This window comes from Plantibacter sp., from assembly GCF_059073635.1.
This window is the reverse complement of sequence record NZ_JCACOF010000001.1, coordinates 170,321-515,057: the sequence shown is the minus strand read 5'-3', so window position 1 is coordinate 515,057 and position 344,737 is coordinate 170,321. Positions and strand designations below refer to the sequence as shown.

Annotated in this window: 344 protein-coding genes and 21 pseudogenes (1 of these 365 only partly in view); 198 read left to right on the top strand and 167 right to left on the bottom strand. The window is 70.8% G+C overall.

Going from position 1 to position 344,737, the window contains the following annotated elements:
- The 5 genes from AC5JOC_RS02600 to AC5JOC_RS02580 form a co-directional block, all read left to right on the top strand.
- Positions 1–590: MBL fold metallo-hydrolase (locus AC5JOC_RS02600; protein ID WP_494245153.1), on the top strand; the 590-nt coding region annotated here is incomplete at its 5' end.
- 73 nt (positions 591–663) lie between these two features.
- On the top strand, positions 664–813 hold the full coding sequence (locus tag AC5JOC_RS02595; RefSeq protein ID WP_494245151.1) for a hypothetical protein: 150 nt from the start codon (positions 664–666) through the stop codon (positions 811–813).
- Positions 814–900: 87 nt separating this feature from the next.
- On the top strand, positions 901–1,095 hold the full coding sequence (locus AC5JOC_RS02590) for a DUF2795 domain-containing protein (protein WP_494245149.1): 195 nt from the start codon (positions 901–903) through the stop codon (positions 1,093–1,095).
- A gap of 92 nt (positions 1,096–1,187) precedes the next feature.
- Entirely contained in the window at positions 1,188–1,955 is a 768-nt protein-coding gene (locus tag AC5JOC_RS02585) for a glycosyltransferase family 2 protein (RefSeq protein ID WP_494245148.1), read from the top strand.
- 96 nt (positions 1,956–2,051) lie between these two features.
- Complete coding sequence (locus AC5JOC_RS02580; protein WP_494245146.1) at positions 2,052–2,819, top strand: sigma-70 family RNA polymerase sigma factor; 768 nt, start codon at positions 2,052–2,054, stop codon at positions 2,817–2,819.
- A gap of 31 nt (positions 2,820–2,850) precedes the next feature.
- Here the strand turns inward: AC5JOC_RS02580 and AC5JOC_RS02575 are convergent, their stop codons facing one another.
- Positions 2,851–3,897 (bottom strand): glycosyltransferase family 9 protein, encoded by a 1,047-nt coding sequence (locus AC5JOC_RS02575; RefSeq protein ID WP_494245145.1) that lies wholly within the window; start codon positions 3,895–3,897, stop codon positions 2,851–2,853.
- Between AC5JOC_RS02575 and AC5JOC_RS02570 the strand changes: the two are divergent.
- From AC5JOC_RS02570 to AC5JOC_RS02540, 7 genes and pseudogenes are all read left to right on the top strand, one after another.
- A pseudogene (locus AC5JOC_RS02570) lies at positions 3,896–4,372 on the top strand (D-glycero-alpha-D-manno-heptose-1,7-bisphosphate 7-phosphatase); the annotation flags it as partial. The gene AC5JOC_RS02575 and the pseudogene AC5JOC_RS02570 sit on opposite strands and share 2 nt — an antisense overlap.
- Before the next feature lie 189 nt (positions 4,373–4,561).
- On the top strand, positions 4,562–5,638 hold the full coding sequence (locus tag AC5JOC_RS02565) for a glycosyltransferase family 9 protein (RefSeq protein ID WP_494245177.1): 1,077 nt from the start codon (positions 4,562–4,564) through the stop codon (positions 5,636–5,638).
- Positions 5,635–6,645: a glycosyltransferase gene (locus AC5JOC_RS02560; RefSeq protein WP_494245143.1), complete on the top strand. Its 1,011-nt coding sequence runs from the start codon at positions 5,635–5,637 to the stop codon at positions 6,643–6,645. Before AC5JOC_RS02565 ends, AC5JOC_RS02560 begins: the two co-directional genes overlap by 4 nt.
- Positions 6,645–7,898: a glycosyltransferase gene (locus tag AC5JOC_RS02555; RefSeq protein WP_494245142.1), complete on the top strand. Its 1,254-nt coding sequence runs from the start codon at positions 6,645–6,647 to the stop codon at positions 7,896–7,898. Before AC5JOC_RS02560 ends, AC5JOC_RS02555 begins: the two co-directional genes overlap by 1 nt.
- Entirely contained in the window at positions 7,895–8,581 is a 687-nt protein-coding gene (locus AC5JOC_RS02550; protein WP_494245140.1) for a D-sedoheptulose-7-phosphate isomerase, read from the top strand. The genes AC5JOC_RS02555 and AC5JOC_RS02550 overlap by 4 nt, the downstream gene beginning before the upstream one ends.
- Before the next feature lie 8 nt (positions 8,582–8,589).
- Positions 8,590–10,041 carry a PfkB family carbohydrate kinase gene (locus AC5JOC_RS02545; RefSeq protein WP_494245139.1) on the top strand — a complete coding sequence of 484 codons (1,452 nt, stop codon included), beginning with the start codon at positions 8,590–8,592 and terminating at the stop codon, positions 10,039–10,041.
- A gap of 63 nt (positions 10,042–10,104) precedes the next feature.
- On the top strand, positions 10,105–10,800 hold the full coding sequence (locus tag AC5JOC_RS02540; RefSeq protein ID WP_494245137.1) for an SDR family oxidoreductase: 696 nt from the start codon (positions 10,105–10,107) through the stop codon (positions 10,798–10,800).
- 12 nt (positions 10,801–10,812) lie between these two features.
- Here AC5JOC_RS02540 and AC5JOC_RS02535 read toward each other — a convergent pair whose 3' ends face one another.
- Positions 10,813–11,892, bottom strand: coding sequence for a glycosyltransferase family 9 protein (locus tag AC5JOC_RS02535; protein WP_494245135.1), 1,080 nt, complete (start codon positions 11,890–11,892; stop codon positions 10,813–10,815).
- A 187-nt stretch (positions 11,893–12,079) separates the two neighbouring features.
- On the opposite strand from AC5JOC_RS02535, the gene AC5JOC_RS02530 reads away from it, so the two are divergent.
- From AC5JOC_RS02530 to AC5JOC_RS02515, 4 genes and pseudogenes are all read left to right on the top strand, one after another.
- Positions 12,080–13,483: an aldehyde dehydrogenase family protein gene (locus tag AC5JOC_RS02530; RefSeq protein WP_494245134.1), complete on the top strand. Its 1,404-nt coding sequence runs from the start codon at positions 12,080–12,082 to the stop codon at positions 13,481–13,483.
- Between the two features lie 32 nt (positions 13,484–13,515).
- Positions 13,516–14,400, top strand: a pseudogene (locus AC5JOC_RS02525) (bifunctional heptose 7-phosphate kinase/heptose 1-phosphate adenyltransferase); the annotation flags it as partial.
- Positions 14,288–15,001, top strand: a complete 714-nt coding sequence (locus AC5JOC_RS02520; protein ID WP_494245175.1) for a nucleotidyl transferase family protein — start codon at positions 14,288–14,290, stop codon at positions 14,999–15,001. The pseudogene AC5JOC_RS02525 and the gene AC5JOC_RS02520, both read left to right, overlap by 113 nt.
- A 72-nt stretch (positions 15,002–15,073) precedes the next feature.
- A complete protein-coding gene (locus AC5JOC_RS02515; protein ID WP_494245133.1) occupies positions 15,074–15,394 on the top strand; it encodes a hypothetical protein in 321 nt (106 codons plus the stop codon).
- Positions 15,395–15,476: 82 nt separating this feature from the next.
- On the opposite strand, the gene AC5JOC_RS02510 is transcribed toward AC5JOC_RS02515, so the two are convergent.
- Both AC5JOC_RS02510 and AC5JOC_RS02505 read right to left on the bottom strand, forming a co-directional pair.
- A complete protein-coding gene (locus tag AC5JOC_RS02510) occupies positions 15,477–16,238 on the bottom strand; it encodes an ANTAR domain-containing protein (protein WP_494245131.1) in 762 nt (253 codons plus the stop codon).
- A complete protein-coding gene (locus AC5JOC_RS02505; protein ID WP_494245129.1) occupies positions 16,235–16,702 on the bottom strand; it encodes an ANTAR domain-containing protein in 468 nt (155 codons plus the stop codon). The genes AC5JOC_RS02510 and AC5JOC_RS02505 overlap by 4 nt, the downstream gene beginning before the upstream one ends.
- Before the next feature lie 476 nt (positions 16,703–17,178).
- Here AC5JOC_RS02505 and AC5JOC_RS02500 point away from each other — a divergent pair, with 476 nt between their 5' ends.
- The 4 genes from AC5JOC_RS02500 (at position 17,179) to AC5JOC_RS02485 (ending at position 20,302) form a co-directional block, all read left to right on the top strand.
- Positions 17,179–18,114 carry a hypothetical protein gene (locus tag AC5JOC_RS02500; RefSeq protein WP_494245127.1) on the top strand — a complete coding sequence of 312 codons (936 nt, stop codon included), beginning with the start codon at positions 17,179–17,181 and terminating at the stop codon, positions 18,112–18,114.
- Positions 18,059–18,475, top strand: a complete 417-nt coding sequence (locus tag AC5JOC_RS02495) for a phage holin family protein (protein WP_411557706.1) — start codon at positions 18,059–18,061, stop codon at positions 18,473–18,475. The genes AC5JOC_RS02500 and AC5JOC_RS02495 overlap by 56 nt, the downstream gene beginning before the upstream one ends.
- Positions 18,472–19,104, top strand: a complete 633-nt coding sequence (locus tag AC5JOC_RS02490; protein WP_494245125.1) for a DUF3618 domain-containing protein — start codon at positions 18,472–18,474, stop codon at positions 19,102–19,104. Before AC5JOC_RS02495 ends, AC5JOC_RS02490 begins: the two co-directional genes overlap by 4 nt.
- Positions 19,105–19,243: 139 nt before the next feature.
- Positions 19,244–20,302, top strand: a complete 1,059-nt coding sequence (locus tag AC5JOC_RS02485; RefSeq protein ID WP_494245123.1) for a YihY/virulence factor BrkB family protein — start codon at positions 19,244–19,246, stop codon at positions 20,300–20,302.
- 108 nt (positions 20,303–20,410) lie between these two features.
- On the opposite strand, the pseudogene AC5JOC_RS02480 reads toward AC5JOC_RS02485, so the two are convergent.
- Positions 20,411–21,007: pseudogene (locus AC5JOC_RS02480) on the bottom strand (DUF6766 family protein); the annotation flags it as partial.
- 288 nt (positions 21,008–21,295) lie between these two features.
- On the opposite strand from AC5JOC_RS02480, the gene AC5JOC_RS02475 reads away from it, so the two are divergent.
- The 7 genes and pseudogenes from AC5JOC_RS02475 (at position 21,296) to AC5JOC_RS02445 (ending at position 27,475) form a co-directional block, all read left to right on the top strand.
- Positions 21,296–22,294: an SDR family oxidoreductase gene (locus AC5JOC_RS02475; protein ID WP_494245121.1), complete on the top strand. Its 999-nt coding sequence runs from the start codon at positions 21,296–21,298 to the stop codon at positions 22,292–22,294.
- 5 nt (positions 22,295–22,299) lie between these two features.
- Positions 22,300–23,761: pseudogene (locus AC5JOC_RS02470) on the top strand (phytoene desaturase family protein).
- A gap of 69 nt (positions 23,762–23,830) precedes the next feature.
- The gene (locus AC5JOC_RS02465; RefSeq protein WP_494245120.1) at positions 23,831–24,415 is read left to right on the top strand and encodes an SRPBCC family protein; all 585 of its coding nucleotides are present in this window, start codon (positions 23,831–23,833) and stop codon (positions 24,413–24,415) included.
- A 64-nt stretch (positions 24,416–24,479) separates the two neighbouring features.
- The gene (locus AC5JOC_RS02460) at positions 24,480–25,817 is read left to right on the top strand and encodes an APC family permease (RefSeq protein WP_494245118.1); all 1,338 of its coding nucleotides are present in this window, start codon (positions 24,480–24,482) and stop codon (positions 25,815–25,817) included.
- A 98-nt stretch (positions 25,818–25,915) separates the two neighbouring features.
- Entirely contained in the window at positions 25,916–26,413 is a 498-nt protein-coding gene (locus AC5JOC_RS02455; protein WP_494245116.1) for a DUF6328 family protein, read from the top strand.
- Between the two features lie 40 nt (positions 26,414–26,453).
- Positions 26,454–26,876, top strand: coding sequence for an HIT family protein (locus AC5JOC_RS02450; protein ID WP_494245114.1), 423 nt, complete (start codon positions 26,454–26,456; stop codon positions 26,874–26,876).
- 59 nt (positions 26,877–26,935) lie between these two features.
- Positions 26,936–27,475 (top strand): flavin reductase family protein, encoded by a 540-nt coding sequence (locus AC5JOC_RS02445; RefSeq protein WP_082916284.1) that lies wholly within the window; start codon positions 26,936–26,938, stop codon positions 27,473–27,475.
- Here AC5JOC_RS02445 and AC5JOC_RS02440 read toward each other — a convergent pair whose 3' ends face one another.
- Complete coding sequence (locus AC5JOC_RS02440) at positions 27,476–28,198, bottom strand: proline dehydrogenase family protein (RefSeq protein WP_494245112.1); 723 nt, start codon at positions 28,196–28,198, stop codon at positions 27,476–27,478.
- Positions 28,199–28,558: 360 nt separating this feature from the next.
- Between AC5JOC_RS02440 and AC5JOC_RS02435 the strand changes: the two genes are divergently transcribed.
- Both AC5JOC_RS02435 and AC5JOC_RS02430 read left to right on the top strand, forming a co-directional pair.
- Positions 28,559–29,155 carry a YdeI/OmpD-associated family protein gene (locus AC5JOC_RS02435; RefSeq protein WP_494245110.1) on the top strand — a complete coding sequence of 199 codons (597 nt, stop codon included), beginning with the start codon at positions 28,559–28,561 and terminating at the stop codon, positions 29,153–29,155.
- Positions 29,156–29,173: 18 nt separating this feature from the next.
- Complete coding sequence (locus tag AC5JOC_RS02430) at positions 29,174–29,758, top strand: maleylpyruvate isomerase family mycothiol-dependent enzyme (RefSeq protein WP_494245108.1); 585 nt, start codon at positions 29,174–29,176, stop codon at positions 29,756–29,758.
- A 276-nt stretch (positions 29,759–30,034) separates the two neighbouring features.
- On the opposite strand, the gene AC5JOC_RS02425 is transcribed toward AC5JOC_RS02430, so the two are convergent.
- The 4 genes from AC5JOC_RS02425 to AC5JOC_RS02410 form a co-directional block, all read right to left on the bottom strand.
- Positions 30,035–30,376, bottom strand: coding sequence for an HNH endonuclease signature motif containing protein (locus tag AC5JOC_RS02425; protein ID WP_494245174.1), 342 nt, complete (start codon positions 30,374–30,376; stop codon positions 30,035–30,037).
- Positions 30,373–31,257, bottom strand: a complete 885-nt coding sequence (locus tag AC5JOC_RS02420) for a DUF222 domain-containing protein (protein ID WP_494245106.1) — start codon at positions 31,255–31,257, stop codon at positions 30,373–30,375. Before AC5JOC_RS02420 ends, AC5JOC_RS02425 begins: the two co-directional genes overlap by 4 nt.
- Before the next feature lie 601 nt (positions 31,258–31,858).
- A complete protein-coding gene (locus AC5JOC_RS02415; protein WP_494245104.1) occupies positions 31,859–32,104 on the bottom strand; it encodes a hypothetical protein in 246 nt (81 codons plus the stop codon).
- Between the two features lie 2 nt (positions 32,105–32,106).
- Positions 32,107–32,292, bottom strand: coding sequence for a hypothetical protein (locus tag AC5JOC_RS02410; RefSeq protein WP_494245103.1), 186 nt, complete (start codon positions 32,290–32,292; stop codon positions 32,107–32,109).
- 243 nt (positions 32,293–32,535) lie between these two features.
- Here AC5JOC_RS02410 and AC5JOC_RS02405 point away from each other — a divergent pair.
- Positions 32,536–33,003, top strand: a pseudogene (locus AC5JOC_RS02405) (fibronectin type III-like domain-contianing protein); the annotation flags it as partial.
- Between the two features lie 139 nt (positions 33,004–33,142).
- Here the strand turns inward: AC5JOC_RS02405 and AC5JOC_RS02400 are convergent.
- The 3 genes from AC5JOC_RS02400 to AC5JOC_RS02390 all read right to left on the bottom strand — a co-directional run bounded on the left by AC5JOC_RS02400 (position 33,143) and on the right by AC5JOC_RS02390 (position 34,233).
- The gene (locus tag AC5JOC_RS02400) at positions 33,143–33,481 is read right to left on the bottom strand and encodes a DUF7882 family protein (RefSeq protein ID WP_494245102.1); all 339 of its coding nucleotides are present in this window, start codon (positions 33,479–33,481) and stop codon (positions 33,143–33,145) included.
- Positions 33,482–33,649: 168 nt separating this feature from the next.
- Positions 33,650–33,916, bottom strand: a complete 267-nt coding sequence (locus AC5JOC_RS02395) for a hypothetical protein (RefSeq protein WP_494245100.1) — start codon at positions 33,914–33,916, stop codon at positions 33,650–33,652.
- Positions 33,913–34,233, bottom strand: coding sequence for a DUF7882 family protein (locus AC5JOC_RS02390; RefSeq protein ID WP_079704861.1), 321 nt, complete (start codon positions 34,231–34,233; stop codon positions 33,913–33,915). The genes AC5JOC_RS02395 and AC5JOC_RS02390 overlap by 4 nt, the downstream gene beginning before the upstream one ends.
- A 178-nt stretch (positions 34,234–34,411) precedes the next feature.
- Between AC5JOC_RS02390 and AC5JOC_RS02385 the strand changes: the two genes are divergently transcribed.
- Positions 34,412–34,975: a Dps family protein gene (locus tag AC5JOC_RS02385; RefSeq protein WP_411557720.1), complete on the top strand. Its 564-nt coding sequence runs from the start codon at positions 34,412–34,414 to the stop codon at positions 34,973–34,975.
- 92 nt (positions 34,976–35,067) lie between these two features.
- Here AC5JOC_RS02385 and AC5JOC_RS02380 read toward each other — a convergent pair whose 3' ends face one another.
- A complete protein-coding gene (locus AC5JOC_RS02380) occupies positions 35,068–35,196 on the bottom strand; it encodes a hypothetical protein (RefSeq protein ID WP_255377977.1) in 129 nt (42 codons plus the stop codon).
- Positions 35,197–35,410: 214 nt separating this feature from the next.
- Here AC5JOC_RS02380 and AC5JOC_RS02375 point away from each other — a divergent pair, with 214 nt between their 5' ends.
- Positions 35,411–36,526, top strand: a complete 1,116-nt coding sequence (locus AC5JOC_RS02375; protein ID WP_494245098.1) for an aromatic acid exporter family protein — start codon at positions 35,411–35,413, stop codon at positions 36,524–36,526.
- Positions 36,527–36,601: 75 nt separating this feature from the next.
- Here the strand turns inward: AC5JOC_RS02375 and AC5JOC_RS02370 are convergent, their stop codons facing one another.
- The gene (locus tag AC5JOC_RS02370) at positions 36,602–37,441 is read right to left on the bottom strand and encodes an SDR family oxidoreductase (protein ID WP_411557722.1); all 840 of its coding nucleotides are present in this window, start codon (positions 37,439–37,441) and stop codon (positions 36,602–36,604) included.
- A gap of 188 nt (positions 37,442–37,629) precedes the next feature.
- Here AC5JOC_RS02370 and AC5JOC_RS02365 point away from each other — a divergent pair, with 188 nt between their 5' ends.
- From AC5JOC_RS02365 to AC5JOC_RS02330, 8 genes and pseudogenes are all read left to right on the top strand, one after another.
- Positions 37,630–37,860 (top strand): trehalase-like domain-containing protein, encoded by a 231-nt coding sequence (locus AC5JOC_RS02365; RefSeq protein ID WP_494245096.1) that lies wholly within the window; start codon positions 37,630–37,632, stop codon positions 37,858–37,860.
- A gap of 516 nt (positions 37,861–38,376) precedes the next feature.
- Positions 38,377–38,592 (top strand): annotated as a pseudogene (locus AC5JOC_RS02360) (glycoside hydrolase family 15 protein); the annotation flags it as partial.
- 106 nt (positions 38,593–38,698) lie between these two features.
- Positions 38,699–39,076: a glycoside hydrolase family 15 protein gene (locus AC5JOC_RS02355; protein WP_494245095.1), complete on the top strand. Its 378-nt coding sequence runs from the start codon at positions 38,699–38,701 to the stop codon at positions 39,074–39,076.
- Complete coding sequence (locus tag AC5JOC_RS02350) at positions 39,073–39,420, top strand: hypothetical protein (RefSeq protein WP_494245093.1); 348 nt, start codon at positions 39,073–39,075, stop codon at positions 39,418–39,420. Before AC5JOC_RS02355 ends, AC5JOC_RS02350 begins: the two co-directional genes overlap by 4 nt.
- A gap of 473 nt (positions 39,421–39,893) precedes the next feature.
- Positions 39,894–40,538 carry an SMP-30/gluconolactonase/LRE family protein gene (locus tag AC5JOC_RS02345; RefSeq protein WP_494245092.1) on the top strand — a complete coding sequence of 215 codons (645 nt, stop codon included), beginning with the start codon at positions 39,894–39,896 and terminating at the stop codon, positions 40,536–40,538.
- Positions 40,505–40,588 (top strand): annotated as a pseudogene (locus tag AC5JOC_RS02340) (ketoacyl reductase); the annotation flags it as partial. The gene AC5JOC_RS02345 and the pseudogene AC5JOC_RS02340, both read left to right, overlap by 34 nt.
- A 34-nt stretch (positions 40,589–40,622) precedes the next feature.
- A pseudogene (locus tag AC5JOC_RS02335) lies at positions 40,623–41,303 on the top strand (SDR family NAD(P)-dependent oxidoreductase); the annotation flags it as partial.
- A 62-nt stretch (positions 41,304–41,365) separates the two neighbouring features.
- Positions 41,366–42,262 carry an SDR family oxidoreductase gene (locus AC5JOC_RS02330; protein ID WP_411557726.1) on the top strand — a complete coding sequence of 299 codons (897 nt, stop codon included), beginning with the start codon at positions 41,366–41,368 and terminating at the stop codon, positions 42,260–42,262.
- 95 nt (positions 42,263–42,357) lie between these two features.
- Here the strand turns inward: AC5JOC_RS02330 and AC5JOC_RS02325 are convergent, their stop codons facing one another.
- Genes AC5JOC_RS02325 through AC5JOC_RS02315 form a run of 3 tightly spaced genes read right to left on the bottom strand, consistent with a single transcriptional unit; the run spans position 42,358 to position 44,118 of the window.
- On the bottom strand, positions 42,358–43,431 hold the full coding sequence (locus AC5JOC_RS02325) for a YihY/virulence factor BrkB family protein (RefSeq protein ID WP_494245091.1): 1,074 nt from the start codon (positions 43,429–43,431) through the stop codon (positions 42,358–42,360).
- Positions 43,424–43,666, bottom strand: coding sequence for a DUF3618 domain-containing protein (locus AC5JOC_RS02320; protein ID WP_064297084.1), 243 nt, complete (start codon positions 43,664–43,666; stop codon positions 43,424–43,426). The genes AC5JOC_RS02325 and AC5JOC_RS02320 overlap by 8 nt, the downstream gene beginning before the upstream one ends.
- Positions 43,663–44,118, bottom strand: coding sequence for a phage holin family protein (locus AC5JOC_RS02315; protein ID WP_071261765.1), 456 nt, complete (start codon positions 44,116–44,118; stop codon positions 43,663–43,665). The genes AC5JOC_RS02320 and AC5JOC_RS02315 overlap by 4 nt, the downstream gene beginning before the upstream one ends.
- 167 nt (positions 44,119–44,285) lie before the next feature.
- On the opposite strand from AC5JOC_RS02315, the gene AC5JOC_RS02310 reads away from it, so the two are divergent.
- Together AC5JOC_RS02310 and AC5JOC_RS02305 are read left to right on the top strand one after the other, a co-directional pair.
- Positions 44,286–45,200, top strand: a complete 915-nt coding sequence (locus tag AC5JOC_RS02310; protein ID WP_079704870.1) for a VOC family protein — start codon at positions 44,286–44,288, stop codon at positions 45,198–45,200.
- A complete protein-coding gene (locus tag AC5JOC_RS02305) occupies positions 45,197–45,943 on the top strand; it encodes an alpha/beta hydrolase (protein ID WP_494245088.1) in 747 nt (248 codons plus the stop codon). Before AC5JOC_RS02310 ends, AC5JOC_RS02305 begins: the two co-directional genes overlap by 4 nt.
- On the opposite strand, the gene AC5JOC_RS02300 is transcribed toward AC5JOC_RS02305, so the two are convergent.
- The gene (locus tag AC5JOC_RS02300) at positions 45,849–46,313 is read right to left on the bottom strand and encodes an Lrp/AsnC family transcriptional regulator (protein WP_079704872.1); all 465 of its coding nucleotides are present in this window, start codon (positions 46,311–46,313) and stop codon (positions 45,849–45,851) included. The two genes, AC5JOC_RS02305 and AC5JOC_RS02300, sit on opposite strands and share 95 nt — an antisense overlap.
- A 106-nt stretch (positions 46,314–46,419) precedes the next feature.
- On the opposite strand from AC5JOC_RS02300, the gene AC5JOC_RS02295 reads away from it, so the two are divergent.
- Together AC5JOC_RS02295 and AC5JOC_RS02290 are read left to right on the top strand one after the other, a co-directional pair.
- Complete coding sequence (locus AC5JOC_RS02295; RefSeq protein ID WP_494245086.1) at positions 46,420–46,893, top strand: DUF2000 domain-containing protein; 474 nt, start codon at positions 46,420–46,422, stop codon at positions 46,891–46,893.
- Between the two features lie 59 nt (positions 46,894–46,952).
- Positions 46,953–47,651: a Pr6Pr family membrane protein gene (locus AC5JOC_RS02290; protein ID WP_240043966.1), complete on the top strand. Its 699-nt coding sequence runs from the start codon at positions 46,953–46,955 to the stop codon at positions 47,649–47,651.
- A 68-nt stretch (positions 47,652–47,719) separates the two neighbouring features.
- Here the strand turns inward: AC5JOC_RS02290 and AC5JOC_RS02285 are convergent, their stop codons facing one another.
- Complete coding sequence (locus AC5JOC_RS02285) at positions 47,720–48,760, bottom strand: medium chain dehydrogenase/reductase family protein (RefSeq protein WP_494245084.1); 1,041 nt, start codon at positions 48,758–48,760, stop codon at positions 47,720–47,722.
- Positions 48,761–48,853: 93 nt separating this feature from the next.
- On the bottom strand, positions 48,854–49,399 hold the full coding sequence (locus AC5JOC_RS02280; protein WP_079704875.1) for a TetR/AcrR family transcriptional regulator: 546 nt from the start codon (positions 49,397–49,399) through the stop codon (positions 48,854–48,856).
- A gap of 57 nt (positions 49,400–49,456) precedes the next feature.
- On the opposite strand from AC5JOC_RS02280, the gene AC5JOC_RS02275 reads away from it, so the two are divergent.
- On the top strand, positions 49,457–49,942 hold the full coding sequence (locus AC5JOC_RS02275; RefSeq protein WP_085512028.1) for an SRPBCC family protein: 486 nt from the start codon (positions 49,457–49,459) through the stop codon (positions 49,940–49,942).
- An 8-nt stretch (positions 49,943–49,950) separates the two neighbouring features.
- Here AC5JOC_RS02275 and AC5JOC_RS02270 read toward each other — a convergent pair whose 3' ends face one another.
- Both AC5JOC_RS02270 and AC5JOC_RS02265 read right to left on the bottom strand, forming a co-directional pair.
- Positions 49,951–50,703 (bottom strand): YqjF family protein, encoded by a 753-nt coding sequence (locus AC5JOC_RS02270; protein WP_426738309.1) that lies wholly within the window; start codon positions 50,701–50,703, stop codon positions 49,951–49,953.
- A complete protein-coding gene (locus AC5JOC_RS02265) occupies positions 50,700–51,908 on the bottom strand; it encodes an FAD-dependent monooxygenase (RefSeq protein WP_494245082.1) in 1,209 nt (402 codons plus the stop codon). Before AC5JOC_RS02265 ends, AC5JOC_RS02270 begins: the two co-directional genes overlap by 4 nt.
- A gap of 129 nt (positions 51,909–52,037) precedes the next feature.
- Here AC5JOC_RS02265 and AC5JOC_RS02260 point away from each other — a divergent pair, with 129 nt between their 5' ends.
- A complete protein-coding gene (locus tag AC5JOC_RS02260) occupies positions 52,038–53,021 on the top strand; it encodes an alpha/beta fold hydrolase (RefSeq protein WP_124768512.1) in 984 nt (327 codons plus the stop codon).
- Positions 53,022–53,078: 57 nt separating this feature from the next.
- Here the strand turns inward: AC5JOC_RS02260 and AC5JOC_RS02255 are convergent, their stop codons facing one another.
- The 7 genes and pseudogenes from AC5JOC_RS02255 to AC5JOC_RS02225 form a co-directional block, all read right to left on the bottom strand.
- Positions 53,079–54,548, bottom strand: coding sequence for an FAD-dependent monooxygenase (locus AC5JOC_RS02255; RefSeq protein ID WP_494245080.1), 1,470 nt, complete (start codon positions 54,546–54,548; stop codon positions 53,079–53,081).
- Positions 54,549–54,707: 159 nt separating this feature from the next.
- Positions 54,708–55,085: a class I SAM-dependent methyltransferase gene (locus AC5JOC_RS02250; RefSeq protein WP_494245181.1), complete on the bottom strand. Its 378-nt coding sequence runs from the start codon at positions 55,083–55,085 to the stop codon at positions 54,708–54,710.
- A 31-nt stretch (positions 55,086–55,116) separates the two neighbouring features.
- Positions 55,117–55,251 (bottom strand): annotated as a pseudogene (locus tag AC5JOC_RS02245) (SAM-dependent methyltransferase); the annotation flags it as partial.
- A gap of 590 nt (positions 55,252–55,841) precedes the next feature.
- On the bottom strand, positions 55,842–56,741 hold the full coding sequence (locus tag AC5JOC_RS02240) for an alpha/beta fold hydrolase (RefSeq protein ID WP_494245078.1): 900 nt from the start codon (positions 56,739–56,741) through the stop codon (positions 55,842–55,844).
- Between the two features lie 40 nt (positions 56,742–56,781).
- Positions 56,782–57,240 (bottom strand): annotated as a pseudogene (locus AC5JOC_RS02235) (epoxide hydrolase N-terminal domain-containing protein); the annotation flags it as partial.
- A 4-nt stretch (positions 57,241–57,244) separates the two neighbouring features.
- On the bottom strand, positions 57,245–57,595 hold the full coding sequence (locus tag AC5JOC_RS02230; RefSeq protein WP_494245077.1) for a DUF418 domain-containing protein: 351 nt from the start codon (positions 57,593–57,595) through the stop codon (positions 57,245–57,247).
- Positions 57,493–58,443 (bottom strand): DUF418 domain-containing protein, encoded by a 951-nt coding sequence (locus AC5JOC_RS02225; RefSeq protein ID WP_494245076.1) that lies wholly within the window; start codon positions 58,441–58,443, stop codon positions 57,493–57,495. The genes AC5JOC_RS02230 and AC5JOC_RS02225 overlap by 103 nt, the downstream gene beginning before the upstream one ends.
- A gap of 28 nt (positions 58,444–58,471) precedes the next feature.
- Here AC5JOC_RS02225 and AC5JOC_RS02220 point away from each other — a divergent pair, with 28 nt between their 5' ends.
- Together AC5JOC_RS02220 and AC5JOC_RS02215 are read left to right on the top strand one after the other, a co-directional pair.
- On the top strand, positions 58,472–59,068 hold the full coding sequence (locus AC5JOC_RS02220) for a TetR/AcrR family transcriptional regulator (RefSeq protein ID WP_494245074.1): 597 nt from the start codon (positions 58,472–58,474) through the stop codon (positions 59,066–59,068).
- Positions 59,069–60,074: 1,006 nt separating this feature from the next.
- Positions 60,075–60,374 (top strand): hypothetical protein, encoded by a 300-nt coding sequence (locus tag AC5JOC_RS02215; protein ID WP_494245072.1) that lies wholly within the window; start codon positions 60,075–60,077, stop codon positions 60,372–60,374.
- Positions 60,375–60,401: 27 nt separating this feature from the next.
- Here AC5JOC_RS02215 and AC5JOC_RS02210 read toward each other — a convergent pair whose 3' ends face one another.
- The 9 genes from AC5JOC_RS02210 to AC5JOC_RS02170 form a co-directional block, all read right to left on the bottom strand.
- Positions 60,402–60,500, bottom strand: coding sequence for an Ltp family lipoprotein (locus AC5JOC_RS02210; protein WP_494245070.1), 99 nt, complete (start codon positions 60,498–60,500; stop codon positions 60,402–60,404).
- Positions 60,463–61,254: an Ltp family lipoprotein gene (locus tag AC5JOC_RS02205; RefSeq protein ID WP_494245068.1), complete on the bottom strand. Its 792-nt coding sequence runs from the start codon at positions 61,252–61,254 to the stop codon at positions 60,463–60,465. The genes AC5JOC_RS02210 and AC5JOC_RS02205 overlap by 38 nt, the downstream gene beginning before the upstream one ends.
- A gap of 156 nt (positions 61,255–61,410) precedes the next feature.
- Positions 61,411–62,292 (bottom strand): 3,4-dihydroxyphenylacetate 2,3-dioxygenase, encoded by an 882-nt coding sequence (gene hpaD, locus AC5JOC_RS02200; RefSeq protein ID WP_494245066.1) that lies wholly within the window; start codon positions 62,290–62,292, stop codon positions 61,411–61,413.
- Entirely contained in the window at positions 62,231–62,551 is a 321-nt protein-coding gene (locus tag AC5JOC_RS02195) for a VOC family protein (protein ID WP_494245064.1), read from the bottom strand. Before AC5JOC_RS02195 ends, hpaD begins: the two co-directional genes overlap by 62 nt.
- Positions 62,552–62,603: 52 nt before the next feature.
- Positions 62,604–64,118: a 5-carboxymethyl-2-hydroxymuconate semialdehyde dehydrogenase gene (gene hpaE / locus AC5JOC_RS02190; protein WP_463529289.1), complete on the bottom strand. Its 1,515-nt coding sequence runs from the start codon at positions 64,116–64,118 to the stop codon at positions 62,604–62,606.
- On the bottom strand, positions 64,115–64,861 hold the full coding sequence (locus AC5JOC_RS02185) for a GntR family transcriptional regulator (protein ID WP_124768522.1): 747 nt from the start codon (positions 64,859–64,861) through the stop codon (positions 64,115–64,117). The genes hpaE and AC5JOC_RS02185 overlap by 4 nt, the downstream gene beginning before the upstream one ends.
- Entirely contained in the window at positions 64,858–66,363 is a 1,506-nt protein-coding gene (locus AC5JOC_RS02180; RefSeq protein ID WP_426738318.1) for a fumarylacetoacetate hydrolase family protein, read from the bottom strand. The genes AC5JOC_RS02185 and AC5JOC_RS02180 overlap by 4 nt, the downstream gene beginning before the upstream one ends.
- A gap of 59 nt (positions 66,364–66,422) precedes the next feature.
- On the bottom strand, positions 66,423–67,235 hold the full coding sequence (locus tag AC5JOC_RS02175; protein ID WP_192004410.1) for an HpcH/HpaI aldolase family protein: 813 nt from the start codon (positions 67,233–67,235) through the stop codon (positions 66,423–66,425).
- A complete protein-coding gene (locus AC5JOC_RS02170; RefSeq protein ID WP_064297105.1) occupies positions 67,220–68,002 on the bottom strand; it encodes a 2-keto-4-pentenoate hydratase in 783 nt (260 codons plus the stop codon). Before AC5JOC_RS02170 ends, AC5JOC_RS02175 begins: the two co-directional genes overlap by 16 nt.
- A gap of 157 nt (positions 68,003–68,159) precedes the next feature.
- Between AC5JOC_RS02170 and AC5JOC_RS02165 the strand changes: the two genes are divergently transcribed.
- Positions 68,160–69,533: an MFS transporter gene (locus AC5JOC_RS02165; RefSeq protein WP_138946222.1), complete on the top strand. Its 1,374-nt coding sequence runs from the start codon at positions 68,160–68,162 to the stop codon at positions 69,531–69,533.
- A 6-nt stretch (positions 69,534–69,539) separates the two neighbouring features.
- Here the strand turns inward: AC5JOC_RS02165 and AC5JOC_RS02160 are convergent, their stop codons facing one another.
- The 3 genes from AC5JOC_RS02160 to AC5JOC_RS02150 all read right to left on the bottom strand — a co-directional run bounded on the left by AC5JOC_RS02160 (position 69,540) and on the right by AC5JOC_RS02150 (position 71,841).
- Positions 69,540–70,238 (bottom strand): IclR family transcriptional regulator, encoded by a 699-nt coding sequence (locus AC5JOC_RS02160; RefSeq protein WP_494245060.1) that lies wholly within the window; start codon positions 70,236–70,238, stop codon positions 69,540–69,542.
- Between the two features lie 79 nt (positions 70,239–70,317).
- Positions 70,318–71,202, bottom strand: coding sequence for a TolB family protein (locus tag AC5JOC_RS02155; RefSeq protein WP_494245058.1), 885 nt, complete (start codon positions 71,200–71,202; stop codon positions 70,318–70,320).
- A 66-nt stretch (positions 71,203–71,268) separates the two neighbouring features.
- Entirely contained in the window at positions 71,269–71,841 is a 573-nt protein-coding gene (locus tag AC5JOC_RS02150) for an NADPH-dependent F420 reductase (RefSeq protein ID WP_494245056.1), read from the bottom strand.
- A gap of 105 nt (positions 71,842–71,946) precedes the next feature.
- On the opposite strand from AC5JOC_RS02150, the gene AC5JOC_RS02145 reads away from it, so the two are divergent.
- Positions 71,947–72,429 (top strand): MarR family winged helix-turn-helix transcriptional regulator, encoded by a 483-nt coding sequence (locus AC5JOC_RS02145; RefSeq protein WP_079704896.1) that lies wholly within the window; start codon positions 71,947–71,949, stop codon positions 72,427–72,429.
- Between the two features lie 97 nt (positions 72,430–72,526).
- On the top strand, positions 72,527–72,808 hold the full coding sequence (locus tag AC5JOC_RS02140) for a hypothetical protein (RefSeq protein ID WP_159877421.1): 282 nt from the start codon (positions 72,527–72,529) through the stop codon (positions 72,806–72,808).
- A gap of 80 nt (positions 72,809–72,888) precedes the next feature.
- Here AC5JOC_RS02140 and AC5JOC_RS02135 read toward each other — a convergent pair.
- A pseudogene (locus tag AC5JOC_RS02135) lies at positions 72,889–73,899 on the bottom strand (cysteine desulfurase-like protein); the annotation flags it as partial.
- Between the two features lie 19 nt (positions 73,900–73,918).
- Positions 73,919–74,098 carry a hypothetical protein gene (locus tag AC5JOC_RS02130; RefSeq protein ID WP_494245054.1) on the bottom strand — a complete coding sequence of 60 codons (180 nt, stop codon included), beginning with the start codon at positions 74,096–74,098 and terminating at the stop codon, positions 73,919–73,921.
- A 327-nt stretch (positions 74,099–74,425) separates the two neighbouring features.
- Here AC5JOC_RS02130 and AC5JOC_RS02125 point away from each other — a divergent pair, with 327 nt between their 5' ends.
- Positions 74,426–74,920, top strand: coding sequence for an FBP domain-containing protein (locus AC5JOC_RS02125; RefSeq protein ID WP_494245052.1), 495 nt, complete (start codon positions 74,426–74,428; stop codon positions 74,918–74,920).
- A gap of 59 nt (positions 74,921–74,979) precedes the next feature.
- Here AC5JOC_RS02125 and AC5JOC_RS02120 read toward each other — a convergent pair whose 3' ends face one another.
- The gene (locus AC5JOC_RS02120) at positions 74,980–75,585 is read right to left on the bottom strand and encodes a TetR/AcrR family transcriptional regulator (protein ID WP_079704901.1); all 606 of its coding nucleotides are present in this window, start codon (positions 75,583–75,585) and stop codon (positions 74,980–74,982) included.
- Positions 75,586–75,684: 99 nt separating this feature from the next.
- On the opposite strand from AC5JOC_RS02120, the gene AC5JOC_RS02115 reads away from it, so the two are divergent.
- Positions 75,685–76,485 (top strand): SDR family NAD(P)-dependent oxidoreductase, encoded by an 801-nt coding sequence (locus AC5JOC_RS02115; RefSeq protein WP_494245050.1) that lies wholly within the window; start codon positions 75,685–75,687, stop codon positions 76,483–76,485.
- A gap of 83 nt (positions 76,486–76,568) precedes the next feature.
- Here the strand turns inward: AC5JOC_RS02115 and AC5JOC_RS02110 are convergent, their stop codons facing one another.
- The 3 genes from AC5JOC_RS02110 to AC5JOC_RS02100 are packed head-to-tail and all read right to left on the bottom strand — an operon-like array spanning position 76,569 to position 79,638.
- The gene (locus tag AC5JOC_RS02110) at positions 76,569–77,717 is read right to left on the bottom strand and encodes a substrate-binding domain-containing protein (RefSeq protein ID WP_197977376.1); all 1,149 of its coding nucleotides are present in this window, start codon (positions 77,715–77,717) and stop codon (positions 76,569–76,571) included.
- Entirely contained in the window at positions 77,714–78,403 is a 690-nt protein-coding gene (locus AC5JOC_RS02105) for a hypothetical protein (protein ID WP_494245047.1), read from the bottom strand. Before AC5JOC_RS02105 ends, AC5JOC_RS02110 begins: the two co-directional genes overlap by 4 nt.
- The gene (locus AC5JOC_RS02100; protein WP_494245046.1) at positions 78,400–79,638 is read right to left on the bottom strand and encodes a hypothetical protein; all 1,239 of its coding nucleotides are present in this window, start codon (positions 79,636–79,638) and stop codon (positions 78,400–78,402) included. Before AC5JOC_RS02100 ends, AC5JOC_RS02105 begins: the two co-directional genes overlap by 4 nt.
- Positions 79,639–79,809: 171 nt before the next feature.
- On the opposite strand from AC5JOC_RS02100, the gene AC5JOC_RS02095 reads away from it, so the two are divergent.
- The 16 genes from AC5JOC_RS02095 to AC5JOC_RS02020 all read left to right on the top strand — a co-directional run bounded on the left by AC5JOC_RS02095 (position 79,810) and on the right by AC5JOC_RS02020 (position 92,246).
- On the top strand, positions 79,810–80,829 hold the full coding sequence (locus tag AC5JOC_RS02095; RefSeq protein WP_198425031.1) for a hydroxyacid dehydrogenase: 1,020 nt from the start codon (positions 79,810–79,812) through the stop codon (positions 80,827–80,829).
- Positions 80,829–82,841, top strand: a complete 2,013-nt coding sequence (locus AC5JOC_RS02090; protein WP_494245044.1) for a DUF2264 domain-containing protein — start codon at positions 80,829–80,831, stop codon at positions 82,839–82,841. The genes AC5JOC_RS02095 and AC5JOC_RS02090 overlap by 1 nt, the downstream gene beginning before the upstream one ends.
- Positions 82,842–82,945: 104 nt before the next feature.
- Entirely contained in the window at positions 82,946–83,836 is an 891-nt protein-coding gene (locus tag AC5JOC_RS02085; protein WP_494245042.1) for an ABC transporter substrate-binding protein, read from the top strand.
- The gene (locus tag AC5JOC_RS02080) at positions 83,727–84,215 is read left to right on the top strand and encodes an extracellular solute-binding protein (RefSeq protein WP_494245172.1); all 489 of its coding nucleotides are present in this window, start codon (positions 83,727–83,729) and stop codon (positions 84,213–84,215) included. Before AC5JOC_RS02085 ends, AC5JOC_RS02080 begins: the two co-directional genes overlap by 110 nt.
- A gap of 96 nt (positions 84,216–84,311) precedes the next feature.
- Positions 84,312–85,220, top strand: coding sequence for a carbohydrate ABC transporter permease (locus tag AC5JOC_RS02075; protein WP_124768540.1), 909 nt, complete (start codon positions 84,312–84,314; stop codon positions 85,218–85,220).
- Positions 85,220–86,182 carry a carbohydrate ABC transporter permease gene (locus AC5JOC_RS02070; RefSeq protein WP_159877437.1) on the top strand — a complete coding sequence of 321 codons (963 nt, stop codon included), beginning with the start codon at positions 85,220–85,222 and terminating at the stop codon, positions 86,180–86,182. Before AC5JOC_RS02075 ends, AC5JOC_RS02070 begins: the two co-directional genes overlap by 1 nt.
- The gene (locus tag AC5JOC_RS02065; RefSeq protein ID WP_494245040.1) at positions 86,179–86,880 is read left to right on the top strand and encodes a hypothetical protein; all 702 of its coding nucleotides are present in this window, start codon (positions 86,179–86,181) and stop codon (positions 86,878–86,880) included. Before AC5JOC_RS02070 ends, AC5JOC_RS02065 begins: the two co-directional genes overlap by 4 nt.
- A 49-nt stretch (positions 86,881–86,929) precedes the next feature.
- The gene (locus tag AC5JOC_RS02060; protein ID WP_494245038.1) at positions 86,930–87,394 is read left to right on the top strand and encodes a hypothetical protein; all 465 of its coding nucleotides are present in this window, start codon (positions 86,930–86,932) and stop codon (positions 87,392–87,394) included.
- A complete protein-coding gene (locus AC5JOC_RS02055) occupies positions 87,364–87,810 on the top strand; it encodes a CPBP family intramembrane glutamic endopeptidase (protein WP_494245036.1) in 447 nt (148 codons plus the stop codon). Before AC5JOC_RS02060 ends, AC5JOC_RS02055 begins: the two co-directional genes overlap by 31 nt.
- 41 nt (positions 87,811–87,851) lie before the next feature.
- Complete coding sequence (locus tag AC5JOC_RS02050) at positions 87,852–88,511, top strand: IMPACT family protein (protein ID WP_159877441.1); 660 nt, start codon at positions 87,852–87,854, stop codon at positions 88,509–88,511.
- An 85-nt stretch (positions 88,512–88,596) separates the two neighbouring features.
- Positions 88,597–89,208, top strand: a complete 612-nt coding sequence (locus AC5JOC_RS02045) for a DUF1349 domain-containing protein (protein ID WP_229939551.1) — start codon at positions 88,597–88,599, stop codon at positions 89,206–89,208.
- Between the two features lie 69 nt (positions 89,209–89,277).
- The gene (locus AC5JOC_RS02040; protein ID WP_159877445.1) at positions 89,278–89,655 is read left to right on the top strand and encodes a PadR family transcriptional regulator; all 378 of its coding nucleotides are present in this window, start codon (positions 89,278–89,280) and stop codon (positions 89,653–89,655) included.
- Complete coding sequence (locus tag AC5JOC_RS02035; RefSeq protein ID WP_494245033.1) at positions 89,652–90,413, top strand: hypothetical protein; 762 nt, start codon at positions 89,652–89,654, stop codon at positions 90,411–90,413. Before AC5JOC_RS02040 ends, AC5JOC_RS02035 begins: the two co-directional genes overlap by 4 nt.
- Positions 90,410–91,111 carry a hypothetical protein gene (locus tag AC5JOC_RS02030; protein WP_494245032.1) on the top strand — a complete coding sequence of 234 codons (702 nt, stop codon included), beginning with the start codon at positions 90,410–90,412 and terminating at the stop codon, positions 91,109–91,111. The genes AC5JOC_RS02035 and AC5JOC_RS02030 overlap by 4 nt, the downstream gene beginning before the upstream one ends.
- A gap of 10 nt (positions 91,112–91,121) precedes the next feature.
- Positions 91,122–91,715, top strand: a complete 594-nt coding sequence (locus tag AC5JOC_RS02025; RefSeq protein WP_191940377.1) for a short chain dehydrogenase — start codon at positions 91,122–91,124, stop codon at positions 91,713–91,715.
- A gap of 117 nt (positions 91,716–91,832) precedes the next feature.
- Positions 91,833–92,246, top strand: coding sequence for a phage holin family protein (locus tag AC5JOC_RS02020; RefSeq protein WP_137242431.1), 414 nt, complete (start codon positions 91,833–91,835; stop codon positions 92,244–92,246).
- 23 nt (positions 92,247–92,269) lie between these two features.
- Here the strand turns inward: AC5JOC_RS02020 and AC5JOC_RS02015 are convergent, their stop codons facing one another.
- Positions 92,270–93,256 (bottom strand): LuxR C-terminal-related transcriptional regulator, encoded by a 987-nt coding sequence (locus AC5JOC_RS02015; protein WP_494245029.1) that lies wholly within the window; start codon positions 93,254–93,256, stop codon positions 92,270–92,272.
- Between the two features lie 34 nt (positions 93,257–93,290).
- A complete protein-coding gene (locus AC5JOC_RS02010) occupies positions 93,291–93,563 on the bottom strand; it encodes a hypothetical protein (protein ID WP_494245028.1) in 273 nt (90 codons plus the stop codon).
- Between the two features lie 93 nt (positions 93,564–93,656).
- Between AC5JOC_RS02010 and hxlB the strand changes: the two genes are divergently transcribed.
- The 6 genes and pseudogenes from hxlB (at position 93,657) to AC5JOC_RS01980 (ending at position 97,580) form a co-directional block, all read left to right on the top strand.
- Positions 93,657–94,277 (top strand): 6-phospho-3-hexuloisomerase, encoded by a 621-nt coding sequence (gene hxlB, locus AC5JOC_RS02005; RefSeq protein WP_494245026.1) that lies wholly within the window; start codon positions 93,657–93,659, stop codon positions 94,275–94,277.
- A gap of 70 nt (positions 94,278–94,347) precedes the next feature.
- Positions 94,348–94,974: a 3-hexulose-6-phosphate synthase gene (gene hxlA / locus AC5JOC_RS02000; RefSeq protein ID WP_064297125.1), complete on the top strand. Its 627-nt coding sequence runs from the start codon at positions 94,348–94,350 to the stop codon at positions 94,972–94,974.
- A 270-nt stretch (positions 94,975–95,244) separates the two neighbouring features.
- Positions 95,245–95,508, top strand: a pseudogene (locus AC5JOC_RS01995) (carboxylesterase family protein); the annotation flags it as partial.
- Positions 95,406–96,782: a carboxylesterase family protein gene (locus AC5JOC_RS01990; RefSeq protein ID WP_494245171.1), complete on the top strand. Its 1,377-nt coding sequence runs from the start codon at positions 95,406–95,408 to the stop codon at positions 96,780–96,782. The pseudogene AC5JOC_RS01995 and the gene AC5JOC_RS01990, both read left to right, overlap by 103 nt.
- Before the next feature lie 104 nt (positions 96,783–96,886).
- Entirely contained in the window at positions 96,887–97,063 is a 177-nt protein-coding gene (locus AC5JOC_RS01985) for a hypothetical protein (protein ID WP_159453388.1), read from the top strand.
- 352 nt (positions 97,064–97,415) lie between these two features.
- Entirely contained in the window at positions 97,416–97,580 is a 165-nt protein-coding gene (locus AC5JOC_RS01980; protein ID WP_162852292.1) for a hypothetical protein, read from the top strand.
- 90 nt (positions 97,581–97,670) lie between these two features.
- Here the strand turns inward: AC5JOC_RS01980 and AC5JOC_RS01975 are convergent, their stop codons facing one another.
- Positions 97,671–98,420, bottom strand: coding sequence for a type 1 glutamine amidotransferase (locus AC5JOC_RS01975; RefSeq protein WP_079704920.1), 750 nt, complete (start codon positions 98,418–98,420; stop codon positions 97,671–97,673).
- 137 nt (positions 98,421–98,557) lie between these two features.
- On the opposite strand from AC5JOC_RS01975, the gene dcd reads away from it, so the two are divergent.
- Entirely contained in the window at positions 98,558–99,148 is a 591-nt protein-coding gene (gene dcd / locus AC5JOC_RS01970) for a dCTP deaminase (protein WP_056009122.1), read from the top strand.
- Between the two features lie 63 nt (positions 99,149–99,211).
- Positions 99,212–99,739, top strand: a complete 528-nt coding sequence (locus AC5JOC_RS01965; protein WP_071261813.1) for a hypothetical protein — start codon at positions 99,212–99,214, stop codon at positions 99,737–99,739.
- A gap of 31 nt (positions 99,740–99,770) precedes the next feature.
- Here AC5JOC_RS01965 and AC5JOC_RS01960 read toward each other — a convergent pair whose 3' ends face one another.
- The gene (locus AC5JOC_RS01960) at positions 99,771–100,256 is read right to left on the bottom strand and encodes a MarR family winged helix-turn-helix transcriptional regulator (RefSeq protein ID WP_124768553.1); all 486 of its coding nucleotides are present in this window, start codon (positions 100,254–100,256) and stop codon (positions 99,771–99,773) included.
- 45 nt (positions 100,257–100,301) lie between these two features.
- Here AC5JOC_RS01960 and AC5JOC_RS01955 point away from each other — a divergent pair.
- The 3 genes and pseudogenes from AC5JOC_RS01955 to AC5JOC_RS01945 form a co-directional block, all read left to right on the top strand.
- Positions 100,302–100,631: pseudogene (locus tag AC5JOC_RS01955) on the top strand (EamA family transporter); the annotation flags it as partial.
- Positions 100,632–100,704: 73 nt separating this feature from the next.
- On the top strand, positions 100,705–101,253 hold the full coding sequence (locus AC5JOC_RS01950; protein WP_494245022.1) for an EamA family transporter: 549 nt from the start codon (positions 100,705–100,707) through the stop codon (positions 101,251–101,253).
- Entirely contained in the window at positions 101,250–101,687 is a 438-nt protein-coding gene (locus AC5JOC_RS01945) for a YdeI/OmpD-associated family protein (protein WP_124768555.1), read from the top strand. The genes AC5JOC_RS01950 and AC5JOC_RS01945 overlap by 4 nt, the downstream gene beginning before the upstream one ends.
- 60 nt (positions 101,688–101,747) lie before the next feature.
- Here AC5JOC_RS01945 and idi read toward each other — a convergent pair whose 3' ends face one another.
- Complete coding sequence (idi, locus tag AC5JOC_RS01940) at positions 101,748–102,293, bottom strand: isopentenyl-diphosphate Delta-isomerase (RefSeq protein ID WP_494245020.1); 546 nt, start codon at positions 102,291–102,293, stop codon at positions 101,748–101,750.
- Between the two features lie 85 nt (positions 102,294–102,378).
- Here idi and AC5JOC_RS01935 point away from each other — a divergent pair, with 85 nt between their 5' ends.
- The 6 genes from AC5JOC_RS01935 to AC5JOC_RS01910 are packed head-to-tail and all read left to right on the top strand — an operon-like array spanning position 102,379 to position 107,587.
- A complete protein-coding gene (locus tag AC5JOC_RS01935; RefSeq protein ID WP_124768556.1) occupies positions 102,379–103,452 on the top strand; it encodes a polyprenyl synthetase family protein in 1,074 nt (357 codons plus the stop codon).
- Positions 103,449–104,417, top strand: a complete 969-nt coding sequence (locus tag AC5JOC_RS01930) for a phytoene/squalene synthase family protein (RefSeq protein ID WP_079704927.1) — start codon at positions 103,449–103,451, stop codon at positions 104,415–104,417. Before AC5JOC_RS01935 ends, AC5JOC_RS01930 begins: the two co-directional genes overlap by 4 nt.
- Entirely contained in the window at positions 104,414–105,994 is a 1,581-nt protein-coding gene (gene crtI, locus AC5JOC_RS01925; RefSeq protein WP_138946254.1) for a phytoene desaturase family protein, read from the top strand. Before AC5JOC_RS01930 ends, crtI begins: the two co-directional genes overlap by 4 nt.
- The gene (locus tag AC5JOC_RS01920; protein WP_159877475.1) at positions 105,994–106,347 is read left to right on the top strand and encodes a lycopene cyclase domain-containing protein; all 354 of its coding nucleotides are present in this window, start codon (positions 105,994–105,996) and stop codon (positions 106,345–106,347) included. Before crtI ends, AC5JOC_RS01920 begins: the two co-directional genes overlap by 1 nt.
- Positions 106,344–106,724 (top strand): hypothetical protein, encoded by a 381-nt coding sequence (locus tag AC5JOC_RS01915; RefSeq protein ID WP_079704930.1) that lies wholly within the window; start codon positions 106,344–106,346, stop codon positions 106,722–106,724. Before AC5JOC_RS01920 ends, AC5JOC_RS01915 begins: the two co-directional genes overlap by 4 nt.
- Entirely contained in the window at positions 106,721–107,587 is an 867-nt protein-coding gene (locus AC5JOC_RS01910; protein ID WP_064297137.1) for a prenyltransferase, read from the top strand. The genes AC5JOC_RS01915 and AC5JOC_RS01910 overlap by 4 nt, the downstream gene beginning before the upstream one ends.
- 99 nt (positions 107,588–107,686) lie before the next feature.
- Here the strand turns inward: AC5JOC_RS01910 and AC5JOC_RS01905 are convergent, their stop codons facing one another.
- Positions 107,687–108,487 carry an isocitrate lyase/PEP mutase family protein gene (locus AC5JOC_RS01905; protein WP_064297138.1) on the bottom strand — a complete coding sequence of 267 codons (801 nt, stop codon included), beginning with the start codon at positions 108,485–108,487 and terminating at the stop codon, positions 107,687–107,689.
- Positions 108,488–108,693: 206 nt separating this feature from the next.
- Between AC5JOC_RS01905 and AC5JOC_RS01900 the strand changes: the two genes are divergently transcribed.
- The 8 genes and pseudogenes from AC5JOC_RS01900 (at position 108,694) to AC5JOC_RS01865 (ending at position 116,655) form a co-directional block, all read left to right on the top strand.
- Positions 108,694–109,803, top strand: a complete 1,110-nt coding sequence (locus AC5JOC_RS01900; RefSeq protein ID WP_494245016.1) for a LacI family DNA-binding transcriptional regulator — start codon at positions 108,694–108,696, stop codon at positions 109,801–109,803.
- Positions 109,804–109,990: 187 nt separating this feature from the next.
- Positions 109,991–110,911 (top strand): annotated as a pseudogene (locus AC5JOC_RS01895) (ABC transporter substrate-binding protein); the annotation flags it as partial.
- A gap of 121 nt (positions 110,912–111,032) precedes the next feature.
- The gene (locus AC5JOC_RS01890; protein WP_494245014.1) at positions 111,033–111,668 is read left to right on the top strand and encodes an ABC transporter substrate-binding protein; all 636 of its coding nucleotides are present in this window, start codon (positions 111,033–111,035) and stop codon (positions 111,666–111,668) included.
- 8 nt (positions 111,669–111,676) lie between these two features.
- A complete protein-coding gene (locus AC5JOC_RS01885) occupies positions 111,677–112,648 on the top strand; it encodes an ABC transporter permease (protein ID WP_085512196.1) in 972 nt (323 codons plus the stop codon).
- Positions 112,649–112,717: 69 nt separating this feature from the next.
- Positions 112,718–113,566 carry an ABC transporter permease gene (locus tag AC5JOC_RS01880; protein ID WP_494245168.1) on the top strand — a complete coding sequence of 283 codons (849 nt, stop codon included), beginning with the start codon at positions 112,718–112,720 and terminating at the stop codon, positions 113,564–113,566.
- On the top strand, positions 113,563–114,600 hold the full coding sequence (locus tag AC5JOC_RS01875) for an ABC transporter ATP-binding protein (protein WP_494245012.1): 1,038 nt from the start codon (positions 113,563–113,565) through the stop codon (positions 114,598–114,600). Before AC5JOC_RS01880 ends, AC5JOC_RS01875 begins: the two co-directional genes overlap by 4 nt.
- A 7-nt stretch (positions 114,601–114,607) precedes the next feature.
- Positions 114,608–115,333 carry an ABC transporter ATP-binding protein gene (locus tag AC5JOC_RS01870; RefSeq protein ID WP_494245010.1) on the top strand — a complete coding sequence of 242 codons (726 nt, stop codon included), beginning with the start codon at positions 114,608–114,610 and terminating at the stop codon, positions 115,331–115,333.
- 143 nt (positions 115,334–115,476) lie between these two features.
- Positions 115,477–116,655: a glycoside hydrolase family 1 protein gene (locus AC5JOC_RS01865; protein ID WP_124768561.1), complete on the top strand. Its 1,179-nt coding sequence runs from the start codon at positions 115,477–115,479 to the stop codon at positions 116,653–116,655.
- Between the two features lie 391 nt (positions 116,656–117,046).
- On the opposite strand, the gene AC5JOC_RS01860 is transcribed toward AC5JOC_RS01865, so the two are convergent.
- Positions 117,047–117,808: a hypothetical protein gene (locus AC5JOC_RS01860; protein WP_494245008.1), complete on the bottom strand. Its 762-nt coding sequence runs from the start codon at positions 117,806–117,808 to the stop codon at positions 117,047–117,049.
- A gap of 44 nt (positions 117,809–117,852) precedes the next feature.
- On the opposite strand from AC5JOC_RS01860, the gene AC5JOC_RS01855 reads away from it, so the two are divergent.
- Positions 117,853–118,518, top strand: a complete 666-nt coding sequence (locus AC5JOC_RS01855; protein WP_494245007.1) for a MarR family winged helix-turn-helix transcriptional regulator — start codon at positions 117,853–117,855, stop codon at positions 118,516–118,518.
- A 251-nt stretch (positions 118,519–118,769) separates the two neighbouring features.
- Here AC5JOC_RS01855 and AC5JOC_RS01850 read toward each other — a convergent pair.
- Positions 118,770–119,541: pseudogene (locus AC5JOC_RS01850) on the bottom strand (SDR family NAD(P)-dependent oxidoreductase).
- Positions 119,538–120,440 (bottom strand): fumarylacetoacetate hydrolase family protein, encoded by a 903-nt coding sequence (locus tag AC5JOC_RS01845; protein WP_494245005.1) that lies wholly within the window; start codon positions 120,438–120,440, stop codon positions 119,538–119,540. Before AC5JOC_RS01845 ends, AC5JOC_RS01850 begins: the two are co-directional and overlap by 4 nt.
- 180 nt (positions 120,441–120,620) lie before the next feature.
- Here AC5JOC_RS01845 and AC5JOC_RS01840 point away from each other — a divergent pair, with 180 nt between their 5' ends.
- Genes AC5JOC_RS01840 through AC5JOC_RS01825 form a run of 4 tightly spaced genes read left to right on the top strand, consistent with a single transcriptional unit; the run spans position 120,621 to position 124,178 of the window.
- Positions 120,621–121,910, top strand: coding sequence for an L-fuconate dehydratase (locus tag AC5JOC_RS01840; RefSeq protein WP_494245004.1), 1,290 nt, complete (start codon positions 120,621–120,623; stop codon positions 121,908–121,910).
- Positions 121,903–122,856, top strand: a complete 954-nt coding sequence (locus tag AC5JOC_RS01835; RefSeq protein ID WP_192019297.1) for an aldo/keto reductase — start codon at positions 121,903–121,905, stop codon at positions 122,854–122,856. Before AC5JOC_RS01840 ends, AC5JOC_RS01835 begins: the two co-directional genes overlap by 8 nt.
- Complete coding sequence (locus tag AC5JOC_RS01830; protein ID WP_494245003.1) at positions 122,856–123,713, top strand: amidohydrolase family protein; 858 nt, start codon at positions 122,856–122,858, stop codon at positions 123,711–123,713. Before AC5JOC_RS01835 ends, AC5JOC_RS01830 begins: the two co-directional genes overlap by 1 nt.
- Before the next feature lie 48 nt (positions 123,714–123,761).
- Entirely contained in the window at positions 123,762–124,178 is a 417-nt protein-coding gene (locus AC5JOC_RS01825) for an RbsD/FucU family protein (protein ID WP_085511960.1), read from the top strand.
- A 22-nt stretch (positions 124,179–124,200) separates the two neighbouring features.
- On the opposite strand, the gene AC5JOC_RS01820 is transcribed toward AC5JOC_RS01825, so the two are convergent.
- The 4 genes from AC5JOC_RS01820 to AC5JOC_RS01805 are packed head-to-tail and all read right to left on the bottom strand — an operon-like array spanning position 124,201 to position 127,857.
- Positions 124,201–124,611: a hypothetical protein gene (locus AC5JOC_RS01820; RefSeq protein WP_192019299.1), complete on the bottom strand. Its 411-nt coding sequence runs from the start codon at positions 124,609–124,611 to the stop codon at positions 124,201–124,203.
- Complete coding sequence (locus AC5JOC_RS01815) at positions 124,608–125,705, bottom strand: serine hydrolase domain-containing protein (protein WP_494245001.1); 1,098 nt, start codon at positions 125,703–125,705, stop codon at positions 124,608–124,610. The genes AC5JOC_RS01820 and AC5JOC_RS01815 overlap by 4 nt, the downstream gene beginning before the upstream one ends.
- 25 nt (positions 125,706–125,730) lie before the next feature.
- Positions 125,731–126,312: a hypothetical protein gene (locus tag AC5JOC_RS01810; RefSeq protein ID WP_494244999.1), complete on the bottom strand. Its 582-nt coding sequence runs from the start codon at positions 126,310–126,312 to the stop codon at positions 125,731–125,733.
- 24 nt (positions 126,313–126,336) lie between these two features.
- Complete coding sequence (locus AC5JOC_RS01805; protein ID WP_494244998.1) at positions 126,337–127,857, bottom strand: MFS transporter; 1,521 nt, start codon at positions 127,855–127,857, stop codon at positions 126,337–126,339.
- Between the two features lie 159 nt (positions 127,858–128,016).
- Here AC5JOC_RS01805 and AC5JOC_RS01800 point away from each other — a divergent pair, with 159 nt between their 5' ends.
- The 7 genes from AC5JOC_RS01800 to AC5JOC_RS01770 all read left to right on the top strand — a co-directional run bounded on the left by AC5JOC_RS01800 (position 128,017) and on the right by AC5JOC_RS01770 (position 136,907).
- Positions 128,017–130,599, top strand: a complete 2,583-nt coding sequence (locus AC5JOC_RS01800) for an ATP-dependent Clp protease ATP-binding subunit (RefSeq protein ID WP_494244997.1) — start codon at positions 128,017–128,019, stop codon at positions 130,597–130,599.
- A 346-nt stretch (positions 130,600–130,945) separates the two neighbouring features.
- Complete coding sequence (dnaK, locus tag AC5JOC_RS01795; RefSeq protein ID WP_064297153.1) at positions 130,946–132,808, top strand: molecular chaperone DnaK; 1,863 nt, start codon at positions 130,946–130,948, stop codon at positions 132,806–132,808.
- Positions 132,809–132,810: 2 nt separating this feature from the next.
- A complete protein-coding gene (locus tag AC5JOC_RS01790) occupies positions 132,811–133,485 on the top strand; it encodes a nucleotide exchange factor GrpE (RefSeq protein WP_079704947.1) in 675 nt (224 codons plus the stop codon).
- A 2-nt stretch (positions 133,486–133,487) separates the two neighbouring features.
- Entirely contained in the window at positions 133,488–134,489 is a 1,002-nt protein-coding gene (locus tag AC5JOC_RS01785; protein WP_079704948.1) for a DnaJ C-terminal domain-containing protein, read from the top strand.
- A 30-nt stretch (positions 134,490–134,519) separates the two neighbouring features.
- Positions 134,520–134,936 carry a heat shock protein transcriptional repressor HspR gene (locus AC5JOC_RS01780; RefSeq protein ID WP_064297156.1) on the top strand — a complete coding sequence of 139 codons (417 nt, stop codon included), beginning with the start codon at positions 134,520–134,522 and terminating at the stop codon, positions 134,934–134,936.
- A gap of 90 nt (positions 134,937–135,026) precedes the next feature.
- Complete coding sequence (locus tag AC5JOC_RS01775; protein WP_079704954.1) at positions 135,027–135,668, top strand: hypothetical protein; 642 nt, start codon at positions 135,027–135,029, stop codon at positions 135,666–135,668.
- A 39-nt stretch (positions 135,669–135,707) separates the two neighbouring features.
- Positions 135,708–136,907, top strand: a complete 1,200-nt coding sequence (locus AC5JOC_RS01770; protein WP_494244995.1) for a class I SAM-dependent methyltransferase — start codon at positions 135,708–135,710, stop codon at positions 136,905–136,907.
- A gap of 90 nt (positions 136,908–136,997) precedes the next feature.
- On the opposite strand, the gene AC5JOC_RS01765 is transcribed toward AC5JOC_RS01770, so the two are convergent.
- Entirely contained in the window at positions 136,998–138,470 is a 1,473-nt protein-coding gene (locus AC5JOC_RS01765) for a hypothetical protein (RefSeq protein WP_494244994.1), read from the bottom strand.
- A gap of 143 nt (positions 138,471–138,613) precedes the next feature.
- Between AC5JOC_RS01765 and AC5JOC_RS01760 the strand changes: the two genes are divergently transcribed.
- From AC5JOC_RS01760 to AC5JOC_RS01735, 6 genes are all read left to right on the top strand, one after another.
- Complete coding sequence (locus AC5JOC_RS01760; protein WP_494244993.1) at positions 138,614–139,480, top strand: DUF817 domain-containing protein; 867 nt, start codon at positions 138,614–138,616, stop codon at positions 139,478–139,480.
- A 139-nt stretch (positions 139,481–139,619) separates the two neighbouring features.
- Positions 139,620–141,371 (top strand): sensor histidine kinase, encoded by a 1,752-nt coding sequence (locus tag AC5JOC_RS01755; protein WP_494244991.1) that lies wholly within the window; start codon positions 139,620–139,622, stop codon positions 141,369–141,371.
- A 52-nt stretch (positions 141,372–141,423) separates the two neighbouring features.
- The gene (clpS, locus tag AC5JOC_RS01750) at positions 141,424–141,708 is read left to right on the top strand and encodes an ATP-dependent Clp protease adapter ClpS (RefSeq protein ID WP_056009029.1); all 285 of its coding nucleotides are present in this window, start codon (positions 141,424–141,426) and stop codon (positions 141,706–141,708) included.
- Entirely contained in the window at positions 141,705–142,274 is a 570-nt protein-coding gene (locus AC5JOC_RS01745) for a DUF2017 family protein (protein WP_192004454.1), read from the top strand. The genes clpS and AC5JOC_RS01745 overlap by 4 nt, the downstream gene beginning before the upstream one ends.
- 52 nt (positions 142,275–142,326) lie before the next feature.
- Positions 142,327–143,532, top strand: coding sequence for a glycosyltransferase (locus tag AC5JOC_RS01740; RefSeq protein ID WP_137242401.1), 1,206 nt, complete (start codon positions 142,327–142,329; stop codon positions 143,530–143,532).
- Positions 143,533–143,541: 9 nt separating this feature from the next.
- Positions 143,542–145,005: an MGDG synthase family glycosyltransferase gene (locus AC5JOC_RS01735; protein ID WP_079704961.1), complete on the top strand. Its 1,464-nt coding sequence runs from the start codon at positions 143,542–143,544 to the stop codon at positions 145,003–145,005.
- Positions 145,006–145,015: 10 nt separating this feature from the next.
- On the opposite strand, the gene AC5JOC_RS01730 is transcribed toward AC5JOC_RS01735, so the two are convergent.
- A complete protein-coding gene (locus AC5JOC_RS01730; RefSeq protein ID WP_494244988.1) occupies positions 145,016–147,274 on the bottom strand; it encodes a beta-glucosidase family protein in 2,259 nt (752 codons plus the stop codon).
- A gap of 106 nt (positions 147,275–147,380) precedes the next feature.
- Between AC5JOC_RS01730 and AC5JOC_RS01725 the strand changes: the two genes are divergently transcribed.
- Positions 147,381–148,049 carry an ABC transporter ATP-binding protein gene (locus tag AC5JOC_RS01725; protein WP_236555356.1) on the top strand — a complete coding sequence of 223 codons (669 nt, stop codon included), beginning with the start codon at positions 147,381–147,383 and terminating at the stop codon, positions 148,047–148,049.
- Between the two features lie 504 nt (positions 148,050–148,553).
- Positions 148,554–149,789, top strand: a complete 1,236-nt coding sequence (locus AC5JOC_RS01720; RefSeq protein WP_494244986.1) for a hypothetical protein — start codon at positions 148,554–148,556, stop codon at positions 149,787–149,789.
- Positions 149,790–149,901: 112 nt separating this feature from the next.
- On the opposite strand, the gene AC5JOC_RS01715 is transcribed toward AC5JOC_RS01720, so the two are convergent.
- The 5 genes from AC5JOC_RS01715 to AC5JOC_RS01695 form a co-directional block, all read right to left on the bottom strand.
- Complete coding sequence (locus AC5JOC_RS01715) at positions 149,902–150,903, bottom strand: ABC transporter substrate-binding protein (RefSeq protein ID WP_236555357.1); 1,002 nt, start codon at positions 150,901–150,903, stop codon at positions 149,902–149,904.
- A 1,893-nt stretch (positions 150,904–152,796) separates the two neighbouring features.
- Positions 152,797–153,600: an ABC transporter ATP-binding protein gene (locus tag AC5JOC_RS01710; protein ID WP_079704966.1), complete on the bottom strand. Its 804-nt coding sequence runs from the start codon at positions 153,598–153,600 to the stop codon at positions 152,797–152,799.
- 1 nt (position 153,601) lies between these two features.
- On the bottom strand, positions 153,602–154,645 hold the full coding sequence (locus AC5JOC_RS01705) for a FecCD family ABC transporter permease (protein WP_494244984.1): 1,044 nt from the start codon (positions 154,643–154,645) through the stop codon (positions 153,602–153,604).
- Positions 154,642–155,712, bottom strand: coding sequence for an iron chelate uptake ABC transporter family permease subunit (locus AC5JOC_RS01700; protein WP_411557809.1), 1,071 nt, complete (start codon positions 155,710–155,712; stop codon positions 154,642–154,644). The genes AC5JOC_RS01705 and AC5JOC_RS01700 overlap by 4 nt, the downstream gene beginning before the upstream one ends.
- A gap of 4 nt (positions 155,713–155,716) precedes the next feature.
- On the bottom strand, positions 155,717–156,667 hold the full coding sequence (locus AC5JOC_RS01695) for a siderophore-interacting protein (RefSeq protein ID WP_124768591.1): 951 nt from the start codon (positions 156,665–156,667) through the stop codon (positions 155,717–155,719).
- A 122-nt stretch (positions 156,668–156,789) separates the two neighbouring features.
- On the opposite strand from AC5JOC_RS01695, the gene AC5JOC_RS01690 reads away from it, so the two are divergent.
- The 4 genes from AC5JOC_RS01690 to AC5JOC_RS01675 all read left to right on the top strand — a co-directional run bounded on the left by AC5JOC_RS01690 (position 156,790) and on the right by AC5JOC_RS01675 (position 161,375).
- On the top strand, positions 156,790–159,135 hold the full coding sequence (locus AC5JOC_RS01690; protein WP_494244982.1) for an ATP-dependent Clp protease ATP-binding subunit: 2,346 nt from the start codon (positions 156,790–156,792) through the stop codon (positions 159,133–159,135).
- 41 nt (positions 159,136–159,176) lie between these two features.
- Complete coding sequence (locus tag AC5JOC_RS01685; protein WP_494244980.1) at positions 159,177–160,154, top strand: PrsW family glutamic-type intramembrane protease; 978 nt, start codon at positions 159,177–159,179, stop codon at positions 160,152–160,154.
- An 87-nt stretch (positions 160,155–160,241) separates the two neighbouring features.
- Positions 160,242–160,661 (top strand): hypothetical protein, encoded by a 420-nt coding sequence (locus AC5JOC_RS01680; RefSeq protein ID WP_159877549.1) that lies wholly within the window; start codon positions 160,242–160,244, stop codon positions 160,659–160,661.
- A 60-nt stretch (positions 160,662–160,721) separates the two neighbouring features.
- Positions 160,722–161,375 carry a DUF1345 domain-containing protein gene (locus tag AC5JOC_RS01675; RefSeq protein ID WP_229940487.1) on the top strand — a complete coding sequence of 218 codons (654 nt, stop codon included), beginning with the start codon at positions 160,722–160,724 and terminating at the stop codon, positions 161,373–161,375.
- A 169-nt stretch (positions 161,376–161,544) separates the two neighbouring features.
- On the opposite strand, the gene AC5JOC_RS01670 is transcribed toward AC5JOC_RS01675, so the two are convergent.
- The gene (locus AC5JOC_RS01670; protein ID WP_079704973.1) at positions 161,545–162,126 is read right to left on the bottom strand and encodes a nitroreductase family protein; all 582 of its coding nucleotides are present in this window, start codon (positions 162,124–162,126) and stop codon (positions 161,545–161,547) included.
- A gap of 80 nt (positions 162,127–162,206) precedes the next feature.
- A complete protein-coding gene (acs, locus tag AC5JOC_RS01665) occupies positions 162,207–164,303 on the bottom strand; it encodes an acetate--CoA ligase (RefSeq protein ID WP_494244978.1) in 2,097 nt (698 codons plus the stop codon).
- 175 nt (positions 164,304–164,478) lie between these two features.
- Here acs and AC5JOC_RS01660 point away from each other — a divergent pair, with 175 nt between their 5' ends.
- Entirely contained in the window at positions 164,479–165,420 is a 942-nt protein-coding gene (locus AC5JOC_RS01660; RefSeq protein ID WP_124768595.1) for an NADP-dependent oxidoreductase, read from the top strand.
- Positions 165,421–165,520: 100 nt separating this feature from the next.
- Here AC5JOC_RS01660 and AC5JOC_RS01655 read toward each other — a convergent pair whose 3' ends face one another.
- The gene (locus AC5JOC_RS01655; RefSeq protein ID WP_124768596.1) at positions 165,521–165,865 is read right to left on the bottom strand and encodes a hypothetical protein; all 345 of its coding nucleotides are present in this window, start codon (positions 165,863–165,865) and stop codon (positions 165,521–165,523) included.
- Positions 165,866–165,927: 62 nt separating this feature from the next.
- Positions 165,928–166,305 carry a hypothetical protein gene (locus AC5JOC_RS01650; protein WP_494244976.1) on the bottom strand — a complete coding sequence of 126 codons (378 nt, stop codon included), beginning with the start codon at positions 166,303–166,305 and terminating at the stop codon, positions 165,928–165,930.
- A 126-nt stretch (positions 166,306–166,431) separates the two neighbouring features.
- On the opposite strand from AC5JOC_RS01650, the gene AC5JOC_RS01645 reads away from it, so the two are divergent.
- A complete protein-coding gene (locus tag AC5JOC_RS01645) occupies positions 166,432–167,880 on the top strand; it encodes a lipase maturation factor family protein (RefSeq protein WP_494244974.1) in 1,449 nt (482 codons plus the stop codon).
- A 69-nt stretch (positions 167,881–167,949) separates the two neighbouring features.
- Here AC5JOC_RS01645 and thrC read toward each other — a convergent pair whose 3' ends face one another.
- From thrC to AC5JOC_RS01575, 14 genes and pseudogenes are all read right to left on the bottom strand, one after another.
- The gene (gene thrC, locus AC5JOC_RS01640) at positions 167,950–169,263 is read right to left on the bottom strand and encodes a threonine synthase (RefSeq protein WP_494244973.1); all 1,314 of its coding nucleotides are present in this window, start codon (positions 169,261–169,263) and stop codon (positions 167,950–167,952) included.
- Positions 169,221–169,397, bottom strand: a pseudogene (locus AC5JOC_RS01635) (threonine synthase); the annotation flags it as partial. The gene thrC and the pseudogene AC5JOC_RS01635, both read right to left, overlap by 43 nt.
- Before the next feature lie 92 nt (positions 169,398–169,489).
- Entirely contained in the window at positions 169,490–170,599 is a 1,110-nt protein-coding gene (locus AC5JOC_RS01630; protein WP_175116455.1) for a threonine aldolase family protein, read from the bottom strand.
- Positions 170,600–170,760: 161 nt separating this feature from the next.
- Entirely contained in the window at positions 170,761–171,198 is a 438-nt protein-coding gene (locus tag AC5JOC_RS01625) for a hypothetical protein (RefSeq protein ID WP_079704981.1), read from the bottom strand.
- A complete protein-coding gene (locus tag AC5JOC_RS01620) occupies positions 171,195–172,346 on the bottom strand; it encodes an ABC transporter permease (protein ID WP_494244972.1) in 1,152 nt (383 codons plus the stop codon). Before AC5JOC_RS01620 ends, AC5JOC_RS01625 begins: the two co-directional genes overlap by 4 nt.
- Positions 172,343–173,227 (bottom strand): ABC transporter ATP-binding protein, encoded by an 885-nt coding sequence (locus AC5JOC_RS01615; protein ID WP_159877563.1) that lies wholly within the window; start codon positions 173,225–173,227, stop codon positions 172,343–172,345. Before AC5JOC_RS01615 ends, AC5JOC_RS01620 begins: the two co-directional genes overlap by 4 nt.
- Before the next feature lie 187 nt (positions 173,228–173,414).
- A complete protein-coding gene (locus AC5JOC_RS01610) occupies positions 173,415–174,419 on the bottom strand; it encodes an aldo/keto reductase family protein (RefSeq protein ID WP_064295523.1) in 1,005 nt (334 codons plus the stop codon).
- A gap of 63 nt (positions 174,420–174,482) precedes the next feature.
- On the bottom strand, positions 174,483–175,190 hold the full coding sequence (locus AC5JOC_RS01605; protein ID WP_192004472.1) for a response regulator: 708 nt from the start codon (positions 175,188–175,190) through the stop codon (positions 174,483–174,485).
- Positions 175,187–176,590 carry a sensor histidine kinase gene (locus AC5JOC_RS01600; RefSeq protein ID WP_494244970.1) on the bottom strand — a complete coding sequence of 468 codons (1,404 nt, stop codon included), beginning with the start codon at positions 176,588–176,590 and terminating at the stop codon, positions 175,187–175,189. The genes AC5JOC_RS01605 and AC5JOC_RS01600 overlap by 4 nt, the downstream gene beginning before the upstream one ends.
- Before the next feature lie 134 nt (positions 176,591–176,724).
- A complete protein-coding gene (locus AC5JOC_RS01595; protein ID WP_274499332.1) occupies positions 176,725–178,158 on the bottom strand; it encodes a DUF6421 family protein in 1,434 nt (477 codons plus the stop codon).
- A gap of 160 nt (positions 178,159–178,318) precedes the next feature.
- Entirely contained in the window at positions 178,319–179,158 is an 840-nt protein-coding gene (locus AC5JOC_RS01590) for an ABC transporter permease (protein WP_159877573.1), read from the bottom strand.
- Positions 179,159–179,189: 31 nt separating this feature from the next.
- Positions 179,190–180,251, bottom strand: a complete 1,062-nt coding sequence (locus AC5JOC_RS01585; RefSeq protein WP_229940266.1) for an aliphatic sulfonate ABC transporter substrate-binding protein — start codon at positions 180,249–180,251, stop codon at positions 179,190–179,192.
- Between the two features lie 54 nt (positions 180,252–180,305).
- The gene (locus AC5JOC_RS01580; protein WP_494244968.1) at positions 180,306–181,214 is read right to left on the bottom strand and encodes an ABC transporter ATP-binding protein; all 909 of its coding nucleotides are present in this window, start codon (positions 181,212–181,214) and stop codon (positions 180,306–180,308) included.
- 131 nt (positions 181,215–181,345) lie between these two features.
- A complete protein-coding gene (locus AC5JOC_RS01575) occupies positions 181,346–181,927 on the bottom strand; it encodes a TetR/AcrR family transcriptional regulator (protein WP_137242376.1) in 582 nt (193 codons plus the stop codon).
- 134 nt (positions 181,928–182,061) lie between these two features.
- Between AC5JOC_RS01575 and AC5JOC_RS01570 the strand changes: the two genes are divergently transcribed.
- Complete coding sequence (locus tag AC5JOC_RS01570; RefSeq protein ID WP_079003829.1) at positions 182,062–182,448, top strand: DUF1304 domain-containing protein; 387 nt, start codon at positions 182,062–182,064, stop codon at positions 182,446–182,448.
- Between the two features lie 92 nt (positions 182,449–182,540).
- Complete coding sequence (locus AC5JOC_RS01565; protein WP_085511912.1) at positions 182,541–183,554, top strand: NADP-dependent oxidoreductase; 1,014 nt, start codon at positions 182,541–182,543, stop codon at positions 183,552–183,554.
- A 79-nt stretch (positions 183,555–183,633) separates the two neighbouring features.
- On the opposite strand, the gene AC5JOC_RS01560 is transcribed toward AC5JOC_RS01565, so the two are convergent.
- Positions 183,634–184,731 carry a Glu/Leu/Phe/Val dehydrogenase family protein gene (locus AC5JOC_RS01560; RefSeq protein ID WP_079704990.1) on the bottom strand — a complete coding sequence of 366 codons (1,098 nt, stop codon included), beginning with the start codon at positions 184,729–184,731 and terminating at the stop codon, positions 183,634–183,636.
- A 164-nt stretch (positions 184,732–184,895) separates the two neighbouring features.
- On the opposite strand from AC5JOC_RS01560, the gene AC5JOC_RS01555 reads away from it, so the two are divergent.
- The 3 genes from AC5JOC_RS01555 to AC5JOC_RS01545 all read left to right on the top strand — a co-directional run bounded on the left by AC5JOC_RS01555 (position 184,896) and on the right by AC5JOC_RS01545 (position 189,310).
- The gene (locus AC5JOC_RS01555; RefSeq protein ID WP_079704991.1) at positions 184,896–185,816 is read left to right on the top strand and encodes an AEC family transporter; all 921 of its coding nucleotides are present in this window, start codon (positions 184,896–184,898) and stop codon (positions 185,814–185,816) included.
- Between the two features lie 161 nt (positions 185,817–185,977).
- Entirely contained in the window at positions 185,978–187,570 is a 1,593-nt protein-coding gene (locus AC5JOC_RS01550) for an amino acid permease (RefSeq protein WP_494244965.1), read from the top strand.
- Positions 187,571–187,729: 159 nt separating this feature from the next.
- A complete protein-coding gene (locus AC5JOC_RS01545) occupies positions 187,730–189,310 on the top strand; it encodes a DUF4832 domain-containing protein (RefSeq protein ID WP_494244963.1) in 1,581 nt (526 codons plus the stop codon).
- A 26-nt stretch (positions 189,311–189,336) separates the two neighbouring features.
- Here AC5JOC_RS01545 and AC5JOC_RS01540 read toward each other — a convergent pair whose 3' ends face one another.
- Positions 189,337–190,212, bottom strand: coding sequence for an exodeoxyribonuclease III (locus tag AC5JOC_RS01540; protein ID WP_071262231.1), 876 nt, complete (start codon positions 190,210–190,212; stop codon positions 189,337–189,339).
- 171 nt (positions 190,213–190,383) lie between these two features.
- Between AC5JOC_RS01540 and AC5JOC_RS01535 the strand changes: the two genes are divergently transcribed.
- The gene (locus AC5JOC_RS01535; RefSeq protein ID WP_079704994.1) at positions 190,384–191,082 is read left to right on the top strand and encodes a DedA family protein; all 699 of its coding nucleotides are present in this window, start codon (positions 190,384–190,386) and stop codon (positions 191,080–191,082) included.
- 90 nt (positions 191,083–191,172) lie between these two features.
- Here AC5JOC_RS01535 and AC5JOC_RS01530 read toward each other — a convergent pair whose 3' ends face one another.
- Positions 191,173–192,123 carry a LysR family transcriptional regulator gene (locus tag AC5JOC_RS01530; protein ID WP_079704995.1) on the bottom strand — a complete coding sequence of 317 codons (951 nt, stop codon included), beginning with the start codon at positions 192,121–192,123 and terminating at the stop codon, positions 191,173–191,175.
- Positions 192,124–192,194: 71 nt separating this feature from the next.
- Between AC5JOC_RS01530 and AC5JOC_RS01525 the strand changes: the two genes are divergently transcribed.
- Positions 192,195–192,317: a hypothetical protein gene (locus tag AC5JOC_RS01525; RefSeq protein WP_255376692.1), complete on the top strand. Its 123-nt coding sequence runs from the start codon at positions 192,195–192,197 to the stop codon at positions 192,315–192,317.
- A 90-nt stretch (positions 192,318–192,407) separates the two neighbouring features.
- On the opposite strand, the gene AC5JOC_RS01520 is transcribed toward AC5JOC_RS01525, so the two are convergent.
- From AC5JOC_RS01520 to AC5JOC_RS01495, 6 genes and pseudogenes are all read right to left on the bottom strand, one after another.
- Complete coding sequence (locus tag AC5JOC_RS01520) at positions 192,408–192,785, bottom strand: FadR/GntR family transcriptional regulator (protein ID WP_494245166.1); 378 nt, start codon at positions 192,783–192,785, stop codon at positions 192,408–192,410.
- Positions 192,724–193,173, bottom strand: a complete 450-nt coding sequence (locus tag AC5JOC_RS01515) for a FadR/GntR family transcriptional regulator (RefSeq protein ID WP_494244961.1) — start codon at positions 193,171–193,173, stop codon at positions 192,724–192,726. Before AC5JOC_RS01515 ends, AC5JOC_RS01520 begins: the two co-directional genes overlap by 62 nt.
- Positions 193,174–193,226: 53 nt before the next feature.
- A complete protein-coding gene (locus AC5JOC_RS01510; RefSeq protein WP_194718745.1) occupies positions 193,227–194,015 on the bottom strand; it encodes a 3-oxoacyl-ACP reductase in 789 nt (262 codons plus the stop codon).
- A 63-nt stretch (positions 194,016–194,078) separates the two neighbouring features.
- Positions 194,079–195,434: an aldehyde dehydrogenase family protein gene (locus AC5JOC_RS01505; protein ID WP_124768612.1), complete on the bottom strand. Its 1,356-nt coding sequence runs from the start codon at positions 195,432–195,434 to the stop codon at positions 194,079–194,081.
- Between the two features lie 139 nt (positions 195,435–195,573).
- A pseudogene (locus AC5JOC_RS01500) lies at positions 195,574–196,272 on the bottom strand (gamma-glutamyl-gamma-aminobutyrate hydrolase family protein); the annotation flags it as partial.
- Positions 196,259–197,626, bottom strand: coding sequence for a glutamine synthetase family protein (locus tag AC5JOC_RS01495; protein ID WP_079704999.1), 1,368 nt, complete (start codon positions 197,624–197,626; stop codon positions 196,259–196,261). The gene AC5JOC_RS01495 and the pseudogene AC5JOC_RS01500, both read right to left, overlap by 14 nt.
- A gap of 239 nt (positions 197,627–197,865) precedes the next feature.
- Here AC5JOC_RS01495 and AC5JOC_RS01490 point away from each other — a divergent pair, with 239 nt between their 5' ends.
- The 4 genes from AC5JOC_RS01490 to AC5JOC_RS01475 all read left to right on the top strand — a co-directional run bounded on the left by AC5JOC_RS01490 (position 197,866) and on the right by AC5JOC_RS01475 (position 203,803).
- On the top strand, positions 197,866–199,422 hold the full coding sequence (locus AC5JOC_RS01490; RefSeq protein ID WP_192004486.1) for an amino acid permease: 1,557 nt from the start codon (positions 197,866–197,868) through the stop codon (positions 199,420–199,422).
- A gap of 161 nt (positions 199,423–199,583) precedes the next feature.
- A complete protein-coding gene (gene pyrE, locus AC5JOC_RS01485; protein WP_175116436.1) occupies positions 199,584–200,132 on the top strand; it encodes an orotate phosphoribosyltransferase in 549 nt (182 codons plus the stop codon).
- Positions 200,132–201,154 carry a hypothetical protein gene (locus AC5JOC_RS01480; RefSeq protein ID WP_494244957.1) on the top strand — a complete coding sequence of 341 codons (1,023 nt, stop codon included), beginning with the start codon at positions 200,132–200,134 and terminating at the stop codon, positions 201,152–201,154. The genes pyrE and AC5JOC_RS01480 overlap by 1 nt, the downstream gene beginning before the upstream one ends.
- Positions 201,155–201,184: 30 nt before the next feature.
- A complete protein-coding gene (locus AC5JOC_RS01475) occupies positions 201,185–203,803 on the top strand; it encodes a hypothetical protein (RefSeq protein ID WP_494244955.1) in 2,619 nt (872 codons plus the stop codon).
- 24 nt (positions 203,804–203,827) lie between these two features.
- On the opposite strand, the gene AC5JOC_RS01470 is transcribed toward AC5JOC_RS01475, so the two are convergent.
- A complete protein-coding gene (locus tag AC5JOC_RS01470; RefSeq protein ID WP_430892049.1) occupies positions 203,828–204,868 on the bottom strand; it encodes an alcohol dehydrogenase catalytic domain-containing protein in 1,041 nt (346 codons plus the stop codon).
- A 61-nt stretch (positions 204,869–204,929) separates the two neighbouring features.
- On the bottom strand, positions 204,930–205,727 hold the full coding sequence (locus AC5JOC_RS01465) for an HAD-IIA family hydrolase (protein WP_079705004.1): 798 nt from the start codon (positions 205,725–205,727) through the stop codon (positions 204,930–204,932).
- 170 nt (positions 205,728–205,897) lie between these two features.
- On the opposite strand from AC5JOC_RS01465, the gene AC5JOC_RS01460 reads away from it, so the two are divergent.
- Together AC5JOC_RS01460 and AC5JOC_RS01455 are read left to right on the top strand one after the other, a co-directional pair.
- Positions 205,898–206,503, top strand: coding sequence for a TrmH family RNA methyltransferase (locus AC5JOC_RS01460; protein WP_137243139.1), 606 nt, complete (start codon positions 205,898–205,900; stop codon positions 206,501–206,503).
- Positions 206,504–206,750: 247 nt separating this feature from the next.
- The gene (locus AC5JOC_RS01455) at positions 206,751–207,071 is read left to right on the top strand and encodes a hypothetical protein (RefSeq protein ID WP_079705005.1); all 321 of its coding nucleotides are present in this window, start codon (positions 206,751–206,753) and stop codon (positions 207,069–207,071) included.
- A 430-nt stretch (positions 207,072–207,501) separates the two neighbouring features.
- On the opposite strand, the gene AC5JOC_RS01450 is transcribed toward AC5JOC_RS01455, so the two are convergent.
- The 3 genes from AC5JOC_RS01450 to AC5JOC_RS01440 all read right to left on the bottom strand — a co-directional run bounded on the left by AC5JOC_RS01450 (position 207,502) and on the right by AC5JOC_RS01440 (position 210,791).
- Entirely contained in the window at positions 207,502–209,379 is a 1,878-nt protein-coding gene (locus AC5JOC_RS01450; RefSeq protein WP_079705006.1) for a YhgE/Pip family protein, read from the bottom strand.
- A gap of 70 nt (positions 209,380–209,449) precedes the next feature.
- Positions 209,450–210,106 carry an ATP-binding cassette domain-containing protein gene (locus AC5JOC_RS01445; RefSeq protein ID WP_064295550.1) on the bottom strand — a complete coding sequence of 219 codons (657 nt, stop codon included), beginning with the start codon at positions 210,104–210,106 and terminating at the stop codon, positions 209,450–209,452.
- Complete coding sequence (locus AC5JOC_RS01440; protein WP_137242368.1) at positions 210,096–210,791, bottom strand: TetR/AcrR family transcriptional regulator; 696 nt, start codon at positions 210,789–210,791, stop codon at positions 210,096–210,098. The genes AC5JOC_RS01445 and AC5JOC_RS01440 overlap by 11 nt, the downstream gene beginning before the upstream one ends.
- 125 nt (positions 210,792–210,916) lie before the next feature.
- Here AC5JOC_RS01440 and AC5JOC_RS01435 point away from each other — a divergent pair, with 125 nt between their 5' ends.
- Positions 210,917–211,393, top strand: a complete 477-nt coding sequence (locus AC5JOC_RS01435; protein ID WP_064295552.1) for a DUF3151 domain-containing protein — start codon at positions 210,917–210,919, stop codon at positions 211,391–211,393.
- Between the two features lie 101 nt (positions 211,394–211,494).
- On the opposite strand, the gene AC5JOC_RS01430 is transcribed toward AC5JOC_RS01435, so the two are convergent.
- Positions 211,495–212,247 carry an HAD-IIB family hydrolase gene (locus tag AC5JOC_RS01430; protein ID WP_064295553.1) on the bottom strand — a complete coding sequence of 251 codons (753 nt, stop codon included), beginning with the start codon at positions 212,245–212,247 and terminating at the stop codon, positions 211,495–211,497.
- Between the two features lie 252 nt (positions 212,248–212,499).
- On the opposite strand from AC5JOC_RS01430, the gene AC5JOC_RS01425 reads away from it, so the two are divergent.
- The 8 genes from AC5JOC_RS01425 (at position 212,500) to AC5JOC_RS01390 (ending at position 220,162) form a co-directional block, all read left to right on the top strand.
- Positions 212,500–213,786: an adenylosuccinate synthase gene (locus AC5JOC_RS01425; RefSeq protein WP_064295554.1), complete on the top strand. Its 1,287-nt coding sequence runs from the start codon at positions 212,500–212,502 to the stop codon at positions 213,784–213,786.
- A gap of 33 nt (positions 213,787–213,819) precedes the next feature.
- On the top strand, positions 213,820–214,113 hold the full coding sequence (locus AC5JOC_RS01420) for a winged helix-turn-helix transcriptional regulator (RefSeq protein WP_079705009.1): 294 nt from the start codon (positions 213,820–213,822) through the stop codon (positions 214,111–214,113).
- 42 nt (positions 214,114–214,155) lie between these two features.
- Positions 214,156–215,271: a lactonase family protein gene (locus AC5JOC_RS01415; RefSeq protein WP_274499344.1), complete on the top strand. Its 1,116-nt coding sequence runs from the start codon at positions 214,156–214,158 to the stop codon at positions 215,269–215,271.
- A 49-nt stretch (positions 215,272–215,320) separates the two neighbouring features.
- A complete protein-coding gene (locus AC5JOC_RS01410; RefSeq protein WP_079705011.1) occupies positions 215,321–215,953 on the top strand; it encodes a GNAT family N-acetyltransferase in 633 nt (210 codons plus the stop codon).
- Positions 215,954–216,181: 228 nt separating this feature from the next.
- Positions 216,182–217,291, top strand: coding sequence for an ABC transporter substrate-binding protein (locus AC5JOC_RS01405; RefSeq protein WP_079705012.1), 1,110 nt, complete (start codon positions 216,182–216,184; stop codon positions 217,289–217,291).
- Entirely contained in the window at positions 217,291–218,259 is a 969-nt protein-coding gene (locus tag AC5JOC_RS01400) for an ABC transporter permease (protein WP_494244950.1), read from the top strand. The genes AC5JOC_RS01405 and AC5JOC_RS01400 overlap by 1 nt, the downstream gene beginning before the upstream one ends.
- The gene (locus AC5JOC_RS01395) at positions 218,256–219,068 is read left to right on the top strand and encodes an ABC transporter permease (RefSeq protein ID WP_085512186.1); all 813 of its coding nucleotides are present in this window, start codon (positions 218,256–218,258) and stop codon (positions 219,066–219,068) included. Before AC5JOC_RS01400 ends, AC5JOC_RS01395 begins: the two co-directional genes overlap by 4 nt.
- The gene (locus tag AC5JOC_RS01390; RefSeq protein ID WP_494244949.1) at positions 219,065–220,162 is read left to right on the top strand and encodes an ABC transporter ATP-binding protein; all 1,098 of its coding nucleotides are present in this window, start codon (positions 219,065–219,067) and stop codon (positions 220,160–220,162) included. Before AC5JOC_RS01395 ends, AC5JOC_RS01390 begins: the two co-directional genes overlap by 4 nt.
- Positions 220,163–220,246: 84 nt before the next feature.
- Here the strand turns inward: AC5JOC_RS01390 and AC5JOC_RS01385 are convergent, their stop codons facing one another.
- Positions 220,247–221,401, bottom strand: coding sequence for an AI-2E family transporter (locus tag AC5JOC_RS01385; protein ID WP_124768621.1), 1,155 nt, complete (start codon positions 221,399–221,401; stop codon positions 220,247–220,249).
- Between the two features lie 127 nt (positions 221,402–221,528).
- On the opposite strand from AC5JOC_RS01385, the gene AC5JOC_RS01380 reads away from it, so the two are divergent.
- From AC5JOC_RS01380 to AC5JOC_RS01370, 3 genes and pseudogenes are all read left to right on the top strand, one after another.
- Positions 221,529–221,843, top strand: coding sequence for a hypothetical protein (locus tag AC5JOC_RS01380; RefSeq protein WP_426738381.1), 315 nt, complete (start codon positions 221,529–221,531; stop codon positions 221,841–221,843).
- Positions 221,844–221,945: 102 nt separating this feature from the next.
- Positions 221,946–222,623: pseudogene (locus tag AC5JOC_RS01375) on the top strand (ABC transporter ATP-binding protein); the annotation flags it as partial.
- Between the two features lie 227 nt (positions 222,624–222,850).
- Complete coding sequence (locus tag AC5JOC_RS01370) at positions 222,851–224,245, top strand: FtsX-like permease family protein (RefSeq protein ID WP_494244947.1); 1,395 nt, start codon at positions 222,851–222,853, stop codon at positions 224,243–224,245.
- Positions 224,246–224,330: 85 nt separating this feature from the next.
- Here AC5JOC_RS01370 and aztD read toward each other — a convergent pair whose 3' ends face one another.
- The 4 genes from aztD to aztB form a co-directional block, all read right to left on the bottom strand.
- Complete coding sequence (gene aztD / locus AC5JOC_RS01365) at positions 224,331–225,542, bottom strand: zinc metallochaperone AztD (RefSeq protein WP_494245164.1); 1,212 nt, start codon at positions 225,540–225,542, stop codon at positions 224,331–224,333.
- A 65-nt stretch (positions 225,543–225,607) separates the two neighbouring features.
- Positions 225,608–226,540 carry a zinc ABC transporter substrate-binding protein AztC gene (aztC, locus tag AC5JOC_RS01360; protein ID WP_494244946.1) on the bottom strand — a complete coding sequence of 311 codons (933 nt, stop codon included), beginning with the start codon at positions 226,538–226,540 and terminating at the stop codon, positions 225,608–225,610.
- A 2-nt stretch (positions 226,541–226,542) separates the two neighbouring features.
- Positions 226,543–227,868 (bottom strand): hypothetical protein, encoded by a 1,326-nt coding sequence (locus tag AC5JOC_RS01355; RefSeq protein WP_494244945.1) that lies wholly within the window; start codon positions 227,866–227,868, stop codon positions 226,543–226,545.
- Positions 227,760–228,758, bottom strand: a complete 999-nt coding sequence (gene aztB, locus AC5JOC_RS01350) for a zinc ABC transporter permease AztB (protein ID WP_137242357.1) — start codon at positions 228,756–228,758, stop codon at positions 227,760–227,762. Before aztB ends, AC5JOC_RS01355 begins: the two co-directional genes overlap by 109 nt.
- Positions 228,759–228,808: 50 nt before the next feature.
- On the opposite strand from aztB, the gene aztA reads away from it, so the two are divergent.
- The 3 genes from aztA (at position 228,809) to AC5JOC_RS01335 (ending at position 231,107) form a co-directional block, all read left to right on the top strand.
- Positions 228,809–229,501, top strand: coding sequence for a zinc ABC transporter ATP-binding protein AztA (aztA, locus tag AC5JOC_RS01345; protein ID WP_198425033.1), 693 nt, complete (start codon positions 228,809–228,811; stop codon positions 229,499–229,501).
- A gap of 61 nt (positions 229,502–229,562) precedes the next feature.
- The gene (locus AC5JOC_RS01340; RefSeq protein WP_064296108.1) at positions 229,563–229,907 is read left to right on the top strand and encodes a chorismate mutase; all 345 of its coding nucleotides are present in this window, start codon (positions 229,563–229,565) and stop codon (positions 229,905–229,907) included.
- A gap of 258 nt (positions 229,908–230,165) precedes the next feature.
- Positions 230,166–231,107 carry an SDR family NAD(P)-dependent oxidoreductase gene (locus AC5JOC_RS01335; protein ID WP_494244943.1) on the top strand — a complete coding sequence of 314 codons (942 nt, stop codon included), beginning with the start codon at positions 230,166–230,168 and terminating at the stop codon, positions 231,105–231,107.
- A 38-nt stretch (positions 231,108–231,145) separates the two neighbouring features.
- On the opposite strand, the gene AC5JOC_RS01330 is transcribed toward AC5JOC_RS01335, so the two are convergent.
- Positions 231,146–231,838 carry a FadR/GntR family transcriptional regulator gene (locus AC5JOC_RS01330; RefSeq protein ID WP_071262252.1) on the bottom strand — a complete coding sequence of 231 codons (693 nt, stop codon included), beginning with the start codon at positions 231,836–231,838 and terminating at the stop codon, positions 231,146–231,148.
- A 237-nt stretch (positions 231,839–232,075) separates the two neighbouring features.
- On the opposite strand from AC5JOC_RS01330, the gene AC5JOC_RS01325 reads away from it, so the two are divergent.
- The 3 genes from AC5JOC_RS01325 (at position 232,076) to AC5JOC_RS01315 (ending at position 235,706) form a co-directional block, all read left to right on the top strand.
- The gene (locus tag AC5JOC_RS01325; RefSeq protein WP_494244941.1) at positions 232,076–233,308 is read left to right on the top strand and encodes an aminotransferase class V-fold PLP-dependent enzyme; all 1,233 of its coding nucleotides are present in this window, start codon (positions 232,076–232,078) and stop codon (positions 233,306–233,308) included.
- 112 nt (positions 233,309–233,420) lie between these two features.
- Complete coding sequence (locus tag AC5JOC_RS01320; protein WP_064294151.1) at positions 233,421–234,719, top strand: ABC transporter substrate-binding protein; 1,299 nt, start codon at positions 233,421–233,423, stop codon at positions 234,717–234,719.
- Between the two features lie 6 nt (positions 234,720–234,725).
- Entirely contained in the window at positions 234,726–235,706 is a 981-nt protein-coding gene (locus AC5JOC_RS01315) for a carbohydrate ABC transporter permease (protein WP_079705023.1), read from the top strand.
- Here the strand turns inward: AC5JOC_RS01315 and AC5JOC_RS01310 are convergent.
- The gene (locus AC5JOC_RS01310; RefSeq protein WP_494244940.1) at positions 235,667–236,200 is read right to left on the bottom strand and encodes a hypothetical protein; all 534 of its coding nucleotides are present in this window, start codon (positions 236,198–236,200) and stop codon (positions 235,667–235,669) included. The two genes, AC5JOC_RS01315 and AC5JOC_RS01310, sit on opposite strands and share 40 nt — an antisense overlap.
- Before the next feature lie 25 nt (positions 236,201–236,225).
- Between AC5JOC_RS01310 and AC5JOC_RS01305 the strand changes: the two genes are divergently transcribed.
- A complete protein-coding gene (locus tag AC5JOC_RS01305; protein WP_494244938.1) occupies positions 236,226–236,540 on the top strand; it encodes a carbohydrate ABC transporter permease in 315 nt (104 codons plus the stop codon).
- Between the two features lie 146 nt (positions 236,541–236,686).
- Positions 236,687–237,679 carry an NADP-dependent oxidoreductase gene (locus AC5JOC_RS01300; protein ID WP_085511877.1) on the top strand — a complete coding sequence of 331 codons (993 nt, stop codon included), beginning with the start codon at positions 236,687–236,689 and terminating at the stop codon, positions 237,677–237,679.
- Positions 237,680–237,872: 193 nt separating this feature from the next.
- Here the strand turns inward: AC5JOC_RS01300 and AC5JOC_RS01295 are convergent, their stop codons facing one another.
- The 4 genes from AC5JOC_RS01295 to AC5JOC_RS01280 all read right to left on the bottom strand — a co-directional run bounded on the left by AC5JOC_RS01295 (position 237,873) and on the right by AC5JOC_RS01280 (position 243,008).
- The gene (locus AC5JOC_RS01295; RefSeq protein ID WP_162852291.1) at positions 237,873–238,013 is read right to left on the bottom strand and encodes a hypothetical protein; all 141 of its coding nucleotides are present in this window, start codon (positions 238,011–238,013) and stop codon (positions 237,873–237,875) included.
- A 34-nt stretch (positions 238,014–238,047) separates the two neighbouring features.
- Entirely contained in the window at positions 238,048–239,013 is a 966-nt protein-coding gene (locus AC5JOC_RS01290; RefSeq protein ID WP_494244935.1) for a hypothetical protein, read from the bottom strand.
- A 150-nt stretch (positions 239,014–239,163) separates the two neighbouring features.
- Positions 239,164–240,123, bottom strand: a complete 960-nt coding sequence (locus tag AC5JOC_RS01285) for a YhgE/Pip domain-containing protein (RefSeq protein ID WP_494244933.1) — start codon at positions 240,121–240,123, stop codon at positions 239,164–239,166.
- The gene (locus AC5JOC_RS01280) at positions 240,120–243,008 is read right to left on the bottom strand and encodes an MMPL family transporter (protein WP_494244932.1); all 2,889 of its coding nucleotides are present in this window, start codon (positions 243,006–243,008) and stop codon (positions 240,120–240,122) included. The genes AC5JOC_RS01285 and AC5JOC_RS01280 overlap by 4 nt, the downstream gene beginning before the upstream one ends.
- Before the next feature lie 151 nt (positions 243,009–243,159).
- Here AC5JOC_RS01280 and AC5JOC_RS01275 point away from each other — a divergent pair, with 151 nt between their 5' ends.
- Complete coding sequence (locus tag AC5JOC_RS01275) at positions 243,160–243,846, top strand: TetR/AcrR family transcriptional regulator (RefSeq protein ID WP_137242351.1); 687 nt, start codon at positions 243,160–243,162, stop codon at positions 243,844–243,846.
- Positions 243,847–243,848: 2 nt separating this feature from the next.
- On the opposite strand, the gene AC5JOC_RS01270 is transcribed toward AC5JOC_RS01275, so the two are convergent.
- The 5 genes from AC5JOC_RS01270 to AC5JOC_RS01250 form a co-directional block, all read right to left on the bottom strand.
- On the bottom strand, positions 243,849–244,304 hold the full coding sequence (locus AC5JOC_RS01270) for a VOC family protein (RefSeq protein ID WP_079705029.1): 456 nt from the start codon (positions 244,302–244,304) through the stop codon (positions 243,849–243,851).
- A gap of 86 nt (positions 244,305–244,390) precedes the next feature.
- Entirely contained in the window at positions 244,391–245,587 is a 1,197-nt protein-coding gene (locus tag AC5JOC_RS01265) for an ABC transporter permease (protein ID WP_494244929.1), read from the bottom strand.
- Between the two features lie 11 nt (positions 245,588–245,598).
- Positions 245,599–246,330, bottom strand: a complete 732-nt coding sequence (locus AC5JOC_RS01260) for an ABC transporter ATP-binding protein (protein ID WP_240043950.1) — start codon at positions 246,328–246,330, stop codon at positions 245,599–245,601.
- Positions 246,327–247,391, bottom strand: a complete 1,065-nt coding sequence (locus AC5JOC_RS01255) for a peptidoglycan-binding protein (protein ID WP_494244927.1) — start codon at positions 247,389–247,391, stop codon at positions 246,327–246,329. The genes AC5JOC_RS01260 and AC5JOC_RS01255 overlap by 4 nt, the downstream gene beginning before the upstream one ends.
- On the bottom strand, positions 247,388–247,915 hold the full coding sequence (locus AC5JOC_RS01250; protein WP_137242347.1) for a hypothetical protein: 528 nt from the start codon (positions 247,913–247,915) through the stop codon (positions 247,388–247,390). Before AC5JOC_RS01250 ends, AC5JOC_RS01255 begins: the two co-directional genes overlap by 4 nt.
- A gap of 190 nt (positions 247,916–248,105) precedes the next feature.
- Here AC5JOC_RS01250 and AC5JOC_RS01245 point away from each other — a divergent pair, with 190 nt between their 5' ends.
- A complete protein-coding gene (locus AC5JOC_RS01245) occupies positions 248,106–248,768 on the top strand; it encodes a response regulator transcription factor (protein ID WP_079705033.1) in 663 nt (220 codons plus the stop codon).
- Positions 248,768–250,102, top strand: a complete 1,335-nt coding sequence (locus tag AC5JOC_RS01240; protein ID WP_494244925.1) for a sensor histidine kinase — start codon at positions 248,768–248,770, stop codon at positions 250,100–250,102. Before AC5JOC_RS01245 ends, AC5JOC_RS01240 begins: the two co-directional genes overlap by 1 nt.
- On the opposite strand, the gene pnuC is transcribed toward AC5JOC_RS01240, so the two are convergent.
- Entirely contained in the window at positions 250,033–250,698 is a 666-nt protein-coding gene (gene pnuC, locus AC5JOC_RS01235; RefSeq protein WP_079705035.1) for a nicotinamide riboside transporter PnuC, read from the bottom strand. The two genes, AC5JOC_RS01240 and pnuC, sit on opposite strands and share 70 nt — an antisense overlap.
- A 138-nt stretch (positions 250,699–250,836) precedes the next feature.
- Positions 250,837–251,523 carry a GntR family transcriptional regulator gene (locus AC5JOC_RS01230; protein ID WP_064294165.1) on the bottom strand — a complete coding sequence of 229 codons (687 nt, stop codon included), beginning with the start codon at positions 251,521–251,523 and terminating at the stop codon, positions 250,837–250,839.
- Between the two features lie 181 nt (positions 251,524–251,704).
- Here AC5JOC_RS01230 and AC5JOC_RS01225 point away from each other — a divergent pair, with 181 nt between their 5' ends.
- A complete protein-coding gene (locus AC5JOC_RS01225; protein WP_079705036.1) occupies positions 251,705–252,145 on the top strand; it encodes a GntR family transcriptional regulator in 441 nt (146 codons plus the stop codon).
- A 264-nt stretch (positions 252,146–252,409) separates the two neighbouring features.
- Here the strand turns inward: AC5JOC_RS01225 and purL are convergent, their stop codons facing one another.
- Positions 252,410–254,743 carry a phosphoribosylformylglycinamidine synthase subunit PurL gene (purL, locus tag AC5JOC_RS01220; protein WP_192004514.1) on the bottom strand — a complete coding sequence of 778 codons (2,334 nt, stop codon included), beginning with the start codon at positions 254,741–254,743 and terminating at the stop codon, positions 252,410–252,412.
- Between the two features lie 241 nt (positions 254,744–254,984).
- Here purL and AC5JOC_RS01215 point away from each other — a divergent pair, with 241 nt between their 5' ends.
- From AC5JOC_RS01215 to AC5JOC_RS01190, 6 genes are all read left to right on the top strand, one after another.
- Entirely contained in the window at positions 254,985–255,443 is a 459-nt protein-coding gene (locus AC5JOC_RS01215) for an Asp23/Gls24 family envelope stress response protein (RefSeq protein WP_079001390.1), read from the top strand.
- Positions 255,440–255,631, top strand: a complete 192-nt coding sequence (locus AC5JOC_RS01210) for a DUF2273 domain-containing protein (RefSeq protein ID WP_056008790.1) — start codon at positions 255,440–255,442, stop codon at positions 255,629–255,631. Before AC5JOC_RS01215 ends, AC5JOC_RS01210 begins: the two co-directional genes overlap by 4 nt.
- Positions 255,628–256,041, top strand: a complete 414-nt coding sequence (locus AC5JOC_RS01205; protein ID WP_079705038.1) for a hypothetical protein — start codon at positions 255,628–255,630, stop codon at positions 256,039–256,041. Before AC5JOC_RS01210 ends, AC5JOC_RS01205 begins: the two co-directional genes overlap by 4 nt.
- A complete protein-coding gene (locus AC5JOC_RS01200; RefSeq protein ID WP_137242342.1) occupies positions 256,038–256,643 on the top strand; it encodes an Asp23/Gls24 family envelope stress response protein in 606 nt (201 codons plus the stop codon). Before AC5JOC_RS01205 ends, AC5JOC_RS01200 begins: the two co-directional genes overlap by 4 nt.
- Positions 256,640–257,263 carry a hypothetical protein gene (locus AC5JOC_RS01195; protein ID WP_494244922.1) on the top strand — a complete coding sequence of 208 codons (624 nt, stop codon included), beginning with the start codon at positions 256,640–256,642 and terminating at the stop codon, positions 257,261–257,263. Before AC5JOC_RS01200 ends, AC5JOC_RS01195 begins: the two co-directional genes overlap by 4 nt.
- A 151-nt stretch (positions 257,264–257,414) precedes the next feature.
- Entirely contained in the window at positions 257,415–257,633 is a 219-nt protein-coding gene (locus tag AC5JOC_RS01190; RefSeq protein ID WP_064294172.1) for a hypothetical protein, read from the top strand.
- A 75-nt stretch (positions 257,634–257,708) separates the two neighbouring features.
- Here AC5JOC_RS01190 and AC5JOC_RS01185 read toward each other — a convergent pair whose 3' ends face one another.
- The 5 genes from AC5JOC_RS01185 to AC5JOC_RS01165 form a co-directional block, all read right to left on the bottom strand.
- On the bottom strand, positions 257,709–258,485 hold the full coding sequence (locus tag AC5JOC_RS01185; RefSeq protein WP_274598595.1) for an amino acid ABC transporter ATP-binding protein: 777 nt from the start codon (positions 258,483–258,485) through the stop codon (positions 257,709–257,711).
- Positions 258,482–259,453, bottom strand: a complete 972-nt coding sequence (locus tag AC5JOC_RS01180; RefSeq protein ID WP_079705041.1) for an amino acid ABC transporter permease — start codon at positions 259,451–259,453, stop codon at positions 258,482–258,484. The genes AC5JOC_RS01185 and AC5JOC_RS01180 overlap by 4 nt, the downstream gene beginning before the upstream one ends.
- A gap of 2 nt (positions 259,454–259,455) precedes the next feature.
- The gene (locus AC5JOC_RS01175; RefSeq protein WP_494244920.1) at positions 259,456–260,235 is read right to left on the bottom strand and encodes an ABC transporter substrate-binding protein; all 780 of its coding nucleotides are present in this window, start codon (positions 260,233–260,235) and stop codon (positions 259,456–259,458) included.
- A gap of 116 nt (positions 260,236–260,351) precedes the next feature.
- Positions 260,352–261,983, bottom strand: coding sequence for an amidohydrolase (locus AC5JOC_RS01170; protein WP_494244918.1), 1,632 nt, complete (start codon positions 261,981–261,983; stop codon positions 260,352–260,354).
- A 286-nt stretch (positions 261,984–262,269) separates the two neighbouring features.
- Positions 262,270–263,127, bottom strand: coding sequence for an SDR family oxidoreductase (locus AC5JOC_RS01165; RefSeq protein ID WP_494244917.1), 858 nt, complete (start codon positions 263,125–263,127; stop codon positions 262,270–262,272).
- Between the two features lie 116 nt (positions 263,128–263,243).
- Here AC5JOC_RS01165 and AC5JOC_RS01160 point away from each other — a divergent pair, with 116 nt between their 5' ends.
- Positions 263,244–263,615 (top strand): winged helix-turn-helix transcriptional regulator, encoded by a 372-nt coding sequence (locus AC5JOC_RS01160; RefSeq protein ID WP_064294176.1) that lies wholly within the window; start codon positions 263,244–263,246, stop codon positions 263,613–263,615.
- Here the strand turns inward: AC5JOC_RS01160 and AC5JOC_RS01155 are convergent.
- The 11 genes from AC5JOC_RS01155 to gabT form a co-directional block, all read right to left on the bottom strand.
- The gene (locus AC5JOC_RS01155) at positions 263,612–264,865 is read right to left on the bottom strand and encodes a four-carbon acid sugar kinase family protein (protein ID WP_494244915.1); all 1,254 of its coding nucleotides are present in this window, start codon (positions 264,863–264,865) and stop codon (positions 263,612–263,614) included. The genes AC5JOC_RS01160 and AC5JOC_RS01155 overlap by 4 nt on opposite strands.
- 103 nt (positions 264,866–264,968) lie before the next feature.
- Positions 264,969–265,877, bottom strand: coding sequence for an NAD(P)-dependent oxidoreductase (locus AC5JOC_RS01150; RefSeq protein ID WP_494244913.1), 909 nt, complete (start codon positions 265,875–265,877; stop codon positions 264,969–264,971).
- Positions 265,878–266,206: 329 nt separating this feature from the next.
- Positions 266,207–267,568 (bottom strand): DUF222 domain-containing protein, encoded by a 1,362-nt coding sequence (locus tag AC5JOC_RS01145; protein WP_494244912.1) that lies wholly within the window; start codon positions 267,566–267,568, stop codon positions 266,207–266,209.
- Positions 267,569–268,138: 570 nt separating this feature from the next.
- On the bottom strand, positions 268,139–268,846 hold the full coding sequence (locus tag AC5JOC_RS01140) for a FadR/GntR family transcriptional regulator (RefSeq protein WP_494244910.1): 708 nt from the start codon (positions 268,844–268,846) through the stop codon (positions 268,139–268,141).
- A 276-nt stretch (positions 268,847–269,122) separates the two neighbouring features.
- Complete coding sequence (purQ, locus tag AC5JOC_RS01135) at positions 269,123–269,824, bottom strand: phosphoribosylformylglycinamidine synthase subunit PurQ (RefSeq protein ID WP_064294181.1); 702 nt, start codon at positions 269,822–269,824, stop codon at positions 269,123–269,125.
- Positions 269,821–270,081 (bottom strand): phosphoribosylformylglycinamidine synthase subunit PurS, encoded by a 261-nt coding sequence (gene purS, locus AC5JOC_RS01130; protein ID WP_064294182.1) that lies wholly within the window; start codon positions 270,079–270,081, stop codon positions 269,821–269,823. The genes purQ and purS overlap by 4 nt, the downstream gene beginning before the upstream one ends.
- 104 nt (positions 270,082–270,185) lie before the next feature.
- Positions 270,186–271,763 carry an APC family permease gene (locus tag AC5JOC_RS01125; protein ID WP_079705048.1) on the bottom strand — a complete coding sequence of 526 codons (1,578 nt, stop codon included), beginning with the start codon at positions 271,761–271,763 and terminating at the stop codon, positions 270,186–270,188.
- Positions 271,760–272,656 (bottom strand): universal stress protein, encoded by an 897-nt coding sequence (locus AC5JOC_RS01120; protein WP_086474644.1) that lies wholly within the window; start codon positions 272,654–272,656, stop codon positions 271,760–271,762. Before AC5JOC_RS01120 ends, AC5JOC_RS01125 begins: the two co-directional genes overlap by 4 nt.
- Before the next feature lie 237 nt (positions 272,657–272,893).
- The gene (locus tag AC5JOC_RS01115; protein WP_138946360.1) at positions 272,894–274,252 is read right to left on the bottom strand and encodes a flavin monoamine oxidase family protein; all 1,359 of its coding nucleotides are present in this window, start codon (positions 274,250–274,252) and stop codon (positions 272,894–272,896) included.
- A 262-nt stretch (positions 274,253–274,514) separates the two neighbouring features.
- Positions 274,515–275,981, bottom strand: coding sequence for an NAD-dependent succinate-semialdehyde dehydrogenase (locus tag AC5JOC_RS01110; protein WP_079705051.1), 1,467 nt, complete (start codon positions 275,979–275,981; stop codon positions 274,515–274,517).
- 146 nt (positions 275,982–276,127) lie between these two features.
- Entirely contained in the window at positions 276,128–277,492 is a 1,365-nt protein-coding gene (gene gabT, locus AC5JOC_RS01105) for a 4-aminobutyrate--2-oxoglutarate transaminase (RefSeq protein ID WP_494244908.1), read from the bottom strand.
- 156 nt (positions 277,493–277,648) lie between these two features.
- Between gabT and AC5JOC_RS01100 the strand changes: the two genes are divergently transcribed.
- Positions 277,649–279,244 carry a PucR family transcriptional regulator ligand-binding domain-containing protein gene (locus AC5JOC_RS01100; RefSeq protein ID WP_494244906.1) on the top strand — a complete coding sequence of 532 codons (1,596 nt, stop codon included), beginning with the start codon at positions 277,649–277,651 and terminating at the stop codon, positions 279,242–279,244.
- A 402-nt stretch (positions 279,245–279,646) separates the two neighbouring features.
- On the opposite strand, the gene AC5JOC_RS01095 is transcribed toward AC5JOC_RS01100, so the two are convergent.
- Positions 279,647–279,778, bottom strand: a complete 132-nt coding sequence (locus AC5JOC_RS01095) for a hypothetical protein (protein WP_494244904.1) — start codon at positions 279,776–279,778, stop codon at positions 279,647–279,649.
- Positions 279,779–279,787: 9 nt separating this feature from the next.
- Positions 279,788–280,054: a hypothetical protein gene (locus AC5JOC_RS01090; RefSeq protein ID WP_494244902.1), complete on the bottom strand. Its 267-nt coding sequence runs from the start codon at positions 280,052–280,054 to the stop codon at positions 279,788–279,790.
- Positions 280,055–280,554: 500 nt separating this feature from the next.
- Here AC5JOC_RS01090 and AC5JOC_RS01085 point away from each other — a divergent pair, with 500 nt between their 5' ends.
- Positions 280,555–281,352, top strand: a complete 798-nt coding sequence (locus tag AC5JOC_RS01085; RefSeq protein ID WP_494245162.1) for a bifunctional lysylphosphatidylglycerol flippase/synthetase MprF — start codon at positions 280,555–280,557, stop codon at positions 281,350–281,352.
- A gap of 14 nt (positions 281,353–281,366) precedes the next feature.
- On the opposite strand, the gene AC5JOC_RS01080 is transcribed toward AC5JOC_RS01085, so the two are convergent.
- The gene (locus AC5JOC_RS01080) at positions 281,367–282,797 is read right to left on the bottom strand and encodes an alanine--tRNA ligase-related protein (protein ID WP_494244901.1); all 1,431 of its coding nucleotides are present in this window, start codon (positions 282,795–282,797) and stop codon (positions 281,367–281,369) included.
- A gap of 58 nt (positions 282,798–282,855) precedes the next feature.
- Positions 282,856–284,001 (bottom strand): alpha/beta hydrolase, encoded by a 1,146-nt coding sequence (locus AC5JOC_RS01075; protein ID WP_494244899.1) that lies wholly within the window; start codon positions 283,999–284,001, stop codon positions 282,856–282,858.
- A 261-nt stretch (positions 284,002–284,262) separates the two neighbouring features.
- On the opposite strand from AC5JOC_RS01075, the gene AC5JOC_RS01070 reads away from it, so the two are divergent.
- The 7 genes from AC5JOC_RS01070 (at position 284,263) to AC5JOC_RS01040 (ending at position 292,153) form a co-directional block, all read left to right on the top strand.
- Positions 284,263–285,183 carry a phosphate/phosphite/phosphonate ABC transporter substrate-binding protein gene (locus AC5JOC_RS01070; RefSeq protein WP_159877690.1) on the top strand — a complete coding sequence of 307 codons (921 nt, stop codon included), beginning with the start codon at positions 284,263–284,265 and terminating at the stop codon, positions 285,181–285,183.
- 97 nt (positions 285,184–285,280) lie between these two features.
- A complete protein-coding gene (phnC, locus tag AC5JOC_RS01065) occupies positions 285,281–286,276 on the top strand; it encodes a phosphonate ABC transporter ATP-binding protein (protein ID WP_411557874.1) in 996 nt (331 codons plus the stop codon).
- A gap of 177 nt (positions 286,277–286,453) precedes the next feature.
- Positions 286,454–288,034, top strand: coding sequence for a phosphonate ABC transporter, permease protein PhnE (gene phnE / locus AC5JOC_RS01060; RefSeq protein ID WP_494244896.1), 1,581 nt, complete (start codon positions 286,454–286,456; stop codon positions 288,032–288,034).
- Positions 288,031–289,293, top strand: a complete 1,263-nt coding sequence (locus AC5JOC_RS01055) for a TIGR03364 family FAD-dependent oxidoreductase (protein ID WP_244175412.1) — start codon at positions 288,031–288,033, stop codon at positions 289,291–289,293. Before phnE ends, AC5JOC_RS01055 begins: the two co-directional genes overlap by 4 nt.
- Positions 289,290–290,090, top strand: coding sequence for an HAD family hydrolase (locus tag AC5JOC_RS01050; RefSeq protein ID WP_494244894.1), 801 nt, complete (start codon positions 289,290–289,292; stop codon positions 290,088–290,090). The genes AC5JOC_RS01055 and AC5JOC_RS01050 overlap by 4 nt, the downstream gene beginning before the upstream one ends.
- Before the next feature lie 19 nt (positions 290,091–290,109).
- A complete protein-coding gene (locus AC5JOC_RS01045) occupies positions 290,110–291,237 on the top strand; it encodes a zinc-binding dehydrogenase (protein ID WP_124768656.1) in 1,128 nt (375 codons plus the stop codon).
- Positions 291,238–291,448: 211 nt separating this feature from the next.
- Positions 291,449–292,153: a hypothetical protein gene (locus AC5JOC_RS01040; RefSeq protein WP_139382399.1), complete on the top strand. Its 705-nt coding sequence runs from the start codon at positions 291,449–291,451 to the stop codon at positions 292,151–292,153.
- A gap of 33 nt (positions 292,154–292,186) precedes the next feature.
- Here AC5JOC_RS01040 and AC5JOC_RS01035 read toward each other — a convergent pair whose 3' ends face one another.
- Positions 292,187–293,125, bottom strand: coding sequence for a phosphoribosylaminoimidazolesuccinocarboxamide synthase (locus AC5JOC_RS01035; RefSeq protein ID WP_079705063.1), 939 nt, complete (start codon positions 293,123–293,125; stop codon positions 292,187–292,189).
- A gap of 94 nt (positions 293,126–293,219) precedes the next feature.
- Between AC5JOC_RS01035 and AC5JOC_RS01030 the strand changes: the two genes are divergently transcribed.
- Both AC5JOC_RS01030 and AC5JOC_RS01025 read left to right on the top strand, forming a co-directional pair.
- Positions 293,220–293,861, top strand: a complete 642-nt coding sequence (locus AC5JOC_RS01030; RefSeq protein ID WP_079705064.1) for a PadR family transcriptional regulator — start codon at positions 293,220–293,222, stop codon at positions 293,859–293,861.
- A 90-nt stretch (positions 293,862–293,951) separates the two neighbouring features.
- Positions 293,952–295,532, top strand: a complete 1,581-nt coding sequence (locus AC5JOC_RS01025; protein ID WP_191940491.1) for an MFS transporter — start codon at positions 293,952–293,954, stop codon at positions 295,530–295,532.
- A 30-nt stretch (positions 295,533–295,562) separates the two neighbouring features.
- Here AC5JOC_RS01025 and AC5JOC_RS01020 read toward each other — a convergent pair whose 3' ends face one another.
- The 4 genes and pseudogenes from AC5JOC_RS01020 to purD all read right to left on the bottom strand — a co-directional run bounded on the left by AC5JOC_RS01020 (position 295,563) and on the right by purD (position 298,220).
- A complete protein-coding gene (locus AC5JOC_RS01020) occupies positions 295,563–296,060 on the bottom strand; it encodes a 2'-5' RNA ligase family protein (protein WP_494244891.1) in 498 nt (165 codons plus the stop codon).
- Between the two features lie 3 nt (positions 296,061–296,063).
- A pseudogene (locus AC5JOC_RS01015) lies at positions 296,064–296,453 on the bottom strand (alpha/beta fold hydrolase); the annotation flags it as partial.
- Between the two features lie 64 nt (positions 296,454–296,517).
- Positions 296,518–296,943: pseudogene (locus tag AC5JOC_RS01010) on the bottom strand (alpha/beta fold hydrolase); the annotation flags it as partial.
- Between the two features lie 11 nt (positions 296,944–296,954).
- The gene (gene purD, locus AC5JOC_RS01005) at positions 296,955–298,220 is read right to left on the bottom strand and encodes a phosphoribosylamine--glycine ligase (protein ID WP_194599331.1); all 1,266 of its coding nucleotides are present in this window, start codon (positions 298,218–298,220) and stop codon (positions 296,955–296,957) included.
- Between the two features lie 38 nt (positions 298,221–298,258).
- Here purD and AC5JOC_RS01000 point away from each other — a divergent pair, with 38 nt between their 5' ends.
- The 3 genes from AC5JOC_RS01000 (at position 298,259) to AC5JOC_RS00990 (ending at position 300,745) form a co-directional block, all read left to right on the top strand.
- Positions 298,259–298,624, top strand: coding sequence for a sterol carrier family protein (locus tag AC5JOC_RS01000; protein ID WP_064294203.1), 366 nt, complete (start codon positions 298,259–298,261; stop codon positions 298,622–298,624).
- A gap of 21 nt (positions 298,625–298,645) precedes the next feature.
- Positions 298,646–299,539: a glycosyltransferase family 2 protein gene (locus tag AC5JOC_RS00995; protein ID WP_494244889.1), complete on the top strand. Its 894-nt coding sequence runs from the start codon at positions 298,646–298,648 to the stop codon at positions 299,537–299,539.
- A gap of 201 nt (positions 299,540–299,740) precedes the next feature.
- Positions 299,741–300,745, top strand: coding sequence for an NAD-dependent epimerase/dehydratase family protein (locus AC5JOC_RS00990; RefSeq protein ID WP_494244888.1), 1,005 nt, complete (start codon positions 299,741–299,743; stop codon positions 300,743–300,745).
- A 7-nt stretch (positions 300,746–300,752) separates the two neighbouring features.
- On the opposite strand, the gene zapE is transcribed toward AC5JOC_RS00990, so the two are convergent.
- Positions 300,753–301,898: a cell division protein ZapE gene (gene zapE / locus AC5JOC_RS00985; RefSeq protein WP_494244887.1), complete on the bottom strand. Its 1,146-nt coding sequence runs from the start codon at positions 301,896–301,898 to the stop codon at positions 300,753–300,755.
- An 84-nt stretch (positions 301,899–301,982) separates the two neighbouring features.
- Here zapE and AC5JOC_RS00980 point away from each other — a divergent pair, with 84 nt between their 5' ends.
- From AC5JOC_RS00980 to purF, 3 genes are all read left to right on the top strand, one after another.
- A complete protein-coding gene (locus tag AC5JOC_RS00980) occupies positions 301,983–302,462 on the top strand; it encodes a DUF2273 domain-containing protein (RefSeq protein WP_494244886.1) in 480 nt (159 codons plus the stop codon).
- Positions 302,459–303,571 (top strand): phosphoribosylformylglycinamidine cyclo-ligase, encoded by a 1,113-nt coding sequence (gene purM / locus AC5JOC_RS00975; RefSeq protein ID WP_079705072.1) that lies wholly within the window; start codon positions 302,459–302,461, stop codon positions 303,569–303,571. The genes AC5JOC_RS00980 and purM overlap by 4 nt, the downstream gene beginning before the upstream one ends.
- Positions 303,572–303,641: 70 nt before the next feature.
- Positions 303,642–305,099, top strand: a complete 1,458-nt coding sequence (purF, locus tag AC5JOC_RS00970; protein ID WP_085511828.1) for an amidophosphoribosyltransferase — start codon at positions 303,642–303,644, stop codon at positions 305,097–305,099.
- A 70-nt stretch (positions 305,100–305,169) separates the two neighbouring features.
- On the opposite strand, the gene AC5JOC_RS00965 is transcribed toward purF, so the two are convergent.
- Positions 305,170–306,360 carry a 2TM domain-containing protein gene (locus AC5JOC_RS00965; protein ID WP_494244884.1) on the bottom strand — a complete coding sequence of 397 codons (1,191 nt, stop codon included), beginning with the start codon at positions 306,358–306,360 and terminating at the stop codon, positions 305,170–305,172.
- Between the two features lie 134 nt (positions 306,361–306,494).
- A complete protein-coding gene (locus AC5JOC_RS00960) occupies positions 306,495–306,710 on the bottom strand; it encodes a DUF3073 domain-containing protein (RefSeq protein ID WP_064294210.1) in 216 nt (71 codons plus the stop codon).
- A 207-nt stretch (positions 306,711–306,917) separates the two neighbouring features.
- Here AC5JOC_RS00960 and AC5JOC_RS00955 point away from each other — a divergent pair, with 207 nt between their 5' ends.
- Genes AC5JOC_RS00955 through crcB form a run of 4 tightly spaced genes read left to right on the top strand, consistent with a single transcriptional unit; the run spans position 306,918 to position 308,839 of the window.
- The gene (locus AC5JOC_RS00955; RefSeq protein WP_064294211.1) at positions 306,918–307,502 is read left to right on the top strand and encodes an HhH-GPD-type base excision DNA repair protein; all 585 of its coding nucleotides are present in this window, start codon (positions 306,918–306,920) and stop codon (positions 307,500–307,502) included.
- Between the two features lie 4 nt (positions 307,503–307,506).
- Positions 307,507–308,031, top strand: coding sequence for a universal stress protein (locus AC5JOC_RS00950; RefSeq protein WP_494244882.1), 525 nt, complete (start codon positions 307,507–307,509; stop codon positions 308,029–308,031).
- A gap of 53 nt (positions 308,032–308,084) precedes the next feature.
- A complete protein-coding gene (locus tag AC5JOC_RS00945; RefSeq protein WP_494245160.1) occupies positions 308,085–308,462 on the top strand; it encodes a fluoride efflux transporter FluC in 378 nt (125 codons plus the stop codon).
- Entirely contained in the window at positions 308,459–308,839 is a 381-nt protein-coding gene (crcB, locus tag AC5JOC_RS00940; protein ID WP_430891952.1) for a fluoride efflux transporter CrcB, read from the top strand. The genes AC5JOC_RS00945 and crcB overlap by 4 nt, the downstream gene beginning before the upstream one ends.
- 39 nt (positions 308,840–308,878) lie before the next feature.
- On the opposite strand, the gene AC5JOC_RS00935 is transcribed toward crcB, so the two are convergent.
- Together AC5JOC_RS00935 and AC5JOC_RS00930 are read right to left on the bottom strand one after the other, a co-directional pair.
- Positions 308,879–309,169, bottom strand: a complete 291-nt coding sequence (locus AC5JOC_RS00935) for a hypothetical protein (protein WP_064294214.1) — start codon at positions 309,167–309,169, stop codon at positions 308,879–308,881.
- Positions 309,170–309,228: 59 nt separating this feature from the next.
- Positions 309,229–311,232 (bottom strand): APC family permease, encoded by a 2,004-nt coding sequence (locus AC5JOC_RS00930; protein ID WP_249404638.1) that lies wholly within the window; start codon positions 311,230–311,232, stop codon positions 309,229–309,231.
- Between the two features lie 260 nt (positions 311,233–311,492).
- Between AC5JOC_RS00930 and AC5JOC_RS00925 the strand changes: the two genes are divergently transcribed.
- Entirely contained in the window at positions 311,493–311,999 is a 507-nt protein-coding gene (locus tag AC5JOC_RS00925) for a septum formation family protein (RefSeq protein ID WP_229940073.1), read from the top strand.
- Between the two features lie 87 nt (positions 312,000–312,086).
- Here AC5JOC_RS00925 and AC5JOC_RS00920 read toward each other — a convergent pair whose 3' ends face one another.
- From AC5JOC_RS00920 to AC5JOC_RS00910, 3 genes are all read right to left on the bottom strand, one after another.
- A complete protein-coding gene (locus AC5JOC_RS00920) occupies positions 312,087–312,716 on the bottom strand; it encodes a PadR family transcriptional regulator (RefSeq protein WP_124768676.1) in 630 nt (209 codons plus the stop codon).
- The gene (locus AC5JOC_RS00915) at positions 312,713–313,570 is read right to left on the bottom strand and encodes a DUF4097 family beta strand repeat-containing protein (protein ID WP_137242313.1); all 858 of its coding nucleotides are present in this window, start codon (positions 313,568–313,570) and stop codon (positions 312,713–312,715) included. Before AC5JOC_RS00915 ends, AC5JOC_RS00920 begins: the two co-directional genes overlap by 4 nt.
- A 130-nt stretch (positions 313,571–313,700) precedes the next feature.
- Positions 313,701–314,315 (bottom strand): hypothetical protein, encoded by a 615-nt coding sequence (locus AC5JOC_RS00910; RefSeq protein ID WP_137242312.1) that lies wholly within the window; start codon positions 314,313–314,315, stop codon positions 313,701–313,703.
- A gap of 205 nt (positions 314,316–314,520) precedes the next feature.
- Here AC5JOC_RS00910 and AC5JOC_RS00905 point away from each other — a divergent pair, with 205 nt between their 5' ends.
- From AC5JOC_RS00905 to AC5JOC_RS00895, 3 genes are read left to right on the top strand one after another with little or no spacing between them, the layout of a single operon-like run.
- The gene (locus AC5JOC_RS00905) at positions 314,521–314,796 is read left to right on the top strand and encodes a hypothetical protein (RefSeq protein ID WP_124768679.1); all 276 of its coding nucleotides are present in this window, start codon (positions 314,521–314,523) and stop codon (positions 314,794–314,796) included.
- A complete protein-coding gene (locus tag AC5JOC_RS00900) occupies positions 314,793–315,188 on the top strand; it encodes a hypothetical protein (protein ID WP_124768680.1) in 396 nt (131 codons plus the stop codon). The genes AC5JOC_RS00905 and AC5JOC_RS00900 overlap by 4 nt, the downstream gene beginning before the upstream one ends.
- Positions 315,185–316,837: a hypothetical protein gene (locus tag AC5JOC_RS00895; protein ID WP_192004551.1), complete on the top strand. Its 1,653-nt coding sequence runs from the start codon at positions 315,185–315,187 to the stop codon at positions 316,835–316,837. Before AC5JOC_RS00900 ends, AC5JOC_RS00895 begins: the two co-directional genes overlap by 4 nt.
- Before the next feature lie 126 nt (positions 316,838–316,963).
- On the opposite strand, the gene AC5JOC_RS00890 is transcribed toward AC5JOC_RS00895, so the two are convergent.
- From AC5JOC_RS00890 to AC5JOC_RS00880, 3 genes are all read right to left on the bottom strand, one after another.
- Positions 316,964–317,191, bottom strand: coding sequence for a hypothetical protein (locus AC5JOC_RS00890; RefSeq protein ID WP_124768682.1), 228 nt, complete (start codon positions 317,189–317,191; stop codon positions 316,964–316,966).
- A 201-nt stretch (positions 317,192–317,392) separates the two neighbouring features.
- Positions 317,393–318,001, bottom strand: coding sequence for a response regulator (locus AC5JOC_RS00885; RefSeq protein ID WP_494244880.1), 609 nt, complete (start codon positions 317,999–318,001; stop codon positions 317,393–317,395).
- Complete coding sequence (locus AC5JOC_RS00880) at positions 317,998–319,656, bottom strand: ATP-binding protein (RefSeq protein WP_494244878.1); 1,659 nt, start codon at positions 319,654–319,656, stop codon at positions 317,998–318,000. Before AC5JOC_RS00880 ends, AC5JOC_RS00885 begins: the two co-directional genes overlap by 4 nt.
- Positions 319,657–319,855: 199 nt before the next feature.
- On the opposite strand from AC5JOC_RS00880, the gene AC5JOC_RS00875 reads away from it, so the two are divergent.
- Positions 319,856–321,178: a cation:dicarboxylate symporter family transporter gene (locus tag AC5JOC_RS00875; RefSeq protein WP_086474609.1), complete on the top strand. Its 1,323-nt coding sequence runs from the start codon at positions 319,856–319,858 to the stop codon at positions 321,176–321,178.
- A 65-nt stretch (positions 321,179–321,243) separates the two neighbouring features.
- Here AC5JOC_RS00875 and yczE read toward each other — a convergent pair whose 3' ends face one another.
- Positions 321,244–321,909: a membrane protein YczE gene (gene yczE, locus AC5JOC_RS00870; protein ID WP_064294226.1), complete on the bottom strand. Its 666-nt coding sequence runs from the start codon at positions 321,907–321,909 to the stop codon at positions 321,244–321,246.
- A 63-nt stretch (positions 321,910–321,972) separates the two neighbouring features.
- Between yczE and yczR the strand changes: the two genes are divergently transcribed.
- Together yczR and AC5JOC_RS00860 are read left to right on the top strand one after the other, a co-directional pair.
- Complete coding sequence (gene yczR / locus AC5JOC_RS00865; protein ID WP_159877738.1) at positions 321,973–323,415, top strand: MocR-like transcription factor YczR; 1,443 nt, start codon at positions 321,973–321,975, stop codon at positions 323,413–323,415.
- A 144-nt stretch (positions 323,416–323,559) separates the two neighbouring features.
- Positions 323,560–327,441, top strand: coding sequence for an efflux RND transporter permease subunit (locus AC5JOC_RS00860; protein WP_494244876.1), 3,882 nt, complete (start codon positions 323,560–323,562; stop codon positions 327,439–327,441).
- Between the two features lie 76 nt (positions 327,442–327,517).
- Here the strand turns inward: AC5JOC_RS00860 and hutH are convergent, their stop codons facing one another.
- On the bottom strand, positions 327,518–329,134 hold the full coding sequence (gene hutH, locus AC5JOC_RS00855; protein ID WP_494244874.1) for a histidine ammonia-lyase: 1,617 nt from the start codon (positions 329,132–329,134) through the stop codon (positions 327,518–327,520).
- A 117-nt stretch (positions 329,135–329,251) separates the two neighbouring features.
- Here hutH and AC5JOC_RS00850 point away from each other — a divergent pair, with 117 nt between their 5' ends.
- Entirely contained in the window at positions 329,252–330,004 is a 753-nt protein-coding gene (locus tag AC5JOC_RS00850) for an IclR family transcriptional regulator (RefSeq protein ID WP_124768687.1), read from the top strand.
- A gap of 46 nt (positions 330,005–330,050) precedes the next feature.
- Here AC5JOC_RS00850 and AC5JOC_RS00845 read toward each other — a convergent pair whose 3' ends face one another.
- Positions 330,051–330,533, bottom strand: coding sequence for a hypothetical protein (locus tag AC5JOC_RS00845; RefSeq protein WP_064294230.1), 483 nt, complete (start codon positions 330,531–330,533; stop codon positions 330,051–330,053).
- 150 nt (positions 330,534–330,683) lie between these two features.
- Between AC5JOC_RS00845 and AC5JOC_RS00840 the strand changes: the two genes are divergently transcribed.
- Entirely contained in the window at positions 330,684–331,601 is a 918-nt protein-coding gene (locus AC5JOC_RS00840; protein ID WP_159877742.1) for an AraC family transcriptional regulator, read from the top strand.
- 28 nt (positions 331,602–331,629) lie between these two features.
- Here the strand turns inward: AC5JOC_RS00840 and AC5JOC_RS00835 are convergent, their stop codons facing one another.
- Positions 331,630–332,244, bottom strand: coding sequence for a putative antibiotic biosynthesis monooxygenase (locus AC5JOC_RS00835; RefSeq protein ID WP_137242301.1), 615 nt, complete (start codon positions 332,242–332,244; stop codon positions 331,630–331,632).
- A 65-nt stretch (positions 332,245–332,309) separates the two neighbouring features.
- Here AC5JOC_RS00835 and AC5JOC_RS00830 point away from each other — a divergent pair, with 65 nt between their 5' ends.
- Positions 332,310–332,795: an NUDIX hydrolase gene (locus AC5JOC_RS00830; protein WP_071262396.1), complete on the top strand. Its 486-nt coding sequence runs from the start codon at positions 332,310–332,312 to the stop codon at positions 332,793–332,795.
- 54 nt (positions 332,796–332,849) lie between these two features.
- Here AC5JOC_RS00830 and AC5JOC_RS00825 read toward each other — a convergent pair whose 3' ends face one another.
- On the bottom strand, positions 332,850–334,712 hold the full coding sequence (locus tag AC5JOC_RS00825; protein ID WP_494245159.1) for a glycoside hydrolase family 15 protein: 1,863 nt from the start codon (positions 334,710–334,712) through the stop codon (positions 332,850–332,852).
- 244 nt (positions 334,713–334,956) lie between these two features.
- Between AC5JOC_RS00825 and AC5JOC_RS00820 the strand changes: the two genes are divergently transcribed.
- Positions 334,957–337,365: a DEAD/DEAH box helicase gene (locus AC5JOC_RS00820; protein WP_494244871.1), complete on the top strand. Its 2,409-nt coding sequence runs from the start codon at positions 334,957–334,959 to the stop codon at positions 337,363–337,365.
- Between the two features lie 56 nt (positions 337,366–337,421).
- On the opposite strand, the gene AC5JOC_RS00815 is transcribed toward AC5JOC_RS00820, so the two are convergent.
- Entirely contained in the window at positions 337,422–338,873 is a 1,452-nt protein-coding gene (locus AC5JOC_RS00815; RefSeq protein WP_494245158.1) for a carboxylesterase/lipase family protein, read from the bottom strand.
- Positions 338,874–338,995: 122 nt separating this feature from the next.
- Here AC5JOC_RS00815 and AC5JOC_RS00810 point away from each other — a divergent pair, with 122 nt between their 5' ends.
- Positions 338,996–339,463: a GNAT family acetyltransferase gene (locus tag AC5JOC_RS00810; RefSeq protein ID WP_494244870.1), complete on the top strand. Its 468-nt coding sequence runs from the start codon at positions 338,996–338,998 to the stop codon at positions 339,461–339,463.
- A gap of 9 nt (positions 339,464–339,472) precedes the next feature.
- Here the strand turns inward: AC5JOC_RS00810 and AC5JOC_RS00805 are convergent, their stop codons facing one another.
- Both AC5JOC_RS00805 and AC5JOC_RS00800 read right to left on the bottom strand, forming a co-directional pair.
- The gene (locus AC5JOC_RS00805) at positions 339,473–340,564 is read right to left on the bottom strand and encodes an Rv2578c family radical SAM protein (protein ID WP_494245157.1); all 1,092 of its coding nucleotides are present in this window, start codon (positions 340,562–340,564) and stop codon (positions 339,473–339,475) included.
- A gap of 875 nt (positions 340,565–341,439) precedes the next feature.
- Positions 341,440–342,372: an energy-coupling factor ABC transporter ATP-binding protein gene (locus AC5JOC_RS00800; protein ID WP_494245156.1), complete on the bottom strand. Its 933-nt coding sequence runs from the start codon at positions 342,370–342,372 to the stop codon at positions 341,440–341,442.
- A gap of 73 nt (positions 342,373–342,445) precedes the next feature.
- Between AC5JOC_RS00800 and AC5JOC_RS00795 the strand changes: the two genes are divergently transcribed.
- A complete protein-coding gene (locus AC5JOC_RS00795) occupies positions 342,446–342,607 on the top strand; it encodes a hypothetical protein (protein WP_494245179.1) in 162 nt (53 codons plus the stop codon).
- A gap of 105 nt (positions 342,608–342,712) precedes the next feature.
- Here the strand turns inward: AC5JOC_RS00795 and AC5JOC_RS00790 are convergent.
- From AC5JOC_RS00790 to AC5JOC_RS00780, 3 genes and pseudogenes are all read right to left on the bottom strand, one after another.
- A pseudogene (locus AC5JOC_RS00790) lies at positions 342,713–343,072 on the bottom strand (ATP-binding cassette domain-containing protein); the annotation flags it as partial.
- A 117-nt stretch (positions 343,073–343,189) separates the two neighbouring features.
- On the bottom strand, positions 343,190–343,771 hold the full coding sequence (locus tag AC5JOC_RS00785) for an ECF transporter S component (RefSeq protein ID WP_079705103.1): 582 nt from the start codon (positions 343,769–343,771) through the stop codon (positions 343,190–343,192).
- A gap of 113 nt (positions 343,772–343,884) precedes the next feature.
- A protein-coding gene (locus tag AC5JOC_RS00780) for a pirin family protein (RefSeq protein WP_124768697.1) crosses the window boundary here: on the bottom strand, positions 343,885–344,737 show its 3' portion. It continues 98 nt past the right edge of the window; only the last 853 of its 951 coding nucleotides appear in the window; the start codon falls outside the window, past its right edge — the gene reads right to left on this strand; the stop codon is at positions 343,885–343,887.

The window sequence follows — 344,737 nt, the reverse complement described above, 5'->3', positions numbered from 1 at the left end:
GGGAACCCGAGGACCTCGTCGCCCTCGTGATCACCCACGCGCACTTCGACCACCTCGGGGTCGCCGCGCGCCTCCACGCGGCGACCGGCTGCCGGGTGCTCGTCCACGACGAGGACGCGGAGCTCGCCGAGCACCCCTACCGGTACCTCCACGAGCGACCTCGGACGAGCTACCCGTTGCGCTACCCGGCGGCACTCCCGGCGCTCGCGTCGATGACCGCGGCCGGGGCGTTGTGGGTGCGTGGGACGTCGAGGACCGAGCCGTTGCCGGGTTCGGGGACCGTCGACGTGCCGGGCTCGCCCACGGTCGTCTTCACGCCGGGTCACACCTTCGGCCACTGCTCCCTCGACTTCCCCGATCGCGGTGCCGTCATCGGCGGCGACGCCCTCGTGACCCTCGACCCGTACACCGGCGAGACCGGCCCACGCGTCGTCGCGGGGGCGGCCACCGCCAACGCGCGGCTCGCCCTCGAATCGCTCGACGCACTCGCCGCCCTCGGCACCAGGACACTCCTCCCCGGGCACGGGCAGCCGTGGCGCGGGGATCTCCGGGAGGCCGTCGAGGCGGCCAACCGTGCCGGCGTCGCCTGAGGACGTCGGCGCCTCGCGAACCCATCACCCCGGTCGGCGACCGTCGCCGACCGACACCGGAAAGGAGCGGACCATGACCACCACCGGACCGCAGGACAACCCGCAGAACCACGACCTCATCGACGACGACGCGGCGGGCGTCGACAAGCCGTCACAGGCGGAGGGGTCGGAGGACCAGGTCCCCGACGCCGCCGAACCGGATGAGGGCGACGCCCTCGGGTGACCGAGGCCGGACCCACTCGCCACCGGACCACCACCCATCGCACACGGAAACACCGCACACAGCAGAGCACACAGAACAGGAGACACCATGGCTGAGCAGCCCACCGCCATCGAACTGCAGAAGTACCTGTCGGGAGTCGACTACCCGGCGAGCAAGGAGGATCTCGTGCAGACCGCCCGAGACCAGGGTGCGCCGGACGACGTGATCGAGGCGCTCGAACAGGCCGACCAGGACGAGTTCGACGGCCCGACGGCCGTGTCGAGCGCCGTCTCGGGAGACTGAATGACGAGCCGGCGACCATCCGAGCGGTGGGCGGCCGGCGAGGTCGACGACGAGGTCGCGATCGACGTCCTCGTGCCGACGGCCGGGCGCTGGTGGCCGAGCTGGCGGTGACGCTGGCGGGACTCGCCGCTCAGGACGATCCGACGTTCCGGGTGATCGTGAGCGATCAGTCCGACGACGGCTCGGGGGTGCTCCAACCGAGCACGCAGGCCATGGTGCGGGTGCTCCGCGCGCAGGGGCGGGAGGTCCGGCTGGTCCGGCACCTCCCGCGCCGCGGGCTCGCGGAGCACCGCCAGTCGCTGCTCGACCGGGCCACGGCCCCGGCGGTCCTGTTCCTCGACGACGACGTCTGGCTCGAGCCGGGCCAGCTGCAGCGCCTGCACGACGCGCTGAGCACCCTCGGCTGCGGCTTCGTCGGCGCGGCGGTGCAGGGGCTGTCCTACCTGCCCGACGAACGGCCCGAGCAGCAGCGGACGTTCGAACCCTGGACCGGCGAGGTCGTCCCGGAGCTGATCCGGCGGGGCACGCCTGCGTTCGACCGGTGGCCGCTCCACAACGCCGCGAACCTCGCGCACCTCGCGAGGGACGTGCCGATCCCGGAGCGGGGTTGGCTGGCCTACAAGGTCGCCTGGGTGGGCGGCTGCGTGCTGTACCGGCGCGACGCGCTCCTGGCGGCCGGCGGTTTCACGTTCTGGGACGAGCTGCCGCCGCTGCATTCGGGGGAGGACGTGCTCGCGCAGTGGCGCGTGATGGAGCGGTTCGGCGGAGCGGGCGTCCTGCCGAGCGGGGCCGTGCACCTGGAGGCCCCGACGACGATCCCCGAGCGCCCGGTGGACGCGTTCGACGTCGTGCGCGCGTGACTCGGGCCCACGCGGACGGGTGCGCGATTGTGCCGCAGCCGCCGGCAGAACGCAAGCGATGATCGTGCCCTCCTCGCTTCTCGGAACCTGGAGCACATGACGACGGATCGAACGGACACACGGCTCCCGGGGGAGCTGCTCGGACGCCAGGAGGCCGAAGCCCTCGTGCTCGAGCACCTGCCGCTCGCCGAGGCGATCGCGCGCCGGTACTTCCGGCGGGACCCCGCCCGCGACGAGGACCTCGTGCAGGTCGCCTACATCGGGCTGGTGAAGGCGGCCCGCCGGTTCGACGCCGATCGTGGCGGCCCGTTCGCGGCGTTCGCCTCACCGACCATCTCCGGGGAGATCAAGCGCCACCTCCGCGACCACGGGTGGTTCGTCCGGCCACCGAGGCCCGTCCAGGAGCTCCGTGCACGGGTCGCCGAGGCCGTGCCGCGGCTCGCCCAGGAGCTGGGCCACGGCCCCTCGGTACCCGAGCTGACCGCGGACCTCGGCGAGAGCGACGAGCTCGTGCGGGAGGCCATCGCCTGTCAGAACCACCTGCGTCCGGTGTCGCTCGACGCCCTCGTCGGCGGCGACCACGAGACGTGCCTCGGGGACCTCATCCCCGCCGAGGACGGGTCGTTGGAGCGCGCCGAGTCGGCCGCGATCCTGTCGACGGCGCTGCGGGTCCTGACGCCGCGCGACCGCCGGGTGCTGCAGTTGCGGTTCGGCGAGGACCTCACCCAGCAGGAGATCGCCGAGGAGGTCGGCGTCACCCAGATGCAGGTGTCACGCATCCTCAAGCGCTCGCTGGAGCTCCTGCGGGACCGCATCGTCCACGGCGAGCCGGCGCCGGAGCGCGCCGGGCGGCGGATCGCTTGACGGACTGAGCGGGTCGAGCTGGCCCGAGGGTTCAGGTGACCGGGTGGTCCCCAGCAGCGGCTCGTTCGGCGCGGACCACCGCGTCGAGCACGTCGTCGACGCCGACCGCGAGGATGGCCGGGTCCGGGGTGTCGGCGAAGGCGTCGCCCCGACGGACGCTCGCGTCGGTGAGCACGACGTGCGGGCCGGGTGGCGGACCCCAGTGCTCGGGTGCCGCCGGACCGAACAGGACCACCGAGGGCCGACGGTAGGCCGACGCCAGATGCGCCGCGCCGGTGTCCGCCGACACCACCACCGACGCGTCCTCGACCACGCCGGCGAACTCGGCCAGGTCGATCCGCCCCGCCAGGACCTCGGACTCGTCGAGCCGTGCGAGGTGCGCCACCCGCAGCGCGCGATCGCGTTCGCCGGCGCTGCCGGTGAACACCACCCGGCGCCCCTCGTCCGCCAAGGACCTCGCGACGGCGGCGAACCGCTCCACCGGCCAGCGCCGTGACTCGTAGAACGCGCCGACGTGGACGACCGCCGCGCCGACGACGTCCACGCGCCGCGTCGAGGACCGCAGCCCGACGTCGTCCGGGTCGGCGTCCACACCGTAGGCCGCGAGGAGCCGCACCCAGCGTGCGCGCTCGCCGAGATGCGGTGACCACGCGGGCGGGGTCGGTCCGTCCGTCCGGGCACGGTCCGTCCGGGCACGGTCACTCCGGGCACCGTCGATCTCCGGCACGTGGTGGACCATGGCGACCCTCGTTTCCAACGCGTCGATGAGCCGTCGGCTCTCCGGACCGCTCCCGTGGAGGTTCACGGCCACGTCGATCCGGCCGGGGGCGAGGGGCAGGAGGTGGTCCAGTCCGGGCGTCGGCAGGAGGGCGTCCACGCCGTCGACGAGCTCGACGACGGGTTCGAGCCACCCGGGTGTCGCCAGCACGATGCGGTGCTCGGGGAACGCCCGCCGCAGCCCGTGCAGCGCCGGGACCGCGACGAGCAGGTCGCCGAGTTTCAGGGTGCGGAGGGCGAGCAGCTCCGGTCGGTCGTCGGTGGTGTCGGAGGGGACGTCGTCGGGGTCGAGGTGCAGCATGCGCCTCACCATCCCACGAGGAGCGGCCCGGGGTCGAGCCCGCCGGGAGGACGTTTACACCTCAGGAGAAGTGGGGAAGAGCAGAAGCATGACCGACCTGCCCGCTCCGATCGACGCGGTCCTCTTCGACCGCGACGGCACCCTCGTCGTCGACGAGCCCTACAACGGCGACCCGACGCTCGTGGTGCCCATGCCGACCGCGCACGCCGCCGTGGAACTGCTCCGTCGCAGCGGGCTGCCGCTCGGAGTCGTGTCGAACCAGTCCGGGATCGGGCGGGGCATCGTCACCCGCGAGCAGGTCGACGCCGTGAACGCCCGGCTCGACGAGTTGCTCGGCCCGTTCGACGTCTGGTGCGTCTGCCCGCACGCCCCTGCCGACGGCTGCGACTGCCGGAAGCCGGCACCCGGGCTCATCCTGGAGGCCGCGGAGCGACTCGGCGTGGAGCCCGGCCACTGCGTCGTCATCGGCGACATCGGTGCCGACGTCGGCGCAGCCCGGGCGGCCGGGGCGATGTCGATCCTCGTGCCGACCGCCCGTGACCCTCCCCGAGGAGGTCGACGCCGCGCCCCGACGAGCCCTGGACCTCCTCGCCGCCGCCGAGCTCGTGCTCACCGCGGTGGTGGCCGGTCGCGATGCGGCGTCCGACGACGCCCGAGGCGACCGATGACCCGGCGCGCGCTCGTCGCGCGGCTCGACAGTGTGGGCGACGTCCTGCTCAGCGGACCCGCGGTCCGTGCGGTCGCGGCGTCACCCGACGTCGACGAGGTGTGGTTCCTGTGCAGTTCCATCGGCGCCTCCGCGGCCCGGCTCCTCCCGGGTGTCGACCGCGTCGTGGTGTGGGACTGCCCGTGGATCACCCGGCTCGCCCCGCCCGCGACGCCCGAGCACCTCGCCGTCCTCGCCGCGATCATCGACGACTGCAGCCCGGCGACCGCGGTGATCCTCACGTCCTTCCATCAGTCCCCGCTCCCGCTCGCGCTCCTGCTCCGCGCCCGGGCGGTCCGACGCATCGTCGGTGCCTCCGTCGACTTCGCCGGCTCGCTCCTCGACGTCCGGCTGCGGCCGGGGGAAGACCTCGAGGAGGACCAGCCGGAGGCCGAGCGCGCCCTCGCGATCGCCGCCGCCGGCGGGTTCACGCTCCCGAGCGAAGACGACGGCCGGCTGCGCATCGACGAGGCACGGTTCGCGGAGACCGTCCCGGACACGCTCCCCGAACGCTTCGTCGTGGTGCATCCGGGGGCCTCGGTCGCCTCGAGGCGCTGGCCGGAGGAGCTCCATGCCGAGACCGTCCGCCTGCTGCAGGGCGAGGGTGTCGAGGTCGTCGTCACCGGTGGCCCCGACGAGACCTCGCTGACCGGCCGGGTCGCCGGTACGGCGGGTCGCGACCTCGGCGGTGGCACCGGTCTCGGGTCGCTCGCCGCCATCCTCGCCCGTGCCGACGTCGTGATCACCGGCAACACCGGTCCGGCCCACCTCGCGGCTGCGGTCGGGACCCCGGTCGTCAGCCTGTTCTCGCCGGTGGTGCCCGCCGTGCGCTGGGCGCCCTACGGCGTGCCGACCGTGCTGCTCGGCGACCAGCGGGCCGCGTGCGCGGACTCCAGGGCGACCGACTGTCCCGTCCCCGGGCACCCGTGTCTGACGAGCGTCCGGCCGGACGAGGTCGTCGACGCCTGCCGACGACTCGCACCCGCGCTGTTCGCCGATGAGCCGACGGTGACGCTGCAGGAGGTGCTCCGATGAGGATCCTCCTCTGGCACGTGCACGGTGGTTGGACGGACGCCTTCGTCCGCGGTCAGCACGAGTACCTCCTCCCCGTGAACGACGCCCGCGACGGCTGGGGCCTCGGCCGTGCGGGTCGCGACTGGCCCGCCTCGGTCGTCGAGATCCCCGTCGGAGCGCTCCGCGAGACGGACGTCGACGTGGTCGTCCTCCAACGCCCGGCCGAGATCGAAGCGGTCGAGCGTCTCACCGGGCGCCGGCCCGGGCGCGACCTGCCCGCGGTGTTCGTCGAGCACAACACGCCGAAGACCTCGATCACCGACGCGGTGCACCCCCTGGCCCACCGCGACGACGTCCCGATCGTGCACGTCACCCACTTCAACCGGATGTTCTGGGACACCGGACGCGCGCCGACGACGGTCGTCGAACACGGTGTCGTCGATCCCGGTCACCGCTACTCCGGCACCCTCGAACGGCTCGGGGTCGTCATCAACGAACCCGTCCGCCGCTGGCGGGTCACCGGGACCGACCTCCTGCCGGCGTTCGCCGAGGTGGCACCGATCGACGTCTTCGGGATGGGCGGTGGGGACCTCCCCGCCGCACTCGGGGTCGGCCGGGACCGCGTCGAACCGGCCGGTGACCTGCAGACCGCGGAGCTGCACCGGGAACTGGCGCGTCGACGCGTGTACCTGCACCCCTTGCGATGGACCTCGCTCGGGCTCGCGCTCCTCGAGGCCATGCACCTCGGGATGCCCGTCCTGGCGCTCGCGACGACCGAGGCCCACCGGGCCGTCCCGCCCGAAGCGGGCCTCGTCTCCAACGACCTCGACGCCCTGCGTGAGGCCGCCCGGCGGTACCTCGACGACCCCGACCTCGCTCGGGCGACCGGTGACGCCGCCCGCGCCCACGTGCTCACCCACTACGGGTTGCCCGCCTTCCTGCGCACCTGGGACCTGGTCCTCGCCGAGGTGCGGGCGACCGGGACCGTCCGACCGACCCCGCTGTCGGCTCTCGAAAGGAGACTGTGATGAAGATCTCGATGGTGTCGGAGCACGCCAGTCCACTCGCCGTGCTCGGCGGTGTCGACGCCGGCGGCCAGAACGTGCACGTCGCCGAGTTGTCGTCGGCGCTCGCCGCCCGCGGCCACGAGGTGACCGTGTACACCCGACGGGAGGACCGTGTCGCCGACGAGCGCGTGCGGCTCTGCGACGGCGTCGAGGTCGTGCACGTCGACGCCGGCCCGCCGGAGCGTCTGCCGAAGGACGAGCTCCTCCCGTACATGGACGCGTTCGGCGACCGCCTGGCCCGCGAGTGGAGCCGGGAGACACCCGACGTCGTGCACAGCCACTTCTGGATGTCGGGACTCGCCGCCCTGCGGGGTGCGGAGCGGACCACGGGCGGGAGGCCGCCCGTCGTCCACACCTTCCATGCGCTCGGGACGGTCAAGCGCCGGCACCAGGGCGCCGAGGACACGAGCCCGGCCGAACGGGTCGACCTCGAACCGATGGTCGGCCGGTCGGTCGACCAGGTCATCGCGACGTGCTCGGACGAGGCGTTCGAGTTGAAGGCACTCGGGGTCCCCGGCTCGCGCATCACCGTGGTCCCATGCGGCGTGGACACGGGACTGTTCACCCCGAACGGCCCCTCGGAGTCGTCCGACCGACCCTTCCGCATCATGACGGTGGGTCGGTTGGTACCGCGCAAGGGCGTCGGCCTCACGATCTCCGCGCTGGCGTCGCTCGTCGCCGCCGGCCGGGACGACATCGAACTCGTCGTCCTCGGTGGCTCGACCGGGCCCGATCGCGTCCAGGAGGACCCGGACGTCCGGCGACTCCTGGCCCACGCCCGATCGCTCGGTGTCGAGGACCGCGTGGTGTTCCGAGGACAGGTCAAGCAGGAGGAGCTGCCCGCCGCCCTGCGCTCGGCCCACCTCGTCGTGTGCGCGCCATGGTACGAGCCGTTCGGCATCGTCCCGCTCGAAGCGATGGCGACCGGCACACCGGTGGTCGCCGCCGCCGTGGGAGGGCTCATCGACAGCGTCGTGCACGGCCGGACCGGCCTGCACGTGCCGCCGCGCGACGCCGGAGCCATCGCGGACGCCGTCACCGCGCTCCTCGACGACCCGCCGTTGCTCGCCTCCTACGGTGCCGCCGGTGTCGAGCGCACCAGGTCGCGCTACACCTGGGCGCGGGTCGCCGCAGACACCGAACGCGGCTATCAGCGGGTGCTCGGCCGTGCGAGACGGTCCGCCAGGGCGAGTGCGGCGGTGGTGACCCGATGAGCGCCGTGACCGCGATGAACGGCATGACGACCGCCGCGGCACCGACCCCGGCGACCACGCCGCGGACCGTGGACGCCACCGCGCCGTCCATCGACCGCATCCTGCACGGACACCTCGACGACCACCTCGGCGCGATCGAGGCGTTGCGCGATCAGCTGCCGCGGATCACCGCCTGGGGCGATGAACTCGCTGACCGGCTCATGCACGGCCAACGGCTCCTGGCCGCGGGCAACGGCGGATCGGCGGCCGAGGCGCAGCACCTGACCGCGGAGCTCGTCGGGCGCTTCGACGGGGAGCGGCGTCCGTTCTCCGCGGTGTCGCTCCACGCGGAGACCTCGAGTGTCACCGCCATCGCCAACGACTACGGCTACGACGAGGTGTTCGCACGGCAGGTGCTCGCACACGCGCGGGCCGGGGACATCGTCATGCTCTTCTCCACGAGCGGCCGGAGCCGCAACCTCCTCCGCGCCGCCGAGGCCGCGCGGCGGGTGGGCGCGAGGAGCTGGGCCGTGACCGGAGCGGGACCGAACCCGCTGTGCGACGCGTGCGACGAGCACCTCGCGCTGCCGGGACCGTCGGCCGGTGCCCAGGAGGCGCACCTCGTGGCCCTGCACCTGCTGTGCCGGGTCTTCGACGACCGCATCGCGCAGCGCGAAGCCGCTGGGAACGGGAGGACCGCATGATGGACGGGATGCGCCCGACGGGCGATCGGCGACACGGGCGGCGGATCGCCGTCGTCGGGGACGTCCTCCTCGACGTCGACCTGCTCGGCCGGGCCGACCGGCTGAGTCCCGACGCCCCGGTGCCGGTCGTGTCGGTCGAACGGTCGGTCGGCCGTGCCGGTGGAGCCGGGCTCGTCGCCACCCTCCTCGCGCGGGACGGCGTCGACGTCGTCCTCGTGACCGCACTCGGTGACGACGATCGGGTGGGTGAGCTGCGCGCCGCGCTCGACGCCGTCGCGGCACTGCCGGGTGCCGGGTCCATCAGCGTCGTCGCCGGGCCCGCAGGGGCACCCACTCCGGTGAAGACGCGGGTCCGCGGTGACGGTCACGCGATCGTGCGGATCGACGAGGGCTGCGAACCCCCCGGTGCACCGACGATCACGGCGGACATGCTCGACGCACTCGACGAGGTGGACGCCGTCGTCGTCGCCGACTACGGGCGCGGCGTCGCAGCCGACCCCCGGCTCCGGGACGCACTCGACCGCGTCGGCGGGAGGATCCCCGTCGTCTGGGATCCCCACAGGAACGGGTCGCCGCCGGTGCGCGCGGCCGCGGTCGTCACCCCGAACCGGAGCGAGGCGTTCGCGCTCGCCGACGGTCTCGTCGACAGCGGGGCCTCCGTCTCCGACGATCTCGCCGCTGTCGACACCGTCGCGGCCGCACTCCTCGAATCGTGGGGGTGCGAGGCCGTCCTCGTGACCCTCGGCGCGAAGGGGGCGCTGCTGCGCAGCCGCGGACGCGGCACTCCGCAGGTCCCGCACCTCGTGCCGGCCACGCCGTCGGACGGCACCGACCCCTGTGGAGCCGGCGACCGTCTGGCCGCGACCGTCGCGTCGGCGCTCGCCGCCGGTGAACCCCTCGGTGACGCCGTCGCCGCCGGGGTCGCCGCCGCGGCGCGGTTCGTCGCGAGCGGTGGTGTCGCCTCGCTCGACCGACCGGCGAACACGAGTCCGCTGCGCGGGGACTCCGCGGACGCGCTCGCCGTCGCCCACGCCACCAGGGAACGCGGTGGTGTCGTCGTCGCGACCGGTGGCTGCTTCGACCTCCTCCACGCCGGACACGCGCGGACGCTCGCCGCCGCCCGGGCCCTCGGCGACTGCCTCATCGTGTGCGTCAACAGTGACGACTCGGTGCGGCGGCTCAAGGGGCCGGAGCGACCGATCATGGCCGAGGACGACCGCTCCGACCTCCTCCAGGCGCTCGAGTGCGTCGACGCCGTCGTCGTGTTCGAGGAGGACACCCCGGAGGCGGTCCTCCGGAGGATCCGGCCGGACGTGTGGGTCAAGGGCGGCGACTACGTCGCAGCGGACCTGCCCGAGACCGGCGTCATCGCGGCGTGGGGCGGCCGGACCGTGACCGTCCCGTACCACCCCGGCCGTTCCAGCACCCGCCTCGCAGGGGCTCTCGCGCGCGTCGGCTGACCGTCCGGTCACCGACCATCCCTGCACCGACCACCCCCAGCATCCCGAACCCGAAAGGACCCCATGACCTCCTCCCGCCCCCTCGGCAACGTCCTCATCAGCGGTGGCTCCGCCGGCCTCGGTGCCGCGGTCGCCGCCGCCGTCCGCGAGCACGGTGGCCGACCGATCGTGCTCGACCTCCAGGTCGCCCCGGACGCGGAGGACGCGTACGCCGTCGACGTCTCCGACACCAGGGCGACGGAGGACCTGGTCGGCCGCATCGCCGCGGAGGTCGGCGGCCTCGACTCCGTGGTGACCGCCGCGGGCATCGACCGTCCGGCGCCCTTCGGCGCGCTGCCCGGCGCCGACTGGGAACGCATCGTCGCCGTGAACCTCCTCGGCACCGCGGCCGTCGTCCGCGGGGCGCTCCCCGCGCTCGAGGCGGCGCACGGCCGGGTGGTCACCATCGCCTCGTCGCTCGCGCTCCGTGCGCTCGGCGACGCCACCGCCTACTGTGCGTCGAAGTTCGCCGTCCTCGGGTTCTCGCGGTCCCTCGCGGCGGAGTCGAAGGGCCGGCTCGGGGTCACGACCGTGATCCCGGCGGGCATGGACACGCGCTTCTTCGACGGTCGCGACGAGCAGTACAAGCCGGGACCCGACGCGAAGCTCATCGACCCGGCCGAGGTCGCTGCAGCCATCGTCTTCGCGCTCCAGCGCCCGCGCGGTGTCGAGCTGCGCGAACTCGTCGTCTGCCCCGAGGAGGAGCCGTCCTGGCCGTGAGGATGGAGCGGCTCACGCCACGCTGCGGAGGCTCCGGGCGTTGAGGAGGGACTCGACGTCGGCGTCCACGTCGTCGACGCCGACCTCGGCGACGAAGGAGTCGTCGTGCTCGCAGCGCTCGGCGGTCCACCCGACCTGGGTGACGTCGCGGTCGCACACCGGGCACCTGGTGGTCCACGACAGGTGCACCCGCTGGGTGGCGCGACTGAGCGGGCCGCCGTTGATGAGGTTCCCCACCCAGTAGATGCCGACGGTCGAGGTGCCGACCGCCTGCGCGAGGTGGCGGGGTCCGCTGTCGTTCCCGACGAACACGTCGGCGCGGGCGAGCACGCCGACGAGGTCGGACAGGGAGAGCCTGCCGGCGAGCGACACGACCTCGGTCCGGCCGTCGGCGGCCGCCTGCCGCACGATGCGGTCCGCGAGTTCCGCGTCGCCCGCGTCGCCGACGCACACCACCGTGTTGCCCCGGGCGGCGGCGCGTCGGGCGAGTTCCGCGAACCGTTCCGTCGGCCAGCGTCGCCGCGGATCGGTCGCCCCGGGGTGGATGACGACGACGCCCGAGCCGCGTCGCCCGAGCAGCGACCGACCACGCGCACGTTCGGCCCGACTCGCCACCACGCGCGGTTCACCCGTCACCGGGAGCGCGCCGGCGAGCGCCACGGTCTCCAGCCAGCGGACGACCTCGTGCTGGTAGTAGACGTAGGGCAGCATGCGGTCGAGCGCTGCGGCGTCGGGGGTCGCGGTGCCGACGGTGTGCCTGGCGCCGAGGCCGAGGAGGAAGGGATTGGAGTTGCGGCCGCCGCCGTGCAGCTGGCAGGCGAGGTCGAACCCCTCCGCCCGCATGCGCTCGAGGAACCGTCGCGTGCCGTCCTCGTCGGTCGACCCGTCCGCGCTGGAGACGCCGGCGGTCGTCGGCAGGACCTCGACGCGCGACACCGGACCGGGGCGCTGATCGAGCAACTGCTGGTGCAGCGGTGTGCCGAGCAGCACGATCTCGGCCTCGGGATACGCCTCGGCCAGCGCGTCGAGCGCCGGCATCGCGAACAGCAGGTCGCCGAGGCCGCCGCCACGCAGGACGGCGATCTTCAGCACCCCCCTGAACCGAGCATCCTCCTGCAGCCCTGTCCGTCGCACCTGCTCACATCCTCTCCGTCGTGGTGTCGTCTGCGGCCATGCCGACCGTCGGCTTCACCGTTCCCCGCATCGCGCCGTCCGAAACCCATTGCAGGCTTCCGATCCGGCAGGTGTAAACGGTCGCCCTGCTGGGTACGAGGCCTCTATGTCCGCTCATCTGCTGGCCGCCGCCGAGTCCGATCGGTTCGAGCAGCCCGACCTCCTCCCCATCACCGACCCGCGCACGGGCGAATCCGTCGGATCGGTCCGCATCGCGACCGCGCACGAGGTCGCCGACGCCGTCGTGGTGGCCGCAGCCTCCTTCGGCGAGTGGGCCGCGCGGACACCGGCCGAACGCGGTGCGGCGCTCCACGCGGTCGCCGATGCCCTCGCCGCCCGCGAGGAGGAGCTGGCCGATCTCAACCACCGGGAGACGGGGAAGTCGATCGCTGACGCCCTCGGCGGTGTCCGAGCCGCGATCGGGACCGCACGGCAGTACGCCGAACTCGGGCCGTTGCACGCCGGGCGGGCGCTGCGGGGTGCGGCGACAGCCGTGGACTTCACGGTCGCAGAGCCGCGCGGCGTCGTCGCCGTGATCACCCCCTGGAACGACCCGGTCGCGGTCGCCGTCGGCCTCATCGCCGCCGCTGTGGTGACGGGCAACACGGTCGTGCACAAACCGAGTGAGCGCTGCCCGCACGTCGGGGAGCTGCTCGGAGCGGTGTTCGCGGACGTGCTGCCGCCGGGCGTGGTGGTGACGATCTCGGGAGACGGACGCACCGGGGCCGCCCTCACCTCCACCGTCGGCGTCGCGATGGTCGCGCACGTCGGGTCGTCGGCGACCGGAGCGCGGATCGCCCGTGCCGCCGTGCTGACGGGTGCCCACGTCATCCGCGAGAACGGCGGGAACGACGCCATCCTCGTCGACGCCGACGTCGATCCGTCCTGGGCGGCGGCCCAGACGGCGCTCGGCGCCTTCGCGAACGCCGGCCAGATCTGCACCTCCGTCGAGCGGGTCCTGGTGCACGCCGACATCGCCGGACCGTTCCTCGACGCCCTCGTCGCGGAGGCGGTGCGGTGGACCGCCGACGCGGAATCCGGCCCGCTCGTGGACGGGGAGTTGCGGAGGATCGTGCACGAGCACGTCGTCGACGCGGTCGAGGACGGCGCCAGGCTCCTCACGGGCGGCACCGTCCCCGACGGGCCCGGCTCGTTCTACCCGGCGACGGTCCTCGCCGACTGCCGACCCGGCATGCGGGTGATGCGGGAGGAGACCTTCGGGCCCGTCGCGCCAGTGATGGTGGTCGCGGACTTCGACGAGGCCGTCCGCCTCGCGGCCGCAGACCCGCACGGGCTCGCCGCGACCGTCCTCACCGGGTCGATGGCGAACGCGCACCGGGCGATCGCCGCGCTCCCCGTCGGGACCGTCAAGGTCAACGCCGTGTTCGGTGGTGCGCCGGGAGGCTCCGCGGAACCCCGGGGCGAGAGCGGTTCCGGTTTCGGGTACGGACCCGGCCTGCTGGACGAGATGACGCTGACGAAGGTCGTCCACCTCGAGGCGGCGCCGTGAGTGACGACGGGCTGCGGGCGGAGCGTGATGCGATGCACGACGCGCTCCGGGACATCGCAGCGCGGATCCGGTCCGCGGCACCCCGGGTCGTGGTCGCCGGCGACGCGATCCTCGATCGCTGGTTGCGGGGCGACGTCACCCGGGTCAGTCGGGAGGCGCCGGTGCCGGTCGTCGAGGTCGACGAGCCGGAGCTGTGCGCCGGCGGGGCCGCGAACACGGCGGTGAACCTCGCGGCACTCGGCGCCTCCGTCTCGCTCATCGCCACCGTCGGCGACGACGAGGACGGTCGTGCGCTCGACGCCCTGCTGCGGCGGGCCGGCGTCGACACCGCCCGGGTCGTGGTCCGGGACGGTGCGTGCACCGCGTCCAAGACCCGCGTGGTCGGTGCCGATCAGATCGTGGTCCGGGTCGACCACCTGCCGAAGGGCGAGCCGTCCGACGTGGATCGCGCGGCGCTGCGGCGGGCGCTCTCCACCGTGACCGCGGACGACGTCCTCGTCCTCTGCGACTACGGCACCGGTTGCTTCGACGACGACACCGTCGCCTGGCTCGCCACCGAGCGGCCGGTCGCCCGCACGATCGTCGTGGATGCGCACGACGGGCGTCGGTGGGCGCCGATGCGGCCGGACCTCGTGACACCGAACGCCCTGGAGGCCGGCCTGCTCCTCGGGCGTCCGCTCGGCCACGGCGTCGATCGCGCCGACGCCGTCGAGGCTGCCCGGGACGAGCTCCTGGCGGCGTCCGGTTCCTCGGCCGTCGTCGTCACCCTCGACCGCGACGGCACCGTCGCCCTCGACCCGGGACGTGCGCCGTCGCGGACCCGCGCGAGGAGCGCCCCCGAGCACCAGGCCTCCGGAGCGGGGGACACCTTCGTCGCGGCGCTCGCGACCGCGGTCGCCGTCGGGGCTCCCCTCGGCGTCGGGGCGGGCTTCGCCCAGGCCGCAGCGGACGTCGTCACCGCGCGACCGGGCACCGCGGTGGCGCGACTCGCCGACGTCGAACGGGAACTCGGAGCCTCGGACGGTGATCCGGTCGGCACGCGGTTCCTCGCGGCATCGGAGCTCGTCGAAGCACTCGCCGCCCGCCGGGCCGCTGGAGCGCGGGTCGTCTTCACGAACGGGTGCTTCGACGTCATCCATCGCGGCCACACGACGCACCTCCGGCAGGCGAAAGTCGCTCGGAGACGTGCTCGTCGTCGCGCTCAACGACGACGCGTCCGTCCGGCGTCTGAAGGGCCCGGAGCGACCGGTGAACCCGCTCGGGGACCGCATCGCGGTGCTCGAGGCGCTCGACTGCATCGACTACCTGACGGCCTTCGACGAGGACACCCCCATCGCCCTGCTGGAGGCGCTCCGACCGGACGTCTACGCGAAGGGCGGCGACTACACCCCCGAGATGCTCGCCGAGACGCCGGTCGTGCGAGCGGCCGGGGGCGAGGTGCGCATCCTCGACTACCTGCCCGACCACTCGACCACCCGCGTCGTGGATCGCATCCGGTCCGTGACGGCGACCCCCTAGGCGCCCACCACGTGCCACCCGCGGCTGTCAAGGTTCGATCGCCGACGACGTCGGACGCCTAGCGTCGGGGTGATGGACGACTCGAATCGGATGCGGGACCAGCCGGCGCTCACGACCACACCAGGGGACTCCTGGATCGTCATCGGCGGGATCACCGCCGCGCTCCTCGTGGGGATGTTCGCGCTGCTCGGCACCGTGCAACCGGTGATCGCGTGGGGGAGCGCGGCGGCCGTACTGCTCGTGTACGCGGCGATGGTGGTCGTGCGGACGCGAGGCACCTCCGGTCGTCGTCGCCTGCGCACGCTCGCGGCGCTCTACGGAGCGATGGTCGCCCTGAGCCTCATCGCCGTGCTCGTGCTCGTCGGCACCGCGTGGACGGGCGTCGGCGCATGACCCCGAGGACGCGTCAGAGGCGTGGTGAGGCCGGCAGCGTGGTGAGACCGGCGCGCTGAAACAGGGGCGGGGGGCGATGGCGCTACAGCTCCAGGCGGCGCTCCACGACGTCCCGGGCCACGTCCGCGAGCGACCGGCGCGAGCTGCGGGCGTGTGTGCGGAGCCGCTCGAAGGCGTCCTCCACTGAGATCGAGGCGGTGAAGGCGACGACGCCCTTCGCCTGCTCGATGGTGACGCGCGACTGGAGCGCGCGCTCCAGCTGCTCGCGTGCGGCATCGCTCGCGCGCAGGGTGCGTTCGTGCAGGATGCCGATGGTCGCGACGTCGGCCATCGCCTGTGCGGCTCGGGTCTCGAGCTCGTCGAGGTCCTCGGACGCCGTCCGGAACAGGTTGAGCGTGCCGATGGTGGTCCGTCGGAGCCGGAGCGGCACCGCGTACACCGAGGCGAACCCCGCGTCGGCCGCCGCCTGGGCGAACCTCGGCCATTCGCCGGCGACCGCGCTGATCTCGGGCACGGCCACGGCCATCCCGCCGCGGAAGCTCTCGATGCAGGGACCCTCGTCGGCGCTCAACTGGATCAGCTCGACGAGCCGACTCGACTCGCTCGTCGACGCGATGAGGTCGAGGTCGCCGTGCTGGTCGGCGAGCAGGATCCCGGACGCGTCGACGTCGAGGAGGTCGACGCTGGCGTCGACGAGCGTCTGGAGGAGGTCGACGACGTCGTAGTCGTCGACGAGGGTGTCCGCCAGGGTGGCGAAGACCTCGAGGAGTTCGGCGCCGTGCCCGAGTCCCGCGCCGTGATCGAGTCCCTGTCCGGCGTCTCTGCCGCTGCCGTCCCCGCTCATCGGTCGTCTTCGATCGAATCGTCCCGGAGCACGTAGCCGGTGCGCCGCTCCAGGATGTCCTCGGCGACCTCGGCCATGGAGCGGTTCTGCGCGAAGGCCTGGGCCTGGATGAACAGGTGGGCGTCGTCGGGGGTGAGTCCGAGCTGGGCGATCACGAACCCCGTCGCCTGGTGGATCCGGCGTCGCGCGTGCGGCTTCAGCTGCTCGGTGTCCGGCAGGCTCGCGAGTTCCAGGGTCCGGCGGAGCACATAGCGGCTGAGCGGGCGCGTGAGTGACATCATCTCCTCGACCGCCTGCTCGCCGAGGGTGCGTTCCTCGGTGTCGTAGAGCTCGACGGCACCCACCTGTAGCGGACCGACCCGCAGCGGGAAGGCGAAGACCGAGCCGACGTCGTGACCGCGGATCGCCTCGGTGAACGACGGCCAGAAGTCGTAGCCGTTGCGTTGCACGGCCGCCTCGAGCACGGGGTGCCCGCTCCCGACGGCGTCCCAGCAGGGTCCCTCGGTGAGGTCGAACTGGATCTCGTCGAGCAGGGCGACCTGGGAGTCGCTCGCGGCGATGGTCTCGGCACTCAGTGCGTCGCCGAGGGTGGCGATGGAGACGCCCGGTCAAGCGGCATGCAGGCGCAGGATCGGTTCGACCAGCTGGTCGTCGTCGTCGCACCCGTTCGAGCGCGCTGTACACGACGGCGAAGGTGTCGCTCATGACGCCGCTCCTTCCACGATCGACGGGTGTCCTGTCCAACATCGTAAAGGCATCATCCCGCAGACGGCCGGAACGGTGCGGGTCGCTGGACACGTCGCGGCCGAAGGTGGGAGCATACGCCTCCTCCGCCGTCCGGGACCAGGTTCGAACGCGCTTTTCGACGATTCTGCACGCTGGGATGCAACGCCGCAGACGCAATCGGACGCAGCGGCTTCGATGAAGAAAGGGCTCACCCATGACTGATATCGATTCGCCCTCCACAGGGCACGGCGGAGCCGTCGACACGGCTCGGGAACAGGCGGGTGACCTCGCCGCCAGCGCCAAGGCATCCGCCGGGGACGTCGCCGCGACGGCGAAGGACGCCGCGACCCAGGTCGCCGGCGAAGCGCGCCGCCAGGCGAAGGACCTGCTGCACGAATCGCGCAGCGAACTCGTCGAGCAGGCCGGCCAGCAGCAGCAGCGGGTCGCGGCCGGACTGCGATCGCTCGGCGAGGAGCTCGGCGGCATGGCCCGCTCGAGCGAGCAGCCGGGGATCGCCGCCGACCTCGTGTCGCAGGCGGCCGGGCGAGCCGACGCCGTTGCCTCCTGGCTCGACGCCCGCGACCCCGGGTCGCTCCTCAGCGAGGTCAAGGACTTCGCTCGGCGGAGCCCGGGCACGTTCATCGGACTCGCGGCGCTCGCGGGGGTCGTGGCCGGTCGACTGACGAAGAACCTCGCGGCCGCGGCGAAGGAGACGGGGCCGTCAGGTACCGGGTCGACGGGTGCCGCGTCGTCCGCCTCGCGACCCTCGACCCTCGTCTGCCGACACGCCCTCGGGCTGCAGCCGCCGGTCCCGCCGACGACGCCGACGTCGAACTCGCGCCAGCGGGCGTGCCGCTCGTGCCGTCGCCCTCGGCCGGACCGAACGTCGGCGACCCGCTCGGGGACGCCGCGTTCGACACCACGAGTCCGGTCGGCGACCCGACCGGGCGCGTGGGTGGCGCCACCAACCAGTTCGGCTCCGACGACCTCGCCGTCGGCGGAGCGGGGACGGGCGACGCCGGCGTCGGCGACACGGGCCTGGGCGACACGGGTGCAGGTGACACGGGCGCAGGTGACACGGAGGGGACCAGACCATGACGGACCATCCGACGCCCTCGGAGCAGCAGGCGGCGAACACCTCGCTCGGTGATCTGCTCGGCGAGGTCTCGCGGGACATCTCGACGCTCATGCGTCAGGAGGTCGAGCTCGCGAAGGCCGAGGTCCGGCAGTCCGCGAAACGCGCGGGGACCGGAGCCGGCCTCATGGGAGGTGCGGGATACGCCGCCCTGATGACGGTGTTCTTCCTCTCCATCGCCCTGTGGTGGGCGCTCGGCACGCTGGTCGGCAACGGCTGGTCGGCGCTGATCGTCGCCGGGGTCTGGGCGATCATCGCGACGATCCTGTTCGTGGTCGGCAGGTCGGCGATGCAGCAGGTGAAGGGCATGCCGCAGACCATCGACACCGTGAAGCACATTCCAGACACGCTCAAGAAGAACGAGGAGAACCGATGAGCGACATCAGCAACACCACGGGTCCCACGGGTGACGCAGGGACGACCGACAGCAGCGACCCGGACCGGATCCGGGCCGACATCGAACGCACCAGGGCCGAACTCGGCAGCGACGTCGACGCTCTGGCCGACAAGGTCACCCCCTCGAAGATCGTCGAGCGGGAGAAGGCGAAGGCGAAGAACGCGCTCGGGTCCGTCAAGGACCGCGTGTTCGGCGTCGCCTCCGATCTGACCGACACCGCCACCGGAGCCGTCGGTTCGGCCGGCGACTCGATCACCGCGGCTCCGAAGCGCGCCGTGGAGAAGTTGGAGGGCGCTCCCATCGCCGTCGGGCTCATGGCGTTCGGCGCCGGACTCCTCGTCTCGGCACTCCTGCCGTCGAGCACGAAGGAGCGACAGCTCGCATCGAGCGTCAAGGACGCGGCGCAACCGATCGTCGACGACGTGACGGACGCCGCGAAGGAGGCCGCCGAGCACCTGCGTGAACCGGCGATGGACGCGGTCGACGCGGTGAGATCCGAGGCCACGGACGCCGCCGAGCAGGTGCGTACCGAGGCGACCGGCGCCGTCCAGGACGTGAAGGAGGACGCCGGCCAGGCGAAGCACGCCGTGCAGCAGTCGAACCAGTAGCAGCGAACGCCGCAGGCGACACCCCGGCCGGGCCACGACGAGTGGCCCGGCCGTGGTGTTCTCCAGCACCAGCACCAGCACCAGCACCAGCACCCAGCACCAGCACCCGTCCACCCCGTACCGGCCCGAAGGAGTCATCATGGCCGAGACCGTCCGCAGCACCGATCGCACCGACGCCCCCGATCCGGAGGACCGCCGCAAACCCGACGGGCCGACAGACCTCCGCAAGCCGTCCTGGTCGTTCGTCCTCAAGAAGACCGTCCACGAGTTCACCTCCGACCAGTGCTTCGACATCGCGGCCGCGCTCACCTACTACGGCGTCCTCGCGCTCTTTCCCGGACTCATCGCCGTCGTGTCGCTGCTCGGTGTCTTCGGGCAGAGCGAGGAGGCGCTCGAGCAGGTGCTCGGCATCGCGCAGAGCGTCGTCCCGGCCGACGTGCTCGACACCCTCCGCGGGCCGCTCGAGTCGATCTCGTCGGCACCGGGAGCCGGTCTCGCCCTGGTGACCGGTGTCCTCGTCGCGCTCTGGTCCGCTTCCGGCTACGTCGGTGCGTTCAGTCGGGCCATGAACCGTGTCTACGAGATCGACGAGGGACGCCCGTTCTGGAAGCTCCGGCCGATGCAGCTGATCGTCACCGTGATCGCGGTGGTGCTCATCCTCATCGTCGCCTTGCTCCTCGTGGTCTCCGGTCCGGTCACTGATGCCGTCGGCGCCGCACTCGGCCTCGGCGAGACGGTGCAGATCGTGTGGTCGATCGCGAAGTGGCCGGTCATCGCCCTGGCGGTCGTCCTCATCATCGCCGTGCTCTACCACGCGACGCCGAACGCCAAGCAGCCGAAGTTCCGCTGGCTGAGCCTCGGTGCGGTCATCGCGATCGTCGTGCTCGTGATCGCGTCGGGCGCGTTCGCCCTCTACCTCGCCACCTTCGCGAACTACGACAAGACCTACGGCTCGCTCGCCGGGGTGATCGTGTTCCTCCTGTGGCTGTGGATCGCGAACCTGGCGCTGCTGTTCGGGGCCGAGTTCGACGCGGAGCTCGAGCGCGGCCGGGAGCTCCAGGCCGGCATCCGGGCGGAGGAGCAGATCCAGTTGCCGCCGCGGGACACTCGCGCGAGCGACAAGGCCGAGCGCACCGAGGCGCGTGACGAGGCGGAGGGGCGCCGCATCCGGCAGCGTGCGGCGCGGGACGTGGACTGACCTCGGTCCCCGAGCCTGTCGACGGGCTACTCCGCCTCGGTGCTCGTCTCGTCGGTGCGGCGTCCCGACGGGCTTCGACTCCGAGGACCCGCGCTGTCGGAGGAAGATCGAGAACGCGACCATGCACCCGACGGCGAGGAACTCCGACTGCCAGTTCTGGAGCGTGCGGTTCCAGAAGTCCGCGGAGGTCACATACCCCAGCAGGTCGACGGGTGCCTGGCCGTGCTCGAGCTGTTCCGCGTTGTAGGTGACCCGCCCCGCGACCGCCTGCGCCGCCCAGGAGGCGAGGAACACCGCGCCCATCACGAGCAGCAGCGAGTTCGAGTACAGCGTCCGCCGCCATCCGGCCACGCGAGCCCACTTCGGCGCGTCGGCCGGCGCGTGCTCACCCAGGAGCTGTTCCTCGTCGTCACCGAGTCCCTCGTCGCCGGGCTTCTTCGACTCCGGCGAACCCCGCTGCACGAGCCACACGGTCGCGAGGATGAAGAGGAAGAACTGGAGGAACTCGGACTGCCAGTTCTCGGCGACGTCGACGACGAACTCCGACGAGGTGACGAAGTCGAGGAAGCCGACCGGTGGCAGGCTGTGCGACCGCTGCTCGTCGTTGTACGCGGCGAGTCCGGCGAAGGACTGCCCGAGCAGCGCGAGCGCGAAGATGACGCCGAAGAAGACACTGAGGCCGTGGTTCCGGAGTGCGCGTCTCATGGTCACCGTCCCGACAACACGACGGCGAACATGGCGACGAGTCCGATGACGATCACGAGTGACCACGCGGTGAAGACGACTTTCATGACCCAGACGCTACGCCGATCCCGAGGTCGCCCGCCCCGCTTGCGGTTGCCCGGCGAACCGTGTGTTATCCGCCCTCGCCGGAAATGCAAGGGGAGGGTCGGAACCCGCCGACTCGCCTAACGTGGCCGTCATGCCCCAGACTCCCGAAGCGTCCGACCGCCTGGCCCCGCAGCCGCCCACCACCGTCCGATCGGCCGTCCGATGAGCCGCGGGGTCGCCGTCGTCACCGGCGGAACCGCAGGGCTCGGTCGTGCGACGGTCCGTGAACTCGCGAAGCGCGGCTGGGACGTCGCGGTGCTGGCGCGTGGCGAGGACGGACTCGAGGCGACCATCGCGGAAGTCGAGCAGGCCGGCCGTCGTGCTCTCGCGGTGCCGACCGATGTCGCCGACCGGGAGGCCGTCGAACAGGCGGCGGACCGGGTCGAGGCGGAACTCGGCCCGATCGAACTGTGGGTGAACTGCGCCATGGTCGGCGTGTTCGGGGACTTCCTCACGACCGAGCCGGCGGACTTCGAGCGCGCGGTCGCCGTCAACTTCTTCGGCTTCGTCAACGGCACCCGCGCCGCCCTCTCGCGAATGACGCCGCGCGACCGCGGGCACGTGATCCAGGTCGGTTCCGCCCTCGCCCACCGCGGCATCCCGTTGCAGGCGGCGTACTGCGGCTCCAAGTTCGGGGCCCGTGGGTTCACCGAGTCGGTGACGGCCGAACTGCTCCACGCGGGCAGCGCCGTGAAGCTCTCGACGGTCGACATGCCCGCCCTCAACACGATCCAGTTCAGCTGGGTGAAATCGCAGCTGCCCGACCACCCGCAGCCGGTGCCGCCCATCTACCAGCCCGAGGTCGGTGCCACCGCGATCGCCGACGTCGCCGACCGCCCACGTCGACGCACCTGGGTGGGGGAGTCGACCGTCGGCACGATCCTCGGTGACCGCTTCGCCGGGTCGTTCCTCGACTGGTTCCTCGCCCGGACGGGTTACTCCGGTCAGCTCGCTCCCGACAAGCACGACCCGCGGATGCCCGACAACGTGTACGAGCCGGCCCCCGGTGACCACGGGGCTCGCGGCGTCTTCAGCGACAAGGCGCACTCGTGGAGTCCGCAGACGTGGGCGATCCGCCACCGTCGCGGGGTGTACGCGGCGGCCGCCGGCACCCTCGCAGCGGGTGTCGCCCTCGTGGCCGGCGCGGCGAAGCGGCGCTGAGCGCGATGGCGCGGCGCGAGCAGTTCGACGCGGTGGTCGTCGGCGCGGGCCCCAACGGGCTCGCCGCCGCGGTGACCCTCGCCCGGGCCGGCCTGCACGTGCAGGTGGTCGAGCGCGGCGACACGATCGGCGGGGGTGCGCAGGACCGCCGAGCTCACGCTGCCCGGCTTCCATCACGACATCTGCTCCGCCGTGCACCCGATGGCGCTCGCCTCCGGGTTCTTCCGTTCCTTCCAGCTCGAACGCCGCATCGAGCTCGTCGTCCCGGAGATCTCCTACGCCCACCCGCTCGACGGCGGCCGTGCCGGCATCGCCTACCGCGACCTCGACCGCACCGCGGACGCCCTCGGTCGCGACGGTGCCGCCTGGCGCTCGCTCATGGGACCGCTCGCAGCCGACGCCGACCGCGTCTCCCAGTTCACCGGCGGCAAGCTGCTGCAGGTGCCACGTCACCCGGTCACCGTCGCCCGCTTCGGCCTGCGCGCGCTCGAGCAGGGCAGCCCCGCGTGGAACCTCCGCTTCCGTGAGGAGACCGCCCCGGCGATGCTCAGCGGCGTCGCCGCCCACTCCATCCGCCCGATGCCGAGCCTCGCGACCTCGGCCGCCGCCCTGTCGCTCGGCGCGTATGCGCACGCCCGCGGTTGGCCCATCCCCGTCGGTGGCAGCCAGGCGATCGTCGACGCGCTCGCCGCCGACCTCCTGGCCCACGGCGGTGAGATCGTGACGGGCACCGAGGTGCGGTCGATCGACGAGCTCCCGTCGGCACGAGCCGTCCTGTTCGACACGACACCGAAGGCGCTCGCCGAGATCGCCGGGAGCCGGCTTCCGGACGCGTACCTGCGTCGGCTCTCCCACTTCCGCTACGGGGACGGCGTCGCCAAGGTCGACTTCGCCCTGTCGGGCCCGGTGCCGTGGACGAACCCGGAGTTGGCGAAGGCGGGCACCCTGCACCTCGGTGGCACCCGTCCGGAGATCGCCGCTGCCGAGCGCGACGTCGCCCGCGGCCGCCACAGCGAATCGCCCTACGTCCTCGTCTCCCAGCCGGACGTCGGCGACCCGGGGCGCGCTCCGGGCGACGCCCAGGTCCTCTGGGCCTACACCCATGTGCCGAGCGGATCGGGCCTCGACCAGACCGAGGCGATCACCCGGCAGATCGAGCGGTTCGCGCCCGGGTTCCGTGACGTGGTGCTCACCTCCTCGTCGATGACCGCCCGCGACATGGCCCGGTACAACCCCAACTACGTGCTCGGGGACATCGCCGCCGGTGCCGCGAGCTTCGCGCAGCTCGTGGCGCGGCCCGTCCTCGCGAACGACCCGTGGCGGACGCCGACCCCCGGCATCTTCCTCTGCTCCTCGTCCACCCCGCCCGGGCCCGGTGTCCACGGCCTCGCTGGATGGCATGCCGCACGCAGCGCGCTGCGCTCCGTCTTCGGCCGGACGCGTATGCCTTCGCTCGCCCCGGAGTGAGCCCGGCGCCTCCGGTCATGCGCCGCTGACCATCCCCGTCAACCACCGCCCAGCGAAAGGACGACCACCGTGTCCCACACCTCCCGGATCCTCGACTGCCCGCCCGACCGCGTCTTCGCGGTCTTCGCCGACGGCTGGCTCTTCCCCGGTTGGGTGGTCGGCGCCTCCCGCATGCGCGAGGTGGGCGACCGCTGGCCGCACGTCGGGGGCAAGCTGCACCACTCCTTCGGGATCTGGCCGATGGTGCTCGACGACGAGACGACCGTGTTGCAGTGGGACCCGCCGCACCGGTTCGTGATCCAGCCGAAGGGCTGGCCGATCGGTGAGGCGCGCGTCGCCGTCGAGGTCGAGCCGCACGAGCGTGGTTGCGTCGTCCACCTGCACGAGCAGGCCGTCACCGGTCCGGGCGCGCTGATCCCGGTCTGGCTCCTCGACATCGGCCTGCACATCCGCAACGTCGAGACGCTCCGCCGACTGGCCCACCTCGCGGAGGGTGGCGCGGGCGGGACCCACCTGGTCGAGGCGGCCGAACCGACGCCGGACGACCGCACGCCGGCGGAGTTCCCGAAGCGTTCCGTCTTCGCGAAGGCGGTCTCGGTGCTCGTCGTCGCCGCCCCACTGGTGCTGCTCGCGCGGGTGTTCCGCGGCCGGTAGCGCATCCGGCGCCTCGGAATCAAGGGTCGGAGGCCCTCTTCGCGTCCTCGCCTAGCGTGTCAGGATGAGCACCTCTGAGCATGCGACCAAGGAATCCCCGACCGGACTGAAGCGGGACATCTCCGGCAAGATGCTCTACCTCTTCATCCTCGGCGACGTGCTGGGGGCCGGCATCTACGCGCTCATCGGCCAGATCGCCGGGGAGGTCGGTGGCGTCACCTGGGTGCCGATGATCGTGGCGCTGCTCCTCGCCCTGCTCACGGCGGCGTCGTACGCCGAGCTCGTCACGAAGTACCCCAAGGCCGGCGGTTCGGCCGTCTTCGCGGAGCGCGCCTACCGCAAGCCGGTGATCTCCTTCCTGGTCGGCTACTGCATGCTCGCGGCGGGTGTCGTCAGCGCCTCCGGGCTCGCGCTCGCCTTCGCCGGCGATTACCTGGGCACCTTCATCGACGTGCCCCCGGTGCTCGGTGCCGTCGTCTTCCTCCTCGTCATCGCACTGATCAACGCGCGCGGCATCAAGGAGTCGGTGCGGACGAACCTCGTCATGACGATGATCGAGACCACCGGCCTCGTGCTCGTCGTGGTGGCCGTCGGGATCATGCTGGGCGGCGGCAACGGCGACCTCGGGCGGGCGACGCAGTTCGCGGAGGGCGGCAGCCCCGTCATCGCCGTGTTCGGTGCCGCGCTCCTCGCCTACTACTCCTTCGTCGGTTTCGAGACGAGCGCGAACGTCATCGAGGAGGTGCGGGAGCCGTCCCGCGTGTACCCGAAGGCGCTCTTCGGCGCCCTCGCCACCGCCGGGGTCCTCTACGTGCTCGTCGGGACCGCGGCGTCGGTCGCCGTGCCCGCCGACGAGCTGGGGGAGTCGACCGGTCCGTTGCTGACCGTCATCCAGGCGACCGGCGTCCCGATCCCCGCATGGCTCTTCAGCGCGATCGCGCTCATCGCCGTCGCGAACGGTGCCCTGCTCACCATGATCATGTCGAGTCGCCTCGCCTACGGCATGGGCTCGCAGGGGCTCCTGCCGAGTGCGTTCACGAAGGTGCTGCCCAAGCGGGGCACGCCGTGGGTCGCGATCGTCGTCACCACCGGTGTCGCCATGGTCCTCACCGCGACCGGGAGCATCGCGACGCTCGCCGAGACCGTCGTGCTGCTCCTCCTCATCGTCTTCCTCAGCACGAACATCGCCGTGCTCGTCCTCCGTCGTGAGCGTGTCGAGCACACGCACTTCCGAGCGTGGACCGTGCTCCCCGTCCTCGCGGTGCTGTCGTGCCTCGTCCTCCTCACCCAGCAGAGCGGTGAGGTGTGGCTGCGTGGCGGGATCATCGTCGCCGTCGGTGTGGTCCTCTACATCCTCACCCGGGTCGTGCGCGGTCGGAAGGCGTCGGACGCCACCCGATGAGCGCCGGGGCTTGGGCGGCTCGGGAGGACGGCGGTACCATCCCTCCATGCAGCGATCTGGACGGGGCGTGTCGGTGACGGGGTGGGCGCATGGCCGCCGTGCGTGACACAGCCGATTCGCTGCCCGGGGACGGGCGAGACGAGACGCTGAACGAGCGTTCCGACCGCAACTGGTCGGAGCTGCTGCAGGAGTTCCGCGTGTTGCAGACGGGCACGCAGATCCTCGCGGGCTTCCTGCTGACGCTGCCGTTCCAGCCGCGGTTCACCGAGCTCAGTGGATTCGACCATGTGCTGTACCTCGTCCTCGTGGTCCTGGCCGTGACGGTCACGCTCCTCGCGCTCGCCCCGGTGATCATGCACCGGTTGGTGTTCCGGCAGCTGGCGAAGCCACAGCTGGTGCGGCTGTCCAGCAGCATCCTCATGGTGTGTCTCGGGGCGGCGTCGCTGCTGTTCGCGGGGATCGTCCTGTTCGTCTTCGACTTCGTCGTGTCGCCCGCGGTCGGCTTGTGGGCGGGTGGGGTCGTGGTCGTCGTCATCGGGCTGGTGTGGATCGTCGGCCCGCGCCTGATCCGGGGTGCGCGCGACCGCGTGTCCTGAGGTGATCGACGCGCCCGCGGTGAGCCCCGAGAATGGGACGATGCCCGACACCTGCACCTTCTGCCGCATCCTGCGTGACGAGCCCGACGACGTCACCTGGGTGGAACGCGAGGACGAGGCGGTCGCCTTCCGGCCGTTGCCCGAGTCGGAGCTCGCGCCCGGCCACACCCTCGTGGTGCCGCGGGCGCACAGCGTCGGCCTGCTCGACGCCGATCCGCGAGCCCTGCAGGCGACGACCGCCCTCGCTCAGCGGGTGGGACGCGCGATGCGGGCGGCGCTCGGCGCGACCGGCGTCGTCGTGCTGAGTGCGTCCGGTGCCGATGCCGGGCAGAGCGTCCCCCACCTCCATCTCCACGTCGTGCCGTGCTGGGACGACGACGGGGTCACGTTCTGGCCCGAGGGTCGCTCGAAGCACCGGGTCGACGGCGACCCGCACGAGCTCCTCGCGGAGATGTTCGAGTAGCCGGAGATCGCTGCTCCTTGAGTTGACCTCAAGACCGATTGAGGTTCTACGGTTGAAGCATGACCATTCCCACCACGCCGTCCGCTGATCCCGATGCCCTCGCCCGCGCCGCGACCGTCGACGGGTTCAAGACGGCGTTCCGTGACCACCCGGCGGGCGTCGCGCTGATCAGTGCCTCGACCGATCGGGGAGACGTCGGGCTGACGGCGTCATCGGTCGCGTCGGTGGCCGTCGACCCGCCGATGCTGTCCTTCTCGGTCACGCGGGCGACGGGGTCCGCGGGCGGACTGCTCAGCGCGGGAACGGTCGTCGTCCACCTCCTGGCCGACCACCACCTGGAGGTCGCCAAGGCGTTCGCCAAGACGGGGGAGCCGCGCTTCACCCCGGAACAGCACTGGGAGCGACTCGCGACCGGCGAGCCCTATCTGCCGAGTGCCCGTGCGGCGCTGCGCTGCCGGATCGTGCAGACGGTCCCGGCCGGCAGCTCGATGCTCGTCATCGCCGAGGTGCTGGAGGTCATCCCGCCCGGCACGGACGCGCCGGCGCTCGTCTACCAGAACCGCAACTTCCACCGCCTGGAGTCCGACCCGCTCGGCTGATCAGGCGAGGAGCGCGATCGGGCCGATGTCGGCGATCGCCTCGATGACCCGCTCGGGGTGCTCGGCGATCCGGTTCAGGACGTAGAGCCACCACTCGGGTCCGTAGACGAGGTACTCGCGCGTCGCGAACCCGCGGCGGCGAAGGTCGTCGAGCAGCTCGGTGCCGAGTCCCTGGAGCATCTCGAACTCCACGTGCGGCTGACGGAGGTCGTCGCCGAGCGCGCCCTCGAGTGCGGCGACGAGGTTCGCGTCGTGGGTGGCGACGTTGACCCGGTGGCCCGACCCGACGAGTCGCGTGACCATGCTGATGTAGGCCGCGGTCATCGGTGCGGAGTCGCGGGGGTCGGCGACCTCGGTCGATTCGAGGAAGGCTCCCTTCACGACGCGGATCGGCCCGGGCCGATCCAGCACGCGGTCGAGGTCCGCGGGGGTGCGGTGCAGTCGCGCCTGCAGGGTGACGCCGGTCTCCGGGAAGGCGTCGGCGATCTGCTCGAAGATCGAAAGCACCAGGTCCGTGCGGTCGGAACCCTCGGCGGAGATCATGAGCGAAGTCCCGGCGTCCCGTGCCGCCTGCGCGAGCGCCAGGCCGTTGCGCAGGCCGAGCTCGGGGCGAGACGACGGAACCGATGTGGGAGAGGTCGAGCGAGATGGTCGCGGTCTGGTCGGATTCGCTGATCCGGCGGGCGAGGTCGATGAACTCCGCGGTCTGCTCGTCGGCGACACGTGCGTCGCGGACGGACTCGCCGACGAGCTCGATGCTCCAGCGATGCCCACGATCGGCGTTCGCTTCGAGGAGCCGCAAGGCCGAGGCCGCGTCTTCGCCGGCGATGTATCGCAGGGCGGCCCGCTTGGCGACGGCGGCGGCTTCAGGGTGAGCGAGGACTCGTGCTTTGAGGTCCTCGTCGAGGGCCCAGGCTCGCAGGGTGTCGGCGGCGCGCGACAGCGTCTCGTCGTTCATCAGCATGCTTCGACCCTATCCAGTCGTGGGTGGCGGTCCGGACGGCACCGGGGTCTGGGCTGCACCGGGGTCTGGGCTGCACCGAGGTCTGGGCTGCGTCGCCCGTGCGCGCTACGCTCGCTCACGTGGCGAGCTTCGAGGAGAAACCGATCCTGGACCTCACGCTCGATGAGTGGGAGGCCTACCTCGCTGGCGCGCCGAGCGACGCGGGCGTGCGGTTGAAGCTGCGGAAGAAGACGTCGAAGGCGTCGGGGATCACCTGGTCGGAGGCACTGGACGTCGCCCTCTGCTACGGATGGATCGACGGTCAGAGCAAACGGTTCGACGACGACTACACGCTGCAGGCGTTCACCCCGCGGCGGAAGAGCAGCCCGTGGTCGCAGATCAACCGGGAGCACGTCGCCCGCCTCATCGAGGAGGGGCGGATGCGTCCCGGTGGGCTCGCGGAGATCGAACGCGCCAAGGCCGACGGGCGGTGGGACGTGGCGTACCGGCAGAAGGACGCCGTCGCACCGGATGATCTCCAGGCGGCGCTCGAAGCGAACCCCGAGGCGGCGGCGTACTTCGCGACCCTCGGCCGCACCGACCGCTTCCGTGTCTTCTTCCGCCTGAGCAACATCAAGACGCCCGCGATGCAGGGCCGCGCGCATCGCGGACGTGGTCGAGAAGGCCGCCCGGGGCGAGCAGCACTACCGCTGATGATGGGGGACCGGCGCGGATGAGGGTGTCACCGGGAGACCGTGTGGCCGGTCGTCCACGAGGAGCGTCGGCGGCTCGTCGCGGACCTGTCGGTGCTGGGCGACGATCAGTGGGGGACGCCGTCGCTCTGCGCCGGATGGGATGTGCATGACGTCGTCGCCCATCTCGTCGATTCGGCGAAGACGACGCGGCTGGGATTCGCCCGACGACTCATCGCCGCGCGGTTCGATTTCGACCTCGACAATGAACGCGGGGTCGAGCGGGAGCGGCGGAACGATCCGCAGGAGACGCTCCGCGCCCTGGCGGACGCCACCGAGCTGACGCGCACCCCGCCGGCGAACCTCGCGACCAGGCTCGTCGAGGCCATCGTGCACGGTGAGGACGTCCGTCGGCCGCTCGGCATCCGCGCGGACTACCCGACAGCGGCGGTCCTGGCGGCGTTGGAGTACCAGCTCCGGACCGGCGTCTCGATGGGCGGCGGCAAGGAACGAGCCCGGGGGCTTCGGCTCGTCGCCGAGGACGCCGGGACGAGCTGGGGCGAAGGCGACGAGGTCCGGGGATCGGCGCTCGACCTCTTGCTCGCGGTGTCAGGGCGACCGACCGGGCTGGCGTTGCCCGGGAGGTGAGGAAGAAGCTGGAAGTCTCCCGCGTGCACCTTCCCCGTCGACCGACGTGCCTGGGCTCGGCTGCCCTTCGACAGGCTCAGGGACCGGCATCCGAGAATCCTCCGGTCCGAGTTGCGAGTGCCCCGAGGCACCATCGTTCCGGCGCACCTCCCGGTCACTGAGCTTGTCGAAGTGCCCACGAGGACGCCTCATCGTTCCGGGCGCACCTCTCCCGGTCACTGAGCTTGTCGAAGTGCCCACGAGGATGCCTCATCGTTCCGGGCGCACCTCTCCCGCTCACTGAGCCTGTCGAAGTGCCCACGAGGACCCACCCCCTTCGACAGGCTCAGGGACCGGAAACTGGTCAGAAGCGGCGCGGGATCGCGGTTCGGTCCGATGCTGTTTCCCGTCGGGTGTCGTCCACTCAAGCACCCCGCCGGGCCCGTGGTCGAGGTTCCACCCGGGGAGGTGCTTCATCCGGTGGTGATGTCGGCAGAGACAGGCGAGATTGCCGACATCTGTCGTCCCGCCGTCCTCCCAGGCGACCGAGTGGTCGAGGTCGCAGGCCCGTGGCTCGCCTGCCGCAGCCCGGTGCCCGACAGGTGCCGTCCCGCAGCCGGACCGCCCGCTGGAGGTCAGCCGGAACCCGGTACTGATTGCGGCCGACCGACAGGACCGTACCCGTTTCCGGTTGGACGAGGATCCGGGTGAAGCTGGGTGCGTTCACCGCGATGCGCGCCGCGGTCTCCGGGTCGATCGGACCATACCCGTCGAGGATCGCCGGGTGCGTCGCTGACGCCGGCCATGCTCAGCGCCGGGACCGTGATCTGCACGGTCGGCTTGATGTGCTCCTGGACCTCGATCGGGTGCGGGAGCACCGGGCTCGACATCACGTCTTCCGGGGTCACGCCGGTGAGCGCGAGCGCCGCGAGGGCGTCCGCCTGCAGCTGGGCGCACGTGCGGGTGTCGCCCGCAGCGCGCGACTCCGCCGCGGCTGCTCTCGACGCGTTCGATGATGCCCTGCGCGATCGGCGCCGTGGTGAACAGGTGCACCCAGGCCATGCCGTCGGCCGCGGGCTCGAACTCCACGCGGCGGTCCGCTTCCGAGCGGACCGCTCGGGCGGTGATGGATTCGGGGTGGAGGCGCTCGCGCAGGACACGAGCGCGCTTGCGGAGGTTCGCGTCGGTGGTACTCTTCCGCAACCGGCGAGGACCTCGGCGAGGAACACCGCCCGCCCCGCGGTCGGCACGTCACTGAGCTGGTCGATGATCGTCTGCGCGTGCCGCGCTGAGATGCGGCCCGCTTCAAGGGACGCAAGCACCGCCGGCGCGTCGTTCACCAGGCGTTCGGCGTCGTTCGTCGCGCGCTGGACCGTCTGCTCGGGCGTTCGGGTTGCCATCGCGAGGGCCGCGCAGGTGGAGCGGCGAGAGAGCGCCTGGCGTTCGGCCGGCGGGAACATCGGCCGGAACCGACCGACGTCGGCGAGCGCGTCCGCATATGCGGCAGAGCGAGCCAGCAAGCGCGCCTTCGCGCGCATCCAGGAGCCGCCCGCAGCCGGTGGATCTCCGCGCACTCGTCCGAGAACTCCGCGAGCTGCGCGGCGTACTCATCGCTCGACGCGGGTCGCGGTGAGGGTGGTCTCGGTCATGGAACAAGTCCACCATGGACCACTGACATTCCAGATGCTGAGTCGGGGGACTGTGGAAGTTACTCGTGTGCCCTTCGACAAGCTCAGGGACCGGGAGAAGATCACCGGAGCAGGAGGTCCCTCGTGGGCCCTTCGACAGGGTCAGGGACCGGTGGAGGGTGCCGGACGGGGGGTTCCTCGTGTGCCCTTCGGCAGGCTCAGGGACCGGGAGAAGATCACGGGAGCAGGAGGTCCCTCGTGGGCCCTTCGACAGGCTCAGGGACCGGAAGGGGGCCGCCGGATTGGCGAGGTTTCCTCGTGTGCCCTTCGACAGGGTCAGGGACCGGTGGAAGGGCGCCGGATTCGTGGGGTTCCCCGTGGGCCCTTCGACAGGCTCAGGGAACGAGGGAAGGGTCCCCGAATCGGCGGTTCCGTGGACCCTTCTGCAGGCTCAGGGACCGGACGAGGGCACTCGACGAGCGACCGGGCGCGGTCAGACGGCCCGGGCGAGCAGGTCCGCGACGCGCTTCGCGACGGCGTCGTTCCACGCGGTGACACCGAACGCGGTCGGCCACAGGTCGCCGTCGTCGAGCTTCGCGGAGTCGTTGAACCCGATGGTCGCGTAGCGCGCCTTGAACTTCGCCGCCGCCTGGAAGAACACGACCGCCTTGCCGTCGGCACCGACGTAGGCGGGCATGCCGTACCAGGTCTTGGCCGCCAGCCCGAAGTCGCCGCCCATGATCAGCTCGTGCAGCGGCTCGGCGATCGACGCGGTCCGGCGTCCTCCATCTCGGCGATCGCGTCGACGACGGCCTGCAGCGCCTCCTCGCGACTCGCGGCCGCCTTCAGCTCCTTGGCGCGCTCCTTCATCGCCGCGCGTTCCTCGGCGCTGAACCCACTCTTCGTGCTCGACTGCTTCTCGGCCATCTCGGCGTCCTTCCGCTCGGGGCTGTGATCCGTCTCCACGGTAGCCCCCAGCCCACTGAGTCGCCCGGAAGCGCTCGAAATCAGCCCGAAAACCGACCGATTCGGGCGACTCAGCCCTCCAGCGCGCCCGGCCCGAGCACCGACTCGACGATGACCCGGATCGCGTACTCGCTCGTCTCGGCGAGGTCGACGCGGAGATCCTCATCCTGTCACCCGACCCCGCAGGGGCCACTTCACCCGCCCGGCCAGCAGCCGACCTACTACAACCAGATCCGCGGCCAGCACGGTGACCGCTACGCCGACCTCACCCAGGAGCCCGCGTTCGCGTTCGGCGACGGGCTGTCCTACTCGGGCGTCGAGTACGGTGCCGTCACCCTCGACCAGGACCGGTACGACGTCGGCGACACCGTGCGCGCCGTCGTCGAGGTCCGCAACACGGGGAACCGTCCGGTCCTCGAGACCGTCCAGGTCTACGTGAGCGACCTCGTCACCTCGGTCAGCTGGGCGGACCAGGAACTGAAGACGTTCCGTCAGGTCGCCGTCGAGCCGGGGGAGACGGCGCGGGTCGAGATCTCCCTGCCCGTCGCCGACTGCACGATCGTCGATGCTCGCGGGCGACGGGTGGTCGAGGAGGGCGAGTTCGAACTGCGCGTCGGCGGCTCATCGCGGGCCTCCGCGCTCCGAGCGGTCCGGTTCACCGTCGGCGCCTGAGGCGTCCGGGCCCTTCCGCTCGCGGAGAGTCGTCGCGGGAGCCGCACGAGTCCCATCCAGTCTCGTACAGCTCCCGCGGGCAGCGGGTCACGATGGCTCGTTCGACGGTGAACGATCCGAGACCCGCCCGGGCGGCGGGTCAGGCCAGTTCGCTCGCCTCTGGGCGAACCGTGACCTCGCCGCCGTTCGCACCGTGCATGAGGTCTTCAAGCAGGGGACGGTCCATCTCGAACGTCTCGTCCGAGTCGAAGCTGAACTGCAGTGGGATCGAGGGGTGGAGCCACAGGGTGACGCGTCCACGCTCGGTCGAGGTGTCGCGCAACGTCACCGAGAACGACTCGTTGCGGCGGAGCTTCATGAGGGTGATGGTCTTGACGTGAGCCAACATCCGGTCCTCGAGGTGGAATCGGTTCTCGCCCGTTCCGTAGACGATCGCGCCCATGTGTCTGCCCTTCTCCGGACCCCCGGGGATCGACACGGCGAGATGCGCCGGTGTCGAGCGGCCAGCCTGGAGGCCCACTTCAACGTCCGCCGGACAAGTCTAGAAAATCTGAAAACGTCGCTCGAAACTGTTGCCTTCAGTACCCCGACTGCGCTATGCATCGGGTTCGACGATGACGAGTGCGACGCCGTCCGACTCGTCGAGTCAGGAGAGTGGACTGGTGTCGAGCCCCTCCATGAGCGGGGTCGACGGGGTGTCCTGGGACTCGCCGTCGGGCGTGCCCATGGCGATCCCGATGCCGGGGCCGATGAGCAGGTTGATCGGCTCGAGCTGGCCCTCACCGCGGTCCACCTGCAGCCAACGGAAGGTGCCCGAGGAGATGCTGTCGAGGACCTCCGCCCGGAACTCGTCCGGGTCGGAGACCGCGATCGAGTACGGCAGTCCCTGGTAGACGATCTCCATGCGGGTCATGCGACTTGTCCTGTTCGGGTCGGTGCCGGTTCCGCGATGACCGAGAGGCCGTGCGCGGAGTTCGCGGTGACATTGAGTGCGTCGATCCACGCCCGGTTGAGGTCGATCGGGATGCTGCCGGAGTACTTGAAGCGGAGCGGGACCGAGGGGTGGATCCAGATGACGCTGCGGCCGTCGCCGGCTCGGGGGTCGTCTTTCCACCCGAAGTAGAAGGCTTCGTTGCGGCGGAGTTTCGCACCGATCACGAACTGCAGGTGTGCCAGCAGTCGATCCTCGAAGGTGATCGAAACCTCAGAACCGTAGATCAGTTTTCCCATGTCGGGCCGTGCTCTCCTCGTCGTGCTTCACGCTGTGTCGCTTCACCATAGGACGCTCGGCCGGGAAATCACAGTCAGCTCGCATTCCGTGGGCGCGCGTGCGATCATCCGGCGACGATGTCAAGGGCACCCCTTCCGTCGGCCGAGGTGCGTAACCTGCGGGCAGGAGGTGCCACCAATGGCTACAGCAGAGAAGACCAGCAAGACCGCGAGCTCGACCCGATCGGCTCCCGGAGGGACCGGGCCGAAGCCCACCCGTCGTCAGAACGCCGAGAAGGGCTTCGTCGCGTCGAAGGAACTCGACGCGAACATGCAGGCCGTCCTCGTCGATCTCATCGAGCTGTCGATCCAGGGCAAGCAGGCGCACTGGAACGTCGTCGGACGCAACTTCCGCGACACGCACCTGCAGCTCGACGAGATCATCGACGCCGCGCGCGAATTCAGCGACACGGTCGCCGAGCGGATGCGCGCCCTGCACGCCGTGCCGGACGGACGCAGCGACGTCGTCGCCGAGACCACGACCCTGCCGGAGTACCCGCAGGGCGAGATCGACACCTCGGAGACGATCGACCTCATCACCGTCCGACTGGAGGCGACCGTCGGGACGATGCGTCGCGTCCACGACGAGGTCGACGAGGAGGACCCGACGAGCGCGGACATCCTCCACGCGATCATCCAGCAGCTGGAACAGTTCGCCTGGATGATCAGCGCGGAGAACCGGACGGCGACGCGCAGTCGCTGACCTGCAGTCGGTGACCCTGGGCGGCGCCCGACGACCACGCGTCGTCGGCAGCGCCGCCCGGTCGTTCGTCGACGACCAAGGGCCGGCGACGACTACTCGTCGTCGGCGCCGCCACCCGACGCCGTGTCCTCGCCGTCGTTCGGCTCGGAACCGTCGGAGCCCGAACCGTCGGGGATCTCCTCCGCGTCGGGACGTGAGGATGATGCAGATGCGTTCGTCATGTTCGCTTCCTTCCTGGTTGTCGCCATCGGAGATGACGTCACCAACGGTAGGCCGCGCAGCTGACCACCGGGTGGGGGTTGACGCCCCCGGTGGGCGAGACCAGCATGGCGGCTGTGATGAGCACTGACCCGCCGACCGCGGCACGCCCTGGAGCGGCGCAGACCCCCACCGGGAGTATCCGGACCCCGACGGCAACGACTCGGATCCTGGGTCATGCCGGCGCTCCGCCCGTGGCGACTCATGCTCGCCCTCAAGGTGGCGATCGCCGCGACCGCCGCCTGGTTCCTCGGCAGCCTGCTCCCGGGTGAGCTCGGAGAGTTCTCGTACTACGCGCCACTGGGCGCGCTCGTCAGCCTCACCCCGACGCTCATGGACTCCGTCCGCTCCAGCATCCAGACCCTCGTCGGGCTGGGGCTCGGCATCGGCCTGGCCTGGGCGCTCATCGTCTCGCCCGCTCCCGGCTGGGTGTCCGTCGCGTTGTCGGTGGGCCTCGGGACGCTGCTCGCCGGGCTGCCCGGCCTCGGACAGGGGCGCGACTACGTGCCGATCGCCGCGCTCTTCGTGATCATCATCGGCGGTGCCAACGCGAACGACTTCTCGGCGGGCTATCTGGTGCAGATGGCGCTCGGCGTGCTCGTCGGACTGCTCGTGAACCTGCTCATCATGCCGCCCCTGTTCGTGCGCGAGTCCGCCGCCGGCATCGCTGCGGCCCGGGCGCGGATGGTCGACGCGCTCCGCAGCATGGCGAACACGATGCGGGCCGAGGAGACACCGTCGCCCGACGACCCGCCCGCGTGGGACGCCGCGCTGAGCACCATCCGGCACGACATCGACGCTGCCCGACGACTCGTCCGGGACGCGGCCGAGAGCCGACGGGCGAACCCGCGGACGCGATGGAACAAGCACGACTTCCGGGGCGACGAGGGGGCGCTCGCCGCGCTCGAACGCATCGCCCCGGCCGTCGTCGACATCGGGGACGCCCTCCGAGCCGCGCTCTGGGGGATCCCGGTGCCGGTCCGCCTCGGGCCGGAGGTGCGGTCGACGCTGGCCGAGGCGCTGGACGCCGCAGCGGACCTCGTCGACGCGGCGATCGACGACGAACGGCTTCCCGAGGCGCTCCGGACCGCGGACCAGGCGCTCGTCGCCTTGCGGAGCGCGGTCAGGTCCGCACACGTCGATGCGGTGAACCGGGCGGCAGCCCAGACGGACTCCGATGAGGAACCACCGGCCGATCCCGCCGACGACCCCGGAGGGGAGAACCTGCTCTTCTCCCTCCGGCGCATCTACGCGGAGGTCGAGAGTTCGAAGCGGACCGACCGCTCGGAGTGAGTGACGCGCACGGGACCACGAGCGACGGGACGCCCCGCGCAAGGCAGGACGTCCCGTCGTCGGTCGGTGTCGGCGTCAGAGGATCGGCTTGCCGCCCGTCACGGCGATGACCGCGCCGGACATGTAGCTTCCCTCGTCGGAGGCCAGCAGCACGTATGGCGGCGCGACCTCGGCCGGCTGACCCGGGCGGCCGAGCGGGGTGTCCGTCCCGAACGACTCGACCTTCTCCGGCGGCATCGTCGACGGGATGAGCGGCGTCCAGATCGGGCCCGGTGCGACGGCGTTCACGCGGATGCCCTTGCCGCCGAGCATCTGCGCGAGCGAGGCCGTCATGCTCGCGAGACCCGCCTTGGTCATCGCGTAGGGCATGAGCTGCGGCGACGGCGAGTCCGCCTGCACCGAGCTGGACGTGATGATCGAGGAGCCGGGGGCCATGTGTGGGACGGCCGCCTTGCTCAGGTGGAAGAACGCGCTCAGGTTGGTGGCGAGCGTGTGGTCCCACTCCTCGTCGGGGATCTCGTCGAGGCTGTCGCGCGTCATCTGGTAGGCGGCGTTGCTCACGAGGATGTCGACCTTGCCGAACCGTTCGACCGTCGCGCGCACGATCTCGCGACAGTGCTCCGGGCTCGTCAGATCGCCGCCGATGCTGAGGGCGGTGCGGCCGGCCTCCTCGACCCACCGCACGGTGTCGGCGGCGTCCTCGTCCTCGTCGAGGTAGCTGACGACGACGTCGGCACCCTCACGGGCGTAGGCGATCGCGACGGCCTTGCCGATGCCGCTGTCGCCGCCGGTGATGATCGCGACCTTGCCCTCGAGCTTGCCCGAGCCCCGGTAGCTCGTCTCGCCGTGGTCGGCCTGCGGGGTGAGTTCGCCTTCGGTCCCGGGCGGCTGCTGCTGCTGAGCTGGCTGGTTCATGGTGTTCCTCTCCTGTGCTGCTTCGGAAGTCGGCATGCTGTGGATGCGGTCCCTCCAGCCAAGCCGACCGGGAAGATCCGCCTCCAGGGGTTGACGTCCGGCCCGGGCGAGGCGATGCTGCGCTAGCAGTCGGGTGCGGCGCCCGCCAGCCTCGGGGATTCCCGGGTGCGCCTCGTAGGGTGAGGCGCATGACCGCACCCGGCGAGGAACTCCGCTCCTATGCACCGATCGGTGACGGTCGCACCGTCGCCCTCATCGGATTGCGTGGCCAGGTCGACTGGCTGCCGATCCCCGACCTCGGCTCGATGCCCGTGTTCGCGCGACTCCTCGACGACGACACCGGCGGTTGCATCGAGCTCGAACCACAGTCGGGGAGTACACGGTCACCCGTCGGTACGTCGCCGACACCAATGTGTTGAAGACGACGTTCACGACCGAGCACGGCCGCGCCACCATCACCGATGCACTCGTCACCGGGATCGCCGGCCGGCTGCCGTGGGCGGAGCTGGCCCGTCGCATCGACGGCGTGTCCGGCACGGTCGAGTTCGCATGGCGCGTCCGCCCGGGGACGGCGCTCGGCACGGCGTCGCCGTGGATCCAGGACAGCACCGGTGGCCCGATCATCCGCTCCGGCGCCACCACCATCGCGGTGGTCGGCGACGAGCACGGGCCGGAGCAGGTGGAGGTCGACGGCTCGATGCCCTCGGAGCTGTCCGGCCGCTTCACGACCAGCGAGGGCTCCCGGCACCTGCTCATCGTCGTCGCGACCCACGGCGAACCGATCCACCTGCCGGTGCCCGCCAACGTGGACGTCGGCATCGACCGGACCATCAAGAACTGGCGGGACTGGTCCCGGGCGTTCTCCTACGACGGTCCATGGGGCGACCAGGTGCAGCGCAGCGCACTCGCCCTGAAGCTCCTCATCTTCAGCCCGACCGGGCGCGATCGCGGCGGCCGCGACGACGTCGCTCCCCGAGAACCCGCGTGGCGCCAAGAACTGGGACTACCGCTTCGCCTGGGTGCGCGACCTCGCCTACACGGCACATGCGCTCGTGCGCTTCGGACTCCGCGAGGAGACCCACGCCGCGGTGTCGTGGCTGCTGCGCACCATCCGCGAGAACGGGCCGGAACTGCACATCTTCTACGGACTCGAGGGCGGTGTCCCCGAGGGGGTCGTCGAACGCGACGTCGCCGGCTGGCGCGGGATCGGACCGGTGGTCAGCGGGCAACCCTGCGCAGGGGCAGTTGCAGCTCGGCGTGTACGGCGACCTGTTCGCGATCTGCCGCACCTACGTCGACGCCGGCAACGTGCTCGACGTCGAGACCGGCCGGCTCCTGGCCGAGGTCGCCGACCGCACCTGCGACCTGTGGCGCAACCGCGACGCCGGCATGTGGGAGCTGCCCCAGGAGGAGCACTACGTGTCGTCGAAGATGGGCTGCTGGCAGGCCCTCGGCGACGCCGTGCACCTCGCCGAGCTCGGCCAGGTCGTCGGGCAGTGCCGATCGGTGGCGTGCCGAGCAGACGCGCATCCGCGAGTGGATCGAGGAGCACGGCTGGAACGAGGAGCGCGGGGCGTACGTGATGCACCCCGGGCAGCGACGACCTCGACGCCTCGGTGCTGCTGCACGCGATGAGCGGGTTCGACCAGGGCGAGCGGATGTCGTCGACGATCGACGCGCTGACCGCCGAACTCGGCGAGGGTGCGCTCCTGTACCGCTACTCGGGGGTGCAGCAGGAGGAGCACACCTTCGTGGCGTGCGCGTTCTGGCGGGCCTCCGCGCTCGCCTGCGTCGGACGTCACGACGAGGCGATCGCGGCGATGGAGGAACTCGTCGGCATGACGAACGACGTGGGGATCCTCGCCGAGATGATCGACGCGGCCACGGGGGAGCACTGGGGCAACCTGCCGCAGGCGCTCAGCCACCTGGCGCTGATCAACGCGGCCCTGACGATCGCGGAGCTCACGGACAAGGGCTGACCGCCAGGATCCCTGAAGCCGCATCCCCCGGTCCCTGAAGCCGCATCCCCCGGTCCCTGAAGCCGCATCCCCCGGTCCCTGAGCTTGTCGAAGGGCACGGAGTAACCCCTCGGCCTCGGGAATGCAAGCCCCGGGGGTCCACCTCCTGCGGTCCGTAGCGTTGCAGCGATGGATGTACAGCCACAGGTCTTCCGAGACACCCCCGCGATCCTCGTCGAGAGCATCTGGTGGGACGCGCGCACCGACGAGGTCGTGTGGGTCGACATCACCGCGGGCACCCTCCATCGTGGTCGCCTCGACGGCGCCGTCGACGGCAGTGACGACCGCGTCACCGAACTCCCGCCGCCCGTGAGTGCCGTCCAACCCCGCGCGGCCGGCGGCACTGAGCGATCTGGTGGGATCGCATCGTCACGCTCGACGACGACGGCCTCATCGCCGAGACCCTCGCGCGGCTCGACCACGCCCACCCCGGCATGCGGAGCAACGAGGCGAAGGTCGACCCGTTCGGACGGTTCCTCGTCGGCTCGATGGAGGAGACCGGCGACACGTCCGATGCCGCGCTGTACCTCCTCGACGACACCGGCCTGCGGACGCTGCTCGGCGGCTTCGGTGTCACCAACGGCTTCGAGTGGTCGGACGACGGCCGCACCGTCTACGTGACCGACACCCCGGTGAAGACCGTCTACCGGGCCTCCTACGGCGAGGACGGCCGTCTCGGCCCGCTCGAGCCGTTCCTCGTGGACTACGACTCGGACGGCCTCGCCCTCGACACCGACGGCCGGTTCTGGAACGGCGTCTCCGGGTCCGGCACCGTCCTCTGCTGGAGCCCCGAGGGCGCGGTCGAGGACCACCTCGCGGTCCCGGTGCCCAACGTCACGTCCGTCGCGTTCGGCGGCCCGGACCTCTCGACGCTCTTCGTCGGTACCGCCCGGGAGGGCCTCGACGAGGACACTGGCGCGCGCACTCCTGAGCGGCGCGATCTTCCGCTTCGACGGCCTCGCCACCGGACGACCGGTCGGCGTGTACGGAGCGCGTGCCGCGGCGCCGCGCCCCACCTCGGGCACCACCGGACAGGAGGACTGACATGGACCTCGGCATCACCGACCGCACCGCCCTGATCACCGGAGCCGACTCCGGCATCGGGTGGGCGACGGCCCGCCTGCTCCTCGCGGAGGGCGTCACCGTCGTCATCACCGACCGCGACCAGGACGAACTCGACGACGGCCGCGGCGAAACTCGACGCCCCTGCCGGCAGGCTCCACGCCTTCGCCGCCGACATCACGAGCGTCGACGAGCTCGCCACGCTCCACGACCGGGTGCAGGAGGCGGTCGGCGACATCGACATCCTCGTGCAGTCCGCCGGCGTCACCGGGGCGCAGGGCCTGTTCCACGAGATCGACGACGAGGGCTGGACGCAGACGATCGAGACGGACCTCCTCGGGCCCACCCGGCTCGTCCGCCAGTTCCTGCCGTCGCTGCGGACGGGCGGTTGGGGTCGGCTCGTGTTCGTCGCCTCCGAGGACGCTCAGCCCTATGACGACGAACTGCCCTACTGCGCGGCGAAGGCCGGCATCCTGGCACTCGCCAAGGGACTGTCCCGCTCCTACGCCACCGAGGGTCTGCTCGTGAACGCCGTCTCGCCGGCCTTCATCCACACGCCGATGACCGACGCGATGATGGCGAAACGCGCCGAGCAGCGGGGGACGGACACGGCGGAGGCCATCGAGTCCTTCCTCGCGGACGAGCGCCCCTACCTGGAGCTCCAGCGACGCGGCGAACCGGAGGAGGTCGCGGCCGTCATCGCCTTCCTCTGCTCCGACCGCGCCTCGTTCGTCAACGGTTCGAACTACCGCGTCGACGCGGGCTCCGTCGCCACCATCTGACCGACCCGTGGCCGGTCCACCCGGACCGCTCACTCCAGACCACCGCACGAAAGGAACGCATCATGGCAGACGACCAGTACACCTTCACCGATCCGTCCAAGCTCTACGCCGACATCACGGCGGAGCAGCAGCACCAGCCCGAGCCCGGGCTGGACGCCGAGCTCGACCCGAAGGCCGACCTCGGCGAGAAGAGCTACCGCGGCTCCGGCAGGCTCACCGGCCGCAAGGCGCTCATCACCGGTGGCGACTCCGGCATCGGCGCGGCCACCGCGATCGCCTTCGCCCGCGAGGGCGCGTCCGTCGCGCTGTCCTACCTTCCCGAGGAGGAGGAGGACGCGCAGCGCATCGCCGGCATCCTGCAGGACGCCGGTGCGACCGTGCTCACCCTGCCCGGCGACCTCCGCGACCCGGCCTACTGCCGCGACCTCGTGGAGCGCGCGGTCGAGGGCCTCGGCGGCCTCGACATCCTCGTGAACAACGGCGGCAAGCAGAAGTTCAACGAGGACCTCACCACCCTGACGGACGAGCAGTTCGACGACACCTTCAAGACCAACGTCTACGCGATGTTCTGGATCACGAAGGCCGCCCTGCCGCACCTCCCGGCCGGTTCGTCCATCATCAACACGACGTCGATCCAGGCGTACTCGCCGTCGGACATCCTCGTCGACTACGCGTCCACGAAGGCGACCATCAACGCCTTCACGAAGGCGCTGGCGCAGCAGCTCGCGCCCAAGGGCATCCGCGTCAACGCGGTCGCTCCCGGCCCGATCTGGACGCCGCTCCAGGTCTCGGACGGACAGCCGCAGGAGAAGATCGCCGAGTTCGGCGAGGACACCCCGCTCGGCCGCATGGGCCAGCCGGCGGAGCTCGCGCCCGCCTACGTGTTCCTCGCGTCGGCGGAGTCGAGCTACGTGCTCGGCGAGACCCTGAACGTCAACGGCGGTATGCCCACGCCGTAACCCCGTCCCACCCCACAGCAGCCCGCGAACTGTCAGTTCCGGCTAGTCAGACGCCGTCCGACTAGCTTCTTCTGACAGTTCGCGGGCTGTTTGGGTCAGTCCGTGCGGTCCGCTGCACGTCGGACGCGACGGCCCTCGAGGGCGTCCTTCGCGTCGCGGTCGGCGAGCGCCTTGATCGCGGCGTCCGACCGCAGGGGCAGCTGCAGCTCCTGCTCCGCGGCGACACCCGAGGCGAGCTGGCGGCCACGCTGGATCTCGATGTCGAGCTGGGCACCGAACAGCAGTGCGAGGTTCGCGATCCAGATCCACAGCAGGAAGATGATGATGCCGGCGAGCGAGCCGTAGGTGGCGTCGTAGTTGCTGAAGTTGGCGATGTAGAAGCCGAACCCGACCGAGGCGATGAGCAGGATCAGGAGTGCGGTGAGCGCACCGATGCTGATCCAACGGAACTTCTCCGGCTTGATGTTCGGCGTCGCTGAATACAGCACGGCGATGACGAAGACGAGCGCGGCGGCCATGACCGGCCACTTCGCGATCGACCAGACCGTGAGGCCCGTCTCACCGAGACCGACCGCCTGTCCGATGGCCTGCGCGACCGGGCCGGACACGATGAGTGCGAGGGCGATCACCGAGATGACGAGCAGGACGACGAGGGTCACGCCGAGCTGCGTCGGACGCAGCGACCAGATCTTGCGACCCTCCTCGACCCCGTACATGCGGTTGAGCGCGCGACCGAAGCCGCCCACGTAGCCGGATGCCGACCACACGGCACCGGCGATACCGGCGATGAGGGCGAAGCCGATCGCCGGTGACTCGACGAACTGGTTCACCGCGTCGGTCAGGAAACCGAGGCTGTCGCCCGGGGCGAGGTTGCCGACGATCTCGAGGAGGGCGTCGGTGCCGCTGCGGCTCTGTCCGAAGAGGCCGAGGATCGAGACGAGCGCCAGGACGGCCGGGAAGAGCGACAGGATCGCGAAGTAGGTGAGCCCCGCGGCGAGGTCGGTGCACTGGTTCGAGGTGAAGGAGTGCAGCGTCCGCTTCAGGACGTAGCCCCAGGGGACGGGGACGCGCTGGGGGTTCATCGTCTCTTCCGCGTGGTCCGCATCGCGGTTCCGCGGATCGTCCGGCGTGCTGCGCTCGAGACGGTCCTCCTTGGTGGGTTCAGACACGGTGCCCTCGGTTCGCACGCCACAGCAGGACACCGGCACCGACGACCGCGACCGAGGCGACGACGATGGCGGTGGTGCGCAGGTGGTACGCCACGGCGGTGCGGACGTCGAACTTCTGGAAGAGGAGGTCGAGCGTCTGCGCGAGGTGCTCACGCGTCTGCTCGACGTCGAGCTGCAGGGTGTTCAGACCGGCGCCCTCGGGGGGAGTGGGGCGGGCGAGATCCTGGTCGCTCATGCTGCGGCCTCCTTGGTGTCGTGCTTCGAGTCGTGCTGCTGGTGCTCCGCGAGGTGGTCGCCGGTGAGGGCTTCGACACTGCGCTCGGGAACGGGCTTCGCGCCGGCCTTGAGCTTCTTGACGCCGACGAGCGCCAGGATCCCGGCGACGAGGATGAGGACGACGCCGACGATGAGGGCGGCGAGCCAGGCGGGGAGCACGGTGGCGAGTCCGAGGACGGCTGCCGCGATGAGCGTCCCGAAGCCGAAGAGCACGAGCACCAGGGCGACGACGAGCATTCCCGCGCCGATCCCGAGGTCCTTGGCCTTCTTCGTCATCTCCGCCTTGAACAGGGCGATCTCGCCCGTGACGAGGCGGACGACGTCCTCGCGGAGGTCGGTGAGGAGGGTCTTCATGGGAGGAAGTCCGCGGCGACTCCGTCTGCGGTCGGCCGCGCTGCTGGCATCGGTCATGTGAGCACTCTTCTCGTTGTGGTCCTCCAGCCCACACCCCTCTCGCGCGCGAGACAAGGGCTTGACAGGCGTGTCGGCCGATCGCGGAATACGGCGACACTCAATTGGTTACATCTACAAGTAAACGGGGTAGCCTGTACCGACCCCATCACCCGATCGGAGACCGAATGTCCGCTGTGCTCGACGAGCGTCTGCTCGCCCCGGAGACGTCGATGGGCGCGGTCACGCTCCGCGTCGGCGACCTCGACCTCATGTCCGGCTACTACGCCAACGCCTTCGCGATGGAGCCGCTCGAGGAGCGCAGCCGCGACCGCGAGGTGCACCGGGTGCTCGGTCGTGGCGACACCCCGCTCGTGCGGCTCGTGCACACGCCAGACCTGCCGGCCGTCGACCGGCGGCAGGCCGGCCTGTTCCACACGGCGTTCCTGTTCGAGGACGAGTCGAGCCTCTCGGCGACGGTCTATCGGGCCGCGCAGGACCCCCGCGGACAGTTCGTCGGGTCGAGCGACCACTTCGTGAGCGAGGCGTTCTACTTCACCGACCCGGAGGGGAACGGCGTCGAGCTGTACACGGACCGCCCGCGCAGCAGCTGGGTGCGCTCGGGCGACCAGATCGCCATGACCACCACCTACCTCGACCCGAACGCCTACCTGCAGCGGCACCTCACGGAGGACGCCCTCGGCGCCGGGCCCTCGTTGGCCGGTGCCGTCGGGCACGTGCACCTGCAGGTCGGAGACCTCCAGACCGCCCGAGCCTTCTACGTCGACGCCCTCGGATTCGAGACGACGCAGACCGAGTACCCCGGCGCGATCTTCGCCTCCGCCGGCGGGTACCACCACCACATCGCGATGAACGTCTGGAACAGCCAGGGCGCCGGTCCTCGCGCGGCCGCCCTCGGCCTCGGCGACGTGTCGATCACCGTCCCCGACCTCGCGAACCTCGATACGCTGGCCGCGAGGCTGCGCGCCCGCACGATCCCCTTCGACGCGGACGGTCGTTCCGTGACCGTCTCCGACCCGTGGGGGACCCGCGTGACCGTGGCCCTGCCCGACCTGTCGACCGAGGAGCTGCTGTCCCGATGACCACCGCACTGCGCGACGTCCGTTCCGCCGACTGGGCCGACGCCGCGTCGTCCGCTCCCGTCGTCGCGGTGCTCCTCCACGGCTACGGCTCCAACGAGCACGACCTCACCGGTCTCGTCGGGCCGCTCGCGCTCGGCATGCCCTGGGTGTCGCTGCGCGCGCCGCTCGAGATGGGCCACGGTGGCGCGGCCTGGTTCGAGATCACGACGCCGGGCAACCCGGACCCGGAGCCGATCGCCCGCGCCACGGACGCCGTCTGGGGCTGGATCGACGAGCACGTGTCGGCCGAGGCGCGCGTCGTGCCCATCGGCTTCTCGCAGGGCGGCTTCATGGCCTCGCAGCTGCTGCGCACGCGACCCGAGCGGGTCGTGGCGCCGGTCATCCTCGCCGGGTTCGTGCTGAGTGCGCCGCAGCCCGGCGACGAGGTGCTGGCGGCGACGAAACCCGCGGTGTTCTGGGGACGGGGTCTCGAGGACCGCGTCATCGCCGCGCCGGCCGTCGCGCGCGACCGCACGCCTGGTTGCCGCTGCACACGACCCTCACCGAGCGCACCTACCCGGGCCTCGCCCACGGGATCGACCAGGCCGAGATCGACGACGTCCGTGGGTTCCTCGGCGAGCACGTCGGCTGATCTGTCACCACAGTCGCTCAGGTCGTCGCCTCCGCGGGCATCACCACCTGCGGTCGCACGTGCTCGTAGACGACGCTCGTCCGGACGTCCGCGACCTCCTCGCGCTCGGTGAGCTTGTCGATGACGAAGGCGTAGAGCGCGTCGTTGTCGGTGACGGCGACCTGGAGCAGGAAGTCCTCGTTCCCGGAGACGACGAAGACGCCGATGGTCTCGGGGAGGGTGATCGCCCAGCTGCGGAACGCGTCGATGTTGACGCGCGACGGCGGTCGGATCCGGATCGCGATGAGCGCCTGGACCGAGCGACCGAGCGACGGCAGATCGACGTCGAGTCGCGCGCCGCGGATGACGCCGCGGCGGTACAGGCCGCGGGTCCGGTCGAGCGCAGTGGTGGGCGAGACGCCGACCGCGGCAGCGATGTCCCGGTTGGTGCGCCGTGCGTCGCGCTGCAGTTCGCGCAGGATCGCCGTATCAAGTTCGTCCATGCGGTCGATTGTGCCAGTTCGTCCGGACGATGTACGGGGTCGAATTCGTTGTGGTGCCGCTCGACATAGCCTGATGGTCGATTCACGTACGACATCAGGGAGAGACATGACGGAACAACAGCTCGTCGGCTTCGCGCCGGAGGAGATCGACACGGCGGCGCCCACGCGGTCCGCCCGGCTGAAGTGGGTCGTCGTCGTGCAGCAGGACCTCCCGGCCGGTCGAGCCGTGAATGCGGCGGCCTGCGTCGCTGCGGCGATCGGAGCCCGCGTGCAGGGACTCCTCGGGCCGGACGCCCTCGATGCCGACGGCTCGGCTCATCCCGGACTGCCGTGGGCCGGGTGCAGCGTGTTGTCCGCTCCGGCTGAGCAACTGGCGGCGATCCGGGCCAAGGCGGCGGGCTCGGACGGCGTGCTCGTCGTCGACATGCCGGAAGCGGCCCAGCTCACCCGGGTCTACGACGAGTATCTCGAAGCAGTGGCGGCGACCGCGCCGGACGCACTCGCCCCGCTGGCCGTCGCGCTGGTCGGGCCGCGCAACCGGGTGGACCGGATCGTCGGGCGACTGCCGCTGCTGGCCTGAAAGCGCACGCGTCAGGGCTTGAGGGAGGTGGGGTGCGGCGGGCTGGCTAGGGTTGGCGGGTGAGCACCACCGTCCATCCCCCGCAGGTCGCGCCGTCCGCAGCCGTCGTCACCGCCAGCCGCGTGATGTACCTCCTGATCGCCGTGATCATCGCGATCTCGCTCGTCATCCAGATCGTCCTCGTCATCACCGGCGGCGCCGACGCCCGCTCGGGCGGCGTGGACATGTCCGTCGGACTGGCGACCCGCTTCGCTCGCATCTTCAGTGCGTTCACGATCCTCAGCAACCTCATCGTGCTCGCGGTGTCCGTCCTGCTGGCGATCGACCCCCTGCGTGACGGTCGGCTCTGGCGGGTCGCGCGGCTCGACGCCCTGCTCAGCATCGTCATCACCGGCATCGTGTACGCGGTGGTGCTGGCGCCGCAGGTGAACCTCACGGGGTGGGCGCTCGTCATCACGATCGGGTTCCACTACCTGTCCCCGTGGCTCACGCTCGGCGCCTGGCTCGTGTTCGGTCCGCGTCCGCGCTTCACCTGGAGCACCGTCGCCTGGGCGTTCCTCTGGCCGCTCGCCTGGGTGGTCTTCACCTTCATCCGTGGCGGCATCACCGGCTGGTACCCCTACCCCTTCCTCGATGCGACGCAGCTCGGCTTCGACGGTGCCGTCCGGAACGCGCTCATGGTGCTCGTGGTCGCGATCGTCTTCGCCGTGCTGCTCAAGCTCGTCGACCGGGTGCTGCCCGCCGCGCTCCGCCGCTGAGGTGAGGCACCTGGTCGCCCGGCGGTGTTCCGGGCGACCATCTGCCTCACCTCAGCCTGCGGCCCGACTCACGGGTGCAGGACCACCTTCCCGTTGAGCGTCCGCGACTCGGCGAGCTCCATGGCGGCGACGATCTCGGTGAGGGGGAACCGGGCGGCGATGTTGGCCGTGATGTCACCGTGCTCGAGGAGCCGGAAGACCTCGCCGAGGTCGGCCTCCAGGCGGCGGCGGAACCTGGCGGGACGGAGGCGGTGGCCTGCCCACAGGTCGTAGAAGGTCGAGCTGCGGCCGTTCGGGAGGGCCGTCCAGAGCAGCGCCTGACCGATCGCCAGCAGGAACGGCGCCATCAGCGGTCCCGTGCCGCCCATCGTGGTGATGATCGAGTAGGTCACGAGCGTGCCGCCGCGGGCGAGGAGCCCGAAGGCCGTGCGGGTCGTCTCGCCGCCGACGTTGTCGAAGACGGCGTCGACCCCGTTCGGCGCCAGCTCGCGAACCCGTGCCCCGAGCTCGGGGTCCGCGTAGTCGACGGGGATGACGCCCGCCGCGCGGAGTGCCTCGTGATGCCGGGGCGACGCCGCACCGATGACCCGGACGCCGTGGAGTCGCGCCAGCTGGATGAGGATTCCGCCGACGCCCCCGTTCGCACCGAACAACAGGATGGTCTGGCCCGGCTGGACCCGCGCAGCGCGATGCAGCATCTGCCACGCGGTGACGCCGTTCACGACGACCGTCTCGGCGTCCTCTGAGCTCACCCCGTCCGGCACGAGGATGCTGTCGCGCGCGGCCACGACGGCGTGGGTCGCCCAGGCGCCCGTCTTGGTCAGGGTCGCGACCCGTTTGCCGATGAGGGTCGCGTCACCTCCGGTGCCGACCTCGAGCACCCGTCCGACGAGGTCGTATCCCGGGACGAACGGGAACGCCGGTTGGCCGAAGTACCGGCCCTTGCGCATCGACTGCTCGGCGAAGGAGACCCCGGTGGCCTCCATCTCGACCAGAAGCTGGCCGGCGTCGGGAGTCGGCGTCGGCACGGTGGCCAGTTCGAGGCCGGCCGGCTCGACGAGGCCCGGCAGGACGACCTGGGTGGTGGTCGCGGATGGTGTGGTGTGCATGATGTGTTCCGATCTCGTGATGGTTGTGTGTGACTGAACAGTCACAACTGTGGGTACGAAAAACAGCAGGTGCGGTCGGTGGCTCTGAGTCGATCAGTCGTGCCGGATGCCGTGGTCGACGACGCGCGCCCAGTCGGCGTCGACGTCGCCGAGGCCCGCCTGCACGACGAGGTGACAGAGCTGCCCGTAGGCGAGACTGCGCTGGACGGCGCCGGCGTCCGCCCCGGAGTCACGGGACATGACGCGCACCACGAGTGCGAGCCCGGAGCGGACCGCCTCCTGGATCTCGGGGACGTCGCAGGCGCTCTGTGCGTGCACCTGGAGGGCGATGAGACTGCGGTCGCGGATGAGCTCGATGTACGCCTGGGTCATCGCGTCGAGCTTGTCGTCCGGGCTCCACTCCGGGTGGTCCTCGACGGCTGCGGACATCGCGTTCGCGACCTGCTCGTAGCAGTGCTCGACCGCGGCGACGAAGAGGCCGAGTTTGCCGTCGAACAGGCGGAAGACGTAGGCGGGGGAGATCTTGGCCGCGGCAGCGACGTCCGCGACGGGGGTGGCGCGGTAACCGGCGATCGAGAAGACCTCCACCGCACTCGCGATGGTGCGGACGCGTTGGTCCTCGGCGGTCGATCGGCTCATGTGACTGATTGAACACGAACAAGCGATACCCGTCAAGCACCCGTGTCAGGATGGGGCATGCCCGTCGTCGAATCCCGCTGCACCGTGCCCGTCCCGCCCGACGTCGCGTTCGCGATCTCCCAGACCACCGGCGAGACCCGGATGCGCTGGGATCCGTTCATCCGGAGGCAGTACTTCCTCGACGGCGCGAAGGAGGCCGCCAAGGGCGTCCGCACCTTCACCGTCCAGCGGTTCGGGTTCCGGATGGTCAGCGAGTACGTGTCGTACCACCCGCCGACCAACGTCGGTATGAAGATGACGAAGGGCTCATGGTTCTTCGAGCGGCTCGCCGGCGGCTGGCGCTTCAGCCCGGTGGAGGGCGACGACCAGCGCACCCTCGCCGTCTGGCGCTACAACTTCACGTGCAAGCCGCGGTGGCTGGCGCCGATCGCCGAGCGCATCGGTGCGATCGTCCTGCAGCGCGACATCGACCGCCGCATCCGAGGCTTCGCGCGCGGCTGCGAGGATCCCGCCGTGCTCGCCGCGGTCGCTGCAGCGGACTGATCCGCCACTCAGCGGGCGAGGAACGAGCCGATCCCGAATCGGGCGGTCACGCCGGGGCTGAAGAGCACCGAGTCGGGCTCGTGCTCGACGACACCCGGGAGGCCCGCCGCCGCGCAGAGCTCGTCGCGCAAGGAGGTGACGCGCGCCGGGTGGAGCACCCAGGGTTCGTGCTCGTTCGGCAACCACTGCGTCCGACCGAAGCGGCTCTGGAAGAGCCCCCACCGCGCCGTCAGGAACTGCGACAGCTCGTCGTCGACGGTCGTCGCGCGGTCGACATCGACGCCGAGCTGGAAGCCCGGACCTCGTGTCGTCGGCGACGTCGTGATCCGCCGCGACGCGTACTCCCAGCCGTCGTCCGTCGGTCGCTGCGCGGTCCGCGCCCACTGGTAGGGCAGGCCGAACATCGCGCGAGCCGCGAGGACCGCCGGCAGGCTCGACGCCTCCAGCGACCGGAACACGACGCCGCGACGCCCCTCGCTGTCGACCCCGTACAACCGGACGTTCACCTCGGTGAAGGAGCCGCCGATGGGCGACGGCGGCAGCGGACCGATGCGGGCGTCGCCCAACTGGAAGGCGATCAGCCCGACCCAGGTGGAACCGTCGAAGACGTCGGGGACCACCCCGCGCGGGAGCAGTGGCGCGACGGCGCTCGCCGGGACGCGCCAGTGGACGAACGCCAGGTCCCGCCATTCCTGCGCGGCGACCACCGGGCCGGACAGTGCCGGTGCGCTCGAGGCGATCGGCCGGGGCTCGCCGGTCATGCCAGGTGCTCGTACTCGGGCAGGTCGATCTTGTCGGCCGGCGGGGAGAACAACTGCGCACCGACGAGCTTCGCCGGCTTCGACCCGGCCACGCGGAGTGCGGTGCGGAACGCCGCGACGCCGGCTTTCGAGGTCGGGTTGGCGAGCTGCGGCGTACCCGGCGGCAGCGACTGGGCCTGCTCCACGTACGGGCGCATGATCCGTTCGTACCCGCGGAAGGCGTCCCGGTGGTGCACGTGCGCCGCCAGCTCACCGGCCAGCACGTAGGCGCCGACGATCGACAGGCTCGTCCCCATGCCGCTGACGGGCGACGCGCACCAGGCCGCGTCACCGAGCAGTGCGACCCGTCCGGATGCCCAGCGGGGCGTCCGGACCTGGCCGATGGACTCGTAGTAGACGTCGTCGCTGTCGTCGAGATGCTCGAGGATCCGGTTCGCCTGCCAGGGGAGTCCGACGAACCGGTTCCTGAGATGCCGTCGCTGCGCGTCGAGGTCGCGGCGCGCGGGGACGACGCCGTCGCCGCGGTCGGACGTGACCTCCGTGAGGACGGCCCGGGTGGTGCCGTGCCGGTCGGGTCGGAGCGTGACGCTGCGGCCGCCGACGCCCGAGTACCACTGCCACCACGGCACGTCGGCGTCGTCGCGCGGAATGGTGAGGTACGTCATCTCGAGCCCGAGGGACCGGGTCACCGCCTCGCCGGGGAAGGCCAGCTCACGCGTCGACGATCGGATGCCGTCCGCCGCGATCACGAGGTCGAACGCCTCATCCTCGCCATGTGCGAAGGACACGAGGACCCGTTCACCGTCGTCGTCGAGCCCGGTGATGTGGTCGCCGTACCGATAGCTGGTGGTGCCGTCCGTCGCGTCGATGAAGATGCGGGCCAGGTCGCCACGGAGGATCTCGACCTCGGCGGTCGCGCCGTCGGTCTCGGAGTCCGACACCGGGAACTCGGCGATCGTCTCACCGGCGTCACCGACGAACCGGGTGCCGCGCTCGCCGGTGGTCGCCTCGCGTGCCGCGTCCTCGAGGCCCGCGCGTCGCAGGACCTCGCGAGCAGCGCCCCGCACGTCGATGTTCTGGCCGCCGTCGCGGAACGCCGGCGCGCGCTCGACGACCGTCGTCTCCCAGCCGTAGCGGTTCAGCCAGAACGCCAGGCCGGGGCCGGCGATGCTGGCTCCGGAGATCAGGACGCGGGGAACGGTCATCGTGGTGCCACCTCTCAGGGAGCGTGGGATTGCCGCTCCGGTCGCCTCCATCATCGCGCTCGCCGATCCGAATCCCGCATGGTTGACAGCTCCGGCGGTGCAGGCGTCGCCCGCTTGTACGCTGGGGGCATGTCGAGGATCGAACGCAAGCGTCGCAAGCGGAGTGTGCGGGTCGATCGCGTCTACGACGGCGACGTCTACGTCCGGGTCAACTCCGTGGGGTCCAGCGGGGATCGCTCCTTCATCCTCATCCCCGGCATCGGTGTCTCGTCCACGTACTTCGAGCGCCTCGCGCCGCACCTCAACGAGTTCGGGCCGGTGCACGCGCTCGACCTCCCCGGCTTCGGCGGGGTGCCGCACCCCTCGTCGACGCTCACGATCCGCGAGTATGCGGACCTCGTCGGTCGGGTCATCGACGAGCTCGATCTCAAGGACCCGATCATCGTCGGCCACTCGATGGGCAGTCAGGTGGTCAGCGACCTCGTCTCCCGTCGCCCCGAGTTGTCGACCCTCATCCTCATCGGGCCAGTCGTCGTGCCCGGTCAGCGGCGGGTGCTCACCCAGGCGGTCCGGTTCCTGCAGTCGAGTTGGCACGAACCGCTCACGGTGAAGGTGCTCGCCGTCAGCGCCTACGTCTTCTGCGGGTTCAAATGGTTCTCGCGGGTCCTGCCGGAGATGCTGACCTACCCGATCGAGGAGGCCCTGCCGAAGGTGCAGGCGCACACGCTCGTGATCCGCGGCGAGTACGACGCCGTCGCGCCGCGCGAGTGGGTGGAGCGGGTCGGCGAACTCCTGCCCTCCTCACGCCTCTGGGAGATCCCAGGCGCAGCGCACTCCGTCATGTACGCGCACGCCGAGGAGGTCGCGAAGCTCTGCGTCGACCACGCCAGGCGCACGGTGGCGGACGGCGACGACGACCGACTCCAGGTCTACCCCGAGGACTCGGACGGGAGCGACGACAAGGAACCGGAGGCACCGCAGCCCGCGGCCATCATCCAGGCCGTCGGAGGTCGGATCGAGGAGACGATCGGGATCGTCACCGACGACGACGACCGCGTGGCCGAGGGGAAGTCGCAGGTGGCCGACGCGGTCGCCTCCATCGACCACGACTGAGCGCTCGCTGAGATGCGGCGGATCGTCGCTCAGCCTCGGGCCGGGCGACGAACCGCCTCACCTCACCGTGTCGGCTCGCCGAACCAGCGCCGGAGGGCCGGTTCGAGTGGTTCCCGCCCGTCGGCCAGCCAGACCACGTGACCATCCGGGCGCAGGAGCACCGCCGTGGCCGCGAGCTCCGGGGTCGTGGTGGCGACCCGGTCGACGCGGTCCGCCCAGCCGGTGACGGTGTGGGTCACCGGTCGGGTCGAGCAGGAGTCCGCGACCCTCGTGGAGGAGGGTGAACAAGCGCCCGCCGTCGGCCAGGGGGAGGTCGTGGAGCCGTCGACCGAGCAGCGACCCGTCGTCAGAGCCGTCGTCCACCGCTGCGCCGGGACCTCCGACGTCGTATCGGATGCCGGTGGACGCGATCCGCTCGCCCAGGAAACGGGCCACGTCGTCGAACCGCATCAGGTCCGAGAACAGCCGACGCACCGCCTGCGGGCCGGGGTCGGGGGACAGGAGGACGCTCTGTGCTCGGGTGAGCGTGAGGACGTCGTCGGCGACCGGGCGGCGCTCGGTCGCGTAGGTGTCGAGGAGGTCGGCCGGTGCCCACCCGGCGAGCTCGGCGGCCAGCTTCCATCCGAGGTTGAACGCGTCCTGGACCCCGAGGTTGAGGCCCTGCCCGCCGAGGGGCGGGTGCACGTGGGCGGCGTCGCCGGCGATGAGCACCCGGCCGACCCGGTAGCGCTCGGCGAGTCTCGTCGCATCGGTGAAGCGCGACAGCCAGCGCGGGGAGTGTGCGCCGAAGTCGGTCCCGGCGAAGCGCTCGAGCCGGGCCCGGAACTCCTCGATCGTCGGAGTCGCCAGGCGTTCGTCGGCGGGGGCGTCGGCGGGCGCCACCGCGCGGAAGAAGCCGTCGGACACCGGTCCGATGCCGAAGCCACGGTGCGTCTTCCGGACCTCGTCGGCGATGGCGGCGACCTCGTCGGCCGGGAGGGTGACCTGGATCTCCCCGAGGATCCACTCGGTCTGCGCGGGCTCGCCTGGGAAGCCGATGCCGAGGATCTTCCGGACGGTGCTCCGCCCGCCGTCGCATCCGACGAGCCACCGTGCCCGCAGGCGCTCACCGTCGTCCAGCTCGACGGTGACGCCGTCATCGTCCTGTTCGAGGCCGACGAGTCCGTTCCCGCGACGCAACTCGGCACCGAGCTCGAGCGCGCGTTCGGTCAACAGTCGATCGGTGACCGGCTGCGGGAGACCGAGGATGTAGTCGTGCGCGGTGTCGAGCGGCACGGGTCGCGGCGGGACGATGCCGGCGAAGTGACCGGCGGCGCCCGGGTACCGCGTGCCCTCGGCGAGGAACCGGTCGAGGATGCCGCGCTGGTCGAGGATCTCGATGCTCCGCGGGTGGAGGCCCAACGACCGCACGGCAGGGCTCGGCTCGGCGTCCCGCTCGAGGACGAGGACGTCGACGCCGTGGAGCCGGAGTTCGGCTGCCAGCATCATGCCGGTCGGGCCGCCACCGCTGATGATGACGTCATGCATGAGGACCCCGTTCTCGCGGTCGGAGGCGACCGCGGCCACCCATTCTGGAGGCCGGAGGGGGTCTTGCGGCAAGCCCCGGTGCCCGGCATACTCTGGAAATGCAGCGGCAGTGAGTTGCGGCGGATCGTCGCTCAGCCTCGGGCCGGGCGACGAACCGCCTCACCTCACCGCGTCGGCTCGCCGGGCCAGGACCGCGCCGTGCGGCCGCTGATCGAGGCTCGTCCTGGTGTGCGTCTCGGTGACCTCGAACCCCGCCCGGCGCACGCGCTCGGCCAGCTCCATGACCGGCCAACGATAGGCCGTCACCACGGCATGGTCGAACGCCTCGACCGCCGGACCCTCGAAGCAGCCGATCAGCAGTTCGCCGCCCGGTCGGAGCACGCGTCCGAACTCCGCGAGCGGTGTCTCGATCGTGTCGGGACGGTGGTGGATCAGCGAGTACCAGGCGAGGACGCCGCCCACCGAGCCGGTCTCGGCGTCGAGGGTGTCGAGGCTGCCGAGGTCGAACCGGGTCTCCAGGGTGCTCGGCGCGGGCATGCGCGATGAACTCGGGGACCAGATCGATGCCACGGATGTCGAGCCCGCGCGAGGCGAGGTACGCCGTCCAATGCCCCGGGCCGCAGCCGGCGTCCAGCGCGGGACCGGCGATCCGGTCGGCCCAGGAGGTCACGAGCTGGAGGTCCGAGGGGTGAACCGAGGCCATCGAGACCGAGGAGGTCGGCGTACTCGACGGCTCGGCCCGAGTAGGCCGTGCGGACGACGACGGGCGACTCGGGACGTGAGCGCCGTCCGTGGGAAGCGTGATCAGCAGCGCCCCGGGAGCGGCGGTGAGCGACGCGACGGCCAGGCCCGCGATGGCGCCACCGAAGACGAGGACCAGGATGGCCAGGACGCGACGCGCGCCGTGGCGGTCGATGAACCAGGCCCGAAGCGGTGCGAGGAGGCTCGCCGTGGCGCCGTAGACGGCCACCGCGACACCCGCGAGGGCGATCGAACCCGTCGCCTCGGAGACCGCGTAGAGCAGGGGAAGCAGCACCAGCGCGTAGGCGGATCTGCCGACGAGAGCGGACCCGAAGGTCAGCGGGACATGGGGAAGTGCGAGCACGTCGAGATAACGCGCTGTCCGGGTGGACGACATGAGAAGGACTCCAGTGAAACGGGCGCGCTCGACGGCGCGCGGGGTGATCAGGATCGGGACGATGAGCGTCGGGGACGACGCGCGGGCCGATCAATCACGAACTGGAGACATGTGGGGCAGCCTATCGGCAACGACGAGCGCCGTGCTGCCGTCCGCTACAGCGTCGTCAGGAACGCCCGGATGTCGTCCGCGAGGAGCTCGGGCTCCTCGTGCGGCGCGAAATGGCCGCCTCGGGGCATGGTCGTGAACCGTCGCACGTCGTAGCTCCGCTCGGCCCAGCTGCGCGGCGGGCTCGCCAGGTCGTGCGGGAAGAGCGCGACCGCGGTCGGCACCTCGACCCGGTCGACACGCGTCGTGATCCCGGTCGCGGACTCGTAGTACGGGCGGAGCGAGGTGCCGATCGCGTTCGTGAACCAGTAGACGGAGGCGAGTGTCGCGAGGTAGTCGTCGCTGAACCGGGACGAGACGTCGCCGCCGCAATCGCTCCAGGCCCGATGCTTCTCGAGGATCCACGAGAGCAGGCCGACAGGGGAGTCGGACAGCGCGGGAGCGAGCGTGAGCGGACGCGTGTGGTGCTGATGCTCATACGCACCCTCCTCGGCGTCCCAGGCCTCGACCCGGGCGAGATGCGCCTGCTCCTCCTCGGTGAGCGTCTCGGCGTCGACCTCGAGCGGCGCGGCGACCGCGAGGAGGTGGATGCCGGCGACCGCCTCGGGATGCGCCTGCGCGAGCCGAGAGGTGATCCCGGCCCCGAGGTCGCCTCCATGGGCGGCGTACCGGGCGAAGCCGAGGTGATCGTGCATCAGCGTGTGCCACAGCTCGTGCGTCTGATCGCCGAAGGTCGGCCGTTGCGGCGAGAACGGCAGGCCGGGCAGCGCGGGCACGATGACGGTGACGGCGCTCGCCGGGTCTCCGCCGAAGTGGGACGGCGTCGCGAGGCGCCTGGCGAGTCCGACCAGTTCGAGGGCGGTGCTCGGCCAGCCGTTCGTGAGGACGATCGGGATCCCGCCTGGAGCCTCGGCGTCGAACCGGAGGTAGGCTGATGGTGGCTCCATCGATCTCCGCCCGGTGCCACGGCAGGGCGTTGATGTCCCGCTGCTGTGCCGCCCAGTCGAAGTCGTCCGCCCAGTAGGTGACGAGCCGCCGCAGCTCGTCCTGGTCGGTGCCGGCTTCCCAACCGGCGGTCGGCCACCGGTCAGGCCAGCGGGTGTCGTGGAGTCTGCGGCGGAGGTCGGCGAGGTCGTCGTCGCTGACGTCCATGACGGTCCGGCCCGCTGGCGACCGGGTCACCTGGTAGCGGCGCTCGATGCCCGCGGTCGCGCGGCCCCACTCGCTGGACGCGACGCGGGCCTGGTGTGCTGCGAACGACTCGTCGTCCTCGAAGACCTCGGCGACGTCCCAGACGAGCGGGTCGTCCGTCGGCGTCACCTCGAACGACACGCACCCCGGTTCGGCGCGGGTGAGCGCGACATGCTCCGGCAGATGGGTCTCCACGATCGCCACGTCGGTCGGTGTCGCGCAGATCAACTGGCCGGTCAGGTGCACGGTGGTCATGGTCTCACCGTAGCGAGGGTCGGCCCTCCGGCTGCTTCGTCCCGAGCTCCGCACCGCGTTTCCAGAGCCACTCGACGGGGCCGAGCGCGAACCGCCGGAGCCAGAGGTGGGCGAAGCCGGTCACGAGCGCGGCGATGACGACGAACGCGGCGACGGTGACCGGGACACGCCAGGGAGCGGTGAGTTCGGCGAGGCCGAGACCCCAGCCGTAGAAGATCGCGCCACCGAGGAGGTTCTGGAGCAGGTAGGCGCTCAAGGCGACCTTGCCGAGTTCGCGGAGGCGTGAGGCGATCCAGCCGTCGGTGCCGAAGCGACGACAGAGCTCGACGGTGGCGCCGAGGATCCCGAGCGCCACGAGGGGTGCGGCCAGGTAGCGTTCGGCGAGGAGCCCCGCGGTGCCTCCCGCAGATGCCCAGCAGCGAGGTCGACCGGCAGCGCGCAGGCCCCGATGATCATCAGGCGGCGTCGGAGTCGACCACCGGTCTCACCGAAGACCCCGGCGTGGAAGAGGTGTGCGCCGGCGAGGAACATCGCGAGCGTGAGGAATCCGATCAGCACGGGCTCCGCGCGGAAGACCCCCATGTTGTCGAGCCGGAAGACCGCCAGGCCGAGGAACGATTCAGTGGCGTAGGGGCTCGGTCCGGCGGGGAGCGGGAGGTCGCCCGACACCGCCGGCGTCGTGGCGATGAACGCGACGATCGCGCTGATGAGGAGGACGTGCAGCGCGCCGAAGACGGCGATCATGGCGCGCTGGGCGCGGGGCCTGGTGAGCAGGAGCCAGGCGACGATGGCGCCGGTGACCGCATAGCCCATGAGGACGTCGAACTCCGCGATGAGGACGTAGTTCACGGCACCGTCGATGAGGAGCAGGGTGGCGCGCCACAGGTACCGGCCCGGCCAGCGTTGCTCGCGTCGGCGTGCGGTGGCGTGCTGGATCGCGAGTCCGGCGCCGAACATCAGGGTCAGCAGGGCGAGGAACTTACCCTGCGTGAGTGCCATGAGGGCGAGCTGGATCGTACCCGCCGCGGGGCCGGTCTCCGGCGTCACCGGGGCCGAGAGCATCCCGAGCAGACCCCAGGGGTGCGAGAACACCCAGATGTTCGTGCCGAGCGTGCCGAGGATCGCGAGTCCGCGGACCACGTCGAGTGCGGCGATGCGTCGGGAGGTCGGCGGTGATGGCGGCAATACGCTCGTATTGGTCATGTGAAGACCGTACCCTGTCGAGTGGGCGATGGCGAAAGCGGAGGCGATGACCGAGCAGGACACGAACAGGGATCGGATCCTCGATGCACTGCTGCGGATCATGGCGTCGCGCGGTGCCGATGCGCTGACCATCCGCACGGTCGCGAGCGAGGCCGGTGTCTCCGTCGGCGCGGTCCAGCATCACTTCCCGACGAAGGACCGACTGGTCGTCGCGGCGATGACCGAGGTCAACGAGCGGTTCCGTCGGCGCGTGGCAGCGCGGCTCGAGGCGGTGAACTCCGAGGAGGAGCGACTTCGGATCTTCTGTCGTGAGATCGCCTGCATCGAGGGTGATGACCTGACCGACGGGATCGTCTGGGTCGCCTTCGCCGCTCGGGCGAGCACCGAGACCGAGGTGCGCGCGATCCACGCCGCTGACTGGGCCCGCACCGAGGAGGTCCTCCTGCGGCTGCTCGTCGCCGCGTTCCCGGAAGACGGCCTGGCCGCGGACGATGCGGCACTCCTGCTCGCGGTGCTCGACGGCATCGCGGTCGCGCGAGCAGCGGAGCAGTCGGACCGGATGACCCCGGAGCGCGCCGAACGCCTGATCGACGCGACGCTGCTGGGCCTGCGCCGCGCGGACTGAGCCACGCCGGTCCGGCTCAGTCGACGTCCAGGTCGAGCTCGACGAGATAGCCGACCAGCCGGGGTTCGACCTCGCCCGGTGGTGGCGGGTCCGTCGTCTGCGCCGCTCGAGCGGCAGCTTCCGCCGCCTGCGCCGCTGCGCGTGCCGCGGCCGCCGCTGCCTGTGCCCCTGCTTGGGCGTCGGGGTGATCGATCCCGCGCGTGAGTGGGATCCGCGGTGTCTCCTCGACGACGGGCGGTCCGGGGACGGTCTCGTGGTGGGTGACGTACGTCGGAGGGTCGCATCTCCGCGAACCACGCCGCTGTCTGGCGGGCCGAAGAAGCGAGCTCGGGGCGGACAGAGACTCCGGGCGGCAGCGGTGGTCGCTTGGTGTGGATGAGGCGCGAGGGTATCGACACCCTCGACAGCTTCGCCAGCCTGCCCGTCAGCCGCTCCGGTGCGGGGTCCTCCTCGTGGTGCATCTCGACACCGTCGATCCGCGCCGTCGAGATCCGCCCCGATCTCCTCGGTCAGCCAGGTCCGCTGTCCGTCGTCGACGGGCCAGACGGAGAAGGTCGCCCGTTGGCCGGTTTCCAACGGCCCGCCGCAACAATCCCACTCCCAGGGGCTGAGCCAGAGCGTCCGCCGGGTCATCCGTGCCGACTCGGGGTTGGTGGGTCGCAGGCGCGAAACCAGCTCGGTCGTGGGCGCGGTCAGGACGCGGAGGGCGATCGCGTCGCCGGGCATCGGTACGCGGCCGAGCTCGCTGAGTCCCCAGCTGCGGTACATCGCTGCCGCCTCGGTCGCGCGCTCGTAGACGCCGATGAAGGTCTGTGTCTCCGTCCGGTCCTGCAGGACAGCGGCCAGGCAGCCGCGGGCGATCCCACGTCCGCGCTGATCCTCCGCGACGGCGAGTTCGTGGACCACGACGGCGTCCGCCGGACGCGCGAGGGCGGCCGACAGCCGTGCTGCTGGAGTCGGCCAGCTGCGCCAGGATGCCGAGCCAGGCCGGGTCGGCATCGAGGCCGTGGGCGAGCGCGAAGCCCACGATCCGGCCGTCGACCGTGGCGATGACGAGGCGTCCGCCGCGGTGGCCGAGATGCTCCGGGCCCCACTGCCGGATGGTCGCGAGGTCGATCGCGTCCTCGTTGTACGGCTCGGCGGTGAACGCCGCGACGAACAGCTGCGTGACCTCACCCCACACGCCGTCGGGTGCGGATCCGGTGAACGAGGTGTAGCCGACCGGGCTCATCATCCAGCCAGCATAGGGAAGTGGCAGAGCATCGAGCAGCTTGAGGTGAGGCAAATCGTCGTCAGAGACGGCTGAGCGTGCGACGATCTGCCTCACCTCAGGTCAGTCGTTGAGGTGCAGGATCGCGTAGTCGGCCTCTTCGGGCGTGAACTTCTCGCCGTACTCACTGGTCAGCTGGTCGCGGATCGCTTCGGGCGACATCGACATCGGTCTCCTGATAGGACTTCGCCTTCGCGAGCGCGTTCGCGTTGTAGTCGGCCTGCAGGTTGTCGACGGCGTACTGGCCCGCCTCTGCCGAGAACTGTTCGCCGTATTCGGAGGTCAGCCTGGTCGTAGATGCCGGCCTTGCGTCATGTGCATGAGGTCCGAGTAGCTCTTCGCCTTGATCAGCGCTGACTGGTATTCGACGGGCACTGCGGGTGCAGCCGGAGCTGCGGGAACCGGAGTCTCGGCGACGGGTGCAGTCGTCTCGACGGGCTTGGCTGCTTCGTCGGCCGGCGCCGACGGTCTCCACGATCGCGGCAGGCTTGTCATCGGACACGCTGTTCACCGCTGCGCCGATTCCGACGAGGGTGCCGAACGAAGCGAGGGTCGCGACGGCTCCGAGGATGAGACCGGTGACCGCGAGTCCCTTGGACTGTCGCTTCTGCAGTGCGAGCGCCGCCAGGACGATCGCCGCGATACCGACGAGCGCGCCGGCGACGGGGAGGAGCCCCATGAGGAACGCGACGATCCCGACGATCAAGGCCGCGATCGCGAGCCCGGCCGAGGTCGATCGCGGCGGTGTCTGCTGCAGCTGCTGACCGTACGGCTGCTGGCCGTAGGGCGGCGGTGCCGTGGTGTCGGTGTACGGGGTCGTCGGTGCGTACGGGTTCGCGTAGGGCGCGGTCGGCTGCGGTGCGGAGGCGGGGTCGGGCTGCTGCGAGCCGCCCCCCAGCGGTTCGGATGTGGTCACGCTCTGAGCATGGCAGTCGAGCGACCGACTTCCGAGAGCGGTGTTGCCCCCAGTGCGGGGGTGATTCGGGAGGTTTCCCCTGCTCCTCCCGTTCGTTCGCCCATGTTTGGGCGAGCGAACACTGCGTCGCCCAAAGATGGGCGAACGAACCGAGGCCTAGAGCGTGTTGCCGAGCTTGAAGCCCTGCGCTTCGTCGCCCTTGCGGGTGTAGGAGAAGCCGTCGGCACCGATGGTGACCTCGAGCTCGGAGTCGTCGGTCCGGGAGACGACCGGCTTCGGCTCGCCGTCGAGGTCGAGGACGAGCGACGCGTCCGTGTACCAACTCGGCACGACGGCGTTGCCCCACCAGTCGCGCCGCTGGTTGTCGTGCACGTCCCACGTGACCACCGGGTTGTCGGGGTCGCCCGTGTAGTAGTCCTGGGTGTAGATCTCGATCCGGTGGCCGTCGGGGTCGCGGATGTACAGGTAGAACGCGTTCGAGACGCCGTGCCGGCCGGGGCCGCGCTCGATGACGTCCGACATCCGCAGCGCGCCGAGCTTGTCGCAGATCGCGATGATGTTGTGCTTCTCGTGCGTCGCGAACGCCACGTGGTGCATGCGCGGTCCGTCACCACCCGTCATCGCGGTGTCGTGCACCGTCGGCTTCCGCCGCATCCAGGCCGCGTACGTCGTCCCGGCCTCGTCCTGGATGTCCTCGGTGACGCGGAACCCGAGGTCCTCCATGTACGCGACCGCCCGCGGCACGTCGGGCGTCACCTGGTTGAAGTGGTCGAGCCGCACGAGCGCGCCCGGCGTGTACAGGTCGTAGCGCCACGCCAACCGCTCGACGTGCTCCACGTCGTAGAAGAACTCGTAGGGGAACCCGAGCGGATCCTCGACGCGCACCGAGTCGCCGATGCCCTTCACATACCCCTCGGCACGACGCTCCACCCGGCACCCGAGCTCCGTGTAGAAGGCGACCGCGCGGTCGAGGTCCTCAGGACTCCGCACCCGGTAGCTGAACGCCGCGACCGCCGCCACCGGCCCCTGCCGCAGCACGAGGTTGTGGTGGATGAACTCCTCGAAGCTCCGCAGGTAGACGGTCGTGCTCGTCCTCCTCCGTGACCACGAGGTCGAGGACGTCGACGTAGAACTTCCGGCTCGCGGCGAGATCCGTGACGACGATCTCCATGTACGCGCAGCGGAGGATGTCCGGCGGGGTGGCGGCGGGCGTCGGGATGCGGTTCACCGGCACGGGGATCGGGTCGGTGGCGGTCACGACGGGCTCGGCCGACGACGGGGTGATGGGGTTCGACATGATCTGCGTCCTTGCTGATCTCGGTTGCTGGGTGGAGGTCGACCGGGAGCGGTCAGTGCGCGGCCTGCAGCGGCCCGCCGGTCCCGAAGCGTGGGGAGTGCGCCTGGTTCAGCGTGATGTGCACCGCCTGCTGGTCGGTGTAGAAGTCGATCGAGCGGTAGCCGCCCTCGTGCCCGAGCCCCGAGGCCTTCACCCCGCCGAACGGGGTGCGGAGGTCGCGCACGTTGTTCGAGTTCAGCCACACCATCCCGGCCTGCACGTTCTGCGAGAAGGTGTGGGCCCGCTTGAGGTCGTTCGTCCAGATGTAGGCGGCGAGCCCGTACTTCGTGTCGTTCGCGAGCGCGAGTGCCTCCTCATCGGAGTCGAAGGGGGTGATTGCGACGACCGGCCCGAAGATCTCCTCCTGGAAGATGCGGGCGGTCGGCGGGACGTCGGCGAAGACCGTCGGCGCGACGTAGTTGCCGGTCGGGAACCCCTCGGGGCGACCGCCGCCGGCGACGAGGCGGCCCTCGGTCTTGCCGATCTCGACGTAGCCCATGACCTTCTCGTAGTGCTCCGGGTGCACGAGCGCGCCGACCTCGGTGGCCGGGTCGTTCGGGTGCCCGACGACGATGTTGCGGGCACGCTCGGCGTAGCGCTCGACGAAGTCGTCGTAGACACTCCGCTCGACGAGGATGCGGCTGCCGGCGGTGCAGCGCTCACCGTTCAACGAGAACACCCCGAACACCGTCGCGTCGAGGGCGTCGTCGAGGTCGGCGTCGGCGAACACGACGGCCGGTGACTTGCCGCCGAGCTCCATCGAGAGCCCCTTCAGGAACGGCGCGGCGTTCGCGAAGATGAGCTGACCGGTGCTGCTCTCGCCGGTGAACGAGATGAGCGGCACGTCCGGGTGCTTCACGAGCGCGTCGCCGGCGTCCTCACCGAGCCCGTTCACGAGGTTGAACACGCCGTCGGGCACGCCGGCGTCGCGGAAGATGTCCGCCCACAGGCTCGCCGAGAGCGGGGTGAACTCCGCCGGCTTCAGGACGACCGTGTTGCCGGTCGCGAGGGCCGGAGCGAGCTTCCAGCTCTCGAGCATGAACGGCGTGTTCCACGGCGTGATGAGCCCCGCGACGCCGATGGGCTTGCGGTTGACGTAGTTCACCTGCCGCCCGGGCACCTTGTAGGTGTCGTCGTGCTGGGCGACGATCAGGTCGGCGAAGAACCGGAAATTCTCGGCGGCGCGCTTCGCCTGACCGAGCGCCTGCGTGATCGGCAGGCCGGTGTCGAAGCTCTCCAGCTCCGCGAGGCGGGCGTCCTGCGCTTCGACGGCGTCGGCGACCCGGTGCAGGATCCGGCTGCGCTCGCGGGGGAGGAGCCGCGGCCACGGACCCTCGTCGAAGGCGCGCTTGGCGGCGGCGACGGCGAGGTCGATGTCCGCCTGCTTGCCGGCGGCGGCCTGGACGTAGGTCTCGTTCGACACGGGGTCGAGGACGTCGAAGGTGTCGCCGTCGACCGAGTCGACGAACGCGCCGTCGATGAAGTGCCGGATACGGTCGGGCAACGCTGCCGGAACGTGCTGGGTCATGGGTGGTTCCTCCGGTCGGTGGTGGACGGCGGTGACGACGGCGGGCGGGCCGTCGTGGGCGGCTGGTGCTCCGCCTGGTACGCGAGCATGGCGTCGAGCGTCGCGGTGCGGTGGTCGCGGGCGGCGATCTCGATCTCGAGCGGCTGCGCGCCGGCGGCGATGAGTTCGAGGATGCCGTCGTGCTCGGCGACCGACTCCCGCGCGCGGCCGGGCACGAAGCTGAACGTCGAATCGCGGAGCGCGGTCAGCCGCCGCCAGCCGCGATGGACGAGGTCGAGGACGTGCGGGTTCGGGCACTCCTCGAAGAGGACGGTGTGGAACTCCAGGTTCAGCGCCGTGAACGCGTGCGGGTCGAAGTCGTCGAGCGTGCGGCGCATCCGCTCGTTGATCTCTCGAGCGCGGGCCAGATGGTCGTCGGTGAGGTAAGCGGCACTCATCGAGGTCGCTGCGCCCTCGACGAGGGCGAGCGTCTGCATCGTGAAGAGGTACTCGGTCTCGTGCAGCATCGCGACCTGCGCGCCGACGTTGCGCTCGAACGTCACGAGCCCCTCGGCCTCCAGCCGGCGGATCGCCTCGCGCACCGGGACCACGCTGATGTCGAGCTCACCGGCGATCTGTCCGAGCACCAGCCGGTACCCGGGGACGAAGCGCCCCTCATCGATGGCCTCGCGGATGAACCGGTAGGCGCGCTCGGACTTGCTGAGCGACGCTTCCTGCCCGGTCGTCGGGTGTGGTCCGCTCATCGTCCCTGCTCGCTCTCGTATCGCGCCCGCCACTCGGCGTTCAGCGGGAAGAGGCCGTCGACGGCGGCACCACCACGGACCTGCTCGGCGATCCAGGCGTCCTCCGCCTCCTGCACGACCGCCTCCGCGGCGACCTCGGCGGCGAGCGCCCGGGGGATCGCGATGACGCCGTCGCCGTCCCCGACGATCACGTCGCCCGGCAGGACGGTCGCCCCGCCGCAGGTGACCGCGACGTCGATCTCCCACGGCACATGGCGGCGCCCGAGGACGGACGGGTGCGGACCCTGTGAGAAGGTCGGCAGGTCGAACGCCGCGACCTGCTCGGCATCGCGGATCCCGCCGTCGGTGACGACCCCGGCCGCTCCCCGCTGCTGCGCCCGAAGTGCGAGGACGTCGCCGACGGTGCCCGTGCCGCGCTCGCCGCGTGCCTCGATCACGATGACCTCCCCGGCTTCGACGGTGTCGAAGATGCGCTTCTGCGCGTTGAAGCCGTTCCCGCGCTCGGCGAAGAGGTCGGGCCGGTAGGCGACGAAGCGCAGGGTGCGGGCCACGCCGACCATGCGCGTGCCCGGTCGCGAGGCGTGGACGCCCTCGATGAAGACCTCGGTGTACCCGCGGGCCCGCAGCTTGGCGCTGAGCGTCGCCGTCGAGACCGAGGCGAGCTGCTCGGCGACCGCGGGGTCGAGCGGTTCGGCGACCCGATCACCGAGACCGTCCCGGTCCCTGAGCTTGTCGAAGGGCAGACCCGCCGCCGCAGCGTCCCCCCAGGCCTCGATGCGCTGATGGTCGTCGACGGCCGGCTTCGCGCCGAACCCGCCGAAGGGTTCGGTGCCCTCGACGACCGTCGTCACGAGTCGACCGCTCGTCGGGGTGCCGGGTGCGGTCGGTGCGTCGACCTCGACCTCGACGACGTCGCCGGGCACGACGACGGAGGAGCCGGCGGGTGTGCCGGTGAGGATGACGTCGCCGGGCTCGAGCGTCGCGAGCTGCGAGAGGTCGGCGATGAGCTGGGCGAAGGGGAAGAGCAGCGTGTCGCTCGTGTCGTCCTGGACGACGACGCCGTTGACCCAGGTGCGCACGCGGAGGGCGGCCGGATCGATCTGCTCGGCGGGGATGACGGACGGGCCGAGGGGCGTGTAGCCGTCGCCGCCCTTCGAGCGCAGGTTCGACCCCTTGTCGGCACTGCGGAGGTCGTAGAGCCCGAAGTCGTTCGCCGCGGTGACGCCCGAGACGTGCTGCCAGGCGTCCTCGACGCGGACGCGGCGGGCCGCGGTACCGATGATGATCGCGATCTCGCCCTCGAAGGCGAGCAGTTCCGCGCCGGCCGGACGCTCGATGGTGCCGCCCGTGCCTGAGACGGAGGACCACGGCTTGAGGAAGTACGAGGGGTGCTCCGGCGTGCGGCCGCGCTGGGCCGCTCGCGACGGGTAGTTGAGGTGGACGGCGATGATCTTGCCGCCCCCGCTGTTCGGGAGGCCTTCGATGCCCTGGTGGCTACTCATCACACGTCCTCGTTGTCGGTATCCAGAATCGTATACGATCCGGACGCGGTGGGAAAGGGTCAGTACCCGTCGCTGCGGGTCGCGTCGCTCCGGCCGTCGATGAAGCGCTCCGCCAACTGCTCGGATGCGCGGGCGAGGAGCGACACGTCCGCACCGACGAGGACGAAGGACGCCCCGCGGTCGAGGTAGTGCTCGGCCATGACGGGGTCGAAGGCGTTCACGCCGGCCGGCTTCCCCGCGGCGGCGGCGGCATCGAGCACCCGCTCGACAGCGCTGACCACGGTGGGGTGCCCCTGCTGGCCGAGCAGTCCGAGCGACGCCGAGAGGTCGGCCGGACCGACGAACACCGCGTCCACGCCGTCGACCGCGAGGATCTCGTCCGCCTGCTCGACGGCCTCCGCCGACTCGATCTGCACCGTGAGCGACACCGAATCGTTCGCCTGCGCGAGGTAGTCGTCGATCCGGTTCCAGCGGGAGGACCTCGCGAGCGCGCTGCCGACCCCGCGGACGCCCTGCGGCGGGTACCGCACGGCCTGCACGAGCGCCGCCGCCTGCTCGGCCGACGACACCATGGGCACGATGAGGTTCTGCGCCCCGAGGTCGAGCACCTGCTTGATGACGACCGCGTCGCCGAACGGCACCCGCACCAGCGGACACACCGGGAAGGCGGCCACCACCTGCAGCTGTAGCTGGATGCTCTCCAGGGTGTTCGCCGAGTGCTCGCCGTCGATGAGGAGCAGGTCGAGCCCGCTGCCCGCAGCGATCTCCGCCGCGATCGGGCTGCCAGACACCACCCACATGCCGATGAGGGGGCGATCCGCGGTGCGCAGGCGCTCGCCGAAGGTCGGCGGCAGGGTCATTCGAATCGGCATGTCACGGCTCCCAGTCCCTGGTATTCGGCGTGGACGGTGTCGCCCCGTTCGACCCACATCGGTCTCGTGAACGATCCCGACAGGATGATCTCCCCGGCGGCGAGACTCCCGCCGTGCTGGGCGAGCTTGCCGGCGAGCCACGCGACGCCGAGTGCCGGGTGCCCGAGGACGGCGCCGGCGACCCCCGACTCCTCGATGGTCTGGTTGCGGTAGAGCAGGGCCGAGACCCAGCGCGGGTCGATCGCGTCGGGGCGGACGGGTGTTCCGCCGAGCACCATGGCACCGAGTGCCGCGTTGTCGGCGATGGTGTCGACGATCGTGCGACCGTCGAGTTCGATGTGGGAGTTGAGGACCTCGAGCGCCGGCACGATGTGGTCGGTCGCGTCGAGCACCTCGAAGATCGTGCAGTGCGGCCCCTGCAGTGGGCGGCCGAGGACGAAGGCCAGCTCGACCTCCACGCGGACGTTGGAGTAGGCGTCGAAGTCGAGCGTCGCGCCCGAGTCGAAGACCTGGTCGTCGAGGATGACGCCGTAGTCGGGTTCGGTGATCCCGGTGGCCTGCTGCATCGCCTTCGAGGTGAGGCCGATCTTGTGGCCGACGACGCGCCGACCGGCGGCGATGCGGCGTTCGGCCCACAGCGCCTGCACGGCGTAGGAGTCCTCGATGGTCATGTCCGGGTGCCGGGCGGTGAGGAGGGGGATGACGCTCCGCTCCTCGTGCGCCGCCGCCAGCTCGTCGGCGATCGCCTGTCGTTCGTGATCCTGCATCGCGTCCCGTCCTCATCTGCGTCGACTGCGGCCTGCGATCACGATACGGTGCGTCGTCATCGACTGCCTCTTGCGCGGTGACCACGATTGTATACGATGTGGTGTACATTCTGGCGGTCCAATGACGGGCCGCGACGGACAAAGGGGTCTCGAGACAATGACAACCGCATCACTGGCGCGAGCGACGACGCCCGCGGAACTCCGGCGCGTGGCCTTCGCCACCGTCATCGGCACCACGGTCGAGTGGTACGACTTCTTCCTCTACGCGAGCGCCGCTGGACTCGTCTTCTCGCAGCTCTTCTTCCAGCCGGCGGGACCGCAGGCCGCGCTGCTGCTGTCGTTCGCGACGGTCGGCGTCAGCTTCCTGTTCCGGCCGCTCGGCGCGTTCGTCGCCGGGCACTTCGGCGACCGCATCGGCCGGAAGAAGATGCTCGTCATCACGCTCTTCCTCATGGGAGCTGCCACGACGCTCATCGGTCTGCTGCCGACGTACGACCAGATCGGGATCATCGCCCCCGCCCTGCTCGTGTTCCTCCGCATCCTGCAGGGGCTGTCGACCGGCGGGGAGTGGGGCGGCGCCGTCCTCATGGCCGTCGAGCACGCCCCCACCGGCCGCCGCGGCCGGTTCGGTGCGTTCCCGCAGATCGGCGTCCCGATCGGACTGCTCCTCGCCTCCGGCATGCTCGCCCTCATGACGGGCGTGATCTCGCCCGGTGCCGCGTTCCTCGAGTGGGGCTGGCGGATCCCGTTCCTGCTGAGCTTCGTCCTGATCATCGTCGGCTACGTCGTGCGCCGGAAGGTCGACGAGAGCCCCGTCTTCGTCGCGCTCGCCCGCAACAAGGAGCGTCGCCGGGTCCCGATCGTCGAGCTCTTCCGCCACCACTGGCTGCTCGTGCTGCTCGCGGCGCTCACCTTCGCCGGCAACAACGCCGCCGGCTACATGACCACGGGCGGCTACATCCAGAACTACGCGACGACGCCGCTCGCCGACGGTGGCCTGGTGGGCATGGAGCGGACGCCGGTCCTGCTCGCGGTGACCGGGTCGGCCATCGTCTGGCTCATCGTCACGTGGTTCGCGGGTTCGCTCTCCGACCGGATCGGCCGACGCAACACCTACATCATCGGCTGGGTCGCGTTCCTGGCCACCGTCTTCGTGCTCTTCCCGCTCGTGAACACCGGCAACCCGTGGTTGTTGTTCCTCGGGCTCGCGCTGTTCACGATCGGCAACGGGTTCACCTACGGGCCGCAGGCGGCGTACTTCGCCGAGCTGTTCCCGGCGTCGATCCGGTACACGGGTGTGTCGGTCACCTACGCGATCGGCGCCATCCTCGGCGGAGCGTTCGCGCCGACGATCGCGACCTGGCTGGTGCAGGTCACGGGGTCGTCGACGAGCGTCGCGTTCTACATCGCCGGCATGATCGTCATCGCCTTCGCGGCGACCCTCCTCCTGCGCGACCGCACGGGTATCCCGCTCGGTGGCGAGGCGGAGGACGAGCAGAGCCGTGGTCAGGTCTACGGCGCGCGGAGGTAGCCGCGGTCAGACCGACGACGCGATGGTCGCGGCCCCCTCGATGAGGCGGGCCGCGATCTCGGTTTCGGGGCGGCTGCTGGAGACGTAGACGACCGCGAGGGCGGCTGCCGGCGAGCCGTGCACAGCGAGTGGAACCGCGACGGCGCGGAGACCGGTGATGACCTCGTCGTGGCTCGACGCCCAGCCCTGTTCGCGGACCACGGCCAGCTCGGCGCGGTGGTCGTCGTCGAGGGCGTCCGGCCACTGCGACGCAGGCAGACGGGACGCGATCGCCTTGCCGGGAGCGCCGACGCCGACCGGGTGCCGGGTGCCGGGCCGCTGCGCGATCGACCCCATCGTGTGCCGTGGCTCGACGCTGACGAGGGTGACGATCTCGTCGCCGTCCAGCACGGTGAGGAAGCAGGTCATGCCGAGCTCGTTCGCGATCGCCGTCAGCTCGGGCAGGGCGGCGGCCTGCAGATCGTGGGAGACGCCGGCGGCGAGGGCTGCCAGGCGCGATCCGAGTGCGATCCGTCCCGCACCGTCGCGGACGACCAGGCGGTGGTCTTCGAGCGTGCGCAGCAGCCGGTAGGTGACGCTGCGGTGCAGGCCGAGCGTCGCGCTCAGGGCGTCGATCGTGAGCGGGGTGCGCGCGTCGGCCAGGACCTCGAGGATCCGGATGCCGCGCGAGAGCGTCTGGGAGTGGGCGCTGCTGGCATCGGTCACGCTCCGACCCTATCGACGAGCCCCCTGAGTCGCCCGGATCGGTGCGATTCTTCGCCGAAACCGCGCAGAATCGGGCGATTCAGCTCGTGATCGGGTAGGCGACGAAGGCGAACCGTGAGCTGTCGGGTGCCCAGCTGTTCACGTTGAGCGTGCCCTGGCCGCCGAACAGCGGGTAGCGGCGGAGCGGGGTCGCCCAGTCGTCGGTCGAGACGAGCCGGACCTCGACGTCGAGGTCGGCGGGGTGTCCGATCGTGCCGGCGGGGAAGGCGATGTACGAGGCCAGTCGGGCGTCGGGGGAGAGGTGCGGGAACCAGTCGACGGTGTCGCTCACGACGAGCTGCTCGAGCTCGCCGCCGCCGTCCGGGATCCGCGCGAGCTGCGCATGGCCCGGGGCCGTGCCGAAGTGTTCCGTGTTGCAGAGCAGCCACCGGCCGTCGGGCGACCACTCCGGGCCGTCGAGGTGGCCGTCGCCCGTGTCGAGGACGGTGACGGGACCGCCGCCTTCGACCGCCGGAGCGATCGCGAGTCGACCGGGGTGCTCGAAGCCTTCGAGTTCGACGTACGCGATCCGCGTGCCGTCGGGTGAGACGCCGTGGAGGAAGTGCCACCGGTCGTCGTCGGCGGTGAGCTTCGTGACCGGTCCGCCGGTGAGGGCACCGCGGTAGATGTGACCGTCCATCGCCGAGAGGAGGATGTGTTCGCCGTCGGGGTCGAGGACGTGGTCGTTGTTGAGCTCGGGGAGGCCGTGGAAGTCGATCGGCGTGAGCCCCGCGGTCGGGTCGTCGACCGTGAGCGCCCAGAGTCGCCCGTTGCCGTTGAGGTACAGCGTCCGGCCGTCGAGGGACCAGTTCGGCGCTTCGATGAGGAGCTCGTCGGTCTCGAAGAGGAGGACGGGCGCGTCATCGTGCGGCCCGCCGAGCAGGACGCTGGAACGCTGGCCGGGGACGAGGGCGCGGAAGGTCATGCGCCCATCGTCCTCCAGTCCGTCGTGATCCGGGAGGATCGTTCCTCCCGGATCACGATCCGACGACTACTTGACGAGCGCGAACCCCGCGGTCCAGGAGATCTTCTCCGACGCCGCCAGCGTGAGCTGCAGGAAGCCGATCGCCTCGAGTTCGTGGGCGCGCTTCAGGGACCCGGCGTCGACGGCCTCGAGGCCACCGGCGGTCACGAGCTGCTGGAGTGCGGCCTTGGCGTCGGCGTCGTCCCCGGCGATGAGGACCGTGGTGGCCACGTCGCCGACCTGCTTCGCGGCGAGGGTCGCGGCGAAGTTCGTGTTGAAGGCCTTGAGGACGTGGGAGCTCGGGAGCTTCGCCTGCAGTTCCGCTGCAGCCGAGCTGCCGGCGGGGACGGTGAGGCCGTCGAAGGTCGAGAAGTCGAGGGGGTTGGTGATGTCGACGACGACCTTGCCCGCGAGCTGGTCGGCGTACTGCTCGACGATCGTCGCGAGGGCCGGGTAGGGGACCGCGAGGACGACGACGTCGCCGGTGATCGTGCCGGTCTCGGCCGATCCGAGGTGGTCGACGGAGGCGCCGCCTGCTGCGAGGACACCGGCGATGGCGCTGCCCATGTTGCCGGTTCCGAAGATGGTGACGTTCGTCATGACGATGCTCCTTCTCGTGGCCGCCTGGTCACGGGTCAATTGGTTGTTGATACAACTAACGTAACACCGGTTAGTTGTAGACGCAACTATTGCTACGCTGGAGTCATGACCGAGACGCGATGGCTGAGCGGCGACGAGCAACGCTCCTGGGTGCGCTTCGCCGCGGTGCTCGAACTCCTGCCGGCCGCGCTCGACCTCCAGCTCACGCGGGACGAGCACCTGACGCACTTCGACTACTTCACGCTCGCGATGCTGTCCGAGACCCCGGGCCGCACGCTGCGCACCTCGGCGCTCGCGGCCCGGACGAACGCGACGCTGCCTCGTTTGTCGCGGGTGCTGACGCGCTTGGAGGAGGCCGGCTTCGTGGCACGGACACCGTGCCCGGAGGATCGACGGGCGACGAACGTGACGCTCACCGATGCGGGCTGGGACAAGGTCGTCCAGGCCGCACCGGGCCACGTCGAGCACGTGCGGTCCCTGGTCCTCGACGCACTGACGCCGGCGCAGATCGAGCAGCTCGGCGAGATCTCCGCAGCCCTCCTGACGAAGCTCGACCCCGACGGCCGGATGTTCGCCAGCGAGGCCTGATCTCCGTCACCTGGGGGATTCGCGGCGCTCGAGGGCTGCGTAGCGTGGGGCTCGACGTCGTGGACACCACCGAGCGCGACGCGGATCGGAGCGAATGATGACCGGATCGACGCAGCCCGAACCTGCACCACACGGGGACGAGGTGCCCCAGGACGGTCCCGCCGCGGCGGAGCCCGAGTCGACGCCGCCACCCACATCGCTCAACGGCGGGACGACCTCCGTCTGGTACTTCGTCGGCGCCACGTTCCTCTTCGCCGGACCCCTGATCTTCGGTGTCGACGACTTCGGATTCTTCCGGATCATCACCCTCGTCCTCGGGGCGGTCGTCATGGTCGCCGGGTTCGTCGTGCTGCGACGCGAGAGCGGCAAGCGGTCCTGAGGGCGCTGTCGCCGGGCCGGCTCGCCAACCGTTCAACCGGCGAGCCGGTCAGCCCGCGAGCCGGTCAGCCCGCGAGCCGTTCAGTCGGCGAGGAAGGCCCTGATGCCGTCGAGCAGGCGGTCGACGTCCTCGTCCGAGGTGTACGGGGCGACGCCGACGCGGAGGCCGCCGACGTCCTCGAGGCCCAGCGCCGCGAACGGCTCGACCGCGTAGAACGAGCCCGCCGGTGCGAGGACGTCGCGAGCGGCGAGGAACGCGGCCGCGTCGGCTGCACGCCTGCCCGGGAACGTCATGAACAGCGTCGCCGTGCGCTCGGCGGCTCGCGAGTGCAGCTCGACGAGCGGGCCGAGGTCGGCGAGCTCGTCCTCGATACGGGTGCGCAGCGCGAGTTCCCGCTCGTGGACGGCTGCGGCGGAGGCCACGAGACGGTCGCGTCTCGTCGTGGCGTCACCGGGGTCGATCGACGCGAGCACGCCGATGGCCGCCGTCACGCCGGCCATGAGCTCGTAGGGCAGCGTGCCGAACTCGAAGCGCTCGGGCACCACGTTCGTCGACGGCAGCAGCTTGTCGGGGTGGATCGACTCGAGCAGCGCCGGCGACGCGGCGAGGACACCGCAGTGCGGCCCGAAGAACTTGTACGGCGAGCAGACGAAGAAGTCGGCGCCGAGGGCCTCGACGTCGACGACGTGGTGCGCCGTGTAGTGGACGCCGTCGACCCAGACGAGCGCGCCGACCGCGTGCGCCCGGTCGGCGATCGTCCGCACCGGCGGGATGGTGCCGAGGAGGTTCGACGCTGCGGTCACGGCGACGAGCCGGGTGCGCTCGCCGAGGGTCGCGTCGAGCGACTCGAGGTCGAGCTCGCCGGTCGCGGCATCGAGCTCGATCCAGCGCACCGTCGCGCCGGCGCGTTCCGCGGCCTGGACCCACGGGCGGACGTTCGCGTCGTGGTCCAGCCGGGACACCACCACCTCGTCGCCCGCCGTCCAGCCGCGGGACAGGTGCTTCGCGAAGTCGTAGGTGAGCTGGGTCGCGCTGCGACCGTAGACGATGCCGCTCGGGTCGGCGGCGAGGAGGTCCGCCATCGCAGCGCGGAAGGCGACGACCGCGTCGTCAGCCCGTCGTTCGGAGGCGACCGAGGTCCCTCGGTTCGAGAGCGGGCCCGGTGAGGGTGTCGAGGATGGCCTGGCCGACGGCGAGCGGCGTCTGGGTGCCGCCGGGGCCGTCGAAGTGGGCGATGCCCGAGGCGAGGGAGGGGAACGCGGTGCGGAGGAGGGCGACGTCGAGGGTCATGCGTCCATCCTGCCGCGCCGGGAGCCTGAACGTGCGGACCAGGGGAGCGAGCGCGCCATCGCTTGATACAGTGCCTGTGTGTCCATGCTCATCGCTCCGCCCCGTGTCGGGCGTCTGGAGGTCGTCGGCGTCCGCAACGCCGGCCCGAGAGAGCAGCGCACCCGGTCGACCACCTCGCCCACCCGGTGAGGACGTCGGCCTCGTCCATCGCGCTCGTCCGAGCGACGACGACGGGGCCGCGCACCCTGACGCACCCACCGCAGCGCACCGACGCGCGGAGGGTCTCTCCGCCGTCTCCACGACGGCCCAGCCGAAACCGGTGAACCCATGATCCCCCTGAACGAATCCCAGATCCGAGCCTCCTTCGTCAACGCGTCGCGCAAGGAGGTCAGTGACGTGAGCCTGCCCGTCGACTTCGACACGCTCGACTTCGAGGTGCGTGACTTCCTCGGGTGGCGCGACAAGAAGCTGCCGCGACGCGCCTACGTCATCACGATCGTCGACGGCGAACCCGTCGGCATCCTGCTCCGGCAGGCCGACGCGATGCCCCGCACCCGGCCGCAGTGCGCGTGGTGCCAGGACATCACGCTCAGCAACGACGTCGTGTTCTACAGCGCGAAGCGGGCCGGACAGGCCGGCAAGAACGGCGACACGGTCGGCACGCTCGTCTGCGCCGACTTCCAGTGCTCGGCCAACGTGCGGAAGCTGCCGCCGCTCGCCTACGTCGGTTTCGACGCGGAGGCGGCCCGCCAGGAGCGCATCGCGACGCTCAGCGTCCGCGCCGCGTCCTTCGCCTCCTCGGTCCTGAACGGCGTCGGCTGACCCGCTGAGTTGCCCGGATCTGCACGAACTCCGCCCGTTTTCGCGCAGATTCGGGCGACTCAAGCCTCGGGAGTGAGGCCCCGCCAGAAGAGGTCGACGGCGCTCGTCACGAGGTCGTCGGCCGGGACGCCGTCGAGCAGGCCGCCAGAGGCGAGTACGGCGATGCCGTGGAAGGTCGCGAAGGCTACGAGCGCGATGTGGTGCGGATCGCCGGCGGTGATCGCGCGGATCTCCTGCCCGGTGGTGACGACCCGGACGACGATCTCCATCGAGGCGTGACCGGCGGCGAGCAGCTCCTCCCGGGCATCGGGCGCGTGCTTGAGGCCGAACATGAGCGAGAGGAGCGTCGGCTGAGCGAGCGCGAAGCCGACATACGCTCGGGCCAGTGCGTCGACCTGTTCGCGGGCCCCTGCCGACGAGGTGACCTCGGCTCCGGTCGCCCGCTCGAGCGCCGCGGAGAGACGACGGAAACCGTCTTCGGCGAGCGCGTCGAGGAGGGCCTGCTTGTCGCGGAAATGTCGGCTCGGCGCCGCGTGGCTGACGCCGGCGTCACGGGCGAGGCGGCGCAGCGACAGCTCGTCGACGCCGTCCGTCTCGAGGCTGGCTGCGGCGGCCTCGAGGAGCGTCCGGCGGAGGTCTCCGTGGTGGTAGGGCTGAGCTGGCACGAGACGAGCCTACCGTCATGTTGACATTGACAACACGAGCGAACGACGGCAATGATGTCACTGACAACATTCGTGCACCGCCAGCTGAAGGATTCCCCCATGACACTCGATCTCCGCGGTGGCACCGCACTCATCACGGGCGCGAGCTCCGGCCTCGGCGTCGAGTTCGCCAGACGGTTCGCGAACCGCGGGTCGAACCTGGTGCTCGTCGCCAGGCGCGCGGATCGCCTCGAGGCGCTGGCGGCCGAACTCCGGTCCGCCTCGGGTGTCGAGGTCACGGTCGTGCCGGCCGACCTCGGCGTCGCGGGTGCCGCCGAGTCACTCCACGAGGAGCTGGATCGCCGCGGCATCCGGATCACCTCGCTCGTCAACAACGCCGGGTTCGGCAGCCACGGTGCCTTCGACCAGGCGGACCCGGAGCGCATGACGGGAGAGATCCAACTCAACGTCGGGACCCTCGTCGAGCTCACGCGTGCATTCATGCCGCAGCTGCTCGAGGGCTCCGGCGCCCTGGTGACGGTCGCGAGCACCGCTGCCTACCAGCCGACGCCGGGCATGGCTGTGTACGGCGCGACGAAGGCGTTCGTGCTGAGCTTCACCGAGGCGCTCTGGGCAGAGGCCCGCGGCACCGGGCTGCGGGTGCTCGCCGTGAGCCCCGGGCCGACCAAGACCGAGTTCTTCGACGTCGTCGGGAGCGAAGACGCTGCCGTCGGCCGCAAGCAGACGAGCGCGCAGGTCATCGACACCGCGTTCCGCGCGCTCGACCGGGCTGACGGTGGCCCCAGTGTCGTGTCCGGCCGCAGCAACCACCTCACCGCGCTCGCGACCCGGCTGCTGTCGCGTCGCACGCTCGCCCGCACGAGCGCCCGCGTCCTCGGCGGCGTGCGGATGGCCCGCTGAGTCGCCCGGATCTGCACGAAATCCGGCCGATTTCGCGCAGATTCGGGCGACTCAGCGGCCGATTTCGTGCAGATTCGGGCGACTCAGGCGGGCGGCGCGGTCAGGGAGGAGGCGCGGACCTGCAGCTCGGGGAGGACCTGGGTGCGCTGCGTCGGGCGACGGCGGCCCTCGGACAGGCGGGCGACCATCGTCTCGACGGCCATCCGACCGATGTGCTGCTTCGGTGGGCGCAGCGCGGTGATGGGCGGCTCGCCGTTCTCCGCGACCTCGTCGTCGTAGGCGACGATCGCGAGATCCTCGGGGATCCGCACGCCGCGGTCGAGGCAGTGGTGCTCGAGCAGGATCGCCTGCGGATCGGCGTGCACGAACAGCGCGGTGGTCCCCGTGGCGAGGCACTCGTCGACGAGCGCACCCAGCCGGGCGTCCCTGGCGCCGTTCTCGACGTCGTCGATCTCGGCGTTCACCGTCAGTCCCGTGTCCAGCCCCAGGTCCGCGGACGCCCTGGCCCAGCCGCGCCGCAGGTGGTCGGAGGTGGGGGAGTGCCGTGCCGCGGCGATGCCGATGCGGCGGTGCCCCTGCTCGTACAGGTGGCGGACGGCGAGCACCGCGCCGAACTCGTGGTCCGTCGTGACCCACTCGAGCGACCGCAGCGCGAGCGAGGACGGCGCGCGACGCTCGGCCAGCACGACCGGGATCGGCAGCGCATCGAGCCAGGCGAGGAGGGCGTACCCGTCCTGGCCCGCGGTGTCGGGTGCGGCGATGAGCCCGTGGATCCCACCCGTCTCCACGAGCGCGGCCATCTGCCGGCGCTGGTCGGCCGGGTCGTAGGACGAGCCGCGGAGCACGAGCTGCGAGCGGCTGAGGGCGGCCGTGGCGCGGGCACCGTTGACGATCTGCGGCCAGTAGTAGCTGAGCGACGGCACGACCATGCCGATGCGGTACCTGGCGGGGCCGGCGGCGTCGGCCGATCGCGCGACCGTCTGGTCGAGGGAGCTCCGGGCGGTCGCGCCACCGTGGACCCGCGTGACGAGCCCGAGGTCGGCGAGCGCGGTGATGTCGCGTCGGATCGTCAGCTCCGTGACGCCGAGGATGACGGCGAGTTCGCGGACGACGACGGAACCGTTGCGTCGGACCTCGTCCATGATCCGTTCGCGGCGCTCGATGCCGAAGACCTGTGAGGGTCCCGTGCCGCCCGTCGGTCCCCGGTCGCCGGAGACGTCGTCGTCGCTCATCGTGCGGCCTCCACGGTGACGAGCAGACGATCCGCATCGGGACGTGGCAGCAGCCGCACGCGGGTGATCGTCTCGCCCCAGGACGACCGCATCATCGCGTCGTCGAGTCGGACGACCTCCATCGCGACCTCATCCGCGTCGTGCTGGAGCATCACGTCCCGGACGCCGGCGACCGGCCGGTGGAGGCGCAGGGTCGCCTGATCGACCTCGGTCACGTCGCCCCACAGCATGAGGGTGACGGCCGTGCCCGCCGGGTCGTCGAGCGTCCAGACGTCCTCGATCACGACCCGCGACGCCGTGCGGTCGAGCGTCGCGGTCCGGCGCCAGTGTTCGTGCTCCGCCAGTCCGTAGGCCGCGGCGAGGTCCATCGACCAGCTCGCCTGTGCGCCATGGTCTCCGCCCCGGCGATCGCGCGCCGCGAACTCCGGTCCATGCTGCTGCAACAGACCGCGCGGTGCCGGGACGCTGTGCCAGTCGCTGCGCATGCACCAGATGTCGTAGCGGTCCGGGCCGAAGGTCCGCGCGTCGTAGGTGGGCCGCCCGGGATCGATGACCGCGGGGACGCCGTCGAGTGCGACGATCACGCTCCCCAGGTCGTTGTGGTTGTGGTTCTCGTCGTTGTGGCCGCCCTTGAGGCTGACCGCGAGTCCGTCGGATCGCCCGTCGTGCTCACGGGCGAGACTCACGCCGATCGACGGCAGGTCGACCGAAGCCGGCAGCGGCAGCGGCAGCGTCGCGCTCCGGGCGTCCGCGACCGCCCACTGCACCGATCGAGGCAGACGCGGACGAGACGTCCGAGTCCGGCCCGGTCCGTGGCGACGGGTGCGTCGGGATCGCGATGCGCCGTGGCGTACGCGACGACGTCCGGCAGCTCGAGTCGCCGGCCCCAGCGATGCAGGAGATCGAACGGGAGCGTGCGATCACCGCGTGCTCGGGCATCCGCGACGTTCACGTACCAGTCGGCGGACAGCTGCATCCGCAGCGGGAAGCGCAGTGACTCGGGCAGCAGGTCGAGGCCGTCGAGCGCGAGGCGACCTCCGGCGAGACGATCGAGGGTCTCGACCGCTTCGAGCGCGCGTGCCGCTCCGTTCCACCAGTACTCCCAGCCCTCGTCGATCGCGCCGTCCCGAGGGAGGCCCGCCAGGTAGCGGTCGATGCCGTCGACGGCTCGGTCGATGACGAGCTCGGCGCGGTCGGGGCTGCAGAGCACCGCTGCCGCGGCGATCGTGTTGCCGAGGATCCAGGGGTTCCAGTTGTGGAGGACGACCGGCTCGCCGTCAGGATCGACATCGAGGCCGAGCCAGTGCCAGTCGTCGCGGTCCAGGAACGGCCGGAACACCCGGTGCTCGGCCTCGGCTCGCAGCCGATCGGTCAGCCCCGGGTAGCGCTCGTCGAGCTCGTCGCCGAGGACGGCGATCGCCCAGGCGACGGCCGCGACCGCCTCACCGGCGCCGAGGTCGAGGAACGGTTCGTCGAGCGACGGCGTGACCGTCCCGAACCGGCGGAACGCGTCGTCGTGGGCCGCCCAGCACCAGGTCGTCTGCTCCGCGAGGAGCCACAGGCCGTCGGCGACCTCGGCGAGCGGGTCGTGCGGTGCGGCCACCGCGACACCGGCTGCAGACGCGGCGGCGAGGACCACGGCGCGGGAGAGGCGTGCGAGTCGGTCACCGACCGCCGTCTCGTAGGAGAGGCGCTCCCCGATCAGCGGATAGGCGCTGTACTGCGAGAAGAGCGGCTGGGGCCAGGGCGCCGCCGCGCGGTCGGTGGCCGCGGACTCGCGCGTCGCCTGGGCGACGAAGGAGTCGAGCAGCCGTCGGTCGATCGAGCTCCAGTCGCCGTCCGGCACGATGGACTGCAGTGCGGTCGCCGGGCGCTGTGACCACGCCGTCACCAACGGGCCGATGCGACCGACGCCGCTCATCGGTGGCCGGTGTGGCGGGTGCGGTCTGCGAGGGTGGATGCACGACGTCTCCATGATCATCTTCGATCGAGCTTGTTCGTTTGTGATCGACTGTTTTGACTCCGATCGGATTGGAGTATTCACTACCTGACAACCGCATGCAACCGCGGCCCACTCGAAGGAGAGCACCAGATGTCGAACGCCGCGCGCCCCGCAGCCCTGGTCGCCATGTGGCCCGACGTGTTCTCGACGCTCTTCGACGACGCCCGCCTGGCCCGGCTCCACGCACTGTGCGAGGTCCGCGACGACGAGACCACCGGCGACCTCGACGACCCGGCGCTCGCCGCACGGCTCGCGGAGGTCGAGGTGCTCATCACCTCGTGGGGCACCCCGCCGCTCACGGCGGAGCGACTCGACCGCATGCCCCGGCTGCGCGCGGTCTTCCACTGCGCCGGCACGGTCCGCTCGCTCGTGACCGACGCGGTCTGGGAGCGCGGCATCGTCGTCACCACGGCCGCCGAGGCGAACGCCATCCCGGTCGCCGAGTTCACCTTCGCCTCGATCGTGCTCGCCGGCAAGCGGGCACAGGTCTTCGCCCGCGACCCGCGGGCGCACCGTCGCGAGTGGCGCACCCTGCTCGAGACCACGAACCTGTCCAACCTCGGACGCCGCGTGGGCGTCGTCGGCTTCTCGCGCATCGGCCGTCGCGTCGTCGCCCTGCTCCAGCAGCTCGACGCGGTCGAGGTGCTCGTCGCCGACCCCTACGCCGACGCCACGGCCGTCGCCGCGGCCGGAGCCCGCCTCGTCCCGCTCGACGAGCTCCTGCCGAACGTCGACGTGCTCTCGCTGCACGCCCCGGAGCTCCCGGAGACGAAGCGCATGATCGGGGCTGCCCAGCTCGCGGCGCTCCCGGACGGCGCCACGGTGATCAACACGGCCCGCGGGAGCCTGCTCGACACCGACGCCCTCGCGGCGGAGTGCGCGAGCGGACGTCTGGACGCGATCCTCGACGTCACCGACCCGGAACCGCTGCCCGTGCACTCGCCGCTGCTCGACCTCCCGAACGTCTCGATCACCCCGCACATCGCGGGCTCCCTCGGCCGGGAGACGCTGCGCATGACGGACGCGGCGCTCGACGACCTCGAGCGGTTCCTCAACGGCGAGCACCCGCGCGAAGCCGTCCGGGTCGCCGACCTGGGGGTGAGCGCCTGATGGTCGCGCTCCTGACCGCCCCGGCGTCGGAGACACTCGCCCTGGACCGCACCCTGTCACCGTCGACCGGCTGGACGCGCAGGCACTGGGAGGACCTCGCGGACCGGCTGCTCGGCGGTGCCGAACCCTTCACCTCGCCCGGTCGTGCCCGCATCCTGTTCCCGGGTGCGCCAGGCGGCTACGGCTCCGACATCGACGGGTTGGAGGGGTTCGCGCGGACGTTCATGCTCGCCGCCTTCCGCATCGCCGGTGATCCCGCACGGACGGGCGACCTCGTCGAGCGCTACGCCGCCGGCCTCGCGGCGGGCACCGACCCGGACTCCCCGGAGCGGTGGCCGCGGCCGGACGAGGTCGACCAGGCCAAGGTCGAGGCCGCAGCCATCGCGATCGGACTCCACCTCACCCGTGCCGAACTCTGGGACCGTCTCGACGACCGGACCAAGCGCACGACGATCGACTGGCTCGCCACCGTCATCGGCCAGCCGTACCCGCCCATCAACTGGGTGTGGTTCCGCATCGTCGTCGAGGAGTTCCTGCGCACGGTCGGCGGCCCGTTCTCGGAGGCGGACCTCGAGGAGGACCTCGCGATCGCGGACGGTTTCTTCCGCGAGGACGGCTGGTTCGCCGACGGCGGCACGCGCGCCTACGACCACTACACCGGGTGGGCGCTCCACCTCTATCCGGTGCTGTGGCGCACGATGCTCGCGCCGGGCCACCCGCATCAGGCACGCCTCGACCGCTACGACGCCCACCTCGACCGCTACCTGGAGGACGCCGTCACGCTCGTCGGCGCGAACGGATCGCCGCTCGTCCAGGGGCGGAGTCTCATCTACCGCTTCGCCGCCGCGGCACCGTTCTGGGCCGGTGCGATGGCCGGATCGACCGCGCTCTCGCCGGGACTCATCCGTCGGGCGGCCAGTGGCGTCGTGTCGCACTTCGACGCCGCCGGCGCCCCCGACGACCGCGGGATCCTGACGCTCGGCTGGCACCACGAGTGGCGGCAGCTCGCACAGTCCTACTCCGGCCCCGGTTCGCCCTACTGGGCGTCGAAGGGCATGCTCGGGCTCGCGCTCCCGGCCGACCACCCGGTGTGGACGGCCACCGAGGAACCACTGCCGATCGAGCGGGGCGACGTCCTCCGCACCATCGTCGCCCCGGGCTGGATCGTCAGCGGGACGACCGCCGACGGCATCGTCCGTGTCGTCAACCACGGGACGGACCACGCGAACGACGGCGTCGCCCAACGCGACGCCCCGCTGTACGCACGCCTCGGGTATTCGACGGCGACCGCGCCGGTGCTCTCCGCCGATGCCCGCGACCCGTTCGACGGATCGGTCGTGCTCCTGGACGCCGAGGGTGTCCCGAGTCACCGTTCCGGGTTCACCAGAGGTGCCCTGACGCCGCTGCCGACCTCCGACGGATCGTCCACCGGTTGGTCGACGTCCTCCGGTCTCGCCCGCTGGATCGACGCCGATGCCGACGGCCCGGACCATGGCCACGGCCACGCCGCGGACCGGACCCGGACCGGCGCGCGGATCGACCTCTGCTCAGCCGTCCGCGGGCCCTGGGAGGTGCGGTTCGTCCGCGTCGTCCCGGGCGCCGGCGACGAGGTCCCGCTCGGCGCGCTCCGTGTCGGCGGGTGGACCGTCAGTGGTCGTGACCTGACCGTCGCCACCGACCAGACCTCGGCGGTCGCCGTCGCCGACGGCGTGCGTTCGGTCGTCGTCGCGCTCCCGAGCGAGCACGACCCGCTTCCGACCGGCGCGCTCCGGTCGGGCGTCCGGGACCTCGACGACGCCACCCCGCTCGGACCCCGTTCGGGCACGCCGTGGTGCGAGACCGACGGTCCCGTCCGCCCGGACCACTGGCACGCGTTCGCGCTCCTCCTGGATGGCGCCACGCAGCCGGGCGTCGTCGCCCCGGCGATGGCGGGCGTCGCCGGGTCCACCGCCCGCACCATCACCTGGCCGGACGGCGCGACGACGTCGCTCGACCTGCCCGCGTCGCACTGACGCCCACCGACCGCTCCACCCCGCAGCATCCCCGTCCCACCAGCACCGCCACCAGCACCGCCATCACCACCGACAGCACCACTACTCACCGAGGAGCATCCGCAATGAAGCGACCCATCCTGACCATCTCCGCGATCGCCGCAGCAGCCGGCCTCGCCCTCACCGGCTGCTCAGGTGCCGGCTCCGCCCAGCAGGACGAGGACGGCCCCGTCACGCTCAGCGTCTCGGTCTGGAACTACGACCAGACGCCCGAGTTCAAGGCGCTCTTCGACGCCTTCGAGGCCGAGCACCCCGACATCACGATCGAGCCCGTCGACATCCTCGCCGACGACTACTCCGACAAGGTCACGACGATGCTCGCGGGCGGCGACAAGACCGACGTCCTCACCATGAAGAACGTGACCGATTACGCGCGCTACGCGAACCGCGGCCAGCTCGTCGACGTGGGCGACGTCGTCGACGACATCGGCGCGGACAAGCTCGCCGGGATCGAGCCGTTCGCCCTCGACGACACCTACTACGCGGCGCCGTACCGCCAGGACTTCTGGCTGCTGTACTACAACAAGGCCATCTTCGACGCGGCCGGCATCGAGCACCCCGACAACCTCACCTGGGACGAGTACGCGGACATCGCGGCGAAGCTCACCTCGGGCGACGGGGACTCCAAGGTCTACGGCACGTACAACCACTACTGGCGCTCCGTCGTCCAGTCGATCGCCGCAGCCCAGACCGGTGGCGACCTCATCAGCGGCGACTACGGCTTCATGCAGGACCAGTACGACCTCACCCTCGACCTGCAGGAGCAAGGGCTACGCGCTCGACTACGGCACGGCGAAGACCCAGCAGATCAGCTACCGCACGATGTTCGAGACCGGCAAGGCCGCGATGATGCCGATGGGCACCTGGTACATCGCGGGCATCGCGCAGTCGATCGAGACGGGCGCGACCGACGTCGACTGGGGTGTCGCGCAGATGCCGCAGCTCAAGGCCGGTGAGGAGACGGTGACGTTCGGCTCGCCGACCGCGTTCGCCGTCAACAAGAACTCCACGCACCAGGCCGCCGCGAAGACCTTCCTCGAGTTCGCCGCGAGCGAGGCCGGCGCGAAGGCCATCGCCGCGATCGGTGTCGTCCCCGCGTACCAGTCCGACGACGTCACCGCGGCGTTCACGGCCCTCCCGACCGACGACCTCTCGGTCAAGGCGTTCCAGGAGCCGAAGGACGTCGTCCTCGAGATGCCCGTGAGCGAGTACTCCTCCGACGTCAGCTCGATCCTCGACGAGGAGCACGACCTCATCATGGTCGGCGAGTCGGACGTCGACGACGCCATCACGAAGATGCAGGACCGCGTCAAGAACGACGTCCTCGTCGACTAGTCGCGATCGCGGGGCCGGCACGCTCGGCCCCGCGATCCCCGCGTCCGCCCGGCGCGTCCCCACCGACCCCGCACCACCGTCCTCGAAAGGCTCGTCATGGCGATCGCAGCCCCACCGCAACGCACCCGCTCCAGCAGCCGCGTCCGCAGGAATGCGCTCGTCGGCTGGAGCTTCATCCTGCCGAACTTCATCGGCTTCGCGCTCCTGACCCTCATCCCGATGTGCGCGGCGTTCGTCATCGCGTTCATGAAGTGGGACTCGTACTCACCGCCCGAGTGGGTCGGGTTCGCGAACTTCGCCCGCATGATGCGTGACGAGTCCTTCTGGATCGCGCTCGGCAACACCGCCTACTACGCGGCCGGCCACATCCCGCTCACGATCCTCGCGTCGCTCGGCCTGGCACTGCTCCTCAACCGCAAGCTGCGCGGCCTCGGCTTCTTCCGCACCGCGATGTTCTTCCCGTACATCACCTCGCTCGTCGCCGTCGCCGTCGTGTGGAACATGCTCTTCAACCCCACCGCCGGCCCGATCAACCAGTTCCTCGAGCTCATCGGTGTCGCCGACCCGCCCGGCTGGACGACGAGCTCCGCGTGGGCGATGCCGGCCGTGATCATCACGAGCGTGTGGCGCGACATGGGCTACTACATGGTGCTCTACCTCGCTGGGCTCCAAGCGATCCCGCAGGAGTACTACGAGGCCGCCGAGGTCGACGGTGCGAACGCCTGGCAGCGGTTCTGGAACATCACGATCCCGTCGCTCCGTCCGACGACGTTCTTCGTCCTCATCATGGTGACGATCGCGAGTTTCAAGGTGTTCGACCTCATCGTCGTCATGACGGGAGGCGGCCCAGGCCGGTCCACGCTCGTCCTCTCGCAGCTCATCTACCGCGAGGGCATCACCGAGAACCGCTTCGGATACTCCTCGGCGATCTCGCTCGTGCTGTTCGTCATCGTGCTCGTCTTCACCGTCGTCCAGTTCAAGCTGCAGCAGAGGAAGGAACGCTGATGTCGACCAGTGCCACCACGCGTGCCTCGTCCACGGTCCCGTCGCAGGCGGAGGTCGCGATCGCCGAGGTCACCGACGCCATCACCCCGCCCGTGCTGCCCGGTGCTGGAGGCAAGCGCACCCGGGTGCGCCGCCACGGTCCGATCTCGCCGCTGCGCCGCGTGCTCATCTACGTGATGCTCACCGTGCTGACCGCGATCATCTTCGTCCCGTTCTTCTGGATGGTCTCGTCGTCGCTCAAGCAGAACAACGAGGTGTTCTCGATCCCCGTCCAGTGGATCCCCACCGAGTTCGTCTGGCAGAACTACGTCGACATCTGGACCCGCATCCCGATGCTGACCTACCTCAAGAACTCGCTGTTCCTGTCGGTCACCATCACGATCCTGCAGGTGCTCACCGGGAGCTTCGCCGCCTACGGCTTCTCGAAGATGCACTTCAAGGGACGTGACGTGCTGTTCGTGGCCTACATCGCGACGATCGCGGTGCCGTGGCAGGCCTACATGATCCCGCAGTACATCATGATGCAGAACGCCGGCCTCGTGAACACGCACCTCTCGATCATCCTGCTGCAGGCGTTCGGCGCCTTCGGGGTGTTCCTCATGCGGCAGTACTACCTGACCATCCCCGACGAACTGAGCGAGGCCGCCCGCATCGACGGCCTCAACGAGTACGCGATCTGGTGGCGGATCATCCTGCCGCTGACGAAGCCGGCGCTCGCGAGCCTCGCGCTGCTGACCTTCGTCTCCACCTGGAACGACTACATGGGTCCGTTCATCTACCTGACGAGCAACGACCTCTGGACCGTGCAGCTCGGTCTGCGCTCCTTCGTCGGGCAGTACGACGCCGAGTACGCGCTCATCATGGCCGGGTCCGTCGTCTCCGTCATCCCGATCGTGCTGATCTTCCTCCTCGGCCAGCGCTACTTCATCCAGGGCATCGCGACGAGCGGGATGAAGGGATGAGCGCGGTGACCGAGCGGCGTGCGGACAACCGTGCCGGCGGCGTGCGCGGACTGCTGCAGCCGCGCCGGGAGACCTTCGAGTCGGTGTTCGGCGTCGTGTACCGATCCCTCATGGTCGGCGTCGGCGTCGGGATCGGCGCGCTCCCGCTGGCGGCCGCGATCGTCCTCGTCGCCGAGCCGCTCGCGAGCTGGCCGTTCCTGCTGCTGTGCTCGCTCCCGCTCGGCCCCGCCTTCGCCGCCGGCTGCTGGTCGTTCCAGCGGTCGCGCGACGCCGCCGATGCCGGGCCGCTGCGGGAGGTCGGGATCGGCCTCCTGCGGACGTGGCGACCGGCGCTCGCCGTGTGGTCGCTCGTGTGTGCGCTCACGTTCGTCGTCGTGATCGACATCGTCGCCGTGTGGGGGACGCCGTTCGCGATGCTGCTCGGGCCGCTGCTCGTCGTCGTGCTGCTGCTCGCGGTCGTCGCAGCCTTCGGCGTGTTCGCCGGGCTGGCGGCCGCTCCGGGCCTGCGGTTCCGGGCCCAGCTGCTCGGCGGGCTCGTCCGGACCGTCCGTCGGCCGGGCACCTCGCTGCTCTCGCTTGTCCTCCTGGCCGCCTGGGCGGTCATCGTCCTCGCACAACCGGTGCTCGGGCTCCTCGCCCTCGGCGGCTTCGTCCTCTACGCGGTCTGGAGCAACGCCGCGGCGGCGCTCGCCGACTGACGACGCGGATTGTCCGACGCTCGGCTCGGTTGAGTGGTTGGATCGACGCATGGGCGAGCACAGAGGTCACGGGCACAGCGGTCAGCGGACACTCACCACCAGCGGATGGCACGACTTCTGGGCGAAGGGCGGTGTCGGGCGGGCGTTCCTGCTGGCGATCGTCTACCTCGCCCTGTACCTCGGTGCCGGATGGGTCGTCGGGCAGCTCTTCGGCTCGCAGATCGGCGAGGACGTCTTCGCGACCCCGCAGAGCGTGTTCTTCGGGCTCATGCTGCCGCTCGTCGTCGGCTCCCTCCTCCTGGCCGGCTTCGTCCTCTCGGTCGGATGGTTCCGGGAGCTGTTCGCGAAGGCAGCCCATCCGCGGCCGGTGGTGGATGTGGGTCGCACCGATCGTGATCCTCGCCGCGGTCGTCCTGCGCCTGCTCGGCATCGACTACGGGAGCTACGAGGGTTCCGTGGTCGCTGGTCGCGATGCTGTCCGGGGTGTTCATCGGGTTCGCCGAGGAGATCCTGACCCGCGGCCTGGTCGTGAAGATGCTGCGCGACGCCGGCAGCTCGGAGTGGATCGTCATGGTGGTCTCCTCGCTGGTCTTCGCCCTGCTGCACGCCTCCAACCTCCTGTCGGGCCAACCGGTCACGACCGTGCTCGTGACCGTCGTCTACACCTTCGGATTCGGCGTGTGCATGTACCTGACGCTCCGGGTGACCGGCAACCTCATCTGGCCGATCCTGATCCACGGACTCTACGACCCGACGCTCTTCCTCTCGACCGGTGGGATCGACCACGCGGGAGCCGCCGCCGGTCAGAGCGTGTTCCTGGCGATCGCCGGTCCGGCCAACCTGCTCATCATGCTCGTGGCCGTGATCGGCTTGATCTTCGTCCGTGGGCACGTGCAGGCCCACCCGGCCGACGACGTGCTGCGGCCGTAGGCCGAACGGGCCTCATCGACCGGCCGAGTACGCTCGGACGGATGACCACCGCGCGGCAGTACCCGGCGACGATCGCCGCGCCGGTCGAGCACGAACTCGTGATCAAGAAGTCGCGCTTCCTCGGCCTCGCTCACCCGGTCGCGTCGCCGGAGGACGCCGAAGCGGTCATCGCGCGGGTGAAGAAGCAGGCGTGGGACGCACGACACCACTGCGTCGCGATGGTCACCGGGCTGCTCGGCGACCAGGCCCGCTCGTCCGACGACGGTGAACCGTCCGGCACGGCGGGGATGCCGATCCTCGAGGTCATCCGGCGGCGCGAACTGACCGACGTGGTCGTCGTCGTCACGCGGTACTTCGGCGGCGTCAAGCTCGGGGCGGGCGGGCTCGTCCGTGCGTACTCCTCGGCGGCCTCCGAGACGCTCGACCTCGCCTCGCTCGTGCGCCGTGAGACGCTGACCCGCGCGACCCTCGTCGTCCCGCACGCCGAGGCCGGGCGGTACGACAACCTGCTGCGCGATTGGGCCGGTAGCCACGGCGCGACGCTCGGCGATCAGACCTACGGGGCGCAGGCGGAGCTGGAACTGTGGGTGCCGCCGGCGGAGCTGGAGCGGCTCCAGGCGGACGTCGCGTCGGCCTCCAACGGTTCGCTCGCCGTGGCCGTCGGGGAGGAACGCGTCGTCGACGTCCCGGCGCCTCGCTGAGCTGCCCGGATCTGCACGGAATCGGCCGGATGCCGAGCAGATCCGGGCGACTCAGGGGAACGTGCGGTCCCGATAGGGTCGGACCATGCACACCGACGTGACCCGCATCGACGGGCTTCCCGACCTCGCCTGGACCTCGACCCCCGGAATCGCATCGTTCGACGCCGATGCCGGAGCGCTCACCCTCACCTCCGCCGCCGGCGTCGACTGGAGCAACAGCTCGCTCGGTGGGCCGCGTGAGTTGCGTGCCACGGCGCTCGCCTTCGACGCACCCGACCACTTCACGCTCTCGGCACGGGTCGCGGTCGTGGGCGAGCGCAGCACCTTCGACGCCGGTGCCCTCGCACTCTGGATCGACGACGAGCACTGGGCCAAGCTCTGCTTCGAGCAGTCGCCGCAGGGGCAGGCGATGGTGGTGAGCGTCGTGACGAACACCTGGTCGGACGACGTGAACTCGACGCACGTCACGGCCGACCACGTGTGGATGCGCGTCAGTCGTCTCGGTGAGGCATGGGCGTTCCACAGCTCGACCGACGGTGTCACGTGGGACTTCGTCCGGGTCTTCCGTCTGCACAGCGACGCCCCGGTGCGCGTCGGGTTCCTCTCGCAGGCGCCGCTCGGTCCGCCCTGCGAGGCGCGGTTCGACGAGATCGCGTTCGGTGCAGCGCCCCCGACGGACCTCCGCGACGGGAGCTAGTCGTCCTCGACCGATGCGTCCGCGGATCCGGAGTTGACGTATCGGAACCTATCTTCCTATAGTGGCTCCATGGCACGCAGACGACCCGGCACGCTCTTCCCGCTCGAGCTCGACATCCTCGACGTCGGCACCGTGTTGCAGTCGACCGAGGGGAGCTTCTACGGGTTCGCCCTCGCGAAGCAGCTCGCCGAAGCCGGGGACGCCGCCCTCACCGCGCACGGCACGCTCTACAAGGCCCTGTCGCGGATGGCGGACGCCGGCCTGATCGAGGCGACCTGGGAGGACCCGGAGGTCGCGGAGGCGGAGGGTCGTCCTCGTCGTCGGCTGTACCGGATCACGGGTGAAGGCGCGACGGCCCGGGATCGGGAGCACGCGAGGATCGCCGGTGAGCAGGCCGCCGCGGCGAGGCCGGCGGGTGCGGCGTGGACGCAGGGGGCGATCGCATGACCGCCATCCGGACGCCGGAGTACCGCGCGGCCGCCCACCGGGTCCTGAACTGGTGCGGGTGGTACACGCGCGACCTCTCGCCCGATGTCGCCGGGGAGCGCCGCGACGAGATCGCGTCCGACCTGCACGAGCACGCCGTCTGGGCCGAGGAAGCGGGCGTCACGCCGCAGCGGCTCCGGCGGGACATCATGCTGCGGGCCATCCGCGGGATCCCGCACGACCTCTCGTGGCGCTCCGGGCAGTTGCGCGCGGGCCACGGCGTCGATCCGATGCCGCTCGGCATGCGGCGGGCCGGCGACGTCCTCGCAGCCCTCGTGGTGACCGGTGGCGTCCTGGTCACCGGAGCTGCACTGTTCCTCCTCGTCCGGATCGTCCGTGCGCTCGTCATCGGCGACGTCGTCGAGGTGCCGGCGGGCGCGCTCGGTGTGGCGGTCGCCGCGGTCCTGGGCGTGGTCGGGCTCGTGCTGTCGCTGCGGCGACGCAGTCGATGGCTCGGCGCGGGGCTCCTGGCGCCCGCAGCGGTCCTCATCGGCGTGCTCGCGGGCGACATCATGTACCGCGTCAGCGCGACCGGCGTGCTCATCGTGTCCCGCCTGAGCTCGCACGGGGCCGGGCTCGAACCGTGGTGGGTGATGAGCGTGGCGATCGGCGTGGGTGCTGCGCTCGGGTTCATCGGAGCCGCGGTGTGGTGGTGGCCGGGGGGTCGCCGAACGACGGAACGGGACGCAGCGGCGTCGATGCAGGGGGAGACGGTATGAGCGGGAACGAGATCCACGACGGGCCAGACGCGGCGCAGGAGGCGGCACCCGTCCGCCGGAGTCCCGGAACGCTCCGTCGACGGATCGGGCTCGGCATCGCGATGAGCGGGGTGCTCGCGGTGGCGGCCGGCGGGGTGTTCATCGGGGTGTCGAACGCCCAGGCGGCCGCTGACGACGCGCGGTCCCTCGAAGCGGTCGCCGAGGCCGCAGCGTCGCTCGACGAACTCCCGCCCGTCGAACCCGTGGTGCCCGCGGATCCCACTGCCACGCCGGACGCTGGCGAACCCGTCTCGCCGGCGTCCGGCGTCGACTACTCGCAGACGCCGGAGGGCTGGTACGACGCGACCACCGACCCGGCTTCGATCGTGATCCCAGCCGACCGACTCGTACCTCGAGTGACGGGATCTGGGAGGCACAGCAGCAGATCATCGCGAAGTGCATGGCTGATCAGGGGTTCTGGTACGCGTGGACGAACGATCGATCGCAAGATCCTCGATCCGCTCTTCGGCATGGTCATGCTCGGAGGACGACCCGACGGCCGCGTTCCTGGCCCGGTGGGCGGACGACACCCCGATCGATCAACGCGTACGACTGGAAGCTCGCGCAGGCTGCCACGGCTACGCCGTCCACGTCACCGGGATGGACGACGCCCACTGACGCCGTCGATCGCCGGTGCCGTCGTCGGACGCCGGTGCTAGCGTCGCCCGCATGAGAATCCTGTTGATCGGTGCGAGTGGACATGTCGGACGAGCGGCGCAGGACGCCCTCGCGGAACGTCACGAGGTGATCGCGGTGTCGCGCTCGACGGCGCCTGCCGTCGACACCACCGACGAGGCGTCGATCGAGGCGCTGTTCGCCGAGGTGGGCGAGGTCGACGCGGTCATCGTCGCCGTCGGATCGGTCCCGTTCAAGCCCGTCGAGGAGTTGACGCGCGACGACTACCGCGCGGCCTTCCTCGGCAAGGTGCTCAGCCAGCTCGACGTCGTGCGGATCGGGACGCCGTTCGTCCGGGACGGCGGCTCCTTCACGCTCACGACGGGCATCCTCGCCCGCGAGCCGATCGCGACGGGTGCGGCGGCCTCGATGGCCAACGGAGCGGTCGAGTCCTTCGTGATCGGTGCCGCCCCGGAACTCCCGCGCGGCATCCGCATCAACGCCGTCAGCCCCACGGTGCTCGCCGAGGCCACCGGCTACCACGACGCGTTCCCGGGCTTCCCGCCCGTCGCGTCCGACGTGGTCGGCCTGGCGTTCGTCCGTGCCGTCGAGGGGGTCGGCACCGGGCGCGTGCTCGCTCTCGACTGAGCCGTCCCGGCACTCCTGAGGGGAGGCATGTCGTCGTCCGGCCGTTCGCCAGGCGACGATCCGCCTCCCCTCAGTCGCGCTCTCGACGCGGCCGACACCCAGCGCTAGGGTCGGCACATGACCCGCTTCCTGCTCAGCATCGCCGTCAGTCTGCTGTCCTCGGCGATCGGGCTGCTCGTCGCCGACTGGGTCGTGCCCGGCGTCCGTCTGTCGCTCGGCGGCTTCATCATCGCCGTCGTCGTCTTCACGATCGCGCAGGGCGTCCTCGGGCCGTTCATCCTCCGCCTCGCGCGGCGCTACGCCTCGGCGATCCTCGGCGGCATCGGACTCGTGACGACGCTCGTGTCGCTCTTCGTCGCGTCGATCCTCCCCGGCGGCCTCCACATCCGCGGTGTCCTGGCCTGGGTGCTCGCACCGCTGGTGGTGTGGCTGGTCACGGCGCTCGGGAGCTGGATCCTCGGCTGGGCGCTCATCACGCGACGGTTCGGCGACCGGGATCGCGACCGGGGCCGTACGAGCTCGAAGCGGTAGGCGGCGACGGAGCCCGGACGGGATCAGCGGCTGGCGGCCAAGGCGGCTGCCAGCTCGACGCGGCTCGCGACGCCGAGCTTCCGCAGGACGTTCGCGATGTGGAACTTGACGGTGTTCTCGCTGATGGTGAGGGTCTCGGCGATCGCCCGGTTCCGTGCTCCACCGGCGGCCAGCTCGGCCACGCTCCACTCGCGCTCGGTCAGCGCGGCGGCCGCCGAGTCGGAACGTGTCTGGGCTGCGGGCGGTGGGTCGAGCGGAAGCGTCACGTGCAGTTCCGAACCCCACCCGGGCGTCGCCTGGACATCGAGACTGCCGCGGAGTGCCGCGACCCGAGCGCCGAGCTGCTGCACGCTCGGGGTGTCGACGGTCAACTCGCCGGGGCCGTCGTCGCGGATGCCGATGAGCAGGTTGCTACCGTCGCAGTCCCACTGCACCCGGACCCGCCCGACCGAGGACTGCTCGACGAGCGCGAGGACCGTGCCGCGGACGATCGCCCGTCCGGCGTGCGCCACCTCACCGGGGAGGGCCCGACCGTCGACGGGCGGCTCGATGAACTGGACCTCGGGGCCGCCGAAGCGGGCCAGCGGGCGGAGGTCCTCGCGGAGTCTGGCGAAGGCGCGCGCGACCGGTTCCTCGGCCAGCTGGCGGTCGCGGTCGGACACCGCCCGCAGCTCGACCATCGCGGCCGAGGCGATCTCGGTCACCGCCGCTCGGGCGTCCTCGGGCGACGTCTGCCGCGACCGGGTGACCGCGAGGATCGACTCCAGCGTCGTCGCATGGGCGTCGGTGAGTTCCGCGATCGCGCCGGCCCGCTCGCTCGACGCGGCCCGCGAGTCGCGGAGGTAGTCGGGGGCCGCCGTCGCGACCTGCTGGCGGATGCCGGCCGCGACGACCTCCCACAGGGCGCCGACGAGCCGGTCGTCGATCGGTCCCTGCGGGTCGGTCAGGACGAGGAGGGCGCCGGTGTCGGCCAGCCAGGCCGCGATCGGACGCTCCGCGCCTGCGATCACCGCCGACGTCGGCCGGTCGGCGTGTGGTCCGGCATCAGCGAGTCGCCGTGGTTACCGGGCCGCGCGGGGTGCGCTGTCGGACCGCGTCGAGCTCGGCGATCGTGACGCCCTCGACGATCGCCGGGTCGCCGGCCTTCTTCCGGGGGCGACCGGTGCAGTCCTCGGTGAAGATCACGAGCGCGGAATGGGCGACGACCGGCTCGAGGACCTCCCGGAACGCACCGGCGATGCGCAGCAGCGAGCTCGATGCGACGGAGGCCAGGCCGTCGAGCAGCTCGACCGGGTAGGTGACAGTGCGTTCGGTCATGTCCGCACCCTATCCCATCGGTCCACACCCACCCGTTCGGGTAGGTGAAACCGTTCGGGCGAGCAGCGGTGCACCTACCCGATCACGCCCAGGATGGAGGGATGTCGAACCCCAGCCGTCCCTCCATCCACGTCGGTGACGCCTGCGACCTCGACGGTCCAGGGGGCGCTCGCCGCGATCGACGCCGAGCTGCATCGCACCGTGTCGAGCCTGCTGGAGGCCGATCCGGCTCCCTTCGCCGGCGCACTCGACCGCCTGCGAACGGCGGACCGCGTGTTCGTGTCCGGTGCCGGTCGTTCCGGTCTCGCGCTCCGGATGACCGCGATGCGACTCATGCACCTCGGGCTCACCGTGCACGTCGTCGGCGAGACGACGACGCCCGCCATCACCTCGGGTGACGTCCTGCTCGTCGCCAGCGGCTCCGGTACGACGACGGGTGTGGTGCGCGCTGCGGACACGGCCGTCTCCGTCGGGGCACAGGTGATCGCCATCACGACCGACCCCGCATCCCCGCTCGCCGAGTTGGCCGCCGAGACGATCGTCGTCCCCGCCGCGCAGAAGACCGACCACGGCGGCACGCGTTCCGTGCAGTACTCGGGGAGCCTCTTCGAGCAGGCGGTCATGCTGCTCGGCGACGCGTTCTTCCATGCGCTCTGGCAGTCCGACGGCGTCAGCGCCGAGGAGCTGTGGCCGCGCCACGCGAACCTCGAGTAGTCACCCCGATCCCTTCCCACGCGCCCGGCAGACGTCGGACGCATCCCATCACGACAGAAAGCAGCACCACATGAAGCTCCAGGTAGCCATGGACGTCCTCACCACCGAGGCAGCCCTCGAACTCGCCGGGAAGGTCGCGCCCTACGTCGACATCCTCGAGCTCGGCACGCCCCTCATCAAGAGCGAGGGCCTGCGTGCCGTCACCGCGGTCAAGGACGCCCACCCCGACAAGATCGTGTTCGCCGACCTCAAGACCATGGACGCCGGTGAGCTCGAAGCCGACATCGCCTTCTCCGCCGGTGCGGACATCGTCACCGTCCTCGGGACCGCCGGTGACAGCACGATCGTCGGCGCCGTGAAGGCCGCGAAGGCGCACGGCAAGTCCGTCGTCGTCGACCTCATCGGGGTCGCCGACAAGGTGCAGCGCGCGAAGGAGGTCACCGCTCTCGGTGCCGCGTTCGTCGAGATGCACGCCGGTCTCGACGAGCAGGCGGAGGAGGGCTTCACCTTCCAGACGCTCCTGTCCGACGGTGAAGCGGCCGCCGTGCCGTTCTCGGTCGCCGGTGGCGTGAACGTGTCGACGATCGCGTCGGTGCAGCAGGCGGGCGCGCAGGTCGCCGTCGCCGGTGGTGCGATCTACTCGGCCGACGACCCGGCGGCCTCCGCGGCAGCCCTCCGCGCGGCAATCGTCGCGTAACCCCCTCCGCCAACCCCGCACCTGTCGGGTTGGCCAGCGCGGTGCGCTGACGTGAGCGCGGTGCATCGGACGTGAGCGCGGGTCTCCAGAGACCCGCGCTCACGGCTCCGGGGCGCGCTCGGGTCAGCGCACCGCGCTGGCGCATCGGGTGGGTCGGCTGGGTGAAGTCCGAACATCGGACGGGATTCGGGCGTGACGCGGCATACTGGGCGGATCACCACGCGACGCTCGTCGGATGAGCGCGCGGCCGAGTACCCGGAGGATCCGCCGATGACGACCGATTCCAGCCCAGAGCAGCCCATCGCACAGACGACCTCGGGAGCGGTCCGCGGGACGCGCCGCGCCGACGGATCGGTCGCCTTCCTCGGCATCCCGTTCGCCGAGCCGCCGACCGGAGCGAGACGGTTCCAGGCCCCCGAGCCCAAGGCGCCCTGGGACGGCGTCCTCGACGCGACCGCCTACGGCGCGACACCGCAGCGGAAGGCCCTGGCCGAGATCACGACGATCCCGGAACCGTCGATCCCCGGCGACTCGACGCTCAACGTCAACGTCTTCACGCCCGACCCGACACCCGACCGCACGACGGTGCCGGTCTGCCCGTCCTCGTCTGGATCCACGGCGGCGGCTTCATCGCCGGGTCGCCCGCGAGCCCCTGGTACGACGGTCGGGCCTTCAACCGCGACGGCGTCGTCACGGTCTCGGTGTCCTACCGCCTCGGCTTCGACGGCTTCGGCTGGCTGCCCGACGCCCCGGCCAACCGCGGGGTCCTCGACTGGATCCTCGCGCTCGAGTGGGTGCGTGACAACATCGCGGCGTTCGGCGGCGACCCGCGGCGGGTCACGATCGCGGGCCAGTCCGCCGGCGGCGGGTCCGTCATGACCCTGCTCACGGTGCCGTCCGCGCAACACCTGTTCCAGCGGGCGATCTCCGTGTCCGGAGTCCCCGGCGACGTCCCGCTCCACGAGGCGCAGGCCCTGACCGGGCGACTCGCCGAGCACCTCGGGGTGCCCGCGACCCTGGCCGGCTTCGCAAGCGTCCCGGAGGCGACGCTGATCGAGGCCCAGGGCTTCGAGGTCGTCCCCGGCGGCGCGACCGACCCGGAGTCCGTGCTCCGCGGGATGACGACGATGAACGGCCGCCTCGGTCTCGGCCCGATCGTCGACGGCGAGCTGGTCGTCGACACCGTCGAAGCCGGCATGATCGCGGGACGAGGCGCGGACAAGCCGTTGCTCGTCAGCGCGACCCGAGAGGAGTTCGCCGGGTTCTTCACCGGTCGACTCGACGAGTTCGACGCCGTGGCGCCGACGCGTGCCCTGGAACTCATGGGCGTGCCGGAGCCGCTCGCCGAGGCGTACGTCGCGACCCAGCCCGGCGAACGCACGGGACTCGTCGCGGGGCGCTTCGTGAGCGACGTCATGTTCCGGGAGCGCGTCATCCGATGGCTGGCGCTGCGGGACGACGCCGAGACCTGGGTCTCCGACTTCGTGTGGCGCTCGGCGGTGAGCGGGATCGCGGAGCACTGCCTCGACGTCCCGTTCATCTTCGACGTGCTCGACGACCCGGACGTCACCCGGGTGGCGGGCCCGCACGCGCCGCAGGAGCTCGCTGATCGGATCCACGGCGCGGTCGTGGCGTTCGTCCGAGACGGGTCGCCGGGCTGGTCGCGGTCCGACCGCGACGCCTCCGGGATCGAGGTGTTCGACGCGGCCGGGGCGCCGACGGTCGAGCCGTTCGCGAGTGCGCGCGTGCTCGCAGCGGCGAAGCGACTCGCGGAAGCGGCGTCGACGACGGCATCGACACCGGTCTGACGGGCCCGGGCACTCGGCTCCTAGGACGAACCGGGCCGTTCTGCCAGGGGGTGTGGCTGTGAGGCGTCCCGCGTTACCGTCGGGACACGAGGAAAGGAATCAGCATGAGCGACCCACGAGACGAGATGGACGACCCGATCGGCGACGCACAGGAGGCGATCTCCCGAGCGCTGCCCGACAACGCTCCCGAGAGCGATGATCCGATGGCGGCGCCGACGGTCGACGACCCGGGCTCCGAGCCCGGCGACGGCGACCCCGCCGACCAGCCGGGCCTCCTCTAGCGAGGCTCGCCCGGGGCTGTCCTCAGCTCGGGAATCCCTGGTCAGCGCGGTGCTGCCGACCGAGGTGTGCTGAACCGGCGCCAGCGCGGTGCGCTGGTCCGAACCCCCGGGATCAGGCTTCAGCGCGGCCCGTGCGCGTGGGCGCGACCCTCCGGAGACCCGCGCTCACGCGTGTGGCCCGCGCTCGCGTCAGCGCACCGCGCTGGCGCAAGCCGAAACGCAGGAGGGTGGAGGTGTGCAACGCGGGGGCGCTCCGCGCGCGTAGCGGAACGACTTCGGACGATGTCAACCCCCGGGACGGAATGGTCGGGCCCCCATACGGTGGACGGAGTTCTGCGAAAGGAGCTTCATCATGAACATCCTGCTCATCATCGTCATCGTCGTTGCCATCGTTCTCGCCATCACCGGTGGGTTCGTCCAGTCCCTCAACTTCCTGCTGTGGGTCGGCCTCGTGCTGCTCGCGATCGCGATCATCGCGTTCCTGATCAGGACGATCACGGGTCGCAAGGCCCTCTGACTCGAATCCGAGTTCACGAAGCGGTCGGTCCCTCCGGGGGCCGGCCGCTTCGCTGTGTCCGGGGTGCTGTGTCCGGGCGCTGTCCGAGTCCTACCGCAGTGACGGGTCCACGCTCGTCCGACGGAGCACCGCGTCGGCGAAGGCCCCGAACAACCGCTCGCCGGCCTCGCGCATCGGACCCGCCACCGCGGCGACCTCGGACCGCAGGCGGTCGGCCGCCTCCTCCGCGGTCCCGGCGATGAACGGCAGGTCGCGGAGCATGAGCGGTTCCGCGAGCCACCGGTCGAGCATCGGCGGGTCGACCTCGAGGTGGAACTGCGTCGCGAAGACCCGGTCCTCGATCCGGAACGCCTGGTTCGGCGTCGACGGCGACGACGCGAGGACCGTCGCTCCATACGGAGCCTCGACGACGTCGCCATGCCAGTGCAGCACCGGCAGCCGCTCGCCCCGCATGCCGAGTTCGCTCTCGGTCAGGAGCTCGACGTCGCCGACACCCACTTCGTGCGCGGCCGCCGAGTGGAGCGTGGCTCCGAGGGCCGTCGCGATGAGCTGATGCCCGAGACAGACCCCGAACACCGGGATGCCGAGCACCGCCGCATCGCGCACGAGCTGCGCTTCGAGCCCGAGACCCGGGTGCTCCTCCACGTCGAGCGCGCCCATCGGGCCGCCGAGGAGGACGAGCCCGTCGAACCCGGTGATCTCGCGCGCCGGCGGCAGCTCACGACGCTCGACGATCGTGTCGAGCGTCCAGTCGATCCCCGACGCCGTCAGCACCTCGCCGAGCACCGCCGGTCGTTCCCAGGGGACGTGCTGCAGGACGAGGACGTGCGGTCTGGTCATCGGAGGCCTCCAGGTCGCTGGGGCGGCGCGACCGGTCTCCGCCGGGTCGCGGAGGTCGTCGCCGTGCGAGCATCGTAGCGAATCCGGGCGTCGTCACCGGCCCGAGGCATCGGGCTCCCGGCCGATACACTGTCACCGTGCTGCTCTCGGACCGTGACATCAAAGCCGAACTCGACGCCTCCCGCATCGCGCTCGACCCCTACTCGCCGGAGATGATCCAGCCGTCGTCCATCGACGTCCGCCTCGATCGTTTCTTCCGCCTCTTCGACAACCACAAGTACCCCTTCATCGATCCCGCGGAGGATCAGCCGGAGCTGACGCGCCTCATCGAGACGCTGCCGAACGAGCCGTTCATCCTGCACCCCGGCGAGTTCGTCCTGGGGTCCACGTACGAGCGGGTCTCCCTCCCGGACGACGTCGCCGCACGCCTCGAGGGCAAGAGCTCGCTCGGTCGTCTCGGGCTCCTCACGCACTCCACCGCCGGCTTCATCGACCCGGGCTTCACGGGCCACGTCACCCTCGAGCTCAGCAACGTCGCGACGCTGCCGATCAAGCTCTGGCCGGGGATGAAGATCGGTCAGATGTGCTTCTTCCGGCTCACGTCACCGGCCGAGCGCCCGTACGGGTCGAGCGAGTACAGTTCCAGGTATCAGGGACAGCGTGGACCCACCGCCTCCCGTTCCTTCCAGAACTTCCACCGGACCGACGTCGGCGAGACGCAGCGCTGACGCAGGACTGAGGCGGGCGTCCCGACGACGGGCGAGCAGGTGGACCAGCAGAAAGGCCCCGCCATGAGCACGTCAGAGCGACCCGACTTCGCCCGCGCGATCACCGCCGACGGGCCGACGCCGCTCTACCCGCGTCGCATGGTCCGGTTCGGGCAGTTCGTCGGGTCCTGGGACGTCCACTCGAAGCGCCTCGACGACGAGAGTGGCGAGTGGGTCGAGTCCGACTTCCGCTGGATCGTGTCGTACATCCTCGAGGGGCGGGCCGTGCAGGACGTCCAGCTCGTCGCGAACGACGCGGAACCGTCGGGCTGGGAGACGGTCAGTACGGCTCTCCGCGTCTACGACCGGTTGATGGGCGCCTGGCGGGTGAACTACGTCGAGCCACGGCGCGGCGAGTTCTGCCAGCTCGTCGCGACGCCGCACCGCTCCGACGGCATCCGTCAGGACGGCACGCGGAACGACGACAAGCTCATCCGGTGGAACTTCAGCGGCATCACCGAGGACTCGTACACCTGGGAGAGCTGGGTGTCCGACGACGAGGGCGTGACCTGGTGGCTGCAGGAGCACAACGAGGGTCGCCGCATCGCCTGAGCGGATCCGTCTCCACCCTCCACCGCGACACTCAGGGGTCGGTGCGCGCCAGGCGCTCCAGGAACGACGCCAGCTGCTCGCGCTCGGCCGTGGAGAAGCCGTCGAGGACACGCTCCTCGGCGGCGAGGTGATCGGGCAGGGCCGCTTCGACGAGGCGCTTGCCGGCAGGGGTGAGGGCGACGACCGTGCCGCGCCCGTCCTGCTCGCTCGGACGGCGCGTCACGAGACCGCGCTCGACGAGCTTGTTCACGCGCTGGGCGATCGCGCTCGACGTCACCATCGACCAGTGGGCGAGGTCCTTCGGCGCGAGCTCGTGCGGTGAGCCGGCGCGGAGCAGGGTGGCGAGCACATCGAACGAGGCGCTGTCGAGACCGTGCTCGGCGAAGGTCGAGGACAGACGTGCGTCGACCGCCGTCGCCGCTCGCGACAGTCGTCCGATGACGGCCATGGGCGAGACGTCGAGGTCGGGTCGCTCGGTCCGCCACTGGCTCAGGATGTCGTCGACGCGCGTGCTCATGCAGCCAGCGTAGCAATTCGCTTAGCACTGAGCTATTCTTGCTCAGTGCTTAGCAATCAACTCCGCATCGCCGCCGTCACCGCCATCGCCCCGATCAGCTGGGGGACCACCTACCTCGTCACGAGCGAACTGCTCCCGCCGGGACGACCGCTGCTGGCAGCCGTGCTCCGGGCGCTGCCCGCGGGCCTCCTGCTCCTCGCGATCACGCGAACCCTGCCGGTCGGTGGCTGGTGGTGGCGGTCGCTCGTGCTCGGCACGCTCAACATCGGCGCCTTCTTCGCGTTCCTCTTCCTCGCCGCCTACCGACTGCCCGGCGGGGTCGCCGCGACCATGGGGGCGATCGGGCCCGTGCTCGTCGCCGTGCTCGCGAGCCTGCTGGTGGGGGAGGCGTTGACCGTGCGTCGCGTCGTCGCCGGGTTCGCCGGGGTGGCTGGGCGTCGCCCTCATCGTGCTGCAGGCCGACGCGCGTCTCGACGCGGTCGGCGTCGTCGCCGCACTCGCCGGTGCGGTCTCGATGTCGCTCGGATCGGTGCTGAGCAAGCGGTGGGGGAGGCCGGAGGTCGGCCGCCGGATCGGCGCGCGTCGGCGCACGAACCCGGACCTCGACCCGACCGCGGCCAGCGGCGCACCGGTCTCCGGCCTCGCGCTGACCGCCTGGCAGCTCGTCGCCGGCGGTCTCGTCCTCGTGCCGGTGCTGCTCGTCGTCGAGGGACTTCCGTCGGCCGCCCCGGACGCAGCGGCGATCGGCGGGTACGCCTACCTCTCCCTCGTCGGCACGGCCCTCGCGTACGCCCTGTGGTTCCGTGGCATCGCCGCGCTGCCCGTCGGGTCAGTGTCCTTCCTCGGCCTGCTCAGTCCCGTCGTCGCCGTACTGGCAGGCCTCGTGGTCCTCGGCGAGGCGCTGAGCCTCGGACAAGTGCTCGGGATCGCGGTCGTCGCCGGCTCCCTCGTCCTGGTCTTCACCGCGAGGCGGCCCCGGGCCATACTGAGCGCATGAGATTCCGCACCGTCATCGAACTCCAGGGCAACAACACCGGCATCCTCATCCCCGACGCCGTCGTCGAGGGCCTGGATCGTGGCAAGCGCGTGCCCGTCGTCGTCACCGTCGGTGCGACCACCTACCGCAGCACCATCACGCCGATGGGCGGCCGGTACCTGATCGCATTGAGCGCCGCCAACCGCGCCGCCGCCGGGGTCGCAGGAGGCGACGAGGTCGACGTGGACCTCGAGGTCGACGACGCACCGCGCGTGTTCCCGTTGCCGCCCGAGCTCGAGACGGCGCTCGCGGGAGACGAGCAGGCGCTCGCCGCCTACGGAGCCCTGTCGTTCAGCCGACAGCGCGCGCTGGCCGAGCCGGTCGCGCTGGCGAAGACGGATGCGACGCGCGACAAGCGGATCGCCGCGGCCGTCGAAGCGCTCCGCGGCGCCTGACCTCGCTCAGTCGCCTGAATCTGTTCGGAAACCGGCTCGATCCGTGCAGATCCGGGCGACTCAGCGGGCTGTGGACTCCGCGAGCAGCGGCACGACGAGCGGCAGCTGGAGCGTCAGCCACGGGCTGAACGCGAAGGGCGCCTGCTCGACGGACGCCAGGAGCGATTCGGGCTCCGCCCAGGCCCACTCCACGACCTCGTCGGGGTTCGGCTCGGGTGTCGCGTCCGTGTAGGCGACGTAGACCGGGCAGATCTCGTACTCGACCACACCCGAGGCGTCGACGGCGCGATACCGGAAGTCGGGCAGCACCAGTTGCGGCGCGGAGATCGGCAGGCCGAGCTCGGCACTCGCCCGACGCAGCACGGCGTCCACGCTGTCCTCGTCCGGGCCGGGGTGTCCGCAGAACGAGTTCGTCCAGACGCCCGGCCACGTGAGCTTCGAGAGCGCGCGCCGGGTCACGAGGATCCGACCGTCGGGCCCGATGACGTGGCAGGAGAACGCGAGGTGGAGTGGCGTCTCCAGCGTGTGGACGGTCGCCTTCGGCGTGGTGCCGATGCGGGTGCCGTCCTCGGCGAGCAGGACGACGAGTTCTTCGGGTACCGACATGCGTCCATTCTCCCCGACGATCGGGGTGAACGCGAATGGACAGCTAGCGTACTAATCTCGCCGCTCCGTGAAGTAGCCTCGTGATATGGAGACCCACCACGTCGTCGACGCGCCCTATCGACAACAGCATCAGGTCGAGGATGCCCTCGAGCGTTTCCTCGAACTGGCGAAGACGCAGGCGGTGTCGTTCGGCGGCGCCGGCTACCTGCGGCTCTGGGAGACCATCGAGCGCAGCATGGCCGGCGGCAAGCGGTTCCGCCCACGGATGGTCATGACGGCCTACGAGGCGCTGGGTGGAACGGACATCGTCGCCGCGGCTCACGTCGCCGCCGCCTACGAACTCCTGCACACCGCGCTGATCGTCCACGACGACGTGATCGACCGCGACTTCGTCCGGCGCGGCAGCCCCAACGTCTCCGGCAGCTACCGCGACATCGCGCAGACCGCGGGCATCCCGTTGCCGCTCGCCGAGCACCGCGGCATGTCCGTCGCCGTCATCGCCGGCGACCTCGCCCTGTCCGCGTCCTACCGCCTGATCGACCGCGCCGGGAGCGCCGACGCGGTCCGCACCCGCCTGCGCGAGATCCTCGACGACGCGATCTCCGCCTCGGCGGCCGGCGAGCTCGCCGACGTCGACTTCACGGTCGGCGGCGTCGTCCCGACGGTCGACGACATCATCCGCATGGAGCGCCTGAAGACCGCCTACTACTCGTTCGAGGCGCCCCTGCAGTCGGGCGGCGTCCTGGCCGGCGCTCCGGAGGCGACGATCGACGCGCTCGGAGCGTTCGGGCAGCAGATCGGTATCGCCTACCAGATCATCGACGACGTCCTCGGCGTCTTCGGCGACTCGAAGACGACCGGCAAGACGACGATCGGCGACCTCCGCGAGGGCAAGCTGACGGTCATGGTGGCGTTCGCGGCGGAGCAGCCCGAGTGGCACGCCGTCGAGCACCTCTTCGGCGACCCGGACCTCGACGAGGAGGGTGCCGCCGTCCTGCGCGACGTCCTCACGACGACGGGCGCCCGCCAGCACGCGACCCTGCTCGCCGGTGACTACGCCAACCGCGCCTGGGAGCAGCTGGCCTCGCCGAGCATCCCGGCGCAGCTCCGCGACGAGCTCCGCCCCATCGTCGCCACCGTGCTCGAGCGGTCGCGATGACCGCAGCAGGGGACGGGACCGGGCGACCGGCCGACGACGCCTCGGCGGTCGGCGACGCACGACAGCTCTACGACCGGGTCGCGCAGGAGACCGCCAGCATCGTCATCCGTCGGTACTCCACGTCCTTCGGTCTGGCGGCCAGGCTGCTGGGTGGCGACATCCGCCAGGACGTCGAGAACGTGTACGCGCTCGTCCGCATCGCCGACGAGATCGTCGACGGCGTGGCCGCGGCGGCCGGGCTCGACCCCGAGCGGGTCCTCCGCATGCTCGACGCGCTTGAACAGGACACCGAGGACGCGATGGAGACGGGGTACAGCAGCAACCTCGTCGTCCACGCCTTCGCCATCTCGGCGCGGTCGGCGGGGATCGAGGCCGACCTCACCCGTCCGTTCTTCGCGTCCATGCGCGCGGACCTCTCGCGCACCGTCCACACGCCGGAGACGTTCCGCGACTACGTGTACGGCTCCGCCGAGGTCGTCGGGCTCATGTGCCTGCGGATCTTCCTGCGCGGCCACGACGTCGACGACGCCCAGCGCGCCGCGTTCGTCGTCGGCGCCAGGAGTCTCGGTGCCGCCTTCCAGAAGGTGAACTTCCTCCGCGACCTCTCGGCCGACCACGACGAGCTCGGCCGCAGCTACTTCCCGGGTGTCGCCGTCGACGAGCTCACCGAGGCGCAGAAGCACAGCCTGCTCGACGACATCGAAGCCGATCTCGACCGCTCGGCAGCGGTCCTCGGGCGGCTGCCGAAGTCGAGCCGTCGCGCGGTCGCCCTCGCCCAGGAGCTCTTCTCGGAACTCGCCCGACGCATCCGGACGACGCCGGCCTCGGCGCTCGTCCGCACGCGTGTCCGGGTGCCCGACCCGGTCAAGCTCCGCATCGCCGCCGGCGCGCTCGCCGGTCGCACACCGGCCACGACCGGCACCACCGCCTCCATCCCGACGATCGACGAGAGTTCGCAGTCATGACCACCTCCCACAACCGGACCGTCGTCATCGGCGGCGGCATCAGCGGTCTCGCCACCGCAGCCCTCCTCGCCCGCGACGGCCAGCGGGTCACGCTGCTCGAACGACGCGAGGTGCTCGGCGGCCGCGCCGGCACCTGGGAGCAGGACGGCTTCACCTTCGACACCGGCCCGAGCTGGTACCTCATGCCGGAGGTCTTCGACCACTTCTACCGCCTCCTCGGCACCTCTGCCGCCGAGCAGCTCGACCTCGGGCGACTCGACCCGGCCTACCGCGTCTACTCGGAGGGCCGCGACGGGCACCTCGACCTCGCCGCCGACCGGGCCGGCAACCTCGCCCTGTTCGAGTCGGTGGAGCCCGGTGCCGGCGCGAAGATGGACGAGTACCTCCGCAGCGCGAAGGAGACGTACGAGATCGCCATCCGGAGCTTCCTGTACACGACGTTCGAGTCGTACCGGACGCTCGCGAGCCGTGAGGTCCTCGCCCGGATGCCGAAGCTCGCGAAGCTCCTCACGGAGGACCTCGACACCCTGGCCGCGCGCACCGTCTCCGACGTCCGGTTGCAGCAGATCCTCGGCTACCCGGCCGTGTTCCTCGGCTCCTCGCCCTTCGAAGCGCCGAGCATGTACCACCTCATGAGCTACCTCGACCTCGAGGACGGCGTGCTCTACCCGCAGGGCGGCTTCTCGCGGATCATCGACACGATCGCCGAGCTCGCCCGCGCCGAGGGTGTGGAGATCATCACGGGCGCCGAGGTCACCGGCATCACCACGATGCCCGCCGGCCGCCGCGCCAGGGTCGACGGCGTCAACTACCTCGACGCCGACGGTCGTCGGCAGCTGCTCCGCGCCGACCGCGTCGTGTCCGCCGCCGACCTGCACCACACCGAGACGACGCTGCTTCCCCGCGAACTCCAGACCTACCCGGCCGAGTACTGGGAGAAGCGCACCGCCGGTCCCGGAGCCGTGCTCGTCATGCTCGGCGTCCGCGGCGAGCTCCCGGAACTCCTGCACCACAGCCTGTTCTTCACGGCCGACTGGCGCGACAACTTCGGCCGCATCTTCGGCGAGGAGACGAGCGTGCCCGACCCCGCGTCGCTGTACGTCTGCCGCCCGAGCGCGACCGATGCGGGCGTCGCACCCGACGGCCACGAGAACCTGTTCATCCTGGTCCCGGTCCCGGCCGATCCGTCCATCGGTGGCGGTGGAGACGCCCGGGTCGCGGAGATCGGCGACGCCGCCATCGCGCAGATCGCCGAGTGGGCCGGCGTCCCCGACCTCGCCGAGCGCATCGTGGTGCGTCGCGACGTCGGACCGGCCGACTTCGCGACCGACCTCAACGTCTGGAAGGGCACCGCCCTCGGGCCGGCGCACATCCTCTCGCAGAGCGCGATGTTCCGGAGCGGCAACGTCAGCAAGAAGGTCGACGGCCTGTTCTACACCGGTGGCTCCACCATCCCGGGCATCGGCCTGCCGATGTGCCTCATCAGCGCGGAGCTCGTCGTGAAGCGCATGCGCGGCGACATCACCACCGGCCCGATGGCGGAGCCGTTGCGCGCGCGCGCCGAGGCGACCGGCTGATGGGTCTGCTGTACCTGCTGGCGCTGCTCGTCTCGATCACCGGGATGGTCATGCTCGACCGGCGGTTCCGGCTGTTCTTCTGGGCCGACCGACGGCGGGCCGCGATCATCCTGCCGATCGGCGTCGTGTTCTTCCTCGTGTGGGACCTGCTCGGTATCGGCACCGGCATCTTCTTCCGCGGTGAGACCTCGTTCATGACCGGGCTGCAGGTCGCGCCCGAGCTGCCGATCGAGGAGGTCTTCTTCCTGACGCTGCTCTGCTACCTCACGATGAACCTGTTCGGTGCGGCGCGACACACGCTCGGCCGGGTGTCCCGCCGGACGACCGGCGCCGCCGAGGTGAGCGGACGATGACCTACTGGGCCCTCAACGCATGGTTCCTCGCCGTCGTGGCGGTCGTCGCCCTGCTCGCGGTCGTGCGGCTCGATCGACGCCGTGCGAACGGACCGCGATCCACCGGTCTGACGGCGGGCACCTGGCTGCTCGCGGTGGGCGGTGGGCTCGTCGTCCTCCTGCTCATGACCGCGCTGTTCGACAACATCATGATCGGCATCGGGCTCGTCGGCTACGACCCCGCACTCATCTCCGGCGCCTTCATCGGCATCGCGCCCCTCGAGGACTTCGCCTACGCCATCGCCGCGGCCGTCCTGCTCCCGTCGCTCTGGGTGCTCCTCGAGCGCCGAACCCCTGCTCCCGTCTCCCCATCCCCGTCCCAGGAGGACCCGGCATGAACCGACTCGGCCAGCTCGTGCTGTCCTCCCGACCGCTGTCGTGGATCAACACCGCGTACCCGTTCGCAGCGGCGTACCTGCTGACCACGCGCGAGCTCGACCTCACCTTCTGGCTCGGGACGCTGTACTTCCTCATCCCGTACAACCTCGCGATGTACGGCATCAACGACGTCTTCGACTACGAGTCCGACCTGCGGAACCCGCGCAAGGGCGGCGTCGAGGGCGCGGTCCTGGACCGCCGGATGCACCGGTTGACGATCTTCGCGGCGATCGTGACGAACGTCCCGTTCCTCGTCTACCTCGTCGTCATCGGGTCGCCGCTGTCGTGGCTCGTCCTCGCGATCAGCGTGTTCGCGCTCATCGCGTACAGCGCACCCGGCCTGCGGTTCAAGGAGCGGCCGTTCATCGACTCGCTCACCTCGAGCACGCACTTCGTGAGCCCGGCGGTCTACGGCCTCGTCCTCGCCGGTGCGGTCTTCACGCCCGCGCTCTGGGCGCTGCTCGTCGGCTACTTCCTCTGGGGGATCGCCAGCCACGCCTTCGGTGCGGTGCAGGACATCATCGCCGACCGGGAGGGCGGGATCGGCTCGATCGCGACGGTCATCGGTGCGGCGGCGACCGTCCGGTTCGCCTTCGTCGCCTACCTGGCCGGTGGAGCGCTCATGCTCGTGACCCCGTGGCCCATCCCGCTGGCCGGCCTGCTCGCGCTGCCCTACGCCGCGAGTGTGCTGCCGTTCTGGAACCTCCGCGAGGAGGACGCCGAGCGGGCCAACGCGGGGTGGAAGCGGTTCCTCCGCCTCAACTTCCTGACGGGCTTCCTCATCACGATGCTCATCATCTGGTACTGGTTCCTGACGTCCTGACCGGAACCCGCGACCCTGTCTCAGGAGTCCCCGGGCGCGCCGCCGAGGTCACTTGGCGCCACGCCCGGATCCTCCTGAGAACGGGTCGTCAGTCGAGGCTCAGAGCTCGAAGGAGAAGCCGAGGTCCTCGGGGTACTCGCCGAGCTCGGTGAGGCCGGTCGCCGCACGCTGGAGGGCGGCGAGGGTCAGGCCGAGCGTGCCGGGGCCGAAGCTGACGCGTGAGACGCCGAGTTCGGCGAGGCGCTTGAGCGGGACCGCGCCGGGGTAGCCGATGACGGAGATGCGTCCGTGCACCTGCTCGATCGCCTTGGCGACGAGCTCCTCCGTGCCGAGTCCGAGGAAGAAGACGACGTCCGCACCGGCCTCGAGGTAGGCGTTGGCGCGGGCGACGGCCTCGTCCCACGCCTCGGGGTCACCGGCGAGCGTGTCGACCCGGGCGTTGATGACGAGCGGGATGCCCGCGTCCTCGGCTCCGGCGCGAGCGGCGGCGACGCGGGCCGCGGCCTCCTCGATCGGGAACTGCGGGGCCTTCGCGGCACCGACGGAGTCCTCGAGGTTGATGCCGACGGCACCCGACTCGACGATGAGGCGGCGGACGTTCTCGCGAACCCCGGCCGCGTCGGACGCGTACCCCTTCTCGAAGTCGATCGTCACCGGCAGGTCGACGGCGCCCACGATGATCTTCGCGGCGGCGATCGCCTCGTCGACGTCGAGGCCACCGCCGTCTTCGAGCCCGCGGACGTTCGACACCGAGTGGCTCGCCGAGGCGAGGGCGACGACGCCGGGGGCTTCGGAGACGACCTTCGCGGTGATGGCGTCCCAGACGTTGGTGACGATGAGCGGGGAACCCGGCTCGTGGAGGGAGTTGAGGAGGACGGCTTTGGCATGCTGATCGGTCATGTCCGCAGTCTGTCAGCGGACGTCCGCCGCCCAGCCGACAAGCGTCGAGAATTCAGGGAACGTTCGGGTTGGCTGCGGTTCCCGGCTCGTCGTGGGCCGCTCCCGTGACGCAAGACGAGGGCGGTCCGCGCGTCAGCCCACGCCGCCGGTGGACCGGGCGGGCAGGATGCCGTGCGTATCATTGGTGGCCGAAGGAAGGCGTTCCCATGACGAAACCGCCGACGGTCTACGACGTCGCGCACCACGCCGGCGTCTCCATCGCGACGGTCTCGCGGGTGCTCAGCCGCCCCGACGACGTGAAACCGGCCACGCGAGACCGCGTGCTCGCCTCGGTCGGTGAACTCGGGTACGTCCCGAGTGGGGCCGCACGAGGACTCGCCGCGCGCCGCACCGGCGTCATCGGCCTGTTCTTCCAGGGGCTCGACGCGATGGACGACCTCGGGGACATCGCCCTCGAGGGTGACGAAGCGGCGGCCGGGGGAGCGCGCATCGTCCGCGACATCCCGGAGCGGACCGACACGCGGACGCTCAACCTCTACTTCGACGAGGTGCTGCGCGGCTGCGAGCTGGAGTCCTGGCGGAGCGGGTTCGCACTGCTCGTCGGCGTCGGACGCGGATCCACGGCGACGCAGACCGTGCGCGACATGGCGGGTCGGGTGGACGGCCTCATGGTGCTGGCCGGGAGCGCGAGCGAGGAGGAGCTCGCGCGCTTGTCGCGGCACGTCCCGATCGTCGTGATGGCGGGGCCCCGGCGCGGCGACGACCTCGACCACGTCTCCGTGAGCAACGCCGAGGGGATGCGCACGCTCACGGCGCACCTCATCGACGACCTCGGTGCCCGAGAGCTCGAGTACGTGGCCGGAAGCCTCGGCTCGCCCGATGACGCGGAGCGCTGGAGCGGGTTCCGCGCGGCCCTCGCGGACCGGTCGCTCGACGCCCCGGAGGAGCCGACCCTCCGCGGCGACTTCACCCGCGAGGGCGGGCGACGGGTCGGTCGGGAGCTGTTCCGACGCGACGGGCTGCCGCGGGCCGTCGTGTGCGCCAACGACCAGATGGCGCTCGGCGTGATCGACGCCGCCAGGATCGCCGGGGTCGCGGTCCCGGAGGAGCTCATCGTCACCGGATTCGACGGCATCGACGCCGGCCGCCTGTCCGCTCCGCGGCTCACGACGGTCCGGCAGCCGATGGAGACGCTCGGCCGGGTCTCCGTGCAGGCACTCGCCCGTCGCCTCGCCGAACCGAAGCTGCCCGCGATGTCCGTCCGACTCCCCGTCGAGGTCGTCCTCCGCGAGAGTTCCGAGTCGATCACGTCCTGATCATCGCCTCCCCTCGCGTTCACCATTCAGGAAGCCCGCGGCGTGCCGCGGCGCGTCCGTCCGCCACGAGGTCGCCGCGCCGAGGCTCTCCTGAATTGCGAACAGGATCGGATGTCCGACACGGGTTGCGCCGGGCAATGTATGCGCTTACACTCGACCGGTACAGACTTCAGCAAGGACGGTGGCGATGACGCACACGACGCACGAGCGGACCAAGGTCCGCAGGCGCAGACGACTCGGAGCAGCGGCGATGATCGCCGCGGCGGCCCTGCTCGTCTCCGGCTGCAGCATCCAGATCAAGAGCGAGCCGGATCCCTCGATCCCCGCCGACACGATGCTGCTGGCCTCCGACAAGGGCACCCCGATGCTCGAGCGGAACTTCAACCCCTACCTCGTGAACAAGCGCTCGGCCTCGAGCTACATCTACGAGCCGCTCGTGATCATCAACGTGCTCGACGGCAAGGAGACGCCGTGGCTCGCCGAGAAGGTCGACCTCCCGGACGCCCGCACGATCGACTACACGATCCGCGACGGCGCCACCTGGTCCGACGGTGAAGCCTTCACCCCTGAGGACGTCAAGTTCACCTTCGACCTCATCAAGCAGTACCCGACGCTCGACCAGAAGGGCGCCTGGCAGCACATCGACACGATCGAGGTGAAGGGCCAGCACGTCATCATGCACCTGCTCGACGACGACGCCCCCGCGGCCGACATCGTCTCGCAGACGCTCATCGTCCCGGAGCACATCTGGAAGGACGTCAAGAGCCCCGACACCTGGCGGAACCCGAACCCGGTCGGCACCGGCCCCTACGTCCTCGGCAACTACACCTCGCAGCAGTACACGATGGACAAGAACGAGACGTACTGGCAGGCCGACAAGATCGAGGTCAACCACCTCGTGATCCCCGCGGCCACCGGTGAACTCGACATCGTGACCAAGGGCTTCGACTGGGCGTACTCGTTCCTGTCGAACGTCGAAGGCACCTGGGGTGCGGCAAACGACCACAACAAGTTCTGGTTCCCGCCGGGAGGCGTGATCGGGCTCGTGCCCAACATGGACGTCGCCCCGTTCGACAACGTCGACGTCCGTCGCGGCATCGCCCTGGCGCTCGACCGCGACAAGATCGCCGACGCAGCGACCGAGGGCTACCTCGGTGCCGCCGGCCAGTCGAGCCTCATGCTCCCCAACCAGGAGGCACGAACTCGACCCGACCCTGCCGAACCAGGGCATGATCACGCAGGACACCGCCGGCGCCCTCGAGGCCTTCGCGGCCGCCGGGTACACCCAGCAGGGCGGCAAGCTCGTCGACGCGGCGGGCAAGCAGTTCAGCTTCTCGATCACGACCGCCAACGGCTACGCGGACTGGCTCCGCGCGGTCCAGGAGGTCCGCAAGGAGCTCGGCGCCCTCGGCATCGACGTGCAGATCAAGCAGCCGCAGCCGCCGGGGTACCAGCAGGCGATCCAGAGCGGCGCCTTCGAGGTCGCCATGGGTGGCATGGGCAACGGCATCATGTTCCAGGGCTTCAACAACAGCTTCAACAGCGAGTTCGCGAAGCCGATCGGCGAGACGACGTCCAGCAACTTCGGTCGCTACCGCAACCCGCAGATGGACCAGCTGCTCGCCCAGTACAAGGAGACCACCGACGAGGCCACTCGCCTGGGGCTGAGTCACCAGATGCAGCAGATCGTCTACAGCGACTTCCCGGTCATCGGCATGTACTACGGCGGACTCTGGGGCCTCTACAACGACAAGAAGTTCACCGGCTGGCCCGATGCGGACAACCCGTACGCACCGCTGCAGACCTACGACCAGACCCCGCTCCTCGTGTTCACGCACCTCAAGCTCCGGAAGGACGGTGAGTGACCGTGTACATGGTGCGCAAACTCGGCCTCTTCGTCCTCACCCTGTGGGCGGCGGTCACGCTGAACTTCCTCCTGCCGCGGCTCATGCCCGGCTCCCCGACCGACGCCGCGATCGCGAAGCTCGCGCAGAACGGCCCGGTCTCCGCGGCCACGCGTGCGGCGATCGAGGCCCAACTCGGTGTCCCCGGCGGCAACCTCTGGGAGCAGTACGTCACGTACCTCCACCAGGTCGTCACGCTCGACTTCGGGGTCTCGTACACCTTCTTCCCGCAGTCGGTCGGTGAGCTCATCTGGCAGGCGTTCCCGTACACGATCATCCTGCTCGGGATCGTGACGATCGTCGCCTTCATCCTCGGCACCCTCATCGGCGTGCTCGCGGCCTGGCGGCGGAACACCTGGCTCGACGCCCTGCCGACGCTGAGCGGCACCTTCGCCAGCACGTTCCCGTACTTCTGGACCGCACTGCTCCTGCTGTTCTTCGCCGGCTACGTGCTCCACTGGTTCCCGACCTCGGGTGCCTTCGGCCCGACGGCTTCGCCTGCCTTCACCTGGGACTTCATCGTCGACGTCGCGTACCACGCGGTGCTGCCGGCGCTGACGATCCTCGTGACGAGCCTCGGTGGCTGGATCATCGGCATGCGCAACGCGATGATCAACACCCTCGGTGACGACTACGTGACCTTCGCCGAGGCGAACGGTCTCCGTGGTCGCACGGTCGCCATCAAGTACGCGGCCCGCAACGCGATCCTCCCGAACCTCACCGGCTTCGGGCTCGCGCTCGGCGGTGTGGTCGGCGGCTCGATCCTCGTGGAGCAGGTCTTCGGATACCCGGGCATCGGCTTCCTCCTGTTCAACGCGGTGATCGGACAGGACTACCCGCTCATGCAGGCGCTCTTCCTGCTCATCACCGTGAGCGTGCTCATCGCCAACTTCCTCGTCGACATCCTGTACGGCGTACTCGACCCAAGGACCCGCCGATGACCACCACACAGCACGTCAAGACACTGCAGTCCGACGCAGCCCGTCCGTCCGCCGCGGAGGTTCGCCTTCATCGGTCGATCGGCGGCGACGCTCTGGGCCAACTGGAAGTCCCGCCTCGGGCTCATCATCCTCGCGTTCTTCATCCTCGTCGCGATCTTCGCCCCGGTGCTCGCACCGTACGGCGCGAGCCAGGACGGGTTCCCCCGGAACGCCGACTCGAGTCCCGAGCACTGGTTCGGGACGACAGCGGCGGGCGAGGACGTCCTCAGCCAGCTCATCTACGGTTCGCAGATCAGCGTCACGGTCGGTTTCATCGCCGGCATCCTGTCGACGATCGTCGCCGTCCTGATCGGCCTCAGCTGGGGCTACATCAAGGGCTTCGGCGCCGAGGTCGTGAACTTCATCGTCAACCTGTTCCTCGTGGTGCCCGGCCTGCCGCTCATGATCGTCATCGCCGCGTACCTCCAGAACGGTGGGCTCGTGATGATCGTCGCGGTCATCGTCATCACCGGGTGGGCGTGGGGTGCCCGCGTGCTCCGCAGCCAGACGCAGTCGCTGCGTTCGCGTGACTTCGTGACCGCGGCCCGCTTCTCCGGCGACCGACCGTTCCGCATCGTGTTCAACGAGATCCTGCCCAACATGACGTCCCTCATCGCCGGTGGCTTCTTCGGTGCCGCGACGAGTGCGATCCTCGCGGAGGCCGGCCTCGAGTTCCTCGGCCTCGGCGACTCGTCGATCGTCAGCTGGGGCACCATCCTCTACTGGGCGCAGAACTCCAACGCCCTGCTCACCGGTCAGTGGATCCTCCTCTTCGCCCCCGGTCTCTGCATCGCGCTCCTCGCGATGAGCCTCACCCTCATCAACTTCGGTGTCGACGCGATCAGCAACCCGCGCCTCCGTGAAGGGAAGTCACGATGAACGCCGTCAACCTCCAGGCCGAGAGCGCATCCGCGCCGGCAGCCGGGACCGGAGCGCTCCTCGAGGTCCGCGACCTGTCCGTCGTCTACGAGTCCGTCGGCGCCGCGCCGGTCCAGGCGGTCGACCACGTGTCGTTCTCCGTCGGTGCCGGTGAGTTCATCGGGCTCGTCGGCGAGTCCGGCTCCGGGAAGTCGACGCTCGGCTTCGCGGCCACCCGCTTGCAGAAGCCGCCTGCCCGCATCAACGGCGGGCAGATCCTCTTCGGTGGCAAGGACATCCGCGAGCTCGGCGACGAGGCGCTCCGTGAGCAGCGTCAGGGCGGCTTCGCCATGGTGCTGCAGTCGGGCATGAACGCGCTCAACCCGGTCCGCACGATCCGCAACCACTTCGTGGACATCTTCAAGGCGCACGGCCACGTCTCCCGCGACCGCTGGGACGCCCGGATGGCCGAGCTGGTCGACAAGGTCGGGCTGACGCCGCAGGTGCTCGCGCGCTTCCCCGGCGAGCTGTCCGGCGGCATGCGTCAGCGCGTGTCCATCGCACTGGCCCTGTCGCTCGAGCCCCGCCTCATGGTGTTCGACGAGCCGACCACCGCGCTCGACGTCCTCGTGCAGCACGCGATCATGGACACGATCACCGAGCTGCAGCAGGCCGAGGGGTTCACCGCCATCCTCATCAGCCACGACCTCGGCGTCGTGCTCGAGGCGACGCAGCGCGTGCTCGTCATGCACGAGGGTCGCATCGTCGAGGACGCCCCGAGTCGCGACATCCTCGAGCGTCCGCAGGACCCGTACACGCGGATGCTGCTCAGTCACTACGCCGACCCGCGCGCCGCGGTCGTCGAGCTGCCCGGCTTCCCCTCGCGTGCGAACCGGGGCACTGCTCCGGTGTCCGGCACCACGACGAGCGTCCCGACCGCGACGAGCGCGAGCTCCGAGTCGGGCAAGGCCGTCGTCGCGCGCCGGTCGTTCGGCCGAGTCGGCGGTCATCGTCGACGCCGTCTCGAAGGTCTACCCGCCGCCGCGCCGCGGTGAGTCAGCGGTGACGGCCGTCGACGACGTGTCGTTCACGCTCGAACCCGGTCAGTCGCTCGCGCTCGTGGGGGCCTCGGGCTCCGGCAAGTCGACCATCGCGAAGCTCATCACGGGCATCGAGAAGCCGACCTCCGGTGCGGTCCGCTTCGGTGACCTCGACGTCGCCCAGCTGAACCGCAAGGGCATCCGGAACCTGCACAAGAACGTGCAGATGATCTTCCAGGACCCGTATGCGGCGCTCAACCCGCTGCACACGGTCGAGTACACGCTCACCCGTCCGGTGGTGAACTTCACCGGGCTGAAGGGCGACGCGGTGCGCAAGCGCGTGCTCGAACTCCTCGAGACGGTGGGCCTCTCGCCCGTCGAGCAGTTCGCGGCGAAGCTGCCCCACCAGCTCTCCGGTGGACAGCGGCAGCGCGTCGTGATCGCCCGGGCGCTCGCGAGCGACCCGCAGGTGCTCATCGCCGACGAGCCCGTGTCGATGCTCGACGTGTCGCTGCGTGCCGGTGTGCTCGCGCTGCTCGAGGACCTGCGCGAGCAGTGGGGCGTCTCGATGCTCTACATCACGCACGACCTGCTGTCGGCGCGACTCGTGACCGACAACATCATGGTCCTCAACCAGGGTCGCGTCGTCGAACGTGGCGAGACCGCGCACGTCCTGCAGCACCCGCAGGATCCGTACACGATCCAGCTGCTCGACGCCGTCCCCAACCCGGCCCGCGCCAAGCGCTGACGCCCGTCCCGTCCCTGCGCCCCCCTCCCGGCCCCTGGCGCCCACCCCTTCCGGTCCCTGAGCTTGTCGAAGGGCCCGGTCTTCCTCCCGGTCCCTGAGCTTGTCGAAGGGCCACACCTCTACATGAAACAGGAGCAACACCCGTGCTGACCTTCCCCGACGGCTTCCTCTGGGGCGCCGCCACCGCTGCCCACCAGATCGAGGGCAACAACATCAACAGCAACTGGTGGGTGCACGAGCACGAAGCCGGGACGAACATCGTCGAGCCCTCGGGTGACGCGATGGACAGCTACCACCGCTACCGCGAGGACATGCAGCTGCTCGCCGACGCCGGGCTCAACACCTACCGGTTCAGCATCGAGTGGGCCCGGATCGAGCCCGAGCGCGGCATCGTCTCGCGTGCCGAGGTCGACCACTACCGTCGCATGGTCGACACCGCACACGAGCTGGGACTCAACCCGGTCGTCACGCTCATGCACTTCACGGTGCCGCGCTGGTTCGAGCGCGACGGGTTCTGGCGGGCGAAGGACGCCGCCGACCTCTTCGCGCGGTACACCGAGCTGACCCTGCCGATCGTCGGCGAGGGCGTCGATCACGTCTGCACCATCAACGAGCCGAACATCGCCGCGATGCTCGCCGGTGGTGAGGACGCGGCGAACCTCGTCGCGTACGGCCTGCCGAACCCGGACCTCTTCGTGGCCGACGCGCTCCTCGAGTCCCACAAGCGTTCGCGCGAGGTGCTCTCGCAGGTGTCCGGCCTGAAGTCCGGCTGGACCATCGCGACGCAGGCGTTCCGGTCGAACGGTGAGCCGGGCTCCGACGAGATGCTGCGCGAGTACGGCTACCCGCGTGACGACTGGTACCTCGAGCAGTCCGCCGGCGACGACTTCCTCGGCGTCCAGGCGTACACGCGCACGTTCATCGGGCCGAAGGGTCCGCTGCCCGTCGAGGACGGCGTCGAGACGACGCTCACCGGTTGGGAGTTCTACCCTCCGGCCGCCGCCGAAGGTGTGCGGAGCGCCTGGGAGCTGTCGGGCGGGGTGCCGATCATGATCACCGAGAACGGCATCGCGACCTCAGACGACACGCGTCGGATCGACTACACGGACGGCGCCCTGCGCGAGCTGCACGCCTGCATCCAGGACGGGATCCAGCTCGAGGGGTACCTCCACTGGAGCGCGCTCGACAACTACGAGTGGGCGAGCGGCTTCCGACCGACCTTCGGCCTCATCGCCGTCGATCGCGAGACCTTCGTGCGCACGCCGAAGCCGAGCCTCGCGTGGCTCGGGAACGTCGCGAAGGCGAACGGCCTCACGGAGTAGCGGAAGTGGTGCCGTCCCTAACTCAGGAAATATCCGGTGTGTCGGGCTGGTGTGGGTGGCGACACGCGACGGAGTCCTGAGATAGGGGCGCCGGGGTCGGGTGTGGTCCGTTCGTCCCCAACTCAGGAGATGTCCGGTGTGTCGGGCTGGTGTGGGTGGCGACACGCGACGGAGTCCTGAGATAGGGGCGCCGGGGTCGCGTGTGGTCCGGTCGTCCCCAACTCAGGAGATGTCGGGTGTGTCGGGCTTGGTGTGGGTGGCGACACGCGACGGAGTCCTGAGAACGGGACGGTGGGTCGAACGGAGAGAGCCCCGGGCAGCGATTGCTGCCCGGGGCTCTGTGCATGGTGTTCGGCTGGGGTCCGCATGGGCGGAAGACGCCGGCGGCCGGTCAGCGCTCGCTGCGAGGGCCGCGACCGAAGCGACCACGCGGGCCGTGCTCGTGCGCTGTGTGCTCGTCCCGGCCGAAGGCTCGGGCGATGCTCTCGAGGCTGGCGAGCGTCGTCGCGAGGTCCTCGGGCGAGACGGCGTCGGCGACGGTCTGGCGGACCGCGTCGACCTTGGTGCGGAGCGCGTCGTGCGCCTCGCGACCGGTGTCCGTCAGGGTGATGCCGTCGGCGTCGACGATGACCCAGCCGCGGGCGGCGAAGTCCATGACGATGTCCGCGGTCGAGCGACGAGGGCCGCGGTGGTGGCCGTGGCCAGGGCCGAACGGTGCGCCGCCGGGTCGGTGATCACGACCGAAGCCGGGACCGGACTCGCGGCCGCGCCCGAAGGCCCGATCGTGAGCGGGGTGGCCGTGCTCGTGGCCGCTCGGACGCTCGGCGGATGCGGTGTCCGCCGTCGTCTCGGCGGTGCGCTCGGGGCGACCGAAGCCGCGACCGGGGCCGAACCCGCCGCGGCGGCCGAACCGTTCGGGGCCGCGCGGTCCGCGGCGGTGTGGCGGGAGCGAGGCGTCGATCTCCTCGACGCTCGACGCGCCGGAGGCGATGAGCTCGAGCGTGCGCCAGCTGCGGCGGCCGAGGCCGTCCTCGGCGAGCACCTCGTGCATCGAGTGCTTGAGCGCGTGATCGACGGTGCGGAGCCAGAAGCCGAGCGGGCGCTCGGCGGACTGGGTGGTGGACTGCTCTGGGGAAGTCGTGGGGGTGTTCATGGGTGGTCTCCTTATTTGCATGCTCTGTTACATGTAAATGTATAATGACATGTATGTCCGACGATCGTCAAGCGCAGCCCAGCGAACCCACAGCAACCGACCCGGTGGAGATGATCGAGCAGGCCCTCGTCCAGATCCGACGGGACCAGTCAGGCCGTCGGTTCGGCGGACGCGGTGGGCGCGGTGGGCCCGGTCATCACCACCACGATGAGCACGGGGGCGGTCATCGGCACGACGCCGACGGCGGCGCTGAGGATGAACGCGGGCGCGGGCGCGGTCCGGGCTTCGGACCCGGCTTCGGTGGGCCCTGGGCTCCCGGCGGTGGCGCCCGTCACCCGCGCGAGCAGGCGATCGCACAGGCTGCTCGGTTCCGGATGCTGGACGCGCTCGCCCGTGATGAGGCGGCCGGTGGCATGGGGATCAGTGCGCTCGCGGAGTCGATCGGTGTCGACCAGCCCCGCGCGAGCCGGCTCGTGGCCGAAGCGACGAAGCGCGGCGAGGTCGCTCGCGCAGTCGACCCGAACGACGGTCGACGCAGCGTGGTGCAGCTGAGCGCCGCCGGCCGCGCGGTCCTGCAGGAGGCGCACCGGGGTCGACGCGACGCGGTCACGACCGCGCTCTCGGGATTCGCGCCCGAGGAGGCGGCGCAGTTCGCCGCGTACCTCGAGCGCTTCGTCGCCGCGTGGCCGCGCCCCGACACCGACCGGTAGCTCGCCCGCCTGATCCTCGGCCCCGGGTTCGCAATTCAGGAGCGTCCCGGTGAGTCGAGCCGGATCATCCCCTCGGTGGCGGGACGCGCCGGCGTGCGCCTGAGTTCTGCACGATCGGACCCGTCCGGTCCATGCCGTTCGCAATTCAGGAGGAGTCAGGCGTGTCGGCCTGGGGATGGCCGTCTCGCGGGAGAACCGCCGGGGCGCTCCTGCGTTGTGAACGGTGAGGCGGCATCGGGACTCGGCCCTCGCTACTCGGGGCGGAGGCGGAGCTCCTGCATCCCGCCGTCGACGGCGATCGAGGTGCCGGTCGTCGAGCCTGATCGCGGGCTCGCCAGGTAGGCGACGGCACCGGCGACCTCGGTCGCGGCGACGAGTCGGCCATGCGGCTGGCGTGCCTCGAGTGCGGCGCGTTCTGCGGCCGGGTCTGGCGGCGCTGTCGAGCAGCCGGCCAACCCAGGGGGTGTCGGCCGTGCCCGGGTTGACGCAGTTCACCCGGATGCCCTCGCGCAGGTGGTCGGCGGCCATCGCTCGCGTCAAGGACAGCACGGCTCCCTTCGTCGCCGTGTAGAGCGCGCGCTGGGGGAGTCCCGCCGTCGCGGCGATCGACGCGGTGTTCACGATCGCGGCCGACGGCGACTCGCGCAGGTGTGGGAGGGCCGCGCGCGTCACGCGAGCCATGCCGACCACGTTGATGTCGAAGACGCGGTGCCACTCGTCGTCGTCGTTGGACTCGATGGTGCCCTGCGCGCCGATACCGGCGTTGTTCACGACGATGTCGAGGCGGCCGAACCGTGCGACGACGGCGTCGATCGCCGCGCGGACCGACGCGTCGTCGGCGACGTTCGCCCGCACCGACAGGCGGGTGGCGGAGTCCTCGTCGGGCGACGGGTTCAGGTCGAGGATCGCGACGCTCGCGCCAGCTGCGGCGAGGCGTTCGACGATCGCGGCGCCGATCCCCGAAGCGCCGCCGGTGACGATCGCGACGAGTCCGTCGAACTCGCCGGTGTCTGCGGCGCTCATGCGCGGGCTCCGAGTGCCTCGGCCGGCTTGGCCGCCGGCGCGATTCCAGGGACCGGGTCGACGAACCGCTGTCGCTGGCGGCCGAGGCCCTCGATCTCGACCTCGCAGACGTCGCCCGGTGCGAGGTAGGGGAAGCGGCCGGAGAGCGCGACGCCCTCGGGTGTGCCGGTCAGGACGAGGTCGCCGGGTTCGAGCTGCAGGTATTGGCTCAGGTGCCAGATGACCGTGGCGACGTCGAAGATGAGGTCGGCCGTGCTCGAGTCCTGACGCGGTTCGCCGTTGACCCAGCTGCGGAGTCGCAGGGCGCCGGCGTCGACCTCGTCCGGCGTCACGAGCCACGGGCCGGTCGGGTTGAAGCCCGGAGCGCACTTGCCCTTCGACCACTGCCCGCCACTCGCCGCCATCTGGAAGTCGCGCTCCGACACGTCGTTCGCGGTGACGAAGCCGGCGATGCGGCCGAGGGCGTCCTCAGGGCTGTCGAGGTAGGAGGTGCGCTCGCCGATGACGACGCCCAGCTCGACCTCCCAATCGGTCTTCGTGCTGCCGCGCGGGATGCGGACGTCGTCGTTCGGGCCGACGACCGTGTTCGGCGTCTTCAGGAACATGATCGGGATCTCGGGCGGAGCGGATCCGGACTCCGCCGCGTGCGCCGCGTAGTTCATCCCGATGCAGACGACCGCACTCGGCCGGGCGATCGGAGCGCCGATCCGGAGCTCGTCGGCGCCGTCGAGGACGGGGAGCGCACCCGACTCGAGGGCGGCGCGAACCTGATCGACGCCGCCGCCGGCGAGGAACGCTCCGTCGATGTCGGGGGTGATCGATCGGAGGTCGTAGGCGGTGTCGCCCGCGAACACGACGGGGGTCTCCCCGTCCGCGGGGCCGAGTCTGGCGAAGCGCATGCTGGTCCTTCCGGTTCCGCCGGTGCCCGCGTGCGGACCCGGCTCCGTAGCCGATAACGTCTGAACTCTACCGCCCGACCCGGCCGTTGCAACAGGTGATTTGGTCCACGCTGAGCGCATTGACAGCCCAGACATCGGATGTCTAAGCTCGGTGGCACCAGCCCGAAGGAGCATGCCGACGTGAGTACCATCATCGGATTCGAGACGCACGACGTCCGGTTCCCGACCTCGACCACCCTCGACGGCTCGGATGCCATGAACCCCGACCCCGACTACTCCGCCGCCTACCTGCGGCTCGTGACGGACGCGGACGACGGCCACGAGGGCCACGGCTTCGTCTTCACGATCGGACGCGGCAACGACGTCGAGGTCGCAGCCATCCACGCCCTCCGGGACCACCTCCTCGGTCGCGAGGTCGAGCCCGTGCTCGACGCCCTCGGGTCCTTCTGGCGCGAACTCGTCTACGACTCCCAGCTCCGGTGGCTCGGCCCCGAGAAGGGCGTCATGCACATGGCGATCGGCGCCGTCGTCAACGCGCTCTGGGACCTCAAGGCCAAACGCGCCGGCCTGCCGCTCTGGCGGCTGCTCGCCACGATGACGCCGGAGGAGCTCGTCGAGCTCGTCGACTTCCGCTACCTGAGCGACGTCCTCACCCCGGACGACGCCCTCGCGATCCTCCGACGCGCCGAACCGGGACGGGAGGCCAGGACCGAGGCCCTGCTCGCCGCCGGGTACCCCGCCTACACGACCACGCCCGGGTGGCTCGGCTACTCCGACGAGAAGCTCGACCGCCTGTGTCGCGAAGCGGTCGCGGACGGATTCGCGCAGGTCAAACTCAAGGTCGGCGGGAATGTGGAGGACGACGTCCGTCGCCTCGCCATCGCCCGGAACGCCGTGGGACCCGACATCCGGATCGCCGTCGACGCCAACCAGCGGTGGGACGTCGCGGAGGCGATCGACTGGATGTCCCGACTCGCCCCCTACGACATCGCCTGGATCGAGGAGCCGACGAGCCCCGACGACATCCTCGGCCACGCGGCGATCGCGCGCGGCGTCGCCCCGATCCCGGTCGCGACCGGTGAGCACATGGCCAACCGCATCATGTTCAAGCAGTTCCTGCAGGCCGACGCCCTCCAGGTGCTCCAGATCGACTCCACGCGGGTCGCCGGCGTGAACGAGAACATCACGATCCTCCTCCTGGCCGCGAAGTTCGGTGTCCCGGTCTGCCCGCACGCCGGTGGCGTCGGGCTGTGCGAAGCGGTGCAGCACCTCTCGATGTTCGACTTCATCGCCGTGTCCGGGAGCGAGGATGGACGCATGATCGAATTCGTCGACCACCTGCACGAGCACTTCGTCGAGCCCGTCGAGATCGTCGCCGGCCGGTACCGCGCGCCGGTCGCCCCCGGCGGCGGTTCGGAGATGCTCGCGACGTCGATCGCCGAGTTCACCTTCCGGGGCGCCGGTGCCTGACCTCCTCGTCCCGCGGCTCGCGTACGGCGCCGCCAACCTCGGCAACCTCTACCGCGAGCTCAGCGATGAGGAGGCCTGGGCGATCCTCGATGCGGCCTGGGAACACGGCGTCCGCTTCTACGACACGGCTCCGCACTACGGCCTCGGTCTCTCCGAGCGTCGGCTCGGCGCCTTCCTGCGGACGAAGCCCCGCGACGAGTACGTCCTGTCCACCAAGGTCGGCCGCCTCCTCGTGCCGAACCCCGCGGGGGAGGGTGCGCTCGACACGGACAACGACTTCGTCGTCCCGGCGACCGTGCGGCGCGAGTGGGACGCGAGCGAGGCCGGCGTGCGTCGCTCGCTCGACGAGTCCCTCGAACGACTCGGACTCGACCACGTCGACGTGCTCTACCTCCACGACCCGGAACGCAACGATCCGGAGTCCGGGATCTCCGAGGGGATACCGGCGCTCGCCGCCCTCCGCGACGAAGGACTCGTCGGGGCGGTCGGGATCGGGTCGATGGACGTCGCCGCACTCCTCGCCGCGGTGCGCACGGGCCTGACCGACCTCATCATGATCGCCGGTCGGTACACGCTCGCCGAGCAACCGGCGGCCGAGGAGGTGCTGCCCGCCTGCCTGGAACACGGCGTCGGTGTGGTCGCCGCCTCGGTGTTCAACTCCGGCCTGCTGGCCCGCGCCGTCCCCGACCGCGACGGACGCTACGAGTACGGTGCCGTCCCGCCGGAGGTCTTCGACCGCGCCGTCGACATCGCCGAGATCTGCCGTCGGTTCGAGGTCGAACTGCCCGCAGCCGCCCTCCAGTTCCCGCTCCGCCACCCCGCCGTGCGGACGGTCGCGGTCGGTGCCTCGCGGCCGGAGCAGATGATCCAGAACGTGGAGCGCTTCGAGGCGCCGATCCCCGAGACCTTCTGGACGGAGCTGCGCACCAGAGGGCTGCTCGGCTGATGCGGACGATCGACGCGCACCTCCATCTGTGGAATCGCGCCGACGGGTATCACTGGCTCGCTTCGGCCGACGAGGCACTTCGCGAGGACTTCACGCCGGAGCGCGCGGCCGCGGAGCTGCGGGAGGCCGGCGTCGATGCGGCGATCCTCGTCCAGGCCGACGACACCGAGCTCGACACGATGTCCATGCTCAGCGCATCGGACGCTTTCAGCTGGGTGGCCGGCGTCGTCGGCTGGGTGCCGATCGACGATGCGAAGCGGGCCGAGGAACTGCTCGACCGTTGGGGAGTGCATCCACGATTCCGCGGCGTTCGTCAGCTGCTGCACGACGATCCCCGGGACGGCCTGCTCCTGGCAGCACCCGCGCGCCGGTTGGCGGCGGTCCTCGCGGACCGGGGGCTTCCGCTCGACCTCCCGAACGCCTTCCCTCGGCTGCTCCGTGACGCCACCGGACTCGCACGGCTGGAGGAGGGGCTGACGATCGTCGTCGACCACCTCGCGAAGCCGCCGCGCGACGATGAGGCCTTCGAACGATGGGCGACCGAGCTGGCCGCGGCGGCGGCGTCACCGAACGTGGTCGCCAAGGTGTCGGGCCTCAACCGAGCCGGTCGGCCGTTCGTGGCGGCCGACGTGCGTCGGGCCTGGGACACCGCACTCGCCTGCTTCGGGCCCGAGCGGTTGATGCTCGGCGGCGACTGGCCGATGACCGTCACGAGCGGCGGGTACGGTGCGGTCTGGCACGAGCTGTCCGGTCTCGTCGACGAGTTGTCGCCGGCGGAACGCGATGCACTGCGTGGCGGGACGGCGACGCGCGTCTACCGGCTCGACCCCCGCGGGCCGGTCGGCGCGACGGACTGACATGATCGGGCAGACGGATGGACACGGAACCATGACGAGGAGGTCACCATGCTGACAGGGATCGACCCGGTGCTGAGCGGCGAACTGCTGCTGCACCTGGACGCGATGGGACATTCGGACGCGGTGGTGATCGCCGACGCGCACTTCCCGGCCGCCCGGCTCGGCGAACGCGTCGTCGTGCTGCCGACGCTGTCGACGCCGGAGGTCCTCCGAGCGGTGCGCACGGTGATCCCGCTCGACGACGAGCCCGTGCTCGACCTCATGACGAGTGCCGACGGTACGGTGCTCGACGTCCAGCGGGAACTCATCGCCGCCGCCGGCACGACCGAGGACGCCGTGCGCTTCGTCGACCGGTTCGCCTACTACGACGAGGCCGCCACGGCGTTCCTCATCATCCGCACGGGCGAGACCAGGAAGTACGGGAACGTCACCCTGCGGAAGGGGCTCGTGCTCCCGGGCGCCTGACCCGACCGCGGGCTGCGGTCGCTCACCAGCAGAGCGCGACGATCGCGGCACCGACGACGGCGTAGATCCCCGACAGGACCTGCCGACCGCGGGTGCGGGGTTCGACGGCTGTCTCGACCGTCGCCCCGTGCTCGTCGAGGGTCCGCTTCGGCTTGGGTGCGTGCCAGGGGAGTGTGTTCCAGCGGAGTGCTGCGCCTGCGAGTCCGAAGCCGACGATCGCGACGGCGAGGACCCACGCCCAGGACCAGACGCCGACCGGCGCGGCGAGGGCGCGGACGAGGGCGAGGATCACGATGCTGTCGACCGCGTCGACGACCAGTCGGTAGCGCTCGGTCGCCGCCCAGCGTCCCGTACTCCACGCGTGGACGACCTGGAGGGCGAGGACCCACGCGACGACGAGGGCGACGACGGCGGGGATCAGGATCTCGATCATCGTGCTGCTCCGATCTGCTCGAGGAGGGCGACGCCGGCCGCATCGACCGACTCCTGGGTCGCTGAGACGAGGACCACCGTGGTGCCGGTCGCCGGAACGACGCCGACGAAGGACGCGAAGCCGCCCGTGGCGCCGTTGTGCCAGACGAGGTCCTCACCGTCGATCGCCTTCCGATCGGTGATCCAGGCCCAGCCGATCTCGCGATCGCCGAACGCCGCTTGTGGGTCGAGCGCCTCGATGCCCGGCGCGCTGCCGTCGGCCAGTCGCTCCGCGAAGCGCGCGAGATCCTCCGTGTCCGAGCGGATGCCACCGGCGGGCCCGATCGCCGTGCCGGTCCATGCGGCGGCGGTCCGTCCGCCGGCGGTCTCACCGAGGAGGTCGCGGTCGCCGAGCTCGGCCGCATCGCTCACGGGGCTGGTCGAGTCGAGCCCCATCGGACCGGTGATCCGTTCCTCGAGGAGGTCGGCGTAGCTGGTGCCGGCGGCCGAGCCGAGGGCGGCACCGAGGAGTTCGAAGCCGAGGTTGGAGTAGGTACCCTTCGGGGTGTCGAGGGATGCGGACCGCGCCTGCTCGAGCAGCTGGTCGAGGTCCTCGCCGTAGGGGTTCGCCGTCGTGAGCGCGAACCACGTCGAGGAGAGGATCGTCGAGAGGTCGATCGGCAGCCGGGGCAGGCCGGAGGTGTGGGTGGCGAGCTGCTCGAGGGTCACGTCCGCCGCGGGCGCGTCGCCCAGCTCGAGGAGCTCACCGAGCCTGGTGTCCGGGGTGACCTCGCCGCGCTCGATCGCGTCGGCGAGCAACAGTCCGGTGAAGGCCTTGCTCACCGATCCGATCTCGAACCGGGTGTCCGGCTGGGCGCCGATCGTCGCGGTGCGGGTGCCGTCCGGGGTGACGACGACGGCCAGCAGGGCCTTGCGGTCGGGGCCGGCGAGCTCGCGGACGGTGGCCGCGAGTTCGGCGTCGCCGGTGGCCTCGGGGGGAAGCGTCGAGGGCCCTGGCCGGAAGGCGAGCCCGATCGCGAGGGCGACAGCGGTGCTGACGGCGGCGATGACCCAGACCCGTCTGGGTCGGGACGTGCTGCGTGGTGTGGCGGTCATGCGGGGTCCTTCCTGGGGTCGGTGGTCATTCCATGGCGGCGACGGCGACGAGCAGCGGGACGAGTCGCATGGGCGGGACCGCGACCCGTCCGCGGCCGGCGGGTTGCAGCCAGCCGGCGGCCGTCAGGACGCGGACGTGGTGGTAGACCTGGCCGGTCGTCCCGATGCCGTCGAGTTCGCCGAGGTCCGCGAGTGCGGAGGTGCCGTTGGCGACGGCCAGGAGCAGCTGCAGCCGGACGGGGGAGCCGATGGCCGCGAGTCGCGATGCCGCCGTCGCGAGTGGACCGGAGCCTGCTGATTCCACGGCGTCGGGGTCGTCGCCGAGCGCGAGGAGGTCGTCGGTCGCCCTGGCGTACTGCCACTGCACGGGTCCGCCGCCGGCGACGACCGATCCGGTGAAGAGGACCGCCCCGTGCTCGAGCTCGGCCGTGCGCTGTTCGAGCCCGCGGAGCGCCCAGAAGGTGTCGTCGGCATCGCCCGCCGCGGCTGCGGACGGAACGTCATCCGGTCGCTCGGTGGTCGTGTCGTCGTCGGCCGGTCGGGCGAACACGGCGGCTTCGAGACGCGCGAGACGTGCCTCGTGATCCCCGGGGTCGATGGTCGTCATGACCCAAGTGTACAAATATCGTAATTACGAAATCAAGCTAGAAGGCCCGAGGGCCCGAGCGGTGGCGGCGCGTGTCATCAGGCCCGCGAGGCTGAGCCGCCCCTGCTTCGCGTGCACCGGGATCAGCAGTCCGAGGCCGATGAGCAGCACGAGCACGATCCCGAGGATCCCCCAGAACTGCGCCCCGCCGAGCGTGACGAACAGTGCGAAGGCGGTCGGTGCGAGGAAGGACACGGCGCGGCCGGTCGTGGCGTAGAGGCCGAAGACCTCACCCTCGCGGCCCTCCGGGATGATGCGCGCCAGGAACGAGCGGCTCGCCGACTGGGCGGGGCCGACGAACAGGCACAGCATGAGCCCGAAGATCCAGAAGATCGTCGCGCCGCCCTCGTGGAGGAAGAACACGGCGCTTCCCGCGATGACGAGGCCGATGAGCGACGCGACGATGACGGGTTTCGGCCCCACCTTGTCGTCGAGCAGGCCGATCGTGATCGTCGCGATCCCGGCGACGACGTTGGCGGCGATCGCGAAGATGATCACCTCGCCGGGTGAGAAGCCGAAGGTCCCCGCGGCCAGGACGCCACCGAAGGTGAAGACACCGGCGAGCCCGTCGCGGAACACGGCGCTCGCGAGCAGGAAGTAGAGCGTCTGTCGGCTGTCGCGCCAGAGTTCCGCGATGCTCTTGGCGAGGACGCCGTAGGAGGCGAAGAACCCGACGTGCGGCCGGGCGACGGCCTGGGGTGCGTGGTACTCGGGCACCGCGAACAGCACGGGCAGGGCGAAGATCCCGAACCACGCCGCGGACACGAGCATCGCGACGCGGACGTCCATGCCGTCTTCGCCGGTGACGCCGAAGAGTCCGACCTCGGGGGAGATGAAGCCGAAGTACACGATGAGCAGCAGCACGATGCCGCCGATGTACCCCATGCCCCAGCCGAGACCGGAGACCTTGCCGATGGAGGTGGGCGTCGACACCTGGGCGAGCATCGCGTTGTAGTTGACGCCGGCGAACTCGAACACGATGTTGCCGACCGCGAGGAGGACGAGGCCCAGCCAGAGGAAGTTCGGATCGGGGGCGACGAAGAAGAGGAGCGCGGTGATCGCGACGACGACGTAGGTGTTGAAGCCGAGCCAGAACTTCCGTCGCCCGGCGGAGTCCGACCGCTGGCCGACGACCGGCGCGAGGATCGCGATCAGCAGCCCGGCGGCGGCGAGCGCCCACCCGAGGGACGCCGACACCGCGGCCTCCTCGCCGAAGGAGTCGCTCGTCAGATAGACGGTGAACACGAAGGTGGTGACGACGGCGTTGAACGACGCCGAGCCCCAGTCCCACAGGCTCCACGCGAAGATGCGACCCTTACGGCCCGCCTGCGCCTTCACGGCGGCGACCTGCGAGGTGTCGAGGTCGACGGTGGCCGCTGCGGCGTCGGGGGTGACGAGCGGTGGTGGCGGGAAGTTGCGGGGCCGGGATCCGAGACGCGGGGCCTCGTCGCCGTGCCCGCCTGTCCGGCCGGTGTCGTCGGTGCCACCTGGGGGAGTCGTGCTCATGCACTGAGGCTAGTGCCGCGTGGTGAACGGGCGGTAGCGCGCGTCCGGAGCGCGCTGGCTGAAGGTTCGCTGGGACGCGGATCGTCGCCGGGAATAGCTTCGGGCACCCCGCGTTGGACTTGAGCGTACGACACTCAAGTTTGAATCCAGGAGGTTCACGTGCCCGAAGACTTCACCCAGGGCGGCGCAGCAGCAGACGGCGGATCGTCGTCGTTCGACGACTTCCTCGCCCGATACCTCGAGGGCGAGCGGGCGCGTTCGGCGCGGACCATCGACCTCAGCCGCTTCCTCACCGCGCGGACGCAGGAGATCCTGCAGCGCGCCGGCCGGTTCGCGCTCGAGCGCGGCCAGAACGAGCTCGACGCGCTGCACATCCTGCGCGTCATCGTGAGCGAGGAGCCCGCGAAGGACGCCGTCGCGCGCCTCGGCGTCGACCCGAAGGTCATCGCCAAGGCCGCCGAGCAGCGCCTGCCGCAGGCGTCCTCGCCGAGCGTCAAGGACCCGGCCATCACGCCGTCGGCCCAGCGCGCGCTGTTCCACGCCTACCAGGTGGCCCGCGCCGCCGGATCGACGTACGTCGACCCCGAGCACCTCTTCTTCGCGCTCGTCATCAACCAGGACTCGCCCGCCGGTGAGGTCCTCGCCCGCGCCGGCGTCACGGCGGAGGCGCTGACCCAGGGCATGCGCCAGACCGTCGGCGACCCCGGTGTCGCCACCGACGACCAGGACGACCGCGATGCCGACGACCTCGACTCGGACACCCCGATGCTCGACCGCTTCGGCACCGACCTCACGGCGCTCGCCGCAGGCGGATCGCTCGACCCCGTCATCGGACGTTCCGAGGAGATCGAGCAGACCATCGAGATCCTCTCCCGCCGCACGAAGAACAACCCCGTGCTCGTCGGCGAGGCCGGCGTCGGCAAGACCGCGGTCGTCGAGGGGCTCGCCCAGGCGATCGTCGACGGCGGCGTCCCGGAGCAGCTGCGCGGGAAGCGCGTCGTCTCACTCGACCTGCCGGCCATGGTCGCCGGAACCCGGTACCGCGGCGACTTCGAGGAGCGCCTCACCGGCCTGCTCGACGAGATCGCGGCCAACCGCTCCGAGCTGATCGTCTTCATCGACGAGGTCCACACCGTCGTCGGCGCCGGAGGTTCCGGCGAGGGCGGCATGGACGCCGGGAACATGCTCAAGCCGCGTCTCGCGCGCGGTGAGCTGCACCTCATCGGTGCGACCACGCTCCGTGAGTACCGCGGGATCGAGAAGGACCCGGCACTCGAACGCCGCTTCCAGCCCGTGCGTGTCGGCGAGCCGTCGATCGAGGACGCCGTCCTCATCCTCGACGGTCTCCGTCCTGCCTACGAGGAGCACCACGACGTCCGCTTCACCGACGACGCCCTCCGCGCAGCCGTCGAGCTCTCCGCCCGCTACCTGCCCGACCGTGTCCTGCCCGACAAGGCCATCGACCTCGTCGACCAGGCCGGAGCCCGGCTGCGGTTGCGGCTCGGGAAGGCGGTCGACGTGAGCGCCCTCGTCGAGGAGCTCGCGACACTCGAGGCGTCGAAGAACGCGGCCGTGTCGGCCGAGCACTACGAGGAGGCCTCGCGCATCCGCGACGAGATCACCGCCGTGCAGGCGAAGCTCGACGCCGCCTCCAACGGACCCGGTGCCCGCACCGACCGTGACGCGGTCGTCGACGAGGCCCAGATCGCCGGCGTCGTGTCCCGTGCCACCGGCATCCCGGTCAGTCGGCTCACGGAGGGCGAGCGGGAACGTCTCGCCGGCCTCGAGGACGAACTGCACGCTCGCGTCGTCGGCCAGCACGACGCCGTGACCGCGGTGTCGAAGGCCGTCCGTCGCAACCGCACGGGCATGGGGGATGCGAACCGACCCGTCGGCAGCTTCCTGTTCCTCGGCCCCACCGGCGTCGGTAAGACGGAGCTCGCGAAGGCGCTCGCCGGATCCCTCTTCGCGGACGAGCACTCGGTGATCCGCTTCGACATGAGCGAGTTCGGCGAACGCCACACGGTGTCGCGACTCGTCGGTGCCCCTCCCGGGTACGTCGGGTTCGACGAGGCGGGCCAGCTCACCGAGCGCGTGCGGCGCAACCCGTACTCGATCGTGCTGTTCGACGAGATCGAGAAGGCGCACCCCGACGTCTTCAACCTGCTCCTGCAGGTGCTCGACGACGGTCGCCTGACCGACGGTCAGGGGCGGACGATCGACTTCCGCAACACGGTCGTCGTCATGACCTCGAACCTCGGTTCCGAGTTCCTCGCATCCCGTTCCGGTGCGATGGGCTTCGTCGCCGGCGGCGCGGACGACCCGACGGGCTTCGGCTCCGAGGAGGCGCTGCGGGCCCGGGTCATGGGCAAGCTGCGCGAGGCGATGCGTCCGGAGTTCCTCAACCGCATCGATGAGATCGTCCTCTTCCGCAAGCTCGACCAGCAGCAGCTGCAGGAGATCGTCGGACTGATGCTCGGCCGCACGACCGAACGGTTGGCCGCGCGCGGTGCGTCACTCGAGACGACGCCCGAGGCGCTCGCGCTCCTCGCGGAGCTCGGCTACGAGCCGGAGTACGGCGCGCGCCCCCTGCGTCGCCTCATCCAGCGTGAGGTCGACGACCGCATCGCCGAGCTCGTCGTGGGCGGCGGGGTCGGCGACGGCTCGACCGTGCACGTCGACGCGGTCGGCGGGAAGATCGTCGTCACCGAGCATGCTGCGGTGCTGGTGGACGCCGCGTAGGCAATACCCCTTCGACAGGCTCAGGGACCGGGATTCGTTCCGGACTCTGGGCCTGTCGTCACTCGCGGACCGTTCCCCGTCCTGGTCCCTGAGCTTGTCGAAGGGCACCTGGGTCGCGGTCACCCTGGCCATCCGCTGGGAGTTGAGCCAGGCGGACTCAACTTTCTTGACGTCGAAACCGGGCCTCGGTAGCATTGAGTCATCGGGGCTCAAGTCTCGACGTCACACCAGCATCACCCCATCAACCAGCTCGGTGCCGAGCTCGTCGAGTCGGCCGGACGCCCATCCGCATGCCGCCCGAGTCGACGAGTTCCGAACCGGCAGTCAACACAAGGAGAACCAACACATGGCACGTGCAGTAGGCATCGACCTCGGTACCACCAACTCGGTGGTCGCCGTCCTCGAAGGTGGAGAACCCACCGTCATCGCCAACGCCGAGGGCTTCCGCACCACCCCCTCCGTCGTCGCATTCACCAAGGACGGCGAGGTGCTCGTCGGCGAGACCGCGAAGCGCCAGGCCGTCACCAACGTCGACCGCACCATCGCGAGCGTCAAGCGCCACATGGGCACCGACTGGAAGTTCGACGTCGACGGCAAGAAGTACACGCCGCAGGAGCTGTCCGCCCGCATCCTCGCGAAGCTGAAGCGCGACGCCGAGCAGTACCTGGGCGACACCGTGACCGACGCGGTCATCACCGTCCCCGCCTACTTCAACGACGCCGAGCGTCAGGCCACGAAGGAGGCCGGTGAGGTCGCAGGCCTCAACGTGCTCCGCATCATCAACGAGCCGACCGCCGCAGCCCTCGCCTACGGCCTCGACCGCGGCAAGGAGGACGAGCTCATCCTCGTCTTCGACCTCGGTGGCGGTACCTTCGACGTCTCGCTGCTCGAAGTGGGCAAGGACGACGACTTCTCCACCATCCAGGTCCGCTCCACCTCCGGTGACAACCGCCTCGGTGGAGACGACTGGGACCAGCGCGTCGTCGACTACCTGATCAAGCGCTTCAAGGACTCGACCGGTGTCGACGTCTCGGGCGACAAGATCGCGAAGCAGCGCCTCAAGGAAGCCGCCGAGCAGGCGAAGAAGGAGCTCAGCTCCTCGATGTCGACCTCGATCCAGCTCCCGTACCTCTCCCTCACGGAGAACGGCCCGGCCAACCTCGACGAGACGCTCAGCCGCGCCAAGTTCGAGGAGCTCACGCAGGACCTGCTCGAGCGCACCCGCAAGCCGTTCAACGACGTCATCGCCGAGGCCGGCGTGAAGGTCTCCGACATCGCGCACGTCGTGCTCGTCGGTGGATCGACCCGTATGCCCGCCGTCGCCGAGCTCGTCAAGAAGCTCACCGGTGGTCAGGAGCCCAACAAGGGCGTCAACCCTGACGAGGTCGTCGCCGTCGGCGCCGCCCTCCAGGCCGGCGTGCTGAAGGGTGAGCGCAAGGACGTGCTGCTCATCGACGTCACCCCCCTGTCGCTCGGTATCGAGACCAAGGGTGGCATCATGACGAAGCTCATCGAGCGCAACACCGCGATCCCCACGAAGCGGAGCGAGACCTTCACCACGGCCGACGACAACCAGCCGTCCGTCGCGATCCAGGTCTTCCAGGGCGAGCGCGAGTTCACCCGCGACAACAAGAACCTCGGCACCTTCGAGCTGACCGGCATCGCGCCGGCTCCGCGCGGTGTGCCGCAGGTCGAGGTCACCTTCGACATCGACGCCAACGGCATCGTGCACGTGTCCGCCAAGGACAAGGGCACCGGCAAGGAGCAGTCGATGACCATCACCGGTGGCTCGTCCCTCGGCAAGGAGGACATCGAGCGCATGGTCCGCGAGGCCGAGGAGCACGCTGCGGACGACAAGGCCCGCCGCGAGCAGGCCGAGGTCCGCAACAGCGCCGAGCAGCTCGCCTACTCGATCGACAAGCTCATCAAGGAGAACGACGACAAGCTGCCCGAGGACGTCAAGACCGACGTCCAGGCCGATGTCGACGCCCTGAAGAGCGCGCTCGCCGGTGAGGACGAGGACGCGGTGAAGACCGCGTTCGACAAGCTCAACGAGAGCCAGGTCAAGCTCGGCGAGGCGATCTACGCCCAGGCGCAGGCCTCCGAGTCCGCCGCAGGAACCGAGGCCCCGGCTGAGGAGGCGACCTCCGATGAGGACGTCGTCGACGCCGAGGTCGTCGAGGACGAAGACGACAAGGACAAGAAGTAACCATGACTGACGAGAACCAGAACCAGAACCAGGACGATCCCATCATCCGCGACAAGCGGCGGATCGACCCGGAGACCGGCGAGGTTCGTCAGCCTGGCACCGAGGGGGCTGACGCCGACGCGTCGGCCCCCTCGGGCGCACCTGCCGAATCCGCCGACGCCGACGCACCGGCCGCCGACGACGAGCTGACCGTCGAGGACATCCTCAACGCGGCTCCCGAGGAGCCCGTGCAGGGCGGCGACCTCTCCCCGGCCGAGCAGCTCGCTGCAGAACGCCTCGGCGACCTGCAGCGCGTCACGGCCGAGTACGCGAACTACCGGAAGCGCACCGAGGCCGGCCGCGAGGTGGAGCGCGAGCGCACCACCGGCGAGGTCGCCAAGGTCCTGCTGCCGGTGCTCGACGACCTCGACCGCGCTGACAAGCACGGCGACCTCGAGGGCGACGCCCCCTTCACGCAGATCGCGGCCAAGCTCCGCGGCGCTGCCGAGAAGCTCGGGCTGAAGCCGTTCGGAGCGGTCGGCGAGACCTTCGACCCCAACGTGCACGAGGCCATCTTCCAGCAGCCCACGCCGGGCGCCGAGGGCGAGACCGTCCTCGACGTCGTGGAGACCGGGTACCACCTGGGCTCCACCCTGCTGCGCGCCGCGAAGGTGGTCGTCGCGGTCCCGGCGAGCTAGCCATGGCGAGTCAGGACTGGTTCGACAAGGACTTCTACAAGGTCCTCGGCGTCAAGAAGGACGTGACGCCGGCGGAACTGAAGAAGGTCTACCGGAAGCTCGCCCGGCAGTACCACCCGGACTCCAACCCGGGTGATGCGAAGGCCGAGGCGAAGTTCAAGGAGATCAGCGAGGCCCACTCGGTCCTCGGCGACCCCGAGCAGCGCAAGGAGTACGACGCCGTTCGCGCCATGGGCGGTGGAGCACGCTTCACCGCCCCGGGTGCCGGCGGCGGCCAGGGCGGCTTCGAGGACGTCTTCGGGACGATGTTCGGTGGGGGCGGTGGTGGTGGCGGTCGCCAGAGCTACAGCTACCAGCAGGCTCCTCCCGGATACGAGGACATCCTCGGCGGCATGTTCGGCCAGGGTGGCTTCGGCCAGACCTCCGGTGGCTTCCGCGGCTACGGCGGACCCACGCCGGGCCGCGACATCACCGCGCACACGACGATCGACTTCATCACGGCCACGCAGGGCGACACCATCTCCCTGCAGACCTCCGAGGGACGCACCATCAAGGTGAAGATCCCGGCGGGTGTGTCGGATGGACAGAAGATCCGCCTGCGCGGCAAGGGGCAGCCGAGTCCGGACGGCGGCGAACCCGGCGATATCGTGGTCACCGTGAGTGTCCGCAAGCATCCCGTGTTCGAACGCGACGGCCTGAACCTCCGCGTCACCGTGCCGGTCACCTTCGTGGAGGCCGCGCTCGGCGCCACGATCGAGGTTCCGACGCTCGGCGGCGACCCCGTCAAGCTGCGCGTCGCCCCCGGCACGCCGAGCGGCCGCGTCCTGCGCGTCAAGGGCCGTGGTGTCGCGACGACGAAGGGCACCGGCGACCTCCTGGCCGTCGTGCAGATCGTCGTCCCGGCGCATCTCGGCGGCGAGGCCAAGGAAGCACTCGAACGGTTCCACGAGCTGGAGCCGAAGGACAACCCCCGCGACGAGCTCATCGCCAGGGCTCGGGGCTAGTAGCCAGCAGCACACGGAAGGGCAGGGAGCATGGACGAGCATTCGCCGGTCTTCGCGATCGCGATGGCTGCCGAGCTCGCCGGCATGCACCCGCAGACCCTTCGGCAGTACGACCGGCTCGGGCTCGTGTCGCCGACGCGGACCGCCGGGAAGTCGCGCAGGTACTCGATGCGCGACATCGCCCAGCTCCGTGAGGTGTCCAGGCTCAGTGCCGAGGGCGTCAGCCTCGAGGGCATCTCCCGCATCCTGACCCTGGAGAACGAGGTCAGCTCGCTCCAGGGTCGGGTGCGGGAGCTCGAGCACGCGCTCGCCAACGCCCTGCTGCGAACCCCGGGCAACCGGGTGTTCGCCGCCGGCATGGAGGGGAGCGTCGTCCCGATGCGGAGCGGTACCCGCACCCGCCGCCGGACCGAGGTCGTCGTCTGGCGGCCGTCGCTCTCCGAGTAGCCGACGACAGCGCACTCGTGGTCGTCATCCCGCGTGGATGACGACCACGAGTGCGCTTTCGTATGTCTGCACGCCGCGTAGGGTTGGGGCATGAGCGCGCAGCCCGTGGTGACGAAGCCGGACCCGGCGCAGACCGCACCCGCGACGGCCCGGAGGCGGCGCGGCGCCCGCCTGACCGGACTGACCGCCTACCCGCTCATGTACTTCGGCGTCATCGCGGGCGTGCTTCCGCTGCTGACGCTCGTCGTGATCGGCGCCCCGATCCTCGTCGGCGTCCTGCTCGGTGCGGGCGAGGCCGAATGGGTCGACGGCTTCTCGCGCGTGTTCGGCTTCATCCTGCTCTTCCTGACACCGCCGTTCGGCGCCTGGGTGTGGGGGTACGTCGCGCTCGGGGTCGTCGCCTTCCTCGGCGGCATCGCCCTCAGCCTGCGGATCCTGCGGCGTCACGGCGTGCGTCGCGCAGGAGCCGTCACGCACTGGGGCATGTGGGCCACCGTCCCGCTGCAGCTCATCTTCGCGGTCATCAGCCTCGTGATCGTGTTCGGTGCGATCGCGTCCGTCCGCGCCGAAGACGCCAGCGGCCTCGAGACCGTCCGCGCCTTCGGCCAGGGCGTCGCCATCGCCACGGTCGTCAACCTCCTCGTCTCCGCCGGGCTCGGCGTCCTCGTCTTCCCGGCCGTCCTCCGAGCCGTGAAGGCGGAGAAGCCGGCTCGACGCGCGCGCCGTCGGTGACGCCGTTCCTCGTATCGCGTGGCCGGTTACGCTGAGGGGATGCCCGAGTTCTCCTTCGACGCGCTGCGCCGGTTCCCCGATCACGAGGCACCCAACCTCTTCGCCGTCGACGCGACCGACCGGCTCCTGCTCGACGAAGCGGCCGAGGCCCTGGCCGGGCGGGTGCCGACGCCCGGCGAGATCGTCGTGGTCGGCGACGCCTACGGGGCGCTGACCCTCGGCGCCATCGCGCTCCTGGGGGCGACCGACGTCCGGGTCCACCAGGACGCCGCCGTCGGGGAACGCGCCCTCGCGGCCAACGCCGAACGGCTCGGCGTCGACGGCGGCTTCCGCAACCTGCCGCTCGGCGAGGAGCTGTTCACGGGCGCATCACTCGTCCTCCTCCAACTCCCGAAGCACCTCGAAGCCCTGCACGAGATCGCCGCCGCCGTGGCCCGCTGGGGCGCCGTCGACGTCCGTCTCCTGGCCGGTGGCCGGGTGAAGCACCTGACGCCCGCGATGAACGAGGTCCTCGGTCGGAGCTTCTCGACCGTCACCGCGAGCCTCGCCCGGCAGAAGTCCCGAGTGCTCCGTGCGAGCGATCCGGTGACCGCCGCCGTCGAGGGAGCGCGTGACGAGGCCGACACCACGGCCTCGACCGCGCTGCGCACCGAGCACCATGCCGACATCGGCCTGACCATCGCCGCCGCCGGCGCGGCGTTCGCCGGCACGAAGCTCGACATCGGCACCCGCTTCCTGCTGGAGGCGCTGCCGGAGATCGCGCCCGACGCCCGGACGGCCATCGACCTCGGCTGCGGCACCGGCGTCCTCGCGGTGTCGCTCGCCATCGCCCGGCCCGAGCTCGCGGTCATCGCGACCGACCAGTCCGCTGCAGCCGTCGCCTCGACCACCGCGACCATCGCCGCCAACGACGACGCCGACCGCCGGCTGGCCGAGCGCATCACGGTGCTCCGCGACGACGGCCTGTCGATGCAGCCGGACGCGTCAGCCGACCTCATCGTCCTGAACCCGCCCTTCCACAGCGGGACCACCGTCCACACGGGCGTCGCCCACGACCTGTTCGCCGAGGCCGCGCGCGTCCTGCAGCCGGGCGGCACGCTCGCCGTCGTGTGGAACTCGCACCTCGGCTACCGGGCTGCCCTCGAGCGGCTCGTCGGTCCGACGACGCAGTTCGCGCGCAACCAGAAGTTCACGGTGACGGTCTCGCGCCCCCGGGCCGCCGGCGAGCCGCGTCCGTAACTCCTGCTGCTTGGACCGTCCGGTGGGCACCGGCCGCTCGGACACCGGCGTCCTCGACGGTCCGGGCGGGCGTTGCAGGAGTCGTGACCGTCAGGCGGCGTTCCAGAGGCGCTCGATGCGCTCGCGGAGCGCGGTCTCCTCCGGGGACTCGTCGGCGTACTCGGAAGCGTCGATGGTGATGGTGTCCGCGGCGTCGAACCACCAGGTCCCCCGCTCACCCTCGACCTCGATGCTGGTCCACGTTCCCGGAGCGACGCTCGCCTTGACCAGGCCGATCGCCGCCCCGAGCGTCGTGTCGTCGCCCGCGTGGAATTCGACGTGCAGGCGACCGACACTGCTCTCGACGGACGCCAGCGAGCCCATGGCGGTCAACCGCTCGACCAGGCCGAACAGCACGGTCGCGTCCCCGCGAGCGCCACGCACGGAGAACGTTCCAGGGGAACCGCTCACGACGGGGCCGTCGATGCCGAGCGACTCGACGACCGACGCCTCGGGCAGGGCGTCGAGGACGTCGAGGGCGGTGCGCCCGGCGCCCGGGCCCGCGACGGTGAGCCTGACGCTGTCACTCGACGCCGCGATCGCGGTCACGCCGGGCACCGCGCCGAGCGCCTGGACGACCGGCAGCATGTCCGCCGACTGGACGCCGTCATCCCAGGTGACGATGCCGCCCTGGACCTCCACTGCGACGTCCGCCGGTACCGCACCCGTCGCCACCGCGGTCGCGGCGGCCACGTCGTCGACGCTCGCGACGCGGAGGTCGATCGTGGCCGGGGTCAGCGTGGCGCCGATGACCTCGAACTGTCCGGCGACGGCCAGGTAGGCGGCACGGGTCGTACCGGGGTCGCCGCTGACCGTCGCGTCGTCGTCGACGCCTGAGGAGATGGAGAACCGCGCGTCCCCGTCCCAGTTGGGGAAGCCGGGGGCCGCATCGTCGGCGTCGTCCTCGTCGGGTCCGGCCGGGTCGACACCGTCGTCGCTGCGGCCGCTGACGACCGCGGCGGCGTAGGCGGGCGTCGCGTCGGCGGTCGCCCTGGCCAGGTCGTAGGCGTCGAGGAAGTCCTCTCCGGGACGCGCCACGAGGGAGAGCGAGGACGCACGCGCACCGTCGGTTCCAGCGGAGGCGAGCTGCAGCTCACCGCCCGGCACGCCCTCGTCCTCGAGTGACGCGAGCAGCTCCAGCTGGGTCGCGTTGTCGGCTCGTCGGTCGAGGACGGACAGGGTGAACCCACGGACGGTGAGGTCGACTCCCTCCCACGTCGCTCCGCCGCTCCGTTTCGCCTGCTCGTTCAGGAACCCGCCGATGCGGTCCACGATCGCGCTCAGCCGATCGTCGGTGACGTCGTCGTCCATGAGCACCGACGCCGATGCCGTACCGCTCCACGGCAGGGTGTTGCTCCCGGTCGTGTCGACATCGGCCACCTCCGGGACGCCGTCCAGGAGGTGCTCGAAGTCCCGCCCGGCGGCGGAAGCCGCGTTCACGTCGCCACAGCCCGAGAGGCCGAGGACGGCTGCCAAGGCGAGCAACGCCGTGGCGGCGGTCCGGATCGTGCGGTTCTGCGGCATGGATCCACCCTAGGAGCTGCCCGTCGAAGCCCGCGTCGGGGCGGTCCCGACGTCTCAGGTCCGGCGCGGCGTGTGCCCGTATGCTGGCCCGATGTCCGAGCCGCCCACCCCCGCAGACGGAGCGGGTCGCGACGCGACGTCGGGTGGACCAGCACGAACTGACCGCGGTCGAGCGCTGGATCGACGACCGGGCCAACCGGCTCCTGCGCGACGCCCCCGACGGCGGTGCGCGGGCGAAGGCCGTCGAGTTCCTCGTCTTCGGGGCGAAACAGGCGTGGGCGTGCATCTTCGGCGCAGCGATGCTCGCGGTCATCGTCGCCGCCCGCCTCTGGTACCCGGACGACGTCTGGCTCGCCCGGAACGACGCGCTCGTCGTCGCTGCCATCGTCATCCAGGTGGTCATGATCGTCACCAGGCTCGAGACGGGCCGCGAGCTCTGGGTGATCGTCCTGTTCCACGTCGTCGGGACGGGCATGGAGCTGTTCAAGACCGGGGTGGGGTCGTGGGAGTACGACGGCGGCGGGGTCCTGCACCTCGGCTCCGTGCCCTTGTACACCGGGTTCATGTACGCGGCCGTCGGGTCGTACATGGTGCGCGTGTACCGGCTCTTCGACCTCCGGTTCGACCGCTATCCACGGGTGTGGCTCACGACGATCATCGCGGCCGGCATCTACGTGAACTTCTTCAGCCAGCACTTCATCGTCGATCTGCGATGGGTGCTGCTCGCAGCCGTCCTCCTCGTGTTCGCCCGGACGATGATGCACTTCCGCGTGTTCCGTCGGACGCACCGCATGCCCGTGCTGGTGGCGTTCCTGCTCGTGGCCTGCTTCATCTGGATCGCCGAGAACATCGGGACGATCACGGGCGCCTGGCTGTACCCGAATCAGGAGGACGGCTGGCAGCTCGTCCCGCTCACCAAGCTGGTGTCGTGGTTCCTCCTCATGATGATCTCGGTGGTGATGGTCACCTGGGTGTACCCGCCGAAGCGGCCCGATCGACTCCCGACCTGAGCCGCCTACTGTCAACGGTTGCTGAAGGCGGTGCGCTCACCGGGTAGGGTTCGGGAGTGAGCGGCCCGAGCCCGGTGATCGCTCGTCCCCTTCCGGAGAGCAGCCATGGCCCAGCGTCAGCCCCAGGACCCACGCTTCCGTGATCGTGGCGGCGCTCGGCCGGTCCCCATGCAGTCGGGTCCCGTTCCGGCGGGCCAGGCCCGGCCCTGCCCCGGCTCGACCTGCCGCCGCTCCACGGCCCGCATCACCGGCCGTCGGCATCTCCGTCCCGGCCGCGGCAGCCGCACCCCTGCCGCGGGCCAACCATCTCTTCGCCGGAGCGCAGTTCGCGTTCATCGCCTCGATCGTGATGCTCGGGCTGTACATCGGCCTGACGTCGACCTGGACCCTGCTGGAGCCCGACTTCCTCATCGGGCTCTCCCTGACCGCTGCGGCCACGTCCCTGCTCTTCGCCGTGCCGCCGTCAGGCAAGCTCCGTGGCCTGCTCGTGCTCGTTCCGACCATCGACATCCTCGCCGTCGGGTTCTTCCGCGACACCCTGCCGAACCTGCCGACGTCGGGTCTCCTCATCGTGATCCCGGTGCTCTGGCTCGCGGGTGGGTTCGGGGTCTCGGCACTGCCCGTGCCGGTGTTCGGAGCGATCTTCGTCTCCCTGGTGCCGGTCGCGCGCGCCGGAGCGTGGCCGACGACGCCTGGCGGGTGGGGTGCGATCTGCATCCTGCCGGCCCTGGTCCTCATCATGACCGTCACCGTGCACCTGGCCGCGCGCCAGCTCCGCGCCCACGAGGGACGGGCGCGCATCGCGCTCGCCGCGGCGACGGAAGCGGCGGCCGTCGCGACGACGGTCTCGGAATCCGTCGACGCCGCCGTCGCCTTCTTCCGGCCCGACGGCACGGTGGCGCTCCGGAATGAGGCCACGTACGAGCAGGCCCGACTGGCGGGGTTCGACCCCAAGACCCGCGCCGGCGTCCACGTCTACGGACCGGACCGGAAGACCCGGCTGCGGCCCGACGAGCAGGTCATCAACCGGGCGCTGCGCGGAGAGAGCTTCCGCGGCGATCTGTACTGGGTGGGGGAGCCGGGCGACCAGCGCGCCATCATCGGGAACGCGCGACAGGTGCACACCGACGACGGCACGTTCGTCGGCACCATCACCGTCGGTCACGACGTGACCGACCTCGCGAACGCGGTGGCGCTGCGGGAAGCGTTCCTCATCGACGTGTCCCACGAACTCCGCACCCCGTTGACGTCGATCATCGGCTACCTCGACCTCCTCACCGAGGGACATGACCTGCGGCAGCTCGGGCTCGAGCGCGAGGTCTCGACGATCCAGCGCAACGCGGAGCAGTTGTACGCGATCATCGGCGACCTGCTCGCGGCGGGCGACGCCGAGATGCGGGTGCGGATCGCCCTCACCGACGTCGCCGACATCGCCCGGCAGAGCGTGGGAGCGATCCTGCCGCAGGCGTCGGAGGCCGGTGTCGTCGTCCGAGCCGAGGTCCCGCCGCACGTGGAACTGGAGGGCGACGGTGGCCGGCTCCGCCAGGTCCTCGACAACCTGCTGTCGAACGCGGTGAAGTACACCCCGCGAGGTGGGCGGGTCGTCGTGACCGTCGCAGTGGACGGTGAGACCTGCACCGTGAACGTCGCGGACACCGGCATCGGCATCTCACCGGACGCCCAGCGGCAGCTCTTCGACCGCTTCTTCCGGGCCAGGGAGGTCCGCGACGACGCGCGGCCCGGCGTCGGCCTCGGGCTGTCGATCGTGAAGTCCATCACCGAGGCGCATCATGGCTGGATCACCGTGTCCAGCCGCCCGGGCCGCGGCTCCACCTTCACCGTGACCCTGCCGCTCCGCCAGCCGCGCGCCGGCGCACCGTCCGCTTCCTGAGTCGGACCCCGGCAGGGAGGCGCTGCGGCACGCATCGTGGGAGGCTTGGAGGATGGCGCAGATCCTCGACCAGCCGATCGTCGACGAGGCGACCCTCACCATGCAGCCGTGGGTCACCATCGTGTGGAACGACCCGGTGAACCTCATGTCCTACGTCTCGCTCGTGTTCCGCAGCTACTTCGGCTACACCCACGAGGAGGCGGAGCGACTCATGCTCGCCGTGCACCACGAGGGCCGTGCGGTCGTCGCGACCGGCAACCGCGAGGAGATGGAGCGCCACGTCGAGGCCATGCACGGGTACGGGCTCTGGGCCTCGCTCGCGAAGGCCGACGCATGAGCGCCTTCGTCCGTCCGCCCGTCGGACCCGTCGTGCTCCGTCTCGACGAGCAGGAGACCTCGATCCTCGAACAGTTGGCGAGCCAGCTCGTCGACATGCTCGAGGACGCGACGCGCGCCGGGCTGGCGACCGCCGTGGAGCTCGACCCCGCCATGGCGCGACTGGTGCCGGAGGGGTACCGCGACGACCCCGAGGCCGCCGCGGAGTTCCGACGCTTCACCGCCGACGACCTCGTCGGCGGCAAGGTGACCGCGGCGCGGACCGTCCTGGCGGCGCTCACCGCCGACGCGTCCGACGCGGCTCAGCCGACGGACGTCCCAGCCGGGCACGAGGACGGTGCAGCCGTGACCCTCGAGGGCGAGACGGCCTGGACCTGGCTGCGGTTCCTCAACGACACCCGGCTCACCATCGCGGCTCGACTCGGCATCGAGGAGGACGACGCGGAGCCGTTCGACCCGTCTCCGACGAGCTCGGACGACGAGCAGGATCCGCAGCTCATGATGGCGATCTACGCCTGGCTCGGGTACCTGCAGGAGTCGATCGTCGCCGTCCTCGACGAAGCCTGAGTCGCGGCGCCGGACACCTGCGACCCGGGTGCCACGGGTAGCCTTGGTGACCATGCACATCCTCGTCTTCAGCGACCAGCACCCCGAGTCGTCCGGCGGGGCCCAGGTCTCGATCCGGCTGCAGCGGCGCTTCCTGGAGGCCGCGGGGCACACCGTCACGGTGTGCTCGCCGCGGATGCACCAGGAGCACGACGACGACCCGCACTATCTCGACACCCCCTCGATCCCCATCACGCTCGACCGCGAGTACTCGATGACCGTGCCAGGCCGGCTCACCGACCGCTGGCTCGACGCACGCCTGGCCGAGCTGCCCCCGGTCGACGTCGTCCACGTGCAGGCCGACTTCTGGCAGGCGCTCACGGCCTACCGCTACGCCGAACGGCACGGGATCCCGGCCCTCCACACCATGCACAACCGCATGGACGTCGGCATCGAGCAGACCATGCCGGCGCCGGGCCTCGTCGTCGGAGCCCTGTCGTGGTGGCAGCGCCGGGTCCTCCGGCCGCGGCTCTCGACCCTGCCGACCGGCGTCTGGTCCTACCTGCAGGAGTTCGCCAAGCGTGCGGCCGTCGTCATCGCGCCGTCGCACCACTTCGCGCGCGTCCTCCGCGAGCAGGGGGTGACCGCCCACGCCGAGGTCCTGTCGACGGGCGTCGACGACGCGGTGCTCGACGAGATCCTCGACGAACGCGCGACCACGCTCCACGTGCCGCACCGGCTGCCGTCGTTCGTGTGGATCGGCCGCTTCAGCCAGGAGAAGCGGCTCATGGAGTTCCTCGAGGCGGTCCGGCTCGCGGACGTCGACGCGGTGTTCCGCCTGTACGGGGCCGGACTCCTGCTCGCGAAGGCCCAGGCGTTCGTCGCACAACACGACCTCGCCGACCACGTCGTCTTCGCCGGTCGTGTCTCGTACCCCGACTCGCTGCGCGCCATCGCCGACGCCGACGCCCTCGTGCAGACGTCGATCGGGTTCGAGACGCAGGGCATGACCGTGTTCGAGGCGGCCGCACTCGGCACACCGTCGATCATCAGCGACCCGAACATCGCGGCGGAGCTCCCGGCCGACTCGATGTGGCAGCCGACGGACGGTGGGGTCGAGGCGCTCGCCGAAGCGATCCGCCGCGCCGTCGCCGACATCGAGGCGGGTACCGCACCGGTCGTCGCACCGGGCCTCGCCCGCACCCTGCGCCAGTCGACGCAGACCACCCGCCTCATCAGCCTGTACGAGGCAGCCCTGGCGCCGGAGGCCGCGCGCTAGCATCGGCTCATGCGCAGGACATCGAAGCAGCACCCCGGACCGGATGGCGGCGAACGCGTCCTGATCCTGTCGGCCGGGGTCGGGTCCGGACACAACAGCGCCGCCGCCGCCGTGGAACAGGCGTGTGCCGGGCGTCCCGACGTCACCGAGGTCGAGGTGCTGGACGTCCTGCAGGCGAGCACCTCCCTGTACCGCGACGTCCTCGGCAAGGGGTACTTCGTGCTCGTCGAGGAGACGCCCTGGCTCGTGGAGTGGGGCTACGACCTCAGCGACGCACCGTTCCGTCGTCGCGGCCCGCTCGACCCCTGGACGCGGGCGAACGCGATGCCGGTGGTCAGCGCGATCAAACGCTTCAGACCCACGGCGATCATCTGCACCCACTTCCTCCCGGCCCAGTTGCTGGCCTCCCTCATCCTCCGCGGCGCCGTCGACGCCAGGACCGCGATCGTCACCACGGACTACGACTTCCAGGGGCTGTGGTTGACGAGCGCCTTCCACGCGCTCTTCCTCGCCCGGGAGGAGGGGCGGGTCCAGCTGACGGCCCTCGGTCTCCCGCCCGACCGCGTCGTGGCTTCGGGGATCCCCATCGCCGCCCAGCCGAGCACCCCGGCCGAGCGCGACCCGGCAGCACCGCCCATGTTGCTCATCTCGGCCGGTGCGTCCGGCGGTGACTACGCGCTCGCGGTCGTCCGACAGACGCTGCACCTGCGGTCGCCGTTCACCGCGACGATCGTGTGCGGGCGGAACGAGGCACTGCGGCGGAGCGTCGAGGACCTCATCGCGCCCGGCGACGACCGCTACACCGTGCTCGGCTTCACCGACGAGATGCCGCGGCTCCTGCGCCGAGCCGACCTGTTCATCGGCAAGCCCGGAGGACTGTCGGCGTCGGAGTGCATGGCCGCCGGTCTGCCGATGGTCCTCGTGAACCCCATCCCCGGGCAGGAGGTCCGCAACGGCGACTACCTCATGGAGCAGGGTGCCGCCGTCCGGTGCAACACCGCGACGACGATCGGGTGGAAGATCGACGGGATCCTCGGCGAGCCGGGTCGTCTGGCGCGGATGCAGGCCGCGGCCCGACGGGTCGGTCGCCCCGACGCGGCCCGCGACGTCGTCGACCGGCTGCTCGACGGTCCGGCACGACCGTTCGTCGTGACCCGGGCGGCGCAGAAGACGATCTTCGACGCGAGCGCCCGGCGGGTGGTCGCGAGCGAGCTCGAGGGCGAGTCGGCCCTCGTGCGTCTCGTCGACCCGGCGGCGTCCAGCACGGTGGCGCTGCTCCGGGCCGGTGAGCTGGACGACCTGCAGCAGCGCTACACCGGGCCGGACGGCACCCTCGTGCTGCGACGCGACGACGCGGTGCTCTCCGTCCGGCGTGACTCGCAGCGCCTCCTCCGCGCCGTCCTCGGACGGGATGAGGAGCTCGCCGTGCGGGTCGAGGGTCTCGCCGACCTCGAGTCGGCCGGCCCGAGCTGATCGGGTCGGGTCAGCCGGCTGTGTCCGGCAGTCGGGCGGGGTCGTCGTCGAGGTCGCTGTCACCGTTCCGCAGCGGGGTCGCGTCCGCCCAGGTCGACGGGCTGTGCTGGGCGGCCTGCAGTGCCCAGTCGCCGGTGCGGGGTGACCAGCGGCGGGTGACCGGGTCGCGTTCGAGCGTCGGTGTCGGATCGAGGACGACCCGGACGACGCGTTCCTCGCCCGCCTGCAGGGTCACCTTCCGGAACCCGAGGAGCTGGGCGACCGGTCGCTCGAGTGCGGTGTCGGCGGCGTAGAGCTGGACGACGGTCGACCCCTCGCGGTGACCGGTGTTCGTCACGAAGACCTCGGCGGTCCCACCGGTGTCGTCGAACCGGTGCCCGAGCAGGCGGTGGTCGATCGTCGTGTACCCGAGGCCGAAGCCGAACGGGAAAGCCGGCGTGTGACCCTCCTCGTCCAACCGCCGCTGTCCCCAGCGGTCGTCGTACACGACGGCCTTCGCCTCGCGGTCGAAGGGCGGCAGGTGTGCGGGATCGGTCGGGATCACGAACGGCAGTCGCCCGCCGGGCTCGACCACACCGGTCAGGACGTCGGCGAGCGCTCGACCGCCCTCCATCCCGCCGTACCAGGCGAGGACGAGCGCCGGGACGCGGTCGCGCCAGGCCTCGGTCAGGATCGCGCTCCCGCCGATGAGCACGACGACCGTTCGCGGGTTGGCTGCGGCGACGGCCAGGATGAGGCGTTCGTCCGACGGCCGGAGCCGGAGCGAGGTGCGATCGCCGCCGCGCACGAACCGCGACGCCAGGTGCGCGACGCCCGTGATGGCGCTACGGAGTCGACCCGAGTCCAGGGCCGCCCCGAGGACGCCGACGTCGACGCCGCCGGTGACGACCGACTCGCCCTCGTCGTGCTGGTCGAAGCCGACGACGACGATGGCCGTGTCGGCTGCCGCCGCCGCAGCGACCGCGGCCCGCACGTTCCCGGCCGGGGTGGTCGTGATCTGCGTGTCGGGGAGTGCCTCACGGAGCCCTTGCAGCGGCGAGACGGTGGTCGGCGGACGGACGCGCGACGAGCCGTGGTCGCCGAGGTTCGCCCGGTCCGCGAGACGGCCGACCACCGCGATCCGACGGGTCGTCGCCGACAGGGGGAGGAGCGGTACGCCGTCGTCGACCGGGCGGTTGGCGAGGAGCACGATCGACTCCTCGGCGACGTGTCGGGCGAGCGCGCGGTGGGCCGAGCCGGCGACGACGTCCGCCGAGGGTTGCGGTTCGGTGCGGGTCGCGGCGTGCAGGAGGGTCGTCCGCAGGATGCGCCGGGCCGAGCGCAGGACGGTGGCGTGGTGGAGGGTGCCGGCCCGCAGGGCGGCGGGCAACTCGTGCGCCCGTCGCAGGCGGAGCGGCATCTCCACGTCCATCCCGGCTTCCAGGCTGCCGACCGCGTCATGGGTCCCGAAGACCCAGTCGCTCGTCACGAAGCCCGTGAAGCCCCACTCCTCCCGCAGCACCTCGGTGAGCAGCGGACGGTTGACGTCCATGTACTCGCCCCGCACCCGGTTGTAGGCGCTCATGACCGAGTCCGCGCCGGCGTCGATCACGGCCTTGAAGTGCGGCAGGTAGACCTCGTGCAGTGCGTGGTCGTCCACCGAGACGTCGACCTCGAACCGCTCGTCCTCCATGGAGTTGAGCGCGAAGTGCTTCACGCACGCCATCGTGTGGACGCGGACGCCGCGGGTCATGGCCGACCCCATCCGGCCCGTCAGCACCGGATCCTCGCCGTAGCACTCCTGTGCGCGGCCCCACGCGGGATGGCGGAGCAGGTTGACGCAGACGGACGCCGAGTAGTTCGCCCCGCGGATCCGCGTCTCCGCACCGATCGCCTCACCCACCTGCTCCTCGAGCACCGGGTCCCAGGTGGCCGCCCGCGCCATCGTCACGGGGAACGCGGTGGACTCGCCGATGACGACACCGCGGGCGCCGTCACTGAACCGGATCCCCGGGATCCCGAGCCGGGGGACGGCTCCGGCCACGAACGGACGCCGGTGGAGCAGCACGGGGATCAGCGGGAGGAGTCGGCGCGGGGAGTCGCCGTCGAGCAGCCCGAGGAGCTCCGCGTCGGTCAGCCGCTCGATCAGTCGTTCGGCGCCTGCGTCGGCGTCGAGGCGTCCGGCGCGGATCTCCCGCACGACCTCGTCGTAGGCGTCGCCCTCGGGTGGTCCGCCAGCGCGGCGCTGCTTCGGCGGACGCGCGTTCCGGCGCCCGGTGACGATTCCCATGCTCTGCATTCTGCACCCTCGACCGGCGTGCTGAGCCCCGACGCCCGACCGCGCGATCCGCCGTGCGGTGGAGGACACCTCGGCGGACGCCTGCGAGGATGGGACGATGTCGGGACACGAGGGGGAGTCGGTTGCCGCGATGCAGCCGCTGATCGAGGCGGACGGCGTCGGCGCGGTGATCGACGGGGAGACCCTGCTGGCGCCCACGGACATCCGGGTCGAGCGGGGGATGGCGCTCGCCGTCCGGGGGCGGAACGGATCGGGCAAGACGACCCTGCTGCGGATCCTCAGCGGACGGCTGCGCCCGTCGAGCGGGACGGCGACGATCGGCGGCCGGACCATCGACGACCGCGACCGCACGGTGCGTCGCTCCGTCTCAGCCCTCATCGGCACCCCGGCCTACGCGCCGGACCTGACGCTGCGCGAACACCTGCGCTACATCTCGACGACCTGGGGTGTGACCGGCCAGGCGGCGGACGACGCCGCCGACGAGCTGCTCGTGGCCCTGCGCATCGACACGCTCGCGCGCCGCTTCGCCACCGAGCTGTCCTCGGGTCAGTCGCAGCTGTTCGCCCTGGCGACGGCGCTCGTCCGGCCCTTCGACGTCCTCGTGCTCGACGAACCGGAGCAGCGCCTCGACGCCGAGCGGCGTGGCCTCGTCGCCGACCGCATCCTGCTCGCGAAGGAGCGCGGGGCGGCGATCGTCTTCGCGAGCCACGACGCCGGGCTCGTCGAACGGGTCGCGGACGAGGCGATCACGGTCGAAGCCCCGTGAGCACCGGCACCGGGCGCATCTCGCGCGACGACCGTCGGATCCTCCGCGCCGGCCGGGCGGTGCTCGCCGCGCGCGACGGGCGTCCGCGGGTCGCCGACGTCGCGTTCGTCGTCTACGCCGCGCTGCTCGTCGCACTCATCGTGGGCGCTCCGCTCGTGCGGTTCGCGGTCCTCGGACTGATCGAGCCGGATGCCGCGGGCGTCGTGGCGGCCGTCCGGCCCGGGGCGGTCGCGCTGCTCTCGGCGATCGCGACGATCGTCGTCGTGCTCGGTGGTCGGACGAGGGGACCGGTCGTGCCGAGGCCTGCGGCGGTGCAGTTCCTCGCCGATTCGCCACTGCCGCGTCGGCTCACGCTGCGTCGTCCCTTCGTCGCCTCCACGCTCGCACTCGCGGGGCTCTCGGTCCTCGTGGCCGGGGTGGTCGGCTTGTCGCGACTCCTGGTGCCGGGGGAGCGGGCCGACCGTCTCGGTCGGAGTGGCCGCCGACACGGCCTCGGTGATCGGCATGACCGGACCGACCGTGCCCGCCGCCGTGGTGGCCTTCGTGATCGGTGCCGTGGGCTTCTCCCTGCTCCTCGCGGTGGCGTGGCTGCTCGGTCAGCACGGTTCGCGACGGACGGTCGCCGCCGTCGTCATCGTCGCCGGTGCAGGCGGGGTGCTCGGTCTCCTCGTCCCGGGCATGCTGCTCCTTTCGCCGTGGGGATGGCTGGGGCTCCTCTGGTCGCCGGTGGCCGGTGGCATCGAGGCCATGGTGCTCGGCGGTGCACTCGCGACGGGGGACTGGGCGCGGCTCTTCACCTGGGGTGGTGGCGGTGGCTGGTTCGCGTCGGTGGGGGTGCCGGTGTCGTGGTGGCCGGCTGTCGCGCTCGTCGTGCTCGGTGCTGTCTCCCTCCTGCTCGTCCCGAGGGCGCTGGACGGACTGCGGAGCGGACCCCTCCTCGACCAGGCGCTGCGCTGGCAGCGGGTCGGGATGATGCTGCAGAGCGGTGACGCCTCGGGTGCCGTCGGCGGGCTGCGAGCCTCCCCGACGAGCGGTCGCCGTGTCCCGCTGCGGATGACCGGGCCGTTCTGGCTCGTCGTCCTCCGGCGGTCGATCGTCGGAGCTCGGCGGACACCCGGGCGGGTCGCCCTCGGTTCCCTCGTCCTGGCGGCGTCCGGTGCGGCGGTCGGTCTCTCCTTCGGGCTCCCGGACGGTGTGCGGTGGATGCTCGCCGTCCCCGCGGCGTTCCTCGCCTACCTCGCGGTGGGTGTCTGGTGCGACGCGGTGCGACACGGGGTCGAGAGCGCCGGGACGCCCACGCTCTACGGTCGGAGCCCCCGCTCGCTCGTGCTCGCCGGAGCCGTCGCCCCGCTGCTGGCCGCGGTCGTGATCGGTGGGATCGGTGCCCTGCTCGGGGTGCTCGCCTCCGCGGCACCGGGCGGGATGACCCTCCTCCAGCCGCTCGGGTGGTGGCTGCTGCTCGCGGTGTGGATCGTCGTGCTCCGGACGTTCGACGCCGCGAAGGGACCACTGCCGATCCTGCTGCTCATGCCCGTCCCGACACCGTTCGGCGACGCGTCCTCGCTGAACGTCCTGCTCTGGCAGTCGGACGCCATCCTGCTGGCGCTCCTCGTCGGTGGTGGGTTGACCGCGCTGGCGCCGGTGGCGCCGGGTGCGGCCGTCGTCCTGCTCGTCGGGGTGCTCGTGATCGTCGCGGCGTTGGGGTTCGCGCGGTTGCGGAAGCTGTCCCGGCCGGCCTGAGCGTCGGGGCGCTCAGCGTGAGAGCCGGAGAACAGCGCGAGAGCCGGACGGAAGACGCGATTCCGTCCGGCTCTCGCGCGGATCTCCTGCTGTGGTGCTGGTGGGCTGGACCCTACTTCGCGACCTTGGCGGCGGCCTCGGCGAGCTTCGGGACGAGCTGCTCGAGGACGACGGGGATGCTCAGCACGGACGCCGCGCTGTAGGCCTGCGTGAGCTCGTCGGCGGGGTCGAGGACGATCGCGCGACCGTCCTGCACCACGGGGAGGCTCGCGAGCAGCGGGTCGGCGGTGGTGTCCGCTGCGCTGAACCCGATCGGGAGGAGGACGGCGACGTCGGCGTCGAACGCGGACACCTGCTCGGCGGAGACCGCCGCGTAGAAACCGGAGGCCTCGAGGTCGAGGACGGCCGGGTTCTGCTGGAAGCCGAGGTCGGCGAGGATGTCGAAGCGACCGTCGCCCTCGAGGTAAGCGCCGTAGGCGTCGCCGAACTTCGTCGCGGCGACGGTGGTGAGCCCGGCGAACTCCTGGTGGAGGTCGGCGGCCTCGTTGATCGACTGCTTCGTGGCGGAGACGAGTGCGTCGCCCTCCTGGGTCTTGCCGAGCGCGGCGGCGACCTGCTCGAGCTGGACGTCCCACGGGGTCGCGAACGCGGCGGTCCCCTTGGGTGCGAAGACGGTCGGGGCGATCTCCGAGAGCCGCTCGTACTGCTTCTCGTCGCCGGCGGACCGGGTGTTGAGGATGAGGTCGGGTTCGAGCGCCTGGATCTGCTCGTAGTTGACCGTGTCGCCGCTGTCCTCGATGATCTCGGGGGTGACGTCGCCGAACAGGTCGGTGGCCCATGGGCCGACGGCCTTGTTGTCGGCGCCGAAGGACTGCCAGTCGTAGACACCGACGGGCACGACGCCGAGGGAGAGCGCCATCTCCGCGTCGGACCAGCCGAGGGCGACGACGGTGAGGTCGCCGGCGGGCTCCGGGACGGTCACCTCGCCGAACATCGTGTCGACGGTGCCGAGCGTGCCGGTGGAGGCGTCGTCGGTGGAGGACCCGGCGGTGCAGCCGGCGAGGGCGAGGCCTGCGACCGCGAGGGCGGCGACGGCGGTGAGGGTGCGGGTCATGCGGCGCATGTTCTGCTTTCCGTTGAAGACGTGGGGTATGAGGTAAGCCTAAGCTTCCCAAGTCACGTCCCGGTAACGCTTGTGCTTCGGCCAGCGCGGTGCGCTGACGTGAGCGCGGGTCACTGACGCGAGCGCACCCCTCCGGAGACCCGCGCTCACGTCCCCTGAGGTGCGCTCGCGTCAGCGCATCGCGCTGGCACACGGACCACTTGCGCGGCATATGTCGGTGTAGGCATATCTGCTCTGTGGATAACCCTGGGCGGGAGTCTGGGCGCGCTTAGCGTCGAGGGATGCCACGGACCTCGCCGCTCTCGCTCTGTCTCCACGCTCGTTCTCGCGGCGGGACTGCTCGCCCTCACCGCGTGCACCGGACCTGAACCCGCGCCGCCTCCGACGAGCTCGCCGCCGGTCTTCGAGAACGAGGAACAGGCGCTGGCGGCCGGTGACTGAGGCTTATCAGCAGCTTCCTGGACGTCTCGAACCGGATCCTCGCAGAGGGCGGAGTCGAATCCGGATCGCATCGATGAGGTGGCGACCGGACGACGTTGCCGAGCGTTCGAGATACGAGAGCCTATCCCGAATGCTGCAGGAGCTCGGATGGTACGCTCTCCGACGCGGCTATCGCTGTCGGTGTCCACGGTCCGCGAGCTCTGGCTACTCGAAACCCGACTCAGTCGGAGTCGTCGCTCGATCGTCGGATCCGCCTGCGTGGACATGACTGGCTCTGTCAAGCATACTGGATGGCGCACGGAGCGTCGGTCGTCAAGCCTGACCGCCCAGCCCAGCGCATCTGGGCAGTTCAGATTCGCTCCGGCGTGCCGCGGATCAACGCTCCGACCGCTGCCTCGTCGAAGCTCGAAGGCATGCAAGGAGAAGGGTCCATCATGCGCGTGAGACGGTAATCTGCAACGCTCGCCATCGGGCTCATGCTCGCTGGGCGTGCGTCGCGGCTGGCCGCTCCGGACCTGCGACGTGCGCCGCCAGCTGCGAGTGCTCGGCGGAGCAATCTCGGGCGCTTGCATCGGTAACGGTTCGGTCGACATCGGCGGCAGCGTCGAACGCCCTGGCACTGGCGGTGGTTCCGGCGGCGGAACGGGCGGAGGCGACGACGAAGGAGGCGGCTCGGCCGAGCTGCCGCCCGGGGTGACCGACGGGCCCAACGGTGAGCGGACGGTCTGCAGCCTCATGCGGCCGGACGAGTGTTACACCTTCACCCCCGGCGACCTCGGCACCGACCTCGAAGCAGCACCGGCGGCCGCCCGTCACGATCCGCGACGTCGCCAGCTTCGCCCCCGCCGCACCCACCGTCACCACCGAACCCGCCGCCTGGGGTGTCCGCGGGCTCCACACCAACGTCATCGCCGGCTGCTTCCGGCCACACCCGCACCGGCACCCTCTTGGGCCAGGTCGCGGAGGTGAACTTCATCCCCGTCGGATTCACCTTCGACTACGGCGACGGCGACACGACCACCACCCGGACCGGCGGATCCTCGTGGGCTGCCCTCGGACTCGCGGAGTTCTCCAAGACCCCGACCAGCCACCGCTACACGACGCGTCGGGACGAAGACCATCACCGTCGAGGTCGAGTACGCCGCCGAGTACCGCATCGGCGACAGCGGGTGGCTTCCCGTCGTCGGAACCCTGTCGATCCCGACCGAAGAACCCCACACGGTCCAGATCGTCCGCAACTCGACCGTCGGCGTCGACAAACCCTGCCGCCCCGGCAAACCAGCCATCGGCTGCTGACACCGGCACGCGTCCACCTCGTGAGCGCGCCCCACCGGCGTGAGCGCACCCCTCCGGAGACCCGCGCTCACGTCAGCGGGGCGCGCCCACGCCTGCAAACCCGCGCTCACGCCAGCGCACCGCGCTGACGCCGGCCAGAAACACGGGTCAGTGCGCGCCCATCAGCGGGATGACGAGCGGCGTGTGCGACTCGGGGTCGTCGATGATCCGGCAGCGGAGCCCGAAGACCTCCTCGACGAGCTCGGCCGTCACGATGTCCGCCGGCGCACCCTGCGCGACCACGTGACCGTCGCGCATCGCGATCAGGTGCGTCGCGTACCGCGCCGCCTGGTTGAGGTCGTGCAGGACCGCGACGAGGGTGCGGCCACCCTCCTGGTTCAGCCGGGTGAAGAGGTCGAGCAGCTCCACCTGATGCGTGATGTCGAGGAAGGTCGTCGGCTCGTCGAGCAGCAGCAGCGGCGTCTCCTGAGCGAGGGCCATCGCCACCCACACCCGCTGGCGCTGGCCGCCGGACAGTTCGTCGACGAGGCGACCGGACAGCTCGGTGACGTTCGTCGCCTCCATCGCCGCGAGCACCGCCGCCTCATCGGCCGCCGACCAGCGTCGGAGGATCGACTGGTGCGGGTATCGGCCACGCGACACGAGGTCGATCACCGAGATGCCGTCCGGAGCGATCGACGTCTGCGGCAGCAGCCCGATGCGCTTCGCGACCTCCTTCGACGGGTACCGCGTGATCTCCTGACCGTCGAGCACGACCTGTCCCTGCGTCGGCTTCAGCAGCCGGGCGAGGGCACGCAGGAGCGTCGACTTGCCGCAGGCGTTCGGGCCGACGATGACCGTGAACGAGTCGTCGGGGATCGCGATGTCCAGCTCGTGGATGATGGTCCGCTGGTCGTAGCCGACGCGGAGGGCTGTTCCGGCGAGTCTGGTGGTGGGGCTGTCGGTCTTCATGTCAGCGCTTTCCCGCCTGCGTGATGAGCAGGGCGATGAGGTAGATGCCACCGAGGGTCACGGTCACCGCACCGACCGGCAGGGCGGCCGGGGCGATGATCCGCTGAGCCACGACGTCGCTCACGAGGAGCAACGCCGCACCCATGGCGGCCGAGGGGACGAGGGTGATGCCGGCGGACTTCGTCAGCCGCCGGGCGAGTTGGGGTGCGGCGAGGGCGACGAAGACGATCGGGCCGGCGACCGCGGTGACGGTCGCGGTGAGGGCGACGCCGATCACGAGCAGCAGCAGCCGCGTGCGTTCGACCGGGATGCCGAGGGCGCTCGCGATGTCGTCGCCGAACTCCAGCATGCCGAGTCGGCGGGACATGAGCGCGAGGAGGGGGACGAGGACCGCGACCGCGATCGTCACGGGCACGACGTCCTGCCACCCGAGGTCGGCGAGCGAACCCATGCCCCAGCTGGCAGCGGCGATGGCGGCGTTGAGGTCCGCCCGCAGCTGCAGGTAGTCGTTGAACGCGTTGAGGACGGCGCTGATCGCGATGCCGATCACGATGAGCCGGAACCCCTGGACGCCCCGAGACCACGCGAGGAGGTAGACGACGAGGGCCGTCGCGAGCCCGCCGATCAACGCCCCGGAGACCATCGCCGCATAGTTCCCGCCGACGACGAGGGTGACGATGAGCGCGCCGGTGAACGCACCGGAGTTGAACCCGATGATGTCGGGACTGCCGAGTGGGTTCCGGGTGATGGACTGGAAGATCGCGCCGGAGAGCCCGAGCGCGATCCCGCCGACGACGGCGATCACCACCCGCGGTAGACGCCACTCCAATACGATGCGCAGGACGCTCTCCGAGCCGGAGCCGGTGACCGCGGCGAGCAGCTTGTCGAGCGGGATGCGGTACTCGCCCTGGGTGAGCGCGAAGGCGCCGACCCCCACGATGACGGCGACCAGAGCGCCGACGACGATCAGCTCACGCCGGTGGACCACCCAGCTGACCCGACCGACCCGCACGGTGCGCCGGCCCGGCTCGGCGACCGCGGTCACAGCCCCTGCGCCTTCGAACGGCGGATGAGCACGATGAGGAGCGGGGCACCCACGAACGCCGTGACGATCCCGACCGGCATCTCGCCGGGGACGGCGACCCGCCCGACGAGGTCGGACAGCAGGAAGATGATCGGCGCGAACACCATCGTGAACGGCAGTACCCAGCGCTGGTCCGGTCCGACGACGGCCCGGGCGAGGTAGGGCGACATGAGTCCGAGGAAGGCGATCGGTCCGGCCGCCGCGGTGGCCGAGCCGCACAACAGGGTGATCGCGACGACCGACAGCACCCGCGTCCGGAGCACCTTCGTGCCGAGTGAGGTCGCGAGGTCGTCTCCGAGGGCGACGGCGTTGAGTGACCGGGAGACGACGAGGGCGAGGACGACCCCGACGATGAGGAACGGCAGCACCCCGAGGAACACGTCCATCTGGCGGTTCTGCAGCGAGCCGGCCTGCCAGAAGCGGATCTTGTCGAAGATGTCGGGGTTGCGGATCGTGATGGCGAAGGTCACCCCCTGGAGCGCTGCGGAGAGCGCGACACCGGCGAGGACGAGACGCACCGGGGTCGCCCCGGCGCGGCCCCGGGAGCCGATCACGTACACGATGACGGAGGCCAGGCCCGCGCCGGCGAAGGACCACCACACGTAGGAGCTCAGGTCGGCGGTGCCGGCGATGGCGACGGCGAGCACGACCGCGATGTACGCCCCGGCGTTGACGCCGAGGATGCCGGGGTCGGCGAGCGGGTTCCGCGTGACGGCCTGCATCATCGCTCCGGCGAGGCCGAGCGCCGCACCGACGCCGATGGCCAGGAGCATGCGCGGCACCCGGAACCCGGTGACGAGGATCGCGTTGGTGTCGTCGCCGCCCTGTGACAGCGCCCGCCAGACCTCGGCGGCACTGATCGTCCCCGAGCCGATGAAGAGGCTGCCCGCGGCGATGGCGGCGAGCACGACGAGCGCGGCGACGAGTAGGAGCCAGCGCGACGCGGTCGATCGGGCGATGCCGGTCGACGCCTCTCGTGCGCGGGCGGCCGCGGTCGGGAGCCGCAGGCTGTCGAGGTCGGCGCTCACCGGCTCATCGGTTGTCTTCGGCCTTGCCGTGTCGCCAGTAGCCCATGAACGCGACCGACTTGCGGTCGACGCCGCACCCGGAGACGAGGTGTCGGCGGAGCGTCTTGATGGCCGACGCCTCTCCGGCGAGCCACGCGTAGAGCGGTGCGCTCTCGAGGACGGGGCCTCCGGTCGCGTTGACCGGCGCTTCCCAGAGCAGCTCGGTGTCGACGTCGACGTCCTCGAGTGCCGGCTGCGTGGCGATCGTGGCGGTGTCGACGCTCGGCGCGAGGCGGCTCGCGATGCGCTCGACCTCGGGGATGAGCAGGGTGCCCACGGGCTGGTCGCCGCGGGGGAGGACGACGACCTCGACCCCGTCGGGCTTCGTGGACAGGGCGGCGATGTCGTCCTCGTGCGGCAGCTCGACGACGGCGATCCCGCGCGCGGTGCTCGGCAGGCGCTCGAGGATCCCGGCGATCCCGGGCAGGGCCGTCTCGTCGCCGGCGAGGAGCACCTGGTCGACGGTGGCCGGCGCGTGCCAGTCGATGCCGCCGGCCGGGACGGCCGACCGGGCGTTGGGGACGTTGACGACGAGCTCGTCGCCGACCTTCGCGTCCATCGCCCAGGTGGACGCGGGGCCGACGCGGCCGTGCAGCGCGATGTCGACGTCGAACTCGGCGAGCTCGGGCCGGACCTCGCGGATCGTGTACGTGCGCATCGGGTGGCGTTTGTCGTTGGGCAGCAGTCGCCAGGCCTGGTACCAGTCGTCGTGCATCGGCAGCTCGTCGAAACCGGTGTCGGGCAGCGGGAAGAGCAGCTTGATGCGCTGGTCGTGACGGTTGTCCGCGATGTGCTGGACCTCGGGACCGGTGAACGTGAATCGCCGATAGCTCGGGCTCACCTGCTCGATGCGCCGGACGACGGCTGCGAGGAGGATGAAGATCGAGTCGGGGGTCTGTTCACTGAGGCGAGGCATCGATAGGTAAGCCTACCCTTCGATGCGCTGGAGATCACCTGCCGATCGCATCTTGTCGGCAGAGAGTGGCGGTGGTAAACTTGAGTCACATCAACTCAAGTTTTGAACAGGAGACCGTACCCATGCCAGCAGGCCAGACGCCTCAGCAAGAGGATCAGCGCAGCGCGCTCGAGCAGTACGGCGTCAACCTGACCGAGATCGCCGCCTCCGGCAAGCTCGATCCGGTCATCGGCCGCGACGCCGAGATCCGCCGCGTGAGCCAGGTGCTCACGCGACGCACCAAGAACAACCCCGTCCTCATCGGCGAGCCCGGCGTCGGCAAGACCGCCGTCGTCGAAGGCCTCGCCCAGCGCATCGTCGCGGGCGACGTCGCCGAGAGCCTCAAGGGCAAGCAGCTCATCTCCCTCGACCTCTCCGCGCTCGTGGCGGGTGCCATGTACCGCGGGCAGTTCGAGGAGCGCCTCAAGGCGGTGCTCAAGGAGATCGACGAGTCCGACGGACAGATCATCACCTTCATCGACGAGCTCCACGTCCTCATGGGCGCCGGTGGCGGCGAGGGGTCCGTCGCCGCGGCCAACATGCTGAAGCCCATGCTCGCCCGCGGTGAGCTCCGGCTCATCGGCGCGACCACGCTCGACGAGTACCGCGAGTTCATCGAGAAGGACGCCGCCATGGAGCGTCGCTTCCAGCAGGTGTTCGTGGGTGAGCCGAGCGTCGAGGACACGGTCGCCATCCTCCGTGGCCTCAAGGAGCGGTACGAGGCGCACCACAAGGTGGCCATCGCCGACAACGCGCTCGTCGCCGCAGCAGCCCTGTCCAACCGCTACATCACGTCGCGGCAGCTGCCCGACAAGGCGATCGACCTCATCGACGAGGCTGCCAGCCGACTGCGCATGGAGATCGACTCGGCACCCGTCGAGATCGACGAACTGCGACGCAGCGTCGACCGCCTGAAGCTCGAGGAGCTCGCCCTGAAGAAGGAGAAGGACGACGCCTCCAAGGAGCGCCTCGCCCGCCTCCGGGAGGACCTCGCGACCCGCCAGGCCGCGCTCGGCGAGCTGCAGGCGCGCTGGGAGCGCGAGCGTGCGAGCCTCAACCGGGTCGGCGACCTCAAGAAGCAGCTCGACGCCGCCCGGAGCAAGGCCGAACGCGCCCAGCGCGAGGGCAAGCTCGAACAGGCGTCCAAGCTCCTCTACGCCGACATCCCGCAGCTCGAACGCGAACTCGCGCTCGCGGAGTCGGCCGAGCAGGACACCGACGGCGAGCCCCGGATGGTCAACGACCAGGTGACCGCCGAGGACATCGCCGCCGTCATCGCCGCGTGGACCGGCATCCCCGTCGGTCGCCTGTTGCAGGGCGAGACGGAGAAACTGCTGCACCTCGAGCAGGAGCTGTCCCGCCGACTCATCGGGCAGCACCGTGCGGTCGCCGCCGTGTCCGACGCCGTCCGGCGCACCCGGGCCGGCATCTCCGACCCCGACCGCCCGACCGGTTCGTTCATGTTCCTCGGCCCCACCGGCGTCGGCAAGACCGAGCTGGCGAAGGCGCTCGCCGAGTTCCTCTTCGACGACGAGAAGGCCATGGTCCGCATCGACATGTCCGAGTACGGCGAGAAGCACTCGGTCTCCCGGCTCGTCGGTGCACCTCCGGGGTACGTCGGCTACGAGCAGGGCGGGCAGCTCACCGAGGCCGTTCGTCGACGCCCGTACTCCGTCGTGCTGCTCGACGAGGTCGAGAAGGCGCACCCCGAGGTGTTCGACATCCTCCTGCAGGTGCTCGACGACGGTCGGCTGACCGACGGCCAGGGGCGCACCGTCGACTTCCGGAACGTCATCCTCGTGCTGACCTCCAACCTCGGCTCGCAGTACCTGATGGATGCCTCGCTCTCCCTCGAGCAGAAGGAGGAGGCGGTGCAGCAGCTCGTGCGCCAGGCGTTCAAGCCGGAGTTCATCAACCGTCTCGACGACATCGTCGTGTTCCAGCCGCTCAGCGAGGCGGAGCTCGGCCAGATCGTCGAGCTGTACATCGACCGCCTGCAGCGTCGACTGGGTGAGCGTCGGCTGCACCTCGCCGTCACGCCCGACGCCCGTGCGTGGCTCGCGGAGCGCGGATACGACCCGATGTACGGCGCGCGTCCGCTGCGTCGACTCATGCAGCGGGAGATCGACGACCGCCTCGCGCGGGCGATCCTCGACGGCTCGATCCGCGACGGCGACACCGTCCACGTCGGGCCTGGCGCGCGACGGCGACGGCCTCACGGTCGAGCGCGCGGCGGTCCCGGCCTAGCCGGCTGCTTGCGGCCAGCGCGGTGCGCTGACCCGAGCGCGACCCACCGACGTGAGCGCGCCCCTCCGGAGGGGCGCGCTCACGCGTATGCCCCGCGCTCGCGCGACAGCACCGCGCTGGCCGTGACCCCCGAGTGGGGGAGGAAACCCCTGGTGCGCGACGGATGCCGCGCACTAGCGTGATCCTCGCGGTGGGCCCGGTCGGCGCGCCCTGAGAGGACCCGATGTCACACGCAGCCCCGAGCACGACGCCTGAGACCAGCGACACCACAGTGCCCCTCTGGCGTCACGCGCACGCCCCCGCCTGGTTCTTCTTCGGCGGCCTGGCGCTCTGGCTGTTCCTGCTGCTGGTGCCGCACGTCCTCCTCGGCAACCCGGCGGTGATCCCCGCGTGGATCCTGCTCGGCTCGGGGCTGGCCGCGTCCACCCTGCTGCTCATCATGGCCCGACGTCTCCAGTCGGGCGACGGCGTCACGACGGCGACGCTCCTCTGGGCGGTCCTGGTCGGAGGCTTCATCGCCATCACGCTCGGCAGCACCTTCGACTCCCTCATCGGCGTCGCCGCGACCGATGCCGGTGAGAACCCGCACGACATCGGGCTGTTCTTCGCCGGGGTCGCCGAGGAGCTGGCGAAGATCATCGCCGTCGTGATCGTGGCGTGGCGGCTGCCGGTGAAGACCGCCCGGGGCGGGCTCTTCGTCGGCGGCGCCGTCGGGATCGGCTTCGCCGTCCTCGAGAACCTCTGGTACATCGGGCAAGGGTGGGCGGACGGGGTCGAAGCCTCCCAGAAGCTCGCCGCCGGTTCGCCACCACTCGAGACGATCCTCTCGCACCCGGCGTTCCAAGCGGCCGGGGCCGCGTTCGCCCGGACGATCTTCGACCCGGTCGGACACCCACTGTGGACGGCGCTGTTCGCCGCGGCGCTGTTCGCGGCCACACGCAACGGCCGGTTCCGGATCACCGTGGGCGTGCTCCTGACCTACCTGCTCGTCGCGGTCATGCACGGCCTCTGGGACGGCAACACCGTGCTCTGGGGGCTGCTGTTCCCGAGCATGCCGGTGCTCAAGGCGCTCGTGGTGCCGGCCATGGTCGTGCTCGTCGTCGCGTTCGCACTCATCTGGCGGGCGCGGGTCCGTCGCATCAACCGCGACGCCGGCGTCGTGTCGCTCCACGTCCCGCGTCGCGAGCGGAAGCAGGCCTGACCAACGGACGCGCGAGGCCTGCTGTGATCCGGGCGTGCCGGGGAGTAGCGTGAAGCGCACCCGATCCGCGACGCCGAGGAGACACCCATGCTGGGACGCAAGACCTTCGAACAGCGAGAGGTCGACCAGGCGAAGACGATGATCGCCGCGCTCGTCGCCGGACGGGAGACGCTGGCCGAGGCCGGAGCGGACCCCGCAGCGCTGGCCGTGGTCGACCCCGAGTTCTTCACCGGCCTCACCCTCGTGCTCGACCGGCCGTTCGTCCACCGGGTGCGCTCGGTGCTCGGGAAGGGTCCCGGGGCGCTCAACGAGCTCGAACTCATCGTCGCGTCGATCCTCGACCACGACCGGGTGTTCACGGTGGGGACCGTGTTGCAGTACGCCGAGGGGACGTCGTTCACCGGCCTCGTCCCGGGCGAGACGATCCTGCTGAGCGCCGAGCAGTTCGAGCGCCTCGCCGTCGGCGTCTTCGCCGAGTTGGAGGAGTTGTTCGTCGAAGCGGTGTGAGGTGCGGCGTCGGCCGCGAGCCTGCGTCATGCGCTCCACGGACGGTGCCACGATCAGCTCGTGAGCTCATCGACGTCCGGAACGATCATGGTGCGGCACGGCGCGAAGCTCCGGTTGACCGTCTCCGCCCTCGTCGGTGTCGCCGTGGGCGTGATCGTCGGCCTGAACTGGTTCTGGGCGGGAGCGATCCTCGCCGGATGGGGGACCACGTGCGTGGTCTTCGTCGGTTCCCTCTGGATCCGCATCTGGCGGATGGGCCCGGAGCGGACGCGCGAACACGCGACCTCGGAGGAGCCCGGGCGGACGACGAGTGAGGTGCTCATCGTGCTCGCGAGTGTCGGGAGCCTCGTGGCCCTGAGTGTCGTCATCCTGCAGGCGAGGGCGTCCTCCGGGGTCGAGCAGGGCGTGCTCGCCGGGTTCGCGGTCGTGAGCGTGGCGCTCTCCTGGGCGCTCATCCACACGATCTACACCTTGCGGTACGCGCGCATGTACTTCGCGGCGCCGGAGGGCGGTATCGACTTCAACCAGGAGGAGGCGCCGCAGTACAGCGACTTCGCCTACCTCTCGTTCGACCTCGGCATGACCTACCAGGTCTCCGACACGACGCTGCGGTCCAGCGAGCTGCGCCGCACCGTGCTCAAGCACACGCTGCTGTCGTACCTCTTCGGCTCCGTGATCCTCGCGACCGTCATCAACCTCGTCGCGGGGCTGTAGCGGCGCGACGGACACGCCCTTCGACAAGCGGGTCCGGAGCCGGCCGAAGGGCTGGGGACCGGGGATGGCTGCTCAGGGACCGGTTACGACGACGGTGAGCCCCGCGAACGACGACTGCGCAGCCCGGCGGACCGGACTGCGCAGCGTGGTGGTGCAGGAACCGAGCGGACTACTCCTGGACGATCACGAGGTCGGCGAGGGGACGACGCTCACGCGGAGCGGTCTCGCGGTCGCGGAGCATGCCCTCGGGCAGGAGCTCGGGTTCGCCGAGCTCGCCGAGCGCGGTGACGGTGAACGGCACGAGGCCGTCCGGCAGCGAGAACGCCTCGCGGATGCCGTCGGCGGAGAAGCCGGCCATCTGGTGCGCGAAGAGACCGTCGCTGTGGGCCTGGATGCTCAGGTGCGCCATCGCCTGGCCGAGGTCGTAGATGGCCCAGGGGCGCTCGTTGCCCTCGTCGTCGAGCGTCTCGGCGACGGCGACGATGAGCGCGCCGGCCTGAGCGGCCCAACCGCGGTTGAAGGCCACCAGCTGCTCAGCGATCGTGTCGAACGTGGCGGTGCCCTTGGTGCCGACGATGAACCGCCAGGGCTGCACGTTGTTGGCGCTCGGCGACCAACGCGCGGCTTCCAGGGCCGAAGCCATCTTCGCTGCGGCGACGGGCTCGCTCACGAAGGCGCGGGGGCTCCAGCGGTCGGCGAGGACGTCGAGGATGGGGGCGTCGGTCTGGGCGGTACGGGTGACGATGGACATGCGGTCTCCAAGCGAAACAAGGGAAGTGGACAGAGGTTGCGTCGCCGTTGACGATGGATGCAACTGCATCGATCGGGGCGCTATTCCCGGGCTTGAAGGGTCCGTGCAGCAGTGACGATCTCGGCGATCCGGTGCGGGGCCGCTTCGTCCTGCAGCGACGTCGTGTCGCCGAGGGGCCGCTGGTCGACGATGTCGCCGAGCAGACGCCGCATGATCTTCCCCGAGCGGGTCTTCGGGAGGTCCGGGACCACGAAGACGTCGCGGGGCTTCGCGATCGGGCCGATCTCGTTCGCCACGTGGGAGCGCAGTGCCTCGCGGAGTGCCGCGGAGCGCTCCAACCAGTACGCCTCGCCGTCGGCCTCCGGACCGTGGGATCGCGAGGACGGGATGACGAACGCGGCGATCGCGCTCCCCGTGATCGGGTCGTGCACGCCGACCACGCCGGCTTCGCCCACGTGGGGATGCGACACGAGGGCCGACTCGATCTCGATGGTCGACAGGCGGTGGCCCGAGACGTTGATGACGTCGTCGACGCGCCCGAGGACCCAGATGTCGCCGTCCTCGTCCCACTTCGCGCCGTCGCCGGAGAAGAAGTAGCCCTGCTTCCAGTACTTCGCCCAGTACGAGTCGCGGTAGCGCTCCGGGTTGCCCCAGACCGTGCGCGCGAGCGACGGCCCGAAGCGGCTGACGACCAGATACCCGCCGGATCCGTACGGCACCGTCTCGCCGTCCTCGTCGACGACCAGCGCCTCCAGGCCGGGGAGTGCGCGACTGCCGGAACCCGGCTTGATCGTGGTCGCACCGGGGAGCGGCGCGATGACGGCCGACCCCGTCTCCGACTGCCACCAGGTGTCGACGACCGGGGTCTCGCCGCGCCCGATGCGCTCGCGGAACCACATCCAGGCCTCGGGGTTGATCGCCTCGCCGACGGTACCGAGGAGCCGGAGGGTCGAGAGGTCGTACTCGGCGGGCGGCCCCTCGGGGAACCACGTCATGAGGGTCCGGATGAGCGTGGGCGCCGTGTAGTACGTCGTCACGCCGTAACGCTCGATGATCTCGAAGTGCCGTGCCTGGTGCGGGGTGTTCGGCGTGCCCTCGTAGATCACCTGGGTGAGCCCGTTCGAGAGCGGACCGTAGATCTCATAGGTGTGCGCGGTGACCCAGGCGAGGTCGGCGGTGCACCAGTGGACGTCGTCGTCCTTGGCGTCGAAGATCGCCCAGTGGGTCCAGGACGCCTGCGTGAGGTAGCCACCTGACGTGTGGACGAGTCCCTTGGGCTTCCCGGTGGTGCCGCTCGTGTAGATGATGAAGAGCGGGTTCTCCGCGTCGAACGCCTCGGCCTCGTGGGTGTCGGCGGCGACACCCACGGTGTCGTGCCACCAGACGTCGCGACCGGGGGTCCACGGCACGTTCGGCGTCTCGTCGCCCGTGCGTGCGACGACGAGCACGTGCTCGACGGACGGCACGCCGTCGACCGCGGCGTCGGCGTTCTGCTTGACCGGCACGGCCGTACCCCGGCGGTACTGGCCGTCGGTGGTGATGAGCAGCTTCGCCTCGGTGTCCTCCACGCGGAAGCGCAGCGCCTCGGCCGAGAACCCACCGAACACGAGGGAGTGGATGGCGCCGATGCGGGCGACGGCGAGGGTGGCGATGACCGTCTCGGGGATGACCGGCAGGTAGATGACGACGCGGTCGCCCTGGCCGATGCCGAGTGCCGTCAGGGCGTTGGCCGCCTTCGCGACCTCGCGCTGCAACTCGGCGTAGGTGATGGAGCGGCGGTCGCCCGGCTCTCCCTCGAAGTGGAGGGCCACTTTGTCGCCTCGTCCGGCGTCGACGTGCCGGTCGACGCAGTTGACCGCCACGTTGAGCGTTCCCCCGGCGAACCAGGTGGCGGCGGGGACGGTGAGTTCGGGCTCGGGGTCCGACGGGTCGGACCCCTCGACCGGCCGGGCCGGGTCCCAGGTGTGAGCCGTCTCCCACGGGGTGACCCAGTCGAGGCGTCGGGCCTGCTCCTCCCAGAACGCCACGGGGTCGGCGGCCGCGCGAGCCCATTCCTCCGGGCCGACGTTCGCCGTCTGGGCGAGGTCGGCCGGTGGGGCGTAGCTGCGGGTCTCGGCGAGGAGGTTCGCGATGGTGGCGGCGGGCGCTGCGGACGTCGATCCATCAGTGGGAGGCATGCTGCAACGCTACGCGGGAGGCCGGGGCCGGTGCCATCCGCGGGTCATGCGGCGTCATGGTCCGGAGGTTCCGAGGGGCTGTGGAGGAGCGTCGGGAGTAGCCTCGAAGGGCCGTCGCGATGCGCGGCGGACGTCGATCAGGAGCGCGCACGGCGCGTCTCGAGAAGGGAACGACATGGCGACCGTCATCCAGTACCAGGAGCTCGGCCCGGCCGACGTCCTCGAGCTCGTCGAGGTGCCGACGCCTCAGGCGGGCCACGGCGAACTCGTCGTCGAGGTGCGCGCCGCGGGCGTGAACCCGATCGACTGGAAGCTCCGCAGCGGTGTCCGCGGCGGCGAGCTGCACGGCACCCGACGCGTCGGGAGCGACGGCGCCGGCGTCGTCGTCGAGGTCGGCGACGGGGTCGAGGGCTGGTCGATCGGCGACGAGGTCGTCGTCGTCAACGCCTCCGGGACGTACGCGACCCATGTCGTCGTCACGCCCGACCAGATCATCCGCAAACCGGCGGCCATCTCCTTCGAGGAGGCGGCGGCGATCGGCATCCCCGTGAGCACGGCCTACCAGGCGCTCCGGTCGCTCGGCGTGACCGAGGGGACGACCCTCCTGATCCACGGCGGATCGGGCTCGGTGGGGCACGCGGCAGTGCAGTTCGCCGTGGCGTGGGGAGCGACCGTCGTCGCCACCGCGAGCGAGGGGAACCATGCGCGCCTGCGGGAGCTCGGGGCGATCCCCGTCACCTACGGTCCCGGGCTCGTCGAGCGCGTGCGCGAGGCCGCCCCGCAGGGCGTCGACCGGGTGCTCGACGCCGTCGGCACCGACGAGGCGCTCGAGACCTCGTTCGAGCTGGTCGAGGACCGGCAGCACATCGGCACGATCGTCGTCGGTGCGAAGGCGGCCGACCTCGGGATCCAGGCGTGGTCCGGCGGGAACCCGCTCCCGCTCACGGCGCAGGAGCAGGCCTGGCGGGCGGAGGCGATCCCGGCGGTCGCGTCCCTCGTCGAACAGGGTCGCTTCAGCTTCGAGCTCGGCACCGTCCGGCCTCTCGCCGAGGCCGCCGATGCGCACCGCGAGAGCGAGTCGGGTCACCCGAGCGGGAAGCTCATCCTCGTCCCCTGAGCGCCCTTCGACAGGCTCGGGGACCGGAGCGGCGCGCGCCCGGGTGTGATTCCTCGCTGCTCAGGGACCGGAGCGGCGTCCGCCCTGGCGCGACTCCGTTCTACTCCGGGCCTTCGCCGAAGCTGTCGCCGACCGGGGCGCGGTCCGCGAGGTCGTCGGCGTCGTCCAGGTCCTCGACGGAGTCCTCGGTGTCGTCGGCTCCGTCGAGGCCGGCGTCGCCGACCACGTCGTCGCCACCGACGCCGTCACCGGCGTTGCTCAGGCCGCCGTCGCCGGGGGCCGCGTCGTCTCCCGAACGGTCGAACGCGTCGCCGTCAGGGACGACCCCGCCGACGGAGCTGTCGGTCGAGTCCTCGCCGGGCACGTGCGCCTGGGCGCCGGGTCCACCGTGCGCGAGGGCGTCGCGCTGGGCATCTGCTGCTGCTGCATCCATGGGATCGGTCATGCAGGCAGCGTAGGCCGGTGCGCGCGCCGCCCGCGGGGGCTTGGCCACCGCCCGTCCGAGGCCTATCCTCTGCGCTGTTCGCCCAGCTCCGGCGCCGTGCCGTCGTCCTGCAGCTCGGAGCCGTCGTCGGCGTCGTCGATGTCGTCCGCCAGTTCCTCGTCGCCCGGGCCGACCCGCGTGTCGTCGAACGGATCGAACGCGTGATCGTCCGTCGGCCGGTCGATGGGGACCTCGTCGCCCGTGTCGTCGAGGTCCGATCCGTCGTGGCCGTCCGGTCGGGCGTCCTGGGCGTCGGTGACGAGCGGTCCGTCGGTGCCGTCCGGGACGGTGGCGCCGCCGTCGTCGATCGGCTCACCGAGCAGTGGAGCGCCCGCACCCTGGCTGATCGGCTCCTGCCGGGCGCTGGTCTGGTCGTCTGGTCCTGAAGTGGTGTCGGTCATGCCCGTCAGCGTAGGTCGGCGTATGAGCCGGTGTTCAGGGCTGGTGTCGCCTGCGCGACGGATCTATCCTGTCGGCGCGGGAGCCTCGGGCCCTCCCGCCGGAGCCGAGCGGTGAGGGGGACGCGGATGACCTGGACCTGGTTCGACGCCACCGACGCCCTGCTCGCCCGGGAGGTTCTGCAACGCGGTGTCGCAGCCGTCTTCCTCGTCGCGTTCGTGTCGACGGTGAACCAGTTCCCGGCGCTGCTCGGTGAACGCGGGCTGCTCCCCGTCCCGGCGTTCCTCCGTCGAGTCCGTTTCCGGCAGTCGCCGAGCCTCTTCCACTGGCGCTACTCCGATCGGCTGCTGCTGATCGTCGCCTGGGGAGGCACCCTGGTCGCAGCCACCCTCGTCGTCGGCCTGCCGCAGCTCGGGCCGCCCTGGGTGCCGATGGTCGCCTTCCTCCTGCTGTGGGCGGGGTACCTCTCGATCGTCAACGTCGGCCAGACGTTCACCGCCTTCGGCTGGGAGACGCTGCTGCTGGAGGCGGGGTTCATCGTCGCCTTCCTCGGGTCCCGCGAGGTGCCGCCGCCCGCCCCGGTGCTGCTGTTCCTCTGCTGGCTCGTCTTCCGTCTCGAGTTCGGTGCCGGGATGATCAAGATCCGCGGCGGGCGCGAGTGGCGCGACCTGACCGCGATGGAGTTCCACCACGAGACGCAGCCCATGCCCGGCCCGTTCAGCTGGCACGCGCACCGGCTGCCCCGGTGGGCGCACCGCGTGGAGGTCGTCGGCAACCACGTGGTGCAGCTCGGGGTGCCGTGGTTCCTGTTCGCGCCACAACCGGTCGCCTCGATCGCTGCCGGTCTCATCATCCTGAGTCAGCTCTGGCTCATCGTGACGGGCAACTTCGCGTGGCTCAACTGGATCACGGTGGTCCTCGCATTCGCGGCGGTCTCCGACACCAGCCTCCGAGCCGCGCTGCCGTGGCTGCCGTCGTCGGGCGGTGCTGCGACGGACGGCTCAGGCTCGTCGCCGCTCTGGTGGACGCTGCTCGTCCTCGCCGTGACCGCGGGCCTCGTCCTCCTGAGCATCCGCCCGCTGATCAACCTGTTCTCCCGTCGCCAGCTGATGAACGCCAGCTTCAACCGCTATCACCTGGTCAACGCCTACGGCGCGTTCGGCACGGTGACGAAGGTGCGCCGCGAGCTGATCGTCGAGGGGACCGACGCCGCCGACCCGGGCGACGAGACCGGCTGGCGCGAGTACGGGTTCCGTGGGAAACCCGGTGACCCGTTGCGTCGGCCGCCGCAGTTCGCGCCGTACCATCTGCGACTCGACTGGCTGCTCTGGTTCCTGGCCCTCGGCGTCCGCGACACGGCGTGGTTCGAGCGGTACCTCGAACGACTCCTGCAGGGTGACCGGGCGGCCCTCGCGCTGCTGCGCGAGAACCCGTTCCCCGACGGCCCACCGCGGTGGATCCGCGTGACCGTCTGGCGCTACCGGTTCACAACGGGCCGCGAACGCCGCGAGACGGGCGCGTGGTGGGTGCGGACGCGACTCGGCGTGCTGGTCGAACCGATGAGCCTCGGGGAGTGACGGCGCCCCTCGACAGGCTCGGGGAACGGAGTGGCTCGGGAGACGGGGCGGCTCGAGCAGGCGGGCCTCTCAGCGGCCGGTGTGCTCCACGATGATCGCCTTGATGCGGTCGACGTCGGCCGGCACGATCTCGAAGCGCTGTTCGAGCCCCTCGATGCCCTCGAACGCCTCGGGTCGCTCCGGCTCCTCGCCGAGCGCCTCGCGGACGATCTCGGCGAACTTCGCCGGCAGCGCGGTCTCGAGGACGAGCATCGGGACGCCCTCGCGCAGGTGGCGGCGGGCGACCGTGACGCCGTCGGCGGTGTGCGGGTCGATCGTGACGCCGTAGCGCTCGTGCACGTCGCGGATGGTGGCGACGCGGTCGGCGTGCGTGCTGCGACCGGAGACGAAGCCGAACTCGCTGATCCGCTCGAACTCGGGCGTCCCGGAGAGGTCGAACCCGCCCTCCTCGTCGAGGGACCGGAACAGCTCACCGAGGCGGGTCGCGTCCTGACCGACGAGGTCGTAGAGGAAGCGCTCGAAGTTCGACGCCTTCGAGATGTCCATGCTCGGGCTGGAGGTGTGGTGCGTCTCGGCCGCCGAGCGCGGGCGGTACACGCCCGTGCGGAAGAACTCGTCGAGGACGTCGTTCTCGTTCGTCGCGACGACGAGCTGGTCGATCGGGAGCCCCATGGAGCGGGCGATGTGCCCGGCGCAGACGTTGCCGAAGTTGCCGGACGGCACCGAGAACGACACCTTCTGGCCCGGACCGTCGGTCGCGAGCAGCCAGCCGTGCACGTAGTACACGACCTGCGCGACGACGCGGGCCCAGTTGATCGAGTTGACCGTACCGACGGCGTGGAGTGCCTTGAACGGAGCGTCCTTCGAGACGGCCTTCACGATGTCCTGGCAGTCGTCGAAGTTCCCCTCGACGGCGAGGTTCACGATGTTGTCGTCCTGGAGGCTGAACATCTGCGCGCGCTGGAAGCTGCTCATGCGGCCGTGCGGGCTCAGCATGATGACCCGGATGCCGGTCTTGCCGCGCATGGCGTGCTCGGCCGCGCTCCCGGTGTCGCCGGACGTCGCGCCGAGGATGTTGAGCTCGTCGCCGCTCTTCGCGAGCGTGTACTCGAAGAGGTTGCCGAGCAACTGCATCGCCATGTCCTTGAAGGCGAGCGTCGGGCCGTTCGAGAGGCCGAGGAGCTGCAGCTCGGTGCCGCCCTCCTCGACCGAGGGTGCGCAGCGGGGTGATGAGCGACGGCGTCGTCGCCGGCGCGGCCGTTCGAGTACACCTCGGCGGTGTAGGTGCGACGGGTGATGTCCTGGAGGTCGGCGGCGGGGATGTCGTCGGCGAACTTCGACAGCACGGCGAACGCGAGGTCGGCATAGGACAGCTCGCGCCACGACTCGAGCTCCTCAGCGGTCAGCTGCGGGTACTCGGCCGGGAGGTACAGGCCGCCGTCCGGGGCGAGCCCGCCGAGGAGGATGTCCGAGAAGTGCTGGGGCAGATCGTGGCCCCGCGTCGACTGATAGTGCATGACCGTCTCTCTCATCCGGTTGGAAGCCCGATCTCCAACCTTGCCATATCGGGGGTCGACGCGCAGAGGCCCGCCGTCATCGTGACCGGCCGCTACGCGCGGGCGAGTTCCTCGCGGATCGCGGCGACGAACGCGTCGATGTCGTCCTCCGTGGTGTCGAACGAGCACATCCAGCGGACCTCGCCCTTCGCGGCGTCCCAGTCGTAGAAGCGGAAGCGTTCGCGCAAGCGGTCGGGGACGCCCGCTGGCAGGGTCGCGAACACCGCGTTGGCCTGGGTCGGCTGGCTGAAGCCGAGTCCCGGTGCCTCGCCGGCGGCGATGAGGGCCTCGAGGGAGGTGCGGAGGCGCGCGGCCATCGCATTGGCGTGGGTCGCGGAGCGGAGCCAGAGCCCGTCGCCACCGTCGGCCGCCGGCTCGAGCAGGGCGATGAGCTGCGCCGCACCGAAGCGCATCTTCGACGCCAGCTGCATGTTGAGCTTCCGCAGGTAGACGAGGCCCTCCGACGCCGACGGTTCGAGCACGACGATGGCCTCGCCGAACATGAGTCCGTTCTTCGTCCCACCGAAGGACAGCACGTCGACGCCGGCATCGGCGGTGAACGCGCGCAGTGGGACGCCGAGGGCTGCTGCGGCGTTGGCGATGCGGGCGCCGTCGAGGTGCAGCTTCATGCCGTGACCGTGCGCGTGGTCGGCGATCGCGCGGATCTCCTCGGGCGTGTACAGGGTGCCGAGCTCGGTGGTCTGCGTGATCGAGACGACGAGCGGCTGTGCACGGTGCTCGTCGCCCCAGCCCCACGCCTCGCGGTCGATGAGGTCGGGCGTGAGCTTGCCGTCGGGGGCGTCGACCGTCAGGAGCTTGATGCCACCGACCCGCTCCGGCGCGCCGCCCTCGTCGGAGTTGATGTGCGCGGTCGACGCCGAGATGACGGCACCCCAGCGCGGGAGCATGGACTGCAGGCCGACGACGTTCGCGCCGGTGCCGTTGAAGACGGGGAACACGGCGACGTCGCGGCCGAAGTGATCGGCGAAGACCTCGTGCAGCCGACGGGTGTAGTCGTCCTCGCCGTAGGCGATCTGGTGGCCGCCGTTGGCCGCCGCGAGGGCGTCGAGGATCTCGGGGTGGACGCCGGAGTAGTTGTCGGAGGCGAAGCCACGGATGCTGGTGTCATGCAGAGAGTCGGTCACTGATCCATCCTCGCGCATGCCACACGCAGCTTCCGTGCATCGCGGGCCGACTTCCTGCGTGCTCGGGTCGCCGTCGGGCATGTTCACAATTCAGGAGCGCCCGGGCGTGGCGCCCCCGCACCGTGCGTGTCGGCGGGGACGCGCCGAGGCGCTCCTGAATTGTGAACCGGGAAACGGGGTCAGTCGGCGGCGTGACGGGGGCCGTCGGAGGAGGGGACGACCTCCTCGGGCACGGCGTCGATCGCGGCGTCGACGTCGGCGTGCGCACCGGGCTCCGGCTCCGCGTCCGGGGTCTCCTGCGCGAGCGCGTGCTCGTAGGCGAGCGCGTGCACGGCGATCGAGGAGGCGACGGCGGCCTGCTGCTCGTCCTCGGCGGAGGGCTGAGCCGGCTGCTCGGCCGCCAGCGCGGCGGCCTGCTCGGGCGTCAGCCGGGCGTCCTGGTCCTCTTCGTCCTCGTCCACGAGGTCGAGCACGATGGGCTCGTCGCCGTAGATGTCGCCCGCCGGATCGCCCGCGAGCGGGGCCGGCGCGGGGAGGCGCTGCTCGGCGTCGAGGAACTGCTTGGCCTCGAAGGCGCCCGGGTTGAAGACCTCGTCGATCCCGCCGAGCCCGCTCATGCCTTGAGCGCTTCCGAGAGTTTGACCCGGCCACCCATTTTCAGCAGCGAGTTCTCGTAGATCCGCGAGCCGACGAGGATGACGAGCGCCGCGGTGATCGCGAGGATCAGCAGGGACAGGATCGGCTCCCACCACTGCGCCGAGCCGACGAAGAGGCGGACGGGCATGCCCACGGCTGCCGAGAACGGCACGTAGGACATGATCGTCATCACCACCGGGTTGTCGTTGAAGAAGATGACGGCGAAGTACGGGATCATGATCAGCATCGTAATCGGGGTCGTCGTCGAACCGATGTCCTCTTGACGCGAGACCAGCGATCCGGCAGCGGCGAACAGCGCGGCCAGCAGGATGAAGCCGAGCACGAAGAACACCACGAACCAGACGACCGGGGTCCCGAGTCCGGCGAGCAGCTCCGTCTGGCCCGTCACCGTCAGCCCGATCACCGACAGCGCCGCGATCGCCAGGATCTGCCCGAACGCCAGGATGCTGTTGCCGAGCACCTTGCCCGCGAGGAGCGCCTTCACGGGGATGGCGGACATGAGGATCTCGACGACGCGGGTCTGCTTCTCCTCGACGACGCTCTGCGCGATCGACGCCCCGAAGGTGGTGGCGGAGACGAAGAACACGAGACCGAACCCGAGCGACACGATGTAGAGCAGGAAGCCCGCGGAGGCGTCGGCGTCGGGATCGAGGATGGTGACCTGCGGCTGCGCGCTCAGTTGCATGATGAGCGTGTTGGAGGCCTCGGAGTCGAAGATGACCTGGACGCCGGTGGGGTTGTCGTCGGTGGCCGGTGCGATCGCCGCTTCGACGTCACCCGACTTCACCAGGGCTTCAGCGGCGGCGACGTCGGCCGCCTCGGTCACGTCGAAGGTCTTGCCGTCGACGAGTCCCGCACCCGCGTTCCCGACGACCGCGACCTTCGTGGTCTCCGAGGCGGTGTTCTTCGCGAGGAACCCACCGACGACGATGCCGGCGAGGATCACGAGGAGCAGGATGCCCGTCGAGATGAGGAACGTCTTGCTGCGCAGACGCATCTTGACCTCGCGCTCGGCGACGAGACCGATGCTCTGCACGAGGCTGGGGGAGGCCGGGCCGGAGCGACGACGACCGGCGGGCTGGATCGGGGACTCGGTTGCCGTGGTCACTGGATGACCTCCTTGAAGATCTGGGCGAGGGTGGGGCGGAGGGGGGCGAAGCTCGTGACGTCACCGTGGGTCAGTGCCTCACGGAGCACGGCCTGCGCCGCCTGGGCGTCGTCGGCGTCGAAGAGGGCGTAGCCACCGTCGAAGTCGACGACGGAGATCCCCGCACGCTCGCGCAGCCAGCCGGTGTCGGCCGCGGTGAGCAGCTCGTAGCGGTTGCCGGCGTGGGCTTCGCGGAGGGACTCGCGCGAGCCGGAGGCGCGGATCCTGCCACCGGCGATGATCACGAGGTCGTCGCAGAGGCGTTCCACGATGTCGAGCTGGTGACTGGAGAACAGGACGGGCGAGCCGCCTGCGGCGAACTCGCTGAGCACGCCGACGACCACGTCGACGGCCATCGGGTCGAGGCCCGAGAACGGCTCGTCGAGGACGAGGACGTCGGGGTCGTGCACGAGCGCCGCGGCGATCTGCGCCCGCTGCTGGTTGCCGAGCGACAGGCTCTCGAGGGCGTCGTTCCGGCGCTCGCCGAGGCCGAGACGCTCGAGCAGTTCGCCGGCGTTGCGCTTGGCGGCGTGGGTCGTGAACCCGTGGAGGCGGGCCAGGTAGACGAGCTGTTCCTCGACCCGCATCTTCGGGTAGAGGCCGCGCTCCTCCGGCATGTAGCCGAACCGGCGGCGGTCCTCCGGGGTGAGCGGGGTGCCGTCGAGGGTGACGGTTCCGGCGTTCGCGGCGAGGACACCGAGCAGGATGCGCATCGTCGTCGTCTTGCCGGCGCCGTTCCCGCCGACGAACCCGGTCATGCGGCCGGGCGCGACCTGGAAGCTGACGTCGTCGAGCACCTTCCGCTCGCCGTACGACTTGTCGATGTGGCTGAGTTCGAGCATCGGCCGCCTCCTGTGATCTGCGTGCTGGACCGAGTGTCCTGCGTCGGGTTCTCCCGGTATGGCGATCACGCTACGCGGCGTGGTGTGCCACCGGCATCCGCCGTAGGACGGGTTGACGCGACGACGCCCGGTCCCCTTCTCCGTCGAGTGGGGGATACCGGGCGTCGTGGACCAGCCGAGCGCTGGATCAGGCGGGGCGGGACTCCGGGGAGACCGTCTTCGAGGGGTCGGTCTCGGCGACGGAGCCGATGGCCTCGTCGATGCGGGCGATGACCGCGTCGTCGAGCTTCACACCGGCCGCGGCGGCGTTCGCGGTGACCTGCTCGGGACGCGAGGCACCGACGATCGCACCGGCGATGTTGTCGTTGTGCAGCACCCAGGCGAGCGCCAGCTGCGCCATGGTGAGGTCGAGCTCGTCGGCGATGGGCTTCAGCTGCTGGACGGCCGTCAGCACCTCGTCGTCGAGGAAGCGCTTGATGGTGTCGGCGCCGCCCTTCTCGTCGGTGGCCCGGCTGCCCTGCGGGAGCTCTGCGCCCGGCAGGTACTTGCCGCTGAGGACGCCCTGCGCCACCGGCGACCAGACGATCTGTGAGATGCCGAGTTCGCGCGAGGTCGGGACGACCTCCTCCTCGATGACCCGCCACAGCATCGAATACTGCGGCTGGTTCGAGATGAGCTGGAAGCCCAGCTCCTTGGACAGGGCGTGGCCGGCGCGCAGCTGCTCGGCGTTCCACTCGCTCACGCCGATGTAGAGCGCCTTGCCCGCCCGGACGACGTCGGCGAAGGCCTGCATCGTCTCCTCGAGGGGCGTCTCGCTGTCGTAGCGGTGGGCCTGGTACAGGTCGACGTAGTCGGTGCCGAGACGCGTGAGCGAACCGTCGATCGACTCCATGATGTGCTTGCGCGACAGCCCGACGTCGTTGTGCCCCTTCGGGCCGGTGGGCCAGTAGACCTTGGTGAAGATCTCCAGGCTCGCGCGTCGTTCGTCCTTGAGGGCGTCGCCGAGCACCTGCTCAGCCGCCGTGTTCGCGTAGGCGTCGGCCGTGTCGAAGGTGGTGATGCCGGCGTCGAGGGCGGCGCGAACGCTCGCCGTGGCGACGTCGTTCTCCACCTGCGAGGCGTGGGTCAGCCAGTTGCCGAAGATGATCTCTGAGATCTTGAGTCCGCTGTTGCCGAGGTATCGAAATTCCATGGTCGTCACGCTACTCCTCGCATCCGACCGACCGACGGGGTTGCGCGGAGACGGAGCGAACCCTCAGCTGCGCGGCGACGCCAGCCCGTGCTCGTAGGTGTAGATGACCGCCTGGATGCGATCACGGAGGGCGAGCTTCTGCAGCACCTTCGAGACGTGCGACTTCACGGTCGCCTCGCCGACGAAGAGCGTGGTCGCGATCTCCTGGTTGGACAGGCCCTGGGCGACCAGCTGCAGGACCTCGCGCTCGCGCTCCGTCAGCTGCTCATAGTCGGCGCCGGTCGTCGGCCCGGCCGGGACGGCGGGGTCCTGCGCGGCGTCCTCGACGACGGGGCTCTGACGGGTGAACCCCTCGATGACCCGGCGCGTGACCGCCGGGGAGAGGAGCGCCTCCCCGCCCGCGATCACCGAGACCGCCGCGACGAGTTCCTCCGGCGAGGAGTTCTTCAGGAGGAACCCGCTCGCGCCGGCACGGAGCGCCTCGGCCAGGTAGTCGTCGCGGTCGAAGGTGGTGAGGATGAGGACGGCGGCGTTGGTGTCCGGATCCGCGACGATCCGACGGGTGGCCTCGAGGCCGTCCATGCCCGGCATCTGGACGTCCATGCAGATCACGTCCGGCGCGAGCGTCGTCGCGAGCGCGACGGCCTCGGCACCGTCCGACGCCTCACCGACGATCTCGATCCCGGGCTGTGAGCCCAGGATGATGCGGAAGCCCGCACGCAGCAGCTCCTGGTCGTCGACGAGGAGGATGCGGGTGGGCTGCTCGGTCATGCCTGGTCCTTCGTGGTGGTGGTCTGGGGTCGTCCTGCGGCGGCGGAGGCGAGGCGGGCGTCGGCGATGGACGCGGCGACGGGCTCCATCGCCTGGTCGCCCGGCCGGCCGAGCGGGATGGCGGCCCGCACGAGGAAGCCGCCGCGGGCGCGTGCCCCGACCTCGAGGACGCCACCGGACGACGCCACGCGCTCCCGCATCCCGATGAGCCCGAGCCCGCCGCGTCGGGCCACCGTCGGGACGGTCCCCGTGTTCGTGACCTCGAGTTCGACCGCGTCGTCCAGATAGCGGAGCCTGAGTTCGGCCGTCGCCGTGGTACCGCCGTACTTGCGGGCGTTCGTGAGCGCCTCCTGCGCGATCCGGTACAGGTTGAACGAGACGACGGCCGGGATCGCGACCGGTGTCCCCACGAGTTCGAACCTCGTCGGCAGCCCGTTCGCCGTCGACTCGTCGGCGAGCCGACCCAACTGGCCGACGCCGACGGTCGACGGGCTGCTCTCCTCGTCGGTCGGTTCGCCGTGTGCGCGGAGGGTGCCGAGCATCTTGCGCAGCTCGTCGATCGCGCTCCGTGCGCCGAGCTCGACGTTCGTGAGTGCATCCCGCGCGGCGGCCGGGTCCGCATCGAGCACGGTGCGCGCGGCACCGGCCTGGACCCCCATGACCGAGACGTGGTGGGCGACGACGTCGTGCAGCTCGCGCGCGATCCGCACCCGCTCGAGGGCGACCGCCTGCCGGGCGGACCGGGCGCGCTCCGCCTCGAGCTCGGCCGTGCGCTGCTCGAGCGCCGCCCGTTCCCGGGAGGACTGGTACACGCGCTCGCCGAAGAAGTACGCGGCTCCGAAGTAGAGGATGTTCGTCAGGATCTGGATGAGGATGAACGCCACGAGGGGCGAGAAGAGCCCCACCCGGGAGAGGCTGGGCAAGGCGTCGGGGTCGGTCGCCTGGATGAACATGGAGACGAGCAGCCAGACGAACATGGCGACGATGATGAGCACGCGGACGAGCGCAGCGCGACGTCGGTTCGGAACCCACGCCCCGACCGTGTAGATCGCGAGGAACAGGGCGATGTTCGTGAAGAGGACCTCGGGTACGAGCACCGTGCCGCCCACGATGAACATGACGGCGACGATGACGGCCACCGAGCACGGGAAGCGGCGACGGAACGCGAGCGGCGCGGTGATGCCGATCGCCCAGAGGACGGACGCCCACATCGGTGCGGGCTCGGGGTAGAACCCGGCGATCGTGTACAGCGTCAGGCTGAGGAGGGTGCCGACGCCGAGCGCGATGGCGAGGATGATGTCGGATCGCTGTTCCGACGGCGTCGCGGCCGGACGCCGCCACTCGGCGTCGTAGGGGTCGACCGGGCGGTCCTCCTGCTGGTCGACGGCGGGCTCGCTCATGCCGTCCACGCTAGCGCGACGCCCCGCCGGGGACATCCGTCGAGCGACGGAGCGCGGCGGTCCGGCACTCGGACAAGAGCCCGGAGCGGCACTCAGGAGAGTGCTGCTCCGGGCTCCTCCGCGGCACGGTCGGGTCAGGCCGCGGATCGCCCCGTGATCCCGGCGGTCGACGTGATGACGTCCGCCATCTTCTTGCCCAGCGCCTCGTAGAACATCGACAGGGGGAACTCGTCGTCGAGGACCGCGTCGGTGAGTCCGCGCGGCGGTCCGCTCAGGATCTCGTCGGACAGCCCACGCGCCCACTGCGACGCGGGGTGCGGCGTCAGCGTCGTCCGGACGAGCTCGTACGCGGCGAGCCAGTGCGCGGTCTTCGGACGGTCGATCGATCGCCAGTACAGCTCGTCGATGCTCTCGCCGAGCCGCACGACCACGTCGGGGACCTCGTCCCAGTCGATCGTGAGCCTGGTGTCGGTCCAGTGCAGCACGCCGTGCTGGTGCATCCACGCGAACAGCAGCTGGCCGCCGACGCCGTCGTAGTTCCGGACGCGCGAGCCGGTGATGGCGAACCGGAAGATGCGGTCGAAGATGATCGCGTACTGGACGAGCTTCGCGTGCTCGAGGATCGCCACGTCCGCCGCGTCGAGCGTCTCGGTCTCCGCGCGGGTCGTCAGCGTGCGCTCCAGCCGGACCGACTCGCGGAACGCCGTGAGGTCGCAGCGCAGCTCCTCGAGGGAGTACAGGAAGAACGGCATCCGCTGCTTGATCATGAACGGGTCGAACGGGAGGTCACCGCGCATGTGCGTGCGGTCGTGGATGAGGTCCCACATCACGAAGGTCTCCTCGGCCAGCTGCTGGTCGTCCAGGAGGGACGCGGCGTCGGCCGGGAGCTCGAGCTTGGTGATCTCGGCAGCGGCTCGGACGACCCGACGGTACCGGGCCGCCTCGCGGTCCTGGAAGATCGCGCCCCAGGTGAACGCCGGGATCGCGCGCATCGCGACCGTCTCGGGGAAGAGGACCGCTGAGTTCGTGTCGTACCCCGGCGTGAAGTCGAGGAAGCGGATCGGTACGAAGAGCGCGTTCGTGTAGTCGCCGGCCTCGAGCGCGGCGATGAACTCGGGCCAGATGACCTCGACGAGCACGGCCTCGATGTGGCGGTCGGTCGAACCGTTCTGCGTGACCATCGGGAACACGACGAGGTGTCCCAGGCCGTCCACGCGATGCCGCTCGGGGTGGAAGGCGACGAGCGAGTCGAGGAAGTCCGGGACGCCGAAGCCGTCGCGCTCCCAGCGGTCGAAGTCGGCGACGAGCGCGTCGAGGTACTCGGCGTCGTGCGGGAAGTTCGGAGCGAGGGTGCGGACGCTCGCGACGATCGTGGCGACGTGCCCTGCCGCCGACTCGTGGTCGTTTGACTCGGGGATCGAGCCGTCCTTCACCTGGACGGCCTGCAGCGCGGTCGCGGCGGCCTTGAGGTCCGTCCAGGCCGGGTGCCCGACGAGTGCGGCGGCGTCTTCGACGACCTCCGGCTCTCCGACGATGCTCTTCGTGTGGGTGGTGGCGACGTTCGACATGGTGAACCTCCTTCCGCGTGCGCAGGCGTCACCCGGGGTGGGTGACGATTCCTTCGAGCGTAGGGGCGGAGGGTGTGCGGATTTCTTGCGTCAGGAGCGACTTCGCTGCAACATTCGGCCGTTCGCGCTGGGGAACTGCACGGCCGACCGCGGCGGGCCGCTACCCCCAGCGGCGCTTGATCCAGCGGTCGAGGACACCGACGAGCGCGTCGGTGATCGCGCCGAGCAGCGCGAGCACGATGATGACGAAGAAGATGCGGTCGACCCGGCCGTTGTTCTGCGAGTCCACCAGGCGGAATCCGAGTCCCATGGACGAGGCGATGAGCTCCGCCGCCACGAGGAACAGCCACGACTGCGCCAGCGCGAGCCGGAGGCCGGAGACGACCGAGGGCGTCACGGCGGGCAGCTGCACCGTCCGGAACAACGCGACGCCGTTCAGCCCGAAGGCGCGGCCCGCCTCGACCAGGTGCTTGTCCACGTGGCGGAGCGCGGCGGAGACCGTCGTGTACACCGGGAAGAACGCGCCGATCGCGATGAGCGTGATCTTCGACTCCTCACCGATCTTCAGCCAGAGGATGAGCAGCGGGACCCACGCGAGCGACGGGACGGCCCGGATCGCCGCGAAGGTCGTCGACAGCAGGATGTCGCCGAGGCGCGAGAGCCCCACGACCGCGCCGAGGACGAGGCCGAGGACAGCGCCGATGAGGAAGCCGATGAGGACCCGCTGCACCGAGATGGCGACGTCCTGCTGCAACCAGCCGCGCTGCGCGAGATCCACGCCGGCCGCCCAGACCTCGGCGGGTGCCGGGAGTTGCGAGGCGGGGACGAGGCCGAACGCGGTGACGAGCTGCCAGGCCCCGAGGATGACGACGGGGACGAGGAAGCCGCCGAGGACGACGACGATCCTGCGGGACCCGAGGACGGCGCGCGCGTCGCGGCCGGACTGGGTCGCCTGGGCACCCGCGGCTGCGGTGGTGCCGAGACCGGCGAACTCGGTCATGGGTTCCTCTCGGGACGGTTCAGGGGGCGGACTACTTCGCGCCGATGGCGGACGGGTCCGCGTCGTCCACGAAGCTCGGGTTGAAGAGGTCGGCCAGGGCGTCGTCGACCTTGTCCTGCGACGACACGTCGCCGGACTCCACGAAGATCGGGCCGATGATCGACAGGACCTGCTCCTGCGCCTTGCCCGGGGCCGGGTCGACGTCGAGGTTCGAGCGCTCCGTGATCACCTTCGTCGCCACGGCGAGGTCGAGGCCCGCGGCGTCCGCGAGGATCTGCGCCGTCTCGTCGGGGTTCGACGCAGCCCATTCACGAGCGTGCTCATAGGCGTTCACGACGGTCTGCGCGACGTCCGGACGCTCGTCGATGAAGGACTCGGTCGCGGCCAGGATGCCGTAGCTGTTGAAGTCGACGTTGCGGTAGATGAGCTTCGCGCCCGCCTCCTCGGCGCCGGCCATGATCGGGTCGAGACCGGCCCACGCGTCGACGGAACCGTTCTGCAGGGCAGCCCAGCCGTCGGCGTGCTGGAGGTTCTCGATCGTGACGTCCGAGGCGGACAGGCCGGCCTCCTCCAGCGCCTGCAGGAGGAAGAAGTAGGGGTCGGTGCCCTTCGTCGCGGCGACCTTCTTGCCCTTGAGCTCGGCGACGTCCGTGATCGTCGAGCCCTGGCCGACGACGATCGCCGACCACTCGGGCTGCGAGAAGACGTCGATCGCCTGGATGGCCGATCCGTTCGCCCGGTTCAGGAGTGCGGCGGAGCCGGCGGTGGACCCGACGTCGATCGCGTCGGCCCGCAGTGCCTCGTTCGCCTTGTTGGAGCCGGCCGACTGGACCCAGTTGACGGTGATGTCCTGGTCGTCGAGTGCGTCCTCGAGCCAGCCCTGGTCCTTGATGATGAGGGAGAGCGGGTTGTAGGTCGCGAAGTCGATGTCGAGCGTGCCGCCCTCGGTGGTGCCGGCGGTGCTGTCGCCGCCGGCCGCAGGAGCGTTCTCGCCCGCGACGCAGCCGCTGAGGAGGAGCGCTGCGGCGGCGGTCGCGGCGACGATGGCCGCGCGCCCGGCGCGGGAGGTGGTGAAGCGGCGTCGTGAGGTCATGCGTTGGTCCTTGCTGTGGATCGGTGCGGGATGACGGCGGAGGTGGTGGGTGGCTCAGTACGGGAAGTGCGGGATGGACGGCAGTCGTTGGTCGCCGCGGGCGAGACCGTGGCGGTCGATGCCGAGTCCGTCGAGGAGGCGGCCGCGCAGCTCGGCGAGCTCTGCCGACCCGCGGTCGCGCGGGCGGTTGCCGGGGACGGTCACGGTCTGCGCGATGGTCGAACCGGGGTGTCCCTCCTCGCGACCCAGGAGGATGACCCGGTCGGCGAGCTGGAGGGCCTCGTCGACGTCGTGCGTCACGAGCAGGATCGTGGTGGGCGCGGCGAGGTGGATGGCGAGCAGCAGGTCCTGCATCTTCAGCCGGGTGAGGGCGTCGAGGGCGCCGAACGGTTCGTCGAGGAGCAGGACGCCCGGCCGGCGGGCGAGGGCCCTGGCGAGTGAGGCGCGTTGCGCCATGCCGCCGGAGACCTCCCGTGGGCGGTGCTCGGCGAAGTCCGCGAGCCCGACGAGTTCGAGCAGCTCGGCGACGCGGGCACGTCCTTCGGCTGCGGGTGTCCGCTTGGGCAGACCGAGTGCGACGTTCGCCGCGATGGTGCGCCAGGGGAGGAGTCGAGGCTCCTGGAAGCCGAAGGCCGTGCGCGGGTCGATGCCGGCGACGGGTGTGCCGTCGATGAGCACGGAGCCGGCGGTCGGGTGGTCGAGACCGGCCGCGATCCGCAGCAGGGTGGACTTGCCGCAGCCGCTCGTGCCGAGGATCGCCACGACCTCGCCGGCCTCGGCGGTGATCGTGACGTCGCGCAGCACGGGCCGCGGGGCGTCGGCGCGTTTGCCGGCACCGCTCGCGAAGGTGCGGCCGACCCCGGCGAACGCGACCGTGGAGGCACGATCCGCCGAGCCGACGGGGACGGCGTCGCGGGTGACCGGCGAGCTCGCGGCGAGCGGGCTTGGGGCAGCGTTCGTCATGGGTCTCGGGCTCCAGGGGTGGGGTGCCCGCCATGCTACGCGAGGGCGACGGACCGCTCTCGGTCGCCGAAACAGAGCGTCACATTGGCGTCCGCCGGTGACATCCGGAGGGTTCCGGTGTTATGCGTCCGCTACCAGCTGCCGACCTGCGCGAGGGCGACGTCGAGGATGGCGACGGCCTCCTCCCGGTTGACCCGGGCGAGCAGCAGCGCGCTGACCGACAACGACGTGAGCTGCCGTGCGGCCGCGGCGAGTTCGTCCGCGTCCGCCTCGGGACGGGCGAGGGCGAGGGCGTCCGAGACCGCGGTGGTGAGCTCGGCCCGGTAGCCGTCGACGACCTCGCGCAGTGCGTCGTCGTGGGCCGCGAGGCCGGCCGCGCTGTTGAGGAGGAGGCAACCGCGGCGGGGGGAGTCGTCGGGCAGGGTCGCGATGACCGTCTGCACGCCGGAGAAGTAGGTGGTGAGCCCGGCTCTGCCGTCCGTCGCCAGCGCGAGGACCGAGAGGCGCGGTCGGATGACGGTGTCGAGGTAGTCCTGCACGGCGGCGTCGAACAGCCCGCGCTTGCTGTCGAAGGCGTGGTAGAGGCTCGACCGCCGCAGGCCGGTGGCCGCTTCGAGGTCGGCGAGCGAGGTCGCCTCGTACCCGCGGTCCCAGAAGACGTCGCGCGCCGCCTGGACGACGGCGACGGTGTCGAACTCCTGCGTGCGTCCCATGGGTGCCTCCTCCTCGCTCGGCATCCGTGTGACGGGGTTGTGGACCGAGCGTTCTACTATTATAGTAGACCCATCGGTACAGAATGTCGCTCCGTCCGGACGACTCGACGCCGATCTCCCGGAAGGCCCGTCCCATGCTCGTCGTCAGTCTCGTCCTCGTCGGCATCGCCGCCCTCCTGCACGTCTACATCTTCGTGCTCGAGTCGCTGCGCTGGACCGAGCCGGCCACCCGCAAGACCTTCGGCACCTCGGAGCTCGAGGCCGAGACCACCCGCGGGATGGCGTACAACCAGGGGTTCTACAACCTGTTCCTCGCGATCGGCACGATCGTCGGCATCGTCTTCCTCATCACCGGCTCGACCGGTATCGGCGCGGCCCTCGTCTTCGCCTCGGCCGGCTCCATGCTCCTCGCCTCGCTCGTCCTCATCACCTCGGACCGCACGAAGGCCCGCGCCGCGATCGTCCAGGGGACCACCCCGTTGCTCGGACTCATCGCGCTCGTCATCGCACTGGCCGTCTGACACCTCCGCGACGCCCCAGGCGTCACCCCGTCCGCAACCCGACGACGTGCTGCGCCCGCCCACCGAATCACCGCACCAAGGAAAGGCACCACATGAACACCCCCGCGCTCAGCACCCAGATCCAGCTCGTCTCGCGACCGGTCGGCTGGCCGACCGAGTCCGACTTCCGGACCGTCTCCGTCGAACTCCCGGAGCTCGCGCCCGGCCAGCTCCGGGTCCAGAACCTCTTCCTCTCCGTCGACCCCTACATGCGCGGTCGCATGAACGACGCCCGCTCCTACGTCGCGCCGTACCAGCTCGGTGAGACGATGACCGGCGGCGCCATCGGCCGGGTCGTCGAGTCGGCCGCCGAGGGCTTCTCCGTCGGCGACGTCGTCCTGCACCAGTTCGGCTGGCGCGACCTCGTCCAGGAGGACGCCAGCGGGTTCCGCGTCGTGCCTGAGCTCCCCGGCGTCCCGCTGTCCGCCTACCTCGGCGTCCTCGGCATGACGGCCCTCACCGCGTACGTCGGTCTGCTCGAGGTCGCCAAGTTCCGGGAGGGCGACACGGTGTTCGTCTCCGGTGCTGCAGGTGCCGTCGGCACGATGGTCGGCCAGATCGCCCGTCTCAAGGGCGCGAAGCGCGTCATCGGTTCGGCCGGATCGGCTGAGAAGGTCGCCCTGCTGACGGAGAAGTACGGCTACGACGCCGCGTTCAACTACAAGGACGGCCCCGTCACCGAGCAGCTCGCGGCCGCGGCACCCGACGGCATCGACGTGTACTTCGACAACGTCGGCGGCGAGCACCTCGAAGCGGCGATCGACGCCTTCAACGACGGCGGACGCGCAGCGCTCTGCGGCGTCATCTCGCAGATCAACGACACCGAGCGTGCCGAGGGCCCGCGCAACCTGTCGAACATCGTGACCCGCGGGCTCACCCTCACGGGCTTCACCGTCGGCAACTACACGCAGCACTTCCCGGCGTTCTCCGGTGAGATGGGCGCCTGGTTGCAGAACGGCGACGTCGTCTTCGACGAGACCGTCTACGAGGGCCTCGACCACACGCTCGACGCGTTCCTCGCGCTCATGCGCGGCGCCAACACCGGGAAGATGGTCGTCAAGCTCTGACGCGATCCCTCGACCTCGCCTGACACCGGCGATCGACGGCCCGTCCACCCGCTCCGGGTGGACGGGCCGTTCGTCGTCGTCAGACCGCTGCGAGGACCCCGCCGGCCGCATCGATGCGGGCCATCGCGAGGCGTTCGGCGGCGACGAGCGTCGTGACGCCCTCCGCTGCGGCGTCCCGGTAGATCGACTGCACGGTCCGCCCGATCGCCGACACCCGCTGCTCGATGGCAGCGGCATCGGCGCCCGGTTCGGACGCCATGGCGAGGTAGATCACGCCGCCCGCGTTCGCGACGAAGTCCGGCGCCCACAGGATGCCGCGCTCCTCGAGGGCCACCGCGTCGGCGCGGGAGGCGAGCTGGTTGTTCGCCGCCCCGACCACGGCGCGACACCGCAGCTGCCCGATCACCCGGGCGTTCAGGGCGCCGCCGACGCCGCACGGCACGAAGAGGTCCGTCTCGACGAGGTGCTCGTCGCCCGGTTCGATCCAGCTGGCGCCGATCTCCTCGGCGAGGGCGCGCTTCCGTGGGTCGACGTCGGTGACGATGAGGCGAGCACCCTCGGCCGCGAGCCGTCGGGCCAGACGGCCGCCGACCTGGCCGAGCCCGGAGATCGTCGCCCGGTGGCCCGCGACGAGCGGGGTGCCGAAGACCGTCTCGAGCGTCGCGGTGATGGCCGCGTGCACGCCGGCCGCCGTCGCCTCGCTCGGTTCGCCGACGCCACCGCGGTCGGCCGGCAGCCCGCTGACGTGGTCGGTCCGCTCGGCGACGACGGCCATGTCCTCGGCGGTCGTGCCGACGTCCTCCGCGGTGCGATAGGCGCCGCCGAGCGCTTCGACCGCGTCGCCGAGGTCGAGCATCGCGTCGCGGCGCTCCGCGGGGTCGAGGGTCGTGCCGACGGGCAGGTGGATGACGGACTTGCCGCCGCCGTGCGCGAGACCGGCGGCCGCGTTCTTCATCGTCATCCCCGCGGCGAGGCGGAGGGAGTCGTCGACGGCCTCGAGCCAGGACCCGTACCGCCAGAGTCGCGCGCCGCCGAGGGCCGGCCCCAGGGCGGTGGAGTGCAGGGCGACGCTGATGGTCAGCCCGGAGCGCGGTCCGCGGCTGATGGAGAGGCGTTCGTGGGGGAGGGTGGTGCTGTGCATCGCGTCGCTGGACGCGACCGGGTCGAATGACGTCATCGTCGGATCTCCTCGTGGGTGATTGGTGCGGGCTCCTGGTGGGAGCGGATCGCAGGGCGATGGTGGTGCCCGGCTCTCCTCCCCAGATTCTCCACGCCGACCGCCCGCTCCACAACCGTCGGCTCGACCGGGCCGCCGGACGGGCTGCACCTAGGCTGGACGGCATGGGCGGAGTGCTGACGGGGTTCGCGATCATCGGCACCGTGATCCTCGTCGGCTACCTCGCCGGGCGTCTCGAGGTCGGGGGCCCGACGACCGGGCACGTGCTCAACCGGGTGGCGTTCTTCGTCACCAACCCGGCGCTGCTGTTCACCGTGCTCGCCACGGCCGACCTGCACGAGGTGTTCAGCAGTTTCATCTGGGTCGCCCTCGCGAGTGCCCTGTCGGCCGCCGCGCTCTTCGTGCTGCTGAACGCCGTGTGGCTCCGCAAGGACCTCTCGGTCGCGACGATCGGCGCGCTCGGCTCGGGCTACGTCAACGCCAACAACATCGGCATCCCGGTGGCGGTCTACGTCCTCGGCGAGGCCGGCTACGTCGCCCCGGTCATCCTGCTGCAGCTCCTCGTCTTCGCCCCGATCGCGCTCACCATCCTCGACGTCAGACAGCGCGGCTCCGTCTCCTTCCTCGGCATCGTGACGCAGCCCTTCCGCAACCCGATGATCGTCGCGTCGATCGTCGGCGTCGTACTCAACCTCTTCGGCGTCCGGCTCCCCGAGCCCGTCATGGCCCCGTTCGAGCTCCTCGGCGGCGCGGCCGTGCCGCTCATCCTCATGGCGTTCGGCATGTCGCTGCACGGCATGCGGCCGTTGCAGGCCGGCAGCGGACGTCGGGAGATCTTCGTGGCGACGGCGATCAAATCGGTCGTGATGCCCGGGTTCGCCTACCTCATCGCGCACTTCGGGTTCGGGCTGAGCGGCACGCCGTTGTTCGCCTCCGTCGTCCTCGCCGCCCTCCCGGCGGCCCAGAACGTCTACAACTTCGCCAGCCGGTACGAGCAGGGCGTCACGCTCGCCCGCGACACGGTCCTGCTGACGACGATCCTCTCCGTGCCGGTCCTCGTCGTCGTCGCCGCCCTGCTCGCCTGACCCCCGGGAACCGGTCCGTCCGAAGCGCCGCTGTCCTCCGAAGCATGGACAGCGATGGCCGGAAAAGCCGAACGATCGCGACTACTCTTGGGCGGGCACGACTGAGATATACCACCGTCCAGTCCGGCGGAGCGCCGTCGGACCCGACCCGATGGGACGACATGACCGAAGGCACGACCCCACGACACGAACGTTCCGGAGACTGGGCCGCATCCCGCGAGACCGTCGGCGACGAGATGCTCGCCGTGCAGGACTTCTCCGGCGAGGAGGAGGGGTACCACAAGACCCTCAAGCCGCGGCAGATCCAGATGATCGCGATCGGCGGCGCGATCGGCACCGGGCTCTTCCTCGGTGCGGGTGGCCGCCTGAACAGCTCCGGCCCGGCGCTCATCCTCGTGTACGCGCTCTGCGGGTTCTTCGCCTTCCTCATCCTGCGCGCCCTCGGTGAACTCGTCCTCCACCGTCCGTCCTCGGGCTCGTTCATCTCCTACGCCCGGGAGTTCTACGGCGAGAAGATGGCGTTCGGCGCGGGGTGGTTGTACTTCCTCAACTGGGCGATGACCTCGATCGTCGACGTCACCGCGGCCGCGCTCTACATCAAGACCTTCGGCAAGCTGTTCGGCTGGAAGGAGCTCGAGGACTTCCCGCAGTGGGTCTTCGCGCTCGCCGCTCTGGTGGTGGTGCTGGCGCTCAACCTCGTCTCCGTCAAGCTGTTCGGCGAGATGGAGTTCTGGTTCGCGCTCATCAAGGTGTCGGCGCTGGTGATCTTCCTCATCGTCGGCGTCTGCTTCATCGTCTTCGGCGGACGCACCGACATCGGCGCCGTCGGATTCTCGGTCATCGGCGACAACGGCGGGCTGTTCCCGGTCGGCGCCTTCGCCCCGATGATCGCGATCTCCGGTGTGGTCTTCGCCTACGCGGCCATCGAGCTCGTGGGCACGGCGGCCGGTGAGACGGCCGAACCGAAGAAGATCATGCCGAAGGCCGTCAACACGGTCATCTTCCGCATCGCGATCTTCTACGTCGGCTCGGTGCTGCTCCTGTCGCTCCTGCTGCCCTACACGGCCTACCAGGCCGGTGAGAGCCCGTTCGTCACCTTCTTCTCGCACATCGGGTCGGAGCAGGCCGGGGCGATCTCGGCGTCGGTCATGAACTTCGTCGTGTTGACGGCGGCGCTGTCGAGCCTCAACGCGGGGCTCTACTCGACCGGTCGCATCCTCCGCTCGATGGCCGTCAACGGTTCGGCCCCCGCGTTCACCGGCAAGATGAGCAAGAACGGCGTCCCCTTCGGCGGCATCCTGCTCACCGCAGCGCTCACCCTGCTCGGCGTCCTGCTGAACGCGCTCTACCCGTCGAAGGCGTTCGAGATCGTGCTCGAGATCTCGGCCATCGGCATCATCGGCGGCTGGGCGACGATCATCCTCTGCCAGATCCAGCTGCAGCGCTGGGCGAAGCAGGGCAAGGTCGAGCGGCCGTCGTTCCGCTTGTTCGGGGCACCGTTCACGTCGTATCTGACCCTCGCGTTCCTCCTGTTCGTCCTCGTGACCATGGGCTTCTCGGAGACCGGGCGCTGGGTCCTCGCCTCCCTCATCGTCCTCATCCCGATGCTCATCGTCGGATGGTTCGCCGCCAAGCCGCGGATCATGGCCGCCGCGGCCGCACGCGAGGGGCACACGGGCACCTGGCCGGTGGTGGCCGAGCGCCCCGCCATCGATGCGAACAAGCGGAAGCGCGGGGGCGCACCGCGGTCCTAGCGGGAGTGCGGGTACCGGCGGGTCGGCGGTTCACGGGGAATCGCTAAGCGATAGTGATCACTTCGGGTCGGTTTCGAGCATTCCCTTGCACCTCGGGTGTCGGTTCAGCAGGATGTGGGCAACCTCTTCCGTGCACCACCGGACCCCGCTGGAGTTCCCGTGAACCGTCGTCTCCGTCTCGTCGCCGTGCTCGCCGCGTGCGGCATCGTCGTCGCCACACCGCTGAGCGCTGCGGCGCAAGCACCCGCCCCGACCTCGGCCGACACGGTCGCCTACGAGCCGAGCGACGCGATCATCGCGAATCCCGAGCGCGGCTTCGACCACACGAACAACACGCACTACTACCCCGAGGGGACCGAGGGCGGGCCGGGGTACACGCCGCTCGACGTCGCCACCCTGGCGGCCTACCGCGAGGAGGGCATCACCGAACTCGTCCGCGTCTTCTACCTGGAACGGTTCGTGGCCGAGCCGACCCTCGACCCGGCCTGGCTCGCGCTCGTCCAGGCTGACTTCGACGCGGCTCGCACCGCCGGCATCTCGATCATCCCCCGCTTCGCGTACCTCGCCGGTGGCGACTTCCCGTACACGCCGCCGTATGGCGACGCACCGCTCGACATCGTGCTCACCCACATCGAGCAGCTCACGCCGATCTTCCAGGACAACGCCGACGTCATCTCCGTCGTCCAGGCCGGCTTCGTCGGCCTCTGGGGTGAGGGCTACTACACGGACCACTTCGCCGCGGACCCGGCGAACCCCGGTGTCCTCACGGACGAGGACTGGGCGAAGCGTCGCGCGGTCGTCGAGGCGCTCCTCGAGGCGGTGCCCGCCGACCGCTCCATCCAGGTGCGGACCATGAACATGAAGCAGAACATCCTCGGGGTGCCGTCCGGGACCGCTGGGGCCATCACCGAGGCGCAGGCGTTCGACGGCAGCGCCATCTCGCGCATCGGTCACCACAACGACTGCTTCCTCGCGGCACCCGACGACTGGGGCACGTACCTGTCGGACCCGATCTCGCTCGATCAGGACTACCTCGCGCAGGAGAGCGAGTGGGTGCCGGTCGGTGGTGAGACCTGCAACGTGAACCCGCCGCGGTCGGAGTGGGCGACCGCCTCGGCCGAGATGGAGCGGTACAACTTCAGCTACCTCAACTGGGACTACCTGCAGGACGTCCTGCAGTCCTGGGGCCAGGAGAACCTCGACACCACCGCGAAGCGACTCGGCTACCGCTTCGTGATGACGGAGAGCTCGGTCGCGGACGGCACGCTCTCGCTCACGGTCCGGAACGACGGTTGGGCGGCACCGTACAACAGCCGGCCCGCCTACCTCGTGCTGTCGAACGCCGAGCGCACGGTGCGCGTCCCGTTCGGTTCGGACGCCCGCACCTGGGGTGCGGGGGAGACCGTCACACTCCAGGCGTCACTCGCCGACGTCCCGGCCGGTCGCTACGACACGGCGCTGTCGCTGCCGGCCACGCACGAGTCGGTCGCGGCGAACCCGCTCTACGCCGTCCAGACGGCGAACGTCGGCACCTGGGACGCGGCGACCGGCGTGAACAGCCTGCAGCGTCAGGTGACCGTCGGCGCCGACGGGGTCGTCATGGCCGAACCGGTGGCCGGTGCTGCGGCCAGACTGCCCGACACGGGCGTCTCGTCGCTCGCTCCCGCGGTCCTCGGCGGTGGCGTGGTGGCACTCGGAGCCCTCGCGCTCCTGCTCGCCCGCCGGCGTCGGAACGCCTGACCGGACTCGAGTGAGGGGGCGCCGGCTCAGCCGAAGATCATCGGCGAGTCGTCGTCCTCTTCCTCGGAGAGGGTGAAGTCGAGGTCGACGACGACGGGAACGTGGTCGCTCGGACTGTCGCCCTTGCGCTCGTTGCGGTGGATCGACGCCTCGACGACGTGGTCCGCGAACGCCTGTGAGCCGTAGATGAAGTCGATCCGGAGGCCCTCGTTGCGGGGGAACCGGAGCTGCTTGTAGTCCCAGAAGGTGTAGCCCTCGGGGACGAACGGTCGGACGGTGTCCTGGAGTCCCGCGTCGACGAAGGCCGCGAGGGCGGCGCGCTCCGGTGCGGAGATGTGGGTCGAGCCAGGGCCGAAGCTCGGGTCGCCGACGTCGGAGTCGAGCGGCGCGACGTTCCAGTCGCCCATGAGTGCGAGCGGCAGCTCGGGGTTCTCGGCGAGCCAGGAGCGGGTGTCGGCTTCGAGCGCGGCGAGCCAGCGGAGCTTGTAGTCGTAGTGCGGGTCGCCGACCGCGCGGCCGTTCGGGACGTACAGGCTCCAGAGGCGGACGCCGTCGACCGTCGCGCCGATGGCTCGCGCTTCGAGCGGCAGGCCGTCGGCGTCGAAGCCGGGACCGTCCAGCGCGAGGCTCGCCGGTGGCTTGCCGAAGCCGGGCATGTCGGGGAAGCCGATCTGCACGTCCTCCATCGGAAGGCGGCTGGCGATGCCGACGCCGTTCCACTGGCTGAGCCCGTGGAGCTCCACCTGGTAGCCGGCCTTCGTGAAGGCCTCCATCGGGAACTGCTCGGGCTTGCACTTGAGCTCCTGCATGGCGAGGACGTCGACGTCCTCTCGGACGAGCCAGTCGACCACGCGGCCGACGCGGGTACGGATCGAGTTGACGTTCCAGGTGGCGATGCGCATGCCCCAACGCTATCGGTTTCCTTTCTCAGGAGACCTCCGGCGTGTCGCCCCGGGGGAGGGTCGCCACGCCGGAGAGGTCCTGAGAAAGGACCGGTTCGGTGGAGCCGACGGGTGGGGGATTGAGCGGAGGTTCCCAGGGATGGCGAGCGGGTGTCGCGTAGCGTCGAGGGTATGACGACGTCCACCGCCGCCACGTTCAGCCTGTCCGCAGCCTCGACCGGAGGGGACAGTGCCCTCGGAGGGGTCGCCGACTGGGCGGTCGACCTCATGGAGACGTTGGGTGGTCCGGGAGCCGGGCTCGCCATCGCCCTCGAGAACCTCTTCCCGCCGTTGCCGAGCGAGATCATCCTGCCGCTCGCCGGATTCGCCGCCAGTCAGGGCAAGCTCGGTCTCGTCGAGGTCCTCATCTGGACGACGGCCGGTTCCGTGATCGGCGCGCTGGCCCTCTACGCGATCGGCGCCGTCCTCGGACGTGACCGCATGCGCCGCCTCGCTGAGCGGGTCCCGCTCGTCCACGTCGAGGACGTCGACCGCGTCGAGGCCTGGTTCCAGAAGCACGGCTCGAAGGCGGTGTTCTTCGGGCGGATGCTCCCGATCTTCCGGAGCCTCATCTCGGTCCCCGCCGGCGTCGAACGCATGCCGGTCCTGCGGTTCACCCTGCTCACCTTCGCGGGCAGCGCCATCTGGAACACCATCTTCGTGCTCGCCGGCTTCTTCCTGGGCGAGCAGTGGCACATCGTCGAGGAGTACGCGGGCATCCTGCAGAAGGTGGTCATCGCAGGCGTCGTGATCGCCGTCGGCGTCGCGGTCTGGCGCGGCGTGCAGCGGTACCGCCGGGAGCGCAGCGGCGCCGGTCGGGCCGAGGGCTGACCGTCCCCGCGGGACCGTTCTCAGGACGCTTGCGGTGTGTCCGTCGTCGCCGCCACCGGCGCACCGACGGACTCCTGAGAACGGTCCCGCTCACACCCAGCGGGGCGTGGTGAGTTCCTCGGGCTCCGGCGCGGTGTGCGAAGCGGCGACCGACTGCGCCTCCACGCGGATCGCGTCGAGGACGGTCCGCACCGCCAGCCGTTCGGCGCGGTCGGGACGCGACAGCGCGACGATCCGACGCGTCGCGTCGAGCCCCGCGAGCGGACGGAGGACGATGCCGCGCTCCGGACCGCTGGCCGTGTATCGCGGGAGGAGGCCGATACCGAGGCCCGCCGCGACCATCGCCTCGGCGATGCGGTTGTCGCTCACCCGCTGCACCACTCGGAGCTCGCCGCCCGATTCGGCCTCGATGCTGCGGAGCAGGCGGTCGAGCGGATAGCCGACCGGCACGCCGATCCAGGACTCGTCCGCGAGGTCCGCCGGGGTCAGGACGGTCTGGCCACTGAGGCGATGCCCGACCGGCAGCACGACGTCGAGCGGCTCGGAGAGCAGCTGCGTGATGCGGAGACCGCGACGGACCCAGTTGCGCTCGCCGCTGATCGCCTGCGCGATGACGATGTCGAAGTCGGCCGCCAGGTCGGGGAAGTCCTCGAGGTCGGGGTCTCGGTCGCTCACGACGACCCGCAGGCCGGGTACCGCTTCGAGCGTGCGGAGCACGGCGGGTACGACCATCTGCCCGAAGGTGGGGAAGGTCGCGACCGTGACGGTGCCGATCGGACGGTTGCGGTACTCGTCCCACACGCTCGTCGCCCGCTCGATCGCGACGGCGACGTCCGTGGCGCTGGCCGCGAGTGCCCGGCCGGCGTCGGTGAGGACGAGGCCGCGACCACGCCGTTCGGTGAGCGGCAGGCCGGCCTCGCGCTCGAGGACCTTGAGCTGTTGGGAGACCGCGGACGGGGTGCGATGCGTGGCTTCGGCGACGGCGTGCACCGTGCCGCGCTCGGCGAGTTCGCGAAGCAGGTCGAGTCGGCGGACATCCATGTAGCGATGCTACCGAGTAGCGTCAGTATTGTTCGCTTGTCCTTCACGGCTGACAGGCGTTTCATAGAACCATGACCATCTATCTCGGCATCATCGCCCTCCTCGCTGCGAGTGCAGCCGTCGGATCGGTCGTCGTCGTCAAGCGCGACGGCTACCGTGCCATCCCGGCCCGCACCTACCCGAAGTCCTTCTAGGACCTCGCACCCGCCGGCCCGGCCGGCGCATCCGACCTCCTCGCGACTCGTCGCCGGGAGGTCGTTCCATGTCCGCGCCGCGACAGGCGCTCAGGCGAGGAAGCCGCGCAGGAGCGCCTCGGAGCCGGCGACGTGCTCGGCCATCGCCTGCGCCGCCTCCTCGGGGTGACCGCGCAGGATCGCCTTGACGATGCGCTCGTGCTGCTCGTCGGAGTGCGCGATGTTCACGGCCAGCAGCGGGATGCCGTTGAGGAGTTCGTTGACCCGCATGCGTGACTCGGCGACGAGTGGCAGGAGGCTGGGGGCACCCACGAGCTCCGCGATGAGCAGGTGGAGGCGGGAGTCGTGGCGGCGGTAGTCGGCGGGCGCCGCGTCCCGGCAGTCTCCGAGCGCCTGCCACAGGCGTTCACGGTCTGCTCCGGAGAGCTTGCACTGCGCCGCCTCGCGCGCCGCACCGACCTCGAGGATGCTGCGGAGCGTGAGCGTGTCCTCGATCTCCGCCGCCGAGATCGTGACCCTGCCGACCTCGGGGGAGTCGGTCCGCGTTGATCGCTTCGTCGTCGGGCAACTCGTCCATGACGAACGTCCCGCCGTAGCGCCCGCGCCGCGAGGTCAGGTAACCGGCCTCGGTGAGCGCGGCGATCGCATCCCGCACCGTGTCGCGGCTGACCCCCTGCATCGTCGCGAGTTCGCGCTCGGCCGGTAGTCGGCCGCCCGGCTCGATGAGCCCGAGGCGGATGGACTGCAGGAGCCGCTGGACGGTCTCCTCGAAGGCGTTCCCGGCGCGGCCCGGACGCAGGAGGAGCTCGGCGCTGAGCACCTCGGTCGCCTCGTCGCCCTTCCGCGTCTCGCTCATCGGATCAGTCTATTTCCCCGGGGTCGCGTCCCCCGCCCGGGCATGTCGTCAGCTCATTCCGGTGTCACGTAGGCGGAGGAGATGCCGCCGTCGACGAGGAACGTCGACCCGGTGATGAAGGACGAGTCGTCGCTCGCGAGGAAGGCGACGGAGGCGGCCAACTCCTCGGGCTCCGCGAACCGACCGAGGGGGATGTGCACGAGTCGCCGCTGCGCGCGCACCGGATCCTTCGCGAAGAGCTCCTGCAGCAGCGCGGTGTTGACGGGACCCGGGCAGAGGGCGTTGACGCGGATGCCCTGCCGCGCGAACTGCACGCCGAGCTCGCGGCTCATCGCGAGCACTCCGCCCTTGGACGCCGTGTACGAGATCTGCGAGGTGGCCGAACCGAGGACGGCGACGAACGACGCCGTGTTGATGATCGAGCCCTTCCCCTGCCGCACCATGTGGCGGATGGCGGCGCGCGAGCACAGGTAGACCGACTTGAGGTTCACGTCCTGCACGCGCTCCCAGGCCGGGAGCTCGGTCGTCTCGATCGAGTCGTCGTCGGGTGGGGAGATGCCGGCGTTGTTGAAGGCGATGTCGACCGAGCCGTAGGTCTCGGCCGCGGTGTCGAACAGGTGGTCGACCTGCGCCTGGTCGGTCACGTCGACCTGGACGAAGAGCCCACCGACGAGCTCGGCCGCCGCCTGGCCGGTCGTGGGGTCGAGGTCGCCGATGACGACGGTCGCGCCCTCCGCGGCGAAGCGCTTCGCGGTGGCGAGGCCGATGCCGCTCGCGCCGCCGGTGATCACGGCGACCTTCCCGGCGAGCCGCTGGGTGAGGTCGATGGGGGTGATGGTCATGTGGTGCTCTTTCTCTCTGCCCCGCCCTTCGACAAGCTCAGGGACCGGGGTGGTGCGGGTCGTTCAGTCGACGGCGAGGAAGACGTTCTTCGTCTCGGTGAAGGCGAGCGGGGCGTCGGGACCGAGCTCGCGCCCGAGACCCGACTGCTTGAACCCGCCGAAGGGGGTGGAGTAGCGGACGGAGGAGTGGGAGTTGACCGACAGGTTGCCCGACTCCACCGCTCGAGCGGCCCGCATCGCACGGCCGATGTCGCGGGTCCAGATCGAGCCGGAGAGGCCGTACTCCGTGTCGTTCGCGAGGGTGAGGGCGTCGGCCTCGTCCTCGAAGGGCAGGACGGCGACGACGGGACCGAAGATCTCCTCCCGGACGGTGCGGTCGTCGCGGCCGGGCGTCAGCACGGTCGGCGCGAACCAGTACCCCGGGCCGTCCGGGGCGCTCCCGGTGAAGGCGACCGGCGCACCCTCGGGCACGTACGAGCGCACGGCGGCCAGATGCGGAGCGGAGACGAGCGGCCCCATCTCGGTGGCCTCGTCGTTCGGATCGCCGACGACCACACCCTGCACGGCCGGCTCCAACAGCTCCATGAACCGCTCGTAGACGCTCCGCTGGACGAGGATCCGGCTCCGGGCGCAGCAGTCCTGGCCCGCGTTCTCGAAGACGCCGTAGGGGGCGGCGGCGGCCGCGCGTTCGAGGTCGGCGTCTGCGAACACGATGTTGGCGCTCTTGCCGCCGAGTTCGAGGGTGACCCGCTTCACCTGCTCGGCCGCGCCGGCCATGATGCGCTTGCCGACGGCGGTCGACCCGGTGAAGACGACCTTCCGGACGGTCTCGTTCGTGACGAAGCGCTCGCCGACGACCGATCCGCGGCCCGGCAACACCTGGAACAGGCCCTCGGGCAGGCCGGACTCGAGGGCGAGTTCACCGAGGCGGATGCTCGTCAGGGGCGTCCACTCCGCGGGCTTCAGGACCACCGCGTTCCCCGCCGCGAGCGCCGGCGCGAAGCCCCAGGCCGCGATCGTCATCGGGAAGTTCCACGGGGTGATGATGCCGACGACGCCGAGCGGTTCGTGGAAGGTGAGGTCGATGCCCCCGGCGACGGGGATCTGCTGACCGAAGAGCCGTTCGGGTGACGCCGAGTAGTACTCGAGCACGTCGCGGACGTGACCGGCCTCCCACCGCGCCTGGGTGATGGGGTGGCCCGAGTTGACGACCTCGAGGCTCGCGAGGTGCTCGCGGTCGGCGTCGACCGATGCGGCGAACCGGCGGAGCGCCTGGGCGCGGTCGGCGGGGCTGACGGCCGCCCAGGACCGCTGGGCGACGGCGGCGCGGGCGATGGCGGCGTCCGTCTCGGCGAGGTCGAGGTGCTCGACGGTCGTGACGACGTGCTCGTTCGCCGGATTGAGGATCGTGTAGCTCACGGTGCGGTGCTCCTGCTCTCGGTGCCGGGTGTGTGCTGGTGCTGGTGCTGAGTCCTGCGGTGGTCCCGGCGTCGCGGTGTCGACGCGCGGCGTCCACGAGCCCGGCGAAGAGACGCCGGTCGGCCGTCTCCTCCTCGGGGTGCCACTGCACGGCGAGACCGAAGGGGACCGTCGGCAGCTCGACCGCCTCGATGACGCCCTCCTCGGTGCGGGCGGTGACGACGAGTCCGTCGGCGACGCGGTCGATCGACTGGTGGTGGTAGACGTGCACGTCGAGCTCGTCGTCGTCCTGCCGGAGCAGCGCGGCCAGTCGCGAGTCGGCGTCGATCGCGACGGTCTTCGGCCCGAAGACGCCCTCGCCGGGCTGGAAGGAGTCGTCGCCGACGAGGTCGGGGAGGTGCTGGACCAGCGTCCCGCCGAGCGCGACGTTCAGCAGTTGCGCGCCACGACAGATGCCGAGGAACGGCAGCTCGGCGTCGATCGCCGCCGTGAGCAGCGCCTCCTCCCAGGCGTCCCGGTCGGTCCGTGGCCGACCCGTGCGCGGGTGGGCGACCTGCCCGTACAGGCCGGGGTCGACGTCGGCGCCACCCGAGACGATGAGGCCGTCGAGCCGCGCCAGCACGGATGCGGCCACGGCACGGGTGACCGGCTGGGGTGGGAGGAGGACCGCGATCCCGCCCGCATCCGTCACGGCGTCGAGGTACACCTTCGGCAGGAAGGACGCCGGGACGTCCCACACCCCGGTCTGGGCCTGTTCGAGGTAGGTCGTGATGCCGATGAGCGGAGCGCTCGAGACGGGCGGGTCGGTCGCTGGGACGTTCGGGTCAGAGGCGTTCAAAGCCGCGCACCCGCTCCCAGTCCGTCACCGCGGCGTCGAAGGCGGCGAGTTCCACCTTCGCGAAGTTCAGGTAGTGGTCGACGACCTCGTCGCCGAAGGCCTCGCGGGCGATCGTCGACTGCGAGAAGAGCTCGGCCGCCTCCCGGAGCGACGTCGGGACGCGGGGCGCACCGCCCGTGTAGGCGTTGCCGCTGGTCGGGTCCTCGAGCTCCAGTTCGTTCTCGATGCCGTGCAGTCCGGCGGCGATGAGCGCGGCGACGGCGAGGTACTGGTTGACGTCGCCGCCCGGCACCCGGTTCTCGACGCGCATGCCGAGCCCCCGGCCGACGACCCGGAGTGAGCACGTGCGGTTGTCGTGTCCCCAGGCGACGGCCGTCGGGGCGAAGCTGCCGTCGACGTAGCGCTTGTAGGAGTTGATGTTCGGGGCGAAGAACATCGTCAGCTCGCGCATCGCGGCGAGCTGCCCGGCCAGGAAGTGCCGGAAGAGCTTCGACATGCCGTCGGGCGCGTCGGGGTCCGCGAACACGGCCGAACCGTCCTCGCCGCGGAGGCTGATGTGGATGTGGCAGCTGTTGCCCTCGCGCTCGTCGAACTTCGCCATGAACGTGAGGCTCTTGCCGTGGGCGTCGGCGATCTCCTTCGCCCCGTTCTTGTAGATCGAGTGGTTGTCGCAGGTGACGAGGGCGTGGTCGTAGCGGAACGCGATCTCCTGCTGCCCGAGGTTGCACTCGCCCTTGACGCCCTCGCAGTACATGCCGGCGCCGTCCATGGCGTTGCGGATGTCGCGCAGCAACGGCTCCATGCGGGTCGAGGCGAGGATCGCGTAGTCGATGTTGTAGTCGGTGGCGGGGGTCAGCTTCGTGTAGTCCTTCGCCCAGGCCTCCCGGAAGGTGTCGTCGAAGACGAGGAACTCGAGCTCCGTGCCGACGAACGGGACGAGGCCGCGTTCGGCGAGCCGTTCGAGCTGGGCGATGAGGATCTGACGGGGCGAAGCGACCACCGGGGCGTCGTCGAGCCACTGGAGGTCGGCGGTGACGAGGGCCGTGCCCGGCAGCCAGGGCACGCGGCGGAGGGTCGAGAAGTCGGGGATCATCGCCATGTCGCCGTAGCCGCGCTCCCAACTCGACATCGCGTAGCCGTCGACGGTGTTCATCTCGACGTCGACCGCGAGCAGGTAGTTGCAGCACTCCGCTCCGTGCTCGGCGACGTCCTCGACGAAGAGGCGGGCCGAGACGCGCTTGCCGACGAGTCGGCCCTGCATGTCGGTGAACGCGAGGATCACGGTGTCGATCTCGCGCGCGGCGACGGCCGTCGTGAGCTCCTCGAGCGTCAGGTTTCCTGAGCGTGGGTGCATGGCAGCTCCTCGTTGATCCGGGGGACCCGTCGTCGGCGTTCTGCCTCGATGGAGAACTGAAAGGTCGCGAACTCGACCATTACATCACAGCACCTCCAGCGGATCGAAGCATTTGTGAGACGGATTTCCTCACAAAGGTATGTACACGCGACCATTGCAGGTCCTAGAGTCGGGCCAACCGAATCTGAGGACGTTGTGCGAGCCCGACGAGCGCGCAACCCGAGCGACAGGACGCATCGATGGCTGACGACACGCGCAAGATCTCCGGGGTGACCTACACCGCGGCCGGCGAGGGGTACTTCGAGAAACGCAGCCTGAAGCGGTCCGCCGGGGTGTGGGGCCTCTGGGGCCTCGCCGTCGCGGCGGTCATCTCCGGCGACTTCTCCGGCTGGAACTTCGGCATCGACTTCGCCGGGTTCGGCGGCATGCTCATCGCCTTCGTCATCCTCGTCGCGATGTACTACGGCATGATCTTCTCGATCGGGGAGATGGCCGCGGCGATGCCGCACACCGGCGGGGCCTACTCGTTCGCGAGAGCGGCGATGGGTCCGCTCGGCGGGTTCGTGACCGGCCTCGCGGAGACCATCGAGTACGTCGCGACCACGGCCGTGATCGTGTACTTCTCGGCCTCCTACGCCGACGCCATCACGAGCGAGCTGCTCGGGTTCTCCATGCCGTCGCCCGTGTGGTGGGCGATCCTGTACGTCGCGTTCATCGCGCTGAACTCCGCCGGCGCCAGCATCTCCTTCCGCTTCGCCATCGTCGTCTCGATCATCTCCATCGGCATCCTGCTCGTCTTCTCCGCGATGGCGATCTTCTCCGGCCAGTTCGCCTGGGCCAACCTGTTCGACATCGCCCCCGACGCGGGCCAGACCGAGTTCCTGCCGCACGGCGTCCTCCCCATCCTGTTCGCCCTGCCCTTCGCGATGTGGTTCTTCCTCGGCATCGAGGAGCTGCCGCTCGCGGCGGAGGAGTCCCACAACCCGGTGCGCGACATCCCGAAGGCCGGGTTCTGGGCTCGTGGCACGCTCATCGTGACCGGCCTCCTCGTCCTGTTCCTCAACACCGGTGTGATCGGCGCCGAGGCGACGGGGACGGCGGGCGAGCCCCTGCTCGACGGCTTCCGGGCCATCGTCGGTGACGGTGCGGCGGCGGTCCTCGCCCTCTTCGCCCTCATCGGGCTCCTCGCCTCGCTGCAGGGCATCATGTTCGCCTACGGTCGCAACATGTACTCGCTGTCCCGCGCCGGGTACTACCCGCGGTTCCTCTCCCTCACCGGCAAGCGGCAGACGCCGTGGGTGGCCCTCGTGGCCGGGGCGATCATCGGGTTCATCGCGTTGCTCATCGTCGACGCGGCCGGCGGATCGGGCGGCGTCGCCGGGGCGATCGTGCTGAACATCGCGGTCTGGGGTGCGGTGCTCGCGTACCTCATGCAGATGATCGCGTTCCTGCTGCTGCGGAAGAAGTTCCCGAACGCCAAGCGGCCCTACCGCAGCCCCTGGGGTGTGCCGGGGGCGGTCATCGCGGCCGTCATCGCCGCGCTCATCTTCGTCGGCTTCCTGCTCAACCCGACGTTCTTGCCGGCGATCATCGCGATCGTCGTCGTGTACGTCGTCATGCTGGTCGCCTTCGCCGTCTGGGGTCGCCACCGGCTCGTCATGTCGCCGGAGGAGGAGTACGCGGTCTCGGGCGGCCTGCACGGCGACCCGGAGACGGAGGGCTACGGCGGCGCGACCGAGGCGGAGCTGCTCGCAGCCGATCGTCCCGAGGACCCGGGCTCCGGCACCGCGCGTTGACCCCCGGACGCAGCCGCCCCGACGCAGGACGTGGCGGTGTGGCGTCCCCGAGCCCCGGCGAGTCGTGCCCGACACGCCGGGGCTCTCCTGCGTCGGGGATGCGGAACGCCCCCATCCGGGCGACTGCGGCGATGGGGGTCACAGCTTGTAGACTCGTCGACGTGACGGACGCACGAGCTCAGCTCATTGACCACATCTCGGCGGAAGCCGTGTTCCACGGTGACTTCACCCTGACGAGCGGCAAGAAAGCGACGTACTACGTCGACCTCCGCAAGGTGAGCCTCGACCACCGCGTCGCGCCCCTCATCGGGCAGGTCATGATCGACCTCATCGCCGACGTCCCCGACGTCTTCGCGGTCGGTGGCCTCACCATGGGTGCCGACCCGGTGGCCGCCGCGATCCTGCACCAGGGTGCCGCGCGCGGACTCACCTACGACGCGTTCGTCGTCCGCAAGGAGCCGAAGGACCACGGCCGCGGCAAGCAGGTCGAGGGCCCCGACCTCCAGGGCAAGCGCGTGATCGTGCTGGAGGACACCTCGACCACCGGTGGGTCACCGCTCAAGGCGGCCGAAGCGCTCGAGAAGGTCGGAGCCGAGGTGGTCGCCGTCGCCGTCGTCGTCGACCGCGCGACCGGCGCCCGCGAGATCATCGAGGCCGCGGGCTACCAGTACCTGGCCGCGATCGGCCTGGAAGACCTGGGACTCGTCTGATGTCCGGCGACGGAACCGGACGCGGCGGGGCCGGGCTGCCGGACGAACCCGCGGACGGAACCGACTGGCTGCTCTCGCAGCTCGACGCCGACGACACGGAGGCGATCGAGACGCAGCCCGACACCGACGCGGTCGACGAGCAGCCGTCGGCAGCCGTCGCTCCGGTGCCCGTCGACGACGACGACGACCGGACGCGTGTCCTCCCGGTCGTCGGCGACGCCGCTGCCCAGCCCGCTGCTTCGCCGGTGACCGCGCCGGTCCCGGCCGAGCCCCAGTGGTCCGCGCCGTCCGCGCCGTCCGTGCCGGATGCGCCCGCGACCCCGACGGCCGCTGAGCCGACGCCGGCTCCGGTCGAGCCGCTGCCCGCTCCCGTCGAGCAGACGCCCGCTGCCGCCGAGCCGGCCCCCGCCGCCCCGGCCACCGCTCCCGGTGAGTTCGCGAGCGAGGCCGAACTCCTCGCCTGGTGGCAGAGCCAGGTGCCGAACCCGGCCGACGACCCGACACCGGTCCCCGCACCGCAGACGCCGGATGCACCCAGCGCGGAGCCCGCCGCACCCGCCACGCCTGCAGCCCCGGCCGACCCGCTGCCCGAGGAAGCTCCTGCCCGGTCGGAGGGTCTGCGGCACCCGAACGCCCTCGAGCTCCCGGTCGTTCCACCGACCCCTGCCCCGGCATCGCCGGTGCCGCCCGCCCGCAACGAGCTGACGGTCGACACCGACTCCGTCCTCCAGCACGCGCCCGCCGGTACCTTCCGGCCCGCGCCAACGAACCCGGTCGTCCTGCCACCGGTCGACGACGAGCCCTGGAGCCTCGGCGGCAGCGACGACACCGACGACGACGCCGCGCAGCAGCCCCGGAGGACGTCTCGACGGCCGTCCTGCCCACGGCCCGAGCACTCGCAGCCGACGACCCGGCGGCCTGGGCCGCGGTCGAAGCGGAGGAGACCGCCGCGACGACCGCCACCTCGACGCCCGCCGGCGGCACGCCCGCCGCACCGCTGCCGCCCACCGCCCCGCCGGTGACGCCGACGCCGCACCGCCGCGGACCACGATGTGCCGTCAGGCTCCGCGACGACGCCCGACACCGAGGTGCAGGACGACGATCTCCCGGAGGGCTCCTGGAGTCTCTCCGAGACGTTCGGCGACGACGTCCTCGGTGGCGAGACCGTCGAGGTCCGTGACACGACGATCGATGCTTCGGCGCCCGCCGACTCAGGACTCGACGAAGCCCCGGACGACGAAGCAGCTACCGACGACGTCTGGACCGCCGAGCCGGCGACTGCCGAGGCCTCCGCGCCGCGCACGGATCCGCTGGCCTGGTTGACGGAACCGTTCGGTGCGACGTTCGGCGCCGCGCCGGCGGCACCGGAGGAGCAGGCGTCCGAGGAACCGCACGCTGAGCCGGTCGACGAGGCGCCCCAGCAGCTCGACACCGCGGACGAGTCCGTCGCCGTCGCCGCCACCGATGAGGCGACGTCCCCGTCCGCGAGCGAGCCGGTCGAGCCGACCACCGACTCGGACCCCGAGCCCGCATCCGACGGCATCGTCGCCTCCGAACCGATCACCCCCGCGGCACCGTTCCGCTGGGACACGGTCGCAGCGGCGTCGCCCGCGAGCGCAGCGGAGCCGACCTCACCAGCCGACGTCCCGTGGCCCGAGACGGTCCCCGACGTCGATGCCGAGCCGCTCGATGAGACGCGGCCGTTCGACAGCCTCGGCGGTCCGGGCTTCTCGGCCCTGGCGGGTGCCGCAGCCGCAGCAGCAGCCGTTCCTCCGGCGCCGACACCCGACGCCGACACGGACGCCGAGCCCGGCCGTGACGATGCGCCGGTCGACGACGACGCGACGGACACCGCCGACGTCCCCCCGGCCTTCGGCCCGCCGACCCCGAAGGCCGAGCGTTCCATCACGGAGCTCATCTCCCTCGACGGCGTGCAACCCGAGCCCACGGTCAGCCCCTTCGGCACCGCGCCATTCGTGTGGGACCTCGCGCCGAACGACGCCCTCGACCCGCTCGTGCACGCGGCTCCCACGACCCAGCCCATCCCGGTCCCGCCGGTGGAGTGGGAGGGCGCCGAGTCGTCAGCCGTGAGTGCGGAGTCCCCCTCGGAGCTCGCGCTCGAGGGCGAGGTGCCCGATGCCGCGTTCATCGCCGGCGACGTCCAGCCCTTCGCTCCGGGCCTCGCCGCCGTCACGCTCGGTCGCCCGCTCGTCGACGGACCCGGTGACGAGTTCGCCAGCTGGACCGACGACGCGACCGAGACCGACAGCTCCGCGCCGGACGCCGCACCGATCGTCCCCGCCGCGAACGACACGGTCGACCTCTTCCCGACGCTGTCGCTCGGCGGGTTCGACGCAGCCGTCGCGGCCGGTGGCCTCGCCGCCGCAGGGGCCGCAACCGCTGCGGGCGCCGCTTCCGGGCTCGGCTCGGGCGACGACACCGACGACACGGAGACCTCGGCCGACCTCGACGCCGACTCCGCTCCCGAGACGGCACCGACCCCCGTCACCGATACTCCTGCTCCCGAGACCCCGGTGTTCGCCGTCGACCCGGAGGAGCTCGACGACGAGTTCGACGAGGAGATCGTCGAGTTCGACGCCGTCCCACTCGCTGCAGCGGGCGTCACACCGCTTCCGTCGTTCGTGCCGGACGGCGCAGTCGCCGACGGTGCGACCGATCCCACCACGGATGCCGCCGCGTCGGATGCCCCACTCGCCGACGAGGGCTCGATCGACCCTGAGCCGGTCGGCGAGCCCGAGCCGGTCAGCGAGGAGCTGCGGCTCGAGTCGCTGTTCGACCTCGGACCCGACACGGATGCGGTCCAGATCGCCTCGGCCGATGGCGCCGCGACTGACGGCGGGCCGGCTGCCACGCCGCCCGCCGACACCGAGCAGGTCGACGACACGGCCACGGTCGCCCCGTCCGAGCCGTCCGATCAGCCAGACGCCACCGCCACGGCCGAGGCGGCCTCGGCACGGTCGCTCGCCGACGCCTTCGCCGCCGAGGGTGGGTGGTCGCTCCAGGCCGACGCGATCGCCGACCCTGATCTCCCGCTCGCCCCCATCCCGGGCCTCGTCGCCGCCGACGGTACCGATGTCGACGGCACGGACGCCGACGACGACACCGGCGGGTCACGACGAACCGGGGCCCACGCTGCCGGAGACGACGACAACGCTGCGGACACCTCCCCGGTGGCCGAGCCCGATGTCGCCTCGAACACCGCGCCCACACCCGTGATCCCCGCCTCGGTCTCCGTCTTCGGCGCACACGCCGCGGCCGTCCCCTCGCAGGGACCGGTCGCGAACGTGCCGCAGACGGCCCCGGCCGCGCTCCCCGGCGAGACGGTCGCGTTCCCGGAACTCGACGGCGCGAGCGCGCTCACGACCCCGGCCGCGGCTGCGGGTATCGTCGGCGCCACCTTGCCGCCTCAGGCCACGCAGTCCGCTCCCGACCGCGATCTCCCCGAATACCGCGGAGAGCACGCGGATCAGGGCATCCCGAAGGCGCTGCTCTGGGCGGTCGTCGGCCTGGGTGCAGCGGTCCTGCTCCTGCTCGCGTTCTACTTCGGAACGCTCGTCGGTGCCGCGAACGCGGCCGGTGCGGCTGCCGACGCCACGATGCCGAGCGTGTCCGCAGGGTGGTCGACGGCCGGAGCCCCGGACACCGTCTGACGACGCACCTGACGCCGACGCGGGTCAGGCGACGTCGATGACGGTCACGCCCGTCGAGCGGTCGCCGGACGCCAGGGCGGCGAGTGCTGCCGGTGCCTCGTCGAGGCCGATGCGGTGTTCGATGAGGTCCTGCGGGCGCAGCGCGCCGCTCGCGACGAGGTCGAGCAGCTCCGAGTAGTCGGACGCCGGCATGCCGTGGCTGCCGTGGAGCGACAGCTCCTGCGAGATGATGCGCGGCAGCGGGAGGGTCGGTTCGCTCGAGAACAGCCCGATCTGCACCTGACGGCCCATCGGTGCCAGCGCGAGGAGGCTGAGGCGCATCGTGGACTCGCGCCCGAGGGCTTCGACCGACACCTGCACGCCCGCCGGCGCGGCTTCGGCGATGCGAGCGAGGACGGCGGCCTCGTCGAGCCCGCTCGAGTCGATCGTGTGCGTGACGCCGATCGACGCCGCACGCGCCAGGGCAGAGGCGTCGATGTCGACGGCGATGACCTCGGCACCGAGCGCGACGCCGATCATGGCCGCGCTCAGCCCCACGCCGCCGCAGCCGACGACGAGCAGGCGCTCCCCGCTGCGGAGCCCGGCGCGGTGGACGAGCCCGCGGAAGGCCGTCGCGAAGCGGCACCCGAGGAGGGCGGCGGCGCCGGCGTCGAGGGACTCGGGCACCGGGATGAGGTTCACGTCGGCGTCGTGCAGGGCGACGAGCTCCGCGTAGGACCCCCAGTGGGTGAAGCCCGGCTGGGTCTGGTTCGGGCAGACCTGCCCGTTCCCGGCGAGGCACTGGGCGCAGCGTCCGCACGCGCACACGAAGGGCACCGTGACGCGGTCGCCCACGCGGAACCGCTCGACGGCGGGGCCGACGGCGTGGATGCGCCCGACGAGTTCGTGGCCGGGCACGTGGGGGAGGGCGATGCCGTCGTCGTGCCCGAGCCAGCCGTGCGCATCGCTCCGGCAGAGCCCCGTGGTCTCCACCCGCACCACGACGCCGGCGTCGGACGGCACCGGATCCGGGACGTCGCGGACCTCGGGCTCGGCGGTGAACTGGTCGTAGACGACGGCGCGCATGGAAGTCCTCGGTGCGTGGCGGGGCGGAGTGGATCGGTGGGGCTGGTGGTGGCGGGAGGGCCTAGATCTCGACCTCGACGGGCTCCGTCTTCACGAGGTCGATGACGCCGCTCAGGATCTCGTTCGGACGGAACGGGTAGCGGTTGATCTCGGCCTCGTCGCTGATGCCCGTGAGCACGAGGATCGTGTGGAGACCGGCCTCGATGCCCGCGACGATGTCGGTGTCCATGCGGTCGCCGATCATGCCGGTGTTCTCCGAGTGGGCGCCGATCTTGTTGAGCGCCGATCGGAACATCATCGGGTTCGGCTTGCCGACGACGTAGGGCTCCATGCCGGTGGCCTTCGTGATGAGGGCCGCGATGGCGCCGGTCGCCGGAAGCGGGCCGTCCTTGCTCGGTCCGGTCGCGTCCGGGTTCGTGACGATGAAGCGCGCGCCGCCGGCGATGAGGCGGATCGCCTTGGTGATGGCCTCGAACGAGTAGTTGCGGGTCTCGCCGACGACCACGTAGTCGGGGTTCGTCTCCGTCATGGTGAAGCCGGCCTCGTGGATGGCCGTGGTGATCCCGGCCTCCCCGATGACGAACGCCGAACCGCCCGGCTCCTGCTCGGCCAGGAAGGCGGCCGTCGCGAGCGCGGAGGTCCAGATGAACTCCTCGGGCACGTCGAGCCCGGAGGCGCGCAGTCGGGCGCTCAGGTCGCGGGGGGTGAAGATCGAGTTGTTGGTGAGCACCAGGAAGGGCGTCCGCTGGTCCTGCCACTGCTGCAGGAGCGCTGCGGCACCAGGGAGGGCGTGGTTCTCATGGACGAGCACGCCGTCCATGTCGGTGAGCCAGCATTCGACCTCGTCGCGTCGTGACATGCGTTCCTCCAGGTGCTCCGTGCGGGCTGCGCGAGCGCTGCGCCGCGGGGGTGGCGCGGCGTCGGGCCCGGACCTCCAGTGTGGCACGGCGCGGGTAGGGTTGGCTGGTGCCAGAGACCCCGCTCCACCCGGTCGACCCGGTCGTCGGCCCTGATCAGGCCGAGAGCCCGATGGCCGGCGTCGGTCCATGGCAGGGGGAGTGGCCGGACGACCCCTGGTACGACCCCGAGCTGCTCCGCGACGGCGACACCCGGAACGTCGTCGACCGCTACCGGTACTGGTCGATGGAGGCCATCGTCGCCGACATCGACGACCACCGCCACCCGTTCCACGTCGCCATCGAGAACTGGCAGCACGACATGAACATCGGGTCGATCGTGCGCACCGCCAACGCGTTCGCCGCCGACACCGTCCACATCGTCGGACGCCGTCGCTGGAACAAACGCGGAGCCATGGTGACCGACCGCTACCAGCACGTCGAGCACCACGTCGACGTCGCGGCGCTCGTCGCCTGGGCGTCGGCGGCCGAGCTGCCGATCATCGCGATCGACAACGTGCCGGGGTCGGTCCCGATCGAGACGTTCAGGCTCCCCGAGCGGTGCCTCCTGCTCTTCGGACAGGAGGGGCCGGGGCTCTCGCCGGAGGCGCTCGCCGCGGCCGACGCGGTGCTCGAGATCACCCAGTTCGGGTCGACGAGATCGATCAACGCCTCCGCGGCGGCGGCCGTCGCGATGCACGCCTGGGTCATGCAGCACGTCTCCTTCGACGCCTCCTGATCGGGTTGGCCCCCGTCCGCGGGTGGTTTCCAACGGCAGCGCTGCGCCTACCTCAGGAACACCTCAAGATTCCCTCAATTGACCCCGCGGTCCCCCAAAGTGCCGACACCGCCCGGCATACTGTCTAGCGGAGCAACACTCCACCGCTGAACCCGAATCCCTCCGGCACCCGAAGCCACCGAGGGCCACCGCACGGACCCGAATCCGTGCGGTGCGAATCGGCGGTCACCCGAAGGATGAATCGAAGATGACGCACCGTTCTGCCCTGGGAGCCTCGCCCGAACGAGGAACCCGCCCGTCCAAGGTCCGTGGCATCGCCGCGCTCGCCGTCCCCGCAGCCCTCGCGGTCGCCCTCATCGTCGGCGTCGCCGCGCCGGCTCAGGCCGACGCCCGGGTCGACGAGGCGTCGAGCTCGATCAGTGCGACACAGACCGGCTCGGGCGAGCTCATCGCTCCGGCCGGTGCGTTGTTCGCGTCGCTCCTCATCTGGGGAGCCGGAGCCGCGTTCGCGACTCGTCGTCGGATGCTCGCCGAACAGCGCGAGGAGGCGTCGCTGCTCTCCAGCTGATCAGCGCGCTGCACCCGCAGCCGGTCGCCGTGGCCCGAACCACGACGCTCAGCTGCTCCAGACGGAACACGCCCGTTCCGTCGCACCGGTGGCCGCCGGGAGTCCCCCCACTCCCGGCGGCCTCCGGTGTTTCCGGGGTACGACGGCAGGGTCTCCGCCACGGACGACGGCCGGTCCGTCCGGTGGCTCGACGACGTTCCAGAGAATCTGCCGCGTTCCGCGTCATGAACGAGCGTTCGCGCGATCACTCAAGGGAGTGCAACGCTGTCGGGCGGACCCGAACCCGGATCGACGCGGCGCTCAGACGCCGACGTCGAACGATGCCCGACCCGAATGGGCGTCGCACGCAGCAGGCGTACCGCACGCGCCGGAGCGTCGTCCCACCCGAGGACGACGCTCCTGCGCGGGCGCCTGCGCGCTCGACCGGTGCCTAGCCGATGAGGCTCGGCCGGAGGTCGCGGAGCGTCCTGGCGTGCGTCATCCGCGTCACGCCGATCGCCGAGAGGCTCAGCGCGATCGCCAGCCAGGCGAGCAGGACCCCGGCGTCCTGCAGGGCGGCGTCCATCCGTCCGCCGTACATCAACTGGCGCATGCCGTCGACCGCGTAGGACATCGGGAGCACGTGATGCAGGGCTGCGAGCGGCGCCGGGAGTGTCTGCCAGGGGAACGTCCCGCCGGCGGTGACGAGCTGGGCGACCATGAGCACGAGGCCGAGGAACTGCCCGACACTGCCGAACCACACGTTGAGCGTCAGGATGATCGCCGCGAAGGTGAGGGACGCCAGCGCCATCATCCCGTAGGTCGCGAGCGGGTTGTGGACCTCGAAGTGCAGGGCGCCGGCGAGGATGCCGAACAGCGCGACCATCTGGATCGTCCCGAGGAGGCCCGGCGTGAGCCAACCGGCGACGGTCACCTTGATGGGGCTGTGGAGCGCCGTGATCGCGCGCCGAGACACCGGCTTGACGATGAGGAAGAGCGCGTAGATGCCGATCCAGGCGGCGAGGCTGACGAAGAACGGCGCGAGTCCGGCTCCGTAGGTGCCCGCGCTCGTCACGGAGGAGTTGGTCAGCTTGACCGGATCGGCGATCGTCTTGGCCTGGAGTTCGCGGGAGTCCGCCGTGGTCGCGGGGATGGCGTCCGCGCCCGACTGCAGACCGTCGCGGAGGGTGACGATGCCGTCACGGAGGGTGCCGAGCCCCGTCTGCAGGCTCGTGAGGCCGGTCTGCAGCGATGCGGCACCGTCGGCGGCCTGCTGCGTCCCCGAGGCGAGCGCGGGCATCGCGTCACTCAGCTTCCGGGCACCTCCCGCGACCTGCTGGGCGCCGCTGTTCAACTGGTCGACCTGCGACACGACGGTCTGGACGCGCTCGTTCGCCGTCGTGGCGTCGGCGGCCACCGGGTCGAGCAGTGCCAGCACCTGGGCGATCTGCTCGGGGGTGAAGCCGTTCTCCGCGAGGGTCTGCGAGATCTGCGCGCGGGCCGTGGGGATCGAGTCGACGAGCCGCTGGGCGGCTGCTCCGACCTCGTCGCCCTTGCCGGCGAGGGTCGAGGTCCCGGACGCCACCTGCTCGGCACCCGAGGCCAGCTGGTCGGTCTGGGCGGGCAGGCTGGCCGTCCCCGAGGCGATCTGCGCGGTGCCGGACGCGAGGGTCGCCGCGCCGGCCTGGGCCGTCCCGGCACCGTCGAAGGCCTGCTGGGCGCCGTCGGCCAACTGCGTCGCGCCCGAGGTGGCGTCGACGAGCTTCGTCTTGATCGTGTCGAGCGCGATGAGGAACCGGCCCGCGGCCTGGCGGTTCACCGTCTGCACGATGGTCGCCTTGATCTGCTTGACGGCCTGCTCGCCGATCGTCGTCGCCAGGTAGCTGTTGGCGTCGTTGGTCGTGAGCTGGACCGTCGCCTGCTGCGGGGCGTCGCCCGATGCGGAGGTGAGTGAGGTCGAGAAGTCGGCGGGGATCGTGACGCTGAAGTCGAAGGTCCCGTCGTTCACGCCCCGGGCGGCGTCGGCCGCGCTGACCTCGTGCCAGGCGAACGATCCGTCCTCGATGAGCTGGTCGGCGATGTCGTCGCCGTAGTTCTCCGTCTCGCCGGTCGCGTCGCCGGTGGTGTCGTCGGTCGCCGGCGCACCGGTGTCCTCGACGACGAGCGCCACGGGCACCTGGTCGAGCTTGGCGTACGGGTCCTGGTTCGCCCAGAGGTACAGGCCGCCGTAGAGCAGCGGGACGCACATGAGGGCGACGAGGGCGAGCCGCGACATGGGCGTGGCCCACAGGCGGGACAGTTCGGCGCGGATCATCGCGAAGATCTTCACAGGAGGTCCTTCTGGGGACGGGTGGTGCGGGATGAGGGGAGGGCTGGACGGTCGTGGTGCACGGTGTGCGTCACGACCAGTCCTGCTGGAAGAGGGGGACGAGTTCGTCCGTGGCGTTCTCGGACACCGGGGCGTCGGCGGTGGCGTTGATGGCTGTCGCCGAGGCGTCACCGGCGATCACGAGGACGCCGTAGCCGCGGGCGGCGAGTTTGCGGGCGAGGTTCCACCACTCGAGCGGGTCGCCGCCGTGGCGGTCGGGGGAGACGAGGACGAGCGCGGTGACGTCCTCCCGGAGGACGGCGAGCTCGGTGAGGAGCCGCACGCGGTCGGTCGGCGCGACGGTCGAGATCGGCTGCTTCGCGAGGTGCGCGAGGTCGAGCGACTCGAGGAACCGCGCGACGGCGAAGGGGTGGCTCGCCCGGCCGGCGAACATGAGCTCCTCGGCGACGACGCCGGAGACCGCGACGCCGCTGGCCGGTTCGGAGACGTCGGGGGCGTCGATGAGCGCGATCACGCGTCGCATCGTCTTGCGGTCGGTCGCTCCGTCGACGAGGACGGTCCCGGTGTCGGGCTTCATGCGGCCGGAGGCGATGAGGCCGAGGACGGTCGGCCGCTGCTCGGTCTCGGCGCGGGCGAAGGTCGCCTCGCCCGTCCGGAAGGAGAGGGAGGTCGGCTCGAGGACGATGCCGCCCTTGCCCTTGGAGACGCCGTCGAGTTCAACGCGCATGGGAGGACTCCTCGTTCGTACCGGTGCCGGTGGTGTGGCGGTGGGTGTCTGCGTGTTCGGTGTCGGCGCGGTCGGCGACCGCCGTGGCGTCCTGCCACGACAGGCCGACCGCCCCGAGGGTCGCGAGCATGACGAGGCGGCGGCCGGCGCTCGTCGAGAGGCCGGACCGGGTCGCCTCTTCGAGCACCCCGACGGCCGTGCTCTCGACGAGTCGGGCGAGCACGCCGGCGTCGATGTCGGGGCGGATGGAACCGTCCGCGACACCGGCCTCGACGGTGCGGAGGAGGAGGGTCCGAACGGGTTCGAGGGCGGCCGCCGTGACGGCGCGGAGCGGCCCGCGGACGGCGAGCGGCGCCATGATGCGGACGTGGTCCACCTGGGCCCAGAGGACGTCGCCGATGAGCGCGATGGTGGTGAGCGGGTCGTCGCCCTGGACGGCCGTGATCGACGAGGCGACGCGCTCGGCCCCCGCCACGACGACGGCGTTCACGAGCTCGTCACGCGTGGCGAAGTGTCCGTACACCGAACGGCGGGTGAGGCCGGCGGCCGCCGCGATGGTCTCGAGGCTGGCGTCGGGGTCGCTGCGGAGCGCCAGGCGGGCGGCTTCGAGCAGCGCGACGCGGTTCTCGGCGGCGTCGCGACGAGGGGCTCGCGATCCGCTCGCAGGCGCTTGGGTGGTGGTCATGACAGCGATCGTACTATCTTGCACAGCGGTGTGCAATATCGATGTCGGCGGATGCGGCGAGCTCTCAGCGAGGGCTGCCAGCTTCCTCCCACGCCAGGGCATGGGAACGGAGCTATGGTTGAACGATGACCGGTGAGAATCTGATGGCAACCCCTCCGACACTGCTGCCGGACGACAGCGCCACCGATGCCGAGTTCCACGCGGCCGTCGGTTCGATCGAGGCGCTGGCGGACCTCCTCGCGGCCCACCCCCGCTCCTCGCTCGGCTGGGCACTCCTCGCCGACGCGGTCCACGACCCCCAGTCGCCGATCCCCGGCTACGCGGCCGCTCGGGTCGGGTACCACCGCGGCCTGGACTCGCTCCGTGCCGCCGGCTGGCGCGGTCAGGGCCCGATCCCGTGGTCGCACGCGCCGAACCGCGGGGTGCTGCGCTCGCTCTACGCGCTCCGCCGCTCCGCGAAGGCGATCGGCGAGACCGAAGAGGTCGAGCGTCTCGACACCTTCCTGCGTGAGGCCGACCCCACCGCGTCCGAGGAGATCGAGTACCTCGTCGCGGCGGCGGCCCCGCCGACCTCCGCGATCGTCATCCTCGGCTCCGACTAGCGCCTTCCCCGGCTCCTGAGCCTGTCGAAGGGCAGGCCGCGTCCCCGGTCCCTGAGCCCCATCCCCGGTCCCTGAGCCTGTCGAAGGGTCGGACCGACGCCCTACAGGCCGAGCGACTCCAGGTAGGCCGCGGTGTCCTGCCAGCCGTGCACGGCCACCGACGGCACCCCGAGCGCGAGGACCGGGTAGTCGTTGCCGCCCTCGTCGAGACGGTCGCCGACGAAGACCATCTCCTCCAGGGGGATGCCCGTGTGCTCGGCGAGCCGTGTCATGCCGAACGCCTTGTCGACGCCCGCCATGGTGATGTCGACGGAGGTCGAGCCGCCGGAGCGGACCTCGAGGTCGGGGAGCAGCGCCTGCACGGCGGCGCGCAGCGACTCCTTCTTCGCGCCGTCGGGGTCCCAGGCGGTCTTCTCGGCGACCGGCGCGGCCTGCCCGAGGGCGGAGAAGGTGATCTGCGAGCCGCGGTCCTCGAGGATCGGGCCCCAGGTCTCGTCGGCCCAGAGGCCGAGTCGCTTGGCCTCGGTCTCGAGCGCGCCCATGGCGCGGGCCTTCTGATCGTCGGTGAGGTCGTGCTTGTAGACGGTGACCCACGCGGTGCCGTCGAAGCGGTCGTACCGGGTGCCGCAGGTGGGCATGAGGTGCAGTCGGCCGAGGGCCTCGGGCGACGCCGCTCCGAGCCGGTCGAGCACCTGGTTCTGGAACTGCACGATCTGGCCGCCCGAGATGATGCACACCGAGGTGCGTTCGAGGAGCGCGACGAACAGTTCGGCCATGCGAGGGTCGAGCGCGGACTTCGACGGGGCGAGGGTGTCGTCGAGGTCGAAGGCGACGAGGCGCGGCAGGGAGGTCATGGGTTCCGTTCGGTCGGTCGAGAGGACGGTCGTCGAGGGCGATCGGCAGGCAGGACGGCCGCCCGAGGCCTGAACATCCCCTCATGGTATCGAGCGCAGCCTGGGACTCGGTGCCCGTGACCCTCCTCCGGTACGATGGAGGGGTGCGTGCACGAGACGCCCGCCCGCAGAGGGTGGGCGTCCGGCCTGTCAGGGCGAGGTTCCCCAGCGGATCCGCCGGGCACACGAGAATCCGGAAGGGGCGGCATCCAGATGCCAGCAATCGTGATCGTCGGCGCCCAGTGGGGCGACGAAGGCAAGGGGAAGGCCACCGACCTGCTCGGTGACCGCATCGACTACGTCGTGAAGTTCAACGGCGGCAACAACGCGGGGCACACGGTCGTCATCGGTGACGAGAAGTACGCGCTCCACCTCTTGCCGTCCGGCATCCTGACGAGCGGCGTCGTCCCCGTCATCTCCAACGGTGTCGTCATCGACATCGAGGTGCTGTTCCACGAGCTCGAGGCACTTCAGGCCCGCGGCATCGACGTCTCGCGCCTCCTCGTGAGCGCCAACGCGCACGTCATCACCCAGTACCACCGCACCATCGACAAGGTGACGGAGCGCTTCCTCGGCAAGCGCCAGATCGGCACCACCGGCCGTGGCATCGGCCCGGCCTACGCCGACAAGATCAACCGCGTCGGTATCCGCATCCAGGACCTCTTCGACGAGAACATCCTGCGCCAGAAGGTCGAGGGCGCCCTCGACCAGAAGAACCACCTGCTGGTCAAGGTCTTCAACCGCCGCGCCATCACGGTCGACGAGATCGTGGCCGACCTCCTCGCCTACGCCGAGCGACTCCGCCCGATGGTGGCCGACACCGCGCTCGTGCTGAACGAGGCGCTCGACGATGGCAAGATCGTCCTCTTCGAGGGTGGCCAGGCCACGATGCTCGACGTCGACCACGGCACCTACCCCTTCGTCACCTCCTCCAACGCGACCTCGGGTGGTGCGGCCACCGGCTCCGGTGTCGCCCCGAACCGTCTCGACCGCGTCATCGGCATCGTCAAGGCCTACACGACCCGCGTCGGCGCCGGCCCGTTCCCGACCGAGCTGTTCGACGAGTCCGGCGACTACCTCCGCTCGAAGGGCTTCGAGTTCGGCACGACGACCGGCCGCCCGCGTCGCGTCGGCTGGTACGACGCCCCGATCGCCCGGTACGCGGCGCGCATCAACGGTGTCACCGACTTCGTCCTGACGAAGCTCGACATCCTCGACGACCTCGCCACCATCCCGGTGTGCGTCGCCTACGAGGTCGACGGCGTCCGGGTCGACGAGGTGCCGGTCTCGCAGACCGACTTCCACCACGCCGTCCCGATCTACGAGGAGTTCCCCGGCTGGCAGGAGGACATCACCGGTGTCCGCCGCTTCGAGGACCTGCCGAAGAACGCCCAGGACTACGTGCTGGCGCTCGAGGCGATGAGCGGTTCGCGCATCTCCGCGATCGGCGTGGGTCCCGGCCGCGACGCGATCGTCGTGCGTCACGACCTCGTCGACTGACCCGAGCAGCGAACGACGAGGGTCGAACGCGCCATGGTGGACGAATCCAGTCAGCCGTCCCTGCCCGGGCTGCCACCGGTCGAGGAGCTCACGAGCGGTGAGGTCAGGCCTCGCCCGGCGGTGCGTGCCCAGCGCGACGCCGGTGCGCTCGACCCACGGGTCCGGCGCGCTCTGGCGACCCTCGACGACGATCCCGACCTCTCGTTGGTCACCCTCGCGAACGCGCTCGGCATCACCCGCGCGACGCTCATCCGGATCGTGCGTGAGGCGATCGGCATGACCCCGAAGGAGTACGCGGCCGGCGTCCGCGCCCGCCGCATCTCCTGAGCGGGCGCCGGTGCGAGACGGCGCAGGTGGGAGACTGTGGGGGTGAGCGACGACAACCCCTACCTCCTGCTCGGTTCCTACACCTCGGAGGCCGACGGCACCGGTGCCGGCATCAGCCTGCTGCGCCAGGACGAGGCGGGCACCCTCCGCCTCGTGCAGTCGTCGGAGGCGCAGTCGCCGTCCTTCCTCACCCTGCACCCGACGCTGCCGATCGTCTACGCGGCGAGCGAGTCGACCGGCGCCGTCGAAGCGTTCAAACGCTCGGGTGAGTTCGGGCTCGCGCCGTTCGGCAAACCCATCGAAGCCGGCGACTCGGTGTGCCACGTCGCGACGGTCCCCGGTGCCGACGTCCTCATCGCGAGTTGCTACGGCGATGGTCGGGTCGTCACGGTGCCGCTCGCGGAGAACGCGGCGTTCGCAGGCGACCCGCGTCTCGGCGAGGCGTCCGTCGACCCCTGGGCGTCGCCCACCGCGCTCGCGGCGGAGTCCGCGGACGCCGGCGAGGACGCGCTCACGCTCCTCGCGCTGGAGGCCGCTGTCGGCGAGGCGCTGCCGTCCCGACCGTCGCGGGCGCACGCCTCGGCGCTCCTCCCGGACGGCCGCATCGCGACCACCGACCTCGGCCACGACACGGTCCGCATCTGGCAGCTCCGTGGGTCGCGGTTGGTGCTCGACCACACCGTCGTGTTCCCGCGCGGCACGGGTCCGCGACACCTCGTCGTCCACCCGAGCGGCCACCTCCACGTCATCACCGAGTACTCGGTCGAGGTCTTCACGCTCGGTGTCGACGGCACCGACGGGCACTGGCACATCCTCGCGGCGACCGTCGCCACCTCGGAGGGCGTGTCCGAGGGGGACACGGGTGCTGAGATCAGTCTCGCCGCCTCGCGCGAGCAGCTGCACGTCGGCGTCCGCGGGAGCGACCGCATCGCCACGTTGCGGGTCACCGGCGACGGTTCGCGGGTCGAGGCCGTGGCCGACGTCGAGTGTGGCGGGACGATGCCGCGCCACCACCGGGAGTCGGGTCGCTTCCTGCACGTCGCGAACCAGCTGTCGAACTCCATCGCGAGCTTCCGGCTCGACGAGCGCACGGGGGTCCCGACGACGCTCCTCGGGACGCTCGACGCCGGTTCGCCCACCTGCCTCATCCTCGCCTGACCAAGAGACCGGTCCTCGCGCGACGCCCGTCACCGGATACGGTGGAACGGTGACCGCACGACGCCCTGAGCCCCGCCCCATCGACGGCCGGACCATCCGCCTCGAACCGCTGGACCGCGCGCACTATCCGGAGCTGTTCACGGCGATCGCGCACCCGGAGGTCTTCGCCGGCGGCTACGGCGGCGGGCCGGCGGGATTGCCGACGACGCAGGCCGAATTCGACGCCTTCGCCGACGGCTACTTCACGACCGGCGTGCGCAACACCTACGTCATCCGGCTCGTCGGCGGTGAGCACGACGGACTCCTCGTCGGCACGTCCACGCTCGGTGACTTCGACGAGCCGGGGGAGGCCGCCCACCTCGGTTGGACGGCGTACGACCCGCGCGTCTGGGGCACCGCCGTCAACGCCGAGACGAAGCTGCTGCTCCTCGGGCTCGCCTTCGACGCGGGCTTCGGCCGGGTGAAGATCCAGGCCGACGAGCGCAATGAACGCTCACGGACCGCGATCCTGCGCCTCGGGGCCACGTTCGAGGGGCTCATCCGCCGCGACAAGCAGCGGGCCGACGGCACGTGGCGGACCACCGCGCTGTTCTCCGTGCTCGCCGAGGAGTGGCCGGAGGTCCGGTCCGGTCTCGAGGAGCGCCTCGCCAGGAGCCCCGGCCCCGTCGCCCTCCGCGGCTGACGCGGCCCCGGAGCCCCCCGCCCGGTCCCTCAGCCCCCGCCCGGTCCCTGAGCCCCCCCCGGTCCCTGAGCTTGTCGAAGGGCACTGTTCACCTGCGCGACACCGGCAGGCCCCGATCGCGCTACGTCGCGACCCTAGCTTGTCCTCCAGACGACGGACGCGGTATCCGACGGCCCGACAGCACGGGCGGCCGCCGACGTCACTGGAGGAACCGTGAACACCAGGCGTATGACCGCCCTCGCCATCGTCGCACTCGCAGCGACCGCGCTCACCGCATGCTCCGCCGGAGCGGACACCGGAGCCGGCTCCGACGTCGACGCCAAGCAGGCGACCTCCGCCGAGGACTTCGGCGGGATGGACGCGCTCGTCGAGGCGGCGAAGGCCGAGGGCCAGCTGAACGTCATCGCCCTTCCCGACACCTGGGCGAACTACGGGAAGATCATCTCCGCGTTCGAGGACAAGTACGACATCACGGTCAACTCGGCCGACCCCGACGTCTCGAGCGCCGAGGAGATCACGGCCGCGAAGAACCAGCAGGGTCAGGACACCGCTCCCGACGTCTTCGACCTCGGCTCCGCCGTCGCCCTCGACAACCTCGACCAGTTCGCGCCGTACCAGGTCGCCAACTGGGACGACATCCCGGAGGGCTCGAAGGAGAAGACCGGCCTGTGGGTCTACGACTACACCGGCCTCGTCTCCATCGGCTACGACGCGGACGCCGTCCCGGCACCGAAGTCGCTCGACGACCTCCTCGGCTCCGAGTTCGCGGGCAAGGTCGCGCTGAACGGCGACCCGACCCAGGCCGGTGCCGCCGCAGCCGGCGTCTACCTCGCCGCCCTGCAGTCCGGTGGTTCGGCCGACGACATCCAGCCCGGTGTCGACTTCTTCCAGAAGCTCAACCAGGCGGGCAACTTCCTGCCCCTCGACCCGACCCCCGCGACCATCGCCTCGGGTGAGACCCCCGTCGTGATCGACTGGAGCTACAACAACCTCGCCGCGGCGACCGAGAACGAGGGCCAGCGCAACTGGAAGACCACCGTCCTCCCGGGTTCGGCCGTCGGCAGCTACTACAACCAGGCCATCAACGTGGACGCCCCGCACCCCGCGGCCGCGCGACTCTGGCAGGAGTTCATCTTCAGCCCCGAGGCGCAGAACCTGTACCTCGCCGCCGGCGCGTACCCGTCGACCCTCGCCGCGATGGTCGAGGCCGACACCGTCGACCAGAAGGCCCTCGACGCCGTGGGCGAGATGCCCGCCGACCTCGTGCAGTTCACGCCCGAGCAGACCGAGCAGGCCACCTCGCTGCTCGCCGAGAAGTGGGCGGCAGCGATCTCCTGATGAGTGCCTCCGCCACCCGGCGGAGTGAGGCGGGGTCGGCACACGCCGGCCCCGCCGTCTCGCTCCCGCCGACCGACGCATCGGACGCCTCGGCCGCCCCCGCCGCGGCGCGCCCCCGCCGCCGTCCGCGCTGGGCGCTCCTCGGCCTGACGCCGTTCGCCCTGTACACCCTGCTCTTCCTCGCGGTCCCGACGTTCCTCGCCCTCGCCACCGGCTTCTTCGACGGCGACGGCGCGTTCACGCTCGACAACCTCACGGCGCTCGCCGAGCCGGCGGTCCTCGGGGCCTTCGCCAGCTCCTTCTGGGTCTCCGCCGTCACCGCGGTCGCCGGAGCCGTCATCGGAGCCCTCGTCTGCTACGCGCTCCTCGCGGTCCGACCCGACGGGCTCATCCGCACCTTCGTCGACGCGGCCTCGAGCGTCCTCGCCCAGTTCGGCGGCGTCATGCTCGCCTTCGCCTTCATCGCGACCATCGGCATCCAGGGCCTCGTGACCGTGTTCCTCAAGGACCGCCTCGGGGTCGACCTCTTCGCCGACGGCGTCTGGCTCTACCAGGTCCCGGGCCTCCTCCTGCCGTACCTGTACTTCCAGGTGCCGCTCATGGTCATCACCTTCATGCCCGCGATGGAGGGCTTGAAGCGCACCTGGTCCGAGGCGAACGCGACCCTCGGCGGCACGCGCTTCACCTACTGGACCCGCATCGCGATGCCGATCCTCGCCCCCTCCTTCCTCGGGTCGCTCCTGCTGCTGTTCGCGAACGCGTTCTCGAGCTATGCGACCGCCGCCGCGCTCATCAGCCAGGGGGCGCAGATCGTGCCGCTCCAGATCCGCGGTGCGCTCATCAGCGAGACCGTCCTCGGCCGCGAGAACCTCGCCGGTTCGCTCGCGATCGGCATGATCGTCGTGATGGTCGTCATGATGACGGCCTACTCCGCCCTGCAGGCGCGGACGGAACGGTGGCAGCGATGAGCGCCGTCCGCGACTCGGCCACGCCGTCCAAGCTCACGAGCCGGATCATCCTCGTCGTCGTCGCGGTGGTGTTCGCCGTCCCGATCCTGTCGATGGTCGAGTTCACCCTGCGCGCCGGGATCGACGGCGGCCACGACCTCGGGCACTGGGCCGCGATCCTCGACCCGGAGAACTCGCGGAAGTACCGGGTGCTCTTCCAGGGCATCGGCAACTCCGTCGTGCTCGCCGCGGTGACGGTCCTGATCGTCGTGGTGCTCCTGCTGCCGACGATGATCCTCGTCAAGCTCCGCTTCCCGAAGCTGCAGCGCGTCCTCGAGTTCGTCTGCATCATCCCGATCACCGTCCCGGCCATCGTGCTCGTCGTCGGACTCGCACCGGTCTACTCCGTCGTGGCCAGGCTCCTCGGCAGTGCGCCGTGGACGCTCGCGTTCGCCTACGGGATCACGGTGCTGCCGTACGCCTACCGGGCGATCGCCGCGAACCTGCAGTCGGTCGACGTCGGCACCCTCGCCGAGGCCGCGCGCACGCTCGGCGCCGGCTGGGGGACCGTCCTCGTCCGCGTCCTGCTGCCCAACCTGCGTCGCGGCGTGCTGACAGCGTCGGTCATCTCGGTCGCCGTCGTCCTCGGTGAGTACACGATCGCCTCGCTCCTCGGACGCAACACGCTGCAGACCTCGCTCGTGCAGGTGTCGAAGAGCGACCCCTTCGTCGCGGTGGCCTTCGCCCTGCTGGCGCTCGCCTTCGCCTTCGTCCTGCTGTTCATCATCGGCCGCGTCGGATCGATCCGACGCATCAGGGAGACACCATGACCACCATCGACCAGTCGGCACCGGCAGCGACGCCCGGAGACGGACGCCCGGCCGGCGCAGCGGTGCGGTTCGATCGCGTCGTGAAGGACTACGGCTCGGGTGCCCGCGCCCTCGACGGCGTGAGCCTCGACCTCGCGCCCGGCGAGTTCGTCGCGCTGCTGGGGCCGTCGGGGTGCGGGAAGACGACCGCGCTCCGCAGCCTGGCGGGACTCGAGGACATCACCTCGGGGAGCGTGCTCATCGACGGCGTCGACGTCGTGTCCGTGCCCACCAACCGGCGCGACCTCGGCATGGTGTTCCAGTCCTACTCGCTGTTCCCACACCTCACGGTGCTCGAGAACGTCGAGTTCGGCCTGCGCATGCGGAAGGTGCCCGCGGCCGAGCGACGGACGCGTGCCGCCGAGAGCCTCGACCTCGTCGGCCTCGGCCACCTCGCCGCCCGCTACGCCCACCAGCTCTCGGGCGGGCAGCAGCAGCGCGTCGCCCTCGCCCGGGCGTTGGTCACGCGGCCTCGGGTCCTCCTCCTCGACGAGCCGCTCAGCGCCCTCGACGCCAAGGTGCGCGTCCAGCTGCGCGACGAGATCCGTCGGATCCAGTCGGAGCTGCAGATCACGACCCTCTTCGTGACCCACGACCAGGAGGAGGCGCTCGCCGTCGCCGACCGGGTCGCCGTCATGCGCGCCGGTGTCATCGAGCAGATCGGGACGCCGGAGGAGCTCTACTCGCGGCCGTCGTCGCCGTTCGTCGCGGAGTTCATCGGCCTGAGCAACCGGATCGCTGGTGTGCTCGTGCCCGGTGGCGTCGAGGTGCTCGGGCAGGTGCTGCCGGTGATCGGCGAGCAGCCGGGGGACGGGGCCGTCGTCGCGCTCGTCCGGCCTGAGGACGTCGTGTTCACCGACGCGACGGAGCCCGCGGTCGGGTCCGCTGCGGTCGTGCTCACGTCCAGCTTCCTCGGCCCGGTGCGTCGCACGACCGTCGAGCTGCCGGACGGCACGCTGGTCGCGGTGCAGCACGGCGCGACGGAACGACTGGAGGCGGGGGAGTCCGTCCGCATCCGCTTCGCCGGTCGTCCCGTCCCGGTGCAGGCGGCCTGAGCACCGGTTCCCGAGCCCACCACCGGTCCCTGAGCCCACCACCGGTCCCTGAGCCCACCACCGGTCCCTGAGCTTGTCGAAGGGCTACGCCTTCGCGTTCTGCCGTGGCACGACGACCTGCTTGATGATCAGCAGGATCGACGCCGTCACCGGGATGGAGACGAGGGCGCCGAGCAGCCCGATGAGCGAACCGCCGACCATCGCGCCGATGACGACGAGGGCGCCGGGCACCGCGACCGCCTTGTTCATGACCCGCGGCGTCAGCACGTACGACTCGATCTGCATGTAGACCAGGTAGTAGACGATGACGATGAGTGCCGTCGTCGGTGAGTCGAACAGCCCGACGGTCGCGACGACGACGGTCGCGATGATCGAGCCGACGAGCGGGATGAGCGTCACGAAGAAGATGACGACGGCGAGGATCCCGGCGTACGGCACCCCGACGATGAGCATCATGATGAGCCCGAGGACGGCGTTGATCCCGGCCAGCACCACCATGCCGCTCACGTATCCGCCGATCGAGGCGGTGATCTGGTCGGTGATCGACACGACGCGCGGCCGGGAGCGACGGGGCACCAAGGAGTAGAAGGCGTTCTTCATCGCCTGCATGGACGCGAGGAAGTAGAGCGCGAGGACGAGGGCGATGAAGCCGCCGAAGAAGCCGTTCGCGATGCCGACGCCGAGGTTGAGGGCGCCGCCGGCCAGGACGACCCACGTCTTCGGGTCGGCGGCCACCCCGTAGAGCCAGTCGAGCGCGCCCTGGAGGTCGACGCCCGGACCGAGGTAGTCGCTCAGGGACCGGAACCACTCCTGGTCCTGGATGCCGGTGAGGAAGGTCGGGGCGTTGCTCACGAGCTCGACGGCCTGCCGGGTGACGACGGGGATGACGAGGGCCAGGAGGAGCGCGAGCAGGACGGCGAAGACGGCGAAGACGATCGCGATCGCGAACGGGCGCTTGATGCCGCGTGCCTCGAGCCGCACGACGACCGGGTCGAGGCCGAGCGCGATGAAGAGGCCGACCGCGATGGAGACGAGGATGGTCGACAGTGAGCCGAGGGTGAGGACGAGCAGGATGGCCGCCAGGGCACCGAGCGCTCCGACGAAGCCGATCGCGAAGGGGCGCTGGAGCGTCGTCCTGACGGTGGTCGTCACCTCGGCCGGGCGATGGGCGCGGAACCGGACCCGCTGCTGACGTGCCGCCGGGCGCAGCGGCTGGTGGCGATGGGGTGCACTCGTCATGCCGCAAGCGTATTGCCCACCGCCCGTTTGCCCGACAGCTGTCGTGGTACCGGAGGATGAGACCGGGCCCCGGAGGATCACCCGGCTGCGGGATGTGCCGGGTGCTCGGGTTCAGGACGATGGGAACATGTCATCGATCACCCGCTCGCACGCCGTCCACACCCGGGTCACCGCACCGCTGCGGGCGGTCCCGCTGACGGAGCCGATGCCGAGTCGGCGCGACGAGGCCGCGGAGCAGGGAGTGGTCGCCGAGCGCGTCAGTGCTACGGCGCACGTCGCCGCGGGCGCTGCCGGGGTCGACCTCACCGCCTCGGTCGAGCCGGCGCAGGCGCCCGCGGCCCCAGCCGACGGGACCGACGCCGGAACAGGCCTCCGGTTCCTCGGCGCGGGCTGGGCGGCCGACGCGGCGGTCTTCGCCCAGTACCGCCGCCGCGGCAACTGACCGCGAGGTCCACGCCGGGTCCACCTCGCGGATGACCCGCACGGCGGAGCTTGCATCGCCCGGCCGACGCGAAGGGCGACACCCGCCGCCGACGATGGGAGCATGAACACTTCGATCCTCTCCGCTCGCGGACTCACGAAACAGTACGGGCCGACCGTCGCCCTCGCCGGCGTCGACCTCGACATCCTCCCCGGTGAGTCGGTCGCCATCATGGGTGCCTCCGGCTCCGGCAAGACCACGCTCATGCATGCGCTCGCCGGGATCGTCACCCCCGACACCGGCTCGATCGCCTTCAACACTCCGACGGGCGTCGTCCGCGTCGACCAGCTCGACGAACGGCACCGCTCGCAGCTGCGGCGCGAGTCCTTCGGCTTCGTCTTCCAGCAGGGCCTGCTCATCCCCGAGCTGACCGCCGTCGAGAACGTCGCGATCGCGCTGATGCTCGGCGGGACACCGCGCATCGCCGCTGAGACGAGCGCGGCGGCGTGGCTCGCCGCCCTCGGACTGGCCGGCATGGAGACCCGTCGGATCGGCGAACTGAGCGGTGGTCAGGCGCAGCGCGTCGCGATCGCCCGCGCCCAGGTGACCGGCGCCCCCATCGTCTTCGCCGACGAGCCGACCGGCGCGCTCGACTCCCGGACCTCGGCCGACGTCATGGGAGCCCTGCTCCACGCGACGACCGGGCAGGGACGCACGCTCGTCCTCGTGACGCACGACGAGACGGTCGCCGCGCGGTGCTCCCGGACCATCCGCCTGGCCGACGGTCGGATCGTCGGGCAGCCGGGCGGGGTCGGCGCGCCGACCCCGCCGCAGCAGTTCGCGACCGGGCAGGCACCCGTGCCGCAGCAGGTGCAGCAGCCGTACCCGCCGCAGCAGCTCCCGTACCAGCAGCAGCCCGCCGGGCAGCCGTTCCCGCAGCAGCCGTACCCCCAGCCCGCTGCGCAGCCGTACCCGCCGCAGGCCTACCCGGGTCAGGCGACCGGCGTCGTCCCGAACGGAGCCCGACCGTGACCGCCGCAGTCGGGGTCGCACCGACCCGGATCCCGGTCCCCGCAGGCAGCGGTCGCAGTCCCGTCGTCCGTCTCACCTGGATGCTCGCCCGCCCGGGCGCGCAGAGCCCTGCGACGATCGTGCTCCCGGCGGTCGCGTTCGCCGTGACCACGGCACTCGTGCTCACCGTGCTGGGTGGCGCCCTGATGTTCTGGCGGTGGACCGGTGAGACGGCCTTCATCTACCAGGTGCTCAGCGTGCTGGCGCTGGCCCTGCTGCTCGTCCCGCTCGGCTCGCTCGGCGGGGCGGCCGCGCGGCTCTCCGCCCGGCGCCGCGACGACCGACTCGCCACCCTCCGACTCCTCGGCGCGACACCCGGCACGGTCACGGCGATGACCGTCCTCGAGTCGGCCGGGGTCGCCCTCCTCGGTGCGTTCGCCGGGATCCTGCTGTACCTCGGCATGCTGCCGCTCGTCGGGCTCATCCCGTTCGGCGGTTCCCCGATCGGGGTCGAGGGCGTCTGGGTCGGTGTCCCGATCATCGCCGCGGTGGTCCTCGGTGTCGTGCTGCTCGCAGCAGCGAGTGCCGCCATCGGTCTCCGCGCGGTGAACGTGAGCCCGCTCGGCGTCCGCACGAAGCAGCAGGCGCCGACCGTGCACTGGCTGCGCATCGTCGTCGGGGTCGTCGTCGTGATCGTCGCCTACGGCATGCTCTCCGTCGTGACGGGGTTGCAGGAGGTCGCCGTCATGATCGCCGTCCTGGGTGTGGGGTTCGCCGCCGGCGTCGGGGTGCTCGGGTTGATCGGCCCCTGGGTCGTCGGGGTGATCGGCCGTGGGTCGGCCAAGCGTGCCAAGACACCGGAGCGGCTCCTCGCTGCCCGCACGATCCTGGAGTCGCCGAAGGCGGCGTGGCGTCAGGTCAGTGGCGTGGCGATGACGAGCTTCGTCGCCGTCGTCGCCGGGACCGGGGTGGCGCTCATGGACGCCGCCGGAGGTTCCGACCTCGACCGCGAGAGCGCCATCCTCATCGACGACATCCGCACCGGCGTGATCATCACGCTCGTCGCGTCGTTCCTCATGGTCGCGTGCTCCGTCGGGGTGAACCAGGCGTCGGCGGTCCTCGACCGGCGAGACCTGTACGTCAGCCTCGACCGCCTGGGGGTGCCGCGGGACGTCATGGAACGGGCTCGCGGTCGCGCGGTCATGCTGCCCCTGCGGGTGGTCGCGCTGGGCTCGGCCGGACTGGGCGTCCTGCTCGTCCTGCCGATGGCCAGCATCAGCGTCATCCTCGCCCCGCTGTCGGTCCTCGTCATCGTCGGGTGCTTCGCCGGTGGCATCGGGCTCGTGTGGGCGGCCCTTCGCGCGACCCGTCCGGTCGTCTCCGGGGTGCTCCGAGCGCCCGAGCGCGTCTGACCGCCCGGCCCGCACGACGAGAGCGCCCGTTCCGTCCCCTGCATGACGCGGGGAGGACGGAACGGGCGCTCTCGGGGAGGTCGGGTCAGCCCGTGACGACCGCGATCTCGTTCGGGACGCCGGGCAGTTCACCCGTCGTGATGTCGCCCGACGCGAGATCCACAGCGTGGATCGACTTCGTCGCCGGGTCGGTCACGTAGGCGACACCGTCCTGGACGACGAGCGCCGGGTGGGCGTCCTGCCACTCGGCCGGCGGCTCCCAGGCGTCGATGACCTCGATGGTGTCGGTGACGGCACCCGTCTGCTCGTCGAGGATGTGCAGCGAACCGTCGTTGCCGAGCACGATGACCTCGTCGCTCGGCCCTCGGGCGACGTCGCGCCAGGTGTAGCCGACGCCCTCCGGCAGGTCGACGATCTTCGTCGTCTTCGCGACCGTGTCGGTGAACGCGAGCTGGCGGAGGTCGTAGCCCTCGGCGTCGGGGTCGCTGTTGTAGTCGCCGACCGCGATGGAGGACGTCTCGCTGACGTACTGGTTGCCCGTGCGCCCGTAGGCGTCCGGCGCCTGGATCTTCGTGAAGACGCCACTGTCGTAGACGAGCACGCCGTCGCTGCAGCCGAACACGACGACCTCGTCCTTGACGGTGCCTTCACCGTGCACCGACGGGCACTGCTCGTTGCGGGCGATCTCGGTGCGCGAGTCGTCGAGCACCCGGACACCGGTCCGGGCGTCCGGGGTGCCGATCGTGGACAGCACGGTGCCGTCCTCGAGCTCGATGGCGACACCGTGGTGCGCGGCCTCCGACGGGATCGTCTCGGTCTCGGGCAGCTCGTCGGTGGCTTCGAGGAGGTCGGCGCTGTCGAAGATCGTCGTGTCGCCGGAGCCGTCGGCGAACAGGATGGTCTTGTCGGCGTGACGGACGACGTGGCCTGCGGTGTCGGCGGGGAAGACGAGGTCGGTCAGGACCGGGTCGGCCTGCTTCGAGGTGCCGTCCTCGTCCGTCCACGTCCCGGTGTCGAGGACCTGGAAGCCCTTCGTCGTGGTGACGAGCACGTGCCGCCCGTCGCCGGCGGCGTTCACCCGGTTGAACCCGTCGAGGGGGAGGTCGCCGACCACCTCGAGGGATGCGGCGTCGAGGACGAGGAGGCCGCCGTCGTAGGTCAGGGTGATCCGACGCTGCGGGTCGGCGGAGGTCGACGCACTCGGGTCGGGCGCGGAGCCGCTCGCGGTCGAGCATCCGGTGAGGAGGAGGGCCGCGGCGGTGCCGACGGCGAGGAACGGGACCCGGCCGCGCTTCAGGCGCGGATGCCAGGGGACTGCGGTGGTGCTGCTGCATGGTTTCCTATCGGTTCGTGGACGCCCGCTCAGGGCGAGAGTCCGGTGGCGATGCGCTCGGTGTTCGCGCGCATCATGGTGAGGTAGGTGGGGGCGTCGCCCGACTCGGCGGTCAACGACTCGGTGAACAACGGGACGACGGCGACGTCGACGTCCGCCTCGTCGGCGAGCACCTGCACGAGCCGGTCGGGTTGCGAGGAGTCGGCGAAGATCGTCCGGACGCCGGCCTCCTCGATCGCGGTCGACAGTTCGTCGAGGTCCGAGGCGCTGGGGGCCGCGAGCGTGGTGCCGCTCGGGATGACGGCGCCGATGACCTGGAAGTCGTAGCGGGCGGCGAGGTACCCGAACACGTGATGGTTGGTGACGAGCTTCCGCTGCTCGGCCGGGATGGCGGCGAACGCCTCGGCCATCTCGGCGTCGAGCGCCTCGAGCTCGGCCGTGTACGTGGCGGCGTTCGCCTGCAGCTCGGCCGCGTCGAGCGTGGGTATCTCCTCGAGCAACGCCTCGGTGACCCCGTCCACGACCGACGTCATCTGCGTCGGGTCGGTCCAGAAGTGCGGATCGGTCGCGCCCGACGCGGTCTCGAGGACGTCGACGAGCGAGCCGGCCTCGACGATCGGCACCCCCTCGTCGGCCGCGGTCTCCAGGTGCTGGGTGAGTCCCTCCTCGAGTCCCAGGCCGTTCGACACGAGCAGCTGCGCACCGGTGATGCGCGCCGCCTGCCGCGCGGAGATCTCGAAGGAGTGCGGATCGGCGTCGGGCGGCATGAGGGTCATGACCTCGGCCTGGTCACCGACGAGTTCACCGACGACGTCGCCGAGGATGTTCGTGGTCACGACGACGAGCGGGCGGTCGTCGGCGCTCGCCGCACAGCTCGTCAGGCCGGTGCCCAGCACGAGGCCGGCCGCGAGGACGGCGGTCGTGCGCAGGAGGACGGTCGTCCGGGGGATGGTCGCTCGCATGGTCAGCGTCCCGTCTCGGCGAGGAACGCCGGTGCCGTGTCGAAGGTGAAGGTGCGGGCGATCCGCGCGGCGTCGCCGTAGTCGATCTCGGAGACGGTGCGCGTGCCCGGGGTGTTCAGGTAGGCGCGGTTCTGGTCGACCTCCAGCTGGACGCCCGTGGCGAGGTCGGCTGCACCGACGAGTGCGGCCGCGGTCCCCGTCACGGCGCCGGTGGCACCGTCGAGGACGAGGAGGTCGCCGGTCGTCGTGAGGCCGACGACGTGCTGGTCGCGGTCGTCGACGGCGGTGACCAGCTGCAGGGGTGCGGGGGTCGGCAGCAGCGCCCAGCTGCGCTCGCGGGTGTCGAGCAGCCAGGCGCCGGAGGTGCCGGCGACGGCGGCGACCGTCGGACGGCCGGGACGCGCGTGGAAGGACGTCGCGCGGTCGGCGGCGGCGACAGCCTGCGGATAGGGGATCGCCTCGAACGTGGGGACCGGGTCGGCCTCGCTCGAGCTGCGGTCGACGACGGCGAGGAGCGCGCCCTCCGCGCAGCCGATGACGACGCCGACGTTGGTCGTGATGCTGCCGGCCGGATCGGTGCACCCGGCGAGCACAGTGTCGGCAGCGGTCACGGACGCCGACGAGGGGTCGAGGAGGTCGCCGTCGATGCCATGGAGATGCAGCTTGCCGGTCCCGTCGGTCGCGACGACCGTCTCGCCGATCGGCACGGTGATTCCGGGAGCACCGGGCGAGGTCCGGATCCGACCGGACTGCGTGATGTCGCCCGTGCCGAGTGCGGCGGTGTCGAGGAGGAGTGTCTCGCCCGAACCGGCGAACCGCACGGCGGTGGTCGTCGAACCGGCGGTGATCGTCGCTGGTCCGTCGCCCTCGATCTCGCCGACGACCCGCGCCTCGGCGCGGTAGTAGTGCTGGTGGTCCTCGTGGTCGACCGTCCACACACCGGTGTCGATGATCGTCACGGTGCCGGCGGGCTCGGACTGCGCGGCGACGAACCGGCCGTCGCCCGTGAGCGCCGAGATCGGGCCGAGCTCGGCGAGCGTCGTGCGCTCCTCGCTGAGCAGGTCGGTCAGCTCGACGGTGCCGTCGACGTCGGCGGTCGCGAGGTGCAGTTGCGGTTCGGGGAGCTCGCTCGCGCCCTCGACGTAGCCGTGTCCGCGCGGTTCGTCCGAGGCCGTCGCGGTGGGTGATGCCGACCCCTGCGGCGCGCAGGCGCTGAGCGTCAGTGCGAGGGCGCCGAGAGCGAGCGCGGTGCGTGTGGCGCGGGGGAGCCGGTCGTCGGTCGGGCGGAGGCCGCCTGGTCGGATGGTCGGTCGGAGGAGTCGGTGCACGGTGCGCTTTCCAGGTGGGTCGGTTCGGTGAGGTGGTCGTCGGGGTGGTCGAGGTGTCGGTCGATGGGCCGCCGGAGCCGTCCGACGAGCGCCCGCGCGCCCCACGACACCGTGGCGAGCAGGATCGAGCAGGCGGCGATGGACGCTCCGGCCGCGGTGTCGCCGTACCAGGAGAGGAGCAGGCCGAGCAGCACGGCGAGGCCGCCGAAACCCGTGGCGAGCAGCATGATGAGCGGGATGCGACGCGCCCAGTGGGCCGCGGCGACGGCCGGCCCGAGGAGGAGCGCCACGACGAGCAGGGTGCCGACGGCGCTGTACGAGGCGACGACTGCGAGCGTCACGAGGCCGACGAGCATCGCGTGGGCGAGTCGCGGCCGGAGACCCATGGTCTGGGCGACCCGGCGGTCGAAGGCGAGGGCGACGAACGGGCGGTGGAAGGCGACCGCGACGCCCACGGTGACGAGGAGTGCGATGGCGAGGCCCACCAGGTCCGCGGGCCGGATGGCGAGGATGTCGCCGAAGAGGATCGCCGTGAGGTCCGTGGCGAACGATCTGCTCGACGACACGATGATGACCCCGAGGGCCAGCATGCCGACGAAGAGGAGACCGATCGAGGTGTCGTGGGACAGCCTGCCGCGCCGCGAGACGAGACTGACGCCGGCGGTCATGACGACCGCGCTGACGGCCGCGCCGGCGACCGGCGGCAGGCCGAGGAGTGCCGCGGTGGCGACGCCGGGCAGCATGCCGTGGGCCATCGCCTCCCCGAGGAACGCGAGGCCGCGGAGGACGACCCAGGTGCCGACGACACCGCAGACGGCCGCCACCAGCAGACCGCCGACGAGGGCGCGCAGGAGGAAGGCCGCGGTGAACGGCTCGGTGATCCAGGTCATGGTCGAGCACTCTACATGAAAATGATTCTCAGTATTGATAGGGTGATGACATGCGATCCGCGACGAGCACCCCTCGCCCTCCGATGGCGGGACGGCCCGTCGTGTCCGGCATCCGACTCCACGACGTGTCGGCCGAGTACGACGGCGCGCGCGTCCTGCACGGGATCTCAGTCGAGGTCGGGGCGGCCGCCATCACCGTCGTCACCGGGGCGAACGGAGCGGGGAAGTCGACGCTGCTCGCGGTGATCGCGGGCCTCCACCGACCGACCTCGGGCGGCGTCGACGGCCTCGACGGTCGGTCGGCCGCCTACGTCCCGCAACGCAGCGCCGTGCCTGAGCGCTTCCCGGTCACGGTGCGCGACGTCGCGTCGATGGGACGCTGGCCGACGCTGCGTCGCTGGTGGGGTCGACTCGGGGCTCGGGACCGACGCATCGTCGACGAGAGCCTCGCCCGCCTCGACGTCCTGCACCTCGCCGGGCGCTCCTTCGGCGAGCTGTCGGGCGGGCAGCGCCAGCGGGTCCTCGTCGCGCAGGCGCTCGCGCGTGAGGCCGACCTCCTGCTGCTCGACGAGCCGACCGTCGGCCTCGACCGTGCTGCCGGGCTGGCGATCCGCGAGGTGCTCCGGGCGGAGGCCGACCGTGGCGCGACGGTGGTGGAGGTGACGCATGATCCGGTCGCGGTCGCGGAGGCCGACGCGCGGGTGCACCTCGAGGCGGGATGTCTCGTCGAGGATCCGCGGTGAACCGGCTGGGGATCGCCCGGCGACCCGTCTCCGGCCCCCGGCGCGTTGCTAGAGTTTTCGCATGAGCCAGGCCGAGCAGCAACCCGAACCCACGACCGGCGCCGCTGCGGCGGACGCCCAGGCGGCCACCGAGCGATTGGGCCGCCTGCGGAGCAGCATCGACAACATCGACGCGGCACTCGTCCACCTGCTGGCCGAGCGGTTCAAGTGCACGCAGGAGGTCGGTCGCCTGAAGGCCGAGCACGACATGCCTGCGAGCGACCCGGCGCGCGAACAGCGGCAGATCACCCGTCTCCGGGCGCTCGCCGAGGAGTCGCACCTCGATCCGGCCTTCGCCGAGAAGTGGTTCAACTTCGTCGTCGCCGAGGTCATCCACCACCACGAGCGTCTCGCCAACCAGCACTGATCCCGCGTGTTCCGTTCCGCCAGCGCGGTGCGCTGACGCGAGCGCGGGTCTGTGGCGTGAGCGCGGGTCTCCGGAGGGTCGCGCCCACGCGTGTGGCCCGCGGTCACGCCCGTTCGTGTGCGGTCAGGCCCGTTCGTCCGCGCTCGGCCCGATTCGCGCGCGGTCACGTCGGCGCACCGCGCTGGCACCTCGGGTGAGCCAGGGCAAGGGGTGGCGCTTCTTCGGGCGGTGTCCAGCGTCCTGCGCCATCATGAGTCCATGACCTGGAACGCCGACTCCCTGCCCGATCAGACCGGACGCGTCGTCCTCGTCACCGGAGCGAACGCCGGCCTCGGCTTCTGGACGAGCCTCGGGCTCGCGCGAGCGGGCGCGGAGGTCGTTCTCGCGTCGCGGAGTGCGACGAAGACGCAGGCGGCGATGCGGGCGATCCGGGTGAAGGTGCCCGATGCCCGACTCAGCCACCTCCCCTTCGACACCTCCTCGCTCGACTCGGTGCGCGCGGCGGGCGAGCGACTCGCGGACCTCGACCGTCTCGACGCCCTCGTCGCGAACGCCGGCATGGTGCACATGCCGAAGGAGCGGCAGGAGACGGCCGACGGCATCGAGCTGGTCTTCGCGACGAACGTCGTCGGCCACGCCGCCCTGCTCGCCGAGGCCCTGCCGGTGTTGCAGCGCACGGCGGATGCGCACGATTCCGCGCCGCGCGTCGTGCTCCTCGGAAGCCTCTCCACCCTGCTCGTCCGGTTCCACGGCGACGACCTGCAGCTCCGCGACGGGTACAGCGGCTGGCAGGCGTACGCCCAGTCGAAGATCGCCCTCTCGTCGCTCGGCTTCGAGCTCGACCGTCGGCTCGCGGCGTCGCACAGCACCGTCCGGGCCCTCGTCGCGCACCCCGGCTACTCGGTCAACGGACTCGACCGTCGCGTCCCCGGCGTCAACGAGCCGACCCGCGGGCGCCGCTTCTCCGACACCCTGCAGTCCGTCTACGCGCAGAGCAAGCAGCGGGGTGCCGAGCCGACGCTCCGAGCGGTCACCGACGAGGCGGCCGACGGTGGTTGGTTCTACGGTCCCCGGTGGCTCACGAAGGGCGACGCCGTGCGGCAGACCCCTGCCGCGATCACGACCGACCGGGACGTCGCGGCGGCGCTGTGGACCGACCTCGAGCGGCTCATCGGCACGCCCATCCTCCCGACCTCCTGACCACAGCCGTCAGCGCACCGCGCTGGCGCAACCAGACCTCAGTCGGCGGGGGTCGCCGGCGGCTGCAGGACCCGCAACCACTCCTCGGTCTGCGCGACGTGCGCTGACGCCGCCCCGGCCGCCCCGACGGGGTCGCGCGAGATGATCGCCTCGGTCATCGCCCGGTGGCCGCGGTTGCTGACCCGACGCAGCTCGTCGCCGGCGGGCAGGCTGAAGACGTCGTAGGCACGTGAGCGCGACCGGAAGACCTGCAGCAGGGCCGTCAGCGTGGCGTTCCCGGCCGTCCGTGCGATGAGTTCGTGGAACCGGTGGTCCAGCTCGCTCGACTCGGCGGGGTCGGTCGTCCGTTCCATCGCCTCCACGAGTTCGGCGAGTTCGGCGCGCACCTCGTCGCTCGCGCGAGCAGCCGCCTGCGAGGTGGCATGGGTCTCGAGCACCCGCCGCAGCTCGTACATCTGCAGGAGACCGTCGAGGGGGAGGAGGTCGACCGTGAGCGACAGGCTGCCGATGATCTCCTCGGGCCGGAGCATCGACACGTAGGTGCCCGAGCCGTGCCGCGACTCGATGATCCCGAGGGCGGCCAGCATGCGGACGGCCTCACGCAGGGACCCGCGGGACACGCCGAGTTCGTCGCAGAGCTCGTTCTCGGCCGGGAACCGCTGCCCCGCCACGAGCCGTCCCGACGCGATCATGTGTCGCAGGCCGTGGAACGCGGTGTCGACTGCGGACATGCGGCTCCTCCTCAGGGGTCGTCCCGCCATCGTAGCGGCCCCTCACCGGTGATCCGCGAGCCGCCGCGGACCGTGAGACGTCCGATGACTCGATGCTCGAAAGGCAAGTCATCCGATGAGTCGATCCCGAAACGACCTGAGTGATCACTTGTAACACGACAGAAACCCAAGTCATCAAACGTTGCCCCTATGGTTATCGGACAATCCACTGCATAATCGACTCGGAGGAACGTCACTGTGGACACTCGCACCATCGCACGGCCAGCGCCGCTCACGCTCGGCGACGGCCGACCGGCAACGGCCGGGTGGACGCTGGATCCGACCAAGCGTCACATCAACCACGGATCCTTCGGGGCGGTCCCGATCGTCGCGCAGGAGCACCAGCAGGCCCTCCGCCGCGAGATGGAGGCGGCACCCCTCACCTGGTTCCCGGCCCTCCCGGCCAAGGTCGGCGCGGCCCGTGTCGGGATCGCCGACTTCCTCGGGGCGTCGGTCGACCAGCTCGCCATGGTTCCGAACGCGAGCGCCGGAGCGAGCGTCGTCTTCTCCAGCCTCCCCGTGCAGCGCGGCCTCGAGATCATCGTCACCGACCACGGCTACGGCGCCGTCACGATGGGGGCCGAGCGACTCGCGCGTCGCTGGGGCGGCACCGTCCGGACCGCCCGCATCCCGCTCGACGCCGACGCGCAGACCGCCCACGACGCCGTCGTCGCCGAGTTCAGCGACCGCACGGCCCTCATCGTGATGGACCAGATCACCTCGCCGACCGCCCGACTCCTGCCGGTCCAGCAGATCGCCGCCACCGCCCGTGCCGCCGGCATCCCCACGCTCGTCGACGCCGCGCACGTCCCCGGCCTCTACGCCGATCCCATGCGCGACCTCGACTGCGACTTCTGGGTCGGCAACCTGCACAAGTTCGGGTGCGCCCCGCGCGGTGCCGCCGTCCTCGTCGCCCGCAGCCCGCTCGCGCAGGAGCTCTACCCGCTCATCGACTCCTGGGGTTCGCCGTACCCGTTCCCGCAGCGCTTCGACACCCAGGGCACGGTCGACGTCACGAGCTACCTCGCCGCGGCGACCTCGCTCGGGTTCATCGAGGACATGTGGGGCTGGTCGGCCGCCAGGGACTACATGACCGAGCTCGCCGACTACGCCGTCGAGGTGGTCGCCGACGCCGTGACCGCCATCACCGGCGAGGACAGCCACGTCGACGTGGGCATGCCCGTCAACGCCCTCCGGCTCGTCAAGCTCCCGACCGGCCTCGCGACGACCCACGCGACCGCCGACGGCCTCCGCGACCGCGTCTCCGCCGAGCTCGGTGTCGAGGGCGCGTTCACGAGCCTCGACGGGATCGGCTACGTCCGACTCTCCACCCACGTCTACAACACCCCCGAGGACTTCGAACACTTCGCCGAGCACGCCGTCCCGGTGCTCGCGCGATGGGCCGACGAGGAGCGCGCGGCCACGAGCTGAGCGCGGAACCGCCCGACCCGACACCACCACACCAGCACCACCGCACCGCACCGGCACCACAGCACCCACCCCCGCAGCACCCCCACCAGCACCACTCAAAGGAGAAGCGAGCATGAGGAAGTCACGCGCAACGGCAGCCATCGGCCTGTCCGTCGTCACCGGCCTCGCCCTGTCGGCCTGTGCCGGCGGCGCGAGCGACGGCACCGTCACCCTGCAGATGGTCGAGAGCCTGACCAACCCCGCCCGGACCGAGGTCCTGAAGTCGCTCATCGCGGACTTCGAGGCCGACAACCCGAAGATCAAGGTCGAGCTCATCTCGCCGCCGACCGACCAGGCCGACCAGAAGATCACCCAGATGCTGCAGTCCGGCTCGGGCGTCGACGTGCTCGAGGTCCGCGACATCACCGTCGGCCCCTTCTCCACCAACGGCTGGCTCGACGACATGAGCGGCGAGCTCGAGGACTGGAAGGGCTGGGACGACCTCACCGACAACGCGACGAAGTACGCGAAGGGCGAGGACGGCAAGGTCTACTACGTGCCCTACGGCTTCTACGGGCTGAGCCTGTTCTACCGCACCGACCTCATCAAGGAAGCCGGTTTCGACGGGCCCCCGACGAGCTGGGACGACCTCCTCGAGCAGGCCTCGGCGATCCAGGACCCCTCGAAGAACCAGTTCGGCTACGCCTTCCGGGGCGGCACCAACGCGAACAGCAACGTCGTCGCGGCCATCGAGGCCTACGTCGCCGACGACCTCGACACCGAGAACGCGTTCAAGCTGACGAACGGCGACACGATCTTCTCCGCACCGGAGGCGCTCGACGCCGTCAACACCTACTTCGACCTCTTCAAGGAGGCTTCGCCGCCGTCGTCCGTCGCGTGGGGCTACCCCGAGATGGTCGAAGGCTTCTCGAACGGTTCGACCGCGTTCCTCCTGCAGGACCCGGAGGTCATCGCGACCGTCGAGCAGTCCGAGGCGATCACGGCCGAGCAGTGGAGCACCGCTCCGCTGTTGACCGGCCCGACCGGCAAGGCCGCACAGCCCATGGCGACCGCGGGCTGGGGCACGGCGGCGTCGAGCGAGCACAAGGCCGAGGCCGCGAAGCTCATCGAGTTCCTCTCCGAGGACAAGCAGGCCACCACCTTCGCCCAGGAGAACAGCCTCGTCCCGATCGTCAAGAGCGCGGCGGACAGCGACTTCTACAAGACCGGCCCGTGGGCCAGCTACGTCACGATGAACGAGAACCCGGACACCTACCTGAGCGTCACGCAGCCGCGCGGCTCCTCCTGGTGGACCGAGTGGATCCAGAAGTCCGACTCGGAGATCCAGCAGGTCCTCATCGGCCAGCTGACGCCGGAGAAGCTCCTCGCGGGCTGGGACGAGTACTGGACCGAGAAGTGGAAGAGCGAGTAACCGTCCATGACGACCACCACTGACGAAGCGGGTCGCACGCAGCAGCGTGCGACCCCGACACCCCCGGCCGGTCCCTCGCGGACCGCCGGCGGGCGTCGGCGGCGCACCTTCACGGTGCGCCGCGGCTTCGGCCTCCTCGCCTTCCTCGCCCCCGCGTTCATCTTCGTGGCGATCTTCATCTACTACCCGATGATCGCCGGCTCGCAGATGGCGTTCCGCAACTGGAACCTCGCCAACCTCACCGACACCTCGTGGGTGGGCTTCGCCAACTTCCTGGCCGTCTTCGCCGACCCGGCCTTCGGCAAGGTCGTCGCGAACACCGTGCTCTGGGTGGTGGCCTCGATCGTCCCGCAGTTCGTCATCGGCTTCGGCATCGCCCTGTGGCTGCGCCGGAAGTTCCGTTTCCGCGGTCTCTACCAGGCGATGATCTTCTTCCCGTGGGCCATCTCGGGCTTCCTCATCGGCATCCTGTTCCGCTGGATGTTCAACAGCGAGTTCGGCGTGATCAACGACCTGCTCCAGAAGGTCGGGCTGATCGACACCCCGATCCCGTGGCTGGCGGACCCGAACACCGCGATGTTCGCCGTCATCGTCGCGAACGTCTGGTACGGCGTCACCTTCTTCGCGATCATGATCCTCGCCGCCCTGCAGTCGGTGCCGGAGGACCTCTTCGAGGCCGCGGCGCTCGACGGCGCGGGCAAGGCGCGCATGCTCTTCCAGATCACGATCCCGTACATCCGCACGACGCTCGCCCTCACGGTGCTGCTCCGCGTCATCTGGATCTTCAACTTCCCCGACATCATCTACGGCATGACGGGCGGCGGTCCGGCGAACCAGACCCACATCCTGACGACCTGGATGATCGCGACCACCCAGCGCGGCGACTACGGCCGGGCCTCCGCGATCGGCCTCATCGTCGTCGCGATCCTGCTGGTGTTCACCGCGTTCTACCTGCTGTCCATGCGTGAGAAGAAGGTGAAGGCATGATCGACCAGGAGACACGGACCGCGAAGGTCGTCAAGTTCCTCTTCCTCGGGCTGTGGCTCGTCATCACGGTGTTCCCGCTGTACTGGATCGTCGTCACCTCGTTCAAGAAGCCGGGCGCGATCTTCTCCTACCCGCTGACGTACTGGCCGGAGGTGTTCTCGGTCGAGAACTACCTCGGCCTGTTCAGCAAGGCGCAGTTCGGCACCTACGTCGTCAACAGCCTCATCGTGGCGACGATCGCAGCCGTCGTGGCGACCTTCATCTCGATGCTGTCGGCATACGTGTTGGCGCGGTTCGAGTTCCGGAGCAAGGGGGCGATCCTGCTGGCGTTCCTCGCCACGCAGATGATCCCGTCGTTCATCGCGCTCGGCCCGCTGTACCTGCTGATGACGCAGCTCAAGCTCGTCGACAACCGGTTCGGGCTCATCCTCATCTACATCGCGGTGTGCATCCCGTTCTGCACCGTCATGCTCCGAGGGTTTCTTCGAGAACATCCCCGACGCCCTCGAGGAGGCGGCCATGATCGACGGCTGCTCGCGGTTCGGCGCGCTCTTCCGGGTGCTCGTCCCGGTGCTGAAGCCCGGGATCGTGGCGGCGTTCATCTTCAACTTCGTGAACTGTTGGAACGAGCTGTTCCTCTCGGTGACGCTCATCAACAGCGATGCGAACAAGACGATCCCGACGGCGCTCAACGGCTTCATCACGAGCTACAACATCGACTGGGGCTCCATGTCGGCGGCCGCCGTGCTGACGATCATCCCGACGATGGTGCTGTTCGCGTTCGCGAGCCGGTACATCGTGCAGGGCCTGACCGCTGGAGCGGTGAAGGGCTGACCCGTCTCAGTCGCCCAAGAATGGGCGAGCCGACGCCCGTTCGCCCATGCCTGGGCGAGCGGGCGTCGTCATGCGAGGCCGTCCGGTGAACCTGTAAGCCAGCTGATAGTTCGATCGGCTAGCGACCGACAGGTGGAAGATGAACCATGTTCGGTTCGAAGCAGACGACGAGGTCACTCCGCTACGCCCGCTACGGCGGGCCCGACGTACTCGAGTTCATCGAGTCCGAGATGCCGCATCCCAGATGGGGCGAGGTCGTGGTCGACGTCCTCGCGAGCGGCATCAACCACATCGAGGCGTTCGTCCGCGAGGGGCACCTCGCCGAGACGGTGCCGATCGAGCTGCCGACGGGGCAGGGGAGCGACTTCGCCGGATTGGTCCGCGAGGTCGGGACCGGCGTCGAGGGCTGGAAGCGGGGCGACGAGGTGATCGGTCACGCCGTCCGCGGCGCGCACGCCACCCAGGTCGTCGTCCCGGCGTCGTCCCTCGTCCGCAAGCCGAAGCGCGTGAGCTGGGAGGAGGCCGGCGGGCTCTACCTCGCTGGACTGACGGCGCTCGACACGCTCGACGGGCTGCACCTCAAGCAGGGTGACACCCTCGTCATCTCGGCGGCGGCCGGTGGGGTCGGGAACATCGAGGCGCAGCTGGCGAAGTTCGCGGGCGTGCGGGTCATCGGCACGTGCGGTGAGCGCAATCACGACTTCCTCCGGGAGCAGGGCGTCAAGCCGGTCGTCTACGGCGAGGGCATGGCGGATCGGATCCGCAAGCTCGCGCCAGAGGGCGTGACGGCGTTCATCGACAACTTCGGTCAGGACGGCCAGGAGCTCGCGTTCGAACTCGGTGTTCCACCGGAGAAGTACCGGTCGAGCGAGGATCGGAAGGCCATCGAGCTCGCCGCACTCGAGCCGGACGAGGAGTTCGCCGCGCACGCCACGAAGCAGCTGCAACGTCTCGCGGAGTATGCCGCCGACCACGCGTTGAAGGTCGTCGTCTCGGCGTTCTACCCGTTCGACCTGATCATCGACGCGTTCGAGGATCTCGAGCGGCTGCACGCGCGGGGCAAGATCATCGTCGGTATGCGCCCTGCGAACCCGGAGCGCATCGTCAAGCAGCGAGACCTGCACGACGCCCGACCCTGACGACGGTCAGCGCGGTGCGCTGACCCGAGACGTCGGGTTCCGGCGCCAGCGCGGTGCGCTGACCCGAGATGCTCGGTTCCGGCGCGGGCGCGGGGCTGGGCCGTGAGCGCGACCCTCCGGAGACCCGCGCTCGCGCGTGTGGGGTGCGCTCGCGTCAGCGCACCGCGCTGGCGACCGGGCAGGGAGGGCGGGGCTAGTTGAAGATGAAGCCGAGGACGGTCGCGCCGCCTCCACCGAGGACGAGCGCGACGACGAGGACCCAGGCGATGAGCCGCTGACGACGCTTGCGCTGCTCGCCCCATTCGGCCAGTTCCCGGTCTTCGCTGCTGCTCATCACCCCAGCCTACCGGCGGGGTTCTCGCCGGGCATCAGGCGGCGGCCGGGACGAGCGCCTTCACCGACGTGGTCCTCGCCCGGGCGATCGCGAACGTCGTCGCGGCGAGCGATCCGAGGAGCCAGAGGACGAGACCGACGACGCCGGCCGCTGCTCCCGCGTCGCCGATCGCGATCGCCTGCAGGCCACCGAGCGCCGGTGCGATCGGCAGGAACCCGAGCATCTGGTCGAGCACCTGGGGAACCGTCGCGATGATCCCGGTCGCCAGGCCGATGATGGCGACGATCATCGAGATGAACCGTCCCGCACCGCCGAAGAGGGCGTTGAGGGCTTGGTTCGCCGCGGCGAACACGAGGCCCGCGAGCACGGCGATCCCGGCGAAGGCGGTCCACCCGGAGGGGTCCAGGTCGAGCAGCGGTGCGGTGATCACGGCGACGAGCAGGCCCTGCAGCATCCCGATCGCCCCCGCCGGCACGAAGGCACCGAGTGCGAGCCGCAACGAGGACCGCGTGGACCCGAACGCCCGCGAGGGGACCGGCCGCAGCACGAGGAAGCTCGCGAGCGCACCCAGCCAGAGGGCGAGGACGGCGTAGAAGGGAGCGCTGTTCGTGCCGAAGGACACCGTCGCCGAATCGCCGGCCGAGACCGGGTCGGCGACGACGTCCGCGAGCGTCTGTCGGTCGGAGCTCGTGTAGGTCGGCAGGCTGTCGACCGCGCTCTGCAGCCCGGACGCGAGCGAGGTGATCCCGCCGGACAGGGTCCCGGCCCCCGACGCGAGCTGGTTCGACGCGTCGGCGAGCTGGGTCGTGCCGGTCGCCGACTGCGCCGCGCCGTCGGCGAGGGCGGATGCACCCGTCTGCAACTGCGTTGTCCCGGAGGCGGCTTTGGACGCACCATCGGCGAGGCCTGCCGCTCCGGCCGCGATCTGTGCCGCCGCGGTGTTGATCTGCGCGATGCCGTCGACGAGTGTGGGCATGCCGGAGGAGAACTGCTTGGTCATTCGTGCGCCAGGGAGGTGGTCGCCGGGGTACCCGGTCGCGATGTCGCCGTCGGTCCGAGGGCGGTGGCCGGTGCTCGAAGGTGGTCGAGGGATGTCGCCGTTCGCGATCAGCGTCGCTGGTCGATCGCGCGTCGCGCGACTGCTCGCCGTTCACTCGGCGTCCGAGGCAGCGAGCCGCCACGGAGCAGTCGAGCTGCTATGCCTTCGTCGCGTCGGCGACGCGGGAGGTTCCGATCGCCGCCTCGGCGAGCCCATTGGCTCCGCCGACCAGCCCCGGGTTCTCCGCGCTCCCGTCACCCTGCGTCCCGGCGTACAGCGTCGCTGCTCCGTTCGCGAGCTGGGGCTCGCCCCGTCGCTCAGCTGCGTCGCACCGGCGGACAGCTGCGTGGCGCCGTCGGCCAGCGCATCCACCCCGTCACTCAGCTGCGTCGCACCCGACGACAACTGCGTCGCGCCCGTGGCGAGCTGCGTGGTGCCGTTCGCGAGTTGCTGCGCACCCTGCGCGAGCGAGAGTCCGCCCGTCGACAGCTGCTTCGCGCCGTCGGCGGCCTCGCCGAGCTGGTCGTGGAGGGTGTTGAACCCGACGTAGACGTTCTCGAGGTAGGTGGTGGTGAGCTGCCGACCGAGGAGCGAGGCCGCGGTCTGCGTGATCGTCTGGGAGATGGCGTCGTCGACGAGCTTGCTGCGGTCGCTCGTCGTCACGTCGAGGCGGGCGCGCTCGGCGTCGGCGGCGTCGCCGGAGAACGAGGTCGCCGCCTTCGAGAAGTTCTCCGGGATCGTCACGACGGCCGTGTACGAACCGTCGGCGAGGCCCGCCTTCGCGTCGGACGCGTCGGTGATGACCCAGGTGTAGTTGGTCTTCTGGTCGCCGTCGACGAGGCCCGCGGAGAGCTGGCGTCCGAGCGGCACGGTCTGGCCGTTGACGGTCACCGGCTTGTCGTCGTTCACGATGGCGGCGGTCACCTGACCGAGTCGTTCCGCCGGGTTCCACAGCGCCCAGACGAGTCCGCCGGCGATGACGAGCGGCACGAGGATGAGGCCGATGATCGAGACGACCGTGATGCCCTTGCCGGAGCGGGCCCGTTCGAGGCGGTTCAGGATGGTGCTCATGCGTCGACCTTCGATTCAGCGATGGCGGTGGGAGTTGAGGAGGTGGCGGCGCGGTCGAGGTCGAGTACCTCCGGCGCCGTGGTCGGCAGGACGTCGGCGAGCGAGGACGCGTCCGCGGTGCCGACGACGATCGTGAGCGGCCGACGCGAGCGTTCCGCGGCCCTGGTCGCCGTCAGGAGGTGCTCGTACAGTCCGCGTCTCGTGTCGTCGTCCGGCACGGTGTCGACCCCGTCGAGGACGATGACGGCCGGGCGTTCGGCCAGCGCCGAAGCGAGCGTCCCGACGGGTTCGCCGTGGTCGAGACGGACGTACGCGACGCGGGACCGGACGGCCCCGGCGCGGACCGGCAGGACCAGACCGGCGACCTTGAGTCGACCGTGGTCGGGTTCGAGGCGACCGGCCAGCGTCAGCAGGAGGGCGGTGACCGAAACCGGGCGCGCGCCCTGCACCGCGAGCACGCCACCGACGGCGACCGTCGTGTCGACGTCCTCGTACAGCGGGCCGTCCGCGCCGGCCAGGGTGACCCCGGCGGCGGCGATGGCGACCTCGTCACCGTTGCGCCACTCGCGCAGCTCGAGTTCGCGCTGCAGGCCCTCGCCCTCGACGTCGAAGGACGGCAGGATGCGGTCGAGCCACTTCGGCAGGTACCAGGCGTGGTCGCCGAGGAGCGCGAGCACCGCCGGCACGAGGGTCATGCGCACGATGAACGCGTCGACGAAGACGCCGACCGCGAGCCCGAGGGCGATGGGTTTGATGTTCGTGTCGCCCTCCGGCACGAAGGCGGCGAAGACCGCGAACATGATGACGGCGGCGGCGGTGACGACCTTCGCCGAGCCGAGGAAGCCGGTCTCGACGGATCGCCTCGCGAGTCCCGAATGGACGAAGTCCTCGCGCATCCGGGAGACGAGGAAGACCTCGTAGTCCATCGCGAGTCCGAACAGGACACCCATGAGGATGATCGGCATGAAGCTGATCACCGGACCGGTCCTCGCGACGTGGAGGGCCTCGGCGAACACGCCGTGCTCGAAGACGAGGGCCACGACGCCGAACGACGCGGCGACCGACAGCAGGTAGCCGAGGGTCGCCTTGATCGGCACCCAGATGGAGCGGAAGACCATCGTCAGGAGCACGAGCGACAGGCCGACGACGATCAGACCGAAGGGGAGGAGGGCGCCGCCGAGGCGGTCGGAGATGTCGATCCCGATGGCCGTGAACCCGGTGACCTGGAGGTCGACGTCGTACTCGTCCTGGAAGTACTGGTGCAGTCCCCGGATCTCGGCGACGAGGTCCTTCGTCGCCTGGGAGTCGGGACTGCCGCTCGGGATGACCTGGATGATCCCGGTGTCGGCCGTCGCGTTGGGGGTGGCGAGCGGGACGGCGGCGACGCCGTCGAGTCCCTCGATCTCCTGCTTGAGGTCGGCCATGAGTCCGAGCGGGTCGGTACTGCCGACGATGCCGCCGGTGACGATGAGCGGCCCGTTGAAGCCCTCACCGAAGTGCTCGGAGACGAGGTCGTATGTCGTGCGGGCTCCGTCGCCCTCCGGCAGGGAACCGGCGTCGGGGAGCGCGAGTCGGAGTGACAGGGCGGGGATGGCGAGGGCGCCCAGGACGGCGACGACGGCGACGATCGTGACGATGGGGAGTCGCGTCACGCCGCGCACCCAGCCGAGGAAGAAGCGGTTGGGGTGCCCTTCGACAGGCTCAGGGACCGCGGTGTTGTGCTCAGGGACCGCGGTGTGGTGCTCAGGGGCCGCGGTGTGGTGCTGAGCGGCCGCGGTGTGGTGCTCAGGGACCGAGTCCTGTGGGCCGTCGACCGGCTCGGCAGCGCCCCGGGCCGCCGCACGCTTGCTGGCCCGCTTCGCCTTGGGCCGGAGGCGTTCGCCGGCGAAGCCGAGCATGGCCGGGATGAGGGTGAGCGAGATGACGACCGCGATCGCGACGCCGACCGCCGCGGCGACACCCATCGTCGTGAGGAACGGGATGTTCGCGACCGCGAGCCCGAGGAGGGCGATGATGACCGTGAGGCCCGCGAAGATGACGGCGGAACCGGCCGTCGCGGTCGCGCGGGCGGCTGATTCGGCCGGGTCGAGCCCGCTGCGCAGGCCGTCCTGGTGTCTCGAGATGATGAACAGCGCGTAGTCGATGCCGACGGCCAGGCCGAGCATGAGCGCGAGCATCGGCGTCGTGGAGGAGATCGGCCCGAAGACCGTCGCCACGAAGATGAGCGCCATCGAGATGCCGACCCCGAGCAGTGCGGTGATGAGCGGCATGCCCGCGGCGAGGAAGGAGCCGAAGGTGAGGATGAGGACGACGAGCGCGACGACCACGCCGACGAGCTCGATGATACTCAGCGTCGGCAGGCTGTTGCTGAAGAGCTGCCCGCCGAGGGACGACTCGGCACCGGCCGGGAGGGCCTTCGCGAGGCTCGCCTCCGCGTCCTCGACGTCGCTGATCGTCGCGGCGGTGATGTCGGTCTGCGCGCCGTCGAACTGGATCGAGATGAGCGCCGCCCGCTGATCCTCCGAGACCGCCCCCGTCACGTTCTCGTCGAAGGGTGAGACCGCCTGCTCGACCTGCCCGATGTCGCCCAGGGCGGTGACGGCGTCGTCGATCGCCGACCGGACCCCGGCGTCCTCGACGGTGTCGCCCTTCGGCGCGACGACGATGATCTGCGCCGAGGCGCCGGCCACCTGCGGGAAGGTGTGGTCGAGCGAGTCGAGCGCCTCCTGCGACTCCGTGCCGGGGATGGAGAAGGCGTTGTCGGTTCCCTGGTTGAAGAGCAGCGCGCCGCCACCCGCGAGGGCGAGCACGGCGATCCAGAGGATCAGCACGAGCTTGCGGGCGCCGAACGCCCAGCGGCCGAGGGTGTAGAGCAGTGAGGACACGCGTCGCTCCTAGGGAGGTCGGCGCTGCTTGCAGGCGAGCCGACGGAGAAATTCGAACAGGATCGATACATCGGTGTATCCGATACACGACTGTATTGGATACAGTGGTGTATCGGCAAGAAGTCGGTCGAGCTGTCAGTAAGGTGTCAGGATGCGCGTGCACGAAGCGGTCGAGTCCCCGAGCGACGAGGCACCCGTCGAGTCCGCGCGTCGGCAGCGGACGCGCGAGCGGCTGGTCGACGCCGCCTACGAGGTCTTCGCCGAGTTCGGCGTGCACGCGGCGTCGGTCGAGCAGATCAGTGAGCGCGCGGGCTTCACCCGCGGCGCCTTCTACTCCAACTTCGATTCGAAGGAGGAGTTGTTCTTCGCTCTCGAGTCACGAGAGAACCAGCTCCGACTCGATCGCCTGGAGGCCGGACTGCAGGCGGTCAGTCCGTCGCTCCTCGACGCAGCGGGCCGCTACACCGAGGGTTCGCTCGAGGCCCTGATCCGTGCCTTCCTCGAACTCCAGCCCGATGACCGCCGCTGGTGCCTCGTGCAGTCGGAGTTCCGGATGCTGGCGATGCGCGACGCCGACGTCGCAGCCCGCTACCTGCAGCACCAGGAGAGCGCTGGCCGACAGCTCGCCGCGTGGCTCGACCAGGCTGCCGGACTCGCACACGTCCGGTTCACGATCCCGACGCCCGACATCGCGAACATCGTCGTCGCCCTCTACGAGTCGGCCATCCAGACGGCCGTGCTCATGGACCCGGACGGCGATGAGGGCTCACCGCGCGAGCTCGCGATGCGCACGCTCCCGGCCATCGTCCGCGCCCTCACCGAGTCGATCGCCGACTGACCTCAGGCCGACTCGCCGGCTCGATCCGGCTGCAGCGCCTGGGCCAGCATGACGATGATGCCGCTCGGCCCGCGCACATAGCTGAGCTTGTAGACGCCCTGATAGTCCGCCACGCCGCGGAGCGGGAAGCAGCCGTGTCTGGCGGCGATCGCCAGCGCCTCGTCGATGTCGTCGACGGCGAATGCGACGCGGTGCATGCCGATCTCGTTCGGCAGTGTCGGCTCGGTCTCGATCGCGTCCGGGTGGAGGTACTCGAAGAGTTCGAGGCGTCCGTGACCGTCCGGCGTCTGCAACATCGCGATCCTGGCGTGATTGCCGTCGAGGCCCACGGCCGTGTCGGCCCACTCGCCGCTCACCGTGTCGCGGCCGAGTACGGTGAGGCCGAGGTCGGTGAAGAAGGCGATCGTCGCCTCGAGGTCGCGGACCGCGATCCCGACGTTCTCGAGTCTGATGTCCATGGGCTGCACGCTACCCGGCCGCGCGGGCCCGATCCAGGGTCTCCTGGAGCGGGCCCGCGTCGGAGCAGTCAGGCGGCGGCCCCGACTCAGCCGCTGAGGGCCGAGGTCGGTGGCGTCCTGGCTGCTCGGATCGCCGGGTAGAGGCCGGCGATCGCCCCGATCACCAGGGTCGCGCCGACGCCCGCGAGCAGCACCTCCGGCGGTACCGCCGTCGGCCAGTCGTTCACCGCGGCGACGACGCTCGTGACGCCGGTACCGATCGCGGCGCCCGCGACCCCGCCGAGCGCGGAGAGGAGGAGTGCCTCGGTGAGGAACTGGGACCGGATGTGGCCCCGCGTGGCCCCGAGGGCGCGACGGAGGCCGATCTCGCGTCGGCGTTCCAGGACCGAGATGACCATCGTGTTCGCCACCCCGATGCCGCCGACGAGCAGGGCGACGGAACCGAGTCCGAGGAGGAGACCGGTGAAGGCTTGATCGGCAGCCTGCTTGGCGGCGAGGGCGTCCGACGGCCTGGAGACCTCGACCTCCTCGGGTGCAGCAGGGTTCACGGTGCGGGGGAGGAGCTCGCGGACGGCCTCGACGCGTTCGTCGGAGGACCGTTCGTAGACCGTGGTCGGTTTGCCGTCGTACCCGAAGCGTTCGGCGGCGACGGTCTCACCGATCATCACCGTGGTGTCGAGTTCCGGGGCGAGGTCGAGCGGATCCAGGATGCCCACCACCGTGAAGTACTGGTCGCCGAGCTGGATCATCGAGCCGACCGTAGCGATACCCAGCCGTTCCGCGGCTTTCGACCCCAGGACGACCGCGGGGTAGCTCGCCGTCGCCCGGTTCAGCCACTCACCGGTGGCGAGGGTACCGCCCACGACGTCCAACAGGCTCTCCGTCACCGCCGCTGCGCCGAGGCCCCCACTCGACGCCCGGTCGATGAGGCTGCTGCGGTAGACGAGGACGCCGTTCAGCACTGCGGCGGAGCCGGCCTGTTCCACACCGTCGACCAGTCCCACCTTGCCGACGGTGTTCGTGGGCAGGGTCGCTGCCTCACCGAAGAGGTTCTGGCCCGGTTGGACGGTCAGCAGGTTCGTCCCGAGAGCGGAGAGCTGCGCCTGCAGTTTGGCCTGACTGGACGAGGAGATGCCGACGACCGCGATCATCGCCGCGATGCCGATCGCGATCCCGAGGGCGGACAGGACCGCGCGCGTCGGCCGTGCCCGCAGACCCGTCGTCCCGAGCCGGAGGATGTCGCGACCGAGGAGCCGCGACCGTCGATCGTGGTCGGGGTTCATGTGCTCCTCGTTCATGCGGCCAGCCCCGAATCGCTCACGATCCGGCCGTCGCGGATCGCCACCTGGCGGGGGAGTCGCGCAGCGAGTTCGGCGTCGTGCGTGATCACGACGATGGTCGTGCCGGCCTCGTGGAGTTCGTGCAGCAGTTCGACGATGCTCGCTCCGGACACGGAGTCCAGGTTGCCGGTGGGTTCGTCGGCGAGGAGCAACGGCGGGTCACCGACCACGGCGCGTGCGATCGCGACCCGCTGGCGCTCACCGCCGGAGAGCTGGGTCGGGCGGTGGCCGAGACGGTGGCCGAGGCCGACGCGTTCGAGGGCGACGACCGCGCGACGACGGCGCTCGGCCCGGGGGACCCCGGCGTAGATGAGGCCGTCGGCGACGTTGTCCACCGTGGTCGAGCCGTCGGCGAGGTGGAACTGCTGGAAGACGAAGCCGATGCGGTAGGCGCGCAGGGCCGAGAGCTTCGCGTCGGAGAGGCGTCCGACGTCCGAGCCCGCGATGCGAGCGGTCCCACCGGTCGGTCGGTCGAGCGTCCCGATGAGGTTGAGCATCGTCGACTTCCCGGAGCCGCTCGGCCCGACGATGGCGACGAACTCACCCTCCTCGACCGTCAGGTCGACACCCGCGAGCGCGAGCGTGGGCGGCTCACCGTACTCGCGGGTGACGCCCTCGAGGTGGATGATCGGTGGGCAGGCCGGCCGATCGGCTGCGGCGGACGATGCCGTCATGGTCTCGGTCATGACACCGGCACCACGACGTCGAGACCTTCGCGGATGCCGTCGCCCGAGACCTCGACCCGACCATCGGCGAACAGACCGGTCGTGACCGGGACCTGACGGCGCTTCCCCTTCCCCTCGACGACCTCGACGCCGAACGTCGTGTCATCGATCGCGATGAGCGCTTCCACCGGGACGGAGAGGACGTTCTCGCGTCGTTCCGTCGGGAAGCCGACCGTCACGGTCGCGCGCTGCAGATCGGCTGCGGCCGCCGGATCGTCGAGCGTGATGCCGACCGGGATCGTGACCTTCTTCTGTCCGTCCGCATCCGACTCGGTGGGGACGCCGACATCGGTGACCGTGCCGGTCGTCCGCTGTCCGCCGGGGAGGTTGACGTCGACCTTCGTCCCGACGACGCCGAGCCGCTGATCGGCGAGCTTCAGCGGGACGTCGATGCGCTTCACGAGGGACGAGACGGTGACGATCTTGTCCGAGGCGGTGGTGCCGACCGCGGCGTCGACCGATGCGATCCGCACGTCGCCCGTCATGAAGACGACCGATCCGAGCTCCAGGCGTCCGGTCTCCTCGACGCCGAGGGCTTTCTGCCACCGCTCGATGGCACGCACGGTCGACGCGGCGAACTCGTCGTCCGGTTCACGGTCGAAGTAGCCGAGGGCCGCGAGGCTCATCTCGAGTTGCCGGACGTCCGGTCCGTCGGTCATACCGGACTCGAACGCCCGCCAGGTCGGGAGCGGTCCGTGGAGGAGCGTGACCGGGACGTTGTCGAGGGCGTAGAGGGTGCCGCCGAGCGAGACCGTGCTGCCGGGAGCGGGCACCGCCGTGACGATCCCGGCTCCACCGCCGATGGTGCGCTGGTCCGCGTAGTCGAGGGTGCCGCTCGCCTGCGTCGTGCCCGCGAGGTCGCCGGCGGTGATCGGTGCGGTGCCGGTGCGGATGCTGCTGACCGGCTCTTCCTGGTTCGTCCCCTGCGTCGGTGCCAGCGTGACCGCCGCGGCGGCGCCGCCTGCAAGCAGGACGGCGCCGACGCAGACGGCCACGACGACCCCTCGTCGTCGGTTGCTCATCGGTCGGTGGAGCCGAGCGGCGCGCTCGAGTCGGACGAGAGACCGCAGGCTTCCATCACCTCTTCCGTGACGTCGGAGGGGATCTGCATGGCCTGCCCTTCCACCGGGTCGGCCATCTCGTATCCCTGTTCGCGGAAGCACTCGGCCATCTCGAGCTGCTGCTCGAAGGCGTCGGCGACCGCGGGGTTTCCTCCGGCGGGTACCGGAGGCGTCCCGAGACGGTCGATGCAGGTCGCGGAGGCGTCCTGGAAGGCATCCTGGTCTCCGTCGCCGAGGGTCACGGACGCACCGCCAGAGCCGTTCTGCTCGGGGTCGGGCATGTCGACCCCCTCATCGCGCATGCAGGAGGCGAAGGCGACCTGCCAGTCGTCGAACGATTGCACCGCCTTCGGGGTCTGGCTGCTCGAGTCGGGCGAGCCCGAGCTGCAGGCCGCCAACGATCCGATGAGGAACGGGATCGCGATGAATGCGGCGAGTCTGCCGGCCGGACGGCGGACGGAACGGGTGATGGTGATGTCGGACATCTGCTCTCCTCAGTGGGTGGGGCTGACTGGTGACGACCAGTCCACTCGGCGGCGCGTTGTCGGGGCGTCAAGGAAAACGTTGACGTTCTCTGAACGTCTCGAACGGCACGATAGATAACCGACACTCGGGGGTTGCTCGATCAGCGTCCGTACGATCCCGGAGTCCCCACACCCCATCGAGAGGAACATCATGCGCGTCCTGGTTGCCGAGGACGAGGTCTACCTCGCCGAGGCGGTCCGAGCCGGTCTCCGGCAGGCGGCGATCGCCGCGGACGTCGTGCACGACGGCGACGCAGCGCTCGAGGCGCTCACGATCAACGACTACGACGTCCTGCTCCTCGACCGGGACCTGCCGGGCACCCACGGCGACGAGGTGTGCCGAACGGTGGTCGCCGAGCATCCCGGTGTCCGCGTCATGATGCTGACGGCGGCACGCCGACTCGACGACACCGTGTCCGGCCTCGGCCTCGGCGCCGACGACTACCTGGTGAAGCCGTTCGAGTTCCCGGAGCTCGTGGCCAGGCTCCGCGCGCTCGCCCGGCGCACGGCGGAGTCGCGCCCTCCGGTCCTCGAGCGTGCCGGAGTGCGAGTCGACCCGTTCCGGCGGGAGGTCTTCCGCGACGGCGTGTACGTGAAGCTGTCACGGAAGGAGTTCGCGGTCCTCGAGCAGCTGCTGCTCGCCGACGGCGGGGTCGTGAGCGCCGAGACCCTCCTCGAGAAGGCCTGGGACGAGAACGTCGACCCGTTCACGAACACCATCCGCGTGACCATCTCGAACCTCCGCCGACGCCTCGGCTCGCCGTGGGTGATCACGACCGTCCCGGGGGCGGGCTACCGGATCGAGGGCGACTGATGCCGCGTTCCGACGCAGCGGGGTTGCTCAGCCGCCCGAACCGCTTGACGGTGCGTCTGCGCTTGACGCTGACGTACGCGCTGCTGTTCACCGTCGCCGGCTCGATCATGCTCGCGCTCATCTACGCCTTCATGCGGTACGTCCCGACGTACGCGATCACCGCGGTGCGGGCCGACGAGGCCATGGACGGCGCGACCCGTTGGCGGGCGACCGCGCCGACCGAGGTCGCCGGGGCGGCCACCTACCAGCCGGCCGAGGGGCTGACCTCGGCGAACGGTACTGCGGCCCTCGTCGTCTCGGACCAGAGCGACATCCTGAACACGCTCCTCGTCTGGTCGCTCATCGTGCTCGTCGTCCTCGCGGCGGCGAGCGCGTGGGGTGGCTGGATCCTGTCGGGCCGGCTGCTGCGCCCGCTGCACGCGATCAACGTGGCCGCGCAGCGGGCGGCGACGGGATCCTTCGACCATCGGGTCGCCCTCGCCGGCCCGCGGGACGAGATCACCGACCTCTCCGACACCTTCGACCACATGCTCGAGCGGCTCGACCGGTCGTTCCGCGCCCACCAACGGTTCGCGGCGAACGCCTCGCACGAGCTGCGGACCCCGCTCGCGACGACCCAGGCGATGCTCGACGTCGCCGCGACCAGCGACGACCTCGACGACGACACCGTCAGGGGACTCATCGCCCGGCTCCGTGAGACGAACACGCGCAGCATCCAGACCGTCGAGGCCGTGCTCGACCTCGCCGACCTCGAGCACTCGGAGCTGCGGGGTGAGAACGTGGCACTCGGAGAGCTGGCTTCCGAGGCCTGCGTCGCCGCAGCCTCCGCGGCTCGAGCGCGCGGGATCGACTGCACGGCCGAGGTGCAGGACCTCGCGGTCTGGGGCGACGAGGCCATGCTGCACCAGCTGTGCGGGAACCTCCTGCAGAACGCCGTCCGGCACAACGTCGACGGTGGTTTCGTGCGGGTCTCGGTGCGCCGGTCGGGCGGTCCGGCGGGCGGCGCGGTGGTCCTCCGGGTCGAGAACTCCGGGGAGTCGATCCCGGTGGACGTGGTCGCGAGGCTCACCGAACCGTTCTACCGCGCCGGCGGCCGGGTCGCGCGGGGTCCGGAGCGGTCACGCGGGCTCGGACTCGCCATCGTGGAGAGCATCGCCGAGGTGCACGGGGCTGCGCTCGAGCTCGCCGCGCGGTCGGAGGGTGGGCTGGTGGTGACCGTCACGTTCCCGCCGAGCGGCCCGGACGCCGGCACCGAGGCGTCAGCTCAGCGCGACGTGGCGACGCGCTCGCCGCGGGCCCACACGAAGAAACCGGCGAGGGTGAACGCCCCGTAGAACAGGTACATCGACGCCGAGACCCAGTACCCGGCGCCGAACAGGAGCGGTACGCCGACGAGGTCGACCGCGACCCAGATGAGCCAGAACTCCACCCAGCGTTTCGCCATCCCCCAGGTCGCGAGCAGGGAGCCCATGAAGATCCACGCGTCGGCCCAGACCGGCTCGTAGGAACCGAGTGCCCGGAACACGGGGATCAGGAGCAGCGTGCCGCCGAGCAGGAGGCCGACGAGGACGAGCCGCACCCGCCAGCCGGCCCAGCGGGGCCGGATCACGGCGACCGGACCGGTCGTCGCCTCGACCCGCTCGACCCGTCGCCACTGCACCCAGCCGTAGATCGACACGACGATGAACATGAGCTGGCGGCCCGCCTGCCCCAGCAGGTTGGTCGGGTTCGGCGTGTGGAAGACCGCGCCGAGGAAGACGGTCAGGAGGAGTGCGTTGCCGATGATGCCGACGGGCCAGGCCCAGGCGCGGCGACGCATGCCGCCGAGGGCGCTCGCCAGGCCGAACAGGTTGCCGACGACCTCCCGCCAGAGGACCACCTGGTCGCCGACCCTGAACGTCGCGTCGAAGAGCCAGAGGAGGATCCCCACTGCAGTGCTCCGATCGGGTCCGTTGCCAGATGATGCGCGGTCACGCGACCGACGGTCCACCGTACAACGTGCAGAGCCGCCTCCCGATCGGGAGGCGGCTCTGTGACGCTCTGCGGCTCGATGGCCGCTGTTCGCCGGCTAGCTCGCGGCGGGCAGTCCTCCACCGGCGGCGATGACCTGCTCGAGGAAGGCGTCGGTGGCCTCGGCCTGCTTGCGCATGACGCGCTCGGCGTCCTCGGCGCTACGTGCCTCGGCGGCCGCGACCAGCCCGGTGACGTACGCGGCGAAGATGTCCCACTGGAAGAAGTCGATCGTCGGCAGCGAGGTGTAGGTCACCCGGGTGTTCATCTGACGGGCGACCTGCTGCAGCAGCGAGTTGCCCGAACGCTCGACCATGAAGTCGGCGAAGGCGGAGGACGACCGGAGGACGTGCTTGTCACGCGCTTCGATGTCCGCGAGCACGGCGTCGCCGAGTTCGCGGAACGCCGCGACGTCCTCGTCGGTGAACTGCGGGATGCTCCACCGCGCGCTGAGCTCGTGGAAGCCGTTCAGGAGGCGCAGTGCTTCGGCGTACTGCTCGGCGGTGGGCTTCGCGACGCGGGTGTACCGCTGCGGTGCGGTCTCGACCAGTCCGATGTCGGCGAGCTTGCTGATCGCTTCGCGGATCGGGGTCCTCGAGACGCCGAGCCACTTCTCGAGCTCTTCGTCGTTGAGGCGCTCGCCGGGCTCGAGGGTGCCGTCTTCGATCGCGGTCAGGAGCTGCTCGAAGACGATGTCGCGCAGGAGCTTCCGAGGGCTCGTCTCGACGGTTTTGGGAACAGGCATGGGACTCCGATCGTCGAGCTGGGATATGACCAGTTCAGAATACCGATATCCAAGGTGTGTTGGATAGTTTTGTGCCTCATGTGTTGGTGAACATGCCGGATGCACAGGTGCAGCCGGGTGCGCCGAGCCTTGCTATCCTGGCGCGCACGGCGTACCTCGGAGCGGCAGGAAGGTGGGACGCATGTCGGCGGATTCGACGGCCAGCAGGCCCCGCCATCGGCGGATCCATCTCTTCCAGACGCTCGGGGCGCTGCTGGGTGGCGTGACGCGGGTGACCGTGCCCGTCCTCGAGGACGCCGACCGAGCGGCGCTCGTCGCCGAGCTGGACGAGGTGTCGCGAGTGATCGGCTTGCAGGACCCGGTCGCCTACGCCGAGCTCTCGTGGCCGCTCATGGACCATCTCGTCGCCCTCTGCCCGAATCGCATCCTGGTCACGACCGCTCGCGACGCACTCGCGCTGCTGTCGCCGCAACTCGAGGTCACCGCCGACACCGACTGGCTCGATTGGCCGTCACTCGCGGTGGACTTCCCGATCCTCCGGGACGCGGTCGCGGAGGGGGACGCGATCGCTGCGGAACTGGCCGTGGAACGACTGTGGGGGATGGCCGCGACGCTTCCGTGAAGCATTCCAAATGCTGATATGCTGAAGTCGTCGCTTGCGACACCACTGCCGGAGACGCCGGTCAGGACATTCGGGTTCCTGGCTTGAGCGCCCGGTGGTGAGTCGGGTGGGTGGGTTTCGGGTATCCGCCCACCCGGCGATCTGATCCTCTGGCGACGGAGCGGCCACCTCGATGCAGCTCACGCGTCGGTGCCGCGCTGGCCGCTCCTGACACAGCACAGCCCCCACACCGTCGGGCGCAGGGGCTGTGTGCAGGCGGGTCGCTCAGCCGATGACCGGACCGAACCGCTCCGGGAGGACGCTTTTGGAGACGCGGCGCAGTTCGGAGACCGGGATGGTCAGGACGTCCTGGATCTCGAGGGCGGGCTCCGTCGCGTCGCCCACGGCGGAGGCGTCGGTCACGCCGATGCGCAGCACCGGGTAGCCGCGGCCCTCGCACAGGCCCTGGAACTTGACGTCGTCCTCGCGCGGCACGGACACGATGACGCGACCGGTCGACTCGGAGAAGAGCGCGGTCGTGAGGTCGACGCCGTCGCGGCTGAGCAGCTCACCGAGGAAGACCCGGGCACCGACACCGAAGCGCATGACGCTCTCCGCGAGCGCCTGAGCGAGACCACCGTCGGAGAGGTCGTGGGCGGAGGACACGAGGCCCTCCTTGGCAGCGGCGTGCAGCAGCTCGGCCAGCGTCTTCTCGCCGGCGAGGTCGACCTTCGGCGGCAGGCCACCGAGGTGGTCGTGGATCGTCCCGGCCCAGGCGGAGCCGTCGAGCTCGAGTGACGTGGTGCCGAGGAGGTAGAGGTTGTCGCCCTCGTCCTGCCATCCGCTCGGGATGCGGCGCGCGACGTCGTCGATCACGCCGAGGACGCCGACGACGGGCGTCGGGAAGATCGGGACGTCGCCCGTCTGGTTGTAGAACGACACGTTGCCGCCGGTGACCGGCACGCCGAGCTCGAGGCAGGCGTCCGACAGGCCGGCGACGGCCTCGGAGAACTGCCACATGACCTCGGGGTTCTCCGGCGAGCCGAAGTTCAGGCAGTCGGTGACGGCGGCCGGGACGGCACCGGTGACGGCGACGTTGCGGTAGGCCTCCGCGAGCGCGAGCTGCGCGCCCTGGCGCGGGTCGAGCTGGCAGTAGCGGCCGTTCGCGTCGGTCGCGATGGCGAAGCCGAGGCCGGACTCCTCGTCGACGCGGATCATGCCGCCGTCGTCGGGGAAGGACAGCGCCGTGTTGCCCATCACGTAGTAGTCGTACTGGTTGGTGATCCAGCTCTTGTCGGCGAGGTTCGCCGAGCCGAGGAGGGAGCGGAACTGCTGCTCCAGCTCGGCAGGGGCGTCGGTGCGGGGGAGGGCCGACGCGGAGTCGGCCTGCAGGGCGTCGATCCAGGTGGGGTAGGCGACCGGGCGCTCGTAGACCGGGCCGTCGACCGCGACGGTCGAGGGGTCGACGTTCACGATCTCCTCGCCGTGCCAGTTGATGACGAGGCGGCCGGTGTCGGTGACCTCACCGAGCACCGAGGTCTCGACGTCCCACTTGTCGGTGACGGCGAGGAAGGCGTCGAGCTTGCCCGGCTCGACGACGGCCATCATGCGCTCCTGCGACTCCGACATGAGGATCTCCTCGGGCGTCAGCGAGGGGTCGCGCAGCAGCACGTGCGACAGCTCGACGAACATGCCGCCGTCGCCGTTGGCCGCGAGCTCGCTCGTGGCGCAGGAGATGCCGGCGGCACCGAGGTCCTGGATGCCCTCGACGAGGCTGTCGCGGTAGAGCTCGAGGCAGCACTCGATGAGCACCTTCTCGGCGAACGGGTCGCCGACCTGGACGGCCGGACGCTTCGTCGGGCCGTTCGCGTCGAAGGAGTCGGACGCGAGGATGGAGGCGCCGCCGATGCCGTCGCCACCGGTGCGGGCACCGAAGAGGACGATCTTGTTGCCGACGCCCGAGGCGTTGGCGAGGCGGAGGTCCTCGTGACGCAGGACACCGACCGACAGGGCGTTGACGAGCGGGTTGCCCTGGTACACCTTGTCGAAGTAGGTCTCGCCGCCGATGTTCGGCAGGCCCAGGCAGTTGCCGTAGGAGGAGATGCCGGCGGTGACACCGTGCACGACGCGCGCGGTGTCGGGGTGGTCGATGTCGCCGAAGCGGAGCTGGTCCATGACGGCGACCGGTCGGGCGCCCATCGAGATGATGTCGCGGACGATGCCGCCGACGCCCGTGGCCGCACCCTGGAAGGGCTCGATGTAGGAGGGGTGGTTGTGGCTCTCGACCTTGAAGGTCACGGCCCAGCCCTCGCCGACGTCGATGACGCCGGCGTTCTCGCCCATGCCGACCATGAGGTTCTTCTTCATGTCGTCGGTGACCTTCTGGCCGAACTGACGCAGGTAGATCTTGCTGGACTTGTAGGAGCAGTGCTCGCTCCACATGACCGAGTACATGGCGAGCTCGCCGCTCGTGGGACGACGGCCGAGGATCTCGCGGATCTTCGCGTACTCGTCGGCCTTCAGGCCGAGGGCGCCGTAGGGCTGCTCGCGGTCCGGTGTCGCGACGGCGTTCTCGACGGTGTCGGCGACGGCGGAGCTGGTGGGGGTGGTGGTCGTCACGAGGGCAGGACTCCAAAGGAAGTGGTGGGATGCCGGACCCACCAATCTTAGCGGCGCGCGGCGACGAACAGATCCTCGGATGGGCGTCGGAGGTCGACGCCGATTCGTCACGGTGCGGTGCCTGATTCGCGGTCTCTTCACGAGCTTCGAGATCGACCGTGACGATCGGTGCGATGGTTGCGTCCTATCACCAACGAAGCGATCAACCGCTCGCTCGAGACGAACCAGGAAGGGCAACACCATGTCGAACACCACCAACTCCCCGAAGCCCACCGTCACGAAGGGTGTCGTCGGCGAGAACAACGCCGCCACGCAGACGAACACCCACGGCAAGACGGTCATCGACAACGGCGTGGTCGCGAAGATCGCCGGCATCGCAGCCCGCGAGGTCCGCGGCGTGCACGCCCTCGGTGGTGGCGCAGCCCGTGCCTTCGGTGCCATCCGCGACGCCATCGGCTCCTCCGACCTGTCGCAGGGCATCCGCGTCGAGGTCGGCGAGACCCAGGTCGCCGTCGACGTCGTGATCGTCGCCGACTACCCGGTCGACCTGCAGGCCGTCGCGAGCGAGGTCCGCGCCTCCATCATCCGCGCGATCGAGCAGTTCGTCGGCATGGAGGTCACCGAGGTCAACGTGACCGTCAGCGACGTCTTCATCCCGTCCGACGACGAGGACCAGAACGCCGAGGCGCGAGTCCAGTGACCGCCACCAACACCGGCATCCTGATCGGTGCCGTCCTCGCACTCAGCTGGGTGGCCTTCGGGTTCTGGGCGTTCGTGTTCGTCGCGGTCGCGATGGGGATCGGCGCCCTCGTGGCCCGCATCGTCACCGGCCAGACCGACCTGAACGCGATCGTCGACGCCGTCCGCGGGAAGCGCGTCTCGTCATGACCACCGCCGTCCTCGACCGGGGTGTCCCCTCGGTCGCCGAAGCTCCCGGCGTGCACCCGCACGGCGGGCCGGGCCGGACGCGGATCACCGCGAAGGCCCTCGAGCACGTCGCCGTGAACATCGCGGCCGAATCGCTCGGGGTCCCGGCGGGACGCGTGAAGGTCGAGCTCGCCGACGACCGGGGCGCACTCGCGCTCATCGTCACCTCGCCGATGCGTGCGATCCCACTGGCGCGCGTCTCGGCCACCCCCGACGCGCTCCAGCGCTCAGGGGGCTCCATCGTCGAGCGCGTCTCGGCCGCCACCGGTGCCATCGCCGCTCGCGTCGAGCAGTTGTCCGGTTCGAGCGTCTCGCGCGTCTCCATCCGCGTGAGCGGACTCGAGATCGACCAGGAAGGACGCGTGTCATGACCCCCACAGCCACGACCCCGGTCACCGGCCCGACGCGGGTGCTCCGGCGCCTGGCTCGCCGCGAACTGCACTCGCCGCGCTCGACCGCCGCGATCCTCCTCGCGGTCCTGCTCGTGCTCGTCGCGCTCTGGATCGCCGTGGAGACGGTGCTCGCCCTCATCGGCGTCCGCCCGCTCCTCGTCGCCCCGGGTGAGATCCCGGGAGCCGCGGCCAGCCTGCCGACGACGCAGCCCGTCATCCTCGCCGTCGCGGGCGCACTCGTGCTCCTGCTCGGGGTGGTCCTCATCGGGATCGCGCTCGGACCGGGGCGTCGTCACCGCCATCTGTTGTCGACCGGGCGCGTACTCGCGGTCGTCGATGACGAGGTCATCGCGTCGGCCCTCGCACAGCGCGCTTCGACGACGGCTGCCACGCATCCTGACGGCACCTCCGTGGCCGTCGGCCGGCGGAGCGCCGCGATCCGGATCACCCCCGCCAGCGGCATGCCCGTCGACCGGTCCGAGGTCGACCGCGCCGTCGCCGCCGACCTCGACGCGTTCGGCCTGCAGCCGTCGCTCCGGGCGACCACCTCCATCTCGTCGAACGGGAAGGTCGGACAGTGAACTCCACCAACCGCGGACTGAACCGTCTGCTCATCCTCCTCATCGGACTCGTGTTCGTCGTGATCGGGGCGGCGGCGCTCGCCGTCGTCACCGTGCCCGTCGTCGCCGACTGGTGGCGCGACAACCGTGACGCGGTGCTCGACACGATCGACGGCTGGTTCGCCTGGAACCCGTTCGCCGCTGTGCCCGGCGCGGACGCCGGACAGACGGCCCCGGTCCTCGTCCCGATCGCCGGGATCGTGCTGCTCGTGCTCGTCGCCGCCCTGCTCATCTCGTTCGTCCTGCGTCAGGGTCGTGGCCGTTCCGGCGTCGTGCATCGCGCGACCGTCGAGCACGGCGACATCGTGCTCGAGACGGACGTCGCGGCCAACGCGCTCGGCGATGCGCTCGACGACACCGAAGCGTTCTCATCCGTCCGCGTCTCCGCCTGGGACGTGAACCGGGCGCAGGCGCTCAAGGTCGCCGTCACCTGCCGGCGCGGCGTCTCGCCCCGCACGGCGGTGGAGACCGTCAGCACGGCGGTGGAGTCGCTCGACCGCCTGCTCGGCGTCGAGCTCCCCGTCCTCGTCGAGGTCGGTGGCGGCTTCCGCGCCGCCAAGCCGAAGCGCGTCCTCCAGTGACCGTCACTGATCCGGACGTGCCGGCGCAATTGCAAGCCCCCGTCCGAATCGGCTGATCCGCAGCCGCGCGTCGCAGAATGCCAGTGTCGCGGGAAGAACCATCGGGACACATCAACGCCCCACGGCGATCCGTGGGAGAGGGAGCAACACCATGGGTAAGAAGATCCTCCTCATCATCGTCGGCCTCATCGCCTTCGGTGCCTACACGCTCGGCGCGAAGGCCGGACGCACCCGGTACCGCGAGATCAAGCACGCCGCAGAAGAGTTCTGGAACGACCCTCGCGTCGAGAAGGCGCGCAAGAAGGCCGTGAAGAACGCGAAGAAGGCCACGGCGAAGGCCCAGAAGGAAGTCCAGAAGAAGCTGCACTGAGCCCCTTCGCCCGCCCGTCCTCGGGTGGAACGCGGCCCGCTCGCCCAGGTCTGGGGGAGCGGGCCGCGTTCGTGCTCACAACACCTTCGAGAGGAACGCCCGCGTCCTGGCGTGCTGCGGGTTGGCGAGCACCTCGCGAGGTGCTCCCGTCTCCACGACGACGCCGCCGTCCATGAACACGAGTGAGTCGGCCACCTCCCGGGCGAACCCCATCTCGTGCGTGACGACGATCATCGTCATGCCGTCCTTCGCGAGTCCCTTCATGACGTCGAGGACCTCGCCGACCAGCTCCGGGTCGAGTGCCGAGGTCGGCTCGTCGAACAGCATGAGCTTCGGGTCCATCGCGAGGGCCCGCGCGATCGCGACCCGCTGCTGCTGACCGCCCGACAGGTGACCGGGGTACGCAGCCGCCTTGTCGCTCAGACCGACCCGGTCCAGGAGTTCCCGGCCGCGCTGCTCGGCGACCGCGCGCCGTTGGCCCTTCACCTGCATGGGTGCCTCGATGATGTTCTCGAGCGCCGTCATGTGGGGGAACAGGTTGAACCGCTGGAACACCATGCCGATGTCGCGCCGCTGCTTCGCCGCCTCCTTGGGCTTCAACTCGTAGAGCTTGTCGCCCCGCTCGCGGTATCCGATGAGGTCACCCTCGACGAGCAACCGTCCGCCGTCGACCCGCTCCAGGTGGTTGATGCAGCGCAGGAAGGTCGACTTGCCGGAGCCCGACGGCCCGACCAGGCACATCACCTCGCCGCGTCGTACCGTGAGCGAGATGTCCTTGAGGACCGTGTTCGAGCCGAAGGACTTCACCACGCCCTCCGCGCGGACCATGTCGGTCGTGTCCGTGATCGTCATCGTCGTTCTCCGCTCTCGCCGTCGGCAGGACTCTGCTTGGCGCGCGCCTCGGCCTCCTGGACCTGGATGGCCTCGGTCGTGACCGGTGCCCCCGCGTCGATCCGGGTGAGCCCGCGCGCGAACCGCTTCTCCAGGAAGTACTGACCCACCATCAGGATCGAGGTGAACAGCAGGTACCAGAGCGACGCGACGATGAGCAGCGGGATCGGGTTGAACGTCTCGGACGAGATGTCCCGCGACCTCGTGTAGAGCTCCTGCGTGAACGGGACGGCCGTCACGAGCGAGGTGGTCTTGAGCATCGAGATCACCTCGTTGCCCGTCGGCGGGATGATGATCCGCATCGACTGCGGCAGGATGACCCGCCGCATCGTCTGCGCCCAACTCATCCCGAGCGCCGTCGACGCCTCCTCCTGTCCGCGGTCCACCGACAGCAGACCGGCGCGCACGATCTCCGACATGTAGGCGGCCTCGTTGAGCGCCAGCCCGATGACGGCGATCCAGAACGTGTTCAGCGCGGCGTCCGTCGGCAGCTGCGCGATCGGCGGGAGGAACGGCAGGCCGATGTTGAGCGTCGGATAGATCGTCGCGAGCAGGCCCCAGAAGACCAGCTGCACGTAGACCGGCGTCCCGCGGAACAGCCAGACGAAGCCCCATGCGATGGCCTTGAGCACCGGGTTCGGCGACAGTCGCATGATCGCGAGCACGACGCCGAGGACGATGGCGCCGATCATCGAGTACACCGTCAGCTGCAGCGTGATGAGCGCTGCCATGGTGATCCGCCGGTCGAAGACGTACTTGCCGACGGCCGGCCAGTCGTACGCCGGTCGCGTCGCCGCGTCGACCACGAAGGCGACGAGCAACAGCACGATGATGACGGCGAACACGTTCCGCCACGGATGGCGGAGCTTGACGACCTTCAACGGCACCGGGGGCGCGGACGCCGTTCCGGTGGTTCTGGAGTCGCTCACGGTCAGCTCGTCGCGCCGTTGATGTCGATCTTGTCGATGGCGCCGGACTCGACGCCCCACTTGCTCAGGATCGAGCCGTAGGTGCCGTCGTCCATGAGGGACTGCAGGGCGGCCTGGAGGGCCTTGCCGAGGTCGCCACGGTCCTTGGCGATCGGCATGCCGTAGAGGAACGTCGAGTAGACGTCACCGGAGAGTTCGAGCTTCCCGTCGCTCTGCTGGACGGCGTACTGCACGACCGGGGAGTCGGCGGTCATCGCGTCGGCGCGGCCGAGCGTGACCGCTGCCGTCGCCTCGTCCTGCGTGTCGTAGCCGAGGGCCTCGATCGCGGGCTTGCCGGCGTCCGTGCAGGCCTGTGACTTGGCGGGGACGTCGTCGAGGGCCTCCGTCGTGCCGTTCTGGACGGCGACCTTCAGCCCACAGGCGTTGTCGGGGTCGACGGACTTGCCCGCGAGGGTCGCCCACTGGATCCCGGCCGTGAAGTAGTCGACCATGTCGACCTGCTGCTGACGCTCCTTGGTGTCGAAGAAGGACGACAGCCCGACGTCGTACTTGCCACCGGTGATGCTCGGGATGATGTTGTCGAACTTCGCCACCTGGTAGTCGGTGGTGAGGCCGAGCTTGCCGGCCATCGCGTCGGCGAGCTCGATCTCCCACCCGATCGGGTCGCCGTTCGCGTCCTTGAACTCGTTGGGCGCGTAGGTCGCGTCGGTGCCGAGGATGAGCTTGCCGGCCTGACGGATGTCGTCGGGGAGCAGGGCCTCGGCGGCCTTGTCGACGGTCACCGCGGCAGCTGGAGCCGGTGGCGTCGGGTGTGGCGACCTCGTTGTTGACGCAGCCGGTGAGCAGCAGCGCGGCGGCGGCCGTGAGTGCGGCCGGGAGCAGGTATCGGTTCTTCATGTCAGGTTCCTTGCTCGGTTGATGTGGTGGTGGAGGTGAAGACGCGGCGTCCGGCGATCCAGGTCCCGACGGTCCTGGTGTGCGCGATCTCGGTGGTGGGGCCGGCGAACGGGTCGCGATCGACGAGGACGAGGTCTGCGACGGCGCCGACCTCGATCACTCCGGTGTCGTCGCGGTGGTCGATCCGGTTGGACCCGTGCGTGTACGCGGCGATCGCCGCTCCGAGCGTCAGCGACTGTCCCGGGTTGAGCGGTTCGGGGTGGTGGTCGGGATCGTCGGCCGGCAGCGTCCGGTTGACCGCCACATGCAGGGCCTGCCACGGGTCGGGGGTCGTGACGGGCCAGTCCGATCCGGCGCAGAGCAGGGTGCCGAGTCGTGCCGCATCGCCGAACGGATACTGCCAGGAGGCGCGTTCCTCGCCGAGCAGGGGCAGGTTCAGCTCGACCATCTGGGGCTCCCACGTGGCCCAGAGCGCCTGCATGTTCATCGTGACGCCGAGTCGGGCGAACCGCGGCAGGTCGTCGGGGTGGACGATCTGCACGTGCGCGATGTGGTGCCGGTTGTCGCTCTCGCCGTTGCGCTCCCGCGCGGCCTCGAGGGCGTCGAGGCACTCGCGGACCGCCCGGTCGCCGATCGCGTGGAAGTGGACCTGGAATCCGGCGGCGTCGAGCCTCGTGACCGCTTCGACGAGGATCGCGGGCTCCAGGAAGGAGATGCCGCGCTCGGGCGCGGTGTCGCCGCAGTGGCAGGTGCGGAGGTAGGGGTCGATCATCGCGGCGGTCCGGTTCTCGGGGATGCCGTCCTGCATGATCTTGACGGTGCCCGCCGTGAAGCGCCCGGTCGTCGTCCCGAGGGCTGCGGCGCGGCGTGCGATCGCGTCGCGGCGTGCGATGAGTTCGTCGATCTGCTCGAGTCCACGATCCCGGTCCCACCAGAGCGCCCCCACGACGTCGCTGGTGAGTGACCCGTCCGCCATCGCCTGCAGGTAGGCGTCGCTCGTGTCGGTGTGGCTGCCGTAGTCGCCGACGATCGCGTCCTGCCAGCCGGTGACGCCGAAGCCGTGGAGGGTCTGCTGGGCTGCGACGAGGGCGGCCGCGACGTCCTCATCGGTGTCGACGGGGACGAACCGGGACACGAGCGAGCGGGCACCCTCGTGGAGCATGCCGTTCGGGGTGCCGTCCGCGTCCCGCTCGATCCGGCCGTCGGCGGGGTCCGGTGTGGTGTGGTCGATGCCGGCGAGACGGAGTGCCGCGGTGTTCACCCAGGCGCCGTGGTGGTCGCGGTTCTGGAGGAAGACGGGGCGGTCCGGCACCACCCGGTCGAGGTCAGCGGCGAGCGGGGTGCCGCCGGGGAAGGCGGCCTGTTGCCAGCCGCCGCCGACGATCCACGGGCGCTCGGGGTGGGCCTCGGCGTAGGCGGCGATCGTGGCGAGGTACTCCTCGGGTGTGCGCTCGGCCGACAGGTCGCACGCGAGCTGTTCGAGTCCGGCCTCGATCGGGGTGGACGTGCGCGTCGACGAAGCCGGGGAGCAGGAGACCGCCTCGGAGGTCCACGATCTCGGTGTCGGGACCGATCGCCGCGCGCGCGTCGGCGTCGAGGGCGACGATCCGGCCGTCGGAGACGGCGACGGCACCGGTCTGCGGCGTGAGCAGGGCGTTCCGGAAGACGGTGCCTCCGGTGAAGACCGTGTCCGCGTTGCTCGTCATATCACCTGCTCGAAGCGTCGGTGGTGCCGTCTGGCCGGCGCGTCATCCTCGGCGCGCTAGCGGTATCGAGAGCATAACCCGGATCGAGGTGACGGATTCGTGCGTCGGATCGCGTTTCTGCAACGGATTCCTCCAGCCGTGGCGTCAGCGCACGCGAACGGGCCCGGAGCATGTGCTCCGGGCCCGGCTGATTGCAGGAGGTGTGGACGCGGCTCAGGCGACGAGCGTGCGCAGTCCTTCGATCAGGGGCGTGGTCGGACGCCCGATCAGCCGACCGAGGTCGCCGCTCGTGTCGGCGAGGAGCCCGTCACGGGTGTTGCCGTCGAGGGCGACGACGAATCCCGCGGTGCCCTCATCGAGACCGGCGGCCAGCAGGGCCTTCAGGTGGTCCTCGGGGGAGAGGTCCTGGTACACGACCTCGCGGCCGACGACCTCGCCGATCGCCTGCGCCAGCTCGTTGTGCGACCACGCGACGTCGCCGGCGAGCTCGTAGGCCTTGCCCTCGTGTCCGTCGGTGGTGAGGACGACGGCGGCCGCCTCCGCGTAGTCGGTACGCGACGCGCTCGACACGAGACCGTCGCCGACGCTCCCGACGAACGATCCGGTCGCCTTGGCCTGGTCGACGGACTGGCCGTAGTTCTCGGTGTACCAGCCGTTGCGGAGGATGGTGAAGGGGAGGCCGGACGCGTGGATGAGCTCCTCGGTCGCCTTGTGCTCGGGGGCGAGGATCAGCGGGGAGGTGTCGGCCCGGAGCGCGCTCGTGTAGACGAGGCGGGCGACGCCGGCGCGCTTGGCGGCGTCGATGACCGCGGCGTGCTGGGCGACGCGCTGGCCGACCTCGCTGCTGGAGACGAGCAGGACCGTGTCGCCGGCCTCGAGGGCGGCGTCGAGGGTGGCCGGGTCGGCGAAGTCGACCTTCGCGGTGCGGACGCCCTGCGCGGCGAGATCGGCGAGCGCCTCGGTCCGGCGGCCGGTGGCGACGATGGTGGCGGGGTCGGTGCCGCGGGCGAGCAGGTGCTCGACGACGAGGTGGCCGAGCTGGCCGGTGGCTCCGGTGACGACGAGAGACATGTGAGGGTCCTTTCGATGGGGTTCGCTGAGGAGGAACCCGCTTCCGATCACATTACTTCCCGATCTGCAGTACCCACTTTGAGGTAAGCTACTGTCCGATAAGTAAGGAATGAGTCATGACAAGCGTAGACACGCAGCTGGGAAGACGCCCCGGATTCACCGACGGCATCCTGCCTGCCGCCTGCCCCTCGCGCACGGTGCTCGACCACGTGACCAGCAAGTGGGGCGTCCTCGTCCTCCTGGCGCTGTCCGACGGCACCCATCGCTGGGGTGAGCTGCGACGGGTGGTCCAGGGCATCAGCGAGAAGATGCTGGCCCAGACGCTCCGCACGCTCGAGGAGGACGGCCTCGTCGTCCGCGTCGCGCACCCCGAGATCCCGCCTCGCGTCGAGTACAGCCTGAGCGACCGGGGTCGCGACCTCAACGAGCACCTGATGCCCTTGATGGCGTGGATCGACCACAACGCGTCGGAGATCCTCGGACGCTAGGCGGTCCGGCCGAGCGCTGCAAGGACGTCCACGAGCGTCGACGGGTCGCCGACGTTCCCCGGGACGACCACGTAGAGCTTCTCCTCGTCCTCGGGTGTCACCACGCTCCACACCGAGACCCCGGGCAGCACCTGTCCGAGGACGCGTGCGCGCCTGGCGCCGAGTCCGACCCGGGCGACCTCGGCGGAGGTGATGCCGCCCTTCGACACGACGACCTCCACCGATCCTCGGAGCGCAGCGGTCGCCGACGTCAGTGCGATCATCACCCGCTCGCCGTGGTCGAGCGTGTTGTGCGAGGCGTCCCGTTCCCGCTCGGACGAGATCGCGGCGAACCCCGTCGCGGCGAGTCTCGCTCGAGCGGCCTCCGCCACGGCCCGTCCGGTGGCGACGGCATCCTGGAGGGCGTCGCTCGTGGGGACGATCTCGGCGGGGCCGAACGCCGCCTCGACGGGCGCGAGCTGTCGCGTCGCACCGATGGTGTGGGAGCCGCAGACGAGGAGCGCGGCGACCGGCTCCGCGACGAGCGGCGAGGGGAGGAGGCCGTCGCTCTCGACGCCCGCGATGGCCGCAGCGAGGGGTGACGCGGACCGGACGACCACGTCGGCTCCGTCGGCCCAGGCCGCCGTGATGGCCTGCGCGATGATCCGGACGTCGTCTCCCGTCTCCGCGTCCGGAAGGAGCACCGTTCCGGGAGCGGCGTCACGGAGAGCTGCACGGAACTCGGCGGCGCCGTCGCGGAGACCCGCCAGACCGAAGTGGGCGGCCTCCCGCCCGGACTGCTCGCGCACGTAGTCCGGCAGGTGTCCCGAGCGGAACGGGAACACGGGGTCCTGGGCGTACTCCGTCTCGTGGGCCGGCAGTGTCTCGTCACCGATCCGGACGTAGTGGGTGCCGTCGATCGTCGTGCGCCCGCCCTCCGGGAAGGCCGGGACGAACACGATGACGCTGCGGTCCCCGGTGAAGACGGCGGTCTCGGCGAACACGTGCCCGCGCAGGGTCGAGTCACCTCGGAGGACGATGTGGATGCGTTCTCCGAGACGACGGCCGGCCTCCGCCGCCTGCTCGCGGGTGCGTTCCAGGAGCGCGACGGCCTCGTCCTCCGGGACGGCGCGGGTGTTGGTGAGCAGGTAGACCGCGTCGGCTCCGCCGAGGGCCTGCTCGATGAGGTCGGCGTCCCACTCCAGCAGGACGTCGACGCCGGAGGCCGACTGCGTGCCGGTGGGGTCGTCGTCGAGGATGAGGGTCTTCATGCGTGGGTCTCCTGGGTGGTGGAACGTGCGGCTCCGAGGGGCTGGGGCGTCATGCGTGGGGCTCCTGGGCGGTGCGACGTGCCGTCGTCGAGGATCAGGGTCTTCATGCGTGCGTCTCCTGGCGGGGGTGGCCGGCATCCTGGTAGGTCTCGATCACTCGGGAGTCGTCGCGTGCGCCGAGGCCGGACGCCGCAGCGGCGAGGAAGCGTTCGCGCGCTGCGTCGAGGACGGGGGTCGCGGCTCCGGCGGCGCTCGCCGCATCGGCGACGAGGCCGGTGTCCTTGACGAAGATGTCGACGCGGCTCATCACCGGGGCATCGGTGTCCTGCAGCATGCGGGGTCCGCGGTCCGACAGCATCCAGGACGCGGCTGCACCGGACTCGACGAGGGGGAGGACGGCCGCCGGGTCGAGGCCGAGCGAGGATGCGAGGGCGAGGGCTTCGGCGGCAGCGGCGATGTGCACGGCGCAGAGGTGCTGGTTGACGACCTTGATCGCCTGGCCGTCGCCGATGGCTTCGCCGACGATCCTGGCGGTGCCGAGGGCGGCGAGCGGCTCCGTTGCGGCCGCGGTGGCGGCGGGGGATCCGGAAACGAACATGGTGAGCTCGCCGGTGCTGGCGCGTGCCACGCCGCCGGTGACCGGGGCGTCGACGACCGCTGCGCCCGCGGCTTCGAGACGGGCGGCCTGCTCGACGACGGAGGCGGGGCCGACGGTGCTCATGATGATCCAGGTCTGGCCGGAGGGATCGGTGGCGGCGAGGGCGAGGGTGACGAGTTCGGCGAGCTGGTCGGGCGTCGCGACCATGACCACGACGGTGTCGGCCTGCGGCGCCTCGGTGATCGACTCGACCGCGCTGATGCCGGCGGCGGCCGCGCGTTCCCGTGCGGCGGGGAAGGGGTCGACGCCCGTGACCCGGTGGCCGGCCGCGGCGAGCTGGGTGGCCATCGGCAGGCCGATCGCGCCGATGCCGACGAAGGTGATGGTGTGTGCGGGCTGTGGCGTCGATGCCATGGCGTCCTCCGGTGGATTGGTTGGACCAATCGTAGCTGCCGGTGTCGACGCGGGCAAGCGCCCGGTGGTGGACGCCCGGCTGTCCGTCGACACGGGGTACGCGGCTCCTTCCGGTCATTGAGCTTGTCGAAATGCCCCCGAGGACCCTTCGACACGTCGACGGGCCCGGTGCGGCGCAGCTCAGCGATCGAGGGTGATTCGGGCGAACCCTAGCCCGATGGCCGAGGTGGCGCGGCTCGGCTGCCCTTCGACGGGCTCAGGGACCGGGCCATCCGGGTGAACCTCTCCCGCTCATCGAGGCGGCGCGACCCGAGTGCCCTTCGACAGGCTCAGGGACCGAAAGCGTGCGAGCACAGTCCAGCCCGGTCACTGAGCTTGTCGAAGTGCCCACGAGGACCCCGTCGACAGGCTCGGGTACCGAATCGGTTCTGGGTACACCTCTCCCGGTCACTGAGCCTGTCGAAGTGCCCACGAAGAACCCATCGACAGGCGCAGGTGCCGGCGGGGGTCAGAACGGCGCGGGATCGGGTTCCGTCCGATACTGCTTCCCGTCGGGTGTCGTCCAATCGAGGACCCCGCCGGGCCCGTGGTCGAGGTTCCAGCCGGGCAGGTGCTTCATCCGGTGGTGATGTCGGCAGAGACAGGCGAGGTTCCCGACATCTGTCGTCCCGCCGTCTTCCCAGGCGACCGAATGGTCGAGGTCGCAGGCCCTGGCGCGTCTGCCCGCAGCCCGGTGCCCGACAGGTGCCGTCCCGCAGGCGCACCGCGCGTTGCAGGTCGGCCGGAACCCGGTACTGGTTCCGCCCGACGGAGAGCACCGCACCCGTTTCCGGTTGGACGAGGATCCGGGTGAAGCTCGGCGCGTTCACCGCGATACGTGCGGCGGTCTCCGGGTCGATCGGACCGTACCCGTCGAGCGTGGCCGGGGCGTCGCTGACACCGGCCATGCTGAGCGCCGGGACCGTGATCTGCACGGTGGGCTTGATGTGCTCCTGGACCTCGATCGGGTGCGGGAGCACCGGGCTCGACATCACGTCGTCCGGGGTCACGCCGGTGAGCGCGAGCGCCGCGAGGGCGTCCGCCTGCAGCTGGGCGCAGGTGCGGGTGTCACCGGCCTTGCGTGACTCCGCCGCGGCTGCTTCGACCCGCTCGATGATGCCCTGCGCGATCGGCGCCGTGGTGAACAGGTGCACCCACGCCATGCCGTCGGCGGCGGGCTCGAACTCGACCCGGCGGTCGGCCTCCGACCGGACCGAGCGCGGGCGGTGATGGACTCGGGGTGGAGGCGCTCGCGGAGCGATGCGGGCGCGCCTGCGGAGGTTCGCGTTGGTGGACTCTTCCGCGACCGGCAGGACCTCAGCGAGGAACACCGGCCGCCCTGCGGTCGGCACGTCACTGAGTTGGTCGATGATCGTCTGCGCGTGCCGCGCCGAGATGCGCCCGGCCTCGAGGGAGGCGAGCACGGCCGGGGCGTCGTTCACGAGGCGTTCGGCGTCGTTCGTCGCCCGCTGAACGGTCCGCTCGGGCGTCCGGGTCGCCATCGCGAGGGCCGCGCAGGTGGAGCGGCGCGAGAGCGCCTGCCGTTCGGCCGGCGGGAAGATCGGCCGGGACCGACCGACGTCCGCGAAGCGCGTCGGCGTAGGCGGCGGAACGGGCGAGCAGCCGAGCCTCCTCGGCGTCCAGAGCAGCACGCCGCCGCTGGATGTCCGCGTAATGGTCCGAGAACTCCGCGAGGCTGCGCGGCGTACTCGTCGCTCGCGCGGATCGCGGTGAGGGTGGTCTCGGTCATGGAACAAGTCCATCATGGACCACTGACATTCCAGATGCTGAGTCGGCCCGGTTGTGGAAGTGTCCTCGTGGGCCCTTCGACAGGCTCAGGGAGCGGAGGAGGCATGCCGGATTCGCGGGGTTCTCCCGTGTGCCCTTCGACAGGCTCAGGGACCGGAGGAGGCATGCCGGATTCGCGGGGTTCTCCCGTGGGCCCTTCGACAGGCTCAGGGAGCGGAGGAGGCATGCCGGATTCGCGGGGTTCTCCCGTGTGCCCTTCGACAGGCTCAGGGAGCGGAGGGGGTTGCTCTGGGTCCGGAAGGAATCCGCGTGCACCTCTTCCGGTCACTGAGCTTGTCGAAGTGCCGACGAGTGCCCTTCGACAGGCTCAGGGACCGAAGGGGCGTTGCCGGGTTCGGCGGGTGTTCCGTGGGCCCGTCGACAGGCTCAGGGAGCGGAGGAGGTTGCCCGGACCGGGTCGGGGTCGCGACGCGTCAGCTCGCGCTGTCGTCGGTTTCGAGCTGCAACCAGTCCTCGAAGTGCTGGCGCATCGCGCGTCGGGCGGCCTCGGCGTCTCGAGCGGCCAGGGCGTCGACGACGGCGTAGTGCACGCTGTCGGTCCGCCGGACGCCGCGCTCGTCCGGCTGCTCCACCTCGATCGCGCGGAGTCGACGCTGCCGGATCGTCTCGCGGAGCACGTGACTGAAGCCCTCGTGCATGAGTCGGAAGATCGGGTCGTCGACGATGGCGTTCAGTCGGCTGTGGAAGTCGACGTCGGCCTCGAGCGCCGCATCGTGATCCCCGGCGAGCGTCGCGGCGATCATGCGGTCGACGTCGTCGCGCAGCACTGCGACCGCTTCGTCGGTGACGAGCCCGGCCGCCGCCTCGGCGACGGTCTCCTCCAGCATCATGCGCGAGCGGGCGAACTGATCGTCGGACAGGTAGCCCAGCTGACGGGAGATGGTGAACCAACTGCGGACGAAGTCGTCGCCCGGAGCGTCGATGGAGGTGCCCCGACCCTGGGTGCGGTGGAGGAAGCCGAGCCGTTCGAGGACTGCGAGCTGTTCGCGAAGGGCGCCGCGGCTCATCTGCAGTGCCTCGCCGAGCTCGCGTTCCGGAGGCAGGCGCCGCGCGGTGGTGCCGGGCTCCGGCGTGGCCAGTTCGACGAGCCTCGCCACGAGCGCTTCGAGCGGCTCCGCCATGCTGCCCCCTCGATTGGTCCGACCAGTGTCGATGGTAGCCGGTGGTGCGGGCCGCCCTTCGACAAGCTCAGGGACCGGATTGGGGCTCGGGGACCGGATTGGCGCTCTAGGACCGGATTGGGGCTCAGGGACCGGGGTGGTAGGGATCAGGGACCGGGGTGGGGCTCAGGGACCGGGGCGGCACTCAGGGACCTGGGTGGCACTGCGGGATCCCTCCACCGACGCAACACGCCCGCCCCGACGGATCGGGACGGGCGTGGAGACGACGTGTGTTTGCTAGACCGCCTGGAGGGCCTGCACAGCGCTCGTGAAGAAGGCGAGACCGTCGACACCGGAGCGCATGGCGAGCGGGGTGTCGGGACCGAAGCCCGGCTCGATCGCGTGCTCGGGGTGCGGCATGAGCCCGACGACGTTGCCGGCCGGGTTCGTGAGGCCGGCGATGTCGTCGAGCGAACCGTTCGGGTTCACGCCCGCGTAGCGGAAGGCGACCAGGCCCTCGCCCTCGACACGTGCCAGGGTCTCGGCGTCGGCGATGTAGCCGCCGTCGGCGTTCTTGAGCGGGATGGTGATCTCCTGCCCCTTCGAGAACTGGTGGGTCCAGGCGGTGTCGGCGTTCTCGACCGTGAGCAGCTGGTCGCGACGGATGAACTGCTGGTGGGCGTTCCGGATGAGGCCACCGGGCAGCAGGTGCGCCTCGACGAGCATCTGGAAGCCGTTGCAGATCCCGAGGATCGGCATGCCCTTGCCGGCGGCGTCCTTCAGCTCGGTCATGATCGGCGAGACTGCGGCGATCGCGCCGGCGCGGAGGTAGTCGCCGTAGCTGAAGCCACCCGGCAGGATGACGGCGTCGACACCCTGGAGGTCGTGGTCGCCGTGCCAGAGCGCGACGGGCTCGGCACCCGCCATGCGGACCGCGCGCTGGGCGTCGCGGTCGTCGAGCGAACCGGGGAAGGTGATGACACCGATACGGGTCGTCATGCCTCGGAGCCCTCGGGGTAGTGGATGGCCACGACGTCCTCGATCACGGCGTTCGAGAGGATGTCGTCGGCGATCTGCTGCACCGTGGCGCGCGTGGCGTCGGTGATGGGGCCGTCGACCGTGAGCTCGAAGCGCTTGCCGATGCGGACATCGGTGAACTCGCTCTTGCCGAGACGCGCGAGGGCGCCGGCGACGGCCTTGCCCTGGGGGTCCAGCAGTTCGGCTTTCGGCATGACTTCTACGACGATGGTCGGCACGGAGGTCTCTTTCGTTGCGACGCGGCGGGGATGCGAACAGTCTAGCGCCGAGCGCACGACGCCCGTCCGACGAGGTGCGTCGGACGGGCGTCGTGGTCAGCGGGTCATTCCGGGAGGGCGGCGTCCGCTTCGTTCGCGTCGCCGGCGATGCCGCGGGCGAGCGTCTTGTTGCGGAAGAAGTCCGGTCGGAGCTTCGCCTGGATGAGCATGATGACGATGCCCGCCACGATGATGATCATGCCGAGGATGAACACGAGCCCGACACCGCCGATGTTCGATCCGCTGCCGTAGTCGGGGTCGGCGCTCTCGATGATCGTGGTGAAGAAGAGCACGCCCAGGATGAGACCGCCGACGAGCGGGGAGAAGAACTGGAAGAAGAAGTTCCGTGCGCTCGAGAACCACTGCTTCCGGAAGTACCAGACGCACGCGAACGCCGTCAGGCCGTAGTAGAAGCAGATCATCATGCCGAGGGTCGTGATCGTGTCCCAGAGCACGTCCTCGGAGATGAAGCGCATGACCGCGTAGAACACCGACGCGACGACACTCGAGACGATCGTCGCGTAGCCGGGCGTGAAGAACTTCGGGTGCACCTTCGAGAACTTCGGCGACAGCGCGCCGTAGTGCCCCATCGCGAGCAGGGTCCGCGCGGGGGAGACGAACGTCGACTGCAGCGAGGCGGCCGAGGACGACAGCACCGCGATCGACACGAGGATCGCGAGCGGACCGAGGATGGGCCCCGCGAGCGAGAAGAACACGTTGCCCTGGATGTCCTCGTTGCCGAGCCCGAACTCGCCGTCGCCGACGCCCGCGTAGTTGATGAGCGCGACCGACAGGAACAGGTAGAGGACGACGATGATGACGACCGTGGCCGTGGCGGCCTTGCCTGGCGTCGAGCTCGACCCCTTCGTCTCCTCGCTCATCGTCAGCGTGACGTCCCAACCCCAGAAGATGAAGATGGAGAGCGAGAGGCCGGCGGCGAAGGCGCTGAACGACCCGACGGCGAACGGGTTGAACCAGTCGAGCGAGATCGGGAGGGCGTCGAACGCGTCACCGCCCGCGACGTGCGCGAAGGCGACGATGCCGAACAGCACCATCACGAGCAACTGGAAGCCCACGAGCACGTACTGCAGCTTCTGCGTCGTCTGCATGTCGCGGTAGGAGATGAGCGTCGCCCCGAGCATGAACGCCAGACAGGTGATGACGTTGATGAACGGGTTCGACGTGAGGCCGGCGATGTCGGGGTTCTGGAAGATCTGCGACAGCATCAGGTAGAAGAAGTCGACCGCGATGCCCGCGAGGTTCGAGAGCACGACGATGGTCGCGGCGATGAGGCCCCAACCGGCCATCCAACCGACCCACGGGCCGAACGCGCGCGTCGCCCAGGTGAACGAGGTGCCGGAGTCCGGCATGCGGCTGTTGAGCTCCCGGTAGCCGAAGGCGACGAGCAGCATCGGGATGAAGCCGACGAGGAAGATGGCCGGCACGTGGGTGCCGACCTCCGCGACGGTCGGACCGAGGGCACCGGTCAGCGTGTACGCCGGGGCGATGCACGAGATGCCGATGACGATCGCGCCGACGAGGCCGACGGTGCCGGCGCCGAGGCCCTTCTTGGAGAGGGCGCCCGTCGCGGTGGTCTCGGGGTGGGCGACGTCGCGCGGGGGAGTGGTTTCGGGAGGAGTCATGTCGGGTCTCCGAGGGTCAGCACGGAGTCGCGGGGCACGACCACCATGGGTACGGGGAGCTCCCGCAGCATCTTCGCTGCCGTGGAGCCGAGGAAGAGGTGCTTCGGGGTGGCGAGTCGGCTGGAACCGACGAGCACGATCTCCGCGGGCTTCCACTCGAGGTGCGAGACGGCGTCCTCGATGCGGGTGCCCGAGGCGATCTCGGTGGTCACGTCGATGTCCTTCGGCAGGTGCTCGGTCGCGTAGGCGAGGACTTCCGCCGCGTGCGACTCGGCCCGGGCGGTCGCCTCGGGGTGCTCGGCGCCCTCCGGCTGGTCGAGCGCGACGAGCGAGACCAGGCGGAGCGGGATGACCGCGTTCTTGGCGACGACGATGGCCGCGTCGAGCAGCTGGTGCGCGCCGGCACGGGTGCCGATCGCGCAGGTGATCCGGCTGACCGTGCCGCCGGTGGGCTGCGCGTCGAGGAGGTCGCGGCTGCCGACCGGAGCGAGGGCGACCGGGACGACCGCCGAGTGCAGGAGCGTGTTCGCGACGCTGCCGAGCGTGAACCGGCCGAGGAGTCCGCCGCGCGCCGCACCGATGATGATGAGCCCGCCCTCGAGGATGCGGGAGGCCTCCAGGAGGCCCTCCGCGAACGACTCGTCGTACACGAGGTGCGTCTTGGCCGTGATGTCGGCTGGGACCGCGTCGAGCGCCTCGGCGAGCCAGCGTTCGGCCGTCTCACGGAGGAACCGTTCGTAGCCGGGATCGGCCGGGGTGATCGTCGGGCGTTCCTCGTTCGCGAGCACGAGGACGATGTCGAGCCGGGCGCCGGTGGTCCGAGCGATCCGGATGCCGAGCGCGAGCGCGTCGCGTCCCGCCGGCGTATCGGTGTAGCCAACGATGTATCTCATCTGGTGTTCGCTTTCGATCGGGTGCGCCCTTCGACAAGCTCAGGGACCGGGACCAGGATGCACGGCGGTGTGCGGGTGTTTCGTTGGTGCAGGGTATCGACGGGGGTGGCCCTTCGACAAGCTCAGGGACCGGAAGTGGTGCTCAGGGACCGGAGGCGGTGGGCGGGGAGCGGAGCGCCCTTCGACACGCGGTTCCTGAGCTTGTCGAAGGGCAGGGACCGAGGAGGTCGGAGACGCTTACGCCTGGTGGCGGGCGATGATCGCCTCCGCGGTGTCGGCGCCCTTGCGGATCGCGCCGTCCACGTGCTGGTAGCCCTCGGCGGCGAGGTCGCTCGTCGACCAGAAGATCGGACCGACCGGCGTCGACTGCATGGCGCCGTAGCGCGAGAGGCCACCGAGGTCGAAGCTCGCCGCGTACGCGCCTCGCGTCCACTCCTCGCTGCCCCAGTCGCTCTCGTAGTAGACGACGGGGGAGAGGGCCTGCTCGCCGTAGTAGTGGGACAGCGAGGTGAGGATCCGCTCGCGACGCTCCTCGGCGCTCAGCTTGAAGACCTCGTCGGCGCGCTCGTCCGAGACGAACCCGACGAGCGTGCCGCGCGGGTCCTCGTGGTTCGTGTTGTCGTAGGCCTCGTGGACGAGCTCGTACGGGCTGAACGCGGTGGCCGACAGGCCGTCCTCGCGCCAGAACGGCGTCTCGTACACGGCGTGGACCTTGATGACGAGCCCGAGCGACATGTGCTGGTGCATCTGGTGGCTGAGGCGCGGCAGCGGCGGCTGGAAGTCGATGCGGGAGTAGAGGTTCGGCGGGACGGCGACGATCGCGTACCGCGCGTTGACCGTCACGCTGTCCGCCTCGGCCGAGACGCCGGCGTCGGACCACTCGAGGCGACGCACGGGCGAGGACAGGTGGACGTCGTCGCCGAGGGCCTCGGCGAGCTTGATCGGGACCTGCTGCAGGCCGCCGACGACGCGCTTGTCGAGGATGAAGTCGGCCTCGACGAGGTGGGTGAAGCTGCCGGCGGACGCCGCCATGAGGAGCGCCTGCAGGAGCGAGAAGGAGTGGGAGGGCTTCGTGAGCATCGCGGCGGCGATGAAGAGGGCGATGTTGTCGCGCGCCTCGACGTCGTCCGTCTGCTCGGCGAGCCAGGCGCTCCACGAGATGCGGTCGTACTCCTTCGCCCGGGCGTGCGCCCACGGCTCGGTGACGCCGACCTGCTCCACGAGCTCGTCGAGCAGGGTGATGAGTCGCTCCATCTCGGCCGCGGTCGACTCGGCGACGGGGAAGATGTCGCCCGTGAAGCGGGTGCGCACGCCCTCGGCGTTGACGTAGACGCTGTCGCCCTCGCGGTAGCGGGAGTAGGTGTCGAGCCCGAGCTCCTCGAGCGTGGCGAGCAGCGCGGTCTGGTCGGGGGAGACCCACTGGCCGCCCAGCTCGAGCATGGCTCCGTCGATGTGGTTCGTCCAGAGGCGACCACCGACGCGGTCGCGCGCCTCGAGGACGGCGACGGACAGGCCCGCCGCGCGGAGCTTGGTGGCGGCCGTGAGCCCGGAGGCCCCGGCGCCGATGATGACGACGTCGCGTTCGATAGCGCTCATGAGGTGTCTTCCTGTTCGTGGCCCTTCGACAAGCTCAGGGACCGGGGTGGTGCTCGGGGGACCGGGGTGGTGCTCGGGGCCGGGTGGTGCTCGGGACCGGGTGGTGCTCGGGGCCGGGTGGTGCGTGGTGTCGGGCTGGTGCTCGGGACCGGCGCCGATAGTCGAGTATGGCGGATCCGGCGGTCGGATGGAACCGAGGATGGCGAGGTCGCCGGTCGGATCGGTGATCGGCGACGGTTTCCGTCGTGCCGACCGAGGTGGGTCAGCCGATGGGCGTCATGGTGTACTTCGTGTACAGGTACTCGTGGATGCCCTCGAGCCCGCCTTCGCGTCCGATACCCGACTGCTTGATGCCACCGAACGGTGCTGCGGCGTTCGAGATGACGCCGACGTTGAGGCCCATCATGCCGGTCTGCAGGCGGCCGATCATGCGCTGTCCGCGGGCGAGGTCGGTGGTGAACACGTAGGAGACGAGCCCGTACTCGGTGTCGTTCGCGAGCCGCACGGCCTCGTCCTCGTCGTCGAACGGCACGATCGCGAGGACCGGGCCGAAGATCTCCTCGCGGAGGATGTCGGACCCCGGCACGACGCCGGTGACGACCGTCGGCTGGAAGAAGGTGCCCGGTCCGTCGACGGCCTCGCCGCCGGTGAGGACCTCGGCGCCGCGCTCGACGGCGTCGCCCACGAGGGTCTTCGCCTTCGTGACCGCGCGGTCGTCGATGAGCGGGCCGATCGTCACGCCGTCCTCGGTGCCACGACCGATGCGGAACGCGTTGACCTTGTCCGTGACGCGCTTCGCGAACTCGTCCGCGACGTCGCGGTGGACGATGAAGCGGTTCGCTGCGGTGCACGCCTGTCCGATGTTGCGGAACTTGGCGGCCATCGCGCCCTCCACGGCCTTGTCGAGGTCGGCGTCCTCGAACACGACGAACGGGGCGTTGCCGCCGAGCTCCATCGAGGTGCGGAGGACGTTCTTCGCGGACTGCTCGATGAGCTTCTGGCCGACGGCCGTCGAGCCCGTGAAGCTCAGTTTGCGGAGCCGCGGGTCGGCGATGATCGGGCCGGACACTGCGGAGGAGCTGGAGGTGGTGATGACGTTCACGACGCCGGCGGGGAGCCCGGCGTCCTCGAGCAGCTTCACGAAGTACAGGGTCGTGAGCGGCGTGAGCTCGGCGGGCTTGACGACGACCGTGCAGCCGGCGGCGAGCGCCGGGGCGATCTTGCGGGTCGCCATCGCGAGTGGGAAGTTCCACGGCGTGATGAGGAAGCACGGACCGACGGGGTGCTGCGAGACGGTCATCATGCCGGTGCCCTCGGGGTTCGACCCGTAGCGTCCGGAGATGCGGACGGCCTCCTCGGAGAACCAGCGGAGGAACTCGCCACCGTAGGTGACCTCGCCGTTCGCCTCGGCGAGGGGCTTGCCCATCTCGAGCGTCATGAGGAGGGCGAACTCCTCGCGACGCTCCTGGAGGAGGTCGAAGGCCTTCCGGAGGATGTTCGAGCGGGTGCGGGGAGCGGTCGCCGCCCACTCGTCCTGGGCGGCGACGGCTGCGTCGAGGGCCGCGGTGCCGTCGGCGACCGAGGCGTCCGCGATCGTCTTGATGACGTCGCCGGTGGACGGGTCGCTCACGTCGAGCGTCGCGCCCTCCGTCGCGTCGCGCCAGACGCCTCCGATGAACAGGCCGTTCGGGACCTTGGCGAGCAGATCGGTTTCACGTGCGTCGGTCATGGGTGGAGCTCCTTGGTGGTGTCGGTGCCGTCGGTCACAGTGTTTCAGCGTGCATGCCCCTCGACAAGCTCGGGGACGACCACATCGGTCCCTGAGCTTGTCGAAGGGCGGCCCTTCGACAGGCTCAGGAACCGGCGGGCGTGGCGTCAGTTCGCGGCGAGCGCCTCGAGGACGACGTCGAGTCCTTCGTCGAGCAGCTCGAGGGGGATGGTCAGCGGCGGGAGGAAGCGGACCACGTTGCCGTAGGTGCCGCAGGTGAGGACGATGACCCCGGCCTGGTGGGCGGCCTTCGCGACGCGTGCTGTGAGGGCGGCGTCGGGCTCGCCGGTGGCCGGGTCGACGAACTCGACCGCCATCATGGCGCCGCGCCCGCGGATGTCGCCGATGCGGGGGTCGGAGGCCTGTGCCGCGGTGAAGCGGTCGACGATACGGGTTTCGATCGCCCGGGCCGAGGCTGCGAGGTCCTCCTCCTCGTACGCTTCGATCGCCGCCAGGGCAGCGACACAGGCGAGTGGGTTGCCGCCGTAGGTGCCGCCGAGGCCGCCGGCGTGCGGGGCGTCCATGATCTCCGCGCGTCCGGTGACGGCGGAGAGTGGCAGGCCGCCCGCGATGCCCTTGGCGGTGATGATGAGGTCGGGCACGATGTCGAAGTGCTCGGACGCGAACATCGCACCCGTGCGGGCGAAGCCGGTCTGCACCTCGTCGGCGATGAAGACGACGTCGTTCGCGCGGGCCCAGTCGAGCAGGGCCGGCAGGAAGCCGTCCGCCGGGACGATGAAGCCGCCCTCGCCCTGGATGGGTTCGATGATGATCGCCGCGAGGTTGTCTGCGCCGATCTGCTTCTCGATCTGGGTGATCGCGCGCTGCGCCGCCTCGGCGCCGGTGAGCCCGCCGTCGCGGAAGGGGTAGGACAGCGGTGCGCGGTACACCTCGGAGGCGAAGGGGCCGAAGCCGCTCTTGTAGGGCATGGACTTGGCGGTGAGGGCCATCGTCAGGTTCGTGCGGCCGTGGTACGCGTGGTCGAAGGCGACGACCGCCTGCTTCTTCGTGTGGCTGCGGGCGATCTTCACCGCGTTCTCGACCGCTTCGGCGCCCGAGTTGAACAGTGCCGTGCGCTTGGCGTGGTCGCCGGGGGTGAGGCGGTTGAGCGCCTCGGCGACCTCGACGTAGGAGTCGTAGGGGGTGATGGTGAAGCAGGTGTGGGTGAACTCCTGCAGCTGTCGGGTGACGGCCTCGACGACGCGCGGGTTGCTGTTGCCCACGCCGGTCACGGCGATGCCGGACCCGAGGTCGATCAGGGAGTTGCCGTCGACGTCGACGAGGACGCCACCGCCCGCGCCGGCCGCGAACACCGGCATCGTGGTGCCGACGCCGGACGCGACCGCGGCGTGCTTCCGGGCCATGAGTTCCTCGGAGATCGGTCCGGGGATGGCGGTGACGAGGCGACGTTCCTGGGGGAGCGAGGGTCCGCCGAGGATGGAGGGCGCGGGGGCTGCGGTGCTGCTCGTCATCGGTACTCCTTCGGCTGCCGCGTCCGGCGGGGGCGCCGAGGTCGTCCGCGAGCAGTGCACCCAGGCTAGGCAGCGGTCCGCGTCGAGGCAGTCGACAGTCTGTCCATGCAACTGGCATCGGTTGGACGATCCGGCATCCGTGCGTAGACTCACGCCATGGCACCGACGCTGCAGGACCTCCTCGACCACCGTGCGCTCGGCCTGAAGCTCGTGGTGGCCGGGACCGAGGGCGCGCTCGACCGGCAGGTCGCCTGGGTGTCCGGGTCCGACCTGCCGGACCCCACGCCGTTCCTCCTCGCCGACCAGGTGCTGCTCACGACGGGCACGCAGTTCGGGACCGCGGTGTCGACGACGCAGGTCGAGGCGTACGTCGCCCGCCTCGCCGACGCCGGTGTCGCCGGACTGGGGTTCGGCACCGAGGTGATCACGGCCGGGACGCCGCCGGAACTCGCCGAGGCCTGCGCGGCGCACGGGATGCCGCTCATCGAGGTCCCGTACCGCACGCCGTTCATCGCCGTCATCCGGTACGCGTCCGACCTCCTCACCGAGGCGGCGCGGGCGAGGGACGCCTGGGCCCTGGGCGCCCAGCGCGCCATCGCGTTCGCCGCGCTCCGCCCCGACGCGACGGCCGCCGTCGTCACCGAACTCGCGCGGTCGCTCGGTGCCTGGGTCGTGCTCTTCGACGCGCATGCGACCCCGGTGGCGATCGCGGGCGACGGGCCCACCGCCGGTCCCGAGACCGAGCGCCTCCTGGAGCGGGTGGCCGGCGAGGCCACCATGCTCCTCAGCCGCGGACAGCGGTCGGGTGCGACGCTCGCGAGCCGCACCCGCACGGTCTCGCTCCAGACCCTCGGTCGGCGTGGGGACCTCCGGGGTGTCCTCGCCATCGCCGGGACCGACGGCCCCCTGGACGCCGCAGCCCAGAGCGTCGTGACCTCCGTCGTCGCCATCGCCGGGCTCACCCTCGAGCAGGGCGGCGCGCTCGGACGGGCTGGGCGCTCGCTGCGCACCGGCGTCTGGCAGCTGCTCCGCGCCGGACAGACCACCGCGGCGCGCGAGGTCGCCGAACAGCTCGGTACGCCGTTGCCGACCGGAGCGGTTCGCGTCGGCGTCTGCTCCGGGCCGACCGAAGCACGCGAGGCACTCCTCACCGAGCTGGAACGGGCCGAGACGCTCAGTCCGGGTTCGCTCTTCGTCGCCGAGCAGGACGGACGGCCCGTCCTCCTCCTCGCAGCGGCCGAGGGGGACACCGAGACGGACGTCGATCGGGCGGTCGAGGCGGTGATCGCGGCGGCCCCCGCTCGGCGGCTCGGCCTCTCCCGAGCCGTCGCGCTCGCCGAACTGACGACGGGGATCGAGCAGGCGGTCTCCGCACACGAGCACGCCGTCTCCGCCGGCGAGGCCGTCGTGCGGTTCGGGGCGCTCGCCGCAGCGGGGATGGCAGGGTTGCTCGACCCCGTCCGCGCCGCCGCCGTGGCCGAGGAACTGCTCGAGCCCGTGCTCCGCGTCGACCGCGAGGAGGGCTCCGACCTCGTGCCGAGCCTCCGCGGCTGGCTCGAGGCGAACGGTCAGTGGGAGCCCGCCGCGCGGCGACTCGGGATCCATCGACACACGCTCCGCAACCGCATCACCCGGGTCGAACAGGTGCTCGGGCGACCCCTCGACACCTTCGCCGCTCGGGCCGAACTCTGGCTCGCGCTGGTCAGCCTGCCGGACGGCGATGCGTTGCGGTCCCACGCGGCCGTTCTGTAGCCTCGACCGCACGGCGCGCGTGTGCTCCGTGGAACCACGAAGGGGGCAGCGCGCATGAGGATCCGAACGGTGGTCGGCCGGGTGCCGGTCACGATCGCCCTGGTGCTGGTCGTCCTCGTCGTCGGGCGTCGTCGGGCGTGGCCTCTGGGAGTCGACGACGGCGCAACCGTGGTGGGACGCGGTCGCCTACGGCTTGCCCGCCTTCGAGGCCGGGCGCTGGTGGACCCCCGTCACCGGGACGTTCCTCGTCGTGGAGCCCTGGGCCTACGTGTTCGCGGTGATCGGGTTCGCCTGGGTCGGCCTGCTGGAGTGGTGGCGGGGATCGAAGGTGGCGCTCATCACCTTCGCCGCCGGTCAGCTCGTCGCCGTCCTCGCCACCGCCGGGTTCCTCTGGGCCGCGAGTCAGCTGCCCTGGCCGTGGGCGACGAGCCTCGCCGGGATGCTCGACGTCGGTCCGTCCGGCGGGACGATGGCCTGTTTCGCCGCCTGTGTGTCGCTCTTCGCCTCGCCGTGGCGGCAGCGGGGCTGGATCATCGTCGCGTCCTACGCCGCGATCGGGGTCCTCTTCATCGGCTCGCTCGCGGACCTCGAGCACGCCTTCGCGGTGCTCTTCGTCCTCGCGGTGAACCGCTCCTTCCGCATCCAGCGGGCCAGCGTCCGCGAGCGCCGACTGCTCGCGTTCACGACGAGCGTGGCCCTCGGCGTCGTCCAGATCGTCGCCCTGCTCGTGCCGACCAACGGCCCGTTCGGTCCGACCGCTCCGGCGGAGGGCCCGTGGCTCGACGTCGCGATCGACACGGTCGTGATCATCCTCGTCGCCAACGGCCTGCGGCTCGGTCGCCGCTGGGCATGGGTGCTGAGCGTCGTCTGGGCGATCCTCAACGTCCTGGTCGCGGTCCTGTACCTGGCGCTGTCGCCGTTGGACCCCGCCGAGCTCCCGATCGACTGGGGCGACACCGACGTGTTCCTGGCGACGTCCGTGCTCTGGCTCGCCTTCCTCGTCTACCTCCTTGCGACCCGCAGCGCGTTCTCGTCCCACCGACGCCGGCAGCTCGGCGTCGGGCGCAAGCAGCAGCAGGACCTGCCGTCGGCGGACGACGCCCGCGCGCTCATCCGGACCGACGGCGGCGGCTCGCTCTCCTGGATGGCCACGTGGGACGGCATGGAGTACTTCCGCACCTCGGTGGGCCTCGTGCCCTACCAGAAGCACGCCGGCGTCGCGATCGTGCTCGCCGACCCGCTCGGCCCGCCGGAGCACCTCCGAGGCGAGCGTCGAGGAGTTCGTCCAGGCGGCCGAGCGCGACTCCCTCATCCCGTGCTTCTTCAGTTCCAGCCAGGCGACGAAGGACGCGATGCCCGAGGGATGGCGCGACCTCATCATCGCCGACGACACGATCGTCGACCTCCCCGGTCTCGCGTTCACCGGCAAGGCCTGGTCGAACATCCGCACGGCGCTCAACAAGGCGGAGCGCGAGGGGATGGTCTTCCGGATGAGCACCTACGCCGCCGAGACCTGGGGCGTCCGACAGCAGATCCGCGCCATCTCCGAGGGCTGGGTCGGCGACAAGGGTCTGCCGGAGATGCGGTTCACCCTCGGGACCCTGCAGGAGGCCGACGACCCCGAGGTCCGTCTGGCACTCGCGATCTCACCGGACGGCGACGTCGACGGCTTCCTCAGCTGGCTCCCGGTCTTCGGCCCCGACGGCGAGCACCGCGGGTGGACGCTCGACCTCATGCGGCGACGCGAGGAGGGCTTCGGTTCGGTCATGGAGTTCCTCATCGCCTCCTCGGCCAAGGTCTTCGCCGAGGAGGGCGCGCAGATCCTCTCGCTCTCGGGCGCGCCGCTCGCGCACCGGGTGGAGGACGACGAGGGGCGCATCGCGCACCTGCTGGGTCAGCTCAGCGGCATCCTGGAGCCGGTGTACGGCTTCTCGTCCCTCCACCGGTTCAAGCAGAAGTTCAACCCGCGATCGGAGCCGATCTACCTCCTGTACCGCGACGAGGGCGACCTCACGCGGATCGCCGCGGCGCTCACCCGCGCGTTCCTGCCGGACGCGACGCTCCGGCAGTTCGCCGGCGCCGGCATCGACATGCTCAAGCGCGACTGAGCGGAGGCCGACCCTCAGGCGGTGTCGCCGCCCGGGAGGCCGGCGGCGCCGAGGTGCGTCGCCCCGCGGGACCGCGCACGCTGCTCCGCGAGCGCGGCGGCGAACTCCGCCTCCCAGTCGGAAGCGACCTCGATGCCGAGGCGCCCGGCCTCCTCGATGGTCAGCTCCTTCGGGAAGCCGTTCGTGTCGGACAGTCGGAACACGTCGTGTCCCGTCATGACCCGCCCGGCGTACCCCTGGACCATCTGGAGGCCTGCGCCCAGCGTGCGTCGGAACGACTGCTCCTCCTTGACGAGGACGGCGACGACCTCGTCGCGGGCGGCGGCCACCTCCGGGTAGTCGTCGGCGTACAAGCCCGCGATGACGGGCACGATCTCGCCGAAGAAGTTCTCGTGGAGGTCGAGCGAGAGTGCGAGCCGGATCGCCCGTCGGAGCAGCCGCCGCATGACGTAGCCCTGCTCCTTGTTCGACGGACGCACGCCGTCCACCGCCAGGAAGGTCGCACCCCGCAGGTGGTCGGCGATGATGCGCATGGCGGAGGTCTCGTCCTCGTAGCGTTTCCCGGTGAGCTCCTGGAGTCGCTCGACGATGGGCCACAGGAGCGAGATGCGGAAGACGTCGTCGGAGTCGATCGACGCGGCGGCGATGCGTTCGAGGCCGCCGCCGAAGTCCACGTTGCGCCGGGCGAGTTCCTCGAACGAGCCGTCCTCGCGTCGGCGGTACTGCATGAACACCTGGTTGCCGATCTCCATGAACCGTCCGCCGTCGCTCGCGGGATGCGCGAGGCCGTAGGACGGATCCTGGAACTCGGGGCCGAAGTCGTAGAACACCTCGCTGTCGGGGCCGCACGGGTCGCCGATCGGGGTGCCCTCGAGTGACCCGCCGCGGGACCACCAGTTCTCGCCGCCGTCGTAGAAGAAGATCCGCTCTCCGGGCCGCACCCCGCGGGCGTCGCCGTCGGCCTGGGAGCCGATCTCCGCGATCCCGTTGGAGACCCCGCGTTCGGCGAACACGGACGCCCAGATCGACGCGGCCTCGTCGTCGCGTGGGATGCCGTTCGCGGGATCGCCGATGAAGCAGGTGACGGAGATCCGCTCCGGATCCAGCCCGACGATGTCGACCAGGAAGGTGAAGAACTGCCGGATCTGCGTCTCCTTGAAGTAGTCGCCGAGCGACCAGTTGCCGAGCATCTCGAAGAAGGTGGTGTGTCGGTTGTCGCCGACGTCCTCGATGTCCTGGGCGCGGACGCACGGCTGGCTGTCGGTCAACCGTCGCCCCTCGGGGTGCTCCTCACCGAGGAGGTACGGCAGGAGTGCCTGCATCCCGCTGCCGTTGAACAGGGTGCTCGTGTCGCCGCGCGGGACGAGCGGTGCCCGCTTGATCAGCGCGTGGCCGTTCCGTTCGAGGAAGTCGAGGTAGGCGTTCCGGATGTCGTGGGCGTCCATGCCGACACGATTCCAGCTTTCGGGCCCGAGGGGAAGCCGGTCTGCGCGGCGACCCGGCTCAGTCCGCGTCGTGGAGTGATCGCAGGGCGGTCACGACGTCGTCGTGCCAGCGGCGGGCCGCAGGGAGCACGCCGCCGAAGATGGGGGTGTCGTGCGTCGCGCCCAGGTACATCGTCCCGCTCGCGTCGACGCCGTCGGCCCGGAGCGCGGCCAGGTAGGCCGCGCCGTCGCCGCGGAGCGGGTCGTACTCGGCCGTGAGGATCACGGCGCGGGGGAGGTCCGCGTGCGACCGCGCGAGGAGGGGCGACGCGTGCGGCTCCTTCGCCTGACGTCGATCCAGGAGGTAGGTCTTCGCGACGGAACGGAGCTCCTTGATCGCGAAGATCCTCGGGATGCCCATCTCCCGCACGGGACGGAGGTCGATGTGGCCGCCGGTCAGGTCCGTGACCGGCACCTCGAGCAGCTGGAGTCGGATGGGCAGCCGGCCGCGTTCACGATTCACGAGCGTGAGCGCAGCCGCGATGCTGCCACCGGCGGACACCCCGGCGACGGCGATCCGCCCCGAGTCGATCCCGAGCGTCGCGGCCTCGGCGAACAGCCACTCGAGCGCCGCGTGGGCCTGCTCCAGCTGGGTCGGGTACCGGTGCTCGGGAGCGAGCGCGTAATCGACGGCGGCGATGACCACGCCGGCGTCGGCCGCCCGACGACGGAACCCCGCGTCGGTCGTCGGGTAGTCGATCCCGCCGATGCGGAACGCCCCACCGAAGAAGGACAGGACCGCGGGCACCGCCTGGTCGCCGTCGGCCGTCGGCGGGTGGTAGAGCCGGATCCGGACGTCGGGGAAGCCGGCGACCGGGATCGTGTGCTCCTCGATGCGCAGCTCCGGGCCCGGGACGCCGACGGTCGCGAGCTCCTTCTTGTCCCAGTTCCGCGCGGCCTTGCGGTGCTGTGCGCGCGTCTTCTTGCGGCGGGGTGCGGCGGTGGTGGCCTTCGCCGTCGGGCTCGAGGGCTTCGCCTTCGGCCCGGCGGCCTTCGGGGAGGTCGCCTTCGGGTCCGCCGCGGGAGCGGGCTTCGGGCGCGCGACGGTGGTCGTCTTCGGCCGCAGGAAGAAGGCCTTCGCCTGCTCGAGTGCGGTCGAGATGAGGTAGGCGCGGTGCGTCCGCGCTCGTTCGACGAAGATCGGGTCGAGGGGCAAACGACTCACCTGCTCTGCTGCTCGGATGGGCGGATTCCAGCAGTCTAGGCGGCTCGGCGGACGACGGCCGTGGCTTGCCTGATCGATCCTTCCGCGGGGCTTCACCTCCTGTTCACCGGGAGGCCCGGCCCTGTTCGGGCGCCGCTCGTAGCGTGATCACACGTACGGCACACAGCAGTGCCCGCGTCGGTCACTCGCGGTTCCGATCCACCGGAGCCACGCGCGGAGCGGGCGGGTGCATCGGTCCTTCTGAAAGGTACGTCCCAGCACATGAAGCTCTCCCTCACCCGCGTCGCTGCGCTCGGCGCCGCCGCCCTCCTCTCGATCGGCCTGGCCGCCTGCTCGAGCGCCACCGCCAGCGACACCGGTTCCGCCGCGGCCGGGACCTTCGCGGTCGACGACCAGACCCTCGTCTTCGGCGTCGTCCCCGACTCGGTCGACACGCAGACCAACTACCAGCCGCTCATGGACTACATCGCCAAGGAGACCGGCAAGAAGGTCGAGTACCACGAGTCGACCGACTACGCGGCCCTCATCGAGGCGGCCGTGGCCGGGAAGATCGACGTCGCCTCCTTCTCCGGCTTCACCTACGTGACCGCGCTCAACAACGGGGCCAAGATCACGCCGATCTCGTCGATCATCACCGTCAAGGGGCAGGAGCCGGGCTACTACTCCGAGGCGATCGTCCCGAAGGACTCGTCGATCACGAAGATCGAGGAGTTCAAGGGCAAGAAGGTCTGCTTCGTCGACCCGTCCTCGACGTCCGGGTACCTGTTCCCGAGCTACAACCTGCTCGAGGCCGGCATCGACCCCGAGAAGGACATCACCCCGGTCTTCGCCGGCAAGCACGACGTCTCGGTGACGAAGACCGCCGAGGGCGTCGAGTGCGAGGCGGGCTTCGCCGAGGACTCCGAGGTCGAGAAGAACGACGGCGTGAAGGTCATCGACCGCACGATGGTCCCCGGTGCGCCGATCGTCGAGTCCGACTCGCTGCCCGCCGACGTGAAGGAGAAGCTCGAGAAGGCCCTGTCCGAGGTCACGATCGACCAGATCATCGACTCCGGCGTGAAGAGCGCCGACAGCGACGCCTTCCGCGCGACCTTCTACGGCACCTCGCCGGTCGACGACGCGTACTACGACACCATCCGCGACATCTGCAAGAAGACCAACGCCAAGCAGTGCCAGGCCTGACCTGAGCGCCAGTCCCGCCCTTCGACAAGCGGTTCCTGAGCTTGTCGAAGGGCGGGAACGGCCGTCGATGATCCGCAATCCACGAGAGGCAGCAGCCATGAGCGTCACCGAGCAGCAGGCGCGTCGCACCGCACCCGACGGAGCGGAACCGCTCGTGCGTCTCCGCGGGGTCACGAAGCGCTTCGACCGGACGGTCGCCCTGCAGCGCGTCGACCTCGACATCCGTCGCGGCGAGATCGTCGTCCTGCTCGGTCTGTCGGGCTCCGGCAAGTCGACGCTCCTCCGTCACCTGGACGGCCTCGAGCGGCCCACCGCCGGGTCGGTCTCGGTCCTCGGTGACGAGGTGCCGGCCCTCGGACAGCGTGCCCTGCGTCGGCTCCGCGCCCGCGTCGGGTTCGTCTTCCAGCAGTTCGAGCTGGTCCCGTCGCTCACCGTCCTCGAGAACGTCCTGACCGGTTCGCTGGCGGGCGTCCGCGGACCGCGTCTCGGCATCCTCGGCTACGGCCGCACCCTGAAGTTGAAGGCGCTCGGCCACCTCGACCGCGTCGGGCTCCTCGAGCGCGCCTACCAGCGCGCCGACACCCTCTCCGGCGGTCAGCAGCAGCGCGTCGCCATCGCCAGAGCGCTCATGCAGGACCCCGAGATCCTCCTCGCCGACGAGCCCGTCGCCTCCCTCGACCCGGAATCGAGCGAGCAGGTGATGGCCCTCATCCGCGAGATCGCGATCGACCGCGGACTCACCGTCGTGTGCAGCCTGCACCAGGTCGACCTCGCGCTCTCCTGGGGCGACCGCATCGTCGGTCTCCGCCACGGCGAGGTGGTCCTCGACACCACGACCGACGGCCTGTCGAAGACCGAGGTGATGGAGATCTACGGCCGGGTCGCGACGAGCACCCGTGAGCTGCAGGCGATCGCGGTGGAGTTGGAGACCGACGAGCTGCTCGGCGACCCCGACGACGACCTCCGCGGCCTGCTCGGTGTCGAGGAGCGCGTGGGCGAGGACGAACTGCCCGACGACCCGGAGTGGGAGTTCGACGCCGATGTCGACGGCCGCGAGCCCGACGAGCTCCGTCGACCGGGCAGGACCCGCTGATGGTCGTCACCGCACCCGCGAAGACGGCACCGCCCGCCGGCCGCCCGCCAGGACTCTCCGGACCCGTTCCCGTCGGTCGGCTCCGACCGCAGACGATCGCCGCCGTGCTCACGCTCGATCGCGCTGCTCGCGTTCTCGGTCTACTCGCTCCTCGAGGTCGGGATCTCGATCCCGAACATGGTGGCGAGCTGGGGCAACGCGGTCAACTTCTTCAACCGGGTGGGCACGATCACGTTCCCGCCGCCCGGGGAACTGCTGTCGCTCACCGCCCTGACCCTGGGGATCGTCATCTCAGGCACCGTCCTCGCTGCGGTGCTCTCGATCCCGGTCGCGTACCTCGCGGCCGCCAACACGACCCCGGGACCGGCCTGGCGCGCGGTCGGTCGGTTCGTCGGCGTGCTCAGCCGTGCCGTGCCCGATGTCGTCATCGCGATGATCCTCGTGCTCATGTTCTCGCTCGGCTCGCTGCCCGGCATCATCGCGATCGGGCTGCACTCCGTCGGCATGATCTCGAAGCTCTTCGCGGACGCGATCGAGCAGGTCGACGAGGGGCCACGACTCGCGATCCGGGCGGCCGGCGGCTCGAAGCTGCAGGAGTTCACCTCGGGTGTCCTGCCGCAGGTCCTCCCGTCCTGGGTGGCCACGGTCCTCCACCGCGGCGACATCAACCTGCGCGGTTCGGTCCTCCTCGGCTACGTCGGCGTCCTCGGCCTCGGCCGTGAACTGTCGCTCGCGTTCAAATCCCTCGACTACTCGCTCGGCATCGGACTCGCGATCGTCATCTTCGCGCTGTGCGTCGTCATGGAGATCGTGTCGAGCACCGTGCGGACCGTGATGCTCGGGGTGCAGCCGACCGGACGTGGACTCGGTGACCGCGTCGTGCGTCGGGTGGCCGCGGGCCGGGAGGCACGTCGTGCGGCGGGTGGGAGCAGCCGCACGGTCGCCTCTCCGAGCGCCGAGTCCCGGATCGCCGCTGCAGCGAAGCGTCCGTGGACGCCGGCCCGCGTCCGCGACACCGTCGGTGCCTGGCTCGCCGTGGCGGTCGTGGTCTGGGGCGTCGTCGTGTCCGACATCCAGTGGGGCGACCTCGTGACGTTCTGGGCCAAGGCCCCCGACGTCCTCGTCCGACTCTGGCCTCCGTCGTTCGGCATGCGCACGACGGAGCAGATGGTCGAGGCGATGTTCGAGACCGTCGCGATCGCCTTCGCGGCGACCCTCATCGCCCTCGTCTGCTCGATCGTCATCGGGTCCCTCGCCGCACGGAACGTCGCCCCGAACCGCGGTGTCCGCACCGGCGCCCGGTTCGCGCTCGTCGGCATCCGCGGCATCCCGGAGCTCATCCTCGCGATCCTCCTCATCGTGGTCACCGGGCTCGGGGCCCAGGCGGGGACGCTCGCGCTCGGCATCTGCGGGATCGGCCTCCTCGGCAAGCTCATCGCGGACTCCTTCGAGGAGGTCGCGCCCGGACCGGAACGCGCGCTGACCGCCGTCGGCGCGACGCGCCCACAGGTCTACGCCGCCGCGACGCTCCCGCAGGGCGCCCGTGCACTGGTCGGGCACACCTTCTACACGCTCGACACGAACATCCGCGCCGCGACCATGCTCGGCATCGTCGGCGGAGGCGGCATCGGCTACTACCTGATCCAGGCGGACCAGGGTGGGAACTACGACCAGGTCACGGCCATCGTGCTGATGATCCTCGCGGTGGTCCTCGTCGTCGAGGGCATCGCCATGTGGATGCGGAGGGTGTTCTCGTGAACGGACGACGGATGAGCGGCGGGGTGTCGGCGCCGCGGGTCGGCCTCGGCGTCGGCTCGCTCGGTGCCTCGGCCGATCGCGCGGACGTCGTGATCGTCGGAGCCGGCATCGTCGGGCTGTCCGCGGCGCTCGCCGCTGTGGACGCCGGTGCCGAGGTCGTGGTCGTCGAACGTTCGGCCGAAGCCCAGGGTGCGTCGGTCCGCAACTTCGGTCATCTGGCCGCGACGCCGCAGGCCGGGCTCGCCGCCCGCCTCGCCGCGCGTTCGGCGGAGATCTGGCAGCGACTCGAGCAGGACGCTGGGCTGTGGGTCCGGCGCTCGGGCACGCACGTGGTCGCCCGGCACCTCGACGAGCTGCGCGTCCTCGAGGACTTCGCTGCGTCCCGTGCCCAGGCGGGAGCTGCGGCCGACGTCCGCCTGTACGACGCGGCCGAGTTCCTGCAGCAGGTGCCGATCAGTGCCGACGACGTGGTGGGCGGCGCCTGGCTGCCACGCGACCTCCAGGTGAACCCGCGTCAGGCGCTGGGCGCCGTCACGGCGTACCTGGAACGCCGCGGTGTCGAGTTCCGACGCCGGACGACCGTGACGGGGCTGCGCTCCGGCTTCGTCGACACCAGCCGCGGCGTCATCGCCGCAGGCCTCACCGTGGTCGCGGTGAACCACGACATCGACACGCTCCTCCCCGAGCTGGCCGAGCGGGCGGTCGTCCGTCGATGCGCGCTCGACATGGTGCGGGTGCGCGCCGAACTCCCGATGCCGATGCCGGCGCCGCTCCTGACCGGGTGGTCGCTCCTGCGCTACGCGGGATTCGCCGACTCGCCCGCCATCCCGGCACTCCGGGAGCGGTTGCAGCAGGACCACCCCGGGCTCGCCTCGCTCGACGTCAACCTCATGGCGACCCAGTTGCCGGACGGCTCGATCATCCTCGGCGACACCCACAGTCGCGGCGAAGCGGTCTCCCCGTTCCAGTCCGAGCACGCCTTCGACGAACTCCTGCAGGCTGGAAGCACGCTGTTCGGGACCAGGCTCGACGTCCTCGAACGCTGGCAGGGCGTCTACGCCACCGCCCCGGAGGAGTTGCTCATCGACGAACCGACCCCGGGCGTCCGCGTGGTCGCCGCGACCACGGGCATCGGGATGACCACCGGACCCGCGCTCGGCGAGCTGGCCGTCGCCGAGCACCTCGGCCCGACCTTCTCGCCGGCGCAGCCGACCAGCATCCGTGCCGCATCAGCCCACCTTCAGAAAGGCCTCTCGTGACCAGCATCGATCGACCCCAGCAGGACAGCACCGCGGCACCCGACCTCGACGACGACGTGGAGACCGACCTCGCCGACCTCGACGAGCTGGAGGGCGGGTTCGACGACGCGCACGAGGACGACCTCCTGCTCGAACTGGTGGTCCTCGACCTCGCCGGGACGACGGTCTCGGACGACGGCGTCGTCGAGGACGCCTTCCGCGTCGCCGCCGAGACGATCGGCATCGACACCGAGGACGCGCTCGACGCGGCCATCGAGCTCGTCCGCGACACGATGGGCCAGTCGAAGCTCGACGTGTTCCTCATGCTGACCGACGGCGACGAGGCTCGAGCCGCTTCCGGCAACGCCGCCTTCGAAGCGGCCTACGAGCGCCTCGTCGGCGAGGGGCGCGTCGAGGCGATCGCCGGAGCCGAGGACACGGTGCGGCGGCTCCGCGAGCTCGGCGTGGGCGTCGTGTTCACCACCGGGTTCGCCCCCGCCACGCGCGACGCGCTCCTCGCGAGCCTCGGGTGGTCCGAACTCGCCGACGACGCCCTGTCGCCCGCCGACGCCGGTCGAGGGCGTCCAGCGCCGGACCTGCCGCTGACCGCGCTCCTCCGGTTCGGTGCGAGCGCCGTCGACACCATGGTCGTCGTCGGCGACACGGCCAGCGACATGCTGTCCGGGGTGAACGCCGGCGCCGGGCTCGTCGTCGGGGTGCTCACCGGAGCACACGACGAGGAGACGCTGCTCGAGGCGGGCGCCGACGAGATCATCACGAGCATCGCCGAGTTGCCCGCGCTGCTCGGTCTCGACTGAACGATCGACCGGGGGAACCATGCACACGACGCTCACCGCGCACGAGGGCAACGACGTCTTCATCAGACCGTCGCCGATCGCGATGGTCTGGCAGGGGCCGGGGCACCCGCACCAGGCGATGGCGGTGCCCGGGGTGACGCTCGGGCCGGGCGACGTCCTCGTCGAGGTGGAACTGGCGACCGTGTGCGGCTCCGACGTGCACACCGTCCTCGGGCACCGTGACGCCGCCACGCCGCTCGTCCTCGGGCACGAACAGGTGGGACGCGTCGTGGCGGTCGGGGGACCCGTCACCGCGGTGGACGGCACGGTCCTCGTCGCGGGGATGCGGGTCGTGTGGTCGGTCGTCGTGAGCTGCGGCGTCTGCGACCGCTGCTCCGCCGGCCTGGAGCAGAAGTGCCGCCGGCTCGCGAAGTACGGGCACGACCGGGTCCACCGCGGCTGGGAGCTGAGCGGCGGATTCGCCACCCACGTCGAACTCCTCGAGGGCACGGCCATCGTGATCGTGGGGGAGACGCCGCCCGCCGCCGTCTTCGCGCCGGCGTCCTGCGCGACGGCCACCGCGATCGCCGCACTGGATGCGGCCGGGCACGACCTGCCCGGCACGGCGGTCCTCGTGACCGGCGCCGGGATGCTCGGGCTGACGGTCGCGGCCATCGCGACCGATGCCGGGGCGCGCGTCGTCGTGAGCGATCCGGACCCCGCCCGCCGGCTGCTCGCCGGTCGCTTCGGCGCCATCGCGACCGTCGACCCCACGATCGGCGCCGCCGAGCACCTCGACGCCGCGCACCTGGCGGCGGGCGTTGAGGGCTTCCCGGTGGCCATCGAGATGTCCGGCGACGCCCGTGCCGTCGACGCCGCCATCGCGTCGCTGTCGATCGGCGGGACGGCGGTCCTCGTCGGCAGCGTGTCGCCCGGTGCGCCGCTCGGCATCGACGCCGAACGGATCGTCCGACGCCTCCTCACGGTGCGCGGCGCACACAACTACCGACCGCGGGATCTGGCACGCGCGGTCGACTTCCTGACCGGTGCGTGGCGTCGGTATCCGTTCGCCGAACTCGTCGGCCCGGAGTTCCCCTTGCAGGACGTCGACGAGGCGCTCGTCGCAGCTGCATCGGGCGCCTTCCCGCGCGTCGGTGTCCGACCCTGAACGACCCGCGGGAGGTCACGCGAGCCGGCTCGAACCCTCCGGCGAGCCTCGCGGGATCCGGTCGAGGTCTCGGCGACGGCGTCCGAGGGCGACGTGACCTCTTCGAGCGCCCCCATTCCGGGGGTCACGACGGCCGATCCACCGCGGATTTCCGCCGATCTCGGCTCGTGAATCCCGCCGCATGACCCACCTTGTGGGGTATCCTCGGGCCATGACGGTCACGACTCGCCACCCTGGTGTGGTCCGTGTCGGTGGTCGCCTCATGGTCGTGGATCCGTTCGCGGAACGAGGTGAGCTCACCGAGGATCAACAGCGCGGTCACCAGCTGCGGCGGAGGATCACGCTCCTGCTCGGTGCATTCCTCCTGCTCAGCGGCTTCGTCATCGGCGCGACGGTGGGCGTGCTCGTCGAGTGGTCACTCGTCCACGACGAACGCTCGTCAGTGTCGCTCCCCGGCTTCGACCCGGAGTGGGTGCCCGGACTCGACGTCGTCGGTGCCTTGCTCGGTGCCATCCTCGTCGCCGTCTTCCTGCTCGTGTCGGCCGAACGACGCAACCGTCGTCGTCGCCTGGACGGCGGGCACCAGCCGTCGCGGTGGATCGACCCGCTCAACGATCACCTCATCGGGCTGAGCGACGACCTCCCGTGGACCTCACTCTGGACGCTGACGCGCATGTACGCCACCGCGGAGCGCCTGCAGCGCGAGCTCGTGGAGCGCAGCGGCACCCGCAGCGAGGTGGGCAGTGACGATTCCTGCGATCTCGTCGAGGCGCGGCTCGCGGCCGACGATGCACGCGACGCACTCGAGAAGACGGCCACGCTCATGGGCGTCATCGTGCCGGAGGGGCCGCTGCCCGATGCGCAGGCCATCCTGGCCGACAACGCTCGGCTCCGCGCCCGTCGGAAGACGAGCTGACCGGCACCTCCGCGATGCGGATGGTTCCGGTGGTCAGCGCCCGCTGCCGGTGAGGCGCTCCAGGAGTTCGCGGTAGCGGTCGGCCGTCTGCGTGACGATCTCGGCAGGCAGGGTCGGAGGCGTGGGTGTCGACGGGTCGTCCTGGTCCCAGTTGTGGGCCAGCCAGTTGCGGACGATCTGCTTGTCGAAGCTGGCCATGCGTGCGGTGGGGTCGTCGCTCGTCAGGTAGACGTCGCGGTCCCAGTACCGGCTGGAGTCGGAGGTGAGCACTTCGTCGCCGAGCGTGATGACGCCGGTCCCCGGGTTGCGGCCGAACTCGAACTTCGTGTCGGCGAGGATGACGCCGTGGCGTTCCGCCGTCAGTGATGCCGTCTCGTAGATGCCGAGTGACAGGTCCTTCAGCGCGACCGCGTCGTCCTCGCCGATGAGCTCGACCATGCGGGAGAACGAGATGTTCTCGTCGTGCTCGCCGAGCGGCGCCTTGTACGCGGGGGTGAACAGCGGCTCGGGCAGGCGATCGCCGTCGCGGAGGCCGTCGGGCAGCGGGATGCCGCAGACGGTGCGGTTCGCGACGTACTCCTTCCAGCCGGAGCCGGTGAGGTAGCCGCGGACGACGCACTCGACGGGGAACATGTCGAGCTTGCGGACGAGCATCGCCCGGCCGGCGAACTCGGCCGGGATGCTGGACACCGCGACACCCGCGGCGTCGAGCTCATGATCGGGGACGAGATGGTTCGGCACCTCGCGGAGCTGGTCGAACCACCAGAGGCTCAGGCTGGTGAGCAGATCGCCCTTGCCGGGGATGCCCGGCTCGAGCACGTGGTCGAAGGCGCTCACCCGGTCGCTCGCGACGACGAGCAAGAGGTCGTCGGGCCCGGCGGCCGGCTCGTACAGGTCGCGGACCTTGCCCGAGTAGACGTGGTTCCAGGCGTTGGTCTCCGAGGGTGCGCTCACTCGTTCATTATCGTGCATCGGCGGTGGCCGGGTCGGTCGCCAGGGCTTGCGACCTCAGGGCGGTACGCGTATATTCCACGTGGAATAGTTCGCGTGGAGTGATGGGAGGGTCATGGGCAAGGTCAAGCCGCTCGGCCTGCTCGCCGTCGCCGCGCTCGGCTACCTCGCCGAGCGCCCCATGCACCCCTACGAGATGTACCAACTCGCGCTCCACCGTCAGGAGGACCGCGTCGTCAAGGTGAGCCCCGGCTCGCTCTACCGCGCCGTCTACGGACTCGAGGCCGACGGCCTCGTGCTCGCCTCCGGGACCGACCGCGAGGGAGCCCGGCCCGAGCGCACCACCTTCGAGATCACCGACCTCGGCCGGCACCTGCTGGGGGAGCGGCTGCGCGAGCTGCTCAGCACCCCCACGAACGAGTACCCGGAGCTCGGGCTCGCGCTGTCCGAGGCGCACGAACTGGGCGCCGAGGAGGTGCGGATGCTGCTCGAGACCCGCATCCTCCGGCAGCAGGCCGAGCTCGCCGACCTCGATCGCCGCATGACGTGGGCGCTCGAGCGCGGGATCCCGCGCGTGTACTGGATCAACGTCCCCTACTCGGCCGCCATGCTGCGCGCCGAGATCGCCCACCTCGAATCGCTCCTCGCCGAGATCGCCGACGGTGCACTCGCCTGGCACGTGCCGGGGACCCGTGCGCCACTCCACGAGCAGGCGGCGACCCCGCCCGTGTCCGCTCAGCCGACACCCTCCACCTGAACCTCCGGGACGACCGACCAGTCCGGCCGGCGGTCCCGCTCATCCTCGCGTCCCGAACGCGAACCCGTCCTCCGTGCAGAAAGGGACATCATGTCCACCACCCCCACCACGCCTCCCCAGGGCGTCTCCGGTCCGACGCCCGGGGCCGTGCGCCCCTGGCCCGCGCTCTGGTCCCTGGTCATCGGCTTCTTCATGATCCTCATCGACACGACCATCGTGTCCGTGGCGAACCCCGCGATCATGCGCGGCCTCGACACCGACATCAACAACGTCATCTGGGTGACGAGCGCCTACCTGCTCGCCTATGCGGTGCCGTTGCTCATCACGGGCCGTCTCGGCGACCGCTTCGGCCCGAAGAACCTCTACCTCATCGGCCTCGTCGTCTTCACGCTCGCCTCACTCTGGTGCGGCCTGTCGGGCTCGATCGAGATGCTCATCGTCGCCCGCGTCGTGCAGGGTCTCGGCGCGGCGCTCATGACCCCGCAGACGATGGCCGTCATCACCCGCATCTTCCCGCCGGACCGCCGCGGTGCGGCCATGGGCCTCTGGGGAGCGACCGCTGGCGTCGCGACGCTCGTCGGCCCGATCCTGGGCGGCGTGCTCGTCGACGGCTTCGGCTGGGAGTGGATCTTCTTCATCAACGTGCCCGTCGGTGTCATCGGCTTCATCATGGTCTGGCGCAACGTCCCCGCGCTCGCCACGCACCCGCACAAGTTCGACGTGCTCGGGGTCGTCCTGAGCGGGCTCGGGATGTTCCTCCTCGTGTTCGGCATCCAGGAGGGCCAGAGCTACGACTGGGGCACGATCACCGGTCCGATCACCGTGTGGAGCCTCATCATCGCCGGTGTCGTCGTCCTCGGCCTGTTCGTCGTGTGGCAGGCCGTCATGAAGGGCGAGCCGCTGCTCCCGCTGGCGTTGTTCCGCGACCGCAACTTCTCGGTCGGCAACCTCGCGATCTCGACGATCGGGTTCACGATCACGAGCATGTCGCTGCCGCTCGTCTTCTTCTACCAGACCGTCCGCGGCCTGACCCCGACGCAGTCCGCGCTCATGCTCGTCCCGATGGCCGTGCTCTCCGCCGGGCTCGCGCCCGTGGTCGGGCGGGCGATCGACCGCGTGAACCCGAAGTGGTTCGCCCTCGCGGGGCTCCTCCTGCTGGCCCTCGCGCTCGGCTGGTACTCGATCCTCCTCACGCCCGAGCAGCCGATCCTCATGCTGCTCCTCCCGAGTGCCGTCCTCGGCCTCGCCAACGGCTTCATGTGGGGCCCGGTCTCCAACCTCACCACCCGGGGGCTCCCACAGCACCAGGCCGGCGCCGGCTCAGGCGTGTTCAACACGACGCGTCAGATCGGAGCCGTCCTCGGCAGTGCGGCCATCGCCGCGCTCATCCAGGGACGCCTCGCGGCCGAGCTGCCCGCTGCACCCGGTGGGGCGGCCGGTGGGGTGAGCGAGGTGACGGGTGGCGAGCTGCCCGAGTTCCTGCATGCCGGGTTCACCACCGCCATGGCCCAGTCGTTGCTCCTCCCGGCAGGCCTCGCGCTCGTGGGCGCGGTCGTGGTCCTGTTCTTCCAGAAGCCGAAGGCGGCCGCCTGGTCGACCCCGGAGACCCAGCACGGACAGGCCGCCGCGGTCGCCGCGGCTGCCGCGACCGCCCGGTCCGAAGCCGAGTAGCGGCTCCGCCGACACGGCGACACCGGACGGTCACGGGCCGAGGAGGTCCGTGACCGTCCTGGTGTCGCCGTTCCAGAACCGGAGCCCGGTGACGAGCCCGGACGGGAGGTCGCCGAGCGACCGGAGCACGGCGAGTGCCGCCGCGGTCTGCTCGCCGGCGACGCGTCGGGAGAGCGTGACGTGGGGTGTCCAGGCGCCGGGCCGGGTGTGCTCGAAGGCACCGGTGACGTCGCCGGCCACACGTCCGTGCAGCTCCAGCAGCTCGTGCGTGGGGATCACCGTGAGCGCGAGGACGGCGCCCGAGCGACGCGGGAACAGCAGCGGAGCCCCGAGCCGGACGGCGAACGGCGCGAAGGCCGGCCGCCCGGTGAGCTCGAGGTCCTCGCCGGCCGACAGCGTGACGTGCGGACGGTTGCTCGCACCGCGATGCGTGGCGAGACTGCTGATGCCGAGGTCGAGGAGCGCGTGCCAGCGGTCGCGGACGGCGGCCTCGAGGGCCTCGTCGAACGTCAGATCGACGCTGCGCACCGGTCAGCCGATCGGGAAGAAGCCGTGGACGGCGGCGGCGAAGGATCGCGGCTGCTCCACCCAGGGGTAGTGTCCGCACCCGTCGAGCACGATGGCCTGGCCGAGCGGGAACCGCTTCGCGAGGTCGACGACGGGCGCGAGTCCCGTCAGGCCGTCCTCGGAGCCCGCGACCACGAGCACGGGAGCCGTCACGGTGCGGAGGGCGTCGCGGATGTCCTCGACCTCGTCGATCGTGGGGGTGTGCACGAACGCGTCCTGCGCGGCCGGATGCCAGGCGCCCAGCCGCTCGTGTTCGCGGGCGGTGTCGTCCCACTCGCCCCAGGCGATGGGCGCCACCGCCGGGAACAAGCCGGTTCCCCGACGCGGAGTCCGGCGCCGCGAGCAGCGCGGGCAGCGCCTCGAGGAAGCCGGGGTACCAGTCCTCCGCCGCGTGCCGCGCGATGATCTCCGCGCTGTCGTCGTCCGTGTCGACGAGCCAGGTGGCGGGCGGCGTGATGAGGCACAGGCGGTCGAGCCGGTGCGGGTAGCGCGCGGCGTAGCTCACGGCGACGCGGGTGCCGGCGGAGTGCCCGAGGAGTTCGAGGCGGTCGACGTCCAGCCAGCGACGCACGGCCTCGACGTCCTCGGCGAGTTCCGGCCAGCTCGCCGCAGCGGTCGACGATCCGCTCTCGGACCGTCCGACCCCGCGCTGGTGCAGCACGATGAGGCGACGCCTGGTGCTCAGGCCGCCGAGATCACCGAGGTAGACCGGGTGGCGCGCCGGACCGCCGGCGAGGACGACGAGGGGCGGCAGGGTGTCGTCGCCGATCACGTCCACGTGCAGTCTGGTGCCGTCGTGACTCTCGACGACGGCCGACGACCCGGTTCCCGCTGCGGCGCTCATCCGGGCCGCGATCAGGAGACGCGTGCGGCGATGTCGGTGCGGTACTGACCGCCCTCGAGTTCGATGCGCGACAGCGCCTCGTACGCACGGCCGCGTGCCTCCGGGAAGGTGGATCCGAGGGCCACGACGTTGAGGACGCGGCCGCCGGTGGCGACCAGGCCACCGTCGACGTCGGCCGTGGCCGCGTGGACGAGGTGGACCCCCTCGACGGCGACGGCGGCGTCGAGGCCGGTGATGCTCCGGCCGGTGACGGGCGTCTCGGGGTAGTTCTGGCTCGCGAGCACCACGGTCACCGCGCTCGCCTCGGCGAACGCGGGTCGCGGCTGCTCGCCGAGCGTGCCGGTGGCCGAGCCGAGCAGGAGCGCCGACAGCGGCGTGACGAGCCGGGGGAGGACGACCTGCGTCTCCGGGTCGCCGAAGCGCGCGTTGAACTCGATCACGCGGATCCCGCGTTCGGTGAGGATGAGGCCGGCGTAGAGGAGGCCCTGGAACGGGTTGCCCTCCGACGCCAGCTGCCGCACGACGGGGACGGCGACGGTCTCGAGGACCTCGTCGACGAAGGCCGTCTCGCTCCCGAAGCGGTTGTCGAGCCAGGGCAACGGGGAGTAGGCGCCCATTCCGCCGGTGTTCGGGCCGGCGTCGCCGTCGAGCAGCCGCTTGTAGTCCTGCGCGGGGGAGAGCGGGAGCACCGTCTCGCCGTCGGTGATGAAGAAGAGGGAGACCTCCTGGCCGTCGAGGAACTCCTCGACGAGGACGCCGCCGTAGCCGAGCCAGTTGGTGGCGTGCTGGATGGCCGCGTCGCGGTCGTGGGTGACGAGGACGCCCTTGCCCGCCGCGAGGCCGTCGGCCTTGACGACGTAGGGGGCACCGAAGTCGTCGAGCGCGGCGATCGCTGCGTCGAGGTCCTCGGCGCGGACCGCGCGACCGGTGGGCACGCCGGCTTCGTCCATGATCCGCTTCGCGAAGGACTTCGAGCCCTCGAGTGCGGCCGCCGAGCGGTTGGGGCCGAAGACCGGGATGCCGGCGGCGCGCAGCTTGTCGGCCACGCCGGCGACGAGCGGGGCCTCGGGCCCGATGACGACGAGGTCGACCGCTTCGTCGCGGGCGAAGTCGCGCACGATCGAAGGGTTCTCCTGGTCGATGCCGACCACGGTCACATCCCCCGCGATGCCCGCGTTGCCGGGGGCGGCGATGATGTGGTGCCCGGCCTCTTCGGAGAGGAGAGCCTTGATGATGGCGTGCTCGCGAGCACCGGAACCGAGGACGAGGATCTTCACCCGTCTAGCTTAAGGCGCAATGGCCTAGCCTCGAATGCATGGCCAGACCCAGGATCACGGACGCCGTCGGTCGCGCAGCCCTGGAGCAGGCGCTCGGGGACGCACCGGCGTCGCGCACGGACACGGCGACCGCGGTCCGCTACCTGTTGGAGCTCCTCGTCGAGCGGGCGCCCGGCAACACCGTCGAGGTGCGGGTGCCGCCGTTCGGTGCGGTGCAGTGCATCGAGGGCCCCCGCCACACCCGAGGCACGCCGCCGAACGTCATCGAGATGGACGCACCGACCTGGCTCGCGCTCGCCTCCGGCCGCATCGACTGGACCACGGCGATGGCCGGCGGCACGGTGCACGCGTCCGGCCAGCGAGCGGACCTCACGGGCCTCGTGCCACTGCTGCTGCCGCGCTGACGGTCCGGGTACATTGGTGCGGTGACCTCCGACATCGACGCCCCAGCCGAGACGACGCTCGACGCGACGATCGTCATCCCCACGTACAACGGCGAGCGGTACCTCGAGCAGATCCTCTCCGCGATCGAGGGCCAGGACTACGACGGCACCTACGAGACCCTCGTCATCGATTCCGGCTCCACCGACCGCACGCTCGACATCGTCGCCGCCCACCCGGACGTCCGGCTGCACGTCATCCCGAACAGCGAGTTCGGCCACGGCCGGACCCGCCAGCTCGCCGCCCGGCTCGCCCGCGGCAAGTACGTCGCGTACCTCACGCACGATGCGATCCCGGGCGACTCCCGCTGGTTGCACGAGCTGACCACGCCCTTGGACCCGGACGGCATGGACGTCGTCGCGGTCATGGGCAAGCAGATCGCGCGCCCGACCTGCTTCCCGCTGCTGAAGTACGAGATCCACGACGTCTTCCACAACTTCGGGCCGGACTTCGGCACGACGGTGTTCGCGAACGACGGCTTCGCCGACGGGAACGGCGGGCTGCTCGACGCCCTCGCGTTCTACTCCGACGTCAACTCGGCCACGCGCCGCGAGCTCCTGCTCGGCGACATCCCGTACCGCGACCTCCCGTACTCCGAGGACATGGCGTTCGGTGCCGACATCATCGCGGCCGGCCTGCGGAAGGCGTACGCGCCGCGGGGCTGGGTCATCCACTCCAACGACCTCACCCTCGACGAGTACCGCAAGCGCATCTTCGACGAGACGACGGCGTCTGCGACGGATCGGCAAGCCCGATCGCGCGGCTCCGACGGTCCCGGCAGATCGGCTACACCGTCGTCGGCGCGATCCGCGACGCGAAGCGGATCGTCCGCGACAAGGAGTACGGCTGGAAGCGCCGGGCGTACTGGTTCGTCATGAACCCCGTGTACCACGCGGCGAAGTGGAGCAGCTACTACGTGGCCTCCCGCGTCGACCTGAACGACGAGGCCGCCATGCGAGCCGGATCGCTGGAGCACAGCCGCAAGTAGTCCGCCGGACAGCGCTCCGCTCGGACGCGCTGCTCGCTGCTCCCAGCGAACCGGGGTGGTGCATCACCGCCTCGTGCGCTGTGATGGAGGCATGAGCACGAATCGGCTGTTGGTCCTGGGCGGGACGGAGTTCGTCGGGCGAGCGGTCGTCGACGAGGCCGTCGCCGCCGGCTGGGAGGTCACCGTCTTCCATCGCGGTACGAACCGGTCCTCGCCGTCGGACGCGGTCACCGTGCTGCACGGCGACCGGACGCTGCCCGGCGGACTCGACGCGCTCAGGGTCGGGTCGTGGGACGTCGCGGTCGACACCTGGTCGTGGGCTCCGGTCGCCGTCCGCGACGCGGCCGCGCTGCTGGCGGACCGGGTCGGGAGCTACGTGTACGTCTCGAGCCGTTCGGTCTACGCCGACCCGCTTCCCGCCGGTGCCGCCGAGGACGCGCCGGTCGTCGACGGGTCGGCGCACGACGACGGCTTCGCGGACTACGCCCGTGCCAAGCGCGGCGGTGAGCTGGCCGCCGTGCAGGCGTTCGGCGACCGAGCGGTCCTGGCGCGAGCCGGCCTCATCCTCGGCCCGCACGAGAACATCGGGCGACTGCCCTGGTGGCTGGCGCGGATCGCCGAGGGCGGTGAGGTGCTCGCCCCTGGTGCCGCTTCCGACCCCATCCAGTACATCGATGCGCGGGATCTCGCGGCCTTCCTCCTCGCCGCCGGTTCGACGGGCGCGAGTGGTGCGTTCAACGTCGTCAGCGAGCCGCGGGCGACGACGTTGGGGGAGCTGCTCGACGCCTGCGTCGCCGCGACCGGGTCGGGTGCGACCCTCCGCTGGGTGGATCAGGAGCGGGTGCTCGCGGCCGGGATCCAGCCCTGGACCCAACTGCCCGTCTGGCTCCCCACCGGACCGGACGCCGACGCGATGCATCACGGTGACGTCTCGCGTGCGGTCGCGGCGGGTCTCCGTCGTCGTCCGCTCGCCGAGACCGTCGCCGACACCTGGGGTTGGCTGCAGGCACTCGGCGGCGTGGCGCCGCAGCGTCCGGACCGGCCCGTCGTCGGACTGGACCGCGCCGTCGAGCGGGCCGTGCTCGCCGGGAGCTGAGCTGCTGTCAGCGGATCTCGCGGAGGAGGGCGAGCCGACTGCGCGTCCTGACCGCGTCGCGGGCGAACCCCTCCGGTCCGAGGGCGGGATCGGTCATGAAGGTCTCCCGGTCGGTGGTGGCCACGACGTGGAGTTCGACGCCGAGATCGCACAGGGCGTCGACGAGGTGGACGAACCGGGCGCGCGCCTCCCGGGTGAGGGCATGGGACTCGGGCAGGCCGTCGAGGACCCACCGGTCGTAGTCCGCCGCCCAGGCGAGGTAGTCGCCGACCGAGGTCGGACGCTCGATGAGTTCGGCGCTGGCGAACCAGACGACGCCGTCGCGCGCGGCGGCTGCCTGGAACGTGTGGCCACTGATCGTCAGCGTCGTCGCCTCGCCTGGCCCCGGACGGTGGAGGCCGAGTGCCGCGAGGTGGGCGTCCGCGGACTCGCCGGCGATGGACCAGCTGCCACGGGCGAAGCCGTCGCCGTGCCTGACCGGGGAGCTGCGACGGTGGTCGGTCGAGCCGGCGAGTTCGAGCACCTGCATGTTCGCCTCGATCAGGGCGATGCCGGGCTCGAAGATGTGGTGGTACCCCGGGTCCGGCAGCAGATCCTGCGGCGCGGAGTTCGAGCTCGTCAACAGGGTCACCTGTCGGGCGAAGAGCGCGTCGAGCAGCCGGATCATGAGCGCGCCGTCGCCGGGATCGTGCACCTGGAACTCGTCGAAGAGCACGACGTCCACCTCGTCGAGCAGTTCGTCGACGGCTTGCTCGACCGCGTTCGTCACCGCTCCGGCCGCCGCGCGGGACCCGGCGCCCGGCTCGCCCGTCGCCCGAGCGGCGTCGGCGGCCTCCGTGCGGACCCGGTGGATCGCGGCGTGCAGCCCGCGGAAGAAGGAGTGGAAGTGGACGCGACGCCTCCGATGCGTCGGGAGCGCCTCGAAGAACGCGTCGAGGAGCCAGGTCTTGCCCCGCCCGGCCGCACCCCACAGGTACAGGTGCGCGGGTCGGTCCTCGCCGATCCGGAGTGACGCCAGACGCCTCGCCACCTCCAGCTGCTCCGGCTCGAGCGTGAACCCGGCGTCGGCGGCGGCGGACTCGACCGCCGAGAGCAGGGTGTCGTCGGGAGGGATCGGAGCGGGATCGGTCGTCTCGGTCCCCGTCGTGTCCACCGCTCGATCGTACCCGTCGGCACGTCGACCGCGGCCGTTCACCATCGGTTCACGATGCCCAGGATCGTGGGGGAGAATGGAGGCATGACAGACGCCACCGGGCAGCCAGCACCGGAAGCTCAGCACCCATCCGAACCGACCGGTCCGACGCCCTCGACCGAGCCCGACACCGAGGTCGCGACCGTGTACTCCTCCGGTTCGGTCTCGGTGCGCCGGTCGCCCCGCTACTGGCGGTTCCTCGTCATCGGCGCCTTCGTCGGCATCATCGCCGCGCTCATCCTCACCTTCGCGTTCCCGGGGAGCGCCGACTACTCGCTCACCCAGGTGTTCGGCTTCCTCCTGCTCGTGTGCGTCGTCGTCTTCGGTGCGATCGCCCTCGTCGTCGGTCTCCTCATCGACCGCTCCATGGCGCGACGGACGCGGATCGTCGCAGCGGATAGAGTTGACGTGCATCCAGCCGGGACCCCCGCGGCCGACGCGGAACCGAACGGTTCCGTCAGTGCCGAGCCAGGTGAGTCCGGCCCCCCGAATCCACCCATCGCAGAAGGTTCAGGACGGTCATGACCTCATCCACCAGCTACCGGGAGGCCGGTGTCGACACGGCAGCCGGTGACCGCGCCGTCGAGCTCATGAAGGCCGCCGTCGCGAAGACGCACGGTCCGGAGGTCTTCGGCGGCTTCGGCGGGTTCGCCGGCCTGTTCGACGCCTCGGCACTCACCGCCTTCCGTCGGCCCCTGCTCGCGACGTCGACCGACGGCGTCGGCACGAAGGTCGCGATCGCCCAGGCCATCGACAAGCACGACACCATCGGCCAGGACCTCGTCGGCATGGTCGTCGACGACATCGTCGTGGTCGGGGCGAAGCCGCTCTTCATGACCGACTACATCGCCTGCGGCAAGGTCCACCCGGAGCGCATCGCCTCGATCGTCTCGGGCATCGCCCAGGCCTGCTCCGACACCGGGACGGCGCTCATCGGCGGCGAGACCGCGGAGCACCCCGGACTCCTCGGGGTCGACGACTACGACGTCGCCGGCGCCTGCACCGGTGCGGTCGAGGCGGACGCCATCCTCGGTGAGCACCGCGTCGAGGACGGCGACGTCGTCCTCGCACTCGCGTCCTCGGGCCTGCACTCGAACGGCTTCTCCCTCGTGCGGCACATCCTCGCCCAGGCGGGCGTCGGCTACGCCGACCACAGCGACGACCTCGGCACGACGTTCGGCGAGGCCCTCCTCGAGCCGACGCGGCTCTACACCCTGCCCCTCCTGCGGCTGCTCGACGCCCCGGCCTTCGCGGGTGGCGTCCACTCGCTCAGCCACGTCACCGGAGGCGGGATCGCCGCCAACCTCGCGCGCGTCCTGCCCAAGGGGTCCTGGGCCGAGGTCGACCGCTCCACCTGGAGCCCGTCGCCGGTGTTCCGGACGCTGAGCGAGCTGGCCGGATCCTCGCTCGAGTCGAGCGAGGGCACCTGGAACCTGGGCGTCGGATTCTTCGCCGTCGTCTCGCCGGCGGTCGCCGCCGGTGTCACGGCCGCGCTCGAGGCCGACGGGATCGCGACCTGGCAGGTCGGCACCGTGCACCTCGGCGACGCCGCCGCAGACCTCAGCGCGTTCGAACAGGGTGCCAAGGGGGTCGACGGCGGTGCCGTCCGCCTCGTGGGCGCCTACCGCGACTAGTCGCACCGCTCCGGCCCACCTTCCTCCGTTCCGCCACTCGCCCAGCACGAACCCCAAGGAGTCCCCACGCATGTGCGGCATCGTCGGCATCGTCTCAACCGAGCCTGCCAACCAGCAGGTCTACGACAGCCTCCTGCTCCTCCAGCACCGCGGTCAGGACTCCACCGGCATCGCCACCGCCGACGGCAGCACCTTCCACATGGTCAAGGCCAAGGGCCAGGTGCGCGAAGCCTTCCGCACCCGCGACATGCGCTCGCTCCTCGGCAACATGGGCCTCGGCCACGTGCGCTACGCGACGAAGGGCGACGCCGCCAACGAGAGCGAGGCGCAGCCGTTCTACGTGAACGCGCCCTACGGCATCACGCTCATCCACAACGGCAACCTCACGAACACCCGCGAGCTCAGCAAGGACCTGTTCCACGTCGACCGTCGCCACGTGAACTCCACGAGCGACACCGAGCTGCTGCTCAACGTCCTCGCGACGGAGCTGCAGGGGCAGATCAGCGGTCTCGACCTCGATCCCGACCAGGTGTTCAACGCCGTCGAGAACGTGCACGAGCGGGTCGAGGGCTCCTACGCGACGATCGCCCTCATCGCCGGTCACGGCCTGCTCGCCTTCCGCGACCCGTTCGGCATCCGTCCGCTCATCCTCGGCAAGCGCCAGACGGGCCTGGTCGGCAACGACTGGGTGGTCGCCTCGGAGTCGCTCGTCCTCGAAGCCGGCGGCTACGAGATCGTCCGCGAGATCGCCCCGGGCGAGGCCGTCTTCATCACCGCGTCGGGTGAGCTGTACTCGCGGCAGTGCGCGAAGAACCCGCGGCTCGTTCCGTGCTCCTTCGAGTACGTGTACCTCGCTCGCCCCGACTCCGTCATGAACGGCATCTCGGTCTACGAGGCCCGACTGCGTCTCGGCAACCGGCTCGCCGACACCATCGCCGAGTACACGCCGATGGGCGACATCGACGTCGTCATGCCGATCCCGGACTCCTCCCGCCCAGCGGCCATGCAGGTCGCCCAGAAGCTCGGCATCGAGTACCGCGAGGGCTTCTACAAGAACCGGTACGTGGGGCGCACCTTCATCATGCCGGGCCAGGCGCAGCGCAAGAAGAGCGTCCGTCAGAAACTCAACGCGATGGGCTCGGAGTTCAAGGGCAAGAACATCCTCATCGTCGACGACTCGATCGTCCGCGGCACGACGTCGAAGGAGATCGTCGACATGGCGCGTCTCGCCGGTGCCAACAAGGTGACCTTCACCTCCGCCGCACCGCCGGTCCGCTACCCCCACGTGTACGGCATCAACATGCCGTCCCGCCAGGAGCTCGTCGCACACGGCAAGAAGATCCCCGACATCGCCCGCGAGCTGGGCGCCGACAACCTCATCTACCAGGAGGTCGCCGACATGAAGGCCGCCATCCTCGAGGGCTCCGGCATCAGCGACCTCGAGATGAGCTGCTTCACCGGCGAGTACGTCACCGGGACCGTCTCCGAGGAGTACCTCGAGTGGGTGGAGCGCTCGCAGCTCTCCTGAGCCCGCGCCTGAACGACGAAGCGCGCGAGCCCCGAGGGGATCGCGCGCTTCGTCGTTCAGGAACCGGCTGCTACTCCGGCGTACCGGGCTGCTCGAGTGGCGCCGGCGTGGCCGCGGGGGCCGCCTTCGGCTTCGTCGTGCGCGGCTTCGCCGGTGCCTTCGCGGTGGCCGGCTTCGCTGCGGCGCCCGTCGTCTTCGTCGTCGGTGCCTTCGTGGCTGCGGCCTTCGGCGTCGTGGTCTTGGCTGCTGCGGCCTTGGGCGTCGTCGAACCGGTGGTGGCGCGCGTCGAACTCGTCTTGCGGACGGTGCTGCCCGCGGCCGTCGCCGACGTGGTCGTCTTGGCGGCGGGCTTGCGGGCCGTCGTCGAACGCGTCGTCGTCGACCGGCTGGTCGAGGTGCGGGGCGCGCTCACGGCCGCGGCCGGTGCAGTGGCCGACACGGTCTCGTCGCGTCCGGTCGTGTCGGCGGCTCCGGTCTCGTCGCTCGCGAGGCGCGCCTCGGTCTCGTCGGCGGCGGCTGCGACGGTCTCGGCGTCGCCGGTGGAGGTCGACTCGAGGACGATCGACTCGGCCGGTTCAGCGGACGTGTCCGGTGCGGCTGCGGCCTCGGGTGCTCGGTCGGTGCCGGAGAAGACCGCGGCGAACTGCTCGGTCGGGGTGGGCTCGGCGGCGCGCACCCAGTCCGAGGTGGGCTCCGCTGCCGGAGCCTCAGGGGTCGGAGACTCGGTCGACGGTGCCTGGTAGGCGCCGTACTGCTGCGTCGCCTGGGAGCCCTGCTGGGTCTGCTGCGTGCCGTAGCCGCCCGTCTGGCCACCCGCGTACTGCGAGGTGTCGTAGGCGGTCGTCTGTCCGTACTGTGCGGGGTCGTACACCGGCGCCTGGCCGGTCTGGCCCGCCTGGTACGGGTGCTGCTCGTAACCGCTCTGGCCGGCGTACGGTGCCTGCGTGGCGTTCGGCTGCGAGGCGGCCTCACGAGCGGCAGCGCGCTGCTGCTGCTGGTTCACGAGGCGCGCGACCTCGGCGTCGATGGCGTCCTCGGTGATGTGCTTGGACGGACCGTAGGCGTCGAGTCCGACGAAGACCAGGGCGATGCCCATCACGAAGATCGGCCAGATCGGCCAGAAGTATCCCCAGGCGCCGGTGAGGAGCCAGATGACGATCAGGAGGACGGAGACCGCACCCCAGACGGCGAGAAACTGCTTGAAATCGTGCTGCGCCTTCAGGCGCTTCTTGGCGGCAACGCGGAGTTCGTCGGTGTTCATCCGTCCAGGCTAGTCTCCGCCCAGCGAGAACTCCATTTGCCAACAGTCGTCTGAGAGATCACCCAGCCGCGAGGTGCTGGAGCGAGGGCGAACCGCCGATGCGGGGGCGCGCCGGAACGGTGCGAAGGGCGCGCCTACGCGCCCTTCGCCTCACCGTCGGCGTACTTCTCGGCGTATTCAGCCCACTTGGCGATCTCGTCGTCGTAGCTCTCGTCGACGCCCGTGCCCGGGTGGTCGACGGAGTGCCCCGTGAGCTCGCGCTCGAGCGCGTTGTAGTTCACGTCCGGGCTGAACGACTTGAGCTCACGAGCGATCTTCGTGTGCTTTGCCTTTTGACGGCCACGACCCATGCGAGACCCCCTCATGATTTTCTGACCGGCCGCGCTTGCGGGGCGTCCGGGGCTTTCGCCTACCAGGGAACGATAAAGACTAGCGTTGAGCTTACCATGCCGCCCGTGGACGGGGCGCTCGTACGGAGACGGTCTGCCGGGCACCGATGCCGACACCGCGACGGAACGGGGCTGGGCCAGGACGTCGAGTGGTGGGACGATGGACCCATGACCGGAACCCTGCACATCACCGGAGATGCGGACGCCGACCGCCTGTTGTCGACCGACCCGCTCGCCCTGCTCGTCGGCATGCTGCTCGATCAGCAGGTGCCGATGGAGACCGCGTTCGCCGGCCCGCTGAAGATCAGTGACCGACTCGGTTCCTTCGACGCGGCCACCATCGCGCGGGAAGAACCCGAGGCGTTCGCCTCCCTCTTCAAGACGAGTCCCGCCGTGCACCGGTTCCCGGGTTCCATGGCCGGCCGGGTGCAGGGGCTCTGCGCCGCGATCGTCGACGACTGGGACGGCGACGCGGAGGCGATCTGGACGCGCGACGCGCCCGACGGCCCGGAGATCCTGAAGCGCCTGCTCGCCCTCCCGGGGTTCGGTGAGCAGAAGGCGAAGATCTTCCTCGCGCTCCTCGGCAAGCAGTACGGGCTCGACGCGGCCGACTGGCGGGAAGCGTCGGCGCCCTACGGCGAGGACGGCAGCCTCCGGTCCGTCGCCGACATCGTCGACCCGGAGTCGCTCGCGCAGGTGCGGGCGGCGAAGCAGGCGGCCAAGGCCGCCGCGAAGCGCGCGAAGGGGGAGTGACGACATGAGCGAAGCGCAGCGGGCCACCGCGATCGTGGTCGGTGTCACGCCGGGGCAGCCCGACACCGTGCTCGTCGAGGCGGCGTCGTTCGCGCAGGCCTTCGCCTGCCGGCTCGTCCTCGCCCACGTCGACGCGAGCCGGTTCGTCGTGGTCGAGAACGTCGACGGCACCGTCACGTCGTTGCCGTTCGACGCCGATCTGCACGACTTCGAACCGGAGCCCGCCGATCCCGGCCTGGAGGCGACGGCGCATCGTCTCCTCGACGACACCGGCGTCGTGTGGGAGCTGACCCAGCTCGCCGGGGACCCGGCGCGTGCCCTCGGCCGACTCGCCGATTCGGTGTCCGCGCGGGCGATCATCGTCGGGACCCGGGAGCGTGGCCTCCGGAAGGGCATCCTCGAGTTCTTCAACGGTTCCGTCGCCGCGACGCTGGCCCATCGGCAGGCGCGTCCGGTGATCGTGGTCCCACTCGCGCCGAGCGCCACCGACGAACCGCTCTGGGACGCCTCCGCCGGCGACCTGCGGTGACGGCCGCTCCGACGGGGACACGGGCTCCGCACCTCCAACCCGCCACGATCGCGATGGTCGCGCTCGGTGGCGCGATCGGGACGGGTGCCCGCGAGGCGATCTCCCTCGCCATCCCGCCCATCGGTGGTGTCCCCGTGGCCATCCTCGGCATCAACGTCGTCGGCGCCTTCCTGCTCGGTCTCCTCCTCGAGTCGCTCCTCCGACGCGGGCCCGACGCCGGCCGTCGACGCGATCTCCGCCTCTTCCTCGGCACCGGCGTCCTCGGCGGCTTCACGACGTACAGCGCGCTCGCGGCCGACAGCAGTGTCCTCCTCATCGAGGGGAGCGCCCTCGTGGGGGTGCTGTACGCGGTGGGGAGCGTCGTGCTGGGCGCCCTGGCGAGCTGGGGCGGCATCGTCCTCGCCCGACGGATCGGCGGTGGCCGCTCGTGACGCCCTGGCTCTTCCTCGCGATCGCGGCGGCCGGCGGTGTCGGCGCCGCGGCCCGCTTCGTCGTCGACGGCATCGTCCGTTCCCGTGTGGGCGGCGCCTACCCGTGGGGCACGACCGTGATCAACGTCAGCGGGTCGCTGCTGCTCGGCCTCGTCACTGCGCTGGCCCTCGGCGGGGTCGTCGACGAGGCGTGGCGGCTCGTCCTCGGAGGCGGGCTGCTCGGTGGGTACACGACGTTCAGCACCGCGAGTGTCGAGACCGTCCGGCTGCTCCACGACGGACGTTCCCGGGCCGGACTGGCGAACGCGTTGGGCATGCTCGTCGCGTCGGTCGTCGCGGCCCTGGTCGGCTACGGGCTCGGTTCGCTCCTCGCCTAGCCGCTCGTTCGCCCGAAGATGGGCGAACGGACGCGGCGGCTATGCCTCGAAGCGGCGGTTGTGCCGGAGGTTCAGCACGATCGGGATCCCGAGGGCGACGATGAGCAGCAGGATGCTCCAGAAGCCGATCTCCGACCACAGCAGGAAGACCCCGAAGACCCCGAGTCCGCCCGACAGCCCGCGCAGGATGATCGTGAACTGCGGGAGTCGCTGCGGGCGGCCCTGCCACATCGGCAGCGGCGAGTCGGGGTTCGCGGCGATGAGGCGGACCATCGACAGCGTCCCGAAGACGGCCGCGAGGAACAGCAGCGAGAGACCCCAGGTGAACATGTCCCCAGTCTGTCAGTCTGCGACACGTCCCTCACGCCGTCGCCGGAGCGCGTGGCCGATCAGGAGCGGGGCTGCCCCGTGTTGCGGTCGATGTGCGGCTTCCGCTCGACCGGCTTCTTGACGCGGACGATCTCGCCACGTCGTTCCTGGCCGGGCAGCGGCCGTGACCGACGTCCGTAGATGAGCTCCGAGGAGTCGAGCAGCCACGGCACGAGGGCGACGGTCACGCCGTGGACGAGCATGATCTGGTTGCGGATCCGCGACGCCCGCCGGTTGTGGAGGAGGCTCTCCCACCAGTGCCCGACGATGTACTGCGGCATGTAGACGGTCACGACCTCGGCGCCGTGCTCAGCACGGTGCGCCTTGATGTACTTCGCGAGCGGCATCGCGAACTCGCGGTACGGCGACTCGAGGATGACGAGCGGCACGTGGATGTTCTGTTCGATCCACTGCTGCTCGAGCAGCTTCGTGGCCTCCGGATCGATCGACATGTGGACCGCTTCGAGGCTGTCGTGCTTGGCGGCGATCGCGTAGTCCAGCGCCTTGAGGATCGGCTTCTGCATCTTGCCGACGAGGACGATCGCGTGGTCGCCGGTCGCGCCGAAGGTCGTGGTCGGGTCGACCTCGACCTCCTTCTCGACGTCGCGGTAGTAGCGGTTCACGCCGAGCATGAGGACGAAGAGGATCGGCATGAGCACGAAGACGAGCCAGGCGCCATGGGTGAACTTGGTGATCGTCACGACGATGAGGACGCTCGCCGTGAGCAGGGCGCCGAACGCGTTGATCGCGAGTCCGCGGTAGACGGAGCCGCGGTTGTCGCAGCCCTCCCGCAGCATCCGCAGCCAGTGCTTCACCATGCCCGTCTGGCCGAGCGTGAACGACACGAACACCCCGATGATGTACAGCTGGATGAGCTGGGTGAGGTTCGCCTGGTACACCACGAGGATCGCGCATGCGGCGAGACCCAGGATGATCATGCCGTTCGAGAACACGAGGCGGTCGCCACGGGTGTTGAGCGACTTCGGCGCGTAGGAGTCGCGCGCGAGGACGGCGCCGAGCAGCGGGAAGCCGTTGAACGCCGTGTTGGCCGCGAGGAGCAGGACGCACGCGGTCGCCGCCTGGATGAGGAAGAACGGGATGCTGTTCGCACCGAACACCGCGGTCGCGACCTGTGCCATGAGGCTCGGCTGCGGGGTCGTCGCGCAGTCCGCGAACCCTTCGAGGTGACAGGCGTTCTCGGCGTAGTGCACGCGGGAGATGAGGGCGAGCGCGGTGAGGCCGACGAACAGCACGATCGCGGTGCCGCCCATGAGGACCAGCGTCTTCTGGGCGTTCTTGATCTGCGGGCGACGGAACGCCGGGACGCCGTTCGAGACGGCTTCGACACCGGTGAGCGCTGAACAACCGGAGGAGAAGGCGCGCAGGAGGAGCAGGATGAACGCCGCCTGGGTGAGGCTCTCGCCCTGCACGGTGAACGCGGCGCTCGACGCGACCGGGGCGTCGCCCATGAACGTGCGGGCGAGTCCCGCGACGATCATGACGAGCACGCTCGCGATGAAGAAGTAGGTGGGGATCGCGAAGGCCTTGCTCGACTCCCGGACGCCGCGGAGGTTCACGGCCATGAGGACGAGCACGAACCCGACGGCCAGCTCGACGCGCCAGGGGTTCAGCCCGGGGATCGCGGAGATGATGTTGTCGACGCCCGAGGCCACCGACACGGCGACCGTGAGGACGTAGTCGACGAGCAGCGCGGAGGCGACCACGAGGCCGGCCTTCTCGCCGAGGTTCCGGTGGGCGACCTCGTAGTCGCCACCACCCGACGGGTACGCCTTGATGAGCTGTCGGTAGCTCGCGACCACCACGACGAGGAGGATCACGACGCACGCGGCGACCCACGGCGCGAAGCTCAGGAAGGCGAGCCCGCCGAGCGTCAGGATCATGAGGAGTTCCTGCGGCGCGTACGCCACACTCGACAACGCGTCGCTCGCGAAGATCGGCAGTGCGAGGCGTTTGGGGAGGAGCTGGCCCTCCAGGTTGTCGGTCGGCAGCGGGTCCCCGATCAACCAGCGTTTTGCCGATCGTGGTTCTGTCCCGGGCTCTCGACCCTCAGTTGTCACGAGCGGCGATATTACTCCTTCGGGAACCGGAGTCAAGCGGGGATGAGCTGGATGGACAGGCATCGTCACCCGACCGTGACGCAGTGTTCATCGAGCGGGGGAGTGGCGGACCCGGATGGTCGACCAATATCCTGATCGACGGCTGTTGCCTGGCTGTGAGCCTGAACAGTCGCTCGTGATCGACACCCACCTCAAGGACCCTCATCGTGACCGCTCGCCGTCGTCTCCTCCCGCTCGCCCTCGCCGCTCTCGCTGCGGCCCTGACGCTCTCCGGTTGCAGTGTCGTGGAGGGCATCCTCCCGAAGCCCGCCGAGACCCGGGATGCGCAGTCCGGCGAGATCGTCGGTGGAGGCACCACGGACGTCTTCACCCTCTCGGTCGGTGACTGCCTGAACGACGAGTCGTCGTCCGACGAGGTCACGGAGGTGCCGACCGTGCCCTGTTCCGAGCCGCACCAGTACGAGGTGTACGGCGAGGTCACGCTGACCGGCGACGAGTGGCCCGGCGAGGAGGCCGTCACGCAGCAGGCCGACGACGGGTGCTACGCGCAGTTCCAGGCGTTCGTCGGGATCGTCTACGAGGACTCCAGCCTCGAGTTCAACTACTACACGCCGACCGAGGCCAGCTGGAACGGGGTGGACGACCGGCTCGTCACCTGCGTGATCTACGACTCCGCGGCGACCACCGGCTCGCTGGCCGGCGCGGCACGCTAGGCCGACCGCACACGCCGTACCGACGGAACCGCCCGACTCCTGTGAGGGGTCGGGCGGTTCTGTGTCTCGGCCTGCGTGTCGGGGCGCTCAGCCCTGCAGGCGCTCGCGCAGGCGGTCGCGGACGGCGACGAGGTCGGCACGCAGGGCCGAGACGGTGTCGTCGTCGAGCACGCCCCCACGGGCGACGTGCTCGCGGAGTTCGGCTCGGACCGCCTGCCGGAACTCGTTGATCGACACGTCGGTCTCGTGGAGCGCCAGGCGACCCTGCACCTTCTGGTCGGCGCTCTCCTCGGCGGTCGACGTCCAGCTCGGACCGGGCTTCGCGGACTGCTTCGCCTCGCGCGCGGCGGAGGCGAGATCGGCCCGGAGGCTCTTCATGGCCGCCGTGACGCCGCTGCGGACCTCGTCGGCGATGCGGCGGACGGAATCGGTGAGCTGGTCCTCGATGCCGTCGAGCTCACCCGCCCGTGCCGCGAGCTCCGCCCGGCCCGCCTCGGTGATCTCGTAGACGGTCTTCCGGCCGTCGCTCGTCTTCGTGACGAGTCCCTCCTCCTCCAGCTTCGCGAGGCGCGGGTAGATGGTGCCGGCGCTCGGGCTGTAGGTGCCACCGCTCCGGTCGGTGAGCGCCTGGATGAGTTCGTAGCCGTGCTTCGGCGACTCGTCGAGCAGGCTCAGGAGGTACAGCCGCAGGCTGCCGTGGGCGAAGACGGGGCTCATGCGCCTGCCTCGCTCCCTGCGGTGGTGGCCGCGCCCGCCGGCTCGGCAGCCGGCCGGCGGAGGACGGTCACCGCGCCGCCGACGGTGTTCATGCGCACCTCGGCGAACTGTCCGGACAGGGCGCCGGTGTGCGAGTTGTACCCACCACCGCGCAGTCCCTTGAGGACGACGCCGTCGATCGCCAGGCGGCCGCCGACCGAGTTCGCCGTGTAGCGCGCGGCGAGCTCCTCGTCGAGGCGGACCGTGATCGCGCCGCTCACGGTGTTCAGGTCGAGCTGCTCGCACGCACCGTGGATGTCGAGGAGCAGGTCGGAGGAGACGCCGTCGATCGAGGCGCGCGTGATGTCGCCGGAGACGGTGACGTCGCCCGAGACCGTGTGCGCCTGGATGCGACCCGTGTGGTTCTGGACCGTGAGCTCGCCGCTCACGGAGTTGAGGTCGAGTCGCCCGGTCATCCGGTCGGCCACGAGGTCGCCGGACACCGTGTTGAGCTTGGCGTCTGCGGTGAGGCCTGCGACCAGTCCACTGGCGCTGACGACACCGAACGTCAGGGCGATGTCGCGGGGGACGAGGACGCTGACCTGGGCCGTGGCGCGATTGGCGCCGAAGTTCGAGAACACTTCGAGGAAGTTGTCCCAGCGCAGCTGCGGGTGGTCGATCTCGGCGACGTCGCCGTCGATGGTGATCTTGAGGTCCTTGCCGGTGACGGCCCCCACCTCGATGCGGGCGCCGGGCTCGTCGTGTCCGATGATGTCGACCTGGCCGCCGATGAGGCCGACCTTGAGTCGTCTCACGAGTTCGAGGTCGATGATGCGGCTCTCGCCGGGAGCGATGATCCACTTCTCCTGTGCCATGGTGCGGTTCCTTCCGAGTGATCGCGATATATCGCGTTGAACTGGAATTCACGATATATCGCGTCTCGGTGCATGGCAACCCCTGGAACCTCCGGGATCACCCTGAGTCGACCCTGGGATCGGCGGCCGCTCAGTACCAGGGAGCGATGGCCAGGTCGTCCGGTACGGACCCCTCGTCGCTCGGCGGTCCGTCGCCGTCGAGGCAACTCGACCCGGCCGGGACCTCCGAGCGCGCCGACCACGGGTCGTCGGCCTCCGCATGGAAGGGTACGTACCCGACGAGCTTCGAGGACGGAGGCCTCACCTCGGCCTCGAGCGCAGCGGTGAAGTCGTCGAACTCCTTCGTGGCGTACACCGTCGCGCCCTCCAGCCCGGACGACCGATCCAGCTCGCAGGAGACGGCCACCGGTCGCCAACCTGCCTCGCGCAGCTGGGCCAACATGGCGGTGGCGGCAGGCCAGGCGGGCCCGCTCACTCCTGGTTCCGCGGTGACGTCCGTCGGCCAGAGGTCGTCGACCGTGATCGCCCCGCGTTGCACACTGACGTTGGCCGAGGTGTCCGGAACCCGTGGCCCGGTGACGCTGCCGTCCGCGAAGAGCGGATCATCGGCCAACGCGGTGAGCCGGGCATCGTCGGTCTCGTCCGCCACGACGGGGGTCGACGACAGGCCGCATCCCGTGCAACAGAGCGCCGCGACGAGGATGGTCAACGACACGGTCGCGAGGCGACGATGGATCTGCTGCATGACGGCCCCTTCCGCGGCGCCCGGGCGGACGCGTCACCCTCACCGTAACCGACGCCCCGTCGTGCGCCAGGTCCGACGCCCACCGGGCTATGGGGAGTGCTGCCCATCGTCTTGGGGAGCCGGCTGGGACAGGGTGGAGCCATCGGATCAGGCGCATCACCGGGATCGGCCGGGCAGCGCGAACAGCACCGGAGAGCGGGGAACCATGAGCGGCACGATGCAGGTGGACGATGCGGGCCTGGCGGCGGTCGTCCAAGCGGTCGCCGGGGCGGCGTCGAGCGCGACGGGGATCTTCTCCACGTGCCTCGACACGTCGTTCCTCGACGAGCAGGTGGCCACGAGCGCCGCCGCCTTCGAACTGACGTGGCGGACCGAGATGACGGAGGCGGGCAAGACGCTCGACGACTTCGCGCGGTGGATGCAGAACGTCGCGGACACGATGGCCGGTACGGATGCGGCGCTCGCCGAGGACGCCTCATGACCGCGCCGTCGCCGCCGGCCCGGACATGCACGGCTGCTCAGCCCGACCGCCGTGATGCGGCCGAGCGGGCCGAGACCGGCGCGCGGGTCGCGTCGCTGGCCGCGGAACTCCGAGGTGCCGGCGTCCCCGCCGGCGTCACCGAGCAGGTCGCGAGTGTGGTCCGCACGGCCGGTCTCGACGCCGTCATCGGCCTCGGCGCCGGCATGCTGACGGACGAGCAGGCGGGGGCGGTGTTGCTCGACGCCCTCCTCGACGCGCGTCGCCGAGGAGCCGACAGTGCGGAGACGGCCGCCGAACTGCGCGCGGTCGCCAAGCTGCAGACCGTCGTCCTGCGGCTCCTCTCCGGCCTCGCCGCGACCAGGAGCACCACCGGAAACAAGGACCGACCATGAACCTCTCCGAACTCCGCACCAAGAGCTCAGCCGAGATCGACGTGCTCGCCACCTTCATCGGCTCGTTGAGCGGCGACCCGTTGAGCTTCATCACGTCGATCGGTTCGTTCGTCGATCGCGCGGTCGGGCTCATCCCCAGATCCTCCACGTTCGCGGACACCCCGCCGCCGGGTGACCCGGCCACCATCGACGGGCTCGCGGAGCAGTACGAGAACGCGGCGCTCGCCGCGGAGGCGATCCAGACCACGCTCTCCACCGTCACCGGGTCGAGCCTGCCGGACGCCCTCGTCGGGGTGACGGGCGCGAGCGCGACGCAGGTCCTGGCGTCCGTCGACACCCTCGTCGGCACCGAGATCGAGGGGCTCCGATCCGGGGCCAGCGGCCTCCGAGACTACGCGGACGCCATCACCTCGGCGCGCACCGCCCACCAGCCGGGTGCCGACAGCATCCGCGACGGCCACCGGACCATCGGGAACATCTCCGTGAACCCGTGGGCGATGACGAACCCGATCACCGGAGCAGGAGAGGTCGCCGGGGTGATCTCGGACCTCATCCGCGGAGCCGGTCAGATCCTCGACGGCGTATCCGTCTGCCACGAAGCCTACGAGGACGCATGGGCGGCCGGTGAGGCGCTGCAGCGGGCCCTGTCGGACTCCGAGGGCTACGCCGTGCTCGCCGGCGTCGAGGTGCCCGTGGGCCAGACGAGGCTGGACGTCCTCGTCTCGCGGACGCAGTTCCCGAACGGCGACCCCGACGGTTCGGTCCTCTCCGAGACGGAGTGGGCCAACTACGTCCAGAACTGGAACGCGATGAGCGACGACGAACGGGAGCGCATCCTCGCGGCGATGGAGGAGTCCGGCGACCCCGCCGTCAGCGCCCTCCTCATGAGTGCGATCGCCACCGGCGCCGGCAGTTCCTCCGTGCTCGCCCTCGCCGACGCGATCAAGAACGCTCCCCCCGGCGAACGCCAGCGCATGATCGACGAGCTCACGAACCTCGGCGTCGGCGACAACGGGGACGCCACGGTGAACGGCGAGACCTTCGACCAGTACAACAACAAGACCTGCGGGTCGACGACGCTCATCACCCTCGCCGCCCAGTCGGACCCGTTCCTCGCCTACTGGCTGCAGACCGGCGAGTTCCTCGACGGCCATGTGCCCGACTACCTCCGGGGTCTCGACCTCGCCGATGCGGCCGGTCTGGACACGGAGGATCGGATGACGTTCCTGCAGCAGGCCGTCCAGGACCGCGCGAACGACCTGTTCCCCGGCCCCATCGACTACCCGAACGTCGCGGGCACGGCACCCGGCGGCGCGGTCGCCGAATCCGACCGCACCGGTACCGACTACCACATCGACTGGACCAACGCCCTGGGTGGTGACTCGGGCCGAGGGGCGGCGCTCACCGAGGCCGCGGCGGCAGCGAACGACGGGACGCCCGTCCCGCTCCTCGTCGGCCCGAGCGACAACACCATCCCGCAGCATTACGTGCTCATCATCGGCTTCCACGACGGCGACTACGAGATCTACGATCCGTCGACCGGCGAGACGAACTCCGTGGACGAGGACATCATGCTGAACGGCTCGGATGAGCCGGTCACCGGCTTCGCGAACTGGAACCAGATCTACGCGGTCGTGAACCCGAGCTGACCCTTCGACAAGCTCAGGGACCGGGCAGCCTGCTCGAGGGCAGCGGAGACCACAGCGGCATCAGCGCCAGTGGTACTCGAGCTGACCCTTCGACGAGCTCAGGGACCGGGCGCGGCCGTCCGCGGCTCAGCCGACCCGCTTGCGTCGTCGGGTGATGAGGATGGCGGCACCGACGGCGAGCAGCATCGAGGACGGCAGGGCGATCGCGAGCGGGAGGCCGAAGGGGACGTCGAGCAGGGCCGCGACGGCGAGGGCGACGGCGAACCCGAGGCCGACTCCGGCGCCGGTCATCGCACTCATGATGACGGGGTCGATCAGCGCGGGGCGGGCGGTGGATGTCGTCGAGGAGGTCATGCTCCGAGCCTAGGAACCACCCGCTCAGCCGACATCCGTCGGCTGACTGATCCGTCATCGAGACGGTCTCCGCCGAGCGGGGGAGGTCGGCGCGGCATCAGCGCCAGCGGTACTCGAGTTCCGGGCGGCCGGGGGAGCCGTACCGGGGCGACCGCTCCACCGCGCCTGTCTCGGCGAGGTACTCGAGGTAGCGCCTCGCCGTCACCCGTGACAGGGACCCGGCGGCCGCCGCCTCGCTCGCCGAGAGCGGAGCCGGCCGCGCTGCCGGAGGAGGTCCGAGACCAGACGCAGGGTGTCCTCCGAGAGCCCCTTCGCCAACTGCGGGCGGGAGGACGGCGCTCGCAGCGTGGCGAGCGGTGAGGTCCACCTCGTGCTGGCTCGCGACCGAGCTCCCTCCGCCGACATCGTGTGCCGGAAGGAGCGATACGCCTCCAGCTTGTCGGCGAACGCGGGGAACGCGAACGGTTTGATGAGGTACTGGACGATGCCCGCCGAGACCGCCGCTCGGACGATCCGGAGATCACGGGCCGCGGTGATGGCGATGACGTCGACGTCGATACCCGCCGTCCGGATGCGTCGGCAGAGCTCGAGACCGTGCGCGTCCGGCAGGTTGAGGTCGAGCAGGACGAGGTCGATCCGGTCGTCGGGGGAGCGGTGGGCCGCAGCTGCCCGCAGCGCCTGCATCGCGGTGGCCGCATCGCCCGCCACGGCGGCGAGTTCGAAGCCCTCGACGCGGCGCAGGTAGGACGCGTGGGCCTGCTGGGTGATCGGTTCGTCCTCGACGACCAGGACCCGGATGCGCTCGCTCATGTGCCTGCCTCGTCCCGGACGCCGACCGCGGCCGGCAGCGTCACGACGAACGCCGAGGACGGCTCGCGGACGACCTCGATCGTGCCGCCGAGTCGTGTCACCGCCTGCTGGACCAGCGCGAGACCGAACCCCCGACCGTAGCGGCCGGGCTCCTTCGTCGACCAGCCGCGCACGAACGCGAGGTCGAGGGCCTCCGGGGGCAGGCCCGGTCCGCTGTCGGTCACCTGGATCACGAGCTCCGTCGTCTCGGCGTCGTCGGACCGCCCGGCGCCGAGGTCGTCCGGCAGCCCCTGCCCGAGGTAGACCTCCACCCAGGGGCGATCGCCGGACGCCGCGTCGATCGCGTTGTCGATGAGGTTGCCGAGGATGGTGACGATCACGGCCGGGTCGACGCGCACGCGTCCGAGCGCGGGGTCGCTCTCGAGGTGCAGCTCGACCCCCTGCTCGGCCGCCTGCGCCGTCTTGCCGAGCAGCAGCGCCGAGATCACCGGCTCCTGTTCCGCCGCGAGCACGCGGTCGGTCAACCGCTGACTCGCTCCGAGTCCCTGCGCCGCGAGGTCGAGCGCCTCCTCCCGCCGGTCGAGCTCGATGAGCGAGACGATCGTGTGCAGCCGGTTCGCGAACTCGTGGGTCTGCGAGCGCAGGGCGTCGCTCATCGTCCGCATCGACGCCAGCTCGCCGCTCAGGTGTTCGATCTCGGTGTGGTCGCGCAGCGTCATCACCCACCCACGCGGGTGCGGGCCTGCCGTCTCGCCCGGACCGACCGCCGACTCCTGGTTCACGACGAGCACGTGGTCGCGTGTGAGGTGGATCTCGTCCACGGCCTGGCGTCCGCTCGCGAGGAGCTCGCGCAGGCCGGCGTCGATCGGCAGCTCGTCGACCGGCGCCGCTCCCGGGGAACGCTCGCCGAGGGGCAGCCCGAGCAGTTCGGACGCCTGGTCGTTGACGAGCACGAGACGGCGGTGGCGGTCCACGAGGACGAGCCCCTCCCGCACCGAGTGGAGCACCGACTCGTAGTAGTCGAACATCCTGGCGAGGTCCTCCGGTCCGCGCGACCCGGTGACCCGTGCGAGGTAGCGGCGGAGCGTCCAGGAGCCGATCGCGCCGATGACGAGCACGAGCAGAGCCGTTCCGAGCAACCACGGCACCCGGGTCTCGAAGGTCTCGGACACGTTGCTGACCGTGACGCCTGCGGCGACGAGGGCGACGACCTCGCCGGCGCCGTCACGGATGGGTGCGACGGCGCGGACGGAGGGGCCGAGCGTGCCCGTGTACGTCTCGGTGAAGGTCCGTCCCTCGAGCGCCGGTCCGATCGTGCCGATGAACGGCTTGCCGATCTGGTCGCGCTCGCGGTGCGTGTACCGGGTGCGATCCGGAGCCATGATCGTCACGAAGTCGACACCGGTGTCGCGCATGAGCGCCTCGGCGTAGGGCTGGAGTGCGTCCGACGGGCGATCCGAGCCGAGCTGCGCGACGACGTAGGGGTTGTCCGCGACGCCGTTCGCGACGTCGAGGCACTTCGCGACCGCGCGGTCCTCGGTCTCGGTGCGGGCCTGGAACCACAGCAGGACTCCGGCGACGAGCGTCATCGCGACGACCGCGACGAGCTGCACGAGGAAGAGCCGCGAGGCGATGCTCCTGGACCGACCGGCCATCGCGTCACCTCCGTCTGCTCCGTCGCGTCGACCCCTCAAGTATCGGGGGTGACGACGGCCACAGGCGTCGCCGACCGCGACCAGTACGACCACAAGCGGTCACTACGACCACAACCCGGTCGATCCGCCGGCGTGGTCGCAGCATGGGTCGATCGACCACCCGCTGCCGCACTGACGCGGCCGACGAAACGGATCCGGAATGGCAATGACGCTCTCCTCCCTGAAACGGCTGGACAAGACCCACTACCTCTACCTCGCGGTGATCGTCGCGGTGCTCGCCGGCATCGTCGTCGGACTCGCCGCCCCGGAGTTCGCGAAGGGACTCAAACCCATCGGCGACGCCTTCGTGGCGCTGATCAAGATGATGATCGCCCCGGTCATCTTCTGCACCATCGTGATCGGCGTCGGGTCGATCGCGAAGGCCGCGACCGTCGGCAAGGTCGGCGGGCTCGCGCTGCTGTACTTCATCGTGATGTCGACCTTCGCCCTCGCGATCGGCCTCGTCGTCGGCAACCTCATCCAGCCGGGCGCCGGCTTGAACCTCGCCGAGACGAGCTACCAGGTGGAGGGGGAGGCCAAGAGCACGACCGAGTTCATCCTCGGCATCATCCCCACGACGCTCGTGTCCTCGCTGACCGGCGGCAACATCCTGCAGGTCCTCTTCGTCGCCCTGCTCGTCGGCTTCGGCCTGCAGAAGATGGGGACGACGGGTGAACCGATCCTGCGCGGCATCAAGCTCATCCAGGCGCTCGTGTTCCGGGTGCTCGCGATGATCATGTGGATCGCGCCCATCGGTGCCTTCGGTGCGATCGCCGCCGTGACCGGGTCCGCCGGCGCGAGCGCGCTCGTCGGGCTCGCCACGCTCATGATCGCGTTCTACATCACCTGCGCGTTGTTCATCGTCGTCGTGCTCGGCGGGGTCTTGCGCCTCGCCACGGGCTTCAACATCTTCAAGCTCATGAAGTACCTCGGCCGCGAGTACCTCCTCATCGTCGGCACCTCCTCCTCCGAGGCTGCGCTGCCGCGACTCATCGCGAAGATGGAGCACCTCGGTGTCTCCAAGCCGGTCGTCGGCATCACCGTCCCGACGGGCTACTCCTTCAACCTCGACGGCACCGCGATCTACCTCACCATGGCGTCGATCTTCATCGCCGACGTCATGGGCGTCCCGATGAACCTCGGGGAGCAGATCTCGCTCCTCGTGTTCATGATCATCGCGTCGAAGGGCGCCGCGGGCGTCACCGGCGCCGGTCTCGCGACCCTGGCCGGCGGCCTGCAGGCCAACCGACCCGACCTCGTCGACGGGGTCGGCCTCATCGTCGGCATCGACCGCTTCATGTCGGAGGCGCGTGCGCTCACGAACTTCACCGGCAACGCGGTCGCCACGATCATCATCGGCACGTGGGTGAAGGAGGTCGACCGGGTGCAGGTCGGCGAGGTCCTCTCCGGTCGCTCGCGGTTCGACGAGGCGACGATGAGCGTCGACGACCACACGGGCGCGGTGGCGGTGGCGAAGCCCTGAGGGATCGGCCCTTCGACAGACTCAGGGACCGGACATCCGGTCCCTGAGCCTGTCGAAGGGTGGCTTCAGTTGGCCGGGGAGTCGACGATCGGCTTCGAGGGCGGGGTGTCGCCCTCGAGCACAGCCTCGTCCACGGCGGTGGTCGAGTGTTCCGTCCGCGGAGCGATCCGGAACAACGGGATCGTGTAGCCGCAGATCGGGCCGATGAGCACGGCGAAGACCACCGTTCCGATGCCGACGTTCCCGCCGAGCAGCCATCCGATGCCGAGGACCACGAGCTCCACACCCGTGCGCCCGACCCAGATCGGCCACCCGGTGACGCGGTGGATGCCGGTCATGAGGCCGTCTCGCGGGCCGGGGCCGAAGTTGCCGCCGATGTAGAGGCCCGAGGCGACGCCGAGGAGGAGCAGTCCGCCGGCGAACAGCAGGATGCGCGCCCACAGGTCGAGGTCCGCGGGGATGAACGCCAGCCCGATGTCGGCCGAGGGCCCCACGAGGAGGACGTTCAGGACGGTGCCGACACCCGGCCGCTGCTTGAGCGGGATCCAGGCGAGGAGCACGAGCCCGCCGACGATGATCGTGATGAGTCCGAAGCTCAGGCCGGTCCGCAGGTTGAGTCCCTGGGTGAGGACGTCCCACGGGGCGACGCCGACCGCACCGCGCACGATCATCGCGATGGCGATGCCGTACAGGAAGAGGCCGATGAGGAGTTGGAGCACACGACGGGTCATGGTGGACAATCCAATTGCACGATTGGCTTTGGCGCTAGAGGCCAATCTGGGTATCGTGGTTCAATGGCTTCCATCACCCTGAGTGCCCGATCGCTCGCCGCCCTGCTCGGGCAGTGGAAGACCGCTGCGCCCGCATACCGCGGTCTCGCCGACCGCATCCGACTCCTCGTCCTCGACGGACGCATCCCGGTCGGCACCCGTCTGCCGGCCGAGCGGGAACTGGCCGATCGGCTCGCGCTGAGCCGCACCACGGTCACCGCGGCGTACCGCGAACTGCGCGAGGCCGGCTACCTCCGCAGCATCCGCGGTTCGGGCAGTGTCACCCTCCTGCCGTCGGCGCCCACTGCGCTGGCTCCCGTGCCACAGGGCGGGTTCCTCGACTTCAGCAAGGCGGCCGTCCCGCCGTGCCCCGAGATCATCGACGCCGTGGCCACCGCCGCCGCAGAACTGCCGCGGTACATGCACGACTTCGACTACGACCTCGTCGGCATGCCCGAGCTGCGGCAGGCCATCGCCGACCGCTACACCGCGCGCGGGCTGCCCACCGACCCCGACGAGATCATGGTGACCGTGGGGGCCCAACACGCGATCGCCCTCATCGCGCGCACCCTGCTCAGCCGAGGTGACCGCGTCCTCGTCGAGATGCCGAGCTATCCCCACGCCTACGAGGCGCTCCGGGCGGCCGGGGCCAGGCTCGGCGCCGCGACCGTCTCCTCGGAGACCGGCTGGGACGTCCGCGAACTCGAGCAGTGGTTCGAGCGCACGAGCCCCGCGATGGCGTACCTCATGCCGGACTTCCACAACCCGACCGGGGCGTCGATGCCGCTCGAGACCCGCCGACGGGTCGCCGCAGCCGCCGAGCGGCACGGGACGGTGCTCGTGATCGACGAGACCACGGCCGAGCTCGACATCGACCGGCCGACGGACGAGGGCCTCGACGGCACCCCGTTCGCCGCACTCCAGGGCGCGCCGGCGTCGATCATCACGATCGGCTCGGTGGGCAAGACGATCTGGGGAGGCCTCCGCATCGGGTGGATCCGGGCCGAGCGCGGCACGATCAGGAAGCTCGTCTCGGCACGCTCGCTGGGCGACCTCGGCACGCCGATCCTCGACCAGCTGACCGTCCAGCAGTTGATGCCGGCGATGGACGGCATCGTCGCCCGGCGCGGTGTCGCGCTCGGCGAGACCCGCGACCGGCTCGTCGACCTCCTGGCCGACCGCCTTCCCGAGTGGACCGTGCCGCGGGTCGACGGTGGGATCGCCACCTGGGTGAACCTCGGCGAGGCCGCGTCATCGCAGCTCTCGCTCGCGGCTCGCAGCCACGGGCTCGTGATCGTCGCCGGGCCACGGTTCGGGATCGACGGGGCGTTCGAGCGCTACCTTCGCATCCCGATCAGCTATCCGTGGGCCCAGACCGAGCAGGCGGTCGAGCTGCTGACGCAGACCTGGCACTCCGCGATGTTCGGGCACGTGCCGGCTCTGGACTACCTCGAAGACGTCGTCTGACCTCGTCGCCGACGAGCGTGACACCGCTCCACACGCAGTGCTCGTGCGTGCCGTGTCCAGCCTCCGCGCGAGACCGCCGTCGGACGGGTGTGCGGTGACATAATTACAGCGTCCGCACCTCTCGCAACAACCGAAAGCGGCTCCGTGCACCTGCTCTCCGTCCTCAGCATGAAGAACCGCGCCTTGATCGCGCTCGTCACCATCGTGGCCGCCGTGTTCGGCGTCCTGGCGGTGGGCGGCCTCAAGCAGGAGCTCATCCCGTCGGTCCAGTTCCCGCAGCTCGCGATCATCACGAGCTACCCGGGTGCGGCACCCGAGGTCGTCAACGACGACGTCTCGACCCCGATCGAGACCGCGATCCAGGGCGTGCCCGGTATCGAGTCCACCTCGGCGACGTCGAGCACGAACTCGAGCCTCATCAGCGCGACCTTCACCTACGGCACGGACCTCGCCACCGCCGAGCAGAAGATCACCCAGGCGATCAACCGCATCAAGTCGACCCTGCCCGACACCGTCGACCCGCAGGTGGTCAGCGGCAGCATCGACGACCTCCCGGTCATCCAGATCGCCGTATCCGGCGCGGCCGACCAGGACTCCCTGGCCGAGGTGCTCTCGAGCTCCGTGGTCCCCGACATCAAGGACGTCGACGGCGTCCGCGACGCGGCGATCGTCGGCGAGGTGGGCAAACGGGTCACGATCACCCCCGACGACGCCAAACTGGCCCTCGCGGGGCAGACCAGCCGGGTCATCGGGACGACGCTGCAGCAGAACGGCTCCCTGCAGCCCGCGGGCGACATCACCGAAGGCGACAAGACGTTCTCCGTGCAGACGGGCACCAAGCTCACCTCGGTCGACGACATCGCCGCCCTGCCGATCACGGGCGCCTTCGCCGCCGACGGCTCCGTCCTGACCATCGGCGACGTCGCGACGGTCGCCCTGAGCGACGACCCGATCACGTCGATCTCGCGCGTCGACGGCGAGCCGGCGCTCACCATCGCCGTCACGAAACTGCCCGCGGCGAACACCGTCGAGGTCTCGCAGGGCGTGCGCGACATCCTTCCCGAGCTCGAGCGGACCATCGGCTCCGACGCCAAGCTCACCGTCGTCTTCGATCAGGCGCCCTACATCGAGCAGTCCATCGAGGCCCTGACGACGGAAGGCCTGCTCGGCCTCGTCTTCGCGGTGCTGATCATCCTCGTGTTCCTCCTCGACGTCCGGGCCACGCTGGTGACGGCGATCTCCATCCCGACGTCCGTGCTCATCACCTTCATCGGTCTCCAGGTCGCCGAGTACTCGCTCAACATCCTCACGCTGGGCGCGCTGACGATCGCCATCGGGCGCGTGGTCGACGACTCGATCGTGGTCATCGAGAACATCAAGCGACACCTCTCGTTCGGCGACAACCGCACGGGTGCACAGCGCGCCGGGTCGATCCTGAGCGCCGTCCAGGAGGTCGCGGGCGCGATCACCGCCTCGACCATCACCACGGTGGCCGTGTTCCTGCCCATCGCGTTCGTCGGCGACGTCACCGGAGAACTCTTCCGACCCTTCGCCCTCACCGTCACGATCGCGCTGCTCGCGTCGCTCCTCGTCGCGCTCACCATCGTGCCCGTGCTCGCCTACTGGTTCCTCCGCGCCCCGAAGGCCCAGCGCCTCGCAGCCGCAGCCGCAGCGGAGGAAGCGCCCTCCGACGCGACGAGCGGACCGGTCCGGAGCCGACGCGAGCGCCGGGTCAGCGTGCAGGACGAAGACGACCTCGAGAAGCCGTCACGGCTCCAGAAGGCCTACCTCCCGATCATCCACTGGACCCTCAAGCACTCGGTCACCACCCTGCTGCTCTCGGTGCTCGTGCTCGTCGGCACCTTCGCGCTGACGCCGTTCATGAAGACCAACTTCCTCGGTGACTCCGGCCAGAACACCCTCACGGTCACGCAGACCCTGCCGGTCGGCACGAGCCTCGACGCCCAGGACGCGGCGGCGAAGCAGGTCGAGACGAAGCTGCGCGACATCGACGGCATCGACACCGTCCAGCTCTCGATCGGGTCGAGCGGAAGCTCGTTGCGCGACGCGTTCTCGGGCGGCGGTGGCGGAGCCATCACCTACTCGATCACGACGAGCGAAGACGCCGACCAGACGGCACTCCAGAAGACGGTCCGCAAGGACCTGTCCGGGCTCGACGACGTCGGCGAGATCGAGGTCGCCGCGTCCGCGGGCTTCGGCGGGTCGAGCGACATCGAGATCGACATCACCTCCGCACGGCAGAGCGATCTCGCGAAGGCCGCCGACGCGATCCAGCAGGCCGTCACCGGCCTCGACGGCATCGACCAGGTCACGAGCAACCTCAGCGAATCGCGGCCCTACGTCCAGGTGGCCGTCGACCGCGACGCCGCCGCCGCAGCAGGGTTCAGCGAGGTCGCGCTCGGTGCGTACGTCTCGCAGCTCATGCAGCCGACGACGGTGGGATCCATCGTCATCGACGACACCACGCTCACCATCTACGTCGACGCCCAGGACCCGCCGACCACCGTCGACGCCCTCGCGGCGACGGAGGTCCCGACCGCCACCGGCCCGAGACGCCTCGACACCCTCGCGACGGTCTCGCAGGTCGACGGACCCGCGACGATCTCGACCGTCAAGGGGCTGCGCTCAGCCACGATCAGCGCGACTCCGGGCAGCGACAACCTCGGTACCGCCAGCGCCGAGGTGCAGACGGCGATCGACGACGTCAAGCTGCCCGCCGGCACCACGGCGACCCTCGGGGGTGTCACGGCATCGCAGAGCGACGCGTTCGGACAGCTGGGCCTCGCGCTCCTCGCCGCGATCCTCATCGTCTACGTCATCATGGTCGCGACGTTCCGTTCGCTGCGGCAGCCGCTCCTGCTGCTCGTGTCGGTACCGTTCGCCGCGACCGGCGCGATCGGGCTCCAGATCATCACCGGCGTGCCGCTCGGCGTCCCGTCGCTCATCGGCGTGCTGATGCTCATCGGTATCGTCGTGACGAACGCGATCGTGCTGGTCGACCTCGTGAACCAGTACCGGCGCCGCGGCATGACGGTGATCGAGGCCGTCGAGCACGGTGCCGCACGCAGGCTCCGCCCGATCCTCATGACGGCGCTCGCGACGATCTTCGCCCTCACCCCGATGGCACTCGGCATCACCGGACACGGTGGCTTCATCTCGCAGCCGCTCGCGATCGTCGTCATCGGCGGGCTCGTCTCCTCGACCATCCTGACGCTCGTCGTGCTCCCCACCCTCTACAACCTCGTCGAGGGGTTCCGGGAACGTCGCGAGCAGCGGCGGGCTGCAGCCGAGCCGAAGCCGACGCCACGCACGGTCGCCGCGATCGAGGGGCCGCGGGCCGCGACTGTCCCCGCTGAGGAGCCGGTCCTCGTCGGCGCCGGTGGCGGAAGCGCTGCAACCGCGCCGAGCGTGCCTGACGCATCCGTTCCGTCGGCCTCGGCGGACGTGGCTCCGGTGGACGCGGCTCCAGACGGCGCCGCTCCGGCTGACGCGGAACCGGCGGATGCGCGCACCCGAGCCGCCGGTCGTCTGCGCCGAGCTGAGCCGGCGGCTGGATCGACCGATGACGCGGCCCGGCTGTGCACGAAGCCCACGAAGCCCACGAGGTGCACGGGGCGCATGTGGCGACGGGTGACGAGCTGCCGCGCACCGAGGCGATCACCCTTCCCGACGCGGTCTCCGAAGGCCCTGCGGACGAGGTCGCTCATTCCGGCGAGCACGCAGCCCCTGCGGTGCAGCCTGAGCCGGAAGCGACGGCTGAGCCGGTCGCCGAGCCCGAGCCGATCCTGGAGACGGAGCCGGCCGGAGAGGCTGAGGCGGCGGAGAAGTCCGAGCTCCCTGCTGACTCCAGCCCGACGAGCGACACCCAGCCGACGCCTGACGCTGAGCCGAAGCCCGATGCCGACCCGGCACCCGGGACCGAGCCGTCTTCGGGCACCGAACGGCCGAAGCGCCGCCGCGCGCAGTGGCCGTGATCGACCACCTCCCGCTCGGTCGATGAGCTGAGGTTCGAGCCCTTCGACACGAAGCCCTCGGGAACGCCGTCACCGGCGCCCGAGGGCTTCGTCGTGTGACGCCCGACTCAGCGGAGATCGCCGACCGCGCCGGTGACCGCCCGCACGACCTCGCCCGACTGCACCAGCGCGGTGACCGCCTCGATCTCGGGGGAGAGGAACCGGTCGGGTCCGGGACCCGTGACCTGCTCACGCACCCGGCGGAGCACCGCCCCGGTGCCGACGGCCGGCTCGAGCGGGCTGCGCAGGTCGAGGCCACGGGCCGCCGTCATGACCTCGATCGCCAGCACGCGGCCGAGACCGTCGATCGCCCGACGGAGCTTCCGCGCCGCCGCCCAACCCATCGAGACGTGGTCCTCCTGCATCGCGGAGGACGGGATCGAGTCGACGGACGCCGGGTGCGCCAGCCGTTTCAGTTCACTCACGATGCCGGCCGCCGTGTACTGGGCGATCATGAGGCCCGAGTCGACACCCACCTCGTGCGCGAGGAACGGCGGGAGGCCGTTGCTCCGGCTCCGGTCCAGGAAGCGGTCGGTGCGGCGCTCCGACATGGACGCGACATCGGCGACGGCGATCGCGAGGAAGTCGAGCACGTAGGCGACCGGGGCGCCGTGGAAGTTCCCGTTCGACTCGACCCGCCCGTCCGGCGTGAGCACCGGGTTGTCGACGGCACTCGCGAGCTCCCGCTCGGCGACCATCGCGGCGTGGTCGACGGTGTCCCTGGCTGCACCGTGCACCTGCGGGGCGCAGCGCAGTGAGTAGGCGTCCTGCACCCGGGTGCATTCAGGGCCCCGGTGGCTCGCGACGATCGGGGAGCCCTCCAGCAGCAACCGCAGGTTCGCGGCGCTCTCGGCCTGACCCGCCTGCGGGCGCAGGGCCTGCAGGTCTGCGGCGAACACGGCGTCCGTGCCGAGCAGGCCCTCGACGCTCATCGCCGCGGCGACGTCGGCGGTGCGCAAGAGCATCCGCAGGTCGTCCACGGCGAGCGCGAGCATCCCCAGCATGCCGTCGGTGCCGTTGATGAGGGCGAGCCCCTCCTTCTCGGCGAGCTGTACCGGCTGGAGGCCGGCGTCCGCGAGCGCCTCCGCAGCGGAGCGCGTGCGCCCGGACGCATCGGTCACCTCGCCCTCGCCCATCACCGCCAGCGCGCAGTGCGCGAGGGGCGCGAGGTCGCCGGAGCAGCCGAGCGACCCGTACTCGCGCACGACCGGGGTGATGTCGGCGTTCAGCATCGCCGCGTAGGCGCGGACCGTCTCCACCCGCACCCCGGTGCGGCCCGTCATGAGCGTCGAGAGGCGCAGCGTCATGAGGGAACGCACGACCTCCCGCTCGACGACCTCGCCGCTGCCGGCGGCGTGCGAGCGGACGAGACTCGCCTGCAACTGCGCGCGGCGCGTCGGCTCGATGAACGTGGTCGCGAGCGCACCGAACCCGGTCGAGATCCCGTAGTGGGGCTCGGGGTCGGAGGCGAGCGCCTCGATGATCCGACGGGATGCGGCGACACCGTCGAGGGCCTCGCCGTCGAGGTCGATCCGTGCGCCGTGCCGGGCGACGGCGACGACCTCGTCGATCGACAGCGGCCCGGCGCCGAGGGAGACCGAGGTCGGGCCGGCGGGTTGGGGATACGAGCGACCGGAGGTCGTCGGGTCGCTGGTGGTCGGGGTCGCGCCGGGCTGGATGTCCATGTTCCGATGGAACACCCGGGCGCCCACCGCGGCGGTGCGCGTAGAGTCGTCCGTGTCTGGGATGACAGACATGGACGACCAGGCGGCCGCGTCCGAGCCGCGGAGACGAGGTCAACGGTGAGTCAGGTCCCGGCAGCCGACGCCACCCTGCGCGTGCTGAGCCATCTCGCCGGCGCCCGCGGCCCGCTTCCGGCCGCGGCCATCGCCTCGGCACTCGACCTGCCGAGATCGACGGTCTACCACCTCCTCAGCGTGCTGCAGGAGCACGGCTTCGTGGTCCACCTGCCCGAAGCCCGTCGCTACGGGCTCGGGGTCGCCGCCTTCGAACTCTCCGGTGGGTACGCGCGCCAGGAGCCGCTCAGCATGCTCGGGCGCCCGTTGCTCGCCGAGCTGGTCGACCGGGTGGGTGAGAGCGCGCATCTCGCCGTGCTGCACGGCCGGGACGTGCTCTACATCGTGGATGAGCGGGCACCGCGTCGGCCGCACCTCGTCACCGACGTCGGTGTGCGCCTCCCGGCTCACCTGACCGCCAGCGGCTGCGCGATCCTCGCCGCGCTCCCGGCCGGCCAGCTGCGCGCCCTGTTCCCCGACCAGGCGGCGTTCGTCGACCGCACCGGCCACGGGCCGAAGCGGTACCGCGAGCTGCGACAGCTGCTCGCCCAGACGACGCAGGACGGGTATGCGCGCGAGGCGGGCGGGGTGACGCTCGGCCTCGCGAGTGTCGGGGTGGTCGTCCGTGACCACACGGGCTGGCCGGCGGCGGCGATCGCGGTCACCTACGACGCCGATACCGGGCTCGACCCGGCGTGGTTGGCCCGCGAGATCCACCCGGCGGCGGCCGAGCTGTCGCGCCGGATCCGGGGTCGCTGAGCGCGCGGCGGAGCGGGCGGGCGGTGCGGCGGCTCCGGAACCGTGGTCAGGCGACCGAGCGCAGGATGAGCTCGAGCAGTGCGGTCGCATACGCGTCGGGCGCCGTCGCGGCGCTGAACCGTCGCAGTTCGCCGCCAAGCTCGACCACGACGGTGTACGCCTCGGCGTCGCCCAACGACAGGAGGACGTCGAGTTCGTCGTCGAGCGTCGGCTCGCCGTCGGTCGGCGCAGCCGGGGACACCGCGCGTTCGAGCGACCGGAACGAGCCGCGCAGCAGAGCGCGCAGCTGGTGCTCCGACGGCAGCCAGAGCGTCTCCTCCTGGTCGACGGAGTCCAACGCCCACTCGGTCGTGCCGTTGAAGCCGAAGCTGCGGCCACCCGGGTGCTCGTGCACCTCGACGGTCATCTCGCTCACCGTGAACACGTCGCCGGCGAGCTCGCCGCCGTCGATGGTGAAGCGGTCGCCGGGTTCGGGGGTCCAGCGCAGGCCGGCGGTGCGGAGCGCTCGGGCGAGGTCAGCGGAGATCATCAGTCCAGTATCGCCGACCACCGTGCGATGCGGCTGGCAACCCCTCGATTCGGACGGAACCCTGTGCGAGGGTGGATGAACTCTTCGAAGGGTCCGATGATGCCCGCACCTGATGATGGCCTATCCGGTCGGTTCCCTGCGCGCGGCCGCGTGACCACACGACGGTTCGAGGGTGCGACCGGGATGCAGGAGGCGTCGGGCGCGCTGCGATTCGTGGACGTGGACCCCGACCGGTTCTCGATGACCGTCGACTCGGTCGTGCTCGGCGAGTACGTCCTCCATCGCAACACGGTCGGGCCCGGGACGTTCGACGTCCTCGCCGACGCCTACGGGCTCGATGAGCCGGTCGCGACGATCGTGATGCTCATCGAGGGTGCGGCCAGCCTGGTCCACGGACGACAGCAACTCGACCTGCTCCCCGGGACCGGAACGCTCACGGAGGGCGCCGAGACGTATCGGACGACGATCCACGACCACGCGACCTATCTGTACGTGTTCGTGCCGATGCGTGCGCTCCGCCGCCTCGGCATCGCCCCGACGAGCGCCCTCGGCCCCTTGGCGCCGTCGCCCCTGTTGCGGGGGAGCGCCGCGTTCCTCGTGGAGGTCATCTCCGCGTTCGAACCGATCGGCGGCGCCGCACAGCTCAGACTCTGCCGCGTGATCGACACGATGCTCGCGACGCTCTACGCGGAGAACGACCTCTTCCGGGCCGAGGGTGAGGCCGGCCGGGTTCCGCTCCGGCTCCGGATCATCGAGCACATCGCCGCGTCCTTCGCCGAGCGGGAGCTGCGACCGGAGACGCTGGCGCGTCGCTTCAACATGTCGACCAGGTCCCTGCAACGGGTGTTCGAAGGCTCGGGCACGAGCGCCGCCGGCGAGATCGCCGAGCGGCGGGTGCAGCTCGCGCTCGCCCTCCTCTCGGACCCCGACCACCGGGGCCTGTCGATCGCCGAGGTCGCGGCCCGCTGCGGCTACCACTCGCAGGCGCACCTCCGTCGAGCGGTCGTCGCGCACACCGGTCTCAGCCCGAGCCAGTTCCGAGAGCAGACCAAGGCGGAGGACGCCTGAGGTCGCAGCGCCGTCCGAGTGCGCCGGATCAGGCTGCGGTGCGCCCGCTTCGTCGCGGAGCCGTCAACCAGGGCCGCAGCAGCCTCGTGACGAGTGGCAGGAGCCAGTAGGTCATGATCGGCGTCAGGATGAGCGTCGAGATGAGCACATGGAGGAACACGCCGAGCGGTTCCCAACCGGGCACGAGCGCCGTGACGAGGAGGGTGAAGACGAGGTTGAGCGGGAAGAAGCCCAACCAGATGCTCACCGCCTGCTTCCAGCGCGGCGGTGCCGGTGGGATCGGATCCGGGTCGCCGGAGAGCTCGGCCTCCTCGACGCGGAGGATGCCGTCGGGTGCGTCGAACCACCCCTCGATCCCGCTGCGCCGTTCGACGCGGGACTGCTCCATGAACTCGCGGCCGCTCGAGAGCCACCAGGCGCGTTCCTTCGACTCCTCCCAGTCGGTGAGCGTCTGTTCGTCCGCGAAGCGGTAGAGCATGTACCAGACGTCGCTCTCGGCGCCGGCGCGCACCCAGCCGGAGCCGAGGAAGCCGGGGTATCGGTTCGCCAGGTTGATGCCCGCCTGGACCCAGATGGTGGCCTCGGAGATCGACGCCGGGTTGACGCGTCGCTCGATCGAGACGGTGATGGGATCGTGTTCCATGCGCCCAGTAGACCGCACTCGTGTTTCGATCTCGTGTCCCGCTGTGGCCCCCGTAGAGTCGAGGCATGGCGACTCCTGACTTCGTACTGGCCCTCCGCGAGCGGATCGGGCACGCGCCCCTCTGGTTGACGGGGGTGACCGCCGTCGTCCTGCGCGGTCTCGGGACGCCCGAGGCGGAGGTCCTGCTCGTCCGGCGACAGGACAACGGGGCGTGGACGCCGGTCACCGGCATCATCGACCCGGGCGAGGAGCCCGCGGTCGCGGCGGAGCGCGAGGTCCTCGAGGAGGCGGCCGTGGTCGCCGTCGCCGAGCGTCTCGCCCAGGTGCAGGTGCTCCCGCAGAACGTCTACGACAACGGCGACATCACGCAGTACATCGACCTCGTGTTCCGATGCCGCTACGAGTCGGGCGAGCCGTATCCGGCGGACGGCGAGAACTCCGAGGCGCGGTGGTTCCCGCTCGATGCCCTGCCCGAGCAGGTCTCGCAGAACTTCCGCACCCGGATAGCGCTCGCCGCCTCCGACGAGCGCGAGGCCCGCTTCACCCGCTGACGTCCCTCCACCTGCCCGCGAACTGTCACTTGAGGCTAGTTCCGGGGCCCGTGACTAGCGTTTGGTGACAGTTCGCGGGCTGGAGGGGGTGGCGGTGGCTGCGGCGATGGCGTCGGCGGCTCGGACGAGGGTGAGGTGCGAGAGCGCCTGCGGGGTGTTGCCGACCTGCCGCGCCTGCTGCACGTCGTACTCCTCGGACAGCAGGCCGAGGTCGTTGCGGAAGGACAGCAGCCGGTCCATCAGCTCGCGGGCGTCGTCGAGTCGGCCCGAGGCCGCGTACTGCTGCACGAGCCAGAACGAGCACGCGAGGAACGGGTGCTCGTCGCCCGGCAGACCGTCGACCCCGCTCGTCGTGCGGTAGCGCAGGAGCAGACCGTCCTGGAGGAGGTCCTCCTCGATCGCGGCCACCGTCGCGAGCATGCGCGGGTCGTCGGGCGCCACGTAGCCGATCTGCGCGAGGACGAGCAGCGACGCGTCGACCTCGGTCGTCCCGGCGTGCTGGACGTAGCACCCGCGTGCATGGTCGACGTTCTCGCGCTCGATCGTCTCGCGGAGGGTCTCGCGCAGGGCCTCCCAACGTTCGACGGGCCCGTCCATGCCGTGCTCGCGAACCGCTCGGACGCCGCGGTCGAGCGCCGCCCAGATCATGGCGCGCGAGTGGGTGAAGTGCTGCTCGTCGCCCCGCACCTCCCAGATGCCGCGGTCGGGGCGGTTCCAGTGCTCCTCGAGGACGCCGAGCAGCGCGCGCTGGAGGCTCCACGAGAAGTCGTCGTCCGCGAGACCGACCGAGCGCGCCTCGTCGAGGGCGATCATCACGGACCCGAAGACGTCGCCCTGGTACTGCGTGTAGGCGCCGTTGCCGACGCGCACGGGGGCGGCACCGAGGTAGCCGGGGAGGCTGTCGAGCTCCTCCTCCACGAGGTGGCGTTCGCCGGCGAGGCCGTACATGATCTGCAGGTCGTTCGGGTCACCGGCTATCGCCCGGAGGAGCCACCTGCGCCAGTCGTGCGCCTCCTCGGTGAAGCCGTGCTGCATGAGGGCTTCGAGGGTCAGCGAGGCGTCGCGCAACCAGACGTAGCGGTAGTCCCAGTTGCGGACGCCCCCGAACGACTCCGGCAGGCTCGTGGTCGCGGCGGCGACGATGCCCCCGGTGTCCTCGTGCGTGAGGGCGCGGAGGACGAGTAGCGACCGCACGACCGCCTCCTCGTACTCGTCGGCGGGATCGCAGCGGGACGCCCAGTCGCGCCACCAGGCGATCGTGTGGTCGATGCGCGGGCCGACGTCGACCGGGTCCGGCACCTCGCGGTGCGAGGGGTACCAGGTGAGGGTGAGGTCGACGGTGTCGCCCGCGGAGACCTCGACGGTCGCCGAGTGGGCGTGATCGGACGCCGTCAGGTGCACGCCCCGGACCACGACGGCGTCGGGGCCGGCGACGGCGACGATCCCGGATCCGTCCGGGAGCTGCCGCACCCACGGGATCGCGTCGGCGTACCCGAAGCGGAGGCGAACCTCGACGTCGACCGCGACGGTGCCGCTGAGCCCCTCGATCCGGCGGACCACATCCGCCCGGCGGTCGCCGTGGGGCATGAGGTCGGTCACACGCACCTGGCCGTCGGGGGTCGTCCAGACGGTCTCGAGGACGAAGGTGTCGTCGAGGTAGGCGCGGCTCGCCGTCGCCCGAGCATCGGCAGGCCGGACCGTCCAGCATCCGTGGTCCTCGGTGCCGAGCAGCGCACCGAACATCGACGGCGAGTCGAACCGGGGGAGGCACAGCCAGTCGATGCTGCCCTCCGACGAGACGAGCGCGGCGGTGTGGCAATCACCGATGAGGGCGTAATCCTCGATGGGGCTGGGCATGCACCCATGCTGCCACGCCGCCGCGCGCCTGCCTGGGAGTGATGCTCCGTGACTTCTCAGGGTGGATCGGGTAACGTAGGTGAGTCGGCTCTAGACACCGCGTTTGTACCGCGGAGGGTTATGTCAGTCTGGTGGGCCGGTTTCGTCGGAGAGAACTCCGCGAACACACACATGATGTGGACGGCCCCGGCCAGTGATCGCCCGGGTATGAGCATGCCGCAGCGCAGCCGAGGTTTCGGATGGCGCTGTGTGAGTCATGCAGGTTGTTCATGCGAACGAGTTATAACCCGGAAAGCATTTCTCCATGCCCAAGAACAACACCCCCGCCGGCAAACGCCCGGCCAAGAACTTCGACCCCAAGTCCAAGTACGGCGAGAACAAGCGGCCCTTCGGTTCGCGTCCCGGCGCGAAGTCCGGCAGCAAGAGCGAAGGCCACCGCGGCTACCGTCCCGACGCCGGTGGAGCGCCGCAGAAGTCTCGCTGGAACGCAGACGAGCGTGCCGAGCGCGCCGCCCGCTTCGAGTCGGAGGAGCGCGGCGACCGCGCACCCCGCGGCGACCGCAACGAGCGTCCTGCCTACAACCGTGGTGGCGACCGCAATGAGCGTCCCGCGTACAACCGTGGTGGCGACCGCAACGAGCGTCCCGCGTACAACCGTGGTGGCGACCGCAACGAGCGCCCCGCCTACAACCGTGGTGAGCGGACTGAGCGTCCTTCGTACGGCGACCGCAACGAGCGTCCTGCGTACAACCGCGGTGGCGACCGGAACGAGCGTCCTGCGTACAACCGTGGTGAGCGGTCCGAGCGTCCGTCGTACGGTGACCGCAATGAGCGCCCGTCGTACAACCGCGGTGGCGACCGGAACGAGCGTCCTGCGTACAACCGTGGTGAGCGGTCCGAGCGTCCGTCGTACGGTGACCGGAACGAGCGCCCGTCGTACAACCGCGGCGAGCGGACCGAGCGTCCCTCCTACGGTGACCGGAACGAGCGTCCTGCCTACAACCGTGGTGAGCGGTCCGAGCGTCCCTCGTACGGCGACCGGAACGACCGTCCCGCGTACAACCGTGGTGGCGACCGCAACGAGCGTCCGGCCTACAACCGGGGTGAGCGCACGGAGCGTCCCTCGTACGGTGACCGCACCGAGCGTCCCGCGTACAACCGTGGCGAGCGGACCGAGCGTCCCTCGTACGGTGACCGCACCGAGCGTCCCGCGTACAACCGTGGCGAGCGGACCGAGCGTCCCTCCTACGGTGACCGCCCGGCCCGTCAGGGTGACCCGCGTCAGGCGAACCGCACCGACCGCCCCGCGCGTTCCTACGACGACCGTCCGAAGCGTTCCTTCGAGGAGCGTCCGGCGCGTTCGTACGACGACCGCCCCAAGCGGTCCTTCGACGACCGCCCGAAGCGCTCCTTCGACGACCGCGGCGCGTCCGACGCCGGCCGTGGCAGCGACTACTACCCGAAGCGCGACGCCGGCTCCTACACGCCCCAGGACGACGTGGTGCTCGAGCGCCTCGAGGCCGACGCGATCCAGGCCGGCGACGTCGAGGGTGTGACCTTCGAGAGCCTCGGCCTCGGCGGCAACATCGTCCGTGCGCTCGCCGAGCTCGGCGCCGACAGCCCGTTCCCGATCCAGGCGGCGACCATCCCGGACGTCATCGCGGGCCGCGACGTACTCGGCCGTGGCCGCACCGGCTCCGGGAAGACCATCGCCTTCGGTGCCCCGCTCGTCGAGAAGCTCATGGAGAACGGTGGCGGCAAGAACCGCAAGCCGGGTCGCAAGCCCCGCGCCCTCATCCTCGCCCCGACGCGTGAGCTCGCCCTGCAGATCGACCGCACCGTGCAGCCCATCGCGCGCGCCGTCGGCCTCTTCACCACGCAGATCTACGGCGGTGTCCCGCAGGGTCGCCAGGTCGGCGCACTGCAGCGCGGCGTCGACATCATCGTCGGTACGCCCGGTCGCATCGAGGACCTCATCGAGCAGGGTCGCCTCGACCTCTCGCAGGTCACGGTGACCGTCCTCGACGAGGCCGACCACATGTGCGACCTCGGCTTCCTCGAGCCCGTGCAGCGCATCCTGCGTCGCACCGCGCCCGACGGCCAGAAGCTCCTCTTCTCCGCCACCCTCGACAAGGGTGTCGCAGCCCTCGTCAACGAGTTCCTCCCGAACCCGTCGGTGCACGAGGTCGCCGGTGAGGACCAGGCGTCCTCCACGATCGACCACCGCGTGCTGGTGGTGGAGCACAAGGGCAAGGACCGCCTCATCGAGGAGCTCGTCAACCGCACCGAGAAGACCCTCGTGTTCGCCCGCACCCGGGCGTACGCCGAGCGTCTCGCGGAGCAGCTCGGCATGGCGGGCATCCCCGCCGTCTCGCTCCACGGCGACCTCAACCAGGCGCGCCGCACGCGCAACCTGGAGAAGCTCACCTCGGGTCGGGTCAACGTGCTCGTCGCCACCGACGTCGCCGCCCGCGGCATCCACGTCGACGACATCACGCTCGTCGTGCAGGCCGACGCCCCGGACGAGTACAAGACGTACCTGCACCGTGCCGGCCGCACCGGCCGTGCCGGCAAGATCGGTCGCGTCGTCACGATCATCCCCAAGGCCCGTCGCCGCCGGATGACCGAACTGCTCGACCGCGCTGAGATCGAGGCCGCGTTCGACGACGCCGCCCCCGGCGACCAGCTCGTCGAGGACATCGCCACCGCGTAGTCCGCACCGCATCAGGAACGCCCGCCGAGCTCACGCTCGGCGGGCGTTCTCGCGTGTCAGGGGGTGAGGGCCGCGCGTTCGTCGTCGCGCGGCGCGAGGACGACGGCGTCGTCGACCCCGTCGAAGGTCCGGACCGGGCGCGTGGCGTCCCAACGCTGCCAGCCCGGGTCGCCCGCCTTCGCGAACGCGACCCAGGCGTCGTGCATCGCGGTCGCGAGCGACTGCGGCGCCGAGGGGCCCGCCATCCGGACGGCCTCCGGCGAGTCGAGGTGGTCGAACACGAAGCCGATCTCCATCGCGTGGGCGGCTCCGAGGGCACCGTGCCCGTCCTCGCCGACGGGGCTCCGCCAAGCGAACTCGTACACCCACGTGTCCGCACCCGCGGCTGCACGCGCGTCGGCGACCCGGTTGAGTGGCACGCGCAACAGGACGTCCGTCGCCATCGCACCGAGGATCTCCCCGGTCGAGGCCTTCGGACGGTTCCGTCGGAAGGTGCGGACCGTCGCCGCGGGGATCCCGAGCTTGAGGCGTGCCGCGAGCAGATGGACGCGTTTGATCGTCGGGAGGAGTCCCGTCGGAACGAACCACAGTCGGTACTCCTCCGTCGTGCTGCCGATGAGGACGGGGATGCCGGCCGCCCGTCCGGCGAGCAACGCGTCGAACGGACTGTCCGGTACGAGTGGTGCGGCCGTCGCGACCGCGAAGCCGGCGCCGCCGTTCAGCGGGTTGCCGCCCGCCATGGCCCGCTCCTGCGCGGCCACGAGCCCCTCCGGTGGAACACGTCGGAAGCCTGCTCGGGTGGTGGCGACCCCCAGATCCTTCGCCATGAGCTTCGAGATGCGGCCCGCCCGCTCGCGCGTCTGCGCCTCCAGCGGCCCGCTCTGGATGATCGCCCGCCGCATCACGGCTGGAGCGTCCGGGTGGGTGAGGAGCGTCGCCACCGAGGCGCCGCCCGCGGACTCGCCGAACACGGTGACGTTGTCGGGGTCGCCGCCGAACCGGGCGATCTCGTCCTGGACCCAGGTCAGGGCCGCCAGTTGGTCGGCGATGCCGAGGTTCAGCGGGACGTCGTCGAGCACCGAGAACCCCTCGGACCCGAGACGGTAGTTGACGGAGACGAGGACGACGCCGTCGCGAGCGAATGCGGTGCCGTCGTAGGCGTCGAGCGCGTTGGAGCCGTGGACGAACGAGCCTCCGTGGATCCAGACCATCACCGGGCGCAGGGCGGTCGACGGCTCGGTCGGTGTCCACACGTTGACGTTGAGGATCTCGTTCCCCGGCACGGTCACCGTGGAGAGGAGGTCGCCGACCGCGCCGGCATACGGGGCCTGCGGTGCGGTGGCGCCGGGCCGGGTCGCGTCGCGCGGCTCGTCCCAGGGCTCGACCGGCTGGGGGAGGCGGAACCGGTCGTCGCCGAACGGCGCCGCCGCATACGGGATGCCGAGGAAGCTGGAGACACCGCCTGCGCTGCGTCCGGTGACCGGGCCGCTGCCGGTGTCGACGGTGATCGGCGTGGGGCTGGTCGTCCGACCGGGTGTCGTCGTCGGCCGGTTCCAGCCCAGGGTCGATGCTCATACGCGTCCGTTCGTCGATGCTCGGGTGACCAACTGTATCGACGGCGGTCGTACGCGTGCCTGTGCATCGGACGGGAGACGGGTGCGGAAGACTGGAACGATGCAGATCCGTCCGTTCACCCCAGCCGACACCGACGCCGTCATCGCCCTCTGGCAGCACCGTCGGGCTCACCCGACCGTGGAACGACCCGGCGAAGGACATCGAGCGCAAGTCGACGACGCAGCCCGAGCTGTTCCTCGTCGCGGTGGATGCCGACGGTGCCGTCGTCGGCACCGCGATGGTGGGGTACGACGGCCACCGCGGATGGGTGCACTACCTGGCCGTGTCGCCGGCCCAGCAGGGTGGTGGACTCGGTCGGGGGCTCATGGCCGAGGCCGAGCGCCTGCTCATCGGACTCGGGTGCCCGAAGATCAACCTCATGGTCCGGACGGGCAACGACCGGGTGATCGGGTTCTACGAGGCGCTCGGGTACGGCACCGACGAGGTCGCGCTGCTCAGCAAGCGGCTCATCCCCGACGCCTGAGGCTCCGGGTCAGAAGAGGGTCGGCTGGACCTGCAGGCCGGTCGTGACGAACTCCGGCGCCCGCTTGCGCAGCTCGGCCCGCTCGCCGTACCCGTCGCGCAGCATGCCGAGTGCCGACGAGCGGACACCCCCGGTGGCGGGGTCCTCGGTGCCGCGCTCGAGCCCGTGATCGCGGATCATCGGGCGGATGCGCGCTGCCAGCCACTTCCGGTACTCCTTCGGGGCGTAGGCGCCGTCGGCGTACATCGAGGTGTACCGGTCGACGAGCTCGGGGTGCTCCCGCGACAGCCACTGCATGAACCAGGGTTTGACGCCGGCCTTCAGGTACAGGGTCGAGAAGAGGACGGTGCTCGCGCCGGCCTCGCGGATGCGCGACAGGGCGAGGTCGAGGTGGTCGACGGTGTCGGTCAGGTAGGGGAGGATCGGCATCATGAAGACCCCGACGTCGAAGCCGAGGTCGGCAGCGGCGCGGACGGTCGCGAGTCTGGCCGCCGCCGTCGGGGTGCCGGGCTCGATCGACTGCTGCAGCTCGTCGTCGTAGATGGCGATCGACATGGCGAGGTCGACCGGCACGCGCTCAGCGACCTCGGCCAGGAGGGGCAGGTCGCGCCGGAGCAGCGTGCCCTTCGTCAGGATCGAGAACGGGGTTCCCGAGTCGGCGAGGGCCTTGATGATCCCCGGCATGAGGCGGTACTTGCCCTCGGCGCGCTGGTACGGGTCGGTGTTCGTGCCGAGTGCCACCGGGTGCCTGCCCCAGCTCGCCTTCGCGAGCTCCTTCTCGAGGACCTCGGCGACGTTCACCTTGACGATGAGCTGCGAGTCGAAGTCCTTCCCGGCATCGAGGTCCAGGTACGAATGCGTCGGTCGGGCGAAGCAGTACACGCAGGCATGGGAGCAGCCCCGATAGGGGTTGATGGTCCACCCGAACGGCATCACGGACTGGCCGGGCACGCGGTTGAGTGCGGACTTCGCGAGCACCTCGTGGAAGGTGATCCCGGCGAACTCGGGCGTCTGGACGCTGCGCACGAGGTTGTTCAGCTTCGCGAGGCCCGGCAGCGCCGACGTCGTCTCAACCCCGAGTTCCTGTCCGCTCCACCGCATGCCTCCATTAGAACATACGTTCGAGTGCTGCGGGTGACTCCGGACGATCAGTTCCGGATGACGGGACCCGGACCGGCGGCGAGGCTCCACCACAGGAGAGCGGCGCTCACGAGCCAGAAGGCGACCATGAAGCACCAGTCTCGGGTGCGGAACGGGATGCGGGTCCGCTCCGTCCGCTGCGGATGGGCGCCGAACGCGCGGGAGTCCATGGCGAGCGCGACCCGCTCCGCGTGACGGATGGCACCGGCCAGCAGCGGCACGACGGTGCCGGCGGCCCGGCGGACGGCGGCGATCGGTCCGCGACCCTCGGCCATGCCGCGGACCCGGTGGGCGGAACGGATGACCTCCAGCTCGTGCCCGAACCGCGGCACGAACCGGTAGGCGGCGAGCGCCGTGTACCCGATCCGGTACGGGCACGTGCAGCTGCTGGATCATCGCGCGCACGAACTCCGGGCCGGTCGAGGTGAGGCCGCCGATGCAGGCGAGGACGAGGAGGGCCGCGAGCCGCAGTGCCGTCGCGAGGCCGACGAGCAGCGCCCCGAGGAAGAACCGGTAGTCGCCGACCTGGAACAGCAGGACGGACTGGTCGACGCGGCTCGGGTCGGTCCACAGGCCGAAGCTGAACGACATGATCGCGACGATGAGCGGCAGCGCCACGAAGAGCAGGAGGGCGACCGTCCGCGTGAGGCTGGCCCCGACGAGGATGACCACGACCGCGAGGGCGATGAACAGCGCCGGCGTGACCGGGTCCCTCGTGAACGCGAGCAGGATCATCACCGGGAGCGGAGCGCCGAGCTTCGCGAGCGGGTTCAACCGGTACAGGAATCGACCGGCCGGTGCCGTGCCCGAGGCGTACGGGTCGATCGTCGTGGCGCTCATCGGGCGGCCGCCCCGGGCAGGTCGTCGAGTCTCGACAGGTGCCGCCAGTCGGGGTGGTTCGCCAGCGAGCGCATCGCCTGGGCGAGCGGTGGTGGGCGGAGCCCCGCGCGGCGCAGGAGCTCGTCGTCGCCGAGGACCGCGGCGGTCGTGTCGTGGGCGAGCAGGCGACCGCCGGCCATCACCGCGACGTGACTCGCGTGATCGGCGACGAGCTGGAGGTCGTGGGTCACGACGAGGACCGTGGTGCCCTGCGCGTTGAGTCCGGCGAGGAGGTCCAGGAGCTCGTTCGCCCGCGCCCGGTCCTGACCGAAGGTCGGTTCGTCGAGCGCGAGCACCGGAGCTCCGGCGATGAGGGCGCTCCCGACGGACAGCCGGCGCTTCTGGCCGCCGGACAGGAGGAACGGGTGCACGTCGCGTGCGGATTCCAGGCCGAACCGCCGCAGCAGGTCGTCGACGCGCCGCTCGATCTCGGTGTCGTCGACGCCCCGGATCCGCAGGCCGTGCGCGAGTTCGTCGTGGACGGTGTGGGCGATGAACTGGTGCTCGGGGTTCTGGAAGACGAAGCCGATGTGCGCCGCGATCGTCCGGACGTCGCTGCGCCCCGGGTCGATCCCGCCGACGTCGATGCGCCCGCGGGGAGGCCGGACCACCCCGGCGATCGCCTGGAGCAGGGTCGTCTTGCCGGCACCGTTCGTCCCGATCACCGCGAGGAAGTCGCCCGTCCCGACCTCGAGGCTCACCTCGTGGAGGATCGGGGTGCGCCGGCGGCCGCGACCGCGTTCGACGCTGAGCCGGTCGACGCGGACCGCCACCGACCGCTCGGCGGTGACCGGGGCGACGGGTGCTGTCGGCGGCGTCGGCAGTGCGGTCGCGTCGAGTGCGGCGGTCAGCTCGGCGGGTGTCAGGGGGAGGTCCGGCAGCAGCGACACCGCCCTCCCGCAGTCGCAGGGCCGCGAGCGTCGCGACCGGGAGCCAGACGCCCATCGCGAGGAGTTCGTCGAGGTGGCCGAGCAGGACGTCGCGGGTCGGGCCGTCGAAGGCGAGCCGCCCGTCACGATCGAGGACGACGACCCGGTCGACGAGGTCGATGGCGGCGTCGAGGTTGTGCTCGACGAGCAGGATCGCGTGCCGCTTCCCGGCGCCGTCGGGTCCGGAGACGAGTGAACGGAGGGCGGCGTAGACCTCCTCGATCCCGGCCGGATCGAGGTTCGCCGTCGGCTCGTCGAGGACGAGGAGGTCGCTCCCCATGGCCAGGGCGCAGGCGATCGCGAGTCGCTGTCGGCCTCCGCCTGAGAGTCGGTCGGGGTTCTCGGCCCGGCGCTCCCAGAGCCCGACCTGCCGGAGCGCGCGTTCGGCGCGGGACAGCACCTCCTCGACGGGGAGCAGGAGGTTCTCCGGGCCGAAGCACACCTCGTCGAGGACCGTTCCGGTGACGATCTGCGCGTCGGGGTCCTGGAACACCATCGCCACGTGCTCGCTCAACTGCGCGACCGTCGAGGTGGCCGTGTCGAGCCCGCCGGTGACCACAGCACCCTCGAACTCGGCCGGGACGGCGTGGGGGACGAGGCCGTTGAGGGCCAGCGCGAGCGTCGACTTCCCCGAGCCGCTCGGCCCGAGCAGGAGGACCACCTCACCGGGTGCGACCTGGAACGACACGTCGTCCGGGGTCCACTCCTCACGCTCGTCGTGGCGGATGCGCACCCGCCGGACGACGGTGGCGGGGTGCGTCGGCGGTACGGGGTCCACTCAGGCCCGCGTGCCGGCCGAGCCGCGGTCGCGCTGCAGGGGTTTCGCGATGGACCGCCCCACACCGGCTCTCGCGAGGGCTGCTGCGACCGCCCGCCCGAGCGCGGTGAAGGCGATCGGGCTGAGGACGAAGAGCGCGATGTAGACCGTCTGGGCGAGGGGTGCGAAATGCTCGATCCCGAGGACGACGAGCACGGAGCCGCCGAAGACGAGTCCGGCGATGCCCGCTGCCAGGTAGAAGACCCAGGCCCTCCAGACGCGGTAACGCGACACGGCGAAGGGGATCTCCTGCAGGAGCCCGATCGCGAGGCCGGTGCCGAAGTACCGGAAGAACCACTGCGGGCTGAACGCCGCTGAGACGAGGCCGGCGGTGAGCCCGGTCATGAGGGCCACGCCACCACGTCGGAGGAGCGCCTGCGAGACGACGCCCGGCAGGAAGTACACGCCGATGATGAGGCCGTAGAGCACGGGGGCGGTCGCGGAGATCGTGCCGCCGACGTACCCGGAGACGACGAAGACGAGGCCGCCGCCGACGCCGATGGCGGCGCAGGTCAGCAGCAGTCGCGTACTCAGACGTTGCATGAGCCCACCTTCACGAGCAGCCGATCTCCTGAGGACAGCCTATCCTTTATCAGCCCGTCGAGACGCCGACGGACACCGCTCGGAACGGGGTCCCGAGCGCCCCGTCCGGGCGATCAGATCGAGCGTCGGCGCGGGGTCAGACGGACGTTCGGCAAGGGCGGCGCCGGGATGCGGTCCGTGCCGTGGCCGGCGACCGACCCGAAGCGCGGCGACCCCGCCTCCCAGTCCTCCCGGGCGGACGCGATGTCCTCGTGGCTGCGACCGACGAAGTTCCACCACATGACCAGCTCCTCCGGGAACGGCGTCCCTCCGAGGAGCACGAAGCGGGCACCGGTCGCGCTCCGGAGCTCGAGGCGATCGCACCCGGGCGCCAGGTAGAGCAACGGGCCGGAGCCGAGTTCGACGCCGCCGACCTCGAGCGCCCCGTCGATCACCAGGACGCCGTGCTCGAAGGACGGATCCACCGGCACCTCGACGACGGTGTCGGCCTCGAGCGTCACGTCGGCACCGAGCAGGGGCGAGTGGACGGTCGCGGTCGACGTCACGCCGCCCAGCGTGCCGATGAGGACGGTCGCCTCCAAGCCTGGAGCGCGGTGGACGGGCAGGTCCGTGTGCTGCTCGAACGCAGCCGGCACCTGGGCGGCGGCCTCCGGGAGCGCCACCCACAGCTGGAGGCCGTGCATGGCGGCCGCCTCCTCGCCCACCGAGAACTCGGAGTGCGACACGCCTCGACCGCTCGTCATGAGGTTGAGCTCGCCCGGGCGGACGACCACGTCGCTGCCCACGCTGTCGCGGTGGCGGATGTCGCCGACGAGCGGCCACGTCACGGTCTGCAGGCCGGTGTGCGGATGCGGCAGCACGCGCATCAGCGAGCGGTCCTCGTCGAAGCGGTCGAGGAAGCACCAGGCGCCGATCATCGGCAGCTCGCGCTGCGGGAGGGTGCGATGGACGCTCAGGCCGCGGACG

What these genes read in the sequence shown, in the direction of transcription:
- clpS (WP_056009029.1), top strand. Translation starts at nt 141,424, where the DNA reads ATGGCGCAGATCCTCGACCAGCCGATCGTCGACGAGGCGACCCTCACC.
- AC5JOC_RS01070 (WP_159877690.1), top strand. Translation starts at nt 284,263, where the DNA reads ATGAAGCTCTCCCTCACCCGCGTCGCTGCGCTCGGCGCCGCCGCCCTC.
- AC5JOC_RS01200 (WP_137242342.1), top strand. Translation starts at nt 256,038, where the DNA reads ATGACCCCCACAGCCACGACCCCGGTCACCGGCCCGACGCGGGTGCTC.
- AC5JOC_RS01885 (WP_085512196.1), top strand. Translation starts at nt 111,677, where the DNA reads ATGGTGCGCAAACTCGGCCTCTTCGTCCTCACCCTGTGGGCGGCGGTC.
- AC5JOC_RS02415 (WP_494245104.1), bottom strand. Translation starts at nt 32,104, where the DNA reads ATGGGCGGCGACTTCGGGCTGGCGGCCAAGACCTGGTACGGCATGCCC.
- AC5JOC_RS01150 (WP_494244913.1), bottom strand. Translation starts at nt 265,877, where the DNA reads ATGGCATCGACGCCACAGCCCGCACACACCATCACCTTCGTCGGCATC.
- AC5JOC_RS01435 (WP_064295552.1), top strand. Translation starts at nt 210,917, where the DNA reads ATGACCGGTGAGAATCTGATGGCAACCCCTCCGACACTGCTGCCGGAC.
- AC5JOC_RS02020 (WP_137242431.1), top strand. Translation starts at nt 91,833, where the DNA reads ATGACCCGCTTCCTGCTCAGCATCGCCGTCAGTCTGCTGTCCTCGGCG.
- AC5JOC_RS02175 (WP_192004410.1), bottom strand. Translation starts at nt 67,235, where the DNA reads ATGCCGATTCGAATGACCCTGCCGCCGACCTTCGGCGAGCGCCTGCGC.
- hxlB (WP_494245026.1), top strand. Translation starts at nt 93,657, where the DNA reads ATGGAGGGATGTCGAACCCCAGCCGTCCCTCCATCCACGTCGGTGACG.
- AC5JOC_RS02045 (WP_229939551.1), top strand. Translation starts at nt 88,597, where the DNA reads ATGCACACCGACGTGACCCGCATCGACGGGCTTCCCGACCTCGCCTGG.
- AC5JOC_RS02445 (WP_082916284.1), top strand. Translation starts at nt 26,936, where the DNA reads ATGACCATTCCCACCACGCCGTCCGCTGATCCCGATGCCCTCGCCCGC.
- AC5JOC_RS01540 (WP_071262231.1), bottom strand. Translation starts at nt 190,212, where the DNA reads ATGCGCATCGCCACCTGGAACGTCAACTCGATCCGTACCCGCGTCGGC.
- AC5JOC_RS02285 (WP_494245084.1), bottom strand. Translation starts at nt 48,760, where the DNA reads ATGCACACCACACCATCCGCGACCACCACCCAGGTCGTCCTGCCGGGC.
- AC5JOC_RS02540 (WP_494245137.1), top strand. Translation starts at nt 10,105, where the DNA reads ATGACCTCCTCCCGCCCCCTCGGCAACGTCCTCATCAGCGGTGGCTCC.
- AC5JOC_RS02395 (WP_494245100.1), bottom strand. Translation starts at nt 33,916, where the DNA reads ATGACCCGCATGGAGATCGTCTACCAGGGACTGCCGTACTCGATCGCG.
- AC5JOC_RS02320 (WP_064297084.1), bottom strand. Translation starts at nt 43,666, where the DNA reads ATGAGCGACCAGGATCTCGCCCGCCCCACTCCCCCCGAGGGCGCCGGT.
- AC5JOC_RS01625 (WP_079704981.1), bottom strand. Translation starts at nt 171,198, where the DNA reads ATGAGCGGGCTCGGCGGGATCGACGAGGTCTTCAACCCGGGCGCCTTC.
- AC5JOC_RS02270 (WP_426738309.1), bottom strand. Translation starts at nt 50,703, where the DNA reads ATGACCGGCGAGCCCCGGCCGATCGCCTCGAGCGCACCGGCACTGTCC.
- AC5JOC_RS02095 (WP_198425031.1), top strand. Translation starts at nt 79,810, where the DNA reads ATGTCGAACGCCGCGCGCCCCGCAGCCCTGGTCGCCATGTGGCCCGAC.
- AC5JOC_RS02050 (WP_159877441.1), top strand. Translation starts at nt 87,852, where the DNA reads ATGACCACCGCGCGGCAGTACCCGGCGACGATCGCCGCGCCGGTCGAG.
- AC5JOC_RS00965 (WP_494244884.1), bottom strand. Translation starts at nt 306,360, where the DNA reads ATGAACACCGACGAACTCCGCGTTGCCGCCAAGAAGCGCCTGAAGGCG.
- AC5JOC_RS01530 (WP_079704995.1), bottom strand. Translation starts at nt 192,123, where the DNA reads ATGGATGTCCGCCGACTCGACCTGCTTCGCGAACTCGCCGAGCGCGGC.
- AC5JOC_RS01735 (WP_079704961.1), top strand. Translation starts at nt 143,542, where the DNA reads ATGCGCAGGACATCGAAGCAGCACCCCGGACCGGATGGCGGCGAACGC.
- AC5JOC_RS01480 (WP_494244957.1), top strand. Translation starts at nt 200,132, where the DNA reads ATGTCCGGCGACGGAACCGGACGCGGCGGGGCCGGGCTGCCGGACGAA.
- AC5JOC_RS01815 (WP_494245001.1), bottom strand. Translation starts at nt 125,705, where the DNA reads ATGACCGCCACACCACGCAGCACGTCCCGACCCAGACGGGTCTGGGTC.
- AC5JOC_RS01190 (WP_064294172.1), top strand. Translation starts at nt 257,415, where the DNA reads ATGGGTAAGAAGATCCTCCTCATCATCGTCGGCCTCATCGCCTTCGGT.
- purQ (WP_064294181.1), bottom strand. Translation starts at nt 269,824, where the DNA reads ATGACGACCCGTATCGGTGTCATCACCTTCCCCGGTTCGCTCGACGAC.
- AC5JOC_RS02385 (WP_411557720.1), top strand. Translation starts at nt 34,412, where the DNA reads ATGGCTACAGCAGAGAAGACCAGCAAGACCGCGAGCTCGACCCGATCG.
- AC5JOC_RS01680 (WP_159877549.1), top strand. Translation starts at nt 160,242, where the DNA reads ATGCTGGGACGCAAGACCTTCGAACAGCGAGAGGTCGACCAGGCGAAG.
- AC5JOC_RS02180 (WP_426738318.1), bottom strand. Translation starts at nt 66,363, where the DNA reads ATGAGTAGCCACCAGGGCATCGAAGGCCTCCCGAACAGCGGGGGCGGC.
- AC5JOC_RS01110 (WP_079705051.1), bottom strand. Translation starts at nt 275,981, where the DNA reads ATGACCGACGCACGTGAAACCGATCTGCTCGCCAAGGTCCCGAACGGC.
- AC5JOC_RS02170 (WP_064297105.1), bottom strand. Translation starts at nt 68,002, where the DNA reads ATGCAGGATCACGAACGACAGGCGATCGCCGACGAGCTGGCGGCGGCG.
- AC5JOC_RS01825 (WP_085511960.1), top strand. Translation starts at nt 123,762, where the DNA reads ATGCTGACAGGGATCGACCCGGTGCTGAGCGGCGAACTGCTGCTGCAC.
- AC5JOC_RS02295 (WP_494245086.1), top strand. Translation starts at nt 46,420, where the DNA reads ATGACGGAACAACAGCTCGTCGGCTTCGCGCCGGAGGAGATCGACACG.
- AC5JOC_RS01860 (WP_494245008.1), bottom strand. Translation starts at nt 117,808, where the DNA reads ATGAACACCCCCACGACTTCCCCAGAGCAGTCCACCACCCAGTCCGCC.
- yczR (WP_159877738.1), top strand. Translation starts at nt 321,973, where the DNA reads ATGGCTTCCATCACCCTGAGTGCCCGATCGCTCGCCGCCCTGCTCGGG.
- AC5JOC_RS02145 (WP_079704896.1), top strand. Translation starts at nt 71,947, where the DNA reads ATGACCGAGACGCGATGGCTGAGCGGCGACGAGCAACGCTCCTGGGTG.
- AC5JOC_RS01125 (WP_079705048.1), bottom strand. Translation starts at nt 271,763, where the DNA reads ATGACTCCTCCCGAAACCACTCCCCCGCGCGACGTCGCCCACCCCGAG.
- AC5JOC_RS01565 (WP_085511912.1), top strand. Translation starts at nt 182,541, where the DNA reads ATGAACACCCCCGCGCTCAGCACCCAGATCCAGCTCGTCTCGCGACCG.
- AC5JOC_RS02080 (WP_494245172.1), top strand. Translation starts at nt 83,727, where the DNA reads ATGATGCCGATGGGCACCTGGTACATCGCGGGCATCGCGCAGTCGATC.
- AC5JOC_RS02475 (WP_494245121.1), top strand. Translation starts at nt 21,296, where the DNA reads ATGAGCCGCGGGGTCGCCGTCGTCACCGGCGGAACCGCAGGGCTCGGT.
- AC5JOC_RS01765 (WP_494244994.1), bottom strand. Translation starts at nt 138,470, where the DNA reads ATGCCGCAGAACCGCACGATCCGGACCGCCGCCACGGCGTTGCTCGCC.
- AC5JOC_RS01025 (WP_191940491.1), top strand. Translation starts at nt 293,952, where the DNA reads ATGTCCACCACCCCCACCACGCCTCCCCAGGGCGTCTCCGGTCCGACG.
- hxlA (WP_064297125.1), top strand. Translation starts at nt 94,348, where the DNA reads ATGAAGCTCCAGGTAGCCATGGACGTCCTCACCACCGAGGCAGCCCTC.
- AC5JOC_RS02460 (WP_494245118.1), top strand. Translation starts at nt 24,480, where the DNA reads ATGAGCACCTCTGAGCATGCGACCAAGGAATCCCCGACCGGACTGAAG.
- AC5JOC_RS02090 (WP_494245044.1), top strand. Translation starts at nt 80,829, where the DNA reads ATGGTCGCGCTCCTGACCGCCCCGGCGTCGGAGACACTCGCCCTGGAC.
- AC5JOC_RS01265 (WP_494244929.1), bottom strand. Translation starts at nt 245,587, where the DNA reads ATGAACCCCGACCACGATCGACGGTCGCGGCTCCTCGGTCGCGACATC.
- AC5JOC_RS01240 (WP_494244925.1), top strand. Translation starts at nt 248,768, where the DNA reads ATGCCGCGTTCCGACGCAGCGGGGTTGCTCAGCCGCCCGAACCGCTTG.
- AC5JOC_RS02565 (WP_494245177.1), top strand. Translation starts at nt 4,562, where the DNA reads ATGACCCGGCGCGCGCTCGTCGCGCGGCTCGACAGTGTGGGCGACGTC.
- AC5JOC_RS01890 (WP_494245014.1), top strand. Translation starts at nt 111,033, where the DNA reads ATGATCACGCAGGACACCGCCGGCGCCCTCGAGGCCTTCGCGGCCGCC.
- AC5JOC_RS01830 (WP_494245003.1), top strand. Translation starts at nt 122,856, where the DNA reads ATGCGGACGATCGACGCGCACCTCCATCTGTGGAATCGCGCCGACGGG.
- AC5JOC_RS01525 (WP_255376692.1), top strand. Translation starts at nt 192,195, where the DNA reads ATGACCATCTATCTCGGCATCATCGCCCTCCTCGCTGCGAGTGCAGCC.
- aztB (WP_137242357.1), bottom strand. Translation starts at nt 228,758, where the DNA reads ATGACCTGGATCACCGAGCCGTTCACCGCGGCCTTCCTCCTGCGCGCC.
- AC5JOC_RS01215 (WP_079001390.1), top strand. Translation starts at nt 254,985, where the DNA reads ATGTCGAACACCACCAACTCCCCGAAGCCCACCGTCACGAAGGGTGTC.
- AC5JOC_RS01000 (WP_064294203.1), top strand. Translation starts at nt 298,259, where the DNA reads ATGGCCAGACCCAGGATCACGGACGCCGTCGGTCGCGCAGCCCTGGAG.
- AC5JOC_RS02030 (WP_494245032.1), top strand. Translation starts at nt 90,410, where the DNA reads ATGAGCGGGAACGAGATCCACGACGGGCCAGACGCGGCGCAGGAGGCG.
- AC5JOC_RS02075 (WP_124768540.1), top strand. Translation starts at nt 84,312, where the DNA reads ATGGCGATCGCAGCCCCACCGCAACGCACCCGCTCCAGCAGCCGCGTC.
- AC5JOC_RS01470 (WP_430892049.1), bottom strand. Translation starts at nt 204,868, where the DNA reads ATGCGCGCCGTCGTCTACGACCAGTTCACCGCCGAGCCCGAGGTCCGC.
- AC5JOC_RS02255 (WP_494245080.1), bottom strand. Translation starts at nt 54,548, where the DNA reads ATGCATGACGTCATCATCAGCGGTGGCGGCCCGACCGGCATGATGCTG.
- AC5JOC_RS01585 (WP_229940266.1), bottom strand. Translation starts at nt 180,251, where the DNA reads ATGACCTCACGACGCCGCTTCACCACCTCCCGCGCCGGGCGCGCGGCC.
- AC5JOC_RS02130 (WP_494245054.1), bottom strand. Translation starts at nt 74,098, where the DNA reads ATGACCCTCGACGTCGCCCTCCTCCGCACCGCGTTCCCCTCCCTCGCC.
- AC5JOC_RS01405 (WP_079705012.1), top strand. Translation starts at nt 216,182, where the DNA reads ATGACCGCCCTCGCCATCGTCGCACTCGCAGCGACCGCGCTCACCGCA.
- AC5JOC_RS01400 (WP_494244950.1), top strand. Translation starts at nt 217,291, where the DNA reads ATGAGTGCCTCCGCCACCCGGCGGAGTGAGGCGGGGTCGGCACACGCC.
- AC5JOC_RS01305 (WP_494244938.1), top strand. Translation starts at nt 236,226, where the DNA reads ATGATCGACGGCTGCTCGCGGTTCGGCGCGCTCTTCCGGGTGCTCGTC.
- AC5JOC_RS02150 (WP_494245056.1), bottom strand. Translation starts at nt 71,841, where the DNA reads ATGACGAACGTCACCATCTTCGGAACCGGCAACATGGGCAGCGCCATC.
- AC5JOC_RS02390 (WP_079704861.1), bottom strand. Translation starts at nt 34,233, where the DNA reads ATGGGAAAACTGATCTACGGTTCTGAGGTTTCGATCACCTTCGAGGAT.
- AC5JOC_RS01390 (WP_494244949.1), top strand. Translation starts at nt 219,065, where the DNA reads ATGACCACCATCGACCAGTCGGCACCGGCAGCGACGCCCGGAGACGGA.
- AC5JOC_RS01445 (WP_064295550.1), bottom strand. Translation starts at nt 210,106, where the DNA reads ATGCGCGTTGAACTCGACGGCGTCTCCAAGGGCAAGGGCGGCATCGTC.
- AC5JOC_RS01695 (WP_124768591.1), bottom strand. Translation starts at nt 156,667, where the DNA reads ATGCCTCGCCTCAGTGAACAGACCCCCGACTCGATCTTCATCCTCCTC.
- AC5JOC_RS02195 (WP_494245064.1), bottom strand. Translation starts at nt 62,551, where the DNA reads ATGTCGAACCCCATCACCCCGTCGTCGGCCGAGCCCGTCGTGACCGCC.
- AC5JOC_RS01780 (WP_064297156.1), top strand. Translation starts at nt 134,520, where the DNA reads ATGGACGAGCATTCGCCGGTCTTCGCGATCGCGATGGCTGCCGAGCTC.
- AC5JOC_RS01730 (WP_494244988.1), bottom strand. Translation starts at nt 147,274, where the DNA reads ATGGGAATCGTCACCGGGCGCCGGAACGCGCGTCCGCCGAAGCAGCGC.
- AC5JOC_RS01645 (WP_494244974.1), top strand. Translation starts at nt 166,432, where the DNA reads ATGACCTGGACCTGGTTCGACGCCACCGACGCCCTGCTCGCCCGGGAG.
- AC5JOC_RS01420 (WP_079705009.1), top strand. Translation starts at nt 213,820, where the DNA reads ATGGTGGACGAATCCAGTCAGCCGTCCCTGCCCGGGCTGCCACCGGTC.
- AC5JOC_RS02495 (WP_411557706.1), top strand. Translation starts at nt 18,059, where the DNA reads ATGACGGACCATCCGACGCCCTCGGAGCAGCAGGCGGCGAACACCTCG.
- AC5JOC_RS02350 (WP_494245093.1), top strand. Translation starts at nt 39,073, where the DNA reads ATGAGCGGGTTCGACCAGGGCGAGCGGATGTCGTCGACGATCGACGCG.
- AC5JOC_RS02510 (WP_494245131.1), bottom strand. Translation starts at nt 16,238, where the DNA reads ATGAGCGGGGACGGCAGCGGCAGAGACGCCGGACAGGGACTCGATCAC.
- AC5JOC_RS01510 (WP_194718745.1), bottom strand. Translation starts at nt 194,015, where the DNA reads ATGACCATCACCCCCATCGACCTCACCCAGCGGCTCGCCGGGAAGGTC.
- AC5JOC_RS01945 (WP_124768555.1), top strand. Translation starts at nt 101,250, where the DNA reads ATGAGATTCCGCACCGTCATCGAACTCCAGGGCAACAACACCGGCATC.
- AC5JOC_RS02370 (WP_411557722.1), bottom strand. Translation starts at nt 37,441, where the DNA reads ATGAACCAGCCAGCTCAGCAGCAGCAGCCGCCCGGGACCGAAGGCGAA.
- AC5JOC_RS02315 (WP_071261765.1), bottom strand. Translation starts at nt 44,118, where the DNA reads ATGACCGATGCCAGCAGCGCGGCCGACCGCAGACGGAGTCGCCGCGGA.
- AC5JOC_RS02185 (WP_124768522.1), bottom strand. Translation starts at nt 64,861, where the DNA reads ATGAGCGGACCACACCCGACGACCGGGCAGGAAGCGTCGCTCAGCAAG.
- AC5JOC_RS01455 (WP_079705005.1), top strand. Translation starts at nt 206,751, where the DNA reads ATGACGCACCGTTCTGCCCTGGGAGCCTCGCCCGAACGAGGAACCCGC.
- AC5JOC_RS01740 (WP_137242401.1), top strand. Translation starts at nt 142,327, where the DNA reads ATGCACATCCTCGTCTTCAGCGACCAGCACCCCGAGTCGTCCGGCGGG.
- AC5JOC_RS01165 (WP_494244917.1), bottom strand. Translation starts at nt 263,127, where the DNA reads ATGTCTCTCGTCGTCACCGGAGCCACCGGCCAGCTCGGCCACCTCGTC.
- AC5JOC_RS02125 (WP_494245052.1), top strand. Translation starts at nt 74,426, where the DNA reads ATGATCCCCCTGAACGAATCCCAGATCCGAGCCTCCTTCGTCAACGCG.
- AC5JOC_RS01980 (WP_162852292.1), top strand. Translation starts at nt 97,416, where the DNA reads ATGAACATCCTGCTCATCATCGTCATCGTCGTTGCCATCGTTCTCGCC.
- AC5JOC_RS01340 (WP_064296108.1), top strand. Translation starts at nt 229,563, where the DNA reads ATGAGCCAGGCCGAGCAGCAACCCGAACCCACGACCGGCGCCGCTGCG.
- AC5JOC_RS01900 (WP_494245016.1), top strand. Translation starts at nt 108,694, where the DNA reads ATGACGAAACCGCCGACGGTCTACGACGTCGCGCACCACGCCGGCGTC.
- AC5JOC_RS01040 (WP_139382399.1), top strand. Translation starts at nt 291,449, where the DNA reads ATGACGGTCACGACTCGCCACCCTGGTGTGGTCCGTGTCGGTGGTCGC.
- AC5JOC_RS01120 (WP_086474644.1), bottom strand. Translation starts at nt 272,656, where the DNA reads ATGAGATACATCGTTGGCTACACCGATACGCCGGCGGGACGCGACGCG.
- AC5JOC_RS01745 (WP_192004454.1), top strand. Translation starts at nt 141,705, where the DNA reads ATGAGCGCCTTCGTCCGTCCGCCCGTCGGACCCGTCGTGCTCCGTCTC.
- AC5JOC_RS02070 (WP_159877437.1), top strand. Translation starts at nt 85,220, where the DNA reads ATGTCGACCAGTGCCACCACGCGTGCCTCGTCCACGGTCCCGTCGCAG.
- hpaE (WP_463529289.1), bottom strand. Translation starts at nt 64,118, where the DNA reads ATGACCCAGCACGTTCCGGCAGCGTTGCCCGACCGTATCCGGCACTTC.
- AC5JOC_RS01090 (WP_494244902.1), bottom strand. Translation starts at nt 280,054, where the DNA reads ATGATCACGACCGTGTCGATCGCGACGTCGAGCCACGGGCCCTCCGCC.
- AC5JOC_RS01230 (WP_064294165.1), bottom strand. Translation starts at nt 251,523, where the DNA reads ATGCCTGTTCCCAAAACCGTCGAGACGAGCCCTCGGAAGCTCCTGCGC.
- AC5JOC_RS01140 (WP_494244910.1), bottom strand. Translation starts at nt 268,846, where the DNA reads ATGGCGGAGCCGCTCGAAGCGCTCGTGGCGAGGCTCGTCGAACTGGCC.
- phnC (WP_411557874.1), top strand. Translation starts at nt 285,281, where the DNA reads ATGAGCGTCACCGAGCAGCAGGCGCGTCGCACCGCACCCGACGGAGCG.
- AC5JOC_RS01670 (WP_079704973.1), bottom strand. Translation starts at nt 162,126, where the DNA reads ATGTCCATCGTCACCCGTACCGCCCAGACCGACGCCCCCATCCTCGAC.
- AC5JOC_RS01045 (WP_124768656.1), top strand. Translation starts at nt 290,110, where the DNA reads ATGCACACGACGCTCACCGCGCACGAGGGCAACGACGTCTTCATCAGA.
- AC5JOC_RS01395 (WP_085512186.1), top strand. Translation starts at nt 218,256, where the DNA reads ATGAGCGCCGTCCGCGACTCGGCCACGCCGTCCAAGCTCACGAGCCGG.
- AC5JOC_RS02085 (WP_494245042.1), top strand. Translation starts at nt 82,946, where the DNA reads ATGAAGCGACCCATCCTGACCATCTCCGCGATCGCCGCAGCAGCCGGC.
- AC5JOC_RS00875 (WP_086474609.1), top strand. Translation starts at nt 319,856, where the DNA reads ATGGCAATGACGCTCTCCTCCCTGAAACGGCTGGACAAGACCCACTAC.
- AC5JOC_RS00945 (WP_494245160.1), top strand. Translation starts at nt 308,085, where the DNA reads ATGGTCGCGCTCGGTGGCGCGATCGGGACGGGTGCCCGCGAGGCGATC.
- AC5JOC_RS02545 (WP_494245139.1), top strand. Translation starts at nt 8,590, where the DNA reads ATGCGCCCGACGGGCGATCGGCGACACGGGCGGCGGATCGCCGTCGTC.
- aztA (WP_198425033.1), top strand. Translation starts at nt 228,809, where the DNA reads ATGCGATCCGCGACGAGCACCCCTCGCCCTCCGATGGCGGGACGGCCC.
- acs (WP_494244978.1), bottom strand. Translation starts at nt 164,303, where the DNA reads ATGCCTCCCACTGATGGATCGACGTCCGCAGCGCCCGCCGCCACCATC.
- AC5JOC_RS01385 (WP_124768621.1), bottom strand. Translation starts at nt 221,401, where the DNA reads ATGACGAGTGCACCCCATCGCCACCAGCCGCTGCGCCCGGCGGCACGT.
- AC5JOC_RS01910 (WP_064297137.1), top strand. Translation starts at nt 106,721, where the DNA reads ATGAACCGACTCGGCCAGCTCGTGCTGTCCTCCCGACCGCTGTCGTGG.
- AC5JOC_RS01430 (WP_064295553.1), bottom strand. Translation starts at nt 212,247, where the DNA reads ATGACCTCCCTGCCGCGCCTCGTCGCCTTCGACCTCGACGACACCCTC.
- AC5JOC_RS01550 (WP_494244965.1), top strand. Translation starts at nt 185,978, where the DNA reads ATGACCGAAGGCACGACCCCACGACACGAACGTTCCGGAGACTGGGCC.
- AC5JOC_RS00820 (WP_494244871.1), top strand. Translation starts at nt 334,957, where the DNA reads ATGCCCAAGAACAACACCCCCGCCGGCAAACGCCCGGCCAAGAACTTC.
- AC5JOC_RS01975 (WP_079704920.1), bottom strand. Translation starts at nt 98,420, where the DNA reads ATGACCAGACCGCACGTCCTCGTCCTGCAGCACGTCCCCTGGGAACGA.
- AC5JOC_RS01295 (WP_162852291.1), bottom strand. Translation starts at nt 238,013, where the DNA reads ATGAGCAGCAGCGAAGACCGGGAACTGGCCGAATGGGGCGAGCAGCGC.
- AC5JOC_RS00900 (WP_124768680.1), top strand. Translation starts at nt 314,793, where the DNA reads ATGACCGCGCCGTCGCCGCCGGCCCGGACATGCACGGCTGCTCAGCCC.
- AC5JOC_RS02220 (WP_494245074.1), top strand. Translation starts at nt 58,472, where the DNA reads ATGGCGAAAGCGGAGGCGATGACCGAGCAGGACACGAACAGGGATCGG.
- AC5JOC_RS01915 (WP_079704930.1), top strand. Translation starts at nt 106,344, where the DNA reads ATGACCTACTGGGCCCTCAACGCATGGTTCCTCGCCGTCGTGGCGGTC.
- AC5JOC_RS01630 (WP_175116455.1), bottom strand. Translation starts at nt 170,599, where the DNA reads ATGCGCGAGGATGGATCAGTGACCGACTCTCTGCATGACACCAGCATC.
- AC5JOC_RS00895 (WP_192004551.1), top strand. Translation starts at nt 315,185, where the DNA reads ATGAACCTCTCCGAACTCCGCACCAAGAGCTCAGCCGAGATCGACGTG.
- AC5JOC_RS01960 (WP_124768553.1), bottom strand. Translation starts at nt 100,256, where the DNA reads ATGAGCACGCGCGTCGACGACATCCTGAGCCAGTGGCGGACCGAGCGA.
- AC5JOC_RS01080 (WP_494244901.1), bottom strand. Translation starts at nt 282,797, where the DNA reads ATGGACGCCCACGACATCCGGAACGCCTACCTCGACTTCCTCGAACGG.
- AC5JOC_RS00935 (WP_064294214.1), bottom strand. Translation starts at nt 309,169, where the DNA reads ATGTTCACCTGGGGTCTCTCGCTGCTGTTCCTCGCGGCCGTCTTCGGG.
- AC5JOC_RS01875 (WP_494245012.1), top strand. Translation starts at nt 113,563, where the DNA reads ATGAACGCCGTCAACCTCCAGGCCGAGAGCGCATCCGCGCCGGCAGCC.
- AC5JOC_RS01095 (WP_494244904.1), bottom strand. Translation starts at nt 279,778, where the DNA reads ATGATCCAGCCCCGCTGCCGCCACGGCGAGGCGAAGAGCGACACACAG.
- AC5JOC_RS01775 (WP_079704954.1), top strand. Translation starts at nt 135,027, where the DNA reads ATGAGCGCGCAGCCCGTGGTGACGAAGCCGGACCCGGCGCAGACCGCA.
- AC5JOC_RS01490 (WP_192004486.1), top strand. Translation starts at nt 197,866, where the DNA reads ATGGCTGACGACACGCGCAAGATCTCCGGGGTGACCTACACCGCGGCC.
- AC5JOC_RS01155 (WP_494244915.1), bottom strand. Translation starts at nt 264,865, where the DNA reads ATGAAGACCCTCATCCTCGACGACGACCCCACCGGCACGCAGTCGGCC.
- AC5JOC_RS02115 (WP_494245050.1), top strand. Translation starts at nt 75,685, where the DNA reads ATGACACTCGATCTCCGCGGTGGCACCGCACTCATCACGGGCGCGAGC.
- yczE (WP_064294226.1), bottom strand. Translation starts at nt 321,909, where the DNA reads ATGACCCGTCGTGTGCTCCAACTCCTCATCGGCCTCTTCCTGTACGGC.
- AC5JOC_RS02530 (WP_494245134.1), top strand. Translation starts at nt 12,080, where the DNA reads ATGTCCGCTCATCTGCTGGCCGCCGCCGAGTCCGATCGGTTCGAGCAG.
- AC5JOC_RS01770 (WP_494244995.1), top strand. Translation starts at nt 135,708, where the DNA reads ATGCCCGAGTTCTCCTTCGACGCGCTGCGCCGGTTCCCCGATCACGAG.
- AC5JOC_RS01905 (WP_064297138.1), bottom strand. Translation starts at nt 108,487, where the DNA reads ATGACCGATCAGCATGCCAAAGCCGTCCTCCTCAACTCCCTCCACGAG.
- AC5JOC_RS01715 (WP_236555357.1), bottom strand. Translation starts at nt 150,903, where the DNA reads ATGACCCGCACCCTCACCGCCGTCGCCGCCCTCGCGGTCGCAGGCCTC.
- AC5JOC_RS01535 (WP_079704994.1), top strand. Translation starts at nt 190,384, where the DNA reads ATGACGACGTCCACCGCCGCCACGTTCAGCCTGTCCGCAGCCTCGACC.
- AC5JOC_RS01255 (WP_494244927.1), bottom strand. Translation starts at nt 247,391, where the DNA reads ATGAGCAACCGACGACGAGGGGTCGTCGTGGCCGTCTGCGTCGGCGCC.
- AC5JOC_RS00990 (WP_494244888.1), top strand. Translation starts at nt 299,741, where the DNA reads ATGAGCACGAATCGGCTGTTGGTCCTGGGCGGGACGGAGTTCGTCGGG.
- AC5JOC_RS01805 (WP_494244998.1), bottom strand. Translation starts at nt 127,857, where the DNA reads ATGAGCACGACTCCCCCAGGTGGCACCGACGACACCGGCCGGACAGGC.
- AC5JOC_RS01290 (WP_494244935.1), bottom strand. Translation starts at nt 239,013, where the DNA reads ATGACCAAGCAGTTCTCCTCCGGCATGCCCACACTCGTCGACGGCATC.
- AC5JOC_RS02100 (WP_494245046.1), bottom strand. Translation starts at nt 79,638, where the DNA reads ATGAGCGGCGTCGGTCGCATCGGCCCGTTGGTGACGGCGTGGTCACAG.
- AC5JOC_RS02500 (WP_494245127.1), top strand. Translation starts at nt 17,179, where the DNA reads ATGACTGATATCGATTCGCCCTCCACAGGGCACGGCGGAGCCGTCGAC.
- idi (WP_494245020.1), bottom strand. Translation starts at nt 102,293, where the DNA reads ATGTCGGTACCCGAAGAACTCGTCGTCCTGCTCGCCGAGGACGGCACC.
- AC5JOC_RS01515 (WP_494244961.1), bottom strand. Translation starts at nt 193,173, where the DNA reads ATGAGCGAGACGCGGAAGGGCGACGAGGCGACCGAGGTGCTCAGCGCC.
- AC5JOC_RS01690 (WP_494244982.1), top strand. Translation starts at nt 156,790, where the DNA reads ATGCCAGCAGGCCAGACGCCTCAGCAAGAGGATCAGCGCAGCGCGCTC.
- AC5JOC_RS01260 (WP_240043950.1), bottom strand. Translation starts at nt 246,330, where the DNA reads ATGACCGAGACCATGACGGCATCGTCCGCCGCAGCCGATCGGCCGGCC.
- AC5JOC_RS02485 (WP_494245123.1), top strand. Translation starts at nt 19,244, where the DNA reads ATGGCCGAGACCGTCCGCAGCACCGATCGCACCGACGCCCCCGATCCG.
- AC5JOC_RS01270 (WP_079705029.1), bottom strand. Translation starts at nt 244,304, where the DNA reads ATGGACATCAGACTCGAGAACGTCGGGATCGCGGTCCGCGACCTCGAG.
- AC5JOC_RS00885 (WP_494244880.1), bottom strand. Translation starts at nt 318,001, where the DNA reads ATGAGCGAGCGCATCCGGGTCCTGGTCGTCGAGGACGAACCGATCACC.
- AC5JOC_RS02280 (WP_079704875.1), bottom strand. Translation starts at nt 49,399, where the DNA reads ATGAGCCGATCGACCGCCGAGGACCAACGCGTCCGCACCATCGCGAGT.
- hutH (WP_494244874.1), bottom strand. Translation starts at nt 329,134, where the DNA reads ATGGACATCCAGCCCGGCGCGACCCCGACCACCAGCGACCCGACGACC.
- AC5JOC_RS01595 (WP_274499332.1), bottom strand. Translation starts at nt 178,158, where the DNA reads ATGTCGAACGTCGCCACCACCCACACGAAGAGCATCGTCGGAGAGCCG.
- AC5JOC_RS01555 (WP_079704991.1), top strand. Translation starts at nt 184,896, where the DNA reads ATGGGCGGAGTGCTGACGGGGTTCGCGATCATCGGCACCGTGATCCTC.
- AC5JOC_RS01115 (WP_138946360.1), bottom strand. Translation starts at nt 274,252, where the DNA reads ATGAGCGCTATCGAACGCGACGTCGTCATCATCGGCGCCGGGGCCTCC.
- AC5JOC_RS01310 (WP_494244940.1), bottom strand. Translation starts at nt 236,200, where the DNA reads ATGTTCTCGAAGAAACCCTCGGAGCATGACGGTGCAGAACGGGATGCA.
- AC5JOC_RS01810 (WP_494244999.1), bottom strand. Translation starts at nt 126,312, where the DNA reads ATGACGACCATCGACCCCGGGGATCACGAGGCACGTCTCGCGCGTCTC.
- AC5JOC_RS00910 (WP_137242312.1), bottom strand. Translation starts at nt 314,315, where the DNA reads ATGCAGCAGATCCATCGTCGCCTCGCGACCGTGTCGTTGACCATCCTC.
- AC5JOC_RS01710 (WP_079704966.1), bottom strand. Translation starts at nt 153,600, where the DNA reads ATGAAGACCGACAGCCCCACCACCAGACTCGCCGGAACAGCCCTCCGC.
- AC5JOC_RS02330 (WP_411557726.1), top strand. Translation starts at nt 41,366, where the DNA reads ATGGCAGACGACCAGTACACCTTCACCGATCCGTCCAAGCTCTACGCC.
- AC5JOC_RS02555 (WP_494245142.1), top strand. Translation starts at nt 6,645, where the DNA reads ATGAAGATCTCGATGGTGTCGGAGCACGCCAGTCCACTCGCCGTGCTC.
- AC5JOC_RS01725 (WP_236555356.1), top strand. Translation starts at nt 147,381, where the DNA reads ATGTCGGGACACGAGGGGGAGTCGGTTGCCGCGATGCAGCCGCTGATC.
- AC5JOC_RS01590 (WP_159877573.1), bottom strand. Translation starts at nt 179,158, where the DNA reads ATGACCGAGTTCGCCGGTCTCGGCACCACCGCAGCCGCGGGTGCCCAG.
- AC5JOC_RS01035 (WP_079705063.1), bottom strand. Translation starts at nt 293,125, where the DNA reads ATGCACGATAATGAACGAGTGAGCGCACCCTCGGAGACCAACGCCTGG.
- AC5JOC_RS01465 (WP_079705004.1), bottom strand. Translation starts at nt 205,727, where the DNA reads ATGTCACGACGCGACGAGGTCGAATGCTGGCTCACCGACATGGACGGC.
- AC5JOC_RS01205 (WP_079705038.1), top strand. Translation starts at nt 255,628, where the DNA reads ATGACCACCGCCGTCCTCGACCGGGGTGTCCCCTCGGTCGCCGAAGCT.
- AC5JOC_RS01820 (WP_192019299.1), bottom strand. Translation starts at nt 124,611, where the DNA reads ATGATCGAGATCCTGATCCCCGCCGTCGTCGCCCTCGTCGTCGCGTGG.
- AC5JOC_RS01845 (WP_494245005.1), bottom strand. Translation starts at nt 120,440, where the DNA reads ATGCGCTTCGCCAGACTCGGCCCCGCGGACGGGGAGACCCCCGTCGTG.
- AC5JOC_RS01580 (WP_494244968.1), bottom strand. Translation starts at nt 181,214, where the DNA reads ATGACGAACGCTGCCCCAAGCCCGCTCGCCGCGAGCTCGCCGGTCACC.
- AC5JOC_RS01495 (WP_079704999.1), bottom strand. Translation starts at nt 197,626, where the DNA reads ATGCACCCACGCTCAGGAAACCTGACGCTCGAGGAGCTCACGACGGCC.
- AC5JOC_RS01655 (WP_124768596.1), bottom strand. Translation starts at nt 165,865, where the DNA reads ATGACCGATCCCATGGATGCAGCAGCAGCAGATGCCCAGCGCGACGCC.
- AC5JOC_RS01425 (WP_064295554.1), top strand. Translation starts at nt 212,500, where the DNA reads ATGCCAGCAATCGTGATCGTCGGCGCCCAGTGGGGCGACGAAGGCAAG.
- AC5JOC_RS02025 (WP_191940377.1), top strand. Translation starts at nt 91,122, where the DNA reads ATGAGAATCCTGTTGATCGGTGCGAGTGGACATGTCGGACGAGCGGCG.
- AC5JOC_RS00890 (WP_124768682.1), bottom strand. Translation starts at nt 317,191, where the DNA reads ATGACCTCCTCGACGACATCCACCGCCCGCCCCGCGCTGATCGACCCC.
- aztC (WP_494244946.1), bottom strand. Translation starts at nt 226,540, where the DNA reads ATGCGAGCGACCATCCCCCGGACGACCGTCCTCCTGCGCACGACCGCC.
- AC5JOC_RS02035 (WP_494245033.1), top strand. Translation starts at nt 89,652, where the DNA reads ATGACCGCCATCCGGACGCCGGAGTACCGCGCGGCCGCCCACCGGGTC.
- AC5JOC_RS01330 (WP_071262252.1), bottom strand. Translation starts at nt 231,838, where the DNA reads ATGTCCGCAGTCGACACCGCGTTCCACGGCCTGCGACACATGATCGCG.
- AC5JOC_RS01335 (WP_494244943.1), top strand. Translation starts at nt 230,166, where the DNA reads ATGACCTGGAACGCCGACTCCCTGCCCGATCAGACCGGACGCGTCGTC.
- AC5JOC_RS00845 (WP_064294230.1), bottom strand. Translation starts at nt 330,533, where the DNA reads ATGATCTCCGCTGACCTCGCCCGAGCGCTCCGCACCGCCGGCCTGCGC.
- AC5JOC_RS00955 (WP_064294211.1), top strand. Translation starts at nt 306,918, where the DNA reads ATGACCGGAACCCTGCACATCACCGGAGATGCGGACGCCGACCGCCTG.
- AC5JOC_RS01380 (WP_426738381.1), top strand. Translation starts at nt 221,529, where the DNA reads ATGTCATCGATCACCCGCTCGCACGCCGTCCACACCCGGGTCACCGCA.
- AC5JOC_RS02595 (WP_494245151.1), top strand. Translation starts at nt 664, where the DNA reads ATGACCACCACCGGACCGCAGGACAACCCGCAGAACCACGACCTCATC.
- AC5JOC_RS01720 (WP_494244986.1), top strand. Translation starts at nt 148,554, where the DNA reads ATGACCGGACCGACCGTGCCCGCCGCCGTGGTGGCCTTCGTGATCGGT.
- AC5JOC_RS02305 (WP_494245088.1), top strand. Translation starts at nt 45,197, where the DNA reads ATGACCACCGCACTGCGCGACGTCCGTTCCGCCGACTGGGCCGACGCC.
- AC5JOC_RS02225 (WP_494245076.1), bottom strand. Translation starts at nt 58,443, where the DNA reads ATGACCAATACGAGCGTATTGCCGCCATCACCGCCGACCTCCCGACGC.
- AC5JOC_RS01660 (WP_124768595.1), top strand. Translation starts at nt 164,479, where the DNA reads ATGGCGACCGTCATCCAGTACCAGGAGCTCGGCCCGGCCGACGTCCTC.
- phnE (WP_494244896.1), top strand. Translation starts at nt 286,454, where the DNA reads ATGGTGGCGAGCTGGGGCAACGCGGTCAACTTCTTCAACCGGGTGGGC.
- AC5JOC_RS02260 (WP_124768512.1), top strand. Translation starts at nt 52,038, where the DNA reads ATGTCGAGGATCGAACGCAAGCGTCGCAAGCGGAGTGTGCGGGTCGAT.
- AC5JOC_RS01245 (WP_079705033.1), top strand. Translation starts at nt 248,106, where the DNA reads ATGCGCGTCCTGGTTGCCGAGGACGAGGTCTACCTCGCCGAGGCGGTC.
- AC5JOC_RS01935 (WP_124768556.1), top strand. Translation starts at nt 102,379, where the DNA reads ATGGAGACCCACCACGTCGTCGACGCGCCCTATCGACAACAGCATCAG.
- AC5JOC_RS01440 (WP_137242368.1), bottom strand. Translation starts at nt 210,791, where the DNA reads ATGACCACCACCCAAGCGCCTGCGAGCGGATCGCGAGCCCCTCGTCGC.
- AC5JOC_RS01965 (WP_071261813.1), top strand. Translation starts at nt 99,212, where the DNA reads ATGAGCACGTCAGAGCGACCCGACTTCGCCCGCGCGATCACCGCCGAC.
- AC5JOC_RS02065 (WP_494245040.1), top strand. Translation starts at nt 86,179, where the DNA reads ATGAGCGCGGTGACCGAGCGGCGTGCGGACAACCGTGCCGGCGGCGTG.
- AC5JOC_RS01275 (WP_137242351.1), top strand. Translation starts at nt 243,160, where the DNA reads ATGCGCGTGCACGAAGCGGTCGAGTCCCCGAGCGACGAGGCACCCGTC.
- AC5JOC_RS01160 (WP_064294176.1), top strand. Translation starts at nt 263,244, where the DNA reads ATGACAAGCGTAGACACGCAGCTGGGAAGACGCCCCGGATTCACCGAC.
- AC5JOC_RS01650 (WP_494244976.1), bottom strand. Translation starts at nt 166,305, where the DNA reads ATGACCGACACCACTTCAGGACCAGACGACCAGACCAGCGCCCGGCAG.
- gabT (WP_494244908.1), bottom strand. Translation starts at nt 277,492, where the DNA reads ATGACGAGCAGCACCGCAGCCCCCGCGCCCTCCATCCTCGGCGGACCC.
- AC5JOC_RS00880 (WP_494244878.1), bottom strand. Translation starts at nt 319,656, where the DNA reads ATGGCCGGTCGGTCCAGGAGCATCGCCTCGCGGCTCTTCCTCGTGCAG.
- AC5JOC_RS01100 (WP_494244906.1), top strand. Translation starts at nt 277,649, where the DNA reads ATGGCACCGACGCTGCAGGACCTCCTCGACCACCGTGCGCTCGGCCTG.
- AC5JOC_RS02110 (WP_197977376.1), bottom strand. Translation starts at nt 77,717, where the DNA reads ATGAGCGACGACGACGTCTCCGGCGACCGGGGACCGACGGGCGGCACG.
- AC5JOC_RS01030 (WP_079705064.1), top strand. Translation starts at nt 293,220, where the DNA reads ATGGGCAAGGTCAAGCCGCTCGGCCTGCTCGCCGTCGCCGCGCTCGGC.
- purF (WP_085511828.1), top strand. Translation starts at nt 303,642, where the DNA reads ATGTGCGGCATCGTCGGCATCGTCTCAACCGAGCCTGCCAACCAGCAG.
- AC5JOC_RS02550 (WP_494245140.1), top strand. Translation starts at nt 7,895, where the DNA reads ATGAGCGCCGTGACCGCGATGAACGGCATGACGACCGCCGCGGCACCG.
- AC5JOC_RS00905 (WP_124768679.1), top strand. Translation starts at nt 314,521, where the DNA reads ATGAGCGGCACGATGCAGGTGGACGATGCGGGCCTGGCGGCGGTCGTC.
- AC5JOC_RS01610 (WP_064295523.1), bottom strand. Translation starts at nt 174,419, where the DNA reads ATGGAATTTCGATACCTCGGCAACAGCGGACTCAAGATCTCAGAGATC.
- AC5JOC_RS02140 (WP_159877421.1), top strand. Translation starts at nt 72,527, where the DNA reads ATGACCGGATCGACGCAGCCCGAACCTGCACCACACGGGGACGAGGTG.
- AC5JOC_RS02155 (WP_494245058.1), bottom strand. Translation starts at nt 71,202, where the DNA reads ATGACCTTCCGCGCCCTCGTCCCCGGCCAGCGTTCCAGCGTCCTGCTC.
- AC5JOC_RS02275 (WP_085512028.1), top strand. Translation starts at nt 49,457, where the DNA reads ATGCCCGTCGTCGAATCCCGCTGCACCGTGCCCGTCCCGCCCGACGTC.
- AC5JOC_RS01615 (WP_159877563.1), bottom strand. Translation starts at nt 173,227, where the DNA reads ATGCTCGAACTCAGCCACATCGACAAGTCGTACGGCGAGCGGAAGGTG.
- AC5JOC_RS00950 (WP_494244882.1), top strand. Translation starts at nt 307,507, where the DNA reads ATGAGCGAAGCGCAGCGGGCCACCGCGATCGTGGTCGGTGTCACGCCG.
- AC5JOC_RS02580 (WP_494245146.1), top strand. Translation starts at nt 2,052, where the DNA reads ATGACGACGGATCGAACGGACACACGGCTCCCGGGGGAGCTGCTCGGA.
- AC5JOC_RS01605 (WP_192004472.1), bottom strand. Translation starts at nt 175,190, where the DNA reads ATGACCGAGCAGCCCACCCGCATCCTCCTCGTCGACGACCAGGAGCTG.
- AC5JOC_RS02450 (WP_494245114.1), top strand. Translation starts at nt 26,454, where the DNA reads ATGCCCGACACCTGCACCTTCTGCCGCATCCTGCGTGACGAGCCCGAC.
- AC5JOC_RS02560 (WP_494245143.1), top strand. Translation starts at nt 5,635, where the DNA reads ATGAGGATCCTCCTCTGGCACGTGCACGGTGGTTGGACGGACGCCTTC.
- AC5JOC_RS00835 (WP_137242301.1), bottom strand. Translation starts at nt 332,244, where the DNA reads ATGGAACACGATCCCATCACCGTCTCGATCGAGCGACGCGTCAACCCG.
- AC5JOC_RS02310 (WP_079704870.1), top strand. Translation starts at nt 44,286, where the DNA reads ATGTCCGCTGTGCTCGACGAGCGTCTGCTCGCCCCGGAGACGTCGATG.
- AC5JOC_RS02300 (WP_079704872.1), bottom strand. Translation starts at nt 46,313, where the DNA reads ATGGACGAACTTGATACGGCGATCCTGCGCGAACTGCAGCGCGACGCA.
- AC5JOC_RS00980 (WP_494244886.1), top strand. Translation starts at nt 301,983, where the DNA reads ATGACAGACGCCACCGGGCAGCCAGCACCGGAAGCTCAGCACCCATCC.
- AC5JOC_RS01920 (WP_159877475.1), top strand. Translation starts at nt 105,994, where the DNA reads ATGGGTCTGCTGTACCTGCTGGCGCTGCTCGTCTCGATCACCGGGATG.
- AC5JOC_RS02380 (WP_255377977.1), bottom strand. Translation starts at nt 35,196, where the DNA reads ATGACGAACGCATCTGCATCATCCTCACGTCCCGACGCGGAGGAGATC.
- AC5JOC_RS01570 (WP_079003829.1), top strand. Translation starts at nt 182,062, where the DNA reads ATGCTCGTCGTCAGTCTCGTCCTCGTCGGCATCGCCGCCCTCCTGCAC.
- AC5JOC_RS02590 (WP_494245149.1), top strand. Translation starts at nt 901, where the DNA reads ATGGCTGAGCAGCCCACCGCCATCGAACTGCAGAAGTACCTGTCGGGA.
- purM (WP_079705072.1), top strand. Translation starts at nt 302,459, where the DNA reads ATGACCTCATCCACCAGCTACCGGGAGGCCGGTGTCGACACGGCAGCC.
- AC5JOC_RS01185 (WP_274598595.1), bottom strand. Translation starts at nt 258,485, where the DNA reads ATGACGATCACGGACACGACCGACATGGTCCGCGCGGAGGGCGTGGTG.
- AC5JOC_RS02515 (WP_494245133.1), top strand. Translation starts at nt 15,074, where the DNA reads ATGGACGACTCGAATCGGATGCGGGACCAGCCGGCGCTCACGACCACA.
- crtI (WP_138946254.1), top strand. Translation starts at nt 104,414, where the DNA reads ATGACCACCTCCCACAACCGGACCGTCGTCATCGGCGGCGGCATCAGC.
- AC5JOC_RS01785 (WP_079704948.1), top strand. Translation starts at nt 133,488, where the DNA reads ATGGCGAGTCAGGACTGGTTCGACAAGGACTTCTACAAGGTCCTCGGC.
- AC5JOC_RS02210 (WP_494245070.1), bottom strand. Translation starts at nt 60,500, where the DNA reads ATGTCGCCCGAAGCGATCCGCGACCAGCTGACCAGTGAGTACGGCGAG.
- AC5JOC_RS00805 (WP_494245157.1), bottom strand. Translation starts at nt 340,564, where the DNA reads ATGCGGTGGAGCGGACAGGAACTCGGGGTTGAGACGACGTCGGCGCTG.
- AC5JOC_RS01855 (WP_494245007.1), top strand. Translation starts at nt 117,853, where the DNA reads ATGACATGTATGTCCGACGATCGTCAAGCGCAGCCCAGCGAACCCACA.
- AC5JOC_RS01320 (WP_064294151.1), top strand. Translation starts at nt 233,421, where the DNA reads ATGAGGAAGTCACGCGCAACGGCAGCCATCGGCCTGTCCGTCGTCACC.
- AC5JOC_RS01315 (WP_079705023.1), top strand. Translation starts at nt 234,726, where the DNA reads ATGACGACCACCACTGACGAAGCGGGTCGCACGCAGCAGCGTGCGACC.
- AC5JOC_RS01985 (WP_159453388.1), top strand. Translation starts at nt 96,887, where the DNA reads ATGAGCGACCCACGAGACGAGATGGACGACCCGATCGGCGACGCACAG.
- AC5JOC_RS01685 (WP_494244980.1), top strand. Translation starts at nt 159,177, where the DNA reads ATGTCACACGCAGCCCCGAGCACGACGCCTGAGACCAGCGACACCACA.
- AC5JOC_RS02250 (WP_494245181.1), bottom strand. Translation starts at nt 55,085, where the DNA reads ATGCCCGCGCCGAGCACCCTGGAGACCCGGTTCGACCTCGGCAGCCTC.
- AC5JOC_RS02345 (WP_494245092.1), top strand. Translation starts at nt 39,894, where the DNA reads ATGCGGAGCAACGAGGCGAAGGTCGACCCGTTCGGACGGTTCCTCGTC.
- AC5JOC_RS00920 (WP_124768676.1), bottom strand. Translation starts at nt 312,716, where the DNA reads ATGAGCCCCGTCTTCGCCCACGGCAGCCTGCGGCTGTACCTCCTGAGC.
- AC5JOC_RS02165 (WP_138946222.1), top strand. Translation starts at nt 68,160, where the DNA reads ATGACAACCGCATCACTGGCGCGAGCGACGACGCCCGCGGAACTCCGG.
- AC5JOC_RS02365 (WP_494245096.1), top strand. Translation starts at nt 37,630, where the DNA reads ATGACCGCACCCGGCGAGGAACTCCGCTCCTATGCACCGATCGGTGAC.
- AC5JOC_RS01285 (WP_494244933.1), bottom strand. Translation starts at nt 240,123, where the DNA reads ATGAGCACCATCCTGAACCGCCTCGAACGGGCCCGCTCCGGCAAGGGC.
- AC5JOC_RS01930 (WP_079704927.1), top strand. Translation starts at nt 103,449, where the DNA reads ATGACCGCAGCAGGGGACGGGACCGGGCGACCGGCCGACGACGCCTCG.
- AC5JOC_RS01575 (WP_137242376.1), bottom strand. Translation starts at nt 181,927, where the DNA reads ATGGGACGCACGCAGGAGTTCGACACCGTCGCCGTCGTCCAGGCGGCG.
- AC5JOC_RS02010 (WP_494245028.1), bottom strand. Translation starts at nt 93,563, where the DNA reads ATGACCGAACGCACTGTCACCTACCCGGTCGAGCTGCTCGACGGCCTG.
- AC5JOC_RS01250 (WP_137242347.1), bottom strand. Translation starts at nt 247,915, where the DNA reads ATGTCCGACATCACCATCACCCGTTCCGTCCGCCGTCCGGCCGGCAGA.
- AC5JOC_RS00830 (WP_071262396.1), top strand. Translation starts at nt 332,310, where the DNA reads ATGGCGACTCCTGACTTCGTACTGGCCCTCCGCGAGCGGATCGGGCAC.
- AC5JOC_RS01600 (WP_494244970.1), bottom strand. Translation starts at nt 176,590, where the DNA reads ATGAGCGAGCCCGCCGTCGACCAGCAGGAGGACCGCCCGGTCGACCCC.
- AC5JOC_RS02060 (WP_494245038.1), top strand. Translation starts at nt 86,930, where the DNA reads ATGGGCGAGCACAGAGGTCACGGGCACAGCGGTCAGCGGACACTCACC.
- AC5JOC_RS01225 (WP_079705036.1), top strand. Translation starts at nt 251,705, where the DNA reads ATGTCGGCGGATTCGACGGCCAGCAGGCCCCGCCATCGGCGGATCCAT.
- AC5JOC_RS00785 (WP_079705103.1), bottom strand. Translation starts at nt 343,771, where the DNA reads ATGCAACGTCTGAGTACGCGACTGCTGCTGACCTGCGCCGCCATCGGC.
- AC5JOC_RS02240 (WP_494245078.1), bottom strand. Translation starts at nt 56,741, where the DNA reads ATGGAGCCACCATCAGCCTACCTCCGGTTCGACGCCGAGGCTCCAGGC.
- AC5JOC_RS01300 (WP_085511877.1), top strand. Translation starts at nt 236,687, where the DNA reads ATGTTCGGTTCGAAGCAGACGACGAGGTCACTCCGCTACGCCCGCTAC.
- AC5JOC_RS02265 (WP_494245082.1), bottom strand. Translation starts at nt 51,908, where the DNA reads ATGACCGTTCCCCGCGTCCTGATCTCCGGAGCCAGCATCGCCGGCCCC.
- dnaK (WP_064297153.1), top strand. Translation starts at nt 130,946, where the DNA reads ATGGCACGTGCAGTAGGCATCGACCTCGGTACCACCAACTCGGTGGTC.
- AC5JOC_RS02575 (WP_494245145.1), bottom strand. Translation starts at nt 3,897, where the DNA reads ATGCTGCACCTCGACCCCGACGACGTCCCCTCCGACACCACCGACGAC.
- AC5JOC_RS02490 (WP_494245125.1), top strand. Translation starts at nt 18,472, where the DNA reads ATGAGCGACATCAGCAACACCACGGGTCCCACGGGTGACGCAGGGACG.
- AC5JOC_RS00915 (WP_137242313.1), bottom strand. Translation starts at nt 313,570, where the DNA reads ATGGCACAGGAGAAGTGGATCATCGCTCCCGGCGAGAGCCGCATCATC.
- AC5JOC_RS02040 (WP_159877445.1), top strand. Translation starts at nt 89,278, where the DNA reads ATGGCACGCAGACGACCCGGCACGCTCTTCCCGCTCGAGCTCGACATC.
- AC5JOC_RS01560 (WP_079704990.1), bottom strand. Translation starts at nt 184,731, where the DNA reads ATGACGTCATTCGACCCGGTCGCGTCCAGCGACGCGATGCACAGCACC.
- AC5JOC_RS02410 (WP_494245103.1), bottom strand. Translation starts at nt 32,292, where the DNA reads ATGGCCGAGAAGCAGTCGAGCACGAAGAGTGGGTTCAGCGCCGAGGAA.
- AC5JOC_RS00960 (WP_064294210.1), bottom strand. Translation starts at nt 306,710, where the DNA reads ATGGGTCGTGGCCGTCAAAAGGCAAAGCACACGAAGATCGCTCGTGAG.
- AC5JOC_RS02375 (WP_494245098.1), top strand. Translation starts at nt 35,411, where the DNA reads ATGCCGGCGCTCCGCCCGTGGCGACTCATGCTCGCCCTCAAGGTGGCG.
- AC5JOC_RS01460 (WP_137243139.1), top strand. Translation starts at nt 205,898, where the DNA reads ATGGCCGGCGTCGGTCCATGGCAGGGGGAGTGGCCGGACGACCCCTGG.
- AC5JOC_RS01790 (WP_079704947.1), top strand. Translation starts at nt 132,811, where the DNA reads ATGACTGACGAGAACCAGAACCAGAACCAGGACGATCCCATCATCCGC.